The 323,129-nt window shown below is 62.5% G+C and carries 218 protein-coding genes, 8 tRNA genes and 2 pseudogenes (1 of these 228 running past the window's edge); 156 read left to right on the forward strand and 72 right to left on the reverse strand.

Annotation, left to right across the window (positions count from 1 at the left end; translation table 11 throughout):
- Together VIN30_RS01580 and VIN30_RS01585 are read right to left on the reverse strand one after the other, a co-directional pair.
- On the reverse strand, positions 1–1,324 hold the 5' portion of the coding sequence (locus VIN30_RS01580; RefSeq protein WP_338208738.1) for a [FeFe] hydrogenase, group A. It extends 389 nt beyond the left edge of the window; only the first 1,324 of its 1,713 coding nucleotides appear in the window; its start codon is at positions 1,322–1,324; the stop codon falls past the left edge of the window.
- Positions 1,318–3,156: an NAD(P)-binding protein gene (locus tag VIN30_RS01585; RefSeq protein WP_338208740.1), complete on the reverse strand. Its 1,839-nt coding sequence runs from the start codon at positions 3,154–3,156 to the stop codon at positions 1,318–1,320. The genes VIN30_RS01580 and VIN30_RS01585 overlap by 7 nt, the downstream gene beginning before the upstream one ends.
- A gap of 272 nt (positions 3,157–3,428) precedes the next feature.
- Here VIN30_RS01585 and VIN30_RS01590 point away from each other — a divergent pair, with 272 nt between their 5' ends.
- Positions 3,429–4,583 carry a winged helix-turn-helix transcriptional regulator gene (locus VIN30_RS01590; protein ID WP_338208742.1) on the forward strand — a complete coding sequence of 385 codons (1,155 nt, stop codon included), beginning with the start codon at positions 3,429–3,431 and terminating at the stop codon, positions 4,581–4,583.
- 115 nt (positions 4,584–4,698) lie between these two features.
- Here VIN30_RS01590 and VIN30_RS01595 read toward each other — a convergent pair whose 3' ends face one another.
- The 5 genes from VIN30_RS01595 to VIN30_RS01615 form a co-directional block, all read right to left on the reverse strand.
- Positions 4,699–5,199 carry a type II toxin-antitoxin system VapC family toxin gene (locus VIN30_RS01595; protein ID WP_338208744.1) on the reverse strand — a complete coding sequence of 167 codons (501 nt, stop codon included), beginning with the start codon at positions 5,197–5,199 and terminating at the stop codon, positions 4,699–4,701.
- Positions 5,196–5,561: a hypothetical protein gene (locus VIN30_RS01600; RefSeq protein ID WP_338208746.1), complete on the reverse strand. Its 366-nt coding sequence runs from the start codon at positions 5,559–5,561 to the stop codon at positions 5,196–5,198. The genes VIN30_RS01595 and VIN30_RS01600 overlap by 4 nt, the downstream gene beginning before the upstream one ends.
- A gap of 224 nt (positions 5,562–5,785) precedes the next feature.
- Complete coding sequence (locus VIN30_RS01605; protein WP_326424819.1) at positions 5,786–5,980, reverse strand: hypothetical protein; 195 nt, start codon at positions 5,978–5,980, stop codon at positions 5,786–5,788.
- A gap of 204 nt (positions 5,981–6,184) precedes the next feature.
- The gene (locus tag VIN30_RS01610) at positions 6,185–7,126 is read right to left on the reverse strand and encodes a serine O-acetyltransferase (protein WP_326424820.1); all 942 of its coding nucleotides are present in this window, start codon (positions 7,124–7,126) and stop codon (positions 6,185–6,187) included.
- Between the two features lie 252 nt (positions 7,127–7,378).
- A complete protein-coding gene (locus VIN30_RS01615; RefSeq protein WP_338208751.1) occupies positions 7,379–9,430 on the reverse strand; it encodes an MDR family MFS transporter in 2,052 nt (683 codons plus the stop codon).
- Between the two features lie 366 nt (positions 9,431–9,796).
- Between VIN30_RS01615 and VIN30_RS01620 the strand changes: the two genes are divergently transcribed.
- The 3 genes from VIN30_RS01620 (at position 9,797) to VIN30_RS01630 (ending at position 14,429) form a co-directional block, all read left to right on the forward strand.
- Positions 9,797–11,107 (forward strand): hemolysin family protein, encoded by a 1,311-nt coding sequence (locus tag VIN30_RS01620; protein ID WP_338208753.1) that lies wholly within the window; start codon positions 9,797–9,799, stop codon positions 11,105–11,107.
- A gap of 393 nt (positions 11,108–11,500) precedes the next feature.
- A complete protein-coding gene (locus VIN30_RS01625) occupies positions 11,501–12,583 on the forward strand; it encodes a helix-turn-helix transcriptional regulator (protein ID WP_338208756.1) in 1,083 nt (360 codons plus the stop codon).
- A 142-nt stretch (positions 12,584–12,725) separates the two neighbouring features.
- Positions 12,726–14,429 (forward strand): FAD-dependent oxidoreductase, encoded by a 1,704-nt coding sequence (locus tag VIN30_RS01630; RefSeq protein WP_338209085.1) that lies wholly within the window; start codon positions 12,726–12,728, stop codon positions 14,427–14,429.
- A 99-nt stretch (positions 14,430–14,528) separates the two neighbouring features.
- Here the strand turns inward: VIN30_RS01630 and VIN30_RS01635 are convergent, their stop codons facing one another.
- The 3 genes from VIN30_RS01635 to VIN30_RS01645 all read right to left on the reverse strand — a co-directional run bounded on the left by VIN30_RS01635 (position 14,529) and on the right by VIN30_RS01645 (position 15,795).
- Complete coding sequence (locus tag VIN30_RS01635) at positions 14,529–15,323, reverse strand: amidohydrolase family protein (protein WP_338208758.1); 795 nt, start codon at positions 15,321–15,323, stop codon at positions 14,529–14,531.
- A gap of 174 nt (positions 15,324–15,497) precedes the next feature.
- Positions 15,498–15,590 (reverse strand) — tRNA-Ser (locus VIN30_RS01640).
- A 113-nt stretch (positions 15,591–15,703) separates the two neighbouring features.
- Positions 15,704–15,795 (reverse strand) — tRNA-Ser (locus tag VIN30_RS01645).
- Between the two features lie 174 nt (positions 15,796–15,969).
- Here VIN30_RS01645 and VIN30_RS01650 point away from each other — a divergent pair.
- Positions 15,970–16,530, forward strand: coding sequence for a TetR/AcrR family transcriptional regulator C-terminal domain-containing protein (locus tag VIN30_RS01650; RefSeq protein WP_338208760.1), 561 nt, complete (start codon positions 15,970–15,972; stop codon positions 16,528–16,530).
- Positions 16,531–16,577: 47 nt separating this feature from the next.
- Here the strand turns inward: VIN30_RS01650 and VIN30_RS01655 are convergent, their stop codons facing one another.
- The 5 genes from VIN30_RS01655 to VIN30_RS01675 all read right to left on the reverse strand — a co-directional run bounded on the left by VIN30_RS01655 (position 16,578) and on the right by VIN30_RS01675 (position 24,317).
- The gene (locus VIN30_RS01655; protein ID WP_326425087.1) at positions 16,578–18,185 is read right to left on the reverse strand and encodes an FAD-dependent oxidoreductase; all 1,608 of its coding nucleotides are present in this window, start codon (positions 18,183–18,185) and stop codon (positions 16,578–16,580) included.
- A gap of 251 nt (positions 18,186–18,436) precedes the next feature.
- Complete coding sequence (locus VIN30_RS01660; protein ID WP_338208764.1) at positions 18,437–19,780, reverse strand: peptidylprolyl isomerase; 1,344 nt, start codon at positions 19,778–19,780, stop codon at positions 18,437–18,439.
- 237 nt (positions 19,781–20,017) lie between these two features.
- Positions 20,018–21,829 carry a translational GTPase TypA gene (typA, locus tag VIN30_RS01665; RefSeq protein WP_326425083.1) on the reverse strand — a complete coding sequence of 604 codons (1,812 nt, stop codon included), beginning with the start codon at positions 21,827–21,829 and terminating at the stop codon, positions 20,018–20,020.
- 123 nt (positions 21,830–21,952) lie between these two features.
- Positions 21,953–22,564 (reverse strand): J domain-containing protein, encoded by a 612-nt coding sequence (locus tag VIN30_RS01670; RefSeq protein ID WP_326425082.1) that lies wholly within the window; start codon positions 22,562–22,564, stop codon positions 21,953–21,955.
- A gap of 106 nt (positions 22,565–22,670) precedes the next feature.
- The gene (locus tag VIN30_RS01675; RefSeq protein WP_326425080.1) at positions 22,671–24,317 is read right to left on the reverse strand and encodes an ATP-binding protein; all 1,647 of its coding nucleotides are present in this window, start codon (positions 24,315–24,317) and stop codon (positions 22,671–22,673) included.
- 182 nt (positions 24,318–24,499) lie between these two features.
- Here VIN30_RS01675 and VIN30_RS01680 point away from each other — a divergent pair, with 182 nt between their 5' ends.
- Positions 24,500–25,348, forward strand: coding sequence for a TraX family protein (locus VIN30_RS01680; RefSeq protein WP_338208767.1), 849 nt, complete (start codon positions 24,500–24,502; stop codon positions 25,346–25,348).
- Between the two features lie 65 nt (positions 25,349–25,413).
- On the opposite strand, the gene VIN30_RS01685 is transcribed toward VIN30_RS01680, so the two are convergent.
- The 12 genes and pseudogenes from VIN30_RS01685 to VIN30_RS01735 form a co-directional block, all read right to left on the reverse strand.
- A complete protein-coding gene (locus VIN30_RS01685; RefSeq protein WP_326425078.1) occupies positions 25,414–25,908 on the reverse strand; it encodes a hypothetical protein in 495 nt (164 codons plus the stop codon).
- A gap of 57 nt (positions 25,909–25,965) precedes the next feature.
- Positions 25,966–29,634 carry an InlB B-repeat-containing protein gene (locus tag VIN30_RS01690; RefSeq protein ID WP_338208769.1) on the reverse strand — a complete coding sequence of 1,223 codons (3,669 nt, stop codon included), beginning with the start codon at positions 29,632–29,634 and terminating at the stop codon, positions 25,966–25,968.
- An 81-nt stretch (positions 29,635–29,715) separates the two neighbouring features.
- Positions 29,716–31,113 (reverse strand): annotated as a pseudogene (locus tag VIN30_RS11535) (InlB B-repeat-containing protein); the annotation flags it as partial.
- Positions 31,052–31,276 (reverse strand): hypothetical protein, encoded by a 225-nt coding sequence (locus VIN30_RS01695; protein WP_338208772.1) that lies wholly within the window; start codon positions 31,274–31,276, stop codon positions 31,052–31,054. The pseudogene VIN30_RS11535 and the gene VIN30_RS01695, both read right to left, overlap by 62 nt.
- 411 nt (positions 31,277–31,687) lie before the next feature.
- The gene (locus VIN30_RS01700) at positions 31,688–32,311 is read right to left on the reverse strand and encodes a signal peptidase I (RefSeq protein WP_338208774.1); all 624 of its coding nucleotides are present in this window, start codon (positions 32,309–32,311) and stop codon (positions 31,688–31,690) included.
- 35 nt (positions 32,312–32,346) lie between these two features.
- Positions 32,347–33,465, reverse strand: a complete 1,119-nt coding sequence (locus VIN30_RS01705; protein ID WP_338208775.1) for a MucBP domain-containing protein — start codon at positions 33,463–33,465, stop codon at positions 32,347–32,349.
- A complete protein-coding gene (locus VIN30_RS01710) occupies positions 33,462–34,286 on the reverse strand; it encodes a hypothetical protein (protein WP_338208777.1) in 825 nt (274 codons plus the stop codon). The genes VIN30_RS01705 and VIN30_RS01710 overlap by 4 nt, the downstream gene beginning before the upstream one ends.
- A 12-nt stretch (positions 34,287–34,298) precedes the next feature.
- A complete protein-coding gene (locus tag VIN30_RS01715) occupies positions 34,299–35,108 on the reverse strand; it encodes a hypothetical protein (protein WP_338208779.1) in 810 nt (269 codons plus the stop codon).
- Between the two features lie 2 nt (positions 35,109–35,110).
- Positions 35,111–35,704 carry a hypothetical protein gene (locus VIN30_RS01720; protein ID WP_338208781.1) on the reverse strand — a complete coding sequence of 198 codons (594 nt, stop codon included), beginning with the start codon at positions 35,702–35,704 and terminating at the stop codon, positions 35,111–35,113.
- Positions 35,705–35,713: 9 nt separating this feature from the next.
- On the reverse strand, positions 35,714–39,535 hold the full coding sequence (locus VIN30_RS01725; protein ID WP_338208783.1) for a hypothetical protein: 3,822 nt from the start codon (positions 39,533–39,535) through the stop codon (positions 35,714–35,716).
- Positions 39,536–40,244: 709 nt separating this feature from the next.
- Positions 40,245–40,320: transfer RNA gene (locus VIN30_RS01730), tRNA-Ala, on the reverse strand.
- A 135-nt stretch (positions 40,321–40,455) separates the two neighbouring features.
- Positions 40,456–40,532: transfer RNA gene (locus tag VIN30_RS01735), tRNA-Ile, on the reverse strand.
- Between the two features lie 370 nt (positions 40,533–40,902).
- Between VIN30_RS01735 and VIN30_RS01740 the strand changes: the two genes are divergently transcribed.
- Positions 40,903–41,409: a bifunctional nuclease family protein gene (locus VIN30_RS01740; RefSeq protein ID WP_338208785.1), complete on the forward strand. Its 507-nt coding sequence runs from the start codon at positions 40,903–40,905 to the stop codon at positions 41,407–41,409.
- Between the two features lie 71 nt (positions 41,410–41,480).
- Here VIN30_RS01740 and gyrA read toward each other — a convergent pair whose 3' ends face one another.
- The 4 genes from gyrA to dnaN all read right to left on the reverse strand — a co-directional run bounded on the left by gyrA (position 41,481) and on the right by dnaN (position 49,016).
- Complete coding sequence (gene gyrA, locus VIN30_RS01745; protein WP_326425061.1) at positions 41,481–44,330, reverse strand: DNA gyrase subunit A; 2,850 nt, start codon at positions 44,328–44,330, stop codon at positions 41,481–41,483.
- Between the two features lie 253 nt (positions 44,331–44,583).
- Positions 44,584–46,527: a DNA topoisomerase (ATP-hydrolyzing) subunit B gene (gene gyrB / locus VIN30_RS01750; protein ID WP_326425060.1), complete on the reverse strand. Its 1,944-nt coding sequence runs from the start codon at positions 46,525–46,527 to the stop codon at positions 44,584–44,586.
- A gap of 191 nt (positions 46,528–46,718) precedes the next feature.
- Complete coding sequence (gene recF / locus VIN30_RS01755) at positions 46,719–47,837, reverse strand: DNA replication/repair protein RecF (RefSeq protein WP_338208788.1); 1,119 nt, start codon at positions 47,835–47,837, stop codon at positions 46,719–46,721.
- A gap of 78 nt (positions 47,838–47,915) precedes the next feature.
- Complete coding sequence (dnaN, locus tag VIN30_RS01760) at positions 47,916–49,016, reverse strand: DNA polymerase III subunit beta (protein ID WP_326425056.1); 1,101 nt, start codon at positions 49,014–49,016, stop codon at positions 47,916–47,918.
- Positions 49,017–49,768: 752 nt separating this feature from the next.
- Here dnaN and VIN30_RS01765 point away from each other — a divergent pair.
- From VIN30_RS01765 to VIN30_RS01810, 10 genes are all read left to right on the forward strand, one after another.
- Entirely contained in the window at positions 49,769–50,806 is a 1,038-nt protein-coding gene (locus tag VIN30_RS01765) for an ATP-binding protein (protein WP_326425054.1), read from the forward strand.
- 88 nt (positions 50,807–50,894) lie between these two features.
- A complete protein-coding gene (dnaA, locus tag VIN30_RS01770) occupies positions 50,895–52,505 on the forward strand; it encodes a chromosomal replication initiator protein DnaA (RefSeq protein ID WP_338208791.1) in 1,611 nt (536 codons plus the stop codon).
- Between the two features lie 387 nt (positions 52,506–52,892).
- Positions 52,893–53,027 carry a 50S ribosomal protein L34 gene (gene rpmH / locus VIN30_RS01775; protein ID WP_016310113.1) on the forward strand — a complete coding sequence of 45 codons (135 nt, stop codon included), beginning with the start codon at positions 52,893–52,895 and terminating at the stop codon, positions 53,025–53,027.
- 11 nt (positions 53,028–53,038) lie between these two features.
- Positions 53,039–53,431, forward strand: a complete 393-nt coding sequence (rnpA, locus tag VIN30_RS01780) for a ribonuclease P protein component (RefSeq protein WP_338208794.1) — start codon at positions 53,039–53,041, stop codon at positions 53,429–53,431.
- Positions 53,406–53,648, forward strand: coding sequence for a membrane protein insertion efficiency factor YidD (gene yidD, locus VIN30_RS01785; RefSeq protein ID WP_338208796.1), 243 nt, complete (start codon positions 53,406–53,408; stop codon positions 53,646–53,648). The genes rnpA and yidD overlap by 26 nt, the downstream gene beginning before the upstream one ends.
- 29 nt (positions 53,649–53,677) lie before the next feature.
- Positions 53,678–54,454, forward strand: coding sequence for a YidC/Oxa1 family membrane protein insertase (locus tag VIN30_RS01790; protein WP_338208797.1), 777 nt, complete (start codon positions 53,678–53,680; stop codon positions 54,452–54,454).
- 113 nt (positions 54,455–54,567) lie between these two features.
- Positions 54,568–55,119 (forward strand): Jag family protein, encoded by a 552-nt coding sequence (locus tag VIN30_RS01795; protein WP_420915311.1) that lies wholly within the window; start codon positions 54,568–54,570, stop codon positions 55,117–55,119.
- A gap of 89 nt (positions 55,120–55,208) precedes the next feature.
- Positions 55,209–55,889, forward strand: a complete 681-nt coding sequence (gene rsmG / locus VIN30_RS01800; RefSeq protein WP_338208800.1) for a 16S rRNA (guanine(527)-N(7))-methyltransferase RsmG — start codon at positions 55,209–55,211, stop codon at positions 55,887–55,889.
- A gap of 111 nt (positions 55,890–56,000) precedes the next feature.
- Positions 56,001–56,996, forward strand: coding sequence for a ParA family protein (locus VIN30_RS01805; RefSeq protein WP_338208803.1), 996 nt, complete (start codon positions 56,001–56,003; stop codon positions 56,994–56,996).
- Complete coding sequence (locus VIN30_RS01810; protein ID WP_338208804.1) at positions 56,989–58,047, forward strand: ParB/RepB/Spo0J family partition protein; 1,059 nt, start codon at positions 56,989–56,991, stop codon at positions 58,045–58,047. Before VIN30_RS01805 ends, VIN30_RS01810 begins: the two co-directional genes overlap by 8 nt.
- A gap of 207 nt (positions 58,048–58,254) precedes the next feature.
- On the opposite strand, the gene rlmN is transcribed toward VIN30_RS01810, so the two are convergent.
- On the reverse strand, positions 58,255–59,310 hold the full coding sequence (rlmN, locus tag VIN30_RS01815; protein ID WP_338208806.1) for a dual-specificity RNA methyltransferase RlmN: 1,056 nt from the start codon (positions 59,308–59,310) through the stop codon (positions 58,255–58,257).
- A gap of 78 nt (positions 59,311–59,388) precedes the next feature.
- Here rlmN and VIN30_RS01820 point away from each other — a divergent pair, with 78 nt between their 5' ends.
- Positions 59,389–60,336, forward strand: coding sequence for a D-alanine--D-alanine ligase family protein (locus tag VIN30_RS01820; protein ID WP_338208808.1), 948 nt, complete (start codon positions 59,389–59,391; stop codon positions 60,334–60,336).
- Between the two features lie 68 nt (positions 60,337–60,404).
- Here VIN30_RS01820 and VIN30_RS01825 read toward each other — a convergent pair whose 3' ends face one another.
- Complete coding sequence (locus VIN30_RS01825) at positions 60,405–61,043, reverse strand: hypothetical protein (protein ID WP_338208810.1); 639 nt, start codon at positions 61,041–61,043, stop codon at positions 60,405–60,407.
- 142 nt (positions 61,044–61,185) lie between these two features.
- Between VIN30_RS01825 and VIN30_RS01830 the strand changes: the two genes are divergently transcribed.
- The 12 genes from VIN30_RS01830 (at position 61,186) to VIN30_RS01885 (ending at position 77,531) form a co-directional block, all read left to right on the forward strand.
- Complete coding sequence (locus VIN30_RS01830; protein WP_338208811.1) at positions 61,186–64,149, forward strand: helicase C-terminal domain-containing protein; 2,964 nt, start codon at positions 61,186–61,188, stop codon at positions 64,147–64,149.
- Between the two features lie 15 nt (positions 64,150–64,164).
- Positions 64,165–65,433 carry a hypothetical protein gene (locus VIN30_RS01835; RefSeq protein ID WP_338208813.1) on the forward strand — a complete coding sequence of 423 codons (1,269 nt, stop codon included), beginning with the start codon at positions 64,165–64,167 and terminating at the stop codon, positions 65,431–65,433.
- A gap of 59 nt (positions 65,434–65,492) precedes the next feature.
- The gene (locus VIN30_RS01840; RefSeq protein ID WP_338208815.1) at positions 65,493–68,630 is read left to right on the forward strand and encodes an aminopeptidase; all 3,138 of its coding nucleotides are present in this window, start codon (positions 65,493–65,495) and stop codon (positions 68,628–68,630) included.
- A gap of 62 nt (positions 68,631–68,692) precedes the next feature.
- Positions 68,693–68,768: transfer RNA gene (locus tag VIN30_RS01845), tRNA-Arg, on the forward strand.
- A 337-nt stretch (positions 68,769–69,105) separates the two neighbouring features.
- On the forward strand, positions 69,106–69,399 hold the full coding sequence (rpsF, locus tag VIN30_RS01850) for a 30S ribosomal protein S6 (protein WP_326425025.1): 294 nt from the start codon (positions 69,106–69,108) through the stop codon (positions 69,397–69,399).
- Positions 69,400–69,450: 51 nt separating this feature from the next.
- Positions 69,451–69,951: a single-stranded DNA-binding protein gene (locus VIN30_RS01855; protein ID WP_338208818.1), complete on the forward strand. Its 501-nt coding sequence runs from the start codon at positions 69,451–69,453 to the stop codon at positions 69,949–69,951.
- Positions 69,952–69,971: 20 nt separating this feature from the next.
- Positions 69,972–70,232: a 30S ribosomal protein S18 gene (rpsR, locus tag VIN30_RS01860; RefSeq protein WP_022738039.1), complete on the forward strand. Its 261-nt coding sequence runs from the start codon at positions 69,972–69,974 to the stop codon at positions 70,230–70,232.
- Between the two features lie 14 nt (positions 70,233–70,246).
- Positions 70,247–70,843: a 50S ribosomal protein L9 gene (gene rplI, locus VIN30_RS01865; protein WP_338208824.1), complete on the forward strand. Its 597-nt coding sequence runs from the start codon at positions 70,247–70,249 to the stop codon at positions 70,841–70,843.
- A gap of 134 nt (positions 70,844–70,977) precedes the next feature.
- Positions 70,978–72,390: a replicative DNA helicase gene (gene dnaB / locus VIN30_RS01870; RefSeq protein ID WP_338208826.1), complete on the forward strand. Its 1,413-nt coding sequence runs from the start codon at positions 70,978–70,980 to the stop codon at positions 72,388–72,390.
- Between the two features lie 6 nt (positions 72,391–72,396).
- Positions 72,397–73,677: a metallophosphoesterase family protein gene (locus VIN30_RS01875; RefSeq protein ID WP_338208829.1), complete on the forward strand. Its 1,281-nt coding sequence runs from the start codon at positions 72,397–72,399 to the stop codon at positions 73,675–73,677.
- Positions 73,674–75,926 (forward strand): ATP-binding protein, encoded by a 2,253-nt coding sequence (locus tag VIN30_RS01880; protein ID WP_338208831.1) that lies wholly within the window; start codon positions 73,674–73,676, stop codon positions 75,924–75,926. Before VIN30_RS01875 ends, VIN30_RS01880 begins: the two co-directional genes overlap by 4 nt.
- A gap of 156 nt (positions 75,927–76,082) precedes the next feature.
- Entirely contained in the window at positions 76,083–77,531 is a 1,449-nt protein-coding gene (locus VIN30_RS01885) for a response regulator transcription factor (protein WP_338208833.1), read from the forward strand.
- A 75-nt stretch (positions 77,532–77,606) separates the two neighbouring features.
- On the opposite strand, the gene VIN30_RS01890 is transcribed toward VIN30_RS01885, so the two are convergent.
- Positions 77,607–79,184, reverse strand: a complete 1,578-nt coding sequence (locus tag VIN30_RS01890) for an FAD-dependent oxidoreductase (protein WP_338208834.1) — start codon at positions 79,182–79,184, stop codon at positions 77,607–77,609.
- A 291-nt stretch (positions 79,185–79,475) separates the two neighbouring features.
- Between VIN30_RS01890 and VIN30_RS01895 the strand changes: the two genes are divergently transcribed.
- The 5 genes from VIN30_RS01895 (at position 79,476) to VIN30_RS01915 (ending at position 84,500) form a co-directional block, all read left to right on the forward strand.
- Complete coding sequence (locus VIN30_RS01895; RefSeq protein ID WP_338208836.1) at positions 79,476–80,801, forward strand: adenylosuccinate synthase; 1,326 nt, start codon at positions 79,476–79,478, stop codon at positions 80,799–80,801.
- Positions 80,802–80,985: 184 nt separating this feature from the next.
- The gene (gene purD, locus VIN30_RS01900) at positions 80,986–82,275 is read left to right on the forward strand and encodes a phosphoribosylamine--glycine ligase (protein ID WP_338208837.1); all 1,290 of its coding nucleotides are present in this window, start codon (positions 80,986–80,988) and stop codon (positions 82,273–82,275) included.
- 4 nt (positions 82,276–82,279) lie between these two features.
- Positions 82,280–83,680 carry a coproporphyrinogen III oxidase family protein gene (locus VIN30_RS01905; protein ID WP_338208838.1) on the forward strand — a complete coding sequence of 467 codons (1,401 nt, stop codon included), beginning with the start codon at positions 82,280–82,282 and terminating at the stop codon, positions 83,678–83,680.
- 11 nt (positions 83,681–83,691) lie between these two features.
- A complete protein-coding gene (locus VIN30_RS01910) occupies positions 83,692–84,330 on the forward strand; it encodes a prepilin peptidase (protein WP_338208840.1) in 639 nt (212 codons plus the stop codon).
- A 94-nt stretch (positions 84,331–84,424) separates the two neighbouring features.
- Positions 84,425–84,500: transfer RNA gene (locus VIN30_RS01915), tRNA-Phe, on the forward strand.
- A gap of 202 nt (positions 84,501–84,702) precedes the next feature.
- Here VIN30_RS01915 and VIN30_RS01920 read toward each other — a convergent pair.
- Positions 84,703–85,821: an IS1249 family transposase gene (locus tag VIN30_RS01920; RefSeq protein WP_338208841.1), complete on the reverse strand. Its 1,119-nt coding sequence runs from the start codon at positions 85,819–85,821 to the stop codon at positions 84,703–84,705.
- A gap of 530 nt (positions 85,822–86,351) precedes the next feature.
- Between VIN30_RS01920 and VIN30_RS01925 the strand changes: the two genes are divergently transcribed.
- Together VIN30_RS01925 and VIN30_RS01930 are read left to right on the forward strand one after the other, a co-directional pair.
- A complete protein-coding gene (locus VIN30_RS01925) occupies positions 86,352–87,527 on the forward strand; it encodes an FIST signal transduction protein (protein WP_338208843.1) in 1,176 nt (391 codons plus the stop codon).
- Between the two features lie 183 nt (positions 87,528–87,710).
- Complete coding sequence (locus VIN30_RS01930) at positions 87,711–89,144, forward strand: aldehyde dehydrogenase family protein (protein WP_338208845.1); 1,434 nt, start codon at positions 87,711–87,713, stop codon at positions 89,142–89,144.
- Between the two features lie 116 nt (positions 89,145–89,260).
- Here VIN30_RS01930 and VIN30_RS01935 read toward each other — a convergent pair whose 3' ends face one another.
- The gene (locus VIN30_RS01935) at positions 89,261–90,130 is read right to left on the reverse strand and encodes a hypothetical protein (protein ID WP_326424999.1); all 870 of its coding nucleotides are present in this window, start codon (positions 90,128–90,130) and stop codon (positions 89,261–89,263) included.
- Between the two features lie 93 nt (positions 90,131–90,223).
- On the reverse strand, positions 90,224–91,045 hold the full coding sequence (proC, locus tag VIN30_RS01940; protein ID WP_338208847.1) for a pyrroline-5-carboxylate reductase: 822 nt from the start codon (positions 91,043–91,045) through the stop codon (positions 90,224–90,226).
- Positions 91,046–91,392: 347 nt separating this feature from the next.
- Here proC and VIN30_RS01945 point away from each other — a divergent pair, with 347 nt between their 5' ends.
- Both VIN30_RS01945 and VIN30_RS01950 read left to right on the forward strand, forming a co-directional pair.
- Positions 91,393–92,541, forward strand: a complete 1,149-nt coding sequence (locus tag VIN30_RS01945) for an LPXTG cell wall anchor domain-containing protein (protein WP_338208848.1) — start codon at positions 91,393–91,395, stop codon at positions 92,539–92,541.
- Positions 92,542–92,648: 107 nt separating this feature from the next.
- Positions 92,649–93,173 carry a phosphatase PAP2 family protein gene (locus VIN30_RS01950; RefSeq protein ID WP_338208850.1) on the forward strand — a complete coding sequence of 175 codons (525 nt, stop codon included), beginning with the start codon at positions 92,649–92,651 and terminating at the stop codon, positions 93,171–93,173.
- 74 nt (positions 93,174–93,247) lie between these two features.
- Here VIN30_RS01950 and VIN30_RS01955 read toward each other — a convergent pair whose 3' ends face one another.
- Entirely contained in the window at positions 93,248–93,991 is a 744-nt protein-coding gene (locus VIN30_RS01955; protein ID WP_338208852.1) for a nitroreductase family protein, read from the reverse strand.
- A gap of 81 nt (positions 93,992–94,072) precedes the next feature.
- On the opposite strand from VIN30_RS01955, the gene VIN30_RS01960 reads away from it, so the two are divergent.
- On the forward strand, positions 94,073–94,300 hold the full coding sequence (locus VIN30_RS01960) for an SMR family transporter (RefSeq protein ID WP_338208854.1): 228 nt from the start codon (positions 94,073–94,075) through the stop codon (positions 94,298–94,300).
- 277 nt (positions 94,301–94,577) lie between these two features.
- On the opposite strand, the gene VIN30_RS01965 is transcribed toward VIN30_RS01960, so the two are convergent.
- Entirely contained in the window at positions 94,578–95,726 is a 1,149-nt protein-coding gene (locus VIN30_RS01965; RefSeq protein ID WP_338208856.1) for a PDDEXK nuclease domain-containing protein, read from the reverse strand.
- Positions 95,727–96,080: 354 nt separating this feature from the next.
- Here VIN30_RS01965 and VIN30_RS01970 point away from each other — a divergent pair, with 354 nt between their 5' ends.
- Entirely contained in the window at positions 96,081–96,233 is a 153-nt protein-coding gene (locus VIN30_RS01970) for a hypothetical protein (RefSeq protein ID WP_338208858.1), read from the forward strand.
- Here the strand turns inward: VIN30_RS01970 and VIN30_RS01975 are convergent.
- The 4 genes from VIN30_RS01975 to VIN30_RS01990 are packed head-to-tail and all read right to left on the reverse strand — an operon-like array spanning position 96,193 to position 98,816.
- A complete protein-coding gene (locus VIN30_RS01975) occupies positions 96,193–96,519 on the reverse strand; it encodes a hypothetical protein (protein WP_338208860.1) in 327 nt (108 codons plus the stop codon). The genes VIN30_RS01970 and VIN30_RS01975 overlap by 41 nt on opposite strands.
- A 3-nt stretch (positions 96,520–96,522) precedes the next feature.
- A complete protein-coding gene (locus VIN30_RS01980; protein ID WP_338208861.1) occupies positions 96,523–97,287 on the reverse strand; it encodes an ABC transporter permease in 765 nt (254 codons plus the stop codon).
- A 9-nt stretch (positions 97,288–97,296) separates the two neighbouring features.
- Positions 97,297–98,022, reverse strand: a complete 726-nt coding sequence (locus tag VIN30_RS01985; protein ID WP_338208863.1) for an ABC transporter permease — start codon at positions 98,020–98,022, stop codon at positions 97,297–97,299.
- Positions 98,019–98,816, reverse strand: coding sequence for an ABC transporter ATP-binding protein (locus VIN30_RS01990; protein ID WP_338208865.1), 798 nt, complete (start codon positions 98,814–98,816; stop codon positions 98,019–98,021). The genes VIN30_RS01985 and VIN30_RS01990 overlap by 4 nt, the downstream gene beginning before the upstream one ends.
- A 171-nt stretch (positions 98,817–98,987) precedes the next feature.
- Between VIN30_RS01990 and VIN30_RS01995 the strand changes: the two genes are divergently transcribed.
- The 4 genes from VIN30_RS01995 (at position 98,988) to VIN30_RS02010 (ending at position 102,549) form a co-directional block, all read left to right on the forward strand.
- Positions 98,988–99,659 carry a response regulator transcription factor gene (locus VIN30_RS01995; RefSeq protein WP_338208867.1) on the forward strand — a complete coding sequence of 224 codons (672 nt, stop codon included), beginning with the start codon at positions 98,988–98,990 and terminating at the stop codon, positions 99,657–99,659.
- 4 nt (positions 99,660–99,663) lie between these two features.
- On the forward strand, positions 99,664–101,043 hold the full coding sequence (locus VIN30_RS02000; protein ID WP_338208869.1) for a sensor histidine kinase: 1,380 nt from the start codon (positions 99,664–99,666) through the stop codon (positions 101,041–101,043).
- Positions 101,044–101,268: 225 nt separating this feature from the next.
- Positions 101,269–101,343 (forward strand) — tRNA-Gly (locus VIN30_RS02005).
- A 117-nt stretch (positions 101,344–101,460) separates the two neighbouring features.
- Positions 101,461–102,549: a HipA domain-containing protein gene (locus VIN30_RS02010; protein WP_338208871.1), complete on the forward strand. Its 1,089-nt coding sequence runs from the start codon at positions 101,461–101,463 to the stop codon at positions 102,547–102,549.
- 33 nt (positions 102,550–102,582) lie between these two features.
- On the opposite strand, the gene VIN30_RS02015 is transcribed toward VIN30_RS02010, so the two are convergent.
- The gene (locus tag VIN30_RS02015) at positions 102,583–102,927 is read right to left on the reverse strand and encodes a GIY-YIG nuclease family protein (RefSeq protein WP_338208872.1); all 345 of its coding nucleotides are present in this window, start codon (positions 102,925–102,927) and stop codon (positions 102,583–102,585) included.
- 206 nt (positions 102,928–103,133) lie between these two features.
- On the opposite strand from VIN30_RS02015, the gene VIN30_RS02020 reads away from it, so the two are divergent.
- Both VIN30_RS02020 and VIN30_RS02025 read left to right on the forward strand, forming a co-directional pair.
- On the forward strand, positions 103,134–104,342 hold the full coding sequence (locus tag VIN30_RS02020) for an aminotransferase-like domain-containing protein (RefSeq protein WP_338208874.1): 1,209 nt from the start codon (positions 103,134–103,136) through the stop codon (positions 104,340–104,342).
- Positions 104,343–104,542: 200 nt separating this feature from the next.
- Positions 104,543–105,481 carry a GH25 family lysozyme gene (locus VIN30_RS02025; protein ID WP_338208876.1) on the forward strand — a complete coding sequence of 313 codons (939 nt, stop codon included), beginning with the start codon at positions 104,543–104,545 and terminating at the stop codon, positions 105,479–105,481.
- A gap of 240 nt (positions 105,482–105,721) precedes the next feature.
- Here VIN30_RS02025 and VIN30_RS02030 read toward each other — a convergent pair whose 3' ends face one another.
- Complete coding sequence (locus tag VIN30_RS02030) at positions 105,722–110,746, reverse strand: hypothetical protein (RefSeq protein ID WP_338208878.1); 5,025 nt, start codon at positions 110,744–110,746, stop codon at positions 105,722–105,724.
- Positions 110,747–111,912: 1,166 nt separating this feature from the next.
- Between VIN30_RS02030 and VIN30_RS02035 the strand changes: the two genes are divergently transcribed.
- Positions 111,913–112,974 carry a nucleoid-associated protein gene (locus VIN30_RS02035; RefSeq protein WP_338208879.1) on the forward strand — a complete coding sequence of 354 codons (1,062 nt, stop codon included), beginning with the start codon at positions 111,913–111,915 and terminating at the stop codon, positions 112,972–112,974.
- A gap of 11 nt (positions 112,975–112,985) precedes the next feature.
- Here the strand turns inward: VIN30_RS02035 and VIN30_RS02040 are convergent, their stop codons facing one another.
- Positions 112,986–113,195 carry a type II toxin-antitoxin system RelB/DinJ family antitoxin gene (locus tag VIN30_RS02040; RefSeq protein WP_338208880.1) on the reverse strand — a complete coding sequence of 70 codons (210 nt, stop codon included), beginning with the start codon at positions 113,193–113,195 and terminating at the stop codon, positions 112,986–112,988.
- Positions 113,196–113,347: 152 nt separating this feature from the next.
- The gene (locus VIN30_RS02045; RefSeq protein ID WP_338208882.1) at positions 113,348–114,985 is read right to left on the reverse strand and encodes a helicase HerA-like domain-containing protein; all 1,638 of its coding nucleotides are present in this window, start codon (positions 114,983–114,985) and stop codon (positions 113,348–113,350) included.
- Positions 114,986–115,183: 198 nt separating this feature from the next.
- On the opposite strand from VIN30_RS02045, the gene VIN30_RS02050 reads away from it, so the two are divergent.
- Complete coding sequence (locus VIN30_RS02050) at positions 115,184–116,047, forward strand: PfkB family carbohydrate kinase (RefSeq protein WP_338208884.1); 864 nt, start codon at positions 115,184–115,186, stop codon at positions 116,045–116,047.
- Positions 116,048–116,240: 193 nt separating this feature from the next.
- Here the strand turns inward: VIN30_RS02050 and VIN30_RS02055 are convergent, their stop codons facing one another.
- Positions 116,241–118,088 (reverse strand): FAD-binding protein, encoded by a 1,848-nt coding sequence (locus VIN30_RS02055; protein WP_338208885.1) that lies wholly within the window; start codon positions 118,086–118,088, stop codon positions 116,241–116,243.
- Positions 118,089–118,479: 391 nt separating this feature from the next.
- Between VIN30_RS02055 and VIN30_RS02060 the strand changes: the two genes are divergently transcribed.
- From VIN30_RS02060 to VIN30_RS02085, 6 genes are all read left to right on the forward strand, one after another.
- Positions 118,480–120,081 carry a helix-turn-helix transcriptional regulator gene (locus VIN30_RS02060; RefSeq protein WP_338208886.1) on the forward strand — a complete coding sequence of 534 codons (1,602 nt, stop codon included), beginning with the start codon at positions 118,480–118,482 and terminating at the stop codon, positions 120,079–120,081.
- Between the two features lie 67 nt (positions 120,082–120,148).
- On the forward strand, positions 120,149–120,463 hold the full coding sequence (locus VIN30_RS02065; protein WP_326424971.1) for a hypothetical protein: 315 nt from the start codon (positions 120,149–120,151) through the stop codon (positions 120,461–120,463).
- Positions 120,447–120,905 (forward strand): type II toxin-antitoxin system VapC family toxin, encoded by a 459-nt coding sequence (locus VIN30_RS02070; protein ID WP_338208887.1) that lies wholly within the window; start codon positions 120,447–120,449, stop codon positions 120,903–120,905. Before VIN30_RS02065 ends, VIN30_RS02070 begins: the two co-directional genes overlap by 17 nt.
- Positions 120,906–121,249: 344 nt before the next feature.
- Positions 121,250–121,753, forward strand: a complete 504-nt coding sequence (locus tag VIN30_RS02075; protein WP_338208888.1) for a hypothetical protein — start codon at positions 121,250–121,252, stop codon at positions 121,751–121,753.
- A gap of 236 nt (positions 121,754–121,989) precedes the next feature.
- The gene (locus tag VIN30_RS02080) at positions 121,990–123,276 is read left to right on the forward strand and encodes an ATP-binding protein (RefSeq protein ID WP_338208889.1); all 1,287 of its coding nucleotides are present in this window, start codon (positions 121,990–121,992) and stop codon (positions 123,274–123,276) included.
- A 127-nt stretch (positions 123,277–123,403) separates the two neighbouring features.
- Positions 123,404–124,051 carry a class I SAM-dependent methyltransferase gene (locus VIN30_RS02085; RefSeq protein ID WP_338208890.1) on the forward strand — a complete coding sequence of 216 codons (648 nt, stop codon included), beginning with the start codon at positions 123,404–123,406 and terminating at the stop codon, positions 124,049–124,051.
- Between the two features lie 139 nt (positions 124,052–124,190).
- Here VIN30_RS02085 and VIN30_RS02090 read toward each other — a convergent pair whose 3' ends face one another.
- Together VIN30_RS02090 and rd are read right to left on the reverse strand one after the other, a co-directional pair.
- A complete protein-coding gene (locus tag VIN30_RS02090) occupies positions 124,191–125,492 on the reverse strand; it encodes an ATP-binding protein (protein WP_338208891.1) in 1,302 nt (433 codons plus the stop codon).
- Between the two features lie 453 nt (positions 125,493–125,945).
- Complete coding sequence (gene rd, locus VIN30_RS02095; RefSeq protein ID WP_326424964.1) at positions 125,946–126,110, reverse strand: rubredoxin; 165 nt, start codon at positions 126,108–126,110, stop codon at positions 125,946–125,948.
- A 433-nt stretch (positions 126,111–126,543) separates the two neighbouring features.
- On the opposite strand from rd, the gene VIN30_RS02100 reads away from it, so the two are divergent.
- From VIN30_RS02100 to VIN30_RS02120, 5 genes are all read left to right on the forward strand, one after another.
- A complete protein-coding gene (locus VIN30_RS02100) occupies positions 126,544–127,902 on the forward strand; it encodes a C45 family peptidase (RefSeq protein ID WP_326424963.1) in 1,359 nt (452 codons plus the stop codon).
- Positions 127,903–127,997: 95 nt separating this feature from the next.
- Positions 127,998–129,344 (forward strand): C1 family peptidase, encoded by a 1,347-nt coding sequence (locus VIN30_RS02105; RefSeq protein WP_326424962.1) that lies wholly within the window; start codon positions 127,998–128,000, stop codon positions 129,342–129,344.
- 83 nt (positions 129,345–129,427) lie between these two features.
- Entirely contained in the window at positions 129,428–131,731 is a 2,304-nt protein-coding gene (locus VIN30_RS02110) for an APC family permease (protein ID WP_338208893.1), read from the forward strand.
- 74 nt (positions 131,732–131,805) lie between these two features.
- A complete protein-coding gene (locus VIN30_RS02115; RefSeq protein WP_326424960.1) occupies positions 131,806–133,323 on the forward strand; it encodes an APC family permease in 1,518 nt (505 codons plus the stop codon).
- A 733-nt stretch (positions 133,324–134,056) separates the two neighbouring features.
- Entirely contained in the window at positions 134,057–135,088 is a 1,032-nt protein-coding gene (locus VIN30_RS02120; protein ID WP_326424959.1) for a DUF559 domain-containing protein, read from the forward strand.
- 414 nt (positions 135,089–135,502) lie between these two features.
- Here VIN30_RS02120 and VIN30_RS02125 read toward each other — a convergent pair whose 3' ends face one another.
- Positions 135,503–136,543: a threonine aldolase family protein gene (locus tag VIN30_RS02125; RefSeq protein WP_338208894.1), complete on the reverse strand. Its 1,041-nt coding sequence runs from the start codon at positions 136,541–136,543 to the stop codon at positions 135,503–135,505.
- Between the two features lie 583 nt (positions 136,544–137,126).
- Here VIN30_RS02125 and VIN30_RS02130 point away from each other — a divergent pair.
- Positions 137,127–137,597 carry a YbaK/EbsC family protein gene (locus VIN30_RS02130; RefSeq protein WP_326424957.1) on the forward strand — a complete coding sequence of 157 codons (471 nt, stop codon included), beginning with the start codon at positions 137,127–137,129 and terminating at the stop codon, positions 137,595–137,597.
- Between the two features lie 120 nt (positions 137,598–137,717).
- On the opposite strand, the gene VIN30_RS02135 is transcribed toward VIN30_RS02130, so the two are convergent.
- Positions 137,718–139,145: a response regulator transcription factor gene (locus VIN30_RS02135; protein WP_326424956.1), complete on the reverse strand. Its 1,428-nt coding sequence runs from the start codon at positions 139,143–139,145 to the stop codon at positions 137,718–137,720.
- A gap of 202 nt (positions 139,146–139,347) precedes the next feature.
- Here VIN30_RS02135 and VIN30_RS02140 point away from each other — a divergent pair, with 202 nt between their 5' ends.
- From VIN30_RS02140 to VIN30_RS02155, 4 genes are all read left to right on the forward strand, one after another.
- A complete protein-coding gene (locus VIN30_RS02140; protein WP_338208897.1) occupies positions 139,348–140,994 on the forward strand; it encodes an FAD-dependent oxidoreductase in 1,647 nt (548 codons plus the stop codon).
- A gap of 219 nt (positions 140,995–141,213) precedes the next feature.
- Entirely contained in the window at positions 141,214–141,558 is a 345-nt protein-coding gene (locus VIN30_RS02145) for a PadR family transcriptional regulator (RefSeq protein WP_338208899.1), read from the forward strand.
- Complete coding sequence (locus VIN30_RS02150; RefSeq protein WP_338208900.1) at positions 141,555–142,301, forward strand: DUF1700 domain-containing protein; 747 nt, start codon at positions 141,555–141,557, stop codon at positions 142,299–142,301. Before VIN30_RS02145 ends, VIN30_RS02150 begins: the two co-directional genes overlap by 4 nt.
- Positions 142,291–142,533, forward strand: coding sequence for a hypothetical protein (locus tag VIN30_RS02155; RefSeq protein ID WP_338208902.1), 243 nt, complete (start codon positions 142,291–142,293; stop codon positions 142,531–142,533). The genes VIN30_RS02150 and VIN30_RS02155 overlap by 11 nt, the downstream gene beginning before the upstream one ends.
- A gap of 40 nt (positions 142,534–142,573) precedes the next feature.
- On the opposite strand, the gene VIN30_RS02160 is transcribed toward VIN30_RS02155, so the two are convergent.
- Positions 142,574–142,939 carry an arsenate reductase family protein gene (locus tag VIN30_RS02160; RefSeq protein ID WP_338208903.1) on the reverse strand — a complete coding sequence of 122 codons (366 nt, stop codon included), beginning with the start codon at positions 142,937–142,939 and terminating at the stop codon, positions 142,574–142,576.
- 84 nt (positions 142,940–143,023) lie between these two features.
- Here VIN30_RS02160 and VIN30_RS02165 point away from each other — a divergent pair, with 84 nt between their 5' ends.
- Complete coding sequence (locus tag VIN30_RS02165) at positions 143,024–143,872, forward strand: SOS response-associated peptidase family protein (RefSeq protein ID WP_338208905.1); 849 nt, start codon at positions 143,024–143,026, stop codon at positions 143,870–143,872.
- 2 nt (positions 143,873–143,874) lie between these two features.
- Here VIN30_RS02165 and VIN30_RS02170 read toward each other — a convergent pair whose 3' ends face one another.
- Positions 143,875–145,314, reverse strand: coding sequence for an ATP-binding protein (locus tag VIN30_RS02170; protein WP_338208907.1), 1,440 nt, complete (start codon positions 145,312–145,314; stop codon positions 143,875–143,877).
- A 400-nt stretch (positions 145,315–145,714) separates the two neighbouring features.
- Here VIN30_RS02170 and dnaK point away from each other — a divergent pair, with 400 nt between their 5' ends.
- The 6 genes and pseudogenes from dnaK to VIN30_RS02200 all read left to right on the forward strand — a co-directional run bounded on the left by dnaK (position 145,715) and on the right by VIN30_RS02200 (position 154,376).
- The gene (dnaK, locus tag VIN30_RS02175; protein WP_338208909.1) at positions 145,715–147,619 is read left to right on the forward strand and encodes a molecular chaperone DnaK; all 1,905 of its coding nucleotides are present in this window, start codon (positions 145,715–145,717) and stop codon (positions 147,617–147,619) included.
- Between the two features lie 5 nt (positions 147,620–147,624).
- Positions 147,625–148,314 carry a nucleotide exchange factor GrpE gene (locus tag VIN30_RS02180; RefSeq protein WP_338208911.1) on the forward strand — a complete coding sequence of 230 codons (690 nt, stop codon included), beginning with the start codon at positions 147,625–147,627 and terminating at the stop codon, positions 148,312–148,314.
- A 69-nt stretch (positions 148,315–148,383) separates the two neighbouring features.
- Positions 148,384–149,346 carry a DnaJ C-terminal domain-containing protein gene (locus tag VIN30_RS02185; protein WP_338208913.1) on the forward strand — a complete coding sequence of 321 codons (963 nt, stop codon included), beginning with the start codon at positions 148,384–148,386 and terminating at the stop codon, positions 149,344–149,346.
- Entirely contained in the window at positions 149,337–149,702 is a 366-nt protein-coding gene (locus VIN30_RS02190; protein WP_326426562.1) for a heat shock protein transcriptional repressor HspR, read from the forward strand. Before VIN30_RS02185 ends, VIN30_RS02190 begins: the two co-directional genes overlap by 10 nt.
- A 190-nt stretch (positions 149,703–149,892) precedes the next feature.
- Positions 149,893–152,580 (forward strand): annotated as a pseudogene (locus VIN30_RS02195) (ATP-dependent Clp protease ATP-binding subunit); the annotation flags it as partial.
- A 728-nt stretch (positions 152,581–153,308) separates the two neighbouring features.
- Complete coding sequence (locus VIN30_RS02200) at positions 153,309–154,376, forward strand: DUF559 domain-containing protein (RefSeq protein ID WP_338208918.1); 1,068 nt, start codon at positions 153,309–153,311, stop codon at positions 154,374–154,376.
- Positions 154,377–154,804: 428 nt separating this feature from the next.
- Here the strand turns inward: VIN30_RS02200 and VIN30_RS02205 are convergent, their stop codons facing one another.
- Entirely contained in the window at positions 154,805–156,040 is a 1,236-nt protein-coding gene (locus tag VIN30_RS02205; protein ID WP_338208920.1) for an RNA polymerase sigma factor, read from the reverse strand.
- Positions 156,041–156,336: 296 nt separating this feature from the next.
- On the opposite strand from VIN30_RS02205, the gene VIN30_RS02210 reads away from it, so the two are divergent.
- Together VIN30_RS02210 and VIN30_RS02215 are read left to right on the forward strand one after the other, a co-directional pair.
- Positions 156,337–158,997, forward strand: coding sequence for a hypothetical protein (locus tag VIN30_RS02210; protein WP_338208922.1), 2,661 nt, complete (start codon positions 156,337–156,339; stop codon positions 158,995–158,997).
- Entirely contained in the window at positions 158,951–160,375 is a 1,425-nt protein-coding gene (locus tag VIN30_RS02215) for a hypothetical protein (protein ID WP_338208925.1), read from the forward strand. The genes VIN30_RS02210 and VIN30_RS02215 overlap by 47 nt, the downstream gene beginning before the upstream one ends.
- A gap of 187 nt (positions 160,376–160,562) precedes the next feature.
- On the opposite strand, the gene VIN30_RS02220 is transcribed toward VIN30_RS02215, so the two are convergent.
- Complete coding sequence (locus tag VIN30_RS02220) at positions 160,563–161,915, reverse strand: dicarboxylate/amino acid:cation symporter (protein WP_338208927.1); 1,353 nt, start codon at positions 161,913–161,915, stop codon at positions 160,563–160,565.
- Between the two features lie 270 nt (positions 161,916–162,185).
- Here VIN30_RS02220 and VIN30_RS02225 point away from each other — a divergent pair, with 270 nt between their 5' ends.
- The 7 genes from VIN30_RS02225 (at position 162,186) to VIN30_RS02255 (ending at position 171,971) form a co-directional block, all read left to right on the forward strand.
- Positions 162,186–163,595 (forward strand): Sapep family Mn(2+)-dependent dipeptidase, encoded by a 1,410-nt coding sequence (locus VIN30_RS02225; protein ID WP_338208929.1) that lies wholly within the window; start codon positions 162,186–162,188, stop codon positions 163,593–163,595.
- A gap of 188 nt (positions 163,596–163,783) precedes the next feature.
- The gene (locus VIN30_RS02230) at positions 163,784–164,497 is read left to right on the forward strand and encodes a LytR/AlgR family response regulator transcription factor (protein WP_326426580.1); all 714 of its coding nucleotides are present in this window, start codon (positions 163,784–163,786) and stop codon (positions 164,495–164,497) included.
- A 253-nt stretch (positions 164,498–164,750) separates the two neighbouring features.
- Positions 164,751–166,664 (forward strand): glucose-6-phosphate isomerase, encoded by a 1,914-nt coding sequence (locus VIN30_RS02235; protein WP_338208930.1) that lies wholly within the window; start codon positions 164,751–164,753, stop codon positions 166,662–166,664.
- A 544-nt stretch (positions 166,665–167,208) separates the two neighbouring features.
- Positions 167,209–169,986 carry a carbamoyltransferase HypF gene (locus VIN30_RS02240; RefSeq protein ID WP_338208931.1) on the forward strand — a complete coding sequence of 926 codons (2,778 nt, stop codon included), beginning with the start codon at positions 167,209–167,211 and terminating at the stop codon, positions 169,984–169,986.
- Positions 169,987–170,229: 243 nt separating this feature from the next.
- Entirely contained in the window at positions 170,230–170,475 is a 246-nt protein-coding gene (locus tag VIN30_RS02245; protein WP_338208933.1) for a HypC/HybG/HupF family hydrogenase formation chaperone, read from the forward strand.
- Positions 170,476–170,477: 2 nt separating this feature from the next.
- Complete coding sequence (gene hypD / locus VIN30_RS02250; protein WP_338208934.1) at positions 170,478–171,569, forward strand: hydrogenase formation protein HypD; 1,092 nt, start codon at positions 170,478–170,480, stop codon at positions 171,567–171,569.
- Positions 171,570–171,674: 105 nt separating this feature from the next.
- The gene (locus VIN30_RS02255) at positions 171,675–171,971 is read left to right on the forward strand and encodes a GIY-YIG nuclease family protein (RefSeq protein WP_338208936.1); all 297 of its coding nucleotides are present in this window, start codon (positions 171,675–171,677) and stop codon (positions 171,969–171,971) included.
- Here the strand turns inward: VIN30_RS02255 and VIN30_RS02260 are convergent.
- The 5 genes from VIN30_RS02260 to VIN30_RS02280 form a co-directional block, all read right to left on the reverse strand.
- Positions 171,968–172,411: a GatB/YqeY domain-containing protein gene (locus VIN30_RS02260; protein ID WP_338208938.1), complete on the reverse strand. Its 444-nt coding sequence runs from the start codon at positions 172,409–172,411 to the stop codon at positions 171,968–171,970. The two genes, VIN30_RS02255 and VIN30_RS02260, sit on opposite strands and share 4 nt — an antisense overlap.
- A gap of 203 nt (positions 172,412–172,614) precedes the next feature.
- Positions 172,615–174,822, reverse strand: a complete 2,208-nt coding sequence (locus VIN30_RS02265) for an ABC transporter permease (protein WP_338208940.1) — start codon at positions 174,820–174,822, stop codon at positions 172,615–172,617.
- Positions 174,812–175,570, reverse strand: a complete 759-nt coding sequence (locus tag VIN30_RS02270; protein WP_326426622.1) for an ABC transporter ATP-binding protein — start codon at positions 175,568–175,570, stop codon at positions 174,812–174,814. The genes VIN30_RS02265 and VIN30_RS02270 overlap by 11 nt, the downstream gene beginning before the upstream one ends.
- Before the next feature lie 688 nt (positions 175,571–176,258).
- Positions 176,259–177,404, reverse strand: a complete 1,146-nt coding sequence (locus VIN30_RS02275; RefSeq protein ID WP_338208942.1) for a sensor histidine kinase — start codon at positions 177,402–177,404, stop codon at positions 176,259–176,261.
- A complete protein-coding gene (locus VIN30_RS02280; RefSeq protein WP_338208944.1) occupies positions 177,401–178,075 on the reverse strand; it encodes a response regulator transcription factor in 675 nt (224 codons plus the stop codon). Before VIN30_RS02280 ends, VIN30_RS02275 begins: the two co-directional genes overlap by 4 nt.
- A 232-nt stretch (positions 178,076–178,307) precedes the next feature.
- Between VIN30_RS02280 and VIN30_RS02285 the strand changes: the two genes are divergently transcribed.
- From VIN30_RS02285 to VIN30_RS02360, 16 genes are all read left to right on the forward strand, one after another.
- Positions 178,308–178,799 (forward strand): PH domain-containing protein, encoded by a 492-nt coding sequence (locus VIN30_RS02285; RefSeq protein ID WP_338208946.1) that lies wholly within the window; start codon positions 178,308–178,310, stop codon positions 178,797–178,799.
- Positions 178,799–180,802 (forward strand): PH domain-containing protein, encoded by a 2,004-nt coding sequence (locus VIN30_RS02290; RefSeq protein WP_338208947.1) that lies wholly within the window; start codon positions 178,799–178,801, stop codon positions 180,800–180,802. The genes VIN30_RS02285 and VIN30_RS02290 overlap by 1 nt, the downstream gene beginning before the upstream one ends.
- Before the next feature lie 129 nt (positions 180,803–180,931).
- Entirely contained in the window at positions 180,932–181,780 is an 849-nt protein-coding gene (locus VIN30_RS02295; RefSeq protein WP_326426598.1) for a hemolysin family protein, read from the forward strand.
- A gap of 236 nt (positions 181,781–182,016) precedes the next feature.
- Positions 182,017–182,832 (forward strand): CMP-2-keto-3-deoxyoctulosonic acid synthetase, encoded by an 816-nt coding sequence (locus VIN30_RS02300; RefSeq protein ID WP_326426600.1) that lies wholly within the window; start codon positions 182,017–182,019, stop codon positions 182,830–182,832.
- Positions 182,833–182,889: 57 nt separating this feature from the next.
- Positions 182,890–183,552 (forward strand): potassium channel family protein, encoded by a 663-nt coding sequence (locus VIN30_RS02305; RefSeq protein ID WP_326426601.1) that lies wholly within the window; start codon positions 182,890–182,892, stop codon positions 183,550–183,552.
- Between the two features lie 9 nt (positions 183,553–183,561).
- Positions 183,562–184,233: a potassium channel family protein gene (locus VIN30_RS02310; protein ID WP_326426603.1), complete on the forward strand. Its 672-nt coding sequence runs from the start codon at positions 183,562–183,564 to the stop codon at positions 184,231–184,233.
- A complete protein-coding gene (locus tag VIN30_RS02315) occupies positions 184,233–185,969 on the forward strand; it encodes a DUF2207 family protein (RefSeq protein WP_338208951.1) in 1,737 nt (578 codons plus the stop codon). Before VIN30_RS02310 ends, VIN30_RS02315 begins: the two co-directional genes overlap by 1 nt.
- Before the next feature lie 63 nt (positions 185,970–186,032).
- A complete protein-coding gene (locus VIN30_RS02320; protein WP_326426607.1) occupies positions 186,033–186,560 on the forward strand; it encodes a shikimate kinase in 528 nt (175 codons plus the stop codon).
- A gap of 453 nt (positions 186,561–187,013) precedes the next feature.
- Positions 187,014–188,537, forward strand: coding sequence for an alanine/glycine:cation symporter family protein (locus tag VIN30_RS02325; RefSeq protein ID WP_326426608.1), 1,524 nt, complete (start codon positions 187,014–187,016; stop codon positions 188,535–188,537).
- Between the two features lie 157 nt (positions 188,538–188,694).
- Positions 188,695–190,026: a molybdopterin-guanine dinucleotide biosynthesis protein B gene (gene mobB, locus VIN30_RS02330; RefSeq protein ID WP_338208954.1), complete on the forward strand. Its 1,332-nt coding sequence runs from the start codon at positions 188,695–188,697 to the stop codon at positions 190,024–190,026.
- A gap of 18 nt (positions 190,027–190,044) precedes the next feature.
- Complete coding sequence (locus tag VIN30_RS02335; protein ID WP_338208957.1) at positions 190,045–191,217, forward strand: 4Fe-4S binding protein; 1,173 nt, start codon at positions 190,045–190,047, stop codon at positions 191,215–191,217.
- Between the two features lie 365 nt (positions 191,218–191,582).
- Positions 191,583–192,437, forward strand: a complete 855-nt coding sequence (locus VIN30_RS02340; protein WP_326426613.1) for a transporter substrate-binding domain-containing protein — start codon at positions 191,583–191,585, stop codon at positions 192,435–192,437.
- Positions 192,438–192,774: 337 nt separating this feature from the next.
- Entirely contained in the window at positions 192,775–193,428 is a 654-nt protein-coding gene (locus VIN30_RS02345; RefSeq protein ID WP_326426615.1) for an amino acid ABC transporter permease, read from the forward strand.
- Between the two features lie 10 nt (positions 193,429–193,438).
- Positions 193,439–194,212, forward strand: coding sequence for an amino acid ABC transporter ATP-binding protein (locus VIN30_RS02350; RefSeq protein ID WP_338208960.1), 774 nt, complete (start codon positions 193,439–193,441; stop codon positions 194,210–194,212).
- A 173-nt stretch (positions 194,213–194,385) separates the two neighbouring features.
- Positions 194,386–195,363, forward strand: coding sequence for a histidine phosphatase family protein (locus tag VIN30_RS02355; RefSeq protein ID WP_338208962.1), 978 nt, complete (start codon positions 194,386–194,388; stop codon positions 195,361–195,363).
- 141 nt (positions 195,364–195,504) lie between these two features.
- Positions 195,505–197,082: a trypsin-like peptidase domain-containing protein gene (locus tag VIN30_RS02360; protein WP_338208964.1), complete on the forward strand. Its 1,578-nt coding sequence runs from the start codon at positions 195,505–195,507 to the stop codon at positions 197,080–197,082.
- A gap of 254 nt (positions 197,083–197,336) precedes the next feature.
- Here the strand turns inward: VIN30_RS02360 and VIN30_RS02365 are convergent, their stop codons facing one another.
- Positions 197,337–198,296 carry an Abi family protein gene (locus VIN30_RS02365; protein ID WP_338208966.1) on the reverse strand — a complete coding sequence of 320 codons (960 nt, stop codon included), beginning with the start codon at positions 198,294–198,296 and terminating at the stop codon, positions 197,337–197,339.
- A 49-nt stretch (positions 198,297–198,345) separates the two neighbouring features.
- Between VIN30_RS02365 and VIN30_RS02370 the strand changes: the two genes are divergently transcribed.
- The 11 genes from VIN30_RS02370 (at position 198,346) to dxr (ending at position 211,460) form a co-directional block, all read left to right on the forward strand.
- Complete coding sequence (locus VIN30_RS02370; RefSeq protein WP_479273912.1) at positions 198,346–201,387, forward strand: RHS repeat-associated core domain-containing protein; 3,042 nt, start codon at positions 198,346–198,348, stop codon at positions 201,385–201,387.
- On the forward strand, positions 201,384–202,556 hold the full coding sequence (locus tag VIN30_RS02375; protein WP_338208970.1) for a hypothetical protein: 1,173 nt from the start codon (positions 201,384–201,386) through the stop codon (positions 202,554–202,556). The genes VIN30_RS02370 and VIN30_RS02375 overlap by 4 nt, the downstream gene beginning before the upstream one ends.
- Positions 202,557–202,809: 253 nt before the next feature.
- Entirely contained in the window at positions 202,810–203,286 is a 477-nt protein-coding gene (locus tag VIN30_RS02380; RefSeq protein ID WP_338208972.1) for a T6SS immunity protein Tdi1 domain-containing protein, read from the forward strand.
- Positions 203,287–203,314: 28 nt separating this feature from the next.
- Positions 203,315–204,322, forward strand: a complete 1,008-nt coding sequence (locus VIN30_RS02385; protein ID WP_338208974.1) for a DUF4240 domain-containing protein — start codon at positions 203,315–203,317, stop codon at positions 204,320–204,322.
- A gap of 73 nt (positions 204,323–204,395) precedes the next feature.
- Positions 204,396–205,565 carry a hypothetical protein gene (locus tag VIN30_RS02390; protein ID WP_338208976.1) on the forward strand — a complete coding sequence of 390 codons (1,170 nt, stop codon included), beginning with the start codon at positions 204,396–204,398 and terminating at the stop codon, positions 205,563–205,565.
- 164 nt (positions 205,566–205,729) lie between these two features.
- Positions 205,730–206,539, forward strand: a complete 810-nt coding sequence (locus VIN30_RS02395) for a hypothetical protein (protein ID WP_338208979.1) — start codon at positions 205,730–205,732, stop codon at positions 206,537–206,539.
- Positions 206,540–206,692: 153 nt separating this feature from the next.
- Positions 206,693–207,409: a UMP kinase gene (pyrH, locus tag VIN30_RS02400; RefSeq protein ID WP_338208982.1), complete on the forward strand. Its 717-nt coding sequence runs from the start codon at positions 206,693–206,695 to the stop codon at positions 207,407–207,409.
- A 66-nt stretch (positions 207,410–207,475) separates the two neighbouring features.
- On the forward strand, positions 207,476–208,039 hold the full coding sequence (frr, locus tag VIN30_RS02405; protein WP_338208984.1) for a ribosome recycling factor: 564 nt from the start codon (positions 207,476–207,478) through the stop codon (positions 208,037–208,039).
- Positions 208,040–208,220: 181 nt separating this feature from the next.
- Positions 208,221–209,000 carry an isoprenyl transferase gene (locus tag VIN30_RS02410; RefSeq protein WP_338208986.1) on the forward strand — a complete coding sequence of 260 codons (780 nt, stop codon included), beginning with the start codon at positions 208,221–208,223 and terminating at the stop codon, positions 208,998–209,000.
- Positions 209,001–209,249: 249 nt separating this feature from the next.
- Positions 209,250–210,158: a phosphatidate cytidylyltransferase gene (locus VIN30_RS02415; RefSeq protein WP_394355771.1), complete on the forward strand. Its 909-nt coding sequence runs from the start codon at positions 209,250–209,252 to the stop codon at positions 210,156–210,158.
- 42 nt (positions 210,159–210,200) lie between these two features.
- A complete protein-coding gene (dxr, locus tag VIN30_RS02420; RefSeq protein ID WP_338208990.1) occupies positions 210,201–211,460 on the forward strand; it encodes a 1-deoxy-D-xylulose-5-phosphate reductoisomerase in 1,260 nt (419 codons plus the stop codon).
- Positions 211,461–211,605: 145 nt separating this feature from the next.
- Here dxr and VIN30_RS02425 read toward each other — a convergent pair whose 3' ends face one another.
- Positions 211,606–215,424 carry a VaFE repeat-containing surface-anchored protein gene (locus tag VIN30_RS02425; RefSeq protein WP_338208992.1) on the reverse strand — a complete coding sequence of 1,273 codons (3,819 nt, stop codon included), beginning with the start codon at positions 215,422–215,424 and terminating at the stop codon, positions 211,606–211,608.
- A 522-nt stretch (positions 215,425–215,946) separates the two neighbouring features.
- On the opposite strand from VIN30_RS02425, the gene VIN30_RS02430 reads away from it, so the two are divergent.
- The 12 genes from VIN30_RS02430 to VIN30_RS02485 all read left to right on the forward strand — a co-directional run bounded on the left by VIN30_RS02430 (position 215,947) and on the right by VIN30_RS02485 (position 229,358).
- Positions 215,947–217,056: a site-2 protease family protein gene (locus VIN30_RS02430; protein ID WP_338208994.1), complete on the forward strand. Its 1,110-nt coding sequence runs from the start codon at positions 215,947–215,949 to the stop codon at positions 217,054–217,056.
- A gap of 617 nt (positions 217,057–217,673) precedes the next feature.
- On the forward strand, positions 217,674–218,498 hold the full coding sequence (locus tag VIN30_RS02435; RefSeq protein ID WP_338208996.1) for a hypothetical protein: 825 nt from the start codon (positions 217,674–217,676) through the stop codon (positions 218,496–218,498).
- A gap of 183 nt (positions 218,499–218,681) precedes the next feature.
- Entirely contained in the window at positions 218,682–219,752 is a 1,071-nt protein-coding gene (gene ispG, locus VIN30_RS02440) for a flavodoxin-dependent (E)-4-hydroxy-3-methylbut-2-enyl-diphosphate synthase (RefSeq protein ID WP_338208998.1), read from the forward strand.
- Positions 219,749–221,509, forward strand: a complete 1,761-nt coding sequence (locus tag VIN30_RS02445; RefSeq protein ID WP_338209000.1) for a proline--tRNA ligase — start codon at positions 219,749–219,751, stop codon at positions 221,507–221,509. The genes ispG and VIN30_RS02445 overlap by 4 nt, the downstream gene beginning before the upstream one ends.
- Positions 221,510–221,722: 213 nt before the next feature.
- Positions 221,723–223,210 carry an ATP-binding protein gene (locus VIN30_RS02450; protein ID WP_338209002.1) on the forward strand — a complete coding sequence of 496 codons (1,488 nt, stop codon included), beginning with the start codon at positions 221,723–221,725 and terminating at the stop codon, positions 223,208–223,210.
- Positions 223,211–223,345: 135 nt separating this feature from the next.
- On the forward strand, positions 223,346–223,957 hold the full coding sequence (locus tag VIN30_RS02455) for a helix-turn-helix transcriptional regulator (RefSeq protein WP_338209003.1): 612 nt from the start codon (positions 223,346–223,348) through the stop codon (positions 223,955–223,957).
- Positions 223,958–224,101: 144 nt separating this feature from the next.
- Positions 224,102–224,560, forward strand: a complete 459-nt coding sequence (locus VIN30_RS02460; protein WP_326424118.1) for a hypothetical protein — start codon at positions 224,102–224,104, stop codon at positions 224,558–224,560.
- A gap of 114 nt (positions 224,561–224,674) precedes the next feature.
- The gene (gene rlmB / locus VIN30_RS02465; protein WP_338209005.1) at positions 224,675–225,424 is read left to right on the forward strand and encodes a 23S rRNA (guanosine(2251)-2'-O)-methyltransferase RlmB; all 750 of its coding nucleotides are present in this window, start codon (positions 224,675–224,677) and stop codon (positions 225,422–225,424) included.
- Positions 225,425–225,610: 186 nt separating this feature from the next.
- Positions 225,611–226,153, forward strand: coding sequence for an NYN domain-containing protein (locus VIN30_RS02470; RefSeq protein ID WP_338209007.1), 543 nt, complete (start codon positions 225,611–225,613; stop codon positions 226,151–226,153).
- A gap of 136 nt (positions 226,154–226,289) precedes the next feature.
- Positions 226,290–227,201 (forward strand): helix-turn-helix transcriptional regulator, encoded by a 912-nt coding sequence (locus VIN30_RS02475; protein ID WP_338209009.1) that lies wholly within the window; start codon positions 226,290–226,292, stop codon positions 227,199–227,201.
- A gap of 262 nt (positions 227,202–227,463) precedes the next feature.
- Positions 227,464–228,408, forward strand: coding sequence for a helix-turn-helix domain-containing protein (locus VIN30_RS02480; protein ID WP_338209011.1), 945 nt, complete (start codon positions 227,464–227,466; stop codon positions 228,406–228,408).
- Positions 228,405–229,358 carry a DUF4097 family beta strand repeat-containing protein gene (locus VIN30_RS02485; protein WP_338209013.1) on the forward strand — a complete coding sequence of 318 codons (954 nt, stop codon included), beginning with the start codon at positions 228,405–228,407 and terminating at the stop codon, positions 229,356–229,358. Before VIN30_RS02480 ends, VIN30_RS02485 begins: the two co-directional genes overlap by 4 nt.
- 150 nt (positions 229,359–229,508) lie before the next feature.
- On the opposite strand, the gene VIN30_RS02490 is transcribed toward VIN30_RS02485, so the two are convergent.
- A complete protein-coding gene (locus VIN30_RS02490; RefSeq protein ID WP_338209015.1) occupies positions 229,509–230,969 on the reverse strand; it encodes a helix-turn-helix transcriptional regulator in 1,461 nt (486 codons plus the stop codon).
- A 176-nt stretch (positions 230,970–231,145) separates the two neighbouring features.
- Between VIN30_RS02490 and VIN30_RS02495 the strand changes: the two genes are divergently transcribed.
- On the forward strand, positions 231,146–232,702 hold the full coding sequence (locus tag VIN30_RS02495) for an FAD-dependent oxidoreductase (protein WP_338209017.1): 1,557 nt from the start codon (positions 231,146–231,148) through the stop codon (positions 232,700–232,702).
- A gap of 160 nt (positions 232,703–232,862) precedes the next feature.
- Here the strand turns inward: VIN30_RS02495 and VIN30_RS02500 are convergent, their stop codons facing one another.
- The 3 genes from VIN30_RS02500 to VIN30_RS02510 all read right to left on the reverse strand — a co-directional run bounded on the left by VIN30_RS02500 (position 232,863) and on the right by VIN30_RS02510 (position 237,933).
- Positions 232,863–234,272, reverse strand: a complete 1,410-nt coding sequence (locus VIN30_RS02500; protein ID WP_338209018.1) for a S1C family serine protease — start codon at positions 234,270–234,272, stop codon at positions 232,863–232,865.
- Positions 234,273–234,702: 430 nt separating this feature from the next.
- Complete coding sequence (locus VIN30_RS02505) at positions 234,703–236,226, reverse strand: ATP-binding protein (RefSeq protein WP_338209019.1); 1,524 nt, start codon at positions 236,224–236,226, stop codon at positions 234,703–234,705.
- Between the two features lie 60 nt (positions 236,227–236,286).
- Positions 236,287–237,933, reverse strand: coding sequence for a vWA domain-containing protein (locus tag VIN30_RS02510; RefSeq protein WP_338209021.1), 1,647 nt, complete (start codon positions 237,931–237,933; stop codon positions 236,287–236,289).
- A gap of 304 nt (positions 237,934–238,237) precedes the next feature.
- Between VIN30_RS02510 and VIN30_RS02515 the strand changes: the two genes are divergently transcribed.
- From VIN30_RS02515 to dmsD, 4 genes are all read left to right on the forward strand, one after another.
- A complete protein-coding gene (locus tag VIN30_RS02515; protein WP_338209023.1) occupies positions 238,238–240,532 on the forward strand; it encodes a hypothetical protein in 2,295 nt (764 codons plus the stop codon).
- 127 nt (positions 240,533–240,659) lie between these two features.
- A complete protein-coding gene (locus VIN30_RS02520) occupies positions 240,660–241,754 on the forward strand; it encodes an ATP-binding protein (protein ID WP_338209025.1) in 1,095 nt (364 codons plus the stop codon).
- Positions 241,755–242,007: 253 nt separating this feature from the next.
- Entirely contained in the window at positions 242,008–242,616 is a 609-nt protein-coding gene (locus tag VIN30_RS02525) for a GNAT family N-acetyltransferase (RefSeq protein WP_338209027.1), read from the forward strand.
- A 105-nt stretch (positions 242,617–242,721) separates the two neighbouring features.
- Positions 242,722–243,405 carry a Tat proofreading chaperone DmsD gene (gene dmsD, locus VIN30_RS02530; RefSeq protein ID WP_338209029.1) on the forward strand — a complete coding sequence of 228 codons (684 nt, stop codon included), beginning with the start codon at positions 242,722–242,724 and terminating at the stop codon, positions 243,403–243,405.
- 89 nt (positions 243,406–243,494) lie between these two features.
- Here dmsD and VIN30_RS02535 read toward each other — a convergent pair whose 3' ends face one another.
- On the reverse strand, positions 243,495–245,183 hold the full coding sequence (locus VIN30_RS02535; protein WP_338209031.1) for a helix-turn-helix transcriptional regulator: 1,689 nt from the start codon (positions 245,181–245,183) through the stop codon (positions 243,495–243,497).
- Positions 245,184–245,515: 332 nt separating this feature from the next.
- Here VIN30_RS02535 and VIN30_RS02540 point away from each other — a divergent pair, with 332 nt between their 5' ends.
- The 4 genes from VIN30_RS02540 (at position 245,516) to VIN30_RS02555 (ending at position 250,402) form a co-directional block, all read left to right on the forward strand.
- Positions 245,516–247,945 (forward strand): DMSO/selenate family reductase complex A subunit, encoded by a 2,430-nt coding sequence (locus VIN30_RS02540; protein WP_338209032.1) that lies wholly within the window; start codon positions 245,516–245,518, stop codon positions 247,943–247,945.
- Positions 247,946–247,948: 3 nt separating this feature from the next.
- Positions 247,949–248,563 carry a 4Fe-4S dicluster domain-containing protein gene (locus VIN30_RS02545; protein WP_338209034.1) on the forward strand — a complete coding sequence of 205 codons (615 nt, stop codon included), beginning with the start codon at positions 247,949–247,951 and terminating at the stop codon, positions 248,561–248,563.
- Positions 248,564–249,466 (forward strand): dimethyl sulfoxide reductase anchor subunit family protein, encoded by a 903-nt coding sequence (locus tag VIN30_RS02550; protein WP_338209036.1) that lies wholly within the window; start codon positions 248,564–248,566, stop codon positions 249,464–249,466.
- A gap of 84 nt (positions 249,467–249,550) precedes the next feature.
- Positions 249,551–250,402, forward strand: coding sequence for a dimethyl sulfoxide reductase anchor subunit family protein (locus tag VIN30_RS02555; RefSeq protein ID WP_338209038.1), 852 nt, complete (start codon positions 249,551–249,553; stop codon positions 250,400–250,402).
- Positions 250,403–250,511: 109 nt separating this feature from the next.
- Here the strand turns inward: VIN30_RS02555 and VIN30_RS02560 are convergent, their stop codons facing one another.
- Positions 250,512–251,393 (reverse strand): Fic family protein, encoded by an 882-nt coding sequence (locus tag VIN30_RS02560; protein WP_338209039.1) that lies wholly within the window; start codon positions 251,391–251,393, stop codon positions 250,512–250,514.
- A 190-nt stretch (positions 251,394–251,583) separates the two neighbouring features.
- Between VIN30_RS02560 and VIN30_RS02565 the strand changes: the two genes are divergently transcribed.
- Together VIN30_RS02565 and VIN30_RS02570 are read left to right on the forward strand one after the other, a co-directional pair.
- Positions 251,584–251,940, forward strand: a complete 357-nt coding sequence (locus tag VIN30_RS02565) for a hypothetical protein (RefSeq protein ID WP_326424081.1) — start codon at positions 251,584–251,586, stop codon at positions 251,938–251,940.
- On the forward strand, positions 251,937–252,425 hold the full coding sequence (locus tag VIN30_RS02570) for a PIN domain-containing protein (RefSeq protein ID WP_338209041.1): 489 nt from the start codon (positions 251,937–251,939) through the stop codon (positions 252,423–252,425). Before VIN30_RS02565 ends, VIN30_RS02570 begins: the two co-directional genes overlap by 4 nt.
- 75 nt (positions 252,426–252,500) lie before the next feature.
- Here the strand turns inward: VIN30_RS02570 and VIN30_RS02575 are convergent, their stop codons facing one another.
- On the reverse strand, positions 252,501–253,022 hold the full coding sequence (locus tag VIN30_RS02575; protein ID WP_338209042.1) for a metallophosphoesterase family protein: 522 nt from the start codon (positions 253,020–253,022) through the stop codon (positions 252,501–252,503).
- A 150-nt stretch (positions 253,023–253,172) separates the two neighbouring features.
- Here VIN30_RS02575 and VIN30_RS02580 point away from each other — a divergent pair, with 150 nt between their 5' ends.
- The 7 genes from VIN30_RS02580 (at position 253,173) to VIN30_RS02610 (ending at position 300,455) form a co-directional block, all read left to right on the forward strand.
- Positions 253,173–253,490, forward strand: coding sequence for a CDP-alcohol phosphatidyltransferase (locus tag VIN30_RS02580; protein ID WP_326424077.1), 318 nt, complete (start codon positions 253,173–253,175; stop codon positions 253,488–253,490).
- Positions 253,491–253,631: 141 nt separating this feature from the next.
- Positions 253,632–254,486 (forward strand): P-loop NTPase, encoded by an 855-nt coding sequence (locus tag VIN30_RS02585; RefSeq protein WP_338209044.1) that lies wholly within the window; start codon positions 253,632–253,634, stop codon positions 254,484–254,486.
- A 104-nt stretch (positions 254,487–254,590) separates the two neighbouring features.
- Positions 254,591–254,666, forward strand: a tRNA-Ala gene (locus VIN30_RS02590).
- A gap of 136 nt (positions 254,667–254,802) precedes the next feature.
- Entirely contained in the window at positions 254,803–256,254 is a 1,452-nt protein-coding gene (locus tag VIN30_RS02595; protein ID WP_338209046.1) for a helix-turn-helix domain-containing protein, read from the forward strand.
- A 196-nt stretch (positions 256,255–256,450) separates the two neighbouring features.
- Entirely contained in the window at positions 256,451–258,139 is a 1,689-nt protein-coding gene (locus tag VIN30_RS02600; protein ID WP_326424073.1) for an FAD-dependent oxidoreductase, read from the forward strand.
- 853 nt (positions 258,140–258,992) lie between these two features.
- Positions 258,993–260,372, forward strand: coding sequence for a peptidylprolyl isomerase (locus VIN30_RS02605; RefSeq protein ID WP_326424071.1), 1,380 nt, complete (start codon positions 258,993–258,995; stop codon positions 260,370–260,372).
- 612 nt (positions 260,373–260,984) lie between these two features.
- Positions 260,985–300,455, forward strand: a complete 39,471-nt coding sequence (locus VIN30_RS02610) for an SdrD B-like domain-containing protein (protein ID WP_338209049.1) — start codon at positions 260,985–260,987, stop codon at positions 300,453–300,455.
- A gap of 140 nt (positions 300,456–300,595) precedes the next feature.
- Here VIN30_RS02610 and murB read toward each other — a convergent pair whose 3' ends face one another.
- Positions 300,596–301,516, reverse strand: a complete 921-nt coding sequence (gene murB / locus VIN30_RS02615) for a UDP-N-acetylmuramate dehydrogenase (protein WP_338209051.1) — start codon at positions 301,514–301,516, stop codon at positions 300,596–300,598.
- A gap of 323 nt (positions 301,517–301,839) precedes the next feature.
- Between murB and VIN30_RS02620 the strand changes: the two genes are divergently transcribed.
- The 8 genes from VIN30_RS02620 to VIN30_RS02655 all read left to right on the forward strand — a co-directional run bounded on the left by VIN30_RS02620 (position 301,840) and on the right by VIN30_RS02655 (position 310,254).
- On the forward strand, positions 301,840–301,971 hold the full coding sequence (locus VIN30_RS02620) for a hypothetical protein (protein ID WP_326424067.1): 132 nt from the start codon (positions 301,840–301,842) through the stop codon (positions 301,969–301,971).
- A 4-nt stretch (positions 301,972–301,975) separates the two neighbouring features.
- Positions 301,976–303,505, forward strand: coding sequence for a TrkH family potassium uptake protein (locus tag VIN30_RS02625; RefSeq protein WP_338209053.1), 1,530 nt, complete (start codon positions 301,976–301,978; stop codon positions 303,503–303,505).
- Positions 303,502–304,479: a hypothetical protein gene (locus VIN30_RS02630; protein ID WP_338209056.1), complete on the forward strand. Its 978-nt coding sequence runs from the start codon at positions 303,502–303,504 to the stop codon at positions 304,477–304,479. The genes VIN30_RS02625 and VIN30_RS02630 overlap by 4 nt, the downstream gene beginning before the upstream one ends.
- A complete protein-coding gene (rsgA, locus tag VIN30_RS02635; RefSeq protein ID WP_338209058.1) occupies positions 304,479–305,504 on the forward strand; it encodes a ribosome small subunit-dependent GTPase A in 1,026 nt (341 codons plus the stop codon). The genes VIN30_RS02630 and rsgA overlap by 1 nt, the downstream gene beginning before the upstream one ends.
- Positions 305,505–305,536: 32 nt before the next feature.
- A complete protein-coding gene (locus VIN30_RS02640; protein WP_338209060.1) occupies positions 305,537–306,901 on the forward strand; it encodes a glycosyltransferase in 1,365 nt (454 codons plus the stop codon).
- Between the two features lie 9 nt (positions 306,902–306,910).
- Positions 306,911–307,768, forward strand: a complete 858-nt coding sequence (locus tag VIN30_RS02645) for a sulfite exporter TauE/SafE family protein (protein ID WP_338209062.1) — start codon at positions 306,911–306,913, stop codon at positions 307,766–307,768.
- 63 nt (positions 307,769–307,831) lie between these two features.
- On the forward strand, positions 307,832–309,271 hold the full coding sequence (locus VIN30_RS02650; RefSeq protein WP_338209064.1) for a histidine kinase: 1,440 nt from the start codon (positions 307,832–307,834) through the stop codon (positions 309,269–309,271).
- Between the two features lie 122 nt (positions 309,272–309,393).
- Entirely contained in the window at positions 309,394–310,254 is an 861-nt protein-coding gene (locus VIN30_RS02655) for a hypothetical protein (RefSeq protein WP_338209066.1), read from the forward strand.
- Positions 310,255–310,425: 171 nt separating this feature from the next.
- Here the strand turns inward: VIN30_RS02655 and VIN30_RS02660 are convergent, their stop codons facing one another.
- On the reverse strand, positions 310,426–311,265 hold the full coding sequence (locus tag VIN30_RS02660; RefSeq protein WP_338209068.1) for a deoxyribonuclease IV: 840 nt from the start codon (positions 311,263–311,265) through the stop codon (positions 310,426–310,428).
- 377 nt (positions 311,266–311,642) lie between these two features.
- Between VIN30_RS02660 and VIN30_RS02665 the strand changes: the two genes are divergently transcribed.
- The 10 genes from VIN30_RS02665 to VIN30_RS02710 all read left to right on the forward strand — a co-directional run bounded on the left by VIN30_RS02665 (position 311,643) and on the right by VIN30_RS02710 (position 322,875).
- Positions 311,643–314,063 carry a serine/threonine-protein kinase gene (locus tag VIN30_RS02665; RefSeq protein WP_338209070.1) on the forward strand — a complete coding sequence of 807 codons (2,421 nt, stop codon included), beginning with the start codon at positions 311,643–311,645 and terminating at the stop codon, positions 314,061–314,063.
- 142 nt (positions 314,064–314,205) lie between these two features.
- On the forward strand, positions 314,206–314,397 hold the full coding sequence (locus tag VIN30_RS02670) for a DUF6724 family protein (protein ID WP_326424057.1): 192 nt from the start codon (positions 314,206–314,208) through the stop codon (positions 314,395–314,397).
- Between the two features lie 114 nt (positions 314,398–314,511).
- Positions 314,512–315,807 (forward strand): serine--tRNA ligase, encoded by a 1,296-nt coding sequence (gene serS / locus VIN30_RS02675; protein ID WP_338209072.1) that lies wholly within the window; start codon positions 314,512–314,514, stop codon positions 315,805–315,807.
- A 7-nt stretch (positions 315,808–315,814) separates the two neighbouring features.
- On the forward strand, positions 315,815–317,080 hold the full coding sequence (locus tag VIN30_RS02680) for a hypothetical protein (protein ID WP_338209073.1): 1,266 nt from the start codon (positions 315,815–315,817) through the stop codon (positions 317,078–317,080).
- Positions 317,077–317,481 carry a cyanophycin synthetase family protein gene (locus VIN30_RS02685; RefSeq protein WP_338209074.1) on the forward strand — a complete coding sequence of 135 codons (405 nt, stop codon included), beginning with the start codon at positions 317,077–317,079 and terminating at the stop codon, positions 317,479–317,481. Before VIN30_RS02680 ends, VIN30_RS02685 begins: the two co-directional genes overlap by 4 nt.
- Positions 317,482–317,483: 2 nt before the next feature.
- Positions 317,484–318,920 carry an aminotransferase-like domain-containing protein gene (locus VIN30_RS02690; protein ID WP_338209075.1) on the forward strand — a complete coding sequence of 479 codons (1,437 nt, stop codon included), beginning with the start codon at positions 317,484–317,486 and terminating at the stop codon, positions 318,918–318,920.
- 292 nt (positions 318,921–319,212) lie between these two features.
- Positions 319,213–320,217: a D-alanine--D-alanine ligase family protein gene (locus VIN30_RS02695; RefSeq protein WP_326424052.1), complete on the forward strand. Its 1,005-nt coding sequence runs from the start codon at positions 319,213–319,215 to the stop codon at positions 320,215–320,217.
- Positions 320,218–320,619: 402 nt separating this feature from the next.
- Complete coding sequence (locus tag VIN30_RS02700) at positions 320,620–321,159, forward strand: YtxH domain-containing protein (protein ID WP_338209076.1); 540 nt, start codon at positions 320,620–320,622, stop codon at positions 321,157–321,159.
- A 3-nt stretch (positions 321,160–321,162) separates the two neighbouring features.
- A complete protein-coding gene (locus VIN30_RS02705; RefSeq protein WP_326424050.1) occupies positions 321,163–321,981 on the forward strand; it encodes a PRC-barrel domain-containing protein in 819 nt (272 codons plus the stop codon).
- 114 nt (positions 321,982–322,095) lie between these two features.
- On the forward strand, positions 322,096–322,875 hold the full coding sequence (locus VIN30_RS02710) for a TVP38/TMEM64 family protein (protein ID WP_338209077.1): 780 nt from the start codon (positions 322,096–322,098) through the stop codon (positions 322,873–322,875).
- Positions 322,876–323,129 lie beyond the last annotated feature (254 nt).

The following is a 323,129-nucleotide window of genomic DNA, read 5'->3' on the forward strand; positions in this document are numbered from 1 at the left end:
CGCACACGCTGAAATCGGGGTTCTCGCCGGTGATGAGGAAGGCCGCCGAGCGCAGGGCCGCCTCCATCACGCCGCCGGTGCGCCCGAAGATGGTGGCTGCGCCGGTGGACAGCCCCAGCGGGTTGTCGAAGGGGGTCTCGGTCAGATTCGCGCAGTTCACGCCCACCATACGCAGAAGGCGGTTGAACTCGCGCACCGTGAGCACCGCGTCCACGTCGGCATCGGCCTCGGTGGCCAGCTGGGGCACGTCGCACTCGTACTTCTTCGCCACGCAAGGCATGATGGACACCACGAACAGGCGCTTACCCGCCTCGGAAGCCTCGGCCGCCAGGGTATTCTTCACCACGGCGCCCAGCATCTGATGGGGCGATTTGGCGCTGGAAAGCTGAGCGGTGAACTGGGGATAGTGCAGCTTCACGAAGCGCACCCAGCCCGGGCAGCAGCTGGTGAACATGGGGCGCGGCTTGTCGGACCCCAGGAATTCCACGAACTCGCTGCCCTCTTCCATAATGGTGAGGTCGGCCGCGAAATCGGTATCGAACACCTTGTCGAAACCCACGGCATGCAGGGCCGCGGCCAGACGACCCGGGGTGGCCGCCTCGCGGGAAAGCCCCACGCCCTCGCCCCAGGCGGCGCGCACAGCCGGCGCCACCTGCACCACGGTTTCCACGGTCGGATCCAGAATGGCATCCATGATACGGCTCACGTCGTCGCGGGCGGTAAGGGCAGCCGTGGGGCAGTGGGTGATGCACTGGCCGCACAGCGCGCAGCCAGCATCGGCAATGGGCAGATTGTCGCGCACGATCACCTTCATCGAGGGGCCGGTGCCGGTGAAGTCCCACACGCCGCAGTGCTGCACCTTGTCGCAGATGGCCACACAGCGCATGCACTTGATGCACTTGCTGCTATCGCGCTGCAGCGGGAAATCGGCATCCCACGGCTTTGGCGCGGGCAGGGCCTCGCCGGCATCCTGCAGGTTGAACCGGCTTGCCAGATCGCGCAGCGCGCAGGTGTCCTGACGCACGCAGGTGGCGCACAGCGCCCGATGGTCGTCCATGATAGCCTGCAGGTTCGCCCGGCGCGCCGCAGCCACCTGCGGGGTATCGGTGCGCGCCACCATGCCCTCGGCTGCAGCGGTATTGCACGCCGCCACCAGGCCCGCACCTTCCACGTCCACCAGGCACACCCGGCACGAGCCGATGCAGTTCAGGTCCTTCAAATAGCACAGCGTGGGAATGTTAACGCCCGCGACCGTGGCGGCCTCAAGCAGCGTGGAGCCCTCGGCCACCTCCACTGCGCGGCCGTTCAACGTGATGGTTACCATGCCTCAAGCCCCCTTCCGGTCAGCGCGCCTATGCCGTACACGTCGCAACGCAGGCAGCGGCGGCACTCCTGAGCCGCCTCCTCATCGGTTATCGGAACCTCCACGCCCTCGAAATCGTGCTTGCGCTCGCACGCCGGGCGCTCGGCTACCTGCACGCGGCCGTAGGCCGTCCGATCGTTGGGACGTGCCGGTGGCACGGTGGCGCCGCAGTCCAGCTCGTGGTGGAACCCAAGCTCGTGATCGATGTTGGCCGCGGCCGTCTTGCCCGCGGCGATGGCCATGATGACGGTCTTGGGACCCCACTGGCAGTCGCCGCCCACGAAAACGCCGCTGAGGCCCGGGGCCCGCAGGTACTCGTCGGCGCACAGGTACGTCCGGTCGTGCTCCATGCCGAACTCGCTGAACGGCGCGCACTCGATAGCCTGGCCGACGGCGATAATGATCAGGTCAGCCGCAAGCCGCACTTCCGGCCTGCTGGCAGCCACGGGAGTGGGGCGGCCGCCACGCACCGCACCGATGCGCTGGGGCTGGCAGACGAGAGCCGTAGCCTGGCCACCTTCGCCTACCTCGATGCGAGCCGGCGCCTGCAGGCACATCATCTCGACGCCCTCGGCCATGGCGGCCTCCACCTCAGAGGGCAGGGCGGTCATGTCCTCCAGTCGGCGACGATAGGCCACGGTCACCGAGGACGCATGGGCCCGAATGGCCGTGCGGGCGCAGTCCATGGCCACGTTGCCGCCGCCGATGACCACCACGTTCTTGCCCGTGAAGTCGGGGTAACGCTCGTCGCCGATAGCCTCCAGCACATCCACCGCGCTCATGACGCCGGCCGCGTCGGCGCCTTCGATGGAAAGCGTCTTGCCACCTTGCGCGCCAACGGCCACATACACGGCATCGTATTCCTCGGTCAGTTCTTTCATCTGGTCCGTCTGTATATCGCAGCCCGTGCGCACCTCGATATCGCCGGCATTCAGCACCGCGCGAATATCCTCATCCAGACGCTCGCGCGGCAATCGGTACGAGGGAATGCCGTAGCGCATCATGCCCCCCAAACGGTCGCGGCGCTCGTACACCACCACCTTATGCCCCATCAGAGCCAGGAAGTAAGCGCAAGTAAGGCCAGAGGGACCGGCGCCCACCACAGCAACGCGCTTGCCGGTGGCGGGCAACGGCGCGGGGGTCTCCACGGCATCGGCGGCCATAGTGTCCACGATGTACTTCTTGATGCCGCGAATGTTCACGGGCGCGTCCACCATGGTGCGGCGGCAGCGCTCCTCGCACGGATGCTCGCACACCAGGGCGCAGGCCGTCGGGAACGGGTTGTCCTTGCGAATCATCTTCACGGCCTCGGCCGCGCGGCCCTCCTCGGCCAGGGCGATGTAGGCCGGCACGTTCACGTGAGCCGGACACTGGGTAACGCAGGGCACCGTCTGACGCGTGCCGGGCGCGCACTCACCCGCCCCAACATGGCTGGCGAACTCGTCGGCGAAGGCGTCGAGCCCGGCCAGCACCATCGCACCCGCCTGCCAGCCCACCGCGCAGTCAGCCGTGTCGCGCAGCAGCGTGGCCTTGGCGCGAATCGCATCAACCGTCGCCTTGGTGGCACGGAACTCCGCCACGTCGCGCAGCAGCGCCGCGATCTTCGGCATGCCCTGAGCGCACGGCGTGCACTTGCCGCACGTCTGCACCATGCTCGCCTGCAGCTGCCCCAGCACCATCCCCACCGGGCACTGCCCCGGCGGCATGGCTTCGACGCGGCGCGCGAACGCCTCGACGAACTCTCCCATCCGCCCGTCGGCTCGCGCCGCGGGTTCTACCGTTAAACGCCCCATAGCTCTCTCTTTCCTGTTGAGGATCAACTGATACAAGGTAACGCGCGCCGTATTTCCAATTGGTAACATACGCCCCGCACGGCACCTCTCAACGGTCAGCGACACTGCGCCCATGCTCGCACGCATGGGAAATCTCAGGGCCCGCGCCATCACCGATCTCGCATCAAACCGAGAAACTTAGTGGAACTTAGAACTCCTTAGAAGAACTTAGATAAACTTAGTAAAACTTAGCAAAACTTAGAACTCCTTAGAAGAACTTAGAAGGAAGCGCCATGAGCATTGAGGAGAATCCCTTTACCCCTAGTTTTGGAGAAATTCCCGTCTACCTTGCCGGCCGACGTGAGATTATCGACGCGTGTTCGCGGGCGTTTCTCAGCGAGCGGCGCCGCCCCGAGCTGACAACGCTCTTCTCCGGCGCCCGCGGCACGGGAAAAACGGCCCTCCTCTCCCATCTTGCCGATCTGGCAGAGGAAAGCGGATGGATCTCCGTGAACATCACGGCGCTGCCCGGCATGCTCGGCGACGCGGAAATACAGCTGCGCCGCAATACCGCCCATCTCATCGATCTCGAAAGCAACCTCTCCATCGCGAGCGTGGGAATTCCCGACGTCATATCTCTGTCCATATCGGAAGGCGAGGCACCGCGCAGTAACTGGCGGTCACGCATGGACGATATATTCGACCAGCTCTCACCGCAGGGAATTGGCGTGCTCTTCACTGTTGACGAAGTTGATCCGACGCTCGACGAAATGGTTCACCTCGCCGCAGTCTACCAGCACTTTGTCCGGGAAGGCCGCAAGGTGGCACTCCTCATGGCCGGGTTGCCCCATAACATCTCGTCTTTGCTCAACAACAAGACCGTGTCGTTTCTCCGGCGCTCGAACCGCATGGTGCTCGATCGCATTCCCGATAGCGAGGTTTCCGCAGCCCTCGTACGCACGGCCCAAGCGGGCAACCGCAGCGTTGATGCGACGGCGTTGGCGGCGGCGGCAGAATCCATCGGTGGCTTTCCCTTCATGCTGCAGCTTGTCGGCTACTACGCCTGGGACGAGAACCCCAAATCCGAGGTGCTCGGCGCATCCGACTTCGCGCGAGGCGCCGCCATTGCACAGCAGGAGATGACCTATCGCATCCTGGATGCCACCTTCGCCGAGCTATCTCCCGGCGATTTGCGCTTTGTTGCCGCTATGCTGGAGGATGAAGGAGACAGCCGCATCGCCGACCTCATCGAGAGGCTCGGACGCTCGTCTTCGCTCGTGGCACAATACCGCAAGCGGCTCATCGACGCCGGAGTCATCGGCAAACGGGCGCGCGGTGTCGTAGGGTTCGATCTCCCCTATTTCCGCAACTACCTGCAGGAGAAACTCGACGACGGAGAGCTGCTTCTTGAACCTGTCGGCGAACGCTCTTCCTCTTTTAATGAGTAGTTTTACTCAGTGTATTGAGTAAAACTACTCATTAGGAATTTCGTTCGATTATAGATAAAGTTGCCGAAGGAAACGCCCTCACTGGGCGAGGGTGAGCCGCGGCATCTCTATAGCCCTAGCGGCGATGGGCGTGGGCTATGAGGTCAGCCATTTCGGCAGCGGTTTTCGCGGGAATGCTGGCACGGGCGGCCAACCCTTTGTCGTGGGTGACCAGGTAGCGAGCCTTGCAAAGCTCGCAAGCGGCGAGCACCGCGCCGTCCTCGTAGTCGGAGGTGACATCACGATAGTGCCGGGCCAGCCACGCCGTGCGATCGTCCATGGGGATCGAAACAGCCAGATCGGTCATATGGTCCACGCAGCTCCAGGCGAAGTCGTTTATGCCGCGCGCCGTGCGCTCGTCAACCGTGCCTCCGTTTTCACGCACCGTTTGCTTCAGATACTTGCCCACGATATAGAAAACCTCGTTGGGGGCATCTGCTGGAGTTCCCAAATGGGCATCGTATTCCTCCGCAGTACGAATGAAGCGAGCAGCCTCCTCGTGAAGGGGACGTTCTTTCAGATAGAAATCAAGCCAGATGTTTTTGTCCACAACAATGGCATTCTCTGCAACCGTCACCAGAGCCCCCTCTCAGCCAGTCTTTCGCTCTTCGCCTCATAAAAAAGATTGTCCCAATATTCGTCGGAGAACTCCTGAGGCGAGGCGGATGGCGGAATGCCCAGTGCCTCGCGTTGCGCCTGAAGCGATGCCAGAAAATCTGTAATGGCCTGGGCGCGCTTCTCGCCTTCGCTCATGCTGGCGCTTGGCTCCGTGCCGATAAGCGACCGCAGCAGCCCCTCGCTCTCGTCGTCGTAGCGGGCAGCGCACTCGTAGAGTCGCCGCATAGCCTCCGAGGGCGTGCAGCCGAACCGGGCAAACCGCTCGTCGCCGCGGCGCTTCAACTCGGCATCAATTCGAAAGTTCATCTGAGCATTCGGCATAGCTGCTCCTTCCATAATGCTAGCAGTATAGCATTATGGAAGGAGCAGCGCGAGCAACGGGAGCAAGCGGGCGGCCTGAAGACCGCCCCTACAGATCGGCCCGGACTTCGATGCCGGTGAAGCAAGCCGATCATCGTCGGGACGTTCGCAGCACGGCGAAAAACCTCCTGAACGCACAACAGCCGTCCCGAAGGACGGCCGCAAGACGTACGAGCGCCGCAGCTTTATGCGCGGGTGCGGAACGGGTCGGCGGCGGCCAGGGTGCCGAAGCCGATCAGCGCGAGGGCAAGCCAGCCCATAGCGCCCACGGTCACGATGGCATCGTCGGCCTGGCCGAGACCCAGCGCCTGCCACGCACCCAGCAGAGCCACGGTGGCGGCAACGAGCACGATAGCGATGATCCAGAGGTTCTTCTTCATGGTCTTACCCTCCTTTGGTAAGTCGGTTGCAACGCCGCGTCCTCAAACGCGGAATGATGATGATATTCGTCCATAATATGCCGTCAACACCCAAGAAGGCCCTGTTCACAGGGCCTTCAAAAAACTCTGGGTGTAGATTGGGTGTAACCCACCGCCCGCCACCGCAACCAAGCCGCCGGCAGTCAGGCATGCGGGAAAGGCACTCTAGTCGCGCTCGCCGGGTTGACGGACGGAAATCTCCTGCGACTTCACCGACACGCGGGAGTTCGGCGGCACCGAGAAGGTGACGAAGGTGCTGCCGGCGATAACCGAGCCCTTGCCGATGACCGTCTCGCCGCCCAGCACGCTGGCATTCGAGTAAATGGTCACGTCGTCCTCGATGGTGGGGTGGCGCTTCACGCCGGCCAGGCGCTGACCGCCGCGCGTGGAAAGCGCACCCAGGGTCACGCCCTGGTACAACTTCACGTGCTCGCCGATAACGGTGGTCTCGCCGATCACCACACCGGTGCCGTGGTCGATGAAGAAGTAGTCGCCGATAGTCGCGCCAGCGCCGATGTCGATGCCGGTGGACGAGTGGGCGATTTCGGTCATCACGCGCGGAATGATGGGCACGCCCAGCTCATACAGCACGTGTGCGATGCGGTACACGTAAATGGCGTACAGGCCCGGGTAGGTGAAGATGACCTCCTCCTTGGAACCGGCCGCCGGGTCGCCGTCGTACAGCGCCTGCACATCGGTAAGCAACGTGCGCTGGATTTCCGGCAAGGCGTCGAAGAACTTCGTGCAGATGTCGGCCGTTTGCTGGCAGATGGTGTCAGACGTGCAGCCACCGCACAGGTGGTTGCCGCTGCCGATGAGGTCGTCGCGCTCGTCGGAGGTATAGGTAAGCGCCAAAATCAGCTGCTGGCGCAGCACGCTCTCGATGTCGATGAGCGTCTGGCCGATGAAGTAACTGGGGCTCGTGGACGGCGTCAGCATCTCGGGCCCGAAGTAGCCGGGAAACAGCACGCGGCGCAGCTCGGTGATGAGCCCCTTAATGGCCGTGCGGCTGGGGAACCGGCGCCCGGGTTTCGTGAAGAATATCTCGTCGGCCTCGTAGTTCTTCTCGATAGCAGCGACGATGCGCTCCAGGTTGTCTCCGAACATGGGACCTCCTTGCAGGTCGGGGCTTTTCGATAGGATAGCAGATCGGCGACGCTTTCCCGCCCACGCCATCAGTTGCGGAACGAAACAGCTACTATCAATGGTGAAGATACTAGATGCTCGAACGACGCCAAATCGCAGCCACCCGCACCTGGCGTCTTTGCCATTGCACGGAAGCTGGCCTCGCGGCTTCCCAAGCTCAAGCAGCCCCGTTGCCTTGATCGCCGGGGCTGCTTGGTTTTCGGAGCGTCGTGGCTACCCCTCGCGGCCCTCTGGGCGCGTGGTGCCGGACTGTTCAGCAGGACGGCCGGCGCGGGCAGCACGCTCGGCGCGCTCTTCAGCGCATTTTTTCTCGCAATCGCATTCCACCACAGCTTCCATCTGACCACTGGGTTCGTCGCCGCAGAACACGGCGCGCCCCGGGTGCTCGGACAAATACGCGGCCATGGAATACTGTGTGATATCGCTGCGGTTGATGACGCCCACGATGTGGCCGTCCTCCAGCACCGGCACCTTCTTCAGATGGTTCTCGGCCAGCACGCGGCACACATTGGTCAGGTCGGCATGCACGCTCACGCAGATGGGATTGCCCACTCCGATCTCGCTGGCGCGCATCTGCATCACCTTCGCCAGCTTTTCGGCGTAGCCCTCATCGTCCATAACGGTACGGTTGATCAGCACGATGGGATCAGTGAACGAATTGCTGCGCGGGCTCAGCCGCTTCAGAATGTCGCCGTCGGAGATGAAGCCCACCGGCTCGCCCGACTCATCCACAATGGGCGCCGCCGAAATGTTCTTCTCCACGAACAGGCGCATGGCCTCTTCCACCGTGGCGTCCTGATGCAGCGAGTACACGTCGGTCTTCATGATGGCCATGAGCAGCGACTTGCGGGTGTTTCCCTCGTCCACCGCGGCCTCCTCGCCGGGCTTGTCCTTCACCAGGGCGATGGTCATCACCAGGCCCACCAGGCACAGCACCGTGCATACCAGGAAGGCGGCATTGATACCCAGCATGGTGCCCTCCACCGCGCCGAAACTGGGCGACGCGATGTTCTGCACCTGGGTGCTCACGGCGATGATAATGGCGGTGCCCAGCGAGCCCGCCACCTGACGCAGCGTGTTGTTCACCGAGGTGCCGTGGTTCATCACCTTGTTGTCCAGCGCGTTCATACCCCAGGTGGTGATGGGCATGTTCACCAGCGTCATAGAGAACATGCGGATGGTGTACACCACGGTAAGGTACACGATGCTCGTTTCCGTGTTCAGCAGCGCAAAGGCGAAGGTGGTCAGCGTCAGCAGGGTCATGCCCACGATGGCCATGCGGCGCGGGCCGTGGCGGTCAAACCACTTGCCGGCGATGGGGTTCATCACGCCCATGAGGATGGCGCCGGGCATCAGCACCAGGCCCGATACCGTGGCCGACAGCCCGTGCAGCGACTGAATGTAGATGGGCATGAGAATACCCGCCGCCAGCAGGGCGCCCTGCACGAGCATACCGATGATGGTGCCCACCAGGAAGCGGCGGTTCTTCAGCACATCGACCCGTAGCATGGGGTGCGGCAAGCGCGTCTGGCGAACGAAGAACCACACCACGCCCACAATGCCGACGGCAGTGGTCAGCAGCGGCACCAGGGTGAGACCCGCCGAGCCCAGAGCCGAGAAACCGTACAGCATCAGGCCGAAGCCCAGGGTAGACAGCACCAGCGACAGCGGATCGAGCACCGAGTCGCCCTTGTTCGCGGGCGCCTTGTCGTCCACGAGGAACAGCGACGCCGCGATGATGACGAGCGACAACCCGAAGATGATGTAGAACAGAATGTGCCAGTCGGCCTGGTCGATGACGAAACCGGCCACGGTAGGACCGATGGCCGGCGCGAAGGCGATGACGAGGCCGAAGATGCCCATGGCCGAGCCGCGGCGGTCGACGGGGAACACTAGCATGAGCACCGTCATGGTCACCGGCATGAGGATGCCGGCACCGGCCGCCTGCACGAGACGACCTCCCAGCAGCACGGGGAAGTTCAGGCCGACGGCCGCCAACAGCGTACCCAGGGCGAACATGCCCATAGAGAACACGAACAGGCGCCGCGTAGAGAACCGGTCCTGCAAGAACGCCGTGATGGGAATCATGATGGCGTTCACCAGCGTGAAGCCCGTGGTGAGCCACTGGGCCGTGGACTGGTCGACCGACATCTCCTCCATGATGGACGGCAACGCCGGCGTGACCAGTGTCTGGTTCAGCACCGTCACAAAGGCGCCGAACACCAGCACGGTCAGCATCATCCATTGCTTGCGGGTCAATTTCATGCGCAACACCTCATCTGCCTGGCCGGCCCTTCTCTCCGCGAGCCGGCTCGCTCGTTCTATGCTTGATGGAAACTGGCTTACTCTACCACCATCACTGGAAAGAAGACCCGTATATCGGCCAAGTCGTCGGCTTCCTGTAGGAACGGCGGCGGCTTTCCGAAACGAACAGAGGGGCGGATGGCGAGGTGTCCGGCTGAGACCGGGGGCATCGGGGAGGCGGGCCGCCACAACACCGCCACTCGTAATAATATGATGCCAGTTTCGCTACCTGTGAGAGTACGCGCTGAAAATCCCCTAGGATATGACTCACATATTTTCAACGAGACGAAGCGACAGCCGCCGCTTCGCGAAGGGGTGTTTACCGCTATGCAAACCGCCGTTTGCCTGCTGCTAGTCGTGTTCTTCCTGCTGATGAACGCGTTCTTCGTTATCGCCGAGTTCGCGCTGGTGCGCGTGCGCAAGAGCCAGATCGACATGGCCGTGGCCGAGAAGCGTCGCGGCGCTGAGGCTGCCCGCGACGTGACCACGCACATCAACGCCTACCTTTCCGCCTGCCAGCTGGGCATCACCCTGGCCTCGCTGGCCATCGGCTGGCTGGGCGAGCCGGCCGTGTCGGCCATTCTGGAAGCGCCGCTTCTGGCCTGGGGCTTCCCCGAGTCGGCCGTGTATCCCATCTGCGTGGCCGTGGGCTTCTTCATCGTCACCACGCTGCATGTGGTGGTGGGCGAGCTTATCCCGAAATCCTTCGCCATTTTCGCCACCGAGAAGTACGCCCTGCATACCGCTGGCCCCCTGCGCGTGTTCTACCGCATCACCTACCCCATCATGGTCATTTTCAACGGCATCACCAACGGCGTCATGCGCCTGTTCGGCCATGACCCGGCCGACGAGCACGAGGTGTACACCGGCGACGAGATCAAGCTGCTCATCGATGAGTCCACCGAGAGCGGCCTCATCGACCCGGAGCAGAACGAGTTCGTGGACAACATCTTCGACTTGGGCGACAAGGACGCCGAGGGCATCATGACCCCCCGCACCGACGTGATTTGCCTGGACACCGAGGACACGCTGGAGGAGAACCTGGAGCTCATCCGCCAGTACAAGTACTCCCGCTACCCCGTGTGCAACGGATCGAAGGACCATATCGTGGGCTTCGTGCACACCAAGGACCTGGTGGACATGCCGCTAGACACGCCGCTTTCCGAGTGGAACGTGCGCGAGCTGCCCGCGGTGCCCGAGAGCATTCCCATCGCGAAGCTGCTTGAGACCATGCAGGAGCGCTGCACGAAGATCTGCGTGGTGGTGGACGAGCACGGCGGCACGGCCGGCATCGTCACCATGAGCGACATCATGGAGCAGATCGTGGGCCGCATCGACGACGAGTACGTGCACGACACCGACGACGACGTGGAAGAACTGCCCGACGGCACCTACCAGATCAACGGCACGCTGGCCATCAACGACCTGGTGGAGCTTTTGGGCTTCGAGCCCGAGGAGGCCGACGAGGTGGAAACCGCCGGCGGCCTGCTGCTGAAGCTGTTCGACCGCATCCCCGCCGAGGGCGATGTGGCCGTGCTGGAGCACCGTGGCACCAAGGTGACCTTTACCGTGCTGACCATGGACCGCCTGCGCATCGACCGCATCTGCATGGCCATCGACCGCCCCGACGAGGAGTAGCGGGCGGCCCCGAGAGCTTCGTATCCGGGCGGTCTTCGGGCCGCCCTTCGACCGAGCGACGGCCCCATGTATAATGTCCCCGTATGATCGAGGGCCACAACAAGAAGGGACATACCGTTGCAGCGCAATCACGGGCGGTGGCTCGGCAGAAATCTCCTGATAGCTGTGGCGGGCATCTCCGCCCTTCTGGCGGCCCAGTCATTTGAGGCGCCCTACGAGATTTCCTTGTATCTTCCCCTGGGACAAGGCAGCGTGCCGGCGACCATTGTAGACGTAGCCGTCGCCTCCCTCGTTTCTTGTGCTTTGATCATCGCAGGCAGCCGAGGGAGACGCGCGCTTGCGAGTGTTCCCCTCGCCATAACAAGCGCCTCGTGCTGCCTAATGGGCTTGGCCGTGCAAGGCACAGGAGAGCCCCTCTCCATTTTCGGACTCATCCTCATGTCTGCCGGGGGAACCGTTCTTCTTTTCTGCTGGCTGGCGGCAGTCTGCGCCCAGCGCGATATCGGCATTGTCGAACTGATGATAGAGGTCGAGGTGCTCGCATCGGCGGCGGCGATTCTCCCCTCGCTTCTGCCTGCGTCATGGTGCCAAGCCCTCGCCGGCATGAGCGTGGCAGCTTCTGCGGTGGCACTTTGCCTCATCCAGCGCCCCGCGCCTTCCTCATCGGAGGCCGAGCGGTCTTTTACCCTCGAGCCATCTTCGTTGGCGAAAATCCTCTGCAGCTTTTTTGTTATCGGACTGGTGGTAGGATCCTTGCAGTACTCGGTCTTCCTGCAGCAGGCAGAAGGCGAGATGTTCCCCTTCATCATTACCGCCATATCGCTCGCACTCGTGCTCTGGCTCTTTAACCGCGGGCGAGACTTCAATCTGTCGGTATGGACGAAAGTAGTTGCGACCCTTTCGCTGGCCGCTCTTATCTTAGTGCTGTTCTCATCGACTCTCACCTACCTTGCCTACGTGTTGGCCGGCATCGCATACTCTCTTTTGGAATGCGGCGCCCTCTACATGGGATTGCTCCTGGGGCGGCTGTATCCTGGTACTCGTGTGAGAATCTTAGCCACTGCCTGGTGTGTGGGGACTTTAGGGTCCCTCCCCCTGCTGGCTTCCGCTTTTTTCGGACCCCACATCGCAAGCAGGGTCGCCATGCTCTTCATGGCCCTTCTTCTCGTCGTGGCATCCATTTGGATTCTGGAGGATCGAACCATGTCGCTGCTGTTGTCCGCAAGCGGCGGCGCGAAGCTCACCTCGCTCTCGGGTCGTCCCCTTGAATCATTCAGCGACAGCATGGGCCTGACTGCTCGCGAACGCGATGTGTTCAATCTCTATATCGTCGGACGAAGCGCCCCCTACATTGCAGAGAAGCTCGTAATCAGCGAGAGCACGGTGAAATCTCACCTGCAGCACATCTACACCAAATGCGGCGTCCATTCGCGCCAAGAGCTTATCTCACTCGTTGAAACGACCTCGAAGGAATAAACCACCTGGTCAGATGATTGTCGTACTTTTCGTATAGGGTGCTTTTTCTTGTATTTCATACGTTTCTCCTGTTTTGCACGACTTCCGAATGCGGTGATATAGGTGCCGTCCTGATATACGACAAAAGGAGGGTACCGTGACGATGAAGGAGTTTGGGAAGAAGGGATCAATCAGCCGTCGAAGCTTTTTAGCAGCACTCGGCCTGGCAGGCGCCTCGGCCGCCGGCACCGGCCTCGTCGGTTGCGCCCCGAAGCAGCCGTCGGATAATCTCGATGACGAGAATACCGCCCTCGCTGACACTGGCACCCTGGTGGAAACCGACATCCCCGAGGACAAGATTATCGAGACGGTTGATTGCGACGTGTGCGTGGTTGGCCTGGGCGTGGCGGGGGTAGGAGCCCTGCGTTCTGCCGCTGAAGGAGGACTCAAGGTAGTCGGCGTCGAGAAGGGCAGCAAGCCCAGTGCTCGCTCGAACATGTTCGCCGCCTTCGGCACCGAGAAGACGCGCTCCATCGGAATCGAGGACATCAGCCCCACCGAGGTGGCCAACGAGCTCATGACGCAAATGTCGCATCGCGCAGACTATCGCATAACCACGAAGTGGCTGAAGAACTGCGGAGAGGCTTTCGAGTGGTACACCTCCGCATACGACGGACTCCTGTGGCTCGGCATGGAAGACGAGCTTCCCGAAGATCCTAGTCAGTTGTTCGTCTGCGCCGATACGCTCACGAGCGGCATCTATCGCTTCGGCATCGACCACGAGCGCCTCTTTGCCGGATGCTGCTGCATCAGCGGAGGCGACGAGACCCATACGCCCGTTCTGCAGGCCAATGTCGATGCAGCCGTGGCCACCGGCAACGCGCAGGTGCAATTCTATTCGCCAGCCGTGAAGCTCGAGGCTGCTGACGGCCAGATAACCGCCGTGATCTGCCGCAATGATGAGGGCGAGGGCTACACGCGTTATCGTGTCTCCAAGGGCGTGGTGCTCGCCACGGGCGGCTATTCCCACAACGAGAAAATGCTGGGGCAGTATGCTCCGTGGATTCTGAAGAACCAGGACAAATTCCTGTTCTCATACGAGGTGACGGATCACGACGGCAACCCCGCCGATACCGGCGACGGCCAGCAGATGGGCATGAACGTCGGCGGCCACCTGGACGTGGGACCCCATGCGGTAATGGCTCATATTCTCCAGTTCGGCCAGGAGTTCTTCCTGCAGGTCAACGAGCACGGCGAGCGCTTCACCAACGAAGACCTCAGCATGACCAATATCGCTAAGGTCATGCAGAACCAACCAGGCAGCAAGGTTTTCCAAATCATAGACAGCCACTGGCCCGAGCAGTACCCGATGCTCGAGATGGTCATGGAAAACATCCGCAGCTATGGCGACGGCGAGGGTTTTTCAGCTCAAGCCGATTCACTCGAAGAGCTCGCCTCTCAGCTGGAACTCAGCGCAGATGCCACCCAGAATTTAACCGCAGCGGTCGCGCGCTACAACGAGCTGTGCGAAAAAGGAGTCGATGAGGATTTCGGCAAGGCAGCAGAGAAGATGTTCCCCGTGGTCGATCCTCCCTTCTACGCGATCACCTACGATATGCTCAAGCACACGTCGGTGGAAGATGTGAGCTGCATGCGATTGCTCGTTACCATGGGCGGCCTCGTAACCGACGACAACGCTCGCGTGCTCAACGACGATTCGGAGCCCATTCCCGGCCTGTTTGCCGTTGGCAACGTGCAAGGCGGACGCTTCGTGGAGGACTACCCCTTTACGTTGTCGGGAGCCAGCCATGCTGCTGCCCTCACTTACGGCTATTTGACCGGTAAGTATCTAGCCGAGCAAGTCTAAGCGATGCATACTCTATTGCGATAAAACGAGTCCCGACGCGCGCAACTCCCTCCCCGTAGCGCGCGTCGGGATTCTTGTGCTGTCTAAGTTGAGCAGCAGCTACTTAATTTTTTGGCCAATGAAGTGTTCGACATTGTGCCAGGTGATAGCTTCGAATTCTTCCTCAGTGAAGGGCATCGCCGCCAGCATGTTGTACTCGGTGGCAGGGTTCCACATGGGGAAGTCGCTGCCGAACATCACGCGTTCCACTCCGTAGGCGCGCGCAAGCTCCACCGCACGGCGCGGACCCAGGAACTCCAGCGCGCTCGACGTGTCCACGTAGCAGTTCTCGTCTTCCAAATACTCCAGCGCGTAGTCGAACACCGACCAGCCGCCGAAATGCGCCGCGTCCACCACCAGCTTGGGGAACGTGCGCAAAATTCTCTTCAGGCGCCGCGGATGCGAATAGTCGTAGCGGTAGTCGCCCGTGTGGATGACAATAGGCAAGCGTCCCTCGATAACCTCGTACAGCCGCATGAGCCGCGGGTCGTCCATGTCCACCTTCTGCGTGTCGGGATGAATCTTCACGCCCTTCAAGCCCAGCTTGATAGCGCGGTCGATCTCGGCTTCGATATCCTCGTAATCCTGGTGCATCGTGGCGAAGCCGATGAACTCGGGGTGCCGAGCGCACTGGTCGGCGATGAAGTCATTGATGGTCTCCACCTGACCTGGCGTTGTGGCCACCGAATGCACCAAATGGTGCGTGATGGGCGTTCCCTCGCATGCCGCCATGAGCGCGTCAGCCGAAGCCACGGGCGCGGCCATTTCCACGTGGTAGAAGTCGCCCACAGCATCGGAAGCCTTTGCGGCGATTTTCTCGGGGTAAATATGAGAATGGGCATCAATGACCGGCATGGGTGGTTCCTTCGACGCGAACTTACGATTTTCCCTATTGTACGGAAGGCCGCGTTTCGAAAAAATGACCAACCCGCTCATTTTGTTGCCATAGCCAGCGAGCGGTGCAGCTTCGTGAGACGAAGTTGCAACAAATTTTCCCGCAAAGCACGTCTACTGTTATGGAAAATCAAATGGCGGAGGAGGAGGGATTCGAACCCTCGTCACCGGGGTTACCGGTGAAACGGTTTTCGAGACCGCCGCATTCAACCACTCTGCCACCCCTCCGCATGGGGTGAAACGCCGCCGAGGCGACTTTGATGCCGTCGAAACCGACATCGTTTCGCGCCGCGAATCGGGCGCTATAGAGAAGCGAGCCTTAACGGCTCGCGAATAAACTCTGGCGGAGAGGCGGGGATTTGAACCCCGGATACGCTTTTGGCGCATACACGATTTCCAATCGTGCTCCTTCGGCCAGCTCGGACACCTCTCCACATAGCCACACCCCGCCGAAGCGAAGTGCCTAAAAATTATAGCGCAGCCGCCGCCCGCACTCAAGAAGTTTTTCCTGCGAGGGTGCTACAATACGAATACTTGCTCACCACTTCTTCAAACATCGCACCAGAAAACACTTGGGGGAGGATTTTTGCGCACCAGAGAGACCTTCATGGACGCTTTTAAGAAGATCGTCGCCGAAAAGCCCATCGATAAGGTTACCGTTGCTGAGCTTGTTCGTGAAACGGGGCTCAGCCGTCAGGCTTTTTACAATCACTTTCTCGATAAGTACGATCTCTCTATTCAAATCTATGAGCAAAGCTTTGCGCCGGTAGCCCAAGGCCACCGAGATCGCATTACCACATGGCTGGAATCGGGAATTCAGCACCTCGAGATTTACGCCGCCGACAAAGATTACTATCGCAACGTGCTGTCATCATACGATCGCTCGTCCTTGCGGTTTTATCTTAAAGATCGGATGTACCACGAGTTCCGGCACAAATGCGAGCTGCGCGGGGCGGTGTTCGATACTGAGGATAAAGTCTATGCGCTCAAAATGGTCGTATTTGCCACCAATGAAATGACCTTTGAATGGGTTGAAAACGGGTGCCAGGAGCCAGCCGAGGTTATCGTGAAGCGGTTCGATCTTTGCCGACCCATGATTCTCTCCCCCTATCTGGAAGACACAGATTCGGTTGCAAACCCTTGCACTGGCACCCCCCCCCGACACTGAAAGTGGTGGTGACCAGCTTTCCCGCCGGCCACCACCACGGGAGGGGACTAGTAGTTAATGCCCAAGGCGCGCTTTGCCGCCACGCGACCCGTAAGTACCGCGCGACCAACGCCCATACCGCCGGCGCTCATCCGCTGCACCAGGCCTCCAAAGAAGTTGCCTGAGTTGTTGCCTGCCGCGTACAAGCCTTCGATAACATTGCCTTCGGTGTCCAGCACCTGCATATCGCCGTTAACCTCCAAACCGCCCAGAGGGGTCAGGCACACAGGCTGGCGTGCCAAAGCGTAGAACGGCGCCTGGGCGACGGGCTTCAGGCGACGCGCCTGCTTGCCGAAATCCTCGTCGTAACCCTTTTCGCACAGCTCGTTATAGCGTGTCACCGTGGCAACGAACGCATCGGCGGGCACACCCATGGCCTCGGCCAGTTCTTCCAGCGTATCGCCCTGATAGATGTCACCCGCTTCAATGGCGGCGGGAACAATGGCTTCCCAGTCGCCGCGCATGAAGCCGCTCGTTCCCATCGACTTCACATCGGTTGCGTAATTCGCATCGAACACCTGGAAATGCATGCAATCGGGCTGGGCGACATCCTTGGCGTACAGCTGCTCGTAGGGACGATCCTCATTGCTGAAACGTTCGCCATTCTTGTTGACGCGCAGCCATGGCATGAGCGTGCCCGGATACTCGGGCACGTTGATACCCGGGTCGTAATGGATATTGCACGCATGAGGCCCCTGCTGCATGGCGGCACCAGCCCAGAAGCCAATCTTGTGGCCGTCGCCCGTATCGTAGGTATTGCTGTAGCCTGCAGGCAAGCCAATGGCATGGGGAAGGAACTCGTCGCGCATCTCGGGGTCGTTGCCATAGTCGCCAGCGGCCAGGATAATTCCCTTAGCGCCCTTGCAAAGCAGATAACCGCCACCCTTCTGCTCGGCGATCACGCCCACAACCTTGCCCGACTCATCGCGCTGCAGCTGTACAGCCGGACTGTCGTAGCGAACATCCAACAAGCTCGCATCGGCGTTGTCTACCATGTATTGCATGAATCCAGGGAAGGTGTTGTGCGCTCCGTTGGCACCTCCCATCAGGTGAACAACAGGGAACCCGTGATTCCACTCATCGTCGGCCTCTACGGGAACATCTACGATTACCGGCCCCATGCCGTAGTCCTCGATCTTGGGAATCAGCCAATTTGCGACCTCGCCGCTGTAATTCACCCAATTGCGCAGCACTTCAACTTTGGCTCGGTTCTCGGCGCCCAGTTCCAGGTCGTTCACCACTTCCCAGCCGTCCTGCTTCACACCTGCGGCCTCCTGAACTGTGGTGCCGTTGGCGGCCCACACGTCGCCATGGCAGAACACAGTAGAGCCCTTCTGCAGCAACACTACCGAAGCGCCGTCCTCAACAGCCGACACGGCAGCCACGCAGCCGGCGTTGCCCGCGCCGACGACCACCAGGTCGGCCTCTACCGTTTCCGTAATCTTGTCATCGGGAATGGGATCGGGGGCAGTGCGCCATCCCGATGCAGAAGAACCCGTATCAGCGGCCTTAACATCAGAGGATGCGGCGGGGGCACATCCAGCCAATCCCAAAAGAGCGGCGGCCCCTCCGGCAAATGCCGTACCCTTGATGAACGTTCTGCGATTCAAACTCATGAAAATCCTCCTTGCTCCTTCTCGCAACGGAGTAAAGATTCCCAAAAGTTCTCGAAGGGAACAATTTACAAGTCACCGAAGATGTCTGCTTATTGACACATCGTTCGACTTGTAAAGACGATCACCGAAAGACAGCGACGTCCGTCCCATCTGCGCTTCAGCTTGAATCGTAAGTTGCAAACAGAAAATAAAAAAGCGCCCGCGGAACGGGCGCTTGGGGGTTGTTCTGAGGAAGGAGGTTGCGCGCGAGGCTACTCGGCGGCGTCCTCGGTAGGCTGGTCGGTCGTGCCTTCGGCCGGCTGGTCGGCGACTGCGTCGGAGCCGTCGCCCTCAGCGGGCTGCTCGGTGCCGTCGGCCACCTCGTTGGCGGCATCCTCGGCCTCACCCTCGGCGGCTTCGCCGCCCTCGGCAACACCGTCGGCCACGGTATCGTCGCCGCCCTCTTCGGCGCCTTCCTCGCCCACTACTGTGCTGTCGATAGTGACCGGGTTGCCGTCCTCGTCGACACCGGTGATGGCGCCGGACGTGTCCTCGTCGGCCTTCTCGTAGTTCGCCATGTCCACGTAGTAGGGCAGGCCCTCGGGCATGTCGTTGATCACGATCTCGGCAGCGTTGCGCTGCTCTTCCAGCCAGGTGTAATAGGCCTGCGACTCGTTGTTCGACTTCGCCATAGCCCTCAGGGCGTCCTGGAACTCAGCCGGCAGCTGGTCCAGGCTCTCCAGGCTCTCCGGAGCCTCGAACACATCGGTACACTTGATGATGTGAATGCCATAAGTGCTGGGCACCAGACCGCTGATCTGGTCCTTCTCCAGGTCGGCCAGAGCCGTGGTGTACTCGGACACGAAGTTGTTCAGCTTGTCCCAGCCCACGTTGCCGCCATCGGCCGCCGAAGCGGTGTCCTTGGAATAAGACTCGGCCGCCGTGGCAAAATCGAGCTCGCCCGACTGAACCTTCTCCAGCACTTCCTGGGCCAGGGCCTCATCGCTGGCATCGAACAGAATGTGGGACGACTTCTTCGCGCCGGAATAGCTGGACACGTACGTCTGGGCCGAAGTCAGCACGTCCTCATCGGCCGGATCCTCGGCGTTCTCGGCCACCTTGGTCTTCAGCTGCTGGGTCATCAGCGACAGCTCGATGTTGTCGCGGTACTCGTCCTCGGTCATGCCCACCGACTCCAGCGCCTGGGACCACGCCTCATCGGAGTCGTAGTTGCTGCGCATGGAATCGACGTACTCGTTCACCTGGTTGTCGTCGGCGCTGATCTCCTGGGCAGCAGCGCCCTGCTTGATCAGTTCCTGGTCGATGTAACCGTTGATCATTTCCTCGCGCACCGACTCGGGCGTGTAGTCGTTGGCGGCCATCCACTCGCCCCACGACTGCTCATCGGTAACGCCCAGCTGGGTGCGAATGTCCTGAATGGCCTGGGTAACGGTGTCTTCCTGAATCTCAACGCCATTAACGGTAGCAGCCACGCCACCCGTATAAGTCTGCTTGGGGGCACCGGCGTTGCCGTCGGAACATCCAAGCACACTCACTGCGCACACTGCGGCCAGCCCGACCGTGGCGAACGATTTCGCAAAGGACAGTTTTTTCATAAGACCCTTCCTCATAGGCGACCGGAACCGTCGGCTTCGTTGCTGGTGCATTTAAAGACAGTTCCAGATGATTTCGAACTGCATTTTCCCATGCTGCCCATGAGGTAACAACTGACGCACAATTTGCCCACTTTTGATTCACGGTTCGTCAATTACAGAAAGAACAATCCCCACGTCAACCATGAGTAAACGACGTGGGGATTGCACAAGGCAACTATGAAATTAGGCAGCGCTCGGCTACTTCTTCGCGGCCTTTTTGCGGTCGGTAGCGGAAAGCAGGCGCTTACGCAGACGAATGGACTGCGGAGTGACCTCCACCAGCTCGTCATCCTCGATGTACTCCAGGGCCTCTTCCAACGTGAAGGTGATGGGCGGCGTCAGCTGGATGGCCTTGTCGGCCGAGCTGGAGCGCTGGTTGCCCAGGCTCTTCGTCTTCTCGACGTTCACCACCATGTCGCCTTCCTTGGCCGACTCGCCCACGATCATGCCCTCGTAGCACTCGTCGCCCGGGCCGACGAACAAACGCCCGCGCTCCTGCAGAGTGTCCAGCGCGTAGGCCACGGCCTTGCCGGTGGACATGGCGATCATGCCGCCGTTCTTGCGACCGGCCATCTCGCCGGAATAGGGGCCATACTCCTTGAAGTGGTGGAACAGCATGGCCTCGCCGCGAGTGGCGTTCAGGATGCGAGTCTTCAGACCCATGGTGCCGCGCGACGGGATGCTGAAAGTGAGGTGCGTCATGGTCTCGTCGGAGGACATGTCCTCCATGATGCCGCCAGCAGTGCCCATAACCTCGATGGCCTTGCCCGCGTACTCGTTGGGCACATCCACCGTGGCCTCCTCGATGGGCTCCAGCTTGCTGCCGTCGTCGGCGGTTTTGTACACCACACGCGGACGACCCACCTGGAACTCGAAGCCCTCGCGGCGCATGGTTTCCATCAGCACCGACAGATGCAGCACGCCACGGCCGGCCACCTCGATGCCCGTTTTGTCCTCGAGCTCGTTGATGCGCATGGAGATGTTGCTCTCCTTCTCGCGCATGAGGCGCTCCTTCAGCTGGCGGCCGCCCACGATCTCGCCCTCGCGGCCCACTAACGGGCTGGAAGAAGCCTCGAACACAACCGCCATCGTGGGCTCCTCCACGGCGATGGGCTCCATGGCCACGGGGTTCTCGATGTCGGTGATGATGTCGCCGATGTCGGCATCCTCGATGCCGATAACGGCCACGATATCGCCGGCGTCAGCAGCGGTCACCTCGGCTTTGCCCAGGTTCTCGAAGGTGTACACCTTGCGGATCTGCGCGCGGCGCTGGGTACCGTCGGGCTTCACCACCAGCACCTGCTCCTTTTCGTGCAGCGTACCGCTGACCAAGCGGCCCACGCCAATGCGGCCCTCATAGCTGGAATGGTCCACCGTGCACACCTGCAGAGCCACCGGACCGTCGATATCCACATCGGGAGCGGGAATCTCACTCACAATGGTGTCCAGCAGGGGCACCATGTCCATGTTATCGTCATCGGGGGCCATCCGCGCATAGCCGTTCACGGCCGAGGCGTACACCACGGGGAAATCGAGCTGCTCGTCGGTCGCACCCAGTTCCACCATCAGGTCGAACACCTTGTCCACTGCGCCCTCGGGGTCGGCATTGGGACGGTCGATCTTGTTCACCACCACCACGATGCGCAGGCCGCGCTCCAAGGCATGAGACAGCACGAAGCGGGTCTGGGGCTTCGGGCCCTCGTAGGCATCAACAATAAGCAGGGCACCGTCGGCCATGTTCAGCACGCGCTCCACTTCGCCGCCGAAGTCGGCGTGGCCCGGGGTGTCGATGACGTTGATCTTCACGCCCTTGTAGTTGATGGAGATGTTCTTGGAGAGGATGGTGATGCCGCGCTCGCGCTCCTGGTCGTTGGAGTCGAGCACGCGCTCGGCCACCTGCTGATTGTCGCGGAACACGTGCGATGCCCACAGCAGACGATCGACCAGCGTGGTCTTGCCGTGGTCAACATGGGCGATAATAGCAACGTTGCGGATGTTCTCTTGCTTCATGAATCTTCTTTCGTTTCGGTTTGGGGCGGCAGAAATTATAGCGCTTTACGGCGCGGTTTAAGCAGGGGTATCGCAGACGGCACCCGGGCGACAACCGCCGCCACGAGATAGATCTACGCGGCCTTACTCGTCTAGAAGGGCTTCGTATTCCTTGCGCTCTTCGGTAAGTTGCTCCAAATGCGCATTCAAGGTGTTCAGGTTGCGCTGGGCGCTGACCACCTGCACGATGCCCCAAATAGTAGCGGGCACCGCCATGGCGGCAATGAATCCGAAAATGCCAAAGGGTCGCCGAATGGTGAACAGCGCCGCCACGGCGCCGATAGCTGCCATGGCAAGGCCGTTGCGGCGCTCGTCGGAAACGGTATCGCGCTGGGCTACCAGCTGGGCGCGCGCCGCGGCAATACCTGCCAGCCGCGCCTTGATCTCGGCCTCGGTGAGATATTCCACCTCCACATCGCCCTCGGTTTCCGTCCACGAGCGCGCGGCGCCAGAAGAGTTAGCCGAGCTCGCACGACCGCTCCGACCACGGCCAGCGCTGCCGGCACCGGAGCTCAGCAGCTCGTAAGCCTCTTGCAGGCGCTTGAACTGCTCGGTGGCGCGGTTCTGCAGCTTCTCGTTTCCTGCGAACTTGTCGGGATGCAGAATCTGAACCGTCTCTCGATAGGCGATCTTAATATCATCGGCCGTGGCGTCATCTTCCAGACCAAGTATGTGAAGCGCTTCGTTTCTGTTCATGCGGGCATCCTAGCACGACCGAAACGCCCCGTACGCCGCCTGCGCGCTACTACCACGGAAACTGCAAGCCACCAACCTCGCAGAGGCGCCACTCGCACGCACCTCGTCACAGCGCGTTACGCGTTAGACGATACATGATCCCCGGCCCCTTCCGACCTCCCAGCCGTTGCACCACCCCCTTCTCGATCAATCGATTCAAAGCGCGGCTGATGGTGGCTTTCGACCTCCCCAAGCTCTCAATCAGCTGGCTTGATTTCACCGGCTCATCGGCCTCATCCATAAAAGATACGATGTCGAATTCCACCGACCCGCTCTCCACCACGTGAATCGTAACCGCTTCGCCGCTCTCTCCAGCAAAATCTGTCACCGTGCGCACGATGCGCTCAGGGTAGTGCTGCTCCGCTTTGCGCATGGCCCGCTGCAGCGGTGACTCCAAACGCGGAAGCGGAGACGAGCTTTCCCATCGAACGTCGGCCGCGGCGCCCTTCTTGTACAGGTCCACCACAAACACGCTGATGTAATCGCGCGCTACCGGTGCAGGGTGCCCTGCCTTTTGCAAACTTGCGCACATTTGGAAGTAGCCCGTGCCCTTGTTCTCCACCACCTTCCCCTGCTCGGCGAAGCCCGCAAGGTACGAAGTGGACTCCAGCACCCGAGAAAGAACGGCATTGCGGGAGAACGATGCTCCCAGCTCACCCAGGCGTTCCACGGTCATTTCCCCGCACAGACCTCCTGGGCTCATGATTTCGATGCGATCGTCGTACATGTTCACCTGAACTTGCGACCGCAAGCCCTCGGGCGAATAGTCTCGATGCAGAAGCGCGTTGGCAATGGCCTCGCGCACAGCTGTTTCAGGGTATTCCCATTCCTCAACACGGAATGCCCCCTCCATCTTCGACACGCGCTTCATGTTGCGGCGCACGCAATTCATCGCCTCCGAGATCATAAGGGGAATGGGCCCCGTAAGATTCTTGGAGTCCATGAAGCGGATTCCCTCCAGCGTCACATCAGCTTTCGACGTGCCTGGATACCGTGCGAAGGAAACATACGCGCGGGGGTAGTGTCGCTGCGGATATCGCGCCAGAGCCATAAGGCCAGCAAGGGTGGGCCTAAGCGTACCGGCCTCATCGCGGGCGGCTACCTTCGTGGCTTCGAGAATTTCATCATCGCTCATATCCTTGAACGCCCGCGATGACTCTTGCCGCTGGAATATCAGGAACAGACTGAGAAGCTCGGAATCGAACTCCTCCATATCGGCTTCAGGCACCACCGCGCAATCGAATTGCGGGCAGTGGGCGCCTTCCATGATGCGGTCTACCTCGTAGGGGCTCAGGCGGCGGTCGCCATCTCCCATCCGCACAAACGAGCCCTCGTACACCGTGCGCGCTTTCACGTAGCAGGGTTTTTCATAGGGAACAGTCTCGGGCACTATCGCCACAACCACGGGCGCGCCCTCGAACGGAACAATATCGATGGAAGCTCGAATCGGCGGCATCATTTTCTGGCTGCATGCCTGAGCCAATCCGTCGGCTACGGAACGCGCATCGAACCCTTCCACCGGCGTGAACCCCTGGCTCTCCGCCAAGCCCAACACGAGAATGCCGCCGCTGGTATTCGCGAACGCACTTAGGGTTTCCACGATGTTCTTGGGAAGGCCTCCCGCCGCCGCTTTTACCTCAACCCCCTCGGTGTCGGTTCCCGCAAGGCGAGCAAAGGCGATGTATTCTTCAAGATTGAACGCGTAAGCATCCATAGAGCTCGCCTCCTAGAAGTTTCAAGTAGTTTCATTATAATGATCTGTGAAACTATTTCAAGAGTCTTTTGAAACTATTTGAAACAATGCGAGGGCCCGAGCATCATGCCCAGGCGCCGCGCAGAAACGGGCACCTCTGCGGAACGGTATAATGGGGAGAATCGACGGAAAGGGAGGCACGGGTGCGACAGTCGGGCGGCGTGAGTGCGTTTGGGCTGAAAGTAGCCGCCATCGCAGGCATGACGTGCAACCACGTGGCAAACGTGTTCGCCACTGCGATGCCCGGGTGGCTGACGGTGGCATTCTGCACGTTCGGCGGCCTCACGTTCCCCATCATGGCCTTCCTGCTATGCGAGGGATACCGCCACACCTCAAACATTCGCCGGTATGCCGGCCGGCTGGCGGCCTTCGCCTTGGTGTCGCAGATTCCTTACTCGCTTCTGTGGGGCGCTACGGCAAATGTGCTGGTCACACTGCTTATCGGCCTCGGCCTGCTGTGGGCCGGCGACCAACTGCGCAACCGCATTGCCTACGGCGCCGTGGTGGTGGGCGGGGTCATCCTCAGCGCTTGGTGCGACTGGGGCATCATCGGTCCCATTATGATCCTGCTGTTCCATTCCCTGCGCCAGCGGCCCCACGGCGTGGCCTTGGCCATGCTGGTGCCTTTGCTGGCCTTAGGGCTGCCGGCCCTTCAGTGGGCGGTAGCGGAAGTTTCGACCGCTACGAACGGAACCGAACCCATCCTGGCCGAACAGCTTATGGGAGCACCGAAAAACGCCACTATCGGCGATGCCAGCATAGAGTCCCCCGCTCAGGCAGATGCGGGCGCCAGTGAATCCCACTCCATTATGGCCGCCCCCGGCACCACGGCAAGCCTTGGCACACTGGGCTACTACACCCTCGGGTTCGCCCTGGCCACCCTGCTCATGCTGGCCTACAACGGGCAGCGAGGGCGTCCTTTGAAGTGGCTCTTCTACTGCTACTACCCCGCCCACCTGCTAGCGCTTTGGGGTCTTTCGATCCTTTGGTAGATCTTCCACTAAACGCAAAAGGACGGCCCTCATGGGAGCCGTCCTTTGTACTTGGGGAGATCGCTTTAAGCGGCGATCAGATGGGCCAGCTCGTCGCGGCCGCTGAAGCGGACGGGCTTGCCGTCGGGGTCGTGGGCGGGCAGCACCTCACCCTCCCAAACTTCGCCGTTGTTCTCAAAGCGCTGCGAACGCACCACCCAGCGGAATGCCGGACGAACATGATCGGCCAACTCCACAATCTTCGTGGGATAGCTCATGTTCTGCAGGGTCTCCTGCAGGGCATCCAGCTCGGCGTCCTTCTCGTCCACCAGAACCAGGCCGCGCTCGGGGTTGTACACCAAACCGGCGCCGATGAATGCCAGGCGCATCTTTTCGCGGCGGCGATGCTCAGCCCACATGATGGCGGCGATCACGCCCGCCACCACGGCCCACCACACAACGGCGACGATGATGTCCACCGGATCGTCAACGTGGTTGAAGCCCAACTGGAACCACAGCCCCAAAAGCACGGCGCTGGCCACTACGGCCAAGGCCGCCACAAGCCAATTGCTCTTCTTCATACCAACCAACCTTTCGAAGAGGGCGCGAACCGAAGCTCGCGCCCGGGGTGTTGTTCCTTACAGCGCCTGATGCGCGCCCACGTACTCAGAAGCGTCCTCACGATCGTCCACACGACCGGTGATCTGCTTCTCGTAGTCGTCGATATCGCCAGCGATACCCAGACGACGACGCACCACAACCAGGCCGTACACTGCCGTCAGCAGAATGCCGATCAGCATAATCCAGTGCACCCAGCAGTGCGGCTCGTCGAAGGCGCCCATGGGCGTACCCTCGTCGGAGATTTCCTCACCGGAAGCCATCGGGGTTTCGGTATCCTCGATGGTCGCCGTGGCCGGGGCGGCCTGCGGCGTGGGATCGTCGGCGATGGCCTCAGCCGCGGGAGCGGCCGGAGCGGCCGGAGCGGCAGCTGCAGGAGCGGCGGGCACCACGGCGGCCGGCGTGGGAGCCGGAGCCGGGGTGGGCGCAGGCACCGGAGCAGGCGGCGGCGTCACCGGAGTAGTCGGCGTCGGCAGCGGCGTGGGCACCGTAATGGTGAAGTCGCCCGGAACCACCGTCACCGCGTAGTTAGCATTAGCCGTGTAGTTGGCGGTCAGCACGTTGGCGTACGTACCAGCAGCCTCGGCCGTGTTGGTACGCGTGTAGGTGATCGTACCCAGGTCGCCCGCGGCCACCAGCGAGCCAGCGGTAATGCGGCCCGTGAACAGCGGATCAGCCGCACCCAGCACCTTCGTAGCATCCGCCACCGTAATGGTCACCGGACGGGGGTTCACCGTCAGCGTACCGTTCACGGCGCGAACCGTGGTGTAGTTGCTCGTTACATCCTGACCGTTCTCATCGAAGATACGCATATCGGTAATCGTGAGAGCCGACGTGCCGGCTTCCGTCTGAGTGCCGGTAACCGTAGCCGTGGCCATATGGTTACGCTGCATGCCAACCACTTCGAAGTCCTGGGTGGTCAGCGGGGTACCGTCATACACCTTGGCCAGCGACTGAACCGCAAACACCACTTCATCACCCATGTTGACCTTCTCGTAGTTAACGCGAATCACATTGTTCTCCACACCGATAACGACGGAGTGATTCGTGCTCGTCAACGCATACGTCGTGTCATTCACACGCACGATGGGTTCAGGGGTGATGGTCTGAGTGCTTCCGAAGGTCACATCTTCAGCACCCTGAGTCCATCCGTCAGGTACGTTCTCCAACAACACGCCATCCAGGTAGTACTCAACCGTATAGGACAGATCGGTGCGGGCCTTGTAGAACACATCGATGGTCTCAACTACGTCACCACTCTGCCCCTCGGCCAGCGTATAAGTTTCCATCCCTTCAGTGTAATCCAACTCGTAGCCCGGGTACTTATCGGCAGGAGCGATCTGCGCGGCGTCGGACACAAACTGAAGTTCGTCATTCACCCACGCAGTCTTTTCGTAGAGCACCACGCCCTTATCTGCGGGAGAGTTATTGAGCCAGTAATTTACCGACACCGTCAGGCTATGCGTCTGGAACTCGTCCTTCACGTAGTAGACCTTCACCACATGAGTCGTAGCATCGGTTGCGTCGCCAGCGGCAACGGTATACGACAGCTTGCCCTCAGTTGACTCGCACTTATAGCCCAAGAACTTATCAGTCACGTTAGGCTGAACTGCAACTGTTGTGTCTTCGGCAATCCAACCAGACTCTGTAACCACATCATCCTCGGCGTCGGGCGTAGTCTTAGCCTGAGCATCGGCAAGCGTCTCGCCGTAGAAGTACTGCACCTGGGCGCTCACCGCATGAGTCTGATCGCGATCTTCCGCCCACTGCGCCACATACGCCGCGTCTTCCGTCACCGTGCCAGCGACCTCGGGACTCCAACCCGTGAACTTATAGCCGGGCTGGCCGAAGACGATGGGCGGCACGAGCGTTGCAGTCAGAGTGCCGTAATCAAGATCAGAGTAGTTCACGAGCTCAAAAGCGCCGTGATCACCAGGCAGGTAGCTCACCGTCAGCTGCTGCTTGAAATACACCTTCAGAACCGTGGTGCCATTACCAGCAATCTCAGCAGATTCGACATTAGCGGCGGCTGTATCGTAGACATATCCATCTTTGGTGGGAGTCTTGTCGGCTTCCGTCACCTCAGCCTTTGCAGCTGTGGTTCCCTCACGATCGACCGTAGTGTCGGGATCGCCTGCGTACTGGCCATTCTTCTGATAGTAGTACTCCACCGTATACGGAGTGTCGGTCTTAGCCGTCCACGAGCCAGTAAACTCCACCGGTTCATCAGGCATCGTAAACGAAGAGTCCTTCACAGTGTCAGAGGTCCAACCATTGAAGGTGTAGCCCTCCAGAGACGGCTTCGCGGCGACCATCACTTCCTGCTGGTACTTATAGGCTTGGGGCTTCGGAGCCTCCTCGGCACCCTCGGGCACATCGCCCTCATACTGGTAGCTCACCTCATATTGGTTGCGCTCGTAATACACCTTCAGAACCAGCGAACCATCCCCAGCAATAGTACCAGTCAGAACATTCTGGTCATTGTTAGCGTCAAACCTGAAGCCCGTATAGGACACCGTGGTATCAGCCTTGGCCTCAACACCCGTAGTACCCTGGGTTTCAGAATCGACATACGTAGCCGTATCAGAATAGGTACCATCAATGTTCTGCAAGTAGCGCTCAACCGTGTACTTAGTGTTCGCTTTAGCCGTGAAAGAACCGCGAATCGTTACGTCGCGAGCGGGCATCGTGAAAGTCTGGCCAGCGATAACAGTCGCCTCCTCAGACTTCCATCCGGAGAACTCATAGCCCGCAACCTCCACGTTCGGGGCAACAGTTACATCGGCGCCATATTTGTACGTGCCGCTGGCAGGCACCGTGGGGGCACCAGCCGGAACCTCACCATCATACTCATACGTCACCGTATATTCGTTGCGATCGTAATAGCGCTTCAGCACCAGAGACCCGTCGGCAGGGATCTCTCCCTCTAGTTTATTTTCAACGTTACCGGCATCAAAGGTAAAGCCGTCGAAAGTCTTTTCGGGAGCAACTACCGACTCGCCCAGCGTGCCCTGACCAGATACCGTGGCAGCCGTGGCGAGTTCATAGCCTCCGTCAAGATTCTCCAAGTAGTACTGAACCTCGTAGGGCATGTCGGTACGCTTGGTGTAGTAGAAGGTGATCTCGTTCGTGCCCTCGGAAATGGTAATGGTCTTGCTGCTCGGCTCGACTTTGTTGTAGCCGGCAATGTCAATAGCTTGCTCGGTTACCAAGGCACCAAACGTCTGACCGTCCACAGTCTTGCTCGCGGCAAGCTCGGCGCCCGTACCCTGCTCCAGATACTTCACCGTGTAGGAGAGGTTGGTCTTCTTGGTGTAGTAGAAGATAACGACGTTGTCTTCCGTTTCGACAGAGTTGATGGCCAGCTTCTTGCCGAGCCGTGCCGACTCTAGCTCCACAAGATCGGTAGTATCAAGATCATAGCCGGGAATAATTGAAGAGGGGACGGAAACCTCGGTGCCGAAGGTCTGTCCGTCTACTTGATCGGGAGCTTTGATGTCAGTATCAGTATCTTTGTCGACATATTTGACGATATAGGACAAGTTCTTTACAGGCGTGTAGTTGAAGATGATCTCATTTTCAGAACTGGAAATGACGATCGACTTCCGCTCAGCATCCACCTCGTAACCGACAATGGATTCAGCATCCTCATGATAGGTCTCACCGAACGTTTTGTTCTCTCTTGTCACAGAGAACGCGAGTTCCTTGTTGGTTCCCTGCTCAAGGTACTTAACGGTGTACGATTCCGTTTCACTAATCGCCCACTGAGCAGTGAGAGTCAAATTCCCGTCGGGCATAATGAAGGTGTCTCCGGCGGAATAATTCTTGCCATCAGAGCCAACCCAGCCAGTAAAGACGTAACCATCGCGCTCGGGAGCCTCCTGAACGGTCAGAGCTTCGCCGCTTTTCTGATAGCTCTCCTTCACGGCACTTCCATCGGAGAACTTGCCCCCGTTTGCATCGTAGGTGAGTTTGTTCTCATGGGTAACGTAGCGCGCATAAAAGATAGTGGGTACATTCACGACAACAGAATCAGCGGCCTTCTCGGTGTAATTAGCATCCGAGTACCACCCGTCAAAGTACCAGGTTTTTCCATCGTAACTCTTAGTCGGCTCATACTCTGCACCATCAGTCTGGAACGCTACGTTCTCCTGAACAGTGCTGTTTATTTCGACCGTCGAGTTTTTCTGATGCTCCACCGAGCGCGTGGACATGTTTCCATTGGGCTCTATAATTTGATAGCCCAAAGACGCCCTATCTTGCTTGTCGATAATAAGCTGAATGTCGATATGAATGGCAGTGCTCGGCTTAAGCTCTTTGTAGTCATAGCCTACAGAACCTCGAGGCGATGTCATCACAAGGGGAACCCACTCGAAGGTCCAGGAAGGATCGTACTTTTCTTTGCCACCCTTTCCATTGTAGTAAGTCTGCAAACCTTGGATGATTTCCTCATCCGTAGGCCACTCGGTAACATACTCGTTAATATCGAACTTCGTGCCGTTGTGCGTCTCTCCTTGATACCAGCGATCGCCGAGATTTTCAGGCACGAGCGTATGCCCGTTCCCTGCATACATATAATCAGTAGCCGCAGTATCAACCGTGCTATCTTTGCCTGGAAGCAGGAAATAGAAGTAAGCCAAGCTTTGGGCAGCTTCAACAGTTATTTTGTAGGTTTCAGAGCCAGCGAGCGTATAAACACCCCGTGCGCCCCGGTTATACCATTCATGCACAACGGTCACAGAACCCTGGGCGACAGCAGTAACAGTGCGACTACTTGCATTCCAAGCCTTGTCTGTCTCACTCAGGCTTACGACACCGGAGGATCCTTCAACCTTCCACGTGTGATACTGATTCCGATTGCCTCCGCTCAAAGTCTCGCTTTCGCCAACCTTAAGCGTAACGGTACTCGTATCGGCAGCAAGCGTTGCAGGCTCATCATCAAACGACATGAGCGATGTGTCGTTATTAATCAGCGCTTGCTCAGGAGTCTCTGTCAGGTCGTTAGGATCAGCCGTATCCTCTTTCTCCGTGACGGGCTCCTCGTTCGACGGGGTGGTTTCCTTTTCCACCTCCTCGGTGGAATCGGTTTCCTGGGTGCCCTCTATCTCAGAGGCACCCCCCCCCCGTGACGATTTCCTCGTCCTGGGGAGCATCAGACTCGACAACATCGGCGACAAACTCAGTATCCTGAGTCTCCTCGCCGGCGTTGGCTTTGTCCGTGAACATGGTCACGTTCAGGAACGAGAACACCAGTAAGACCGACAGCAAGACCGAAAGGAACTTGCCCTCGGCGGTGTTCCGCGCATCCACGAACCGCGCGATGCTCCGCATACTCCTCACCAACCTTCTACTCTGCTTCCACTACTACGTTTCTGCTGCTTAAATACCGGGGCTCTGCGCCGGATATTTAACCCGCTTCGCACATTTCCCCGGAACCTCAGCCCTTACGACATAAAGGCTGGTGACCCCTAAGGTAAACGTTTGATTACATCCACTTTACAGAAAAGAACGCCAAAGTAAACTGACAAAAATGACTGAAAAGTCAAGGAGGGGGGGGGCAGCGAGATTTTCATGCTTTGAACTGGTAAAACTTACCGTTACCCTTTCGGGGCTAATTTACCCTATCATTTAAATTGACCGACTTATGACATGCTAAATTGGACACTGAACGGCAATTCATCCCTTTTCGCGGCTCTTTCCCGTTACTTTCCCGTCATTTAACAAGCAGTTTTCAGCTGCTGTTCAGCGGGTGCCGTCGGCCCTCTCGCGACGGTCGGCGAGGTTTCCCAAAACGGAGCCGACCACACAGAACGCCACCCCCATGAGGATAATCCACCCCAGCACCAGCATGCCTGAAGTAGACCCCAAGGCCATCAAGAAGTACCCCACATAGGGAACCGAGAACGTGACCAACCCCAGAACGTTTTGGTAAGGAACCGGATGCAGGTCGTTCTCGGCGTTGGCGTCGCCCTTGGTAGTAAGCTCGCCAGCAGCCACATCGTTTTCCTGCACCCGATGCACGATCACATCCTCGTCGCGCCAGAAGGCCGCCACATCGCCCGCCTGCAACGATTCCCCGGAAGCCGGTTCGGCATACACCAGGCTGCCTGTGGGGTAGGCAGGCTCCATCGAGCCCGAAATAATGGCGTAAGACTGCATGCCCAGAACGCGCGGCACCACGGCAGCGCCCATGCCCACCACCAGCAACGCGACAATAATGCACGCGCCGACAACGGCGCACAACCGGGCCGCCACCCGCAAGTGGGTCAAGCGCCGCTCAACAGCGTGGGAGAAAGAATCGCGGGATATGTTCGCCGACTGCTGGGCCATGGAATCAATGTACCACGAGGGGCGGACCGCCGCCATGGCGCCCCGCCCCTCGATCGGTCATTCAGAAAACCCTAGGCTTCCGCCGGTGCTTCCTCTTCTTGGTTCTTGCGATGGGCGCGCACCAGCACGAACGCCATAAGTGCGGCAATCACTGCAGCGGCCACGGCCCAGGGAATCCACGCGGTGTTGGCCGCCGGGGCTCCATCGCCCGGCTGCTGGCCTGCCGACAGCGCATTCTCATCGTCGTTGATGGTCTGTACCTCGGGAACGGCGAGCGGCGTGCCGTCGTCGGAAAGAACCTCAGTGCCCGCATCGGTGGTAAGCGGCGTCTGCTCGATGGGATTCGCGGGATCGCCCGTACCAGTCCCGGCACCAGCGCCAGCCGCCGCGGCGGCAACCTGCTCCGGCGTCACCGTGGTGAAATAGGCCCCCTGTGCCGTTGATCCATCGGAAGTAGTCACATCCACGCGACCTGAGGGCTGCTGCACCGTGGTGGTGCCCTCAGCCAAACGCGTATAGCGGAACGTGACCACGTTCCGCGTTTCGTCGGCGGAAAGCGTCAGCACCACCAGAGTAGCCTGGGGCAGATAGTTCTCAATGTAAACCGGAGCCGTAGCCGGACGATCGCCGATGTCGCCGAAGAACGTCTGGGGCTCCTGCAGCTGGTTGCCATCGGCATCCACGTAATTCACGGTGTAGGCCACGCGATTGGCCAGAATGCCGTAAGCCACCACGAAGTCGGTGTCCTCAGTGATGGTGGCCGGATTCGTTGCCACCATATCGCCCTTATCGTTGACCGTCGCATAGTAGGTGGTCTCCACTGCCACATCGCCATGGATATTGTCGGACTGCACGTTGTCCAGCGCTGCCAGGCGAATACCCTTGGCGTAGTACTTGCTATCAGCGGGTACTTCCACCTTTACCTGGCTAAAGTCGAACGTACTCCCAGGTTGGACCGCGTTCGCCCCATCGAAGACCACTTTGTCGGAGCCATTCACAGTGCCCTGGTTGCCAGCGTAAACCGCCACACGATAGGTCGTACCGTTGAAGGGTTGCGCCTGGGGCGTCGGCGAGGTGCTCTTGTCAGCGGCTGGGTCTGCGAAGGCAGGTGCCGCGCCCAGGGAAGCAACCATCGCTGTGGTACAGACGATGACCAAGGCCTTTCTCGTCAGTTTATCGGTGAACTTCATCGGGCGTCGCCCTCCTTTGAATCCTGATCGTTTTTACGACGGCGAACTATGGCAGTTACCAGCACAACGCCCGCCAGCGCAACGATGAGCGCAATGATTCCCATGCGGATAGTGTCCCCGGTCTGAGACAGCTTCTTCTCAGGCTTGTCAGACTGCGTTGGCTTCTCCTCGTCCTTGGGCGTATCCCCGCCGTTCCCCGGCACACCTGGATCCGTGGCATTGGGCTCCGCGGCAAAGGAAAGTTGCAGAACAGCATTGGTATCGAAGTAGGTATTGCCATGGGTCTCGCCGTCGATGGACACCTCGAGGATCACCTTGGCCCGAGCCTTGGCAGCCAGGGTCTCCAAGAAGAACCAATCTCCCGTGGCCTCGGTGGCATCGAAGAGGCCCTTGGTAGTGCCCGAGCCAGCATCGCCGGAAACCACCTCATTGGTCAGGATGACCTTTTCTTCACCGGCGGGATTGATGAACGTGAGCTTGTAGCTGTAGGAACCGCCGGAGTTGGAGTTCGCGTCAGTGAACGACTTCTCCATGGTCTTCAGCACTTCGTTCTTCATGTACCAGTCGGCTGCGCCATCGTAGCTCTCATAAAGGTCCACCGTGAACTTCGCTGAATCACCCGGCTGCATGCCGCCGATAATCCGAGCGATGGCAGCAGAACCATCGTCTTTCATTTCGGTACCAGTGAACTCCACCGTCCACTGTTTCTCGATGGTGTTAGCGAAAGCAGAAGGCACCAAGGCGAATAGCGCGGCTACGACCACCATGAAGGTAGCAAGGCCCGCGAAGGCGATATGTTTTCCCATGGCGGTTTGTTTCATGAGGACACCTCGCTAGTTTCTGCTGGTCCAGTCGAGGCCGTACTGTTCGAACTGCGTCACATCAATGCCCCAGGCGCTCTTGGCCGCATCAACCGCGTTGTTCACCTGCACGGAATCGACCTGGGCCGCAAGGCCGAGATAACACTGAGCGTAGGCACCATTAGCCGCTGCCGGGTCATCACGCAAAGACGAGCTGACGGCAATGCCCGTAACGGCAGGGGACGACGCATGCTCGCCAGCCTTCAGCACATGCTTGTAGTAGAACACCAAGCGCTCACCGGTGCTTTCCTCAGCGGAGAATACCCAGTCACCTTCACTTGTGGCATCGTAGGCCAGCTGGATGTGAGCCGGATTCAGAGTCGCATCCTTCTGAGGCTTGTCGGCCAACTCCTCGGCCGACACGGTAGCTGATGCGGCGGCTGTCGTTGCCGTGGGGGTCGACGTGGCCCAGTACTTGCGCACCGTCAGGCGTACGTATTCGTCCATGTCGTCGGAAGCGTTTTTCACCGAGAGCGCCTCGGGGTACATCTTATCCAGCTGCGGGCCCGTTTCCACATCTGCGCCCAACAGCTTGTCCTGCTGCTGGATGAGCTGGTCGTCCCCGGACACGATGCGGAATTCGGCCTCGTCACCGGTTTTCTCGGTCAGCTTCACGCCGATATGAGTCTGCTGGATCTCGGCCACGTAATCAGGGCTGAAGAATTCCAGCTTGGCGCGAGCAGGGCTTACCGCCATCATGACCAAGCAGCCCACGAGAGCTCCCGCGAGTATGATGAGCAGGATGCGCGTCTGCAACGAAAGGTTCTTAATGCTGCGAATCATGGCTACTCACCTTCCGCAGTGATCGGGTTGGTTGGCTGCTTGACCGGATTTCCCGGGTTCTTGAGGTAAATCGCTCCCTCAGATTCCACGAACGTGCCGTGCCAATCGTCCCAGGAAGTACCCTCGGCCTTCGCGCATTGCTGCACGACCACGATATCGAAGGGACGGAGTTTGGACTTATCCTTCACTTCCACTATGACTTTAATATCGCTTGTGGACTTGCCCGGCGCGATGGGGGCGTTGTAATACAACCAGCCACCAGCCTCAGTCCAGTCGGCAGCCTTATCCACTGTAATGGTTACGCCGCCTTCCATCTTGGTCGGGTCGGGATATACCAGCTTCACGCGCACCAGCGCATCAGCGGCGTTCTCGTTACCGGTGTTCTTCACACGGATCGTCTTATTGAGGCCGTCTAGCTCCTCCTCCACATCAGTCGGCGGCTCGTCGGGTTCCCATTGGAACGAGATCATGCCGTTGGCCTTGGTGGTGTCAGTATAGTAGGCATAGGCGGTACCCGTTGCCATGGCCAAGCAGGCAACCAGGGCGAGAGCCAATACCGCGGCGAATTTGCGCGATATACTCCGTGTCATGCTCACAACCTCCCTTTACTCGCCCGCAACCCGAGCGATCACTGGGTCCGTCAGATTGGTCAGGCCGCCTTGTGCCTCAGCAGCGGCGCGCCGATTCTTATACACCGTATCCTGGGACACCTGGATTCCGTTGCTGTTGAAATCGCCGCTCTCACCCTGAGCGTAGCTGTTCACCACGCCGGTGCCGTAAGACTTATCATCATTAAAGGTGTTTTCGAATTTGACGGTCTCATCACCTTTGATGGAGACCGCCTCCTCAGCAGAATCAACGGTGAAGTTATCGCCGGCGAAGCCTATTTCCTCCACCACGACGTACCAGCCCTTCTTGATATCCTCAATCGTGCGGGACATTGAAGCGCCCGACTCTTCGTCGAAGGTCATGCCGATGACCGTTTCAAACTTGGGGTTGTTCGGCGCCGCGGTATACGCAGCCTTCGACTGGTAGGCGCGCACCCGGAAGGCTGTGGTGATGGTGCCATTGTTTGCCGAGCCCATGTCCTTCAGGTTCGTCCAAGACTTATCGATCGTCAGATTGAAGGTATCCGGGGGGAGCTTCGGGTCGTCGGGGTTATCTTCTTTCGGATTCTTACCGATGGTGATTTTGCCGTTGCATCCAATGCCGCCGCCGTTATTGGCGGAGTAATTACCGGTAATGAACACGCTGGCTTCTTTCATAGCCGCCGCCTTCGCAGCCGCCTGACCCATCTCGTTGTTGTCCCCAAGGTACGGGTGAGCCTTCAGAGCCATGAAACGCGAGGCCACGGCATGCCCATCCTCGGGGAATTTGTTGGAAAGAATTTTATAGACGTGATAAGAGGATCCCTCTTTGTCGGTGTCATCCACAAAGGTTTTAAAGTACTCCACCACACCATCGGCGACAACAGTGTCAGAGTCATCTTTGTATACCGCACCGCCGTCTTTAGTCGGTTTAGTGATGTCGAAGTTGAGGTTCAAAAGATATTTATGATACCCCTTATGCTCATCGTCACTGTCGCGAACCGAGGTGATGAGTCCTGCCCGCGAACTATATTCTTCCGACGAATCATATCCTGTGCCAGTAAAGACCGCAGTTGTACCCACAAACACCTCTGAAACCTCATTGAGGGTCATCGTCTCTGGAAGGTATACGTAGGCATAGCCTTTTTCAAAATTTGCATTTCCAAAGGAATAGGTTTCCAGAACCTTCCCCATAGGGTCACTGACGACAACTTTATTAGCTGCATTAAACCAGCCAACTTTTTTGAACTCAACTCGATTGCTGGCTTTGCCACTCATGTAGCCATCCCAGTTGTAGACTCCGCCGCCGAGCATGTTGTTGTACACCGTGCTGGCCTTGGCGCAGAAGTAATCGTCGGAAGAGTGTTTCGGCAGATTGAGACGATTCATCGATGCCCACTGGTCGCCATACTCATTGGGGTTGGTGGTATAGCCCTCATGATTTGCCGTATTGTCGAAAATAGCGGCATCAGAGGTAATGACCGTGCCGTTAGTGCAAGCTGCCACGCCTCCGCCGTAACCGTCAGCCGTATTTCCTTTCACCACAGGATTGCGCACCTCGAACGTGCCGCCTGAAGGAACGAACAAACCGCCTCCACCATAGTCGAAATCGGTGGCTGTGCTGTTATTAGTGATGTAGCCCATGCGCAGGTAGCTCTCCGCTGCAGGCATGACCGTCAAGCCGCCGCCCTCGCTGGTACCGCAGGCGTTGCCCGCAATAACCGCATATTCAATGGCGATCTTTGGCATGACGAACTTGAACTCGCCCGGCAGGTACAGTCCGCCTCCGGTATCAGATGCATAGTTTGCGGTAATTTCCGCGTTATTGATCGTTGTGTTGGCGCCGGTGAATATTCCACCACCACCTCCGCCATAGTTGTTCCACGGGCGAGGTTCTGGGCTCTCAGAAGGATGCTCGCTTTCGTAATTATGATCAGATTGATTATTCGTGATGCAGCAAGACTCGTCTAACACGAGCGAGTTGGAGCAAACCGTTGATTCAATCGCGCCATTCTTCTTGAGCGTAGCCTTAACATACACGCCACCACCATCGGCCGCTGCACGATTACCAGCAATGATTGCATTACCAGCAATGCGAACATCAGAATTGGCTTCTACATAGATGCCGCCGCCGTTGGGATATTCCACGCGGCTTGACGCTATGACGGTATCACTTGCATCGCCCCGAGAGGCCTTGTTACCAGCGATAACAGCATCTCCATCTACGATGAGCGTGCAGTTCGTAGCCCAAATACCGCCGCCATTATGCTTTTGGCCCGACACATTGCCCGCAATATAGGCACTGTCACCCACCGAGAGCGTGCTTTGTTCTTTGGTTACTCCTTCGAAGTAGATGCCGCCACCATTCTCTTTAGCACCACTGCCCACGATAAAGCCACCATCGATGGTCACCGATTTGGCTCCTTTGGCCGTGATAGCATGGTTGCCCTCTGCGTTGGTGAAGAGACCACCGCCAATGGAAAGGGAGGCATTGGAATCCACCTTAATAAGAGCATTCATGCCTTCTGCCTCCAAAGACCCCGGCGTCTTCTCACCCGCGAGGTTGAGCTGGAGCTTGTCACGGATTTCCTTAGTGGTGCCCGTCAGACGATCGGTTTCAGAATGCGTTACATAATAGGTAAGGGTTTTGTTCTCATAAGTCGCCAGTTGAGCGATATCGGATTTAGCGTACTTCTCAGAGTTTGTCGTCTCCGTACTCTCTACTCCCACCGCTTCAATTCCCGCAGTAGCCGTATCGTCAATGGACAGGGAAGCGCCATCGGCGACTTCAAAAGCCACGGCATTTGAAGAGGGATCCTTGACAGTAATATGATGTCCAGCAAGCTGGATTGCCTTATCCCCCTCAACTTTCACGCCCAATTCAGATTCACCAAGTTCAACCTCAATGTCCCCAGTAAGGGTAATAGCCGTTTCGGCGTTCGTCGACTCCAAAAGTGATTTCAATTCAGTCCAGTTGGCAGCCTCTTCCTTTGCGTTAATTTCTGAAGAAGTAATTTTCACGACAATTTTCTTCTGCGACTTTGCGGCGGCCATGAGAGCATCGGCAGGGACGACATATCGGCCGTTCACAAAAGTGGTCTCAACCTCCACCGCTTCATCTTCGGAGGAAACCTGCGCGGCTGGTTCCGCCCCCTGATCTGCTGACTGCGGATAAGCCTGGGGAGTCAGATCATCAGCGATAGCCTCTTCTTGGCTGTTGCCCGTATCAGCTAGAGTAGCTGACTGCGAGAGCCCGGTACCCTCATCTTCCTGATGTTCTTTCGTCAGCTCATCGGTGGCAGCGACAGCGGGATCATTCGCCGATACCTCAAGTCCTTCGTCCTGAGAGCCACCTTCATCCGTTTGCTGGGTTGCCGCGACGCTGGCATTACCTTGTCCCGTTTCGCCATCCTGGCCAGACTGAGCTGATTCATTCGATTGTTTTTCAGAGAGCGAGGAGGTCGTGTAGGCAACCTTCCCAATCTTGAGGGGAACGTCTCCACCACAGGCTTTCACCGTAAACGTAACATCCCGCTGAGTAGAGACTTCAAGAGACGCGCCATTCTTGACGTTCTTCCCGTCATAGACAACCTTCATGCCATCGGCAATCTCAAAGTCGATCACGGCCACCTTCGGGTTGGCGGCAGCATCTTCCGTCGAGGCTGTGGCCGCAAAAGCCTGGAAGTTGCTCACGGATGCAACGAGTGCAGCAGACGCAATAATGGCAATCGCCTTCTTGGCGCGACTGTTCTTGGATGCAAAGCTTCGAATTGCAGCTCTCATCGTCTCCACCGTTCCTCTTATGGGCGCTTGTGCACCCATTCCTCTCTTCAGGCCCACGCTTTTTCAGGTTCCTCACAACCCGTATAAGCGCATAGGCGCACTGAGCGTAACTCAATGCGCTTTTTCAGCCATCTCTCCTCGTTCGATGCTCAGGGGGGGGCTCTCTCGTCTCTTCACCAGGGCATCTCTGTGCTTATGATCTCCATTTTAGATGCTCTGACAGGTTATTGTCTACCTGTCAGTTCGTCTTCAGGGAACAAAAGCGAGCGTAAGGTCTCCCTACGATTATAAGAATAGCCAGATTTGATAATTTGTCAGACTTTTACCTGTAATGACAGGGTAAAGCTATCCTAATGAATAGCTAATAGTTGCTCTTTTGTTACTTTTGAGTGGTGAACGGAGAGTTCTTCCAACCTGAATCGTTTTGCACAATCAAAAGGAGTTCGCAAATTGACCAGGGCCATATCCTCTAATAACAGGGGGCTTTCATTTATCAGGTGACTTTTCGCAAGGCCTTCCCCTGTTCCTGAGCGAGGATTTTGAGAATATCTTCCAGAAACAAAGCTAACACCCGAAAGTGTTCGGCTGATTCTTCTATGGTGGAGCGTAGGGGGATGCGGAAGCCCTGCTGCGCAGGTCTTCGAGACCTCGGCCTTCGGCCTCGGCCGCGAACAGTCCACTGGACTGTTCGCCCCTCGCGGGGTTCGATCCTTGGGAACCCCTATATACAAGAAGCCAGATCACATGACCTGGCTTCTGAAATACTTGGTGGAGCGTAGGGGGATCGAACCCCTGACCTCAGGCTTGCAAAGCCCGCGCTCTCCCAGCTGAGCTAACGCCCCATAGCGTGCACCGACAGCCATCGCTTTGCATGATCGGGGTATTCGACTGAGATTGATGCGGCCGATTTGGCCCGAAATATAATAAACGCTCCACCGGCTAACTCGGCTCACGGTGGAGCGTTTATCGCAAAGTAATGGTGGGCCCGAATGGATTTGAACCAGCGACCTCACGCTTATCAGGCGTGCGCTCTAACCAACTGAGCTACGGGCCCTTGAAAAAGTGCTTGACTATCTTACGACGAAACCAAGGGTGGGTCAAGGAAAAATTTCTTCGAATTGAAAAAATCATGCGGGCGGCGGCGAAAGACATCTTTCTCTTGTCCCAATAGGATCTTTTCTTACCTTCCGTGACAACTTCCCTCTCTTCCATGCACGAAAATCGACTTATATAGACTTTCGAGGAACCCCTAGGAACTACAAAGGTCTATATAAGTTCAAAAACATGCGTGCAGGAGTTATTGGCGCCTATATAAGTCGATTTTCGTGCATTTAGGGCAGTGATTTTGTCACCGATGAGGCTGCGACCGAAAAGGGCGAATTACAATGGCTGGTAAGCAAGAGAAATTTGATTGAAGGACAAGTATGGTTCCGTTGAAAGTGTTGACCTTAGTGGTCGCCGGGCCCAGCCAGCCTTCGGTGCTGGTACTGCAGCCTGTGGAGGAAACGCCCGCGGGGAAGGCGCGCATTGTTCCCATCTGGATTGGACCGCCCGAGGCAGCGCAGGTAGGCATGGCGCTGGAACAGGTGAAGCTCGACCGGCCTATGACGCACGATCTGTTCCTCGATGCGCTTACCAACCTTGATGCTCGCGTTGACTCGGTTGTTATTTATCGGGCTCGGGGGCAGGTATTCTATTCTCACCTGGTGCTCAGCCAGGCCGGGCGCCTCATCACCTTGGATGCGCGGCCGAGCGACGCCATTGCACTTGCCCTGCGCCAAGATGCGCCGATGTATATTGAGGAAGAAGTGCTGGATGCGGCTTCTTTCCCCTTCCTGTTCCGCGGCGAACAGCAAACAGAAGCGGAACTGGCCGAGTTCAAAACGTTCCTCGACCACATATCCCCCGAAGACTTCGGAGAACTTTCCTAGCTGCCTATACAAGAAGAGCCGCAGGTTGGTGCGGCTCTTCTTGTATATGACGGGCTGAAACCGAGCGGAGACTACTCCTCGGTCGCTTCGACCTCTACCTCTTCGACATCGCCGTCGTCGCCGTCGATGTCGTCGATAGCCAGCGAGCCGTCGGTGCTTTCCTCATCCAGCAAGTCGAGCTGGTTCTCGTCGACAGGGCCTTCCTTCTTGGCCTTCTTCTTGCCAGTGGAGGAGATGGCCACCGCGCACACCTTGTCCTTGTCGGCCACGTTCATCACCTTCACGCCCTGGGTGGAACGGCCGAGCTCGGAGATGCCCTTCACCGGGGTGCGCACGATGACGCCCTCCTCGGACACGATCATGATCTCATCATCGGGGCCGACGATCTTCATAACCGCCAGCAGACCCTTCTTGTGGGTCATGGTGATGGTGTACACGCCCTGGCCGCCGCGATGGTGCTCGGGGTATTCCTCGATCTTCGTGCGCTTGCCGTAGCCCTTCTCGGTAATCACGAACAGGTCGGTGCCGGGACGGGCGATTTCCATACCCAGCACATGGGCGTCGGCCGGCACGTTCATGCCGCGCACGCCCATGGTGCCGCGACCCATGGCGCGGGCCTCGGACTCATCCCACAGGATGGCCTTGCCGGCGGAGGACACCATGATGACCTTCTCGCCCTTGGCCACGCGCTTCACCGAGATGAGCTCGTCGTCTTCCTTCAGGTTGATGGCGATAAGACCGTCTCGGCGGGTGCGGTCGTACTGGTCCATGGAGGTCTTCTTCACGTTGCCCTGGGCAGTGGCGAACATGAGGAACTCCTCGGCGGGGAAGTCCTTCGTGGCGATAACGGCCGAGATGGACTCGCCCTTCTCAAGCGGCAGCAGGTTCACGATGGCCGTGCCGCGGGCATGGCGGCTGGCCTCGGGAATCTCGTACACCTTCAGGCGGTACACCTTGCCCTTGGTGGAGAAGAACAGCATGTAGGAGTGGGTGGAAGCCACGAACAGGTGCTCCACGAAGTCGGCGTCCTTCAAATTCACGCCCTGCATGCCCTTGCCGCCGCGCTTCTGCTGGCGATAGGTGCTCACGGGCAGGCGCTTGATGTAGCCGGCCTTGGTCATGGTAACGACCATGTTCTCCTCGGCAATGAGGTCTTCCACCTCGATATCCTTCGCCTCGCCGGTGATGCGGGTGCGGCGCGGATTGCCGTACTTCTTCTTGATCTCCTGCAGCTCTTCCTTGATGACCTCTTTCAGCAGGTTCTCGTCGGAGAGGATGCGCTTGTAGTAGGCGATCTTCTCGCGCAGCTCGGCCAGCTCTTCCTCGATCTTCTCGCGCTCCAGTCCGGTCAGGCGGCGCAGGCGCATCTCAAGGATGGCGTTGGTCTGCTTCTCGGACAGGCCGAAACGCTCGGTTAGGCGTGCGGCGGCTTCCTTGTCGGTCTGGGACGAGCGGATGATCTGGATGACCTCGTCGATGTTGTCGAGCGCGATGATGTAGCCTTCCAGGATATGCTCGCGCTCCTCGGCTTTGGCCAGCTCGTAGCGGGTACGACGGGTGACGACGTCCTTCTGGTGCTCGATGTAGTAGTGCAGAATCTCCTTCAGCGACAGCACGCGCGGAGTGCCGTTCACCAGGGCCAGCATGTTGGCGCCGAAGCCTACCTGCAGCTGGGTGTGCTTGTACAGCTTGTTCAGCACCACCTGCGGAATGGCGTTGCTCTTCAGATCGATGATGATATCGATGCCCTTGCGGTCGGCCGCGTCGTGGATGTTGCTGATCTCGGGCAGCTTCTTGTCGCGCACCAGCTCGCCGAGCTTCTCCAGCAGGCGCTTGCGGTTCACCTGGTAGGGGATTTCCTTCACCACGATGGACGAGCGGCCGTTCTTCTTCTCCTCGATCTCGCACTTCGCGCGGATGGTGAGGTTGCCATGGCCGGTCTCGTAGGCATCCAGAATGCCCTTCTTGCCCATGATGAGGCCACCAGTGGGGAAGTCGGGACCGGGCATCACCTGGAGCAGTTCCTCGGTGGTGACCTCGGGGTTGTCCATCATGAGGCAGGTGGCGTCGATGGCCTCGCCCAGGTTGTGAGGCGGGATATTGGTGGCCATGCCGACGGCGATGCCATTGGAACCGTTCACCAGCAGGTTGGGGAAACGGGAGGGGAGCACCGTGGGCTCCTGCAGGCTCTCGTCGTAGTTGGGTTGGAAGTCGACGGTTTCCTTGTCCAGGTCGCGCAGCAGCTCCATGGCCGGCTTGTCCAAGCGAGCCTCGGTGTAACGCATGGCGGCGGCGCTGTCGCCGTCGATGGAGCCGAAGTTGCCATGGCCGTCGATGAGGGGCAGGCGCAAGCTGAAGGGCTGGGCCAGGCGCACCATGGTGTCGTACACGGCCGAGTCGCCGTGGGGATGGTACTTACCGATAACGTCGCCGACGGTACGAGCCGACTTCATGTGCGGCTTGCTGGGCGTGTAGCCCGACTCGTTCATAGCGTACAGAATGCGGCGATGAACCGGTTTCAAGCCGTCGCGCACGTCGGGAAGGGCGCGGGACACGATAACCGACATGGAGTATTCCAGGAAGGAGGTCTGCATCTCCTTGCCCAGGAAGGCCGCGCGCACCGTGGTGCCCTCGCCGCCGTTGGCGCCCTCGATAATGGAGCCGTGGGGGTTCGGCATATCCACCATCATCGAGCGGGCGCGCTCCTCTTCGGAGACAAACGACGGGTCGTTGCCGTCGTTGCTGGCATCTTCCGCGTCCTCTTCCTCGTCGAGGGTGGAGCTGGCGCTGGCGAGCTCGGCGTCCTCATCGCCCTCGGCGTCGGTATCCACATCCTCGGCCAGGTATAGGGCGTCATCCTCGGCGGCCTCTACCTCGTCGCGCTCGTCGGCGTCGAAATTCTCGTCTTCAAAATCTGCCATCAGTTTCCTTTCTTTAGAAACTTACAGGTCATGTCCGGAAAGGGGGCGGGAGGGCCTGTTCGCAGCCCAGTTCACGCTGATCCCCTTCCGAACGCGATAACAGCAACAGCGAAGATGACGCACATTATTCGGTACCATCCCATCATCGTTGCTGCTGAAGTAGAAGCTATTGCTTAGCAATCGCGTTCTCCAGGGGGCGTTCAGAGGTCTGCGAACAGGCCCTCCCGCCCCCTTTCCTACTCCTACGCTCTTGTTAAATATCCAGGAAGCGGACGTCGCGGGCGTGCTTCTGGATGAACTCCTTGCGGGGCTCCACCTGCTCGCCCATGAGCTCGCTCACCACACGCTCGGCTTCCACAGCGTCGTCAATGTTCACCTGCAGAAGCGTGCGAGTAGCCGGCTCCATGGTGGTCTCCCACAGCTGCTCCGGGTCCATCTCACCGAGGCCCTTGTAGCGCTGCACGTCGAACTTGCTGGGGTCGTCGTACTCGGCCAGGGTGGCGGAAAGCGCCTTCTCGTCGTAAATGTAGCGCTCCACCTTGGGGCTGCGCGAGTTCTTCTTCTTCAGGCCGAAGATGGGCGGCTGGGCAATGTAGATGTAACCCAGGTTGATGAGCTCGGGCATGTAGCGGTAGAAGAACGTGAGCAGCAGGCAGCGAATGTGCGCGCCGTCAACGTCGGCATCGGTCATGATGATGATGCGGTGGTAGCGGGCCTTCTCGGCGTCGAAATCCTCACCGATGTTGGTGCCGATAGCCGTGATGAGCGAGCTGATGGTGTCGGAAGACAGCGAGCGGTGCAGACCGGCGCGTTCCACATTCAAAATCTTACCGCGCAGCGGCAGGATAGCCTGGAACTTACGGTCGCGGGCCTGCTTCGCCGAGCCGCCTGCCGAGTCGCCCTCTACAATGAAGATTTCGGACTGGCTGGCGTCCTTGCTGGCGCAGTCGGCCAGCTTACCAGGCATGCTGAACGAGTCGAGCACGTTCTTGCGGCGGGTCATCTCGCGAGCCTTGCGGGCGGCTTCGCGAGCCTTCAGGGCCTGGGTGGCCTTGCCGATGATGCGCTTGGCCGGCGTGGGGTTCTCCTCCAGGTACTCGGCGAGACCCTGGGTCACGGCGTTCTGCACCAGCGGGCGAATCTCGGTGTTGCCAAGCTTCGTCTTGGTTTGCCCCTCGAACTGCGGGTCGTGCAGCTTCACGGAAATGATGGCGGCCAAGCCCTCGCGCGCGTCCTCGCCGGAGAGGTTGGAATCCTTCTCTTTCAGCAGGCCCTTGGCGCGGGCGTAGTCGTTGATGGTACGCGTGATGGCCTGCTTGAAGCCGTCCATGTGCGTGCCGCCCTCGTGGGTGTTGATGTTGTTGGCGAAGGCCATCACCGAGTTCGTGGAATAGGAGCTGGACCACTGCAGGGCCACCTCTACCGTGCCGTCGGCGTTCTCGGCCTCGAAGTACACGGGCTTGTTCAGGGTTTCCTTGCCATCGTTCAGGAACTTCACGAAGTCGACGATACCGCCGAGCGCCTGGAACACCTCGGTGCGGGGGTTGCCGTCGGCGTCGGTCACGCGCTCGTCGTGTAGGATGATCTTCAGGCCCTTGTTGAGGAACGACATCTCGCGGAAACGGGCCGCTAGCGTGTCGTAGTCGAACGTGGTAGTCTCGGTGAAGATGTCGGGGTCGGGCCAGAAGGTCACCTTGGTGCCGGTGTGCTTCGCCGGGCCCACCTCGTGCAGCTTCGTCTTGGTCTTGCCGTGATCGAAGTCGATTTCGTAGGCCTTGCCGTCACGGCGCACCTGCACCTCCACCTTAGTGGACAGCGCGTTCACCACCGACACGCCCACGCCATGCAGGCCGCCCGATACCTTGTACCCCTCGCCGCCGAACTTGCCGCCGGCGTGCAGGATGGTGAGCACGACCTCGACCGTGGGGATTTTCTCCTTGGGATGCTTGTCCACGGGAATGCCGCGGCCGTTGTCGTCCACCGAGATGGAATTGTCTGCATGGATCCACACCTCGATGGTGTCGCAGTAACCGGCCAGGGCCTCGTCCACGGCGTTGTCGACCACCTCGTAGACCAGGTGGTGCAAACCGCGCGGACCCGTGGAGCCGATGTACATACCCGGGCGCTTGCGAACGGCTTCAAGGCCTTCCAGGACTTGAATGTCAGAACCGTCGTAATGATCTGGTTTTTGTGCCACTGACGCTCCTTCGCTCTTAACATAGAAAACGCGTCCGAAGCGGACGCTGACTGAGCGTCGATTATATCACGGACACGTATGGACAATTACCTATTTTTGAGAAGTTGCCCTCAAACGGCCTCTTTTAAAGGGTTCTGAGGGGCACTTTCGGTACCGTATGGGGAAAATATCGTTTTTTCCGCTTACATCGCTTAAATCGGCAGTGAGACCACGTTGCTGCGATCGAGCATGTTTTGGTCGAAATAGGCTAGGTTCGCGGTGGTGATGAATGTCTGGCTGCCGCGCTCCATAGCTTCCACCAGAGCGGCGCGGCGCACTCCATCCAACTCGCTCATCACATCGTCCAGCAGCAGCACGGGTTTTTGCTCCAGCAGCTCTTCCACCACCGCCGCTTCGGCGAGCTTGTAAGCTAAGACGATGGATCGCTGCTGGCCCTGGCTCCCATAGAGCGAGGCATCCTGTCCGTCCAGCAGGAACACAATCTTATCGGCGTGGGCGCCTACCACCGAACGACCGCGCCGCCGCTCTTCCGCCGCGCGCTCACGAAGCGCGCGGACCAGGGCCTCGCGGGCCTGGTCGCGCTGTATCGCAGCATCTAGCAGCGCAGGGTAGTTCCCCACCTCGGCGCGATCATCCCATGAGGGAATGTAGACCGCCGACAACGTTTCCCCATTCTGCGAGATATGGCGATATTTCTCCACCAAAGGCGGGATGATTCGCGCGAACAGGGCCGCACGATAGCAGGTCAGCTGGGAGCCGACGGTTATCACCATCTCGTTGACGGCCTCCACCAAGGCGGCGTCGGCTTCTTCCTTCAGCAGGCGATTCTTGTGGCGAATCACCTTCTCGTAGTCGAGGCGCACGGTGTGATAGCTCTTATTCACCTGCGACCCTAAAGCATCCAAAGCCGCTCGGCGCCCCGTCGCAGAACCTTTTACCAAATTCAGATCGTCGGGGGTGAACACCACCGAGGGAACCAAGCCCTTCAGATCGGCGGGCCGCTTCCCTTTTCCGTTCAGCTGGTAGCGGCGGCTGACACTATCGAGAGTCAGCGCCACATCCAGCAGCCGGTTGCCATCGCTGATAGACGCCTCCAGCCGTGCTGATTCGCTGCCATGGCGAATCAGCTGCTCGCGGGTAGCGTGGCGAAACGAGCTGAGCGCCGTCAGCAGCTGCACGCCTTCGATGATGTTCGTCTTCCCGATGGCGTTGCGCCCCACCAACACCGTAATCTCACCGAGATCGGACAAACGCAGGTGCTCGTAGTTGCGGAAATTCCTGAACTCGAGGGTGTTGATGCGCAAGGTCATAGGGCCACCCGCACGCCAAAGCGCCCAGGAGCGGGGCGGCTCGGAAGGCACCTATGGCGACGTTGCACGTGAAACATCTTAGGAAATGCGCACCGGCATAACCAGATACAGGAAGTTTTCCGGTTCAAGAGCGCGGAAGATGCCGGGCTTCATGGAAGACTGCACCTCGAGATACACCTCGTCGGTGGCGATGGAGCCCAGGCCATCCAGCACGTAGGCGTAGTTAAAGGCGATCTCGACATCTTCGCCCTCGATAGTGCAGGGCAGAATTTCCTGCGCGCTGCCCACATCCTGGCTGGCGGCAGTGATCTGCGCCGTTTGGGAAGCAGCGTTCAGATCGAAGCGCACCGGCGAGGCATTCGAACCCAACAGCGAGGCGCGGCGCACACTGGCCATCAGCTTGTCCACTTCCACCGTGGCGCGCGTGGCGTAGGAATCGGGCAGCAGCTGCTTGTAGTTGGGAAAGTTGCCCTCGATGCGGCGGTTGATGAACACGGTGTCCTCGCAGGTGACCACGATCTGGTTGTCGGCCAAAGCCAGCGACACCGGCGACTCGGTTTTGGGAAGCGAGGCAATTTCCGAGAGGAACGTGCCGGAGATGACCGCCTGGAACTCGTCGGCTGTGGTCTCGGGCAGCGGCGCATCGGTGATGGCCAGACGATAGGAGTCGGTGGCCACCATGCGCAGCACCCCGTTTTCCAAGGTGATCAGCACACCGGTGAGGATGGCGCGGCTCTCGTCCTTCGACACCACGCGCGAAACGCGCTTCACCATGGTGGAGAACTGCTGGAACGGAATCTCGATGCGCTGATGGGTTTCCACGCGCGGGAAACCGGGGAAATCCTCGGCATTCAAGGCGCGGATGGAGAACGACGAGGTGTCACAGGTGATAAACGCCTGGTCGTCACCAGCTTCCACATGCACCGCCGCGTCGGGAAGGTTCTTCACGATTTCGGAGAACAGCTTGCCGGGCACTACGGTGCGACCTTCTTCCTCGACCAGAGCTGCCACGGAATATTGGATGGACAGCTCGAGGTCGGTGGCCTGAAGGATGATTTTATCCCCCACAGCCTCGATGAGAATACCCGACAGCACAGGCAGCGTCGAACGCGTGGAAACGCCTTTCATCACAATAGAGAGGGCGTTGGACAGTTCGGTGCGGTTGATGCTCAGCTTCAAGACTCGGCCTTTCCTCCCGATGCGACAGCCGGAAAGGCTGTGCAGTGAACAAGCGATGTTCCGGTATTATAGCCCCCTTTTTCCACGGGGTTGAGACGGGCCGTCCCATCTTCGGCGGAACCACAGGAAGGATTCCGAAGGTTTTTCAACTATCCACCGCCTTTCTTTGTGGAAAAAGTTAATAACTTTGCCTTCTTCCAGGGTTTCGAGTGGAAAAACCCTCTTTTTCACGGTGGAGAGGTTAGCTGAAAGACGGTAGATAACTTTTCCCGACTGCAGCACTATGGCGGGATGGATTCGATTATCCATGATGTGAACTGGTAAAACTTTCGCTTTTATTCTTTGTTGAAGCCTTGTTCATACCTTTGTTCGAAAACCGCGGGAGGTATCGCAGGCTTTTTGCAGACTCTCCCCAAGAGTGGGCCGTTAAGGGCTATCGCACCGTTCTGTCAAGGGATTCGACCTGAGTTTTTAACATTTTCGGCTTTTTACCGCATTCAGTGATTTTTTCTCTTTTCAAACTTTTCCACATTTACTGAATAAATTGTTTATAACTCTGAATTCTGGTGAATTTCCCAGATAGTTAGTTGAAGAGTTTTCAACATTTTCTGAATTGTTGGGGGATTACTCACCGCCCATCCTGGAAGTTCCTGGAATATTGTTCAAAACTGTTGAAACAAGTTACAATATTGCGGAATTTTCTTTCCAAATAGGGAATACAAGACAGCTTAAACGGAATGATTTGGGAGAACATGGAAACTGAGAGCGTCCAGCACGGCACCGCCGTCACCGCGTTTGACTATACCTTTGTGGACACCGTGGGGCATATCGCCATTTACGACGACATGCGCAGCGAACCGCGGGTGATCGACATCCAACCGGCTGAAACCGCTGCCTATATAGAGGCGCTGGCCACAGGCGTGTACGAGCAAGCGCGGGGAGCAGGCGGTTCCATTCCCTACACGGTTATTCGCGAAGTGTCTGAAAACTTTATCCACGCTCAATTTAAAGAGGCCCTGGTCACTATCCTCGATCATGGCAATACCATCCGCTTCGCCGATCACGGGCCGGGTATCCCTTCGAAGGAAAAAGCCCAGATGCCAGGGTTCTCGTCAGCGGTAGAGCCCATGCGGAACTACATCCGGGGCGTGGGATCGGGATTGCCGCGCGTACGCGAATACCTGGAGCTCTCAAACGGAACCATCACTATCGAGGACAATCTGGGCACGGGGGCCGTGGTCACCATCAGCCTGGTGCGCGACAACCCGTCAGTAGATGAAAGCGATCCCGACTTCGACGACTACCGCTACGAACCCGCGGGGGCAGTGGCCGAGGTGCCCCTCGCTGCAACGACTCCGGCCGCGGCGCCCTATCCGTATCCCGCAGCGGTCGCGCCCGCTTACGCGCCGCCTGCCGCGCCCGCCTACGCCGCATATCCTTCCCAACCGGCGCCCTATCCCTCGCCGCAGCCCTATGGGGCGGCCACCTACGCCGCGCCCCAACCTGTACCCTACCCTGCCTACCAGGCAGCGCCGACAACCGTGCCTTACGGTTACCCCCCGGCTCACACGGCGCCGGCGCCGCATCTCAGCGAGCGCGACAAACAGCTGCTGTCGATCTTGCGCACCGACGGTCCACAGCGTGACGCCGACCTATCCCGCCTCACCGATATCCCCGGTTCCACCACGCACAACATGATGAAGAAGCTGGAGGAGGCAGGGCTGGTCTCATCGGTACGGGGACTGAAATCGCTCACAGATTACGGAAACTATATCGCCCAGAGCTTTTAACGGGCACGTCCCGCAAAACCCGTTGGTACAATAAACGATTACCGCGCCGACGGCCGTCGGCGCGAGCAAATCCTATCGAGGGAGCATGATGGACAGCGAGAAACTCAACGAGCAATGGGCCCGGGTGCGCACTCAGATAATGAGCTACCCCGAGGTGAACAGCGCGGAGATCAGCGCTTTCTTCTCTCGTCTCGAGCCGCAGGCAATGAGCGACTCCTTCCTTATGCTCACAGCGGGAAATGAGTTCATCAAAACCTGGGTAGAGCAACATTATCTCTCCCATATACAACGAGCCCTGCTCGACTTACACGGGGTGCCGTTTGCCGTGGCCATAGCAGTCGACCCCGCCCAAGAAGCCCGCGCAACGGGAACGCCCGCGCCACAGGCCGCCACTCCGCCGGCTCCCGCGCCGGCAGCGGCAGTGTCCTCGCCGGCAGCGCCCCCGGTGTCGTCGGCCCCTTCCGCGCCAGTGGCCGCACCCGCCGCGCCGGACTTCACCCCGACACCCAGCGCACCCACCGCAGACCAGCCCTTCGCCGCCCCCACCATGCCCGCGGTGCCGGAAAACCCGGTGGCTCCCGCCAGCGCGACACCCGAGAGCATCCCGACGGCGGCCGCTGAAACAACCGAGCCTCAGCCCGATAACCCAGCATCGGCCCTCACCTTCAGCAACTTCGTCATCGGCGAATCGAATCAGATGGCCTATTCCCTGGCCAACGAGGTGGCCGGCAAACCCGGACGCACCATCTTCAACCCGCTGTTCATCTACGGGAAAAGCGGCCTGGGTAAAACCCATCTGATGCGCGCCATCCAGAACTACATTGACAAAACCCAGCCCCACCTGCGCACGGTGTACGCCGATTCGGCCGATTTCCTCTCCAAGTACATGGAGGCCAGCGTCGCCCACGACCGCGAGAAGGCCAGCTTCAAGAACTTCAAGCACTATTACGAGGAAGCCGATGTGCTCCTCATCGACGACATTCAGTATCTGCAGAACAAGAAGCAGTGCCTCGACATGGTGTTCCAGCTGTTCAACTCCCTCACCGCCCAGGGAAAGCAGGTGGTGCTGTCGGCCGATCGGGCGCCGAAGAACATCGATGTGGACGAGCGATATTCGTCGCGATTCTCCAGCGGCGGCATCGTGGAGGTGCGGCCGCCCGATATCGAAACGAAGCTGGCCATCGTGAAACGGTTTGCCGACGAGTGCAGTCGCAACGAGGGTTTCTCCCAGTGTGCCATTCCCGACGACATTCAAATGTACATCGCCGAAAATTCCAGTTCGAACATCCGCGAACTGCTCAGCGCCGTGTCGAACGTGTTCTACCGCATGGTGTTCTCGGGCCAGTCCGACATCACCGTGGAAGGCGCCCGGGCGCTGTTGGAAAACCACTTCTCAGGCAGCATGGCCCGCAACCTTTCCGTGGAGGACATCCAGCGCGAAGTGGAGAGCTTCTTCAAAGTGAGCCATGCCGACCTGATCAGCAACAAGCGCAGCCGGTCCATCGCCTATCCGCGCCAGATCGCCATCTACCTGTGCCGTCAGCTGCTCGACCTTCCCTACGAGGATATCGGGCAGAAATTCAACCGCGACCATTCCACCGCCATCTACGCCGTCACGAACATTGAAACGCGCCTGAAGAAGGAGCGGGAGGTACAGGAGGAAGTGGAGACGCTGCAGAAGATCATCAGTGAACTATAGGTTCACAATTAGGGGAAAACATGAGTAAAACTCCCCCTCTTTTCCACCGTGGCGATGACATCTGTTGCAAGCCCTTTGAGAATCAGTGGAAAGCAGGTACAGGATCCTCACCGTGTTTGTTGAATAATTTCCCTGCTATGATCAGGTAAAACAGAAGGTTGCTGACTAATAAACCAAGCTTATTAATACAATTACCTTTACTCTCTTATAAAAGGACGGCACTCCTTCCCTCCCCTTCTTTTCCACCTTTTCCGTTCGCCCCATCAGAACCGCCCCCGCCCTCTTTCCGATGGCTTCTAGGTTTCACAGAAGTGCGCCGTTGACACCGCTTTTCTGTGGTATATAATTTGAAAGCTATTCTTTGAACCATGAAAGGGAAAGAAAACAATGAAACGCACCTATCAACCGAACAAACGCAAGCGCGCCAAGTGCCATGGCTTCCGTGCCCGCATGTCCACCAAGGGCGGTCGCGCTGTTCTCGCTTCCCGTCGTGCTAAGGGGCGCAAGCGCCTCACCGTCTAGGAGATCGCAGGTTGGAAACTATCACTTCCAGCACTGAGATTTCCCAGCTCTTCTCGTCGGGGAAAAGGATCAAGACTCCCTACCTGACGCTTATCGTAGGAGAGCGTGCCTGTGGGAAGCCCAGAGGAGACGTGGAGCAACACGGCCCAAGTGGTCGTGTTGCTTTTATTGCAGGAAAGAAGCTGGGGAACGCCGTATGGCGTAACCGGGCAAAGCGGCGTATGCGCGCCGTGTGTCGCGATTTAGGCGGGCCTTGGCCCGGCTTTGACGTGATCTTTCTGGCGAAGGGGTCTCTATGCCGGGTTTCCTATGGCAAAGTTCTGCAGACCTGTGGAGACGCTACGCGCCGCCTTGCTTCAGGTAAGGAGGGATGCTCGGGTGAAGAGAGCACGCGAACTTGCTAAGCGGTTGCCGGCTTTGCTGGCGATCGGCTTGATCATGTTCTACCGTGCGGCTATCTCGCCCCTGTTCCCCCCTTCCTGCCGGTTTGTTCCCACTTGCTCTGAATATGGCTTGACCGCCTTCAAGCGCTACGGCTTCTGCAAGGGCTTCGTGCTGACGGCGAAACGTATACTGAAATGCCGCCCGGGCGGCCCGCACGGGTACGACCCCGTTCCCTAGGGTCTGCGGCGACGTGAGAGGGACGAAACATGTGGGATATCTTTAAGGACTGGATCTTCGATGTCATCCAGTTCTTCTATGGCTTCTGCCACGACTGGGGCCTGGCTATCATTGTCGTGACGATCATCTTCCGTATCATCGTGGCGCCGCTGATGCACAAGCAGGCGAAGTCCTCGTATGATATGCAGAAGGTTCAGCCGAAGATCCAGGAGCTGAAGGAGCGCTTCCCCGACGATCCGACGCGTCAGTCTCAGGAGATGCAGAAGATCTACGCGGAGATGAAGTTCAATCCTCTGGCCGGCTGCCTGCCGCTGCTGCTTCAGATGCCTATCTTCCTGGCCCTGTTCCAGGTGCTGCGGGAGATGGGCGACCGCGTGGGCGATACCAGCTACTCGTTCTACAACCTGGTGCCCAGCTTGGTTACCACCCCCTCCCAGGCGTTTGGTGAGGGTTTTGGAACATTTGTTCCTTATCTGATCTTGATGGTCATCTTTGCTGGAGCTACGTTCCTGCCGATGATTTTGCAGCAGATGAACAGCACCAACAAGCAGCAGCGCAACCAGACTTTGATGATGGGCGGCATTATGTCGCTGATGATGTTGTGGATCTCCTGGGGTTCGCCCGCAGGCGTGTTGCTGTTCTGGGGTGCCTCTTCGCTGATCGGTATCGCCCAGAGCCAGCTGACCTTGGCCCATTGCCGGGCACAGGATCGACGCAAGGCCGAAGAAGAGGCCTTGGTTGTCAAGCCGGTTGAGGTTAATGTGACGCGTAAGGAAAAGAAGAAGCGTCCGAAGAAGAAGCGTTAATTCTCTTGTGGTTCCGGGGAATGTTTCATGTGAAACATTCCCCTTATTTGTCCGCGCATGAAGACTACAGGCGGACTCCCTTTCGATAAGAAGGAGCGAAAATGACTGAAGAGATGAATACCGAGACGGCCGACGAGACGGCGGTTGCAACTGAGGAGACTGAAGTTGTTTCGGAGTCTTCTGACGAGCTGGTTGTGACCGATGAGATGCTCGACTCCATCGCCGATACCGCCATCGCGGCGCTGCAGGATATCCTTCAGTATTTCAATGTGGGCGATGTTACCATCGATGAATATGAGGGCGAGGACGGTGAGCTGATCCTCGATATCAGCGGCGATGATATGGCCGTGCTCATTGGTCGTCACGGTAAGACTCTCGACGCCCTTCAGTTCATCGTGTCGATGATCACGGTGCGCACGATTGGCTTCCGTTATCCAGTGGTCGTGGATGTGGAAGGTTACAAGAATCGCCAGCGTCAGAAGCTGGAATCCATTGCCCATTCTTCTGCTAATCGTGCGGCAAGTCAGCATCGCAAAGTGGGCCTGCGGCCTATGACTCCTTACGAGCGTCGTATCGTTCACATTGCCCTGCGCGATGACGATCGCGTGGATACGGTGTCTGAGGGAGAGGGTTCCGCCCGCCATGTAGTGGTCGTCCCCCGCTAAGTTTCGCTGTTAGAGCAAAAGAGGGCGGGGTTACCCCGCCCTCTTTTTGTAATATGGTTGATGGTGTCGCCCGCGGCATGAGGAGAGAGATGGCAATGAGTGAGCATATGGTCAACGATCTGGCCCAACAATATCTCGATTTAGTGCTCGAGGCGAACAAGTCGATCAATCTCACACGTATCACTGATCGCGACGAGGCGGAGATGCTTCACTTGGAGGATTCCCTCGTGGGTCTTGATGAGGTGAATGAGGCACCTGCTGGCTTGTATGGCGACCTCGGATCGGGAGGAGGGTTTCCCGGTGTCCCTCTTGCTCTGGCAACTGGTCGTGAGACGGTCCTCGTCGATTCGGTGAAAAAAAAGATGGCAGTGGTCTCGCAGCTGATTGATCAGCTTGGATTGTCGAATCAGATTACCACCTGCGGCGACCGTATCGAAGACCTCGCTCTTGATCGCCCGGGTTCTTTTTCGGTGCTTACAGCCCGGGCTCTCTCTCGCCTTGTCTCCCTGTTGGAACTCTCCTCTCCTTTGCTGGTACGAGGAGGCCGTCTCGTATGCTACAAGGCTCAGGTATCCGACGAGGAATTGAACGAGGCGCTTGCAGTGCAGGATCTACTGGGAATGAAGTTGATATCTGAGCGAAAAACGCTTCTCAGTGATGGCGAGACAGCTCGAACGATCCTAGTTTTCGAAAAGATGGCCCGCGCTCGGCTGAAGTTGCCTCGCCGTGTTGGCGCTGCCCAGAAAACCCCTTTGAAGCCGCGTCCGTAAGGAAGGTTGTTTCACGTGAAACAACCTGATTGCCCTGCCGTTCCAATGAAAGACTCTCCGAGGTGAGAAGTCCGATGCTATACTGTGCTGCATGTTAGGAAGGAGGTTCCTGTGGGATTCTTTGATGGTCTTAAACGAGACAACAAACCAAGCCAGACTGTCGATTCTGACGCAAACCCCCAGAACCCAAGTGAATCGGCTCGCGTTGAGCAGATTTACCAAGAACCGGATCCCGAGACGATCGAGGTTCAAGTTCGCGATGTGGAGCCAAGCTATTATGCTGAGGTTCCCTCTCAGCCGTTGAAGACGTACAAGGATAAAGCTCCTGTGCGTCACGCGATCGGGCAGACCAAGATTATCGCCATTATCAACCAGAAGGGCGGTGTCGGAAAATCCACCACTGCCATCAACCTCGGTGCTGCTCTGGGTGAGATGGGCAAGCAGGTGTTGCTGGTCGACCTTGACCCTCAAGGGAATTGCTCAAGCGGACTCGGGGTGGAGAAGAACCTTATTCAGCAGTGCATCTATGACGTGCTCTTGAACGACGTCCCTATTGAGGATGTAATTATTCCCGATATAGCCGAAGGTTTAGATATTGCGCCGGCAACGATTAACCTAGCCGGCGCTGAAGTTGAGCTAGTGTCCGAGATGGCCCGTGAGAACCGCCTCAAGGATGCAGTGGGCGGTATGCGCGGCCGCTATGATTTCATTCTCATTGATTGTCCTCCATCGCTTGGATTGCTGACGGTGAATGCTTTGGTGGCTGCTGATAAGCTGCTGATTCCCATCCAATGCGAGTTTTATGCATTGGAAGGTGTGACAAAACTCCTTGATTCGATGAAACGTGTCAAATCTCGCCTTAATCCGACATTGGACATCTACGGCATCTTATTGACTATGTACGATAGCCGCACCACTCTGTCGAAGCAGGTGGTTGACGAGGTGCGGGAGTATTTCGGGCGCTTGGTGTTCTCCACGCCCATTCCTCGTACGGTGAAACTTTCGGAGGCTCCGAGCTTTGGGCAGCCGATTACTCAATATGACCCCAAGGGGAGAGGTTCCCTTTCCTATATCGAACTTGCAAAGGAAGTGATTGCCCGTGGCTAAGCCAGAACGTCGTGGTGGATTGGGACGAGGTCTGGGTTCGCTGCTTCCCGGTTCTTATGATCCGGTAACTCCTGCTGCTCCGGGTCCTGATCGTCAGCGTGTGACTATTGCCGTTGAGGAGGAAGCTGCTCTGGAGGCACCGGTTTCTACGCGCCCTGCGTATACGCCCTCTGAGGAGACAGTGACTGACGAGGTTCTTTCTGAGCCGATTCCCCGCGAAGTGTCGGCTCCTGCGCCCTTAGCAGAGCCCAGCGCAGTGAAAGTGGCTGACGAGGTGCCGCTGGAGATGATCTCTCCTAATCCGGATCAGCCTCGCACTCAGTTTAAAAAAGAGGAAATTGACGAGCTGGCGGCCTCTATTGAAAAGGATGGGCTGTTGCAGCCTATTCTGGTACGCCAAATGGAAGATGGCTCGTATCAGATTATTGCCGGTGAGCGCCGTTGGCAGGCTTCCCGGGCTGCAGGTTTGAGCACAGTCCCCATTCGGGTGACGGAGGCCGACGATGATCAGGCCTTGGAACTGGCGTTGATCGAGAACATCCAGCGCAGCGATCTGAATCCAATTGAAGAGGCTTATGGATACCGTCGCCTGATGGAGCGTCGTTCTATGACGCAAGCTGAGGTAGCCCAGGCGGTTTCCAAAGGCCGTTCGACCGTCGCCAATGCTCTTCGCCTACTCGATCTTCCCGAAGAGGCGCAGCAATTGCTCTTCGAGGAAAAGATTACAGCGGGCCATGCTCGCGCTATTCTCTCAGTGCCCACCCAGGAGGGTCGCGCCACGCTGACGAATAAGATCGTTGAAGGCAATATGACGGTGCGTGAGGCTGAGAACTTGGCTCGACTTCTCTCGGGTAAGAAGGAGTCCGCGAGTGCGCCTCGTCCGGCAATGCCTGCTGTCTATAAATCTGTAGCGAAGACGCTACGTGAGACGCTTCACACCAATGTGCGTGTTAAATCGTCAAAGGGAAAGAACAAGATCGAGATCGAGTTCAAAGATGAAGAGGACCTCCAGCGCCTTTTCAATGAAATTGTCAATGGCGAGGACGAGTAGCCAACTGCCTCTCCGATTTCAAAAGCCGTATGTTTCACGTGAAACATACGGCTTTCTTTTTTACCCGTTGATGTGCTCTCTCAACCGATGTAACCATTCTTTTCAAAAGAGCTGGCTGCCTGAGAGAAGACAACCACTGAACCATATATTTAAGTTTTTCTAGGACGGGTAAGAGGTCGAAGAAAATGCTTTACATAATCCTCTTGTTTACTTTGTTTCACGTGAAACAAGTTTGTTCTTCAACTGTCCGCATGCACCATCAATATCGGCGCCCCTTGATTTCCTCATGCTCGTTTCTACTCCATGCTTCATGAGAATCTTTGTCCAATGATTAACCGTTTGCATTGAAGCCGGTTGGTAAGGGGCTCCTTCCACAGGGTTCATGGGAAGAAGATTGACATGGCAGAGTAACCCGTCGCAGAAGGAAACAAGAGCGTTCAAATGATCCTCGGAATCATTGACCCCGCGAATAAGAAGGTACTCGAGAGTTACCCTTCGATTGGTTTTCGCGATATAGTCCGAGAGCGCTTGCTTGAGCTGCGGCAGCGGCTGATGAGCCACCTGAGGCATCAGGAGGTCGCGAGTGTCCTGGATTGCCGCATGAAGCGAAACGGCCAGGGTGAACTGTTCGGGTTCGCGAGAAAAGCGTTCGATGCCAGTGATCAGTCCGCAGGTGGACACGGTTATACGGCGTGCTGCGATATTGAAATCGTTATCGCTGTTCATCATCTGAAGTGCTGCCAGTACTTCCTCGTAATTGAGAAATGGCTCACCTTGCCCCATCACAACGATGTTGCTCACCCGGGAGTTGAAGTCGTTTTGTACTGCGGCAACCTGCTGCACTAGCTCCGATGCCGTGAGGTTGCGCGTGAATCCTTCTTTTCCCGTGGCGCAAAATGAGCACTTCATTGGACATCCCACCTGCGACGATACGCAGACAGTCAATCGTTCGATAGTGCCATCATCGCCAAAGGAGGGCATTCCAACGGTTTCCACTAAGCGGTTGTCGTGCAACTGGAATACGTACTTGCGCGTTCCGTCTTGCGAGATTTGGCGATCAAATAATTGGAAACTGTCTAAAGGGAAGGCCTCAGAAAGATGATCTCTCAGTTGGCGAGGGACGTTCGACATCTCATCGTAGGATGAGCAGTGCTTTTGATGAAGCCATTGGTGGATCTGTTTTGCTCGAAAGCGAGGATGGCCCCATGACTCGACAAGATCGGTCAAGGAATCAAGATTGAGTTTGAGAAGTTCGTTATTCATGGGCTCCATTATAGACAATCGGTTGCCTCTGATATACTTTTCTCAGCTATTCCCCGTCCAGAAAGGCACAGGCTCACCATGGTGTCCGTAAATCCTGCTTCTTGTCGCATTGCCCTCCTCGCCGGCGGTACGAGCGGAGAGCGCGAGATTTCCCTTGCTTCAGGGAAAGGTGCCGGTGACGCCCTGCGCGCCGCAGGTTTTCCCGTGGACGAATTCGATCCCGCCTCTACCGATGATCTGAAGGCCATTATTGACGGCCATTACGATGTTGCCTTCCTCTGCTTGCATGGGAAAGGCGGGGAAGATGGTCGCCTGCAGGGATTCCTTGAGACGATCGGGCTGCCTTACACGGGCCCAGGGGTGTGGGCAAGCGCCACGGCGATGAATAAGGCAAAGTCGAAGCTGTTCTACCAGCAGGCCGATATTCCCACGGCGCCCTTTGTGTATGTGCGGCAGGGCGATGCCTACGATGCAGCGGAGATTTCCACTTTGATGGGCGGCCGATGCGTCGTGAAGCCGGCCACTGAGGGAAGTGCGCTGGGTATTTACATAGTGGAAGGTGAGGAAGCTATCGCCCAAGCGATCGAGGCAGTGTTTGAGATCGATCCACTCGTTGTCGTCGAGAAATTCCTTGCGGGCACTGAGATTACCGTGGCAGTGATCGGGAATGACGACGCGTTTGCGCTCCCTATTATTGAAATTGTGCCCCGCGGTGAATTCTATGACTTTGATTCGAAGTATGCTCCGGGCGGGTCGCAGCACATCTGCCCGGCTCCCTTGGATGACGATGTAACGGCCGTTATCCAAGATCAGGCAGTGCGTGCTCATAAGATTCTCGGTTGCACGGGGGTTTCGCGTTCTGATTTTATCCTGGACGAGAACAATACGGCCTGGATTTTAGAGACGAATACCATCCCCGGCATGACAGCCACCTCGTTGCTTCCCGATGCCGCCCGAGCTGCGGGAATGGATTTCCCCGAGTTGTGCACGCGCTTGGTGGGTTATGCCCTGGAGGAAGTTCTCTGAATGTCGGAAGGCAATTAAAAGGAAAAGGCACCCGTGGGCGCCTTTTCCTTTCTGATCACTAGAGGGGGTTAGAAAATTCCGCAGGCTTTCAGACCGAAGATGATCCCCGCAACCAAAGCGAGCAAGAATGCCCAGCTGAGCAAATAGCACCCCTTGTTGCCCTTGCGGCTTTCCTCGACAAGGCGGTCGGTGGCCGATCGGCGCGTCTTGACCAGCGCTGTACCCTTCTCCTTTGCCGGATAGGGGGAGGTGTCGTGGGGAAGCCATGCTCCCTGAGACTGGATAATCTGGTCGACGGCCTTCGCATCCAAGTTCACGCGGGGCCGCTTCCCCTTGCCCATTTCCTTGGATAACCTCTCGATGAAGGCTTCCATCGCGTCTCGGTAGGTTGGATCGAAGGCGATAACCGCCATATCGCCCCAATAGAACCCCGGTTCCGGGTGATCCGTGAAGGCAACAAATGAAAGCAGGGCCACCAGTTCCATCCCCTGGGCCTTCAAGATGCTCAGCTGGCGCGAATAGGCGGGCTCGAAGTAGCCGATGCGCTGATTGAAGCGGTTTACCAGCCACGCCTTTTGCACTCCGTCTTCGATGGTGCAATCGATCTGGTAGCGGTCACCGACGAGGTTGTCAGCCCCGATAAGCCCAGCGGCCTCCTTTCGCGATACCGTTTGAAATGTTTGATATGTACCAATGTAGCGTTCCATGCTGTAACCCCTAATCCGACTGATACAATACGGCGAGTTGTTAATCTGACACCATACCCGAGCTCGTCCGATCATGGAACTCTCGCCGCGACGAGGTTCCTTTTTTCGGCATAAGGGGCGCTTCCGGAGATAGGGAAGAAGCATGGCACGCAGCACCGAGCCCGTACAGGGCCAGTTGAGGAATTTCATTACCGACGGCACCCCGGCGGATATTGTCGCGCGATACGAGAGTTTGTCCGCCCGCGCCCAGGAGGGGCAGTTCGGCGCCTACGACGGAAACGTCGTAGTGCTAGATACCGAGACTACAGGTTTCTCCCTTAACCATGATGAATTGACTCAGATTGCCGCGGCACGCATGGTGAACGGCGAGATTGTCGATTGGTATATCACTTTCGTGAACCCCGGGAAGCCCATTCCTGAGGACGTAGCCCATCTGACGGATATTCACGATGATGACGTCGCTGATGCTCCGTCGCCCTCCGACGCCTTGGCGGGCTTGGTGGAATTCGTGGGTGACGCCATTGTGGTGGCTCACAATGCCGACTTCGATCGCAACTTCACGACGAAGCATCCCGCCGGCTATCCGCTGCTGGAGAATACCTGGGTTGATTCCCTCGATCTTTCCCGTATTGCGCTGCCGCGTATGAAGTCGCACCGCCTGATCGATCTGGTGAAGGCGTTCGGCGCACCGCTTTCCACCCACCGCGCCGACGAGGATGTGGCGGCCACTTGCGCCCTGTTCCGCATTCTGCTCGCCGCCGTGCAGGCGATGCCCCCCATGCTGGTGCGCGAGATCGCCGGTATGGCCGACGAGACGCAATGGCCCACGGTGACCGTATTCAAATACTTCGCCGAAACTCCGGCCCAGGATAAACCCCAGCCCTTCTCGCTGCGCTCGTTGCGTCGTGACCGCGTTGGCAGGATAGACATGCGCGCTCAGCTGGATGCCGACGAAATAGCCGCCGATCCCGACCGCAGCTTAGTGTTTCCCGCGGCTGACACAGTGAGAGACGCTTTCACCGCCGAAGGGGTGATCGGCTCGCTGTACGATGATTACGAGCAGCGCGAAGAGCAATGCGCTATGGCCGAGGCTGTGCGTGCCGCTTTTACGGGCTCGCGGAATCTGGTGGTAGAGGCCGGCACGGGTGTGGGCAAATCGATGGCTTACTTGCTTCCTGCTGCGCTGACGGCGCGCGACAATCGCATCACCATCGGCATCGCCACCAAGACCAATGCCCTTTTGGACCAGCTGGTGTATCACGAGCTGCCGGCGCTGGCCGAGGCCCTGGGGGGAAACTTGACCTATGCCTCGTTGAAGGGATTCTCGCACTACCCGTGTCTTCACCGCGTCGAGCGTCTGGTGGTGGACGGCCCGCGGATGCGCATGGTGGGCAAAGAGGAGAAACCCCAGGCTCCCGCTTTGGCCGCGCTGCTGTCATTTATCGAGCAGACCGACTACGACGATATCGACACGCTGAAGATCGATTATCGCGTGCTGCCGCGCTGGGCTATTACCACGACGAGCCACGACTGCTTGCGTCGCAAATGTCCCTTCTTCGGCACCTCGTGCTTTGTGCACGGGTCGCGCCGCCGGGCCGAGGCGTCGAACATCGTGGTGACGAACCACAGCCTACTGTTCTGCGATTTGGCTGCCGACGGTGGCCTGCTCCCTCCCATTCGCTATTGGGTGGTGGACGAGGCCCATGGGGCGGAAAACGAGGCGCGCCGCGCCTTCTCGGTGGAACTGGTCGAGGAGGATATCCTTTCGCTCGCCCATCGCGTGGCTTCCGATGAATCGCGCCGCAACGTGTTTCTGCGCGCTGAGCGCACTGTGGTGGCGCCGAATAATGAAGAGGGCGCCACGCTGTTTTACGGCTTGACGGCTAAGGCCCGGTCTGCCGGGGCGAAGTTCTCAGCCGAGGCCATCGACTTCTGCGCTCACATAAAGGATCTGCTGTACTACGACGCGAACAAACGTTCAAAAGGATACGAGAACGTTGATTTATGGCTCAACGACGAGATTCGCTCGTCAACCTTATTCCGCACCCTGGCCAACCATGGCCGCGCCATGGCCGAGGCAGCTGAGAAATTGGTAACGGCGTGCCAGGAGTTGGTGGGCTATCTGGACGATGCCGAAGGCGCCGCTGTGGTGCAACGGGAAATTGCGGCTATCGCCATAGAGTTGAAGGATATTATCCGCGCTGTGGAGATCATCTGCGTGCAATGCCCCGATCAATATGTGTACGCCGCCACGCTCAGCCGTAAGAACGACCGTCCCCGCAACAAGCTGGAGGCCCTGCTGCTGAACGTGGGGTATACACTGAACGAGACTCTGTACGCGAACACCCACTCGGTGGTGTTCGCCTCGGCCACGCTGTCGGTCGATGGGTCCTTCGTCGGCTTCGAGCAGGCTTTGGGTCTGGGCCAGAGCGAGTTTTCGCCTGCTGACGAGCTGATGCTGGCTTCCAGCTACAACTTCGACGAGCATATGACGGTGTATGTGGTGAACGATATGCCCGAACCGAACGAATCTTCCTACCTGGATGTTCTGCAGCACCTGTTGGTGTCCGCCCACAGGGCCCAGCAGGGTTCGATGCTCACGCTGTTCACCAACCGGCGCGAGATGGAGCGGTGTTTCGAGGAAGTGCAGCCGGCGCTGAAGCAGGATGATCTGCGCCTGGTATGCCAGAAGTGGGGTGTGTCGGTGAAGGGGCTGCGGGACGACTTCCTTGCCGACGAGCATTTATCGCTGTTCGCCCTGAAGAGCTTTTGGGAAGGGTTTGATGCGCCGGGAGCCACGTTGAAGGGCGTCATCATCCCGAAGTTGCCGTTTGCCAAGCCCACCGACCCGTTGTCATGCGAGCGCGCGGCCCGCGATGATGCCGCATGGCGTCGCTATGTGCTGCCGGCCGCAGTGCTGGAGACCAAGCAGGCCGCTGGTCGGCTGATTCGCAAGGCCGACGACCGCGGTGTGTTGATTCTGGCTGACAAGCGCCTGATGACCAAAGGCTACGGAAAGACGTTCCTGCGCTCGCTGCCCAGCCAGAACATTCGCTTCTGCTCCATCGACGAGATTACCGCCGAACTGGCCGCCACGGCGGGGTAAGGGCGGGAGCGCGCTATGGCCCGGAAAAAGATAAACCACGCGGCTCATATCAAGAGCCACACTCAGGGATCGTCGAACGAGATATCTTTCAGCGTGCTGGATGCAGCCCGCGAGGCGCGCGACGCTGCCGAGCGCGATCGCCGCGGAGGTGCGTCCTCAGCCGGGGGAGTGTCGCTGTTCACCTTGGGTGCGGGGAAGAAGCCCCGAGCCACGCCGGAGAAAGAGCAGCATATTGTCTTGCCTGGCAGCGCTCCCCGGAATACGGGCCGCTCGGCCGCTCCCCGCCACAGTTCTGCGTCTGCAGTGCTGCGCGACCGCACCCCGTTGCGTTTCGTTCCCACGGTGGTGGGGGTGTGCGTGGTGATCGCCCTGGTGCTGACCGTGGGGCAGACAGTGTTCCAGATGCGCGCGCACCAGAGCGATCTGCGCTCGGTGCTGGCAGAGCAGATTGCCGTGATCAATCAGGCCGACGAGGTGGTTATTCCCTTCGACGAGCTGGTGGTAAAGCAGTACGGCGATCAGCATTTTGCGAAGGCCACCTCTATGGGTGACTCCTCGATGCTCGACCAGCTGTCCGATTCCTACCGGGCGTTAGTGGGGGACATCGCTCCAGTGTACGGCAGTTTGCAGGACGCGGTGGCTGCGATAGAGGAGGTGCAGCCCTCGCTTTCCGACAACGACGACAAGGAGGCGGCCCGCCAGGCCCTGGCTGCGGCCCAGGCGCGGATGAACATGTTCGATACGGGTATTTCCATCGTGGACGAGGCCCTGATGGCGACCGAAGCCTACGAAGCTGCCCGTAGCGGGTGGAAGGATATTATCGACGCCGACGCCGCCGCCCGCGAGGCCACGGCGGCTTTGGAGGAAATGACTGAGGACACCGTGCGTGCCTCTACGGAGAAGACCAATACGGCCCTGACGTTGCTGAATCACGCCGCCGACCAGTTCGACACCGCGCAAGGTTCCTACCCGGGGCTCGATTTGTCCCTGTTTTCCACCTACGTTGCCAAGCGCATTGAGGCCCAGCAGGCGGCCCTGAGCGCCGACGCGGCCTATCTGGACCGGGACAAGGAACTGCTCGCCCAGGAAAACGAGCGCTACAACATCCTTGAAGACGAGGCGGCATCTCTGGCCCAGCAGCTTGAGGAGGACCCCGATGTTATCGTGGCCGCCTTCTACGACGCCGCCATTGCCCAAAATGTGGAATTTTACGAGGCGGAACGGCTGAAAGCTGGCAATGCTGATACGTTTCTGCGTAATTATTTGGGTAGCGACGCGCAATAGCGTATACTAGCAATAATTGTGTCAAATCAACCCTCTCTGAACGAGGAAAGGCAGCAGACATGGCCGACCTAAACGAACATGTTGCATACCTGTCTCAGGAAATCGGCCCGCGGCCCGCAGGAACCGAAGAAGAGCAGCGCGCGGCCCTTTATATCAGCGAGACGCTTTCATCGACGACGGGGCTTCCCACGACGATGGAAGATTTTCAGTGCAATCCCGATAGTTCGCTTCCCCGCGCCCTGTGCAGCGGCGTTGTGGTCGTGGCGACGTTGATCGCTACGATTTTCTCGGTGGTGACTATCCCGGCTATTATCATCGCCTTGGTGTGCGCGGCGCTGATGGCGGCTGAGATTGTGGGGAAGCCGGTGCTTTCGCGCTTTCTCAATCGCGGCGTGAGCCAGAACGTGGTGGCTCAGTACGTTCCGCTGAAATCGACGACTCGCGCATCGCGTCGTCGCAAAGTGATTCTGGTGGCGAACTACGACAGCGGCAAAGTGCGCCGCGACCTGAACAACGCGGTTATTTCCCTGTTGCCGGTGCTGTATTGGATTGAATTCGGCCTGTTGGTGCTGCTGCCGGTGCTACTGCTCATTCGCTTCATCATGGCCCCCCAGGATGGCGCGCTCATTGCCTTCAACGTGATTCTCGGTGCGGGCATGATCGTGGCTGTGCTGCCGGTGGTGTCGTTTATTTTCGAGCGCGTGGCCGCTTACAACGAGGGCGCGAACTGCAACGCCTCGGGTGTTGCCTTGATGATGGAGGTGGCCGCTCGCGTGGCTGCCGCCCGCGATCTTCCCGATGCTGAGGAAGGACTCATCCACGGCGAGGAGGCCGCCCGGTCGGCCGGTCTGGTGCCCGAAGGTGCCGAGTTGGTGTATGACGCATCTGCCAGTGGCTCGTTGGGAGCTTCCATGGAATCGGCCTCTCAGCGCTTGGCTGCTGCAAAGGCTGCGGTCGCCGCGTTGTCGGGTCAGCCTGCGGCCGATAATGGCGATTCCCCGGCTGAGGGTTCGGAGGGTTCCGCCTCCGAAGAGTCCGTCGCGGCTTCCTCTGAAGCGCCGGATCTCGCACCGGCGGCTGTACCGGTTCCCGTGCCTGCGGAACCGGCGTCGGTGCCGACTCCCGAGCCGCCCGCACCCCAGGAGCACTCTGTGCCCGATTGGTTCAAGAAGGGTCAGCAGCAGGCGAAGAAACCGACCGTGGAAAAGCCCATTCAGCGTTCCCGTTATGCGGCGGCCCTGGCGACAGCCGAAGAGGAGATTGCCGCTCGGGAAGAGGCCCAGAAGGCTGCTGCGGATGAGCTGAGCGAGCGCATGCGCGGCATGCGCGCCTCGGTGCAGGCAGCTTCGGAGGCCGCCGGTGCCACTCCGACGGGAGTTATTCCCGATGCCGCCGTGCAGGCCGCGTCGCAGAGCGCTGCTCTGGAACCGGTGGCCCGCCCCACCGCCGAGCCGGTTGGCGCGGTGCCCGTCGATGGTGACGCTTTAGTTTCGGTTGCGGCCGCTTCCGCGGGGGAGGTCCCGCCGGTGGAGGAGTCGGTTACTCCCGTCTCGCCTGCGGCACCTGTTGCTCCTGCGGTTGGGAACCCGGCCGCTGCGCCCGTTGCCCCGGTTGCCGCTCCTGCGCCGGTGCCTGCTGTGGCCGCGCCTGCAGTTGTCGATGACGATCCCAACATCAGCCTGCGCGAAGGCCAGCGCCCCCTGACGGGCACGCCTGCTGCCGCGCTCGACGGGGTGCCGAATCCCCTCGATGCCGCCCCCGCCGCGTCGGGCCGCCGTTTGGTTATCCCCGAAGTTGAGGCCGCCGCCCCACAGGCCGCGCCTGCTTCGGCTTCCCCCGTCGCTTCCGCGCAGCCGAAGCCCCGCAAGCGCCGGGCTATATCTCTGCCCAATATCGGCGTTTCCCAGGAATTACCCCGTATCAGCATGGACGATCACCTGCAGGCGGCTCCCCTTTCCGAGGAACGCCCTGCTCACGACGGCCGCGTGCGCGATCTCAGCGCCGTGGTACCCTCGGTGGCCGCCGCGCCGGCTGTCCCGCCTGCTCCTTCGGCGGAGTCGGCCCTACGCAGCGCCCTTCCCTCGCTTGGGGGGACGCCCCCTCAGACTGATCCCGGACTGTCGGGCAGTATCAGCCTGGCCGGTTCGTTCTCGTCCATGGGTGCCACCGGTGCGGCTGCACCTATTGGCGACGAGCTGTTGGATGCCGCTGCTCCCGACGAGCTGTATGTCGAGGATGTCGACGACTCGGCCTATGTGGAGCAGGTAACCGAAACGGGCGCCATCGCGGGTCCGGGGTATGTGGAAATGCCCAAGAGCCGTTTCGGCCGCATCTTCGGCAAGCTGCGCCATAAGGGTAAGGAAGAAGAAATCACCCCGCAGCAGTGGTTGAACGTCGAAGACGATTTCGAGGCCCAGGAAGTGGGGGCCGCTCGCGGCAGTTGGGAAAGCTTCCGCGAAGATGATTCCTATGAGGCCATGGGCCAGACCACCGCGTTTACGCCCGATTACTTCGACGAGGCGTTCGACGATGAGGCGGCGGGAGAAGCTTCCGGTCGCCACCGCTTGGGCCGACCCTATGAGGGCGGCGCTTTCTCGCGCGGTGGTCGGCACGAGGACGATGAATTGATCGAGGATGAGGAATTCGCCGAGGAGAACCGCCCGCGTAAGCGCAGTGCCTTCGCCGACGGCCTGCCCGCCGATTTCGTGTTCGACACCGACCAGGCCACCCAGCATATCGAGCAGTTCCACAGCCAGCGTGTGGATATCGAGGTGTGGTTCGTGGCCCTGGGCTCCGAACTAGCTGGCAACGGTGGCATGAAGGCCTTTATGGAAACCCATGCCGCCGAGATGAAGGGCTCTATCATCATCGATGTGCAGGCCATGGGCGCCGGCGAGCTGACGCTGATCGACAAGGAGGGCACCTACCTCTCGAAGAAGGCGTCGAGCCGTATGAAGCGCCTGGTGAAGAAGGCTGGCCAGGCGGTGGGATTGTCGGTGCCCACCGGAACGATGACCTGGATGGATAGTTCGTCGGCCTATGCTCTGAAGCACGGTCAGCAGGCCTTGCACTTGGCGGGCATGGACGGCAAGAAGCCCGCGTTCTTCGCCCAAGCCGACGACGTGGTGGAGAACATCGATCAAGACCAGCTGTCGCTGAACGCCGATTTCGTCATGGAATTGCTGAAGCAAATCTAAGGCATCTACCATGGTCGGGCGAGGTTCGCTTCGCCCCATGGTAGAATGGCAGCCGCTTGCACGCCCCCGTAGCTCAGCGGATAGAGCGTCGGTTTCCTAAACCGTGCGTCGGAGGTTCGAGTCCTCTCGGGGGCGCCAGTATACCCAGCAGGCCCGGCAATATGCCGGGCCTGCTTTCTTGTTCAGGCGGCTTTTGGACGACAGTGTTGCGATACCACGGCGGCGCGCAGGCGCATCGCGGACGGTTCCTCGGCGATCTTTCTGCGAAAGGGGAGCGGTGTTTCAACGGCAGTTCCCGAGACGTCATGACGGTTTCTGCTTGCTAAGATGCAAACACGCGGCAATGTGTGGTTACCGTGAGGGAAAAAGCTCGCAGAACCTGGCAGGAAAGGCTTTGTTAGAATAGACAGGCTATTCCTGCTCCGGTGTGTGCCTTCACCAGCCCGGAGCCGTAAAGTCCAAAGGAGGTGAGCTGATGAAGGCTTATGAACTGCTGTTTATTGTTGCTCCCACGATCGACGAGGAGACGCGCGCCGGTGTGCTGAAGCGCATCGAGACAACTCTCGCCGAGAGCAACGGCGTTGTGGACAACGTCGACAACTGGGGCAAGCGTAAACTCGCTTATGAGATCAAGGGTCTGTCCGACGGCGACTACACTCTCATCGATTTCCACGCTGATCCGCAGAGCATTGCCGAGCTCGATCGTGTGCTGCGCATTAACGATGCCGTGATGCGTCATATGATCGTGGCCCGCACTGATCGCGACTAGTAGGAAATCAGGGCGGCTCATCTGGCCGCTCGAAGATGAGAAGAGGTAGACATGAGCATCAACCGTGTGATCATCAGCGGCAATCTGACCCGCGACCCTGAACTGCGCCAGACCCAGTCGGGTATGGCGGTGCTGAGCTTCGGCGTGGCGGTGAACGACCGCCGCAAGAATCCGACCACCGGCGAGTGGGAGGACTACCCGAACTTCGTGGACTGCACGATGTTCGGCGCCCGAGCCAACAGCCTGGCCAACTACCTGTCGAAGGGCACCAAGGTGTCCATCGAGGGCAAGCTGCGCTGGAGCCAGTGGGAGCGCGACGGTCAGAAGCGCAGTAAGCTGGAGGTCATCGTCGACGAGCTCGAATTCATGTCGAGCCGAAACAGCAACGGTGGTGCCCCGTCCTATGGCGGCGATCCGTACGGCGGTCAAGGCTATGCGGCGCCCGCGCCTGCTTACAGCGCGCCGGCCCCTGCGCCGGCCCCTGCCCCTGCCCCTGCGGCGCCTGTCATCGACGCTTCCTCTTCCGTGTACGATGACGACATCCCGTTCTAAGCGAAACGAAAGAGGTTAAAATGGCCGATTACGCTAAGCAGCCTCGTCGTAAGTATTGCCAGTTCTGCAAAGACGACGTGGAGTATATCGATTACAAAGATACTCAAATGCTGCGCAAGTATGTTACCGATCGTGGCAAGATTAAGCCCCGTCGCGTGACCGGTGCCTGCACTCAGCACCAGCGCGACATCGCGGAAGCCGTGAAGCGCGCCCGCGTGATGGCTCTCATGCCGTATGCTGTTCCTGCCGTGAGCGGCCGTGGCGATCGCCGCAACCGCTAGGCGAAGGAGGAACCATGAAAGTTATTCTTCTGAAGGAACTTCAGGGCAAAGGCGGCGAGGGCGACGTCATCGACGTGAACCGCGGCTTTGCCAACAACTTCCTGCTCACCCAGGGTTACGCCGTGAAGGCGACCAAGGGTAATCTGAAGCAGCTGGAAGAGCGCAAGAAGAACATCGCCAAGCGCGAGGAAGTGCGCATCGCCGATGCGAACGCCCTGGCTGCTAAGCTGAACGATGCCACGGTGACCGTGGACGCTCAGGTGGGCGAGGAAGGCGTGCTCTTCGGTTCGGTGACTGCTCCCATGGTGGCCGAAGCCATCGAGCAGCAGCTGGACATCCAGATCGACCGTCGTCGCGTCGAGCTGGGCAAGCCCATCAAGATGGTGGGCACCTACGAGGTGCCGGTTTCCCTGTACCGCGACATCAAGGGTACCGTGACCGTGGTCGTGGGCGGCGGCGCTGTGGTGGACGAGGAATCTGCCGAAACGGTGGATGCCTTCGACGAGGCGCTGGAGATTGCCGAGTCCCCCGCGGACGAGACCGTTGAGATCGACGGCGAGGTTTCCGAGGACGGCACCGTCGAGGTCGAGGTGACCGAGACCGAGGAGTAGTTCTCGTTTCCGAGGCTTTCTTCAAGGCCCCTCTTCGGAGGGGCCTTATTTGTTTCCCGTGAAACAAGGGTGGACGCGCTACAATGGCAGGGTATCTCATTGCCGCACCACCCGCTCGAGCAAAGGACGTCTTCATGCCCGCGCAAGCATATTCCGCTTCCGATACCAACACTTCCGCTGGCCTGGCGCCGCGCGCCCAGCTGCCCCAGGATATCGAGGCCGAGCAGTCGGTGCTGGCAGCATGTATCCTGAGCAGCGAAATTGCCGAGGAAATGGTAATGAAGCTGACGCCCGAGAATTTCTTCCGTCCCGCTCACAAGATCATTTTCGGGGTTATTCACAACCTGGTGGAGCGGCGCATTCCCGTCGACCCCATCTCTCTTGCCGACACCCTGAAGGCGCAGGGCCAGTTGGATTCGGTGGGCGGCCATGCCTATCTGGTTGAACTGGCCGATAACTCGTTCTCGCTTACCAGTTGGGAAAGGCACAGCGACATCGTGAAGCGGCAGGCTATCCTGCGTGATCTGGTGTATGCCGCCACGCAGATCAACGCCCTGGCCTACGATGCGCCCGATGATGTGAACGAAGTGGTGGAACAAGCGGAAAAGGCGCTGTTCGGCGTGACGGAGAAGCGTATCAGCACGGAATTCCGCCCGATGAACGAGCTGGTCACCGAGGCCTATGAGCAGATTTCGAAACTGGCTACCCAGAAGGATCACATGGCTGGCGTTCCCACCGGCTTCAAAGACGCCGACAATCTGTTCCATGGCCTGCGCGGCGGCGACTTAGTCATTTTGGCTGCCCGTCCCGGCGTGGGTAAGACCTCGTTCGCCTTGAATTTGGCCACGAACGCCGCGAAGACAGGCGTGTCGGTGGCCTTCTTCTCGATGGAGATGCCCGCCGAGCAGCTGGTGCAGCGTATTTTGTGCTCGGAGGCCCGGGTTTCCCTGTCGAAGCTGCGCAGCGGTATGATCGCCGAGGGAGATTGGGGCGCGCTGGCGGAAACCTCGGGACAGCTTTCCCAGATGAAGATATACATCGACGACTCGCCCGCCCTTACCGTACTTGAGGCGCGCGCGAAAGCCCGTCGGCAGCTGCGCCATGTGACTGGCGACGAGCAGGGGCTTATCATCGTGGACTATCTGCAGCTGATGTCGTCGCCCTCCTCGCGCCGTAGCGACAGTCGCCAAGTTGAGGTTGCGGAAATCTCCCGCGGCCTGAAGGTGCTGGCCAAAGAGATGAACATGCCCGTAATTGCCCTGTCCCAGCTGTCTCGCAGCGTAGAGCAACGCGGCGACAAACGCCCTATGCTGTCCGATCTGCGCGAATCGGGGTCTATCGAGCAGGATGCCGACATCGTGATGTTCATCGACCGATCAACCAGCGAAGTGGAGGCCGAAAGCGAGAACCGTCCCGACATGAACATGGCCCAGTTGATTGTGGCGAAGCACCGCAACGGTTCGCTGGCTGATATCGATCTGGTGTTCAACCCCGAGTTCACCAAGTTCTCCGATTACTTTGACGATTCGCGCATGGGAGGCTTCTAGCAGCTGGTGGCCGAGACGCTAACATTCATCCACGCCTCCGACATTCATATCGGTGCGCCCTTTCGCGGCCTGAGGGCTTTGTCGGATGATTGGGGAAGCCGCCTGTATGACGCGATTCCCCAGGCCTGGGATCGCGTGGTGGATGCGGCTGTCGATCGGCGGGTCGATTTCGTAGTGGTGGCTGGCGACATTTTCGATAGTGTGCGCGCTTCCTATCGAGATTATCGTCGGTTTTTCCAAGGTTTGTGGCGTCTCGACGAGCAGGGTATCCCCACTTATCTGTGCACTGGCAACCACGATCCGCTCAGTTCGTGGCAGCAGGATTTCTTCGCCCTGCCGCCCAGCGCCACTATGTTGGCGGCCGATCGACCCGATTTTGCCCTGTACGAGCGCAGCGGGCGCCCTTTGGCCATTATTGCGGGGCGGGGTTATCCCAACAAGGTGTGGTCGTCGAACGAGGATATCGCAGCGGGCATCACGCGAGATGCCGCCTTAGCGTTTCTCGGCCCGCGAGCCGCGGAAGCGCCCTTTGCCGTGGGCGTGCTGCACACGGGGTTGAACCTGGACCCGGTAAAGGCGCCCACCGATCCGCGGGCGCTGTTGCGTGCCGGGCTGGATTACTGGGCGCTGGGACATATCCACCGCCGCACTGTGAACGACCCCCTCGACCCACGGGTGGTGTTCTCCGGCTGCATTCAGGGGCGCGATGTGCGCGAAACGGGCCCGCGCGGCGTGTATGAGGTGCGTTTGACCGAGGGCGCGCCCGTGCAGCTGACCTTCATTCCCACCGCCTCGGTGGTATGGGAGCAGTTGGAGGTTGACGTGAGCGGCTGCTCGAATATTCCCGAATTGGTATCCCAGGTGATGCGCGAGCAGTTCGCCGTGAACGGTGACGACGCTTGCGAGATGATGGTCACGCGCATCACCCTAGTCGGGGCTACCCCGCTGCACGAGGTGCTGAACCGGCCGGGAGTTTTGGAAGAAGTGCGCGGCACGTTGAACGAGGCTTACTCGGAATTCTACTGCGACGCCCTGATCGACCGCACCCGCCGACCGCTGGATGAGGAGGCTCTGCGGGCTGAGGGGCTGTTCCCTGCGGTGTTCCTGCGGTCTGTCGATGTGGCGCGATCGGATCCAGCGCGGCAGATCGACTACGTTCAAGAGGAGTTTTTAGCACGCAATCTGCCCATGCTCTCGTCGCTTTCCGAGAAGCGCGTGGCACGGCTGACCGACGAGGCGGCCTCGCTGGTGCTCGATTTACTGGTGCAGGGGGATGATGCCCGATGACGTCGGCGCCGCGCTCCCCGTTTCTGCAATATCTGCGCATCGATCGTTTCGGGCGGTTTACCGATTACACCGTGGGGCCGTTTGGCCCCCACCTGAACATCGTGTTCGGCGCGAATGAGGCGGGCAAGACCACCCTCGCCTCGTTTGTGGGCGGCGTGCTGTTCGGCTGGGAAGAGGCCCGGGGCAATCGCAACACCTACAAGCCCGTGGGTGCCGAGCGCGCGGGCAGCCTGTTCTTCGCCCCGTTCGGCGACGGGGAGGCAGCGGAGCCTGCGTCGGCGACCGAACGCCTTTCTACCGGCTCTTCGGAAACGTTGATGCTGTTTCGCGGGCGCAACGCAGATGGTTTGCAGGGCGACGTCGATCTGGCGGCCGACATCGACAAGGACACGTTCCGCACGATGTTCTCGCTGAACAGCGACGAGCTGCGCAGTTTGCGCAACACCACCGATACCACGGCCAAGCTGCTGACGGCCGGCTCGGGCGCGGGTTCTTCGCCGGCTCACGCGCTGGCCCACGTGAACGAGCGCCTGGCTGCGTTCACTTCGCGCGCTGCGGCGGTCGAGCAGTCGATTCCCCAGCTGGCGGCCCAGCGCAATGAGGCCCGTGCCGCCGAACGCGCCGCAGCCGAGCAGGCCGACCAATGGCGCGCCCAAGATCGTGAACTGCACGAGCTGGAGCCCGAGCGCGCGGCTATGGCCGATCGTGTGGACGAGAGCAACCGACTGATCGAGGATCTGACGGCGGCGAAGAGCTCGCTGGCTGCCTTGGCCGATGAACAGGCGTCGCTGCAGGCCGAGTACGACCGCGCCCGCGCCGCCGAGGAGGAGGCCCGCCAAGACGCTCGGGTCGGCGAAGCGGCCATCGAGCCGGCGCTCACGGCCCTGACGGCCTCGGAGGATCGTTCCTTGCGCGACCGCTTGGACTCGCTGGCGGCCCGCGAGGCGCGTCAGGCCCATAGTGTGGAAGTGGCTCAGGCCAATTACAACTCGTCGCGCGCTGTGTACGAGGCGCTGCTGGAAACTGAGGACGACGAGGCCGATCGCCGCCATGCACGGTGGAAGCGCTCGATGCAGATGGCGTTCTTAGTGGTGGTGCCCGCGGTTCTTCTGCTATTGGGTGTGCCGCTGTTCATCATGGGGCGCGACCGCGCCTCGCTCACCTATATGGCCTTGGGCGCGGCTCTGTCGGCCTTCGCCGCCCTGATGGTGGTGGGCGGTTTTCTGATGCTGTTCCGCCCGGATAAAGAGGGCAATGTGCGCAAGGAGCGCTTCAACGACGCCCACTGGGTGATGGTGCAAGATGAGAAGAAGCTGGAGGCGTGCCGCGCCGCCGAGGCCGCTGCGGCCCGTCAGACCTCCGAAGAGTTGGCAGGCTACGGGCTTGCGAGCGCTCATGGATCGCTGCGCCAGGCTCGCGTGCTGCTCGACGAGGCCCGCGAGGGCCGGGCGGCGGTGGCATTGTGCCGCCAGCGTCAGCAAGCGTCTGCCGCCCGTGCTGCGGCGGCCGGGCGGCGGCTGCAGGAGATTGCCGCCGAGCGCGCCGCGCTGCTCGGCCGCGTCGGCTTGGACGCCGATGCCACGGCCGACGAGGTTGAAGGCGAGCTCGAGCACCGCATTCGCCAGCGCGCGGGCCTGCTGGATGCCTTCGAATCGATGAACCGCCGTTCGGGCGAGCTGGCCAGCATCCTGGGCCAGGCCCGTCACGAGCTGACCTTCGACCAGTGCAAGCTGGAAACCGAGCAGATTTCCACGCGCCTGGAGGAGGCCAAGACCGATTTCGTGCGCCTGCTTCTGGCGAAGCACATGTTGGAGGCCGCCATCGCCACGTGGGAATCGAAACGCCAGCCCGAAGTGTACGCTAAGGCCAGTCGCCTTCTGTCGATGATGACCGAGGGGCGCTGGGTGGAAGTGGTGCTGACCGGCGAGGGAACGCTGGAGGTGGTGGATGCCGTGAAAACTCGGCGCGCTCCCGTGCACCTATCGCTCGGCACGTGCCAGCAGCTGTATCTGGCTCTGCGCATCGCATTGCTGACTACCGCCGAGAACGTCGGGCGCGCCATTCCCATTCTGGCGGATGACATCCTGGTGAACTTCGACGAGCGCCGCCGCGCCGGCGCCGCCCGAGCACTGGTAGAGCTGGCCGAGGCGCGCCAGGTTATCCTGTTCACGTGTCACGAAGACGCCGTGCGCGCCCTGAAGAAAGCCGCCAAGCAGGCCGGCCGCCCCGCCACCGTCGTGAACCTGTAGTTGCATATCACCGCACCAGATCGATGGAAATCATCGATTTTCATATTGGAGACCCGAGATAGCACGCCTTCACAATATTTTTTGCTGAATGGCTGGTAGCCTAGGGGCAATACAATTCGATGCAAATATGAAAAATGTCGTGGCGGGTGATGGTGTATGGAGCGAATTGGAAAATCAGGCGGCGGCTTATGTCTGGCGGGAGCGGGATTTCTCTGGGGATGGAGTTTCCTCTTCTTCTTTTCGAGCCAGGCGGCCTCGTCAATTTCTCTTTCTTTTTTGACTAACGATGTTCTATATCTTGGATCAACATTGGTGGCAGCCTTGCTGGCTGTTAGGGTCTTTTGGAACGAATACGACGTTCGCCAGCTCAGGACTGTGGGAAATGCGGCCTTCGCGTTAATGCTTGCTGGTAGCGTTTTGCTTGCCATCTCGATGGTAGCTCGTGACTCGGGGTTTTACGCCATGGCGGGAAAGATTGTTGCAGGGCCTGGACAAGGGCTATCTTGGATTGCTTGGACAACTGTGCTTTCTCGGTTTGATATTGAGTGTGCCGAGAGGTCTTTCTTACAGTGGATACCCATTCTTGTTGGTGTGGTTTTGGCTTCCACTTTGGGAAACTGGGTATCCGTGTTTCCTCCCCAGCTGTTTAACTCAGTTCTCATGGTGCTTCTGCCGGTCGCTTCCTGGGTTTTCTTTTGTCGCGCCCTGTCTTTGTCGTCCGAACCCAAACGGAAGGACGCTTCTGTTGCGGCCGCTGAAGGCAAGGGCGATGATGTGAAATCCATTGTGTGGTTGTTTGCTAATCTAAGTTTCGCTCTCGCTGTAATCATGGTCGTTTGGGCCGCGTTTTTGTTTCAGCACCAAGTATCTGTAGAGCAGGTAAAGGTGGTGTTTTCGCTCGGCGCTTTCGTCGCGCTTCCTATCGTTTGGTTTGCATTGCGCGTTACGCGTCGATTGGCCCCTTCGTCTCTGTATCGGTGGGCCGTACCTATTATGGTCTTCGCTGTGGTGCTCGACTTTATTGCGCCGGCGGCTTATGTGTGGTGCACATGCCTCTGCCTGAGTGTCGTAAGCGTTGGGTTCGAGGGCATGTACCACTTGGTGTTTATCTATGTGTCGAAGCGCTTTTCCCAACGCGCTATGTTGGCGGCAAGCTTAGGAGTTGTAGCCACGACGGTGGGCGGAATGATAGGGTCAACGGTGTGGGCTGCTTGCTTCTCCCACGCTTCTTCGGCGGATGCTGGAAAGATACTGCTCGTCGCTCTTTTTGTGCTCGTGCTCTGTTGGTCGTGCGCGCCGCGATTCGGGGGCGTTCTAGGCTTGAATGGCGGTGGCGTAGAAGGTGAAGCCTCTTCGCAAAATTCCCCGCCTGTTGAGAAGAAGTGCGAACTTGCGGCCAATGCTTACGGACTCACACCCCGTGAACGAGAAGTGCTGTTTCTGCTGGCCCAGGGGAGGAGCCGCGCTTTTATTCGAGAGGCTCTCTTTATTTCCAAAGGGACCGTTGATACCCACGTTCATCATATTTATTCAAAGATGGGTATAGGATCTAAAGACGAGCTTGTGAAGATGGTTCTTGATGGTGAGGATATTATTGCAAGTTAGTTGTTGAAGGCGAAGAAGAGCGGGAGGGGAGTGACGGGGAGGAAGCCTCTCCCCTCCTAAGCGAAGGGATGTCGTCTACGCTTCTAGGATGCTACGAGCAGCATTTCGTCCGGAATAGATGCAGTAGCCGTTCGCCGAGCCGCCCAAGTACATGTTGTAGGTTTCCTCGTAGAGATTGCAGCCATCGAGCCCGACGGCATACAGGCCGGGAATCGGATCTCCTTCATCGTTCAGAACGCGGTTTTGGGTGTCAGTGCACAGACCTCCGATTGCGCACACTACGAGGGGATCCATCTTGAAACCGTAGAAGGGGCCCGTCTTGAGGGGAATGAGATACTCGGCTTTTTTGAAGAAATCCTCGTCAGAGCCCTTATCGCACCATTGATTGTATCGATCAATGGTGTCTTCGAGAGTATTGGGGTCAAAATCCATGGCTATTGCGAGGGCTTCGACTGTCTCTCCCTTGAATACGTTTCCAAACATACCTTCAACTGCCCCATCAATCTGCTGTTGTAGCTGGGGAAGCTGTGCCCCCTGATCGGGCATATAGTTGGCGAAGCTGTCGGGTGCCGCTCCTTGTGCGAACGCATCTACTGTGCTCTGATCCATAAGAGCGTAGCAAGATTCCTGGCCGAGGAAAATGGCATTGAACGCACTGGGGATGTCTTCGCATACGATGCCTTCGTCGACGAATCTTTCGCCGTGCCCATTCACCCAGAGAATGGGCTGTCTCGTTGTCGCAAAGGAAATGTGGTCGAACATGCCGAAGCCGTAGACGCATTTATCTCCCATGATGCATGCGGGACGTGTGGCGGCTCCAAGCTCAATTGCCACATCGAGGCCGTCGCCGGTATTGCCGGGATTGCAGTTGATTGTCGCGTTCGAGCAGTCAAATCCCGTGCGGTCACTGAGCGTTTCGACGTTCGCTCCCGTACCGCCGCTTGCTAGAACGACGCCAGACCCCTTAATGGCGAGGTACGCTCCGTCTTGTTCGGCTATAACACCTGTTACAACGTCGTCCTCGGATATAAGATCTACCATAGGAGTTGATGTCATAATCTCGACACCTGCGCTCAGAGCTGCCTGCTCCATGGCCGCAACGGCCGCCGTGCCTCCTCCGTCGTAGTAATGCCATCCTTGAAGGCCGGCATTGCAGGGCCTGACATCAACGAACTTAACCCCGTTTTCAAGGAGCCACGAGATGTTGTCTCCTGATTGTCTGAGGTAGTTGATCCAGATTTGGGAGTTGGATCGGTAATTGGAGAATTGAAGCTCATTCTTAAGGGCTTCATAAAGGGTGAGATCGACATTGGCTTCTTTCTGGAGGGGGCTATCTACGGCAAAGGGGCCTTCTGCTCCCAGACTGTTTCCGCCGATGGTGGCTTGTTTCTCAATCAAGATAACGCGAGCACCTTGTTGAGCTCCTTCGACGGCGGCGCTCAGTCCGGAAATACCTCCCCCGACAACTACTATGTCGTACGTGAGGGTCTCTTCAATGGGATAGTTCTGCGCGTCATCGCTTTCACTGCGAGTGCTTCCGTCGGTGTCGGAAAGGGAGGGGGATGCCCCACATCCAGCAAGTCCAACCGCACCGAGCAATCCCGCAGTCAAACCAACTCCCTTTATGAAAGTGCGTCGATTGATCTGTTCCATATAGTCCTCCTTCTAGATTTGCGAAATACCATCTAGAACACTAAAGAGAAGGGAGAGATTAGGCATCCGTAGAAACCATAGATTTGCTGATGGAGGGCGTCGATGAAAAGTATCGACGCCTTGTTTCAGGCCTTGAGAATGATCGAATTCACCCTGTGGGCGTGCATAACGGCCGCCCACTTGGGGCCGCTGATTCTCGTACTGAGTTGCTCTGCGTTCGCTGGTATACTGTTGCACTTGCGAGAACGCATTTTTCAAGCGCGTTTTTCCCTACCGACGAAAGGACACAGCATGCCCAGCACAGTGCTCGTCGGCGCCCAGTGGGGCGACGAAGGCAAGGGTAAGATCACCGATCTCATCGCCAGCGACTACGATTACGTCGTGCGGTTCCAGGGCGGCAACAACGCCGGTCACACCGTCATCCACGGCGACAAGAAACTGGCGCTGCACCTCATGCCCTCCGGCGTCATGTACGAGAACGCGGTGCCGGTCATCGGCAACGGCGTGGTGGTCGATCCCGGTGTGCTGGTGAAGGAAATGGCCATGCTTGAGGCCGAGGGCGTTTCCTGCAAGAACCTGCGCATCTCCAACGACGCGCATCTCATCATGCCCTATCACAAGGACCTGGACGGCGCCGACGAGAAGAGCCTCGGCGACAAGAAGATCGGCACCACCAAGCGCGGCATCGGCCCCTGCTACCAGGACAAGATGGGCCGCAAGGGCATCCGCATGCAGGATCTGCTGGACGAGAAGATCTTCCGCCTGAAGCTGGAAGCGGTGCTCGCCCAGAAGAATCCCATTCTTGAGAAGATTTACGGTCTGCACACCTACACGGTGGAGGAGATCTGCGACGAGTATCTGCCCTATGCCCGCATTCTTGCCCCCTACGTGTGCGAGTCGGCCCACATGCTGAACACGGCGCTGGCCGAGGGCAAGTCCATCCTGTTCGAGGGCGCCCAGGGCACCCTGCTCGACATCGACCACGGCACCTACCCCTTCGTCACCTCATCGTCCTGCTGCGCGGGCGGCGCGGCCACGGGCACGGGCGTGGGGCCCGCGGCCATCGATCGCGTGCTGGGCATCCAGAAGGCCTATGTCACGCGTGTGGGCGAAGGCCCCTTCCCCACCGAGTTGAAGTTCCCCGAGAACGGCGGCGAGGGCCAGGATGCGGAAGACGGCGAGCTTCTGTGCGCCGCCGGTCACGAGTTCGGCGTGACCACAGGTCGCAAGCGCCGCTGCGGCTGGTTCGATGCCGTTATCGGCCGTTACGCCGCCGAGGTGAACGGACTCACGGATGTGGCCCTCACCAAGTTGGACGTGCTGTCGGCTTTCGACACCATTAAGGTGTGCGTGGCCTACGAGTGCAACGGCGAGCGCTACGACTACTTCCCCATGCAGCAGAGCGTACTGCACCACGCGAAGCCCATTTACGTGGAGCTGCCGGGTTGGAAGGACGAGGACATCACGGGGTGCCGCACCTACGAGGAGCTGCCCGAGAACACGCGCAAGTACATCGAGTACCTGGAGGAGGTCACCGGCGTGCCCATGAGCATCATCTCCGTCGGTCCCGACCGCGATCAGACGATCCTGCGGGATGTGTGGATGAGGGAAGACTAGTCATCGCATCTTAGGCTGTCCAGCCGCGCCCCCTGGGAGGGGCGACGTGCTCAGACAGTCCTCGCTCGGCGCGACAGCCCGCTGGGCTGATCGCGTTCGCTGCGGAACTCCGCGCGACACCCCTCCCAGGGGGCGCGGCCTGCCGTTAAGAAGAACTTGCTGCAAAGCGAGGAAAGGAACAGACGTGAACATTCTGGTTTTGGGTTCGGGTGGTCGCGAGCACGCCATCGCGTGGGCCTTGCGGAAGTCGCCGAAGACCGACGTGCTGTACGTGGCTCCGGGCAACGGCGGCACCGCTGAAATCGCCGAGAACGTCGACGTCGACATTGCCGACAGCGAGGCGTTGCTGAGCTTTGTGGCCGAGCGCATGATCGGTCTGGTGGTCATCGGGCCCGAGGCTCCGCTGGTGGACGGCGTGGCCGACGTGCTGCGCGCGGCGGGCGTGCCGGTGTTCGGCCCCAACGCCGACGGCGCCCAGCTGGAGGGCTCCAAGGCCTATTCCAAGGAATTCATGGAAGCCAACAGCATTCCCACCGCTGCCTACGGGCGCTTCAGCGATGAGGAGTCGGCGCTGGCCTATGTGCGCGAGCAAGGCGCGCCCATCGTTATCAAAGCCGATGGCTTGGCTGCGGGTAAGGGCGTGGTAGTGGCCGAGACGCTGGAAGATGCCGAGGCAGCCGTGCACGCCTGCTTCGACGGCGCCTTCGGCGATGCGGGCTCCACCGTGGTCATCGAGGAGTGCATGACCGGCCCCGAGTGCTCGCTTCTGTGCTTCGTCACCAACGGCAAGTCGTTCCCCATGGCCCCGGCTCAGGACCACAAGCGCGCCTACGACGGCGATTTGGGCCCGAATACCGGCGGCATGGGCGTGTATTCGCCAGTGCCCATCGTTACCGATGACGAGATGGCCTCCATGGTGTCCATCATGGAAGATGCCGCCGCCGCCACGGCTCGGGCGCCCTTTACCGCCGACTATCGCGGCACGCTGTACGGCGGTTTCATGCTGACGCCCGAAGGTCCGAAGATCGTGGAATTCAACGTGCGCTTCGGCGACCCCGAGACCCAGGTGGTGCTGCCGCGCCTGGAAAACGACCTGGTGGACGTGATGCTAGCGGTGGCCGAGGGTCGTGCCGACGACATCGATCTGAAGTGGTCCGACGATTGGGCCGTTTCGGTGGTGCTCGCCAGCGATGGCTACCCGGGTTCCTACGAGAAGGGCAAGGTCATTCTGGGTATCGAGGAAGCCGAGGAGCTGCCGGGCGTCACGGTGTTCCACGCCGGCACGAAGCGCAACTTCGACGGCGAGCTGATTACCAACGGCGGCCGTGTACTGAATGTGGTGGCCCTGGGCGACACCTTTGAAGAGGCCCGCGAGCGCGCCTACGAGGCCTGCGATCTCATCAACTTCGAGGGCAAGCAGTTCCGCCACGACATCGGCAAAAAGGCCCTCCAAGGCCGCGCCGCCTGGGAGTAAGCCTATGCTTTCAGAACGAGTTCTTTCCAAAGTAGTGGCGGCTTGCACGGCCAACTACTTGAAGCTTTCCCCTTGCACTGAGACGCGCATGCCCGCGCCGAAGCCGGGGCAGCCCTACATGCTGTACATGCATGTGCCGTTCTGCGAGCGGTTGTGCCCGTACTGCTCGTTTAACCGCTTCCCCTTCCGCGAGGATCGCGCGAAGCCCTACTTCCAGAATATGCGCAAGGAAATGCGCATGCTGAAGGAGCTCGGCTACGACTTCGATTCGGTGTATATCGGCGGCGGCACGCCCACCATCATGATCGACGAGCTGTGCGAGACCATCGATCTGGCGCGCGATCTGTTCTCCGTCAAGGAAGTGTCCAGCGAGACGAATCCGAACCATCTGATTCCCGCGTATCTGGAGAAGTTGAAGGGTCGCGTGCAACGCCTTTCCGTGGGAGTGCAGTCCTTCGACGACGGCCTGCTGCGCCAGATGGACCGCTACGAGAAGTATGGCTGCGGCCAGGAGATTCTCGAGCGCATCCAGGAGGCGTCGCCGTATTTCACCTCGATGAACGCCGACATGATCTTCAACTTTCCGGCCCAGACCGAAGATATCCTCATTCGGGATATCGAGATGGTGGTGGCATCCGGCGCCAGCCAGACCACGTTCTATCCGCTGATGGCCTCGCCTTCGGTGGAGCGTTCGCTGGCTGCCACAGTGGGGCCGGTTGACTACAATCGCGAGCGTCAGTTCTACGAGATCATCTGCGATTTGCTGCTGGGCGATCTGCCTGACGGCCGCCCGGGCCTGTTCGAACTGGGCAGCGCTTGGACGTTCAACCGCCGCGGCACCGGTGCCGCCGGCGAGAACGCCATGATCGACGAGTACGTGGTGGATTACGAGGAATACCCCGCCATCGGCAGCGGCGGCATCACTTATCTGGGACAGAACCTGTACGTGAACACGTTCTCGGTGCGCGAGTACAACGAGGCCATCGAAGGTGGCCGCATGTCCATGATGGGCAAGACCACGTTCAGCTTGCACGATCGCATGCGCTATCGCTTCATGATGCAGTTGTTCGGCCTGCGCCTGGACAAGCGCCAGTTCGAACACGATTTCGGTATGAGCGTGGAGCGCGGCCTGCCCGTGGAGATGGGCTTCATGCGCGCCTCGGGGGCGTTTGCCACCGACAACGCCGACGAGCTGACGCTCACCCCGAAGGGCCGCTACCTGGTGGTGGTGATGATGCGCCAGTTCTTCATCGGCGTGAACAATCTGCGTGACCAGGCCCGCGCGGCGCTTACCGGCGAGGAGCGCGAACTCATCTTCGGCGACGGCTGTGCCTCGGCTGCGACGGAAGAAGCGGCGGCCACAAGCGTGCTGGACGCCACCGCCGCGCGAGCTGCCCAGGAATAGGCGTTCGCTTCATGACCTATGTGTCCGTTGTCACGCTCGTTGCCTACGGTCTGCTGCTGGCTGGTTTGGTGGTCATAGCGGTGGGCGATATGCGCACGCGCCGTATCCCCAACGGCATGGTGGCTGCGCTGGCGTTACTGTGGGTGATATGGCGTTGCGTGCTGGGCTTCGCTGGCCGTTATATGGGCCTGGGCTTCTGGAATACCCTGCTTTCCCCCGCGCCCACGGTGCTCGGGCAGATCGGGCTGCCTGTTTATGGAGCGTCGCTGTCCGGCGGCGTGCTGGGCGCCCTGGCGCTGGGCGGCGGCATGCTGGTGCTGTCGGCGGTATACGAGCTGACCACCAAGAAGGAGTCGTTCGGCGGCGGCGACATCAAGCTGATGGTGGTGATCGGCCTGTTCCTGGGTTGGGAACGCGGTCTCGTGTGCCTGTTCGTGGCTTGCCTGGTAAGCGTGATCTATGCCCTGGTGATGCGTTTCCGGACACGGGGGAAGGATGGCGACACGGCTCGGCCTGCGGAAGGCAGCCAGAGCGCGCCGGCCGCTGCAGGGACTCAGGCTTCTTCAGAAGTGGCTGACCCCTTCCTTGCGCGCACGATGCCTTTTGCTCCGTTTTTGGCTGTGGGAACACTGGTGGCATTCTTCTTTTAAGACCGCTGCGTGTTCAGTGAAAAAGTTCTTGCATTGCGCGGGCATTCCCGTTAAAATATATGCTCGCGTCGAAAGCGAATGCTTTCCGCACTTTGGTCGGGTAGCTCAGTTGGTAGAGCAACGGACTGAAAATCCGTGCGTCGAGGGTTCAAGTCCCCCTCCGACCACCATAAATGACAGGGCCCCAGTTTCGGGGCCCTTTTCATATCTGAAGCCGTGGGGATCTAACCCCCGATCCTGGAATCACATAAATCTCTGAAAGAATCTCTGAATTCAGAGATTCTCAGGGATTCGGATCTCTCTGCTATCGTTGCGCGAGAGTTGCTCCGTCTTTCCAGAATAGGGTTATAGGACAAAAAGTGTGTCTGGAGACTAGTCGACAGCATAGGGGTAGACCGTCGCGTGGTGGAACTCGCTCCATACGAGTCCGTCACCCCATTGGGGAGCCCCGTCGTCGGGTCTGACCGCGCTTCCGTACAGCTCGTAGAGCATGTCGACGTCGTCGTCCGTGGGCATCCGCGCGAGGATCTGGGATGCCGGCAGCCTGTACTCCGTCCTCATGTAGCACCACCAGAACACGGCCTTTATCCTCCGGGTCACCGACATGCCCCGGTGGTTCCTCAGCATCGACCGCAGGGGCGCGTTCACGCCGCCCTCGATCCTGTTGTTGGTCGCCGGCAGCGGGCGCTCCGCGGACAGCGCCGGGTCCAGATAGGTGAACAGGGTCCCCTGGTTGCTCAGCGCCACGAGGCCCGACCTCGCCTTGCGCAGCCTCTCGTGGGTGTACACGGACCTGCCGTCCACGGTGCTCCTCTCCTCCAGGAAGTCGCACCAGAACCCGCACCACTGCACGAACCTCTCCCGCCACCACTGCGCCGGAGCGAGCGTCTCGAGGCGGAGCAGTTCCCTGGCGAGCGCGTAGAGCTCCACGCCCGCCTGCAGGTTGGGGCGCGAGGTCGTGTAGCGCCTGACCTGGCAGAAGGCGTGGAACACGCACCTCTGCACCCGCGTGTCCGGCCAGGCCTCCCTGCACGCCTTCGCGAAGCCGCTCCCGCCGTCCGTGACAACCATCTCGGGCGGCGCGACGTAGGCCATGAGCGCCTTCCAGGCGCGCGCCGTCTCGGCCCGGCACAGGTACCAGGCGAGCACGTGCTCGTCGCTGCACGCGATGAGCACGCACACGTTCCTCGCCAGGTAGATGCCGTCGACGTAGACGACCTTGTGGACCTCGCCGGTCGCCTCGGGCATCGGCCAGATCCCCCAGAACCTCGAGGTGCGCCTCCTGAAGGTGCGGCCCTGGCCCGGCATGTCGACCTGGGCCTCCTTGGACATGAGCCACGAGAGGAAGGCCTTGAGGTCGCGCTCGTCTGTGCTGATCGAGTGCGTGGCCGAGCTTCCGCACCCCCTGCACCGCCATCGCTGCCTGCCGGCCTTGGTCTTCCCGTTCCTCTTCATCGGCAGCCCGCAGGTCGGGCATGGCTTGCTCTTCAATTTGCCGCCCCCTCGAAATCGAGAACTTTTTCTCAATTTATCAGGGTCTGAGCAGGCGAAAGACCAGATATGGGACACACTTTCTGTCCGAGTGGAGAACTCGATTGATTTGACTTTCCAAAAGAAAATCGGGAGCCGACCTGCGTCAACTCCCGATTTCGGACACACTTTTTGTCCTATAAGCCCCAGAATACGAAGCAGCCCCTCGGGTCCCCCGCTGACGGGGATGCGAACGTTATGTGGCTGGGCGCGTTGTCCCCTAGGGAAGCCAGCGTGAAGGGGCTTTCGATGCCCTTCGCATGGGTATGCTCTCTGTAGACGAAGGAGCCGGCGCGAAGGCCCTGCTCAGCTTGTTGACAGTGTGTCTGTAACGTAGAGAAATATATAAGTCAATAACTTATCTTTAACCAATCGGGTCAAAGGTATGGAAATATCGAAAAAAGGTAGCGTTGGGTTAACTTTAGGGGAGCGGTTAGCGTTACCATGACTCCAGAGGCAATGACGCCTCACTTTGAAACTAGGAGGAGACCATGTTCAAAGCTAACGTAGGTTCCAGCACTGCCGCCGATGCCCGCGCTGCGGGTAAAGAGGCTGCGGCCCAAGCTGCCGCCGGCCTCGACGCCACTCAGGTGGCCATGGTGTATTGCAGTTGCGCTTACGATGTTGACGAAGTGGTGGCTGGCGTAGGGGAGGCACTTCCCGAAGTGCCTGTGCTGGGCAACACCTCGTTTACCGGCGTGGTGGTTCCCGGCGCCGGCTATGTGGGCGGAGACGCGCCTTTCGTGGGCGTGCTCGCTCTTTCCGACCCGGATATGGCCGTAGGGGTGGCCGCCGCTGATCGGTCCGAGAACGACGACCCCGCTCTCGCCGGTGCCGCGCTCGCCACGGCTGCCATGGAGGCTGCCGGCCGCACCGACGCCCCCGACTACTTCTATATGGCCGCTTCCCCTGCTGAGGAGGAGTTCTACCTGAAGGGCATTGCCTCGGTGGTGGGCCGCATCCCGTTCTTCGGTGGATCGGCGGCCGACAACGCCATCGCCGGCGAGTGGAAGCTCTACACCACCGGCGAGTCTTTCGCCGACGGGTGCGTGGCGGCCTTCTTCTGGGGTGGTCCGGCCATGACCAACGTGTTCACCGGCGCCTATCGCGAGACCGATGATTTCGGTGTCATCACCAAGATTGACGGCAATCGTACGCTGGTGGAAATCGACGGGATGCCGGCGGCCAAGAAGTTCCAGGAGTGGACGGGCTGCTCCGACGAGGACATCGCCGGCGGCAACCTGCTCGCCTACACGGTGTGCTCGCCGCTGGGCGTGAAGGACCGCCTGGGTGACCTCATCGCCATCCGCCATCCCATGAACGGCAACGACGACTTCTCCATCAACGTGGGCAACAACCTGGCTGAGAAGACCTGCGTCATTCGCATGGAGGCTACGGTCGACGAGCTCATTCAGTCGGTGCCCGACACCCTGCGCGAGCTCATGGATCGCATGCCCGGCAAGCCTGCCGCCTTCCACCTGGTGCACTGCGGTGGCCGCCGCGCCGGCATCGATGCCCGTATCGGGGAAGTGGCTGCGGCTGTGGCCGAGGTGGCCGGCGACGTTCCCTACCTCATGGAGTTCACCTTCGGCGAGTACGGATTCGAGAGCGACAACAACAATACCTGTGGCGGTCTGATGCTGTCCTTCACGGGTTTTAGCGCTTAGGCGCTAAAACCCTGACGCTGCGGTTCCGACAGGCACCTGGCCTTGGCCCTTGTTTTGGGCTCGGCGCGGCACAAAGGCCGCTTGGCCCAAAGGCGGGCCAATTCCAGGCACCTGTCGGAACCTCGCTGACTTCCTTGGGCGCGTCCCTGGAATCCTGAATTAAAGATTAAGGAGATACAAAATATGAAGATGTTTATCAATGGCAAGACGGCTGATTCCTCCGACGGCGCTACTATCGACGTCATCAACCCGGCGACGGGTGTGGTGGTGGACACGGTGCCCGCTGCCACCGCCGAGGATGTGGCCGAGGCCGTGAAGTTCGCCCGCGCCGCTCAGCCTGAGTGGAACAAGGTGCCGGTGTGGAAGCGCGCCGAGATCATGATGGCCTTCCTCGATCTGGTGGAGCGCGACAAGGAGAAGCTCGCCCGCACGCTGTCCGACGAGACCGGCAAGCCCATCACCGAGGCCCGCGCCGAGATCGGCAACATCCCGATCGCCTTCAAGGCCTTCTCCGAGCGCGCGAAGCACCTCTACGACGAGGTGATTACCGCTGGCAGCGAGCAGGGCCAGGACACCACGGTGCTCATCACGCGCCGCGAGCCTCTGGGCGTGGTGGCCGCCGTCATCCCCTTCAACTTCCCCTGCGACCTGTTCGACCAGAAGGTGGCTCCGGCGCTTCTGGCCGGCAACTCCGTCATCGTGAAACCCTCCACCGACAACCCCCTGACGCTGTGCATGCTGACGGCGTTGCTCGGCGAGGCCGGCGTGACGCCCGGCGCTGCCCAGATCGTCACCGGCCGCGGCTCGGTGGTGGGCCACGAGCTGTGCGCCAACCCCGATCTTGACCTGGTGACCCTCACCGGCTCCACCGAGGTGGGCATCGAGACCGCCGAGGTGTGCGCGAAGACCCTTACCCACACCGCGCTGGAGCTCGGCGGCAACGACGCCTTCATCGTCATGGCCGACGCTGATGTGGAGCTGGCCGCCAGCGAGGTCATCTGGGGCCGCATGTACAACACCGGCCAGGTGTGCTGCGCCTCCAAGCGCTTCCTCGTGCACGAGGATGTGGCCGAGGAGTTCACGAAGAAGGTCGTGGAGAAGATCAGCGCCCTGAAGCAGGGCATGCCCTCCGAGGACGAGACCCAGATCGGCTGCCTCATCTCCGAGAAGGCCGCGAAGACCGTGGAGGAGCAGATCCAGCTCACCGTTCAGCAGGGCGGCAAGATCGTCCTCGGCGGCGGCCGCGACGGCGCCTTCATCGAGCCGACGGTTATCGTGGACGTGCCGAAGACGGCGGATGTTGCCATCGACATGGAGATCTTCGGCCCGGTGGTGCCCATCATCACGTTTGCGACCGCCGAGGAGGCCATCGAGATCGCCAACGCTTCCATGTTCGGCCTGTCCAGCTGCATCTTCTCGGCCGACCAGAAGACCTGCGCGAAGTTCGCTTGCGAGCTTGAGGCCGGCGGCGTGGTCATCAACGGCGCCAGCTTCTACCGCTCCTTCGAGCAGCCCTTCGGTGGCTACAAGTACTCTGGCATCGGCACTGAGGGCGTCATGAGCACCTTCGACGAGATGACCCACACGAAGTCCATCGTGCTGAAGAACATCCTGTAAGCGCGGGATGCATGCGGGGCATCGCGCCCTGTGCATACAAGGAAGCGGGCCGGGAGAATTCCCGGCCCGCTTTTGCTTTGAGGGATCTGCTGCTTCAGTCGGCCCTGCAGCGGCGACTAGCTTACCGTGTAGAAGGCGTAGTCGGCCTCGCCTTGGGTGAAGTCGGCGCTCAGCTCGTAGAGGTAGCCGGGTTCGATGGTGAGGGCCAGCGTGCCGTCGGCGCCCACGGTGCAGGTGACCTTCTCATCCTCGGCCGCCGGGTCGACGGCGGTTTTGCCGCTGACAAGGGGCGTGCGCTCCACTTCCACGGCTGTGGGGTTCACGCTGAAGGCGACGAAGGCGTCGGTGGCCCCGGGGATGCGCGCATCGGCGACACCGTCGAGCAAGGTGCCGTCCACATTTTTGAAGTCGCCATCCTGGGCCACGCGGTCGGGCGTGCCGTCAGCCTGGTCGAAGGACCATTCGTAGCTGTAGGCGTTCAACACTACCGACACCTGCGCTTCAGCGGTCTTGTAATCCAAAGATCCCACCGGCACCTCGGCGGGGTCGGGCGCGGCGAACACCGTGTCCACCATGTCGGCGTACTGCTCGGCATCGGCGGGGTTGCCCACTTCGGTCACTTCAACTGCGGTGATGCCCGGGTACTGGCCGGGATAGCTTTCCAGCATGACGCCGTTGCCTGTCACCTTCACGATGTTGCCCGCCTGCAGATCATCCTCATCGATTTCTTGGCCTTCGAAGGTGATGGTGGCGTCGTCCAGGTTCGTGGGGATGTAGGGCGTCTGGGTTTCCTGGTCGATGAAGAGCACGTCATCGCCGTTAGCGTAGGCCACCAGGGCGGTGCTGACCGTGCCGTCGGCGCTGTTCGGGGAATCGGCAGTGCCTTCGTCGGCGGTGCCTCCCTTCGCCGTGCAGCCGGCTAAGGCGACCAGGCCCAAGGCCAGGGCGCCCACCAGGGTGAAGCGCAGGGTTTTCGAGAGTTTCATGGCTGTTGCCTTCCGTTCGAAGTTAATCAAGTGGACTTATCATAGCGTGCCGGGGAAGAGGGCGGCTGAACGGTAGTCAAACCGTGGCCGCGCCTACAAGGTGCGCGCCTTGGCCACACAGGCCTCCACTGCCTCCATGGCCGCCGCGCGGAACGCCCGCACTTCCAGCGCCTTCACGCCTTCGATGGTAGTGCCGCCGGGCGAGCACACCATGTCCTTCAAATCGCCGGGGTGACGGCCCGTTTCCAGTACCAACTGGGCCGATCCGGCCACGGCACTGGCGGCGAACTCGTAGGCCTGAGCGCGGGGCATGCCCGCTTCCACGGCTCCGTCGGCCAAGGCCTCGATAAACATGAACACGAAGGCCGGCGACGACCCGGCCACGGCGCTAGCGGCATCCATCAGGCGCTCGGGGATGACGATGGCACGCCCGAAGCTTTCCATCAGGCTCACGCAGGCGGCCTCGTCGGCTTCGGCGGCGCCGGGGCCGGGGCACACGGCGGTGCAACCGGCGTTCACCAGCGCCGGCGTGTTGGGCATGCAGCGGATGAGGCGCATGGCGTTCGTATCGCGGCCGAACAGGGCGGCGATACGTTCCAGGGTAAGCCCGGCGGCGATGCTGACAACCAGCGTGTCGTCGTCAACGGCATCGCGAATCTCGGCGATGACTTCGGGGAAGAACACGGGCTTCACGGCCAGCACCAGGATGTCGGCCGCTGCAGCCACTTCGCGGTTGCTTGCGGTGGTGGCGATGCCGAATGCTTCCGCCTGAGCTGTGCGTGTGGCCTCCGTTTTGGCCGAGCCGATGATGTCGGCAGCGGTGAGAGGGCTGCCCTGCACGACCACCTCATCGCGCAGCATGCCGCCGATGATGGCGGTGGCCATGTTCCCCAAGCCGATAAATCCTATTTTCACGAGAGCCTCCCTTGCCTTGCAACGATTGCGCCAACACGATTGGCGCTTCGGAACGGCCGCGCGGCGCCGGTGTGCCCCGTGGCGGCCTATGCGGGAAACCAGTATACAAGACCCTCTGGCAAACAAAGATGAGCAGCTTGCTTTTCGTTATTTACCTGGGTGAACGTCACGATACCTGGTGAAAGGTAACGTTAAGGTTACAAACAATTTCCCATCGGTTGACGAGACGGTAATGCTTGATATAACGCTCAACCCTTAAGTCTAGTCGTTCGATGGGCTTAACTGTTCGAACTCGCGGTGCCGGCGTTTGGGAAGTGGCGGTTCCGTTAAAGAAAGAGAGACGCTCTATGAAGAGGAACACAATGAAGCTGACCGGAGCGAAGCGCGCGCTGCTGGCTGGCATGCTGGCAACGACCCTGGCCCTGGCGCCGTTGCCGTCCTTCGCGGCCGATGAGGTTTTCACTGCCGAAGACGCGCCGGAAAGCGTTGTGGGCGGCGCAGCCCTGACGTTGCTGGAGGCCGCGGACACGGAGCTGCCGATGGTAGCGGAGGAAGCGGTGGCGGCACCCGTCGAGGAGGCCGCTGAGGATGATCGCGCCAGTGCCGATGCGGCGGAGAGCACCACACTGACGGTGCACTACTGCGAGATCGTTTCCTACGACGATCCGTCCTTCGATGATCCCTCGGGGTTGCGACTGCTCGAGACGCGCACGTTCGAGGTAAAGGTGGGAGAGGAAATCGACCCCTGGCATTACGTGCGACCCCTTGACGACTTCTTTTTCTGGGACGCGCGCTTCGACAGCAAGGTGATGGATGCCGATCCGTCGAAGAACATGGTGGAGCTCCACTACTTCCGCTCGAGGAGCTCTTCCACGGTGAACTACTATGCCGTGACCGCCGCCGAGACTGGCGAGGACGCGTGCGCCAGCAAGACGGTGGTGGCCGACGTTGACGGCGCTGCCGTCCGCTTCGACAAGATGGGCTCCTACGAAATTGAGAGCCAGCAGATAGGGGTGGAGATTCCCGCCGAGTCGCTGGCGGTGCCGCTGGACGATCTGGTGTATCTGGATGCCGATCGGGATTCGATCAAGGTGGAAGCGCTGGCCTCGAAGAACGAGATCAACCTGTTCTACACGCCGGCGGCCGCCACGCTGCCCGACAAAGCCCCGGCCGGTGACGCCCCCGAGCTGGAGGCTCCTGTGCCCGGCGGTGATGCGGGAAGCGCCGGGGATTCTTCGGACGAGAACGCGCCTGCCGACGAGGGCGATGCGGGCACCGAGGACGACAACGCCGGTGCCGCCGATGATCAGGGTGGCGAGAGCGGCCTTGCACCTGAAACGGTGATTACCGACGACGGCGCGCCCCTGGCCTCCGCCGAGGAGGCGGGAGTTCTTCCCCTGCCCCAGACGGGCGACGAGGTAGTGGGCATCGCGCTGCTGGCGTCGGCCGCGTTGGCTGCTGGCGGCGTTACGCTGGTGGCTCGCCGCCGCCAGTAGGCAACTGCTCTGCGTTTTCTTCACGGGAGCCTCCCTACGGGGAGGCTCCCGTGTTGTTGTCGGGTATGATGGCAGAACGAGTTCCCGCAGAAAGAAAGGATGGAACGGTGCGCGATGGTGCCAGCTACGCTGCCCGCTACGAGCGAAAGACGCGGGCCTTGCGAAGCCGCCCGTGGGCGGTAGCGCTGCTGCGCGGTGCCAACAAGGCGCTCACCCTGCTGTTCTATCTGGCCTATGCCGCACTTTTCGGCTGTCTGCTGTTTCAGGGGGAATCTGCGGCGCGTCTGGTTTGGTTGGTCGTGGTGCCGGGGGCGGCATTCGTCGTCGTCAGCTGGTATCGGCGGCATTTCGATGCGCCACGGCCCTATGAATGCTGCCCCATCGATCCTTTGATTTCCCGTGATGGCACAGGCCGATCGTTTCCGTCGCGTCACGCCTTCTCGGCTTTCGCCATTGCAAGCTGCTGGTTTGCTGCCTGTGCGCCGGCCGCGGCGGTTTTGCTGATAGGTGCGGCATTGCTCGCGCTATGCCGCGTGGCCGGCGGCGTGCATTTCCCGCGCGATGTGATCGTCGGCGGCGCGCTCGGCGTTGCTGCGGGCGGTTTGGCCGCAGCGCTCTTTCTGCTTCTGTAGAAGGGATGCTCCCGCAGGGCCTGTGAGGGGTGTTTGCGCGAGGGCACGGCCCCGGCAAGCGGGGGTGCGCCGTGCTATCGCTCCGCCCAGGCGAAGTCGGCGTTGCCAGCGCCTATCTCGAAATGACACTGGGCGATGCCGAGATCCATCTTCGTGAAGGCCCCGCGCTTCGTAGTCGCCCGCACCAGCGGCATGCCGGCTTCCTCGCCGACCAGCGCGAAAGAGAACTTCTGCTGGTTCAGGGCCGTGGGAGCGAGCAGTGCCGCCTGAACACCGCGCTGGAACCAGTCGGGCATGCGGTCGTAGTCGGGGCACACCTCCTCGGGCGCCTTCGATTTGTGCGGCACGCCGGAATCGGCGCCGTAACCCAGTGCCACCACGGCCGACAGCTTCTGGCCCAAGTCCACGTTGTAGGCGCGGTTCACTACTTTGTAGGTGCCTCCAACCCAGCAGCTGTTCAGCCCGAGCGCCTGCGCCAGCAGCACCAGTTTCTCGCCGTAGTAGCCCAGAATGCCGTCGAGCTCCCTGCATTCGGGCCCCACCATCGCCAGGTAGTTGCGCACGCCGGTGAAGTTCACGAGCCGGGCTTTGAACCCGGTGAAGGCCCGTGGCTCGTCCAGCACCAGCTGGATGGCCAGGTTCGTCTCCTCGTTCACTGCGGCGATGGCCGCTCGTAGTGCTTCCACCGTGCTAGGCGCCAGGGGCTTGTCGGTGTAGCTGCGCACGGCATGACGTGCTTGAATGGCCTCCATCGGCGTGAGGTGGCCGTTCCAAAAGCTGAGAAAGCGGTCGGCGGCGGTGTCGGGGGAAGACGTCATGGCAGGGCCTTTCGAACGATGATCGCTGTGCGCAGCATAGCACAAGAGCTGCTTCAGGCCTCTCCGAGCACGGGGAAGCTGATGCGGCAGCGGTACCAGGCTTTGAAGAAGCTGCCGCTCGGGGTGGCCTACGGCGTGTGGTCGGGGCTGGGCGTCACGGCCATCACCATCATCGGCGCCATCATCTGGGGCGAGCCGTTGAATGCCATCATCATCTTCGGTATCGCGCTCATCATCACCGGCGTCGTGCTTCTGGAATCGTCCCCGAAGCCCGCTTCCGATTCTGGCTCCGACGCCCAGACGGCTTAACCACCGCGGCTGCCAGAACTGCTTTTTACGAAATCTGGGAAACCTGCGCGGCGAACCTCGGCGGAATCCTAGAGCATGCCTAGATAAAACTAGGGCCAATCCCAGTGGGATCGGCCCTTACAAAACCTTGCGGTTTTTGAATCTGCAATTATGTTCGCAAACTCGAACTGCCTCGTCAACGATGAAGGCCGGAAATAAATAGAGCCAGTCCCAGCAGGACCGGCTCTTGCAAAGCCTCGAAGGCTTTAACATCTGGCACTATGCTCTCAGGAACATCCTATTCGGTCAACCCTTCGTTCGTCGCTGAATCGCCCAACAGTTTCAACTCGTTCGCTTCTATTGTCCGCCTGACTTGCTCTTCAAGCTGCTCCTTATCCGGGAGGTTCAAGGTGTATGTAGACGCGAAGATGCTGTTGTTGAGCCCGCCGAGGGCATACTCCGCTCGCACATGGTTCTTATCAGTGCAGAGTATGATGCCTATGGGCGGGTTATCGTATTCGTCATTAATCTCGGCGGCGTAGTAGTTCAGGTACTCGTTGATCTGCCCCACGGCTGATGCCATCAGCTTCGTCGTCTTGAGCTCGATCAGCACGTAAGCCCGCAGTGGCTTGTTGTAGAAGACCATGTCCACGAAGTCCTTCTCGCTGCCGACGGGAACCCGCTGGTTCGTGCCGACGAACATGAAGCCGCGTCCGAGCTCCAGCATGAACTTCTCGATTTGCTTCACGAGAGAGTCCTGCAAGTCCCTTTCGAGCGGCGCCATGCTGTCCGGCAGTCCTAGGAACTCCAGCACATACGGTGACTTTATCGCATCCGATGGCTGGCGGTACGCTATGCCCTCGTTGGCGAGCCCCAGGACATCCCGCCTGCTCGCATCGTCCTTGGCGGACAGCACCCGCTCGAAGAGCATGCTGTCCATCTGGCGCCTCAGCTCGCGCACGCTCCACCCGGCGTTGGCCGCTTCCCGTTCGTAGAAGCCGCGCTTCGCATCGTCCTTCAGGTCAAGCAGCTCGCAGTAATGGGAGAAGGTCAATTTGCCAGACAGCGTCTGGCAAATTGGGTGTTTGAGGTACAGAAGCCGCATGTACTGCAAGTTCGACCTTGAGAAGCCGCGCCCCAGCCTTTCCGTCAGTCTCTTGGAGAGGCGCACCAGCGTCTTGTCTCCGTATTGCGCCCTGTCACGTCCGTTCTGCTCGTACTCGACGATAAGGCGGCCGTTGTTCCAGTACGCCAGCAATTGGTCTATGCACACGTGACGCGCTGCCGCATTGCGCCCCCGCTCCATCGTGCTCTCGATCGCGTCGATCAGACCGTCGAATGTCTGCGCTTCATTCGCGAGGGCCGCTCCGGATCCGTCGGTGACGATTTGCCAGTCGGCGTCTGGCAAATTCGCCTTCGCCAAGCTGCTCTCCTCATCCTGCACCATGCTCTACCTCCGTTCGTGTTCCGCCCATTCTAGGCGAGCTGTCATCGCCCAGAAGCCATGCGTTCCCGAAAGCGGAACATCGACGCAACGGGGCAGCCCCCGTCGTTCCCCGACCTCCGCAGGCAGCGCGCCGCGCCCCCGGCGGCCTTGATGCCAGGATGCTCGGCCGGGAACCGGGAGGCGCGCAAGGGCTGCGAAAACTTTTCCGCAGGGGTCTCTCTCAAGTTCTCCGGAAAACTCAAGCCCTTGCGGGTTTCGCTTCCTCCCTTGACGCGCCTCCCGAACTCCGTCCAATGCATGGGCCACAAGGCCTACCCAGAGGGGGCGAGCCGAACCGACAAGGGGGTCGAAATCATGGAGACGACGAGAAGCCTGCTCTCCCAGTGCGTCGAGAGCAGCTACCAGAACCGCAAGAAGCTGGGAGACGTTTCCGGCCTCGCCCGCAGCATCGAGGTGAACGGCCAGATTAGACAAAAAACGGACGACCAGACTGAAGCGCCGACATGAAGGCGAGCGCCAGAAGCCCGATTATGAGCATCAGCCAGAACGCATCCAGAATCACAGAAACAGAGGCTAGCGTCTTTGCGCCCGTTCCGCAGTTATCTGTGCCGAGCTTGACGACAAGCGCGCAAGCAAAACTGACGATTATGAAGGCGAAGTTGGCTATCATCCAGCCGAATCGCACCTCGTCCGTCAAACTAAACCCGAGCATCCCTGGAATAAGCGCGGCGAGCGGGAGGAGTCCCAAAATCAGCGCCGCGGTGGCAAGAGGGGAAGCCGATCTTGTGTCCATGTTCTACCTCATTTCCTTTTTACCGAACCGGGCGATTGACAGCCAGATAAGGCCTGCGAACACGAGAGCCGCGCAAGGCGCGAAGGGAGCCAGCTGGAAGGCCGCCGATGTGGCCCCTGACGTGAAGTCGTGCAGCGAGCACGAGACGAAGTAGCCGCTGTAGCAATAGGGATAGGCGGTCCATGCCGGTGTGTTCGCCATGAGAACTCCGGGGATGACCAAGAGCAAGTTGAGCCCTATCGTCAGCAAGGGCTTCTCGAAGCACACGGTGATAGCCCACATGGCCGCCGTCGCGGGCAGCATCGTAAGGAACAGGCCCGCGCAGCACCGCAGCAAATAATCGACGGGGACCGCCTCCTCGATGCCCATGAACGCCGTCGCCGTCATTCCGGCGATGAGAAACACAACGAAGAACACGACGATCTCCATGAACAAGAAGAACGCCACCACCACGAACTTCGCCAACGACAGGCGTTGCCTCGGCACGGGCAGCGCGAGCATCTTGAGTAAGCCGTTATGCGATGTCTCGCGCGCTGCGATCATCACGCAGACAACGATCATGCTCAGCGGCAACAGGTAGTAAGCGTACACGAGCGCGCTTTGGATGAACATCGCCGGCCAGGCGTTCGTGTACTCCGGCGTGAAGTACCGGCTCAGGTTCGCCACGCCCGAGACGACAACGAGAACGGGCGCGATGAAGATGAGCGGCACGATCTTCGAGCGCCTCACCTTCGCGAACTCTATTTTCAAAAGATTGAGGAAATTCATACGAACCACCTATTCGTATCGAACAGCCCTGGAAAGCCAAAGCCCAGCGACTGAGAAAACCATCGTCTCTATGAGAGAAACCGCAAGCACGGTGGCGTCGGGCTGAGCGCTCATGGCGATGGCCGGCTTCAACATGAGGATGAAGGGATGGGCAAGGAGGAACACCGAGTCCGCATTCGCCAGCGCCATGGCGCTTAGGAATCCCGCCACGCCTATGCCGAGCGAAACCCAGATGTTCTCGGTGCGCGAGGACACAAGCAGCATGAACGAGAGCACGGGCAGCGAGCTCGCGAACGAGTAGCCTGCGAACGCTGCCACTTGCATCAGATCGAAAGCGCCCTCTGGCAGATTAGCGGCTCCTATGGCGGCCAGAGCGCTGTTCTGAATGAGGATCGCGAGCAGGAGGCAGAACGCCAGAATCCCGAGTTTGCTCGCGTACATTTTCGCCATGCTCATGGGCAGGACGAGCATCTTCTTGATAGCTCCTCCCCTGAACTCCATGCCAAAGGCCATGCAAGTCGCAACAATGATGCCGAACATGTTGAGAACAACAATCATTCCGTAGAGCTGGGTGAGCAGTATGTCCATGGGATCGAGGGGCATGCTCAAAAGAGATTTCCCGCGAACGAGGAAGTTTGCAAGAGCATAGACCGCTCCGACCGCCCCGACTGCGAGCAAAACAGGAACGACGCCCGTACGCTTCTCCTTGTGGAGTTCTATTGATAAGGCGCTCATAGCAGGGCCCTCTGCTTTCTGGCGTCGTTATCGCGCTCGACCATGGCCAGGAAGAGCTCTTCGAGGTTGTCCGCGCCGAAACCCGACGAGAGCGCGCTCTGGCGCAGGGAGTCGAGACTGCCCTCGTAGAGCATCCTTCCATGATTGAGGATTCCGATGTCGTCGGCAATCAGCTCGATTTCCGAGAGCATGTGGGACGATATGAGGATGGTGCAGTCGTAGAGGGCAGGGAGAGACTTTATGAGGTTTCGTATCTCGTGGATGCCGGCGGGGTCGAGCCCGTTGGTCGGCTCGTCGAGGATGAGGATGGGAGGACGGCCGAGAAGTGCGCCTGCGAGCCCGAGCCTCTGCTTCATCCCGAGCGAGTATTTCTTCGCGAGCCTGCCGCCGAACTCCGTCAGGCCTACCAGCTCCAGCGCCTCATCCACCGAGCTTTTCGGTAGTCCCAGAATTTGCCGTATGATGTCCAAATTCTCACGGCCCGTGAGGTTCGCATAGTAGGACGGCGACTCGATGAACGATCCCGTCTCCTTGAGGATGGACTCCCGGTCTTCCGGGAAGTGCATGCCGTCGACCTCGAAGGTACCCGATGTCGGCTTCGTGAGCCCCAAGAGCATCTTCATGGTCGTCGATTTGCCGGCCCCGTTCGGCCCGAGGAAGCCGTAGATGCTTCCGCGCCTCACGTGCATCGATACGGCATTCACCGCAACGAAGTCCTTGTAGCGCTTGGTGATGTCGCGCGTCTCAATTGCGAGATCGGCCCGTCGCCTGCGCCCCGTGCGTGCATGTTCCATGATGTCTCCTTTCGACGCCTCAACGATAGAAGCCTCGCCTGACACCACGCGACCGCCTCCCTTACTTTTGCCTTACTTTCTCTGGGTGGAAAGACTGCTCCCGCTATCCTGTTCAGTGGAGCAATGCGAGATGGGAGTGTCGTGGACAATTCGTTCATCCATAGGAAAAGAGTGCTGATCGTCGATGACGAGCCCGAGCTTCTAGAGCTCGTCTCGGGCATCTTGATGGATGCCGGGTTCACCGAGGTGTTCACAGCAGGCAATGCGGCGGAGGCAGTCGCCCGATTCCGAGAGACGGCGCCGGAGCTGATCATCTTGGATGTTATGCTCCCCGACGGCGACGGATTCTCCCTCATGCGCCAGATGCGAAGCTCCTCGGAGGCGCCCGTGGTTTTTCTCACTGCGAAAGACGAGCCGATCGACAGGATATCGGGGCTGGGACTGGGTGCTGACGACTACATCGTAAAGCCGTTCCTGCCACAGGAGCTGCTCTTGCGGCTTTATGCGGTGGCGCGAAGAACCTACCGGAGCGAGTCGGATCAGATAGTGCTCGACGGCTGCACCGTCGATTTCTCCAAAGGCGAGGTTCGCCGCGACGGCGAGACCATCGCGCTCACGGCGAAGGAATTCGCCCTGCTCGAAGTCCTTGCAAGGAACCGCGGCAAGATAGTCACGGTAGACGCCATCTGCGAGGCGGTGTGGGGAGGGGACCCTTTCGGCTACGAAGGGCCGCTCAACGCGCACGTCCGGCGCGTCCGGGAGAAGATCGAGCGGGATCCGTCGCATCCGACGTCGCTTGTCACCATGAAGGGCCTCGGCTTCAAGCTGCGCGTAATCGAGTGATGCCATGAGATCGCTCCGCTCCTTCATCGCCAAGAACCTGGCCGCCTTCACCGCCTTCATTGTCTGCCTGTTCGCAGTCAATGCCATTCTGTTCGCCCTCGTGTTCTCCGACACCGTGTCGAACGGCTTCGGCGACTCCTCCCCGTCCTCGATGCTCGATAAAGCTGAAGCCGCATCCGATTCGTCGGGGATGCTCCCTGTGATGCAAGAGCGCCTGAGCGACCAGGAAATCTGGGCGATATACATCGCGGAAGGCGGGGATGTCGCGTGGAGCGTCGGTGCGCCCGCCAACGTGCCGGATCATTACTCCCTCCAAGATGTGGCCACCTTCTCCAAAGGCTATATCGCTGACTATCCGGTCTTTACGAGAAGCATGGGCGAGGGGCTGCTCGTTTTAGGCTATCCTCCCGACAGTTACGCCAAGATCGTCGGCAACTATTACCCCCTGCAGGCCGTGAGGATGCTGCCGGGATTCATCGCCGCGCTGGTTGCGCTCGACCTCCTCTGCCTGTTCGCGGCCTTCTGGTATTCCAAGAGGCGCATTGCCTCGAAGGTGCAACCGATTGCCGATGCCGTCGAGTCGCTGGGAAGGGGAAGCGCCGTCTCGCTTGACGCGAGCGGCGAGTTGGCCGACCTGGCAGAAAGCGCAAACCGCGCATCCGACCTCCTTCGCAGGCAAGAGGAAGCGAGGGCGAACTGGATCGCCGGAGTGTCCCACGACATACGCACGCCCCTCTCCCTCATAACGGTCTATGCCGATCAGATCGCCACGGATGATCGTGCCGACGAAGGGGTCGTTAAGAAGGCCGCTCGGATAGGAGCCCAAAGCTTGAGGATCGGCAACCTTGTGAACGACCTCAACCTGGTCTCACAGCTGGATTGCCAGAACCAGCCCATCCGCACGGAGAGCATCAGGCTCTCGCGCATCGTTCGCTCCTCGGTCGCCGAGGCGATGAACGCGATGAAAGACGATGCCCACACCATCGATATGGAAGTGGAAGTTGAAGCGGAAGACGCCGTGATTGAGGGCGACGAAAGACTGCTGTGCCGGGCCTTTGCCAACATTTTGAACAACAGCATCGTCCACAACCCCGATGGATGCACGATTCGTGTCGCCGAGCGAAGATGCGGAGATTGGGTTCGTATCTCGTTCGAGGATGACGGAGTAGGCGCATCTGAAAACAAGATAAGGGAACTCAATGATGGACAGCATTATCCGAACAGGATGGATGGCAATGAGCTCGATCCTCGCCATGGGCTCGGGCTGCTGATAGTCTCCCGCGCCATGGAGGCTCACGGCGCGTCGATGGAGATCGCTTCGTCGAAGACCGGGGGTTTCGAAGTCCTCCTCACCTTTCCCTGCGGCACACCTTCGCTACGTTGAACCTCGCTAACGGCGAGAACATCAAGACCGCGGCGGTGCTGATGGCGCGCGAGCCCCGCCTACACGCTCGATCTCTACGCGGCCTGGGTGCCGAACACCGGCATAGGCATCGGAGCCCGGTACATGAACTTCCTCCGGGCTGCCGCTGAGCCACGGACGATGCGGCTGCGGAATGTGTGTTTCTTCCCGAGAGCGAAAAGGTGCGCTATAATTCTCTTCACGCATGCGGGCGTCGCCAAGTGGTAAGGCCCAAGCTTCCCAAGCTTGTATTCGCGGGTTCGAGTCCCGTCGCCCGCTCCATGAATCTTCGCGACCCTGCCCTCCGGCAGGGTCGTTTTTGTTGGAGCTGGTGTTTCTGGTTGCGGAAGAGATGCCGCCAGGTCGCGTGCGGAAAAGCCCGAGCGAAACGAGCCCGCCATGGAAGCCGCCTTTCGATACCTCAAGTGGAACGACATCGTCGTCGGACTTGTTGCGCACGACCTCTCGGTGCAGTTTGTCGAGCCGCGCTTCAACACCACGGTCGGCCTTTACACCCGCGGCCAAACAAGCTGGTCTCCCGAGCAGTTCCTTCAGTTCCTCTCTGAACGCATCATGAGTCCAAGCCGCCGCGACATCGAACGACTATTGTTCCGCTGCGGACTTTCGGAATACGACACGTTCAAAATTGCCGACGCGACTCACGCCATCAACCCGCGCGACGAGCTTTGGATGGCCCACAACACCGAGGACCGCATGGCCGATACGGCTACCGACGTCTTCGACGCTATCTTCCTCCAGCGCATTGATGCGGTGGGCGACAGCGTTGATACACCCGAGGGCGCCAACGTGAAGCGCTATGGGGCAAGCCGTGGCGCATACGGTATCGTGAAGCAGCGCATCAGCCCCCTTTCCACCGATGTTGAGTCGGAAGTGGCTGCCGCGCTTCTGGCCGAGGCGCTGGGCGTACCCTGCTGTCGTGCGTGGCGCTTCAGCGATAACGCGGCGTTCAGCGCCTTCGAGTACGATTTCACATGCGAGTACTTGGTTCATATGCGTCGGCTGTTCGACGGCCCGCGCGGAGAAAACGAGCTGGAGAACTTGCTGGCTGTGCGCCCCCAGTATGCCGACGATTTCTACCGCATGATCGCCTTCGATTTCATCATGCGCCAAGATGACCGGCATCTTTCGAATATCGCCGTGCTTGTAACCGAGCAAGGCGAGTCGTTCTACCCGCTCTACGATAACGGCCGCAGCCTGTTCTACGAGGACACTGAGGAATTCGCGCGGAAGGCCGCCACCGACCCGCGCGCCTTCGCCACAACGTTTGGCTATGCGGGCACCTATTGGGACCACGCCTGCGACATCGCCGCCAAGGGCGTGCGCTTCGGCGACCTTATGAACCTCAATCTGGACGAGGCCGCCGTTCGTTCCCTCCTCGTTGAGGCCGGGTTCACCGACTACCGCTTGGAAGCTGCTACCGAGTGGGTGGCAAATGCGTTGGCGTTGCTGCAAGGGCTGGACAGCTGATCGGTCGAAGCGGCAGCGTGCTGCGGGAGGACGCTACTTCCAGAGGCGCTGGGCGGTAGGGTCGTCCAGCAGGCAGAGCTCCAGCAGCATTTCCAAGTCTTCGGTGTGGTCAGCGGCTGGGTCGTCGTACTTCAGCGCTTTCGCGGTGCCGGTCTCGAAAGCCTCCTCGCCGTGCTGTTTCCACAGCTCTTGCAGGCGTTTGTTGGGGCACAGCCCGTCGGCTAGCTGGAAGCGCAGGCGGTTGAACTTTGCAGGAATGTCGGTTGCGGTCATGAGGAAGGTCTCGTCCGTCACCGTGCAGCGGAAGTACAGCACGCCCATCTCGGGCCGTCGCTCGCGGTAGGCTTCCTTCATCTGCTTGCGGCTGTCGGTGGTCATGGCGGGTTCTCCTTTCTGGTCGGCTCCTAGCTTACACGACCGTGTTCGCCCTGGTGGGCCACAACTAATTTTCACAATCGCAGCCAACTGTCCAGATTCATGCCCCATCCCGCCCCTATCTTCGGTGCGTTTGCAAAAAACTGGTACCAAGGAGTTTGCGTTAGTGGAACAATGGTTCCGAGAGTTCCCAGCGAGCGGAGGCAACCATGACCACGACCGACACCACCGAGTACCCCATCAGCGAGCTTTTGTCCGACGGCATCACCAATACGCCGCCGTCGTTCGTGCGCGCCATTCTGAAGGCGGCCTCCGATCCCGATGTCACCTCCTTCGCCGGCGGCCTGCCGAATCCCATCTCGTTCCCCCAGGAGAAGCTGCTGGAATCCATGCAGCGCGTGGTGGCCGAGCGCGGCCCCGAGGCCTTCCAGTACTCCGCCACGGCGGGCATCCCCGAGCTGCGCGGCTGGATCGCCGAGCGCTACAACCACCGCTTCGGCACCGACTATACCGCCGACGACGTGCTCATCACCACCGGCTCGCAGCAGGTGCTCGACCTTCTGGGCAAGGTGCTGCTCGACAAGGGCGACGGCGTTATCGTGGAGAAGCCCACGTACCTGGCCGCCATCCAGGCCTTCGCGTTGAACCAACCGGTCTTCCGCGAGGTGGAGCTGACTGACGAGGGCCTGAACATCGACGAGCTGAATGAGGCGCTGGATGCCGGCGCGAAGATGATCTACCTCATCCCCAACTTCCAGAACCCCACGGGCCTCACTTATACCGCGGCCAACCGTGAGCGTGTGCGCGAGGCGCTGACCGGCCGCAACATCGTGGTGGTGGAGGACGACCCCTATGGCGAGCTGCGCTTCGAGGGCGAGTCGCTGCCCTACATCGGCGGCACGGCGCTGCCCCATGGCGTGGTGATGGGCTCTTTCTCGAAGACGGTCACGCCGGGCTTCCGCATGGGATACCTGCTCACGAAGGACCACGAGCTTCTGCGCAACCTGAACACCGCCAAGGAGGCCGCCGACCTGCATACCAACGTGTTCTCGCAGTTCGTGGTGTACGACTACCTCACCCACAACGACCTGGACGAGCATCTGGTGAAGATCCGCGACCTGTACCGCTCGCAGGCCCAGGCCATGACCGACGCCATGGCCGAGTTCTTCCCGGCCGAGGTGTCGTTCACCAAGCCTGAGGGCGGTATGTTCCTGTGGGCGACGCTGCCCGAGGGCGTGAACACCATGGACCTGTTCCCGAAGGCGCTGGAGCGCAATGTGGCCTTCGTGCCCGGTGAGCCCTTCTACGCCCAGCCCGGCGCGTATTCCACCATGCGCCTGAACTTCACCAACGCCGACGCCGAGACCATCCGCGACGGCATCCAGCGCTTGGGTGAGGTTATCGCCGCCGCGCTGTAGAACGGACGCCACGTCTTGTAGTTTGCATTTCAGCGGGCCGCTTCGTGCGGCCCGTTTCTGTTTCGGGGCCGCTCCCACGGCCATGGCGTTGCTCCATCGGCCCGCTGCTTACGACATTTGCAGCACACCTATCGATTGACAAGGGGTATCAGCCCGTTACGGTGTAAAATGGGCCCGTCGCAAAAGAGAAAGCAGGAACCATGCGCACTCTCGGAGAAGCCGCTTCTCGTGTTTCTCGTGAAACGGGCCCTTTTGAAGAACACTCGCTCCTCGCCCCGGCCGCTTCGGCCGCGCGGCCATCAGAAGCCCCCTCTCTCACTCGTCGAGCCTTTATCGCCGCCGCGGCCTGCGTAGCTGCCGGCGCGCTTGCGGGTTGCGGCGGCCCTGCCGAGGACGCTGCGACTCCCGTTGCGCAAGACGACCCGTGTCCCTACAACTGGAACGACCTCATTTGGGACGGCGGCCGTCCCGTGTACCGCGTGAACGACCAGATTCTTTCCAAGTGGGGCGTGGATGTATCCGAGCACCAGCTGGAAGTGGAGTGGGGCCCGGTGGCCGAGGCCGGTGCCACGTTCGCCTTCGTGCGCATTGGCAACCGCGGCGCTACCAAGGGTACGCTGGATGTTGACGACTACTTCATGCAGAACGTCACGGGCGCGCATAAGGTGGGCATTCCCGTGCATGCGTACTTTTTCTCGCAGTCCGTCACCGAGGAGGAGGCGCGCGAGGAGGCGGCGTTCGCCCTGGCCCAGGTGCACAAAGCCGAAGCTGAGGGCGTGTCGTTCGGCATCATCGCCTACGATCACGAGGAAGTGGAGCTGGATGGCGCCCGCGCCAACAATCTCGACTCCGACCAGTTCGCTGCAAACGCCCGCGCATTCTGCGAGGTTGTTCAGCAGAGTGGCTACGAGGCCATGATCTACGGCAACCAGCGCGACTTGCTGCGCCTCACTCCGGCCGAGCGCAAGGACTATCCTCTGTGGTTGGCCGAGTACGGCATCGACGAGCCCACTGCTGGGTTCAACTTCGCTATTTGGCAGTACACCAACCAGGGCACCGTGCCCGGCATTCCCACCAACGCCGATCTCAACATCTGGTTCGAAGCCACTCAGCCCGAGCAGGACGTCTCGGCCAGCTAGCGTCGCGACTCCTAGGCCCGGCGGACCTGATTTCGGGTACCAAACTTCAGGTTTCTGCCGGTGCGTGTCGGGGGAGTCGGCAAGAATGAGTGGTTTGGTACCCGTGCGGTTTCTGGCGACCTGGGGTTTCACGGAAACTGCGGTACCAAACCCCCGAATTCTGCCGATAGTCGGGTACCAAACCTGCGCATTTTGACGTCCTGCCGGGCCGAAGTGCCGAGGGCGCTCGGGTTGGCGCCCCTACGCTCGGCGGCGATGGAGGCGCAGGGCGAGCCATGCGCAGGCCGCGCCCAGGACCGTCAGGGCAACAAGGGCCACCAGGGCCTGATCGCCCGTTTTGGGCAGTAGGGTGTACCAGCCGCGGCCGCGGCCGCGGCCGTCGTCGGTGCCATCGGCATCTGAATCTCCTGAATGCGGACCATCCGGATCGTTTGGGTCATCGGGATTACTCGGGCCGTCGGGTTGTTCGGGCTTCACGGGATCGATCGGATCGTCGGGCCCGTCGGGATCGTCCGGATCGTCGGGGTCATCGGGACCTTCGGGGTCGTTGGCGTCTCCCATTCCCAGCACGACGACAATCTGGTGATTTCCCTGGATGTTTTCAAGCAAGAGGCCGTCCTCGCCTATCAAGTCGGGTCGCTCCACGCCGTCGACGATCACCTTCGCCACATGAAAGCCCTCGCCTACGGTCCAGTGTACTTCGCGGTCGGCACCCGCCGCCACCGATCCTGTGCCCGATACAGTGCCCGGGCCGCCTTCAATGCTTACACTCACCTGGTACCACTGGTCCACTGCTTCGTCGCGACTGAACTCGACATGGACGGTGTGGTCGCCTTCGATGTTGGAGAAGTCCACTCCACCGGCGTCAATCAGGTCGGGGCGCTCCTCGCCATCGACCACCACACGCACCACATGTTGTCCCGCCTCGGGCGACCAGGTTACCCAGTGATCGGCGCCGGGCCGCACGAGTGCCGAATCGCCCGCCGTACCACTGCCCTCGTAAGTTACGTCCACGCGCCACAGGTCAAGTTCCACTTCCACCTCGACACGGTGGTTCGCCTGCACGGCAGAAAATCCCCAGTTATCCAGTTGGAGCGATTGGTCCACTCCGTCAACGGTTACCCGCTTCACGCGCCAGCCATCGGCGGGAGCCCATTCCACTTCGCAGTCGGTGCCGGGGCTCACCGTGGCCGAACCCGTAATGGTGCCCGGGCCGCCCACAATGGCAGTCGCCACCGTGAACCGCAGATCGTTCGGGTCGGGGAACACTACATGCACGGTGTGGTCGGCCGCTAGCTCGTGGAACGAAAGACCGCCGGCGTCGATCAGGTCGGGGCGGTCCACGCCGTCCACGGTCACTGATAAGGGAGCCACACCGCCCATGCCGGCCCAGGTCACTCGATGATCGGCTCCCGCTTCCAGGGTGGCCGACGGACCCGCGCTGCCAGCGCCTTCGCTCGTTACCTCAATGTGGAAGAACAAAGGGCTCGGAGGTCGCTCGCCGGCATGCACCATCACCACGACGGAGTGGTCGGCGTTAATGGCGTCGAAGGCCACCGACGAGGCGTTCAGCAGGTCGTCGCGAATCACCCCGTCGACGGTAACCGACGACACGTAATGCCCGGCGGGCACCGTCCAAGTGACGGTGCGGCTCTCTCCCTCGGCGATGCCGTTTTCCGTCGGTGTGATGGAGCATCCGTCGGTCGCACCCGCCAATTGGGTGCGCACGGTGTAGCTTACGTCCTCGCCTTCACGGGCGATGCGCACCACCACCCTGTGGTTGTCTTGAACGTTCTCGAACAACAACGACGAAGCATTGATCAGATCGGGGCGCTCATCACCGTCAACCGTGACCGACACCACGTGCCAGCCCTCTTCGATGGACCATTGCACCTCGTGGCCGCTGCCCAGCGGGGCGCGGCCCGACCCTGAGGTCTCGCCCGGACCACCCTCCAGCGCGATGGAAACGTCGCGCCACTGGTCGTCCTCGGGCGGGTCTTGGCTGAAGCGCACGTGCACCTGGTGGTTGCCGCGAATATCGGTAAGAACGATCTGCCCGGCGTCTATCAGGTCGGGACGCGCCACGCCGTCCACTAGCACCTCCAGCACCTCGTGTCCGTCGTCGGGCTCCCAGGTAACGGGGTGCGTGGCACCTCCAGCCACAATGGCCGAGGCACCCGCCACGCCGTTGCCAGTGTACGACACGTCTACGCGCCAGAAATCTTCCACGAGCTCGACCACAACATCGTGATCGGCGTTAAGGGAGGTGAAATCCAGCGAACCGACGCCCGTGTCGGCCAAGTCTTCGCGCTCGGCGCCGTCCACGGTCACACTCTTCACACGCCAGCCTGCTGCAGGGATCCACGCCACCGATGCGTCGGAACCAGCTGCGTACACGCCGGCTCCGGTGATAGAGCCGGGGCCTCCGGTGATGCGCGCTGTGACAATGAAGGTCTCGTCGGCGCTTTCGGGGAACACGACGTGCACTGTGTGGTGCGCCCCGATGGCCGCGAAGGCCAAACTGCCCGCATCCAGCAGATCGGGTCGTTCAACCCCGTCCACCTTAACGGAAAGGGGAAGGACCCCGCCAGCGCCGCTCCAGGTGACCGTATGACTGCCCCCGGCGCGTACGTTGGCCGAGGGACCGGCGGTGCCCGCGCCCTCGAAGGTAACCGCTACCAGATAGAACGGATCCACATCGGGCCCTTGCTCGCTGACTACGACGACCACGGTATGGTCATCGCTCAAGTTCTCGAAGGTGAGCGATCCGGCGTTCAACAGGTCGTCGCGCACCACCCCGTCTACGGTCACCGAGCTGACGGTATGGCCCGGCGGCATCGTCCACGTTACGGTGCGATCCTCTCCGTGGTGGATGCCCTCCTCGCTGGGAGTGATGAAGCCGCCCGGTGCTCCGATTAGGGCCGTTTCGATGGACACGGCCCGCTCGGCCAGAATCACCTGCACCAGGCAGTTCGTAGTGATATTGCTGAGGGCCACCGATGCCGTGGCCGGATCGAGCTTGGTGCGCTCGGTGCCGCGCATCACGATAATGGACTGAATCTCGTAACCGGACCCCGCGCTCCAGTTCACCGATGCGTTGCCGCCGGGTGCCACGGTAACCGACGGGCTGATGGTGCCGCGGCCGCCGATCAGCTCGGTGCGCACCATCAAATTGGGCGGATCGGTGGGCTTGCGCTTGCTGTCGATGAACTCCACCTCTACGGTTTGGTTCTCCTGGATGTTCTCAAGCAGTTGCTGCGAAGGCCGCGGCTGGGTGTAGGTGGGTGTGTCCAGGTTCTTGTCGAAGATCACCACGCCGTTCACCTTCACGTAGTTCAAGATGGCACCGTTGGTGGCTGCCCAGGTCACGGTGTGGTTGTCGCCGGGTTTCACGGTGGTTGAAGAGGAAATGGTACCCGGGCCGCGCACAATGGTGCGCACTTCCAGACGGTCATCGGGCACGGGGGTCGTGCGCACCTCCACCAGGTGATCGTCGTCTATGCCTTGGAAGGGGATGGTGCCCGAGGGCGCCGGCGCGATGGGCACGCCGTCGATCAGCACCTCGGCAATCTCGCGACCGGCAGCTACTTGCCACGACACTTCGTGGCTGGCGCCGGCGTCCACGGTGGCCGTGGGCGTGAGGCTTTTCACGCCGGCATCGCCCTTGGTGGCGATGGTGAAGGGGCTTTCCGTCGGCGGATCGGCCGGATCACCGAAGGCCACGAATACTTGGTGGTCGGCGTCGGCCACGGGCAGCACCAGCTTGCCCGACACGATAAGGTCGTCGCGTACCACGCCATCTACCATCACGAAGCGCACCACTTTATCCTCAGCGGGAATCCAACCCACATAGGCGGTTTTATCGCCGTAGTAGCTGGCGGTGGTGGTGGGGTTGGCCGTGGAGGTAAGCCCGGTGTCGGCGCTGGTGATGCCCGCTATGCCATTGCCTGACGTGGACACCGTGACATCGTACTTGGGGCGGTCGGACGAGGTGGTGCACGACGCGTTTCCCAACGAGTCCAGCTGGAAGCTGGCGTGCGCGCCGTTCTTGTCGACGAAGATGCCCCCCACGGTAGCGGTGTTGGTGTAGGTGGTGTAGCTGGCGCTGCCCTTGGCGGTGCCCTCGCAGGTTACCTCAAAGTAGCCGCCCTTCTTGATCTGCGCAGTGGAGGTGGCGCGCACAGTGAGCGTGTTGCCGCTGATGTTCACCACTTCGAAGTTGGACGACGAACCCGACGAGGTAACGTATCGCGCGTTCACCGAGGACCGGTCGATATTGGCGAAAGCCGGCAACGTGATGGTGAAGGTGGCTCCCTGAAGCCCCAGATCCTCCTGCTTCGATACGTTCACCGAGTGCACCGTCGCCCGCAGCCGGTCGCCGGCTTCGGCGTAGTCGCGCGTAAGCAGATAGCCGGGATCGTTGGAGGCATAGTGCTTCGTGCGGTTGGCAACATACATGGTGGTCTTGAATTCTGGCACGATAATATCTACCGCCAACCCCAACGCCGAAAGGATAGTGGGGTTGTTTTTCGTGTCGATGTTGACCACGACACGCTGCTCGCCACCGGACAGCTTCATAGACCCGCTGTTGTTGGGGTTGTTGATGGACATAACGGTAAGATCAGTGTTGCAGGCATAAAAAGGTTTATTGGCGTCGACCGTGTAGTGGCCTTTGTTGGTGATGGAGGGGCCAGGGTTTTGGGCAACGTTCTTGCCGTCAATGTCTACGTGGAACGAGAAGAAGGTGCTTTCGGGACGGAAATTGGATGAAGGAAACGACATCTTAGAATAGTACGAAGTTTTGTCGGTGTAGTACTGGAAGTACTGCTTACTATCGAGCCAATCGCTGCCGTCGTTGGAAACAAGGGTTTCGCCGGTGGGGCCGGGCGCTACATACAGGCCGCTGCCCGAAACTTGGGCAGTGGCGCTGGCTCCCTTTGAAACGTCCGTACCGCCGAGAACGAGCTGAAGCTGCCTTGTCGGAAGTGCGACATCTTCTTCGATGGCGATGATTTTCCACGAGCCGAACATGTCTCCTGTAACGTTCTTGGTGGTGTTGCCGGCCATGTTCATGTAGGGAATATTGATCCCTGTGTAGGTGCCGTATCCTTGGCTTTTTACGAAGCTGGTTACATCAAAGAACGTGCTGTTGCGCTTGTCTCCATCGTGGTAAACCGTTGAGGGATAGTAACGGTTGATGGTGCCCTTGGGGCCCTTGAGGCTTACTCCGTAGGTGGCAAGAGGATTGGTGCTCCTGTTGGTCAAGCGCTTGTTGGGCACGGTGGCAGAGACGATCAAATAGGCTTTGTAAATTTTGCCCGTAGAGGATCGTTGCGCCAGGGTTGATGAGCTGGAGTTTGTACGGACGGCTCCATCGCCCCAACTCCATCCGACAGGTTTGGCAAAACCAGGATTGACAGCGGCTTCTGCGGTGGTATCGCTGTGAAGCGCTCGTCCCCACAGACTGTCTCCCTTGCCACGAACATTGGTGTTGCCGCAGATATTGAAACGGTATCGGCCCGTTAGGTTGATGGTATAGCTGAGTGAATTGGAGAAACTGCAGTTGTTTGGGCTGCCGATGGTGGCATTGGCTGCTCGTGGTGTGGCGGCGAGGACTGCGCTGTCGGCGGCTGTTGCTTGGGCAAGTGGCTGTGGAATAACGGGGGTGCCCAGAAGAGGTGTGAGCGCCGAGGGGTTTTCCTCGGTCGTTTGGCTCTGTAGGGGAAGGGACGCAAGAAGCGATGACAGGTAGGTTACCGTGCCATCCGAACTCGACCCTGAAATCGTTTCAGAGGCGGTGGTGTTGGCAGCTAAATTAGCGGCTGCCCCCCCCCTCGTTGATTTGAGGGGTTTGCGGCGATGCGAAGGCCGGCACCAAACCGGCTGCAAGCAGCGCGGCCACGGCAATCGAGATGACGCCCTGGCGAACCTTGCGCGAAGAACCCAAAGGTGAACGCATGAAAACCAACTCCCGTACTGTCTCTCTCGTTTTAGCTTGGGTTGTACGTAGTAACTTTCCATTTAGCAGTACACAGCCCTTTTTGTCAACGGTTTTCTCGCCGCGTACTGTGAGGAAGGCTGTTAAGTTGGGGCGGCAGACCGTGGGGTACCAAACTTCAGGTTTCTGCCGGTGCGTGTCGGGGGAGTCGGCAAGAATGAGTGGTTTGGTACCCGTCAGGTTTCTGGTGACCTGGGGTTTTGCGGAAACCACGGTACCAAACCCCCGAATTCTGCCGATAGCCGGGTACCAAATCCCTGAATTTTGCCGCTGGCCGCAGACGGCCTGCCGGGCCTTGCCCTGTCGGCGGGGGCGGCCCTCCTCGTGGGCGCTTACGGCGTGCCAAGCGTTGTGGGTGTTTGCGGCACGGGTGCTGAGGTGGGCTATAATGGGCCGCTGGGTTGCCCCGCCGGTTCCGATTGAAAGGCTGTCCATGAACATCAACAAGGCGATTCTGCATGTGTTCGACTTCGTGTCTTGCGTGAACGTGTTCGCTCAGACCGAGATGGATTTGGGCAACAAAACGGCGAAGCGCTACGTGACCAGCCAGGCCAAGCGGGCTGTGGGCAATCTGGACAGCAAGCGCGGCACGTTCGCCGAGAACAGTCTGTTCGCGGACGAGCTGCGGGCCTATTTCCGCGGCGAGCGCGATTTTGTAGAGCTGTCCCAGCACATCGGCGAGTTCATCGTGGGCGAGTTGTCGCGCATGGAAAAGACGCCATCCACCGACCTGCTGGTCATCGACTTCGAGGGCGACCTGGACCAAACGGTGCGCGAAATGACCGACGAGGAGGCCGAGGCTGCATTCAAGGGACGTGGCACACGCTATTTCGCCATCATCTTGCTGGAAAGCCGCCAGGCTTATATGCACGAGGTGGGCAGCAACGACTTCGGCGACACTGCCACCACCATCGCGCGCCACCATGCCATCCTGCCGAACCCGTCGCAGAAGGTGGCGTCCTTCGCGCTCATCGATGGCGACTCTATGGCCGTGTGGTTCGTGGACAAGGAACGCGACATTGCCGGCGAGAAACGCTGGATCATCCCCGACGGGCTGCTGCAGTGCTCCATGGAGGCTTCCAGCAAGGAAGTGCTGCAGGCGGTGACCACCGTGGTGGAGGAAGTGGCCGAGGAGTTCGGCGCCAACACGGCCGTGGCGCTTTCCAAGGCGAAGGCCTATGTGGCCGAGAACGCCGACCAGTCCGACGAGGTGGACGCCTACGATTTAGGGCGCGAGGTGTTCGCCGACGAGCCGGTGCTGCAGGAGCGTTTCGACCGTGCGGTGAACGAGGGGGCCATTCCCGAGCGCGTGACGGTGGAGAAGGCTGTGGCCAAGCGCGTGACGCGCAACCACAAGATTCGCACCGACACGGGCATCGAGCTGACGTTCCCCGCCGAATACGGCGAGAACCCCGACTTCATCGAGTTCTCCAGCATGCCCGATGGTCGCATCGAGATTGCGCTGAAAAATATCGGCGCTATCGAGAATCGCTAGGGGCGTCGGAACTAGTCGTCCAGGTTCTCGGTGCCGTAGTCGTAGGTGCGCGGTTTGCGGGGATGCAGGGTGACGTCGAAGGGCAGCGCGCCCTCCCGCAGCGCCTGCTTCACGAACACGTTGACCGCGGTGGTGAAGCTCATGCCCAGCTCGTCGAACATCTCGTCGGCCTGCTTCTTCAGCTCGTCGTCGATGCGGATGGTCACGTTGGAGTTCGCCATGAATCTGCCTTTCAGTGGGAATATGATATAAGACAGTGTACACCTTCCTGTGTATTCCGTGCACATTACTCATGGCGGTCAGCACGGCGGCCTGGGTGTTACTGTCGCGAGAGCTTGGGAAGAGGCCTCGCGTCGGCCGCGTACCGCTCGCCTTAGCGGCGCAAATTGCCGAACAGGCCGCGCATGAGCTGGCGGCCGGCCTCGCGGCCGATCTGGCCGATCACCGAGTTCACCGTTTTCGCCATCTGCTCGCGCTGCTTCTGCTCGGCCTTCGCCGCACGCTCAGCTTCGCGTTCTACCTCGCGGGCGGCCCGCTCTGCCTCCTTCTGGGCGAGCGCCGCTTCCTTGGCGGCCTGCTTCTCGGCGGCCTTCGCGGCGGCATCGGCCGCCCGCTGCGCCTCCTTCTGCTCTTTGGCCTCGGCAGCGGCCTTCTCCTTCTCGAAAGCGGCCCGCTCTGCCTCCAGGGCCTCGCGCTCCTTCGCCAGGGCATCGGCCTCGGCCGCCTCGGCGCGCTCGGCGTTTATCAGCTCGTAGGCGCTCTCGCGGTCCACTGCTTGCCCGTACTTCTCCAGAAGCGGCGCGCTGGCCTCGCGCACGGCCGCGAGGGCTTTCTCGGAAGCGGCCGCCATCAAGCATTCCGGCGGCAGCACCTTCGCGCGCTCCACCACCGAGGGCTGGCCCTCCTCGTTCAGAAACGACACCAGCGCCTCGCCCGTGCCCACTTCCAACAGGGCCTCCTCGGCGTTGAACGCGGGGTTCTCGCGGAAGGCCTGGGCCGCGGCGCGCACGGCCTTCTGCTCGGCGGGAGTGTAGGCGCGCAGGCCGTGCTGGATGCGGTTCGACAGCTGGGCCAGCACCTCGTCGGGGATGTCGGCGGGCGACTGGCTGATGAAGTAGAGTCCCACGCCCTTCGAGCGGATGAGCTTCACCGTCTGCACGATCTTGTCGGCCAAGGCGCGGGGCATGTTGTTGAACAGCAGGTGCGCCTCGTCGAAGAAGAACACGAACTTCGGCTTGGCGGCATCGCCCACCTCGGGCAGCGTCTCGTACAGCTCGCCGAGCATCCACAGCAGGAACATGGCGTAGATGCGCGGGCTGGCCATCAGGCGTGCGGCGGCCAGCACGTTCACCATGCCTTGGCCCGCATCGTCGCAGACGAGCCAGTCGGCCAGGTCGAGCGCCGGCTCGCCGAAGAAGATGTCACCGCCCTCGTCTTCCAGCGTGAGCAGCGCCCGTTGGATGGCGCCGATGGACTGGCTGGACACGCGCCCGTAGGCCACTTCCACCTCTTTGGCGTGGTCGGCCAGGTAGGTGAGCATGGCGCGCAGGTCCTTCAAATCGATGAGCAGCATGCCGTGGTCGTCGGCCACGCGAAAGGCCACGGAAAGCACGCCGGCCTGCACGTCGGTCAGGTCGAGCAGCGAGGCCAGCAGATCGGGTCCCATGTCGGACACGGTCACGCGCACGGGAATGCCGCCGTCGCCCAGCATATCCCACAGGCGGGTGGGACAGCCCTGGGGCTGCCAGCCGGCGGCGCCCAGCTTCTCGGCTCGCTCGCGCAGGGCGGCCGTGTCCTCGCCGGCTTGGGCGATGCCGGTCACATCGCCCTTCACGTCGGCCATGAACACCGGCACCCCGGCGCGCGAGAAGCCCTCGGCCAGCACCTTCAACGTGACGGTCTTGCCCGTGCCCGAAGCGCCCGCGATGAGCCCGTGGCGGTTGGCCTGGTTCAGCAGCAGATAGCAGGGGTTCTCGCCCTGGGCCACTTTGATGCGATCGTTTTCCAACATGGGAGCCTCGCTTTCGTGGGCGACGGAGTCTTGCCGCCATGCTACGCCTCCTGCGCCGGGCGGTCGGCGCGGTGGGGGATTTGTCAACGGCCTGTGGAGGCGGCCTCGGCGCACCCTCCGTTCGGAAAAGCCTAAGGCTTGCGAGGGCCGCGCAGGGGTAGAATCGTTCCCGATCGTTCGGCGAAAGGAGCGAACCTCATGACGGCAACGCAACTCTACCAGCGCGAGGGCGCCTACATCCCCCGCGTGGCGGCTATCCACGACCTGTGCGGCTACGGCAAGTGCTCGCTCGGCGTGGCCATCCCCGTGCTTTCCGCCGCCGGCTGCGACGTGTGCCCGGTGCCCACGGGCCTGTTCTCCAGCCACACGGCCTTCCCCGGCTGGTACATGCACGACACCACCGACATTTTGGGCGACTATCTGGCGGCCTGGGCCGGCATCGGCGTGGAGCTGGACGCGGCGTACTCCGGGTTCCTCGGCGCGCCGGAGCAGGTGGACATCATCCGGCATGTGTGGGACACCTACCCGGAGGCCCTGCGCGTGGTGGATCCGGTTATGGCCGACCACGGCAAGGTGTATCCCACCTACACGCCCGAGCTGGTGACGGCCATGTGCGAGCTGGCCAACGGCGCCGACATTCTCACGCCGAACCTCACCGAGGCGGCCATCATCTTGGGCCGCGAGTGGGAAGGCGCCGACGTGGACGAGGAAACCGTGCGCGCCATGATGCTGGAGCTGCGCGAGCGCGGCGCGAAGAACGTGGTGCTGAAGGGCATCGAGCACGGCGACGGGCTCATCCACAACTACGTGTGGGGCGACTCGGTGGACTTCACCGAGACCACCAACGCCAAGCTGCCCTACATGCTGCACGGCACCGGCGACGTGTTCGCAAGCACGCTTCTGGCCGCGGTGATGGCCGGGCGCGACCTGGCCGAGGCCACGCGCTTCGCCGCCGACTTCACGGCCGACGCCATGGTGGTGTCCGCCAAGCAGCCCGACTTCGAGGCCCGCGGCGTGAGCTTCGAGCCTTTGCTGGGCAAGGTGTCCGACCTTCTGGGGTAAGCCCGATCGCAAGAAGCGCCCCGCGGGAGGGGCGGGGCGCTTGGAGGGGAGGGTAAGTTTTGAGGCGGGCGGTCTAAAGGCCGCCCCTACGGAAGGGTTGCGGTTGAGGGGCTCTTGCCGTCCGTCCCCTCGTAGGGGCGGGCTTCAGGCCGCCCCTCAACCCGCGTAACTCCTCCGCTCGGCGACTCGGATCCTAGTTCGCGGCGGCGTGCTTGCCGGCCACGCGACCGCTGGTCATGGCGTTGCCCATGTTGTTGCCGGCCGAGGGGCAGTTGTAGGCGTTGCCGTAGCGCTCGCCCATGGTGTTGCCCACGGCGTACAGACCGGGAATCACCGCGTTCTTGTCGGCGGTCAGCACCTGGTAGTTGCCGTTCACGCACAGGCCGGCCAGGGTGTTCAGGCCGGGGCCGTACAGGTTCGGGGTGTTCTGGGCGGCAATGTAGAACGGGGCCTCGTCGATGGGGATGAGGTTGTTGGCCGGCTTGCCGAAGTCGGTGTCCTTGCCGGCGGTGCACAGCTCGTTGTAGCGCTCCACGGCGGCCTTCGCGTTCTCCAGGGCCTCGCCTTCCAAACCGGCGTTCTTCAGCACCTCTTCCACCGTGCTGCCCACGAACACGTCGTTGGTCATGGCCATGCCGCGGTTGGCGATCTCCAGCCCGCGTACGTTCACGGTGCCGGCCGCCGGGTCGGCGGCGTCCATCTGGGCCTGATACTCCTCGATGCCCTCGGGGAAGCCCCAGTTGGGAGCGCCGTGGTCCAGACCGCCCGCCTGGATGTACTGCATGTGCTTCTTATCCATGATGGCGAAGTTGCCGCGCATGGCGCCTTCCGGATTGATGGGCTGGCGCACCGACTGAGCCAGCACCAGGCCGGCGAACGACTCGTTCATGAAGCGCTCGCCCTTGCAGTTCAGCCACAGGCAGGGCGTGGAGCCCCAGGGGCCGAAGGAGATGGAGGGGGCGTCGCCGGCCACGGGGCGCGGATGGCTCTCGATGGCACCGCCGGCCCAGCAGCCCATCTTGTGGCCCGAGCCGTCGCAGTCGGTCATGCCGGTCAGCATCTCGCGATCCACGCCGTGGCGCATGGCGTTCTCGGCGCACTCGCTGCACAGCTCCCACACCATGTCGGTGTTGGCGCCGAAGTCGCCGGTGGCCAGGATGACGCCCTTGGCGGCGTTGAACTGCACGTAGTTGCCGTCGGCGTCCTGGGCGATAACCCCGGTCACGGCACCGGACTCGTCGTTTACGCAGCGCACGGCAGTCATGCCGCAGTTCCATACGGCGCCCAGGTCCTCGGCGGCGTCGCGGCAGTAGGTCTCGATCTCAGTCAGGCGCGAGATGCCGGTCAGGCCGGCCTTGCCCACGGGCTGGGCGTTCTGCGTGCCCACGGTCTGCACGGTGGAGGCCCACATCTTGTAGCCGGAAATCTCCACCGGGTAATCGGAGCCGTTGGGCTTGTCGTAGGCGATCTGCACGATGCACTCGTTGCCCGCGTAGTCGAACACGTTGGAGGTGTCGGGGATGAGCGACGCCAGGTTGTCCATCATCTCGCCGGAGTTGTACACGAACGAGCGGATGACCTCGGTGTTGCAGCGGCCATTGGCGCGGCGCACGTACTCGTTCACGATCTCGTCCAGGTCGTACGGACCGAAGCCCCAGCTCTGCAGCAGCTCGGAGTTGTAGGAGCAGATGTCGTCGCCGCGGTAGACGATCTCGCCGTCGTTGTGCTTCTCGATGACGGCCACCTTCGCGCCTTGCTGGGCCGCGGCCAAGGCTGCCTGGGTGCCGGCATGGCCGCCGCCGACCACGACCACGTCGAAGTCCTGGGTGTCGGCAACATCGGCGATCTCGGGGGCGGCGCCCAGCCAATCCTCGTCGCACATATAGAAGTCGGGGCGAGTGGCGGCAGTGCCGGTGGTGCTCAGCTCGCCGGTGGCGGCGGCTTCCGTCTTCGCCTGGGGCGCGCAGCCGGCCAGACCCATCACGCCCAGCACGCCTGCGGCACCGGCACCCACGATGAAGTTCCTACGAGACAGTTCCATGATTCCCTCTCCTTATCAATCGACTATCGGAATCGGCAGCGCGACGGTTGAAGCTGGCCTCGCTGCGGGTTGCGCAGCGGCGAATCCGTTGCGCTGTGCCCATCATGCCGCGCCGACCCGCGCGCTTCCATCCGAAAAAGCGTCGATATTTGCCGTCCGAGGCGGCTGGAACGCCTCAACGCTTTTACGTATTTTCTCGTTGAGAGTCGGTGTTTTCCCAGGTGAGGCAACTTGTGGGGAATAATCTTGAGCAAATGCCTGGTATAATGCCCCGAGCATTGCCCCCCTTGCGGGCGTGGGCGGTGATTTGGGAGTGGGAAGACCCGTGCGCGGGAACCGCGGCGTGAATACGCGCGGTTCGGCAATTGTCGCATGGGAGAGGGAGAGGCACATGATGGCGAAGTCCTTTGCGGCGGGCACGAGGCCCCAGCCGTCCCGTGGGCTGTTGGTCCTGCTGGTGTTGGGGCTGGCGGGACTGTTCTCGTCGTTGCTCATCTATTCGGGAACCGTCATCGGCTTTTTGCGGTTCCCCGTGTTCAGAATCGACGCCACTCCGGTGGGCTTCATGGGATTGTTTGCCGAGACTACGTTGCTCGTGGGCACTCTGGTGGGCATCGCGTTGGTGGCGGTGAGCATTCGGCGCATTCGCTCCATCCCTTTCACCGCTTTGGGAGCCTGTGCTGCCGTGGCGTATTTGTGTTGCGCCCTGGGCTTCGGATTCGCGTGCTACTTTGCCGTGGATGTGCCGGCGGTATATCCTTTGCTGGGTGTTGCCGCGGGTGTGGCCGATAGCGGCCTGGTGCTGGTGTGGGGGCGTGTGTGCGCCCGGCGCCTGCCCATGCGCTTGGCGCTTGTCGTGGTGGGCGCGGCCTCGGCGTTGTCGGCGGGGATTGATTTTCTGTACGGTTGTCTGCCGCTGGAAGGTATGCTGGCCCTGCTGTTCGTGTGTTCGGCCCTGGCAGCCGTGATTCCCCTGGCGGTTCACGAACCCCAGGTGGTGGAAGAAGTTGTCGATTCCGAAAGTCTTCCAGCCGCGGTGCCCGACGTGGCGGAAGAGGGGCGCGTGGTGCTCGGGTCGCGCCCGGCCTTGGCATCGTTGTTCGATGTGGCGGGGATGTCCAGCTTGGGGTTGGTGGCGTTCGCCTTTGTTATGGCGGTGATGCGCACGGCCTTCAACGAGGGCCAGGGCGCGTATCTGGGGGCCTTGGCGTTGTCGGGGGTGGGCATCGTGGCCTTTGCGCTGCTGAAGCGCGGGCCGTTCCTGCTGCCCGGCGGCCTGCAGCAGACGTTCCTGCCCATGTGCGCCCTGGTGGTGCTGGCGGGCGGCAGCATCACGGCTACGCTGGATGCTGGAGCGGCGGTGTCGGACTGGCTGACCTATGGGTTGTACTCAGTGGCCGCCGTGCTAACCTTGGCCACGCTGTGCGCTGTGGCCCATGCAGGGGAGTTCTCGGCCGACCTGGTGTTCTCGGTGGCGCTGTGCGCGTTTTGCGGTGCGTCGTTCATCGGACAGCAGGTGGGCGGGGCGCTGCCCGACGAGATGATTTCCGTAGCTGTTACCATCACTACCACGTTGTATGCCTTTGCGCTGGTGCTGGTGTCCTATGTGCGCCGGCGGTCTGAGGCGCGGGGTGCTTTGTCCGAAGTCGATGATGCCTTGCCAGCGCAGGATGGAGCTGCCTGGGGCATCGGGCCTGCCGATGACGTCGCCGCGAAAATGGGCGCCGCTCCTTCTTCCGATGCTTCGGGTGCGTCCGTTGCCGCGGAAGCCGCCAGCTTGGCGCAACGGTGCGCTGCGCTGGCCGACGCTCACAGCCTGACGGCCCGCGAGCGCGAGATTCTGCCGTATCTGGCTGAGGGGCACAATGGGTCTTACATCGCCAGTGTGCTGTTTATCTCACCGAACACGGCCCGTACGCACATCCACAACATCTACCGCAAGCTGGACGTATCTTCCCGCGAGGACATTCTGCGGCTGACACGATCAAAATGATTGACGACTGCTCTCGGTTGCCATAGAATGTCATACGTCAGACATTCTTGATGACAGGAGGGGTTCTATGAGCAGAATGGTTTCCGCGCGCATCCCCGACGCCCTGTTCGACCAGGGCTGCGCTCGCTTGGAGGAGCTGGGGGCAACCCAGACCCAGCTCGTCAAGGCCGCCTTCGATTATCTGCTGGCGGAGCGATCCCTTCCGCATTCGCCGTCGGGTAAGAAAAAGGCGGTTCGGAAGGAACTTTCGCCCGAGCAAAGGCGGCTGCTCGCAGCCAAGCTGTCGTCGTGCCAGCTGGGCATCGACATCCCTTCCGATGTGGCCTATGCCAAGAGGGTGGCCCACCAAGCGCGGGAGGCCAAGTATGAAGCTGTTTCTTGACACCAACGCCCTTATCGATTTAACGGCGCCGCGGGAACCCTATGCCTCAGATGTGAGACGGCTCTGTATCGCCGCCCATTTCGGAGACGTTCAGCTCTGGACGACCACGCAATCTTACGCTGACGCCTACTATGTCCTATGCCGAAGCGCCTCAGAGTCAGAGGTCAGGCAGGCGCTTATTGCGACACTGGAGTTCTTTCTCGTTTCGGGGACGTTCGCTGCCGATTTGAAGCCGGCGCTCCAATCGGAGTGGCGTGATGTGGAAGACTACCTTATCGCCCATGCGGCCTTGCGCAGCGGCGCGGAGCTCTTTATCACGCGCGACAGCGAGTTGGCGGATAAAAGTCCCGTGAAGGCGATGACCGCAGCAGAAGCTTTGCGCTACTTAGAAGATGAGCTGGGACTCGTGTACGACGAGATTTCGCTGACACCCGAAGAATAAGACCGGAACGTTCCGAGAAGTTTGGGATGCTGTTTCTTTTAACAGGCGAGGTGCGAATAGGGAAGAAGCGCCGGCTGGAGTCGCTGGTGGCGGAACTGGCCCGACATCGCCCGCATCGCTCCCAACGACGAATCGCACGCCGCTGTTCTGGCAGCGTTCGAGATCTAGAGCCCCTCTCTCCGATCCGTGCCGCACCTCCCATGCATAGCGGCCGCCTGTCTTTCTCTCGAGACCTGCTTGCCCGGGATCTCTCTGCCTTACAACAATGAAAGCCGTTTGGCAAGGCGCGGGCGCGGGGAAGGGGCTATACTGACTTCAGACAATTTCGATACAGGAGGTATCTTATGACGGAACCGCAACTCGACCCGAATCAGCAGGCGGCCAGTGCCCAGCCTTATCAGGCGGCCCCGACCGCTGCGGCCCAGGGCGCTTACGATGCTTGTCAGGCGCAGCCGGGCGCTGCGGCGCAGAACCCCTACGGTGCCACGCAGGGTCAGCCGTATCAGCAAGCGTATCAGCAGCCCTATCAGGCCACCTACGAGCAACCCCAGGTGTCCTACCAGCAGGTGTATGCCCAGCCCGTGGCCGCCGCGGCGCCGGCACAGCTGTATCCCATGACCGACACCGACCGCAACCTGCGCCTGGTGGCCTTCATCTTCTGCATCCTGTCGTTGGTGGGCTCGTGCTGGCTCATCATTCCGCTGGCGTGGATGATTCCCATGTCGGTTATCAGCTGGGGCATCTACAAGGGCACCAAGGCCAACACCGTTGCCTTCGACGTGTGCACCCTCATCTTCTGCTCGCTGGTGGCCGGCATTCTGCTGCTCTGCTCGAACAAGGACCGTTAAGCTGCCCGTTTGCGGCCTTTCAACCTCGTGACCGTTTATGTATCCCAAGGCGCGCCGGAGCCAACTGGTTCCGACGCGCCTTCGCGTTCAAGGGCGAAACTTCACGTCTACACCAGTTCTCCAGCCAGTAATCCTCGAAAAACACGATTGGAAATCCTCGAAAAACACGATTGGAAATCCTCGAAAAACACGATTGTGCTATGATTCACGATAATGAACTGGAGAAAGGCTAGGCCATGACGCATTATGGGCGATTAAAGCCACAAGGCTATCTTCCCCGTCAGATTGACACCTTGGTCGAAAGGCGTCTCGCTGAGTTCGGCGCAGTGGAGATTCGGGGTACGCGCTGGTCGGGGAAATCGTGGACGTCGCGTGCGTTTGCTGAGAGTGTCGTGCGCATCGACGAGGGGATCGCCCTCTTCGAGGAGGACCCGGCTCTGGCGCTGCTTGGCGAGCGCCCCCACGCCATAGATGAGTGGCAGGACGTTCCCGCTATTTGGAATCACGTGCGCCATGCCGTGGATGACGCCGCCAACGCACCCGGTCAGTACATCCTCACAGGGTCTTCCACTCCTCCTGAAAAAGGGAAGCTGCATAGCGGCGCCGGACGCATCTCCCGCATTCGCATGCGCACCATGACGTTGGCCGAGCGCGGAGTTTCCAATGGTGCCGTTTCGTTGAGCGGGCTTTTCGATGGCAGCTTCGCCCCAGCTGCCAACAGCGTGACCCTGGAAGACTATGCGGGCATCATCTGCCACGGCGGATGGCCCGCACTGTTGGGCGCTTCCGACGAGCGGGCCCAAGGGACCATCGGCGAATACCTCGACCTGCTTTTCGATGTGAGCATGAAGAAGATGGGCCGCGACCCCGTTCTTGCTCGTCGCGTTGCGGTGGCTCTTGCGCGCAATGTGGGGACGGCGGCCACCTTGAAAACACTGTGCGATGATGCCGCAGCGGGCGATCGGGCGCCCACGGAGGAGACTGTTGCCGCCTATCTTGCCGATTTCTCCCTCAACTATTTTTTGGACGAGCTGCCTGGCTGGGACGCACCGGTGAGATCGCGTTCGCGAGTGCGCACGAAGCCGAAGCGCTACTTTGATGATCCGTCTATGGCCGCGTCGCTTCTGTCGGTGGACTCGTCGCGTCTACTTGCCGATGGTCAGCTGTTCGGCGTGCTCTTCGAGTCGTTGTGTTATCACGATTTGGCGGTGTATGCGAGTCTGCTTCCCGCTGCGGGCGCAGCGCCTGTAAGGTACTATGCGGACGCGGACGGTTTGGAGGTCGACCTTGTCATCGAATTGCGCGATGGCCGCTGGGCTGCCTTCGAGGTGAAAATGGGCGAGTCGAAAGTGGACGCTGCGGCCAAGAGCCTCAACCGCCTTCGGGCGAAGATCGCCGCTAATCCGGCCGCGCGCAACAAGGAGCCTGAGTTTCTGGCGGTGCTCGTGGCTGCTGGCTCCTATGCTCGCCGCCGCAAGGAAGATGGCATCTATGTCATCCCGCTGGCAACGCTAACGGCATAGCTGCGTCGGGCCCCTGACGTTGTCACGATATCACGAGATAAGCGAGGGGGCGAATATGGAGTGAGAAAGCGAAATCGCGTGCGGGATGCTCAGCACTCTGCTCCCGGTTCTGCAAGGAGGTTGGGCGATGAATGCTGTTTGGGAAAGCCACTACGCCGGATTGCCTGCGGAAGGTGGCGCCGTCAGCCGGTGCTTTATGGCATTGGAAGGTGTGGCGTGGACGGGAAAGCGCGTGCTGGATGTGGGCTGTCGCCGTGGCAAGGGCGTCTTCAAGCTGAGCGAGCAGGTGGGTGCCGACGGCTATGTGGTCGGCGTCGATTGGCGGTCGGATTTCGTGGATGCAGCTCGCGCGGCGGCTCCAGCTGCCCTTCAACGCAGCGGTTTGCCTGACAGCAACATGGAGTTCCGCGTAGCCTTTCCAGAAGATCTGGCCGTAGCCGGCCTGGCCGATGCGTCGTTCGATGTGGTATACCTCAACAACGTCTGCGTGCTGTTCGCCGACCCCCTGCAGGCGCTGCGCGAATGCGCGCGCGTGCTAGTGCCGGATGGTCTGCTGGTGATGGAAGCTCCAGTGGCGGCCCAAAATCCGACGGCAGCAGATTTGGCCGCCGCTTACGCCGAGGGCGACAGCCTGAGGGCTGCCCGTCCTCTGCAGCAGCTGGAAAGCTGGCTGTCCGATGCCGGCTTTCGTCGACTCAGCGCGAACGCGCGGGACTTTCCTTCTGGCAATCGGGAGGCGCAAACGGTTATCCTTCATGCGGAAAAGGCGAACTGACGAGGATGTCTCCTTTGTCGCTAGATGTCAACGTGAGAGGGCGTTACCTCCAGGGGGCTGACCCTTCGTTTGGGCGCTGCGTTGCCGTACGCGGCTTCCCGTTGCTGTGCTTTCAATCGAGGAGAAGATGCCTGGGCGATCACAGAAAGGCCGCCATGTACACCGGGAAGTAGGTTACAGGGCCATTCACTTCGACGTTCGATTCGCAGAGAACCACTGCTTGCCCTATGCCGTAATTCGCGGTCGCAAGAAGCTGCGTGAGGGCGCTGTGCCGCTTATAGGTTTTCCCAGACTTTACCTCAATGGGCAGAACGCCGGTCCTGTCCTGAATGAGAAAGTCTATCTCCCCGAGTTTCCGGTTGCGGAAAAAGAAGCCTCCGCGGCCATGGGCGTGAAGCTCCTGAGCGACCGCGTTCTCGTAAATCGCTCCATAGTTCACACTGAAGTCGTTTGACACGAGATCCCGCACGACCTCCATGCCGCATGCTGCTGACAGCAAGCCGACGTCGTTCATGAAGAGCTTGAAGAAGCTTCGGTTCTCCACGAGCCGAAGCGGCCGCTTGGGCTCGGATACGTTCCGAACCGGGATGGCGACCCCGGCATCCACCAACCAGATGAAATCGTCCCTGTATCGCTCGTAGGTTCCCCTAGGGGCGATGGCCGAGAAGTTGAAGCGCTTGGTCTGCGAATCAAGCTGGGACGGCATCTCGTCGAATATCTCGCGGATGGCGAGCTTCTTGTTTCCGCTTGCGTATTTCGCAATATCATATCGATAGAGTTGGATGATGTCGTTCTGGCGCCTGACAAGGGCCTGCACGTCGTAGTCTTCGATAAATCCGCTCACAGGGCGCGGCATTCCCCCCGCGAGCAGATAGCGATGAAAGAGCTTGAGAAACCGGTCGTGAACGGCCTGGTTGATGGGACGCCTTTGCGCGAAGGCGTCTGCAATTTCGCCCCAAGCTTCTTCTCCCACCCCATTCGCCCAGCAGAATTCCTGGAAGTCCAGAGGGTGCATCTCCACGATATGCAGATAGCCGACAGGCGCCGAGCGGAGATCCTTCAGCTCAACGCCCAAGAGAGAACCCGAGAGAATGTAGTCGTAGTCGGTGCGCTGCGTGAGGTACTTGACAAGCGTGAGCGCTTCTTTGCACTCCTGCACCTCGTCGATGAAGATGGCGGTGCGGCCCTTCTCGAGGGGCGCATCGGCGTACGCGGAGATGGCCAGGAACAGGTCCTGGGAGGAGCGAGCCGCATCGAATGCGTTCAGCACCTCTGTCTGATCAATCAAGTCGAACTTGACGACATTGCGGTAATGCTCGCGGACGAACTTGTCGATGAGGAAGGTTTTGCCAACTTGACGCGCGCCCATGACCAGAAGCGCCTCAGTGCCTTTCGTGTTCTTCCATTCTCGCAGCAGCTTCTCAGCTTTTCTCTCGAGCATAAGCGCCACCATTACCCTTATATGACCTGCTGTTATGTATTTTGCAAACCTATATTATCAGGGGAAATAGTACTTTGCAAACCACTATTCGATTCAAATTGCGTATCTTGCTAACCTTTTCAAGTACTCAGATCGCCAAAAAAGCGGCCCCGTGGGGCCGCTCGTGCGGTTGGGTGGTGCCGATGGAAGGCATTTGATGAGAAGCGCCGGGGATAGGGAATCCGGCATCCGAGGAGGTTGTCGTCTCGGATGCCGCGCAGGGTGTCCGTTGCCCCGGCGTCGTTCCGGATGCCCTTCGCCCCGGACCCCGCTGCTAGGCGCGATCCTCGCTGAGGTAGCGGCGCTCTCGCAGGTTCGCAAATCCGCGAACGGCGCCGCTTCCCAAGGGCGCCTGAAGGCGGGTGGCCGCTTTACGGAGGGGTCCGCGAAGCGCCGCGCGTCCGGCGCGCCTCCCTACTCCTCGTACAGCGAGAAGTCGTCCTTGCCCACGCCGCACACAGGGCAGACCCAATCCTCGGGAATGTCCTCGAAGGCGGTGCCGGGCTCGATGCCGCCGTCGGGGTCGCCCACCTCGGGGTCGTAGATGTAACCGCAGACGTCGCAGATGTACTTGCTCATGGGAACCTCCCTGATCGTTGGATGCCCCGCGCCCACGGCTCAGCCGCCGTGCGCGGAATGCTCGGGTGCGCCGCGAGTTGGCAACGCCGATGCGGCACGGGCCCATCATGCCACGAACCGCGCCTTCCGGCCGCCGCCGCGCTGCTTTGAAACCAGACGGTGAATCAGCGTCCGCGCCCCCCCCTCTGCCGAGGGCGACTCGGCGCCGTCCCTTCCGGCGGCATTCCGGTTGCCGTTTCTCTCGGCCCCGAGTCTTCTTGCAAGCAGATGCCCAGATGGAGACAAGAAAAGCAGCGGAAAACTAATCAATGACGGCGGGGCAACGAAAATCGAGCTCGTCACCTAAAGCCGCTGGAAGAGCGCAGGATACGGCATGAACCTGCGAGCAAAGTGCGCCCTGGTTGCGGCCGGGCGTCTCGGAAAGGAAGCGGCAATGATCACCCAAGAGCAGCAAACGATCGTCGATCATGCCCAGCTGCAGAAGATCAACGGCTGGCAGCACATCAAGGTGAAGGGCACCCCCTACGAGTGCGGTTTCCAGGAGGGCTACCTTCTGGCCGACGAGTACGCCGACGCTCTGCGCGTGTACAAGTTCATGACGCTGGAAAGCTTCGGCATGGACTACGACTGGTTCGCCGAACAGGCGCTGAAGCTGCACCGCGACATGATTCCCACGCGCTGGCTTGAAGAGCTGCGCGGCATGGCCGAGGGCCTGACCGCCGCCGGCGTGCCCACCACCACTGACAACATGATCGCCTGGAACGACTGGATGGAGATCACCGGGTACTGGTGGCCCCAGAACGCCGGCAAGGTGATGAGCCGCCCGCTCATGAAGACCCATCGCAAGGAGCACTGCTCGGCCATCGTGGCCACCGGCTCGGCCACCGTGGACGGCAAGCCCTACTTGGGCCACGAGAGCTTCGACGAGTTCTGGAGCGGTCAGTACTTCAACATCTGCAAGCGCGTGGAACCCGACGACGGCTACGCCTTCATCATGCAGGCGTCGGCGCCCTGCATGCTGTCCTCCATGACCGACTTCTACGTGACGGCCGCGGGCCTGAACATCACCGAGACCACGCTTGCCGGCTTCGACCGCTACGACGACGCGGGCATGCCCGAGTGGGTGCGCATCCGCGATGCCGTGCAGTTCTCGGCCACCATCGACGAGTTCGTCGACCGCCTGAACAAGCAGAACAACGGCGGCTACGCCAACGCCTGGCTCATCGCCGACCACAACACCGGCGAGATCGCCCGCTTCGAGCAGGGTCTGGAATTCACCAGCCTGGAGCGCACCTTCGACGGCGCGTACTTCGGCTGCAACGCCGTGTTCGACCCGCGCATCCGCAACCTGGAGTGCAAGGACAACGGCTTCAACGACCCGCGCCAGCAGACCGGCGCCCGCCGTCAGCGCTGGATGGAGCTGATCGATCAGTACTACGGCAAGATCGACCTGGAAGTCGTGAAGAAGATGCTGGCCGACACCTACGACGTGTACCTGGGCTACAACTGCCCGTCGAGCCGCGACATCTGCGCCCATTACGATGTGGACCCGCAGTACTACGCCGACGACCCCGATGCCGTGTGGAACATCCCGTTCTACCCGGCTGGCTCGTGCGACGCCAAGGCCGCCGGCCCCGACGACGTGAAGAACCTGAAGATGTGGGGCCGCTACGGCCGCGCCGACGGCGTGGAGTTCAACGCCCGCGATTTCATGGACCAGCACCCGCTGTGGAAGTGGATGGACGGCTATCTGCAAGATCGACCCACCCAACCCTGGACGCTGTTCGACTAGGCGCCCCTTCCGGGAATTCGGACGCGCCCGCCCCTCCACGACGGCCCGCCCTTTCCATATAACGTCACCCTGCCATCAAGATAGGAGTATCGGTTATGAAGATATCCAAGGAACAGATCGCCAAGATGTCGGAGGCCTACAAGAAGGCCGAGACCCAACACGTGGCCCAGCGCGCGGTCACCAAGAACGGCATCTTGGAATCGTCCGAGAGCGTGGAGGTGCTCGAGCGCATGAGCCCGAAGAACTTCGCGTTCTCCATCGACGTGGACGACCAGGCCGTGGCCAACCAGAAAATGTCGGGCCGCTGCTGGATGTTCGCCTGCCTGAACGTGCTGCGCTTCCATATTGAGAAGGAGCTCGACCTGCCCCGCGGCACCTTCGAGCTTTCCCAGGCCTACCTGGCGTTCTACAACAAGCTGGAACGTGCCGCGTGGTTCTTAGAGCACGTGGTTGCCACGGCCGACAAGCCCTTCGGCGACCGCGAGGTCGACTGGCTGCTCACCACGCCCATGGCCGACGGCGGCGACTGGGATATGGTCTGCGCGCTCGTGAAGAAGTACGGCGTGGTGCCGCACGAGGCCATGAGCGAGACCCACTGCACCAACGACACCGCCGAGCTGAACACGGTGCTCTCGCACCTGCTGCGCCAGGATGCGCTGAAGCTGCGCACCATGGCCCAGGAGGGCAAGGACACCACGGCTACCCAGGAGGAAATGCTCTCCGAGGTGTACCGCGTGCTGGCCGTGTGCTTCGGCGAGCCGGTACAGAAGTTCGATTTCACCTACAAGGACGCCAAGGGCGGCTACCATGCCGATCTGGGCATCACCCCGCTTGAGTTCCTGAAGAAGTACGTGCCCATCAACTTGGACGACTATGTGGGCGTCATCAACGTGCCCGGCGACGACAAGCCCTACGGCCGCGTGTACGCCATCCAAGATTCCGACCAGATTCCCGAGCGCCGCAACCTGTACCTGAACGTGCCGATGGACGAGCTGAAGGGCTACGTCATCGACACGCTGAAGGCCGGCGAGCCCATCTGGTTCGGCTCCGACGTGCTGCAGCACTGCGACCGTGAGGCCGGCGTCATGGCCTTCGACCTGTACGACCTGGAAGCCATGTTCGGCGTGAAGTTCACCATGGACAAGGCCGAGCGCTTCGCCACCCACGAGAGCCTGCCCACCCACGCCATGACCATCGCCGGCGTGGAGATCAAGGACGGCAAGCCCACCAAGTGGAAGATCGAGAACAGCTGGGGTACCGAAAACGGTGGCAAGAAGACCGGCAACAACGGCTATTTCGTCTGCAGCGACGAGTGGTTCGACAACTTCGTCTACGAGGTGGCCATCCGCAAGGACCGCCTGAGCCCCGAGATGCAGAAGGCGCTTGAGGGCGACCCCATCGTGTGGCCGTTCTGGAACACCTTCAACCCGGTGTCCGACTAGGCGCGTCGGCACCACCCACCTGTCCATTGCCCGGTGGGCACGGGACGCACCGTCCCGCCGGGCCTTTCGTTAAGGGGTAAACCATGAGCTCCCAAACCGCTTCTCATCCGGCGAAGGCGCCGGCGAAGGGCGCAGCGAAGGCCAGCAGTGGAGCCTATATTAGCCTCATGGCATTGGTCATGATGAACGTGACCATCATCGGCAGCGTTGCCAATGACGTCCAGCAGGCTTATTACGGGCTGTCCTCCGTTACGCTCTTTATCATCGGCGCCCTCGTGTTCTTCCTGCCGACCGGCCTGGTGGCCGCGGAGCTGGCCTCCGGCTGGGGCCAGCGTGGCGGCATCTTCCGCTGGGTCGGCGAGGCCTTAGGCCCCGGATTGGCATTCACCTGCCTGCTGATCCTGTGGTTCCAGACCTCCATTAACTTCGGTTCCGGCGTGGCCTCGGCCTCGGCGACCATCGGCTTTTACACGCCCGATTGGGACTGGGCCGTGAACTTCATGAACCATCCCGAGAACCAGTTCTTCATCATCTTAGCGTGGCTCGCCTACTACTGGGGCCTTACCTTCATGGCCACCAAGGGCGTGAAGGCCTTCGCCCGCATCACGAAGTACGGCGTTATCATCGGCACGTTCATCCCGCTGGCCTTCATCGTGATCTTCACGGTGGTGTGGCTGGCCCAGGGCAACGTGTCCAACGTCACGCCCACGCCCGAGGCCTTCAACCCGTTCGCGGGCGGCTTCAACCTGACCACCATGGCGCTGGCCGCCGGTGTGTTCTTCAGCTTCGCGGGCATCGATATGAACGCCGCCCACATCAAGCAGCTGAAGAAGCCCCAGAAGGAATTCCCGATGTCCATCTTCATCGCCATGATCCTGACGCTGATCATGTTCATCGCGGGTACCGTCTGCATCGCCATCGTCACGCCGAAGTCCGACATGAACCTGGTCTACGGTCTGTACCAGACCTACAAGATCCTCGGCGCCACCTTCAACTGCCCGTGGATCTACGTGGCCTTCGTGTGGGTCGGCCTCGGCGCCTCCATGGCGTCGCTCGTTACCAACATGGCGGGCCCGTCGTTCATGCTCGGGCAGGCCGGCCGCTCCGGCTTCCTGCCGAAGGTGCTGCAGAACTCCAACAAGCACGGCATGCCGAGCCGCCTTATGTACCTGCAGATGGCCTTCATGACCGCCGTCGCCTTCCTGTGCTTCCTCATCCCGAACATCGAGGGCTTCGTCATCCTGATCACCCAGGCCATCACCATCCTGTACATGATGTACTACGTGCTCATGTTCATCTCCTTCCTGAAGCTGCGCCACGACCAGCCGAACCGTCCGCGCCTGTTCAAGGTGCCCGGTGGCAACGTGGGCGCCTGGATTGTCGCCGGCGTGGGCCTTGTCGCCTGCCTGTTCGGCATCGTGCTGGCCATCATCCCGCCGGCCCAGGTGGCCCAGGAAGTGGGAAGCCCGGTGACCTACGTGGTGGTTATCGTGACCATCATCCTGGTGACCTTTGCCATCTGCTTCGGCGTGTACCAGGCCTCGCGCCGTCACAACTGGGTTGACCCGAACAACGTGTTCGCGCCGTTCACCTGGCAGCTCGAGGGCCTGAAGAAGCCCCAGCGCGTGCTATCGAACGTGCCGTCCGAGCTGATGAGCGAGGGTCAGAACCCCATGGGCATGCCCGTGAAGAAGCTGTGGGACCCCAACGAGCAGATCGTGCTGCCCGACGAGTACGTGCCCGGCAAGCATCATCCGTCCTCGCCTGCCATTGAGGCCGGCGACGACCCTGCGGCCATGAACCATCCGGTGAAGACCAACGGCACGGCTATCGGCGCTCTGGCGGCCATTCCCATGAGCCAGCCGGCGGTTATCTCGAAGAAGGCCGGTATCGGCACCGCGGCCACTGTGGGACTGAAGAAGGGCCTCCAGGAGAGCGCCGAGCCGGTACGACTGGACGCCGAGGTGCCCGCCGCTCCCGCCGACGAGGTAGCGGCCGAGCGTGTGCCGCGCGATCCGGTGGCTGACGCCCAGCGCGCCACAGCGGCCGAGCATGCCGCCGAGGCTGCCGAGAAGGCGTCCGAAGCTAAGGCCCACGCCTACGCCGTGGAGGCCGAAGCGCTGGAGCAGCAGGTTGAGGCCGATAGCGATCTGGCCTCGGCCCGCCGCGAGGTGAAGGAGGCCAAGGCCGCGGCCGACCAGGCCAAGCGCGAGGCCGCCCATCCGGCCGGGGGCGCTGCGGGTGCCGTAGGCGCTGCCGGTGCCGCGAGGGCCGCAGGTGACACGGCCGCGGGCGATACGACCGGTGCCGCAGGCGGTCCGGCCGGCGCCGCGAAGGCCGGCGGCGCGGATGCGGGCTCCGCATCCGGTACTGGGGCCGCGAAGTAAGTTCTTCCGCATCGGGCCGTGCCGTCGGGGCTTCGGCGGCACGGCCCGTGAGAGGCTAAGAAGAGGTGTTCTCAATGAGTGCAAATGGAAAGACAACGACGGGCGCGCCGCCGAAGGCGCCCGTGGCGGTCGCAGCCGCCTCGACGGCTGGTGCGGCCACGGCAACGGACGCGGGCACGGCCGCCCGCCTCTCTATGCCGGAGAATAACGGGACGAAGGTGACCAAGCCCACCGTGGCCACCAAGCAGAAGGCCGGCGACGACTTCAAGGCCACCCTCACCGTGAAGGATATGGTGGTATGGGGCCTCATCACCATGGTGCCCATCTCGCCCATGGCCGTGTACGGCGGCGTGTTCGCCGATTCCGGCGGCATGCCCACGCTTGCGTTCCTCATCGGATTCGTGGCCGTGCTGTTCTCGGTGTTCTCCTTCGGCATCATGATCCAGCATTTCCCGTCCTCGGGGTCTATCTTCACCTACGTGAGCCACGTGTTCGGCAAGATGCCCGGCTTCATCGCTGGCTGGCTGATGCTCTTGCAGTACCTGGTCAGCCCGGCTATGGTGTACCTCATCGCCGCTATCGCCATTCACAGCATGCTGCCCGATGTGCCTATTCTGGCGCTGTGCTTCGGGTTCCTCATCATCGTGGCCATCGTGTCGCTCATCGGCATGAAGACCGCTATGGTGGTGAACAAGGTGGCCCTCGTGGCCCAGCTGGTCATTCTGGCATTGTTCGTGGTGTGCGGCGTGATGTTCGTGGTGCAGCATCCTGAGAGCGCGAACTTCTCGCTGACCAACGTGTTCAACCCCGGCAAGTTCGAGTTCGGCGGTACCATGTCCGCCGTGTCGCTGGCGGTTATGTCCTATGTGGGCTTCGGCGCCATCGCCACGCTGACCCAGGAGGCGAAGGACCCCAAGCACGGGCCGTCCCGCGCTATGATGGTCATGGCCGTGCTGCTGTGCGTGCTGTACGTGCTGCAGTGCTTCATCGCCACGTGCATCGACCCGTCGGGCGCAGCGTTCGCCGGCGACACCGATAACGCCTTCTACCTGGTGGCCAAGATGGCCGCCGGTCCCTGGCTCATGGTGGTATGCGCCGTGGGCGTGGCTTTGGCCCAGGGCGTGTTCACGGCTATCGCGCAGCAGAACTCCATCGCCTTCGTCATGTTCACCATGGCTAACGGCGGCTGCTTGCCCAAGTTCATGGGCAAGATGGACAAGCGCACGAACTCGCCGCTGAACGCGGTCATCTTCATCATCGCCCTGTCGGTGGTGCTGACGCTTATCTTCCAATTCAGCGGTATCGACATGAACACCGTGGTGAAGATCTCGAACTTCGGCGCGCTTTCCACCTACACGATGCTGAATGTAGCCGTCATCGTGTTCTGCTGGGTGCAGCTGAAGGAGCGCAAGGGCGCGAAGGCCCTGTTCATGCACCTCATTTTCCCGGCGCTGGGCGCGGCGGTGTGCTTCGCCATCATGCTGTCGGTGGGCAGCGTCGCCCTTATCGTGGGCGTCGCCTTCATCCTCATCGGCGTGGCCTACTACCTGGTGCTCACCAAAGTGATGCACCGCCAGATCAACCTCGGATAGAAGAGATCAACCTCGGACAGGGAAGAGGCGCAAATCGGTTCTGCACGAAGGAGCACAACCTGGTTTTACGCGAAGGGGCGACCGTCAGGCCGCCCCTTCCTTGCGCTTGAGCGTGAGAACCGTGTCTTTTTTCGGCTGTGATGCATGCGCGCTTTTTATTCCATCCGTAGCAGGCACGCGGGGTCGCAAAAGTACCGTTGTGATGCATTTCCGGCACAGAAAATAGCCTGCGAAGGGCTGCAGGGTGCAAAACCTGCATCACAACCGAACAAATTTGGCACCAGAAACGCTCTGATGCTACCGGGCGCGCGGTCGGTACATCGTTGTCGACAAAAAGCGTCCTGCGGCAACTCGATGCAGGAACCCCGCGACAACCCCACAGGAGCCCAACAATCCCGCAGCGACCCGGCAGCCCTCCGGCAGCCCCGCAGCGACCCGGCAGCCCTCGACAACTCTGCGTGGTGGCGTTGAGCGGAGGCCCCAGATGGCGCCTCGCCCTGCGAGTTCGCAGGGCGATATCCATGGTGGATTCGCATGAAGAACCCAGGTGATTGCCTACAAGGAGGCTCTTTGCCTCATAGATCGTGACAGCGGCTTGCGGTGCATGTTACACTACGCCCTCACGAGCCAGTGCGAATCCTGTTTCTCGCAGACCGTGCTCGGAGGCTGTGCCCGGGCTTCCGCATACCAGATTCGCAAGATCCTCTCATCACGGGTATGGGAGGAGTGCGCCATGGGACGTTCGTCTGTTTCCCGTAAAGCCTCGCGCGTTGTCTGCTTCAGCCACGAAACTGCCCTTCAGATATGGAAAGTCGCCTCGGTTTCTTCTCACGAAGGCAAGATGCGTCCGGCTCGTGTTCGGTGCTGTCCGGCTCGCCCTGCTACGGTAGAAGATGTGTGTTCGGCGCGTGCTTACTTGGAAGATCGTTTCTCTGACCTCTCTCTTGCATTGCCTGTTCATGTTGTGAGCTCGTCCCCGTCGAGAAACATGCGCACCAATCTGTTTGCAGCCCATACGGATGCGAGCAGTTTGCCCCGAGGGGCCTTGGTCTCTCTTGGGCCCAACGTGCATGTCGCAAGCGCTCCCTATGTGTTTGTGCAGATGGCCTCCAGGCTGCCTTTTGTCGAATTGCTGGAGTTGGGGTACGAGCTTTGCGGCACCTATCGCCGGGGCTGTGGAGGAGGTACGGTGCGATATCAGGTTGCCCCGCTCACCTCCACGCGACAGTTGGCGCAGTTCGTTCAGCAGAATCCTGGTATGAAAGGGGTGAAACGGGCCCGCCGTGCTCTTCGTTATCTTGCCGATGGGTCCGAGTCTCCGAGGGAGACAAAATGCGCGTTGCTGTTCGGCCTGCCAGCGGCTTTGGGAGGATACGGCTTGGGGATCCCGAAGATGGGCCATCAAGTAGAGTGTTCCGACGAGGCGCGCGCTATCGCCGAGACGCGGACTTTGCGCTGCGATTTGTATTGGCCCGCGGCGCGCTTGGACATGGAGTACCAGAGCCGCGAGTTTCATGAGGGAGAGCTGCATCGTATTCGGGACTCGCGGCGCGTTAACGCGCTGCGGACGATGGGGATTGATGTGACGCTTGTTACCGAGAGCGAGCTTGACGGTCTGTTTGCTTGCGATGTCATTGCGCAGACCGCCCGGAAGAAACTGGGGAAGAAGGGCCGGAAGCATGCGTTTAACGTCCACGAGCGGCGGTTGCGGCTACGGCGCCAACTGGGACTGCCTCTTGAGTCCCGCCGTACTTTCGAAAGATAGCAACAGGGGTAATGACGGCTCTTCGGGTGAGGGCCGAGGCTGCGAGGGGGTGCGGTATTGCTGGGTGAACCTGAGGTGCTGCGCTGGCGTAGAAAGTTCGGTTGTGATGCAATGCGGGGCGGTTGTGCGCGTTTACGGGCGACGAATGTCGCTCAAAGTGCGGTTGTGATGCAAAGCGAATGGCTTTTGCGAGCTTTGCGTTTGCGGAAGGTGCTACTTTTGCATCATAACCGTGTGTTTGGCGGCAACTGAGATGTGGTTTGCGCGCACGTTGGGCGCCCCTGCATCGCAAGCGTCTTTTTTGGTCTGGCGGAGTGGGGATTCGTATGCCCCGACGCGATGCGATCTTGCGGAATGCCGTGCCGCGGCCCAGCTGTTTCTGCGGCAGCTTGGCGGCAGAGGGTCGGCTGGCCGCTATCGCATCGCGGCTCGCAGGGCCTCTTCCAGGGCGGCGAGGTCGTCGGGGGTGGTGGACCAGCTGGTCGCGAGACGAATGACGGTGCGGCCATCCCCCAGCTTTTCCCACGTGCTGAAGCGGATGCGCTCGGCTAGCGCCTCAGCTTGGGCATTTTCCAAGACGATGAACTGCTGGTTGGTGGGGCTTTCTCGGAAGAACTCGCAGCCGGCGTCGCGCAGGACGCGGCGCAGCTTGGCGGCGGCGTTCATGGCCGTTTGTCCCACTTCGGCGTAGAGGCCGTCAGTGAACAGGGCGTCGAACTGCACGCCGAGCAGGCGCCCCTTCGCCAGCAACGCCCCGTGCTGCTTCACGTGGGTGAGGAAGTGGCGGGGCATGCCGCCGCGGGGGAACACCACGGCCTCGCCGCAGAGGGCGCCGCACTTGGTGCCGCCGATGTAGAACGCGTCCACCAGGCGTGCAATGTCGGGCAGGGTGACATCGGTTTCGGGGGCGGCCAGACCGTAGGCGAGGCGTGCGCCGTCCAGGTACAGGGGAATCTCGTAGCGGCGGCACACGGCGGCCAGCGCCTCCAACTCGGCGAGGGAGTACAGCGTGCCCAGCTCGGAGGGGTGGGCTATGAACACCATGCCCGGGAACACCATGTGGGTGAAGCTGGCGTCGGCGTAGAAGGCGTCCAGGTAGGCCTCCACATCGGTGGCGTTCAGTTTGCCATCGTGTTCGGGCAGGGTGATCACCTTGTGGCCCGTAGCCTCGATGGCGCCGGCCTCGTGGGCGGCGATGTGCCCCGAATCAGCCGCGATGACGCCCTCGTAGCCGGCCAGCAGCGCCGAGATGACCACGGCGTTGGTCTGCGTGCCTCCCGTGAGGAAGAACACGTCGGCGGTCTCGTCGTCGCAGGCTGCGCGGATGCGAGCCGTTGCGCTCTCGCAGAAGCGGTCGCTCCCGTAGCCCGGCGCAGGCTCCAGGTTCGTGGCGGCCAGTGCCTCCAGCACGCGCGGATGGGCACCGGTGGAATAGTCGTTCTCAAAGGAAATCATGGGGCCTCCTCGGGTTTGCGATCTTCCCATTATTCCACAACGTCGAAGGCGGCGCGTGAAACAGGTTGGCCCATCGGGCTCCTGGTAATTTCCCGCCGGCTCCTCGGAAGTCCTCGTGATTTCCCGGCGACTTCCCGACGGTCTCGATCCTCTGGGGCACCCCATGGCGTCCCGTGACAAAGTTACCCCTCTTAATGCACGTTTTCGGACTTATATAGACAGTCAGGGATGCGGACGAAGGCGAACCAAGGAGAGATCAGCTGACTATTCCGAATAATGCCTGGTCAGATGTGCGTGAAGAAACCGGTGGAGACGGTATCCCCCGGAAGGCGAAAAACGAAAGCCTATATAAGTCCGAAAACGTGCACGGAAAGGGGTGATTTTGTCACGGGAGGGCTGAAATTCGGAATGTCGGATCGCTCTTCTTTTTGGTATTACAATGTCCCGTGAAAACGGGCACGACCTGGAGAGAGCAGTCGGTCGCGGGGCGTGCTTTGGGCTAAAGTATGATGTGCGACCGGAAAAGCGCAGAGCAGCGGCATGGCGATTGGTAAGGTATCGGAAAAGCGAAAGGCGGCTTGGCATGGCTATCGATAAGGTGAAGGCGTATTTTGCGGCGTTGGGGCGTGAAGAGGACATTGTGGAATTCCCCACATCCAGCGCTACGGTGGAACTGGCGGCCCAGGCCGTGGGTTGCGAGCCGGCGCGCATTGCCAAGACGCTGTCGTTTGCCGTGGGCGATCGGGTGGCGCTCGTGGTGTGCGCCGGCGATGCCCGCATCGCGAACCCGAAGTTCAAGGCTCAGTTCAGCTGCAAGCCGCGCATGCTTCCCGCGGAAGATGCCGAGGAGCGCATCGGTCATGCCGTGGGTGGCGTGTGCCCCTTCGCCGTGAACGAGGGCTGCGACGTGTACCTGGATGAATCGCTGCGCCGCTTTGAGGTGGTGTATCCCGCCTGCGGTAGCTCGAACAGCGCCATCGCCCTCACTCCCGATGAGCTGGCTGCCTACACCCCGGGCAGCTCGTGGGTGGACGTCTGCAAGCTGCCGGAGTAGCACGCGGCTGCGACAGCGGTCGCACTGGCCATGCTGCGGGCTGCTTTGGCGCTTCTCTCCTTCGATGCGACGTCGATGCTTATAGGGGGCTTCTCGCTGCGGCGAAGCCGGGGAGGCCTATTACCTATGGTGCCCGACGTTCTGTTTCGACTTCGCTGAATCGGCAATCGCCTTCAGCTCGTTGCGGGAATGAACACCGAGTTTTTCGTAGATGTGGCGCACATGCACCTTGGCGGTCCCCTTGGCGATGACAAGAGTTTCGGCTACTTCGGAAATGTTCTTTCCCTGCACGAGAAGAAGGAGCACGTCTTCCTCGCGTGGCGTGAGATCGTAGCGTCTGCGAATGATCGAGCAGGTAAGAGCGAGTTCTTCTTCTGCAGACGGCTCGTTGTCGGTCACGCCTTCCCTGCTGGGGTTTTCTCCGATGGAAGGCATTGGCCAACCGGCGCGTTGGTTCGGCCCGCGCCACAGAATAAGCGCGAAAGCTACGATGAGGGCCGCAATGGTAATCGCCATGACCAAATCGGAGAGAATTGAGTGGCCGCACCAGGCGATTATCGCATTGTCGACAAGGCGGCCGAGCAAGGAGAAGATGGCGCGGATACCCCTTTCCAGTCCAAACAGCAAGATGGCGCTGAAGCCGAAGCGCCGGGAAATATTGCAAAGAAGGCAGAAGATGAGAATGGAGAATGCCGTGTAGCTGAACGAAGCGCAGAGATTGGCGAAAACGGCGCCAACGTAGTTGTACGCTGATACGAAGACGAGCGAGCAGACCATCGCCGGCAGCGCCACACGCTGCATGACATCCAGGTCGAATCGATCTCGAAAGCAGGTAATGCCGACGAGGACGATAGACGACGCGGCGACAACGCCGAAAGACGACATGGGACCCATGACGGCGGTCAGCTCGTTTTCGCGCAGTCCATAGGCAAAAGCGTACAGCGACATGAGGGCTATGGGCATCCAGGGCAAGGGGGCGGTGGTCTTTTTGCGAACAGGTAGATGATCAGGCGGCACCTGCTTGAATCCGGATAGCACGCAGGCCATGGAGGCGAGGGGAAGAAGCGCCGAGACAATGCTGAGATACGGCATGATGAAGCCTCGGCAGATAAGGATGACGGCCGCGCCGAAGAGAATGGATGCGGCGTAGTACACCGCAACCTGGTAGGGGCTGAGGCATGCGTAGAGCTCCGACCAGGCAAGAATGAGGAACGCAATGCCAACGCCGCAGATGACGGCCGAAGGAACGGCGATGCGGGGGGCAAGCTCAGGCGCTCCAAGGGCGATGAAGTTCGCGAGGGAGCCGGTCGCAACAGCGACGGCGGAAAGCCACAGGAGCTTCCGCTTCCGGAAAAGGGGGTCGATCGCCCGGTGCAGAAGCGCGCATGCGAGGAGCGCGAGCACCATGGCGGCATCAAAGAGATTCTGGCCTGCAAGGGGAAGGGTGGGAAAAGGCACCCACGTTCCCACGTAGGCGACTTCTATCCATGCCCGATAGAGTCCGAGCCCGAGGAAAACCAGCGGTATTTTAGGCAGCTGCGCTTTCAATATCTTCCCTCCTCGATTCCCCATTATAGTCTCAGATGCGGAAGAACTCGATGGACATTGGTTTGCGCTAACAGCCTTTGAACTGGTGAAATATAGGGTAGGTACAAAAATAGACAACCAAATACTCCCATGGGGGTGGATGCACGGGGGCGTCCTGGGCCTTAAGGTCTGGGTTGCCGGCTCGGAAAGAACGGAGGATATCATGGGAGAAAAAAGCATCAGTCGTCGTTCGCTGATGAAGATGGGCGGCTTGGCGGCTTTGGGGATGGCGGGTGCGAGTGCGCTCTCCGGCTGCGGTCAGCCTGCATCGAAGGGATCGATGGCGGCGACGGGCAGTGCGCCGGATGCGGCACCGAACGCCTCGGTGGCCACCCCTTGGCTTGTAGCGCCTGAGCCCATCGTCGATTTTACCGAGACCAAGGAGTACGACGTTGTGGTTGTCGGGGCGGGCGCTGCTGGCTTACCCGCGGCACTGACCGCCTTTGAAGAGGGCGCAACGGTGGCGCTTCTGCAGAAGGAGAATCAGGCTGTGTCTCAGGGCAGTGCGGGTCTCGGCATCGACCTTGCCACGAGCGATCAGGCGGGCATTGAGGCGGTGGTCTCGCTGCTCGAGCAGGTGAACCAGTACCGCCCGCGCCGTGACCTCCTCGAGCTGTGGGCGCAGAACTCCGGCGAGGCCGTTCAGTGGGTTATGGACAAAGTGATGGAGGGCGGTGGCCAGGTTATTTCCCAAGGTAATGCCCAGGTGATGAAGTACACCGATTTCGATGGGGCGAAAGTGAACTACGTATCGGCGTTCTTCGGGCCGAAGCCCTATACCAATACCGAGGCCATGCTCGATCTCGCGAAGGTGGTTGAGGCTTCCGGTGTGGACGTGTTCTATTCTACCCCGGCCGAGCAACTCATTACCGATGAAAGCGGAGCGGTTGTGGGCGTCGCGGCGAAAACGAGCGATGGCTATGTGCAGTTCGCGGCGAAGAAGGGCGTTATTCTCGCCACGGGCGATTACCAAAACGACGATGATATGTGCGACTTCTATTTGCCCGATATCAAGAATTTCGCACGGAAGCAGATGAACAAAACAGGCGACGGCCACAAGATGGGCTGCTGGGTCGGGGGCCGTATTGAGCCGGTGGGCCATACCAAGATGCTCCACGATTTCGATGCGGGTCCTGCCACTATGTGCGACTTGCCGTTTTTGGCTGTCGACGTAAACGGCAACCGCTTCTGCTGCGAGACAGCGCCCATGGACGTTCTGAACAACTTTCTGAAGGACGGCGACAAGCTGAAGGACGGGGAAGCTGGCTGGTACTCGCAGATTTTCGACGCGAACTACGAGACCGCATGCGCCGATTGGCCGTGCCCGAAGCTGTACACGCCCGAGGAGCTTGAGAACTTCATGCCCGACGTGGATGGGGAGAAGCAAGGCGTGGTCGAGGGATTCATCCGGACGTTCCGCGCGGATACGCTGGAAGAGCTGGCCGAAAAGATCGGTGCCGATCCGGCTACCTTTAAGGCGACCGTCGAGCGTTATAACGAAATGGTCGCGAGCGGCCGCGATGACGACTTTGGTAAGCCGATCCAGTTCCTGAAGCCCATCGACACGCCTCCCTTCTACGCGATGAACCGCTGGCTGCGCGTGTCCGCCATCACATCGGGTTTGGTAGTTGATGGCAACTTGCAGGTACTTGACGAGAACGACGAGCCCATCCCCGGCCTCTATGCTGCCGGCAATGTGAGCGGTGGCTTCTATGGGGGTATCGACTATCCCATGACGCTCGCTGGTCTGTCGCTCGGCCGTTGCTACACGCAGGGTCGTTATCTGGGTCGTCTGGTCGCGAACCTGTAGATCTCTCCCCTCTCTCCCTCCCCTTGATCCGCCGGATGCCGCATAGCGTTCGGCGGATCTTTGCGTTTGGGAGAAAAGGGGTTCCCGTGACTTCCGCCTGCGCCGGGTCTCCTCGATGAGGCGGATAGCAGAGGTGTGCCCTTGTTGGGAAACCTCCTTGACGGCTGCCCTGTCTTCACTATACTATACGTCGCATAGTATCATGCGAAAGGAGGTATTGTGGATGCGCAAATGAAGCGTGGGTTTCTGGAGGCCTGTGTTCTGGCGGTGCTGAACCGCGGGGAATCCTATGGCTACCAGATCATCAAAGACGTGCCTCCCTCGCTTGGCCTGACGGAGTCTACGCTGTATCCGCTGCTCAAGCGTTTGGAAAGCGCTGGCTGCATTGCCGTGCGCTCGGCCGAGCACAATGGGCGGCTGCGCAAGTACTACCGCATCACGAAGGAGGGCCGCGCGCGGGTGGCGGTTTTCATTGAGGAGTGGACCGAGGTGGAGGCCATCTACCGGTTCGTGAGCGAGGCGGGTGCGGAGAAGCCTCGCAAGGCTGAAGGAGCTACGTTATGAACAAGCAGGAATACCTCGACCAGTTGCGGGCGGCGCTCGGGTGCCTGCCCGAGAGCGAGATAGAGGAGTCGGTGGCCTTCTACGCGGAGATGATCGACGACCGCGTCGCCGACGGCATGAGCGAGGGCGAGGCCACGGCCCAGCTGGACGACCCCAAAGCGGCGGCGCGGGCCATTATCGGGGATTTGCCCGTGGAAGTCGGGGGAGTAGCGACGGCGCAAGCACGTGGCGCGCGTCCCAAGTCCAAGCCGATGAATCGTGTCCTGTACTGGACGCTCGTGATTTTGGGCTCACCCTTGTGGCTGACGCTTCTGCTCGCGGCCGCAGCGGTTGCCATAGCAGCTGTGACCGTTGCTGCTGCGCTGGCTCTTTCGGTCGTAGCGGTCGCGGCGTCACTCCTCCTTACGCTGTGGGCACTTGCCGTGGGACTTATAACGGGAGGGCCCTGGGGGATCGCCGTGTGCCTCTACGGTCTGGCGATGGGCCAGCCAGCCTATGCGGCGGCCGAGCTGGGAAGCGGTCTGGTCTGCTTCGGCGTGGGTCTGTTCTGCCTGCATGGCGCGGTGGCAGCCACCAAGGCCGCGGGTCGCTTGTGGCGCGCAACCATCGCCAAGGCGAAGGTGTGGCTCGCGAGGGGGAAGAGCAAGATCAGAGCTAGGCGCGACGCGGAGGCGCAGGGCCCTGAGGCTCTCGCGTCTTTGAAGGCTGCGGCGAGCGCAAAGGAGGTCGTCCATGAAGCTTAAGGAGAAATACCCCTGGATGAACTGGCGAACCGTCCACTGGATTGCCCTCGGCTGCATACTGGCCGGAATGGTCCTTGCAGGAATCGGCGTCCTCGTGGCTAGTCTGGACTCCCACAGCTGGCGCGACGTTGTCGCTCACTTCGACATCATCAGCTTCGGCGATGCCAACGCGCTCGCTTTTCCCGATGCCCCCGAGCCCCCAATGCCGCCCAGCTCTCCGACGCTTTCGTAAGGGGCGGTCGGCCTATCCGGGAGGTATTGTTGGGTGCGGGCTAATCGCCCAGCGCCTCTTCCCAGGCCGCTTCCTTGAAGCCGGGAACAACGGTGCTGGCGGTGACCAGCAAAGGGCGCTTCACCAGCATGCCGTTGGTGGCAAGAAGGGCGTACTGCTCGTCGTCGGTCATGGCGGGCAGCTTCTTTGACAGCTCCATCTCGCGGTAGAGCATGCCGCTCGTGTTGAAGAAGCGCTTCAGGGGCAGTCCGCTCAGGTGGTGCCAGGCGCGCAGCTCGTTGGCCGTGGGATTGTCCTCCACAATATGGCGGTCGGTGTAGGCCACGTCCCGCGCATCCAGCCACTTCTTCGCCGTCTGGCAAGTGGAGCACTTCGGATATTCCAAAAACAGAATCGTATCGGCCATGAAAAGCCTCCTGGGGGTCGGGGCGCCGGGTTTCGAATGACCACTATACTGGTTGCGAGGCATTTGGCAACGGAAGGACGGCGTATGTGCCATCGATTCGAGATGTTGAGCGGCGAAGAGGCCGACGCGGTGCTCGACTGGCTGCGGGCCGTGCGCCGCGCGCTGGGGCAGGGAATGAGTCCCGCCGCGGTCGTGCCGGTGTCGTTCGGGCACCCCGCCGAGGTGCCGCTGGAGGCTCTGGACTGCTACCCGGGTGCGGAGTGCTCCGTCATTGTCGCGGAAGGCGATGGGGCGCCAGCGGGAGCGCTGCCGGGTGGCGTGGGTGACATGCCCAGGGTCGCGGCGGAGAACTTGGCGCGCATCGACTTGCTGTGGGGCGTGGATGTTTCCTGGAAGCGCGGCCTGGTGTTCAACGCGCGCATCGAATCGGCGCTTGCCGGCTCGGGCATGTGGGCTGAGGCCATGGAGCGCGGCCGCTGCATCGTGCCGGTGCGGGCCTTCTACGAGACGCAGAATGTGGAAGTGCCCGAGCCTGGCGGTGTGCGGGGTGAAAGTGCCGGGCAGGATTACGACACCGAGCAGGGCGTTCTCGGCGTGGAAAGCGCTCGGGAGGCGGCGGCGCGACCGGCACCCCGCGCGCGTGGCCGGCGACCTCAGTACCGTTTTGCGAACGCGGGCGGTGCGGCTCTGCTGTTGGCGGCCCTGCGCTTGGGAGATCGCTTCGTGTTGGTAACGACCGAGCCCGATGCGGTGGTGGGCACCGTGCACAATCGCATGCCGCTCTCACTCACGGCGCCCGAGGCCCTGGCGTGGCTGAGCGCCGCCGATGCTCGCGAGTTGCGTGCTCGCCACGTTCCCGTTGTGCTGGCGGCCGAGGAAGAACCGGCCCCCGCCAAGCGCCCCGCCGAACCCGATCAGTTGTCGCTGTTCTAACGCTAACGCACCTGCCAGAAGCCCGACTTGTCGCTGCCGATGCGCTCCACCAGGCCCAGCTCGCGCAGCCGGCGGAACGAGCGGCGCACCGTGCTCTCGCTGATGTTCAGGTTCTTCGCGATGCGCGGCGCGGTCAGGCGGCCGTCGATGTCGATCATGGCCAGCACCTTCTCGTCGTTCGCCGTAAGGCTGGTGTTGTGCTGAATGGCCAACGCCCGAGCGGTGACCTGCACCTCGGGCACCTCGCTGCGGGCGGGTCTCTGGCTGGGAAGCGGCCCGTTGTCGATGATCGACGAGACGAGCATGCTGTCGGTATCCAGAGGGAAGCACACCATGGTCTCGTCGTCGCGCAGTTCGATAACCGGCTCAGCTGCGCCCGCCTCGATGCACTGCAGGCGCATGGAGCCGATGCCGTTGCCCCAGCCGTCGATAACACCCAAGCGGCGCAGCGCCGCCACCAGGTTCGGGTTGTTCGGTCGCGAGGTGTGCCGCCCCAACAGCGCGCTGGCGGTCCAGGTGCGCGGCGGCCTCCCCACGTTATCGATGCAGATGCGGTCGGTGAATACGCTCACCTGCACCGGGGTGCCGCTGTCGTAGTTCTTGTGGGCCACGGCGTTCAGAATGGCCTCGTGCACCGCATCGCGCGGCGGCATGCCGAAGCCCGGCGCGTTGCGGCTCGACGGGTCGTTTCGGGGCGAGGGGTCGGGCAGGTATTTGTCGAACAGCGCCTCCACCGTGGCATGCACTTGCTCGATCAGCGACCCGCAGATCTCATCTTCGAAGACGGGGGTGCCGCCTCGGCCGCCGAAGAACCCGATGCGCACGGTGGCACCGGGGATGTACTGGTGGGGTCGGTCGTGCAGCAGCAGAATGCCCGCATTGGTGGGGGTGCCCACACCTGTCATCAGGCCGGCGTGGCGCAGGTCCTCCTCGATGGCGGTGGCCTCGTCGCGGGCGGTGGTCAAGTCGGTGTCGCGCGAGGTTCCTGTGAAGCGCGCCACCAGACCCAGATTCAAATCGTCCAAGCTCGCCTGCACCACCGGCCGCATCTCCCATTTGATATCGGGCTCCAGCTCGGGCTGCAGCAGGCGATCGAGCGCGTCGCCGTCCATCAGGCGGTTCTCGCCGTCTTGGTAGAAGTAGAAGGCGCCGCGATAGCTCAGCGGCTCGGGTGCCGGCGGAATAACCACTTCCAGGCAGAATTGGCCGCCATCCAGTACCAGCTCTACCGCGCAGGTGAGGTCGAGAGCTTGAGATACGGTGCTGGGAATGGATTTCATGATGCGGTTGGTCTTGCGCTTCACCACGCCACGGCTGTCCACGTCGGCATCCAGGATGAGGCGGCCGCCGCCAGCATTGGCGATGCCGCACACCAGTTCCAGGCAATCGTCGCGCCACGTTGAACGCCGTGCGATGGGGAGGGACGAATCCTTTGTTGCCACGGGGGCCTCCTTTTTACCCTAGCAATACCAGTGCATTGCATTATAAGGAAGAACGCGCGAAGCGAGGTGGGGAATCTCCGCGTACGGAAAGCAATATCTTCTGCTTTTAGACTTAGATTTTATGGGTACATTCACATAATGTTCATTCATGAGAGGGAAGGTGAACAAATGCCAGATCAGCTACGACTGGCATCTATTCTCCCTGATGACGGCATTGTTTTCGTTTGGTAACAGAATACGGCTGCACTGAGAAAGCCCTTCTAACGCGCGTATTGTGGCGAGAAGTGAGCTTTGCTTACTGGATGATGTTAAGGAAACTTGACAGCAGTAGACTAAGGTTTTATACTGCGCCTCAACATCATTCACCTGTACCAAAACTGTGAAAGCGAGGCAGTACACAATGGCTAAGATTCTTGGCATCGACTTGGGCACGACGAACTCCGCCATGGCCGTCATGGAGGGCTCCGAGCCCGAAATCCTGGTGAACGCCGAGGGCGACCGCACCACTCCGTCCGTCGAGGGCTTCCGCAAGGACGGCGAGCGCGTCGTCGGCAAGGCCGCGAAGAACCAGGCGGTCACCAACCCGGAGAACACCGTTTCTTCCGTCAAGCGCTTCATCGGCCGCTCCTTCGACGAGACTCCCGAAGAGCAGAAGACCGTGAGCTACAAGGTCCAGAAGGGCAAGGACGGCCGCGCCGTCATCGACATCGACGGCAAGGACTACACCCCTGAGGAGATTTCCGCCATGGTGCTTCAGAAGCTGAAGACCGACGCGGAGAAGCAGGTGGGCCAGCCCATCACCCAGGCCGTCATCACCGTGCCGGCCTACTTCAACGACGCGCAGCGCCAGGCCACCAAGGACGCCGGCAAGATCGCCGGCCTCGAGGTCCTGCGCATCATCAACGAGCCGACCGCCGCGGCGCTCGCCTACGGCCTCGATAAGGTCGACCACGACGAGAAGATCCTCGTCTTCGACCTGGGCGGCGGCACCTTCGACGTGTCGGTGCTCGAGCTTGGCGACGGCGTGTTCGAGGTTGCCTCCACCGCCGGCGACAACCACCTGGGCGGCGACGACTGGGATCAGCGCATCATCGACTGGATGGCCGACAAATTCCAGGCCGAGAACGGCATCGACCTGCGTAAGGACCCCATGGCCCTGCAGCGTTTGAAGGAAGCCGCCGAGAAGGCGAAGATGGAGCTGTCCTCCACCACCCAGACCAACATCAACCTGCCCTTCATCACCGCTGACGCCTCCGGTCCGAAGCATCTGGACCTGACGCTCACCCGCGCCGAGTTCGAGCGCATCACCAAGGATCTGCTGGACCGCTGCAAGAAGCCGGTCGAGCAGGCGCTGAAGGACGCGGGCCTGAAGATGGGCGAAGTGGACGAGGTCATCCTGGTCGGTGGCTCCACCCGTATGCCCGCCGTGCAGGAGCTGGTGAAGACCCTCACCGGCAAGGCCCCGAACATGTCCGTGAACCCGGACGAGGTCGTGGCCATGGGCGCTGCCGTTCAGGGCGGCGTGCTGGCCGGCGACGTGCAGGGCATCCTGCTTCTGGACGTCACCCCGCTTTCCCTGGGCGTTGAGACCATGGGTGGCGTGATGACCAAGATGATCGAGCGCAACACCACCATCCCGACCCGCAAGACCGAGATCTACTCCACGGCGGCCGACAACCAGACCTCCGTCGAGGTGCACGTCCTGCAGGGCGAGCGCGAGATGGCCGCGGGCAACAAGACGCTCGGCCGCTTCCAGCTGACCGGCATCCCGGCCGCCCGCCGCGGCGTGCCGCAGATCGAGGTGACCTTCGACATCGACGCCAACGGCATCGTGAACGTGTCCGCTAAGGACCTGGGTACCGGCAAGCAGCAGCAGATCACCATTTCCGGCTCCACGGCGCTGTCCGACGACGAAGTGGATCGCATGGTGAAGGACGCCGAGCAGCATGCCGAGGAGGATGCCGCCCGCAAGGAAGAGGCCGAGGTGCGCAACAACGCCGACGCCCTGGTGAACGCCACCCAGCAGACCCTCGACGAGCTGGGCGACAAGGTTCCGGCCGATGCCAAGACCCAGGCCGAGGAGGCTATCGCCGAGACCCGCACTGCCCTTGAAGGCACCGACATCGATGCCATCAAGGCTGCTACCGAGAAGATCCAGCAGGCCGGCTACAAGCTCGCCGAGGTCGTGTACTCCACCGAGGGTGCCGCCGCGGGCGCCCAGGCCGCCGCTGCCGAGACCGCTCCGGCCGATGACACCATCGAGGCCGACTACGAGGTCGTCGACGACGAGAAGGAAGGGAAGTAAGAACGATGACTACGCCCGATAAGGACAAGGTCACCTCTTCTACCCCCACTGATGCGCAGGTGGCTGCCGACGAGGCGGCCACCGCTGCCGCCGACAACGCCCGCGAGGCCGAGGTCGTGGCCGACGCCGAGGTGATCGAGGCCAACGAGGCCGGCGAGCTTGATTCCGAGCTCGAGCGCGCCGCAGCGGAAGCCGTGGCGGGCGCGATCGAGGAATCCGAGCAGGTGGCTGCCGCCAAGGCCGAGGCTGCCGACTGGCAGGACAAGTACGTGCGCCTGCATGCCGAGTGGGACACCTACCGCCGGCGCATGACCGAGCAGCGCGAGACCGAGAAGGTGCGCGCTACCGAGAAGCTGATGGAAAGCCTGCTTCCCGTGCTGGACGACTTCGTTCGCACGGTGGACTACGCCGAGACCAACGGCGAGACGGGCCTTCTCGGCGGCGTGAAGGCCGTGCAGGCCAAGCTGACCGACACGCTCGCCAAGGGCGGCCTTGAGGTCATCAACCCCGAGGGGGAGGCCTTCGACGCCCTGGCCTGCCAGGCTGTGGGCACCGTGGACGACCCCAGCGTTCCCGACGAGACCGTCGCCCAGGTATACCAGTTGGGATACCGCATGGGCGAGAAGGTGCTCAGGCCCGCCATGGTGACCATCACCACGGGAGGCCCCAAGCGGGAGAAGCCGGAAGAAGAGTAAGACTGATCGGGGGCGGACTTGCGGGTCCGCTCCCGTGTTCCAGAGACAAAAGTAACGGAGGTGGAACGAATGGCGTCCACGCCTGATTATTACAAAACGCTAGGCGTTCCGCGCACCGCCACGGCCGACGAGATCAAAAAGGCGTTCCGCAAGCTCGCCCGCAAGCATCACCCCGATGCCGGCGGCGACGAGGCCAAGTTCAAAGAGCTGAACGAGGCCTACGAGGTGCTGAGCGACCCGAAGAAGCGTGATCTTTACGACCAGTACGGAACCGCGAACGAGAACCAGATTCCCCACGGATGGGGCGGCGGTCAGGGATTCAACGTCGAGGACATCTTCGGCGGAGGCGGCGGCTACTCCACGGGGGGCGGCTTCGGCGGCAGCTGGGCCGACATTCTGGAGAGCATCCGCAGCGGCGAAGGTGCGTTTGGGAGCAACTGGGACTTCGGCGGCGGCTTCGGCGGCCAACCCCAGCCCCGTAAGGGCCAGGACATGAACGTCACCCTGAACGTGACGTTCGACGAGGCCTTCAACGGATGCGAGAAGCGCATCACCGTGCGCATCCCCGGCAAGAGCGAGCCCGACACCCACACGGTGAAGGTGCCCGCGGGCGCTGTGGACGGCGGCCGTGTGCGCCTGAAGGGCCAGGGCGCCCTGGGTGATGCCGGCGGTCCGGCCGGCGACTTGCTCATCACCACGAAGATCGACGCGCATCCCTACTTCGGCCGTGATAAGGCCGATGTGACGGTAGAGTTGCCTGTGACCGTGGCCGAGGCAGCGCTCGGCGCCTCCATCGTGGTGCCCACGCCTGACGGCAAGAAGCTGAAGGTGAAGGTGCCCGCCGGCACACAGGACGGCAAGGTGCTCACCATCAAGGGCAAGGGCGCGCCCGATGTGAAGAACAAGGGCCAGAACGGCAACTTGAAGATTCGCATCCAGGTGGAAGTGCCCACCGATATGAACGAGGCCCAGAAGAAGGCCATGGAAGATTTCCAAGCGGCAACGGAGAAGGAGATCAGGCCATGGGATTAGACGATAGGAACCGGCCGCTGTACATGATCAGCATCGCCGCCGAGCTGGCGGGCGTGCACCCCCAGACCCTGCGCTCTTACGAGCAGAAGGGCCTGGTCACGCCCCGGCGCACCAGCGGCAACACGCGCATGTACTCCCAGGCCGACATCGACCGGCTCAACCTCATCAACGAGCTGACGAGCGAGGGCATCAACCTCGCCGGCGTCACGCGCATTCTTGATCTGCAGAGTCGGCTCGATGAGCGCGAGAGCGAGGTGGAGGACTTGCACGGCCGCGTGCGTCGCCTCGCCGATCGCGTGCGAGAACTCGAGAACCGCACGACCGTCGGAGCCATCACCCTCCGCCGGCTGCCTTAACCACCTGTCCTGTCCGGGTGCGGCGTCCCGTAGGGGCGGCCTTCAGGCCGCCCGGCGAGCGACGCATCGCGCACGGTTCTCTGTGTTGAGAAGCACATGAGGGGTGGGAGGGCTAAAGCCCTCCCCTACGACGCGGACGGCAGGAACCTTTTCCGAGATCACTTTTCTTTGGAAGAACAAGGAGAACTCTATGAGACTAGATAAGTTAGCGGTGACGGCGCAGGAGGCGTTTCAGGCGGCTATGGGAGTCGCCGGCGATGCCGATGCGGCTGTCATCGAGCCCATCCATTTGCTGAAGGCGCTGCTCGATTCCGACGAGAACAACCTCGCCGCCATCATCAAGCGCATCGGCGCCGACCCGGTCTGGCTGTCCCAGAACGTGGCCGACGAAATCGCCAAGATGCCCAAGCAGACGGGTGCCACCCCCATGGCCATTCCCGGTCAGGACCTCATCAAGGTCATCGACAACTCGGTGAAAATCGCCGAGAAGCTGGGCGACAGCTACGCCACGAGCGAGCATCTGCTCATCGCCCTGTCCGAGGACAAGGGCGCCGCGGGTCGCATTCTCACCACGGCGGGCATCACCCGCAAGAACATCGAGGCGGCCTACGACAGCCTGCGCGGCGACACCCGCGTCACCTCGCAGACTGACAAGACCCAGTTCGAGGCCTTGGAGCAGTTCGGCCAGAACCTCACCCAGCAGGCGCGCGAGGGCAAGCTGGACCCGGTTATCGGCCGTAACGAGGAAATCCGCCGCACCATCCAGGTGCTGTCCCGCCGCACGAAGAACAACCCCGTGCTCATCGGCGAGCCCGGCACCGGCAAGACCGCCATTGTTGAGGGCTTGGCCCAGCGCATCGTGGCTGGTGACGTTCCCTCCTCGCTGAAGGACCGCGAGATCGTCTCGCTCGATCTGGGCGCCATGATGGCCGGTGCGAAGTACCGCGGCGAGTTCGAGGACCGCTTGAAGAACGTGCTGCGCGAGGTGAAGGAATCCGACGGCAACATCATCCTGTTCATCGACGAGCTGCACACCATCGTGGGTGCCGGCGCGGGCGGCGACTCGTCGCTCGATGCGGGCAACATGCTGAAGCCCGCCCTCGCTCGCGGCGAGCTGCGTGCCATCGGCGCCACCACCCTGGACGAGTACCGCAAGTATATCGAGAAGGACGCCGCCCTGGAGCGCCGCTTCCAGACGGTGCTCGTGAGCGAGCCCACGGTGGAGGACACCATCGCCATCCTGCGCGGCCTGAAGGAGAAGTACGAGATCCATCACGGCGTGCGCATCACCGACGGCGCCATCGTGAGCGCGGCCGAGCTTTCCGACCGCTACATCACCGACCGCTTCCTGCCCGACAAGGCCATCGACCTCATGGACGAGGCGGCCAGCCGTCTGCGCATCGAGATCGACTCCATGCCGGAAGAGGTGGACGCCGCCGAGCGCAAGCTCATCCAGATGCAGATCGAGGAGCAGGCTCTCATGAAGGAGTCCGACATGGCCTCCCAGGAGCGCCTGGAGAAGCTGCGTCACGACATCGCCGCCGCCCGCGAGTCGCTCGACGCCCAGAAGGCCGAGTGGCAGAACGAGAAGGACGCCATCGTTAACGTACAGAACCTGAAGGCCGAGCTGGAAAGCGCCCAGCTGGATGAGGAGCGCGCCACCCGCGAGGGCAACCTGCAGGTAGCCTCCGAGATTCGCTATTCGCGCATTCCCCAGTTGCAGCAGCAACTGCACGATGCCGAGGAGCTGGTGAAGACCAAGCAGCAGGACGGCGCCATCCTGAAGGAGGAAGTCTCCGAAGAGGAGATCGCCTCGGTGGTGGCCGCCTGGACCGGCATTCCCGTGGCCAAGATGATGCAGGGCGAGATGGAGAAGCTCGTCGACCTGGAGGAAGTGCTGAAGGGCCGCGTCATCGGCCAGGACGAGGCCGTGGGCGTGGTGGCCGGCGCTATTCGCCGCAACCGCGCGGGCCTGTCCGACCCGAACCGCCCCATCGGCAGCTTCCTGTTCCTCGGCCCCACCGGCGTGGGCAAGACCGAGCTGGCCAAGACGCTGGCGGAGTACCTGTTCGATTCTGAGAAGGCCATGGTGCGCATCGACATGTCCGAGTACATGGAGAAGTTCTCCGTGCAGCGCCTGATTGGAGCGCCTCCGGGATACGTGGGCTACGACGAGGGCGGCCAGCTGACCGAGGCCGTGCGCCGCAACCCCTACTGCGTGGTGCTGCTCGACGAGATGGAGAAAGCGCATCCCGATGTGTTCAACATCTTGCTGCAGGTGCTCGATGACGGCCGTCTGACCGACGGTCAGGGCCGCGTGGTGAACTTCAAGAACTGCATCATCATCATGACCTCCAACGTGGGCAGCCAGATCATCCGCGAGCACGCCGCCGAGAGCCGTGCCTTCGACGAGAACGAGGCCACGGGCGGCGAGACCATGGGCGAGATGGCCGAGAAGATGATGAACATGACGCCCGAGCAGGCCGCCAAGCGCATGCAGGAGTTCGCGAACAAGATCCAGGACGCCCTGTCCTCCACGTTCCGCCCCGAGTTCCTGAACCGCATCGACGACGTCATCACCTTCAACGAGCTGTCCATCTCGGCCATCGAGCCCATCGTGGATCTGCAGCTGGAAGAGGTGCGCGACCGCCTACAGGCGCGCCACATCACGCTGGACGTTACGCCGGCGGCCATGGAGCACCTGGCCATCGACGGCTACGACCCGGTGTACGGCGCCCGTCCGTTGAAGCGCCTCATTCAGCGTGAGGTGGTTGACCGCATCGCCGAGAGGGTCATCTCCGGTGAGCTGCGCGACCGCAGCCACGTGCTGATCGACATCGACGCCGAGGGCAACTACGCCTGCCGCATCGAGGGCCCCATGGACCTGGACGGCCTGAACCTGGACGACCCCAGCTTCCTCACCGCTGGCTCCGCCCCGAAGGAAACCCTCCAGGACCTGGACACCCTGAGCAACGGCGACCTCGGCGAGGGCCCCATCGCCTAGCTGCCGCGCCCGCCCTTCGGGGCGGGCGAGCTGCCCGGCCCTGCGGCTGCCCTGGCGAGCTGCCGTTTCGCCTATCCTGGCGAAGTTATCGTCTCGTCGGGACAACTGCTGGGGTTGTTCTGCAGGGGCGGTCTTTAGGCCGACCTCGACGGTGGACCGCCTCCAGTGCTTTAACTACATACCCCTTTCACAGCAAGCGCCCGGGAAGCCAAGACCCGGGCGCTTTTGCGTTCTCGCCGACTTCGATTTAGCTCGCAAATTCTGCTTTACTCCTGCTGGTGACAAAATAGCCCCTTCCGGTGCACGTTTTTGGACTTATATAGACGTTGGGATCTCCATCGGCCCTCCGCGGAAATCTGACCTTTTCGGTAAGTCTTCTGTGACCAGGTAAAACGCAGCAGCTGCTGCTCCCGATCGATCTCCCCCGGCGTCGCTGCATTTTCAAGTGTCTATATAAGTCAAAAAATGTGCTTCAGAGCCCCTCCTCGTGTCACCGCCCAGTTAAACGGCAACCGCAGCTGCACGCAATCTAAGATATGTAGCCTTTGAGAAGTGCGATGCGAACGGCTGCGCAAATGCGCATCGTGGTATAACTGTCCGCCATGAATATCTATCTCTCGCATATCAGTGCCTGGCAATTTTGGATCTGGTGGTCCAAGGCGAACGCCATCCCCTTAGGGCTTTTCCATTCGGGGGACTGCTTCATGCGCGATCGGCTGCCGTCCTTCTCCTTGCCGACAGCGTCGGTGTTCAAGACCCCTGCCTGCACGAAGCGCGAGATCAAGCAGGCGCTGGACGCCCATGATCAGAAAGTGCGTGCGCTTTTGGTGCGGGCGGGCATTGGCGTCGGATCGGAAGGCTGTCTGCATGTTTGCGTTCCATACGCGCCGGGAAGGCGTTGTGCAGAACAGAACGTTCAGTTCCATCAAGTGAGCTGCGCGTTGCCTCGGCGGTCCTTTGTGAACGTTATCGGCGGTCTGTATGTTGCCTCGCCGGAACTTACGTTCGTACAGATGGCGAGTGTGTTGGAAGAAGGGGCTCTGTGTGCCTGCGGGATGGAGCTGACGGGTGGATATCCGTTGGATCCCGACTATCAGCCTGACGGAGAAGTTGTCTACGTAAGGGCACCCGTCACTTCGCAAACGCTCCTTGCGGCCTATGCTGATCGTTACCAGGGTCGTGGCGGCACCAACAAGGCCCGGCGAGTAGCGCAGCATCTTCGCGACAAATCTGCCTCGGTTAAAGAAACTGAGCTGGCGCTGCTCGCTCTTCTCCCGCGCCGCCATGGAGGCCTTGGTGCGAAAGAGGCGCTTCTGAATGACGTCGTGACGCTGAGCCCCGAGGCTGCAACGATTGCGCGTCAGAAAAAAGTCGTCTGCGACCTCAAGTTCAAGGATTCGAATGTCGTTGTGGAATACGACGGCGCAACTCACAGTGATGTCGAGGCCCGGACGACCGATTCTCGCCGACGGGATGCCTTGCGGGCGGAAGGCTACGAAGTGGCCACCCTCACCAACGCGCAGTTGCAGAATCCTGAGGAATTCCAGGCGATCATCGTGCCAGCCTCAAGAAAAGCGGGGAAGAGAACACGCTATCTCTCCGAAAGCGACATGCCGCGCCATCGGGCCCTTCGCGCGCAAATCGCTCATTACCACGCTCGAACCTTCTAGGTGCCACCTCCAAGGCTCGCGACGCCGTAAAAGAGCAGCCTCCCACTCTGGGAAAAGCCAAAGCGCCCCTCGCTACCGTCTCCCGCGTCGCTTGATGCCTAAGTCGCGCCGCTCTGGTGACATGAAGACCCCTATGGCTGCAGATAATTCGACTTATATAGGCATACGATTTTCTGAGATTTTCAAATAGCAGAGAGCGGCGATCTCTTGTATGGCTGTGAACTGGGAAAACACTGGCGCGGTTTGCCCATCGTAGGTGCGATCCGTGACCTGGGCGTATTGAAGATGCTATATAAGTCGAAAAACGTGCAGAAAAGCCCCTGTTTATGTCACCAGGCAACAAGGCCCCCTCTAAAAAAGAGGGGGCCTCTCTCGGAAGCCGAACGGGGGCGTTCGGCGAGGAAAAGAAGTGCCGACGGCGCGCTGGATTAGGCTTGCGAGGGGATTCGTCCGAGTTTGTCGGTAGTGAGGGCGGAGAAGGGGTCGGCGGGGAGGTTCACGGTTACGGTGCCAGTCGATGTGTTGCCCAGAACGTCGGCGGCACGTAGCTCGTAGGTACCAGCGGGTAGGTTGAAGCGCCACTCGCTGATGATGAGGGGAGGGAAGTTCGGCTCGTCCGCATTGCGAGATGTGGCGGATGGGGCACCTTCGGTGGCGCTGGCGATTCCAATGTTCGGTGTCGTCGCTTCGGGCTCGAAAAGGGTGCCGCTCTCGTTGGCGCACGTCACCTGGGCCGTACCCGTTGCATCTCCCACATGCAGCACCGTTACGTCGCCTTCGACGGTTGCTTCCAGCAAGCGCGGTCCCTGGGCGTCCGCCACAGCTGTCTCATTGCGGGGAAATTCCGCTGCAGGAGGCGTGTCTTCAATGATGGTTTCGGGCTGGGGCATTGTTGCCATGAATCCTACCAGGGCCAAGACCACTGCCGCCGCTATGGCCACGACGGCGCCGGCACGCTCGCCAGCGGAGGTGCCGAAGGGTCGCTTGCCGCTGCCTGCGCCCCGCAGTGTTGCGCCCGGGGCGGCCACGGCCTCCACCGCTGATGCCATAGCCTGGGACAGCGCCGCTCCCATCGGGAGCATCCCCAGCCTCGAGCGCAGCTTGTCTAAAGACCGAGCCAAGACGCGCTTCACCGTGGCGCGTGAAATGCCCATCGCTTCAGCCACTTCGTTCAGTTTGAGACCCTGGTAAAACCGCAGCAGCACCGCTTCTCGCTCTTGGTCGTCCAGCGCTTCGTAAAGGGCCATCGTCAAGCGAGCTTGTTGATCTTGATCGGCGATGGCGATGGCCGGGTCGTCGGTGGCGGTTGTGTCGAAGAGCGCCTTCCGATTGTCGCCAGCGTCTTCTAGGAATTCATCGCTAGTAGGTAACGGCATTTGCGAGGTGCTCCGGCGGTTCAGATGACGCAGGCACAGGTTGCGTGTGGTGGTGTTCAGGTAGCTGATGAGCGCATCGGGGTGGATGCTGCCGATGTTTCGCCAGACAACCAGATAGAGTTCCTGCAGAAGATCGGCCGCTGCATCGACGCCCACCTTGCCAATTATGGTGAAGTACTGGGCCTGGGCTGTGATGGCGTAAAGCTCCTCGAAGGCCGTACGGTCGCCTTCCTGGGCGCGGTGTACCAGGATTGCTAACTGTCGGTGCTGCTTTCTGCCGTCGATCATTGCGAGCTGCTTCCTTCCCGATGGGCTTCCGCAAATGCGGGAATTCTATCACAGGCAAACCGCGCACCGGCTTCTTTGGCCTGGTCGATGGCGAGTCGCACGGGGAGGCGTATGCTTCGAGAATTGACGGTGCGGAGTCTTTAGGGTTGCGCTTGTGGGTGAACGATGAAGACGAAGGAAACCCCGGAACTTTTTTGAGCCCTTTTTTCTAAGTGGTGGATTTGCTTCTCGATCTACTAGCGAGAGAAGGAATTGCCCCTGCGGGGCGGCGCAAATCGTCTATGAGGAGATTGGTTATGAAGAGCTTATGGGGAAAGGAATCTTTGCAATGGTGGGGCAAGATCGCCCGCGTTGTCATTGCGGCTGTCCTGGTTGTCACGCTCGCGCCGGCCCTTCCCGTGGGTTTTGAGGTGCAGGAAGCACAGGCTCTTGAGGGAACGACGGATTATTCGAAAATCTTTAAAGTGGAAAATGTTATCGGTCGTCCTGGAGCACTATCCGGATCTACGTTGACGACTGGATCAACAAATTATTCTTCCGACTATGCGCATCTCACTCAAGATACCACTGGGCGTGCGTATGGATCGAATGCAACGTTCACCTCGCATCGTCTGCTCTCGCTACTTAATTCGTGGAGCTTTAACTGTACATTGGGAGCGAGTACTCTGACGCAGATATTTCCAGGAACGAATTGGACTGATACCCAGACTGGTATTTCTTTCACAAGGAGCGGGCACTCCGGCCAAGGGTATGAATTGGTTCTTGTCTACATGCAAGACGTTGGCGCAACGAAGCGTAAAGTTATGCTGTCAACCACCATGTATAACAGTTGGGCGTCCCCCTCGGGAACTGTTTTGTGGGCTGACGAGATTGCGATGAGCAGTTGGAGCAATAGGAACGTCACGGTGACCTATGATGCCAGAGCCGATCGACTTGTATTCAGCAGTGGGCAAGAGAGAAGGGCAATAGACTCGTTCCGCTCAACAATGGGAGGCAATTCGGTATACCTGCATCTTACTGGATCGGTGGATTGGACCTACACTGGAAGCCTCACCGCTCCTCCGAGGGGTTATCAGACATTTGCCACCTTCCACTCCATGTCTCTTCCTAACCTTACTCCCGAGATCCGAGATGTGAAAGTGTACCGTGCTGACGGAACTGAGATTGGGCGCGACGATTTCGTCGTGCCTGGAGAAAAGATTCGCGTGGAGTGCATTGTGCGTAACTCCAACACCAACGCTGTTTTGGGTGGCTTTTCCGAGCAGTATCCCATGCATGTAAAGCTGGCGAATACATCGGAGCACCCCACTCGTGGTCTCACACCCTTTGCAGATGCGTCGCACCCGGTGCAGGTGAACGGGTCGACGGTAGCTACCTCGCCAAACGAAAACACGATATCGGGAGAGAATGGTGTGAACGTGACCCTGGTGGGCAATAGCGACACTACCGTGTCGTGGTGGGCGGAGGTGTCTGGCGCTCAAGGCGGGGCGGTTACGCTTTCTCAGCAGCTGATAGAGGACTCCTTCGGTGGCAGCGTGTACTCCACCGTCGAGCTTGTGGATGAGCGGCCCCTCACGCCCGGTGGCACGGGGAACGGTGCCGACCCAGGTGACCCAGATACTTGGGGCGATGCAGGACATGACTACCACTACACGCGGCTTCCCGCCGCCAACGTCAATGGGTGGAATACTTCGCCGGTCACGGTCACTTTCTACCCCGGGGATTACGACGTGATGGAGTTGACCCCCTCGGAGGGCGCGTCCAAGACCCTTACGGGCGCGGACCCCTCTTGGACGCGGGTGGACGACACCAAGGGCGTGGACCTGAGCGCTCAGGCGCGGGACACCGACTCAGGTGCCGTGTCGGTCCAGAAGGCCGGGAAGGTGAAGATTGACTCGGAGGCCCCCAGGCTCTCCCAGACAGGTCGCGCCCTGGGGTCCCTCGAGGCCGACGACACACCTTCGGCTGGCAAGGTATCCTCAGGGTTGTGGCGCCTTCACCGCACGGGGTCGTCGGGTGTGGTTTCCGACGCCACCGTGTTCCGTGTATTCGCCACGACGGGATCTGAGGGCGACCTGGCAGGGGCGAGCGAGACCGAGTCTCTGGGTAACCTCCCCAATGGTTGGTACGTCGTTGAGGACGCAGCTGGCAACACGAGCGGTTCCCCACTGAAGGTCGGTAGCACCGAGCCGCCGGCGGTCGACCGACCCGACCCGGACGACCCTGACGGCCCGGTGCCAGCAGGACCGCCTTACGATCCGGAAAAGGACCCGGTGCCGGCTCCGACCGAGACTGAGGACGACAATGGGCTGCGTCATGCGGTGATAGACGAGACCATCACCGAGATCATCGATCCCGCGGCTCCTCCTTTTGGGGGCTCGCTGGACGCTGCAAAGGCCAAGGCCATGATGGACTATCGCTACGCCACCTCGTCGTCGGTCGGGATCGCCTCGACTGTCGACGAGCTGCTCGATGCGTCGGGGAATCCGATTGCCTCCCTCGACACCACCTCTCCGGGGGAGTGTCTGATCCGCCGTGTCGTGACCGATGACCAGGGCAATACCACGACTATCAACTTGCATTATCGGGTCGTGCGAGACAGCTGCCCTACGGTGAGCCCGTGGGTGCCGAAGGATCCCGATGATCCGACTGGTCCCAAAGAGCCGGGCGACCCCATCCAGCCTTCGAGCCCCGTGACCACGGATCCGGACGGGACGCAGCACACCGAGGTTTCTGCCGACATTACCGAAGCTGTTACGCGCGGGGTCATGGACTACGCCGGGGCCGAGGAGCTGCTGCGCCGGCACTTCGCCCTCTCAAGTGTCGATGGAGGAAGCGGCCCTACAGTGACTGTGCAGTCTATAAGCACGTCCGGGGGGGGGGGTCATCTCTGCGATCGACCTGTCCCGAGTGGCCGATTACAAGATCGTCTACCTCGTGAAAGATGTGACTGGTAATACCACTACCGTGCGTTTGGGCTACCATCTGGTTGCTTCCCACGTGCCAGGTGTGATTGTCACGCCCGATCCGGGCACCGACCCCAACCCGCAGCCGGGCGACGATCCGCTGAATCCCAAGCCGCGCCCCATCGATCCGGCCTATCCGCCCGAGATCGCGCCGGACGGCACTCAGCACGCAACGATAGAGGACGAGATGCGTGTGCCTGTCGAGGCCGGCAAGTCCCTCTCTATGGCCGAGGTTCGTAGCTTGGTGCAGCGTCGTTATGATTTCACCCCCGAGGGCGGCGGAGCGGCGACCGAGGTTTCGCTCTCTGTGGCCGACGCCTCCGGAGTTCTCGTCAACTCAATCGACAAGTCACGCCCTGGCTCCTGGTTGGTAACTTATAAGGTGGCCGATCAAAACGGAAACACCGTCACCATTCATCTGCGCTACCTTGTTGTGGCTGAGCCGCCCTCGGTGATTCCCACCGATCCTTCCGAGATTGATCCATCGCTGCCAACGATTATTCCCGACCCAGGTCGTCCTGCGCCTGGTAAGCCGTTGGAGCCAGTATCGCAGACGGTGGATCCGGAAACCGGTCTCGTTCACGCCGTGGTGGAGGACTCCATTATAATTCCCACCGCTAAAGAGCCGGTGACGCCCAATCAAATGGCGGCGCTCATTCAAAGCTACTATAAGGCGCTTACAAACTGGGGAGATGGCAAGATAACAGCTGGTGTGGTGCATCTGTTCGACGCCGCCGGCAACCCTGTGGACGCTATCAATCGCATGCTGCCTGGAGTGTGGACAGCCGAGCAGTTTTTTACTGACGGCGCTGGCAACACCACGCTTATGCGGCTGCATGTAAAGGTGGTAAGCGGCAACGCGGATGGCTCCATGGAAGCTGGAGACAATGGCTCCAATGCCGACGGCGACGGCGATTCTGGTGCAAGTGCAAGCTCCTCGAAGGGCACGCGCTTCGGTACGGCGATCACTCAGTTGCCCCGCACGGGAGGGCCACTGGGGCCGTGTCCGCTGCATGTTCTATTCGCGCTCATGGCGTTGGTGGTGTCGTCGTATTCGCTCATGCGTCTGCGCCGTGGCAAAGACCGCACTGACGAGTGCCACGCCCAAGCAAGTGCAGGCGCAAGTGCTGCTGTGCCTGGTGCTACTTCGGCCTCTGAGGGAGAGAACCCGTCACCGTTCCGCTACACGGTGCTGGATGGCATCGTTCACGGTACCATTCTCTGCTGCATCATGGCGCTGGGCCTGCTGCGTTTCTGCCCCTACGACCTCTTGTTCGCCTTTGCGGTTGCGGCCATGGAAATCTTCTGGGTATGGCTCATGCTGCGCCGGTCGCGTCGCGAACTGCAGTCTGCCGAAGTGGCCCGCTAGCTATTTGCCGGCGCCCGGTATCTCAGGATGGGGCACCGGCAAAGTGCGCGGCATCCTCAAGGAGCCAAATGGTAGTCAGGCAAAACTTCTACGCAGTAATGCCAGTAGCAGCAAGCCTCTTCTCACAGCAAGCGCCCCCGGCTCAGCCATTGCCGGAGGCGCATGCTGCGGCTTTGAAAGAGATTGGCTACGCAGCCAGCTTCTCGGCCTTCCGGGCCTTGCGGGCGGCGGCGCGCTTCTGCATGGCGTCCACGCAGGTGGCCACTGCGGCGTCGCCGGTGACGTTCACAGTGGTGCGCATCATGTCCAGGATGCGGTCCACGCCGGCAACCAGCGCCACGCCTTCCACGGGCAGGCCCACCGACTGCAGCACCATGGCCAGCATGATCATGCCGCTTCCCGGTACGCCGGCGGTGCCGATGGAGGCGAGCACGGCCGTCATCACAATGGTGAACTGCTGGCCCAGCGTCAGATCAATGCCGAACACCTGAGCGATGAAGATAGCGCACACGCCCTGGTAGATGGCGGTGCCGTCCATGTTGATGGTGGCACCCAGCGGCAGCACGAACGAGGTGACCTCCTTCGACACGCCCATCTTCTCGGTGCACTCCATATTGATGGGCAGCGTGCCCACCGACGAGGCCGATGCGAAGGCGAAGCCCATCACGGGCATCTCGCCGCGCAGGAACTTCAGCGGGCTCATGCGCGCGAACACCTTGATGATGCCCGAGTACACCAGCACGATCTGGCACAGCATGGCCAGATAGGCCACCACGATCAGCCACAGCAGCGGGCGCAGCACCTCGATGCCGTTGTTGGCGATCACGGGGCAGATGAGCCCAAACACGCCGAACGGCGCCACCAGGATAATGCCGCGCATAATGGCGATGCACACATCCGACAGGGAGTTGCAGATGTCGATAACCGGCTTCGCCTTCTTCCCCGCGGCGATCATGCCGAAGCCGAACACCACGGCGATGACGATCACCTGCAGCATGGTGGCATCGGCCATAGGCTGGAAGAAGTTGCTGGGGAAGATGTTCACGATGGTGTCGATGAACGACGGCGGGTCGGTGGCCTCGTAGGACAGGTCCTCGGTGGGCAGCTGATATCCCGCGCCCACGTTCATCACATTGGCGAAGATGAGTCCCAGCGTCACAGCGAACGCCGTGGTGATCAGATAGAACAGCACTGTCTTACCGCCGATGGCGCCCACTTTCTTCACGTCGTCCAGCGACACCACGCCGGCGATGATGGAGAACAGTACCAGAGGCACCACGATCATCTTAATAAGGTTCAGGAAGATGGTGCCGAAGGGCTTGATGTACGTATCGGCAATCTCCGGCGTTCCCTGCAGGGCAATGCCCGCCAGCACGCCCAGCACCAGTGCGATGAATATCCAGGTAGTCAGAGAAAGCCGCTTGAACCACGGCTTATGCGGGGCTGGCGCGGCGGCCCCCGCCGGGGCGCTCGTCGCAGCCTTGAGGGCGTTGGGATCCTCTGGCTCGCGTGTCGATTCCATAGCGGTCTGGTCGGCCATGCGCATGCTTCCTTTCCCCTGATGAGCAGACGTTCCCATTATAAGTAAAGAACGGGAAAATGCCAGGTGCTCCCCCGCGATGATCTAACGGCCTCGCAACAAAGCGGGTTGTGCCGGGCGTTGGGGTAAGATGGCGGCAGATAATGCAAGGAACTATAACTTGCGGAGAGTGCGCGCCAAGCTGTGTGGAACGGCGATTCTGCCCGAAAAAGGCAGGCGAGCGTGCTATGGTGTGCCGCATTTCGGGAACACCGTCGAAAGGAGAGAGGGATGCAGCGCGAAGAAATCATTTCCGCCGCCGAGGCCTACTGGGACGAGAACCGCGATGCCATTGTGGCCGACATCGCCAAGCTGGTGGAAATTCCCAGCACGGAGGATTTGGCCGCGGCTGCGCCGGGCGCGCCTTATGGACCTGGTCCCGCCGCCGCGCTTGAGAAGGCTCTGGAAATCGCCGAGGGCATGGGCATGGCCGCCACCAACTGCGAGGGCCATATCGGCTTTGCCGATCTGCCCGGTGAGACCGACATCCAGCTGGGCATCATCGGCCACATGGACGTAGTGCCCGCTGGTCCCGGCTGGAGCTTCGACCCGTTCAAGGTGACTGAGAAGGACGGCTTCCTCATGGGCCGCGGCTGTCTGGACGACAAGGGCCCCTCGGTGGTGGCCCTGCATGCGGTGAAGTGCCTGGCCGGGCTGGATGTGCCGCGCCCCTATACCATTCGCTTCCTGTTCGGCGCCAACGAGGAAACCTCCATGGCCGACGTGGCCTGGTACCTTGAGAACTACGACAGCCCGGAGTTCATCTTCACGCCCGACGCCGACTTTCCCGTGTGCTACGGCGAGAAGGGCGGCTACGACGGTCGCATCACCAGCGCGCCCATTGTCGACCCGGTCATTCTGGACATCTCCGGCGGCGTGGTCACCAACGCGGTGCCCGGCGAGGCCTGGGCGCTGGTGCGCGCCGACGCATCGGCGCTGCCCGCGGCCGAGCGCATCACCGTGGAAGGCGCCGGCGACGGCACCGCGCGTATCGACGCCACGGGCGTGAACGCGCACGCGGCATGGCCCGAGCGCGGCATTTCCGCCATCATGCTGCTGACGAACTACCTGCTGGAGAACGGCCTGTGCAACCAGCAGGAGCGCGAGTTCCTGGAGCTGGTGCGCAGCCTGGTGTCCGACACCACGGGCGCCGGCGTGGGCATTGCCACGGCCGACGAGTACTTCGGGCCGCTGACCGTGGTGGGTGGCACCATCCGCAAGGAGGGCGACTGCCTGGTGCAGACCTTGGACAGCCGCTGGCCCACGTCCATCACTGCCGACGAGATTACGGCGGCGCTCACGAAGCTTACCGACGCCATTGGCGCCACGTTCGAGAACACCCTGCTCATGGTGCCTTTCCTGGTGAAGCCTGAGGATCCTGAGATTCAGGTGCTGCAGGACGCCTTCCAGGCAGTGACGGGCGACACCGATCATGCGCCCTTCACCATCGGCGGCGGCACCTACGCCCGCGAGTTCAAGAAGGGCGCGTCCTTCGGCATCAACATGCCCTGGATCGAGACCCCCGCATGGGTCGGCGGCGAGCATGCGCCCGACGAGGGTGTTGCCGAAGACCTGCTGCGCACCTCGTTCGTGATCTACGTGCTGGCCCTGGCCGAGCTTCAGGCGTTGAAGCTTGCCTAGCGCCAACCTTCAGCATGGCGAGAGCGGCCCCGATCATCGTCGGGGCCGCTCTTTTTATAAGAACTTTCAATCTTGTATCTGGGTTTAACCCGTGATTATTCCTTTTCGCGGATGACGGCGCGTCAGCTGTGCTATAGAATAGGGCGAAGTTTATTGTGAGACTATGAGAGTTCATTTTGGAGGACGACGTGCTAAACGCAATTATCGTTGACGACGAGGCGCCAGCCCGTTCCGAACTGCGCTTTCTTCTTGACGAAGTGGGCGGTGTCGAGGTAACCGCTGAGGCTGCCAACGTGCGCGAGGCTATCGAGAAGCTGAAGGAATATCCCTGCGACGTCATGTTTCTGGACGTGAACATGCCCGAGGCCACCGGTTTGCAGCTGGCCGAAGCGCTGCAGCATCTGAAGTTCCCGCCGGCGGTGGTGTTCGTGACCGCCTACTCCGAGCATGCGCTGGACGCATTCAAGGTGAGCGCTATCGATTACCTGGTGAAGCCCGTGGAGACCGAGCGTTTGGCCCAAGCCATCGCGCGGGTGCGCGAGCACGTTGCCTTGCACATGCAGGCCCACAAGTCCGAGCGCATCCCCGTGGAAAAGGGCGGCAAGAAGATCCTTATCGGCATCGACAAGATCCGCTTCGTCATGGCGCGCGACGACTACGCCTACCTGCAGACCGACACCGACCGCTACTTCAGCACGGTGAGCCTGGCTCAGCTGGAGAAGCGCCTGGATGGCCACGGGTTCTTCCGCGTGCATCGCGGTTACCTGGTGAACCTGTCCATGGTGGAGGAGATCGAGTCGGTTTCCGGTGGCACCCTGCTGCTCACCCTGAACGGCGTGGAGGAGAAGATTCCCGTGAGCCGCCGCCGCGTGAGCTCGCTGAAGAAAGCGCTGAACCTGTAGACTGGTTGCTGACTGCTCGGAAAAGGCACCCGCGTGGGTGCCTTTTTTCGTTGGGGCGTATTCGAGACGATGGGCAGGGCAGGCGGTAGCCCCGTTCACAGAACCGCCATACGGCTGTGAGGTTTGCGGCGTTCAATAACGGGCTTTGATAGAATATTTCGAACACGTTACGAGAGAGGAGCCCCGGTCTGCCGGATGCGGGGCCGTCCGCGATGCTGCTGGCTGGCAGATCCTGGAAGAGAAGAGGAAGCCAATGCTCTCCGTTGATATTGAAAAGCTGTATCCCGCGGCGAAGACGCTGGTGAAGGCCCATGCGGCCAGTCGTATCCATGCGAAGGACGCCACGCTGTACGATTTTTCCGCCGATGCCCAGGCCTGTGCCGAGAAGTACATGGGCTGGGCCGATCTGGCAAGCCAGCCCCAGTGCTCGCTGGACGAGGTGCGCGCTTTCGCCGACGAGGCGGTGGCCTCCGGTATCGATACGGTTATCCTCATTGGCCAGGGTGGTTCCACTCAGGCGCCCATGACCATCACGAAGTACAACAAGCAGGATAAGAATCGTGTGTCGTTCAAAACGCTGGACTCCGATTCGCCGGTGCGCGTGCGCGAGATGCTAACGGGATGCGACCCCGAGAAGACCCTGGTGATCATCTCGTCGAAGAGCGGGTCCACCATCGAGCCCCGCATGCTGCTTGAGGCCGTGCGCGCCTCGTTTGACAAGACCCTGGGCGAGAACACGGTGAAGCACCTGGTAGCTGTTACCGACCCGGGTTCCGACCTGGAAGCCCAGGCCCGTGCCGAGGGTTGGTGCGCGGTGTTCCCCGGCGAACCTACGGTGGGCGGCCGTTTCTCGGCGCTTTCCGTCTTCGGCCTTCTGCCCGCCGCGTTGGCCGGCATCGATCTGGATGCGTTCATGGCCCATGCCGTGGAGGCGGAGGAGGCCTGCAGCGAGGACGCCATCGATAACCCGGCCATCAACCTGGCGGCATTTCTGTACGACAATTACCTGAAGGGCCGTAACAAGTTCTCGTTCCTCACGCCGAAGCGCGGGCGCGTGCTGGGTCTGTGGATCGAGCAGCTGGTGGCTGAGTCGCTGGGCAAGGAAGGCCAGGGTATCCTGCCGAACATCGAGATCGATTCGCTGCTGCTGACCGAGGACCCGGGCGACCGCAGCATCATCATGTACCAGACCAAGACCGACCTGTGGGACGAGAGCCGCAACTTCGAGATGAGCTTGGCCTACATCGACAACGCCATTCCGCGTTTGAACTACCGCATCGATTCGGTGGAAGAGCTGGCTGAGCATTTCGTGATGTGGGAGTATGCCATCGCCATGTGCGGCTACCTGATGCAGGTATGCCCCTTCGATCAGCCTGACGTGGCGTCGGCCAAGGCCGAGGTGACGGAAATCCTGAAGAACGGCCAGCCTGATCCGCACTTTACCGAGGTGTTCACCGAGAGCGTGGATATGGGTCGTGTGGAGGTAACCTTTGCGCCTATGTTCGAGGGCTGTGAGGATTTGCATGAGACGCTGTACGCGCTGCTGTCCTCCATTCAGCCGGGTGACTTCTTCGCGCTGAACGCATTTCTGCCGTTTACGGGCGAGGGGCGCCGCGAGGCCATCGAGACCATTCGCCACGGGGTGGCGGAGTCGTTCAACGTGGTGTCGTGCCTGGAGGTGGGTCCGCGCTACCTGCATTCCACGGGCCAGCTGCAGAAGGGCGGCCCGAACATGGGCGTGTACCTGATTCTGTCGGCTGACGAGCTGAAGGACATTCCGCTGCCGGAGGGTGCCGCGGCCGCCAGCTTGGGCGATTTGGCGAAGGCCCAGGCTGCGGGCGATCTCATTACCCTGGCTAAGCGCGGCCGTCGCTGCGTACACCTGCACCTGCCCGATAACTCGGGTGTGACCCTGCGCCTTTTGGCCCAGGTGGTGGAGGACGTGATCGCTGACATTCTGACCGACCGTGCGCTTGCCGAGGCTGCTGCCATCGCTGAAGACGAAGAGCTGGCTGAGGCGACCGCCGTGGTGGAAACCGCTGCCGCCAGCGAGGCTGCCGTGGCTGGCGAGTTCTCCGACGCGGCTGAAGATGCCGATGCGGAAGGGGAGGTTGTGGAGGCCCCTGCTGAGACGGGTGCTGCGGCTGCAGAAGAGGCTGACGTGTAAATCGCAAGGGTTCTTCTGCGCAGGATTTTTCGATAGGAAGAGCCTTGGCGATGCTTTAGATGCCAAAATGGTCGAGATTTTACGATAGGGAGAGTCGTTTTTGAATTCGGGCTCTCCCTATCGTAAAATCCTGCACAAGAACATCTCTTCCGCCTACAAAGTGCACGGCATCTTCCCGCGACCTTTTGGCTGGACAATTCGCCCTGGTGAATTACGGACGGTCCCCGTTGAAAGTCGCGTTGTATTACACTACACTTGCGCGCACGGACGAGCGGACTGCTTCTTTCGTAGGAAGGAGCAGCTATGTACGTTAGCTGGATGGAGCTCTTGACGTTTTGTTTGGTTAGCGTAGCGGTGATCGAGTTGACGTCCCGCAAGCGGCAGTAGTCGCGCGGGCGGCAATGAAAAAGCCGCCCCTCGCATAGGAAGAACGGCTCTTCATCACATTAGCTGGATAATGCGAAGCAGTCGTGCCCGGTTGCAGCGGGCTTTCCGCTTGTCCGTAGTATATCGCGCAATGAGGCGCAAAGCAAGGGAGCTGCTCATGATCGACGCGGTTGACATTCACGTGAAGGGCATTGTGCAGGGGGTGGGCTTCCGCCCCTTTGTGTATCGGATGGCGAAGAAGTACCTCATCAACGGCTGGGTGCTGAATGCGGCCGACGGGGTGTACATTCACGCCGAGGGCGAGAGCAAACTCGTCGATGAGTTCATCATGGAGCTGTCGGACAACGCGCCGGCCGCCTCGAAGGTGGAGGAGATCGACATCAAGGAAGTGCCCCTGGAAGACTTCGACAGCTTCGAGATTCGCTTCTCTGACGACGATGCGGTGGAAGAGACCACGCTTGTGTCGCCCGATCTGGCCACGTGCGAGGACTGCGCGGCCGAGCTGTTCAACCCGAACGACCGCCGCTACCGCTATCCGTTCATCAACTGCACGAACTGCGGCCCGCGCTTCACCATTATCGATCACTTGCCCTACGACCGCGCAGCCACGTCCATGGCGGCCTTTCCCATGTGCGAGAAGTGCGCTGCTGAGTACGCCGACCCGCTGGACCGTCGCTTCCACGCCCAGCCCGACGCCTGCTTCGAATGCGGGCCCCATGTGTCGTTTGCCTGGCGGCAAACGAACGAAGCCTCGCTGACTTTCTTGGGCGAACCTATATTCAACGAGAATGATATTGAAATAGTTGGAGGCTTCAACATCGTGTGGGGCAAAACGCGCGAGGAGTCCGATGCTATTTTCGCGGCGGCGGTGGAGATGCTGCTGGCGGGGAAGATTCTGGCCGTAAAAGGATTGGGCGGCTTCCACTTGGTGTGCGACGCGAACAACGTCGAGGCCGTGGCCGAGCTGCGCCGCCGCAAGCGCCGCGACGGGAAGGCGCTGGCTGTGATGGCCCAGGCCATGGGCGATGTGCAGGCGCTTTGTCATGCGGGCGAGGAAGAGGAGGCGGTGCTGACTGGCTCGGCGCGGCCCATTGTTCTGCTGCGCAAACGAGCCGACGGCGCTATCGGGGAAGGCGTGGCCGATGGCCTGTCGGAGCTGGGCGTGATGCTGCCCTACACGCCGGTGCAGCATCTGTTGATGCACGACTTCGCCGAGGCTTGGTATGCGGCCAACCCGCAGGTAGTCGAGGCTGGCAATGAACCCGGTCGCCAGGTGCCGCTGCTGGTGATGACCTCGGGCAACGTGCACGACGAGCCCATCTGCATCGCCGACGAGGAAGCCCGCGAGAAGCTGGCCGATATCGCCGATGCCTTCCTGGGGAACAACCGTCCCATTCTCACCCGCTTCGATGACTCGGTGGTGAGATTGGTCCAGGTCGGAACTCAGGGCGGCCTGAAGGCCGCCCCTACGGACGGCGGCGACGCGGTGAGCCCCTCTTCTGCGCCAGACTCCCACCCTGTGATGGGCCCCTCTCCCGTAGGGGACGGCTTAAGCCGTCCTGCGGCGGTGGATGCGAGGCAATCGGATACGCTTGTCGGCGAAAAGCCCGCCTACGCCGTCCAGTTCCTGCGGCGCGCCCGGGGTTTCGCTCCGGTGCCCCTTTCCGTGGCCGCTGCCTCTGAGGGTTCGGCCGAGGGCAAGGCAGCGGAAGGGGCCGTGTCGGTGGCGGCCGACGGGGCGCAGCCGAAGGCTGGCGTCATCTTTGCGGCCGGCCCCGAGCAGAAGAACACCTTCACGCTGCTGCGCGGCACCGACGGCTTCGTATCGCAGCACATCGGCGATGTGGAGAATGCCGACACCTACGACGCATGGCTGGCCACCAAGGACCGCTTCGAGAGCCTGTTTGAGATGGAACCCGCGGCTGTGGCCTGCGATTTGCATCCCGAGTACTTGACGAGCAAGTGGGCTCACCATCAGGCGCTGCCGGTGACTGAGGTGCAGCATCACCATGCTCACATCGTGTCGGTTATGGCCGAGCACGGCTTGACTGATGCGGTCTGCGGCATCGCCTTCGACGGCACGGGCTACGGGGTCGATGGCGCTATCTGGGGTGGCGAAGTGCTGCTGGCGAACCGCTCCAATTTCGAGCGCTTCGCGAACTTCGCCTATGTGCCCATGCCGGGCGGGGCTGCGGCCATCAAGCACCCCTTGCGCATGGCCTACGGCGTGCTGTGGGCTTACGATTTGCTCGACCACCCGGCCGCCGAGACGGCGCTGGCGCCTTTGGGCGACGAGGCCGAGGTGTGCGACACCATGATCGAACGCGGGTTGAACACGCCGATGACCTCCTCGGTCGGGCGTCTGTTCGACGCGGCCAGTGCGCTTCTGGGCGTGTGCACGACCCCGAGCTACGAGGGCGAGGGGGCCATTCTGCTGGAAGCGGCCATGGAAGCGGTCGGGGCCGATGCTCCTGGGGCTGCGGCGGCGGAAGAAGCTGCCGGCGTGGTGGACGATGACGAGTTGGCCGCCCGTGAGCGCTATGCCGTCACGGCTCAGAAGAACGTCGCCACCGAGACGAGCACTGCCGAGGACACCTCGGTGCTGCTGCTGGATGCCGAGCCCACCTTCCGGGCGCTGCTGGACGATCTGGAGGCCGGCGTGCCCGTATCGGTTATCGCGCGGCGTTTCCACGACGTCATGGTGAGCGCCATTGTGATGGCGGCCGAGCTGGTGCGGGCTCTGTACGGTATTTCCACCGTGGTGCTTTCTGGCGGTGTGTTCATGAACCGCTACCTGCTTGAGCGTACGCTGCCGGCTCTGGCCGAGGCGGGCTTCACGGCCGCCATTAACCGCGATCTGCCCCCCAACGACGGCTGCATCTCGCTCGGCCAGGCGGTTGTCTGCTCTGCTCACCCTGCGGGACGAGCGGACTAGCCGATGCTGCGGTTCCGGCAGGCACCTGGCCTTGCGCTTCAGATCTTTCCCTCGCGGCGCGAAGGCCGCCGGTTCTGATCGGCATTGCCGCTCAGAACGCGCCCTCTCGGGCGCATAGAAAGTGCCGAATAGGCCACTGGCCTATTCGCTCATGCAAAATTCCAGGCACCTGTCGAAACCTCGCTGACTTCCTTGGGCGAACCTGCGACAATAAAAATAAGAAAAGATTTAAAGGAGTAGCGTATGTGCTTGGCAATTCCGGCGAAGGTGGCGGCCCTGGAAGAGGGGAATCTGGCCACGGTAGATATTCTGGGCGTGACCCGCGAGATCTCCGTCGACCTGACGCCCCAGGCGCAGGTGGGCGACTATGTGCTCGTGCACGCTGGCTTCGCCATCGAGGTGGTCGACGAGCAGTTCGCGCTGGAGACCATCGAGTTGGTGAGGCAATTCCCCGAACTGGCCGACCTGGACACCCAGCCGGCGGCGTAGCCATGGACGCAATGCAGCAGGAGCTGAGGGCGTTTAAGGATCCCACGCTGGCGCGGGGGCTCATCGAGTCTATCCAAGCGCTGGCGCCCGAAAGTGCCACGCTGATGGAAGTGTGCGGCACCCACACTGTGGCCATTGCGCGCAACGGCATCCGCGGGCTCATGCCCGAGGGCGTGCGTTTGGCGTCGGGCCCGGGTTGCCCTGTGTGCGTGACGAGCAACCACGACATCGACAAGGTGATCGCGCTGGCCCGCGTGCCGGAGGTGACCATTGCCACGTTCGGCGACATGACCCGCGTGCCTGGCTCCACCTCCAGCCTGCTGGCCGAGCAGGCGTCGGGCCGCTCGGTGGAGATCGTCTACTCGCCGTTGGACGCCCTGCGCCTGGCGAGCGAAAGCCCCGACCGCCAAATCGTGTTCGTGGGGGTGGGCTTCGAGACCACCACGCCGCTGGTGGCCATGGCTGTGAAGCGCGCGAAGGCCATGGGCCTTAAGAACTTCACCGTGTACGGCGCTCACAAGAATATGCCGGGCGCGCTGGAGGTCATCATCAACGACCCGGCCCTGAAGCTGGATGCGCTCATTCTGCCGGGGCACGTGTCCACCATCATCGGCGCCGAGCCGTACCGCTTCCTGGCCGAGAAGTACGGCATCCCGGGCGTCATCACCGGGTTCGAGCCGGTGGACGTGCTGCAGGGCATCGCCATGATCATGCGGCAGCTGCACGAGGGGCGCGCCGATATTGAGATCGCCTATGCGCGCGGCGTCATGCCCGAGGGCAACCCGGTGGCGCTGGCCGCCATCGACGAGGTGTTCGAGACCTGCTCCGCCACGTGGCGCGGCTTGGGCGAGATTCCCGGCAGCGGCTACCGCATCCGCGAACAGTTCGCCGACTTCGATGCCATGCGCCGCTTCCAGCCGGACGTGGAAGAGGTGCGCGAACACACGGGTTGCCGCTGCGGCGACGTGCTGCGCGGCATTATGGCCCCGAGCGATTGCCCGCTGTTCCGGAAGGTGTGCACGCCAGAAAACCCCGTGGGCCCCTGCATGGTCTCCAGCGAAGGCAGCTGCGCCGCGTACTATCGCTATTACTAGTTCCGTTCGCCCTACGGGACGAACGGACGGGTCGACGCTGCGGTTTCGACAGGCACCTGTCGAACCCACGCTGACTCCCTTGGGCGAACCTGTGATGAGATGAAGATGGAGAATAATACTCACTATATATATGTGCTGGAATGTGCCGATGGGTCGCTGTATACGGGGTATGCGGTGGATGTGCAGGCGCGCTTAGCGGTGCACAACGCCGGGAAGGGCGCCAAGTACACCCGTGCCCGCCTGCCCGTGAGCCTGCTCGCCTACGCCGAGTTCGAGACCAAGCACGATGCCATGCACGCGGAATACGTTTTCAAGCAGTTGTCCCGCAACGAAAAGGACGCCCTGCTGGCGCGGGCGTCCCATAGTTCGTTCGAGGAAGCGTTGCGGGATATTCTGGTTTAGCTCAGCTTCCCGCCCAGCTCCTTGGCGGCGGCCGCCTTGTCGAAGTTGCCACCGGTGCGCTTCGTGAGCTCGCCCATCACGCGGCCCATCTCCTTCTTCGAGGTGGCGCCGGTATCGGCCAGCACCTCGCTGATAAGCGCGACCAGCTCGTCGCCTTCCACCTGTTTCGGCAGGTAGCCCTCCAGAATGGCCACCTGCTCGGTGAGGGTGTCGGTGCGCTCCTGGTTGTTGCCGGCCTTGATGGAGCCGTCCAGCGTCTCCTTCGTCTGCTTGATCACGCGCTTCAACATGGCGTCCACGTCGGCTTCGGTCACGTCGCGGCGCTCGTTCACCTCGATGGCCTTGAGCTCGGTGTGCACCTGGCGCAGAATGTCGCGGCGATGGTTGTCGCGCGCCTTCATGGCCGCCTTGATCTCGTCTTGCAGCTGCTGGTATTCCATGGGGGGGGCAGTCCTTTCGTTGGGAAGCGTTTGCCCCATTATAGCGCTCCGCGAAAACCCGGAGGGAGCTTTGGGTGTTCCGCTTTGACGAAGATGGTGTGATGCGTCTCCCGTAGGGGGCGGCTTCAGCCGCCCCGATCGAGTGCGGCTGCTTTGATGGAGGGCGGGCTAAAGCCCGCCCCTACGGAAAGTTGAGGGATGAGCTAGCCTTGCTGCAGGCTGCCCTTCACGATGCTACGAGCGGCCAGGTAGGTCACCAGCATGTAGCCGCCGTAGATGACGAGTGTGAGGCCCGCGGCCATCATGACCGGCCCGAACGTGCTCACGCCGATGGCGCTCAGCATGGAATCGGACAGCACCCCGATGGCGCAGGTGGCGTGGCAGGCGGCCAGCCCCAGAGGCACGAGAAAGTACACGAGCACCTGGGCCAGAAGCGAGCGGTTGATCATGCGCGTATCGCAGCCGAGCTTGAACAGGGTGCGGTAGCGCGGCGCGGAATCGGAGGCTTGGCTCAGCTGTTGGATGGCCAAGATAGCGGCGGTGGACACCAGGAAGATGAAGCCGATGTACAGCGCCAGGTAGGTGATCATGAGCCGCAGCCCGGCCGACTGGGTGGTCATCTCGTAGGCGGTGAGGATGCGCGTCACCGGCCACAGCAGGCTCGCGTAGGGCTCGCCGCTGCCGGCGGTTCCCTTCTCGAAGCCACCCATCTCCAGCGGCTGCGAGGCGGCCACGATGTCCATGAGGGCCGCGGCGTTTTGGGCCGCCGACTTGCCGTTGTCGGCGTACATCACGTTCAGCGTCTGCGTGGAGGGGATGCAGCCCTCATCGCGCAGGGCATTGATTACCTCGTCGGGCACGATAACCACCATTGCCGTGGCCGTCATGGCGTTGTCCTCCAGCTGTGTGGCGTGCACGGGCCCGGTCAGGGTCAGCTCCTGCCCGCCGGCGTCAATCGTGGGCGCGGCCTTTGCCACGGCCTCGGCCAGGGCCTGCACGATTTCCATGTTGTTTGCCAAGCCGCAGGTGCCCGGCTCCAACTCCACCGGGTCTTGGCCCTGCAGAGCGCGGGCGGCGTTGAAGTCGCTCAGCGACAGCACGCCCACCGACGACTTCATGATGCTGCCCAGGTCGTCCAAGTGCAGGTCGGCGCCGTCGGCCACCGACTCGGCGGCCTCCACGAGGGGCGCGTAGGTCATGTTAGGTAGAGAGTAGAAGTTCGCCTGGGCATACGAGCCCACCGTTTCGGCCCACAACTCGGGCGCGCCGGCCTCAAGGGCGGCGGCGATGTTCCAATCGTAGGACTCGGCTGCAGCCAGGCGGTCGGGGGCGTTGGCCTCCATCTCGGCGCGGCGCTCAAGCTCGCCGGCTGATGAGGCGGGCGTGCCGTCGGGGCCGTACCACACGCCGGCATCCAGGCTGGCGGAATAGGGATTCGCCTTCTCGGCGCCGCCCACGAACACCTCTACAAGTCCCATGCCCGTGGAGAACACGGTGATGGAGAAGAACAGCAGCACGCACACGGCCCACAGCGACAAAAACGCCGTGTTCACCTTGCTGGCAATCTGGCGCACGGTGAACAGGTTCAGCTTGCGCAGGTACACGCCCTTAAGGCGTGTGAGCACCGCGATGGCGAATCCGGCGAGCGACCAGAAGAACAGCAGCGATCCCACGAGCATGCCCACCGTGGCGCGCATGAACTCGGGCTGGTCCATCATCACCAGGCCGTTCTCGATCAGCTGCTCGTAGGCGTAGGCCAGCACCGCCAGCGACACGAGGAACGCCACCAGGCACACCCAGGGGTTGCGCACGCCGGCGCGCTCGTTTTTCTCGCCGGCGCGGATGAGGTCGATCAGCTTGCAGCGGCTCACGGTCAGGGTGTTGAACAGCGCCACCACCACGTAAATGGCGGCGAAGCAGCCCAGGGTGACCACGAAGGCGTCGGAGGAGAACACGAACTGGTAGTTGGTCATGGTGGTGCCGAACAGGGCCGCCGTGAAGAACGACAGCGCCTGGGACAGCAGCACGCCGCACACCAGGCCCACGGCCAGCGACAGAAGACCCACCATCACCGTTTCGTACAGCACGATGCGCGACACATGGCCCGGTGTCATGCCGAGCACCAGGTAGGTGCCGAACTCGCGCTTGCGCCGGCGGATGAGGAACTGGTTCGCGTACAGAATGAGGAATCCCAGCACGCAGGCCACCACGCCCGAGAACATCTTCAGCATCTGGGTGGTGGTGTTGAAGATGTTGGACGAGGCCGCCGATTCCATATCGAAGAGAATCTGCTGGCTGCCAATGGAGTTGAAGGCGTAGAACACCGCCACGCCGAACAGCAGTGTGATGAAGTAGATGGCGTAGTCGCGCACCGACCGGCGGATGTTGCGCAGGGCGAGCTTAAGATACATGGCCGGCCTCCCCACCCAGGAAGGACACCACTTCCATGATGCGGGCGAAGAAGGCGTCGCGGCTCTCGTCGCCCCGGCGCAGCTCGTTGAACACGGCGCCGTCCTTGATGAACAGCACGCGGTTGGTGTAGCTGGCGGCGAAGGCATCGTGGGTGACCATCATGATGGTGGCGCCCATCTGCGTGTTCATCATCTCCATGATTTCCAGCATCACGGTGGCGGCGCGCGAGTCCAAAGCACCGGTGGGCTCGTCGGCTAGGATGAGCTTCGGGTCGGTGACCATGGCGCGGGCCGCGGCCACGCGCTGCTTCTGGCCGCCGGACATCTGGTAGGGGTACTTCTGCAGCACCTGATCAACGCCGAGGCGCGCGGCCATGGCGTTCACCTTGCCGGGGATGGAGCGGGCCGGCTCGCCCTTGATGGTGAGCGCGAGCGAGATGTTCTCGAAGCCGGTGAGGGTGTCCAGCAGGTTGGAGTCTTGGAAGATGAAGCCCAAGTCGTCGCGGCGGAACTTCGCCAGCTGCCGGCGGGACATGCCCGTGATGTCGCGACCGCCCACGATGATGTGGCCGCTCGTGACGGTATCGATGGTGGAAACGCAGTTCAAAAGCGTGGTCTTGCCGGAACCGGAGGGGCCCATGATGCCCACGAACTCGCCGGCGGCCACGTCGAAGCTGATGCCGGCCAGGGCATGGGTGACCGAGTCGCGGCTGCCGAAGACCTTCTCGATGGAGCGCACCGACAGGATGGGGGAGCCGCCACGGACGGCGCCGGGGGCGGTTCCGAGTGCGCCGGCGGTGTGGGCGCCGTGGGCTGCGGCAGCTGCGGAAGCGCCAGCGCCGTAGGCGTCGCGGGAGAAGGCGGCGGCGATGCCATCCAGCGTGCTGCGGTCATCGCTTCCAAGCGGCAGGGGCGTGCCGGGGTCGGCGGGCTGCGGACGATAAGCCGAGGGAGTGGGTTCGGTGTACACTTCGGCCATTAGTAGCTCCTCTCGGTTTTGGGCAGCTGGTGGGCGATAAGCGCCCCCACGGCTCCGATGATAGCAACGGCGAGAATGATTTTCCCGGGCATGTTCACGACGATCCTTTCTCTCGGCGAATGCGGCTCGCTCTTGCCCCTGTTAGAGGCGGCTGTGCCGCATTCCGCCCCCTCGCGCCCGGCTTCGGAATACTTCGATTCGCTCAGACAGTCCTCGCTCTGCGAAACAGTCCACTGGACTGTTTCGTTCGCTGCGGAACTCGCTCGGTCGAAGCATTCCGAAGCCGGGCTCTGCATAACCAGAGGTGGGCGTGCATTTCACATACAGCGGCGTTCGAGCCTGATTTCATCCTACGGAAAGGGCGCATCCCGCTCCATCGATTGGGCTTACGCTTACCTTACGAACGTGTCAGGTTGGGGCGTGGCGGTTCTACCTGTTTCTACCTGTGCTCTCGCTTCTACGCGCCGAAGAGCTCTTTGCGGGTGCGGTCGTGGGGGAAGGTGAATATGACGCGGGTGCCCGCGCCCTCCTCGCTGGCCAGGCCCACGTGCAGGCCCATGGAGGCGCACAAGCTGGCCACCAGGTACAGCCCCATGCCGGTGGCAGAGCCCGCCGCCCGGCCCACCTGGCCGGTGAAGCCCCGCTCGAATACGCGCGGCACGTCGGCGGCGGGAATGCCGCAGCCGTCGTCGCGCACCTCAAGCACCGTGCGGCCGCGGGAGGTGCCGCCCTCCTCCTCGCGAGCGGCAAATTGAATGCGGGTGGCGCCGTACTTCGCGGCGTTCGTGACCACCTGCCCCAGTATGAACACGAGCCACGGCTCGTCGGCGAGCACCGTTAGGTCCTCGGGAATGTCGAAGGCGGGCAGGGCGCCGCGCTCGATGAGGAAGCGGGTGTTGCGCTTGCAGGCCTCGCGCGCGGCTGCGGCCAGATTCAACTCGCGGATGGCGTAGTCGCGCTCCACCGAGGTGGACCGTGCGTAGTACAACGCCTGGTCAACCTGGGCCTCCACCCGCTCCAGCTCGCGGGCGACCTTTGCGGAAAGGGGGCCGGGCTCGTTGGCCAACATCAGCTTGATGGCGGCGATGGGCGTCTTCGTCTCGTGGATCCACAGCTCGATGTAGCGGCGGTAGGCGGCCGCATCGTCGCGCAGCAGGGCGGTTTCCTCGGAGGAAAGCTGCCCCAGGCGCGCGGCCGTGCAAAAGGCGATGCGGCCCTCCAGAAACGACGGCTCGGGGATGAGCGAGGGCAGCACGCAGGCCTGGCGCAGCTGGGCGAGCAGCCCGTGCAGCTCGTGGTAGAAGGCGGCTTTGCGTCGGTAGTCCAGAAAGCCCGCGGCCAGGGCTACCAAGGTGAGAATATCGGCTACCAGCAGCGTGCCCGCGGGGTTCACACCCAGGGCGGGCAGCACGATGACGATGCTCGCCAGGCACAGCGCCAGCGCCGCGAGCCCTGCCACGTTGTCGCGCACGTAGCTGGCCGGCGTGAAGGCGGGGAAGTCGTCGGGCGCCGGCCGCGCACTCCCGGGAGCAGCGGCTGCCGTCGGCGCGTCGGCGCTGGTGAGGCCTTCCGCCGCGCCATTCCTGTCGGTGCGCTTGCTCATACGGTGTAGCCCACGCCGCGGCGTGTGGTGAGGAAATCGTCAGGCACTCCCAGGGCGCCCAAGGTCTTACGCAGGCGGTTCACGTTCACCGTGAGCGTGTTGTCGTCGATGAACGCATCCGACTCCCACAGCGCGCACATAATCTCGCTGCGCGGCACCACGATGCCCGGGTTGCGCATGAGCGTCTGCAAAATGCGCAGCTCGTTGCGGGTGAGCTCGGCGGTGCGTCCCGCGAAGCTCACCGTGGCCGAGCCGACGTTGAGCTCCACGCCCTTGTGGCGGATGACCATGTCGGAGGCCGGGGTGGCGCTGCGGCGCAGAAGCGCCTGCAGGTGGGCCAGCAGCACAGCGGGCCGGTAGGGCTTCACCACGTAGTCGTCGGCACCCAGGTTCATGGCCATTACCTCGTCGAACTCGCTTTCCGATGAGGTGAGCATGAGGATGGGCACATCGCTGTGCGCGCGGATGTCGCGGCAGATGCTGTGCCCGTCGGCACCGGGCAGTTTCAGATCCAGCACGATGCAGTCGGCCTCGGCGGCCAGGGCGCGCGCGGCGGTGTCGGCCCAGGTGCCCTCGTAGGCCCCCACGGCGTAGCCCGAAAGTTCCAGCACATGGGCCAGTTCGGTGCGCAGGGCCGTATCGTCCTCGATAATGTAAATGCGCTGGGCCACAGTTCCTCCTCGTTGCAAGCGCGGTGATGCAGCGCTCATTCTACCGCGCTTTTTCGTGTCGCAATCTTGAAGATGCACATCCTTACAAGAGCGTAAGGCGTCGGGGGCGGCGTTCTCATTCCTTAAGAATTGCTGAGCGAGTTTCCCCGACGAAGATAAGTGGGGTAGTATGGTCACCGTATTTTTCCGGGCACCGGCGCCCGCAGTAGGCTTCAGGGGTGAAAGGACGACCATGAGAGACATGCCCGCCAGTCAGTTGAACCCGCGCATCAAGAACGTGTGGCGCATCAGCGATGCCATTTGGATCGTGATTGTCTTCCTCTGCTGCTTCGTGCCGTTCGCCCTGGTGTCGGCAATCGCGCCGGAGGAGGAATGGGCCGGGTTCGTGGCTCTTATCGTGGCCGTGGCGTTTGCCGTGGTGTTCGTGCTGTGCGTGGTAGTGCTGCCGCCCATCCGCTATGCCCGCTGGCGCTACGAGCTGACGCCCGACTATCTGGACATCGCGCGCGGCATTTTCTGGCGCAAGCGCTTCATCATCCCGTTCATCCGCGTGCAGAATACCGACACGCGCCAGGGGCCGGTGCTGCGGGCCTTCGGGCTGGCCAGCGTGACCGTGGCCACCGCCGCCGGCGAGCATGAGATTCCCGGCCTGGCCATAGACGAGGCCGACCTGCTGCGCGATCGTGCTGCCGAGCTGGCGCGCCTGGCCCGAGAGGACGTGTAATGGAAGCGCCCCAACATCCCGCCGCTGCGCCCGCTCCCCAGCCGCCACAGCCGGCGTCCGCGGTGCAGCCCGCGTCCGTTGCGCAGCCGGCGCCCGGTCCTGCGGTGCCCCCGCCGCCCGAGCCGCAGAAGCATCACGTGCACCATAGCTATATCTGGCTGGAAAGCGTGCGCACCCTGGTCATCGTGGGTATCGCCGTTATCGTGGCGAACTTCTCCACCATTATCGGCTTGGTGGCAGATGGCGACATGGACGGCTTTCCCGCCGGCCTCGCCCTGGCACTCGTGGCCGGCGGCTCGCTTGTGCTCATCCTGGTCATTTTCGGCATCGTGGTCGCCACGCGCGTTATCAGCTACAAGCATTTGTACTTCACCGTGGGTCCCTACGAGTTCACGCTGTACACGGGCGTGTTCAACAAGAAGCAGGCCCATGTGCCCTACCAGCGCGTGCAGTCGGTCGATCAGCGGGCTACGTTGCTCCAGCGCATCTTCGGCGTGTGCACCGTGTCCATCGACACCGCTGGCGGTGCTGCGAACAGCGCGGTGACGGTGCCCTACCTGACCAAGCAGCAGGCGGAATGGCTGCGCAGCGAGCTGTACGAGCGCAAGGCGTCCCTGGCGCGGGTGGAGGCCTTCCAGGCCGCGCAGGCTGCCGCGCAAGCCGAGGGCGCCGTTCCCGCAGCAGATCCGGATGCGAGCATCCCCGCTGCGGCCCCCATGCCTGGAGCCATCCCCGCCGCGGCGCCCGTGCCCGGAGCTGCGGCCGCCGCCCCGGCTGCCGGCGCTCCCGCAGGCAACGTGCTCGATGTGGGTGCCCAAGCGTGGAAGGAGGTGGGCGGCGTGTTCGCGGGCGCGCCCGTGGACACGGGGCGCGTTTCCTACGAGTACGGGGTCACCAACAAGGAGCTGTTTCTCGCGGGGCTTTCCAATACCACTTCGGTGAGCCTCATCTTCGCCGGTCTCATCGTCGGCGTGCTGCAGATCGTCAGCTTCGTTTTCGATGTGATGGGCGATGCGGCCAACGGGGCGGTGGAAAGCGCCATGGTGTTCGCCAGCTCCCAGGCTGCAGGCTATATCATCGGCGCCTTGTCGGTGGGCATCATCGTGCTCGTGCTGGTGTTGTGGGTGATTTCCGCTCTCGGTTCCTGTATCAGCTACGGTGGCTTCAAGGCCCGCCGTCGCAACAATCGCATCGAGGTGGAGTATGGCCTGCTCCAGCACACCTTCCAGGGCGTGGATGTCGATCGCGTGCAATCGGTGGTGGTGAAGCAGAGCTTCATTCGCCGCCTGTTCGGGTTCTGCGAGCTTTCGCTTGGCAAGATAGACGCCGCCCAGGAAAGCGATGCGAGCAACCAGAAGAACACCCTGGCTCAGCAGGGCGTTGTCATTCATCCCTTCGTGAAGATGAGCCGCGTGCCCGATATTCTGGCGGGGCTCATCCCCGAGTTCGCCGACTTGCCCCAAGAGGCCAAGCCCGTGGCGAAGGTGGCGCTGCGCCGGGCGCTCGTTCGGCGCGGCATCATCCAAGGCGGCGGCTTTTGGCTGGCTGTTTTCGCGGTAGCGGGCCTGCTGGGTATCGCGGCTCTTATCAGCGGTGTTGAGGCGGGCGTCGTCCCGGTTGAAGAGGGCGACGAGCATATCCTGGGACTGCTGTACACCTTCGGCAGCGGCGGACTGGTGCTGCTGCTGGCGCTGGCTGCTGTTCTTTTCGTCATCGACCTCATCGGCGCCGTGCTATGGGCCCGAGAATCCAGTTTCGCCTACAACCACCGCTTTATGCAGGTGAGCAACGGCGGTCTTTCTCGTGAAACCGTCAGCTTCCCGCGCCAGAAGATTCAGTTCGGGTGCACCCGAAGCAACCCGCTGCAGCGCCATGCGGGAACGCGCACGCTTCTGGCCACCACGGCCGCCGGCTCGGGCGGCACCACCACCTCGCTCGTGGACGTGAGTGCGGCAGACGCCGCTGCGTGGCTCGATTGGGTGAAGCCGGGCGGCAACCGATAGTGCACCTATCGGCTTGCAGCGTGTTCGCGTCAACCGGCCGTGCGCCTGCGTGTGGTTCGCGCGTGATTCCGAGGGCGGCCCTGTGCCGCCCTCGCCGTTTCCCGACGGAAATATGGTAAAGTAGCCGCCATGAATAAGACAGATGACACCGCACCCAAAACCAGTTTCCTGGAGTTTCTGAAGGCAGGTCGTCGCGAGAGCGTGTCCGAAGACGAGATCAAGGACATGGTGGCCGACAACGACGAGCTGCTGGACGACGAAAAGCGCATGATCAACGACATTCTCGACTTGGCCGACATGACCGTGCGCGAGATTATGAAGCCCCGCGTGGACATGATTATGGCCGAGGATGTGGAGCCGGCCCGCACGGCGCTGGACCGCATGCGCGGCACGGGCTATTCGCGCCTGCCGGTGTACCACGAGGAAGTGGACGACGTCATCGGCATCGTGAACTACAAGGACCTCATCGGACCGCTGATGGACGGCCGCATCGACGGCCCCGTGTCCGACTTCATGTTCGAGCCGCTGTATGTGCCCGAGACGAAGAACGTGCTGGCCCTGCTGTCGGAGCTGCAGGCTGCCCGCATGCAGATGGCCATTGTGGTGGACGAGTACGGCGGCACCGACGGCCTCATCACCATGGAGGACATCGTGGAGGAAATCGTGGGCGAAATCGCCGACGAAACCGACCGCGATCGTGAGCTGGTGACCTCCATCGCCCCCGGTCAGTGGCGCTGCGACGGTCGTTTCCCCGTGGAAGACGCCCTGGAGCTGGGCTGGCCTATGGAGGAGTCCGACGACTACGAGACCGTGGCCGGCTGGCTCATCCACACCTTCGACTTTGTGCCGAAGGTGGGCGACGAATTCGTGGTGGACGGCTATTCCTTCAAGGTGGAGAAGATGCGCCGCAGCCGCATCTCGGTCATTCGCGTGAAGCAGCTCGACGAAAGTTGTGAAGACATCTCCTCAACTAACTAATCGTCAACAGGTGCGAGGCCTCAGTTCCCACCTGCGGGAATGCTGGAGGCCTCATTTGTCAAGCGAACAAAACGTGAACATCGGCGGTCGCCATTTTTCCTTCTGAGGGCAACTAAGGTAAAATAGCCGAGTCAAAAACAGCATAGTTTTTCATGTCTGCAGCAAATCCCACTCACAATCCAACACGCTGCAACCGCTTGGGCGGTTTAGTTTTGTGCTGTCGAGAAAGGGAACACGTGGTTACAAGACGCAAGCAGAATCACCGGGGGCTCGCCGCCTTGGCAGCGGCCGGTGTGTGCGTGTTGTCCATGCTGGCGGTCGGTTTCCTCGGTTTCGACTGGGCTTCCGCAGGTTCTCATGACACGAATGCCACCTCCTTCGGCCTCGAGCACCAGAGCGTGAACGTGGGCGCCGAGGGAGTCTCTCCGGAAACGGTGGACGACAAGTCCGACGCCGACGTGCTACCCGTGGAGGACATCTCCGAGGGCGCGTCGCTGGCCACGGCATCTTCGCGCGACGTGAGCGCCGGTGTGCAGGAAATTGCCGCCGAGGAAGAGGCCGCCCGCATCGCCGCCGAGCAGGCGGCCCGCGAGGCCGAGCAGCGCGCCATCCAGCGCGCCGATGCGTCCCGCTCCAAGTACTACGCCACCTACGGCAGCCTGCCGGCGGGTGACGTGGACTTCTCCGTGGGCGAAGAGGCGTTCGTGGCCGAATGGACCAGCCGCATCGACGACTATCTGGCCGGCAGCCCGCTGGCCGGCCATGGCGCGACGTTCGCGCAGGCCGCTTGGGACAACGGCATCGACCCGCGTTGGTCGCCCGCCATTTCGAACACCGAGTCCACGAAGGGACGTGTGTGCTTCAAGGCGCACAACGCCTGGGGTTGGGACCAGACCAGCTGGAGCAATTGGGACACTGCCATCCGCGCCCACGTGGCCGGCTTGGCGCGCGGCTACGGCTTCACCATCAGCTACACCTACGCGCAGCGCTACTGCCCGCCCAATTATGACAACTGGTACCGAGATACCCTCAATCAGATGAAACTCATCTAGAAACATGAGAAAATGCCGCAAGGCATTTTCTTTTATACGAGGGAGGAAGCGCGAGAAATGAGCAACGTTATCGTCGTCGGTTGCGGGCGGGTAGGTTCGCAGCTGGCGAACATGCTGTCCGATAACGGCAGCAACGTGTGCGTCATCGATAAGAACGCCGACGCCTTCGCCAATCTGGGGCGCAACTTCAACGGCAGCACCATTCAGGGCGTGGGCTTCGACGAGGATGTGCTCATCAAGGCCGGCGTCGAGGAGTGCGACGTGTTGGCCGCCGTCACCCAGTTCGACAACGCGAACCTGATGTGCGCCGAGGTGGCCAATCACCTGTTCGGCGTTCCCCACGTTATCTCGCGCCTGTACAACCCCGACCACGAGCGTGCCTACATGCAGTTGGGCATCGACTACGTGTGCGGCACATCGCTGGTGGCCGAGGACGTGTTCAGCAAGATCGTGTCGGGCCATGGCTCGCACATCGACACGTTCGGCGAGTTCGAGGTGCTGCGCTTCACCCTGGACTTGTCCAGTCGCGATAACGCCCGCACCATCCGCGTGTCCGAGCTGGAACGCGACCACGAGGTGCGCATCATCGCCTTCGAGCGCGCCGACGGCTCGGCGTCGTCCATCCCCACCACCGACTCGCTGCTGTACGCGGGCGACTCTATTCTGGCCTGTGTGCGCCATGATGTGATCGCCCAGTTCTCCCGCTATATTCTGGATTAAGGACCTGCCATGTACATCGTTATCGCCGGTGGCGGAAAAATCGGCTCTTACCTGGCCTCCATCTTACTGAAGAGCGGCAACGACGTGGCCGTGATCGAGGAGAAGCTGGCGACGGCCGACCGCCTGTCGGTGCAGCTGGAGGGCCGCTATCTGGTCATCCACGGCGATGGTTGCGACTCGCGCTATCAGGAGGACGCCGGCATTCGCGGCGCCGACGTGTTCGTGGCCACCACGGGTCAGGACGACTCGAACCTGGTGTCGTGCGAGATTGCCCAGCGGGTATTCCACGTGCCCCGCTGCATTGCGCGCGTGAACAACCCGAAAAACGAGCGCATCTTCCGCGAGGTGGGCATCGAATGCGTGTCGTCCACCACACTGATTGCGAACCTTATTGAGGAGGAAGCCCTGCTCGGCAGCGTGTCGGTGGTGTCGTCGCTGACCCATGGCAATGTGGCGCTGGCCGAGGTGGTGGTACCGCGTATGCGCCGCTTCTCCAACGAGGACGGCGTGCTCATCGAAGAGGTGCCGCTGCCCGATAACGCCATCATCGCGGCCGTGTCCAGCGGGGGCGATGTGGAAGTGGCCGGTCCCGATACGCTGATGTATCCGGGCGACAAGGCCATCGTGGTAGCCGACGAGGACGTGCTGGACGACGTGCGCCAGGCCTTCCGGGGGCTGTAGTGAAGGCGCGCCTGGCCCTGGTGGCGCTGCTGCTGTTCCTGGTTGCGGCCCCGGCGACGGCCTGGGCGGCTGATTACCGCTGCGATCAGGCCGATCTGGTGGCCCAGGTGGAGACCGACGGCTCGGTGCTCGTGACCGACCAGCGCATTTTCGACTTCTCGGCCGACGGGGCGAAAAGCGAGACGCTCACGTGGTTATACGGGGGCTTTCCGGAAGATGCCGAAGTGACCATCGCCCATGTGCGCATGGCCGCCCTCGATGGCGACGACAACGTGACGGGTGAATGGGTGGTGCTGGAGCCCACCACGTTTCTGCTGTCGTGGCGCCAGGGAGGGCGGCCCGATAGCGACGGTTGGTCCTACGACAAGTTCCAATCGAAGCTGTATGCCTTCGTGCGCGATTTGCCCGACCGGGCCGTGTTCGAGGTGTCCTATCAGGTAACCCATGCGGTGGAGGCCTACGACGATGCCGCCGACTTCCAGTGGTTCTACGCCCCGCGCGACTATGCGGTGGCCATGCACCAGGTGAAGGCCACGGTGGTGCTGCCCATGCCGGCCGATGCGGCGGTGGAGCCTGGCGACAACGTGCGCGCCTGGGGCCACGGACCGGCCGACGGCACAGTGGACATCGGGCTGGACGGCTCGGTGAAGTTCTTCGACCCGGTGGTGGCGCCCACCGCCTATGCCGACGCCCGGGTGATGTTCCCCGTGCAATGGCTGACCAACCTCAGCGATGAGGCCAAGCTGGAGCATCAGGGCAGCCTGCAGTACTACTGGACCACCCGTTACGAGGAAAGCTGGGTCGATCGCGCCGCTCACCAGAAGATGCTGCGCGACGGGCTATCCATCGGTGTGTTGGCGCTCAGCTTCCTGGTGTTGGCGGCCGCGCTGGCGGTATATGCACGGTGGGGCCGCGAACGACCGCCGGCGTTCACCGATGACTATTACTGCGAGGTGCCCGGTACCGATCTGGCTCCGGCCATGCTGGGGCGTCTGTGGCGCTGGAACCACGAGAGCCCCGACGATGTGGTGGCCACGGTGTTGGATATGATACGTCGCGGTGCCCTGCGCCTGCGCCTGGGCGACGACGGGCGCCCTATGGCGTTGGAGATTCCCCAGCAGGGGTCGATTTCCGACGAGGCCCTGGACGGCGCCACGCTGGCCCTGTTGCACGAGCTTTCGGAGGATGCCGAGAGCGTGTCGCTGACCGAGTTGTCGGCAGCGGCCCACGAGCGCCCGGCCGATTTCCTGCGCGCCGTGCAGCAGTGGCAGGGAAGGCTGAGCGCCCTGGTGGCCCCCTGTCACTTCTTCGACGAGGCCAGTCGCCGCGCCCAGCACGTGCTGCTGGCGGCCGCTGCCGTGCTGGCGCTTGCGGCCGTGGGCTCGTTCATCTTCCTGGGCTGGGTTGTGGGGCTGCTGGCGCTGCTGGCCGCCCTGTGCGTGGGCGTGCTGGGGAACTACACCATGCGGCGCACGCCGGCGGCGAACGATATCGCCGCCCACGCGAAGGCCCTGCGCAACTGGATGCGCGATGGCGGCTGGCAGGCCCAGCGCGACCAGCTGACCGATGGCGAGCGCGCCCAGCTGGTGGCATACGCCTACCTGTTTGGCGTGCTGTCGTGCGTTGATGACGCGCCCGACACCAAGGCGGCCCAGCTTGCGGCCTTGGCTCCGCAACTATCCCGTAACTTCGACGCCGCTCTGCGCGCGGCGCACCATCGCGCCGAGGTATCATAGAGCCGCAGCGCATTCGGCCGCCCTGCCGATGCCCCTGGCCCCACCGAGGAAAGGAAGCGTCCCATGAAAGAGAAGTCCTTCGAGCCCGGCCGCGACAACATCGTGCTCATCGGCATGCCCGGTGCCGGCAAGTCTACGCTGGGCATCGTGCTGGCGAAGATTCTCTGCATGAACTTCATCGACGCCGACCTGCTCATTCAGCAGTCCTGCGACAAATCGCTGCAGCGCCTCATCGACACCTTGGGCCCCGACGCCTTCATCGAAATCGAGAATCAGGTGCTGTCGGAAATGGACTTCCAGCATTCCGTTATCGCCACGGGCGGCTCGGCCGTCTACAGCGAGGCCGCCATGGATCACCTGGGGAAGATCGGCCGTGTGGTGTACCTGCAGATCAGCTTCGACGAGTTGAAGCACCGCCTGGCCGACTTCTCCGACCGCGGCGTGGTGATGAAGGGCGGCATCGGCATGAGCCTGCGCGACCTGTACGACGAGCGCCTGCCGCTGTACGAGAAGTATGCCGACATCACCGTGGACGTGAACGACCTCACCATCACCGCCGCCGCCCGCAAGGTAGCCGCGGCATTGAAGTAGGGGCGCTCGGACACTTTCGTTGCGTTCGCGCTTCCGATTTTCCGCCTCGATTTCCAGATTTTCACACCGTAAGGCCGCGTCTGGCGTGATCGCGAAATGCTATGCGAGAAAAACACCAGGCCAGAGAACCGTCGATTTCCTATTGAACGATTTTCGGCGCGCGCTAAGGTGGAAAACTGGAAATCGAGGCGTTTTTTCGAAGCGTGGCCGCCGCAGAAGGCTTGCGAGCGAAATAACCCCTCAGCCTCGCGGTTCTTTAGCCGCCTGTAGTGTAGAATACGGGTCAAGTTTTCGCGCCGACGGGGATTGGCGCACCGTGTTCATGAGGCCGTTTTCCTGCTGCGAATCGAAGAGGCTGCATCGTCTGTGCCGATTCGCGCGCAGAAAGGCGTGCCCCGACTGGGAAGGCGTGGGGGTTGTGCGACCTGCTCGCTTTTCGGAAAGGAAGCGTCTATGGATTTTGAGAATCTCAACGAGATGCTTGTCGCCTGGACGGGCGAGATCGACTCCTTCATGTACACCTACATCCTGGTGATCTTGCTGGTGTTCGTGGGCATCTACTACACCATTCGCACCAAGGGCGTGCAGATCCGCTACATCAAGGATATGTTCACCCAGCTGACCGAGAAGAAGCACGTGCAGGGTCAGAAGTCCATCAGCTCCTTCCAGGCGCTCATGGTGTCCACCGCCTCGCGCGTGGGCACGGGCAACATCGCCGGCATCGCCACGGCTGTGGCCACCGGCGGCCCGGGCGCCATCTTCTGGATGTGGCTCATGGCGCTCATCGGCGCGGCCTCGGCCTTCATCGAGTCCACTCTGGCGCAGATCTACAAGATTCGCGGCAAGGAAGGCGAGTTCCGGGGTGGCCCGGCCTACTACATTCAGCAGGGCTTGGGCAAGCGCTGGCTCGGCATTATCTTCGCCTGGGCGCTCATCCTGTGCTTCGCCTTCGGCTTCAACGGCCTGCAGGCCTTCAACATGACCTCGGCGCTGGAGTACTACATTCCCGATTACGCCACTAACGGCACCGCCATCGGCGTGGGCATCGTGCTCATCGTGTTCACCGCCTTCGTTATCTTCGGCGGTGCGAAGCGCATCTCCATTATCACGTCCATCATCGTACCTATCATGGCCATTGCCTACATCGCGCTGGCCCTGTGGACCACGGTGACGAACCTGGGCGAGCTGCCCGCCGTGTTCGGCACCATCTTCGAGTCGGCCTTCAACTTCCAGTCCATCGCCGGCGGTTTCGCAGGCTCGGTGGTTATGCTGGGCATCAAGCGCGGCCTGTTCTCCAATGAGGCCGGCATGGGCTCGGCACCGAACGCCGCCGCCACTGCCAGCGTGTCGCACCCGGTGAAGCAGGGCCTCGTGCAGAGCCTGTCGGTGTACATCGATACGCTGCTCATCTGCACCTGCTCAGCCATGATGGTGATGATCTTCTGGGTGCAGGACCCCGAGGCCGCCCAGGCGCTGAACGGCATGCCGCTGGTGCAGCTGGCCGTGAACAACGCCGTGGGCGAGGTGGGTATCCACTTCATCACCTTCGCCATCTTCGCCTTCGCGTTCTCCAGCCTTATCGGCAACTACTTCTACGCCGAGACCAACTTCCGCTACATCTTTAAGAACACGAAGTGGGGCATGCTGGTGTTCCGCGTGCTGTGCCTGGCCGCCATCTTCTACGGTTGCGTGAACAGCTTCGATCTGGCGTGGAACCTGGCCGACATCTTCATGGGCTTCATGGCCATCATCAACCTTGTGGCCATTCTGCTCCTGGGCAAGTGGGCCCTGGCCGCGCTGGACGACTACACCCGTCAGCGCAAGGCTGGTAAGGATCCGGTGTTCTTGGCCTCCAGCGTGCCGGGCATGCCGCCGTGCGAGTGCTGGACCACCGCCGACCTGCAGAATTTCGGGCCCAATCCCGTTGAGGAGTACATCGAGGAGGCGGCCAATTTCGATGCCGAGGGCTTGAAGTAGCTTCCGCATCACCGGCTTTGAAGGGCGGCGATTCCGTGCGAGTCGCCGCCCTTTTGCGTTATACTGGCCCGAAACTACGACGAGGGACGCGATCTGGCAGTGCTCGTGCTGCAAGCCTGGGGAGGCGGGCGTCCGTTAAGAGAATCCGAGGAAGAGCATGATCGATATACCCAGCCCGGCGGTGGCCATCGTGGGGCGGCATAACTCGGGGAAGACTACGCTGATCGAGCGGCTGATTGCCGAGCTGGTGGGCCGCGGCATCGATGTGGGCTCTATCAAGCATCATTCTCACCGCGGGTTCGATATCGACTATCCGGGGAAGGACTCCTACCGCCATCGGGCGGCCGGGGCCTCGGAAACGGTGATTGCCGCGCCCGGCCAGGTGGCGCGCATCAAGACCATCGAGGGCGAGGAGGAATGCGCCGACCTGGTGCGATCGATGCCCGGGCACGATATCGTGGTGGTGGAGGGGTACCGCAAGAGCGGTCTGCCTACCGTGGAGATCATGCGCGCGGCCAACGAGGCCGATGCCCATACGGCCGAGGTGTTTCTGCGCGGTGCGCGTGAGGGGCTGCCCCTGGGCGCCGACTTCACTCAGCTGGGGCGTGCCGACGGCGCTGCTGCCGGCTGTTCGGGGGTGCGCGATGCCGATGCTGCCGCGGCTGCCGAAGCGGTTGGGGCTGCCGCCGATGTGGTTGGGCCTGCTGCCGATGTGCGCGAGAAGATGCCCGCGGCCAGCACCGTGGCGGTGGTAACCGACATTCCCGCTGCTCGGGAGGCGGCGGCGCTGTACGGCATTCCAGCCTTCCACCTGGATGATGTTGCCGCGTTGGCCGACTTCCTGGGCGAGCGCTATGTGCGCCCGCGCGTGACGGTGGTCATTCAGGCTGGCGGCGAGTCGCGGCGCATGGGACAGTCGAAGGCCACGGTGCCCTTCGCGGGCCGCCCGCTCATCTGCCGTTTGGTTGAGCGCCTGCAGCCGGTGGCCGACGAGCTGATCATCACTACGAACGAGGCCGAGCGGCTGGACTTCCTGCACGAGATGTACCCCGATGCCGGCATCCGCCTGGTGGCCGACATCCACAACGAGCGCGGGGCGTTGCCTGGTTTGTACACGGCCCTGCAGGCGGCCACGAACCCCTATGTGGCTGTGGTGGCCTGCGACATGGTGTTCGCCAGCGCCCGCTTGGTGGTGGCCGAGGCCCTGGCCATGCACGAGAGCGGCGCCGACGTGGTCACGCCCGTGAACAAGCACGGCTTCGAGCCGCTGCACGCCCTGTACCGCAAGGACGGCTGCTTGACCGCCGTGCGCGAGCGCGTGCGCCAGGGTGAGAAGCGCATGCAGAGTTTCTTCGGCGACGACGACGTGACGGTGCTGCCCTTCACTCAGGACCGGGTGTTGCAGGTAGAGCCCCGCGGCGGCTGCTTCGTGAACGCGAACACGCCCGAAGATCTGGCGCGCATCGAAGACATGTATCTGGGCGAGTAACGGGAGGGGAATGCTGCCATGCCGAATCTGAACGATCTCATGGAGATGATGGACGCCCTGGAAACCAAGGCCATCATCACCATTCCCACCTTCTGCGTGGCCGTGCGCAATCGCCACTCGTCGTGCCGCAAGTGCGCCGATGCGTGCCTGGCCGACGCCATCACCATCGAGAAGAACGAGCTGAACATCGATGCCGGTGCCTGCGTGGCCTGCGGTGCCTGCGTGGCGGTGTGCCCCACCTCGGCGCTGGTGCCCATGGACCCGATGCCCGACGATTTGGCCGCCGCCGTGGCCGACACCACGAATGCGGCCGGCGGCCTGACGGTTATCGCCTGCGCCCGCAAGGCCGCCCGCAACGTGGGCGATCCCGACAAGTATGCCATGGTGCCCTGCCTGGGCCGCATGGAGGAAGAGCTGTTGGTGGAGCTGGTGGCTCGCGGCATTCCCGAGATCTGCCTGGTGGACGGCGACTGCAGCACCTGCAAGTACCGTGGCGCGGTGCCCGCCATTAACGACACGGTGGAGTCGGCTCGCGCGCTTTTGGCCGCCATGGGGTCCGACGCCGCTATTACGCGCACCTCGGAGTTTCCCGCCTCGGTGCAGGTGGCCGACATGCGCAAGGCCGTGGGCGCGGCGCGGCGCGAGTTCTTCACCTCGTCGGGCCACTACGCCAAGGATGTGGCGAAGTCGGCGGCCGAGAAGATGGTGAACGAGAAGCTGGCCCAGCTGAACCTGCAGAAGCAGGAGCAGTCGCTGCGCGAGAAGCTGGGTGTGAAGAACGGCGCCGGCAAGATGCCCACCATCACCGCCGAGCGCAACCTGAATATTCTGGATGCCATGAGCCGCATCGGCGACCCGGATAACCCGGCCGAGCCCGAGATGTTCACGCGCATCTTCGGCGACGTGGAAGTTGATGTGGAGAAATGCTCGGGTTGCAGCATGTGCGTGATGTTCTGTCCCACCGACGCCCTGCGCAAGAGCCTGGACAAGCATCCCGAAGAGGGTAAGGCCTACATGGAGTTCTCGGTGGCCGACTGCGTGCAGTGCAACCTGTGCGCCGACGCGTGCCTGAAGAAGTGCATCGAGGTTATCCCTGTGGTGCGCACCGCCGAGCTGTTCGATTTCGAACCGCGCCTCGTGGAGATTTCCGCCTCCAAAACTGGCAACAAGCTGTTCAACCGCAAAAAGTAGAAGATCTGCCGCCTTCCACCTTGGGCTGACAGGTCAGATTGGCCCCCAACTTGCAGAAATGCGAGATGGCCCCCGATCTGACCTGCTCCTTCTTGTGTTGGCCGCTGGATCGACCCTTCGTGGGGGCTTGCGGCGCCTGGCTGTTGGGCTTGCCTTGCATTTAGGCCAGACAACTCTCGCCGCGACCTGTTTTCGGCCTCTTTCGACCGTCGGCGTTGTTCTGTGCTATACTCTCCAACACTTTCGGTACTTTAGTACAGTAAAGAAATAAAGCGGCGAAACGGAGCTTCGTCGCGGAGCGTGAAGCGGTGGGGCCAACATCCCCTAGCTTCGATAAGGGAGAAACCGACGATAAGGGAGGACCTATGAAGAAGATGACGAAGATCGCGGCCGTGGTCGCGTCGCTGGCGCTGGGTGTGGCGCTGCTGGCCGGCTGCTCGAGCGCGGGCGACACCGCCACCGACGGCAATGCGGCCGACAACGCCACGAATCCCGATGCCCCCACGCTGACCGTGGGCTTCGACGCCGCCTATCCGCCCTACGGCTTCTTGGGCGACGATGGCAACTATGTGGGCTTCGACCTGGATCTGGCCGCCGAGGTGGCCGAGCGCAATGGCTGGAACCTGCAGCTTGAGCCCATCGATTGGGATGCTAAGGACGCGCTGCTGAACCAGGGCACCATCAACTGCATCTGGAACGGCTTCACCATGGAGGGTCGCGAGGATGGCTACAGCTTCTCCGACCCCTACATGCTGAATGAGCAGGTGGTGGTTGTGCGTGCCGACTCCGACATTAAGAGCCTGGAAGATCTGGCCGGTAAGAACGTGATGACCCAGGTGGATTCCGCTGCTCTGGACGTGCTGGAAGACGAGGAAGGTCAGAAGGCTCTGGCCGACACCTTCGCAGGTGGCGCTGCTCAGACCATCGGCGACTACAACAACGCCTTCATGCAGCTGGAATCCGGTGCCGTTGACGCGGTGGCTTGCGACCTGTCCATCGCCGATTACCAGATGGCTGCCAAGCCCGATATGTTCGTGAAGCTGGACCCCCTGTCCACCGAGCACTATGCCGTGGGCTTCGCGAAGGACGGCGATGCGGCCATGATCGATGCGGTGAACAAGACCCTGAAGGAAATGTACGACGACGGCACCATCGCCGAGCTGTGCGAGAAGTGGGGCGAGTACGGCATTACCATCGACAACTGGGTCCTTGTTGATTAATGGCTTTTGCCATTAATCAACGCCGACGCTGCGGCTCCGACGCCTTGGCTTCGTTCGCCCTGGCGGGACGAACGAACCGGCCGACGCTGCGGTTCCGACAGGCACCTGGCCTTCGCATTCAGGGCTTTCCCTCGTGGCACGAAGGCCACTCGGCCGCCCTTCAAGCGAATTCCAGGCACCTGTCGGAACCTCGCTGACTTCCTTGGGCGCATTCCGGAGGTCTGAGAGATAAATATATAGGGAGGGCGAAGTCCGGTGGGCTTCGCCCTTCGTGGCGCTGGGGTGCGGTATCATGGGCGCTTGGGTATAGGCTGGCAGAGAGAGGAAGTGTGAGCGCGTGGAATTCCCCGTTATGATGGGCATTCTGATGCAGGGGTTCGGGCTAACGGCCCAGATATTCGTCATCACCCTGGTGGGCTCGCTGCCCCTAGGCATTGTGGTGGCGCTGGCTCGCATGAGCCGGTTCAAGCCCCTGGCGTGGATCGCCCAGCTGTACATCTCCATTTTACGCGGCACGCCGCTGATGCTGCAGCTGATGGCCATCATGTTCGGGCCCTACTATCTGCTTGGGCTGAACATGGGCAGCGACTGGAAGTTCTGGGCCTGCGCCATCGGCTTCATCCTGAACTACGCCGCCTACTTCGCGGAAATCTACCGCTCGGGCATCCAGTCGATCCCGCGCGGCCAGTACGAGGCTGCCACGGTGCTGGGCTACACCAAGGCCCAGACGTTCATGAAAATCGTGCTGCCCCAGGTGATGAAGCGCATTCTGCCCGCCATGGGCAACGAGGTGATCACGCTGGTGAAGGATACCTCGCTTGCCTTCGTGCTGGGCATCATGGAGATGTTCTCGGCGGCGAAGGCCCTGGCGGCCAGCGAGGTGTCCATGATTCCCTACGCTATTGCGGCGCTCATTTACTGGGTGTTCTGCCTGATCATCGAATTCATTCTGAATCGCGTCGAGAAGCGTCTCGATTACTATCACGATTAGGGAGCGTTTCATGGAGAGCAAAGCGGTTGTAAGCCTGGTGAACGGGAAGAAGGCCTTCGGGAGCAATGAGGTTCTGAAGGACATTTCGCTGACGGTGAATGCGGGCGACGTGCTGGCGGTTATCGGGCCGTCGGGCGGCGGGAAGTCGACGCTTCTGCGCTGTATGACGCTGCTGGAGACGCTGGATGCGGGCGACCTTTCCTATGGCGATTTGGTGGTGTGCGCGAGCAACGCCGATGGACGCGCCGTGTACAGCGACAAAGCCACCATTGCGAAGGCGAAGACACGCTTCGGCTTGGTGTTCCAGAACTTCAACCTGTTCCCGCACTACACGGTGCTGCAGAACGTCACCGATGCGCTCATCTGCGTGCAGAAGATGCCGAAGGGCGAGGCGCTGACCCGCGGGCGCGATCTGCTGGCGAAGATGGGCCTGGCCGACAAGGAGGCCATGGTGCCGTGCGATTTGTCGGGCGGTCAGCAGCAGCGCGTGGCCATTGCCCGGGCGCTGGCTATGAACCCCGACGTGCTGTTCTTCGATGAGCCCACGAGCGCGCTGGACCCCGAGCTTACCCGCGAGGTGCTGAAGGTTATCCGCGATTTGGCCGACGAGCACATGACCATGGTCATCGTCACCCACGAGATGGGCTTCGCGCGCGATGTGGCCGACCAGATCATCTTCATGGACGGTGGCGTTATCGTGGAGCAGGGGCCGGCATCCGAGCTTATCAACAACCCGCAACACGACCGCACCCGCGCCTTCCTAGCGAACTACGATCGCGACTAGCTTCCTTGGAGTCCGCTCAACGGAGAAGATTCTTGCAACATGCCCGTACTGGGGGCATAATTCCTCTGTCAATAAGCGCAAGCTAGGTGCGATGGCACAGCCGGCAGGATACCCTCATGAGCGTCCGCGACCGCGTCGTCGGCAGGAGAAGCTCAGGCAAAGGGGGTGTTCCCGTGGCGGTTACCTTTTACTTCGCCCGTCATGGCGAAACCCAGTTCAACGTGCAGAATCGCGTGCAGGGCTGGTGCGACTCCCCGCTCACCTCATCGGGTATTTACGACGCCTACCGCTTGGGCCAGGGTTTGGCCGACGTGGAATTCGTGGGCGCGTGCACCAGCGACAGCGGACGCGCCCAGCACACGCTGTCCATTGCGCTGGAGGCGCGCGAGAACGAGCGCATGCGTCTGCGCCGAGGGCTGCCCGTTGCCGACGGGCCGGTGAAGGCCGACGAGGCCGCCGAGCTGTTTGCGGAAGAGGCGCTCGACCACGAGGGGCAAATAGCGGCGATCGAGGAACTTCTGCGCTCGCGCGGCTGCTTGGAGCCCCACTCCCCCGTACCCGACACCGACGAGGCCACCGAGGCCGATTGTCGCTGGCTGACCCTGGCCGAGGACTGGCGGCCGCCTGTTAACGAACTGGATTGGGTGAGCTATCCGGCTTACACGCTTCTGGCGCTGCCCCTCATTCCCCGCATAGAGGCGTCGGTGCCCGCGCGCTGCGATGTGCGGCTGCGCGAGTGGTGCTTCGGCGATTTGGAAGGCGAGCCGGCATTGCGTCTGCGCAACCGCATGTTCGACCTGTTCGGCGACGACCTGCCCCGCGAGGAGCAAAACGAGCGTTTGAACGAGATCGCCGACTACTTGTTCCGCGTGGACGAGACGCGCCGAGCCGAGGATTTCGCGACCATCACCCGTCGGCTGCGTTCGTTCATCGACGATTGCGGGCGGTCGGTGGAAGCCCGCGGGGGCGGTAACGTGCTGGTGGTTAGTCACGCGCTGCTCATTCGCTCGCTGGTGTTCATCTACGCGCCCGAGCGGGTGAGCGATCCCCCGAAGATCAAGAACGCCTCCATTACCAAGGTTCGGTGGGACAACGAGGAAGTTACCGTGGAGTCGGTGGGCGAAACCGGCCATCTGCACCACCGCAACTGAGGGGCTGTTCGCGTGGCGTACACCAGTTGGTGTATCTCCGTGACGCAAGCGTGACGATGGGTTGCCAGCATGGTGGATTCGCGCAGGGGCGTGGTAATGTTTGCGCCATACCAGGAAAGACCCCTGTTAAAGGAGACTTCAATGACTGAAATGAACGGCGTTCCCACTCCCGGTGGGAACAACCCGCTGCCCGGCGGTCAGCCGGGTCAGCCCGCTTCTTCCCAGCCCACGCCGCTGCAGCCCACGCAGCCCGCGCCGGCCGCGGCATACCAGCCCTACGGCGCGGCCCATCAGGCCCAGCCCGGCGCGCAGCCCCACGGGGGCCAGCACGCCTACGCTGGCCAGCCCTACGCCGGTCAAACCTACGAGGCCGAGCCGGTGGCCACCCATGCGCAGCATGCGGGCCAGAAGAGCTCGGGCGGCAAGACCTTCCTTATCGCTTTCGCCGGTGCGCTGGTAGCCTGCGTGCTGGCCTTCGGCGTGTGGGGCGCAGTGGCCGCCATGGGGGGCGGCAGCCAGCCGGCCGCCACGGTGACCGACCCCACGACGGGTCAGACCACGGTGATCACCCCCAGCGAGGACTCCACCCTGGCCGAGGCCGTGGCTGCCAAGTGCCTGCCGTCGGTGGTGGCCATCGACGTGTACGCGGCCCCGCAGCAGAGCGGCATGGGCGGCTGGGAGCAGCTGTTCGGCTACGACTACGGCTACGGCACCCCCCAGGACCAGGGCGGCCAAGAGCTGCAGATGTATTCCCAGGGCTCGGGCGTGGTGCTGACCGAGGACGGCTACATCATCACCAACAACCACGTGGTGGAAGGTGGCAGCGCCTATAAGGTGACCGTGGCCGGCGAGACCTACGATGCCGAACTGGTGGGCACCGACGCCTCCTCCGACGTGGCCGTGCTGAAGGCCAAGGACGCTAAGGGCCTTACCGTGATGGAGATCGGCGATTCCGACAACCTGACCATTGGCGAGTGGGTTATGACTTTGGGCAGCCCCTTCGGGCTGGAGCAGTCGGTGGCCACGGGCATCGTAAGCGCCACCAGCCGCTCGCAGATCATGGATGCCAGCGAGTCGGCCCAGGCCGGCGGCAACGGCGAGATCACCATCTACCCGAACATGATCCAGACCGACGCGGCCATCAACCCCGGCAACTCGGGCGGCGCCCTGGTTGACGACGAGGGCAAGCTGATCGGCATCAACACACTGATCACCTCGTATTCGGGCAACTATTCCGGCGTGGGCTTCGCTATTCCCGTGAACTACGCCATCAACCTGGCTCAGCAGATTATCGCGGGCGAGACGCCCACCCACGCGCAGCTGGGTGTGAGCCTGTCCACCGTGAGCGCCCAGCTGGCTCAGCGCTACGGTCTGGCCGTTGATACCGGCGCCTATGTGGCCGGCGTGGCCGAGGGCTCGGGCGCCGCTGCTGCGGGCATCGTTCCCGGCGACATCATCACCGCCTTCGACGGCCAGCCGGTGGAAAGCGCGAGCGACCTGATGCTGGACGTGCGCACGAAGAACCCCGGCGACACCGTGACCTTAACCGTGAACAGCGCGGGCCAGGAGAAAGAAGTGCAGGTAACCCTGGGCGACGACGCTGCTAGCCAGCAGGAGGCCCAGACCCAGCAGGAGTCGATGGACGTGCCGCAGAACGGCCGCAGCATCGAGGACATGCTGCGCCAGTACGGCCAGCAGCAGGAGCGCGACGCCGCCTAAGCACGTCGGTTCGCTGGGCCGCTGTGTTGGGCGGCGGCAAACCGCGAGCTTCTGTCAGAAAGCGAACGCGATACAGCGCCCCTTCTTCGGGAGGGGCGTTTTTTGTATCGAGCGCTTCGTGGCCTTCTGCTGCGGAAGGGTAGAAAGCTGGGCATAAGAAAAGCCCGACGCATCGGGCTTTTCCAGGTGTCAGCCGAAGCCTTCCACCGCGATTAACTGTATTTTACCATGTCCCGCAAGATTTTGAGCGCTGCTTACGCGTTGCGCACAAATTGATGAAGAGCGGTCAGTTTGCCTCTTGCCGTCGTCAGGATTATTTTCGAATATATGTTGATCGGAAGCTCTGCGCGAAGTCGCTCGAGCGCGGCTTCGTAGCTGGTAATGAGCTGCCTGCACTCTGTCTTCGTGTAACCCATACGTTGTAAGAGATAGACGAGAAGAATGATGTAATCCGTAATGTCTGTGAAGTCGATTTTGCCGACTCCGGTTTCCTGCTTTAGGAGTTGCGAAAGTCGCGAGCTTATGTTTCCAGACTTGAATCGCACGTCAAGTACTACTCCATTATGCGCGATGGCGTTGCGGAGATCTTTGAGCGCAAAGATAGCATCCTTAAGAAGGGCTTTGGAATCCAAGTTGTCTGGCATTCCGAGGTCATGCACGATGGCTGTCTTAACGCGATCATCGAGGCAGTCGTAGAATGAACCGAAATTGCCCAGCGTCATAACCTCGAAGACCGCCCAAATGGGAGTGTCTTTGTCGATGTCCCGAAAGTGGCCGATAACGTCGCGTTCTTTGTGACTGTAAATGATGCTGTCGATTTCCTGGCGCAGTCGTTGTCGTTTGCCCCATGCTGTGCGATATTTTTTCCCGGAATGGGAGCGGTAGCTGGTGAGGCTTTGGCGCCAGATATCTTCAAATGATGAGGATCGGGCGTCGCCGACTACTGCTTCCAAGGTGTAGTTCTTAAGCGCGGTCTCAATGGCCATTACTCGCGGATAGAACAGTGCCTTGAGGTGCATGTCAAAATCATAGAGAGCAGTTACTTGTGCGAAATCGGTTAGGGGGAGCCTGTTGGCGGCTTTACCGGCAAAGCGGTACCCCTTGTATCCATGGTAATAGCCAATATTCTTGAGTTTTCGTTTTTGCGCGCTGCCTCGGATAGCAATGCCATTATTGCGCAAGTGTTTCATGAGCGAATTGAGCGTTTTAGGCATGGCGTTCTCCCAGTTTTAATCGATGTATATATAGTATATATCAAATAGGATAGTGCTTTATAAGACGAAGGTAACTCAGCCCTCCGGCGCGCAGACGGCCTACGGCTACGACGATGACGGCAACCTCGTCCAGGTGACCGACGCCCTGGGCCGCATAACGAAGTACGCCTACGATGCCGAGGGCGGCCTTGTGAGCATCCAGTCGCCTTCGGGCGCAGTGGAGCAGATCGTGCGCGACCCGGCCGGCCGCGTGACGGCCTACGTGGATGCCGCCGGTGCCCAGACGCGCTACGACTGGGACGAGCTGGGCAACCTGGTGGAGAAATCCTACGCGCAGGAGGGCGCCGCCTCGGTGCTGTACTCCTACGACAAGGGCGGCCTGGTAACGGCCCGGTCGGATGCCACGGGCGATGCCACGGTGGAGCGCGACCAGCTGGGCCGCATCGTGGCCGAGACCGACGGCCAGGGCCGCCGCATCGGCTACGACTACGACGCCAAAGGCAACTTGACTCAGGTCGACTATCCCGACGGCATGCAGGTAACCTACGACTACGACGCCGAGGGGAACCTTGAAGTCGTGCACGCCCCCGAGGGCGATTACTGCTACGCCTACGACGAGGCGGCAAGTCCGGTGTCGCTCACGCGCCCCGACGGCACCGCCACCACTTACGAATACGATACCGAGGGCCGCCTGATGCGGCTGGAGAACCGCGGCGCCTCGGGAACGCTCATATCGTCGTTCGCCTACGAATACGACGGCGAGGGCAACCCGGTGGCCGAGGAGTCGACGACCACCGCATCGGATGCCACCATCACGCGATCGTCGCGCGCGTTCGCCTACGATGCCGACGGGCGTTTGGCTTCCTTCGAGGAGCAGTGCGACGGACCTGTGCCGGCGCACTTCCGGGAAGATTACGAATGGGACGCCGCCGGCAACCGCACGGGCGTGACCCATACCGACCTGGCGACGGGCGCGGCCGAGAAGACCGTCTACCGCTACGACGCCGACGATCGCCTCATGGCCGAGGAGGGGCCGCAGGGCACCACCTCCTACGAGTACGACGCCGCCGGCAACCTGGCGCGCAAGGCCGTCCCTGGCGCCGAGGTGGTGGAGTACGCCTGGGCGGTGGAAAACCGCCTAGCTGCCGTGCGCCAGGGCGGCCGCGTGCTGATGGCCGCCACCTACGACGGCGACGGCAACAAGGTGTTGCAGTCCACGCTGTACCACACCGACGAGATCGAGCGCTCCGAGCTTCCCGGCACCACGGCATCCGACTTCGCCACCAAGGTTCTGTACGGTGCCTCTGTGGCCCTGCCGCTGGCGGGCGCCCCGGCGGCCGCCGATGGAAGCCTCAAAGCGACTGCTGTGGCTTGCGCCGCCGGCGGCGATGGCGGCCGCTCATTCGGACCCGTCGAGTGGTTCCTGTGGGGTGCAACCCATTCACTGGCCGGCAGCCTGGCACCGGCGAGCCTTCCCGTCGCCGCGCTGGGCGCGCTTCTGGCTGAGGCGGCCATCCTGGGGCCGCAGGGCGGGTGCGATCCCGTGCCCGGCCGGGGCCTGCCGGCGCCCCCGGGTGCGGCGCCCCTGCTGACCCAGTCCGGCGTGCAGCTCGAAGAGCTGCTGGCCATGGCTGCGGGTGATTGGCGGAATCTGCCGCTGCGGGGCGCGGGCGGCGCCGATACCGCCGATAGGCGCGCCGCCATCCCTGTGGAGACCCCCTACGTGCAGGAGCGCTGGGAGCTCGTGGCCTACGTGAACTCCACGGTGGTGGACTCGGTGGCCCAGCCAGCTGCGCGCTACTCGGACGTGTCCGGCACCCTCAATGATGTGTACGGCCTGGGCCGTCTGTCCACGGCGGGTGGCACGGCGGAGACCCCCGTAGCGGCCACCTACCTGCAGGACGGCCTCGGCAGCGTGTCCGCCGTGCTGGACGCCTCGGGGGCGGTGTCGGCCGGCTACTCCTACTCCCCTTGGGGCGAGGTCTCGGGCGGCGCGGGCGAGCTGCCCGCCTACGGCTACAACGCCGAGGAGTCCACGGCCGCCGCCGGCCTGCAGTACCTGCGGGCCCGCTGGTACGACCCGGCCGGGGCCTCGTTCGCCTCCCGGGACACCTACCTGGGATCGGCCCCCGACCCCGCGAGCCTCAACCGCTACGCCTACGCCCAGGGCAACCCGGTGGCGTACTCCGACCCCGCGGGCCGCGCCGCGTGGCTCAAGAGCGCCTCGAAGACCGTGCTCTCCGCGGCCGGGAGGGGGAGCGGCAAGCTGACCTACAACCGCCTCTCCGGATCGCTGCTGGACCCGACGTTGAAGAGGACGGGGCAGAAGGCGAGCTGCTTCACCCAGGGGCTGCCCACCGACGCCCACGGGAACGTGGTCGCCTCCACGGCGCCCACGTGGGGGCAGCGGCAGGCGGCCTGGGCCAAGTCGTCGGCCAAGTCGTCGGCGCGCGCCTCCCCGTCCAAGTCGGGGGGAGGCGGCTCCGCCCGTTCGGTGCGCCTGGCCGGCCGGGCGGCCACCGCCCAGGCGACGGCCTCCGCCGTCCAGCGCGCGTTCTGCGCCGGCGCGTCGTTCCTGGGTGTGGCCGACCAGTCCGGCGCCGTGGACTGGGGCGCCCTGGGCCACGCAGCCCTGGACGCGCTCGGCTTCGTGCCGGGCCTGGGGGCGGCCGCCGACGTGGCCAACGGCCTGTGGTACCTGGCCGAGGGCAACTTCGTGGACGCCGGCATGTCGTTCCTGTCGGCCATCCCCGGCGTGGGCGACGCCCTCGGCGCGGGCAAGACCGCGCTGAAGACGGGGCTGGCCGCAGCTGATGCAGCCAAAAAAGCGCTCTCTCCAAGCCAAATGACCCAAGCGCTTAAGGAGGCCAAGAGCAAGGTGAAGCGTGAGATAGACAGATTCGAATACGATGATAGCCGAAGGGATTTTGATGTCGGCGAAGATCGTGTGCCCCACGTTCACTTCGCCGACGGTACCTCAATGACAAGCCATGGTACGATTCACGACGAGAAGAAGGGCGTGCCCAGCCCCTCCAAGGAAGCCTCCGAGTTTCTCGAGAAGGGCGGCTGGGCGGGAGGGCCGAGGGAATGATTGCGTTCGCGTGGGATACCGCATCGGGTTGCTTCGCCAAGCTGGGCGAGTGCGGGCTGACGATTGCCGCGCGGGACGCGGCGGCGTTTTTCAGCTGGTGCGCCCGTGCTGTTGCCGATGCGCCGGCAGGGCATTGGAGCCCCGTGGCCCCATCGGGGCGCGAGGGCGCGTCCGCGCGGGATTGCTGCGAGCTTCTGCTGAGGGACGGTGGGAAGGGAGCGTGGCTGGTCGGCGTCGCGCGCGGCTCCGAGGTTCCCCGCGTCGCAGATGAGGTTGTGCTGGAGTTCGATCGGGACGAGCGGGAGGATCTGCGCTCCTTCCTTGCCGATCAGCTGGAGAGGGCTCGGTCCGGCTTCCTGGGGGGAGGTGCGCATTACCGTGACTGGAAGAGGCGGTGGCGCGATTCCGAGAGCGATCTGGTGATCTACATAGAAGAAGAGGGCTGGCGGCCGAATTTCCCGGAGGCGGGGCATGCTCCGGCGGGGGTTTGCCGTGTTCCCCTGGTCCCGCCCTTTGACGTTTCGCGCGAAGAGGCCTGCGCGCGGTGGGGAGATCCTCTGGGCCTCTTCCCCTCGCAGGGCGCTCACGCCGGAGCGGTGGCAATATGGGGGGGCATGGCCTTGTGGTTCGACGGCGAGGGGCTTTGCCGCCGCGCCCAGCTGGGACCCGGTTCGGATGCTCGCATCGACGGACTCGATGTTCTTTCGACGCCCTATAGGCGGGCGGTGCGCATGCTGCGCGAATCCGCTCCGGATGTAATCGTCGGGAAACGTTCGGTTGCCTCCATTTCCCGAGGCGTCAAGCTGGTCGGTCCCGCGAGGCCGCGGCTGTCGCGAAGGGCTCGCTACGCGGTTGTCGTTCCGCCCGAGGACCTCGAGGTGCGGGTCCAGGCGCTTCTTCCGATCGCGCGAGCGGTGCTGCCGGGCGGATGGAGGGAGGGGCTGCGCATGGTGCGGCGGTGGCTGCGCGACTTCCCCTACAGCGTGACGCACCCGCCGCGGACAGAGCTTGCGGACGTTGAGGGGAAGTTGGAGCGCGGCAGGTGGAGCGAGGCGGTGTCCTTCTTCGTCATAGATGTCGGCAGCGGGGGCCTTTCGATGTCGGAGGGCGACCGAGCGGTTGTAAGGAGACTCTGCGAGCAGCTGGGAGTGGAGGAGCGGCTTGCATGATAGCGCGGAACGGCTCTGGCTCGCCCCGCGTGCCGCGGGGAAGATGCCCCGAGCGTTGCATTCGAGTGAAAGGAAGCGAGATGTTCGACTTGTTCAAGCGGAAGAAGGTCCGGCCGGCCCAGGCGGAGGGCGATCCCTCGATGTTCTCGGGGTTCCTGGAGTACTTCGGGGAGCCCCCCGTCCTCGGCACCGTCGGTGGCGATCCCTACGAGGAGCTTATGGACAAGTTGGGGGGCGTTCGTTTGGGGATGGAGTGTTCAGGATTTTCGAGCGTCACGACCTTGAAAAATGGCACCGACTCGTTTCAGAGTACTTCACAGCGCTTCACGGGGAGTTTGATCTTTTCGGATACGATTGGTTGGGACGCTGTTTTGCGATAGATAGGGAGGAGGGGGAGAACAGCGGGCTTGTGGTGCTCTTGGAAGTTGGAACCCTCGACATATATTATATCGAAAAGGACATAATATCATTCTTAAATGATGAGATTCCAAACAACAGCGATGCCTGTCTCGACGCTGGTAGATACCAGGAGTGGCTGGAGGTACAGCCCCCCGTGCGCATTCGAGAGTGCGCCGGCTACAGAATCCCCCTCTTCCTCGGCGGGGAGGACTCCCTGGAGAACATGGAGATCTCCGACATGGAGGTGTACTGGGACATGACAAGCCAGCTGTGGGAGGCCGTGAAGGACCTGCCCGAGGGTACCAAGATAGGCAACGTGACGTTCGAGTAGGATCTGAGAGAGGAGAGCGAAGAGGACTGTGGACGAGAAGGAGTTTTGGCGGATAATCGATCTGGCTGATTGGGGTCGGGAGGGCGATGACGAGGCTGTGACGGAGGGGATGGTGCAGCACCTGGCCTCCCTTTCTGACAAGGAGATATTTGCCTTTGACGATGCGCTGGCGGAGCATCTCCATGCCCTCGATCGGCGCGACATCGCCGAGGCAGCGTTCGGGGATGCGGAGTACTTCTCACCCGACGAGTTCGTCGATTGGCGCTGTGTGTGCGTCGTGAACGGGGAGGGGCTGTACCGGGATGTTTTGGCGGGCCGACGGCTTCCTTCGTCTGACCTGTGCTTCGAGTCCATTCTCTATGTGCCCATGAGGGCGTGGGCGCGCAAGCACGGTGCCGAGGCGGAGAACTACCCGCACCAGAGCGAGACCGACTACTTCACCTATGGCAACGCCGAGGGATGGGCGCCTGCTGCGGGGGACGACGGGAGCGATTCGGCGGCCGAGAAGCAGGCATCTTTCGAGGAGAAGGTGCGGTCGATGGACTGGGAGGGCTTTCTCCGCCTTGCCCTGGTCCAGGGCGAAGGGGGCAATTTCTCACATATCGAGCCGAAGGACGCCCAGATGGTCTTCGCTATGCAAGGGGAGCGTACGTACAGCTACCTGACGCTGCTGCTGGGGCCGGTGTATTGGGCCTACCGGCGGTGCTACCTGCCGGCTCTTGTGCTGCTCGCTGTGTACGTGGGGCTCCTCGCCGGATTTCTTCTCGCTGGCGTAAACCCGCGGATGTTCCGATTTCTTCCCGGCGCCATAGCCGGTGCCTACTTCTACCGGGCTTATCGGTGGCAGGCCGATGCTGTGATGCGCAAGATGGCCACCGCTGGCGTCGACGATCCGGCAGAGCAGGAAACGTACATGCGCGAGCGCGGGGGCACCAGTCCGCTAGCCGCTACGGGCATGTTCGCTCTCTATGTGGGGGCCTCCGTCGCAGCTTTGGCGCCTTTGTGGCTTCCCGCGTTGGGTGCGGGGGCGTTCTGATGTGGCGTTCGCTGCGATTTCCTGCGCGTGATGTACACTAGGAGCTGCTTGCGAGAGAGGGAGGAACCTTGCCATGATATGTCCCGAGTGCGGTTGCGACTATGCGTTGGCGCGGCCCGTGTGCCCCGAATGCGGGGCGCCGTCGGCGCCGTCTCCGGTTGAGAGGGCGACCTTTCCCGAGCCGGCGCTGGCCATGTGGCAGACTTCGGTGGGGATGTCGGTGCTCGGTGTATTCGGTGGGGGCATCCTGCTGGGGCTGGCGGCTGATTTGGTAGCGGCTGTGCCCGCGGCGGCGCTTATGGCCCTGCGGGCGGTGCAGGGCTCCTTCGACAACTCGGCGCTCGCGACCGGCCTGCTCGTGTGGGGGATGGTCGCTATCGTTGTCCAGGCCGTTGCGATCATCGTGTACGCCAAGGTGATCTACCCGTCCTACTTCACCGACCGTCCGCGGCTGCGCTCGCCCAAGCTCATCTCGTTTTTGAACTGCTCGTTCGGCTCATGGGTGTTCGGGCCTCTGTGGAACGCGGGGCTGACGCGCGGCGAAAGGGGGATGTCTACTACTGTATGCGTGGTGCTGCAAGCGGTGGCCATCGTGCTGGCTTTGATACTGGGCACGATGTTCTTCTCGCAGCTGACCGCAGTGCAGGTAGGAGGTTCCAGAGGCGGGAGCGCGTCGGGCGACGCGGCGGCATCGGATTCGACGAGCACGTGGCGGGATGGCGGAAGCTCGTCGGTCTCGACCGATGCGGGCATGTTCGACTCCCCCTTCTACGGCGTGTCGTTCGCAGCGCCCGAGGGATGGTCGGCTGCGGAGGCTGCGGGGGAGGACGTTATCGCGGCGTACAGCCCCGACGGCCATCCCGATATTGGGTTCGAGTGCTCGGTGGGCGACGCCTGGGCGCATCTGGACGACAGCGAGCGGGAGGGCCTCGCGCGTCGCGACATGGACACCGGGTTCTTCGATCCCGAGATGTTCGCCTCGGAAGACCCTTTCGACGACGAGCGCGTGGAAAAGGTGCGGCTGGGCGGCGTGGACTACATCAAGATGTCGGCTCTGTACGAGGAGACCGCCTCGGGCGGGATGGCCCCACGCTACTGCGACCTCGTGCATGTTGAGAACGGCATAATGTATTTCTTCCTCTTCTGGGACGACGACGAGTACGCCAACGACTGCTACGCGCAGTTCGAATCAGCGGTAGCTTCCGCGACCTACACCTGGCCCAAGTCCTGCGAGAACGAGTGACGCAGGGGGGTGGGTTGTCTGTGCCAGCGACCCGAGTGGTTTGGTCGGCTGTGGGCTGTCAATGGCCAAAGCGGTGGGTTGGGGCGTGGCGGTTTGGGCGGGGAGTGCTACTATGGAGCGCGTGCGACTATAGGGGTCGCGTGGAAATTAGGGAGGAATGTTCCATGAAAAGGAAGATGTTGGGCATGGTGGCTGCTGGGCTTTTGGCGGTGAGCCTCGCGGGGTGCGCGGGCAACGCCGGCGACAATGCGCCCGATGACCAGGCGCAGGACGCGACGCAGTCTCAGGCCGCCCCGGCGGCCGGCGATGAGGCGGGCGCTTCGTCTGAGGCCGGGTCTCTGGATGAGAACCGCGCCGAGATGGAGGCCATGCTGAACGCGATGGCGCTGGGCAACGTGACCATCGATACCGAGATGGTTATCGAGGCCGGTGCTGATGGCGTGAACGGCAGCCAGGACACCAACATTCTGGTGAAGGTGGCCACCGACTCGGATGACCCGCGTGCGTACTACCGCTACGACATGCCGGGCACCGAGCTGGACGGCGTGGAAATGTACGTGACCGGCACGCAGCTTATCGCCGTGTCCGACGGCACGGCGGTGGATACGGGCTCCGACCAGTCTGAGATCGACGCCCTGCTGGCCAGCAGCGCCGATCTGACGAGCGCCCTGGTGCCCATCCAGAATGCGACGAGCATCCAGAAGACCGAGGCCGACGGCACCGTCACGTTCCATGTGGTGTCCGACCCCGAGGCTCTGAGCGCTCAGCTTCCGACCGAGGGCTTCGACGGCTACACGTCCTATGAGGCCGACTACACCTTCGACGCCGACGGGAAGCTGCAGTTGATGACGATGAAGGCGACGGGCACCGCCGATCAGAGCGGCACCGAGATCCAGCTGACCATGACGACGACCGCCACCTATTCCGACTACGGTACCACGGTGGTGGAGGACGCTCCCGAGCCCGTGCAGTAGCGCAAACGCTGACGGCAAACGTGCACGGCCCTCTCCTTGCGGGAGGGCCGTCTTGTTTTTCTCGGGTCTTGCGGTGGTGCCGCGTTGTTGACGGAGCATTTCGGGTAATATGTATCCGTTTAGAATGAACCTGCCGACGAAGGGACTGAGTCGATGGCGAACGAATACCAGTACGATCGCGTTCTGCTGAAGTTGTCCGGAGAGGCGCTGGCTGGCGACCTCGGGTATGGAATCGATCCGAAAGTGGTGGACGACCTGGCGGAGGAGATCGCCGAGATCGTTCACGACGGTGTGCAGCTGGCGGTGGTTGTCGGTGGCGGCAACATTTTCCGCGGTCTGGCCGGCTCGGCCGAGGGCATGGATCGTTCCCAGGCCGACTACATCGGCATGCTGGCCACGGTGATGAACGCCCTGGCTCTGCAGGACGCCTTCGAGCGCCACGGCATCTTCTCGCGCGTGCAGAGCGCCATTAACATGCAGGAAGTGTCTGAGCCCTACATTCGCCGTCGCGCCATCCGTCATTTGGAGAAGGGCCGTGTGGTCATTCTGGCTGCCGGCACGGGCAATCCGTATTTCACCACCGACACCACTGCCGCTCTGCGCGCCTGCGAGCTGGATGTGGACTGCGTGATGAAAGCCACCAAGGTGGACGGCGTGTACGACGCCGATCCGAAGACGCATCCCGATGCGCACCGCTTCGACCGTATCAGCTACATGGACGTGCTCAGCCGCGGCTTGAACGTGATGGACGCCACGGCCACCTCGCTGTGCATGGACAACGATGTGCCCATGATCGTGTTCGACCTGACGAAGCCCGGCAACATTAAGGCTGCGCTGCAGGGCGAGCCCGTGGGCACCGTAGTGGAGTAATCGCCGGGCATCGCGCGGCATCGTAGAAACGCAAGAGCCGTAAGGCTTGGAAAAGGGAGGAACCCCATGGCAGATATCGACGAGATTTTGATGGGCGCCGAAGAGCGCATGGAAAAGGCTGTGACGGCGCTGCGCGACAATTTCGCCAGCGTGCGCACCGGGCGCGCGAACGCCATGGTGCTCGACCGCATCAAGGTGGACTACTACGGGGTGCCTACTCCCGTGAACCAGATGGCCGGCGTGAAGATCCCCGAGGCGCACCTGCTGGTTATCGAGCCCTGGGACAAGGGCGTGCTGCGCGCCATCGAACAGGCCATTCTGGAAAGCGATCTGGGCGTGACTCCCAACAACGATGGCAACGTCATCCGCCTGCCCTTCCCGGCCCTGACCGAGGAGCGCCGCCGCGAGCTGGTGAAGCAGTGCAAGACCTATGCCGAAGAGGCCCGCGTGGCCGTGCGCAACGCTCGCCGCGACGCGAACACCGCGGTGGAGAAGGCCGTGAAGAACGATAACCTGCCCGAGGATGAGTCGAAGCGTGCCGAGGCCGAGATTCAGAAGATGACCGACCGCTTCGTGGCCGAGGTGGACGAGGCACTGAAGAAAAAAGAAGCCGAGGTTATGGAAATCTAATCGGTTCCGTCGTTGCTGGCGCAACGACAGGAACGCCGACGCTGCGGTTCCGACAGGCACCTGGCCTTGCACTTCAGGACTTACCTTCGCGGCACGAAGGCCGCTCAGCCGCCCTTCAGCACAATTCCAGGCACCTGTCGCAACCTCGCTGGCTTCCTTGGGCGAACCTGCGAGAAATGATATGGTCAAAAGTTTGGACTACATATTTCCGAATCCGCCTGCGGGGCTTGACCCCGCGGCGCTCGATCGCGCCTGCGTGCCGGAGTCGGTGGCCGTCATTATGGACGGGAACGGACGCTGGGCGAAGAAGCGCGCATTGAACCGCCTAAAGGGCCACAAGGCTGGCATCGAGGCGGTGCGCGAGACCATTCGCTGCGCGTCGGATCTGGGTGTGAGATACCTGACCATCTACTCGTTCTCCACCGAGAACTGGAAGCGGCCCGAAGACGAGGTCGTGGGGCTGATGGACCTGTTCGCCAAGACCATGCTGGCCGAGGTGGACGGGCTGCACGAGGAGCACGTGCGCGTGCGCACCATCGGCGACTTGTCGCCCCTGCCTGCGGAAACCCGAGAGGCCTTCGATGCCGCCTGGGAGAAAACGCGCGACAACGACGGCATGACGCTGGTGGTGGCCGTGAACTACGGCGGCCGCCAGGAAATTCTGCGGGCCTGCGAGGGCTGCATGCGCGAGGCGGCGCTGCTGGCGGAGGAAACGGGCGAGCTGGTAGCTCCCACCGAGGAGATGTTCGAACGTGGGCTGTACACCTACGGCATGCCCGACCCCGATGTGGTCATCCGCACGTCGGGCGAGATGCGCGTGTCGAACTTCCTGTTGTGGCAGATCGCCTATTCCGAGTTCGTGGTGACCGACGTGCTGTGGCCCGATTTCGACCGCTACGAGTTTCTGCGCTGCCTTCTGGAATACCAGGGCCGCAACCGTCGTTTCGGGGGCGTGGCCTAAATGCGCGGCGGCATGACCGAAGACGAGAAGAAGACCCGGGCCCTGCGGGCACGCGAGCGTCTGCGCCAGGGAATACCCCATCGCAGGACCGATGAGGCGCGATGCGCCGAGAAGAGCGAGCGCATCGGCTTCGGGCTGCTAACGGAATCGGACGAGGAGCGCGAGTTGCCGCCTTTGGCCTGCGATCCGGAATCGGCCCCGCCTGGGCCGCCCTGGCACTATGATTTGTCGGAGGAGGAGAAGCAGGCGCTGCAGGAAAAGCGTGAGACGCGTCAACAGCAACGCGACCGGCTGAAGCGCAAGGCACTGGAGAAGACGCCGAAAAAGCTGAAGAATCCCTCCGACTTGCAGGTGCGCTTTCGCACGGGGGCCGTGTACACGGCGGTAACCGTGCTGTGCGTGCTGGCCGGCGACATTCCCATGGTGCTGATGCTGATGGCTGTGGCGGGCATTTGCGCTGGAGAGTTCTTCTATATGCTGCGCTCCGACGCGAAGCTGCCCAACGAGATGCTGGGCATTATCGCGGCGGTGCTGTATCCCCTCAGCGTGTATCTGGCCGGCTTGGTGGGAGCGTTGCTGGTTAACCTGGCGCTGCTGCTGGCATTGCTGGTGTGGTACGTGTTCTGGCTGCGGGCGCGCATTCCCGATGTGGGCGTGAGCTTTTTCGGAGCTGCTTATACGGGACTTTTGCTGTGCGGGCTCATTGTGATACGCGTGTCGCTGCCCGATCCGTGGGGCGGTGTGGCCGTGCTGCTGCTGTTCCTCAGCGTGTGGGCCAACGACGCTTTCGCCTATTTGGTGGGAAGCAAGATCGGGCGTCATAAGCTGGCACCGCGCACCAGCCCGAAGAAGAGCTGGGAGGGTTTCTTCGCCGGATTGGTGGGCTCGGTGCTGTTCTGGTGCCTGATGACGCTGGTGCCCGGCGTGACGATGTCCATTGTGCAGGCCGTGGTCTTCGGCATTCTGTCGGGATGCATGGGCGTGCTGGGCGATTTGGCGGAAAGCCGCATCAAGCGCAACTCCGGATTTAAAGATTCGGGCACCATTATGCCGGGCCACGGCGGCCTGCTCGATCGCAGCGACTCGTTGTTCCTTACCTCTATTACCGCGGCCATCCTCATGGTGGCCGGCGGATGCATTCCCTACGCCGTGTTCTAACGGCACGGGCAACCTGTTCTCCCTCGATTGAAAGGCGTCGCCATGGGCAAACGTCGCATTGTGGTTCTCGGCTCCACGGGATCGATTGGCACGCAGACGCTGGACGTGGTGCGCCAGCACGGCGATGCGCTGGAGATTGTCGGTCTGGCCGTGCATGGGAGCGTCGACGAGCTGCTGGTACAGGCGCGCGCGTTCGGTGTGCGCCACCTGGCGGTGGGCAACGAGGCTTTGGCTGACGATGCGCGCTGCGACGAGGCGCGGGAGTTGGTGCGCTCGCTGGCGGTAGCCGCTAGCGAGCCCGACGACTGGTCGTTTGGCGTAGGCCCCGATGCGGTAGCTGCCCTGGCGCAGCTGTCCGAGGCCGAGGTGGTGGTGAACGCCCTGGTGGGCGCTGCCGGCCTGCGGGCAAGCTACGACACGTTAGCGGCCGGCAAGGTGCTGGCTCTGGCTAATAAGGAATCGCTGGTGGTGGGGGGAGATTTGATCATGCCCCTGGCGGCGCAGGTGGATGCCCAGCGACGGGCCGCGGGCACGGCACCGGCGGTGGGCCCAGCCGGCGCGCTGATGCCCATCGATTCGGAGCATGGGGCCATCTATCAGTGCCTGTTGGGTGAGGACGCCCGCGAGGTATCGAAGCTGTGGGTGACGGCGTCGGGCGGCCCCTTCCGCGGGAAGACCCGCGCCGAGTTGGGGTCCATCACGCCGGCTCAGGCTTTGGCCCATCCCACGTGGAATATGGGAGCCAAGATATCCATCGACTCATCCACGCTAATGAACAAGGGGCTGGAGGTTATCGAGGCCCATCACCTGTTCGCGATGCCCTACGACAAGATCGAGGTGGTGGTGCAGCCCCAGAGCGCCATTCACTCCATGGTGGAGTTCACCGACGGCTCGGTGAAGGCGCATCTGGGCACCACCGACATGCGCATTCCCATTCAGTTCGCCCTGTCGTATCCCGAGCGGTGGGCTGCCCCGGTGGCGCCCCTCGACTTCCGCACGCTGGGCACGCTGGAGTTCGCCGCACCCGACACCGATACGTTCCGCTGTCTGGCGTTGGCTCGGCATGCCGGCGAGGCGGGCGGCACACTGCCCTGTGTGATGAACGCGGCGAACGAGGTGGCTGTGGCGGCGTTTCTGGCCGAGCAGATTGGCTATCTGGATATCGCCGCGTGTGTGGAGGCTGCTATGGAGGCCCACGAGCGCGATGGTGTGCAGACAGTGGAGAGCATCTCCCAGTTGCAGGATGTGGACGCTTGGGCTCGTGTCACGGCCCGCGCGTGGTGCGAGCGCGCAGCTCGCTGAGAGGTCCTGAACGGGCAGGGTGCTGGCACCCCAGATGGGCAAGCGCGCCCGTGCTCTGACGCCCGCCTTCTGGGGTTGCAATCTTCCTGGAAAAGGACTGAAGGGCAAGGGGAGTTAGCGGCCCTCGCCCTTCGTCATTGAAAAGCTATTTGCGCAGATGGCGCTTGCGGTACAGGCTCCAGGCGCCCACTCCCAGGCTTACCAGCAACATAGCGCCGAGAGCGAGGGCGGTGCCTGCCGCCTCGTCGCCGGTTTGCGCGAGGCGCGTAGCGGGCTCGGCTGCCTCCTCTGCCCCGCCCGTGGGCGGCAGCGGCAGGTCGGGGTAGCCGTAGGACACGGTTTGGCCCTCGTCGTCGATATCGGCGTGCACGGCCAATTCGCGATCTTCGTAGTACAGCGACTCGAATACCACGAAGCTAGTGCCGTCGGCAGCGCCGCCTGGGATGGTTATCTCCACCGGCACGGTGCCCTCCGAGGCTTCGGGGGTGAACACGTGCTCGACGGTTACTACGCGATCATCGACGGTGTAGGGCTCGCCGGTTGCCTTGTCCATCAGCAGCGCCACCAATCGGTACTCATGGCCGGGCATGAGCCCCTGGAAGGCCACGGTGTCGATGATGGTGGCCTCGTCGGCGGGCAGCCCCTCATGGGTGCCGCTGGCGCTGTCGACGGCAGTGGTGCCGATGCCCACCGGGCTCACCGTGATGGTCTGCTTTCGATCATCGAGGTCGCGATGGCGCGCCACCTCGGCATCGTGCTGCAGCAGCGTCTCGAACACCACCAGCTCGGTGCGTTCGCCAATGGCGCTGGCGTCGAAGGAGAACGGTACATTGACATATCCGGTGTAGTCGTCGGGCGTGAACTCCACGGCGGTGATCACAGCTTCCCCGTCGACGAGGAACGGCTCGCCGGTGGCCTTGTCCATCAGCACGCCCTCCACCGTGTAGGGGGTGTGAGGGGTGAGACCCGTGTAGGTGACGCGGTCGATGATGGCCGCCCCCGGCACGGCGCCGATCTCGGTGTCGTACACGTCTTGGGTGGTGCCGTCGTAGGCGCTCGTGCGCAGGGTTGGTTTGCCCGCTGCGGTGTTGTTCAGCGTGCCCAGGTCGACCACCTGACAGTCGTCGGTTTCGTCCACCACCACCTCGTCGTGGATCATCTGGAAAAGCTCGTTGCCGGGGCAGCGAAGTTCTTCCAGATCGTAGGTGTCGAAGGGCAGGGCGCCTCGGGCGTTGTCTACGGGCGCAGCGCTTCCGTTGGCGGCGAGGCCGAACCAGGTGCCGGCTGTGGCATCCAGGGCCTCCTCATCCAGCACCAGGGGCATCTGGAAGCTGCCGTCCTCGGCGCGAAACTGCTCGTCGTTGGCGTTGGTGCGCGCGTCGTGGGGATGGGCGGCGGTAGCCTGGGTTGAGGCCATGCCGTTCTTGTCGGTTACGATGATGTGCCACTCGCCCGTGGTCTTCGAGGTGAGCTTGAAGGGGATGCCCGCCAGCTTGGCCGCTCCGTCGGCGCGCTTGAGGAACGCGAGGTCGGCGCGGGCCACGCGGTCGGTGACCAGGTCGCCGTCCTGCTCGGCGTTAAACGTCTCCACCACCTCGTCATCGTGGTTCGCATCGGCGACGTGGCGTACGTGCACAGTGTCGTCCAGTAGGTATCCCTCGGGTGCTTTCACCTCCAGAATGGTGTAGGTTCCCAGGGGCAGCGCGGCGCGGCCATCCGACAGGCGGTAGAAATCCGGGCCGCTGATCTTGTAGGGCAACACGCTCTCGGCGTTGTTTTTGTCAACGTGCGTGAAGGTGCCGTCGGCGCAGTCCAAACGGAACGAGCCGGTGTCGTCGGTGCGCACGAGCCAGCTGGCGCGGGGGTTCCGATCGCGTACGGTCTCGGCAGTGGCTTGGGGCACATCGTAATAGTTGATGCGGAAGCGGGCATCGCCCAGGGTGGCGTTGCCCTGCGGCGCGGCCTCCAGCGTCTGGTCGTCTTTCTTCTGCAACACGATGGCAAGTGGATTCAGCTTGGCTTTGTCGGTGACGTTGGTCGTGTTGACGCGCGTAACCACCTGGTCGGTTACCACGACGGGGTACACGCGCGGGTCAAGGGCGAATCCGCTGTGGGGACGGGCGGTCTCCTTCACCCAGTAGGAGCCGATGGGCAGCTTGTCGGCGCGTGCGTAGCCGTCGCCCTGCTCGTTCAGGGCGGTGGTCATGCTGCGTACCGGCTGCAGACAGGCGGCATCGGCGAAGATGCCGTAGGTGGCGCCGGCCAGCGTGTAGCAATCGTTGCCTGCGGTAAGGTCGGGGTTGTTCGACACTTTCAGCAGGTCGATGGAGCCGGACTGGGGCTCGTCCTCGAAGCGGATGGCGCAGATGTCGTCGTCGCTTTCGGCAACTTCCACGGTGACCGATTGGATGCGGTCGGACAGGCGGAATCCGGGCGGGGCGAACAGCTCGGCCACGAAGTAGTCGCCGGCTTCCACATCGCGCACCACGGGGGTGGTGCCGTCCTTCTCGGTAACCAGGGTGACCGGTGCGTTGGCCTCGGCCCACGACTGGGCCTCCTGCCAGGTTTTCCACGTGCGCGCCTGGGCGAGATCGCGGGCGCTTGCGGCGGCCTGCTCGCTGTCGAACGCGGCGAACACGCCATGTTCCAGGGAGTAGTTGCCGTTGGCATTCGAAATGGACGGATCGGATGACACCTTGGTCAGCTGCGCGTTGCCGCCGCGGGGCGGGGCTGCCAGCAGATAGCCCACGATGTCTTGGAAGGTGTTGCCCGTGGCGCCCGACTTGGTGTCGAACTTATAGAAGAAGGTGTACCAGCCGGTGTACTTCGTCTGCGAGCCGTTGTAGATGCCCTTGAAGGTGATGTAGTTGTTTCCGTTGGGCTGGGGCAGCGGAGTGCCCGCGCCGTTGTTGATGTCCGACGAGCCGCAGCCGCCGCGGGCGATGGCCTTGTGGTCGGGCGACGTGCCCGGTAGGTAGCCGTCGTCTTTGTAGGTGGTACCCAGGGTGATGCACCGATCGCGATAGCTCTTGCCGCCCTTAGAGGTGGCGAACTGGGCGTCTTCTCCCAGGCGGGCGGCGATGGTGTCGGACAGATAGGCCTCCACTACCTCGTCGTAGGAGCTGTGGGCGGTGTTCAGCACAGGGGCGTTCCAGTCGGTTTCCGATGAGGTGCCGTGGGAGAACTCCCGATGGGTGCCGAACATCGCGCCAAAGCAGTAGGAGCCTACCCAGTGGCCGGTATAGCCGTAGGCGATCTGCTTCTCGGTTTGGTCGCGGTCGAACTCCTCGAGGCGCGTGTAGGGGTTCAGCTGGTAATGCGCATCGGGCTGGCCGGGAAACGCCACGGAACGAGCCAGCGGAGCGCCTTCGGTTCCCAGGCTGCTCGCCGGACCTTCAGCGGCGGCCTTCAGCTGCGCCACATCGGAGGCGAGCACGGTCTGCTGTCCGTCGTGATCGAGCAGCACGTCGTCGGTGATCAGCTGCGAGGCGACGAAGCGGTCGTAAGCCGCATGGGCCGGCGAAAGCCAGAAGACGATCGCCAGGGTGTCCAGGCGTTCGGCGTAGGCGGCCGGAATGCTGACCACGCCGGCCTCGCCGTCGTAGCGGCATTCGTCGGTGATGTCGCGCTGCTGATCGTTGAACGCGGCATAGCGGTCGTATACGGCGAAGCGCAGGTTATCGCGGTAGTCTAGGGCGGCCGACCCGTCGCCCACGGCGACGAGCAGCGTGTCGTCTGCGCGCACTGCCGAGGCTTCGTACTGGGCGAAGTCGACGGTTTCCTGGTCGCTGTCTTTGAAATGCAGCAGCACGCAAACGTCCCCGCGGGGCTCGTCTGCTGCCGCTTGGGGTGGGGCGCCCGTTGAAAGGGGCATAAGGCCTGCCAGCAAGAGGAATGCTAAAAGGGCGCTGATAGCCAAGCGCACCGTGCGCGCGCTGCGGGTGGCAGAATGGCTGTGATCCATCGTGACTCCTTTCTGCGCTGTTCCGGCAGCGCGTTGAACGGCAAGATCAGACGAATGGCCGCGGCAGTGACGTCCCCAATGCAAGAATGGCCGTGTGATGAGTTTGGCGTTCGGCGGCCAGTTCGTCTGATGGGTCCTACTGTAGAACCGCACTGTCGCAGTTCCGTCTCGGGAACCACCGCCGAAAGTTCGCCGCCCCGCCGCACGAAGATCGCGAGAAGACCGTCCCTGATGCGGGTGCGCCACCCGCCCGGTGCCGTACGGAAGCCGCCCGCTTGCCGCGAGCGCGAGGGGCGCGTCTGCGCCGACGCCCTTACACCTATCGTCTACTGGGACGAAAACGACCCAGCTATGACGGAGGCTATCCTGTGAAATCCCCGTAGGGACCTTGTAGTTATTTCACGCAGCGGCCCCGCTCGGCGCAGTGAAAATGCTGTGCGCTTTCTATAATGGCTGCGATACCCGGGCCGCATGGCAAGGCGGCTGATCTGCATTCAGACCTCGATAAAAGGAGATCACTCAGTGGACTTTCTCATCATGTTGGTGTGCGCCGTCATCACCATCGGCTTTCTCGTGTTCATTCACGAGGGTGGCCACTATCTGGCGGCCCGCGCCTTCGGCGTGCGTGTGACCGAGTTCATGCTCGGCTTGCCCGGCCCTTCCGTCGGCTTTACCAAAGGCGAGACGCGCTTCGGCGTGACCGCCGTGCCGCTCGGCGGCTATGCGAAGGTGTGCGGTATGGAGGCCGGTCCCCTGCAGCCGCATTTGCAGGAAGTGCTGGCGGCTCTGTACCGCCGCGGCACCGCCAATATGGAAGACGTCGCCCGCGACTGCGGCATTTCCGACGACGAGGCCTACGAGGCCCTGGAGGAGCTGGTGGAGTGGGGCAGCATCATGGGTCCCACCAAGCAGGATGAGTTCAACACCTACCGCGCCCCGCGCGTGGTACCCAGCAAGCGCGCGGTGAGGAAGGCTGAGGCGGCGGGCGCTCCGGCGCTGCCCATCTACGAGCTGGGCGAGCCGCGTCCGGTGCACGACGAACGCGTGCTGTACGAATCGGAATACCATCAGCAGTATCGCTCGCTCCCCTTCTGGAAGCGTTCGGTCATTCTGCTGGCCGGCATTGCCACGAACCTACTGTTCGCCATGCTGGTGTTCGTGCTGGTGTTCTCGGTTATCGGGTTTCAGGTGGCGCATCCGGAAACCGGCGAGATCGTGACCATTCACGCTTCGGTGCTGCAGGCCATCCAGGCCGGGTTCGCCTACATCGGCATGGTGGTGCAGGCGGTGGCCGGCCTGTTCAATCCCGCCACGGCCGCGCAGACGGTGTCCGACTCCACCTCCATCGTGGGCATCGCCGTTATGTCGAAGGACTATTTCCAGGCTGGCCTTATCGAGGCGCTGGAGTTCATGGCCATGATCTCGGTGTCGCTCGGCATTATGAACCTGCTACCCATCCCGCCGCTGGACGGTGGACGTTTCGTGGTGGAAATCTTCCAGAAAGGCACCCGCAAGACCGTGTCCCAGAAGGCTATGAACTACATGTCCATGGCGGGCATGGCCCTGTTCCTCGGCTTTTTCGTGATCATGTTGAACCAGGACATCCAGCGCTTCGTCTTCGGCAACTGGTAATGCTTGTCGTGCGCTACTACATGAATGATGTATGGGGACGGCTTGCGAGCCGTCCCCGGCTTTGTAATGGGGCGATTTATTGCGCTCTAAGTCCGGAGCAGATGTGGTGAGAGTCCCTTCGAAAAGGTTGGCTGAGATCTATGGGCGCGGGTGGAGTGTCCAGTAATTTGTGTCATTGCATGTGTTTGGCTAGCGTGTTTCCCATGACGAGAAATTCTCCGCACTGCGGAGAGAATTTGGCAAAAGTGCGTCACCGTTGAAAACGAACAGGGGCGAAGGTGCACTTCGCACATGAGAAAAATGGGACCGCGAGGCTTCGAAGGGCTTCGTGCGGCTTTTGTCTGCCGCCTTTCGATGTGTTCTGCTAAAATCCACGGTACCACAACAGCAGGTTCTCCCATCGTTGGGATGGAGAGGCTGCATACAGCTGAATATGTCCAACTCGGAAAACACAAATAGGAGGGCATCTGCCTTTCAAGGTGTTTTGCGAGTTATGCAGCCTTGCTGTTGTGGTGACTGTGGCGGATGTCCTCCTCTTTTGTCGCTGCTCAGCGCACCCGGATCTCCCCTGCGGTCGAGATGTTCGATTTCGGAGAAGGAGATATCAAATGAGGCGTGTGCTATTGATTTTCATGATGACTTTGGTCGTTTGCGGCGGCTTAAATGGATGCGCAAACAGCCCTAAAGAAATTTCAGGAACGATGGGAAGCGTTATCGCCGAAGAGGAGAACTCTGTTCGAAATGCGATTTCGGAAACCAAAGATGCAGATACGGAAGAAGCGGGGGCAGAGGAGTACAGTGGCGAGACGATCGAATATGCTTTAAGCGCCGGCGGCATCTTTGTGTTGAATTCAGATAGCGAGACCGTGGAGCCGCTTGACTTATATGCGCTCTCATTCCATGCATTAGATGATGAAAGGGATGTTTGCATAGGAGGCGATGATCCAATTGTCCTGGATAGAAAGCTCGGGGCAAAATTGATCTTCATTGATGAGAGTGAATATGGCTTCTATGGGGCTAAGCGGGTTTTGGAAAACGGTTATACGGTGGCAGAAGGTACAGAGAGCAGCATTTCAGCCTATGATAAAGTGGACGGGATAACAGTGTCTGATTTTTCCGATGAGGAAACCGGGCAATTTCTCGCTGAACGAGGAATAATTCTTGATGACTGTCGCATTGGGGGACGAGTCGATTTTCTGAAATCAGCCACTTCTTGTGCCTTTGACGCCGAATGGTATGAAGGAACCCAATGGGAAAGCGGGATGCTTCGCTTGGAAACCCCATATTACATTTTCGACGACAGCGAAGATCTTGATGGGTCTATCCCGACCAAAAGTGGTTACTTTGAAGTAGATACTTCAAACTGGGAATCGGGGCTTTATCTCGTGCAGATGTCCGTGGGGGGCGGTAACTCCGGTTATGCTTCACTAGAGGTACTCTAGGTACGAACCAGTTAAAGATCGCAAGCAAGTTATCTCGCACGGTTTGGGAGGGGAACTATGCAATTTAGTGCGGCCTGCGTCAGGCGAATACGCAGGCCACATTCGCTATTGTGATGAGGTTGGGCGCGCCCAGTCCGGCAAGCTCTATAATTGCTTGGAATTGACGTGTTCTAAGGAATGCCTATGACCAAGGAATTGAAGCCCCACGAGCGTACGCGCCAGATTATGGTGGGCGACGTGCCCGTGGGCGGCGGGGCGCCGGTGGCGGTGCAATCGATGCTGAATGCGGCCGCCGACGATGTGGCTGCCAACCTCGCGCAGATTCAGGCGCTGGCCGAGGCCGGCTGCGAGATCGTGCGCATGGCCATCCCCCGGCGCGACTGCCTGGATGCCTTCGAGGCCGTGTGCGCCGCGTCACCCCTGCCCGTGGTGGCCGACATCCACTTCGACGCGCGCATCGCCAGCGAGGCGGCGCGGCGCGGCGCGGCCAAGCTGCGCATCAACCCGGGCAACATCGGAGGCCTGGAGGCCACGCGCGAGGTGATCGCCGCAGCTCGCGAGGCGGGCATTCCCATTCGCATCGGCGTGAACGCCGGCTCGCTGGACGACGCATTGGCCGCCCGCGACGACCTGACGCTGCCCGAGAAGCTGGCGGCCTCGGCGGCCGAGTACGTGCGCTTCTTTCAGGACGAGTGCGACTTCTTCGACATCGCCGTGTCGGCCAAGGCTCACGACGTGCAGACCACCATCGACACCTATCGCCTGCTGGCCCGCGATCTGCCCGAGGTGCCGCTGCACATCGGCGTCACCGAGGCGGGCACCGCCTTCCAGGGCATCATCAAGTCGGCGGCGGGCTTGGGCGTTCTGCTGGAGCAGGGCATCGGCGACACCATGCGCATCTCGCTGACCGACGACCCGGTAGTGGAAGTGCGCGCCTGCTGGACGCTGCTCGGCGCGCTTGATCTGCGCCGTCGCGCCCCCGAGCTCATCAGCTGCCCCACCTGCGGCCGCTGCCAGGTGAACCTCATCGGGCTGGCGCAGGAGGTGGAGGAGCGCTTGGCGAGCGTGCAGAAGCCCGTGAAGGTGGCCGTCATGGGATGCGTGGTGAACGGCCCGGGCGAGGCCGCCGATGCCGATATTGGGGTGGCTTGCGGCGCGGGCTCGGGGGTCGTTTTCTCCCATGGTAAAATTGTCCGCAAAGTACAAGAGTCGGAAATCGTTTCTGCCCTTATGGAAGAGTTGGAGAACCTATGACCCAGATTCTGCGTATGAGCAACCTGTACGCCCCCACGCTGAAGGAAGACCCGTCCGACGCCGATATTGCCAGCGCGCGCCTGCTTTTGCGGGCCGGCATGCTGCGCAAGACCGCCTCGGGCGTGTACACCTTCCTGCCGCTGGGATGGCGTGTGCTGCACAAGATTGAGGACATTGTGCGCGAGGAGATGGACGCCGCCGGCGCCCAGGAGATTCTCATGCCCGCCCTGCAGCCGGCAAAGCTGTGGCATGAGAGCGGCCGCTGGAACGACTACGGCCCCGAGCTCATGCGCCTGACCGACCGCCACGACAACGAGTTCTGCCTCGGGCCCACCCACGAGGAGCTCATCGTTGACCTGGTGCGCAACGAGCTGCGCTCCTACAAGGAGCTGCCGGTGAACCTGTACCAGATCCAGACGAAGTATCGCGACGAGATTCGCCCGCGCTTCGGGCTTCTGCGCTCCCGCGAATTCATCATGAAGGACGCCTACAGCTTCAACGCCTCCCAGGAGTCGGTGCAGGAAACCTACGACGCCATGGGCGAGGCCTACAAGAAGATCTGCGACCGCTGCGGCTTGGAGTGGCGCGAGGTGGAGGCCGACGGCGGCCAGATCGGCGGCAGCGTGACCGCCGAGTTCATGGCCCTGGCGGAATCGGGCGAGGCGGAGCTGGTGTACTGCTCGTGCGGGTACGCCGCCGACGCCGAGGCCGGCGCCTGCATGGCGCGCCCCACGCTGCACGCGGTGGACGCCATGGAGAAGATTGCCACGCCGGGCGTGCACACCATCGCCGAGTTGGCCGAGTTCCTGGATATTCCCGAGTCGTCCACGGTGAAGGCGCTCTCCGGCAAGGACGCCGAGGGCAACCTCATCTGCGTGTTCATCCCCGGCGACCACGAGCTGAACGAGCTGAAGATCGAGGGCGTGGTGCCCGGCTTTGAGCTGCTGACCGACGAGGAGATGAAGGACTTCGGCCTGTGCAAGGGCTCCATGGGCCCGGTGGGCCTGCCCGAGAACGCCCGCATCATCGCGTCGCTGAGCCTGAAGGGCGTGCCGCAGTGGGTGGTGGGCGCCAACGAGGACGGCTACCACTACGTGGGCGCGCGCCTCGGCGAGGATTTCCAGGTGGACGAGTGGGCCGATCTGGCCACCGTGAAGCCCGGCGACTGCTGCCCCGAGTGCGGCCTGCCGCTGGACGGCGCCCGCGGCATCGAGGTGGCGCAGATCTTCCAGCTGGGCGACAAGTACTCGAAGGCCATGGGCGCCACGTTCATGGACGAGGAGGGCAATGAGGTGCCGTTCTTCATGGGCTGCTACGGCGTGGGCATCTCGCGCACCTTGGCCGCCATCGTGGAGCAGCACAACGACGAGCACGGCATCATGTGGCCGCCGTCGGTGGCGCCGGCCCAGGTGTGCGTCGTGCCGCTGACCGTGGGCGACGAGGAAGTGCAGCCCATGGCCGAGAAGATCGCCCGCGATCTGGCGGACATCGGCTTCGACGTGGTCGTTGACGATCGCGATGAGCGCGCCGGCGTGAAGTTCAACGACGCCGACCTCATCGGCTGGCCCGTGCAGATCGTGGTGGGCAAGCGCGGTCTGAAGGAGAATAAGGTGGAGGTGAAGTTGCGCCGCACCGGCGAGAAGAAGGAAGTGGGGCTGGATGTGCTGGCCGAGCTTATGGGCTTCGCCCGCCGCGCCATGCGCAACAACACCCACACCGGCGCCGGCTACGGCAGCTTCGACGCCATCTTCGGGTAAGAAGTTCCGAAGACACGAACGTTCCAAGGCCCGAGGCGCTTCGGCTCCTCGGGCTTTTCCATATTCCGCGCCGAATGGACGCGAGCCGCGCCGAATGGACGCGAGCCGCGCCGAATGGACGCGAGCCGCGCCGAATGGACGCGAGATCTCTATGCGCCGACCAAAGCCTAGTTGTTACAATGGCTAAAAGATGCCGTGCGAGAAAGTTGGGCTATGGATATCCGGACGCTGCTCGACAATTTAGATGACGCTCACGAGGGGCAACGCTTAGAATTCAAGGAGGCGGCTGCGGGCCTGCCCGACGATCTATGGGAGACTTATTCCGCCTTTGCCAATACCGAGGGCGGCGAAATAGTGCTGGGGGTGAGCGAAGAAGTCGCTGGCGGGAGGTTTTCCGCAACGGGCGTAGTCGATGCCCAAGGGGTGGTGGCTTCCTTCTGGAGCTCTCTGCGCAATCCTCAGCGGGTTGGTCGCGACGTTATGCTCTACGACGGCGTTCGCATCGAACACGTGGACGACAAAGATTTTGTTGTCATCGATGTTCCGCGAGCAGAGCGCGGAGAAAAGCCCGTGCGGGTGTATGACCGTCGATCCAAGGGGTTTGTCGCCTACGTTCGGCGGGATGGCGGTGATTTCAAGGCCTCCGAAGAGGACATCAGGCTCATGCAGTACGATGGCATTCCCAGCGCTGATCGGAAGCCCCTCGAACATTTTGGCATGGACGCGCTGAGTGAGGAGACCATCCGTCGCTATCGCAACGTCTTTGCGAGCAGTAAACCTCAAAATCCTTGGGTCAACGACTCCGATGAGGACTTTCTCTACCATATTGGCGCATTGGCGAAGGGTCATGATGGCAGGCTCCATCCAACGCAGGCGGGGCTCTTGGCCTTTGGGTACGAGTACGAGATCACGAATTACGTCCCGCAGTACTTACTTGATTATCGAGAAGAGAGATCGGGAGATAGGCGGTGGGACGATCGTGTCGTATCGCAAAGCGGCGATTGGAGCGGTAATCTTATCGACTTCTACTATCTTGTGACCGAACGGCTCGTGCGTCACTTCAAAATGCCTTTCTCCACCGACGAGACGGGTACGGTGCACGGAGCGCTGAATCCGGTTACAGAGGCTGCCAACGAAGCGGTGGCCAATGCGCTGGTGCATGCCTATTACGGAGCCAACGGAAGTATTCGGATCATTCTGAAAAAAGACCGGATCAGCGTGTCGAACCCGGGATCGCTGCTCGTCGACTGGCGTGTGGCGGTGGCGGGAGGTTTCTCCGAGACACGCAACCCCACCCTCATGCGCATCTTCAGCTTCATCGGTGCCAGTGATCGCGCGGGCAGCGGTTTGCAGCAGATTTGGAGGACGTGGCAGGATGTCTACGGAGAAGAACCGACATTAAGGGAGGCTCACTCGCCGGCATCGATTTCGTTGGAGATGCCATTGCGAGATGAGAAGGCGGTTGCTCAAGTTCGTGATCGTGCCCAAATGATGATATGGTCTGTGTCTCCTGTCGACGATGCAGCGATCGTGCTCCTTCTCGCGTCGTGTCCTCAGGGCCTTACTCCGCAGGAGGTTCACGATGCAACCGGTATCTCGAAACGAAGTGCCCAAGAGCGGCTGAAGCGTCTTTGCGAGGAGGGGGAAATAGAGCGCACAAAGGATGGTCGGTTCTATCGGTATCAAGCCCGAAGGCGCTGATGTTGAAAACACCAGTTCCGAACCCTTGTCAAAGACTTTTGGCAGGGGTTTTTCATGCAAGGGGAAAGCATGTCAAAGGGTTTTGGTGGTAGGGTTGGAACCGCCATGGCAACCTGAGCGAGGAAGGACGGAACAGTGGAGTTGAAGGAGCAGCTGAAGGAGCATCGGGCGCGGCTGGGGCTCTCTCAGGAAGAGGTGGCGGAGCGCATATTTGTATCGCGCCAGACCATTTCCAATTGGGAGACCGACCGCACGTATCCCGATGTGCAGAGCCTGCTTCTGCTGAGCGAGCTGTTCGGCACGTCCATCGACGAACTCGTGAAAGGAGACGTGGAGGCCATGGAGAAGGCGATCGAGAACGACTGGAAGACGATGAGCCGCTTGGCGGTGGCGGCTTGGGCGCTGGTGGGTGTGGGACTGGTGATGCTGTTGGTGGCGTTTGCCGTGCCCACTGGCGCGTCGTCGCTGGTACCGAACTTCACCGAGAGCGAGGTGCTGGGCATGGCGTTGTTCCTGGTGCTGTGGATTCTCGGCTGTATTCTGCTGGGCATCGTGGACCACATGAAGAAGCAGCACGATCTGGTTACCTACCGCGATATTGTGGCCTATTCCCGTGGCGAGGAGCCGGCGCGCGACAGCGCGGCCTTCAGCCGTCGCCATCCGCCGGCCTTATCGGCGCTCAAGCTTGCCGTATGCGCGGCGTCTGGCGCGGTGGTGGGCATTGTGCTCTTCCGCATATTCAGCTAGGCGGCGCCTTCCGCTGGTCATAAAACCTAAGCAAGTTAATCAACCTTTGACGGGGCAGTAACAGTGCTGCCCCGTCGGCGTTTGCGGGCAGAAGAGCGGCCTATGATGGGGGAGCTAACTCAAAAGAGCAAGGGAGGCCCTCAAATGACGACGATTGCCGAAGGATTCAAGGACGTGTTCCTGGCGGGCGTGGGTGCCATGGCGCTCGGTGCCGAGAAGACCCAGGAGCTGGTGGAGCAGCTGATCGCCAAGGGCGAGATCACGGTGGAGCAGGGCAAGCAGATCAACTCCGAGGTGCTAAAGCAGGCCCAGGCCACGGCCGAGCGCGTGGGCCAGCAGACCCAGACGGTGGCAAGCCATATGAGCGAGCAGGCCAAGACGGCCGCCGAGCTTCTGAAGGAGCAGGGGCAGTCCGCCGTTTCCATGGCGCGGTCCCAGGCCGAGATGGCCGCCGATGCGGCGCAGAAGGACTCTGCCGATTTCGCTGCGGCCCTGAAGCACGATGTGCTGGAGGCCCAAATGGCCATGATGACCCCCGAGCAGCGCGCCGAGTTTGCCGCCAAGGCTGCCGAAATCGCGGCCCGCGATGGGAAGGCCGAGTAAGCGCTTCTAACCATTTCTTGAGAAAATGGGGCAGTTTCGCCTGCGATGCGGGCGGCTGCCCCTTTCTTTCAGTATCCTAGCAGCACGCAAAAACGAACCTAGGAAAGCGAACTCATGGCTGATTTTATTGAGGGCAAGCGCCCGGTTATCGAGGCACTGCGTACCCACGTGCCTCTGAAGTACATCCTGATGGCGGACAATCTGAGCCAGGGCGATGGCTTGGTGCGCGACATTCAGCGCAAGGCGAAGAACCTGGATGTGCCTATCAAGAAGGTGTCGAAGAAGAAGCTCGACGAGATTTCCGAGCGCGGCAGTCACCAGGGCGTGATGGCCGAGGCGGCGCCGTTCAACTACGTGAACGTGACAACCATTCTGGATGCGGCCAAGAAGTCGGCCGAGGAGCACGACGGACGCGCGCTCATCGTGGTGCTGGACCACATTACCGATGCGGGCAACCTGGGCGCTATCGCTCGCTCCGCCGAGTGCGTGGGTGCTTCCGGCATCGTCATCCCCAACAAGCGCGCGGCCCGTGTGACGGCGGCTACGTACAAAAGCTCCGCCGGTGCCATCTCGCACATTCCCGTCACCCAGGTGGCGAACATCGTGAGCACTATCGAGCGCTTGAAGGAAGAGGGCTTCTGGGTAGCTGCTGCCACCGAGCACGCTTCCGACATCATTTGGAAGTCGAACCTCAAGGGCAAGATTGCGCTCGTTATGGGCAATGAGGGCGAGGGCGTGTCGCGCCTGGTGCTGGAGAACTGCGACTTCGGCGTGAAGCTGCCCCAGGTGGGCGAGATTTCCTCGCTGAACGTGGCCCAGGCCTCCACCGCCTGCATGTACGAGTGGCTCCGCCAGAACTGGTAAGTTCCGTTCGCCCTGACGGGACGAACGGGAACGCCGACGCTGCGGCTCCGACAGGCACCTGGCCTTCGCATTCAGGGCTTTCCCTCGCGGCACGAAGGCCGCTCGGCCACCCTTCAAGCGAACTCCAGGCACCTGTCGAAGCCTCGCTGACTTCCTTGGGCGAACCGGTGATTTGAGAAGGCAAATATGGGAAAGACAAGGAAAAAGCTCCTTATCGTCGATGGATACAACGTGCTGCGGTCGGGCAGCCGGTACAAGCGGCAGCCTCGTGCCGACGAGGACTACACTGACGACTTCTTCAACGCGGCGCGCGACCGACTCATCAACGACGTGGTGAACTTCGCGGGGCGCGACATGGGCGCCATCATCGTGTTCGACGCGGGCGACAACGAGTTGTCCCAGGGCAGTCGCACGAAGGTGGGTGGCGTGTCGGTGATCTTCTCGTCGGCGGGGCAGTCGGCCGACAAGGTGATCGAGAAGCTGGCCTACGATGCCGGCAAGCGCGGCGTGGAGACCATGGTGGTCACGAGCGACGCTGCCATTCAGGACACCGTGTTCGGCGGCGGTGTGGACCGCATGAGCGCCGAGGGATTCTCGCACGAGGTGGGCGAGTACTATGCGGACGCGCGGCTGGACGACACGCCGAAGGTGGCTCCCAAGCGCACCGTGGCCGACCGCATACCGGCCGACACCCTGGCGAAGTTGAAGGCCCTGCGCGACGCGAAGTAAGGCATCTTCCCAGTTCAGACATTCCGCAACCAATAATTGCGGGAAATGACAACGCGAATTGGTCGCGCGGGCAGCGGCGTTTGGGTAGGCTCGATAGGGCAGACCGAAGGCAAACGCAGAAGACAAGGAGCACACCATGAACGTTGAGATCGCCGAGCGCTTGGCCGCGCGCCGCAAGCTTGCCGGGCTGTCGCAGGAGGCCCTGGCCGAGAAGCTGGGCGTGTCGCGCCAGGCCGTTTCCAAGTGGGAGCGGTCGGAGTCGTCGCCCGATACCGACAACCTCATCGCCCTGGCGAAGTTGTACGGAGTGTCGCTGGACGAGCTTCTGTATGTGGATGACGCCATCGCCGACGACGTGGCCTTCGAGGCAGCCGACCGGGCCGATGCCCGACAGGGCGCGGCTGCGCCGAATGATTCCCACGGCACCGTCGAAGTTGAGGGTATTGATTTCGAAAAGGAGGGTCGCGGGCGCGTACGGGTGAGCCCGGCGGCCATCCATGTGGAAGACGGAAAGGACTCGGTGCATGTGAGTTGGCGCGATGGCGTGCACGTGCTGGATCGCAATGGCGAAGAAGTGCACGTGGGCTGGGATGGCGTGCGCGTCCGCTCCTCGAATCCCGAGCTTGTCGACCACATTGGAAAGCATGGCTGGTGCCTGGACGAAGAGGGAAAGGCGCGGGCGGCGGCATGGATGAAGTTTCCTTTCTGGGCTCTTGTTATCGTGGCGTATCTGGTTCTGGGCATGCTGAGCGGCACGAGCTGGGGCGTGGGGCTGTTCCTGCTGTTTCTCATTCCCGTTTACTACTTGGTGGGCGCGGCGGTTGCCTCGCGTCGTGTGGCGCCAATGCTGTGCGGTTTGTATCCTATCGGCGCCACGGCATGGTTCCTCTGGATGGCCTTCATCGTGGGCCAGTGGCATCCCACATGGGTCATCTTCCTCACCATTCCGCTCGTGGAGGTGCTCATCGTGAAAACCTCCGAATGGTGGCATCGCCGCCGCGGGGAAGAGGCGGCGGATGCGGAGGTCGTCGCGGAAGGTGAGCAGTAACATTTCGAGAGGCCCTGTCGTTTAACTGAGGCACTTTCTCGGCTCCGCGTTCGTCGAGCGCGGGGCTTATCTTTTTGGTATCCTGGTGCGCACGAGAAGAGGAGCGGCGTATTCCCAGGTCGTTGATGGAGCAACCGTTGGTTGTCGCGGCTGGTTTCCGCGGGATTTTCGAAATTGACCACAAAGGGTGCTGGTGCAACGGCAAGGGAAACCATAGGGTGAAAGGCGAGAAGTGACCACACGCAGGACACGAAAGGGAACCATGATGAACGTGGAAATCGCCCAGCGCCTCGCCGAGCTGCGCCGCGAGCGCGGCTTTTCCCAAGAGAGTCTGGCCGAGCAGCTGGGGCTGTCGCGTCAGGCTGTTTCCAAATGGGAGCGCGCCGAGTCGGCGCCCGATATGGGGAACCTCATCGCCTTGGCCGACCTATACGGCGTGACGCTTGACGAACTGTTGCGCGTGAGCCCCGAAGTGGAAGAGGATGTGCGCTACGAGTCGCAGGAGCGCGCCGCCTCGTCGGAGACCCAGGCGGCGGAAGCGGCCGAGGAGGCTCGCGAAGCCGCCGAGCGCGCCGAGGCTGCCGCGGTGGCTGCGGCGGCCCAAGAGGCTTCGCCCCAGAAGGTGGTTGTGGAAGTGAACGCCAGCGCGCCGGCAGTGCCGTTGCGGCCGATGGGGGCGGTGCCCGGCCCGGCTGGCGCGAGCGGCGGGATGCCCGGAGCTGGCGTGCCGAACGCACCTGCCGCAGGGATGCCCGGGGCAGCTGCCGCGGTGCCCGGTCCGGCTGGAGCGTCCGGGGCGCCGGTGTATCCGCCCGGATACCAAGTGCCCCCGACCCAGCAGCCTTTCCCGCCGGCCGCGGCCGTGCCCATCACGCCGCCCGAGCCCAAGGACCCGCTGCGCAGCTTTCCCTATCCGCTGCTGTGCGCGGTGCTGTTCTTGCTGGGCGGCTTCTGCTTCGGCTGGTGGCATCCCGGTTGGGTGATTTTCCTCACCATTCCGTTCTACTACTGGGTGGTGAGTACGTTGGAGGCCGACCCGGCTTACCTCGCGTGGGTTGAGGAGCGCCGGCAGGCTGCGGCGGCAGTATCTTCTGCTGGCGCTGTCGCCGAGGACGGGGCTTGCACGGTGTCTGCCGAAGGATGCGCCGCAGCCCCTTCCGAGGAGGCTTCCGCGGAGGCTTCGTCCGTTGAGGGAGGTGCCCGATGAAGTTGGCGACGAGTACCTATATTAAAGTAGCGCTCATTGTGGTTCTGTGCCTGGCCGTGTGCAGCTGGCTCGGCGGGTGCGGGCGCAGCATCTGGCCCAGCTCGCTGTTCGTGCCCGGCGGCGTGATAGGCTGCATGGGCACCGACGTGGTGGACGATGTCGCCGCCGAAGTCCGCCAAGGCATGGTGGAGCGCGGCGCTGTGGCGACCACCGACAAAGGCAGCCATTTCGAAATTGCTGCCAGCGAGGTAAACGCTCTTGAGTTGAACTGGTTGGCGGGACGGGGCACGGTGCAGGTGGTGCCCGATGCCGAGACGGGCGGCAAGGTGCTCGTGGACGAGGTGGTGAACGGAGGTCGCGCGCCCGCCATGGTATGCGAGACGGGCGGCGGCGTGCTGTCCATCAGTTACATGGAAGGTGGCGGCGGGCTTTCGGGCTGCTCGAGCTTATCGATGGCGAGCAAGGACGTTACGGTGAAGGTGCCCGCATCGTTGGCCGAGCACTTGGCGCTGTTCGAGCTGGAGGCGGCCTCGGGCCACTACGAGGTGGTAGGCCTTACGTGCGACGACCTTGAGCTGGGTGTGGCCTCGGGCAAGGTGAATGCCACGGCCATGGCCGCCCAGCGTGCTTCGCTGAATGTGGCGAGCGGGAGCGTGTCGGTGCAGGGCTCGGTGGCCGAGCACCTTGAGGTGGAGATAGCCTCGGGCACGACCGCGCTGTCATTGGGCGAGGGCGCGCCGGCGGAGGCATCGGGCAGCTTGGCCTCGGGGAAGTTGGTGTTGGAGGTGCCTGCGAACACGCGCCTTGCGACCAACATCGACAAGACGAGCGGCAGCTTCAACAACGAGCTTGCCAACGGAGGCGCCGGCAGCGCGGAAGACGGTGCGCCCGTGTGCTCCCTCGATTTCGATATCCTCAGCGGCAACTTCACCGTGAAGCCGGTGGCCTAAAGGCTTTGCCGCGCGAGGGCCGAGCGCGCTTTTCTTCCCAAAACAGCGGGGCGCCCCTTCGAAGGAGCGCCCCGCTTGCTGTGCTGAGACCGTCGCAGAATGCGGCCGGGCCGCCTCTGCGGTGCTCGCTGCCGTCTAGCGCTGGCCGAACTAGGACGTCTCAAGATCCTCGGTGAGATCGGCCAATTCCTGGCGGGAATGAATGCCTAGCTTCTGGTACATGCGCTTTATGTGCGTCTTAACGGTATTGGAAGAAATAACTAGCTCTTCGGCGATGTTGGGTACGTTTCTGCCCAAAAGAATCAGTTCTAAAATCTCGCATTCGCGTTTTGTAAGGCCGTATTCCTCGGAGATGCGCAAGGCAATTTGCATGCGACTTGCAACAGCGGGGGCGCTTCGAGGTGCGCCTCCAGAGGGATCTCCCAGGGAAAGATCGAGATCGTCAGTTTCTCTGTCGGCAAGGAAGGCGGCTACGAATAAGGCTGCCATCAGCACAAACACCGTTATGTAGAGTGCAACTGATTCACGGACAAGGGGTGCAGAGCCTACTGCGAAGCCCAGGGTGGGGAATAGGTTAACGACACTTGCCGCCGCGGCATACAACCAGGGAATTGAGAGGCGCTTCCGTTTGCCGATGGATGCGCATAGGGGCATAAGCAGAATGATGAACAAATTGAATACCGCGCTGTCGATTCCCATGAGTAGGAGTTGCAGAATACCCGAAGTAAAGAAGAGGGGGACCGTAGCAATACAGGCTACGGGGCATAGCACGCGAAATACACGCGAGACACTGAATGAGTGGCTGTTGGGTAGTGAGGCAAACAGGAAAATCAATGCTACGGCGAAAGCTTCCCCAATGGCAAACGATAGGGCGGCCAAGTCGTTCACTCCCACAAAAGTCCATGCGTATTGATACACGAAACCTAAAATGCCTGTGGCGACAACAGGGATGAAGAGACCCTGCAGTCGACGAGAGCGCGGAGAAACGGCGTCTTCCGGCCGAGGTGCCGTTACAGGTCGTGTTGCCGCCTGGGCGAAGAGACGACCTGTCGCGTAGTGGAAATATGCGAGCAATCCAAGAGAAGACATCATGGCTGCGCATTTCACCAGTGAGGCCACAAAGAAGCTTTCGGCGGCGCTGGCAAACACTACGATGAACGAGGATATGAGGCTTCCTGCGAGAACGATGAACCGAAAGCGCTTTCCGTCGATCAGGTAGGCTGTGGATGCCCAGAAAGTGAATAGAAGAGCGAAAGACGCTCCTGTAGCTCCGTGCAGTGCGGCGGGCATCCAGTCGATAACGACGAGACTCCCTGAGTTTTGAAGAGTGAAGAGGACTTGGCATCCGATAACTACTGCGCCTGCGATGCCAGGCACCCACATTGGCATCGCGCGGAGATCCTTTCGGGCTGTGGTTATGGCGATAAGAAGATATCCGGCAACAAAGCCAATGTTGTTGCAGATACGAACTATAGGCGTTTCCGAGGGTAACTGAAGATAGCCTTGAGGTGTGAACGCCAGCGATGCTGCTGCAATGAACAGTGCATAGCCAAATGTCAGCACAATTATTTTTCTACCTGTAGAAATAGAGACTCCCTTCCTTCGTCTCATTGTACTTCCATTCGACGTGGCTTAGGTCGGTATGGGGGTAGTTCTTTGTCACCCGTGCTGGGTGACTTTGGCGAACGCACACGTTAGGCGGGATTGTCGAGGAAAAATCTCGCTCTACCATGAACTTGTCTCACGCCAATGGTGCGGGGAGAAAATACGACAGGAGGGAATCTACCATGACACTTTCAAGAAGAAATTTCCTGCAGGGGACTGCGATAGGCTTGGGCGGCGCTGCCCTTGCTGGGCTGGTGGGATGCGCTCCAGCATCTCAGGCTGAGGACTCAGGTGGTGATGTTTCCGGCAAGGATGCCACAACGCCTGGGTCCGACAATGCACCCAAAAACGTCACGAACACTATCGATTGTGATATCTGCATTGTAGGTGCCGGCTTCTCTGGGATGGTTTCGGCGGTGCAGGCAGCCATGGATGGGGCTGATGTGGTGGTGTTGGAAGCATCCAATACCACGGGAGGAGCTTCTGCCAACGGCGTTGAAGGATCGTTTGGTGCGAACTCGAAGATTGCCAAGGCTCAGGGCATTACCATCGACATCAACGAGATACTGAACAGCGAGATGGATCAGTCCCAGTGGCGTGCCGACGGCCTGTCTTGGTACGAGATGATGGTGAATTCGGGCGATAACATCGACTGGCTTATGGAGCAGGGCGTACGCATTGATAAGGTTGATGACTATCATGGCAAAGATTTCCAAACTTTTCACTGGTACGAAGGCGGTATCAAAGCTGGCTATATTGATCCTTTGACGGCTCGCATGGAGGAACTGGGGGTGCGAATCGAGTTTTCTATGCCCGCCAGCGAGTTGGTGACTGATGTCAGCGGCAAGGTGACTGGTGTGCTGGCTGAGCCGAAGTCGGGTGAGTGGACGCAGGTAAATGCTGACGCTGTTATTTTGGCAACGGGTGGTTTTGGCGCCAACTATGAGCTGTGTTCGAACATCGGCTATCCGACGGACCGCATTCTTTCAGTGGGTTCTCCTTACGATAACGGGTCGGGTCACGACATGGCTGTGGCGGTAGGGGCTCATGACATGTCCGATTATGCTGCCGACAACTGCGGTTCCATCATTGGATCTGTTGGTTTCGACATGGGTAATCTGGGCTTTTGCATGAAGCCCCAGATACCGTGGATTAATGACAGTTGCGAGCGATTCTATCGCGAGGACAACTGCTTGGTGAATCTTTCTCTGGCGAATCCGCCGAAATGGAATCAGCGTCGCTCGTTTATGATCTGGGATCAGGCAATTCAAGATAGTATTACAGCGGAAATGGAGGGATTCGCCGATTTGCTAGAGCGTGGTTTGGCTGCAAACGAAGGGGAATTCTACAAAGCTGACACCCTGGCAGATCTGGCTAATGCCGTAGGCCTCGATGTCGATGAATTGCAGACCTTTGTCGATGAGTATAACGCTATGTGCGTCGAGGGTGTCGACCTCATCTGGGGTAAGAACCCTGAGTACATGGTGGCTCTTGGAAGCGCCCCCTACTATATCGCCGAGCCCATCAATGCCATGTTCACGACTATTGGCGGCGTGGCCACCAACCGGCAGGCTCAGGCCATCGACAAGCAGCACAATCCCATTGAGGGCCTATATGTGGTGGGTGTTGAGGGTTGCATGCTGTATCGCAACGTATATACCATCGGTACTCCCGGTTCGTGCAGCGGCAACAGTATCAATACCGCCCGGGTTGCTGTGAAGCACGCTATGGGCTCCTAGGTCGTCTTTCTATCCCGACGTCCCGACCATAATCCTCCCCGGTCGGGACGTCCTTTTTTCCAAAATCAGCGGGGCGCTCCTCTCAAGAAGAGCGCCCCGCTTGCTGTGCGGCGACCGTCGCGGAATCCGGGTGGGGTTACTTTGTGGTGCTCGCTGCCGCCTAGCGCTGGCCGAACAGGTCGTCCAGGTTCAGGCCGCGGCCGTCCTGGCCGTACGGGTCGCCGTAGCCGTAGTCGTTGCCGCCGTCCTGGCCGTAACCGTAGCCGTTCTCGGGCATCTGCTGCTCCTGCTGCTGCTTGGCCTCGGCCGCGGCCTTCTGGCTGGCGGCGTCATCGCCCAGGGTCACCTGCATCTCCTGCTCCTGACCGTTGCGGTTCACCGTGAGCGTCACGGTGTCGCCCGGCTGCTCGCCGCGCACGGCCAGCATCAGGTCGGACGCGCTTTCCACCGCCTCGCCGTTCAGGGCCGTGATGATGTCGCCCTCCTGCAGGCCCGCCGCAGCCGCGCCCGAGCCCTCGGCCACGCCGGCCACGTAGGCGCCGCTCTCGGCGGCCAGGCCGAAGCTGCCGGCCATCTGGTCGTTCACGCTGGACAGGCTCACGCCGAGCTGGGCGTGGGTGGGCGTCTCGCCGGCGATGATCTGGTTCGCGAGGTTCACCGCGTAGTTCGCGGGAATGGCGAAGCCCACGCCGGAGTAGTTGCCCGAGTACGAGGTGATGAGCGTATTGATGCCGATGAGCTTGCCGTCGGAATCAACCAGGGCGCCGCCGGAATTGCCGGGGTTGATGGCCGCGTCGGTCTGGATCATGTTCGGGTAGATGGTCGTCTCGCCCGAACCGCCCGACTGCGCCGACTCGCTCGCGTCCATGATCTGCGAGCGACTCGTGGCGCTCACGATGCCCGTGGCCACCGACTGCTCCAGGCCGAACGGCGCGCCTAGGGTCATGACCCACTCGCCGACGTTCAGGTCATCCGAGTTCCCAATCTCCATGGGAGTGAGGCCGCTCGCGTCCTTGGCCTTCAGCACGGCCACGTCGGAAGAGGGGTCGGTGCCCACGAGCTCGGCGTCGTAGGTGGTGCCGGCGATGGTCACCTTAAAGGCCGACCCGCCGTCCACCACGTGGTTGTTCGTGATGAGGTAGCCGTCCTGGGTCATCACCACGCCCGAGCCGGTGCCCAGAGCCTGCAGCTGGCCGCCCGCCTCGGCGAAGGTCTCCACGAACACCACCGACGGCAGGCACTTGGCCGCCACGGTCTCGGCCAGGGTGGCGTCGCCGCTCGTGGCCAGGGCGGCCTGGGTGACAGGCGCCGGGTTGTTCACGGCCTCGGCAGTGGCGGGGTCGATAATCGCGCCGTTGATGCCCAGAGCCAGCATGCAGGCCATGGCGGCGCCGGCGAAGCCGGTGAGGAAGGTGCGGCTGCGGGCCTTCTTGGCGCCGGGCACCGCCTCGGCCACGGAAGATGCTACCGAGCTGTCGATGTCGAAGGGCTGCGCGGTTGCGAGGATGTCGTCGCGGCGGGCGTGGCTGCCGCGGATGGAGGGAGCGTTGTTGCCGTTGAAGTTCGTCATGGGTGATCTCCTTGTTCGAGGGGGTCGTGTTTGTGCTGGGGCGAACTCTAGCATGCGCAAACACGCCTTTTCCGCGACGACAACCCCTCGTCACGTCCCCGACACGCAGATACATCAGGTGGAGTAGTCCCTGGGTATGACGCGGTGTTTGAATAGGGCGAAATGTCGGGGAAACTCTGCGGGAGCACGTTGTAGGGGCGGGCTTCAGCCTGCCCGCAATGTGGGTGCAGGCGTGTGGTTGGGGGCGCCGCGCTTTGGGTGCAGGGCGGGCTGAAGCCCGCCCCTACGGGGCCATGAGGCAGCAGGGCCACAGGGGGCGCGGGTCATGAAGCAGCAGGGCCGCAGGGCCACAGGGGGCGCGGGCCATGAGGCAGCAGCCACGGGGCATTTTCGCCAAGGGTTGCGTTAAAGGATGGTGCCGCGTTTTGTGCTATTCCTCGTCCAGGGTGATGCGGTCGATGCGGGCGGCCAGGTCGCTGCCGCGCTCGTAGAACTGCAAATTCTGGTTGTGGGCGAAGTAGCGCTCGCAGCCGTGGTCGTTGATGAAGGCCATGCCTGCGCGGCTCACCGACAGGTCGGTCACCAGCATGAGCATTTCCTGGCCCTCGCCGAAGGCCTCTTCCACGAACTTGAACACGTTGTCGAGCGCCGCAGAGGCCGCGTCCACCGAAGCATCAAGCTCGTCCAAGCGCTCGTTGAAGCGCTCGCGTAGCAGGTCGAACGTGGCACCGTCGGGCAGCTCGGCCCCGGTGCGCAGCGCTTCGTCCAGAAGCCCGATGGCGCGCTCGAAGGAGCGGTAGCGCTCCTCGGAAAGAAGGCTCGAGGCGCGTTCCACGTCGCGGGTATGCGCCAGCTCGGTGCTCGTGGCGCGGATGAGCGCGGCGGCATCGACATCCTCGGCCACGCCCTCGGCGGCCAGACGCTCCTTCAGGTCGGCCAGCACGCCGTGGGTGAAGGCGGCGGCCTTCTCTTCCATCACCGCCTGGCGCAGCACGCCCACGGTGGCGTCCACGATAAGCCCCATCACAGCCACGCGCTCGTCGAAGGGCGCCCGTCGCGCGCGTTCGGCCAGACCCGCATCGGCGGTGCCGTCCAGGATGCGGTCGATCTGGTAGTCGCTGCGGTACTTGGTGAACAGGTCGTAGTACATCGCGAACCGCTTTGCGATGTCGGCGTTCTGGACGTACTGTTCCACCAGCAGCTCGTCCACCGCAAGGCCCTGGGCCTCGTAGAGCTTGATCATAGCCGACAGGTCGTCCCAGCCGCGGGCCGTCACGAACGACGCGCCGTCGGGGGTGGTTTCCACGGCGTAGAAGTGCCCGCGCTCAATATCCAGGTAGGTGATGACGGCCGGGTGCACCTCGCTGGCCACGGCGAACTCGCGCCACACGTCGTAGTCGGGCTCCACCTCAATGCGCTTTAAGCGGTCCCAGGTAGCAATGTCGAAATCACGGGCCGTGCGGTTGTACTCGGGCGGGTTGCCGGCCGTGACCACAATCCAGCCGGCGGGCACCGCGTGGCGCCCGAACACCTTGTACTGCAAGAACTGCAGCATGGCCGGCGTGAGCGTTTCGGACACGCAGTTGATCTCGTCCAGAAACAGGATCCCCTCGGTGCGCCCGGTGGTTTCCATGGCCTCGTACACCGACGCGATAATCTCGCTCATGGTGTACTCCGACACCTGGTATTCCTGGCCGCCGTAGGTCTTCGTGGCGATGAAGGGCAGGCCCAGTGCGCTCTGACGCGTGTGGTGGGTCATGGAGTAGGATACGAAGCCCACTTCCAGCTCCTGGGCGATCTGCTCCATGATGGCCGTCTTGCCGATGCCCGGCGCGCCCAGCAGGAACACCGGGCGCTGCCGCTCGGCCGGCAGCAGGTAGTTGCCGAACTCGTCTTTGGTGAAGTAGGCCACCATGGCGTTTTTGATCTGCTGCTTCGCTTCACGGATGTTCATAGGGGCTCCTTAAGGGGTGCGGGGGCGGTGACGGGGCGTGCTAGAGTTGGGCGGCGACTTTCACAAAGGCTCCTCTTCCAGTACGAAGGTGTCGTCCAGTACCACTTTCATGGCCCATGGGGGCACAGGCGCGCTCGCGGCGGCATCGTCGGAGTCGAGGAACACGAAGGCGCTCTCGAAGGGCGGCCGTCGCGCGGGGTAGGTCCCCTGGCCGTCGGTGAAGTAGATAAGGCCACCCAAATCGTTCAGCTCGCCGGCGGCCAGGGCGTCTTCCACGAAGCGGAACACGGGACGAAAATCGGTGCCACCGAGTCCCTTGATGACGGGATTGTCCAGGTAGCGTTCCAGATCTTGCAGGCAGGTGATGCGCGCTACGTCGGTGACGGCCGCGTCGCACTGCACGATGAGCACGTTCATCTGCGTGAAGAAGCTGGCCTCGTCGGCCAGGATAGAATAGGTGCGCTCGATGAACTTCCGCACGAGGCCGTCTTTGGTGGAGGCCGAGGTGTCGATGGCGATGACGAAGTCGCGGATGCGCTTCTCCTCGGCGAACTCCACCGGCTCCACGAGCGGCAGGTTGCCGTAGAGCGAAAGCCCGTAGGTGTAGAAGACGTAGTCGAACTCGTCGTCGTTCACGCGGATCTGCTCGCCCATGCGCGCGAACTTTCGCAAGAAGGCGCGGTAGTCGTGCTTCTCGCGGGTGACCTTGCGCAGGTTCATGGCGAGGTTCGACCCCTCAATACCCCACAGCTTCGCGTAGGCGTCCAGTTGGATGCCCATTTCCAGGGCGGCGTTCTCCCATTGCTCGCGGGAGCGGTCCAGCTGCACGGTGTCGGCGAAGCGCTCGCCGATGGCCCGGGCGGCGTGCTCGGGCGCCTCTTTCTGGGTGATGTCGGCGGAGTCCATGGCGCGATGGGCCTTGTGCGAGTAGGGCATGTCGGCCGCCTCGTCGGGGATGTCCATGTCGGTGCCGGGGGTGTCGGCCGCACCGGCGGCGGAGCTGCGCTGGCTTTCGCCTTCGGTCGCCTCGCCTTCGGGCGCTGCGTCGCTTGTGCCTTCGGCGACGACGACGGCGTGCCAGGGGCGGTGATCGTCCACGTGGAAGCGGGCACCCAGGCGGGCGAGCTCGTCGTGCGAGGCACCGGCCTCGCGCCGGTCGCGCAGGGCGGCGTACACGCGCTCGGCGGTCATGAGGCCGGCTTCGGCGGCCATGCGCTCCAGCTCGGGGCGCGAGGCGGCAGCCTGAGGTGTGCGCGTGGCGGGCAGGTCGAGCTGGTCGATTACCGACTCCACCACCATATCGCAGGCGATGTCCCATAGGTCGGGCTCGACGTTCGCGCCCGGATACAGGTGCAGGAACACGTTGTGGAGCACCACGTGCATATAGGCACGGCTGGCCTCGGCGGCATCGGCCGCGTAGGTGCGCGCCCAGCTGGCAGGGTCGAAGCGCAGGTGGGCGCCGTCGGTGGCCAGGGTGGCGCCGGGTTGGGGCAAGGGAGCCAGGCGGGCGAAGGCGGCGCTCATGAAGCGCAAGTTCACGAGCAGGCCGTTGCGCACGAGATCGAGCGCTTCCAGCGCCAGCGCCTCCATATTGCCGTTGCTTTTAGCCGGAGTGGACGAATTGAGGTTGCTTTCGGGGGGTGCGGCGGGTCGCGGCTGCATGCTAAAGCCGGCTGCAGCGCAATTTTCGAGGTGCTCTTCGCCCATCGCTCCTCCTTTGCGGTCCAGACGACAATACTTTTGCTTTCAGGTGGTCACGAATTCGACTTTTGTGTTGTTTCAGGCAAAAATGAGGTGCAGATATACCCCATTTGACGGGCCGTAGAAGTGTATTTAACGTATTTCGATAATCTCAAACCTCATATTTTGCGAGTAAGAAACCAAAAGTCGAATTCGTGACCATTAAGAGCTGATTCTTTTGTCATTGTGCCCTTTCGAGGCGTAGTGTAGCATGGGGCGCATGCGGGGTAAACAACCCTGCGGCCCACGAATTGGGAAGGTGCACAAAATTATGAATACGGGCACGCTGGTCTTTCGTGACGATACCACCGCCATAGATGATCTTATTGCGCGCGTGCGCGAAAATCCCCTGCGTATGGCCCTGGCCGATGTGACGGTGGAGGAGCCTGGCCATGCCATCGAGGGGGAGAACTGGCGTCCACAACTGGCCCCCTATAAGCCGTGGGTGCACGATGCGGCGCTTGATGAAGCTGAACAGCTTGCCGGCACCGATGGCGATCTGCTCATCGTGGGGGCGCTGGGCATGGGTATCTCCGACGAGGAGCGCATGGCCCTCATCGGAGATGCGGTGCATGGAGGTATGGGGACGGGCGAGGCGGTGCACGGAAGCGCGGGGCCGCAGGGCGAGCCTGCTCGCACACTCACGCCCCACGAATTGTGGACGTTGGGGCAGACGCCCCGGTGGACGCCGTCGGTAGAAGGGGAGGCAGATCAATGCTGCGAAGCATCTGAAAGCCGTGAAACACCCGAATCAATCCGTGAAACATCATATACCGACCGTGAAACGCTCTTGCATAGTTGTGAAACAATGGAAGAAGCCGGCGGGACTTCTGATGAGCTGTGCCACTTCGCCACCAATGTGCCCCTGACGGTGCGCCGCGACGGCGATGGCTTCGCGGTGTCGGCAGTGCACCTGAGCGTGCTGGCCGAGCACGGGCTGCCTGCCGACAACCTGGTGGTCGTGGTGCCGTCGTCCATCGATGGCGTGCCTGTCACGCGCATTGCCTCGGAGGCTTTCGCCCGGCGCTTCACGAGCGGCGCCCACGTGCGCCTTTTGGTGGTGCCCGACGCGGTGGAAGTAGTGGGTGCCCAGGCGTTCGGCTCGGTGTGCGCCGAGGCGGTGTACCTGGGTGCGGGCGTGCGCACCTACGATCCGGCTCCGCTGGATCTGGCGCTTCCGAACCCGCGACTGGAGGCGCGCCGCTACCTGGTAAGCGCCGCCAACGAGCGCCTCGCCGTGCAAGATGGCTGCCTGCTGGAAAAGATGGGCGACGCGAACGCGGAAGGCAGGGCAGACTGCGATGCCGCAACAGAGCGCGGCCCAAATGACTTTCATGTGGGGGAGGGCGCAGGCGCTCCAACCGGTGGGCCTGTGCGGCCTAACGGCCCGTGGCGACTGTTGTTCGCGGAAGCTCCCTACGAGGAGCGGCTTGCTCTTCCCGAAGGCGTGCGCGTGATGGGGCCAGCCGCCTTTGCGAAGAGCTGCCCGCCTCCGCGTGTGCTGGACGCCCCCGATTCGCTGACGCGCGTGGACGGCACAGTGCATCCTGAGACCATCTGGCGGGGAAGCGATCGAGGTGCCCTCGCGCGCATCGTGCAGCGCTGCAGTGGTCGCGTCACCGATTTCCAGGCAGTGGAGGAAGACCAGTGCTGGTACGACTTCGCCGACGGCGAGGCGCGGCTCGTGGCCGGACCGCCCGCGCCCGACTCGGTGTCGCGGCGCTTCTCATCGGCCGCCCATGCGCGGGTGCGGAAGGGGGCGGCGCTTTCTCCCCGTGAGATTGCCGCGGAAGCGGCGGCAGCCATGGTGGCGCCTGTGCCTGTGACCGACCGGTTGGCACTGCCCCGTATGGTTCAGGGCATGCCGCTCGCGACCATCGCCGAGCGCGCTCTCATCACGGCGCCGGCCACGCTGGTGCTGCCCGACACGGTGCGCACGGTGCACGATGGAAACGCCTGCAAGGGCACGCGCAAACTCATGTTGCCCGCAGGCCTGCAGTCCATCGGCGCCCACTGCTTCTGCTCGCGCAGCCTGGTGGGACCGGTGCTCATTCCCGCAAGCGTGGAAAGCATCGGCGAGGGCAGCTTCGAGTACGCCGTAGTGCGGCTGGAGGCAGCCGATGCGGTGGTGCACATCACCTCTGACCAGCTCATAAGTTGCTTTACGGAAGCGGCTATCGATGGCGTGCCTTTCGACTTTGCTCGCTACGACGACCAGCTGCTCGCCGGTCGCGGGCTGCCTGACCACCTGGGCGCCCTGCTGCATCGCGTGGCCGCGCCCTTCCGCCTGGCGCCCGAGATGCGCGCCCGTATCGTGGACGCCCTGCACGAGCGCGCGGCCGATGCCGTGGCCTATGTGGCCCGGGAGGGCGACATCGCCATGGTGCGCGCCCTGGCCGAGGCGGGTTTCCTGGACGACGCGGCGCTGTTCGATCGCCAGATCGAGTGCCTGCGCGCCAGCAACCGCACCGACTGCGTGCTCTTCCTCATGAACTGGCAACACGATCGCGCCCAGACCTCCCGCGCCTCTGCGCCCCAACGCGCCCGCGACCGCTTCGCGCTGTAGGCGGGTGTGACGCGAGGCGCCTGGAGCCTGCCCGTTATCGCGGGTGACAGCAACTTTTACCGGTCTTGGCAAAAGTTGCAAAAGATGCAAAAATTGCAAAAGATGCAAAAGATGTCAAGGAGCGATGATGGCGAGCAATCCCTTTACCCCTACCTTCGGAGTCGTCCCTGCATTTATGGCGGGGCGCGAGGACATCACCAGTGAGTTGCTTGCAGCTCTGGAAGAAGGCGCGGGCAACCCCAATCTCACAACGATCATTTCCGGCGCGCGCGGCACGGGGAAGACGGCGCTGCTCACCTACCTCTCCGATGCGGCCCAGGCGCAGGGCTGGGTATCGGTTAACGTATCGGCGCTTCCGGGGATGCTTGAGGAAATCGTTCAGCAGGCTTATGCTGCGAGTGCCCATCTGATAGATACAAGCGCGTCGGCGAAGCTGGCGAGCTTGAAGCTGGGCGATATCGCCGAGGTGCAGTTCTCCGACCCTTTGGAGGTGGCTCCCACGTGGCGCATTCGCATGGGTGAGCTTCTTGACGCCCTCGCGGAAACGGACACGGGACTTCTTATCACCGTGGATGAGGTGCGCGACGATCTTGACGAGATGATTCAGCTTGCCTCCGCGTTCCAGCATTTCGTGCGCGAGCGACGCAAGGTGGCCCTGTTTATGGCGGGGCTGCCGGCCCATGTCAGCGCTCTTTTGCAAGACAAGTCCGTTTCGTTTCTGCGCCGCGCCAATTTTTACAGCATCGGCATCGTCTCCGACTTCGAAGTGGAGGAGGCCCTTGGCAAAACCTTCGACGAAGGCGGTCGGGAGGCGACGCCGGAAGCGCTTAAGGAAGCCGTTCAGCTCATTGGAGGCTTTCCCTATATGATGCAGCTCGTCGGCTATCGTGCTTGGAACGCTTCGCCGAATAGCCCGCTCGTCTCGGAGGACGATGTCCTGGAAGGCTCGCGGTTCGCCCGCAACGATTTGCAGCGAAAGGTATTCGATACGACGTTCCGCGAGCTCTCGAAAGGGGACGTGCGGTTTCTTGCTGCCATGCTGGAGGATGAAGGACCTAGTGAGCTTGCGGATGTGGCCCAGCGTCTGGGCAAGAAAAGCAACTATGCTTCGCAGTATAAGCGACGCTTGCAGGAGCAGGGCATTGTCGGTGACATGGGCCAGGGGCGCATCCGCATCGAGCTCCCTATGTTCAAAGACTATCTTCGCGATCAACTTCTGTAGAATTAATAGCTACCTGATGTCTTTTAGCAAGTCGGCCAGGGTGTTGCTGGCCGTCGAAGTGGGCGATGTGCAGCAGCGCGTGCACGGCGATGGTGAAGCGCGAGGGAATCTGCATGGGCGCGCCTGCGGCAAGAGGCGGTTGCGGATGGCTGCTTGCCGATGGCGACGTTATACTGCTCGTAGAAAGAGGCTTCAACTAGCTGGAGAAGATGCGGCCGATTGTGGAGGGACGTTGCAGAAGAAGGGAGCGGCGATGCTTGAGGTGCGTGCGGCGCGGCCTGATGAGTTCGACGCGGTGCTCGATTTCTATACGGAAATGATCGATCAGATGCAAGGCACCGATTTTGATGTGCAGTGGAAGCACGGCGTACACCCCTCGCCGGAGTTTCTGCGCTCATCGTTGGAGAGGGAGCAGGTGGTCATTGGGCTTTTGCCTCCTGGGGCAGCGTGCGAAAAAACGGCCGGTACGACTTCTGATGCGGAAGGCGCCGACCCTGCGTTTGGTGAGCGGGGCGCTGATTCGGTTATCGCCTGCGCTTTGGTGGTGAATCACGAGGGCGCTTCCGGCTATGACGCTGTGCCTTGGGCGGTGAATGTTCCAGCCGAGCAGGTGGGCGTGCTGCATGTGGTGGCGACGCTGCCGACCTACCACGGCCGCGGTTTTGCCCGCCAGCTGGTGAACGCCACGGCCGATCTGGCCCGCGCCCGGGGTTTGGCGGCCTTGCGACTCGACACCTTTCCCCACAACGTGCGTGGTCGCGGCTTGTACGAATCGTGCGGGTTCGAGGACAAGGGCGAGTGGACCGTACACTATTCGTCCCTCGGCGATACCCAGGTGAACATGTACGAGTTGGTGCTGTAACGTTCGACGAGGTGCCGTTCCGGTCGCGACCGAAACGACCGCCACGGCACAAGCGTCTGAGACGGCAGGGGTGCCATACCCCTGCGATATGAGAAAGGGATGAATATGACCGAGCAAGTGGTTCAGGCCAGTGGCGGTAAGGCGGCGGTGTCCGATATCGATGCGACCATGGAGGCGGTGGCGTTTGCAGGTGCTGCGCTGGCGCCTTTCTTTCTGAACGACCCGCGCACGGGCGACGCGGCCGATTCCTTTGCTGCTATGGCCGACCTTGATGTAGCGGCTGCTGCTGCCGAGTGGCCCTTTGCCGACGCCGATGTTGCCGCTGCCGCTCTGACGTTGATGCACGCGGGCCTAGCCGCCGGCGCTGACCACGATGATTTGGTGTGGGAGTACCGTCGCCAGTTCGTGGGCCCCGGCCGCTTCCCTGTACCACCGTGGGGGTCGGTGTACACCGACCGCGAATGCGTCATCTTCGGCGAGAGCACCTTGGCGCTGCGCGCGTGGATGCGTGCGCACGGCATTCAGCGCACGACCGACGAGCGCACGCCCGAGGATCACATCGGCCTTATGTTGGCCATGCTGGCCTTTCTGGCCCAGCAACGCCCCGAACTGGTAGACGAGTACCTGACCGCCCACCTGCTCACCTGGGCGTCCCACTACTTGGACCTTTTGGAAGAGACTACCACCCATGATTTCTATCGCGGCTTGGCGCAGCTGACGCGCGCCACATTGGTGGGCATGGGCGAGGCGCGCGGGCTTGCGGTGACGCTGCCGCGTTTCTATCGTTAAACTCCGGCGGCCACGAACGGCTCCGCTACTGCTTTCGGCGAGATGACACTGGTGTTGCTCGCCACGCCGGCGTCAGCAAGCGCGGTGGCTCAGGCGTTTTCGAAGTTGTTGATGAGGTCGATCATGTCCTGCTTCTTGTGGATGTTCAGCTTGGCGTAGATGCGCTTGTTGTGGGTGCGCATGGTGTTCTCGGAGATGAACAGCATCTCGGCGATGGCCGGGCCCGAATAGCCGCGGGCGATCAGCTCCATCACCTCGGTTTCGCGCGACGAAAGCCCGAAGACCTCGCTGACGCGGCGGCATCGCAGGGCCAGCGCATCACGCGCCGCGTCGGCTGCCGCTTCATTGCCAGCGTCGACGGTCGGGCTTTCCGCGGAAGCGAACGCTTCTGATGGGGCCGCAGCGTCTTCGTAGGGACGGGCTTCAGCCCGCCCGCGGGTATTGTCGATAGTTGCGGGCGGCCTGAAGGCCGCCCCTACGGAATTGCGGCCGGCTGTTGCGGGCGGGCTGAAGACCGCCCCCCCGGAATTGCCGCTGGCAGTTGCTTCCGCCCGAAGGGTGCCTGGTTCCTTCGCCAACCCCAGGGCCAGGAACTCCAAGGCGTCGGTGGCTCCCAGGGTTTGGCGGTAGCCGAACAACGACACCATCAGCAGCACGAACAGCGACGCCAGCGCCACCAGCGAGAACGGCTCGGGTCCCCACGTGAACTCGATGCCCGACAGATAGCCCGCGCCGTAGCCTGCTGTCTGCGGCAAATAGGCGATGGCGCCGTAGAATGCGTAGATAAACACAGGGTTGATGCCCGAATCGCGCGACATCTGCCCGCAGTGCATCATCATGAACACGCAGGCCAGCATGAAGCAGGCATTACTGATGCCGAAGCCGATGGTGACGAAGCTGTTGCCCGCGAAGGGCAGTACCATCAGGCACACCGCCGCAACGGGAAACAGGGTGCGGAACACCGTGGGCAGCCCGATGCGCAGGGTGCGGCGCTGCCAGCGGCCGAAGAATCCCAGCATGATAAGCAGCAGCACCACCATCGAGAAGATGTTGATGGCGCTGATAAGTTCTTGGTGGGTGATGGCGATGAAGCGGATGGCGCCGGCGCAGAACCCCAGCGCGCCCACTGAAAGCGCGGGCGAGATGGAGGCGCGCAGGGCATTGCGGTACACCGTGCGGTGCTCGCGGGGCACGTCTTCGAACATGGGCTGATCCAGCGACACGCTGCGGTTGGCCAGCCACAGGCACAGGCCCGCCAAGGGTACCAGCACCAGCGGAATAAGGTAGGCGGTTAGCGCTGCGGGCACCAGGCAGATGGCCAGGTACAGCAAAGCCGAGTAGCCCGTGCCCTTGATGAGGGTCAAGTTGCCGCGCTCGGCGTTCATGGCGGCGAACACGCGCTGCCAACACATCATGAATCCAGCAAGGCCGAATCCTACCAGCAGCGATGCGCCCACAATGAGCAGCCGGGCTACGTCCTCCACGTACATGGCCCCTACCAGCATCAGGGGGCCCAGGCACAGCGGCAGCGCGAAGGCCATCACCGATGATCGCCCGCTGGCGGCGGGGCGCTTCCAGATAAGGGCCATCGCCCCGCAGAACGTGACGGCGAAGGCGAGAATCTGGATGCAATAGTAGGCGATGGTTGCCACATCGGTTTGGCAACAGGCGGGCAAATAGGGGAAGATGCCACCCCAAATAGACGTGGCGTTGATGGACAGAATGACTGCGTAGCCGAAGCTGGCCACGTCGGGACGGAGCGCTCGCAGCTGGTCCATAACCCCCCTCTCACGGTGTTCCCCCACAGCTTTTCTGGGTGGCTATTCTACCAGCCGACGAAGGTGGCGGGGTATGAGAGGCGGAAGAAACTTGTCACCAGGTGTGGTGATGACAAGGCTCTGAACAGGCGTTTTGAAAAAACCACCAGAATCTGGTGACAACGTTGCGCCCGTCCGCACCCTACAATGGCCCCAGCGCATGGCCAACGCCCGCGGCGTTGACGCTCCCGCTTAACCGCGGGCGTCGCGCCCGGCTCGCCCCTCGCCGGCTCGACGGGGCCGGGGAAGCGAGCGACCCGCCAAGCAGAGAAGAGACTTGAGGGAGTGCATCTATGAAAGACGAGAAGCTGAGCATGAATCGCCGCACCTTCGTGAAGGCCGGCGGCGCCCTGGGCGCCTTGGCTGCCACCGGTGCCGGCGCGACGGCCGCCTTCACCGCGGCGGCCCCGGCCCTGGCTGTCGCCGACGAGGGAGCCGACGATACCATCGTGTGGACCCACTGCCACGTGAACTGCGGTGGCGCTTGCGTGTTGCAGTGCCACGTGCGCGACGGCGAGCTGGCCTATGTTGAATCTGACACCAACGGCGACGGCGCCTTCGGCGGCGTGCAGGCCCGCGCCTGCCTGCGCGGCCGCTCCATCCGCCCCTGGCTTTCCAGCGCCGACCGCCTGAACTACCCCATGCGTCGCGTGGCCGGCACGGCTCGCGGCGAGGGACAGTACGAGCGCATCAGCTGGGACGAGGCCCTGGACACCATCGCCAGCGAATTCAAGCGCGTGGTGGACACCTACGGCAATGAGGCCGTGTTCATCCAGGAATGCTCGGGTGTTGAGCAGAACATCATGATGAACAATCCTTTCTTCCGCCTGTTCAACCTGCTGGGCGGCGAGGTGACCCGCTACGGCAGCTATTCCAGCGCCTCCATCAGCTTCGGTGCCTACCCGTTCACTTACGGTGGCAGCTGGGGCAAGCGCTCGCTGAAGACGCTGCAGCCCGGCCAGTTGGTGGTGATGTTCGGCTACGCCCCCAACGATATGCGCATGTCGGGTGACGGCGAGGGCTACGACCTGGCTGTGGCCATGAAGCAAAAGGGCGTGCGCGCCATCGTGATCGATCCGCGCCGCAACGAGACGGCGGCGAACTTGGGCGCCGAGTGGATTCCCATTGTGCCCGGCACCGACGCCGCCCTGGCCGCGGGCATCGCCCACGAGCTGATTACCCAGGCCCTGGTGGATCACGAGTTCCTGAACACCTACTGCGTGGGCTTCGACGAGGCCACGCTGCCGCCCGAGGCCCAGGGCAAGAATCTGTCCTACTGCGACTACATCTTGGGCACCGGCTATGACAAGGTGGAGAAGACCCCGGAATGGGCCAGCAAGATTACTGCTGTGCCGGCTGAGCGCATTGTGTCGCTGGCTCACGAGATCGCCGAGGCCGACCCCTGCTTCATCTGCCAGGGCCTGGGGCCCCAGCGCCACACCAACGGCGACAACGCTTCGCGCGCCATTATGGTGCTGCCCCAGCTGGTGGGCCAGGTGGGCCGCCCCGGCACCAATTCCGGCGGCACCGTGGGCAACGACGACATCGGCCTCTCGTCGCTTCCCACTGGGGACAACCCCATTGAGACGAAGTTCCCCAACTTCCTGTGGCCCGAGGCCATTCGCGACGGCGAGAAGCTGACTGCCACCAACGCCGGCATCAAGAACGCCGATGCTCTGAAGTGCGGCGTGAAGTTCCTGGTGAACTACGGCAACAACATGATGGCCAACCAGAATGCCGACATCAACTACACCACCGACATCCTGCGCGACGAGAGCCTGTGCGAGTTCATCCTGCAGTACGACGTGGCGTGGACCGACTCCTGCAACTGGGCTGACATCGTGCTGCCCGACCTGACGCCCCAGGAAACCTACAGCTTGTCGGCGGCGGGTGAGAACAACGACGTGTACGGCATTCGTTTCGGCCAGCCGGTCAGCGAACCGGCCTTCGAGCGCCGCGAGGTGTACGAGGTGTGCGGCGAGCTGGCGAAGCGCCTGGGCGTGTACGACGAGTACTCCGAGGGTGGTCTGACCCGCGAGGACTGGTGCCGCAAGCTGTACGACGAGCTGCGCGAGGAGCAGGCCGACCTGGACCTGCCCACCTACGACGAGGGCGTGGCCATGGGCTCGTTCACTTTTGAGGTAGAGCCCTCCACCGAGGTGGACGACTTCATCGCCGACCCGGTGGCCAACCCGCTGGAAACGGCCACGGGCAAGATTCAGATCTATTCTCCCGAGCTGGCCGAGCTGGCGGAAACCTGGGAGCTGGGCGAGGGCGACGTGATCTCGGCCATCCCCGTGTACTATCCCGGTTTCGATGGCCCCGGCACCACCACCGAGGAGTTCCCCTTCCTCATCGTGGACTTCCATGCCAAGGGCACGGTGCATTCCACCTACGCCCACAACGAGGTGCTGCACAAGCTGTCGCCCTTCCAGGCGTGGATCAACCCCATTGACGCCGAGCCGCTCGGCATCGCCGACGGCGATGCGGTGGCCCTGAAGAGCGCTCAGGGCGAGATGCGCACCATCGCGAAGGTGACCAACCGCGTTATTCCCGGCACCATCATGCACCCCCAGGGCGCGTGGCATTCCGCCGACATGGCGGGCGACCGCATCGATCACGGCGGCTGCACGAACACCATCACCAGCCGCCACTGCAACCCCGTGTCGAAGGGCACCGGCCAGCACAGCGTTATCGGCTCGATTGAGAAGGTGGAGGGCTAAGCCATGACTCAGTACGGATTCCATTTCGACGCCACGCGCTGCACCGGCTGCAAAACCTGCGAGGCCGCTTGCCGCGACTATCATGACCTGGCGCCCGAGCATACGTTCCGCCATGTGTACGAGATCGAGGGCGGCGGTTGGAAGCGCGATGACGCCGGCGCGTGGACGACCGATTCCTACACCTACTACACGGCGTTCTCCTGCCAGCATTGCGACAACCCGGCCTGCACCGAGGTGTGCCCCACCGGCGCCATGCACAAGGACGAGAGCGGCATCGTGTCGGTGGACGAGCATCGCTGCATCGGCTGCGGCTACTGTGCTATGGCCTGCCCCTACGACAACCCGAAGGTTGATCGCGAGGCGGGGCACTCCACCAAGTGCGACGGCTGCAAGAGCCGCGTGGAAGCGGGGAAGACCCCCGTCTGCGTGGAGGCCTGCTCGATGCGTGCCCTGGCGTTCGCGCCGGTGGACCAGCTGCCCGAGGGCGAGCGCGCGAATGTGGCGCCGCTGCCCGAGGCCGACCTGACGAAACCCAACCTGTACATCGTGCCTTGCGCGTCGGCGAAGCCGGCCGGCTCCACCGACTGCCGCGTGGCCAACAAACTGGAGGTGAAGTAAATGGGAACGGGATTCTCCGAGGCGCCTTTGGCCCTGTTCACGACCTTGGCCCCCATGGCCGCCGCGTCGTTCATCGTGATCGCCTACGCGTTCATTGCCGGTAAGCCCACGGCCGAGGAGGCGCGCCGCCTGGATCGGTGGACGGCTCTGCCCGCGGTGGTGATGCTGCTGGCCATGGTTGCCGCCTTCCTGCACCTGGCGAATCCGCTGGCTGCCTTCGAGGTGTTTGCCGGCGTGGGCCGCTCGCCGTTGTCGAACGAGCTGCTGGTCGTCGTGCTGTTCTCGGTGGTGGCCCTGGTGTATTGGCTGTGCGGTCTGGCGGGCAAGTTGCCGACTTCCGGCGGCGTGCGCACGGGCTTGCTGGTGGTGCTGGCCGTCGGGTCGCTGGCGGTGGCCGCTGCCTGTGGCATGGCCTACCTCATTCCCACGGTGCCCACGTGGAATAACCCCCTGGGTGTGGTGGCCATGCTGGGCTACGCCCTGACGGGTGGTGCGGCTCTGGGATCGGCCGTGTGTGCCATGGCCCGCGTTGCCCTGCCGACGCAGGCTCCGCTGTGCGGCGCGGTGCTGGCAGGCGTGGGCGCGGTGCTGGCCCTGGCGGCTTTGGGTGCCCAGGCGGCCGGTTTGGATGCCGTGGCGAACATCTGGGGCGCGGCGAGCGGCCTAGTGCCCGACCTGGGGCTGATGGTGGGCGCGTTCGGCCTGTGCGCCGCTGCGGCCGTGGTGATGATCTTCCTGGGCAAGCGCAGCGCCGGTGCGGCTGGCGCCGAAGGTGCCCAGGCGGCGGCAGGTCGTATCGTGGTGGCGCCGGTGTTCGCCGTGGGTGCCGCGGTGCTGGCGGCCGCGGGCATCTTCATCGTGCGCATTGCCTTCTACGGGCTGTACATGGGCATCGCGCTGTAGCATCGTCTATGCCATAATTTCCCCGAGGAGGCTTTCCGCCCCGCAGGCTACGTGCCTGCGGGGCGTTGCCGTGAAAGGAACACCATGGAAACGGCCTTGAACGAGATAACGCTGGTGCTGTTCACTACCATCGCGCCCGCCGGCCTGGTGGGCTACGCGGTCATGGCCCTGTACACGGTTGCCGTGCGTGATCGCGCGCGGGCCGAGGCGGCCAGCCGCTACCTGGTCGTTCCTCTGGTACTGGTTATCACCGGGCTTATCGCCTCGGCCACCCATTTGGGCACGCCCGCGAACGCGTTGTACGTGCTGTCGGGGGCGGGACGCTCGCCTCTGGCCAACGAGGTGGTGGCCGTGGTGGCGTTTTTGGTGGCGGGCGGCGCCTGGTGGATGGTGTCGTTTCGCGACGACGTGTCCGAGCGCCTGCGCCGGGTAGCGGTGACGGTGGTACTGATCGCTGCAGCCGTGGCGCTCTACTTCATTTCCGTGGCGTACAGCATTCCCTGGGTGCCCACTTGGGCGCTGCCCACAGTGCCCGTTACGCTGTGGCTGGGAGCCCTGGCCAGCGGTGTGCCTGTGGGACTGTTCGGCCTGGCTGCGGCCGGTCAGGCGCCGGGCGCCCGCTTCGCGGCCCTCGCGCTTCTGGCGGGTGCGGCGGCCACGGTGGGGAACGCCGTGGTACTGGGCATTCAATGGGCCGATCTGGCCTCTATCGAGACGACGCTGGTGGCTGCCCCCGATCTGGTGCCGTGGACCCCGGCGGTTATCGCAGCCTTCGCGGTGCTGGCCACCGCAGCTTTGGGAGCCTGCGCCTGGGCCGAGCAGCATCGCGGTCCGCATCGCACCTTCGTGGAGGGGTCGTGCGTGCTGGCCGTGCTCGTCGCGTGTTTTCTCGTGCGCTTCACGTTCTACGCCATGCGCATGACCGCCGGCGTGTAGGGGCAGCATCTCTCGGGCGAGGCCTCGGCGGCCCCTGTCATGTCAAACGCTCGGCTGCTGCGAAGGGCCGTTCAACATGCCTCCGAGTTCAGACAGTGGCCGGACTTCGTTACCCCAGTAGCGAGCGATTTTCGTCTTGGGGCGGGATCATTCCCTTAGCACGGAACAGTTCGGCGGCGGCCATGGCGCGGTTGCGGTAGGGGAAGGGCTCGTTGCGCAAGAGGCAGGCGACGAAGGTATCAATGTAGGTGGGGTCAGGTGCCACGCCCAAAGGCACGTTGCGGTAGCAGGCGCGCACGAGAGCATTGCGGAAGTTCAGTGAGTACTGCTCGAATGCCTCGTTGGTGATGTTGCCGAATCCGTGGCTGCGCAGCAGCTTCTGCAGGAATACGGCAACGGTGCGCGTGTTGCCCTCGGCGAAGGGGTGAACCTGCCAGAGCTTGGTGATGAGTGCGGACACGCTGCTGACGTAGGGCGCGATATCATCGGCGCGGTAAGGCGCGGGCTCAAAAGCGGAGAGCGCCGCCGCAAGCTCCTCCTCCAGCGTCTCGTAGTCGCCGTATTCTACCGATTCGCGCGCAAGCACGAACTCGCGCTTCGAGAAGTTGTAGTCGCGGAAGTGCTTTTCATAGTAGGAGTCTTCCATAAGGCCTCGGAACAGGCGCTCGTGGATGGTCTGCAAGCTCGCCACAGAGAGCGTGAAGCCGCTGGAATCCAGCAGATCGCAGATGCGGCTGCTCACGCGGTCGGCCTCCTCGGAATGGCGATCGACGGCTCGTCCTACGCGCTGGTCGTAGTAGTCGTCTACGATGTCGCGCAGTTGTACGGCGCTGATCTCGCCTTCCACATAACGCTGGGCCGGCTCATCGAAAGCGGCGCTGGTGGTGAGCCCGTCGACGGCCTGCAGCCCGCGAGCGATACGCACGCGCCGGTCGCGCGTGTCGTAGCTGTACGGCTCCCCGTAGCGTTCGTATCCGTAGGCGTCTTCCAAAGGTTTCCTCCCATCGCAGATCGGCCGCCATTCTAGCATGGAGGTATGAAGTGAAGATGGGTGCGCAGAGAAGCGCGCGCCGTCACGCTGCTGGTTGAGAGGTGCAAAACAAGGTCGCGGTGCCGCTAGCCAACTCGGTATAGCAGATGATATACTTTGCTATACCGTATTGCTAAGGGAGGGGGCAGCTATGGCTTTGTCTCAGATGAACATCCGCATCGATAACCAGGTACGTATCGAGGGGAATCTTGCGCTAGAAAGTGTCGGGCTTACCCCTGCCCGCGCCGTGCGTGGTCTGTGGGATTTTGCTGCGCGCAATCGGAACAATCCGGTGCGCATTCAGCGCGCCCTGCGCTTTTTAGGGCAGCAGGCGGCAGAGGACGACGAGATAAGCGCGCGTGCCCGGGCTATCGAGGATGGCTGGCGTCTTGCCGATGAGGGTCTGGCGAGTCTGGGACTCTCGCCCGAACGCGCCAAGCCCCTTCCGCTCAATGAGCTCAAGGAGCAGGCGTACCGAGAGCGCTGGGAAGCGAAGGGCCTGCTATGACCAAAGAGCATCCAACGCTGCTTCTCGACACAAATATCTGGATAGACAACTATTTCGCCCATCGTGAGGGAAGTGAGGCGGCGCGTGAGCTCATTGCCTACGCGAACGAGCAGAATTACACCTTGGCCTACGCCGCAACTTCTACTAAGGATCTTTTCTTTCTCGCCGGCAGCGAGCTGAAGCGATTGGTTCGCGAGGAGAAGGGAGAGCTCTCGGAAGAAGACGCGCGGTCCTGCTCCGATCTGACCTGGGCTTTCCTCAAGAACATGACCTCCATCGCCGTTGCCATTCCAGTGGGCGAGCCTCAGATATGGCTCGCCACCCACTATCGCGCCCTCCATGGCGATTTCGAAGACGACCTCATTTTGGCGGCTGCGGAAGAGTCGAAGGCCGATTACCTGGTCACTAACGATCGTGCGCTTTTCGGTAAGGCTGCCATCCCCGTCTTCACCAGCGCCGATATGCTCGCCTACCTGAAACGGTAGCAATCGGCGGCAGCGGATCCGTCGCGAATGCGCTTGCTGCGAGTGCGGGTGTTGCCCGGCGGGCCGTCGCCTCCGCTATGCCTCCAGCAGCACCTTGCCGTTCAGGGTTTCGATGGTGGTGTGCAGCACGCGGCCGTTCTCCACCTGCATTTTCGCGATGGTGCGGCCGAAGTCGCTGCGCGGGCGGCACACGGCGCCGGGGCACATATATATGCTGGCGGGACGCGCCTCGGGCCCCACGACCAGCTCGGGCACGTGGGTGTGCCCGTGGATGATCACATCGGGAATGGGGTCGCCCGGCCCCAGGCCCTTCGAGGCTCCGCCGCGGTTCACGCGCACGTCGCCGGGCTTGTGGCCCACCAGGAACTTCACGCCGTCAATCACCGGGCGCGCGAAATGGTCCACGGCGCTGCCGTATTCCGCGAAGTCGTTGTTGCCCAGCACGGCCGTCACGGGCGCCAGGGTTTCCAGCTCGCGCAAAATGGCCGGGCCGCCGATGTCGCCGGCGTGGATGATGTGGTCGCAGTCGGCCAGCGCCGCATAGGCCTGCGGGCTTAAGCTGCCGTGGGTGTCGGAAATGATGCCGATCAGCGTCATGGGTTCTCCTTGCACGCGCCGCATTTCCCGACGGCGCAACGTAGCGAATTGGTGGCGCGCCGCTATGGAGCGCGGGGCCGCCGCGATGTCTGCTATGATAACGCCAACGGCCGAAGGCGGCCACCGGTCTGCACGAGAACAGGAGCATTCATGGGAAAGAAGGACGTTGAGGCTCTGGACATCACCTTCGACGAGCTGCCCACCTACCTGCACACGAACCACTCCCTGTATATGGAAGTGGCCGATGGCTTGTACTACCTCACCGATGTGAACGATCAGTACTGGCGCGCCCAGGACACCAACCAGTTCAACGAGAAGGGCCACTACGTTGACTGCAGCCCGCTTGTGCCCACCATCGCCGAGTTCCTCGACCTGCCCTTCCACGACGGCAAGTCGGTGCGCGACCTGGCGGCCGAGGCCACGTTCTACGCATCGGGCGACGGCAAGGACATGCCTGAGGATTTCTAGAGCTTCGCCGCTCGGCTTATTTTCCCAGGAAATTACGCCCCTCTGCAAAGGCCGCCTTGCGCGGCCTTTGTGCTATGATGCCCCACGAACTATCTTGGCCGCGGATAATGCGGCCGTCTGAGAAGAGAGAAAGAAGGAACCATGGCAGAAGAATGCACCCACGAGTGCTCCAGCTGCGGCGTTTCGGGCTGCGGTGACCGCACCGCCGAGGCCGGCCCCTCCACCCTGGCGCCTAACAAGCGCTCCAACGTGAAGCACGTCATCGGCGTGGTGTCCGGCAAGGGCGGGGTGGGCAAGTCGCTGGTCACCAGCTTGCTCGCTGCGGAAATGAACAAGCGCGGCCATAAGGTGGCCATTCTGGACGCCGACATCACCGGCCCGTCCATCCCGAAGTCCTTCGGCGTGGATGCGCGCCTGACGGCCGACGCCGACGGCATCAATCCGGCCAAGTCGGCCAGCGGCATCGAGGTGATGTCCGTGAATCTCATGCTGCCCGAGGGCGACATGCCCGTGGCCTGGCGCGGCCCGGTGGTCACCGGCGCCATCAAGCAGTTCTGGCAGGAAGTGAACTGGGGCGACGTGGACTACATGTTCGTGGACATGCCCCCGGGAACGTCCGACGTGTTCCTGACCGTCTTCCAGTCGCTGCCCGTGGACGGCATTGTGACCGTGTCGGCCCCGCAGGAGCTGGTAGCCATGATCGTGGGCAAGGCCGTGAACTTGGCGAAGTCGCTGGAGGTGCCGGTGGTGGGCCTGGTGGAGAACATGGCCTACTTCAAGTGCGACGACTGCGGCAAGGAGCACCATATTTTCGGCGAGCCCCAGGGCGCGGCTGTGGCCGAGAAGTACGGCATCCCCGCCGTGGCCACCCTGCCGATGGATCCTTCCTTCGCCCGTCTGGTGGACGAGGGTCGCGTTGAGGCCTACAACGTGGAGGGCGCCCTGGATGACATCATCGCCCAGGTGGAGAAGGTGTCCGCCGAGGCCGCTGAGTAGGCGAACGAGCTCATGGCGAGGCAGTTTCGGCGGCGCGGGAAATTTTTTCAAAAAAGTTCTTGCGCGCGCGGGCCGTTGTGTTAATATAGTCCTCGCACTTTTTCGGGGCCTTAGCTCAGCTGGGAGAGCGCATGGCTGGCAGCCATGAGGTCAGGGGTTCGATCCCCCTAGGCTCCACCATTAATTTCAGAAGCCGGGTCGCCTGACCCGGCTTCTTTCGTTTGTAGAACCTGCGTGCGCGATAATATAAGACGCGGGCCGTGTCCGAGAGCGGCCGGGGTCTGTTGGGATGGGTCGTAAGGGAGGAGTGCCGACGATGGCTTCAGGCGATCTGAAGGGGTTCGTCGAAATCGCATCCGACGAGGTGCGGCATCATCCTGCGCGCGTGCTGGGCATGGGTTTGTTCTGGGCGTGGCTTCAGATCGTCTTTGCCTCGCCAGCTTTGGCGCCGGTTGCGGCGTGGCCTTTGCCGCTGGCTCCCCAACAGCAAGTGTGGACGTTATCGCTCGGTGCGACGCTAGCAACATTCGCCCTGGTGCTGGCGTTGCGCAAGCATCTCCCGGCCTCGCTGAGCGCAGGCGCGGTGATGCTCGGCCACGGCTTGATGGCCGCAGGCGCGATGGCCCTGGCGTGGTCGGCGATATTCCCGTCGCTCCCCCTGGTGCTTTTGGGCGTTGCGGGCACGGGGCTGGGCAGCGGCTTTGCCTTCCTGGCATGGGGAGACCACCTGGCCCGGCTCGCCCCGCGTCGGGTGCTTTTCGACATGACGGCCTATTCGTTTCTGACGGCAGCGTTCTTCGGCGTGGTGATGCTGCTGCCTTGGTGGGGCGTGCAGATGGCTGTGGTGGCCATGCCCGTTGTGGCGGGAGCACTGTTGGTGCGGGCCAATCGACATCTTGCGCCGTGCACTGCCGATGTCGCGCCGGTGCCTGGCGCGCCCAGCGGCCTGAGCCTCGTGGGGCTGGCGGTGCTCGTGGGCCTGGTCTACGGCATTATGCGCGGAGTGAGCCTTTCGTTCGCGGAGGGGTCCTTCGGCCAGGTGACGACGGCCACGGTGATGGGCATTGCCGGTGCCGGGTTGCTACTCGCGGCAACCACGGTGTTCTTTCGCAAAGGCAGCGAACTGTACTTGGTATGTCAGATATCCTTCCCTTTGCTGGCTGCGGGCTTTCTGCTGCTGCCCCAGTTCATCGGCGGTTTGCCGTTGCCTGTTATCGTGTTCACGGTGGGCCATAGCTACTTCTATTCGCTACTGTGGGTGTTTTGTGCCGACCGTGCTCAGAATTCCCGTCGAGCACCCCTGGTTGTTTTCGCTGTGGGGCTGCTCTCGTTTCTCGGCGGCTCGCTGGGCGGATCACTGGCGAGCGACGCTATGGCGTTGGTAGCCTCGGAGGCATCCCAGACGATCACCATTGTGTCGCTGGTTGTGGTGTACCTGTTCGTGGTGGTATTCGCCTACCTGTTCGGGAAGAACCGCCGGGCAGGTCTGGCGAGCACCGACGAGCAGCGCGCCTTGGACTTCAAGCGCTGCAGCGAGCTGGTGGCGGCCGAGGGAGGCCTGTCGCCTCGTGAGGTGGAGATATTCCATCTGCTTGCGCTCGGGAAGGACCGCGCCGACATTCGCGAGATATGCCACATTTCCACCGATACCGTGAAATCGCACACGCGTCGTATTTACGCGAAGCTCGACATCCATTCCAAAAAAGAGGCGCAATCGTTGGTGGAACAGCGAATGGAGCAAGAGCGCAAAGGCATGATTGCCCGTTAGTCTTCTTCGGTGCTGAATTCGCCGGTTCTTGTTTTTCCTGGTCATTCCCTTGGACACCTGTAGCCCGCGAGGGGTGAAGGGCGGTTCGGCGTATTTCACCCCCGCTGGGCGCTTACGGGCGCGGCGGCCGACCCCTATGCTGCGATGTGCGGGGGCTTCCTCCCCGCTACTGTCACACGATCAGGAGGAGGGCAACATGCACGACAAGACACTTTCGCGCCGCACATTCGTCTCGGGAACCGCATTGGCTGGAGCAGTCGCTGCGCTGGCGGGGCTTGCCGGGTGCGCGCCGGCCGAGAAGCCGCTTGCAACGGCGGGGTCACAGGATTCAGGCGCCGCCACCGGCTTGGACGATTCCTATGCGTGGTTGCGTTCCGCTCCGGCAATGCCCGAGGTGTCGGCCGAGGAGACCTACGACGTGGTGGTTATCGGCGCCGGCATTGCGGGCTGCACTGCCGCTCAGGCAGCAGCTGAGGCGGGCGCCAGTGTATTGGTAGTGGAGAAATTCGAGGGCATTACGGCTCACGGAACCGACATCGGTGCGGTGGGATCGAAGCTGCAGAAGGAGCAGGGCGTCGACATCGACAAGGCGCTGGCTTCCCGGCTCATCTATCAGTGGGGTCAGTCCGAGGGCAACTACTTCCTCATCAAACAGTTCGTGGAGCGCAGCGGCGAGGTGATGGACCACTATATCGACATGGCCACCGATCTGGGCTATGAGGTTATCCTGAACAGCGAGATGACGGCCCGATCTGACTGGGACACGCTCGAAGACCGCTTCAAGCAGTTCCGCACGGCCCACAAGTTCACCATCCCCGAGGGTAGTTCTTTGCCCGAGCAGCCGTGGAACGTGGGCTATTTCATCAGCATGGTGGCCGACGACGCCCAGGCTCGCGGCGCGGTGTTCGAGTTCAACACCCAGGCCGAGCAGCTGGTGAAGGAGGACGGAGCCGTGGTGGCCGTCATCGTGAGCAACGCCGACGGCTACAAGCGCGTGAACGCGACCAAGGGCGTTATCCTCGCCACGGGCGGCATTACCGACAACGAGGAAATGAAAGCGTGCTTCTGCCCCATGGCCCTGCGCTCCGACAAGTCCGACTACACGCCGGTGGGCGGCAATCGGGGCGACGGCATCATCATGGGCCGGTGGATCGGGGCGGCTCTGTCGCCGTGCTATCCCGCGCCCATCATCCATCCGGTGAACCTCGCGGTTATGGGTCCGGGCTTCGATACCTGCTGGCTTACGGTGAACCGCGACGGCATGCGCTATTGCTGCGAGGTGGGATTCGAGCCCATCGTCACCAACGCGCGCATGAATACGCCGGGCAGTGTTGCCTGGGCCATCTGGGATTCCCATTACCCCGAGCATGCCCAGCGCCAGGAGCCGGTGAAGTCGGCCTCCTTCATGGACGGCCTGCAGGAGAAGGTGGAGCAGGCGGTGTCCGAGGGCACGTTCTTCAAGGGCGAGACGCTGGAGGAGTTGGCCGAGGCCATCGGCGTTCCATTCGAAACGCTTCAGCAGACTGTGGAGCGCTACAACTCCTTCTGCGATGCGGGTGAAGACCCCGATTTCGGTGTGCCCCCGCGCTTCCTCAGCTCGGTGAAGGACGGCCCGTTCTACGCCAGCAACGTGTCTGCATGGATGCTGGCGTTGCCCTACGGCCTGCGCGTGGACCAGAATTCCCAGGTGCTCGACGAGGAGGACACGCCCATCGGCGGCCTGTTCGCCATCGGCAACGCGCAGGGCGATTTCTTCGCGAATTCGTATCCGGTAACGTTGCCGGGTACGAGTCATGGCCGCGGCATGACCTATGGGCGCTTAGTGGGCCAGGCTCTGGCCAAGGGCACGACGATCGAGGGCTACGCCGTCGGTTTCGAAGACTAGGTGTTTAGTGCCAAGACGCTGCTTGCATCCAGATAGTGACAAATAAGGAGGCTCCCGCCAAGCTGTGAGTTGTCGAGATTCATAGCAGAGGGGGCCTCCTGTGGCGCAGCATCCTAACGCAAGGCTCACGCTCAGGGCGGGAGACGCTCGTCTCCCGTGTAAAATCGGCCGCGGCCGAAGGCCGAGATCTCGAACACACGGGGTTTGGACGAAAATGAGGAGATTTATAAGGCGCTCCCGCCCATATAGAAAGTTTTGGCCGGAAAAGGCAAGATGTCTAAGAATTACGCGGCGATGGGTCGCAGAATCCGGTTAATTGTGGTCGCAAATGGACAGATCTCTATGGGTAAGGATGCTTAGCGGGGCTGAAGGTCTTAGAAATCGTAGTATTTTTGGCCAAAGTGCGAGGATCGAATCGAATTCAGCATAGAGATCTTCGTGTTTGAGGCCAGGGGAGGGGCGGCACCTTGTGGCGGGTGCCGCCCCTCCCCCTTTTCGTGCAGCAGCTGGTCGTCTAGCGATAGAGGGCGGAATTGTAGAGGGGTTCAGCGAAGGAGACGGGCTAGTAGAGAGCTGTTTTCCCAGGTGAAATATGAGTTTCCTGCTTGAGTTTTCAGGTAGTTTACAGGAATGTGTGGGTTCTGTTGCAGTGGTGTGCGGTCTATGTGGTTCGCTGTTTCGGGTGAACGTCCTTTGAAATAATGTGCGACTGACCACAGAAGGGTTACAATACCCAGTTAGCGCTCTGGCTGCGTGGAGTGCAGAGTCTGGCGGGGAGGCCGGGTTTTGTGGCAGAACTGAGCAATGTGCCTTGGCATACGGCCTGGGCAGCAGAGTGAAAGGTTGAGGATTCATGAAATTCTCCTCGTTTGTGAAGGGTAAGGCGCTGAAGAGTGTCGGCGCCGTGTCGGTGGCTCTGGCCCTGGGTGCCGGTCTTGCGGGTTGCGGTGGCGGCGGTGCCGCTGGCGACGTGGCCGCTACGGTGAATGGCCAGGACATCATGGAGCAGACCGTTACCGATTACGTGGACAACTTCCGCAAGGGTGCCAATCTGGAGACCGACGAGGCCTGGGGCGAGTGGATGGTTTCCAACGGCTACACCCCTGAGTCGGTGCGTGAAGAGGTTATCAACTACTATGTCGACCAGGACCTGTACGAGCAGGCCGCCGCTGAGTACAACGTGACGGTTGAGCAGGCCGACATCGACGCCCAGCTGGAGCAGACCAAGGCGATGTTCGAGAGCGAGGAGGCCTTCCAGGAGGCTCTGACCGCTAGCAACATGACCGAGGAGTCCTACATCGAGGACGTGGTGAAGCCTACCATTCTGCAGCAGAAGCTGTCTGAGGCCGTGGCTGCGGCCGACACCGAGAACGGCAGCGGTGATGATGCCGCTCTGGCCCAGGCCCAGCAGATGGCCGACCAGTGGAACGGTGCCAAGCGCGTGAGCCACGTGCTGTTCCAGGCTGACGACACCAAGACCGACGAGGAGCTGGCTGCCGAGGCTCAGGCCGTGCTTGACCAGATCAACGCCGGCACCCTGTCCTTCGAGGAGGCTGCCCAGCAGTACTCCGCCGACTCCAGCGCCCAGACTGGCGGCGATGTGGGTTGGGACAAGCTGACCACCTTTGTGACCGAGTTCCAGGATGCCGTTGACGGCCTGGAGGTTGGCCAGGTGAGCGGTCTGGTGAAGACCGACTACGGCTACCACATCGTGACCGTGACCGACGAGTTCACGGTGCCCGAGGGCGGCCTGACCTCGCTGGATCAGCTGCCGGACGACTTCAAGAGCTACCTGGAGTACATGCAGCAGAGCTCCGACAGCCAGAGCTTCAGCACCTGGTTCACCGAGTATCGCGAGAACGCCGAGATCGTGATCAATCCGATGCCCGAGGGCCTGCCCTACGCCATCGATCTGACCCCCTACGAGGAGGCCGCCGCTGATGCTGCCGCCACCGTGGACGAGACCGAGATGGGCACCGTTGAGGGCGACGACGCCGCTGCCGACCAGGCTGCTGCCGAGGGCGACCAGGCTGCCGCCGAGGGCGACGCCGCTGCTGAGGGTGACGCTGCCGGCGACCAGACTGCCGAGGGCACCCAGCCCGCTGCCGAGGGTGACCAGGCCGCTGACGGCACCGATACCGCCGAGGGCGACCAGGCCGCCGAGGGTGGCGACCAGGCTGCCGCTGACGGCACCGCCGACCAGGCTGCCGAGGGCGAGCAGGCCCAGCAGTAAAAGCTGCCGACATATACCAGCCACTGGCTTTCCGGGACCCGCAGCAATGCGGGTCCCTTTTTTGCATTTGGGGAAAGAAGGGAAGAGGGGGCGGTAGGAGCGAGGAAAATGTCAAGTGAGGGGGCTTTGAATCTGAAAGAAAGCTGAAAGCACTTTCAGAATACCGTTGATCCCAATAGCAACGGGAAATGACAGGGTAGCTTTTAGACGCTCGTTGCCCTGTCATGAGCGGGTAAAAGTCGATCATTTTCATAAGCGAATCCACAAAGCCTTAACATTCAGTTCATAAAGTGGCGATAAATCGGCCCATAAACCTAGGAAAACTGCCGTTTAAGTTAACACCAAGGTAACGTGGCCGTTATCAAGCTGTTACCGCTTGGATGCCATCTCGATAAGTTTTAAAATTTGCTACTGAGTATCACTCTGCCAAAAGTGCGCCACAGCCCCTTGACCTGCAGGTGAAGGCCTTGCGTCAAAGGAGGGAAGGCGGGCGCGCGAGCTCGGGTGCAGCCGCAGGCCTGACGGTCTCGGCAGAACTCGCGGCAGGCGGAAACCGCATGACGATTGCGAGCACAAGAGCGACGAATAGAGATGGCAAGACGGAGCAGCATGATGGAAAACAACGAACGTAAGAATCAGCATGAGACGACCGTCGTCCCGCGCGGGGCGGTAGCGGACACCGGTGCTCATTGGCATACGCGCGTGCCGGCCTCGCCGGCCCCCGTGAACAGCTTCTCCACGAAACTGTGGGTGCGCGTGCTGTCGGTGTGCCTGTCACTGCTGCTTGCCGTGACTATGTTCGATGCCACGGCCTTGGTGTCCTATGCCGACGAGCTTGCCGACGAAGAAGCGCCGTTGGCTGCCACCGGCGATGCCGAAGCGGCTGACAAGCCCGATGTCGCCTGGGCTTCGGCGCTGCAGGGCGCCGCACCCGATGCCGCCGCCTTGGCCGCGCTGGCGCCGTCGGGCCTTATGCCTGCCGCCGATGTGCTGCCCCAGGTAACGGCCGACGCGGTCGGGGTGTCGGAGGAGGAGCGCATCGATCTGTCCGAGCGGGTGCGTCCGCACCTGGTGGCCTCGGGTGCGCCCTACAGCGCCAGCCAGGGCTTCTTCCTGAAGGGCGCTCGCATGCAGGCGGCTTTCGAGCTGGGCAATTTGAGCGCTCTGCTGGAAGGCGGCTTCCTGGCCGGCACCAAGGCGGGCGACCGCTTCGTGCTTACCATGGATGTCCCCTACCTTTATATAGATGATGCGGGCAATGCGGCCACCACCTATTCCCAGGAGGAATGGAAGCTGCGCTGTGCGCTGGCCGATCAGGCGGCGAAGGCGCTGGCCGGGGCAGAGGGCGCTCCCGACAGCGAGCAAGCGGCCCGCGAGGCGGCGGCCGAGGCGGCTGCCAACCCGGAGACCACGGCCCAGGCGCCCCGCGTGGCCCTGTTTGCCGAGGCGATCCCCGAGGGCTGGTCGCTGTGGCAGGAGCACGAGGGCTCCTATCGCGCTCTGACCGATGAGGACATGCAGGTCGGCGTGAGCGGCCGCTTGGTGTGGCGCTACGACGGCAACGATGGCAAGCTGGACGCAGCGGCGGCTCTGCCTGCCTTCGAGGTGGGCCTCGCGGGCTCCGTACCTGCAGGTACGCTCGTATCCATATACTATGGATACGAGATGCACTCCTTCACTGCGCGCACGGTTGAAGGCGAGGAGGCTCCCGCCCCGCAGTACGGCGATGTGAAGCGCGGGGCCGTGGGCTCTTACGCGTTGACGAACGAGGCGAGCGAAGCGACCGCCTCGTTCGCGGTGACGCCTCTGGCCGCCGCGATGCCGCGTATGGCGTTCGGCGACGGCACCGGTTATCTGGCCCATGTGGTGCGCTACGAGGTGCCGGCCACAGCGCCGGCTGCCACGGCCATCGCGCTGGGCGCCGCGTTCCCGGCCGATTACAACGGCGTGGGCGGCGTGACCGACGACGTGCTGAAGGCTTTCCAGGCCGATGAGGGCGGCAACCCCATCGAGGCTGCTGCGAAAGCGGCCGCTGATGATGCCGACAACGCCGAGGAAGGCGACGATCCCACGTTCGTGGGCGTGCCCGGCAAGGGCGGCGTGCTGGTGCTGGACGTGACGGACCTTTCCGACGAGCAGATTGCCGCCATTAATCCGATGAAGGCCTCCAGCCTGGCGGCCCTGGGGCTGAGTCCCCTGCCCTATGCGGTGACCGACGACGGCCGCATCCAGCTGACGCGCACGGGCGACGATGGCCATATCGAGCCTGGTGCCGTGCGCCAGCTGTACGTGGCCGCCCCTTATGCTGAGGCCGCTATTGCCTTCGCAGATGAAGCCGCCGAGCAGTCGGCGCCGGTGCGTGCCCAGTTCGATGTGCAGTTGTCGGCGGTGGGCGTGGGCGAGCCGGTAGTGTACGCCGAGTGCGTGAACACCGAAGCCTCCTTCGCCGCTGCCGCTATGGGCGACGCCTTCATGACCGACGAGCAGCAAGCGGCCGTTCAGAAGCCGGCCGAAACGCCGGCGTTGCCCGGCCTGAACGAGGTGCTGGACGCGCTGACGCCCGCCCCCGACGCTACCGAACCCGCCGCGAGCGAAACCGACGAGGATGCTGCCGCCGATGCTCCCGAGGTCGACGTTACCGTGCCCGACGGCTATCGCAACGCCGATAACGCCCCGGTGCAGCTGCTGACGGTGGATGCCGGCATCAGTCTGTTCGCCTCCCAGAGCCGCGCGGCGGCCGTGCCCTTCGCCAGCCAGCAGTACATGCTGCCGAGCGACTACCTGGACCCGAACCTGCACATTTCGGGCGGCACGCCAGTCGATGGCATGGTAAACGCCAACATGATCAAGACGGGCGAGATCATCGAATTGACGCTGCAGCCCAACCCCACGAAGAAGTCGGGCTTTTTGGGCAAGCACGAGTCGTTCCAGAGCGTGTCGGGCGGCATGGACCAGATCAAGAACGCCGCCGTGAAGTTCACGCTGGAAATCCCCTACTTGTACTTCACCGACACGGCCGTGGTAACCACCACCGACGAGAAAACCTGGCGTGATGCCCAGACAAAATACCCTAAGGACAAGGCTATCTACGAGAACAGTCTGCAGCGTTTGGCACTGTATCCCACCACGTCCATCATCAACACCTACGACTTCTCGAAGGACGGCGGCAACACCTGGCTCTCCTCCCAGGAGATGCAGCAGTACACGACGGCGGGCATGTCGGGCACCTGGACGCTGCGCTACCGTTCCACCAACACCAGTAAGCCCTATCAGCTGCCCAAAGACCCGGCCAACGAGAAGTTCACCGTGAAGTTCGTGGGCAGCGTGCCCGACAACACCGGCGCCACGGTGAAGCTGGGCTATTCCTACAACACCTACACCGACGGCTCGGGTGTGGAAACGCGCGGCGCCCAAGACACCGTGGTGGCCCCCGGTGAGGAGCGCAGCGAGGGTGCCTCCAATGTGCTGGAGGCCACGTTCATCCAGACGAACCTGAAGTGGACGCTGGCCAATGAGGCTATCGTGCGGAACCCAGTGCTGTGGGACCACTACAACTACACCGTGTGGAAGGTGACGGTGCAGAACGTGTCCGAGACGCGCGAGTCGGAAGTGGACTTCATGAACTACGTGTTCCGCTTTGATGCCGCCGACGGGCCGACGGCTGGTTTGCGCTCGAACGATACGCTCACGTGGAAATACGACAGCGACACGGGCAAGGACGTGAAGGACCCGACCGCCTACAAGGTGAACACGAACGTGGCGGTGAGCGACTCCGAAGCCAAGTATATCGGCCGTCCCAAGGAAGGCGGTATCCTCATCTACGACGTGTCCACCATGACCGATGCCGAGATTGCCTCCATCAATGTGGACGATTTCTCGAATGTGGATGAACTGGGTCTGACGCCGCTGCCCTACGGCACCGGTGGTCGTGCGGGTCAGATTACCCTGGACTACACGGAAGCCGACATGCCCTACGGCAAGCACCTCATCTCGCACGACCCGAAGGCGGTCGCGGATATCAAGGGAACCGACGAGGAGCGCGAGGAGATTCTGGCCAGCGAGTCTGACAAGCTGGTGCTGCTGATCGCGCTGCCCTATACCACGAACTACACTGAAACCGAAGGCGATTACGCCAATGCCAAGTGGGAGGTGCTGGCCACTGCCAACTTCGGCAACCGCGGCTACGACAAAGACAGCCAGTCGCTGGACTACCAGTGGATGCAGACGTTCACGGGCCAGAACGCCTTCAACTCGAACTTCACCAAGCCCCTGTATGGCGCCACGGTTGATAAGGTGGCGGTGGATCCCGACACCAAGCAGGAGAAAAGCGTGGAGGTGGAGGCGCCGTTGGGCCGCATGGTCACCTACCGCATCAAGAACATCAAGAACACCGGCAACGTGCCCATCTACGGCGAGGATCAGAAAGACGCCACCACCTACGGTATGACCTTGGCCGATCAGCTGCCGAAGGGCTTCCACCTGTCGGGCATCGACATTCGCGTGCAGCGCAGCGCCTATTCCCAGCTCACGCGCGAGGTGGACAACCCCTCCACCGAGGAAGGCGCCCCTGCCACGATAACCCAGACGGTGGCCGACCTGTCCGACTGGTTCGACCTAGCCGCGGGCCAGGAGGCCCTGGGCAAAACCGCTACCATGCCCGTGCAGTTCCAGGTGAAGGACGCGGCGGGCAACCTCAGCTGGCGCTTCTTCAATGTGCCCCTGACCACCGAGCTTTCCGCCGACGGCCAGTACTACACCTTGCATTTGGGCAGCAACACCAGCACGGCCAACGGCATCGCCGAGTTCCTGGAAACCCAGGGCATCGCCGCGGCGCCCAGCCGCAAGTATGTGGGCAACACCGTTAAGCCCACCACCGAGTTCACGGGCTTGTTCCGCGTGCTGTTCCGCCATGTAATTCCCGCGGGCACCTACACCAACAAGGCGCAGATGACGGGCCTGACTCCCTTCACGGTGCCGGTGAGCATCGATGTTTCGGGCGTGATGATCGAGTCGCTTTCCGACGGCAAGAAGGATTGGTACGACAACCGCACCGGCATCACCTTCGGCGAGCGCCGCTATGTGGCCATCGACCAGACCGGCGAGTACCGGCAGGGCGGCGAGTCCTACACCTTCACGTCCGAAGAGGCCACGGCCACCTTCAAGCCCTACGTGACCAAGCCGCTGCTGACGGCGCGCCCCATTTCCATGTACGACGGCAGCGGTGGCGTGGACAGCAACCTGGAGCGCGAGGGCACCTGGAGAAACGGCGCCCAGACCGACGCCAAGGTACGCCCCGCTTTGGTGGAAACTGACAACGCCGGCTGGCGCTTCCGCATTGGCAACGACTCGCTGTCGCGCATGGCCCCCGCGTGCTTCTCGGTGGGCCCCATCCCCGACGGCATCAACACTGCCTCCATCGCCACGGTAACCACCCAGGGCGATAACGGCACGGGCACGTTCGTGGTGCCGTCGAAGGTGCCCGGCGCCATGCAGAAAACCCCCTACTTCGTGACCGACAAGATTCGCCTGGGCGGCGCCTTCTTCGGCACCTACCACCCCGAGGTGAGCCCCGACACCTTCGGTGAGCCCGTGACTGACGAGGCGGGCAACGTTACCGGCTACACCCCCGATTACGCGGCCCAGGTGAGCCGTGTGGTGCTTACTTACTACAAGAGCGCTTCAAACGACGCTGACTTCCTGCCCATCACCAAGGAGCTGTACAACAACAAGAGCGGCGCCAAGCTGTGGGAGCTGTTCAAGCCCGAAGAGGTAACCGACGCTGACGGCAACAAGTCGCTGACGGGCCGCTATGTGCTGAACGTGGCCGACTTGGGCCTGGCGAACGACGACGACAAAATTTACGTGACCAACCTCCAGATCTACATGACCCAGTTCAAGGGCAGCAAGAAGATCGTGCCCACCGACATGAACGACGCCACGGTGGAAATCCTGGGCACGTCCAAGGAAGTGGGGTCGCTGCCGCTGTACGCCCAGTGGAGCACCGACTACGCGAACCCCTCCGGCAACAACAATATTGCCGACGTGGCCACGCTGACCAGCATGTACATTCCTATCCAGCCCACGGTGAGCACCAGCTACGGCTATGTGGATGCGGCCGGCGCACGCCAGAACAAGACGGCCGTGCCCTACCGCTGGGGCGACCTGGAAGACGAGACGGCTTTCTTCCGCTACACGCTGACGAACGACTCATTCTACGAGATTTCCGACTTCGGCCTTGACCTGATGGTGAACGGCCTGTCGCAGGAAACCGAGTCGGTAACCGACGGCGGCACCACTACGACGGGCCACACCTTGTGGCGCGGCTTCCTGACGCGCAACGTGGAGGTGCCCGGCTTCGTGTACGGCAACGCGCCGATGTACGACGCATCGGGCAACAAGCTGTACAACGCCGACGGCAGCGAGAAACTGGAACCGCAGAAGAGCTGGTTCTACGCCTATGGTGAGCTGGGCCGCATCGATGTGCTGAACGAGGAGAACACTACGGCCACCGTGATGAACGGCGAGCCCGACGGCACTGCCACCAGCAAGCTGGCCCCCGATGCCTCCTACGACATCGCCGTGGCTCTGGCCGAGATTAACGCGGCGGTGAAGGCGGGCAAGACGAGCGGCGTGGTGGCCAGCACCACCTATCCCAACATCTCGCTGGATTTGGGCACCGGCGGGGCCACGACGGCCATCCTTTCGGTGCGTGTGTCCAACGATGGCACGTCCTTCGATGCCGCCGGCAATCAGACCTTCGGCCTGTTGAACAATGCTGCGGGCGTGCCCACCGCGTCGCCGCTGAAGATGGTGCGCCTGCGCTTCAACCGCGTGAACAGCTACGCCACCCTGGCCGACACGGCCAACCAGTACGATGTGACGGCGGCCAACAAGGCGCCCGTGGTGTACCTGACCGGTCGCGCCGACAGCCATGCCACTAACGTGAGCACCAAGGCCCAGGGCTTCACCACCACGCCGGCCTACGGTCCTGCCATGATGATCGGCTCGGGCAAGCGCGAGGAAACCTCGGGCAACACGAAGATCAACCGCCTGACCGACCAGATCACCATGACCTTCGGCTCCTTCACCTCGGCCATCGACTACACCACCACCAAGCCCGCATCGTCGCGCCCCGACGAGGGCACGGTGAAGACGCTGACCAACGACGGCGTGGAAGTGGCGAACTACACCGAGGACGCGATCTACCACTTCAAGGTGAAGAACACGGGCCTCAACCGCTCCGACGACGCGGTGGTCACCGTGAACATGGAAGACCTGAGCGTGTATCTGGGCGATCCGGTGAACGACGTGCAGGGCTTCCTCACGAAGAAGGTGACGTTCAACGAGGGCCTGTTCGCCTTCGGCCAGACGGTGCGCGCCGACAACACCCCGGCTTCGCTGAAGAGCTCGCTGGTGGATGCCGTGTTCTACTTCCGCACCGTGCAGGATAACGGCGGCGCAAAGACGGCCCTGGCGGCCACGAACCGCCTGTACGGTCAGGGTGCGGCTGCCATCACCACTGATACTAACGGCGCCGTGGCCACCGATAACGGCGCGGGCTACCACGTGCGCCTGACCGCTGACGAGTTGGCGACGCTGCTGGACGAGGCCCAAGCGGCCGATCCCGCGGCCACGTCCTTCGACATCGACCTTGCTACCGATGCGCGTTTCGCCGCCTACACCGATTGCTACCTGGAGCGCATCGAGCTGCGTTACAGCGAGGTGGACCCGTCGCTGGATGCGGCGGCCCAAACCGTGGACATCGGCCTGACCGGCACGGTGAACTGCTGGTACAAGAACGGCTGCCAGGAGCCGGCGAACTCCACGGCCCCCACCTATTCGAAGGTGTGCGCCACGGCCAAGCTGGTGCAGACCCAGAAGCTGGACAAGCAGGCCCAGAGCAGCGCCCGCACCGGTCACTTCAAGGTGTACTACCCGGCCATGGAACTGCACACCTTCGGCCAGTACGGCCCCACGTTCAACGCCTATATGAACCATGCCACCTACAGCACCAACGCGGCCAGCGACGGCACCGGCACCCGCACCAGCGTGCCCTACGACCGCGACTTCAAGCTGTGGGCGAATCTGACCAACGAGCGCGGCGTGTCCACCCTGGATATGGTGGACGTGACGGTGAACCTGCCTTTGGACTGGGAGTCGGTCGCCCAGGCGGACGGCTCCACGAAGAGCGACTACGTGGGCTTCCACACCACGAAGATGACAGTGAACGCCGAGTTGTTCGAAACCTTCAACCAGGGCTGCGTGGGCACGATCGTGTTCACGGGCTATGGCGAGGGTGACGATGCCGAGAACAAGACGGTCACCTGGACCCTCAGCCCCGACGACGCCTACCAGAAGCTGGCCTCCACGCCGGCCACGGGCACCACTGCCACGCGTCTGCCCACCTTCTTCCGCGACGAGACGTGCCAGGAAACCCACAGCTTTGTCACGGCCACGCCCCAACCGGGTTCGGGTGACGGCGCGGGCGACGGCGACAGCACGGGCGGGGCCGCCGGCGACGGCGACAGCACGGGTGATGCCGCTGGTGACGGCGATGCGGAGGCCGACCCAGCCGCTGCGACGCCCACGGCCTGCGAGTACTACCTGAACGACGCGGGCGACTTGGTCATCACCGAGGAAATGCTGCGCGCCCACGGCATCGCGAACCTGAAGTCGGTGAAGCTGGTGGGCTGGGAGGATATGTCCCGCGACGATGCCGCCGGCGCCAACAACACCACGGCCGCGGCCACGGTCAGCTGGGACGCGGGCCAGAACATCGTGTTCGATGGCTACGCCGACCATAACTTCGATGCCGGCATCTATCTAGATGCCAAGACGGAGAACTTCCTACTGAAGCTGCGCGAGCCCTCGAAGCTGTTCATGGTGGGCAGCCCGGTGACGCGCATCGATCAGTCGTGGATCTATATGTCGAAGATGTACTTCGACACCATGAACCGCTCGGGCTTGTACGACTCGAACGCCGGCAACACCACCGCGGCCCCCACCAACGGGCGTCGCTTCTCGCAGGCCACCTACGGCTCGTGGGACGATCACCACGAGGGCCACTACGGCTGGACCGATGGCGAGTACAACTTCGCCCTGGATGTGGGTTACAAGGCCCAGGTGTCGCTTTTGGCCGACTTCCGCCAGGTGAACAGCGCCTACAACCAGCAGGCACCGGAATGGGGATGCCACACCGAGCAGGGCCCCTGGACCGACTCCCACACCATGAAGGGCCGCAACCTTACCTGGGTGGGCCCGGAAACCTACAACTCGGGCATGGTGGTGCATCTGACCCAGAAGGTGCCCTCGGGCTACTTCGATTCCTACTACCTGAAGATTCGCCGCGATGCTGCGTCCTATGTGGACCGCATCACCATCACCTACAGCGACGGCAAGAAGCTGGTGGTGGAAGGTGCCGACATCAAGGCGCTGCTGCAGGGCACCACGGCCGATGCCGACCAGGCCGGCGTGGGATCGACGGGCCAGTACTTCCGCCTGAACTTGCTGGCCACCACCGGCACGGGCGCCGCGCGCGAGCATGTGGCCAGCTTTGGTTCCGAGACCACCAATGCGGGCAACGTGGATCGCTCCGACTACTACCGCGATCCGGTGGACGACTATTCCAACCAGTCGGTGACGGGGGCCAAGGACGGCGCGCCCGACTTCACCGTTACGGAAATCGCCTACGACATTCGCATCAACCAGTACCAATACACCGACGGCTCGCTGGCCCAGAACACGAACCGCTATGTGGACGGCACCTATATCGAGAACGCGCAGGAAGGCTCGGTACTCGACCGTCCCGACTACGGCACCATCTACGGACTTTCCATGACCGGCTTCGATGTGGTGGACCGCATGGCCCTGGAAGTGAACGGCCGCATGTACACCGAGACGCCCAAGGCCGGCGTGGATTCCATTGTGGAAACCTCGCTGGAAGTGGGCGGCACGAACTCGGGCAATGTGCGCGCGGGGCATGCGGCCATGGTGCGTTGCGATACGCCGGAGAAGCAGAAGAACAACGCCTACCGCAGCGTGTGGTCGTATCAGGACTACCACCGCAACGGCGCCACGTGGTGCGGCCATCACGACTGCCCGGCCCGCATGCGCCACCTGCGCTCCCGCAATGTGGTGGTGGCGCTGACCGACGGCAACTACACCGAGAAGGGCATCACCTGGAACGATGTGGCCTACACGCAGCTGGGCGAATCCACTGAATCGCGCAACATGACGAGTCATGGCCTGTTCGGCGGCGACACGGCCTTCAATATCGCCATGTACCGATACAATTTGTACCGTTGGGATACGGGTTGGGGCAACCCCAGCTATTCCAGCTCGGTGGGCAGCCGCCAGTACTACCCCAACGACTGGGGCGCGAACTATGTGTCGTTTGCCGACAAGCTGATGATCGACGACGTGATGCCCTGGTGCCAGCCTGACGACGACCTGTCGTACTACGGCTTCCTTACCATGGGTCTGAAGATTCAGGCCGGCGTGCTCGATCATCTGCGCACCTATAAGGATGCCTACATCAAGTTCACCACGAAGAAGTGGGGCTCCACCAAGGGCGTGGCCCCCTATACCTTCGATCCGGCTACCGAGCGCTATATCGACTCCAAGGGCGCGTGGGTGGATGCCGACGGCAATCTGCTGCGCACCGACGAGAACGGCAATGGCGCTTTCAAGATTTACGGCGAGAGCACCAGCGCGGGCCGCACCTTCATCATGCGCCGCGACGGCATCTACGAAGTGAATGCGACGGGTGCGGAAACGCAAGTTTCCACCCAGGGTCTCGATTATGTGACGAGCGCCACGGGTGCCGGCCTGATCAAGTTCGAGCGCGACGGCGAGGAAACCCACGAGTACCTGCGCGACGGCAACCCCGCCGTGCTGAAGCTGAACGTGAACGAATTCATCGCCAGCTACACCATGGACTTGGGCCCCTACAGCGGCAACGGCGATATTACCGCCGAATCGAACGGCCAGTATGCGACGGTGGATCGCGACGATGCCACCGCGGTGGACGTGCGCGTGCTGGGCCGCCCCTATGTGTACAAGGACCAGAAGCGCCCGGGCACCAACACGGTGAGACCTGTGGACGACGCCCGCAACACGGCGCGCGTATGGTCGTATAACTTCAACGCCATGCCCAAGAGCGCCGACGACCGCACCTACGACGGCGCGAACGCCAAGAAGTCGCCGGCGTGGCGTGCCGGTTCCGGTTCCGGCTATACCCGCCAGCCCCAGGATACCGCCTACTACCTGGGCTACCTCATTCCGTTCTCCTACGGTTCGGACATTTCCCGGGCGAAGTGGAGCCAGGCCGAGGGCAACTTGGCCGATTACGAGGACGACAACCTTACCCCGGTGGTGGACACCTACGAGGTGCGCTTCTGGAATCGTAAAGACCAGAACATCGACGTGGACGACGAGTATCGTGCAGCCCACATCAGCACCGTGAAGCTGAAGGCCTCGTGGACGGCCGGGTTCGACAACCTGGACACGGGCGCGGTGCCCAGCACCCTGCGCGTGCAGAAGGTGTACGTGCCCAGCCAGTTCGTGCCCGTGGGCGGCCATGCCCGTCGCGCCGATTGGTTCCAGGCCCAAGACTTCACCTTCACCGTGTACCACGTGGGCGGCGGCTCGAACACCGTCACCTTGTCGTGGAACGACATGGTCAGCCTGGGCATGCTGTCGCTGACAGGTTCGGTGAGCGACGTGGCGGGCATCCCCACGTTCACAGGCGCTCCGCTGACCAGCGGCAACTATGTGGGCAACTACGTTATCGATCTGGAGAAGTACCTGCGCGCCTCGGCGGCAGCCGATGCGCTGCTGGAGGCGAACCCCAGCATGACCGCCGAGCAGCTGTTCGACGCCTTAAACGGCGCGAACGGGTCGGGCTACAACTTCGGGCTGAACATCGCCGGCTACATTGAGGCCCAGAAGGGCGACAAGAACAACGGCTGGGCCGATCCTCAGAACCCCACGGCGGCCGAGGTGGGCAGCGCCGCCTTCGTGGCCCGCGCCAAGGCGGCGGTGGCCGGAGCCGTGCGCACCAAGCTGGTGGGCACCTATCGCGCCACCGACCACACGAACACCCTGGGCGGTTCCTGGGCCAGCGAGCCCTCGGTGAATCTCACCTACGCGGCGCCTTACGTGACATCGCTGCAGTTCACCTTCACCTCGCCTTTGGCCTCGCGCGAGAAGCCCGAGACCATGCTTGATTCGGGCCAGTACTTGGGCCAGGTGGCCGAAACGGGCCGCAGCCAGGGCAACAGCGATGCGGCCACGAACTTCGCCTTCGCCTACGACGGCGTGTACGCCGACCGCGAGGTGACCGACTTCCGCACGGCCGAGGAAACGGGCACCGACCCGGCGAAGGGGAACTGGAACTATTGGTCCACCCCCACCTTCGACAAGCAGGGCAACGTCTTCGACGGCACCACTATGAACAACCATTTGGCCGTGGTGCAGCCCGTGGAGACGCGCGACCCGAACAAGCACAAGGAAACCTCCACGGAATACGATGATCAGCACGCCGATGTGTCCCATCGCCTGGGGGCGCTGGTTACCGATATGCAACGTGGCAAGAAGGTGAGCCTGAACGGCGCCGATGCGTGGATTTTCGGCTACGACTACGACGACCGCTCGGCGTCGTCGCCGGTCAGCTTCGATCCCGCCTCCGGTGAGGGTGCCGACATTCCCAACGGCGACTTGTATGCGGGCGACTACGTGGAGTACAACCTGTACGTGGGCGCGGGCGATCAGAAGATTCGCACCGATCGCACCTACTACACGGGTTCCACCGCCAACGGTTTCGAGACGTCCGCGCTGCCCCTGCAGCAGGTGAACGGCCGCTTCGAAGTGCCCCGAGGCCAGCGCATTGTGGGCTGGGAAGTGCAGAAGTACTACGACGCCGCCCAGGGCAAGTGGGTGGAGAACAACACCGCCGCCCAGAAGCAAGCCGGGGGCACCTTCAGTGCGGCCCATGCAGTGACGGCCGACCTGCGCGCGGCCGACGGCACCGTGTCGGTGGCCGACGCACCCCAGCAGACCGACCTTTCCCAGAAGGGCGGCACGGAGCAGTACGACGCTAACCGTGTGCTCACCTTCAGCGTGGGCAACCTCGACCGCACGGCGGCCAAGGACAACGCGGCGGCCACCAGCCAGATCGATCCCGGTCGCGGCGTGTGGATTCGCGTGATCACCCAGATGACCGACGAGCTGGAGAAAGACGCCGACTACAACAGCACGGTGAACGGCGCCGTGCAGGAAAGCAACCCCAGCTACCAGGGCCAGGCGGTGGAAGCCAGCTTCTACGCCACCGCCGCGCCGCTGCACGGCTTCACCCAGTACCGTGCCTACAACAAGAACGGCACCGCGGGCAGCAACGACCGCGGTGGCAAGCCCTTCGCCACCGACAAGGCCGAGAAGGGCTACATCGCCGGCGCCCACACGAACGCTGCAGGCGGCACCGACAACTGCACCCAGAGCGATGCGTCGCTTCTGAAGTACAGCTACGGCAGCCACGACATCCTGTTTGACGGCTACACCCAGCTGGCGGCGCGCAACTACTCCAGCGTGTTGTTCCACCAGCACGATACCGCCCAGGTAGTGGTGACTCCCGACTTCTACGACCCGCAGGGCGCGGGCGGCGCGGGGCAGAGCGACCCGGTGTCGTCCAGCAACCAGCTGGCCAACGCCGATGGCAACCGCATGCGCCTGCGGGTGACGAACATCCGCAACACCACGTGGCACGAGGCCACCATGACCATGACGGTGTCGTTTATGCGGGCCCAGAACAACACGGCCACGGGCACCACCGGCTTCGACGCCAACGGCAACCCGGCCGGCGTGCGCTACTTCGAACTGACCGAGCAGCCCACCTACACCGCCACCGATCACGGTAGCGCTTTCGTAGACGGCAAGCCGCCGGTGCTGGATTACCCCAGCACCGGCGTGGGCAGCGCGGCCTTGCTGCCGGCCAGCGTGAACGGCCCCGATGCCAACCTGGGGCTGCTGCCTGAAACCGTGGTGCCCACGAACAACCTCTCCCATGGCGTGGGTGCCATCGCCTCGGGACGCCCGGCTTTGAAGATTGAATACTACGTGCCCAACTGGTACGCGCCGGTAACGGCCCTGGCCGCCTCGTGGCTGGACACCCGCGAGACGGTTACGAGCACGGTGACCCCCTTCGCCACGGCACCTGTAACGGGCAGCAACGGCGCCTGGGTGACCTATGACGAGCTGGTCGCGAAGTACGGCGAGAACACCGATGCCGTGACCGGCGGCACCTTGTCGGGCCAGGGCCATACGGCCAACGGCAACGTGTTCCGCGATGTGACCGGTGTGCGTTGGACCTACTATGACGTGCCCGCCACGGCCGGCGATGCCTCCACGGCCTTCCCGCTGGACAACGTATCGCTTCTGGGCGTGGCCCGCTACCAGGACACACGCCTGGACAGCCTCCCGCTGTCCAACGGAGCCACGGCATCGGAGCAGCCCGACTCCTGGACGCCCTCCAGTCAGGTGGACGTGGCCTTCACCCATACCGACAACGAGAACACCGTGCTCGATTTCGTGGACATGAGTCGCGTGCCGGCAGGCACGGCCACGAAGAACGCCGATATTACCGGTGGCGTAAGCGCCTTCACGGCCAACAACGGCACCGTGGGTGCGCCCGTGCTGGTGGAGAATGCTCCGGTGGCTCACGACACCCTGTTGACCAAGCAGGACGAGGGCAAGCTAGCCGGGAAGGAGATTCTGCGCCGCACCCCCGTGATGCGCTTCCAGGCCCAGGCCTTCCAGACCGAGGGCCAGGCGCAGGCGGCCTACAACGCCGATGCGGCCCAGAAGAGCAGCTACGTTGCCGGCGAGCAGCTGTGGTACAAGAACACCCTGGCGAACATGCCCAAGACGAAGAACGTGGGCAAAAAGACGCTGGAAGGCGAGCTGTACAACCCGGTGTTCTACCAGATGGTGCCCCAGGAATACCTGAAGCAGGACGATGATGCGCCCATCACGGCCCGGTATCTGGCCGATCATCTGCGCGTGAACTGGTATCAGTCGGCCACCATGAACCCGGCCAAGGCCGACGCGGCCGACGAGGATGTGTACGCTGCCCGCACCAACGGCATGAAGCTGGTGGTGGAGAAGGTGCAGGATTACACCATGCCCGACTACGGCGGCGCCATGATCTACAACAACACCATGAACGGCACCGACCGCGAGGACGGCCGCTACTTCGCCAACCTGAACCCGCGCGGCACCAACGTCAGCCAGACTACTGCCTTCACCCTGTACAAGATTCACTGGGTGCCGGCCGACGAGCCCATCGTGGAGGGCGACGACGTGGCCGTGGCCGAGGCCGACAAGCAGACGTCTGCCGGCGGCGTGCAGGGCGGCTCGGTGATAGATGCCGACATTGCCTACGATCGTCCGGTGGATGAGTTGATGCCCGACCAGACCCGCATGGAGGTGGGCGATCGCATCGAGCTGTACTTCGACGTGTACGCCTCGGTGGACGACCTGCCCCAGGTGTACATGCAGAACGGCGTGACGGGCAACGTGGGCACCACGGGTTTGGAGCCGGCCTACTTCCCGCGCGTGGGCGAGTACTACTATCGCGACTACGTTGACACCTATTACGGGTGGACCGGCCGCATCAACCCGCTGCGCTACACCAACGGCACCGACCAGGTGTACAACTACGCTGGCGCGCTGAACTTCAAGACCGACAACGTGCTGATGGACATGGACTACCTGATGCTGGACTCGGCCTTCACGGGTGACGTGGCCGAGCAGACCGACCGGTGGGAGATGTTCGACGGCTCGTACACCTACATTCCCGGCGAGGCCACCAGCCAGTTCCACTACAACGGCTACGCCACCACCAACGACAACTGGGGCTACAGCGGCAACGGCTTGAATTACAGCTCGGCTCAGCTGGCCGGCACCGGCGCCACCGACAGCTACAGCGCCGGCTACCTCAGCGACACCGACATCAAGCAGGCGAACTACAAGCAGGTGGTGCGCTATACCCCGTGGCCCCAGAGCGGCACCGTGGGCACCACGGCCGACAAGCTGCCCAGCAACGTGCACTTCCTGTGGTGGCACGACCACAACGACTCGGCTTACAACAACAACGCCGATTCCAACACCTACGACAATACCGGTTCGTCGCGGGCCGCCATGAACAACGATGGCGGCACGGCCCTGGCCACCGGCTATCGCTACGTGCGCGATTGGTACCATTACGTGACCAAGGCCCGCACCCTGGGCCATGGCGCCCAGCGGAAGGACGGCGCCGGCGCCACCGAGTACGGTACCACCCAGAACGCCGATGGCGAGACGGTGTCCAGCGGCATCGTGGAGAAGCGCTGGGAGTCGGACACGCCGCTCGTGTGGTCCGAGACGCGTCTGCACATGCAGAAGGCGTGGCTGGCCACGTCCAGCCGCTTCATCAGCGGCGCCACCACGGCCATGACCGACACCAACGGCAACGAGGTGGCCACGGGCGTTTCCAACTACGAGGCCCAGCGCAAGTACAATTCCGAGGACACCCACGCTGGCTGGACGCCCTGGTGGAACGATTATTCTGGCCAGCGCTTGAACGAGAACCGCGGCGTGGTGCTGGGTCAGTACACCACGGCCCTGCAGTACAACCAGGACTTCATCAGCGAGCTGATCGCCTACAACTACGGCGACCGCAACCTTGACGGCGTGGAGTTCACCTACGTGATGCCCCGCGGCGTGGAGCCCATTTTGGACGGCACCGTCACCGAGGTGCCGAAGGACGACACCATTCTGGGTGAGGAAGATTTCGACTACACCTCTACCCTCACGGTGCACTTCACGGCTGAGGATCTGGAAGAGCCCGTCACCTTCAGCGTGTACACCGTATCGGGGCGCAAGGTGGGCACCTACCGGGTGAAGCCCAACGACGACGTGCTGGTGACCAGCGCCCATGCCGTGGCGGAAGGCGCCGACGGCGGTGCTGCCGGCGGCGGGGCGGACGGCGAGGGCACCGATGCCAAGCCCGTCACCTTCGAAGAGGGCGACTACTGGGTGATCGTCGAAGCGGTGGGCACCACTCCCGAGGGCCTGCCTTTCGAAACCCGCGAATACGAGTACAAGACCATCGATGACGCGAACCAGGTGGTCACGAATGTGACGAACTATCCGCCGCGCAGCTTCCACGTGGTCGACCACGATCAGATGGTGGCTAAAAACGACGGCGAGGGTGTGCGCGTCGACCTGTCGGGTGCTGCGAAGCCCAACAAGCAGAGCGTGTATTCCGTCGACGGCACCAAGCCGACGCGCCTGTCGAAGCTGGTGGGCGATGCGGCCGCGGACCAGAAAGTGGTCACGCTGGGCACCACGACCTATGTGGTGGACGAGACGGCCGGCAAGTATGTGGCCTGGGATAAGGCCGGCGAGTGCGTGGAGATTACCACCTACGACGCCGAGGTGCCGTCGTCGGTGATCGCGTCGTGGGAGTTCAACCGCATTGAGCTGACCTCGCCGGTGTGGGTGCGCCTGCACGCCGAGGGCGCCAGCATCGATCACCCGGCCCGCGCCCAGGTGGTGGACGGGGACGGCAACGTGGTGAAGGTGACTGGCGCCGACGGTGCCGAGGTGGCCCTTACCGATCTGCCCGTGGTCGGCGCTGCCTGGGAAGGTGACGAGGGCTGGGTGCATCTGGGCGATTTGCCCCGCGGCCACTACACCATCCAGTTCACCAGCGGTCCCGAGATGGATGAGGGCGTGGGCGAGGGCGGCCGCGGCTACACTCAGGCCGAGCCCCAGGATATTTACGTGGTGGGCCTCGGCGAGGAAACCCATCGCTACGAATTCACCGTGGAGCATGTGTACACCGAAAGCGCCGTGAGCCTGACGGTGAACGCCCGCGGCGCCGACCATGCGGCCGAGGTGGTGCTGAAGAACGAGAACGGCGAGGTGATCGACCCGGCCACGGGGCTGCCCGTGCCCGTGGATGAGAAGAACCCCGTCGATAACGCCGCCCTGGAGCAGGCCTACAAGATTACCGTGCCTGCGAATCAGGAGCTGACCTTGGCAGCCGCCCTGCCGCGTGGCGCCTACTTCGTGGAGATGCTGAAGGCCCCGGCGCTGGACTTCACCTATACCGAGAAGGTGCTGGTGACCGAGAATGGCACCGAGGTGGAGAAGACCGTGGAGCGCACCGGCACGTGGGACTTCCTGATGCCCGAGGGCGGCGCGGCGCGTCAGCGCTTCGAGTCGAACGGCCATGGCGCCGCCGTGCACCTGACTATGGATTGCGCCTTGGATGAGCAGCCCGACCGTGTGAAGGAGGGGTGCGCCATCGTGCGCCTGGACGTGACGGCTGAGGCCGCAGGCGCCGATGGGTACGTGACCTATCGCCTGATGTCCACCGCCACCGAGGGCGAAGGCGAGGAAGCCTCCGTGGTGGAAGCCATCATTTCCCAGAACAACAAGCTGGCGCTGAACCGCATGGCCTACGTGGACAGTCTGGAGCCTGGCACCTATCGTCTGTATCTGGTGCGCTCCTCGAAGCTGACGGGCACCGAGGGCGAAGACCTGATGTACGTGATGCCCACCGAGCCTATCGAGTTCACCGTGCCCGAGGGCACCAGCTGCGTGACGCTGCCGGCGATTGAGCTGAACGAGACCACCCCGTGGGTGGAAGAGGGCGCTGAGGGCAACGCGGGCGAGGCCGCCGTGGCCAGTGCCTTTGCCACGGCGCTGTCCGACACCTTGTTCGATGGTGTGGCCTCGGTGCTGAACGAGGCTGCGGCCAGCAGCGCCGGTGTGGTGGCGCTGCCCACGCTGCCTGCCGCTTCCGAGGAAGAGGCCGATTTCGACCTGTTCTCGGTGAACGAGGGCGCGCTGGTGCAGCCCGTGGCCGACGAGGACGCGCCCCTGGCGGCCGGCGTCGGCGACGATGCCGCCGCAACGCCGCGTCCCGAGCCCGTGAACGGCGAGTTCTTCGACGACGTCACCCAGGCCGAGCTGTTCTCGGCCGTGCGCGCCACCGCAACCGATGACGGCGAGGCGGCGGGCACGGGTGCCACCGAGCCGACATCTCCCGCGCAGGAGGCGACGCCCTACACCGACGAGCAGGCGGTAATGTTCACCGACGAGGTGGAAGTGGGCACCTCGCCTTCCGGGGAGGGCGTGAACATCGGCAAGGACAATCTGGAGGTGCTGGGCGCCCAGATTAAGGCCGGCGCCCGCGCTTACCTGCTGAAGAAGACCACGGCCCTGGCTGGCAACTACTCGCAGGACCCGCAGCTTTCCACCGAGTGGATCGACATCACCAAGCTGATGGACATCGAGGTAGTGCAGACACCGGCCGCCGACACGAACCAGGGCTACTACGCCCCGGCGGCCATTCAGGATCCGGGTCGGGCCGGCGTGGCGAGCACTGCCAACACGGCCGCCTCCACCTACACCTCGGTGGGCGTGGACACGGCCCAGGCCGGAGCCACCAACCAGTCGGAGGCCTATCGCGACAGCTCGCAGCCTTGGGTGTTGAAGGTGTCCGTGAAGCAGGAGCTGGGCAAGTGGTTCGGCCGCAGCGCCGACAGCGCTGCCAACAACCTGACCGACCCCGACGTGGTGAACGCCACGGGGCTTTCGGCCGAGGAAGTGGAGGCCATCAAGGCGGCCCTGAACGAGGGCGGCTACCAGATTAAGGTGAACATCCCCTCCCACGTGTTCGGCAACAACGAGTCGGAGCATTGGTACGACCGCGTGCTGGCGCGTCCGCTGGATACGCGCTCGGCTGTGAAGGTGGGCCAGGACAAGCTGGCCGGCCAGGAGCCGTCACGTTCCAGCGCCTACTATCAGATTTTCGACTACGACCACTACGAGGGCCTGAACCGCGCCCGTACCCATCATATTCAGCCCTACGGCATGGACTGGAAGTTCACCATCCAGCGCTATTACCGCGGTAACGGAGGTGGCGGCGAGCAGCAGCTGGCCGGCTCGCCCAACATGCCGGCGGTGAACGGCTGGACGGTGCAGAACAACACGGTGCGCCTGACCGATCCGACCGATCCCGCCCAGGTAACCGACGTGATGGGCACGGCGGCCGCCAACGGCGACTTCTGGCGCCGCGCCTACAAGGACGCCACCGACGAGAGCGGTCCGGTGCTGTATGCCCAGACGGGCACCGACGCCGTGATGCGCAAGCCGGTGGTGCGCGTGTGGAACACCATCAGCCTGCCCGACGTGACGGTGGACGCCCCGGTGGATGCCGAGGGCAACGAGACGGCAGGCACGGTGACCGACGGCGTGGGCAAGACCTCGGCCAACTACTACCTGGAGGCCGAGACCGACACGCGCCAGGTGAACGTGCACGTTGAGAACCGCTTCTGGTGGGACGGCTATGCCCGCCATTACAGCAACGACCGCAACTACGGCGGCTACGTGATCAACGAGAACCGCTGGGCCACCTATTCCGTGGCCGGCGGCCAGATGGGCGACTTGGTGCTGCCCGTGGTGACAGTGGTGCTGCCCTACGGCATCACGCCGGTGCACCGCACTACGCGCCAGCCCTACGGCCAGTGGCCCGACGAGCCCCAGGAGTTCCTGTACGACGACTGGGATATCGCGAAGTCGGAAGGCGCCACCTGGGCCAGCCAGGGCGGCGTGAACCAGAACGAGCGCCGTGCGTGGTTGGAGGAGAACTTCACGGCTACCGTCACCTACGAGCGCGTGACGGCCGACGAGACCCAGTACCCGGCGGCTGACATTAACAACAACGAGTACCGTTTCGTGGTGCGCTTCATCCCGAAGGGTAGCGACCTGAACGGCGATGCTGCCACCGAGCAGCGCATCAAGTCCCACGAGATGGATACCTTCAAGTTCAGCGTGGCCATGAGCACCGAGCCCGAGTGGAACGAGCAGCCCGCCCATACCGAGGCGGCCCGCGCTACCGAGAGCATCCGCACTTATGTGAGTAGCGCGATGACCGGCTACAAGGCTCTTACCGATAATGCCATCACGGCGGGCGGCATCGCCGACCCCTACACCGTGGGCGCCCCGGCCCGCTACCGCGGCGCCGGTACGAGCCGCGACCACGACCAGCGTCTGGACGCCATTTCAGCGGCCTATATGACATCGGCCAACAGCAACGGCAACTGGGACAACGTGGTGTGGCGCACCACCGACTACTTGTCCATCACGGCCTACAACGACGTGCACGGCACGCCGCAATATCGCTTCCAGTGGGAATACGATAACGAAAATCATGTTGAAGATGGGATCGGCTTCCCCACCTCATGGGCTTCTGATTGCCGGGATAGTCATCGCAGCCACTACTACCACAGCTTCCAGAAGGTCATCCGCATGCCCTACAACTACTACAACAGCGGCACGCAGACCAACGACCAGGTGCAGTACACTCACCTGCTGGGTTACTTCGGCACCTACACCGAGGAAGCCGGCACTACGCGCGCCGGCGGCCCCACGGTGCCGCTGACGGGTGCCACGGGCAACAAGGGCCTGAACATCTCCGAGTTCAACTGGCGCACCCAGTACGCCCTGTCGGAGACCACCACCAATCGCCTGAACTCCACGGCCACGAACCTGACCACGGGCCAGACCGACACCAACACCGCCGCCCGCAAGACCGAGGCCTTCGGCAAGCGCGGCGTGGACGCCGAAGGCAACGCCACGGTGTCCTACGCCACCCACATCGACGGCGGCGTGTTCGCGGCTAACAAGCTGCGCCTGAAGACGCCCACCTTGGGCTCGGCTATGGAAATCGAGACCACACCGGCCGACCGTCCTGCTGACGGCGCCATGGCCGACACGGCCCCCACCACCACGGGCAAGGGCGCCACCGAGGGGCAGAAGCTGACGAGCGTCGGCACCACGGGCGAGGGCGATCCCTTCCAGTACGACGACGAGGTGTGGCTGGCGGCCACGTTGAAGAACCAGAGCAGCGCCGATCAGGGTGCCAGCAACGCCGCTTCGGGCCAGCAGGGCAAGGAGGGCGCGCTGCAGCACGCCAAGCTGGTGTTCTCGCTGTACCTGCCCCAGCAGGTGACCTTCTACGACGAGGCTCTGCTGAAGAACTTGGGCGAGTCGGTGGACGCCGCCGGCTACGAGGAGCTGCTGACCGACTATGTGGACGACAACTACTCGTTCTACATCGAGCGCACCTATAAGGACCGTCACACCGACACCGGCGTGACTACGGGCACCAAGACCGTGTTCGACAGCTTCACTGGCGAGGCGAAGTTCCCCAAGCGCTCGCAGCAGACCACGAAGTACGAGCGGCTGACCCCCAAGCAGCTGGTTGATGCTGGCTGGACCATCCGCGTGCGCGTGCAGCCCGACTACGACGCCGATAGCTACCTGCAGACGGATTACGCCAAGCCCGACGTGGACGATGCCGACGACGTGCCCGCCAGCGCCGACGTGAAGCAGCGCGTGCACGGCGGGGAAGTGGTGGTGTTCGAGCTGACGCCGCCCGACGACGCCTCCGACCTGGAATTCGTGAAGCACGACAGCATGCTGGCGGCCTTCTGGGACAACGTGCGTGCTGATGGTTATGTGGGCCCTGGCGATGTGGTGACGCTGAAGGTGCGCACCCGTATCGACAACGTGGGCGACGAGGCCTCGGCTGTGGAGGGCCTGACCGATGCCGACGGCGATGCCCTTACCTACGCCCAGCAGCTGGCGGCCATCCGCACGTGGAGCGCCGCAGCTTCCAAGGCCTACTTCGCCACCGAGAACCAGGACGCTTCGTGGTTGCCCCAGGCCACGGGTTGGTCGCACACCTTCGATGAGCCGGTGACGGTGGCGCTGGTGGATGGCGACGATGCGACGTCGCAGTTCGTGCGCGACGACATTCGCCTTTCCCGTGCCGATGCGGCCGACATCGCCGTGGTGAACCGCGACGGCTCCGGCAATATCGTGTACGACGAGGACGGCAATCCCACTTTCACGCCGCTGCTGGAAGTGGCGGGCGATGCCGACACCTTTACCTTCCAGGCCGGCGAGACCTATCTGAAGCCCACCGTGGCCGCCGACTCGGTCACTTCGTTGGGCACCGCCTGGTTCAACACCCAGTCGCCCAGCTACTTCCAGTGGGCGGCTGGCAGCACCCTGGTGGACGACAAGCTGGCGCACCTGGATTCCGATACCGGCGAGATGGTGCCCGATGTAGACTACGACCGCGACCACAAGGACACGAGTGGCGACGAGCGTGTGAAGCTGGTGGTGGACGAGAACGGCCAGGAGCAGTACGTGCCGGTGCACGCTGCCTTCCCGGAGCGCCATCTGACCAGCACCAGCGGCACCTTCGACATTCGCAAGCCCTCGGCCAGCGTGCGTGCCGACACTGGTGCCGTGCGCTCGCCCACCGACGATTCCAACGCTGTGGACTCCACCCAGTCCGGCTCCAACGATCTGTACGTGAGCCAGGCCATCAACACCGGTGCCGCGGTGAACAGCTTCATCGTGGACTGGCAGGTGCCCCTGTGGGCTCTGGGCTCGCAGTCGAACGAGAACGCGCCGCTGAACTCCGTTTCCACGCCGGTGGGTCGCGTGACCCCCTCCATCACTTCGGTGAAGAGCGGCGTGTGGGAGATTCCCGGCACCTACAAGTGGCAGGTTACGAACCCCGTCCTCGGCGGTGACGCGGAAGATACTGGCGAGGGCACCCACTACTTCAAGGCCGCGGGCACGCCGGACGCGGGCGAGGAAGTGGGTTCCTGGCGCATCAGCTTCCAGAACACCAAGCGCATCGACGGCGTGACCCACTACCGCTACTTCATCGGCACGGGCGAGAACGACTACGCCGTGGAGTACCAGACCGACGCCGACGGTAACACGCTGTACGAAACCGACGAGGCGGGCAAGCAGGTGCTGGACGAGAATGGCAAGCCCATTCCGCTGGTGAAGTACGAGTCCGACGGCAAGACGCCGGTGTACAAGTACGTTGTTGCCGCCAACGCCCGCCGCGTGCCCGTCGACACCGACGAGGCCGCGGCCAACCGCGAGATCGAGAGCAAGCTGTGGGTGTTCGTGTACGTGCGCCGCAACATCACCGACACCACCAAGAAGGGCAACGGCTACGAGGAGCAGAACGCCAACTACTACCAGGATCGCGAGAACTTCTCGGTGCCGGGCACCGATGCCGACCGCGACTACCTGAACGGCGAGGACGACAGCTACGACTACAATTCGGCCGACGAGAGCACGGCCCGCTGGTCGCTGGTGGGCTACACCCGCGTCAGCGACAAAACTAACCGCACCTTCACCAACTTGGGTTCGGGCGGTCAGGTGCGCCAGGTGCGCTGGGTGGTGAAGGCCTGCGACACCACCACGGTGAACGGCACGGTGATGCCCGTGGACGCCCAGGGCAAGCCGATCGACACCGCGGCTATCAACGCGTCGGTGAACCGCACGCGCCGCGTGGTGGTGGACGACAGCCTGGCCCAGGAGGTGCCCGTGCCCACGGGCTTCCGCCTGGCCGTGGACGCCGACCCCTACACCGCCGAGGTGGAGATGCCAGACGATATTGACCCGGCGCGCAACAACACCGCCTGGGAGATGCAGCGCAGCTACGAGGACGGCCTGGACATCGCGGATTCCACCCTGTACCGTTACGTGGAGCGCAACCTGGGCAACATCAGCAACCTGGATATGAGCCAGGTGCGCAAGGTGGGCCCGCACAAGCTGTCGTTCTACGGCGAGGAGATTACCACCCGCCTGGGCTGTGACAAGAGCCGCCTGCAGCTGGAGACGCGTACGAGTACCGACGAGATGACGGGCATCACGAGCACCTACCAGGTGTACGTGTGCCCCGACTGCAAAGAGGAATACTCCGTCGACAAGTACAACAGCAACAACATCAACGAGGACTGCTGGACCCGCACCATGCAGGGCAACCTGATCGTGGACGCGCTGACGCCCATGAAGCAGACCGGCTCGTCCATGCCCGATTCCATTACCAACAACGCCGCGATGCTGCACGGCAGCGCGTTCATCACCGAGCTGCCCAAGGTTCAGATCGACCGCAGCGCCCAGCCGCTGTACCGCGTGGCGCCCGCTGCCGCCGACGACGAGCCCCAGGCGGTGAACCTGCTGGTGGACGAGGGCACCGACGAGCGCGTGGTGGACGCAGTGTCCGAGATGTTCACCGTGGATTCCGTCAGCTATTTGGCCGCCGACGAGGGCGCGACCCCCGCGGCCGAGGGCGATGGCGAGGGTGACGAGGCAACCGTGATGTTGTCGTACCACGCCAACGGCGGCACGGGCACCGTGGCATCTCAGGTCGTGCGTGTTGGCGAGGCCGTGCAGGTGAGCAACGCCGACGGCATCAAGCGCACCGACTACACCTTCACCGGTTGGAACACCGCGCCCGATGGCTCGGGTGTGAGCTATCGCCCCGGCGACAGCCTGAACGTGAGCGAGAACATCGTGCTGTACGCTCAGTGGGCCCACGAACCGAAGCCCATCGAGATCACGTTCAAGTCGAACGCGCCGGTGGGTGAGATCACCAATGGGGAAGACCCCGATAATTTGGCGGCCAAGGAGTCGTACAAGGTGAACGCGATGTCCTATCAGGACTTCGCCCTGCCGCTGAACCGCTTCCAGCGCGTGAACTACACCTTCGCCGGTTGGAATACTCGCGAGGATGGCCTGGGCACGTGGTACAACGACAAGCAGGTGGCCCAGTTCGAGGGCACCGTGACCCTGTATGCCCAATGGTCCCAGGGCTCGGTGTCCGACTCGGTGCACGTGAACCACTTCGCCACGGTGGTGCCGCGCTACGACGACACCAAGTACGCGCAGTTCGAGCGCGCCCGCGCCGGCTTCTTCCGCTCCGACGAGAAGCCCACTATCAAGATCGATGTGGCCCAGTGGTACTTCACGGGTACTGCCAGCGAGGGTTATTCGTGGACGAACAAGAACATCAAGCTGGATCCGGAGGACTCGCTGTTCCTGCGCTACGAGATTCGCCTGTACAACATCAGTCAAGCTCAGCTGCGCATGATGGGCTACAGCGAGGACGCCTATCCCACCGATACCGCCACCAACCCCGAGCTGTCGGCGCTGCTGCCGCGTATCCAGAACTTCGGCCCCACCCCGGCCACCATGTTCGATAAGCTGCCCGAGCTGAACGCCACGCAGAAGGCGCGCCTGGCTCAGGCCGCCGAGATTCGTACCCTGGCCGACAACCTGCGCGTGATGGCCCAGGGCTACGTGCCCAGCGACCCGCTATGGGGCGATCCGGAATTCGGCGGGACGGATGCTTCCGATCCTACGCGCCAGGCCTTCGTGAAGGCCTTGGAGGGATACATCGCCCAGATGGACAAGATCGAGGTCATCGGTGGCGACCAGGTGCCCGCGGCCAGCAAGGAGGCCGTGGAGAACATTCGCGCCTCGCTGAAGGCCCAGACAGAGGCTCTGCGCGGTTTCCAGCGCGCCACCTACGATGACGAGGGCAACCTGGATGTGCCCGAACACTACGACATCACCCTGGTGAAGCCGAGCGACGCGGTCACCACGGCTTCCACCATCGCCGCCCAGGCCAACAGCTTAGAAGCGAAGGTGTCGGACGAGCGTCCCTACGCGCGTGTGTTGCAGTACATTCCCTACACCGAGATGCTGGCCACCAAGAACGGCAAGGCCACCAGTCCCCTGAACGTGAACTACGAGCGACGTCCCAGCACCACGTCGTCCATGGACGCCACGCCTATGAACACTCAGGTGCCCCTGTGGTCCTATCGCTTGGTGAAGTTCCACGAATATGAGGTGGAGGAGGAAACGGGCTTCCGCGTGGAGAAGGGCCCCAATGGCGAGACCCTCGATCGCTTCGGCAACCCCGTGTCCGACGAGGCCGTGAACTCCACGGTGTACTTCGTGAAGAACAGCGATGCGGCCGTGGGCGCCATGACCGACGTGGTGGCGGCCAACGGGGCCACCATCACGCTGCCCGATTGCGGCTATGCCCGCTACGGTTACAAGTTCGTCGGTTGGAACACCAAGACCGACGGCACCGGCACCGTCTATCCGGCGGGTGTGGCCTTCACCGTGCCCGATACGAGCACCTATCTGTACGCCCAGTGGGAGTTCGACGAGTCGGTGCAGTCGGAGGTGCGCTTCGACGCCAACGGCGGCACGGGCGAGATGGATCCCATTGTGTATCCCAACGGCACCGTGATCGCGCTGCCCGCCTGCACCTTCACCGGTCCGGGCGGTGCCGCCCTGGCCAGCTGGAACAGCGAGCCCGACGGCTCGGGCACCGCCTACGACCCGGCCGAGGGCTTCACCGTGCCCGACACCTCGCTGACCCTGTACGCCCAGTGGGCCACCAGCGGCACGACGCCCGAGGAGCCCGATCCCGCGCCGGAGCCCGAGCCCGCGGCGGACGAAGACGAGCCCCAGGTGTTCATGCTGTCGGCCGATGGGGCCATCAGGGTTGCCTCGGCCGATGATGCGACCGGCGGCGAGGGCGACGACGGCGAGAAGAACACCTATCTGGCCGGCAGCCTCACCGAGTACGACGATGTGCTGTTCACCGACGTGAACAAGCAGACCATCGACGACACGGTGGCGGCCATCCGCGACACCAGCCTGTCGGGCGCCAGCAATGCTGGCGGCACCATCCGCGCCTACGGCGGTTCCACCATTTCCGGTGCCGATCAGTTCTCGTATCTGTACAACAACAGTGCCTTCACCGACAACGTGACCGGTTCGGCCACCACCAACACCCGTCGTTCGCTGGTGTTCAGCTTTGCCGGTGCCAACGGCGACCGCGGTACGCTGAACCCGGGCGAGGGCCTCATCGTCGACTTCATGATGCAGTTCGACAAGAACCGCAACGCCACCACCGACTCGGGCACCGCCCTGGTGATGCAGGCCTACGCCGACAAGGCCGGCAGCTACGAGTTCTACGACTTCCCGCTGACCACCACCGATTCCGACGGCAACCTGCTGTACTACACCAACGAGATGCTGAACTCGTCCGACTCCACGGTGAACAAAGACTCCTCCTACCGTTCCGACCTGTCCGACGGCAACGGCAACGGCGACTCCTCCGAGACGCTGCTGCGCATCGACGCGCCTTCGGTGGGTTGGAAGGAGAACGACGATGTGAAGCAGGACAAGCAGGTGGTGCCCCACTACACCGACGAGATGTTCAAGTATCGCTCGGGCACCGCGGCCGTTACCGAGGGCTCCAGCTACAAGTACTGGCTCATTCAGCAGTACACGGGCTCTAGCGCCTCGTCGGCGGCGGCCTACCAGTACGCCACCTTCGTCGATCGTCTGCCCGAGAAGGACGACTACGAGGTGTCCACCTACGACAGCACCGACGATGTGTACAACCTGCGCCAGTCGCAGTGGACAGGTTGGCTGCAAGACCTGGATGGCATCAAGGCCTACTACACCGATACCACGGTGGACGAGGCAACCCAGGAGCAGGTGGGCATGTACGAGGTGCGCACCAAGGCCGAGATCGACCCGGTGACCAAGGTGGAGAATCCCAAGCAGGTGGATGTGTGGCTGGGCCCCCTGAAGATCGAGCGCAACGCCGACGGCTCCATCCGCCGCCTGTCCCCGGCCTCGCCGGCCGACAAGGTGCTGCCCATCGACGAGGCGCACGACTTCGCCGTTTCCACGGGCGAGGAGTGGGGCGACGACGACTACAGCGAGTTCACCACCCGCTGGGCCACCGCCTATTCCGCCCCCAGCGATATGATCGACGACAAGCTGGTGGACTGGATTCACTCCAGCAGCAAGATCGAGGATCGCTCGGGCGTGAACGCGGCGAACTTCGCCAAGATGTCGAACACCGCCCGCATGGCCACCATCAACATGGTGAACCTGAACGACCTGAAGGCCTACGTGAAGGCCCATCCCGACGAGGCCGCCGACCTGACGCGCTCCATCGGCATGCTGTGGACCCGCGTGCTGGACAAGGACCTGAACCTGATGGAGAACAGCGGAGACGTGCGCATCGCCTTCGATATGCACGCGCCGCTGAACCTGCCCAAGTTCCTGGGCAGCGCCGGCAGTACCTACAAGTCGGTTGACGGCCTGAACCCCGAAGAGGCCACGCCGCTGCAGAAGTACCTGTACCAGACCAGCCAGTGGAACACCTTCCTGTCGCTGGTGAATTACCGCAACGGCCCCACGGGCATGACCTACAAGAGTCAGGAGCTGGAGCAGGCCGGCGTGTACATCGATGCGCCCGAAGGCTACGGCTACCTGGGCAGCTACGTGTGGCTCGACTACAACTGGGACGGCCTGGCCAACGACACCGAGGGCGAGAAGACCACCGACTTCTTCGGCAACGAGACCACCTACCACAAGGGCGAGAACGGCCGCTACATCCTGTCCAACGAGCGCACGATGGACCCGGACACCGGCGAGGTGAAGTACACCTACGACGGCGGCAACGACACCCGCGCCCTGTTCCGCGACTTGAACCACGACGACGTGGCCGAGGACCCGGGCATCAACGGCGTGAAGGTGGAGCTGCTGAACGAATACGGCATTCCGGTGAACCGCAACGGCGAGGCCGTGGTACAGGTGAAGGAGTCGAAGACCTCCGACAACCTCATCTGGGTGAAGGCCAACCCGCAGACGGGCCAGGCCCTGGTGAACGTGTACGGCGGCTACGATTTGGCCTCCACCAACGAGAACATCGACCTGGGCGCCTACACCTACACTACCGAGAGCGACTACTTCAACAACCGCGGCTACTACATGTTCTCGATGCTGAAGCCGGGCAAGTACCGCCTGCGCTTCACCTTCCCCGAGACCTACAGCAACTACGCCCTTACCACCAAGCGCATCGGCGCCGACAACGTGCCCGTGACCGACAAGCTGGGCGCGGCCCAGGGCGGCACTGTGGACGCGAGCGCCTACATGCAGGTGGAGCGCACCGACGGCGCCATGGTGGCCACCTCGGATGTTATCCAGGTGGATGCCATGGAGTACAACCCCGACGCCTACGAGGGCGGCTCGCCGGTGACGGGCAACGAGACCTACGACGCCAAGATGACCAGCTACAACGTGGGCATCGCCATGCCGGTTACCTATACGGGCGTGGCCTTCCGCGACGACAAGCTGGCGGGCTACGAGGAAATGGAAGAGGACCCCGATTTCGGCGGCGACGAAGGCGAAGACCCCGACGAGGGGGGTGACGCCGGCGACAACCCGGGCGACATCTTCGGGCGCTCGGCCACCACGGCTTCGGTGGCCCAGCTGAATGCGCTGGAAGCGGCCGGCACTGTGAGCACCGATGCGGCGGCCACCCTGGCCGATGCGGGCATCATGCCCCTGGCGCTGACCCCCGACAACGCCCCCGAGGTGGACAAGTCGGTGGGCGAGGCCGACTACTTCATCATGGTGGACGGCAAGAAGACCCTGAACCTGGACAAGATGGTGGAGTTGGACGGCTCGGTGGACCCCGAGCTGATCGACGGCGTGCTTGACTGGGTGAACGTCGATCTGGACGCCAACAACCCCGTGACCTCCGACACCGACGCCATCACGGCGCTGCCGGTGAACGAGTTGCGCCTGAAGAACATGGAAGTGTCGGTGCAGGTGTACAACGAGGACACCAAGGAATGGGAGCAGGCCTACGACGCCGACGGCAACCGCGCCGTGGTGCAGACCGACAACGACCTGTACGTGCGCGCCAACGACAACGAGAACTGGCAGCGCGCCTTCGACGACGACGGCAACAAGCTGCTGGCGGTGGAGGACTACGACACGCTGCAGTGGCAGTGGCAGGCGCGCGCCAACGACGACGGCACCGCCGCCGAGGCCACGGGCGCCTTCTCGTTCAAACTGGAGCCGGGCCACTACTACAAGGTGGTGTGCCGCGACATGAAGAACCGCGTGCTGAAGCCCTCGGTGATGAACTGGTCGAACGACCCGCTGGAGCGGCCGTTGGCCAACGCCGAGGATCAGCCCCAGGTGCCCGGCGACGACGGCACCACCCTGCCGACCGACCGGGTGGCGGCCATGTGGGACAACGACCTGTGGCTGAAGAGCGGCATCGGCGAGACCAACAGCTTCTACGCCGCGGTGCCCACGGTGGGCGGCGGCTCGAACAAGGCCGTGTACGAGGATCCGGATCGTCCGTGGCTGGGCTACAAGGTGTACGACAAGATGGCCCTGGGCTGGATTGACGGTACCAAGGGCTTCCTGGGCAACTACATCTGGAGCGACACCGACTACAACGGCCTGCAGGACGATGTGCCCAGCATCGGCGTGGGCCAGGTGATCGTCACCCTGGAGCAGTACTACTGGCTGCCCAACGACGCGAACCCCGACGACCCGAGCGGTTACAACCCCGGCACGCCCGGTGCCGACGGCACGGGCGAGGGCCGCTGGGTGCTGAACGATTTGGAATACAAGACGGCTCGTTCGTCCAACGCCGGCAGCTACGTGTTCAAGGGCGTGTCCACCTACGTGGCCGACCCGAACGCGCCCAAGACCGTGCGCGAGGAAGACAAGGCGAAGTATCTGGCCGGCTACCGCGTGCGCATCGACCGCGACAACCTGAAGCTGGTCACGAAGGACTGGGGCTTCACGTTCCGCAATGTGGCCAAGAGCGCCGTGACCGGCGAGTTCGATGAGGAAATCGACTCGGATGCCAGCATGGCGGCCCAGAAGGTGAGAAACGCCGACGGGTCCGACTACCTGAAGGACGGCAAACCCGTGTACGCCTACTACCTGAACGAGCTGGGCAGCGGCGCGGTGACGGCCCCCGGCCTGGGCGCGGGCAATCTGGTGGCCACGGGCGGCCACGACAACGATGTGTCCTTCGACCAGATGATCGTGGTGGCCGGCGGCACCGACGAGGTGTCCACGGCGGCCGACAACGTGCGCAAGGTGTTCCGCAAGACAGGCGGCGGCCTGTTCATGGGCGCCGAGTACGACCTGGGCGCCGCCCAGCGCATCGAGCACTGGGACGTGGGCCTGGTGGAGGTGCCGCGTTCGTCGGTGACGGGCCGCGTGTGGAACGACGAGAGCTACGACGGCATCATGGACGACGACGAGGTGGGCCTGGCCGGCGAGACCGTGGGCATCACCCAGTGGTACTACGACAACGGCACCTGGGTGCAGAACACCGTCTTCGGCGATGATGCGCGCACCTCGGTCGAGGGCGACCTGGCCATTGGCGAGGCGGCGGCCGACGGCGTGGTCACCGTGACCACCGACGAGGACGGTCGCTACCAGTTCGATCATTTGCCCGCAGCCTATACCAACGACGAGGGCGAGCACTTCCTGGCCGCCTACCGCGTGGTGCTTTTGGGCCTGCGCACCGACAAGGTGTACGACGAGGACGACCCCGAGAAGCTGCTGTACGAGACGCCGTGGATGATGACCCACTACCACCAGGGCGACGACGTGGCCGCCGACTCCGACGTGCGCGACGACCAGGGCCAGCGCCAGGGCTCTTATAAGGTGATCGGTCGCGAGGTCGTGGGTGCGGGCGATGATGCGGCTACCCAGTTGCGCGCCCTGGACGGCCAGATCATCCTGGCCGACACGGTGCCTACGGGCCGCGAGAATAGCTACCAGCCCTCGCAGGTGGAGGTGAGCCGTGGCGACGTATACGACGGCGCCACGGGCAGCGTGAAGTACGACTACCTGACCAGCCGCGGCGATGTGGTGGCCGGCGGCGACGTGGGCGAGATCGCCGTGCCGCGCCGCGAGATTACCGGTCGCGTGTGGCACGACGAGGACTACGATGGCATGCAGGCCTTCACCGAGGTGGAGGAGCCGGTGCTGGACGAGAACGGCGAGCCGGTGAAGGACGAGAACGGCGAAGCGGTGATGCGCGCCGTGAAGCAGTACGACGAGCCGGGCATCGCCGGCGAGCGCGTGACGCTTTCGCAGTGGTACTTTGACCCGGCGGCCGACGAGGGTGCCGGCGCCTGGGTGCGCAACGAGGCCTTCGGCCACGACGGTTTCAACGTGCTGGCCTCCATCGCCACCGACGAGTGGGCGGTGGACGAGAGCGACGCCGATGCGCTGGCCGCCGCGCTGTCGGACGACGGCTACCTGACCCTTTCCACGAACGACGATGGCGTGTATAGCTTCAAGAACCTGCCCACGGCCTATGTGGGCGACGAGGGCACGCTGTATCTGGCCAGCTACCGCCTGACTTTGGGCGGCCTGCACCAGCAGCAGGTGACCGCGGCCGACGGCACGGTGACCTCGCGGGTGCCGTGGCTGATGACCCGCTACCATGCCGGCGACGAGCTGAATATCGACTCCGATGTGGACGATGCGCTGCCCGGCACCGAGGAGAGCTACTGCCTGCTGGGCCGCGAGGAAGCTGCCGATGGCGTGGCCGGCGGCGTGCGCGGTTGCGACGGCCAGATCATCCTGGCCGGCCCGAAGCCCGACAGCGTGACCGTGGACGGCGACAAGACCACTCTGGTTTCCGTGCCCGAGGGCGATGTGGTGGCCGGCGCCGACGGCACGGTGCTGTTCGACATCATGCGCGCCCGGGCCGACATCTACGACGGCGGTGATGCGGGCCAGCTGCCCGTGCCCACCCGTTCGGTGTCCGGTCGCGTGTGGGAGGATGCCGACTACGACGGCCAACAGGAGCTGACGTGGCGCACCGAGGCGGTGACCGACGGCGCCGGCAATGCGGTGCTGGGCGACGATGGTCAGCCGCTGACGCGCAAGGTGCCGGTGTACAGCGCCGATGAGCCGGGCGTGGAGGGCCAGACCATCACCCTGGAGCAGTGGTTCTACGACCCCGAGCGCGTGAACCCCGCCGGCCCGGCCTTCCTGACCGACGATTACGACTACGACAACCTGAACCTGTCCGGCAAGATCGATGCCGGCTACGAGAGCCATTGGTTCCGCAACGAGGCCTTCGGCACCGACATCTACACCACGTGGGACGACGCCGAGCATCCGCTGCTGGGCGACGGCTGGGCGACGGGCGCGACGGTTGCCGACGGCGTGCTGACGGTGACCACCGATGCCGATGGCCGCTACCAGTTCGACAACTTGCCCACGGCCTACACCGACGAGGCCGGCAAGCAGTACCTGGCCGGCTACCGCGTGAAGCTGGCTATGTTGAACGCCACCGACGAGGGCGCTTGGATGATGACGCGCTATCACGCCGGCGATGAGGCGGCGGCCCTGGCCATCGATTCCGACCTGCCCGACAATCTGGGCATTACCCAGAACTACCCGCTGATCGGGCGCGAGGAGTTCGTGGCCGACACCCACGAGGACACCGACGAGGCCGGCAACCCCACCACTACCGTAACCCCGCAGCGCTACCGGGGTATGCGCCAGGAAATGCTGGAGGGCCAGATCATCTTGGCTGGCCGTGCCGATGAGCCCCGCACCGCCACGGCGGAGCAGGCTATCGCCGGCAGCGATTACGCGAATCATTTGGGTGCCGAGCCTGTCACCTTCGACTGGATGAGCGCTCGGGCCTATGAAGAGGGCCTGGACACCGTGAGCGGCGGCGACGCCGGCGAGCTGCCGCCTCCCACCCAGGACATCGTGGGCATCTTCTGGAACGACGCCGACAACGACGGCGTGCAGTCCATCAACGAGCTGACGGGCGACCCGGTGCTGTACGGACCGGCCGACGCTGACGGCATCCGCCAGCGCGTGGCCATCGACTACGCCGCCGACGGCACCATGAAGGCCTACGCCTGCAACGAGGACGGCGAGCGCGGCGACCTCGTCAAGGTCTCTCGCTTCGACGCCAGCGGCAACCTGTGCATCTACGAGCTGGACGAGAACGGCGCGGAGCGGCTGATGAAGCGCACCGACGCCGCAGGCAACGAGGTGGATGCGGTGTACACGCCGGCCGAGTTGGGCGACGCCTATCGCGACGGCACCGTGTACGAGGAGCTGGTCAGCGAGGACGGCATCAACAACGCCCGCGTCACCTTGGAGCGCTACAAGTCTATCGACGGCGCCTGGGTGCCCGATGAGGAATGGGTGGTGGGCACCGATTCCTGGGATGCCTACCGCGCCAACCCGGCGAACACCTGGAACGAGACGGCCACCTTCGACGCCAGCCAGCACGTGCAGTACACGCGCGTGCAGGAATACTCCGATGGCACCGTGCGCGCCGGCGTGTACCGCTTCGAAGATCTGCCCACCCAGACCATGGATCCGGCCACGGGCGAGAAGATCGTCTACGGCTACCGGGTGCGCTACACCGATGCCGGCTACAAGCAGCGTGCGTGGATGATCGCGAAGTACCAGCAGAAGGACAACTTCACCCAGGACTCCGACCTGATCAACTACAACGCGAACCTGATGACCGACGGCGAGTTCGACGTGCTGCTGAACCGCAAGGACGACAGCTCGGTGCTGGGCAACATCCATGCGAGCAGCCCCTCGAACAACGACAACCAGGATGTGGGCCTGCTCACCCTGGATGAGGCCCTGGACCAGAAGAAGGACGGCGTTGCGGCGGCCCTGGCTGCCACGACGGCGGCCCGTCCGCTGATGCGTGCCTTCGCCTCGCTGGCACCGATGGCGCAGGCGCAGGCAACGGCCGCCGGAGCCCAGGCCGGTGCCGGGGCTCGGGCCGACGCGACGGGCCTCGACCAGTACGACCTGGCCGCCGGCTCCGACCGTGCCTACAACGACGCGGCCCTGCTGAAGCAGAAGACCGGCACCATCGAGGGCGTGCTGTTCCAAGATGAGAACTACAACGGCAAGTTGGACGGTACGGCGGGCCGTGGTGAAGCGCGCCTGGAGGGCAAGACGGTGTACCTGCACGCCTGGGGTCTGAAGCTGGTGGCCGACGGCTCTGCCGAGTGCACCTGCACCACCCCGGATGCGCCGGCCGAGGGCCAGCTGCCGGCATCGGCGGGTGCCATTGCGGCCGCCGAGGTGGACGGCCAGCCGCTGGAGATCAACGGCGTGCGCTACCACTGGGAGTGGAAGGCCGAGGTTGACGGCACCATCAGCACCCAGACCGACGCCGAGGGCCGCTTCGCTTTCGACGATTTGCCCTCGGCCACGCGCGAGGTGGTGAACGAGGACGCCTACGTGGTGGACGCGTTCCGCCCGTGGTACCTGTTGGGCTACACCCTGGAGGTGGAGGGCAGCAGCGCCGAGGACGGCGTGCTGGGCCTGCCGGTCACGCGCCTGCTGACCGATACCGAGGAAGACGGTGAGCTGGTGCCTGCACCCGAGACGGCCTCGAAGGTGCACCGCCCCGGCGACGTGGACGTGCTGAACGGCCGCGTGGCCAACAACGCCGGCTACACGGCGGGCCGCTACGCCATCACGCTGAATGCGGTGAACGACCAGACCGAGGATGCCTCGGTGCTGGACGGCCGTTTGGTGCTGGCTGATGAGGCCACCACGGCTGACGACGAGGTGGGCGCCACCGATCCGGCCTACTACGTGAACGCCAACGGCATGGCCTTCGACCTTTCCACTACCCGCGATGCCGACTGCATGAACGGCGGCTTCGGCCCCTTCGGCATGGCCAGCATCGCCGGTGTGGCGTGGGACGATGCCAACTACGACGGCATCCGCAACTACAAGACCTCGCTGGATGTGCCCGAAGAAGGCGACGGCGCGGGCGACGGTGCCGAGACGCCGGGCACGGGTGCGGCCGACGGCCCCACATCGGTGGTGGAGTTGGAAGACCCGCTGGTGGGCGAGACGGTGTACGTGACCCAGGAGTACTTCGATCCCGAGGCGGCCAACGCCGACGGCTCGATGGGCCGCTGGGTGCCTAACCCCGATTTCGCCGCCAATCGCGACAAGCCCCAGGTGGGTAACTTGACGGCCACCGACCGTTCCGTGTCGGTGCGCTATGTGACGGCGAACACCCAGTACTCCATCGACGGCGGTGCCACGTGGTTCACCGATGAGAACGACCCCTCCATCGACCACGCGAGCGTGTTCCCGTGGCCGGCCGATGCCACGGGCCGCTTCAGCGACGGCATGGCCCTGGCGGGTGGTGCGGTGCTGAGCATCAACCCGCTGACCGAGTACGGCGTGATCTGCCGTCAGCAGGATTCCGATGGAAACTGGCAGCAGAGCGACCCGTTCTACGTGTGCACGCGCGGCGAGTCGAAGCTGGCCTCGGCGGTGTTCACCGAGGACGAGCTGGAGGCGTCGGCCCATGCCATCACCTTCACCGAGAAGGAGAACTGGTGGATTCAGGTGCCCGGCTGGGAAGACGCCGATGTGCGCAACGGTTGGGAGTATGCGGCTATTCCCGCCGATGCCACGACGGTGCCGGCGGGTACGGCTTGGACGCGTCCCGATGGCACGGGTCGGGTCGTTTTGGACAACCTGGCCCAGCGCACGGCCTACAAGGTGGTGGCGCGCATCCGCGACTACGATGAGTTCGATCTGCCGGATGTGGCTGGCCAGACCCAGCACGCCGCGGTGGCCACACTGACGGGCCTGGGCCTGGTGGTGGATGAGGATGCCGTGCGCGAGCAGCATCATCCCACGGTGCCGGCTGGCAGCGTTATCGCCACCGAGCCCGCGGCCGGCACGGCGGTGCGGCCCGGATCGTCGGTGACCCTGGTGGTGTCGCTCGGCGTGGAGCCCGAGGCCCCCGCTCCCGATCCGGAACCCGGTGAGCCCGAACAGCCCGCACCCGATCCCGGCGAGGACGAGGTGGCCGATCCGGATGCGCCGGAGACGCCCGTGCCCGGCGAGGGCGGCGAGGGCGATGGCGCCGAGACGGCGGCGGCATTCGGCACCGGCGCGGCGCTGCTGCACCAGGGCGGTCTGCCGCTGTTCGCGGCGGCGTCCTTCGGCGGCATCTCGCTGTACGCCATGGGGGCTCACGACGAGTTCGGCCTGACCGAGAACTACCAGCTGTCCACGGTGGCCGCTGTGCTGGGCGAGTCGGAGAACTACGAGCCGCTGGACGGCTCGGGCCCGCAGCTGTCGGTGAAGCCGGCGCCTCCGGGAGCTCGGGCGGTGGAGACCGACCATGAGGGCATCTACCGCTTCTCGGGCCTGCAGAGCTACGTGCAAAAAAGCGGCGGCAAGCTGGTGGGCTACAACGAGCGCGGCGACAGCGATGCGGTGATGCAGACCCGCTACACCGTGTATATGGCCGAGTTGAACAACGGCTACGTGATGTCGCGCTTCCACGTGGGCAGCGGCCTTGATTCCGATCTCACCCGCGACGACACGGGTGCGCTGGTGCTGCACAAGGTCATGACCTACGCCAGCGGCGCGGTGATCGACGACGGGCGCGTGTACGCCAGCCGCGAGACCGTGAACGTTGCCGGCAGCGCCTTCGGTTCCCAGTACGACGACCTGCGCGAGGGGGTCACCTTCGACGTGCCCGCGCCGCTGGGCCATCGCCTGGATGCCGGTGCGAAGGCGCCCAACCTGAACACCATCGCCGGTATCGTGTGGCGCGACAACAACAACGGCGTGCGCGAGACCGGCGAGCGCGGGGTGGCCGGCGCCACGGTGCGGCTGACGCGCTACTGGTACGACGTGGAACGCGCCGAGTGGGTGTACGACAAGGACTTCAACGAGCGCGTGCCCGCCGACGACGAGACGCCAAGCCTGCAGGTGACCGGCGCCGACGGCCGCTATTCCTTCGAGGATTTGCCTGCCACCGCCGAGATTGTGGTGCGCAACGCCAGCGTGGAGGTGGTGTACGGCTACCGCGTGCATGTGACCGAGATTCCCGCGGGCTTCAGCGTGGCGCCCCTGAACCGCGGTGCCGACACCGAGGTGGATTCCGATCTGGATGAAATGAACACCCGCATGGTGCCCGAGGGCGATGTGGTGTGCGACGGCCTGATGGTGCTGGCGATGCCCGCCGAGGAGGCCGACGCCCCCGAGTCGAAGATCGACGGTCCCGATGGGGTGCAGTGGTCCACGCTGGGCTCGGTGTCCAGCCTGTGCAACGATGCGGGCCTGGTGCCCTTCAGCGCGGCCACGTTCAGCGGCCATGTGTGGCTGGATGCCAACAAGGACGGCCTGCAGGCTGAGGACGACGAGCTGGTGGTGGGCAAGGAACTGGTGCTGGAGCGCCAGACCACCACGTTCGCGGCGGCCGTGGCGGCCGGCTGGATGAGCCGCGTCACCGACGGCGTGCCCACCAGCAACCTGGACATCACGGGCGCGCCGCTGCAGACCTCCGACCGCTGGCTGAACATCGGCTGGATTGTGGACGGCGACGAGGAGGAGCCCGAGCCCGAACCCGAGCCTGACGTGCCGGGTGACGACGAGGACGACGAGAACGGTGATGGCGACGGTAGCGGTGACGTCGGCGACGGCGGAGACGAGGCGGGCTCGGATGAGGGCGCGACGACCCCCGATGCCGGCTCGGAGGGCGACGATGCCAACGTCGCCACGGCTTCGGTGCAGCCCCTGGCGGCGGCCGACGGCGCGGCGACCGAGGGCGACGACCCGCTGGCAGCCGAGCGTCTGGAAAAGCTGCTGCGTCGCGACGTGCCGGCTCCCGATGCCGGGCTGCCCCGGGCCGAGGATGACGGCATCCTATCTGACGGTGTGTGGGAGATCGTGGCCACGACGACTACCGACCTTGAGGGCAACTACCAGTTCGCCGGCGCGCCCATCGTGGACGAGTACGGCAAGCCCTATGTGTACCGCATCCGCCTGGAGAAGCCGGACGAGGCCGAGTTCGTGCCCCTGAACGCGGGCACTGACGACAACCTCGATAACGATGTGGCGCACTTGAACCTGCGCGGCGAGCAGGCACCTGCGAACATGGCCGTGACCGAGACGCTGGCCGTGACCGGCCCCCGCGGCTACGCCGACGCCTACGGTCTGGCCTACCGCACGACCGGCGCCTACGGCTGGACGCGCGAGGCGGGCCACGCCATCGACCCGGGCTACTATGTGGATCCCGATCCGCTGCCCGAGACCGACGGCTGGGTGACGCGCATCTTCGATGATTGGCTGACCAAGATCATCCGCATCCTGCTGCCGCAGACGGGCGATCCCACGTCGTTGCTGCGCCTCATCCTGGCCACCATCGCCGGGTTCGCGGCCATCATGCTCGTCCTCTCGCTGCTGCGCCGTCGCGAAGAGGAGGAAGAGCCCCAGCGCTGGGTCGACATCACCATCTAGCGCTCGGTGCCCATAAACGTTTAGCGGGGGTCGGACCAGTTGTCCGACCCCCGCTTGCTGTTTCTGGGGCGGCGGTGCTCGCGCCGTCGTGAGCTGGGGCTGTTACGTTGGGAAGGGAAGGGGGCGCTGCCCCGCGCGGGCTACTGCCAGAGGCGCACTTCGGGTTCCAGGGCCACTCCGCTGGCAGCCTGTACGCGGCGCTGCACCTCGGCGATGAGGGCCAGCACGTCGGCGGCGGTAGCGGTGCCAACATTCACCACGAAGCCCGCGTGCTTGGTGGATACCTGGGCGCCACCGACGGTGAGGCCCTGGCAGTCGGCCTGCTGGATAAGGGCGCCGGCAAAGTGCCCCTCGGGGCGCTTGAAAGTGCTGCCTGCTGAGGGCATCTCCAGCGGCTGCTTTTCGGCGCGGCGCTGGGTCAGATCATCGATGCGTTCCTGAATAGCCGCTGGCGCATCGGGGCGCAGCTGCAGCGTGGCGCCCAGCACTACCCACCCCTCGCGCATCATGCGGCTGGTGCGGTAGCCCCAGGCGGTCTCGGCTGCCGGCACGTCTGCCACGTGCCAGCCGTCCGCGCCGGGCACCAGGCAGCGCACCGCAACGGCCACGTCGGAGAACTGGCCTTCATAGGCGCCAGCATTCATAATAGCGGCGCCTCCCACGGTGCCGGGAATGCCGCTGGCGAACTCGTAGCCGGCAAGCCCCGCGGCGCAGGCGACTGCGGCCACTGTGGCATTATCGGCACCAGCCTGGGCGCGCAGCAAGCCGCCGGGCAGCAATTCCGTGGTCGCAAAGTTCTCCGCCAGCTTCAGCGTTACACCGGGCAGCCCCTCGTCGGGAGCGAGCACATTGGAGCCGTATCCCAGCACCCGCCACGGCACGCCGGCCGCCTCGCAGGCTGCCACCACGGCGGCGACCTCCTCTTCGGTGTGGGGCAGCACCATCCACTGCGCCGGCCCTCCGATGCGGAAGGTGGTGTGCGCGGCCAACGCCTCGTCGGCCAGCATGTTCTCCGCACCGACGATGCCCTGAAGCCTTTTCTTGAAATCCGGAACGCTCATTGCTCAATCCTTCTCAACTAAGTGCCGGTGTAGAGGAGACGGAGGGTGTTCTGACCGAGCGAGTTCCGCAGCGACTGGAACAGTCCAGTGGACTGTTCCACAAAGCGAGGACTGTCTGAGCGAATCAGAATACCCTGCGGCTCCGACAAGAGACGAGCTTCGAATTCGTCTATTCTAGCCCATAGGCCGCAAGCCCGTCTCCTCCGTTTGCCATGGCAATAGGGTTACCGTTGGTGACCCATGGGTTGCATTGTACTAGAATACCCCCATGACATATTCGCTCACATATTGCGCGCCGGCCGCGCGGGCCCGGGGTTGATCCGGTGGCTCGCAAGCATCCCGATATCAAACCCGCCACGCCGGCAGCCGCCATTACGCTCATGCTGCTGTCCATCGTCAGCTTCATCATCGGGCTGTGGGTGCTGATGGCGCTGACGCGCATCCTGTTGGGATAGCCCTATGTGGTTGCGCTTCACACTGTACGACCTGCGGGTCATCGGGCATTACCTGGGTACGTTGGTGCTGTTCTTCGCGGTGCTGATGTTAGTGCCCCTGGCCACGGCCCTCGTCTTCCATGAATGGGAGCCGGCGTCGCGTTACCTGGTGGCCGTGGGCATTACCATGGTGGCCGGCTGCGCCCTGCGCTTTCTGCGTATCGAGCCCGGGCGCCTGTCGCGTCGCCAGGCCCTGGCGGTAACGGGCTTCGCCTGGGTGGTGCTGGCGCTGTTCGCCTCCATTCCGCTGTACTTCTCGGGACATTACGCCACGTATCTGGACGCCGTGTTCGACGGCGTGTCGGGGCTCACCACCACCGGTGCCTCGGTCATCGTCGATTTGGACCACCTGTCCTACGCCGACAACATGTTCCGCTTCGCCATGCACGCCCTGGGCGGCTTGGGCCTTATCGTGGTGGCCCTGTCGTTCGGGCTGTTCGGCCGCGGGGGCGGCGCGTCGCTGTTCTCGTCGGAGGGCCGCAGCGAGCACGTGGTGCCCAACGTAGTGCAGACGACCCAGTTCATCGCCCGCATCACCCTGATCATCGTGTCCATTGCCACGGTGGTCATCATGGGGCTGTGCCTGGTGCTGGGCATGGAGCCGGCTCGCGCGTTCCTGAACGCCCTGTGGGTGGCGCTGTCGGCCTTCCTTACCGGCGGTTTCACGCCCATGCAGCTGTCCATCATGTACTACCACTCGTTCCCGCTGGAATGCATCCTCATGGTGCTGATGATTCTGGGCTCGGTGAGCTTCGTGCTGTACGCCGAGGTGTGGAAGGGCAACGTGGGCGCCTTTTTCAAGGACATCGAGACCAAGACCATGGTGCTGTGGATTGCCGTGATGGCCTTCGTGTTCGCGGCTACGCTGTCGTCGTGGGCGCTGTTCGACGACATGCTGGCGCTGTTGCGCCGCGGTCTGTTCATGATCATCTCGGCGTTCACCACCACGGGCTTCCAGGTGGTCACCACCAACCAGATCACCACCGTGTTCTCCAACGGGGCGTTCCTTACCCTGGCCTTCATCATGGCCGTGGGCGGCAGCTCGGGTTCCACGGCTGGCGGCATCAAGTTCTCGCGCATCGGTCTCATTTTCAAGTCCATCGTGGCGAACGTGAAGGAGGCGCTGGCGCCCGATTCGGCTCGCGTGGTGGTGTCCTACGACCATCTGGGTCGGCGCGTGCTGACGCCCGATATCGTGAAAGAAGCCATGACGGTGTTCATCTTGTATGTGATCACCTACGTCATCGGCGCGCTGGTGGGCATCGCCCACGGCGGCGAGGCCATCCCGGCCATCTTCGAGTCGGTGGCCATGACTTCCAACGGCGGCATTACCACCTCCATGGCGCATCCGGGCATGGCGCCCACGCTGGAGCTGTTCTACATTCTGCAGATGTGGGCGGGCCGTCTTGAGTTCGTCACGCTGCTGGCCCTGATCGTGGAGGTGTGCGCCTCGGTGGTGCCGCGCCGGAAGGGGCCGAAGGTGAAGCGCTCGTGAAGGCAGGGAAAACGCAGAGACGTCGCCTGATGCGGGCGGCGACGGCCGTGGGATGCGCCGGCGTGCTGGCGCTGGGTCTGGGCCTGGGCGCAGGTGCGGCGCCGGCCGGCTCGGGCGTCGCGGCTGGCGGGACGGATGCGTCGAGCGCGGCGACGGCCGCGGGTGCGCCCTGGAGCGGCCCGGCTCAGGCGTGGGCCGACAACCCCACCAACGAAGCTGTGCCCACCGACGATACCGGTGTGGTGGACCCCTCGGCCGGCAAGGACGACCAGCAGTCTCCCGGCGCAGGCGGGCAGCCGGGGCAGGGGGGCGACGCGGCCGCGGGACAGCCGGGCGATCAGCAGCCGCCGACCCTGGAAGAGGGTGCCGACGGCACACCGCCCGATGACGCCGAGGAGGCGCCGTCCGAAGGCGAGGACGGCGAGAGTGCGGCCGCCATGCCCAAGCCCATCATTCCCGACCCGGTGTTCGGCTCGGGTGTGAACCCCGACAACCTGGTGAATCCCCAGCAGAAGCCCGACAGCTCGTTTATCTACGACACGTCCATCAGCGCCCTGCAGGACGCCGATTCCTACCTGAACAACCAAACGGTGCAGGTGACCGGCGAGGTGGTGGGCGACCGCATCAAGGCCGAGTTCGATCCGGGCTATTGCTGGATCGTGCTGCAGTCCAACGACAACTCCTACGCCGAGGTGCCGGTGTTCATTTCCGTGGACGCCACCTTGCCCATCGATATGTACGGCTCCTACGGCCGCAAGGGCACCACGCTGCAGGTGCGCGGTATCTTCCATCTGTCGTGCTCCGACCACGAGGGTCTCACCGACCTGCATGCCGACACGGTCACGGCGGTGGAGAAGGGCTCGGTGACCCAGCAGACGCTGGATCCGGCCGCCTTTGCGCCCGGTGCGGTGCTGGTGGGCGTGGGCTTGGTGATGCTGCTGGTGTTCCGCCACATGAGGGAGGGACGTCGCTGATGGCCGATGCGTTGCGTACGGGCGAGGTGGTGAAGCTGGACCGGGGCTATCCCCTGGTGCGCTTCCCCGACGGCGAGCGCTTGCGCTGCGAGCACGCCACGGCCCTGGTGAAAGGCCACGACCAGCGCGCCGTCATCGGCGATGTGGTGTCGGTGTCGGTGCCTGATGCCCACGACAAGGGCGTGATCGAGGCCATTGCCCCGCGCAGCCGCGAATTCGTGAGGAAGGACCCCACCGAGCGAGCCGTGCCCCAGGTGCTGGCGGCGAACTTCCAGCGCGTGATCGTGGCCCAACCGGTGGGCGAGGTGAACCTGCGCCGTCTGGAGCGTGAACTGGTGCTGGCCTTCGAAACGGGCGCCGAGGTGACCGTGGTGCTGACCAAGGCCGACCTGGCCGCCAGCGAGGCCGACACCGAATCCGTCGTGCAGGCCGTGCGCGCGCTGGCCGGGCCCGACACGCCGGTGCTGCTGGTGTCCGAGGCCGACCCGTCGTCGGTGGAGGCCGTGCGGCGCCTGCTGGCCCCCGGCACTACCACGGTGTTGATCGGTCGGTCGGGAGTGGGGAAGTCGAGTCTGGTGAACATGCTGGTGGGCGCCGAGGTGCTGGATGTGGGCGCCGTGCGCGAGGGCGACGGCAAGGGTCGCCACACCACGGTGAGCCGCGAGATCGTGGAGGTGCCGGGTGCGGGCCGCATCGTGGACATGCCCGGCGTACGCGGCTTGGGTCTGTGGGATGCCGATGCGGGCATCGAGGCCGCCTTCTCCGACATCGAGGAGCTGGCTGCATCGTGCCGCTTCCGCGACTGCACCCACGAGGCGGAGCCGGGGTGCGCGGTGCGGGCCGCTGTGGAGTTGGGCGCGCTGCCCCGGGCCCGCTACGATTCCTACCAGGCCCTGCGCCAGGAGGCGGGCGTGGTGAAGGAGCGCCGCGAGCAGGCGCGCCGCCTGGCCCGCGAGAAGGTGAGCGACACCAAACGCCAGCGCAAGGGGGCATCTCCGCCGCCCCGTCGCAAACGCCGCAGTTAAGCTATCGCCAATCCTTGTCAGGAAGGAAGTTCATGAATCCCGTTGTCATCATTCCCACCTTCATCTACCCGCGTCGCCATCGCGGCGGTTCCGATGTGGTGACGGCCTACGACCATCCCACCGCGCCCAACCAGCCGGGCGAGTTGGGGCGCTGCCTGGAATCGCTGGCGAAGGTGGAGGGCCTGGGGTTGGTGGTCATCCTGGTGTCGGCCGACATGTCCATTGAGGCCCAGGCGGCCGAGAAGGTGCAGGCCGTGGCCAGCGCGCACCCCGAGGTGACCACGCTCGTCATCGGCGCGCCCGAGTTGGCGCTGATCGAGCAGCGCATGGCCCAGCTGAACATCGAGCGCCTGAACAAGGAGATCGGCCTGGCGGGCTACGGCGCCATTCGCAACCTGGGGTTGGTGGTGGCCAACGTGCTGGGCTTCGACGCGGCGGTGTTCCTGGACGACGACGAGGTGGTGGACGATCCCGCGTTTCTGCAGAAGGCCATGTACGGCCTGGGCAAGCTGACGCGCCAGGGCGTGCCCATCGTGGCCAAGACCGGCTATTATCTGAACGACCAGGGCTCCTATCTGTCGAAGTGGGAGGACAAGTGGTACAACCGCTTCTGGCAGCAGGGCCGCGCTTTCAACGAGTGGATCACCAAGGCCATGCGGGGGCCGCGCCTGTCGCGCTCGAACCACGTGTGCGGCGGCTGCCTGGCCATTCACAAGGAGGCGTTCCGCCGTCTGGCCTTCGACCCGTGGATTGCCCGCGGCGAAGACTTGGACTACATGCTGAACCTGCGCATGTACGGCTCGGACATCTGGTTCGACAACCAGTGGGTGCTGCGCCATCTGCCGCCCGATTCTCCCAGCGAGGGCATGCGTTTCCGCCAGGACATCTTCCGCTGGCTGTACGAGTACCGCAAGCTGGAGTACAGCCGCGCCCTCATTGATTTGCAGCAGGTGAAACCGGCCTCGTTGGAGCCCTATCCCGGGCCGTTTTTGGAGCCGGGCCTGCGCCGCCGCATTCGTCTGACGGCGTGGCTGCGCAGCTTCGGGCGCCCCGACAAGCGCGCCTACCGCCAGGCTGCCAAGGCCGCCACGGGCGTGGCGAGCGCCTATGCCGAGGCCAACTGCGCGAAGTACTTCGAGTTCCAGTACGTGTGGCCCGAGGCCATGAAGCGCTTGGAATCCGACCAGCTGCTGTCCAGCGCTCTGGTGCGCTCCAGTATGCTGCGCGTGCAGGATGTGGAAGAGGAGGCCGCGGGGGCGCCCGCGCCCGAGGCGGCCGCGGTTGCGGGTGCCGCCGTTGCTGCGGGCGCATCGGCCCCCGTGCCCATGCCTGGTGTGCCGCACCCCTCTATCGACCCGGGTGCCACCACGCAGATTCGCCTGGATATGGCTGAGTAGGGGCGCGGCATGGAGGCAACGGTCGTTCTGTTCGCGGTGTCGCTGGTCGTCGGCCTGGTGGTGGGCGTGCTGGCGGGGCTTTTGGGCGTGGGCGGCGGCATGCTGCTGGTGCCGGCGTTCAAGCTGGGCTATGCTATGGACTCTCTCATGTGCACGGCCACCTCGCTGTTCACTATTATTCCCACGTCGGTTTCCGGCGCCATCTCCCATGTGCGCAACAAGACCTGCCTGCCGAAGTTGGGCGTGGCGGCGGGTGTGGGGGGTGCCTGTCTGTCGCCGGTGGGCGTGTGGCTGGCCACCCTGTCGCCCGACTGGTGTGTTATGGGCGCGGCGGCTCTCATCATCGGCTACTCGGCCATCACCATGTTCCGCAAGGCCCTGAAGGCGCCGAAGACGAGAAAGGCCGCGGCGGGTGCGGCATCTGCCGCGACAACCGCCGCCGAGCGCGCCGCCGCCATCGAGCGCGCCCACCGCGAGGCGCCCGCCATCGGCTGGCGCGAGGTGGCCATCGGCTTCGCCATCGGGCTGGGGGCCGGTTTGGCCTCGGGCTATGTGGGCGTGGGCGGCGGCTTCATCATGGTGCCGCTGATGATGTCCATCCTGCGCGTGCCCATGAAGCTTACCTCGGGCACGTCGCTGATCGCCGTGATGATTCTGGCGGTGCCGGGCGTTGTCACCCAGGCGCTGCTGGGCAACATCAACTGGGTGGCCGGCATTGCCGTGGCCTGCGGGTCCATTCCCGGGGCGGCCCTGGGCGCCAAGCTCATTCCCAAGGTGCCCGAGCGGCAGCTGCGCTTCCTGTTCGCCGGCTTTCTGGTGGTGGCGGCCGCGCTTTTGGTGGTGAACCAGCTGGGCCTGTGGGGTTAGGCGCGCCGGCGTTCCGGTTTGCTATACTGGCGTCAACAAGCTGAGCGATTGGAGGCGGGCGCCATGGCAACCCACGAACCCCAGAGCGCATGGACGCGCGGCATGGGCATTCCCAAGTTCAACCAGGAAATGCTGGCGGTTACCATCGCCGCTATCGCCGCCATTACGCTGGTGTGGGCCTTCCTGATGCCCGAGGCTCCGGTGCCCGTGCTGGGCGCGGCCGGCGTGGTGTTCACCGTTTCGGTGGTGGTCATCCGGCTGATGATGGATCCCGATTCTGTGCGCGCCCTGCAGTCGGACGCCATGCTGCAGCTGGCGTCGTCGATGATCGACTCCATGGGCGAGGGCCTGACCGAGAAGGCGGCCCGCGAGGTGTGCGAGCTGCTGCTGCCGAACACCTCGGCGGTGGCCGTGGCCATCACCGACTGCGAGTTCGTGCTGGGCTACGCCGGCTACCGCGAGGCCGACAACCCCGCGGGCATCCGCATTCGCACGTCGGCCACGCAGCAGGCCCTGAAGGAGGGAGAGACGCTGGTGCTGCTGGCGCCCGAGGCCATCGGCCTGCCGGAGCCAGAGCGGGAGGGCCGCATCAAGGCTGCCATCGTGGAGCCTCTGTGGGTAGGCGATCGCGTGGAGGGCACCCTGAAGTTCTACTACCGCAACGCGAACAAGATCACTGAGACCCAGCGTTCCATTGCCCACGGGTTCGCCCAGCTGCTTTCCACCCAGATGGCCGCCGTGGAAATGGAAACCCAGCGCAAGCTGGCCACCGCCATGGAGCTGAAGATGCTGCAGACGCAGATCAACCCCCATTTCCTGTTCAACACCATTAACACTATCGCCTCGTTCATCCGCACCGATCCCATGAAGGCCCGCGAGCTGCTGCGCGAGTTCGCGAAGTTCTACCGCCGCACGCTGGAAGACTCCACCGAGCGCATCACCTTGGCCCGCGAGCTGGAGCAGGTTGAACGGTACTTCAACTTCGAGCTGGCCCGCTTCGGCGACGAGCGGCTGGCCCTGCGGCTCGCCGCCGCACCCGACCTGAAGATCATGATGGTGCCGCCGTTTCTGGTGCAGCCGCTGGTGGAGAACGCCATCAAGCACGCGATGCCCTCGGAAGGCCAGCTGGTCATCACCGTGGAGGCTTTCGCCGATGGCGACGACGTGGTTATCGTGGTGGGCGACAACGGCGTGGGCATGAACGCGGAAACGTGCGCCAACATCACCCAGGTGGAATCGTCCACGGGGCTGGGCATTGCCGTGAAGAACGTGCACGACCGCATGATCGGCTTCTTCGGGCCCGACGCGCAGATGGTGTACACCAGCGAGTTGGGGGTGGGCACCCAGGTGACGCTGCGTTGCCCGGGCTGCGCCAAGGAGACGGTGCCGACTCCCGAGGAGTCGTGCGAGGCGGCCCCGGAGGACGAGGCCGCCAGGGCCGCTGCGCGCAACGAAGCCACGGTGGCCGAGTTGACCGAGCTGGTGGCTCAGGTGGCGGAGTAACTTGCCCGCCGAACTTTCTGCCCTTCGAGCAGGTAAGCGCGGGTTTTTCGTATCGACAACAACGGTGGGGTCGTATATCATCCCAGTAACTATGGAATTGCCTGATGCTGTGAGGGGTCTTCGTGTTTGAGTTCTTGTCGTCGCCGTTTGGTCTGGTCGCCGTGGGCCTGGGCGTTTTGGCGGTAGCCGTGCTGGCGCTGTGCCTGTGGATCACCACGCTCGACCGCCGCATGCGCGGCATGGCCGACGGCCTGGAGGCCGAGCGGCGCAAGGTGGCCGAGATGCAGATGGTCATCGGGCGCCGCAACAACGCGGCTCGCAGCTACGGCAATCGTGCGGCGCGCGCCCCGCAGGCGGCCCCGGGTGCTGCGGCGGGCGTGCCCATGGGCGCTGCGGCGCCCATGCCGCGCCAGGCGCCGCCCGCTGCAGCGCGTCCCATGCCCCCGATGGGCGCTCCGGGTGCCGCGCCCGCGCCGCGTCCGGCACCGGCACCGGCCTCCGCTGGCGCCGGTGCCGCAGCTCGCGCCGCCGCCCCGACTGCGGGGCGGGCTCCCCAGGGCGTGTCGCGCCGCCGTGGAGGCGGCTGGGCTCCCGACGAGCCCATGGTGGCCTCCGAGCAGTTGGCCGAGGCTTGGGTGCAGAGCGGCGGCTTCGGTCAGCAGCCCATCGTCGTGCCCGATAAGAAGATGTCGCGCAAGGCCCGTCGCGAGGCCGAGCGCGCGTTCGCGGCCCGGGCGGCTGCCGAGCTGGAGGCCCGTCAGGCTCGCCGCGCTGCCGAATCGGGCATCGCGCCGAACCGTCCCGCTCCCCAGCAGGGCATTCGCCCCTACGGGGGCCCGGCGGCCCCCTCGCGTGGCACCCATGCCCCGGCGCCGGTGCCGGGCGCTCGCCCGGTGCCCCGCGGCGGCAGCGGATTCCCCGACCAATACGGGGCCTCGGCGCCCGGAGCCGGCGCCGCAGGTCGCGGCCGCCACGCACGCTAACGGCTTTCCATCAACGGGGCCGCCGACGCAACGTCGGCGGCCCCGTTTACGTTGCGCTGCTGTCCTGGGACGCGGATGCCACGCTCGCTAACGGCTTGTACGTAACGGGGCCGCTGGCACCTTGTCGGCGCCCCCGCTCGCGTTATGCGTGCCCGTTCTGCGACGCGGATGCTATTTTCCCGTGTAAGCGGCCTGGAAGCGGGCCACGTCACGCTCGTAGATAACCAGCGTGCTGTCGGGCTCTTCCACATAGAAGGGCACGCCGGCCAGCTTCGGATGGTTTACCAGGGCCGCCAGGGCATCGAAGCCGATCGTGCCCTCGCCGATGCGCGCATGGCGGTCAACGTGGCTGCCGCGGTTGTGGGTGGCATCGTTCAGATGCACGGCGCGCAGCTTGTCCAGGCCGATGGCGTCATCGAATTGACTCAGCACGCCGTCCAGATCGTTCACGATATCGTAGCCCTCGGCCCACACGGCGGCGCAGTCGAAGCACACGCCCACGTGGTCGGCCAGCTTCACCTGGTCGATGATGGCGGCCAGCTGCTGGAAGCTGGTGCCCACCTGGGTGCCCTCGCCGGCCATGGTGTCCAGCAGCACCGTTGTCTTCTGGCTGGGGGCGATCACCTTGTTCAGGGCGTCGGCCACCTCGGCCAGCCCCTCTTCCACGTCGATATTCAGGCGGCTGCCCGGGCGCACCAGATACAGCGTGCCATCCAGTTCGGCCAGCTGGGCCAGGTCTTCTGCATACACCATGCACGCGAAGTCGTGCTCGTTCATCTTGGAAGTGGCCGGGTCGGTGTCGTAGGGTGCGTAGGCCAGCACATCGTGAACGCCGTGCTCTTGGCAGAAGGCCCGGTAGGCCTGCGCGTCCTTTTCGTCCAGGGTCGCCTGCTCGCTGCCGCGCGGGCTGCGGGTGAAGTATTGGAAAGTGTTCGCATTGATGGACGCCGCTTCCTGGGCCATTTCCAAATAGCCGCGGCGTTTCGAGAGATGGCAACCGATGGTGAGCATAAGAGGAGTCCTTTCGATGTTTGACATATGAGAGGTGCATTTCTGGTCACGAAATCGACTTTTGTGCACTTCGGACACCAAAAATCATAGTTCAAGGGGCGACGAACCCGTTTACTCGGACACATTCCTTCATGTTTCCGTTGATTTGCCTGCGCAAGAAGCCCTTGGGGTCATGGATCGTGCACAAAAGTCGATTTCGTGACCAAAAAAGGCGGCTTGTCGTGTCGGGGGCGGCGGTTTTGCTTTCTGCTGCGATTGCCTTGCGGCGAACGGCATGCACGGCGCCGACAGGTGGTCGCGCGGGAGCCGTCCCGATGGTAGAATGGCCCCACCTCAGAAAACGCAGCCCAAACGAAGACGGAAGAGGTTTCTGCCCTATGGCTTCCTCCCAGCTTATTCTCGATCGATATCGCGTGGTCGGCCAGGCCGGTGCCGGCGGCTATGGCACGGTGGTTCACGCCTTCGACACCCATTTGAAGCGCGATGTGGCCATCAAGTGCATCGAATTGTCGGAAGACGAGGTGGCTCGCGCGCGCCTGGTGGCCCTAGAGGCCCGCATGGCGGCCGATTTGGAAGGGGAAGGCGCACCGTCCGCTTCCCCCATCGGTGCTTCGGGGCGCGTCAGCGCGTCTGCTGTCGATACGCCTCCAGCATTTCCCTCCGATCCTGCGTTCCTGCGTGGTGTGGATGCGCGCCGCGGTCGCGCAGGTCGGGCCGGCAGCACGTCGCGCGCAGCCGAGGAGGTGCCTCCGTGGGAGGATGCGGCTGACGAGGGGGATGCACCGCTCGTACCCTGGGGCACGAGCACGGCGGGCTTCGCGCCCGGCGCGCCCGGCCCCGCATCCGGCGCAGGCTTGGGCGCCCAAGCGGCGCCACGCAAGACGCGCCATGCCCCCGAGGCCGCGGCGCCCTTTGTGGAGGTGCAGGACGGCGCGCCCTTAAGCGACGTGATCGACGAGGCCGCCGTGGACGTGCGTCATCTGCGTGGCATCCGCCCCTCGCGCACCATCGACGGAGCTACCGAGCGTCGGCGCCGCCGGGGCGGCCATCGCACGATGCGCGCCGAGACTGCTGCCGCCAGTGCGCCGGCGGTATCCCAGGCGGTATCGGCCCCGGTGTCGGCTGCAGTGGACGAGCCCGACGACACCGATCTGTTCGAGCACATTCCCGGCCTGGAAGAGGCCCGCTCGGTGGCGAAGCTGTCCGATGCCAACATCGTCACGGTGTACGACTGCGCCGTGGAGGATTCCACGGCCTACGTGATCATGGAGTACATCGAGGGCAAAACCTTGGCCCAGATCATCGACGAGATCGACGACAACATCACGCTGGACATCGTGGCGGCGGTGTTCACGGCTGTGTCCCACGCTTTGGAGGTGGCCCACGGCGAGAATACCCTGCATCTGGACATCAAGCCCGAGAACGTCATCGTGAACTCCAAGGGCGTGGCGAAGGTGACCGACTTCGGCCTGGCGGCCCTGATGGACGCTTCCGGCTCGGGCACTACCGGCGGTGGCACCATCGGCTACATGCCTCTGGAGCAGATGCGCAGCGAGCCTTTGGATGTGCGCACCGACGAGTGGGCCCTGGCCAGCCTCACCTACGAGATGCTCACGGGGTCGAACCCGTTTTTCGCCCCCACGCTCAGCGCCGCGGCCGACCTTATCGAAGATGCCGAGCTGGTGCTGCCGTCGCTGTGCTGGGACGAGCTGGAGGCCGAGGCCGACGACGTGATGTTCATGGCGCTCGACCCCGACATGGATGAGCGCTACGCCACCGTCACCGAGTTCTCCGAGGCGCTGCTGCCTCTTTTGGGTAACGCGAAGAAGGGCAAGCGCGCCTTGGCCGACATCGTGAAGGGCGTGGACTTGCCCGAGGCCGATCCTGAGCCGGAACGGGCCTACGAGACGCTGCCCCCGCTGGTGGACCGTTTGGGGCTGCGGGGAGCCGCTATCGTGGCGCGGGTGGTGAGCGCCTTGGCCGTGGCCCTGCTGACGGCTGTGGGCCTGGCGAACATCCACCTGCACGCCGGCTCGCCTGGCGGCATCTTCGACGACGCCACGGTGGTGGGCTGGGTGCTGACCGGCGTGTTCGCCGGTGTGGCGGCCGTGCGCCCCAACATCGGCATGTTGTTCGGCTATGCCGCATTGGCGGCGGGCCTGGCCGGGGCCGGGGCATGGGTGCTCACCTTGCTTCTGGCCGTTGTGGTGGGTGTGTGGTGGTACTGGGTGGGCCGGCGCGGCACGTCCCAGGCTGTGGTGGCCTTACTGCAGCCGCTGTGCGGCGCGGTGGGTTTTGCGGCCGTATCGCCGATCAGCGCCGGGGTGCTGCTGCCGGTTATCCAGTCGGCGTTGACGGCCGCCTTCGCCTTCGTGGTGGCTCTTATCATGGGCGGCTGCGGTTCGTTGGATGCGATGAGCTGGGATGCCCTGGCGCACTTTAGCTTTGGCGACAATCCCCAGGCCGGCTGCATGGCCCTTATCTCGCAGGGCGGCACCTGGGTGATCGGCATCAGCTGGGTGCTGGCGGCGGCCGCCTACAGCCTGGCGTGCGTGCGTGGCACCAAGGCCTTCGACATGGGCGGTGCCGTGGCGGCCGCGGTGGTGCTTATCGTGGGCGTGTGCGCGGCGGCCCATCTGACGAACTTCGGCGGTTCGTGGCTGCCCGAGCCCATGGCGCTTCTGGGCGCGCTCGTTCCCGGCGTGCTGGGCATCGTGGCTGCGGCCATGAACCTTCCCGACCGCGCGCGCTGGGCCGAGGAGGAATGGTACCTGGACGAAGATATGCCCGCCGCATAGCCGACGATTTCAATGCTCGTATGGGAAATGGAGTTTGCGTTTCCCGGGGCGCATCATAGTATACTGGCAGGCACCACGTGAAACGAACTTCCCGCCATCGCCTGCGAGGGCGGTGCGTTCCGAAGAAGACAGGACGCGATCTATGAATATCGAAGAGCTGTACCATTTCCTGTTCGAAACAATGCCGGGCATCGGCATTCTGGTGGGCGGCGGCCTTGTCATCAGCATCATCGTATGTCTGATTTTGGAACGCAAGACGCGCAAGCAGTTCAAGAACCACGAGAAGACCGAGGACGACTGGTCGCTGTTCGACGACGATGACGAGCAGGAGTAGCTCCGCGTCATGTCGTCCGTGCCCTGAGCACTCTTTACGAAGATGTCGGCCCGCCTTTGCGGGCCGGTGCTATACTGATCGAACGCAAAACGCACGATTCTGAGGAGCGCCCCTATGCTGGATGTCAAATATGTACGCGAGCACCTTGACGAGGTGGCCGAGGCCATGAAGCAGCGCCATGCGCATTTCGACCCCGAGCAGTTCAGCGCCCTTGACGTGCAGCGCCGCGAGCTCATTGCCGAAGAGGAGGCCCTGCAGGCCGAGCGCAACCGCATCTCCAAGGAGATCGGCGCGCTGATGGGTCAGGGAAAGAAGGACGAGGCCGAAGCCGCCAAGGAGCAGGTGCGCCAGATCAACGAGAAGCTGGAGGCAACCAGCACGGCTCGCACCGCGGCCGACGACGCTCTGACCTCCTTGCTGATGAGCGTGCCGAACCTGTGCGACGCCTCCACGCCGGTGGGCGAGGACGAGGACGACAATCCCGAGGTGCGCCGCTGGGGCACTCCGCGCGATTTCGCCGCCGAGGGCTTCGAGGCCCAGGCGCACTGGGATTTGGGCCCTGCCCTGAACATCATCGATTTCGAGCGCGGCGTGAAGCTGGCCGAGAGCCGCTTCTACGTGCTGGGCGGCGCCGGCGCCCGCCTGGAGCGCGCGCTCATCTCCTTCATGCTCGATCAGCACACCGCCCGCGGCTACAAGGAATGGTGGGTGCCGGCCATGGCCAACGCCACTACGCTCACGGGCACCGGCCAGCTGCCGAAGTTCGAGGAGGACCTCTTCCACACCACCGAGGGGCTCTACCTCATCCCCACGGCCGAGGTGCAGCTGACGAACCTGCACGCCGGGGAAGTGCTCGACGCCGACCAGCTGCCGCTGCACTACTGCGCCTTCACCCCGTGCTTCCGCGAAGAGGCCGGAAGCGCGGGCCGCGACACCCGTGGCATCATTCGCGTGCACCAGTTCTCCAAGGTGGAGATGGTGAAGTTCGCCACGCCCGAGACCGGGTTTGCCGAGCTGGAGTCCATGGTGGAAGACGCCGAGAACATCCTGCAGCAACTGAAGCTGCCCTATCGCGTCATCAGTCTGTGCACGGGCGACATCGGGTTCTCCTCCGCGAAGACCTACGACGTGGAGGTGTGGCTGCCCAGCTACAACGCCTACAAGGAAATCTCCTCGTGCAGCTGCTGCACCGACTTCCAGGCCCGTCGCGCGAACATCAAGTACCGCGATCCGGCCAACTTCAAGGGCAGCCGCTTCCTGTACACGCTGAACGGCTCTGGTTTGGCCGTGGGCCGCACCATGGCCGCGGTGATCGAGAACTACCAGAACCCCGATGGGACCATCACGGTGCCCGAGGTGCTGGTGCCCTACATGGGCGGCAAGACGGTGATCGGACCGGAAGAGGTCTAAGGCTCTCATGGACGATCAGTCGCGTGAGCTGGGGCTGAACAACCCCCGACGTCGCGCTCAGCAGCAACGGGCGGCTCAGGCGGCTGCCGGCCGCGGGGCGGATGGACGGCCTGCCGGCGCTCCGGTCGCCCCCATGTCGGCCTCCGCCGGGGCGGTGCGCGGGGAAGCGGTCACGGTTCCCGTGGGCGCTTCCCGCGGTGTTGCAGCGGGAGCGTCGGGTGCTGTGCCGCCGGCATCGGTGCCGGCTGGTACGGCTGCTGCCGATACTGCCGGCAATGCCGGTTCCTCGAAGGATGGGGCCCCCGGCGTTAGTGGGTCGGAGGCCGATGCCGCCACGACGACGGCTCCCGATACCTCCGCCGCTGCCGACGCGGCGGGCGAGGCCTCGGCCGACGGGGAGGCCGATGCCGGGAAAGCCGACGGCGACGAGGCGGCCGATCCTGTTGATCCCGCCGATGCTTCGCGTCGCCCCACGGTGCGTGCCGCACGGGCCGCGGTCCGTCCCACGGCCAAGAAGCCCCGCTGGACCCGGGGCAAGATCGCAGCGCTTTCCGTGGCCGCCGTGCTGGCGGTGCTTGCGGTGGCCCTTATGGCTGGCTTCGGCTGGCTGCGTTGGCTTTCCGCCGACGACGCCGCCGACGTGCGCGGCACCTGGTACCTGGCGGGCACGGCCACGCCCATCATCATCACCGAGGATCGCATCCATCTCACTGAGGATGTTTCCTATCGGTACACGTTGGACACCCACGACAAGACCATCCAGTTCTCCTTCGGCGACCTGTCAGGGTCGGGGCGCTATCGTTTCTCTCTCGATCGCGACGAACTGGCCCTGGTGGACGGCGCGTTCAGCGGCGGTGACACCTTGAGCGACGACATCGGCTGGACCATTCACGCGCTTTGGGAGAATCTGCTGGGAGGGCGCCTGGCTCCGGCTGAAAAGTCGGGTAAGGGGGTCACCCTGCTGTCGCGCACGCCGACGGCCACGGTGCCCAGCCTGCCCGACGAGGACGGCGACGATGCCCCCGCCGCTGCCAACGACGCTTCCTCCGACGATGGATCTCAGGTGATCGAGGACGATACGCTGGGCGATTTGGCCGGAACCCTGCCGGCCGACGACGCGATGTCCGCGCCTGATGACAAGCCCGCCGACGCTGCCCCGGCTGACGACGCGGCCACGGCTGCCGAGGACGCAAGCGGGGAAGACGACGCCGGCACTGCCGATGATGCTGGCGACGCGGCTGCCGACACCGCCACTGCGGACGAGACCGCGTGAGCCTGCTGGCCGTAGAGCGCATCGCCTTCGAGCGCGATCGCATGGTGCTGCTCGTGCGCGTGCCGGGCGGAGCGCAGGCTCATTTGGGGCCTGATGCCGCTGCGCGCCTGCGCGAGGCGCGCCCCTTCCTGGCCGGCCACGCCTGTCTGAACGCCGAGGGCGCCCCCTTCGGTGCTATTCTCGAGCGCACTTCGCTGCCCCACGTGTTGGAGCATCTGGTTATCGACTTTCAGGCCGAGGCCACGGCCGACCACCGCTCGGCGACAACTTTTGTCGGTACAACGGAATGGCTGAACGAGCGCGAGGGACTGGCTCGCGTTGCAGTAAACTTTACCGATGATCTCATCGCTCTGGCGGCCCTGAAGGCCGCTTGCGCGCTTATGGAAGGGATGGTGGAATAGCCATGTCATCAGCTCACATCACCTTCGACACCACCGGCGACAAGATCGCTCGCCGCGTGCGCAAGATGCGCCCCTCGGCCGTGCGCAACCTGTTCGCCGCCGCAACGCGCGACGATGTTATCTCGCTGTCGGGCGGCATGCCCGCCGTGTCGCTTCTGCCCGCCGAGGATATCCGCCGTGCCACTCTGGCCGCCATTGAGGAGCCGTCCGCGCGTGCCGTCTCGCTGCAGTACGGCCCCACCGATGGCCTGGCCGGCCTGCGTGCCGTGCTGGCCGACATGATGCGCGATCTGGGTATCCGCGTGAAGCCGGAGCAGGTGCTCGTGACCACCGGCGCCCAAGAGGCCTTAAGCCTCATCGCCGAGGCCTTCATTGATCCCGACGACATCATCATCACCGAGGGCCCCACCTACCTGGGCGCGTTGCAAGCCTTCTCGGCCTTCGAGCCCGATGTGCGCGCCATCCCCTTCGACGATGAGGGCATGCGCATGGACTTACTAGAAGCCGAGCTTAAGCGCATCGGCAAGGGCAATCCGCGCCTGAAATTCTGCTACACCATCCCGAATTTCCAGAATCCCGGTGGCGTCACCATGTCGGCCGATCGCCGTCGCCGCCTGCTGGAACTGGCCCACGAGTACGATTTCCTGCTGGTGGAGGACGACCCCTACGGCCGCTTGCGCTACGACGGCGGCCACCAGGTGCCCCTGAAGGCCATGGACGATTCGGTTATCTACCTGGGCACTATCTCGAAGATGCTGGGGCCGGGGCTGCGCACCGGCTGGGTGGCCGCGCCCGAAGCGGTGCTCGCCCGCATCAACCTGGTGAAGCAGGGGGCCGATCTGTGCGGCAGCGCCTTCGACCAGCTGGTGGTGCAGCACTACTTCTCTGACATTCCCTGGCAGAAAACGCTGCAGAAGTTCATCGGCGTGTACAAGGAGCGTCGCGACGCCATGCTGGCGGCCCTGGAGGAATACTTCCCGCCCGAGGCCACCTGGACCCATCCCGAGGGCGGTATGTTTCTGTGGATCACGCTGCCCGACTATATGGATACCGATTCGATGCTTGCCGAGGCGTTGGAGTCGGGCGTAACCTATGTGCCAGGGAACTCCTTTTTCCCCGATGGCGTGACCGGCAAGAACTCCATGCGCGTGAACTTCAGCTTCGAAACGCCTGAGTCCATTACCGAGGCTATCCGCCGCTTGGCCGGGGTTATCGAGGAGCGCCTGGAGCTGTACCGCGTGTTCATCAATGCCGGCGCGCTGCCGGGCTACGGAAAGGAGGCCGTCATGGCCGAGAACGAGCGCGAGAACTGGAACGATGTACTGGTGGCGTCCGAGGAGAACGAGGAAGCGGTGATGCAGGCTCGTGACGGCGACGCCGCTCAGATTGATATCGCCGAGCAGAAAGTGGAAGCTGCGGAGGAGAAAGCAGCCGAGTAGCATCGACCGACCAGCGGGGCCCCGGGGTATACCCCGCGGCCGTGCGGACGCGGCTGTCGCGGGTGGGCGGCCTCAAGGCCGCCCCTACGGAGGGTCGGCTGTGAGAGCGAATCGGGTGGGAACCCGCTTCCGATTCCATTTGTAGGGGCGGGCTTCAGTCCGCCCGCAAGCGTGCCGTCGTGTCTGGCTCGTGACAGCGGCCAAATCGGAATACCCCGCAGCCGCGCCCTGCCGTGTATCGTCCTGGGCGAGCGAAGCGAGTCGAAGGATCTTAACAACGAAGGAGACGTGTATGAAAGTAGCAGTGCTCATGGGGGGTAAGTCCTTCGAGCGTGAGGTGTCGCTGGCATCGGGCAAGGTGGTGTGCGCGGCGCTGGAAGAGGCGGGCCATAAGGTGGTGCCCCTGGACACCAACGCCGATTTGGTGCCCACGTTGCGCAGTGAGCGGCCCGATGTGGTGTACAACGCCCTGCACGGCAAGCACGGCGAGGACGGCACCATCCAGAGTCTGCTGGAGTTCGTCGGCCTGCCCTTCGTGGGGTCGCCGGCCAGCGTGTGCCACCGCGCGTGGAACAAGGACGCCCTGCATTCCTCGCTGGAGAAGTACCGCGACATCACCGGCGAAGAGGGCATTGCTTCTTGGCCCCAGGGCGTGTACCTGTCGCGTGACGCCTTCAAGGACATGGGTGCTGCCACGGCGCTCGACCTGGTGGCCGAGCGCGTGATCGGCGGGTACCCGGTGTGCGTGAAGCCGGCCCACGGCGGCAGTGCGTTGGGCGTGCACAAGGTGAAGTCCCAGGACGAGTTGGGCGAGGCGGTGCTGGATGCGCTTTCCTTCGACGACGCCGTGAACATCGAGCAGTGGATCGACGGTGTGGAGGTTTCGGTGGCCATCCTCGGCACGGGCTGGGATGCCTACGCCCTGCCGCCGGTGGAGATCGTGGCCCGCAAGGGCGAGTTCTTCGATGCCGCGGCTCGCATGGCCGACGACGCCGTGGAATTCTTCTGTCCGGTGCGGTCGGCGTCGTTGTCTCCCGACGAGGCCACGGCCCATGCCATCCGCGCCGAGATAGAGCGGGCGGCCCTGGAAGTGTATCGCGCCTATGGCGCGCGCGACTTGGGACGCGTTGACCTCGTGTGGGACGGAGGGGCGGCCCGCTGTTTCGAGCTGGACGTGTCCCCGGGCATGACGCCGCACTCGCTGTTCCCCATGGCTTGCGACGCCGCCGGGCTCACGCTGCCCAAGGTGTTGGACAGCCTGGTGGTGGAGGCCTTCGCTCGCGGCGCCAAGTTCTAGGGACGTTTACCGAGGCAATCTCGCGCGACCCCGTTTGGCCCCGTGCGGTCCCGCTCGGCCCCGCGTAGCCTCGTGCGGCCCTGCTCGGCTTCGACTGCTTTTTAGGCGCGATTTCCGGATTTTCACCTCCTGAGGACGCAAAAGGTGTGGAAATCTGGAAATCGCGCCATTTTTGGGCCTTTCGCAAAGGTTTTGGTGTGGAAAACTGGAAATCGAGGCTGTTTTTCGCTCGAGCCGTGGCGACGGAGCCAGCAGGGTGAGTTTTTCTGTGAGAGTTTTGCTTATCGATGATGTTTGACAGCTTGTTTACCGTAAGGTGAGAAGCGGGTTTTCGCGGTCCCGTTGGATGCGCGGCACCCTATAATGAGCGGACTTGATAACCTGTCGATAAAGGAGGCAGTCATGGCCAACAAGTTTGGAATGTTTCTGATCGGTGGCGTTGTGGGCGCTGTTGCGGCCCTCTTGGCCGCTCCGCGTACGGGCGTGGAAACCCGCGCCATGGTGGCCGATAAGGCCAACGATATTCTGGGTGACGCCCAGCAGTGGGGTGGTCAGGCCGCGGCCGGCGCCCAGCACATCTACCAGGAGGCCGCCAGCAAGGGCGCCGAAGTGGTGAACAGTGTGACCGCCAAGGGCCAGGAGATCGCCTCCGAGGCCGCCGCGCGCGGCGCTGATGTGGCCGCATCCATCCAGGAGGCCGCCAGCAACATTTCCCCCACCATCAATGAGAAGGGCGACGAGCTGCGCGAGAAGATCGAGGCCGCCCGCCAGCGCATTGCCGACCAGGTGAGCAAGAACGCCGGCGAGGATGCCGACGCCATGTCCGACGCCGTCGAGGACGTGAAGGACGCCGCCGCTGATGCGGGCGAGGCCGTGAAGACCGCTGCCCACGAGGCGAAGGACGCTGTGGATGCGGCCGCCGACCAGAAGGACGATAAGTAGATCATGGCCAAGCGTTACGGCACCACTGGCGAACTTGTCGGCAAGCGCGTGCTGCGCGACAAGAGCACGCCCAAGAAGCCCGAGGCTGTGGGACGGCTGGGAAAGGTGCGCCACTGCGTGTTCCATCCCAGCCAGCGCCGCTTCGTCGGCTTCATCGTGAAGCGTCCCGACCTGCTGTGGATGTTCCGTCGCAAGGACGTGTTCGTGGCCTATAACGGCTACGACGTGGTGGACGGGCGCATCGTGGTGCTGAAGAGCCCCTCCGCAACCGACAAGGGAGCCTGCCAGGCCTTGGGCGTGAACTACGACGATTGCGTGCTGTGGGCCGATCTGCCTGTCATCGGCGAGGACGGCACCGTGTACGGCAATGTGGGCGACGTGTCCTTCGACCCGAAGACCGGCGAGGTGCGCTCGCTGACGGTCACCCAGGGAGCCACGGCCAACGCGCTGCTGGGCGTGCGCGAGATTCCCGGATCGATGATTCGCGGGTTCAAGCGCGGCATCGGCACGGCGTTGGCCGTGAATGGGGAGGCCAACGAGGAAAATCCGATGCTCGGCGCCATCTTGGTGTCCGACGAGGTAGCGCAGCTGGATGCCGAGGGCGGTTTGGCCGCGAAGGCCGGCGAGGCCACAGCGGTGGTGGCCGAGCGCGCCCGCGAGACCGTGGACGCCGTGAAGCCGGCAGTTTCCACGGCTACGAAGGCCGCGGGCAAGGCCGTGAATGCCGGGGCCTATGCCACGGGCCGCCAGATCAAGCGTGCCAGCGGCATGTTCTCCGCCTTCAAGGAGGAGTACGACAAGGCCCGCAAAGACGACGACTAGTCGCGCCGCCGGCCGATACCCGTCGCCGAGCCGACGACTTACAATTTCGTCATCAAGGTAAAGAGTTTCCGAAGAGCGCCCTGATGCCTGGGGCGCTCCGTTACACTGGAGCCCATGAGCACACGAGACAACAACCGCCCCAAATCCGAGCGCCTTCAGAAGCTGGAGGCCAAGGCCCACGAGGAGAAGTCTGTCGCCGGGCACGAGATGCCCGCGGCCGACATCTTCAAGTTCGCGGGGCTCATCGCCTTCTTCGTCATCATGATCGTGGTGGTCGTGGCCGTGTGGCCCATGATCCACGAGCTGTTCGAGCCCGGCGGGGTCGATCGCGTCACCTCCGACATTCGCAATGCCGGCCCGTGGGGCTTCCTCATTCTGCTGGCCATTCAGTTCCTGCAGATCGTGGTGGCCTTCATTCCCGGCGAGGTGGTGCAGGTGGCCGCCGGCATGATCTACGGCCCCTGGGTGGGCGCGCTTATCATCTGGCTCGGCTGCATCATTTCCAGCTCGTTCATCTTCGTGCTCGTGCACAAGCTGGGTGCTCCCTTCGTGCAGGCCATGGTGCCTGAAAAGTACATGGGGAAGTTCCGCGAATGGGAGAGCTCCGATAAGTTCAACGTCATCGTGTTCATCCTGTTCCTCATTCCCGGTCTGCCCAAGGACGTGTTCACCTACGTTACGCCGCTCACGCATATGACCATGCGGAACTTCGTGCTCATCTCGAATTTCGCGCGCATTCCCGGCATTGTGCTTTCCACCTACGCGGCCGCCGGCCTGGTGTCGGGCAACATCGTGGAATCGATCGCCATCTTCGCGGTGACCGCCGTGGTGGCCGTGGTGGCCCTGGTGGTGTACAGCCGCCTCACCAAGAAATCCGCCACGTCCAAGAAGTAGTCTCCAGCGCCTTGACGTTGTCTCGGTTTCAAAGGCCCCAAAGGTCAAATGCCCTCCTCGGTAGACGCGCGGGCCCCGCACATGCTACGTGCGGGGCCCGCTTTTGGGAGGGAAGGATAGAGTGATGTTTAGGCGTCGGCGCCGTCCCAGTTGTCAAGGGAGGAGGCATGGCGTCCAGCGATGCGGCCCCAGGTCATGTTCTCGGAGTTGTTGCCGCCGGTGATGCCGTAGCTATGGGCTTGGAAGTTGCCAAA

The sequence above is a fragment of the Adlercreutzia wanghongyangiae genome (assembly GCF_035989245.1).
Taxonomy (GTDB): domain Bacteria; phylum Actinomycetota; class Coriobacteriia; order Coriobacteriales; family Eggerthellaceae; genus Adlercreutzia; species Adlercreutzia wanghongyangiae.

Coding starts and splice junctions, on each gene's coding strand:
- VIN30_RS02390 (WP_338208976.1), top strand. CDS start 204,396: ATGATATGTCCCGAGTGCGGTTGCGACTATGCGTTGGCGCGGCCCGTG.
- VIN30_RS02220 (WP_338208927.1), bottom strand. CDS start 161,915: ATGGCCGACCAGACCGCTATGGAATCGACACGCGAGCCAGAGGATCCC.
- rplI (WP_338208824.1), top strand. CDS start 70,247: ATGAAAGTTATTCTTCTGAAGGAACTTCAGGGCAAAGGCGGCGAGGGC.
- murB (WP_338209051.1), bottom strand. CDS start 301,516: ATGAGCGTTCCGGATTTCAAGAAAAGGCTTCAGGGCATCGTCGGTGCG.
- typA (WP_326425083.1), bottom strand. CDS start 21,829: ATGAAGCAAGAGAACATCCGCAACGTTGCTATTATCGCCCATGTTGAC.
- VIN30_RS01650 (WP_338208760.1), top strand. CDS start 15,970: ATGGACGCTTTTAAGAAGATCGTCGCCGAAAAGCCCATCGATAAGGTT.
- pyrH (WP_338208982.1), top strand. CDS start 206,693: ATGGCGAACGAATACCAGTACGATCGCGTTCTGCTGAAGTTGTCCGGA.
- VIN30_RS02625 (WP_338209053.1), top strand. CDS start 301,976: ATGTGGTTGCGCTTCACACTGTACGACCTGCGGGTCATCGGGCATTAC.
- VIN30_RS01975 (WP_338208860.1), bottom strand. CDS start 96,519: ATGGACACAAGATCGGCTTCCCCTCTTGCCACCGCGGCGCTGATTTTG.
- VIN30_RS02360 (WP_338208964.1), top strand. CDS start 195,505: ATGACTGAAATGAACGGCGTTCCCACTCCCGGTGGGAACAACCCGCTG.
- VIN30_RS02100 (WP_326424963.1), top strand. CDS start 126,544: ATGATCACCCAAGAGCAGCAAACGATCGTCGATCATGCCCAGCTGCAG.
- VIN30_RS02445 (WP_338209000.1), top strand. CDS start 219,749: ATGACCCAGATTCTGCGTATGAGCAACCTGTACGCCCCCACGCTGAAG.
- rsgA (WP_338209058.1), top strand. CDS start 304,479: ATGGCCGATGCGTTGCGTACGGGCGAGGTGGTGAAGCTGGACCGGGGC.
- VIN30_RS02580 (WP_326424077.1), top strand. CDS start 253,173: ATGGGAAAGAAGGACGTTGAGGCTCTGGACATCACCTTCGACGAGCTG.
- VIN30_RS02200 (WP_338208918.1), top strand. CDS start 153,309: ATGAATATCTATCTCTCGCATATCAGTGCCTGGCAATTTTGGATCTGG.
- VIN30_RS02310 (WP_326426603.1), top strand. CDS start 183,562: ATGTACATCGTTATCGCCGGTGGCGGAAAAATCGGCTCTTACCTGGCC.
- VIN30_RS01670 (WP_326425082.1), bottom strand. CDS start 22,564: ATGAACAGAAACGAAGCGCTTCACATACTTGGTCTGGAAGATGACGCC.
- VIN30_RS02395 (WP_338208979.1), top strand. CDS start 205,730: ATGAAAAGGAAGATGTTGGGCATGGTGGCTGCTGGGCTTTTGGCGGTG.
- VIN30_RS01675 (WP_326425080.1), bottom strand. CDS start 24,317: ATGGATGCTTACGCGTTCAATCTTGAAGAATACATCGCCTTTGCTCGC.
- VIN30_RS02080 (WP_338208889.1), top strand. CDS start 121,990: ATGACGCATTATGGGCGATTAAAGCCACAAGGCTATCTTCCCCGTCAG.
- VIN30_RS02000 (WP_338208869.1), top strand. CDS start 99,664: ATGAGATCGCTCCGCTCCTTCATCGCCAAGAACCTGGCCGCCTTCACC.
- VIN30_RS02125 (WP_338208894.1), bottom strand. CDS start 136,543: ATGATTTCCTTTGAGAACGACTATTCCACCGGTGCCCATCCGCGCGTG.
- VIN30_RS01700 (WP_338208774.1), bottom strand. CDS start 32,311: ATGGCGGCGGTCCGCCCCTCGTGGTACATTGATTCCATGGCCCAGCAG.
- VIN30_RS01835 (WP_338208813.1), top strand. CDS start 64,165: ATGGCCCGGAAAAAGATAAACCACGCGGCTCATATCAAGAGCCACACT.
- VIN30_RS02490 (WP_338209015.1), bottom strand. CDS start 230,969: ATGAGACGAAGGAAGGGAGTCTCTATTTCTACAGGTAGAAAAATAATT.
- hypD (WP_338208934.1), top strand. CDS start 170,478: ATGGACGCAATGCAGCAGGAGCTGAGGGCGTTTAAGGATCCCACGCTG.
- VIN30_RS01600 (WP_338208746.1), bottom strand. CDS start 5,561: ATGCCGAATGCTCAGATGAACTTTCGAATTGATGCCGAGTTGAAGCGC.
- VIN30_RS01990 (WP_338208865.1), bottom strand. CDS start 98,816: ATGGAACATGCACGCACGGGGCGCAGGCGACGGGCCGATCTCGCAATT.
- VIN30_RS02450 (WP_338209002.1), top strand. CDS start 221,723: ATGGATATCCGGACGCTGCTCGACAATTTAGATGACGCTCACGAGGGG.
- VIN30_RS02025 (WP_338208876.1), top strand. CDS start 104,543: ATGCGCACTCTCGGAGAAGCCGCTTCTCGTGTTTCTCGTGAAACGGGC.
- VIN30_RS02505 (WP_338209019.1), bottom strand. CDS start 236,226: ATGAACATCCGTGAAGCGAAGCAGCAGATCAAAAACGCCATGGTGGCC.
- VIN30_RS01895 (WP_338208836.1), top strand. CDS start 79,476: ATGCCCAGCACAGTGCTCGTCGGCGCCCAGTGGGGCGACGAAGGCAAG.
- VIN30_RS01840 (WP_338208815.1), top strand. CDS start 65,493: ATGGCCGACCTAAACGAACATGTTGCATACCTGTCTCAGGAAATCGGC.
- VIN30_RS02265 (WP_338208940.1), bottom strand. CDS start 174,822: ATGTATCTTAAGCTCGCCCTGCGCAACATCCGCCGGTCGGTGCGCGAC.
- VIN30_RS01980 (WP_338208861.1), bottom strand. CDS start 97,287: ATGAATTTCCTCAATCTTTTGAAAATAGAGTTCGCGAAGGTGAGGCGC.
- VIN30_RS02155 (WP_338208902.1), top strand. CDS start 142,291: ATGAAGCTTAAGGAGAAATACCCCTGGATGAACTGGCGAACCGTCCAC.
- VIN30_RS02245 (WP_338208933.1), top strand. CDS start 170,230: ATGTGCTTGGCAATTCCGGCGAAGGTGGCGGCCCTGGAAGAGGGGAAT.
- VIN30_RS02115 (WP_326424960.1), top strand. CDS start 131,806: ATGAGTGCAAATGGAAAGACAACGACGGGCGCGCCGCCGAAGGCGCCC.
- VIN30_RS01590 (WP_338208742.1), top strand. CDS start 3,429: ATGAGCATTGAGGAGAATCCCTTTACCCCTAGTTTTGGAGAAATTCCC.
- VIN30_RS02160 (WP_338208903.1), bottom strand. CDS start 142,939: ATGGCCGATACGATTCTGTTTTTGGAATATCCGAAGTGCTCCACTTGC.
- VIN30_RS02495 (WP_338209017.1), top strand. CDS start 231,146: ATGACACTTTCAAGAAGAAATTTCCTGCAGGGGACTGCGATAGGCTTG.
- VIN30_RS01955 (WP_338208852.1), bottom strand. CDS start 93,991: ATGACGTCTTCCCCCGACACCGCCGCCGACCGCTTTCTCAGCTTTTGG.
- VIN30_RS02085 (WP_338208890.1), top strand. CDS start 123,404: ATGAATGCTGTTTGGGAAAGCCACTACGCCGGATTGCCTGCGGAAGGT.
- VIN30_RS02610 (WP_338209049.1), top strand. CDS start 260,985: ATGGAAAACAACGAACGTAAGAATCAGCATGAGACGACCGTCGTCCCG.
- VIN30_RS01855 (WP_338208818.1), top strand. CDS start 69,451: ATGAGCATCAACCGTGTGATCATCAGCGGCAATCTGACCCGCGACCCT.
- VIN30_RS02225 (WP_338208929.1), top strand. CDS start 162,186: ATGCAGCGCGAAGAAATCATTTCCGCCGCCGAGGCCTACTGGGACGAG.
- VIN30_RS02040 (WP_338208880.1), bottom strand. CDS start 113,195: ATGGCGAACTCCAACGTGACCATCCGCATCGACGACGAGCTGAAGAAG.
- VIN30_RS02235 (WP_338208930.1), top strand. CDS start 164,751: ATGCTCTCCGTTGATATTGAAAAGCTGTATCCCGCGGCGAAGACGCTG.
- VIN30_RS02070 (WP_338208887.1), top strand. CDS start 120,447: ATGAAGCTGTTTCTTGACACCAACGCCCTTATCGATTTAACGGCGCCG.
- VIN30_RS02190 (WP_326426562.1), top strand. CDS start 149,337: ATGGGATTAGACGATAGGAACCGGCCGCTGTACATGATCAGCATCGCC.
- VIN30_RS02585 (WP_338209044.1), top strand. CDS start 253,632: ATGGCAGAAGAATGCACCCACGAGTGCTCCAGCTGCGGCGTTTCGGGC.
- VIN30_RS02525 (WP_338209027.1), top strand. CDS start 242,008: ATGCTTGAGGTGCGTGCGGCGCGGCCTGATGAGTTCGACGCGGTGCTC.
- VIN30_RS02340 (WP_326426613.1), top strand. CDS start 191,583: ATGAAGAAGATGACGAAGATCGCGGCCGTGGTCGCGTCGCTGGCGCTG.
- VIN30_RS01710 (WP_338208777.1), bottom strand. CDS start 34,286: ATGAAACAAACCGCCATGGGAAAACATATCGCCTTCGCGGGCCTTGCT.
- VIN30_RS02050 (WP_338208884.1), top strand. CDS start 115,184: ATGACGGCAACGCAACTCTACCAGCGCGAGGGCGCCTACATCCCCCGC.
- VIN30_RS02570 (WP_338209041.1), top strand. CDS start 251,937: ATGACCAAAGAGCATCCAACGCTGCTTCTCGACACAAATATCTGGATA.
- VIN30_RS02305 (WP_326426601.1), top strand. CDS start 182,890: ATGAGCAACGTTATCGTCGTCGGTTGCGGGCGGGTAGGTTCGCAGCTG.
- VIN30_RS02670 (WP_326424057.1), top strand. CDS start 314,206: ATGAATATCGAAGAGCTGTACCATTTCCTGTTCGAAACAATGCCGGGC.
- VIN30_RS02565 (WP_326424081.1), top strand. CDS start 251,584: ATGGCTTTGTCTCAGATGAACATCCGCATCGATAACCAGGTACGTATC.
- VIN30_RS01925 (WP_338208843.1), top strand. CDS start 86,352: ATGTTCAAAGCTAACGTAGGTTCCAGCACTGCCGCCGATGCCCGCGCT.
- VIN30_RS02060 (WP_338208886.1), top strand. CDS start 118,480: ATGATGGCGAAGTCCTTTGCGGCGGGCACGAGGCCCCAGCCGTCCCGT.
- VIN30_RS02605 (WP_326424071.1), top strand. CDS start 258,993: ATGAAATTCTCCTCGTTTGTGAAGGGTAAGGCGCTGAAGAGTGTCGGC.
- VIN30_RS02540 (WP_338209032.1), top strand. CDS start 245,516: ATGAAAGACGAGAAGCTGAGCATGAATCGCCGCACCTTCGTGAAGGCC.
- VIN30_RS02460 (WP_326424118.1), top strand. CDS start 224,102: ATGACGACGATTGCCGAAGGATTCAAGGACGTGTTCCTGGCGGGCGTG.
- VIN30_RS02475 (WP_338209009.1), top strand. CDS start 226,290: ATGAACGTTGAGATCGCCGAGCGCTTGGCCGCGCGCCGCAAGCTTGCC.
- VIN30_RS02090 (WP_338208891.1), bottom strand. CDS start 125,492: ATGCTCGAGAGAAAAGCTGAGAAGCTGCTGCGAGAATGGAAGAACACG.
- VIN30_RS01825 (WP_338208810.1), bottom strand. CDS start 61,043: ATGGAACGCTACATTGGTACATATCAAACATTTCAAACGGTATCGCGA.
- VIN30_RS02045 (WP_338208882.1), bottom strand. CDS start 114,985: ATGTTGGAAAACGATCGCATCAAAGTGGCCCAGGGCGAGAACCCCTGC.
- VIN30_RS02275 (WP_338208942.1), bottom strand. CDS start 177,404: ATGAGCAAGCGCACCGACAGGAATGGCGCGGCGGAAGGCCTCACCAGC.
- VIN30_RS01585 (WP_338208740.1), bottom strand. CDS start 3,156: ATGGGGCGTTTAACGGTAGAACCCGCGGCGCGAGCCGACGGGCGGATG.
- VIN30_RS02640 (WP_338209060.1), top strand. CDS start 305,537: ATGAATCCCGTTGTCATCATTCCCACCTTCATCTACCCGCGTCGCCAT.
- VIN30_RS01795 (WP_420915311.1), top strand. CDS start 54,568: ATGAATACCGAGACGGCCGACGAGACGGCGGTTGCAACTGAGGAGACT.
- VIN30_RS02015 (WP_338208872.1), bottom strand. CDS start 102,927: ATGACCACCGACAGCCGCAAGCAGATGAAGGAAGCCTACCGCGAGCGA.
- VIN30_RS01660 (WP_338208764.1), bottom strand. CDS start 19,780: ATGAAAAAACTGTCCTTTGCGAAATCGTTCGCCACGGTCGGGCTGGCC.
- VIN30_RS02350 (WP_338208960.1), top strand. CDS start 193,439: ATGGAGAGCAAAGCGGTTGTAAGCCTGGTGAACGGGAAGAAGGCCTTC.
- VIN30_RS01830 (WP_338208811.1), top strand. CDS start 61,186: ATGGCACGCAGCACCGAGCCCGTACAGGGCCAGTTGAGGAATTTCATT.
- mobB (WP_338208954.1), top strand. CDS start 188,695: ATGATCGATATACCCAGCCCGGCGGTGGCCATCGTGGGGCGGCATAAC.
- VIN30_RS02120 (WP_326424959.1), top strand. CDS start 134,057: ATGGGACGTTCGTCTGTTTCCCGTAAAGCCTCGCGCGTTGTCTGCTTC.
- VIN30_RS02700 (WP_338209076.1), top strand. CDS start 320,620: ATGGCCAACAAGTTTGGAATGTTTCTGATCGGTGGCGTTGTGGGCGCT.
- VIN30_RS02575 (WP_338209042.1), bottom strand. CDS start 253,022: ATGACGCTGATCGGCATCATTTCCGACACCCACGGCAGCTTAAGCCCG.
- VIN30_RS01970 (WP_338208858.1), top strand. CDS start 96,081: ATGGAGACGACGAGAAGCCTGCTCTCCCAGTGCGTCGAGAGCAGCTAC.
- VIN30_RS02110 (WP_338208893.1), top strand. CDS start 129,428: ATGAGCTCCCAAACCGCTTCTCATCCGGCGAAGGCGCCGGCGAAGGGC.
- dmsD (WP_338209029.1), top strand. CDS start 242,722: ATGACCGAGCAAGTGGTTCAGGCCAGTGGCGGTAAGGCGGCGGTGTCC.
- VIN30_RS01935 (WP_326424999.1), bottom strand. CDS start 90,130: ATGAAACTCTCGAAAACCCTGCGCTTCACCCTGGTGGGCGCCCTGGCC.
- VIN30_RS01905 (WP_338208838.1), top strand. CDS start 82,280: ATGCTTTCAGAACGAGTTCTTTCCAAAGTAGTGGCGGCTTGCACGGCC.
- VIN30_RS02485 (WP_338209013.1), top strand. CDS start 228,405: ATGAAGTTGGCGACGAGTACCTATATTAAAGTAGCGCTCATTGTGGTT.
- VIN30_RS02140 (WP_338208897.1), top strand. CDS start 139,348: ATGGGAGAAAAAAGCATCAGTCGTCGTTCGCTGATGAAGATGGGCGGC.
- VIN30_RS02515 (WP_338209023.1), top strand. CDS start 238,238: ATGAATACGGGCACGCTGGTCTTTCGTGACGATACCACCGCCATAGAT.
- VIN30_RS02320 (WP_326426607.1), top strand. CDS start 186,033: ATGAAAGAGAAGTCCTTCGAGCCCGGCCGCGACAACATCGTGCTCATC.
- VIN30_RS01885 (WP_338208833.1), top strand. CDS start 76,083: ATGGAGCGAATTGGAAAATCAGGCGGCGGCTTATGTCTGGCGGGAGCG.
- VIN30_RS02255 (WP_338208936.1), top strand. CDS start 171,675: ATGGAGAATAATACTCACTATATATATGTGCTGGAATGTGCCGATGGG.
- VIN30_RS01685 (WP_326425078.1), bottom strand. CDS start 25,908: ATGAAGAAGAGCAATTGGCTTGTGGCGGCCTTGGCCGTAGTGGCCAGC.
- rlmB (WP_338209005.1), top strand. CDS start 224,675: ATGGCTGATTTTATTGAGGGCAAGCGCCCGGTTATCGAGGCACTGCGT.
- gyrA (WP_326425061.1), bottom strand. CDS start 44,330: ATGGCAGATTTTGAAGACGAGAATTTCGACGCCGACGAGCGCGACGAG.
- VIN30_RS02650 (WP_338209064.1), top strand. CDS start 307,832: ATGGCAACCCACGAACCCCAGAGCGCATGGACGCGCGGCATGGGCATT.
- VIN30_RS02180 (WP_338208911.1), top strand. CDS start 147,625: ATGACTACGCCCGATAAGGACAAGGTCACCTCTTCTACCCCCACTGAT.
- VIN30_RS02600 (WP_326424073.1), top strand. CDS start 256,451: ATGCACGACAAGACACTTTCGCGCCGCACATTCGTCTCGGGAACCGCA.
- VIN30_RS02325 (WP_326426608.1), top strand. CDS start 187,014: ATGGATTTTGAGAATCTCAACGAGATGCTTGTCGCCTGGACGGGCGAG.
- VIN30_RS02065 (WP_326424971.1), top strand. CDS start 120,149: ATGAGCAGAATGGTTTCCGCGCGCATCCCCGACGCCCTGTTCGACCAG.
- VIN30_RS02550 (WP_338209036.1), top strand. CDS start 248,564: ATGGGAACGGGATTCTCCGAGGCGCCTTTGGCCCTGTTCACGACCTTG.
- VIN30_RS01610 (WP_326424820.1), bottom strand. CDS start 7,126: ATGTTCGGAGACAACCTGGAGCGCATCGTCGCTGCTATCGAGAAGAAC.
- VIN30_RS02375 (WP_338208970.1), top strand. CDS start 201,384: ATGATTGCGTTCGCGTGGGATACCGCATCGGGTTGCTTCGCCAAGCTG.
- VIN30_RS02595 (WP_338209046.1), top strand. CDS start 254,803: ATGGCTTCAGGCGATCTGAAGGGGTTCGTCGAAATCGCATCCGACGAG.
- VIN30_RS01930 (WP_338208845.1), top strand. CDS start 87,711: ATGAAGATGTTTATCAATGGCAAGACGGCTGATTCCTCCGACGGCGCT.
- VIN30_RS02075 (WP_338208888.1), top strand. CDS start 121,250: ATGACGGAACCGCAACTCGACCCGAATCAGCAGGCGGCCAGTGCCCAG.
- VIN30_RS01910 (WP_338208840.1), top strand. CDS start 83,692: ATGACCTATGTGTCCGTTGTCACGCTCGTTGCCTACGGTCTGCTGCTG.
- VIN30_RS01615 (WP_338208751.1), bottom strand. CDS start 9,430: ATGAAATTGACCCGCAAGCAATGGATGATGCTGACCGTGCTGGTGTTC.
- VIN30_RS02260 (WP_338208938.1), bottom strand. CDS start 172,411: ATGGAATACCAGCAGCTGCAAGACGAGATCAAGGCGGCCATGAAGGCG.
- VIN30_RS02365 (WP_338208966.1), bottom strand. CDS start 198,296: ATGCCTAAAACGCTCAATTCGCTCATGAAACACTTGCGCAATAATGGC.
- VIN30_RS02690 (WP_338209075.1), top strand. CDS start 317,484: ATGTCATCAGCTCACATCACCTTCGACACCACCGGCGACAAGATCGCT.
- VIN30_RS02055 (WP_338208885.1), bottom strand. CDS start 118,088: ATGGAACTGTCTCGTAGGAACTTCATCGTGGGTGCCGGTGCCGCAGGC.
- VIN30_RS02680 (WP_338209073.1), top strand. CDS start 315,815: ATGGACGATCAGTCGCGTGAGCTGGGGCTGAACAACCCCCGACGTCGC.
- VIN30_RS01695 (WP_338208772.1), bottom strand. CDS start 31,276: ATGCGGAGCATCGCGCGGTTCGTGGATGCGCGGAACACCGCCGAGGGC.
- VIN30_RS02335 (WP_338208957.1), top strand. CDS start 190,045: ATGCCGAATCTGAACGATCTCATGGAGATGATGGACGCCCTGGAAACC.
- VIN30_RS01630 (WP_338209085.1), top strand. CDS start 12,726: ATGAAGGAGTTTGGGAAGAAGGGATCAATCAGCCGTCGAAGCTTTTTA.
- VIN30_RS01945 (WP_338208848.1), top strand. CDS start 91,393: ATGAAGAGGAACACAATGAAGCTGACCGGAGCGAAGCGCGCGCTGCTG.
- recF (WP_338208788.1), bottom strand. CDS start 47,837: ATGACCTTGCGCATCAACACCCTCGAGTTCAGGAATTTCCGCAACTAC.
- VIN30_RS01605 (WP_326424819.1), bottom strand. CDS start 5,980: ATGAAGAAGAACCTCTGGATCATCGCTATCGTGCTCGTTGCCGCCACC.
- rpsF (WP_326425025.1), top strand. CDS start 69,106: ATGAAGGCTTATGAACTGCTGTTTATTGTTGCTCCCACGATCGACGAG.
- VIN30_RS01820 (WP_338208808.1), top strand. CDS start 59,389: ATGGTGTCCGTAAATCCTGCTTCTTGTCGCATTGCCCTCCTCGCCGGC.
- rlmN (WP_338208806.1), bottom strand. CDS start 59,310: ATGAATAACGAACTTCTCAAACTCAATCTTGATTCCTTGACCGATCTT.
- dnaK (WP_338208909.1), top strand. CDS start 145,715: ATGGCTAAGATTCTTGGCATCGACTTGGGCACGACGAACTCCGCCATG.
- VIN30_RS02520 (WP_338209025.1), top strand. CDS start 240,660: ATGGCGAGCAATCCCTTTACCCCTACCTTCGGAGTCGTCCCTGCATTT.
- VIN30_RS02285 (WP_338208946.1), top strand. CDS start 178,308: ATGAGAGACATGCCCGCCAGTCAGTTGAACCCGCGCATCAAGAACGTG.
- VIN30_RS02010 (WP_338208871.1), top strand. CDS start 101,461: ATGGAAGCCGCCTTTCGATACCTCAAGTGGAACGACATCGTCGTCGGA.
- VIN30_RS02645 (WP_338209062.1), top strand. CDS start 306,911: ATGGAGGCAACGGTCGTTCTGTTCGCGGTGTCGCTGGTCGTCGGCCTG.
- rpsR (WP_022738039.1), top strand. CDS start 69,972: ATGGCCGATTACGCTAAGCAGCCTCGTCGTAAGTATTGCCAGTTCTGC.
- VIN30_RS01790 (WP_338208797.1), top strand. CDS start 53,678: ATGTGGGATATCTTTAAGGACTGGATCTTCGATGTCATCCAGTTCTTC.
- VIN30_RS01890 (WP_338208834.1), bottom strand. CDS start 79,184: ATGGAACAGATCAATCGACGCACTTTCATAAAGGGAGTTGGTTTGACT.
- VIN30_RS02535 (WP_338209031.1), bottom strand. CDS start 245,183: ATGGACCAGCTGCGAGCGCTCCGTCCCGACGTGGCCAGCTTCGGCTAC.
- VIN30_RS02185 (WP_338208913.1), top strand. CDS start 148,384: ATGGCGTCCACGCCTGATTATTACAAAACGCTAGGCGTTCCGCGCACC.
- VIN30_RS02425 (WP_338208992.1), bottom strand. CDS start 215,424: ATGGATCACAGCCATTCTGCCACCCGCAGCGCGCGCACGGTGCGCTTG.
- VIN30_RS01960 (WP_338208854.1), top strand. CDS start 94,073: ATGCGGCAGCGGTACCAGGCTTTGAAGAAGCTGCCGCTCGGGGTGGCC.
- VIN30_RS02555 (WP_338209038.1), top strand. CDS start 249,551: ATGGAAACGGCCTTGAACGAGATAACGCTGGTGCTGTTCACTACCATC.
- VIN30_RS02665 (WP_338209070.1), top strand. CDS start 311,643: ATGGCTTCCTCCCAGCTTATTCTCGATCGATATCGCGTGGTCGGCCAG.
- VIN30_RS02470 (WP_338209007.1), top strand. CDS start 225,611: ATGGGAAAGACAAGGAAAAAGCTCCTTATCGTCGATGGATACAACGTG.
- VIN30_RS01965 (WP_338208856.1), bottom strand. CDS start 95,726: ATGGTGCAGGATGAGGAGAGCAGCTTGGCGAAGGCGAATTTGCCAGAC.
- VIN30_RS01715 (WP_338208779.1), bottom strand. CDS start 35,108: ATGATTCGCAGCATTAAGAACCTTTCGTTGCAGACGCGCATCCTGCTC.
- VIN30_RS02020 (WP_338208874.1), top strand. CDS start 103,134: ATGACCACGACCGACACCACCGAGTACCCCATCAGCGAGCTTTTGTCC.
- VIN30_RS02545 (WP_338209034.1), top strand. CDS start 247,949: ATGACTCAGTACGGATTCCATTTCGACGCCACGCGCTGCACCGGCTGC.
- VIN30_RS02105 (WP_326424962.1), top strand. CDS start 127,998: ATGAAGATATCCAAGGAACAGATCGCCAAGATGTCGGAGGCCTACAAG.
- ispG (WP_338208998.1), top strand. CDS start 218,682: ATGACCAAGGAATTGAAGCCCCACGAGCGTACGCGCCAGATTATGGTG.
- VIN30_RS01740 (WP_338208785.1), top strand. CDS start 40,903: ATGGTTCCGTTGAAAGTGTTGACCTTAGTGGTCGCCGGGCCCAGCCAG.
- rpmH (WP_016310113.1), top strand. CDS start 52,893: ATGAAACGCACCTATCAACCGAACAAACGCAAGCGCGCCAAGTGCCAT.
- VIN30_RS01705 (WP_338208775.1), bottom strand. CDS start 33,465: ATGAAGTTCACCGATAAACTGACGAGAAAGGCCTTGGTCATCGTCTGT.
- dxr (WP_338208990.1), top strand. CDS start 210,201: ATGGGCAAACGTCGCATTGTGGTTCTCGGCTCCACGGGATCGATTGGC.
- VIN30_RS02500 (WP_338209018.1), bottom strand. CDS start 234,272: ATGACGAACTTCAACGGCAACAACGCTCCCTCCATCCGCGGCAGCCAC.
- VIN30_RS02205 (WP_338208920.1), bottom strand. CDS start 156,040: ATGATCGACGGCAGAAAGCAGCACCGACAGTTAGCAATCCTGGTACAC.
- VIN30_RS02035 (WP_338208879.1), top strand. CDS start 111,913: ATGAACATCAACAAGGCGATTCTGCATGTGTTCGACTTCGTGTCTTGC.
- VIN30_RS01635 (WP_338208758.1), bottom strand. CDS start 15,323: ATGCCGGTCATTGATGCCCATTCTCATATTTACCCCGAGAAAATCGCC.
- VIN30_RS02210 (WP_338208922.1), top strand. CDS start 156,337: ATGAAGAGCTTATGGGGAAAGGAATCTTTGCAATGGTGGGGCAAGATC.
- VIN30_RS02410 (WP_338208986.1), top strand. CDS start 208,221: ATGGTCAAAAGTTTGGACTACATATTTCCGAATCCGCCTGCGGGGCTT.
- VIN30_RS01880 (WP_338208831.1), top strand. CDS start 73,674: ATGACGTCGGCGCCGCGCTCCCCGTTTCTGCAATATCTGCGCATCGAT.
- VIN30_RS02240 (WP_338208931.1), top strand. CDS start 167,209: ATGATCGACGCGGTTGACATTCACGTGAAGGGCATTGTGCAGGGGGTG.
- VIN30_RS02705 (WP_326424050.1), top strand. CDS start 321,163: ATGGCCAAGCGTTACGGCACCACTGGCGAACTTGTCGGCAAGCGCGTG.
- VIN30_RS01985 (WP_338208863.1), bottom strand. CDS start 98,022: ATGAGCGCCTTATCAATAGAACTCCACAAGGAGAAGCGTACGGGCGTC.
- VIN30_RS02130 (WP_326424957.1), top strand. CDS start 137,127: ATGGCTATCGATAAGGTGAAGGCGTATTTTGCGGCGTTGGGGCGTGAA.
- VIN30_RS02480 (WP_338209011.1), top strand. CDS start 227,464: ATGATGAACGTGGAAATCGCCCAGCGCCTCGCCGAGCTGCGCCGCGAG.
- VIN30_RS02165 (WP_338208905.1), top strand. CDS start 143,024: ATGTGCCATCGATTCGAGATGTTGAGCGGCGAAGAGGCCGACGCGGTG.
- dnaA (WP_338208791.1), top strand. CDS start 50,895: ATGGACAGCGAGAAACTCAACGAGCAATGGGCCCGGGTGCGCACTCAG.
- rsmG (WP_338208800.1), top strand. CDS start 55,209: ATGGCAATGAGTGAGCATATGGTCAACGATCTGGCCCAACAATATCTC.
- VIN30_RS02150 (WP_338208900.1), top strand. CDS start 141,555: ATGAACAAGCAGGAATACCTCGACCAGTTGCGGGCGGCGCTCGGGTGC.
- VIN30_RS02710 (WP_338209077.1), top strand. CDS start 322,096: ATGAGCACACGAGACAACAACCGCCCCAAATCCGAGCGCCTTCAGAAG.
- VIN30_RS01765 (WP_326425054.1), top strand. CDS start 49,769: ATGGAAACTGAGAGCGTCCAGCACGGCACCGCCGTCACCGCGTTTGAC.
- dnaB (WP_338208826.1), top strand. CDS start 70,978: ATGCCCGCGCAAGCATATTCCGCTTCCGATACCAACACTTCCGCTGGC.
- VIN30_RS02660 (WP_338209068.1), bottom strand. CDS start 311,265: ATGCTCACCATCGGTTGCCATCTCTCGAAACGCCGCGGCTATTTGGAA.
- VIN30_RS02295 (WP_326426598.1), top strand. CDS start 180,932: ATGAATAAGACAGATGACACCGCACCCAAAACCAGTTTCCTGGAGTTT.
- frr (WP_338208984.1), top strand. CDS start 207,476: ATGGCAGATATCGACGAGATTTTGATGGGCGCCGAAGAGCGCATGGAA.
- VIN30_RS02290 (WP_338208947.1), top strand. CDS start 178,799: ATGGAAGCGCCCCAACATCCCGCCGCTGCGCCCGCTCCCCAGCCGCCA.
- serS (WP_338209072.1), top strand. CDS start 314,512: ATGCTGGATGTCAAATATGTACGCGAGCACCTTGACGAGGTGGCCGAG.
- VIN30_RS02510 (WP_338209021.1), bottom strand. CDS start 237,933: ATGGGCGAAGAGCACCTCGAAAATTGCGCTGCAGCCGGCTTTAGCATG.
- VIN30_RS01655 (WP_326425087.1), bottom strand. CDS start 18,185: ATGAGTTTGAATCGCAGAACGTTCATCAAGGGTACGGCATTTGCCGGA.
- rd (WP_326424964.1), bottom strand. CDS start 126,110: ATGAGCAAGTACATCTGCGACGTCTGCGGTTACATCTACGACCCCGAG.
- VIN30_RS02695 (WP_326424052.1), top strand. CDS start 319,213: ATGAAAGTAGCAGTGCTCATGGGGGGTAAGTCCTTCGAGCGTGAGGTG.
- VIN30_RS01620 (WP_338208753.1), top strand. CDS start 9,797: ATGCAAACCGCCGTTTGCCTGCTGCTAGTCGTGTTCTTCCTGCTGATG.